We start from the raw sequence: 454,004 nt of genomic DNA, 5'->3' as shown, positions 1-454,004 counted from the left end.
AAACGACCATCCTCATTATCGACGACGATGCTGACCTCCGTCAGGCGTTAGTCGAACAATTCGACCTCGAAGATGGCTTCGGGGGCGTCGGCGCCGCTTCGGCTGCCGAAGGCTTCGTCGCGGCCGCCGACCAGAAGCCGGCGGCGATCGTTCTGGACGTTAGCCTGCCCGACATGGACGGCTTCGAGGCTTGCAAGCAGCTCCGCGATCAAGGCGTCAAAGCGCCGATCATCATGCTGACGGGCGCAGCGCAAGAAGAAGAGCAACAGGTTCAGGGTCTGGACGCCGGCGCGAACGATTACGTGCTGAAGCCGTTCAAATTCTCGGTGTTGCTGGCGCGCATCCGCGCGCACCTGCGCAGCCACGAAGCGAGCGAAGACGCCGTCTATCGCATCGGCCCGTATGAATTCCGCCCCGCCGTTCGGCTCCTGATCGATTCGCAGGAAAAGAAGATCCGCCTCACCGACAAAGAAGCGGCGATCCTGCGCTACCTCTATCGCTCCGGTGAAAAGCCGGTCGGCCGCGATGAGCTGCTGCGTGAAGTGTGGGGCTACAACGCCAACGTCACCACGCACACGCTCGAAACGCACATCTACCGCCTGCGCCAAAAGATCGAGCCGGACGCGCAAAGCCCGAAGCTCTTAATCACCGAGACGGGTGGTTATCGCTTGCAGGTCTAGAAAATCAAAAGGCCCGGATCGCTCCGGGCCCTTTAGCTTTCTGGATTTTGCATGGACGATTAGGCGACGATTTGGGCGGCTTGGGTGACGGTCGCGAACGCGAAAGGCATGAACACCGCAGCGGCTGCGATCAGGCTGTAAAACTTGGTCATTTGCTTTGCTCCCCGGAACCCCGTGTTCCGATGAAGCCAAGGTACTAGGCGCTTAAGCTTATGGATGTGACGCAAGTCACGCCCGGATCGAGCGCAGAAAAACGCCCCGGCGCGAACCGAGGCGTTTCTGGTTTGTGTGACGTTGCTTAGTTCGCAGCGACCCGCGGTGAAGCGGGGCCGCGTTCGGCGGCGATCTTCACCTTGCCGCTGCGCGCATCAGCGAGACGCGCGAGCAGGGCTTCGTGCTCATCCCACAGACGTTGCGGCAGACGATCGCCGAACTTTTCGTAGTGCGGCGTCACCAGCGACGCTTCTTCATCCCAAACATCGAGATCGACGCCGAGCAACGTATCGAGCGCGTCGTTCGAGAGTGTGAGACCACTCGTGTCGAGCGAGGCGGCGGTCGGCACGCGGCCGATCGGCGTGTCGTTCGCAGCCGCTTTGCCGTCTAAACGCTCGCTCACCCATTTGAGCACGCGCGCATTGTCGCCGAAGCCCGGCCAAATGAACTTGCCCTCTTGGTTCTTACGGAACCAGTTCACGAAGAAGATCTTCGGCAGCTTCGCGCCCTGGCGCTCGCCGATCTTCAGCCAGTGCGCGAAATAATCGCCCATGTGATAGCCGCAGAACGGCAGCATCGCGAACGGATCGCGGCGCAATTCGCCGACCTTGTTTTCAGCGGCAGCCGTGCCTTCCGACGCCACGTTCGAGGCCAAGAACACGCCATGCGCCCAATCAAACGCTTCGGTCACGAGCGGCACCGCGCTGGCGCGGCGTCCGCCGAACAGGATCGCGTCAATCGGCACACCCTTCGGGTCTTCCCATTCCGGCGCGATCACCGGGCACTGCCCCGCGGGCACAGCGAAGCGTGAGTTCGGGTGCGCGGCCGGGAATTTGGAATCCGGGAGCCACGCATTGCCTTGCCAATCGGTGAGACCAGCTGGCGGCGTTTCGGTCAGACCTTCCCACCACACATCATTGTCGGCGGTGAGCGCGACGTTGGTGAACACCGTGTTGGCGTAGAGCGTTTCCAGCGCGGATTTGTTCGTCTTCGAACCGGTGCCCGGCGCCACGCCAAAGAAGCCCGCTTCCGGATTGATCGCATACAGGCGGCCATCGTCGCCAAAGCGCATCCAGGCAATGTCGTCGCCAATCGTCTCAGCTTTCCAGCCGGGGATCGTCGGCTGCAGCATGGCCAGATTGGTTTTGCCGCAGGCGGACGGGAACGCGGCGGCGATGTACTTCGCCTGGCCTTCCGGATTGGTGAGCTTGAGGATCAGCATGTGCTCGGCGAGCCAACCCTCATCGCGCGCCATCACCGAAGCGATACGCAGCGCGAAGCACTTTTTGCCAAGCAGCGCGTTGCCGCCGTAGCCGGAGCCGTACGACCAGATCTCGCGCGTTTCCGGGAAATGCACGATCCACTTTTCTTCATTGCACGGCCACGGCACGTCCTTTTGGCCTGGCGCAAGTGGTGCGCCTAGCGTGTGCACGGCGGGCACGAAGAAGCCGTCTTCGCCGAGTTGATCGAGCGCGCCTTTGCCCATGCGCGTCATGATGCGCATCGAGGCGGCGACGTAACCGGAATCGGTGATCTCAACACCGAGCTGCGAAATCTTTGAGCCGAGCGGGCCCATGCAGAACGGCACGACGTACATGGTGCGGCCGCGCATGGCGCCATCGAACAGGCCGCCGAGCTTTTCGCGCATTTCAGCCGGCGCGACCCAATTGTTCGAGGGGCCGGCGTCGCCTTGCTCTTGCGAACAGATGAACGTGCGGCTTTCGACGCGCGCGACGTCCTTCGGATCGGACGCGGCGTAATAGGAATTCGGGCGCTTCTTTTCGTCGAGTTTCTTCAGCGTGCCGGCGGCGACCAATTCAGCCGTCAGGCGCTCCCACTCGTCCTCGGAGCCATCGCACCAATAGACGCGGTCCGGCTTAGTCAGCGCGGCGATGCTCTCGACCCATTCTACGAGCTGCTTGTGCTTCGTGGGCGCCGGGTGAAGGCCAGGAATGCTTACGGTCACGGAATCCCTCCAGGCGCAGCTTGTGAGCCGCGCGCGCATGATTGTGTGCAAGAAGCGTGCTTGGGGAAGCCCATGTCAAACACGTTCTGCGAGGCCGATGTGACCTCCTGCCGCAATGCCGATTGCCACCGGTAGCAATGTCAAAATCAAAGCAGCAATGCGCCGGCGGATGTGCTCCGCCGGCGCCAATTGGAACGGTAATGGAAAATTGTGGCGCCTAGCCCTGTGCAGCGACCCATTCGTTCATGATGCGCTCAAGCACTGAAAGCGGCACAGCGCCGTTCGCCAGCATCGTGTCGTGGAAGCTCTTTAGATCGAAGCGAGCGCCGAGCGCGCTGCGAGCGCTGTCGCGCATGCGGTTAATCGCCTGGCGGCCGACCATGTAGGAGCACGCCTGGCCCGGCCACACACAATAGCGCTCGATCTCGGTGGTGATGGAGCTTTCTTGATCGCCGGTAGCTTCGACCATCGAGGCGATAGCTTGCTCGCGCGTCCAGCGCTTGTGGTGAATGCCGGTGTCGCAAACGAGACGCGAGGCGCGGAACGTCGCCGATTGCAGATAGCCCAAGCGGCCGAGCGGATCGCTGTCGTATGCGCCCAGTTCGCTGGCGAGTTGTTCGGCGTAGAGCCCCCAGCCTTCGCTGAATGCGCTGAAACCCAGCATCGCGCTGCGGATGAACGGGATCGAACCGGATTCCTGTTGGATCGAAATCTGCCAGTGATGGCCCGGCACGCCTTCGTGGTAGTTCAGCGTCGGCAGCGTGAATTTCGGCCATTCCGACGTGTCGCGCAGATTGATGTAATAGGCGCCGGGGCGGGAGCCATCGAGGGCGGCGCGCTGATAATAGCCGCCCGGCGCGCCAGCTTCGGTCGTCACCGGCACGCGGCGGATTTCCAATTGCGCTTGCGCCAGCGTGTTGAACGCGCGCGGCATCATCGCTTCGATGGCGCGGGTTTGCGCGTTAAGGTCTGCGAGGATTTGGGCGCGGCCAGCATCGGTATTTGGATAAAGCTGATCCGGACGGCGCGAGAGTTGCTGCACTCGTGCGGCCACGCTGCCGCGGGTCATGCCTTGGCTGCGCAGGATTTGATCCATCTCGCTGTGGAATTGGGCGATGAGTTCGAGGCCGATGTTGTGGATCTCATCCGGCGACATCGTCGTTGTGGTGCGGCTCTGCAGCGCCGCGGCGTACATCTCCGCGCCCTGCGGCAAGCGCCAGATACCGGCGTCGTGCGTGGCGCTGCGACGCACTTCTCGCAGTGCCGCTTTCTGGCGCTCGTAGGCCGGATAGATGGCGTCGCGCACCGCCGCTTCGGCGCGGCTGACATAGTTCGCGCGCTCAGCATCCGTGAGCGCCGCCGTTTGCGGCAGGCGACGCACGAGTGTTTGCACGAGCAGATTCTGCGCGACGGGCGTCGACGTGAACGCATCCATCTGCGTCAGTGTGCGGTCGATCGCGAAATCCGGCGGGATCACGCCGGCGCCAGCGTCTTCGCGGATGATGCCGGTCTCTTCGTCCAGATTGCGCACGTAAGCTTCGAGGCGGCCAAAGAAGCCATCGACCTCATCGCGCGTGCGCAGGGGGTGCTGATTGTCGAGGAAATCTGGCGTGTTTCGATAGGCGCCGGTCAGCTGTGTGACGATGTACGGCCCGCCAGCGCCGCCGCCGACTTCGAAGCGCGATGTCGCCAAGCTGTTTTCATAAGAGGCGACTACGACGTCGAGCGTCACTTGCTCGTTCGCCGGCAGCGCGTTGCGATCGATCGCGCGCAATTCGGTCAGCGCGTTTTGGATGATGCCGCGATATTCGCGCGCCGACGCTTTGCTCGAGGAGCTCAGCTTATCGATGAAGCGATAGCCAGCGCGTTCTTCCGAAAGGCCGAGGCTGGTGCAGCGTTCGGGGGATTGGCGGAGGATGGCGGCGACGGTGCGGTCGAGGGTGGCGGTGAGCTGGGCGCTGGGGGTGGCGGGGGCCTCGGTTTCCGCCGCTGGCGCGCTGGCGCAGCCGGAGAGGAGTGCGGCGCCGGCGGCGCCTGCGCCGAGAAGAGTGCGTCGTGAAAGTTGCATTTGAGATCCCCAGAAAAGATGCACGCATCGTAACGCGCGCTACCGGTGGCTCAATGGCGGTTGCGACGAAGCGTTAGAGTTTCAAGCCAGCTACCACCGGGACGTGGTCGCTGGGGCGCTCCCAGGAGCGGCAAGGTACGTGGATATGGAAGGCGTCGGCTTGCGACGTCGGCGCGATGTCGTCGGTGGCCCAGATGTGATCGAGGCGGCGGCCGCGATTGTTCTTGGTCCAATCCGGGCTGCGGTAACTCCACCAGGTGAAGAGCTTCTCCGGGTCTGGTTTGTGGTAGCGCGCCAAGTCGACAAAGCCGCCAGCTTCGCGCGCAGCTTCTAAGCGCGTGGTCTCGCCCGGCGTGTGGCTTACGACATCGAGCAATTGCTTGTGGCTCCACACGTCGTTCTCACCGGGGGCCACGTTCAGATCGCCGACCAAGATCATCGGCGCCTTGCCGCGCCGCTTTTTGTAATCGCGCTTCATGCGGTCGAGGACGTCGAGCTTGTGCGCGAATTTTGGATTGTTGATCGGGTCGGGCACGTCGGCGCCGGCGGGCACGTAGAGATTATGCAACTCAACGCCGTCGATCAGCACGGTGGCGACGCGCGCTTCCTTCTTGGAGCACAGCGGCGGCGCTTCGATCGGCTCGATCTTGCGCTTCGAGACGATGGCCACGCCATGCCAGCCTTTTTGGCCGACCACATGCATGTGCTTGTAGCCGGCTTCTTTAAAAGCCTTGGCGGGAAATTCGCCGTCGCGGCATTTGATTTCCTGCAGGCACAAAACGTCCGGCTTCGCTTCGCCCAAAAACCGGCACACCATCTGGATGCGCAAGCGTACGGAATTGATGTTCCAGGTGGCGATTCTCAGCATGGGCCCTGTTTGGCGCGGGCGGCCCGCAAAAGCGAGAAGGCCCGACGCATTCAGCGCCGGGCCTTACTCTGCGCCTTGAGGGAGGGCGCTATTTTTGCCGGCAGGGGAAAAACCGGCTGTCGCGGTCGCCGCTACTGGATCGGTCAGCGGGGGGGACGACGCTAATCCAGGGGGATGTTGCGGCGACCGTGCCTGATGTATCTACGCCACGTTGAGAAAAAATTCAAGACCTGAGCTGGTGAAACCTCTTGCCAAATCACTCCAAATTTGGCTGGCCGCCGCAATCTCGCCTTATCCTAACGACGCGGACGATTGGGCAATACGTCCTCCAGGCGGAAGAGGTTACGGTCGAGGCTGGCGGGCTGCGTAATGTCGGACAACGTCACGCGCGTGCGTGCGCCTGTCGCGTCGGTGACATCCCACGAGCGCAATTGTGTGTTGGCGTCGAAGTGCAGCGAAAGCGCGCCGTCCATCTCGCCGGTGCGATCGCGCGCGGTGACGACCGTCCATTCGCCAGCTTGCGAGACGCGAATGATGCGGGCGTTACGCTCAAGATTGATGTTCTCGCCCAGGATCAAATGCAGCGGCGTGGAGCGCAGCGGCGTGCGTTCGGTGGTGCGCAAAGCGGTGTCGCGCATGGCGACGACGCTGCCGTCCGAGACAATCAAAAGCGTGGCGGGCGGATCGTACTGGAAGCGCAGTTTGCCCGGGCGCTGCAGATAGAATTGGCCGGTGGCGCGGCTGCCGCCGGGCGAGGTTTGTACAAAACGGCCCTGCAGCGCGCGCACGCCGTTCAGCGCGGCGTTGACGCGGCCGAGCGCTGCGGCGCGATCGGCGCCTTCGAGCGTGACCAAAGTGGCGGCTTCGCTGGTGCGCGGGCGCAGCTCTTGGGCGAGCGCGTTTGGTGCAAAAACCAGGGCGGAAAGGCCGAGAAGGGCGAGGCGTCTGTTCATGTGTGTCATGTGGCGGAAACGCATGGCGAAAAAAAGGGTTCGCTTTGGCCGGAAATGCCGTTTTCGGTTCAGGTCAGGTTCATCCGGGCGGCGAGTGGGCTTGGCGAACGCCCCAACACAAGTTCTTGATCCTATCACGACCAGATTCGCGGGGGACGGGAATGTTTGCAGACACGACGCAGATGCTGCCGTCGATCGGCTGGGCCGGTTTTCTCGACGGGCCGCAGATCGTGGAATTCATCGCAGCACTGGCGCTGGCCATAGCTTTGGGCGCGGCGATCGCGTTTCACCCGACCACGGCGCGCACGATTGATACGCGCGAAGAGGCGGAAATGCCGAAGGTGTACATCATGTACGCCCTGGTCGGCGCCGTCGTCGGCGAGATCGTGCTGGCCTACGGCATGGTCGTCGGCTTCGTGATCTTCGGGCTTGGCGGCCTGATGCGCTTTCGCACCGACACCGCCTCCACGCGCGACACGGGCCGGCTCATCATCGTCACGCTGCTCGGGCTGATCGCCGGCCTCAACATGCCGCACTTTGCTGTGATCGCCGCCGTCGTGGCATGGGGCCTTATCTATGTGTTCGACGGGCATCCTGTGTGCGAGCTTGAAGTGCATGAGATTCCGGAAGGCCGCGTGAAGGAAGCGGCGGCTGCGTATCGCGCCGTGCTCGACGAACTCGGCTGCAAGCTCATCAACGAGGACAAGTCGTTCTCCAAGCGCCGCATCGATTACGTCTTCCGCGCGCCGCGCCGCTCGACGCAAGCGGGCTTGCACAAGGCGCTGTGTGAGCGCGTGCCGGTTGATGTGCGCGGTGAGATTGATTGGGAGATTGAGTAGGCAGGCAATAGGCGCGACGAAGCGCCGGCTCGCGCCGGTTTTCTAAAACTACTTGCCTACTGCCTCAAAAGGGAGGCGGGGCGCGTGCTGGCACGCGGTGGAAAAAAGTGTCCGCCTTGCGGCGGAGGATGCGCGCTTCACACGCGCCCCGGTGTTCGATCGTTTTTCCCGGCTTGGGCCGGGGAGTTGAATGAAGCGTAGCTCTTCTTCAGCTGCCTACGCTCGCCTCCTGGACGATGGGTCAGCCGCGACCCGCCATCGACGGACCACGACACAGGGCTTAGCTCCTCGCGCCCCCTAATCCTCATCCTCCAGCTCATCGATGAGAATATCGCGCTTACCGGCCGCGTTCGCGGTTGAGATGATCCCGGCCTTTTCCATGCGCTCGATCAGCGTAGCGGCGCGGTTGTAGCCGATTGAGAGGCGGCGCTGCAGGTAGCTTGTGCTGGCCTTGCGGTCGCGTTGCACGATCTCGATGGCGCGTTCGAGCAATTCGTCGCCGCCGCCCTCGCCATCGGCGAACAATTCGGGCTCGTCGCTGCCGGCGTTTTCGTTCGGCTCCTGCGTGACGTCGGTGCGATATTGCGGCGCGCCTTGCGCCTTCAGCATGTCGACCACGCGTTCGACTTCGGCGTCAGTGACGTAGGGCCCGTGCAGACGGCGGATGCGGCCGCCGCCAGCCATGAACAAGAGGTCGCCTTGGCCGAGCAATTGTTCAGCGCCTTGCTCACCCAATATGGTGCGCGAATCGATCTTCGACGTGACCTGGTAGGAGATGCGCGTCGGGAAATTGGCTTTGATCGTGCCGGTGATGACGTCGACCGAGGGGCGTTGCGTCGCCATGATGACGTGGATGCCGGCGGCGCGCGCCATTTGCGCGAGACGCTGCACGGCGGCTTCGATTTCCTTGCCGGCCGTGATCATCAGGTCGGCCATTTCGTCGATGACGACGACGATGTACGGCATCGGCTCAAGCGGCAGCTCGCGCGTTTCGTAGATCGGCTCGCCGCTGGTGGGGTCGAAGCCCGCGTGCACGGTGCGCTCCAGGCGCTCGCCGCGTTCGAGGGCGTCGGAGACGCGCTCATTGTAGCCTGAGATGTTGCGCACGCCGAGCTTCGACATGCGGCGATAGCGATCCTCCATCTCGCGCACGACCCATTTCAGCGCGACGACGGCTTTCTTCGGATCAGTCACGACCGGGTGCAGCAGGTGCGGGATGCCCTCATAGACGCTGAGCTCCAGCATCTTCGGGTCGATCATGATGAAGCGGCACTCGTCGGGCGTGTGCTTGTAGAGCAGCGACAGGATCATCGCGTTGATGCCGACCGATTTGCCCGAGCCGGTGGTGCCGGCGATGAGCAAGTGCGGCATCTTCGTGAGGTCGGCGGCGAAGGGGTCGCCTTCGATGGTTTCGCCAAGCGCGAGCGGCAGATCGCCTTGCGTGCCGACGAAGGACGCGCTGTTGAGCAGCGAGTTGAGATACACCGTCTCGCGCTTGGCGTTCGGGAGTTCGATGCCGATGGCGTTGCGGCCGGGAATGACGGCGACGCGCGCGGCGGTCGCGGACATGGAGCGGGCGATGTCGTCGGAAAGGCCGATGACGCGTGAGGATTTCACGCCGGCGGCGGGTTCGAACTCGAACAAAGTTACGACGGGGCCGGGGCGTGCGCTCAAGACTTCGCCTTGCACGCCGAAGTCGGCGAGCACGCCTTCGAGCTGACGACTCATCGCGTGCAGCGTCTGCGCATCGGTTTGCGTGATGCGCTGCTTTGGTTCGGCCAGCAGATCGGTGTCGGGCAATTCGAACGGACGGCCGAAGCTGAACGTCGATTGCTCGCGCTGTTGGCGCTTGGGCTTGGGCGCGGCTTCAGCGCGCGGCGCTGCGGCGCGTTGTGGCGCTTCAGCGCGCGGCGCGGGGCGTTGCGGTGCGGGACGCGGGGCGCGTTGCGGTTGTTGTTGTTCCGGCGCGGGGGCGCGATCTTCGCGCGCGATGTTGGCGGCGCGCTCATACATGCGCGGATCGAGAGGTTCTTCTTCGCGCCGGGTTTTGTCGGAGACGTAGGAGATGGCGCGTTGCGCGCGCTGGCCTGCGCCGTCCGCGAGGCGACGCGCGGTGGCGGCGGCGTTCTTCACGTCTTCCTTGCGCACTTGGAAAGACCAGCCGATGGCGAGAATGCCGCCGATGGCGCAGAGCAAACCTGTGAGTACGCGCGGGAATGGCAGGCCCGGCATCGAAGCAAGGCCGGAGATGAAGCCCGCGACGCCGTCGCCCATCATGCCGCCGAAGCCGACCGAAAGCGGCCAACCGTCCGGCGTTGGAATCGTGGCGGCAGCAGCGCCAAGCAACAGTACCCCTGCGAGCGCGGCGAACACGCGACGCCGATCGATGCTCATGACGAGCTGTTGGCGCGCAATGCGCAGCGCACCGGCCGCAAGCAACGCCGCGAACGCGAGCGGCGCTGCAGCGCCAAGCACTTGAATCGAAAGATCAGCAACGACAGCGCCCGCGCCGCCGAAGAGATTATGCGTCGCGCCGTTCGAGGCGACGTTCAGGCTCGGATCTTCCGGCGAATAGGTTAGCACAGCGCCCAGGCCGTACGCGCCAAGGATGGCCGCACCCACGGAGGCTGTCGCGCGCTTCAAGGCGAGGCGTCCCGCGGAGGAACTGGCGACGGAGGGGATTCTTCCCCCTTGGTGGTAAGCGTCGTCGGTCATGGAAGTGGGGCGCCTTTCGGTGGCCTGTGCCGGTTCGGGACTGTTGTCCTTTCGGGTAAACGAGGGGTGAAGATTCGGGCGCGAACAGAGTTACGGACGCGTTCATATTGGTTGCGAAAAATCGCTGTTTACAAAGGTAAAAACAAAAAGGGCGCGGTTCCGAAGAACCGCGCCCGAAGTGAGGAGGAGAACCCCTGAGCGTTGCTTAGGGATGGTAGGCGGCCTCGCCGTGCTCGGCGACGTCGAGACCTTCCTGTTCGACTTCCTTCGAAACGCGCAGCAGACCCAGCACGCGAAGGACAACCCAGATGATCAGCGAGCCCACGCCCGACCACACGAGCGTGGTCAGCACGCCCTTGGCTTGCGCGGTGACTTGGCCGACGAGGTTGTATTCGGCGACCGGGCAGGTCGCGAGCACAGCGCCTGCTTCGACGCAGCTGACGTAATCGACCACGCCAGCGCCGCCCCAAGCCGGGTTGACAACAAGGCCCGTGCCAATGGCGCCGACGATGCCGCCTACGCCGTGGATGCCGAAGACGTCCAGGCTGTCGTCATAGCCGAGCATGTTCTTGAGCGCCGAGCAGGCGAACAAACAGATCGGAGAGACAACGAGGCCGAGAAGTGTTGCGCCCATCGGGCCAGCGAAGCCCGCAGCCGGCGTCACCGCGACGAGGCCAGCGACGATGCCAGAGCAAAGGCCGAGCAGGCTCGCTTTGCCCTTCGTCAGCCACTCAACCATCACCCACGAGAAGCCAGCGGCCGCCGGGGCGAGGAAGGTGTTGGCCATTGCGAGGACCGAATAATAATTCGATTCCAGGTTCGAGCCGGCGTTGAAGCCGAACCAGCCGAACCAGAGCAGGCCGGTGCCGATCAGCGTCATCATCAGCGAGTGCGGCGGGATCGGCTCTTTCTTGTAGCTGTTGCGGCGGCCAATCACGATCGCGCCGACAAGAGCCGCGATACCCGAGTTGATGTGGACGACCGTACCGCCGGCGAAATCAAGCGCGCCGAAATTCCAGATGAAGCCGCCCACGGCAGGCGTGCCGCTCGCAACCAGATCCGGGCCCGGCCACCACCAGACCATGTGCGCCATCGGGTAATAGACGAGCAGCGGCCACAGGATGGCGAACAGCACGACACCGATGAACTTCACGCGCTCGGCCAAGCCGCCGAGCACCAGCGCCGCGGTGATGCAGGCGAAGGTCATTTGGAAGACGATGAAGACCAGTTCCGGCAGATAAATACCGGTGGAGAACGTGGCGACCAAATTGTCGGAGAGATCCGAACCGTCCGCGCCATCGATCAGGAAGAAGCGCGCCGTGCCGCCAATGAATTGGTCGAGGAACGCGCTCGGCCCGGTCGTGAACGACAGGCTGTAGCCAACCAGCGCGTACAGGATCATGCCAATCACGGTCACGGTGCCGACCTGCATCAGCACGGAAAGCGCGTTTTTGGTGCGCACCAGGCCGCTGTAGAAGAGCGCGAGGCCTGGGATAATCATGAGCAGAACGAGCACGGTGGAGACCATCATCCAGGTCACGTCGCCCTTGTCGACGCTGGCTTCCGGCACGGTGATCGTCGCCGCAGCCTCTTCCACCACGGCTTCTTCAACCACAGCAGCTTCTGGCGCAGGCGCCGCTTCCACAGCGGCCGGCGCCTCTTGCGCGAACGCCATGTCGGGCGCGATCGCCGTCAGCGCGAACGCAGCGGCGAGCGAAACCGCCCCTATTTGAAGCGAACGCCACAGCGCCCGCAGCCTATTCTCTTTAGCAGTCATTACCCCGCTCCCACTGGATGATCTGGACCGTGCGATTGGCGGGGCGCTGGGCGTGGTGAGCAAGGTATGAAGAGCTCTCCATAGTGCAGTGCAGCGTGAGCGCACAAAAAAGAGGCGCCCTGCTTGGCGCTTGCGCGCCAGGGCCGCATCGACAGAAAAATGTCAGCGGGCCTATCGTTGGCTATGAGCAATGGACGTGGTTTCGACGCCGACGTGATCCTTTCGGGCGGCGGTCTGGTGGGGCAAACGCTGGCCTTGGCGCTGGATCAGGCTGGCGTTTCGGTGATCGTGATCGACGCCTCGAAGCCGGCGGACACCTTGGCCCCGGCGTTTGACGGTCGCGCCTTCGCCATCGCCTTCGCCTCCTACCGGATGTGGCGCGCGCTGGGCATGGGCGATGAACTCGACCAAGTGGCGCAGCCGATCGAGCAGATCATGGTGACGGACGGCCGCTTGGGCGCGGCTGCGCGCAAGGGCGGGGCCTCGCTGCTGCATCTCCATTTCGATCGCAGCGAATTGCACGATCACGATGAGCCGCTTGGGCTGATGCTGGAAGCGCGGCACGTGCGCATGGCGCTCGATAACGCGGTGAAGGCGCGGCCTTCGATCAAAATGATTCAGCCGATGTCGGTGAGCGCGATCGAGCGCGATCCCGCGGGCGTCACCGCAACGTTGGCGGACGGCGGGAAATATCGCGCGCCCTTGTTGGTGGGCGCGGATGGACGGCGCTCGTTCGTGCGGCCGGCGATGGGCATTCGCACCATTGGTTGGGATTATCCGGTGACGGCGATCGTCGCGACCATCCAACACGAGAAGCCGCACGACGCGGTGGCGCATGAATTCTTTTTGCCGAATGGGCCGTTCGCGATTTTGCCGTTGAAGGGCGAGCGCTCGAACATTGTGTGGGCCGAGCCGCGCGCGGCCGCTGATGCGTTGCTGAAAATGCCGGAAGCGGATTTTTTGGCCGAGCTGCGTTTGCGCTTCGGCGATTTCCTCGGCGCGTTGAAACTTGAAGGCCCGCGCTTTGGCTATCCGCTCTCGTTGCAATTGGCCGAGCGCATGATTGATCAACGCGTGGCGCTCGCCGGCGATAGCGCGCACGGCATTCACCCGCTCGCGGGGCAAGGTTTGAATTTAGGTTTGAAAGATTGCGCGGCCTTGGCCGAATGCGTCGCCGATGGCATGGGCTTGGGGCTCGATGCGGGGGATGTGTCAATCCTGGAGCGCTACCAACGCTGGCGCCGCTTCGACAACGTGACGATGGCGTTGGGCATGGAGTTTTTCGACAAGCTGTTCTCTAACGACATCACGCCGCTGCGCGCAGCGCGTGGCTTGGGGCTTGCGGCGGTGAATGCTGTTGGCCCGGCGCGGCGGTTCTTTATGAAATACGCCGGCGGCGGCGCAGGCGATTTGCCGAAGCTGCTGCGGGGCGAGAGCTTGGCGGCTTAGAAATCAAAAGGCCCGGATCGCTCCGGGCCCTTTAGCTTTCTGGATTTTGCATGGACGATTAGGCGACGATTTGTGCGGCTTGGGTGGCGGTGGCGAACGCGAAGGGCATGAACACCGCGGCGGCTGCGATCAGGCTGTAAAACTTGGTCATTTGCTTTGCTCCCCGGAACCCCGTGTTCCGATGAAGCCAACGTACTAGGCGCTTGGGCTTAGCGATGTGACGCGAGTCACGCGAAAGGAATCAGCGTGGACCAGCAAAAATATCGCCGGACGGCATGGGCGCTGATCTTCCTTTATCCGGTCGCGGCGTTTGTGGTCTTTGCCATCAGCCCACTCCACGATTTTCGTCGTGATTGGCCGTACACTTTGGCGGGCCCGATTGGCGCGCTCTCCTGGATTTGGGTGGCGGTCGAGACGCGATCATGGTGGGGTATCGCCGCCGGCTATTTGTTGGGCGCACTCTTGTGCGCGCTAATCGTATGGGCGCTCGAAGCGATCGTCAGAAAAGTCAGGCCTGACTGACGACCCTTACTTCACCGCCTTCTTCCGCGGCGGGGCGAACATTTCGGTTTCGTCGTCGCGCATGAGCTGCAGCGCTTCGGCCGGCAATTTGCGCGCTTGGATTTTGGCGATGTCGGCGGCGGGGGCGTTGAGCCATTCCTCCTGCTGTTCGCGATCGGTCAGCACGAGCGGCATCGCCTTGGCGTGGATCGGGCGGACGAGATCGTTGGCTTCGGTGGTGAGGAACGAGAAGAGCAAATGCTTGCCTTCGATCGGCTCCTTCTTCGTGCCGCGCACGCCCTCCCATTGGCGCCAGATGCCGGCGAACATCGCCATGCCGCGATCGGGTCGCGCGAACCAGCGCAACAGCTTCGCGCCCTTGGGCGAGGAATCGTCGTACTCGCTGAAGGCGGTGAACGGCACGAGGCAGCGATGCTCGACGCCGAGCAGCGGCCGCCAGTGCGCGCTGGCGACATTGCGCAAATTGGTGACGGGCAGCGCGCCGAATTGCGGCGGGCCGGGCAAACCCCAACGCATCGCCGCCCATTCCAGCGTACCATCCATGCGCTTGCGGATTACGGGGCCGACGCGGTCGGGAAAGACCTCCAGAACGATGTTCTGGCCTGTCTCGCTCCATTCCTCGAAGCCCCAGTATTCGCCCTCAAGATTGGCTTTGCGAATGTCGGCGGCGTAGCGATTGCACATGGTTCTGATGTGAAGCGCTTACGCTTCGTCCCGCAGCGCGCGCAGGCGCAATGTTTCACGGTAAACTTTAAGCCGCTCATCTTTGGTGCGGCCGAGGTCGTAGAGAAGATCCCAGGAGTAAAGCCCGGTGTCGTGGCCGTCGTCGAAGCTGATGCGCACGGCGTAGCGGCCGACGGCGTCGGCGCGCACCACGCCGACATTGGCTTTGCCGGTGGGCGGGGGCGGCGGATTGGGGCCGTGGCCCTTGTTTTCCGCGCTCGGGCTTTCGATGCGCAGCAATTCGAACGGAATGTCGAAATGCGCGCCGTCATCGAAGCTGATGTGCAGCGCCTTGGCTTTGCTGTCGAAGGTCAGGTCGGTGGGCCAAGGCGTGCTCATTCGTCGGCGTCCAATTCGCGCGCTTCGTCGATCAGCATGATCGGCACGCCATCGCGCACGGGGTAAGCGAGGCGCGCGTTTTCGCTGATCAGCTCCTGGCGCTCGCGGTCATAGCGCAGCGGTTTGCGCGATTGCGGGCAGACGAGCACTTCCAGAAGCTTGGGATCGACGTCCGTCATTGCAGCGGGCGCTTGCTTTGATCGTCGGATGCGCTGTCCCATTCGAGCAACGCCACCAAAGCTTGCGCGCGCTCCTCGATTGAGACGGATTCCAGCAGCGCTTGCTTGGCGGCGGCGTCGAACGGGCAAAGTTGCGCCGCCACATTGATCACGGTTTCCGTCGGCGCGCCGTCCACCGCGTTCCAGTCGACTTGGAAGCCGTGCAGCTGCGCGTAAGTCTTCAGCGACTTCATCAGCTCAGGACGATCGATGCCGGCGCCGCTGGCTTGGCGGAAATCGCTGGTGAACGGCTCGTAATTCACCAGAGCCTGGCGATAGGGCGTGCCGGCTTCGATTTCTTGTTCGAAATCGAAGCGGCAGACGCCGGTCAGCGTGATGAGATAGCGGCCGTCATCGGTTTCATTGAACGCGGTGATGCGTCCAACGGTGCCGACATCCGCCAGATGCGGCACGGCTTCGCCATCCTGGCCCGTCGCGGGCTGGATGATGCCGATCAAGCGCTCACCGCCCAAAGCGTCGTCGACCATGTTCAGATAGCGCGGTTCGAACACGTTCAGCGAAATCACGCTGCGCGGAAACAGGATGACGCCGTCGAGTGGGAAGAGCGCCAAGGTCTGCGGCAGGTCTTCGGGTTTGCGGAAACCGAACGCGCTCACGAGAACAAAATCGCCGACAGTTTGCGGCGTCCCTGCTTGGCCACGTCGGACATCGGCCCGGCGGCTTCAAAGATTTTCAGGAGCTGCTTGCGCGCAGCGTCCTCGTTCCACTCGCGGTCCTTGGCGATGATGGCGAGCAGATGATCGCTGGCGCCTTGCAGATCGCCGCGCGCCGAGAGCGCTTCGGCGAGATTGAAGCGCGCTTGGAGATCGTCCGGGTTGGCGGCGACGGCGCTCGACAGCTCGTCGCTATCGCCCGCGTCGCTAGCATTGGCGGCGAGTTCGAGCAGGGCGCGCACGCCCAGCACTTCTGGATCATTCGCTTTTTCCGGCGGCACGTGCGCCAGGATTTCCTCGGCTTGCGCAGCGTCATCTTGCGACAGCGCAAGGCGCGCCATGCCAGTGATGGCGCGCACGTTCGCCGGATCGAGTTGCAGCACGGCGGTATAGCCCTGCGCCGCGCCGCCGATGTCGCCGAGTTTCAATGATTCCGCGGCTTGCTCCAGCAACGGCTCGATTTCGGCACTCATGTCGGCGCCGGTGAGGCGCTCGACGAAGAGTTTGATCTGGCTTTCCGGGATCGCGCCCATGAAGCCATCGACCGGGCGACCTTGGTCGAACGCGTACACAGCCGGGATCGAGCGCACGCCGAGTTGGCCGGCGACGCCGGGGTTCTCGTCGATATTGATCTTCACCAGCTTCACCGCGCCGCCCGCATTGCGCACGGCCTTCTCCAGCGGCGGCCCGAGCGTTTTGCAGGGCCCGCACCAGGGCGCCCAGAAATCGACGATGACCGGCACTTCGCGCGAGGCTTCCACCACGTCGGCCATGAAGCCCTGGTCGGAGCCGTCCTTGACGAGATCATTTGCCGGCGGCGCCGCGCCATCCATGTAAAAAGTCATGCGAACCTCTGAACTTCAGACCCCTACATGGGCTGAAAGCGATGCGGGTTCAATTCTAGCCGGCGACGCGGGTCGGAACACCGTTCGGACCAAAGCTGAGCCGGATCGGCTCGCGGCCGAGGGCGGCGATGAATTTGAGCAAATCGGCGGGGCTGATGGCGGTGGTGGCGTCGTTCTTGAGCGGGTGGAAATTGACCGGGTCGTGCGCCAGCAGGCCCTCGTCCAAAACCAGGGTGACGCGGCGCTCGGGGTCGTTGATCAGTGCAAAGATCGTCACCGAACCGGGCTCGACGCCCAAATACTCTTTCAGCCGCTCGGCCGAGCCAAAACTGAACCGCCCCGCGCCCAGCACTTTGGACACAGCATTCAGATCGATCACCGTCTCGCCCAGCGCGCAGAGCAGGAAGATCGCGCCCTTCTTGTCCTTCAAGAACAAATTCTTGGAATGACCGCCGGGCATTTGCGCCTTGAGGTCCGCGCCTTCCTCTACGGTGAAGACGGGGCGGTGACGGGTGGTCGCGTGCTTGATGCCCAGCGCATCGAAGCGGGCAAACAGGTCTTCTTCGGTGGCGGGCGTCATCGCCTCCCCTTGGCGCATGGGGGCGCGTGCGTCTAGGAGGGAGGAGATGAAACTCACCTGTTATCAAGTCGATCCGCAACCGGCGGAGCTCGTGCCTGGGTCGCCCGACCGCGAATGGATGGATCGCTTCTCCGATCGCCACCCGTATCGCTGTCTGCCGCTGGTGGTGGCGAACACGACGGGCTGGGCATTGCTCTCGCCGGTGAGCTTCACCGCGACGTGGACGGGCGGTCCGCGCACCGAAGACATTCGCCTCGATCCCGATGGCGACACGCCGAAAGCTTTGCTCGATCGCTGGGCGGTGTCCCACTTCTCCGGCGGCGTGCTGACATTCCACACCGGCTATCTTTTCCGCACCGAGCCCGGCTGGGATTTGTGGTGCGGTGGTCCGCCCAATCACATCAAAGACGGCATCCAGCCGCTCGCCGGTGTGGTTGAGACCTATTGGCTGCCGTTTCCCTTCACAATGAATTGGCGCTTCACGCGCCCCGGCATGATCTCGTTTAAGAAGGGCGAGCCGTTCTGCTTCATCTATCCGATCCCGCACGAGCAGATGGATGAGGTGCAGCCGATCATCAAATCGATCCACGACGATCCGGATTTGAAGCGCCAATACGATGCGTGGGGCGCGAGCCGCACCAACTTCCTCGACAAGCTCGCCGACAAGGACGCCGAAGCCGTGAAGAATGGCTGGCAGCGCGATTATTTCCGCGGCCGCACGCCGGAAGGCCATTTGGCGCCGGATAGCCACGTCAATCGCCGTCGCCTAAAGCCGCCGCGCAAGGCGGAGCCGGGCGAATAAGATGCGCATACGCTGGCTGCATGTCGCGTTGATCGCGTCGCTGCTGGCGAATGTTGGACTCGCGATCGGCTGGGGCACGCAGGTTCTCAGCGAAGCCGTGCTCGCGTCTGATACGGGTTCAACGTTCCGATACCTGAGTGCGGAGCGCGAAAGCCTGCGGGCGATACGCGCGCATTTCTGCCCATCAAACCCATCGCCAGATCGCGCTGAGGTCTCGGCGTGGGCTGTCTCACGAGACGCCAATTCCAATCCATACGACAAGGACGGTCTGCTTTGGATTGACGACGTGGGTGTTCGGTTCGACGAAAGCGATCGTTTTGAAGGCGTTTGTCTCCCACAAACTTGGGGCATGCTCGAAGAACCTAATCCATCGATGCAAGACCGCGCGGGCGGGTTCTGTCCGCTTGAGCCGCTTTGTGGGTCAACGCCATGAGTTTCTACGAACGTCATGTGCTGCCTTTGATGATTGGCGCGGCGTGTGGGTGCAGACCCATTCGTCGGCAGCGCGCCAAGATCGTACCGCGTGCGGAAGGCGTCGTGTTAGAATTGGGCTTCGGCTCGGGGCTCAACATTCCGCACTATGACGCCAGCAAAGTTCGCAAGCTTTACGCACTCGAACCGAGCGAAGGCATGCTCGCTGCAGCACGCAGCAAAGCCGCGCAGGCGCCGTTTCCGATCGAGGTGCTAGCGGAGACGGCGGAGAATCTGTCTTTGCCGGCCGCGAGCGTCGATACCGTGCTCGTCACCTATTCGCTTTGCACCATCCCAGATGCGGTCGCTGCCCTCGAAGGCGCGCGTCGCGCGCTGAAGCCCGGCGGGCAATTGCTGTTTTGCGAACACGGGATCGCGCCGGACGAAGGCGTGCGGCGCTGGCAGCGTCGGATCGAGCCGGTCTGGAAGCCCATAGCCGGCGGCTGTCACCTGACGCGGGATATTCCGGCGATTGTGACGGCCGCGGGTTTCGTGATCGAGGAGCTGGAAACCATGTATTTGCCCCGCTCGCCTCGCTGGGCTGGGTTCAATAATTGGGGCGCGGCCAAACCCGTGTAACAAGGCCCCTGCAAACCCACCTGGCAAAAGCGGAAGGCCCCTTGCGTCCGGGCCGCGCCTCTGCGATATGACCGCCCCTCAGCGGGGCCTTCGGTCCCTGTTACCCAGGATGCGGGCGTAGCTCAGGGGTAGAGCACAACCTTGCCAAGGTTGGGGTCGGGCGTTCGAATCGCCTCGCCCGCTCCATTTACTAAATAAAATCATGTGGTTAAGCGGTGGCCGACAGGCCCCGCTGAACTGCATGCGCGCCATGTAGCCACCGTGTAGCCACGCGCCGGGATCGCCGAGGCTCGATCAACGACAACAGCCCCAAACACTGGATGTTGTGATGTTGCCGAAGAGTCATCATACATTTAGTTGTCGTTAACCTGTCGCGATGATAAATGAACCTCAGAGGTTGATTTTTCGCGCGGCAAGGTTAACTGGCTAGGCAGGATAGGAGGCAGAGATGAAGCTCACGCCCTTTGGCCAAGCTCTCCGGGCGCTGCGGATAGAGCGCGGACTTCGCTTGCTCGACATGGCGAAGACCCTCGGTTGTTCGTCGGCATTTCTTTCCGCCGTAGAGACGGGTCGCAAGTCAGTACCTCCCGCCTTCTTCGCGAACATCGTGAATGAGTACGGCTTGGCAGTTCCTGAAGTGGAGAGCCTTCGTCGAGCGCTAGACCGCACGAAAAAGGAAGTGAAGCTCGATGAGGTCTCGGACGAGAACCGAGAATTGGTCGCGGCATTCGCGCGAAAGGTCGATGAACTTCCGCAGGACGTAATCGATGAGCTGAAGAAGAAAGTCTTCAAGTCGTGCTCGGGAGAAACGCCATTTCTCCGTAGGCGACGGGGTATTCGCGTTCCAGCTCACACGACGCTCACTTTGTGGGACTACGCCGACAAAATTCGATCTGCCTTCGTTGCGGACGATGAACTCGAATTTCCCGTCATGGACGTGCTCGAATTTCGGATGCAGCGGTTCTTTCCTGAGTTTTGTTTTGACGTCTGGGACGCAGACGAAATGGACGGCGACGAGGGACGTGTCATGGCCGGACTTGATGGCCTGATCTTGCGGCAGGACGTCTATGAGCGAGCTTGGGATAGGCGCGGGCGCGATCGCTTCACGGCATGCCACGAACTCGGCCATTACTTGATGCATCGCCACATTCCGATGGCCCGCGCATCTGCGCCGGAAGACAAGATCTACACGGACTCCGAGTGGCAGGCGGATACATTCGCCGGCGCACTCTTATTGCCGCGCCGACACGCTACGAGATTTCAGGAGCCAGCAAGTGCTGCTGAAGCGTTTGGAATTACCGAGCATGCAGCGGAGGTCATGCTCGACAAGTATAGGCGGAGGGATGCGCTCTAAACAAATAAGCGGCCCCAAGACCTGACCGTCTGGTGCCGCTCTAGGAATTTCGTGCTGGGTTAAGGCTTGCTGGCACGAGACGCCGAGCCGATGCTTAACCACTGATTGCTTAGTTGAGAACGAGCAAAATAGTGGCGCAGGCAGCTTAAGGCAAGGTGAAACATCGCCGCGACGGAGGTCGCAATGCACAAGCGTGCTTTGCCAAAGCCACCGCCAGGGTACCGGTACATATTCCGGCCCTGGAGGCGGGACCGAAATGGGCGTGTAGTTTACGCGTACCAGTTCGGCCTGAAGGCTTTTCCGATCTTGGTCCCTGAGTAGGGACTGACGGCGGCGGCGTCTCGGGAAACCGAGGCGTCGTTCGTCGTTTACGCCCGAGTTGGAAATGTGGTGCCGGCCAGTTGTGATGCGAGATCGGCTAAAGGTGCCGCCCTGTTCCGACGAGTTCCGAGAAGCGCGTCGATCTTGAGATAAAGCGCGCCTTGGATGCCGCCCTTGGTGGACTTGCGGATTTCGGTCTCGTGCAGGCCGTCTGTCACGAAGTAGCGCTGCGTGGTGCCTTTCAGATCGTAATAGCTCGTGGCTTCGATCACGGCTGTGATCCGGGCTAGGCGCTCTTCGGTGATTTCGCCGAACTCGGCGGGACCTTGCGGGGCGGCTTTGCCGTCTTGGTAGGAGCACACGATGACGGCGACGATATCGCCGATAAGAGAGACAGTGCGGTTCTTGTAGATGCCGAGATATCGGCAGCCGCTTCGTGAGGGGCGGTTCACGGCGTCGTAGTAGAGGCCGAAGCGCTTGTTCTCTTCGTAGGACTGGCCACAGGGGACGACGAGAAGCCAATCGTCTCGCGATTCCAAGAGGCCTTCGCCACGTAGATAGTCGACGTAATCCGTGACGATCGCGGAGAGCGCTGTCTCGTACTCGGCGCACTGGCTTTGCAGAGCGTCGGCGAGATCAACGAATGTGACCCACTTGAAAGTGACGTTCTTCTCGCGCGCGGTGGCGGCGAGGCGTTCGGCTTGAATGGGTTCGACACTGCCCGAAGTCAGGCCAAGTAGAACCGTGACACCGTCTTGTGTCGCGGCGATGCTGTTGATGTGGCGTTCGATTTGATCCGCATCGAGTGACGCGCCCAGTTTGGTCTCGACATAGATGCGCCACGGCGTCTGATAGATGTGCGCGTCTGGAACGCTTTGCGATCCCTTCACTTGCTGATCGAATTGAACGCCTATGGCGATCTGCGTGTCTTCGAGGAGTGTGTTCAGAACCGCCTGAAGCTTTGCCGGCGAGACTTGGTAGAGGTGCCGCAGCACCAGCAGTGTGTTGTTGGTGGCGTGGTTCTCGCGCTGCGAGAAGCGTTGGAAGTGCGAGACAGCGGTCATTCGGCAGCCTCCAAACGAATTGCCTCAGAGGGCGTGAGAGCCTCCGCGAGCAGTGCATCGAGCAAGCGACCGCGTTTTTTGGCGGCGGTGGTAAGGCTCGCCTCCAACTGGTCGCAGAGAGTCATGAGTGCGTCGACTCTGGCAACGATGCGGCGCTGTTCGGCAAGCGGCGGAAGCGGAATCGGTGTTTGCTCGATAAGACCAACATTGAGTGTTGGCTGCGCGAGGGTTCTCGTTGCTTCGCTGAAGTAGGTTTGCGCGGGGTCGCTGCGCAAAACGATGAGCAGATATTCTCTTAAGATCTCGGATATCGGTGAAATTCGCGCGACCGCACGGGCAATGTTTGCACCAGCCCACGACTGCGGAACGACCCCAAGCTTGCCAATACTTCCGACTACGCAAACAAGAATTTCACCTCCTCGCAGCCTTGTCCGCGCATAGGCCTGTTCAACTTCAGGAGCGATCGTTTTGTTCGGTCGTTCGGGATGGCCAGAAAGAGCTAAATCTTGCGCCCGAACAAACGGCACTCCATCGGGCACTTCTTCCCCTGGCACCAACACGCCGTAGGAAATCGTATTCTCGGGGTCGACGAGATTTCCAAGTCGCTCGGTCACCCAACTCGACGGCAGGTTGGGGTCCGCTTCCAGGCCACCATAACCATCAAGTTTTTTGGCGCGGACTTTTTTCGCCTTCACAAGCGCCGCGCGACGGGCCATCGCGTTGCTCAGCGTCGTTGTAATCGGCTCGTCGTTCGGGTCTTGCGGCACGAGTTTTCCGCGCACGGCGAGGTTTAGGATGGTTTGGCGGAGTTGCTTGATCTGGTCGGGGCGCGTGGTGAGGGCGGGGAGCGCGTCGAGCGCGAAACGAGCGTCAGCATGAAAGGTATCGGGATGGGGTGTGTTGAGGCGGGCGAGGCTCGCCGCTGCAAGTCGGTCGCGTGTTGCTTCGCGTGTATGCCGCGCCGCGTCCAGCCGATCGCAGAGGCCCATCAATTCATCGACCTTGGCCACGATGCGGTGCTGCTCGGCGAGCGGCGGAAGAGGAATGAGCAGTGCTTCGAGTTTGCCTTTTGTGATGTGCTGAAGGCCCACGCCGCCGTGTGCCTTGGCGATCATTTCGTCGAGGCGTCCGTTGATCGCGAGGCGCAAGAATGGCGGGAAAAACGCCTTCGTCTTGAAGTCACAGCGAAATATATGCTGGTTCAGAACTGCAGGGCCGCGGTCCCAAATGAATGCACCGAATGATGTACCCGGCGTTCCAGACCAGCTTATCAGGAATGAACCGTTGTCGATTAGGGACCGTTCGCGCGCCATGTCAGGACTGCAGAAGTTGAAAGGTGCTTCCGCATTGTTCAGATTTTGGATTCGGACGATGCGTAATCCCGCCTTTGCCCAATCGGTTGGCTTGAAAGCCATACCATTGAGGAGCTCCAACTGCTCGCCGATTTCAGTCCACTGCCAGTTTCCCGGTAACTCAAGCGGCGCACCGAGATGATCTGAAGTCTTGTAGTCTCTTGCCGGTTCGTCGTTCGGGTTCTGCGGCGCAAGTTTGCCGCGTACGGCCAGATCAAGAATGAAGCGACGCAGCCGTTCGATCGCCTCTGGCGCGTCCGCCAATCGCTCATAGTGCTGAAGCAGGCGCTCCGCGTTCATCGGACGAGCGCCTCGGCGAGGATCGCCTTCAATTGGTCGCGCAAGCTCGCGGCGTCCCGCTCTGCCGCGTCGAGGTCCGTCAGTAGCACCTCCGGGTCGCCGTGATCGTCGGCTATGGCGTGGGGGTTCTTAAAGTCGAGATTGTAGCTACGCGACTTCACCTCGTTGGCAGTGACGCGCCAAGCTTGCGGCCCCTCTTCGCGGCCTTTGCGCTCTTTGCCGCCCCACCAGTCGATGCAGGGCTGGAGATGCTCGAAGCGGATCGGCTTCGTCATCGAATAGGCTTTCTGACTCTCGGGCACGCGATGTTCGTAGAACCAAATGTCTTTGGTCGGTTCGCCTTTCTCGAAGAAGAGGAGGTTGGTGCCGATTGAAGCGTAAGGCTTGAACACCGAGTTGGGCAGGCGAACGATGGTGTGGAGATTGCACTCCTCCATCAGGTGTTCCTTGAGCCGTGTCTTTACGCCTTCGCCAAAGAGCGTGCCGTCCGGAAGCACCACCGCTGCGCGCCCGCCTGGCTTCAATAGGCGCACGATAAGCGCCAAGAAGAGATCGGCGGTTTCCTTGGTTCGAAATTGCTGCGGGAAGTTGGACTCGATGCCGTCTTCCTCACGTCCGCCAAAGGGCGGGTTCGTGAGTACCACATCGACGCGGTCGCTCTGCGTGTAGCCGATGTAGGGGCGGGCGAGCGTGTTGTCGTGCCGGACAAAGCTCGGGTTCTCGATGTTGTGCAGCAGCATGTTCGTGACGCACAGCATGTGCGGAAGCTGCTTCTTCTCGACGGCGCGTAAGCCCGCCTGCATCTTCGCCTCATCCTCAGGGCGCTTCACATATCGATCGCGCATCTGCCGGATGGCGCAGGTGAGAAAGCCGCCAGTGCCGCAGGCGGGGTCGAGAAGAATCTCGCCGGGCTTTGGATCGATCCGATCTGCCATGAAGGCCGTCACGGCGCGCGGCGTGTAGTATTCGCCCGCATTGCCCGCGCTCTGCAGGTCGTTGAGAATCTGCTCGTAGATGTCACCGAAGTGCTGGCGCTCTGAGAGATTGTTGAAGTCGATGGCGTTGATCTTGTTGACCACCTGCCGCATCAACTGGCCGGACTTCATGTAGTTGAATGCGTCCTCGAACACATCGCGCACGACGCGGCGGCGATCGCCGCCTTTGCCGGACTGCGTGAGGTTCTTGAGCTTCGGGAATAGCTCGCCGTTGATGAATGTGAGTAGCTCTTCGCCTGTTATGCCTTCGGGATTTGCAGCCCAGGCCCGCCATTGGAGTTCGGCAGGGATCGGCGAACGATAGGTCTTGTCGAGAAGCGCCAGCTCCTTGTCCTGGTCGTCGATGATCTTGAGGAAGAACATCCAGCACAGCTGCGAGATGCGCTGCGCGTCACCATCAACGCCACTGTCTTGGCGCATGATATCTTGGATGGATTTGACGGTAGTGCGAACGGACAAAGCTACTGATTCCCCTCGTTGTAGATCGCTTCCTGAAGCTCATGCGCGGCAGCCTCGAATTTTTCAATGCCGCCAAATGCGCCAATGAGCTGAACGGGCGTGCCGAGAAAGGAGATCGGCGGAATCTTCAGGACGTTGGCGTCGTCCAGATTGAGAACGCCTTCGTCTTGGTACTTTTGAAGCAAGGCGCTGAGGACCGCTCGCGCTTGATCGCCGTAGCGTGTGAAGAAGTCTCGCTTACGAACGCTCTCGGCGCGCTCTTTGCGCGTGAGAGGCGGCCGATCGAAGGCGATGTGACAGATGAGATCGAACGGATCGAGGTTCTTGCCCGTCTCATCGGCGAGCACCTCAAGAGTCAGTCCTTCCTCGCTCAGTTCGTCAATGATGGCTTGCTTGCGTTCGGTGGACTTCCAGCGTCTCAGGAAGTCGTCGAGCGACGCGAAGTGTCGTTTCAAGGCCTTGCGCGTGAAGTCGCGCAAGCTCTCGGTGACAAGCCGACCATGCTCATCGAGGTATTGGACGCGCTCGCCGACGATCTGGGCATCGACGCCGTCAACGTAGATCTTGCGCCGCTCTTGAACGCCACCGCCGAAGTCGATGTCTGGAGGCTCCGGCGCGTCGAGGACTATTTCGTCCAGGTCCGGGCGAGCCGGAATAGGATCGTCCTCGTCGTTGACGATCGGGGCGTCTTCCGGTGGCGCAACGGGATCGTTGTCGCCTGGCTCGTAGATTTGCACAGGGTCGCCATCGAACGTGGGATCGGCGAAGTGGTTGGTCGCACCCCTGAAGTCGAGCAGCGTGAAGTAGAACTTGCGCGTATCCTCGTGGACTCGCGTGCCACGACCCACGATCTGCTTAAACTCAGTCATAGAGCCAACGGCGCGATCGATGGCGATAACGCGGCAGGTCTGTGCGTCCACTCCCGTTGATAGGAGGCGTGAGGTGGTGACGATGACCGGGTACTTCGACTCGGGGTCGATAAAGTTACCGAGCTGCGCCTGGCCTTCGGTGTCGCTGCTTGTGATGCGCATGACATAGCGATGGTTTTGATCGACGAGGTCCTTGTTCTCGTTGATCAGCGCTTGGCGCATCCGCGCCGCGTGCTCCTCATCGACGCAGAAGACGATCGTCTTTTGGAATCGATCGCCGCTTTCCTTGAGGAAGTCGGAGACCTTCTTGGCGACGATCTTGGTTCTGTCGTCGAGAACTAAGGTGCGATCGAAGTCGCGCTGATTGTAGATGCGATCCTCGATCTCCTCGCCGTCGCGATCGACCGCGCCGGCTTCGGGGCGATAACCCTCGATATCAACATTGATGTGGACCCGAACGACCTTGTAGGGCGCGAGGAAGCCGTCGCGAATGCCTTGGCGCAATGAGTAGGAATAAACGGGAGCCCCGAAATAATTGATGTTCGAGGCGTACGCCGTTTCCTTTGGGGTCGCGGTCAGCCCGATCTGCGTCGCCGCTGAGAAGTAGTCGAGAATTTCGCGCCACGCCGCATCTTCGGCGGCGCTGCCGCGATGGCATTCGTCGATAACGATGAGGTCGAAGAAGCCGGGCGAGAATTGCTTGTAGAGCTTCTTGCGTTCTTCGGGGCCGGTCAGCGCTTGATAGAGGCCGAGATAAATCTCGTAAGCGGTATCGACGCGGCGCTGATTGTCGATCGCCGTGGCGAGTTCGACTGTCGAGCCGTCAGCACGCTCGATGGTGCCGGACTTAGTGCTGAGTTTCGCCATCGCTGGGCCGAAGGGCCGGAAGTCGTTGACCATCGTCTGATCGACGAGGACGTTGCGGTCAGCGAGGAAAAGGACGCGCTTCTTCTGCTTCGCTTTCCATAGACGCCAGATGATTTGGAACGCTGTGTAGGTCTTGCCTGTACCCGTTGCCATGACGAGCAAGGCGCGGTTCTGACCCTTGGCGATAGCCTCCACCGTCGCGTTGATGGCGTTGACCTGGTAGTAGCGCGGGGCCTTGCCGCTGCCGTCGTCATAATAGTCCTGAAGGACAATCTTCTCGGCGTCGGCTCCGAGATTCTTCCACTGCCGGTAACGCGCCCAAAGCTCTGCTGGGGACGGGAAGGCGTCCAAAGCGATGTTCGCTTCCTTTGTAGGGCTGAACCCGGTGCGGTCGTGAAATAGGAAGCCGTCGCCGTTGCTTGAAAAGACGAAGGGGATGTCGAGGGTCTCGGCATACTCAAGCGCCTGCTGCATCCCATCGCCGACGCTGTGGGTGTTGTCCTTCGCCTCGATGATCGCGATCGGGATGTTGGGCTTGTAGTAGAGGATGTAGTCGGCGCGCTTGGCTTTGCCCCGGGTGACGAGCTTTCCCCGCACAATGATGCGGCCTTTCGTGAAGCTCACTTCCTCGCGGATTTGAAGCTGATCGTCCCAGCCAGCGGCGATGACGTTAGGGGTTATGAATTTCGAGCAGATGTCACGCTCTGTGAGCGACCTCTTATCCATCGATCTTCCGCCCGGAGCCTCACTGCTCGTACCCTGTGCATATATTGGGCGGCAAAAGACCGGGAGCGCAACCCTAGAGTAGTGCCCCCGGTCCCAAGTTGATCCCAAGTATGAGATAGCTCTATCAGTCTATAGATTGATGCTGTTCTTTTCCTCTTTTCACTTCCGATTATCGTTAGCTTCAGAGCCTTCACGATTTCGATGCTGATCAATGGTTCTTGGCGCGAGCTTGCCTGTCATCAGTCCCGGCGATGCATCTCGAGCCCGCAAAGAGATTGGAGCGCCAGGATATGAGTCCTCATACCTTTGCTGCTGAGTATTCACGCTAGGCTAGCACGCGTCCGCGCTCCGGCCGCAGAAGCGCGGCTCGCCGTCCTGCATTCGGAAGAAGCGGTTGGTGTTCTCACCACAGTTGATGAAGTAAACGCCGGCTACGTTGACGCTCTTGTTGGCATCGTCGATGCGCGTGCATTGGCCCGAGTTGAGAAGCTGCAAAGCTCCAGCGCGAAGCGCCTCAACATCGGCTTCGGTGTGGCCGTAGTCTCCCACGCCCGGTAGCGCCGCGAGGCGAGGGTCGCTCGCCGTGGCAGATCGATCGCCCTCGGCGGGCATTGTATCGGTCAGATGGGAAAGCCTGACCCAGCGCGGATCGAGGTTCGGAGCGGTGACACGAGCCCAGTCGCCTTCGACAGCGTAGATATCGAGGCGTTGTCCTCGGTAGATGCGGTTGACCACCGGCCCATCCGGAGCGGACCGCTCCTCTGTCTCCAGGGGTTCGACGTAGGCGGTTCGAGTAGGCGCGCTCGACACTTCCTCCGCAACCTCAATCGAAACTGGGTCACGGCTCGGACTTGGATTGCTCTGAGACGCGGCGAACACGACCACTATGCCGAGGGCGAGCCAGCCAAAGCCAAGGGCGCGCGCGAGCGTGGAATGACCACGTCTGAGAAGCGCCCAGACAAAGACTATTGGCAGCAGGAATATTCCCACTCCCAGAAGTACCCCGACCTTTTGCTGCGCGTTCTGATCCGCCATCGATGCACCCTCCGATAGTCCAAATTCGTATTATTCGGTCTTGGTATCAAGGCCATCGCTCCTTTGGGGAGCGGCGGCGATGCCGAAGTCCACGTTCACTGATGCTTATGGGTATGCGGTCGACACCCTGATCGCCGCGCGTGACGACGCGAGTCTCACCCAGGCGGAGTTAGCGGAGCGTCTCGGCAAACCGCAGCCCTTCGTGTCAAAGTACGAACGCAAGGTGCGCCGTCTCGATGTGGCGGAGTTCTGCGCTATCGCGCGGGCGCTCCGGCGCGATCCCGTCGAGCTGTTTGCGGAAGCCGTTAAGCGCATGCCGAAGCGGATCGAAATCTGACCGCTGGGATTTCGGGGTCGCCCTAAGTGTCCCGGAAAATTTTCGATCTGCGCGCCGAGCGGGCGGGAATAGGGCCCGGTCCTTTGCCCGAATAGAGCCGAGTCGAGAGAGTCGTGTTGGGTTTTCGACTCGCCCCCGTTGCGGTCATTTCGTGCGGATTGCACCGCCCGTTTCATCTGTGTCGTTGGAACTGCGGGTTTGCTCCGGCCGCACTGCTTCGCGAGCGGCCTGCGCATTTCATGACCTGAAATGACGCCCAAGGTGTTGCGACTCCCTGTGTGGAGGAGAATGCGCCGCGCCAAGCTGTGGCAAGTTTTTGGAAGACCCGGATTCGTCAAAGCTCAAGCTCGTCGTCGATAGTCGGGTTGAAGGACCGGAGGCATTCATCGTTGAGACGCAAGAGTTCTTCGACCCACGCATTCTGAAGCTGTCGCTGAGCTTCGATATTGTCGCCCGCTGGCGCACGCTGATTCTTGAAGGCGTCGAACGCTGCTCGGATCGATCGGACGAGATCGCTCCATGTCCAGTGGGTAGACGTACCAGAGCACTCTTGCAGTTCGCGGCGAATGTTGCCGCGTAGGTCATAAGGTCCGCCGGAGACGGGGGATTGGAACAACCATTCTTTCGCGTCACGACCCGGCGCAATTGCATGCACAGCCATTTGACTGAGAGCTTCCCAATGCGATGTGTTGGAGCGGTCGCAGCTAGGCGGGCAAATCGTCTCGTCGGTCCAATTCACGTCATGGACACGTACATGTCGCGCCGCGCTCACGTTCAACTGAGCCAAGAAGAGTAGGCCAATCATGCCGGACCAAGGCCAGCTCATCTCTCTGGACGCGGCGTATATCTGGCCAAGCGTTTTGGCATGCAGGAGCACCTGCTTGCGCCGTGGGGCTACAGGGGGCGCTGATCGGGCGAGGGGATTAGCGTGAGTGAAGTTGCGCTCCGTCGCCCAATAGAGGAAAGCGCGCAGTCTTTTGTGAAGCACAGTAACTGGGGTCCGGCCCTGTAGGGCGGCCGGGGTGAGACACGCAACGAAGTCAGATCGTCCAAGTGTGCTCAGCCGCTTTGACCCAATGGACGGAATGACGAAGCGCCGCATGAGCGCGTCATCTCGTTGCCAGTGCTTGCTTGGGGCAAAGGGTCGGGCATATTTTTCATACGCGTCGGCAACGCTTATGGGTGTCAAGCCCGTCTCGCTTGGCAACGTCACGCCCAAGTGCCTCAAGCGAGACAGTTCTGATGCTTTGAGCCGCGCATCGCTGCAGGAGATTTCTCCCACAAGCCCGATAGGTTCCTTCTTGGGCTTTTCCCATTCATCGAGCGCCTTTGCGCGAAAATAGTATCGCTTGCTCGTGCCTCGTAGACGAAGGTGTAGGTGAGGCTGCTCCGTATCGCGCACCCACCATTCTGTGTGAGTGTCTGGTAGCGCAACGCTCATCGCGAACGTGTCTGTGAGATAGGCGCTACGTGGGGGCGCTTCACTCTCAAATGACGGTGTCTGGACATCAGCCCAGCAAAGGACTTCGTCCGAAGGGGTATCGGCCATTTTTATGCTCGGGGTTAAACGACGACCCGATTTCTCGGGTCGTCGTAATTGTCGTCACTACGGTTTCACAACCTGAGCGCCGACGAGGTCGGCGATCTGGCGCGTTGTGAGAGAGGTGTAGAGACTGGGGCCGGAACCGTTTGCGTAAACGATTGCGCCCTCATGTCCGTTGGGCCGAGCGCCGATGATTTGCGATCGGCGTACAAGCACGCCTTCGCCGCTAATCGCAGGCAAGAAGACAAAGCCTTGCTCGCGTGATGCACCCTCTTGGTCTGACATGATGTCGCTCCATTGAGGGACGAGGAAAATCCCCGCCCCTCAAGTAGAACCACACCCTCAGTGGGCGTCAACTCGCGAGTTCAAGCACCGTGGCCTGATCGTTCGCCACGTCAGACCGCGCATTTGAATTGGGCTCAGATGCGGCGGTCATCGTGATAACTTCTTCGGGCGTGATTGCCCCGACACGAGGGCGTCTGCGACGTTGCGCTCGCGGTTTGCTTGGCACCTGAGCGCGTCGAATGTCTTCGAGGTAGGTCGGAAGCCAAGCAAGAAAATCGGGAATCCAGATTCGCACTTCGTCACCGATAGTGCAGATGGGTGGTGGGTTCTTGCTGCTCAGCTGGGTCGCCAACTGCGATGTGCCACCCGCAAATAGGCGCTGGGCTTCCGGCAATCTAGTGGCTTCACCGAGGCTCACAAAGTTCTTGATGCTAGTCGTCATGGGGTTCTTCCTTCATGTCGAGCGATAGTTCGACGTGCTTGTGAATGGTCCCCGCATGCGCGCTTCAAGCCACGCCCGAAGCTCATCCTCAAAGTGGACCACGCGCCGCCCGCATTTATGATACGGAGGCGCATCGCCACCACGCGAAGCATAGGTCTCGAGCGTCTTCACGGAGCAGGGCCAGCCATGCTCCGTGAGAAATGCTGCTGCTTCGCGCCGGGTGAGAATCTTGCGCATCGGGGCTCCAACCACCGACACCGCGCCGATGGTTGGAGTATATACAGTGGACGGCGACAAATCCTCACCGGCCAGCGGCGACTAGGCAGCTTCTTCGTCGGCGCGCGCGCTCTGATCGGTAGAAACAACGTTCATGGTCGCCGCAACTCGATCAGCGACATCGTCGGCTGCTCGTGTCGAATTATTGTCGAGCACGTGGGCATAAACTGCCAGTGTAGTTCTCGGGCCAGCATGTCCCATCAGCGCTGAAACCGCCGCAATGTCGTGACCTGAAGACAGTGCGAGAGTCGCGACCATGTGCCGCGCATCGTACCGGACAACGTGGGGGAGTTTTGCTCTGGTCCGCGCCTCGTTCCAGAGTTTCTTCGATCCTACAAAATTGCCTTCACCTCGGGTGGCAGGGAAGACGTAGGGACTGTCAGTTCGCGGCTGGGCTTTGATGAGCTCGATTGCTTGTCGCGACAGAGGACGACGCGAATAGCCGGTCTTTGTCTTCGACAACCTTAGGCAGGCGTTCTCTAAATCCACTTCTTCCCAGCGAAGCGATTCAATCTCGGAGGGGCGAGCCCCGGTAAGCAAGAGTAGGCGGATAAGATCCAAGCCAGCCTTGTTGGTTCCGGCCGCTTCCATCTCACTCAAAGCTTTGGCGAGAGCGGCCACTTGCTCGGCGGTTAGGTAAGAATGCCGTTTGCCAGCCTTCGGCTTGCGCGCCCCCGTGACGGGATTGGTTGGTAGGATGCCGAGTTCGACGGCGTACGCCAGGATGATGGAGAGGTCGCTGGCGACCTTTAGCGCCGCACCCGCGCCACCTTTCGCGACAATTCTTCCTCGCTTCTTGTCCGAGGGCGCTCGCCTAGCGGTTTCGCCATTGGTGACGCGCTTCAGCACCTCGTTGACGACAGCAACGCTCACTTCGCTGACGCGCTTGGCGCCAATCAACGGCAACACGTGATTGCGCAGGCGGCCAAGAGTGTAGGCCTTGGTCCGAGCAGCCATCGGCTCGCCGCTTCTGCGACCTGGTGGGTTCTGACGGTCCCAAAGATCGATTAGCTCGCTAACCTTCAGCTCTCGTCGTCTGGCCTGGCGCTCGGCCTGAGGGTCTTTGCCGTGAGCGACGTCAGCTTGGAGCTTCCTTGCGACGCGCCTCGCTTCGTCGGGCGCAAGGCTCGAAACACTTCCGATCGTGAGCCGGCGTTTAGGCGATCTCCGGCCGCCACCGCCGGGCCGGTACTCGAAAATGTAGGATGCGAAGCCAGAGGCGGTTTGGCGTATTCCGAAGCCGCGAAGCTCAGTGTCGAAATGGAAGCGCGTGCCGTCCGCAGGGGACAGCGAGTCCACGAAACGTTTCGTGATTTTCGCGCGCGCCATATCGAGAACTCAGGTTCGCGTGTAGCCACCGTGTAGCCACCGCATATCAAACTAGAACCTGAATTAGCGAGCCGCGTCAAACTTGGAAATGGCTCCAAGGGCTTGACTTCGTGTGGTTTTTCAAGCTCCGTCAAAGTCGATCAAGCGACCTCAAATCCGGCCGAAAATTATTGCCAAGGTTGGGGTCGTGAGTTCGAATCTCATCGCCCGCTCCATGTTTTCACGGACATTTTTGCGATGCGCGCCAAGCCTGTGATGGCTTGGGCGATTGTGCGTGGGCGTGGCCCGGGCCTAAGCAGGGCCGGAACTTGCGCCCAGGAGCTTGGCAGCTTTGATCTCGATCGCGCCCATTCGCGGCATCGGCGAAGTCGCCGTGGGGGCGGACCTTGGCGCCCTGGTGCTGGATGCGCTGCGCCCGTTCGCACCGCTCAAGCCCGACGACATCCTGATCGTGACGCAGAAGATCGTCTCCAAGGCCGAAAACAGCTTAGCCGATTTGACCGAGATCGCGCCGAGCGCGCGCGCTGAGGAATTGGCGGGCGTCGTGAAGAAGGATGCCCGCCTGGTCGAGATGGTGCTTCGTGAGAGCAGCGATGTGGTGCGCGCCGTGCCGCATGTGCTGATCACGCGCCATCGTCTGGGCTTCGTGATGGCCAATGCGGGCATCGATCAATCGAACATTGGGCCGGGCAAGCCGGAGCGCGTGTTGCTATTGCCGCGCGATCCGGATGCGAGTGCTGCGCGCTTGCGCGCGGTGATCGCGGCGGCGTTTGGCCAAGAGATCGGCGTGGTCATCTCGGACAGTTTTGGCAGGCCGTGGCGCGACGGCGTTGTGAATGTGGCGATTGGCGCCGCTGGTGTAGCGTCGGTGCGCGATCAGCGCGGCATTGCCGATCGCGATGGGAGGCCGCTTGAGGTGACGCGCGTGGCGTTGGCGGATGCGATCGCGGCGGCGGCGGGTTTGGCGTCCGGCGAAGCGGCGGAATCTGTGCCGCTTGTTTTGATGCGCGGGTGTGATCCGCATGCGGAAATTGCTTCGCCGGCGCAGGCGATTAATCGGCCGATTGAGCAGGATCTCTTTCGATGAGCGGACGCGTTGTTGTTCTCACCGGCGGCGTTGGCGGCGCCAAGCTCGTGCTTGGCCTGTCGCACGCGATCGATCCGGCTTCGATCACCGCGATCGTCAATACGGGCGACGATTTCAGCCATGTCGGCCTACGCGTGTGCCCGGACATCGACACGTTGCTCTACACGCTCGCGGGCAAGTCCGACGAGGTGCGCGGTTGGGGGCGTGCGGGCGAGACGTGGAATTTCATGGACGCGCTCAAATCGATCGGCGGCGAGGATTGGTTCCTGCTCGGCGACGGCGATCTGGCGCTGCATGTGGAGCGCACGCAGCGTCTGGCGCGTGGGCAGAGCGTGTCAGAGATCACGGCGGCGTATGCACGCGCTTGGGGTCTAACGCAGGAAGTTCTGCCGATGTCGGATGATCCGGTCGCGACCTGGCTTGAGACGGATGAAGGGCGGCTGGAGTTTCAGCGCTATTTCGTTGGACGTCGTTGCGCGCCAGTGGTGAACGCGATCGAGTTTGTCGGCGCTGCGCAAGCGCGGCCGGCCGAGGGCGTGTTGGAGCGTATTGGCGCAAGCGACACGCGCGCGATTTTGATTGCGCCGTCTAATCCGTATTTGAGCATTGATCCGATTTTGGCTGTGCCAGGTATTCGCGAGGCGTTGCGCGATGCGAAAGCGCCGGTTGTGGCTGTATCGCCGCTCGTGGGCGGTCAGGCCGTGAAGGGACCGACGAAGAAATTGATGGACGAGCTCGGCCTCAAAGCAACGCCGCACACTATCGGGGCGCACTACGAGGGCGTGCTCGACGGCATTCTGTTGGACGAACGCGATCAAGCGAGCACCGCGCCTACCTTGCGCCATGCTTATGCGGACACGCTCATGAAGAGCCTCGAGGATCGCGTCCGTGTCGCGCGCGCAGCCCTGGCGCTCGCAGACGAGATCGCAGCCTAGCGCGCGGGTGCGGCGGTAGCGGCGAGCCAGGCTCGCGCGAAGGCGCCGGTGTGCGAGTCTGGGCGCTCGCTTGCCAGCGTGGCAAGATCTTCGACCCAATCGACGTCGCGCGTGAGCCCCGGCGTTTCCAGAATGACTAAGCGCAAGCCAGCGGTGCGTGCTTGATCCACGTGGCGCGCGAAGCTGTTGGCGCCGAACATCGGTTCGAACGTGAGGCCCGCGCGGAGAAAGATCGCGCCCGTCCCGCCATGTTGCGTGGGTGCGATAGCGACGTCGGCTGTGCGAAGCGCGACTTCGCTCTCTTCGAAATCGGCGGCCGAGAGATAAGCGAGATCGCTTGGCATTAGGACGCGCGGTTCGTCGTACCCAATGTGCGCGAGCGCTTGTGCGTAAGCGCCATTGAGCCCGTCGCCGGTGCGTTCGACGATAACATGGGCGCCCGCTGCGCCGGCGATATCGGCGAGCTGCGGCGTTGGCGTCACCAGCCAAACGTCACGATCTTGCGCGGAGTCGAGCACGTCGCGCAGCAGGCATTCGGCTAGCGCTTCGCGCGCGTCAGGCGAAAGTGCCGCTGCGCAGCGCGATTTGGCGTCGCGCCCGCCGCGCGCCGCGAAGATCACCTGCAGGGGGCTCGAAAGCGCATCCATGACGCGAATGTGCGCGTGGCGGTCGAGTGGCGCAAGCGCGGTCCGCCGATCACGCACGAACCTGGCAAGTACGAGGCGCAAACGGTCAGGTCATGGCGCCGCCGCCGTGCCACGACCTTCGGTGAAGCGGATTTGAAGGGATGCGATCGTGAAGAAGCTAGACGGTAAAGTGGCGCTGGTGACGGGCGCGGGTCGCGGCATTGGCCGCTCGATTGCGCTGAAACTGGCCGCCGATGGCGCGCGCTTGGTGCTGAACGATCTGGACGAGGCGCCGCTGCAAGAAGTCGCCGCCGAGATCAAAGCGCTCGGCAGCGAAGTGGAGCTTGTGCCCGGCTCAGTGACGGCGCCCGATTTTGGCGATCGTTTCGTCAAGGCCGCGCTCGATCGCTTTGGCGACCTGCACATCATCGTCAACAATGCGGGCTACACCTGGGACAGCGTCATCCAAAAGATGTCGGACGAACAATTCGACGCAGTGATGGACGTGCATCTGAAGGCGCCGTTCCGCATTCTGCGCGCCGCCGCCGAACCTATCCGAGTTCTGTCGAAGCGCGAGGCCGAGCAAGGCAAGCGCTTCGTGCGCAAGGTGGTGAACATTTCCTCCGTCGCCGGCACGACCGGCAATCCGGGCCAATCAAACTACGCCGCAGCGAAAGCGGCGATCATTGGCTTGACCAAAACCTTGTCGAAGGAATGGGGTCGCTATCGCGTGGCCGTGAACACAGTGGCGTTCGGCTACATCCAAACCCGCATGACCAAGGCCTTCGAAGAAGGCGACACAGGCATCGAGATCGAAGGCCGCAACATCAAGATGGGCGTGCCCGCGGCGGCGGTTGCCGAAGCCGACAAGCTCATTCCGCTCGGGCGCGGCGGCACGCCGGACGAAGCGGCCGGTGCGGTCTATTTGTTCTGCATTCCCGAGAGCGATTACATCAGCGGCCAAACCATTGTGTGCGGCGGCGGCATGGGCGCCGTCGCCTAACGGAGCGCTCTCATGACTGTCCTTCTGGAGGAGCGTTTCGACGCGGTACTGCTGCTAACGCTCAACCAGCCGGCGCGGCGCAATCCGATGTCGGACCAGCCGACGGTCGAGGCGCTCGTCGACGCCTTGGCGCGTGCGGAGGCGGCGGGCGATGTGCGCGCCATTGTGTTGACAGGCGCTGGCTCGGCGTTCTCCAGCGGCGGCGACATCGATGGGTTGAAAGTCGGCGTGGGGCTCGTGCATGAGCAAGGGGTGGAGACACGTCGCGCGTATCGCGTCGGCGTGCAGCGCATCCCGTTGGCTTTTGAAGCGCTCGAAATCCCAACCATCGCTGCCGTGAATGGCGCGGCGATGGGCGGTGGCTGTGACCTCGCCTGCATGTGCGACATCCGCCTTGCAGGCGAGTCCGCCTATTTCGCCGAGAGCTTCGTGAAGCTGGGCCTGACGCCCGGCGACGGCGGCGCATGGTTGTTGCAGCGCGCGGTGTCGTTCTCAAAGGCCTGCGAATTGGCGTTCACGGGCGACCGCATCAGTGCGCAAGAAGCGTTGGCGTGCGGGTTGGTTTCTCAAGTGGTGCCCGACGCGGATTTGCTGGAGACAGCGCTCGGCATTGCGCGCCGCATCGCCGCAAATCCTCCGAACGCCGTTCGCATGACCAAGCGTCTGATGCGCGAGGCGCGCACCAGTACGCTGGCGGCAAATCTGGAATTGGCGGCGGCGATGAACTCGCTGGCGCACGCAACGCCGGAGCACCAAGCGGCGCTCGCGGCGTTCCGTAAGCCGAAGGTTTAGGCCTTTTCGCGCAGACGCAGGCGCTCTTTCGCGGCGGCGATTTCAAGCTGGGCGATGGTGCGGTTGTGCACTTCGTCCGGGCCGTCGGCGATGCGCAGTATGCGCGTGTGCGCGAACATCTGCGAGAGCGGCGTGTCCTGCGAAACGCCCATGCCGCCGAAGGCCTGGATCGCATCGTCGATCACCTGCAGCGCCATGCGGGGCGCGGCGACCTTGATCATGGCGATCTCGCCGCGCGCTTGCTTGTTGCCGACCTTGTCCATCATGTCGGCGGCCTTCAGCGTCAGCAGGCGGCACATCTCGATGTTGGTGCGGGCTTCGGCGATGCGTTGCTCCCACACTGAATGCTCGATGATGGCTTTCCCGAAGGCTTTGCGCTGGATCAGGCGCTCGGTCATCATTTTCAGTGCGCGCTCAGCAACACCGATAGTGCGCATGCAATGGTGGATGCGGCCTGGGCCCAAGCGGCCCTGCGCAATTTCGAAGCCGCGGCCTTCGCCGAGCAGCATGTTCTCGACCGGCACGCGTACGTTCTCGAGAATGATCTCGGCGTGGCCGTGCGGCGCGTCGTCAAAGCCGAACACGTTGAGGAAGCGCTTCTTGGTGAGGCCTGGCGCGTCCGACGGCACCAGGATCATGGATTGCTGCGAATAGGTCGGTGCGTCTGGGTCGGTCTTGCCCATCAGGATAAAAAGCTTCGCGCGCGGGTCGCCTGCGCCCGAAGACCACCATTTGCGGCCATTGATGACGTAATGATCGCCGTCGCGTTTGATGCTGGTTTGGATGTTGCGCGCGTCGGAGGATGCGACGGCCGGTTCGGTCATCAGGAAGGACGAACGAATTTCGCCTTCCAGAAGCGGCTTCAGCCACTTCTCCTTTTGGTATTCGCTGCCGTAGCGATCGAGCACTTCCATGTTGCCCGTGTCGGGCGCGGTGCAGTTCAGCGCTTCGGCGGCCCAATAGACTTCGCCTAGAATTTCGGCCAGCGGCGCATATTCGAGATTGGTGAGGCCGGCGCCGTGCTCGCTGTGCGGCAGGAAGAGATTCCAAAGGCCCGCCGCGCGCCCTGCCTTCTTGAGCTCTTCCATGATCGGCGGCGTCTGGAAGCGATCGCGGCCTGTGCCGAACGCCGCCATCTGTTCATGATAGACGTGCTCGATCGGATAGATCTGCTCGTCCATGAAGGCGCGCACGCGGGCTATCAGGTCCTTCACGCGTGGCGAGTAATCAAAATCCATCAGACGTCCTCAAGCGCCCCGTCAACGCGGGGAGGCGGACGGCTTAGCGTGTTTCTATGCTACGCAGTCCAATTCTTCGGACTTGTCCAATGATGTCTTTTCCTCAGCCAAACCTTCCGGGCCGCAGTGACGGCGACGCCATTCGCGCGGCGACACGCCGGTCCAGCGGCGGAAGGAGCGGGAGAAAGAGCTCAAATCCTCGAAGCCCAAACGGAAGCCGATCTCGCTGATCGGCAGCGCCACGTCTTGCAGGTGTTGCAGCGCCAGGCTCTTCTGCGTTTCGTTGAGCATCTGACGGTACGTCACACCTTCCATGCGTAGGCGGCGCGAGAGCGACGAGCAGCTCATATTGAGGCCCTTCGCCACCGCCTCTTCCGAGGCGCGACCGTTGCGCAGCAACGAAAGGATGCGCGACCGCACGATGGTGCGGAATTCACCGGAGCCGAAGTCTTCCAGATATTGCGCGATCATACGCTCGCTGATCAGGCGGATTTCTGGGTTCGCCGTCGGCAGCGGCTGCATCAGCTGCGCCTTCTCGAAGACGATCATGTTCTGCGGCGCTTCGAATTCCGTGTCGGCCTGGAAGCAATAGGAATAGCGATCGCGCGCTGCCTTGCTGTTGACGGGGCGACGCAGCGACACCTTCACAGGCTTAATTTCGTCGTTGGAGATGAGATCGAATACGCCAGCGATGAACGCCATGAACATCTCGAAACCTTCGTCGTTGACGGCGGGCTCGCACACGGATGTCAGCGTGTAATATTTCGAGCCGACTTCGATATCCAAAGCGGCGGCGGTGCTGATCACGTGGAAATGACGCTGCACGAGCCGACACACTTCATCGAGGCTCGACGCGGCCATCATGCCGTAGCCCAGCGAATGCAGCGCGTGCGGCTTCAAGCATTTGGCGGCGCGCAGGGAAATCGCGGGATCGTTGGTAAGCGTGCTCGCGCGCGTCCAGATATCGCGCATGATGTCGTGCTGCAGGCGAGCGCCCGATGCGGAGAGCCGCGGATCAATCACCTTCTCGGTACGGCAGAGCTCGTCCCAGTTGTGACCTTCACGTTGAACAGCCGTGGCCAGCGCGCCGACCCAGCTTGCCAAAATGGTGTGCTGACCATCCTGATTTGACGCCATCGAGTGCTTCCTCCGCGCTCGTTTTTGCTGCGCTTTGTTCTCTTATTTTCAAAACTGTATGGCTGATGCTGCGATCTGCCAAGATGACAAAGGCCGTTGGTCTCTATTTCTCTCCACTGAGCTCAGTAAGCGCCGAGGAGACCCGTCTCCCTATGCAATTCCCGTCAACAACTTGGCCCAAGGCTGCGCGCGGAGCGTGCAAGGCATGATCGACGCCTCAATTAAACTTGAGGACGCGTTCGATCGGGCGACGGGCCGCGTCTATATGACGGGCATGCAGGCGCTCGTGCGGCTGGCATTGTTGCAGGCGGAATCCGACAAAAAGGCTGGCTTGAATACGGCTGGGCTGATCTCCGGCTATCGCGGCTCGCCGCTTGGGGGATTCGACACCGAGATCGACCGCAACAAGAAGCGCCTCAGCGCGGCGAACGTGTTGTTCCAAACCGGCCTGAACGAAGATTTGGCCGCGACCGCGCTGCTCGGCACGCAGCAGGCGCAGCAATTCGGGACGGCGCGTTACGACGGCGTCTTTTCCATGTGGTATGGTAAAGGCCCGGGCGTTGATCGCTCCGGCGATGCTTTCAAGCACGGCTTGCGCGCGGGAACTTCCGAGCATGGCGGCGTGCTGGTCGCCTTTGGCGACGACCACGCTGGCAAATCCTCCACGGTCGCGCACCAGAGCGATCCTTCGCTCGCGGCGCTCGGTATGCCGGTGCTCAACCCGGCGACGCTCGAAGAGGTGATGCAATACGGCCTCTATGGCTGGGCGGCGTCGCGCTTCAGCGGGCTGTGGGTCGGCCTGAAGTGCGTGAACGAGACGGCCGAAGCCACGGGCGTCGTCGATATTGGCGCGGTGCTGCGCCCGTTCGTGAAGCCGCAGGACGTTGAGCTCCCGCCTGGTGGGCTCAATCTGCGCATTGCGTTTGACGTGGTCGGCGATGAGACACGGCACATCCGCTATCGCCTGCCGGCGATAGAAGCCTGGGCGCGCGCCAATCCGATCGATCGCGCATTGGGCGCGAAGAATGCGCCGCTTGGCGTCGTCACCTCCGGCAAGTCCTATCTCGACGTGCTGGACGCGCTGCGTCTGCTCGAGTTGGACGAGGCTGGCCCCGTCGCGGTTTACAAAGTCGGCCAGATTTATCCGCTCGAGCGCCAGGGCATTATGCGCTTTGCCAGCGGCAAGCGGGAACTTGCGTTCATCGAAGAGAAAACGGGGCTCGTTGAGCAGCAGGCGCTTGGTTTCCTGTTCAACATGGCCGAGGGCCAGCGGCCGCGCGTTGTCGGCAAGCTCGACGAAAAGGGTCAGCCGCTCGCGCCGATGCATGGCGTGATGGACGCGCGCGATGTCGCGATCATCATTGGCGAACGCTTGCAAGCGCTCGGCCTTGCCACCGAATCTGTGTCGCAACGTGTCGCGCGTCTGCGTGAGAGTAAGGAGGCGCAAGCGTCGGGCGCGATCGGCAAGGCTAACCGAACGCCGTGGTTCTGCTCTGGCTGCCCACACAACACCTCGACCAAAGCGCCCGAAGGCAGCAAAACGCTCACCGGCATCGGCTGCCATACGATGGCGATCTGGATGGAGCGCGATGCGCTGCCGCCGGCGCAGATGGGGGGCGAAGGCGCGAACTGGATCGGCATGGCGCCGTTCGTGAACACTGAGCACGTGTTCCAGAATTTGGGCGACGGTACGTACAATCACTCAGGTCTGCTCGCGATCCGCGCCGCGGTGGCGACGAACACGCGCATCACGTACAAAATTCTTTTCAACGACGCTGTCGCCATGACGGGCGGTCAAAAGCACGACGGTCAGCTCACCGTTGGCGACATCGTGCGCCAAGTGCAAGCGGAGCGCGTCGACCGCGTTGTCGTCGTGGCCGAAGATCCGTCGCGCGTGTCCGGGCCACAGCTGCCAGCGGACGTGGCGCTTTACCATCGCGACCGCATGGACGAAGTGCAGCGCGAGCTGCGCGAGCAAACGGGCGTGACGGTGCTGATCTACGATCAGACCTGCGCCTCAGTGCTGCGCCGTCAACGCAAGCGCGGTTTGGCCGAAACGCCGTCGCGCCGGGTCGTGATCAATGAGCGCGTGTGCGAAGGCTGCGGCGATTGCTCCGTACAATCGAATTGCACGTCCGTAATTCCGAAGCCGACCGAGTTCGGCTTGAAGCGCGCGATTGATCAATCAAGCTGCAACCGCGATTTCTCCTGCGTGAAGGGCTTCTGCCCGTCGTTCGTGGAATTGGATGGCGCTGAGCCGGCTGCGCGCGCTGCGCAATTCAACGTCGCCGCCGCACTCGCGGCCGTGCCCGCACCCGAATACAAGCCGCACGGCGACATCACCAACGTGCTCGTCGCTGGCATTGGCGGCACGGGCGTTGTCACCGTGGGTGCGCTCATCGGCATGGCCGCGCACCTCGAAGGCGGCAAGCTCGCGGCCTACGACATGACCGGTCTCGCGCAGAAGGGCGGCGCGGTTTACAGCCATGTGCGCATCACCAAGAACGGCGTCGCCGACGAGTTCGGCCCACGTCTGCCGCCGCATGGCTGCGACGTGCTGATTGGTTGCGAAGCACAGGTTTCTGTTGCGGGCGACGCGATTGCGTCGATCAGCGCTGGCCGCACGATCGCGTTCCTCAACGAAGACGTGTTGGCGCCGGGTGCATTCCAGATCGGCGCGCCGGTCGCGCTGACGACGGATGGCTATCGCGCCACGCTGGATAGCGTGCTGGGCGCTGGAACGACGGACGCAGTACCGGCGACGGATTTGGCGAAAACACTGCTCGGGGACGCTGTCTATGCCAACGTCATGATGCTCGGTTACGCCTTCCAGAAGGGCGCGCTGCCGTTGACGGCGGAGGCGATCGAGCGTGCAATCGAACTCAACGGCGCGAGTGTGGCGAAGAACAAGGCCGCGTTCCATATCGGCCGTATCGCGGCCTACGATCTGAAAATGCTGCCGGGCCGCAAAGGCGCGGAGCCTGTACCCGACTTGACGCTCGACGAATTGATCGAACGCCGCGCAGCGTTTTTGACGGCCTATCAAGACGAAGCTTACGCGGCGCGCTTCCGCGAACTCGTGTCACGCGTACGTGCTGCTGCTTCGGCGAGCGGCGCCGGTGAGGCGTTCCCGCGCGCCGTGGTGGAGAATTTCTCAAAGCTGATGGCCTACAAGGACGAGTACGAAGTCGCGCGCCTTTATTCGGACGGCGCGTTCCGTGCGCAATTGGCGCAGGATTTCTCCGAGCCGCGCAAAGTTTCGCTCTATCTCTCACCGCCGCTGATCGCACCGAAGGATAAGCGCACCGGGCACGCCAAGAAGATCAAGTTCGGGCCCTGGGTTTTCCCGGTGCTGGAAGTGCTCGCGAAGTTCAAAGGCCTGCGCGGCAAATCCTACGATCCGATCGGCTGGACGGCGGAGCGCCGCGAGGAGCGCCGCCTGATCGTGGAATACGAAAGCACGATCGCTGACATCAGCGCGCGCCTGAACAGCGCCAACGCGGCCATCGCGACTGACGTGGCGCGTGTTCCGGAAGAGATCCGCGGCTTTGGCCATGTGAAGGAACGCTCATTGAAGCACGCTCGTGCGCGCCGCGCGCGCCTGCTGCAGCGCTTTGAAGCCAAATCCAGCGCAGGAAGTTCCGCGGCGACCAGCGCAACCGCCGCCGCGGAATAGAAGACCGAACTAAGCGCTGCGCTCAAGCTCGGCGAGCGCATAGGTTCGCATGCGCTCGTAGTTCGGCTTGCCGTTCGGATGGCGCTCGAGGTCTGGCTTGGTGAAGATGCGCTTCGGCGTCTTGTAGCCGGCCAAGCGCTCGTGGACGAAGGCGCGCAGTTCCGCTTCATCGGCGTTGGCGCCGGCGCGCGGTGCCACTACTGCGATTACCGCTTGGCCCCATTTCTCATCCGGTACGCCAATGACATTCGCGTCGTCCACCGCTGGGTGCGCTTTCAGCGTCTCTTCCACTTCCTCGGCGAAAACTTTTTCCCCGCCCGTGTTGATGCAGCTTGAGCGCCGGCCGAGCAGAACGAGGCGACCGTCAGCTTCGACATGGCAAAGGTCGCCGGGAATGGCGTAGCGCACGCCGCCGATGGTCTTGAATGTCTCGCGGGTCTTCGCCTCGTCCTTGTAATAGCCGATCGGGATGAAGCCCGAGCGGGCCATGAAGCCGATCTTGCCGCTGCCTGGTTCGACCTCGTTGTCATTCTCGTCGAACACGCGGCACTCAGGGCCGACGCGGAAGTCGAGCGTTTCGGTGACTTCGCCATCCTTGGTGGTGATGGTCGCGCCGCATGCTGGCGCTTCGGTGGAGCCCAGCGAGTCCAGCAACAGAACTTGCTGGATGTGCTTCACTAGGCCCTGCTTCACCGGCGAACTCCAGACGACGCCGGAGGAGACGATGCTTTGCACGCTGTCGAGCTTGTAGGGCTCTTTCGCTTCTTCAAGTGCTGCGAGCATCGGCTTGGCGAACGCATCGCCGACGATAGTGATGCTGGTCGCGCCGTGGCGGCTGGCTTCGCGCCAGAGTTCGGCGGCGTCGAACTTCGTCGTGGTGGGCAGCGTGATCACGCACCCGCCCGACACCATCGCGCCCATCGCCACGGTCATGCCTGTTGCGTGCATCAACGGCGCTGCCGGCAATTGGCGCGCATGCATGCCGCGCGCGCGAACATGCTCAAGGAATTCTGGAATGCTTGAAGGCGGATCGGCGTCGCCATTGAGCGCGCGCAGCGAATTGAGCTGCGCACTCATGATGATGTGGTGCGTCCAGATCACGCCCTTCGGCATGCCGGTCGTGCCGCCGGTGTAAACGAAGATCGGATCGTGCGGGTCGCGTTCGATGTCGAGCGGCGCGCCGTCGCCTTCCTCGGCGAGCGCCTCGTAGGCGATGGCGTAGGTTGGCGGCGTCTCACTGTCGACTTCAACCCAGACCTTTACTTTCGGGCATTGCTCACGGATCTGTTCGACGCGGTCACGGAACTCGGCGGAATAGACGACGACTTCGGTGTCCGAATTGTCGAAAATGTAGAGCAGCTCGCGCTCGCGATAGCGGTAGTTGACGTTGACGTGCGTCAGCCGACCCTTCAGCGCCGCGATCAGGAATTCCATGTATTCCGGCACGTTGCGCAGATAGAACGCGGCCTTCGCGCCGGGGCCGACGCCGCGCGCGTGCATGGCGCGCGCCAGATTGTTGCTGCGGCGTGTGACATCGGCCCACGAGAGCACGCGGTCGCCGTGGATCAGCGCCGGGCGTGAGGTCGGCTCAACGCGGCCGACGTGATCGAGCAGATCTCCGAGATTCCATTGCATGTCTAAAGCCTGACGAAACGAGCGGTTGCTGGGGATGTAAGCTGCACACTAGGATTTCGCTTGAACGTACGTCGCCAAGGGAGATTGGGGTGCAGAATCTGTTTTCGGTCGAGGGAAAGACTGTTGTGGTCACCGGTGGGTCGCGCGGCATCGGCGCCATGATCGCCGAGGGCTTCCTGCGCAATGGCGCCAAGAGCGTGTATATTACCGCGCGCAAGGTCGAGGAATGCCAAGCCGCCGCTGCGCGCTTGAGCGCCTTCGGCAAATGCGAAGCTTTCCCGGCCGATCTCACCAAGCCCGAGGGCATCGAGCTGGTCGCGCGCGAAGTCGAAGCCCGCGAAGCTCAGCTCGACGTGCTGATCAACAATGCTGGCGCGGTCTGGGCGGAGCCCTTCGATGAGCTGGGCGTCGCCGCTTGGGACAAGGTGATGAACATCAACGTGAAGGCGGTGTTCTTCCTCACGCAGCGCCTGCACAAAATGCTGATCGCGTCCGCAAGCCACGAGAACCCGGCGCGTGTGATCAACATTGGCTCGATCGACGGCCTGCATTGCCCGCCGTTGGAGACCTACCCGTACAGCGCCTCGAAGGCGGCGGTGCATCATTTGACGCGCACGATGGCCGCGCGCTTGGCGCCGGACAACATCCTGGTCAATTGTCTCGCGCCCGGCCCGTTCGAGAGCAAGATGATGGCCGCCACGCTCGCTGCGCTCGGCGATCAGATCAAGGAAGCGAGCCCGGTGAAGCGTATTGGCCGCCCGGAAGACATCGCCGGCGCGGCGATCTTCCTGGCGTCGAAAGCGTCGATGTTCATCACCGGCGCGGTGATCCCCGTGGATGGCGGGATTTCGACAACGCTCTAGGGCCGGCATCAGCGCGCGCCCTCGCGTGCGAGGGCGTCGCGGATCTCGCGCTTCAGCACTTTGCCGGCGCCGCTCAGCGGCAATGGCGTGGTGCTGAACGAGATTGAGCGCGGCGCTTTGAACGCTGCGATGCGCGTGCGGCAGAAGGCGATCAATTCTTCGGCGCTCGCCTCGGTATTGTCCTTCAAGCGCACGACTGCGTGCACTTTCTCACCCCATTCCGAATGCGGCAGGCCGATCACGGCGCATTCGGCAATCGCGGGGTGACGGAAGAGCGCGTCTTCGACTTCGACCGAATAGACGTTCTCGCCGCCCGTGATGATCATGTCCTTCAGGCGATCGACGACGGTGACGAAGCCCTCTTCATCCATGAAGCCGATATCGCCGGTGTGGACGAAGCCATCGCGCAAGGTGGCGGCGGTGGCTTCCGGATTGCGCCAATAGCCGCTCATCAAGCTGCCGCTGCGCACGCAGATCTCGCCAAGCTCGCCGCGCGCCGCGATGGCGCCGTCGCTGGTGCGGACTTCAACGGTCGCGCCCGGCGCGGGTAGGCCGGCCGATTTGAGCTTGCCCGCCAGAGGTCCGCTCATCACGTGGCGCTGCGCCGGCAGAACGGTGATCGTGATGGTCTCGGTTTGGCCGTAGGATTGGCCGAACTCGACATGCGGTAGCGCCTCGATCGCGCGCGTGAGCAAGGTCTCCGGGATTGGCGAGGCGCCATAGACGATGCGGCGCAGTGTGCTCAGATTCTTGTCCGCGAAGCTCGGGACGTCGAGCACGCGCGCGATCATGGTGGGCACCAAGGTCACGTGTGTGGCTTGGTTGGCGCCGATCGTGTTCAGCACCGCTTCGGGATCGAAAGCGGGCAGTGGAATGTGCGTGCCGGCATGCAGCGTCACGGCGACGGTGTATGCGATGGCGCCGATGTGAAAGAGCGGCGCCACGTGCACGAAGCGCATATCGCGCGGCGAACCCAGAATGTCTGCGCTCTGGAAGACGTTCATCACCAGCGAGTCGCTGTTGTGCATCACGCCTTTCGGGCGGCCGGTGGTGCCGCCGGTGTAGAGCAAGCAGACGGTCTCGTTAGCATCGCCCATCGGCGGCAAGGCGCCAGCCTGCACGCTATCGATCGACGGCGCGTCGCCCGCGACAGCATCGAGGCGCGCCACATTCGGCACAGCGCCTTGCGCGCGCAGCGTAAGTGCATGCTTTTCGAAGGTCGCGTCCGTCAGCAATAGGCAGGGCTCGGCGTCGCGCGCCAAGGCGTCCATCTCTTCGAGCGCCAAGCGCGTGTTGATGGGGGCCGCAATTGCGCCGATGCGGGAGATGGCGAACAGTGCCTGGATGAAGCGATCAGAATTAGCGGCCAAGAGCGCGACGCGATCCCCGCGTCCAACGCCCGCGCCGACGAGTTTGGTCGCCAACGTTTCCATCTCGTCGCGGGTTTGGCGCCAGGTCGCGCGGCGATCGCCAAAAATGATCGCCTCGCCAGGGCCGTTCACAAGCGCTGCGCGCTCGACCAGCTCCCAAAGGTGCGGGGCGGGCATAGGGTTAGGACTCCCCGCCGTCGACCGTGAGGATCGCTCCGCTCGTGAAGCTGGAGATGTTGCTGGCGAAATAGAGCGCGGCGCCCACGATCTCCGGCGGCTCGCCCACGCGCTTGAGCGGCGTCGCCATCTGCACGTGCTTTTGGAAGCCGGGATGATCGATAAAGGAGGCGGTGAGATCAGTGCGGAACGGGCCGCACATGATGGCGTTCACACGCACTTTCGGGCCGTACGAGCGCGCGAGCGCCTTGGTGAGCACGTTAACGGCGCCCTTGGCGGCGGCGTAAGGTGCAACCGGGGCTGATGCGAGTGCGGCAGCAGTGCTGGAAATGTTGAGAATCGAACCGCCGTCGCCGGCGGCCATGCGCTCGGCCGTCAGCGTTGAGAGCCGGTAGATGCTCTTCACGTTCACGTTGAAGATCGTGTCGAAGCCCTTCTCATCGAGATCGGTGAGCTTGCGCAGCACGGGCGACATGCCGGCATTGTTGATGAGCACGTCGACATGGCCGAAATGCGCGTAGGCCTTCTCGACCAATTCCGCGCAGCCATCCCAGCTGCCGACGTCCAGGGGCGCGGCCAGCGCCTTCACGCCCAACGCCTCGAATTCGCGGGCTGCGCTTTCGCAAGCGCCGGCATCACGTGCTGCGACGACGATGGAAGCGCCAGCGCGCGCCAAGCCTTCGGCGATGTGGCGGCCAAGGCCGCGCGTCGCGCCGGTGACCAAAGCCACCTTGCCCTTCAGATCCTCATACGGAACCGACATCGCGAACTCTCCCTTATGTCTCCGCGCGTGCGGCTTGGCGCTTACGCCGCGCGGCTGGTGTCTGTTGTATTGGCAGAAGCTCGGGTGCGCGGATCGCCGTTTCTCGGCGTTCTTTTGGCGCATCGGCGTAGAGTGTGGTGCGCAGGCGCGGCGTGCGGCCTGCGCTGGCGATCAGCGCTTCCATTTCGAGCGGCGGCCGTTCTTGGCCGTGCTGCGCGCCGGCGGAGCGCGTGATGGTCTCGTTCATCAGCGTACCGCCAATGTCATTGGCGCCGGCATTGAGGCAATGGACAGCGCCTTCCGGGCCCATCTTTACCCAGGAGGTTTGGATGTTCGGAATGAAGCGGCCGAACACGAGACGCGCGACGGCATGCATCAGCACGGCTTCGCGAAAGGTCGGACCGCGGCGGCTTTTACCTTTGCGATGCATCGGCGCTTCGTCGGCGACGAACGGCAGCGGTACGAATTCGGTGAAACCGCCGGTCTCTTCAGCCAAATCGCGCAAGCGCAGCAGATGGCGCGCCCATTGGGTGTAAGTGTCGACGTGGCCGAACATGATCGTCGACGTGCTTTTGAGCCCGACGCTGTGCGCGTCGCGCATCACGCTGATCCATTCATCTGCCGTGAGCTTATCCGGACAAAGCAGCGCGCGGGCTTCGTCGTCGAGGATTTCGGCGGCGGTGCCCGGCACGCTGCCGAGGCCGGCCGCTTTCAGTTCTTGCAGATAGTCGCGCACAGGGATGCCGCGCGCGCCGGCGCCGTGCATGATCTCGAGCGGCGAGAAGGCGTGCACATGAATGTTCGGCGCGCCGGCTTTGGCGGCGGCGAGAATGTCGAGATAGGTCTGTCCGTCATAGCTCGGGTGGATGCCGCCTTGCAGGCAGACCTCCGTGCCGCCGCGGTCCCAGGCTTCGGCGGCGCGGCGGGCGATTTCGCTGTATTCGACTTCGTACGGCGCTGAACGCAATTCGGGCGCAACGCGGCCTTTGGAGAAGGCGCAGAAGCCGCACGCATAGGTGCAGACGTTGGTGTAATTGATGTTGCGGGTGACGACGTAGCTCACGACATCGCCGTTTTGCGCGCGCCGTTGTTCATCGGCGAGCTTGCAGACATCGAGATAATCACCGCCGCGGGCGTCGAACAGCAGCGCGATATCGGCTTCGCTTGGACGCGCATCCGATTGCACGCGCGCGAGCGCCGTCGCCAGGCTGCGGCGGCGCGGTTGCGTTTCGTCCGCGAGCTTTGCCCAATCGGGGGCTTCGCGGGATTGGCCGGTGATCCAATCGTCTTCACGCGGCCAACCGGCGGCGTCGGTCGCGACACGGATGCGCGGTGCGATGGCGGGATGCAGCCAGCGATCGGGTGCTGCCGCGTATTCGGGATAGATCGTCAGCCGCTCCGCCAATTCGTAGCCATGCTCGGCAAGATACGTCGCGAGCGCGCCGAGGTGCGGCCAGGGCGCTTCCGGGTTCACGAAATCCGGCGTGAGCGGCGAGATGCCGCCCAGATCGTTGACGCCCGCTTCGATCAGATGCTGCAGGCCATCCGGCGAGAGGTTCGGCGGCGTTTGAATGTTCGCGCCGGGCCCCATGATGATGCGGGCGGCGGCGAGCGTCCAAAGCAGCTCGTCTTCCGATGGCTCGGGCGCATCATGCATGCGCGTGCCCGGTTTGGCGCGGAACGGCTGGATGATGATTTCCTGGATGTGGCCGTATTGGGCGTGGAGATCGTAAAGCGCCTCCAACGCTTCGATGCGCTCCTCGCGCGTTTCGCCAATGCCGATCAACAAGCCTGTCGTGAACGGCGTGCGTGTGCAGCCGGCGGCTTCAATCGTCTTCAAGCGCGCGACCGGCTCTTTGTCGGGGCAGCCGTAGTGCGGGCCGCCGCGCTCCATCAGGCGCGGCGAGATCGATTCCAGCATCAAGCCCATCGATGGCGAAACCGCACGCAGCTCGGCCATGCGCGCCTCATCCATGAGGCCCGGATTGAGGTGCGGCAGCAGACCCGTTTCTTCGATCACGCGCTTGGCCAGGTGCGCGACGTAATCCATGGTCGACGCGTAGCCCATTTCATCGAGCGCTTCGCGGGATTCTTTCCAACGTGCTTCCGGATTGTCGCCGAGCGTGAACAGAGCCTCACGGCAACCCATCGCCGCACCCTTGCGTGCGACGTCGAGCACTTCCGTCTCGCTCATATAGATTTGCTGGCCGCGCCGCGGCGGCTTTGCGAAGGTGCAATAGCGGCAGGTGTCGCGGCAGAGATGCGTGACGGGTAGAAAGACTTTGCGCGAATACGAAATGCGCGCGCCGTGACCACGCTCGCGCAGCGCATTGGCGGCGCTGAGCAGGGTGGCGAGCGGGGCGTCCTTCAGCGCGTGAAACGCCGCCGGGCCGCTCTCAAGTGCGCGCAGACAATCCGCCATCAATGATCGCCCGAAAGCCCCGTAATCCGAATGCCGGCGTGGCCAGCCTTGTAACGCCGATTGATCTGGATGAGCACCGAGGTCAGTGCTTCGGCGGCGGCGGAATTCGCCAGCGGTCCGGCTTCCACTGCGCGCAGGCCAACGGCTTCCACCAGAGCTGCTGCGCCAGCACGGATTTCGTCGCTATCGCCAAAGACGAGCACGTCGCACTCGATCGGCGCATCGCCCTCAAGCAGCTTCGCGCCGACATTATGGAATGCGGAGGCGACTTTCACGTCGCTGCCGAGCACCGCTTGTGCGATCTGCGCGGCGGAGCCTTCCGGCGGCAATTGCACTAGGCCAACTTTGGGCGGCTTCAACGGCACCGTGCAATCGACTACGAGCTTGCCCGCAACGTGCGGCTTCACGATTGAGAGCGCTTCTTGCTGCGCCGCGAACGGCACGGTGACGACCACGATATCGGCGCGCGCTGCGGCGTCAGAATAGTTGGCGGCGCTCACGCGCTCAGCGCCAGCGGCGGCATTGATTTGCGCGACGGTGTCCCGCGCCCGTTCAGGATCGCGCGAGCCGATCACGACGGTGTGACCCGCTTTGGCGAGGCGGCCGGCGATGCCGGAGCCGAGTGCGCCTGCGCCGCCAAGAATTGCGATGGTGTCGCCAAGTTTCATTGTGTTGATCGATCTCAATGCAGCGGCGTCGGAAAGGCGCCTGGCAATTTTCTAAGGGATAGATTGGAACGCGAGCAAGTCGCGCACAGCCTGCGGTGTGTTCGCCCAAGGCCGGTTACAGGCTTCCGTCAAATATTCGGACGGTCTTGCGCAGTGTGCGGTTGTCGATGTTGGCGAACACGCCTGCTATGCTGCCGCAAACGGGAGCGAAATATGGCGATTAAGCCGCCGGAAGGCAGACCGACGCCTTCAGTCCAAGACATCTACGCCCAGGATAGCCGTCCGGCGCCGGACGTGTTGCGTTTTGAATCGCCGCCAACCGGCTTGGGAACCGACGATATTCCGGTCGATCGCTATTTCGACCAGGGCTGGCACAATCTCGAAATGGACCGCGTCTGGCGCAAATGCTGGCAGATGGCGTGTCGCGTGGAGGAGCTGCAAAAGCCCGGTGACCACGTCGTTTACAATATTGGCGATGAATCGCTCTTGGTGACGCGAACCAGCAAGGGCGAGATCCGCGCGTACGTGAACGCCTGCTTGCACCGCGGTGTGCTGCTGCGTACGCAAGGCGGCTGTGTCGAGCGCTTCAAATGCCCCTTCCATGGCTTCACTTGGAATTTGGAAGGCAAGCTCGCGCACATTCCCAGCCAATGGGATTTTGACCATGTGAACCGCGAGGAATTCAGCCTTCCCGAAGTGAAGGTTGGCCTTTGGGGCGGCTTCGTGTTCATCAATTTCGACCCGAACTGCGAGTCTCTGGAATCCTACCTCGAAATCCTGCCGAAGCATTTCGAGCAATTCAAACTCGAGGATCGCTATAAGGCGGCGCACGTTTGCAAGGTCGTGCCGTGCAATTGGAAGCTGGCGCAGGAGGCTTTCATCGAGAGCTTCCACATCCCTGTGGCGCACCCGCAAACGACCACTTACGTGGCGTGGGACACCACCCAGTACGACATCTTCCCAGGCGTACGCCACGTCAACCGTATGCTCACGGTTGAAGCCATGCCCGCGCCGTCAGCGGGTGAGGTCGAGACGGACAAGACTATCAAACACATGCAGCGCGACGTGGCGTTCCACGCGCGGGCGAAGATCGAGCACGGCAGCCAAGCCGACGTGCGCAATCAATTCGCCGACAGCGCGCGTGAAAAGCTCTCGAAATCGGCGAAGCGCGATTTGAGCGGCATGTCGAATGCTGAAGTCGTGGACGTGATCCAATATTCGCTCTTCCCGAATCTCGTGCCGTGGGGCGGTCATGGCGCGCCAATCTGCTATCGCTTCCGCCCGTACGAGAACGATCCCGAACGCAGCGTGATGGAAATCATGCTGCTGTTCGCGAAGGCCGAAGACGGCTCGCATCCGCCGCCGGCCGCGCCGCATTGGCTGACGGAAGAGCAGAGCTGGGCGGACGCACCGGAGCTAGGCTCCGCCGGCTTTGTGGCCGATCAAGACACGGAAAATCTTCGCCGAATCCAAAAGGGTCTGCGCGCCACGCACAAGCCGGGCATCACGCTGGCGAATTATCAGGAAAGCCGCATCCGGCATTTCCACCAAACGCTTGATAAATACATGGGAGTGAAGCCGTGAACCTTGGTTTGGCCGCAGCCTTCGGCAATTCGCAGCGTCGCGACATCGAGTTTATGAAAGCCGCAGCGCAGCGCGTCGAAGAATTGGGTTTCGACTCGCTCTGGTTTCCCGAACATGTCGTGTTCTTCCCGGCTTCGGACTACCAATCCGAGTATCCGTATTCCGAAGATGGCTCGCCGCCGTGGGGCGAGGAGATGGGCGTCTATGACCCGCTGCTCGCGATCGCTGTCGCCGCGCAAGTCACCAAGACGCTGCGTTTCTCCACAAGCGTTCTGATCCTGCCGCAGCGCCCGGCGCTGCTGACGGCCAAGGAAGTGCTGACGCTCGATCACATCTGCCAAGGCCGCTTCGAGTTCGGCGTCGGCTCAGGTTGGTCGAAGGAAGAATACGAAGCGCTCGGCGTGCCGTTCGAAAAGCGCGGCAAGCGCTTTGACGAATACATCCTCGCGATCAAAGCGGCTTGGACGCAAGATCGCGCCAAGTTCGACGGCGAGTTCGTGAAATTCGAGAATGTCGTGCTGTTGCCGAAGCCGTACACGCCGGGCGGCCCGCCGTTCCTCATTGGCGGCGATTCCGAAGCTGCGATGCGTCGCTCGGCGACGATTGGCGATGGTTGGTATGGCTGGTGGGCCAAGTACGAGCTCGCGCCGCATCTCGAAAAGCTGCGCGCCGAATTGCGCAAGGCTGGCCGTGAGAACGACCCGAACTATCGCTTGAAGCTTGGCATTCCGTACGGCGGCACGCCGGACGATTTGCATAAAAAGATCGAAGAAGCGCGTCGCGAAGGCGTGAAGGAGTTCGTCATGGCGCTGCCGTTCTCGTCGAAATCGCTGGATCGCGATCTTGAAGTCTGGGCGCAAGCTGCGGGCGTGAGCAACAAGGCGGCGGCGTAAGCGTGGCGTCCACGCTTGAGGTCGCCTCTGGCTTCATCACCGCGCTCGACCGCAACGATGTCGAGGCGTTGAAGGGCTTCTTTGCGCCCGGCGCGATTTGGTGGGTTGATACCGGCCGCGATCGTGCGGCCGGTCAATTCGGCATCGATCCGGGCGATGATCGGCCTTGGCCACTGCACGGCGCGATGGACGCGGCGTTGAAGTGCAAGCTGATGTCGCGTATCGGCGAGACGTTTCCTGGCGGCGTGCGCCAGATCGCACGTCGCGCCTTCGCGGATGGCGATTTTGCCGTCATCGAAGTCGAGGGCGACGGCCTCTTTCGCGGCGAGAAGCCCTATCAAAACCGCTACGCCTTCGTGTTCGAGGTGCGTGACGGCGCGATCGTGGAAGTGCGCGAATATCTCGACACCAATCACGCGGGCTACGTGTTCGGCGGGAAGAACCTCGATCGGCGCAGCGAGTCACCTGAGCTCAACGCGCCGACCCCCGTGGCGCGCACAGAGGCAGGCCAAGCGGGGCTCAATCTGATGGCCGCGATCGCGGCGATGGATGAGCCGCGTTTGCTCAACCTGTGCGCACAAGACGCGACCTGGTGGGCCGATGGCGGACGGCGGCGCACGACTGGTCCCGAAGGCCCGGTACAGCACGACAACGATCCGATCGTCTCGGGCCGTGTCGGCATCAAAGCGCGCGCTGCTTCCGTGCATGCGCTGTCCGGCATGTTCCCGCACGGCTATTCGCTGAAGGCGCATCGTCTGATCGAGAGCGATGATGGCTTGGTCGCGGTGGAGGCGTTCGGGGACGGCCGTCATGTCAACGGCCGCCGCTACCAGAACCGCTATTGCTGGGTGCTCGATTGCGACGGCGGCAAGATCCAGAACATCCGTGAATATTGCGACACGCTGCACGGCTTCGACACGCTGTTCGCTAAGAGCGCGTGAAGCTTTAGGCCCACGGATCGGCCGCGAGCTGCACCAATTGCTTGCCGATATTCGCGCCGCTCAGGAGGCGTTGCAGTGCTTCGGGTGCGCGTTCGATACCGTTCAGCACATCGACATCCCAACGCATCTCGCCGCTCTTCACCCAGCCTGCCAAGGCTTCGACGCCTTCCGGCAAGCGGTTGAAGTACGATGAGATCAGCACGCCTTCGAGCCGCGCGCGCTTCATCAGCAGCGGGCGCACGACATTGGAAGGCCACACGCCGTCAGATTCGTAAGCCGAGATCATCCCGCACAGAACCAGCCGTGCGCCTGGGTTGATATGCTCCATCACGGCGTCGAGCACGGGGCCCGCGACGTTCTCGAAATCGACATCGATGCCGGATGGGCAGGCGTTCGCGAGCGCCGCGCTCAGATCGCCTTTCCGGCTTACGGCGGCGTCAAGCCGATAATCGCGCACGACCTTCGCGGCCTTCGCCTCGCTGCCAACGATGCCGACCGTGCGACATCCCAGAATGCGCCCGATCTGCGCCGCGACCGAGCCAACGGCGCCGCCAGCAGCGGATACAACAACGGTCTCGCCCGCCTGCGGTCGGCCGACATCGAGCATGCCGAAATAGGCGGTGAGCCCGGTGAGGCCCAGCACACTGGCGTGTGCGCTCAAGGGGAGGCCATGGCTTTCGGGAATGGAAGTCGCTTGCCGTACGCGCGAGACGCTTTCCCAAGCGCCCAGCGCGAACACCATGTCGCCTTCGCGATGGCGCTTGTTGCGTGACGCAGCGACGCGGCCCCACACGAAGCTGCGGATCGGATCGCCCATCTGGATCGGCTGCGCGTGTTGAGAGACTTCGGACATCCAGAGGCGCGTCGTCGGATCGATCGAGACAAAGATGTTCTCGATCTCAATCTCGCCGTCGCCGACCTCTTCGCGCGGCGCATCCACCAGTTTGAGGTGATGCGCTTCGAGCTTGCCTTGCGGCCGCTCGGCCATCACCCAGCGGCGCGCGCTCATCGCGGCGGCAGCTCCTGCAGCGGCACGCGCATCAGCGCGAGATCGTCAAAGCCCCGCGCGCCTTGCATCTGCACGGTGCGCTTGGCGATCTTCCAGCGACCGCCTTCGAAGCGCTGCTCGTCCAAATAGCGGCCCCAGATTTCCATAACGCGGCCATCGTTGAGGTGGTGCCAGGCGTAGATATAGGCGCTTGCCTTTGCAGTCTCTGGGCCGGTGCGCGTCACGCGCACGTTGGAAAGGTGGTGGCTTAGGCGCTGAAACATCGCCAGCAGCTTGCGGACCTTGTTGCGGACGTGTGGCTTGCCTTTGGCGACGCCGCCTTCCTCGAATTCCACGTCATCCGTGAAAAGTTCGACGAACTCGTCCAGGCGCTTTTCATCAAGCAGCTCGCAATAATCGAGCATCGTCGCGGTCACGCCAGCTTGAACCTCCGCATCTGTCTGCATCTTGCTTTCTCCCTAAGCTCTTGCGCCTTGTGCGAATTCCCAGCCGCGTGCGGCGTAGGCTTTGACGCTTTCTTCGAAGCTTGCCGCATCCGATGCGGCCGCATTGCCTTGGCGCGCGCGGGCGACGATGCCCTCGCCGATGGCGGCGGCGCGGAACAGATTGAACGCGCAATAGAAGTTGAGGCTATCCAGCGAGGCGCGGCCCGTGCGCGCGCAATAGCGGGCGACGACTTCATCCATCGTCGGCAAACCAACGGCTTTGAAGTCGAGACCACGGAACGAGGTGCGACCGTCGTCCAGGTCTGGGCGATACCATGGGATCAGGAAATAGAGCAGGTCGCTAATCGGGTGGCCGAGCGTCGAAAGCTCCCAATCCAACACGGCGAGCACCTTGGGCGCGTTCTTGTCGAGCAGGAGGTTGTGCACGCCATAATCGCCGTGGATGAGCGAGGTGGAATCGTCGGCTGGCACTGCGCCGGGCAGCCATTCCATCAGCTTGGCCATGTCGGGATTCAGTTCGACGGCGCTTTGTGTGTATTGCTTCGACCAGCGCCCGATCTGTCGCGCGAAGAAATTGCCCGGCTTGCCGTAATCGGCGAGCCCCAGCTTCTCGTGATCGAGATTGTGTAGGTCGGCCAGTGTGTCGACGGCGGCGTTCAGCACGGCGAGCCGATCAGCGGGCGAGAGGTCCGGCATTAGCGGATCCCAGAACACGCGCCCGTCGACGTAATCCATCACGAAGAACATCGTGCCGGTGATCGATTCATCGGTGCAGAGGTGACGCGCGCGCGCCACCGGGAAGCCAGCGCCGCCCAAAGCGGTCATGACGCGGAATTCGCGGTCGACCGCGTGCGCAGACGGCAGCAGCACGCCCGGCGGTTTGCGGCGCAGCACGTAGCGCGCGTTCGGCGTGGTGAGCAAATAGGTCGGATTGGATTGGCCGCCCTCGAATTGACGCGCCGTCAGCGGCCCGGCGAAGTCCGGAATGGCGGTGGTCAGGTATTGCTCAAGCTTGGCGACGTCAAAGGCGTGCTCCGCTTTCACGTCGACGGTTTTTCCGAGATACTGCTTTTCGACGCCGGCCATTGATCCCATCGCGAATTATGTGTGCGAGGGGCACCTTAGCCGATCTGAGTGGGAGGGAAGAGGCGCTTGGCGCCTCTGCCAAGTATTCGAGTGATCTAGCATTGTGGCGCTCAATGCCAAAAGTGAAGGTCAAATCAGACGAGGCATGTAATGCGATTTGAAGACTATAAGACCTTGGCGTTTGAGCGCCGCGGCAAAGTTCTCACCATCATCATCAACCGGCCGGAGAGCTACAATTCGGTCAATGGCGAATTGCACGATGAGCTGGCGACGGTGTTCAGCGATGTCGCCGACGATCCCGACAGCGATGTGATCGTGCTCACTGGCGCCGGCAAAAGCTTCTGCGCCGGCGGCGACATGGAATGGTTCCAGAGCATGATCGACAATCCGCGGATTTTCGAACGCCTGGCGCCGCATGCGAAGCGCATCGTCTATAGCCTGATCGATCTCGAAAAGCCGATCATCTGCCGCCTGAATGGCCCCGCCGCCGGCCTCGGCGCTTCGATCGCGCTGCTCTGCGACATCATCATCGCCAGCACGAAAGCCAGCATTGGCGATCCGCACGTGAAGATGGGCTTGGTCGCGGGCGACGGCGGCGCGGTGATCTGGGCGCAGCTCGTGGGTTACGCGCGCGCCAAGGAATACCTGCTCACGGGCAAGATGATGCCGGCCGCCGAAATGGAGCGCATTGGTCTCGTCAACGCGGTCGTGCCGCCGGAAGAGTTGGACGCGCGGGTCTATGATTTGGCTGACGAACTCGCCAATGGCGCGCGTCAAGCGATCCGTTGGACCAAAGCCGCCGTCAACATCCCACTGCGCGACATCGCCAACCAGGTGATGGACGCCTGCATGGGCTATGAGACGGTCACCAATAGCTCGAAGGACCACCAAGAGGCGGTCCGCGCCTTTGTTGAAAAACGTCCGGCCAAGTTCGTCGGAGAATAGGACCAGCCATGTATTTCCAGGACGAACCCGAACACATCACCATGCTGCGCGACAGTCTGCGCCGCTTCATCGAGAAGGAAGCGCCGCGCGAGAAGATCCGCGCCTGGGATAAGATCGCGTATTTCCCACGCGTGGAGCTGTTCGACAAATACGGCCCGATGGGCATCACCGGCCTCACGGTTGAGGAGAAGTATGGCGGCGCCGGCATCGACATCGTCGCGGCGATCGCCGTTGTTGAAGAATTCGCCAAGCGCGGCGGCGCAGTGGCCGCGCCCTACATTCACTGCGCCTTCTACGGCGGTTTGAATATCGGCGAGAACGGGTCCGAAGCGCAGAAACAGGAATTCCTGCCGAAGATCGCGCGCGGCGAACTCGTGTTCGCCTACGGCCTCTCCGAACCGGACGTTGGCGGCGACCTTGCCAGCGTAACGACGACGGCGCGCCTGAGCGCGGATGGCACGAAGGTCATCATAAACGGCACGAAGCGCTGGTGCACGGCGATCAAGGACGCCGATTGGCTGTTCTGTCTCTGCAAGTCCGACGCGGACGCGCCGCGCTATCAGAATTTGTCGATGGTGCTGGTCCCGGCAAAGTCGCCAGGCATCACCGTGCACACGATCGACCATTCCTGCATTCGCTTCGCGGAAACGACCGATACGATCCTCGAGAACGTCGAAGTGCCGGTCGAGAACGTACTGGGGGGCCCGGAAGGCTGGAACCAAGGCTGGAAGATGCTCGCTGGCCGAGCGCTCGATGTTGAAAAGCTCGAGACGGCGGCATGCGCGCTCGGCATCGCTTGGGCCGCTGTGGATGATGCTTGGAAATATGCGCAAGAACGCAAGCAATTCGGCAAGCCGATCTCGGCGCACCAAGCCGTGCGTCACGCGCTGGTGGAAGCGAAGACGAAGCTGCAGGCCTGCCGCCACATGCTCTATCATGCCGCTTGGTTGGCCAACGAAGGCCGGCCGTGCTCGGTCGAGACGTCGATGGCCAAGCTCTTCATTGCCGACACGGGCGTGGAGATTGTGATGATGTGCCAACGTGTGATGGGTGCGTACGGTTTGGCGGTCGATTACGACATGGAACGCTATCTGCGCGACATCGTCTGCTTCCCGATCGTGGGCGGTTCGTCCAACATGCAACGCAACAACATCGCCGCGCGCCTGCGCTTGGCGACTTAAAGGGGCGACACATGGCGTCCGGCGATGAGGTTTATCGAGCCATAAGCCGGACGCTGCACGATTATTGCCGTTTCGTGGACGAGGGCCGCGCCGATGAATTCGCGGCCCTGTACACGCATGATGGCGTGCACGACGACGGCCGCTCGCAACGCGCCGGCCGCGATCAGATCAAGAAGCTCGTGGAAGGCGTGATCGCGCGCTACCATAGCACGAGCCATCACGCCTCAAACATCGACATCGAATTGATCGATGATACGCGCGCAACGGCGTGGTCGTACATCTACGCATGGCACAGAGCCGAAAACGCCCCCGACTTGGAAGTCTGGGGGCGCTATGCGGATCAATTGCGTTTGGAGGGGGGGCGCTGGCGGATCGCGCGCCGTGAACTCCACGTCGCCGGCATTCGCGGCCTCGACGTGGACCCAGGCTTTCGCCGCCTGAAGCGCGCTAGCCCTTGATCCCCGCGGCTTCGGCCCAGAAGCGTAGATCGCGCTCCATCGTCCTCGGCTCGACCGGCACGGCGATCACGAATTCCTCGGCGCCAAGCTTCTTCACGGTTTCGACCTTTTTGATCAGCGTTTCCGGCGGTTCGCCGCGGTGCGGCGAGCCGATCTTCAAATGGTAGCCGTCGAAGCTACGATTGTGCTTCTCCATCACGCCGCGGAATTTCTCGATGTGCGGCTCGATCTCGTAGCCCTTCCACCACGAATACCAGCCGTCGCCGATCGTGGCGGCGCGGCGCATGGCGGGATCGGAATCGCCACCAATGATGAAGGGCGGACCGCCCGGCGTATAAGGCTTCGGCAGCAGCACGACATTGTCGAAGTTCACGAACTCGCCGTGGAAGCTGGCATTGTCCTGTGTCCAGGCAGCTTTGATGGCGAGGATGTATTCGTCGAAGCGCTTGCCGCGTTTGTCGAACGAAACGCCCAGCGCCTCATACTCTTCCTGCGACCAGCCTGAGCCGACGCCGAGTTGATATCGGCCTTTGGTCAAGTGATCGAGCGTCATCACTTCCTTGGCCGTCAGCAGCGCCGGGCGCTCTGGCAACACCATCACGCTGGTGGCGAAGCGCAGCTTGGTCGTGACTTGCGCCGCCGCGGCGAACACGAGCAGCGAGTCAAAGAGTCCAATATCGGTGCCGAACGGCGGCGTGCCGTCCTCGCTGTACGGGTATTTCGAATTGTACTTCGAGAAGAAAACGATGTGTTCGGGCACCCACATCGACGCGAAGCCTACGGCTTCCATCGTCTCTGCAAGGGCGCGCACGTAGCTAATGTCGATCGCGTCTTGGTCGCCGAGACGGCAGGACAATCCGATATCCATTTATTACTCCCAGGCGGCGGCCTCGGCGACGCTGCGCCGGTAAGGCTTCAAGGCCAAGAACATCAACAACACGCCGATCGGTGCGATAACCGCGCAAACTGCGGCGAGCGAATAGCGGACGGCCGCATCGTCCCGGAACACATAGTCTGTGAACAATGCGACGAGCGTCGGGCCACCCGTGAAGATGAGCAGGCTGCCGACCATGAAATAGATCGCCGCCATGCGCGCCCGCAGATTGTTTGGCGTCATAAATTGGATCGCGACTACCGGAAGCGCTTGCGTCGAGGTCGAAGCGAAGAGCGCCAAGGCGGCGCCGGCGAGAATGAGCTCGGGAGTCGGCAAGAGCGGCGCGAGCGCGGCCAGGAATATCGTTGCTACGCCACCATAGAGGCCAGCGCGCACCGCTGCGTCTTGATGGCCCTTCCGCGTCAGCCAATCGGTGATGAAGCCGCCAGCGAGAATGCCGCCGGTGCCGAACACGATAACGATGGCGCCGAAGGTGAGGCCCACTTGTGCAGCGTCCCAGCCGAACGAGCGCATGAAGATCGCTGGAATCCAGGTCAGATAGGCGATCACGACCATGCCGAGCAGCGTGAAGCCCATGAAGATCGAAGCGATCGCGCCGGCATTCTTGGCAAGGAAGGGCAAAACTGGCGCGAGCTTTTCTTTGGCTTCGCCGCTCGTCGGCGCCGCGCCGCGGCGAACCGGCTCGCGGATCAGCAGCATCAAGAGCGCAAGCAGAATCCCCGGCAGTCCGACAATGAAGAACACGGTCTGCCAAGCGCGCAGTTCGCCCACGATCGGCAACACGACAGGCGGTGCATTCTCGACGGCGCGCACAACAAGGCCGCCGATCATCAGCGCGAGGCCGGAGCCCCAATAAACGCCGGTGGCGTATACGGCCATGGCCAGGCCGCGGCGTTCGCGCGGGAAATAATCGGAGATCAGCGATGAGGCGGAAGGCGTCAGAGTCGCTTCGCCGACGCCAACGCCGACGCGCGCCCAGAACAATTGCCAGAAGCTGCCGGCCAAACCGCAGAGTGCGGTCATGATGCTCCAGGAAAAGACACCCGCCGTGATGATCCAACGTCGGCTATAACGATCGGCGGCATAGGCGATCGGCAGGCCGCAGAAGGAATAGAAGATTGAGAATGCGAGACCGACGAGCAGACTGAACTGCGTGTCCGAGATATTGAGGTCTGCGCGAATCGGGCCGACCAGCAGGGATACGATCTGGCGGTCGATGAAGGAGCTGGTGAACGCAAGCACCAGAAGCGTGACGACGAACCAGGCGTAGCGCCGATCGGGCCAGGGCTGTTCTGTCGTTTGCGGCGCGGTGGGATCGCTCTTATCGGCGTCGATGCTGGTCATGCGTACTCCACGCGCAAAAGAAAAAGACCCTGTTGCGGGACTCGCAACAGGGTCTTGAAGGGCCTTAACGCGTCAAGCGCAGTTCGACACCAATGGTGCGACCGGGCGCGAGATAGTGCGACGTAACCCCGGGGAGGAGTGGGGCCGGCGAAATGCGCAAGGCATAGGTTTCGTCAAAGGCGTTTTCGACAAAGCCGACGATCTCGATATTGTCGTTCGGCATGAGACCGGCGCGGAAGTTCGCGACGGAGAAGCCTTCCTGCACAAGCATCGGATCGAGATCCGAATTGTAGTTCACTTCCGAGCGATAGGAGACATCGCCGCTCACATAGGCGCCATAAGAGCCCAGCGGGAAGTCTTGGCGACCGCTGAGGGAGATTTGCAGCTCCGGAGCGCCATCGACTGCTCGGCCCGACAGGTCTTGGCCGGCCAGCGAAGTTGGTGTCGCTGGAGGGCAAATGCCGTAGGTCGATTGGATCGCTGTGCAAGGCGCACCTTCGAATTCATCGAAGATTGCCTCGATGTAGGCGGCGCCCAGTGTGAATGAGGCGCCCTCCCAAGGCCGCGCCGTTGCATCGATTTCGATACCGTCGAGCGTGATAACGCCGGCGTTGCGAAGCGAGAACGTGTTGGACGCGCCGTCAAAGGCCGAGGTCTGGAAGTCCTGGAACTCCGAATGGTAGGCCACGATGTTGGTTTCGAGAGCTCCACCAAACCAGCGTTGCTTCCAACCCACCTCGTAGCTCATCACCGTTTCCGGATCGAGAATTGGATCGGCGCTGTTGGCTGGCGAGAAGAACGGACCGCTGTTCGAATTGTTGAGGCCCGAACCTTTATAGCCGCGGCTGACCGTGGCGAAGATCGAGAGATCCCGGTTCGGCGCATAGCGCAGGCCTGCGCGCCCCACCCAATCTTCGTCCTGCACCGACACTTCTTGGAACGGACGGTTCGCGCCGAAGAAGGTGCCGACGCGAACGCCGGCCATGGATTGCTCTTCGCTAAGGAGGCGGATGCCACCCAAGACTTCCAACGAGTCCGTGAGATCGTAGGTGGCGTTGGCGAACACCGCCCAATTGGTCACCTCGATCAGACTGTTCGCGGTCGAGACGGCTTGCAGCGGGTTGGCCGTGCCGAGCGCGCCGCCGACGCGGAACGTATCGTCGAGGCTTTGATCGTAATAGTAGAGGCCAAGCACGTAGTTGAGGCGGCCGTCGCCGGGCGAGATCAGCTGGAGCTCTTCGCTAAAGATTTTCAGATCGATGTCGCCGAACGTGGCGTCGGCAATATCAACGGCCATACGCTCTGAATCGTCTTCGCCGTAGCTCGTCCAATGGCGATAGCCCGTGATCGAACGGAAAATGAAGCCGTTGTCGAACTCATAATCCGCTGTGAGGCTGACATGCGCCGTGGTGGTGCTTTCGCCGACGCGATCAGACGCCATCGATGTGCGATTTTCCGGGCCAATCTCGATATTGTTGGCGGCGGCGAGCGCGATCAGCGTGGGAATGCGGCCAAAGCCAGCGGGCGTAGGCGCGCCATTGTTGACGTCCGCGAGCACGTCCGGATCGATTTCGCGGAAGGTCGGGCCGCAGCAACGATCATTGGTCTCGATATACGCGGCGCTGAGGTCGAAACCCCACTGGCCGATATCTTGCTCGAACGAGAAGCGCGTGCCCCACTGGTTGCGGCGGTTCTCATCGGTGTCCAGGAAGTTGTTATAGGCGAGGCCTTCGTCGTCCACGAGCGTGAACATGGCCAAGCGTGCACGCGTATCCGGGCCAAGCGGCCCGCTGACCGCGCCCTCAACGCGTGTCGAGGCGTAGTCGACTTCATCGCTGAAATCGTCCCAAGTGCGCGAGACGTTCAGATACGCTTCGAATTCATCGGTCGGGCCGCGCGTCGTGACGCTGACCACGCCGGCGGTGGAGTTTTTGCCGAACAAGGTGCCTTGCGGGCCGCGTAGAACTTCAACGCGCTCCACGTCGAATAGGTTGGACAAGCCAGAGCCCGTCGGGCCGGTGACCACGCCGTCGATGACGACGCTGACGCTGGTTTCAACGCCGCTGGTGAAGGTCGGGCTGCCGATGCCGCGAATACGCGCGCGTTGGCCTGATGAAATGAGGCTGTCTTCAAAGATGAAGCCTGGCGTGACTTGCGCGAGCTCTTGCACGTTGTCGATGCCGGCGCGATCGAGTTGATCGCCGGTTAGCGCCGTCAGTGAAATCGGCACCTCGATCTGGCGCTCCACGCGACGTTGCGCGGTGACGACGATCTCGTCTTCGTCTTGCGCGTACGCTGGCACTGCCGTGCCGAGCGCGCCAAGCGCCACGCCGGCCGCTAGAAACAGCGCCCGCTTATAGATTTTGCCCTCAAGCTTTCGCCCGCTCATAGCTTTCCTCCCCGAACAACACGGTATTCTTATTCGGCTCAGATTTATGAGCCGCGCGCAGGCCTCCGCCTGCGCTATTTCGAGCAAGACCTTAACAAGTGACAGGTTGCCTGCTCTGCAAAACGCGCCAGGAGTTTTGCTCAAATTCGCCGAGCGGCTCGCTAATCTGGCGAAATCTTACCATAGAACGGCGTTTGACACTGTTAGCGCCTCAATACTGTGGCGCCTGCGCATCAATGCTGCGAGCGCGTACAAAACCTGGCCGCGCGCGCGCGCGATCAAGATAAGCGCGAACGCGTTCACTCAGGCCGTGGCCGAGGTTCGCGCGAACGTCAGCCAGATGCAGCGCATACGCGATGCAGATGTCGGCGATGGTGAAGCGGCCGGCGCACAGCCATTCGCGACCATCTTCTAGCGCCGCATCAAGCGCGCGCAGCCGACCGAAGAACCATTTCTCGTAATCGCCCGCGACCTGCTCATTGCGTCGCTCTGGCGTTTCGAACTGGCGGTAGCGAAGGACCAACGTCTGCGGGAATGTCAGAGTGGCGTCGCTAAAGAAGAGCCAGTTCAGAAAGCTGGCGTAATCCGGCTCGTCGGGCGCGACTGCCAGCGGTGTCGGGCCATATTTCTGCGTGAGGTAAAAGCAGATGCCGGAGGATTCCGTCATCCGTACATCGCCATCGACCAATAGCGGGATGGTGCCGAGCGGGTTTTCGATCAGGTAGGGCTTGGCGAAGACGCGCGGCGGGAAGGGCAGCAGAACCGGCTCGTAGGCGAGTTCCATCTCTTCGAGCGTCCAAAGCGGGCGAAGGGAGCGGGCGTCGCGGCAATGATAGAGCTTCATGGAATGTCCTTGCCTGACGCCGCTCATGCGACACTTGGCATTATTCACCGTTTCCTCTTCAGATCGACTCTGCACCGCAACCTGGGCTGGCGCGCGTTCCGGAATTTCCGGCTACAATCCGGTTCATGCTGGCGACACATGGTTTGAGGCGCGCCGCCCGTGTGCGCGGCGACTTTCCTGGGATCGAGTTTGAAGGCGTCACCCGGCCATGGGCGACCGTCGAAGATCGCGTAGCGCGGGTTGCGGCCGGCCTCCGCGCGCTGGGATTGCAGCGCGGCGATCGCGTCGCGGTTTTGTCCGAGAATAGCGCCGCCTTCTTTGAACTCTATTGGGCCGCACCCTGGGCCGATCTGATCATGGCCAGCCTCAACACGCGCTGGGCCGTCCCTGAGATGATCGCGGCGCTGCAGGACTGCGCGGCGACCGCTCTGGTGGTCGATGCCGCCTTCGCGCCGCTGGCCGAGCAATTGGCCAAAGCCTGCCCCTCGGTGCGCCATGTCATTTACGCGGGCTCCGACTCGGCTGCGGCCCCCAACGGCGCGCGCGACTACGAGGCGCTGGTGGTGGAGAATTCACCGCTTGCCGATCAGGAGCGCGGCGGCGCCGAAGTGGTGCATCTCTTCTATACGAGCGGTACGACGGGGCAGTCCAAAGGCGCGATGCTGACGTCGGACAATGTGTTTTTCACCGGTCTGATGATTGCGAGCCCCTTCGCGCTTTCCGCGCGCACCAATGCGCTCTGCGTCATGCCCATGTTTCACGTCGGCGCTGGCACATTCCTTGTCGGCCTTACTTTCGCAGCGTCCGGCATCGTGATCGCGCGGCGTTTCGATGCCGCGGACGCACTTAAAACTATTGCAGAGCGGCGGATCACGCATTCGGTGCTGGTGCCGGCGATGATCAATCAAATGCTCAACGCGCCCAATGTGGAATCGTACGATCTCACCTGCATGGAGCGTTTGATCTATGGCGCCTCGCCCATGCCGCCGGCGCTGCTGAATCGCGCGATGGAGAAGATGCCGGGCGTTGGCTTCAACCAAGGCTATTCGATGACGGAAACGACGGCGACGGGCGCTTGCTTGCTGCCGCAAGACCACCAGCCGGACGGCCCGTTCGCACATCGCATGTATTCCGTCGGCCAACCCATCGCAGGCAATGATCTCGAAATTCGTGACCCGTCCGGCAATGTGCTGCCAGCCGGCGAAGTGGGCGAAGTGTGCATTCGCGGGCCGGGCGTAATGGCCGGCTACTGGAATAAACCCGCCGAGACTGCGGCCGCCGTAAAGAACGGTTGGCTGCACACCGGCGACGCTGGCAAGCTCGACGCGGACGGCTATCTCTACATCGTCGATCGCATCAAGGACATGATCATCACGGGTGGCGAGAACGTCTATTCGGCCGAAGTGGAAAACGCGATCTACGCGCATCCGAGCGTCGCCGAATGCGCCGTGATTGGTTTGCCGGATGAGAAGTGGGGCGAGCGCGTCGCCGCGATCCTGCATCTGAAGCCGGAGAGTTCGCTGACAGAGGGCGATCTGATCGCGCATTGCCGAACCATGATTGGCGGCTACAAAGTGCCGCGACAGGTGATTTTCTCCGCCGATCCGTTGCCGCGCAGCGGCACCGGTAAAATTCTAAAGCCGCTTCTGCGCAAAACCTATGCGAGCGCGGGCAAATTAGGGTGAACGCTTGATCGCAGCTTCGATTTCAGATTATCGCGAATTGGCGCGGCGGCGCTTGCCGCGCATGTTTTTCGAATACATCGATGGCGGCTCCTACGATGAGGTGACGCTCGCCGCCAATGTCGCGGACATGCGTGCGCTGAAATTGCGCCAGCGCGTGATGTGCGATGTGTCCAAGCTTTCGACAAAGGCGACATGGTTCGGCCGCGACTATCCGCTGCCGGTGGCGCTTGGCCCGGTTGGCTTCGCCGGTGCGTTTGCGCGGCGCGGCGAAGTGCAGGCCGCGCGCGCGGCGAAGGCGGCGGGCGTGCCGTTCTGTTTGTCGACGGTCGGCATTTGCAGCGCCGAGGAGGTCTCCGCGGTCGCCGGCGATCTGCTTTGGTATCAGCTCTACATGCTGAAGGATCGCGCCTTCATGGAAGGCGTGCTCGATCGCGTGGCCGCACTCGGTGTCGATGTGCTGATGTTCACCGTCGATTTGCCCGTCGGCGGCGCGCGCTATCGCGACATCCGCACCGGCATGAACAATCCGGGCGCGGTGGGGCTCATCAATCGCGTCATGCAAGGCGCGGTGCGGCCGCATTGGTCGTACGACGTGGCGCTGCGTGGTCAGCCGCTGATGTTCGGCAATCTCGTCGGCGCTGTGAAGGGCGCCAAGCAGATCGACGAATTCATGCCGTGGATTGTCGCCAACATGGATGCGTCGGTGACCTGGAAAGATATCGCCTGGGTGCGTGAGCGCTGGAAGGGCAAGATCGTCCTGAAAGGCGTGCTCGATGTCGAGGACGCCGAGCTTGCGCTGCAGCAGGGCGTGGACGGGATCGTTGTGTCCAACCACGGCGGCCGACAATTGGATGGCGCTGCGTCAAGCATCAGCGTGCTGCCGCGCATCGCTGAAAAAGTGGATGAGCGTACGACGATTTTCTTCGACGGCGGCATCCGCTCCGGCATGGATGTCCTGAAGGCGCTTGCGCTGGGCGCCAATGGGTGCCTTCTTGGTCGCGCCTGGGCGCTCGCTCTGGCGGGCGCGGGACAACGCGGTGTCGCTCACGTGCTCGAATTGCTGCGCAAGGAGATGCATGTGGCGATGGCGCTCACCGGCGTGACGGACGTGAAGAACGCCAACCGCGATATTATCGACGCCGCTTGATGGCGATCGCGTCGCAGATGCGCGCGCTGGAAGTCTCGGCGCTGGCCGAGGATTTCGCCGGCTGTTCAATCGTCACGCAACCAAGTCCGGCGCCAAAGGCGGGCGACGTTCTGATCCGCGTGCGCGCGGCCGCTCTCGGTTTTCCTGCGCTGCTGATGACGCGCGGCGCCTATCAACACAAACCCGATTTGCCCTTCGTCTTTGGCGGCGATCTCGCCGGCGAAGTTGTGGCGCTGGGCGAGGGTGTCGCTAATGTTGAACTCGGTGCGCGCATTGCGACCGGCGCACTGACGGGCGCGTTCGCGGAATATTGCGCTGTCCCGGCCGCCGGCCTCACCCCCATACCCGCGCATGCGGATTTCGCCGAAGGCGCGGCGTTTCCTTCGGCCTACCTGACGGCGCATGTGTCACTCGTGCATGCAGCGCAATTGCAAGCTGGCGAGTGGGTGCTTGTGCTCGGCGCAGCTGGCGGCGTTGGCCTCGCCGCGGTTGATTTGGCGACACGCCTCGGCGCCGGTGTGATCGCTGGCGCATCAAGTGCGGAGAAACGCGCGAAGATTTCGCAGGCGTTTCCAAATGCGCGCGTCATCGATTCCAGCGCGCCGTTCCGCGACGAAGTGCGCGAACTCTCCGGCGGCGGCGTGAATGTCGTCTATGACCCAGTGGGCGGCGACGCGTTTGATCAATGCTTGTCATGCCTGTCGTTCGCCGGGCGATTGCTCGTCGTGGGCTTCGCGTCGGGGCGTATCCCCACGCTCGCGGTCAATCGTGCGCTGATCAAGAATATCTCCGTGCTAGGCGTGCGCGCGGGCGAGTATAGCCGGCGCTTCCCGGAGAAGCGGCGCGAGTCGTGGCGCTTTCTTACCGAGGCATGGTCCGAAAACGGCTTGCGGCCGTATGTGGATTCGGAATGGGGTCTGGACGATTGGCGTCAGGCCGTTGCGCGTGTGGTCTCGCGCGCCTGCGTCGGACGGGTTGTTGTCCGGCCCTAAACGATGCGACCTAAGCAATCCGGAGAGTGACATGCGTAAGCTTTTGTTGGCGGGCCTCATCATGCTCGCCGCCGCCTGCAATCGCGCGCCGGAACCGCCCACCGCGGAGGTCGCCGCTGAACGCAGCGCTGCTGTCACCGCCGCTGTCGATGAGCAACGCGCGCGCTTCGCCGCCGCACCCGCGCCGACCAGTGACAACACCGCGTATCAGTTTGTGTTCGATGGTCTTGTTGCCGAGCGCGTGCCGATGACGGCCTTTCAAGGCGAAGTGGTGCTCGTCGTGAATACGGCGTCGCGGTGCGGGTTCACACCGCAATATGCGGGCTTGCAGGAAATTTACACCGAGTATCACGAGCGCGGCTTCGAGGTGCTCGGCGTGCCAGCGAACAATTTCGCGGGGCAGGAGCCGGGCTCGGCGCAGGAGATCCAAGATTTCTGCACGCTGAATTTTGGCGTCACCTTCCCGATGGCCGCAAAGGCGGACGTTGTGGGCGATCATGCGCATCCATTCTATCAATGGGCGCGCACCGAGTTTGGGGACGCGGCCGTGCCGCAATGGAATTTCCACAAGATCCTGGTCGGGCGAGACGGGCGCATCCTGGCCGCTTTCCCATCGGACGTGACGCCCACGTCGGCCGAAATCCGCACCGCCATCGAGGCGGCGCTGGCGACCTAGGCGCACCTCTCCCGGCGGCGCCATTGCGGGTTGCGCTGCGGCTGACTAAGCGATGAGTGACGCGCCATCGCGTCAGCCGAGGAAAGCCCATGCGTAGAGCCGCCATCGTCAGCCCGATCCGTACCGCCGTTGGTAAGTTTCAGGGCGCGCTTGCCTCGATCCCGGCGGGTGAACTTGGCGCGGTGATCCTCCGAGCCCTGATCGAGCGCACCAAGCTCGATCCCGAGCGCGTGGACGATGTGATCTTCGCGCAGGGCTACGGCAATGGCGAAGCGCCATGCATCGCGCGCTGGTCAGCGTTGGCGGCGGATTTTCCGATCTCGGTACCTGGCTATCAGCTTGATCGTCGCTGCGGCTCCGGCCTGCAATCGGTGATCGATGCTGCAATGATGGTGCAGACGGGTGTGGCCGATGTCGTCATCGCAGGCGGCGTCGAGAGCATGAGCAATGTCGAATACTATTCGACTGCCATGCGTGGCGGCGCGCGCGCAGGTGACTCCGTGATGTACGACCGCTTGTCGCGCGGCCGCGTGATGTCGCAGCCGATTGCGCGCTTTGGCGTTATCACCGGCATGATCGAGACCGCGGAAAATCTCGCCAAGGATTATGGCATTACGCGTGAGCAGGCGGACGAATACGCCGTCATGAGCCACAAGCGCGCGACCAACGCTTGGGCGGAAAACAAGTTCGCGGATGAACTCGCGCCAGTACCGGTGCCGCAGAAGAAGGGCGAGCCGATCATGTTCGCCAAGGACGAGGGCTATCGGCCTGACGCATCGATGGAAACGCTCGGCGCGTTGCGCGCGATCGAGAAGGGTGGAATCGTCACCGCGGGCAATGCAAGCCAGCAGAATGATGCGGCTGCTGCGTGCCTGGTTGTGGCTGAGGACAAACTGGACGAACTGAAACTCGAACCAATGGCGTGGTTTCACTCATGGGCCGCGGCAGGCTGCGATCCGTCACGCATGGGCATTGGCCCGGTGCCGGCGGTGGAGCGCTTGTTCAAGCGCAACGGCCTGGGCTGGAAAGATATCGATCTCGTGGAGCTCAATGAAGCCTTCGCGCCGCAAGTGCTGGCCGTGCTGAAGGGCTGGGGCTGGGACGATCGCGACAAGCTCAACGTCAACGGCTCCGGCATTTCGTTGGGCCACCCGATCGGCGCCACGGGCGGGCGCATCCTCGCAAACCTCGTGCGTGAGCTGCATCGCCGCGACGGGCGCTATGGCTTGGAGACGATGTGCATCGGCGGCGGGCAGGGCTTGGCCGCGATTTTCGAGCGCGCCTAGTGCCGCGCGTCATCAGCGCGGACGAGGTGCTGAGTACGCTGCCGCATGGTGCGCGCGTCTTGGTGCAGGGCGCTGCGGGTGAGTCCCGGGTTATCGCGGATGCCGTGCAAGCGGGGGTCGCGGCGCGGCCTGATCTATCGTACGTGGGCGTGTTTCTGCCGGGCGTGAACACGCACGCCTATGGCGGGACATTCACGACCTTCTTCCTGACGCCCGAACTCAAAGCCGCTGCCGCGCAATTTCTGCCGCTTGGCTACAACGACATCCTCTCATATCTTCGCGCTGAACCCATCGACACTGTGCTGTTCACGGCATCGCCAGCGGATGCAGCGGGCCAGTGCAGTTTCGGCGTCGCCGTGGATTTCGCCGCGGAGCTCTGGCCGCAGATTCCAATCCGCATCGCCCACATCAATCCGTCCATGCCGCACACGCGGGGACACGCAGGGCTTCCGTTCGAAGCATTGACGCATGTCGTGCGCGCGGATGCGCCGCTGATTGAGTTGAATGAAGCGCCCGACGATGAGATCGCCCTGGCGATCGGCCGCAACGCGGCGGCGTTCGTACCGGACGGCGCAATCGTGCAGACCGGCATCGGCAAAGCGCCCGGCGCGGTGATGCGCGCGCTGCGCTCGAGGAAGGCCTTAAGCCTCCACACGGGCTTCATTAGCGATTGGGCGCTTGATCTGCACGAGGCTGGCGCGCTCGCAGCCGACGATGCCGTGACAACAGGCTTAGCCATCGGCACCCCGCGCCTCTACACAGCGCTCCATGCTTCACGCTTTGCATTTCAGCCCGTCGCGCACACGCACGCGCCCGATGTGCTGCGCAGCAAGTGTGGGCTGATTGCCGTCAACGGCGCGCTTGAAGTCGATCTGTTCGGCCAAGCCTATGCCGAGCGGGTTCCGAATGGCTTTGCCTCGGGTCCGGGCGGTGCGTTGGATTTCTCGCGCGGGGCCAAGCTCGCGGGCGGCGTGCGCATCCTTGTGCTGCCATCGATGGCGCGGGGCGCCAGCCGCATCGTGACGCCTGGGGCGGGGCGAGGGCCGGTATCGCTCAGCCGCTTCGATATCGATGTCGTGGTCACGGAATATGGCGCGGCGGATTTACGCGGCTGTTCGCATGATGCGCGGGCCGAGCGCTTGATCGCGATCGCCGCGCCCGCGCATAGGGAGATGTTGAAAGCGGCGTGGGACGCGGCGAGTTCTTAGCGGAAGCCGCCTGTCATTTGCGCGGCCGCCTGTGATTCCATCAGCATCGACTCGATTTGCGACATGGGCGCTTTTAGCAGGATCATCCGTGAGAGCTGATGCATACGATCAGCGGCGGCCGCGTTGCCCTGGCGCTGGGCTTCCATAATGCCGAGGCTGATCATCTGCTGCACGCGCTGGCGCTTGGCCGGATCGTTGATGTCGTAGAGCGCGATTTGCAGACGGCGGAGAAGCGAGCCGAGTGGCGGCGGATCACCGGCGTCGTTCACCTTGCGCTGGTCGCCCCAGCGCTTGCCACCGTCGCGTTGACGGCGGTCCGGTCCGAAATAGACCTCGTTATCGACCCACTTCCTGTTCACGTAGCGGAGTTTACATGAATGTTAGCTAACGGCCGATTAGCGAAGCCCTATCTCTTACGAATTAGGCCTTCCTGTGCGGCCGATGCGACCAGCACGCCGTCCTCGCGGTAAATCGCGCCGCGATTGAAGCCGCGCGCTCCAGATGCAGACGGGCTGTCTTGCACGTAGAGGTGCCAGCGCGAGAAGTTCGTGGGGCGATGGAACCAGAGGATGTGATCGAGGCTCGCCGTCTGCACGCCCGACATCCACGACACGCCGTGCGGTCGCATGGAGGTTCCCAACAGCGAATAGTCAGACGCGTACGCGAGCAGCGCTTGGTTTAAGCCGATATCGTCACCGAGGTCGCCACGTGCGCGGAACCACATCTGGTGCGCCGACGGTTTGATCTCGGGAGCTAGGATATTGATGGGTGAAATGTGCCGGGTTTCGATCGGCCGATCGCGCGTCGCACGTGCGAGCTCCTCAGGATGGTCCTTGAAGACGATGCGCAACCGCTCGCTCTCTTCCTGCAGCTCCTCTGGCCGTGGTGCGGACGGCATCTCATCAGCGTGATCGTAGCCGTCTTCCGGGACCTGGAACGAGCAGGCGAGATTGAAGATCTGCTCGCCCTTTTGAATCGCGATCACGCGCCGCGTGGCGAAGCTCTTGCCATCGCGCGAGCGCTCAACTTGGTAGAGCACCGGCAGCGTCGGGTCGCCGGGACGGATGAAATAGCTTTGCAGCGAATGGCAGATCGAACCATTCACGGTTTTGTATGCCGCCGTCAGCGCTTGCGCGACGACTTGGCCGCCAAAGATACGGCCGCGCTCGCCGGGCGGTGAGCGGCCGAGGAAGAGGTTCACCTCGATCGGTTCGAGCGTGAGAATGTTGACGAGTTCGTCCATCACGGACATGGGCGCGACCTGGAGCAGGGGAGGAAGCCCGTTCGATATGGCAGGGCGGCGGCGGGCACAAGCGCCGCCGCTGAATCAGCGTTCAACACGGGCGATCGTGGCCAAAGCGGTGGCCACCAGCTTTGATTCTTCGCCTTTTTCCGCGAAAACGTCGGCCTGAACAGTGGCCTGGCGTTTGCCGGCGCGGACCACCCGGCCTTTGGCGCGCAGCCGCTCGCCAAGCGCTGGTCCGAGGAAGTGCAGCGTATAGCTCGATGTCACCACATCTCCGGCAACGGACGCCGCCGCCCAAGCGCACGCATTGTCGGCCAATGCGCCGATGACACCGCCATGGGCGAAACCGTGGTGTTGCGTCAGCTCAGGCCGGAGATCGAGCAGAATTTCGGACTCGCCGGCCCAGCACTTCAGCGGTTGTGCGGCGAGCATGGTGGTGAAGCCGGATTTTTGCACGCTCTGCTTCAGGCGCGCGAGCATGGCTTCGGGTGTAGCGGGTGTGTCAGTCATGGCGCGAGTGTAGGCGCGTGCGCGGCGCGCTCAATTGTGTCCTTAGGGCAGCAATTGCCCGTACGCGTCGCACCAGGGGTACCGCCGGCCACGCCAGGGACGGGCGAGATGCTCTTCCATCAAGGTTTCGCCGAGATCGCGGCCATCGACATTGATGTACGCGATCGTGCGGCCATAATGATCGGTGCGCCCCGTTGGGCGCGCTTCGAAGCTCTGCGCATTGGCGATGAGATCGCGCACGGCCTGAGTCGCCGCCTCGCCTTGCTCGCGTTCAGCGATGCAGCTGGCGCGGCTGCCGGTTTCCGGCGTGTCGATGTTCACGAGGCGGTACGTGATGTCCGCTTGGCGATCCTCCAGCGTGTCGCCATCGATGACGCGAATGTACGAGTGCGGCGGCCCACGGCTCTCGCCGCTCGCCGACATGAGCGGCAAGATCAACGTCATCCCGCCCGCGCCGAGCGCGAACAAGAAGGCATAAGCTATGCCACCCAGAAATATGCGTCTGCGCCGCGCCATACGCGGAGAAAACGCAACCTCTCTTACGAAAACGTAAAAGGCGTTGGAAATCGAGCCAAATGTTCAGAAAAGCGCAGTGCTTTTAAAGACTTCCCAACCATGCCCGTGTCGTAATCTCGCATACATGCGTGATCTTGCGCTCCCTCCGATCTCGCCGCTTGAACTGGCGGCTGCTGGCGAGGCCCTCTATGGGCGCGACTGGCGGGTGGCGCTGTGCGACGTACTTAATGTCACGACAACCGAACTTGCGATGGTGGAGTGTGGGCAATTGCCGGCGCCGCAATCGTGGCGCGGTGTGTTGGTGAACATCGCGCAAGACGTCGCGTATCGTGCGCTGGAGGCGGCAAGCACGCTGCTGTCATGCAATGCAAGCGGCGCTGAGGAAATGCCCAGCGAATATTACGCGCCGCAACAGCCGCTTTACGCTTAAGCGCTTTTCGCTTCGCCGTCGCCGGCATGGAAGCGGCGCTCGATGATCGACACCGTCTCGGCGACTTGCTCAAGCGCCCGCACGCTGCGCTGCTCGACGCCGTGGATACGTTCTTCCATACGCTGACGCAGCGCCTCGAATTCGCTCGCGAGATCGTATTCGCCCGGCTTGGTGGTTTCCAGCGCATCGAAGCGCCGCTCGTTTGCTGCAACGAAGGTCGAGATACTTTCGCGCAGCGTTTCAAACGCGTCCGCTTGGCGGCCTTCCATTTCGGCGATGCGCGACTGAAGCTCTGCGATAATCTGGTTCTCGGCCAAGCCTTCCGAGATGCCGATCTCAAGTTTTTCGATCCGCTCCTGCGTCTCGGCGCTGGAATCGGCGTTCTGCGAGGCGAGGCGGCCGATGGACCGTGTCACGCCAGCGAGACGATCGAGCGTCTCAGCGCTCGCGCCTTCGAGAGCGGCCACGCGCGCCAGCATATCGGCCTGCGCCCTAGCGAGAGCATCATGCGCGCTGGTGTTGAGCGTAGCGGCTTCTAGACGCGACAAGCGCTCGGTGAATTCCGCGTCGAGCGGGCGTTCGGCGCTCTCGATGGCGCTCAGCCGCGCGCGAAGCGGGGCGATCGCTTGCTCGGCGGCTGCCTTCACGTCCAGCTGCTCAAGCGCCTGCAGGCGCGCCAGCGCTTCGGCATGACGACGGCGCAGATCGGAGAGGTCGTTGTCCAGATTGGCGCGCAGCACCTTCGCCGCGGACTCAGTCTCGGTCAGGCGCGCGTCCAGCGCGGCATCGCCGTCGCTGACATCTTGCACCACCTTCTCGAGCGCTGCGATCGTGCAGGCCTCAACGCGGTGCGTTTCCGCCAAGGTGCGTCGCTGATCTTCAGCCGAAAGCTCTTCGTTCTGAACGATACGTGCGGCCAGCGCATCGATGCGCTGGCGCATGGCGTATTCGTTCTGTGAGCTGCGCGTTTCGAATTTTTCGCGCAGATCGGCGAGGGCCGTGCCGAAATCGTTGCGCCAGGCCTCGCTGATGCTGGCTGTCTCGCCGCGGGCGCGTTGCACTTCCGCCAGCAGATCGGCGTCGGCTTGGCGCAGGCTCTCAACCGCAGTGTCGAGGGCAGCTTGCGTGGTGTCCGCCACATCGCTCAGGCGTTCGCGCACCTCTTCGTCGAGTTTGGCGACGGTGCGCTCTGTCGCGGCAAGCTTCTCGGCCAGGGCAGATGTACGCTCGGAGGCGTCGCTGAACGCCGCTTGCATACGCGCGCGGGTCTCGCTGGTGCTGCGTGCAATGCTGTTTTCGAGACTGCTGCGCATGTCCTCGACGTCGCGCACGACGTGGGCGAGGGCCTCGTCGCTCTGTTGCGCGGCGAGTTCGGCGGCATGGCGGATCTGCGCCAGGCCTGCCTCAATGCGTTCGTCGGTGCCTTCGGCGAACTCCCTGAAATCGGAGGCGACGGCGCGCTTGAGCTCCTCTTGCGCATCGGTCAGGTCGGAGGCGGTGAGTGCTGCGCCGTGGGCGAGGCGCTCGACGCCATCGACACGGCGATCGAGTTCGCTTGTCCATGCGTCCAAGTCGGCGCGGACCTGCGCCTGAGTTTCGCCTAGCTCGGCTGTGGTATGCGCCGTGCCGTGCGCGATACGCTCGACGCTATCCAAGCGCCGGCCGAGATCGCCGCCCCAGAGCCCCAGCTCTGCGCGCATCTGATCTTGCGTCGTGCGCAATTCACCCAGCGCGAGTTCGGCGTCGCCGACGCGTTTGCGCACCAGAGTAAAGTTCCCGGTGCTCTCTTGCGTCGCGCGCGCCACATTGTCGGCGGCGTCCGTCGCGACCATTTCGACTTGGTCCAGCCGACGGGCCAGATCAAACACCGTGGAATCAATGCCCTGAACCGTGGTGTCGAGTGTGCTCACAGAGAGCCCAAGTCGACGTTCCAGCGCCTCGATGCGCACGCGGAGCGCGAGGTGATCTTTTTGCGGGGCGGCGCCGGATGCCGGCGGCTCCGGCAAAGGACGACGCTGCGCCGGCGTCGGCGCGGGCGGCGTCATCGCTTGCGCGAGATAATCGCCAAGGCTCATGCCCAAACGCGCGGCTTCAGCCTCAGCGCGTCGGCGCGTGTCGGGATCGATGCCCGTCAGAACCCAGGAATGCTCGCTCATGATCGTACAGGCATGCGGCGAACGTGCTTAAGGCTGCGTAAAATTGGAGCTTTTGCGGCGTGATCACACGCCGCTCACGAATTGTGACAATCGCCGCCGCAGCAAAACGGCCTAGATCGTAAATGAGATGATAAAATTGGGATGTCGCAGGCTGCTTGCTGCGCGATTCATGCCATGCTTGTGCATGCGAATGAGGCGGCGGCGGGACGTTTTGCGCGCTCCGTCACCTTAGAGCCGCCAGATTCATGTTGTCAGTTTGTTAAGCATCAGACGGCCGGGGCACTTATGTAGGATGGGTAGCTGAGGCCGAGGGCGCGAACGGAGGCACGATGTCTGAAGATATCTTTCGCAACTATGCCCGCACTTTCGAGCAGCGGCGCGAAGCGGAAATGTCGCTGCAGGACTTTTTGAGCCTCTGCCGAACCGAGCCTATGGCCTATGCGAGCGCACATGAGCGCCTGCTCGCGGCCATCGGCGAACCGAAGATGGTCGACACTTCTAAAGACGCTCGCCTCGGCCGTGTCTTTATGAACCGGACAGTGCGGTTCTATCCGGCCTTCGCCGAATTCTACGGCATGGAAGAAACGATCGAACGGATCGTCGCCTTCTTCCGCCACGCGGCCCAAGGCCTCGAAGAGCGCAAACAGATCATCTATCTGCTCGGCCCAGTCGGTGGCGGTAAGTCCTCACTCGCCGAGCGCCTGAAGGCGCTGATGGAAGATCAGCCGATCTATGTGCTCAAAGCCGGCGATCAGATGAGCCCGGTGTTTGAGCACCCGCTCGGTCTGTTCGATCCAGAAGTCTGGGGCGACAAGCTTGAGGACGAATACAACATTCCGCGCCGGCGTTTGTCCGGCTTGATGAGCCCGTGGTGCGTGAAGCGCCTCGACGAATTTGGCGGCGACATCACGAAATTCCGCGTCGCCAAGGTCACGCCCTCGCGCCTGCGTCAGATCGCCATCGCCAAAACCGAGCCGGGCGACGACAACAATCAGGACGTCAGCTCGCTCGTCGGCAAGGTCGACATTCGCAAACTCGAAATGCACGCGCAGAACGACCCTGACGCGTATTCGTACTCAGGCGGCCTCAACCGCGCCAATCAGGGCATGCTCGAATTCGTCGAGATGTTCAAAGCGCCGATCAAGATGCTGCACCCGCTGCTGACCGCGACGCAGGAAGGCAATTATGTCGGCACGGAAAACATCGGCGCCATTCCGTTCCAGGGCATCATCATGGCGCACTCGAACGAGGCCGAATGGCAATCGTTCAAGAACAACAAGAACAACGAAGCTTTCATCGACCGCATCTACGTGATCAAGGTGCCGTATTGCCTGCGCGTGGATGAAGAGAAAAAGATCTACGAGAAGTTGGTGCGCACCTCGGAACTCGCGGAAGCGCCGTGCGCGCCGGCGACACTGGAAATGCTCGCGCGCTTCTCGGTGCTCTCGCGCTTGAAAGAGCACGAGAATTCCAACGCCTTTGCCAAGATGCGTGTCTATAATGGGGAGAGCCTGAAGGAGGTCGATCCGAAGGCGCGCACTTTGCAGGAATACAAGGACGCCGCCGGCGTCGATGAAGGCATGGACGGCATGTCGACGCGCTTCGCGTTTAAGGTGCTCGCCGCGACCTTCAATCACGACACGCAAGAGGTCGCCGCCGATCCGGTGCACTTGATGTACGTGCTGGAGCAGGCGATCCGCCGCGAGCAATTCCCACAAGAACAGGAAGGCAAGCTGCTCGAATTCATCAAGGCCGATCTGGCGCCGCGCTATGCGGAATTCATCGGCAATGAGATTCAGAAGGCGTACCTCGAATCCTATCACGATTACGGTCAAAACCTGTTCGATCGTTACGTGGACTACGCGGACGCTTGGATCGAAGACATCGACTTCAAGGATTCCGACACCGGCCAATTGCTCAATCGCGAGCTTCTAAACCAAGAACTCTCGAAGATCGAAAAGCCGGCGGGCATCGCCAACCCGAAGGATTTCCGCAACGAGGTGGTCAAATTCACGCTGCGCGCACGCGCCAGCCATGGCGGAAAAAATCCGTCATGGACGTCCTACGAGAAAATTCGCGAAGTCATCGAACGGCGCATGTTCAGCCAAGTCGAAGATTTGCTGCCGGTGATCTCGTTCGGCTCTAAGAAGGATAGCGACAGCGAGAAGAAGCACGAGGAGTTCGTGCTGCGCATGACGGAGCGCGGGTACACCGAGCGCCAAGTGCGTCGCCTCGTGGAATGGTACATGCGGGTGAAACAGGCCGGCTAGATCGGGCGCGCTCATGCACATCATCGATCGTCGACTGAATCCAGGCGGCAAGAGCTTTGCAAACAGGCAGCGCTTCCTGCGCCGCGCCCGTGCGCAAGTGCGGCGCGCGGTGCGTGAAAGCTCTAGCCAGCGTTCGATCAAGGACGCCGGCAAGGGGGGCGAAGTCTCCATTCCAGCGGGCGGCGTGCACGAGCCGACGCTGCGTCGCTCCTCACAGGGCGGAAATCGCGACTACGTGCTGCCCGGCAACAAGAAGTACGTCGAAGGCGACACGATTGCGCGCCCCGATGGCGGCGCCGGTGGCAAGCCGCAAGCCAGCGATAGCGGTGAGGGCGAAGACGAGTTCCGCTTCGCGCTCTCCGACGAAGAATATCTCGATCTTTATCTCGAGGATTTGGAGCTGCCCGATCTGGCGAAGCGCCAAATCGCGGGCGCCACGTCGGTGCAATGGCGCCAGGCCGGCTATTCGACATCCGGCCCGCCGTCGCGCATCTCGATTGCGCGCACGCTGCGCCACTCGATGTCGCGGCGTATTGCATTGAAGCGACCGAAGAACGAGGAAATCCAGGCGCTGCGCGACGAGATCGACAAGCTCGAACGCGAGGGTGGTCATTTCGATGATTTGGTCGCGCTCCGGGCCGAGCTTGAGCAGCGCCTCGCGCGCACCAAGCGCATTCCCTACATCGATCCCGTCGACGTGCGATATCGCCGCCTCGAATCCAATCCCAAGCCGATCGCGAAGGCGGTGATGTTCTGCCTGATGGACGTCTCCGGCTCGATGAACGAGCACATGAAGGATTTGGCGAAGCGGTTCTACTCGCTTCTCTATCTCTTCCTCAATCGCCGCTACGAGCACGTGGATGTCGTCTTCATCCGCCATACGCATGAAGCGTCCGAGGTGGATGAGCAGACCTTCTTCTATTCGCGCGAAACCGGCGGAACCGTCGTCTCCACCGCGCTCTTCAAGATGCAAGAGATCGTGCGTGAGCGGTATCCCGTCGACCAATGGAACATCTACGCGGCGCAAGCCAGCGACGGCGACAACACGTCGAGCGACAATCAAGTCGTGCTCGCGCAACTCAACGACCTCATTCTGCCGATCTGCCAATATTACGCTTACGTCGAAGTCGGCATGGACGACGAGGACGAGCACCAGCCTGGCATGGGTGAACCCAGCACCAATCTGTGGCGCGCGTATCGCCGTGTGCCGGCCGACGCGCCGTTCGCGATGCGCAAGGTGCGTCACCGCCGCGACATTTATCCGGTCTTCCGCGAACTCTTTTCGCGTCGCCCCGAGGGCGTGAGTGCGGAGGGCGCCTGATGAGCTTGATCGCCGACTCGAAAAGCAAATTGCTCTACCAAGGCCCAGATTGGGATTTCGATCTGATCAAGCGCGTGCATGAAGCCTGCGGCGAGATCGGTATCAATGAGATGGGGCTCGACCCATATCCCAACCAGATCGAAGTGATCACGACCGAGCAGATGCTCGACGCTTATGCGTCGACCGGCATGCCGCTCTTTTATCGCCATTGGAGCTTCGGCAAGGAATTCGCGCGCAACGAGGCGCTCTATCGCAAGGGCTATCAAGGCCTCGCGTACGAGATCGTCATCAATTCCAATCCGTGCCTCGTCTATATCATGGAGGAGAACTCCGCGACGATGCAGACGCTCGTGATCGCGCACGCCGGCTATGGCCACTCGCACTTCTTCAAGAACAATTACGTCTTCAAGCAATGGACCGACGCTGACGGCATTCTAGACTACCTCGAATTCGCGCGTGGCTTCATCTCCAAGTGTGAGGATCGCTACGGCCAGGAAGAAGTCGAGCGTGTGCTCGACGCCGCCCATGCGTTGCAGAGCCATGGTGTGCACCGCTTTCCACGCAAGCGCATGCCAGACTTGCGGTCGGAGCAAATCCGCGAAGAGGAACGCCGCAAACACGGCGAGCAATTGTTCAACGACCTTTGGCGCACCGTGCCGCAGGGCAAGCGTAAGCAGAACAAGGACGAGGACGCCAAGCGCAAAGCGTTGCTGGGCCTGCCGGAAGAAAACCTGCTCTACTTCCTGGAGAAAACCGCCCCGCGCCTGCGCCCCTGGCAGCGCGAAATCCTGCGCATCGTGCGGTTGATCAATCAGTATTTCTACCCGCAACGGCAAACCAAAGTGATGAACGAGGGTTGCGCCACATTCGTGCACCACCGCATCATGAATCGCCTGCACGAGAAGGGGCAGATCGACGACGGCTCGTTCCTCGAATTCATCCACTCGCACACCGGCGTCGTGCTGCAGCCGGGTTTCGACGACCGCCGCTACAGCGGCATCAATCCGTACGCGTTGGGCTTTGCCATGTGCTGCGACATCGAACGCATCTGCACCAAGCCGACTGACGAGGATCGCGAATGGATGCCGGATATTGCCGGCAACGGCGATCCCTACGGCACATTGCGCGACGTCTGGGCGAACTACCGTGACGAGAGCTTCATCTCGCAATTCTTGTCGCCGCGCGTGATGCGCGATTTCTCTCTGTTCCGGATCACCGACGATGAAACGGAAGACGAGATGGAGGTTGCCGCCATCCATGACGAACGCGGCTATCGCAATGTGCGCCGTGCGCTCTCAAAGCATTACGACATCGCCTATCGCGACCCCGACATTCAGATCATGGACGTCGATCTCGCCGGCGATCGCAAGCTGATCCTGCAGCACCGTGTCATGGACGGCATCACGCTCGTCGAAGGCGACGCGGAAAAAGTGCTCCAACACGTCGCCGACCTCTGGGGTTACGACGTGAAGCTCATCGAGCAGGACGATAACGGCACGGCGCATGCTGAACACCTCGCTAGTCCGCGGCGGATGTTTGCGTAGCTATTTAGGCGCGGCCACCAGAGTGGCGAGGCGATTGGCGTCCAAATACGCGCCAAGTTGGACAATACTCGCCATCACGTCTGGGTTAGTCATTAAGTCGCCCATGGCCTCTTCGCCAAGTGTCCCGAAGGCAGTTTGAAAGGTGGTCTCTGAGCCCGAGGCGGCAATGGCAGCGCGGGTTTCGTCTGCGCAGGTGTCAAACAGGATGCGGTTTACGAGAGCGCCCATTTGCCTATTTGCGTCGAGCCCTTCGCGGTCACCAACGCGAACGGATTGGGGCAAGCTGGGGTGTCGCGACATCGCGATGAACAGCCAACGCGCGGTCACGACGCTGTCTTCTTCGTTGGTGGAGTTCACAACGCATGCGCGGAGTGCATCGATTCCGGAATTTGTTTGCGCCGCCGCCGGAGTCGTCACTAGGACGAGCGCAGTCATTGCGGTGAAAAGTCGGATCATGACGCCCCCTCGATTGTGGGCATCATGCAGCGGCGTCTTCAGGTTGTGAAGTGGCGATCTAAGCCCCGATCCGCGCCAGGCCTTCCGCGATCGCGGGATCAACCTGTACGTCGCGCACGGACATTGGTCGCGTCAGCCGCAGCGTCTCCATGCTTCGCGCGCGTGACAGCGCCACGTACGTTTGCCCCGGTGCAAACGCGCCGCGCCCCAGATCGATCTCGACGCTATCGAGCGTCATGCCCTGCGCCTTGTGGATGGTCAGCGCCCATGCCGGGGCCAGAGGGAATTGCACGTATTTGAATTCCTCCTTGACCTCCATGCGGTTTTCTTTCGCGTTCCAGGTCCAGCGCGCCTGTGGCCACGTCGCGCGCTCGACCTCAACGTCATCGCCGCTATCGAGCGTCACGCTCACGATCGTCTCGTCCAAATCTGTCACTGTGCCGAGCGAGCCGTTGACCCAGCGCCCCTCGGGATCGTTCTGCGTGAAGATCACGCGCGCGCCGCGCTTCAGCACCAATTCCATCGGCGCTGGGAAACGATCACCTTGCGCTTTCGGTGCTTCGCCCTCGAAGCCGCCCGAATAGCGCGCCGCCGCACCCTCCAGATTGGCCAAGCCGCGCGCGTTATAATTGTCCGCTACAGAATTGGTCGCGCACAGCAACACCGGCCGCTTCGGCAACGAGCGCTCCAAGCACACCGTATTGAGGATCGTCACCGCCTCTTCGATACCGCGCATTTCTCGGATCTGCGAGAGCAGGGTAATGAAATCCTGATTGGTCTGGCGATGCACTTCTGTGAGCTCAATCGCCGCCAATGGCGCGTCGCGCAGCACATGTGCGGAGAACGCATAGGGGCTCGCATAGCCGGCATCTTCCAAGAGTTGACCTTCCTCGCCGCGCACGACCGGCGGGAGCTGATAAAAGTCACCCACCAACAACATCTGCACGCCGCCAAACGGCCTCGAAGATTTCCGAGCGATCTGCAGATGAGAGTTCATCGCGTCGAGCACGTCGGCGCGCAGCATCGACACTTCGTCCACGATCAATCGGCGAATAGCGCGTGCGGTGCGGGCGAAAAACCAATGCGGCTTCTCGGCATTGCCAATCATCGGCCGCGGCGGAAAGCCGAAGAAGGAATGCACCGTCTGGCCGCCAATATTCATCGCCGCCAGGCCTGTCGGCGCCAGCACCGCCTGTGGATAGGTCGGGTCAGCGTCCACCAGCGAACGGATGAAATGGCTCTTGCCCGTGCCTGCGCGCCCGGTGACCAGCACAACCGGCGTGCGGTCGTCCAGGGCGGCGCGCGCTCCTGCGACGGCCAAATCGGTATTCTTCGCGGGAATCGACATGCGGAAGGTATATAGGCGCCCGCGCGCTTGCGCTAAGCTCGGCGCATAAAGGAGTTCGCGATGCTTCGTTTCGTCTGCGCGGTCGCCGCCGCTTTCGTGCTTACCGCTTGCGCCGTACAGCCGGCGCCGCCCGCCGCGCCCACCGAGACTCTTGCGAACGACGGCCGCGCCATTGCCGAGGCGCAATGTGCGGGCTGCCACGCCATCGGCGAATATGGCGCAAGCCCCGTGCCCGAGGCGCCCGTCTTCCGCACTATCCTCACCCGCTATCGCGCCGACGTGCTGGAAGAGGAGATGATCCAAGGCATCCAGGTGAACCACCGCATGCCGGATTTCCAATTCAATCCCCAGGGCGCCGATGCGTTGATCGCGTATCTGCGCAGCATTCAACAACCGCCCGCCAACTAGCGTCGTGCGCGCTATGTTGCGCTGCAACCAAGCGCCAGCGCGAATGGCCTGACGATAGTACGAGGATGACGGGTTTGCGGCGCTTGGCTAGGCTCGCGTCCATGACCGAGAACGCCATCGTCTGGTCCTACGCAAACGCCTGGGAGCCGATCGCGCGAAAGCAGCCTGATCAGCCTGCGGTGCTGCAGGGTGATCGCGCGCTATCATGGGCCGAATTCGACGCGCACGCCGATGCGCTGGCCGCGCACATGCTCGCAGCGGGCCTCCACCAGAATTCCAAGGTCGGCGTCTATCTGCACAATTGCGCCGAATACCTCGTCGCCAATTACGCCGCGTTCAAAGCAGGCTTAGCGCCGTTCAACGTCAATTATCGCTACACCGCCGACGAGCTGCTTTATCTCTTCGACAACGCCGATGCCGAAGCGATCGTATTTCACGCGAGCTTCGCCGAACGCGTCGATGAAATCCGCGCGCGTCTGCCGCAAGTGAAATGCTGGATCGCGGTTGAAGAGCCGGGCTATGCTGCGCCGACATGGGCTGAACGCTACGCGCGCGTCATCGCCACTATCCCGGCGCAGCGCCCGATAATCGCACCGTGGGGCCGCTCGAACGACGATCTTCTGATCCTCTACACCGGCGGCACCACAGGTCTGCCGAAAGGCGTGATGTGGCGCCAGGAAGATCAGATCGGCGTCACGGGTTTTGGCGGCTCGCTTTTGCTCGGCGTGCCGCCGCTGGCGCGGCCCGAAGAGGCGGCTGAGCGTATCGCGCAGGTTCCGCGCCGCATTGGTTTGGTCGCGTGCCCGCTGATGCACGGCACAGGCTTGTTCAGTGCATTGATGACCTTGCTCGCCGGCGGCGCCGTCGTTCTGTTGCCGGGGCGGCACTTCGATGCCGAGCAATTGTGGGATGAGGTCGCGCGCCATCGCGTCACCTCGATCGCCATCGTTGGCTTGCCGTTCGCGCAACCATTACTGGAAGCGCTTGAGCGCAATCCAGGCCGCTGGGATTTATCCTGCGTCACCAGTATCGGCTCGTCCGGCGCGATGTGGAGTCGGGAAAACAAGCGCGCTCTTCTGCGCTTCATGCCGCAAGCGATGCTCACCGACGCGTTCTCATCCAGCGAAGCCGTCGGCATGGGCCTTTCTGTGTCGACCGCAGCAGGCGAAAGCCAAACCGCGGCTTTCATCGCCGGCCCTGAATGCGCGGTGTTCACAGAAGATCACCGCCGCGTACAGCCAGGCTCAGGCGAGCGCGGTCTCGTCGCGGTCGGCGGCCATCTGCCGCTCGGGTATTACGGTGACGAGGAAAAAACCAAGCGCACTTTCCCTATAATCGAAGGCAAACGCTGGTCGATCCCCGGCGATTGGGCGACCGTCGAGGCCGACGGTTCGCTGCGTCTGCTTGGGCGTGGCAGCCAGTGCATCAATACCGGCGGCGAGAAAGTATTCCCCGAAGAAGTAGAAGAAGCACTGAAGCGCCATCCCGCCGTGCGTGACGCAGCGGTGATCGGCGCGCCCGACCCGCGCTTTGGCGAGCGCATCTGCGCCGTCGTGGAGCTTCAATTCGACGCGCTCGAACCGTCGCTCTCCGAACTTGCCGCGCACGTGCGCGAGCATCTCGCTGACTACAAAACCCCGCGCGCGCTCGTGATCGTCGATTCCTTGCGCCGTGCGCCCAATGGCAAGCTCGATTACAAAGCTGTCAAAGCCCGCGCACTGGAAATGCTGGGCTAAAGTGCAAGTTGCCGCGCCGCGAGATCGCGCATGATCTCTTCGCTGCCGCCGCCAATCGCGTTGACGCGCACTTCGCGATAGATGCGTTCAACTCGGCTGCCGCGCATATAGCCGGCGCCGCCCATAATCTGCGTCGCTTCACGCGCGCAGAATTCCAGCGTCTGCGTCGCCTGCACTTTGAGCAAGCATAAATCCATCACCGGCGTTTCACCGCGCTGCACCCGCCAAGCGCAATGTTCGAGATAAGCCGTTGTCGCGTTCACGCGCTGCACCATTTCCGCGATCTTGTGGCGGATGACTTGGTGGTCGGCGAGCCGCTTACCAAAGGTGCGTCGTTGCTGCGCCCATTGCGCCGCGTCCTCGATGCACACACGCGCGCTCGCCGTGGCGCCCGACGCCATGCCCAGCCGCTCGCCGTTGAAATTGCGCATGATACCGGCGAAGCCTTGGCCCAGCCCACCGATCAGTTGATCCACGGGCACTTCAACGTCCTCGAAATAGAGCGCCGCCGTATCCGACGCCCACCAGCCTTGCTTTTTCAAAGGTGTGCGCGTCACGCCCTTGGCGTTGAGGTCGATCAAGAGCAGCGAGATGCCGCCGGCGCCATCGCCGCCCGTACGCACCGCTGTCGTTGCCCAATGCGAGGTCATGCCGCCGGTGATGAACATCTTCGAGCCGTTGACGACATAATGATCGCCGCGCCGCTCCGCGCGCGTGGCGATGTTGGCGACGTCCGAGCCAGCGTCCGGCTCGGTGATCGCTAGACTGATCTGCATCTCCCCGCGCAACACAGGCGGCGCGATGCGCTCCTTCATTTCATCCGCGCCGATGGCCAAGATCGGCGGCAGTCCGATGCCGTGCACCATGAGCGCGGTGGAGACGCCGCCCGCGCCCATGCGCGCCAGCTCCTCACTGGTGACAATCCCGTGGAAACGATCAAAGCCTTCGCTCCAGCCGCCATAGTGTTCGGGATAGCCCGCGCCCAAGAGGCCGAACGCACCAGCCTTCTTGAACACCTCGCGCGGAACGTGCTCGGCCTCATCCCATTCCGTCACGAAGGGCATGAGTTCGCGCTCGATGAAGCGCCGCAAGCTGTCGCGCCAAGCGTGATGCGTTTCGCCCATGAACGGAGAGGGCGGGCGTAATGAATCGAAATCGAGAGCGCTGCTTTGGCGACTTGTCATGGGGTTCCTCCGTTCGGGAGCGTGAAGGGAGGGCGGCGCCCGCGCAAGCTGCGCCGCAGCGGAAGGGGTGTCGCGCAAAAGCAAAAAGGCCGCCCCTTGCGGAGCGGCCTTCAAGCTGGAGTTTAGCCTGGGCTTAGTGTGCGCCAGTCGATGACGGGGCGCGGAGATCAAACCGATCCAGCTCCATCACCTTGACCCACGCCTTCACGAAGTCCTTCACGAACTTCTCCTTTGCGTCGGCCGCGCCATAAACCTCGGCGAGCGCACGCAATTGCGAGTGCGAGCCGAAGATGAGATCGGCGCGCGTGCCGGTCCATTTCACTTGGCCGCTCTTGCGGTCGCGGGCTTCGAACTCTTCTTGCGAGCCGCCAATGCCCTTCCACTGCACACTCATGTCGAGCAGGTTGACGAAGAAGTCGTTCGACAACACGCCCGGCTTCGAGGTCAGCACGCCGTGCTTGTCATGGCCGACTTGCAGCACGCGCAGGCCGCCGATCAGCACCGTCATTTCCGGCGCAGAAAGTTCCAGCAATTGCGCGCGATCGACGAGGTGGTCCTCGATCGGCATGATCGGATCCCGCACGTAATTGCGGAAGCCGTCAGCCTTCGGGTTGAGATACTCGAACGAGTGCACTTCGGTTTCTTCTTGCGTCGCGTCCGCACGGCCCGGCGTGAAGGGCACCTTCACGTCAAAGCCGCCGTCCTTCGCCGCTTTCTCGATCGCCGCGGCGCCGCCGAGCACGATCAAATCGGCCAGCGAGACTTTGCCGCCAGATTCCTTTTGGATCGCTTCGAGCTTCGCAATCACCTTCGCAAGTTGGGCCGGCTTGTTTACCTCCCAATCCTTCATCGGCGCCAAACGAATGCGCGCGCCATTAGCGCCGCCGCGACGGTCCGACCCGCGATAGGTCGAGGCCGAGGCCCAAGCCGTTTCGATCAGCTCGCGCGTCGTCAAACCGCTCGCAACAATCTTGGCTTTCAGCGCATCGACATCGGCTGCGCTGATCGTGCTCGGCGCCCCCGAGATCGGGTCTTGCCAGATCAAGGTTTCCTTCGGGACGTACTTGCCCTTGTAGAGTACCTTCGGGCCCATGTCGCGGTGCGTGAGTTTGAACCACGCGCGTGCGAACGCGTCGGCAAACGCCGCAGGGTCTTTGTGGAAGCGGCGCGAGATCTTTTCGTACTCAGGATCGAAACGCATCGCGAGGTCAGCCGTCGTCATCATCGGCTGATGCTTCTTGTTTGGATCGAACGCGTCTTCGACATTGCGGCCCGCGTCGCCTTTCGGCTTCCACTGGTGCGCGCCGGCCGGGCTCTTGGTCAGCTCCCACTCGTAGCCGAACAGCGTGTCGAAATAGCCCATGTCCCACTTGGTCGGGTTCGGCTTCCACGCGCCCTCGATGCCGGAGGTGATCGTGTGACCGGCCATGCCGCTTTCGAACGTCGAAATCCAACCCAAACCTTGCAATTCGATCGAAGCGCCTTCCGGCTCCTTGCCGACATGGCTTTCGGGGCCTGCGCCGTGCGCCTTGCCGAACGTGTGACCGCCGGCGACGAGCGCAACGGTTTCTTCGTCGTTCATCGCCATGCGCGCGAACGTCTCGCGAATGTCGCGGCCCGACGCGACCGGATCAGGATTGCCGTCCGGACCTTGCGGGTTCACGTAGATCAAGCCCATCTGCACCGCGCCCAGATTGCCGGCCAATTGACGATCGCCGGAATAGCGGCTGTTCGGGCCCTTGCTGTCGGCGAGCCACGCTTCTTCAGCGCCCCAATTCACGTGGTTCTCTGGCTCCCAAGTATCAGCGCGGCCGCCGCCGAAGCCAAACACCGGACCGCCCATCGATTCAATCGCGACGTTGCCGGTGAGGATGAGCAGGTCGGCCCACGAAAGCTTCGCGCCGTACTTCTGCTTAATCGGCCAGAGCAGGCGACGGGCTTTGTCGAGGTTGCCGTTATCCGGCCACGAATTGAGCGGTGCGAAACGCTGTTGCCCGCGGCCGCCGCCGCCACGACCGTCGCCCACGCGATAGGTGCCGGCGGCATGCCAGGCCATGCGGATGAAGAACGGGCCGTAATGGCCGTAATCGGCCGGCCACCAATCTTGGCTGTCGGTCATCAACGCGCGGAGATCGGCAATCACCGCGTCGAGATCGAGCGTCTCGAATTCTTTCGCGTAATTGAACGCCGGACCCATCGGGTCGGATGCGGGGGCGTTCTGGTGCAGGACGCCCACATTGACTTGGTTCGGCCACCAATCACGGTTGGTGCGTGCGCGACCATGCGGCACCGGGCATTCTGAGTCTGTTCCGTCGGCCATCTCAGGCTCCTCCTAACGATAAGCGAACGGACTAGCGCGTTAGGGGATATCGACCAAATCGATTTTATGAGATCGACCTATAGAAATTTTCTCTATTTGGGTCGGCGCGACAGCAGCTGGAGCAAAAGGCCGTAATCGTCGTCCATCAGCCCATTGCGCCGGGCGCGCGCTACCGTTTCCCGGCCTTCGTCGGCGATATGCGGCGCCCAGGCGGAGAGCGCGTCGCAACGTGACGCGCTCGGGCGCGGCCGGCGATCGACGGCGAGTTCAACCAGGCTGCCGACATAGCGGCCCACGCCTTGACGAATTTCGCGATCACCGCCGCCGCTCGCGGCCGCGTTCATCGCCGCAATCTCCAACGCGCCGACGAGACCAGCGTCCAACGTCTGCCGCATCGGCACGCCGCACGCGAAGCTATCGCCCAGCGCCATCGACCACGCCTCTGTCGTACGCTCCACTTGCGCCGCATTTGGCCGGCCAGCGAGCAAAGACGCCAACGTCCCGCGGCTCGCTGCATCCGCGTAGCGTAGCGAGGGCAATGCATCGGGCAACGTTGCACACGCAGCGAGCGCGAGGAGGGCGATCAGCGAAACGAAGCGCATCGTTTTCCTTTAGGCCTTGTCGAGCGCTTGGCTCAGATCGGCGATCAGATCGTCTGGATCTTCGATGCCGATTGAGATGCGAATGAGGCCAGGGGTGATCGAATATTTCGCGAGCTCTTCGGCGGGCATGCCGGAGTGCGTCATCGCTGCAGGGTGCGAGGCGAGCGTCTCCGTGCCGCCGAGGCTGACCGCGAGCTTGATCACTTGCAGTGCGTCGAGCACGCGGAATGCGGGCGCTTCGCCGCCCTTCACTTCGAACGAGAAGGTCGAGCCGGCGCTATTGTTCTGGCGTTCGTGCACTGGGCGATCGGGGTGATCATCCGGCAGGAAATCGAGATACCAGACGTTATCGATCTTGGGATGGTCGCGCAGGAATTCCGCAACCTTGCGCGCACCGACTGCGCCCGCTTCCATGCGCAACTTCAGCGTTTCTAACGAGCGCATCAGCAGCCACGCCGTGTGCGTGTCGCCCATCGTGCCAAGCGTGGAACGCATACGGCGCACCGGCGCCAGCATCGCCTTTGAACCCGACGCGCCGCCTGCGATCAGATCGGAGTGGCCGCCCACGTATTTCGTCAGCGACATTACGACGATGTCGGCGCCATGCAGCAGCGGCGTGGAATACACAGGGCCAAGCATCGTGTTATCGACGATCACGGGCGGACGTTTGCCGTCCACAGTGAGCATCTCAGACACTTTTCGTGCGGCTTGAATATCCACGAGCGCATTGGTCGGGTTCGCCGGCGTCTCGATAAAGATCGCGCCGACGCGGCCCTTCTTCTTCGCTTCTTCAGCGGCGCGGCGCATGTCTTCGGCGCCGAGCTCAGCTTCGAACGCGACTTGGCTGATGCCGAATTCCGGCAGGATCGAATGGATCAGAGTTTCCGTGCCGCCATAGATCGGGCGGCTCTGCAGGATGATGTCGCCGGGGCGGAGATAGGCGAGCAGCGCGGTTGAGATCGCCGCCATGCCTGAGGCGAACACGAGCGCCGTCTCGGCTTCATCCCACAACGCCAAACGATCCTCGACCACTTCGAGGTTCGGATTGTTGAAGCGCGAATAGATGAGGCCCGGCTCTTCGTCGGGGCCGAGCTTGCGGCGGCCTTGAATGGTGGCGAAGAAATCCTTGCCGTCCTGCGCGGTCTTGAACACGAAGGTCGAGGTCTGGAATTGCGGCGGCTTCAGCGAACCTTCCGACAACATCGGATCGTAGCCGTAGCCCATCATCAGGGTTTCGGGCTTCAGCGGACGATTGTTAAGCGTGCGCTTGCGCCATTTTTTCTCGGCCACGCGTGTCTCCATAAAGAACGATTTGCGCTCTTCTCGGCTGACGTAGCGTGAAATTCAATGGCTGCGCGACGACGCGCAAGAATTTGCCGGCTTTGCGCTTAGAGCGACCAATCCGCGTCGGCGGGCGCGGGCGTGAGCGTCATTTCCGGCACGGAGAGACCCGCATCGGCTAGGCGCGGGCTCATATTCGGCAGCGGCGGCGCAAAATCTTGTTCCGGCAACGCGCCTTTGCCCGGCTTTGCGCATGCGGCGGAGAATTGGCTCCAGGCGATTGTTGGCGTCGCAGCGGGCTGCACGCTCGGCGCGGGCGCAGCGACAGCGCCGTCCGCGATCTGGGCGGCCAAGCCATCGGCCATCGCCGCCAGCATCGCAAATTCTTCTGCACCGACCATTTGCGGCACGCGGCCCGTGAGGCGCAGCTGCATCGGCAATTGGTACGTCGCGCCCGAAGGTTCGATCACGCGCAGCATCACGCCATGCACGGCGCCCGGCTCACGCGCGAGCACATCATCGTTGGCGACAGAGACGATGCCCCATTGGCGATCGACGATGAAACGCCCGCCCGCATCGTCCACGAGATAAAAGCCCGGCTCCTCGTGCGAAGGAGCGGCTTCAGGCGCGTGCGAAGGGTGGAGCGGCGGAATCATCTTCCGCACACTCTGCCGCTTCGTAGCTAACACCGCGTGAAAGCGATGTTTTTATGTTGTTTAGAGCCCTTAAGCGCTCTTTACGCTTGCTCGCCCCAACCGGCGGCGGCCTTCACTTCGAGGAATTCCTCCAAGCCGAAATGCCCGCCTTCACGGCCCAAGCCTGATTGCTTGTAGCCGCCGAACGGCGTGCCCATGCCGCCCCAGGCGCCATTGATGTGAATGTTGCCGGCGCGGAGCTTGCGCGCGACTTTGCGTGCGCGTTCTTCCGGGCCCGCGACATACGCGGCCAAACCATAGGGCGTGTCATTGGCGATCTTGATCGCTTCTTCTTCGGTTTCGTACGGAATGATCACCAGCACGGGGCCGAAGATTTCTTCGCGCGCGATGGTCATGTTGTTGTTCACGTCGGCGAACACCGTCGGCTTCACGTAATAGCCGCGATTGAAGCCCTCCGGACGGCCGACGCCGCCGGCGGCGACGCGCGCGCCTTCATCAATGCCCTTTTGAATGAGGCCCTGCACCTTCTGGAATTGGTTGGCGTTCGCCAGCGGGCCGATGGCGCCGGGTTCGGCCTTATCCGGCGCCTGCACTTTCACCGATTGTGCGGCGGCGGCGGCGATCGCGACCACTTCTTCGTACTTGGATTTCGGCGCCAGCATACGCGACGGCGCGTTGCAGCTTTGGCCGGTGTTTTGCGCCATGTGCAGCATGCCGCCCGCGACCGCCTTCTTCAGATCGGCGTCGTCCAAGATGATGTTCGGGCTCTTGCCGCCCAATTCGAGCGCAACCTTCTTGATGCCCTTCGCGCACGCTTCCATCACGGCTGTGCCCGCGCGCGTGGAGCCGGTGAAGCTCATCATGTCGACGTCGGGATGCGCCGAGAGCGCCGCACCCACGCCAGGGCCATCGCCGTTGACGAGATTGAACACGCCAGCTGGCACGCCGGCTTCTTCAAGGATTTCGGCAAATAGCACAGCGTTCAGCGGCGCCAGTTCCGACGGCTTCAGCACCATGGTGCAGCCCGCCGCGAGCGCTGGGCCTACCTTCGCGCAGATTTGATTTTGGGGCCAATTCCACGGCGTGATCATGCCGACGACGCCGATCGGCTCCTTCAGGATGCGGCGGCCCTTGCCGTAATCGTACTCGAACGAAAAGTCGTCGAGTTGCTTGCGCGCGTCCATCAGATAGCCAAGGCCCGCCGGCGCTTGCGCAGCGTTCGCCAACGGCAGCGGCGCGCCCATTTCCATCGAAATGGTCTCGGCCATTTCCGGCAGGCGGCGCTGATAGATGGCGATGATCTTGTCGAGCAGCGCTTTGCGCTCGTCGACACTGGTTTGCGAGAAGGTTTCGAACGCGCGCTTCGCGGCGGCGACGGCCTTGTTCACGTCTTCCGCCGTGCCGAGCGAAATGCGGCCGACCGGCTCTTCATTGGCCGGATTGATCACATCATGCGTGCGCGGCTTCGTCGGGGCGACCCATTTGCCGTCGATGTAGAAATTCAGCTTCTCGCGCATGATCGTGCTCCTCCGGGGGAATTTGTTCTGCGTTAGCAGATATAGGGCGTCGCGACGAGTTCGCGTGGCGGCAATGTTGCGCTATGGGGCGGCGGCATGAACGACCACCGCCCCCTCCGCACATTCGGCCGCATCAAGGCCCGCACCCTCAAACCGCGCCAAGCCGGCCTGGTGGAGAGCCTGCTGCCGCATCTGGCCGTGCCGGATGAGGGGGCGCTGGATTGGGATGCATTGTTTTCTCCCTCCCCCGATCAGGGGGAGGGCGGGGCGGGGATTGGCGCGAAGCTATCTGACTTTGGCGCTGTCCCCAACCCCGACCCCGCCCCGCAAGGGGGAGGGGAGCAGATTTTGGAAATCGGCTTCGGCGGCGGCGAGCATTTCGTCGCGCAGGCGACCGCCCATCCGGACCATCGTTTCATCGGCGTCGAGCCCTTCCTCAATGGGGTCGCCTCCTGCTTGCGCCACATCGAGGAAAGCGGCGCACAGAACATCCGTCTGCACCAGGGCGACGCGCGCGACGTGATCGCGCGTTTGCCCGATGCGTCGCTCGATCGCGTCTATATCCTCTTCCCCGATCCCTGGCCGAAGACGCGCCATCACAAGCGCCGCCTGATCCAACCGGAATTTCTGGGCGAGCTCGCGCGCGTCATGAAGCCCGGCGCCGAACTGCGCTTCGCGACGGATTGGGCCAATTACGCCGCCTGGACGCTCGAACATCTGACCCGCGACACGCGCTTCACCTGGCTCGCCGAACGCGCAGCGGACTGGCGCAAACCCTGGCGCGGCCACGTCACCACGCGCTACGAAGAGAAGAAGCTCGGCGATTGCGCCCCGATTTGGCTGCGGTTTGTGCGGGCCTAGGCAGGGGGCTTGGCTCCGGCCCCTAAACCCGCTATATCCCCACCAACACATCGCTGATGTCTCCGGTGGAGACGCAGCGGCGGGGCCCCGGGCTCCGCCGCTTTTTTGTTACCCAATGGAGCCGCACCTGCGCGCTACAAACCCCGTCGAAGAGCGCGTGATCGCGTTGATCGAGCCGACCGCAACTGAGCTCGGCTACCGTATCGTGCGCGTTCGCTTGTCCGGCAATCGTCGTAAACGCCTGCAAATCATGGCCGAACGGCTGTCGGATGGCGAAATGGGCATTCAGGATTGCACGCGGCTCTCGCGCGCTCTCTCGCCCGTGTTCGACCTCGAAGACCCGATCCAGGGCGATTACGATCTTGAGATGTCGTCACCCGGCATCGATCGCCCACTGATGCGCATCGAGGATTTCGAGCGTTTCAAAGGCCACCAAGCCAAGCTCGAAACCGTCGCCATGGCCGACAATCAGCGCCGCTTCAAAGGCGTGATTGCGGCCGTCGAAGGCGACGTGATCGTTCTCCAAACCGAGCAGGGCGAAGCCCGCTTGAAATTCTCGACCCTGTCGGATGCGCGCCTCGTGCTCACCGACAAGCTGATTGCGGAAGATTTGAAACGCGCCAAAGCGGCCGAAGCCGCGGGCGCACAGAGTTCTGACGAAGAGGAAGCATCATGAGCACCGGCATTTCAGCGAACCGGCTTGAAATCCTGCAGATCGCCGACGCGGTCGCGCGTGAAAAGTCGATCGAAAAAGAGATCGTGATCCAGGCCATGGAGCACGCGCTGCAAAAGGCCGCCCGCTCGCGCTATGGCGCCGAGCACGACATCCGCGCCACCATCGACCCGAAGACGGGTGAGATGGAGCTGAAGCGCGTGATGACAGTGGTGGACGACAGCGTCCTCGATCCGGAAACGCGCCCGTTCAATCCCTCGACCGACATCATGCTCAATGTCGCGCTGAAGTCCGACAAAGAAGCCGCGGTCGGCAAGGAGTACGTGGAATTGCTGCCGCCGATCGAATTCGGCCGCGTCGCCGCGCAAACCGCCAAGCAGGTCATCAATCACGAAGTCCGCGAAGCGGAACGTGAACGTCAATACAACGAGTACAAGGATCGCATTGGCGAGATCATCAACGGCGTCGTGAAGCGCGTTGAATTTTACAACGTCATCGTCGATCTCGGCCGCGCCGAAGGCGTGATCCGCAAGTCGGAAGGCATTCCGCGCGAAAATCTTCGCGTCGGAGATCGCACGCGCGCCTACGTCTATGACGTGCGTCGCGAAACCAAGGGCCCGCAAATCTTCCTGAGCCGCGCCAAGCCTGAATTCATGGCGCGCCTGTTCGCGCAGGAAGTGCCAGAGGTTTATGAAGGCGTGATCGAGATCAAGGCCGCCGCCCGCGATCCGGGTTCGCGCGCGAAAATCGCGGTTTTGAGCCATGATTCAAGCATCGATCCGGTCGGCGCCTGCGTCGGTATGCGCGGCGCCCGCGTACAAGCGGTTGTCGGCGAAATGCAGGGCGAGAAGATCGACATCATCCCGTGGTCGTCGGACCCGGCGACGTTCATCGTCAACGCACTGCAGCCGGCGGAAGTTTCCAAGGTCGTGCTCGACCCCGAAGAAGCGCGCGTCGAAGTCGTGGTCGGCGAGGCCCAGCTTTCGCTCGCGATCGGCCGTCGTGGTCAGAACGTCCGCTTGGCCTCGCAACTCACCGGCTGGTCGATCGACATTCTCACCGAAGCCGAAGAATCCGAGCGTCGTCAGAAGGAATTCGCGACGCGCACTGAACTCTTCATCAAGGCGCTGGAAGTGGACGAAATGTTCGCCCAACTCCTGGCCTCGGAAGGATTTGAGACGGTCGAGGAAATCGCCTTTGTTGATTCCATCGAACTGGCCTCGATCGAAGGCTTGAACGACGAAATCGCCGAAGAACTCCAAGCGCGGGCGCAGGAATATCTCGAAAAACAAGCCGCCGAACTCGAAGCCAAGCGCGTTGCACTCGGCGTTGAAGATGCGCTGAAGGCCGTGCCCGGTCTTACGCCGCAAATGCTCGTCGCTTTGGGCGAAAAGGGCGTGAAGACGCTTGAGGATTTCGCCGGCCTCGTCGGCGACGACATCCGCGGCTATTTCGAAACCAAGAACGGCGAGCGCGTGCGCGAGCCGGGCGTGCTCGAAAGCTTCCAGCTGACGCAAGAACAAGCCGATGCACTCGTGCTCAATGCACGGATCGCTGCTGGCTGGATCGAAGCGCCACCGGAAGAAGAAGTTGCTGAAGGAGAGGCGGATGAACTCTCCACCGTCTTCCCAGACCGCGGATGAAGAGACGCGCCGCGGCCGTGAACGCCGCTGCGTCGCCTCCGGCGAAACCTATCCAGATTCCGCGCTGATCCGGTTTGCGCTCGCGCCGGACGGCGTGGTGACGCCCGACGTCGCCTCCAAATTGCCGGGGCGCGGCGTGTGGGTGCGCGCTGACCGTGAGAGCGTGGAACTTGCCGCGCGCAAGGGCGGGTTCGCGCGCGGCTTTAAGGAACAGGTCAAGGTTCCCGATGGTCTCGCCGATCTGGTGGAACGGCTCCTGGCAAAGCGCTGTCTCGATCAACTCGGCCTCGCCCGTCGCGCCGGCGCGATCGCGATTGGCGCCACGCAAGTTGAGGCAGCGATTCGCGCCAAACCGCTCTTTTTGCTGATCGAAGCAGAAGATGGCGCCGAAGAGGGTCGCGAAAAGCTGATGAGCCTCCATATTGGGCTCTGGGGCAGGCCGCCGCGCGCGGTTGGCTGCTTCCAATCCACGGATTTGGGCGTGGCGCTAGGCCGGGAACGTGTGATACACGCTTGCCTGCTTCAAGAGCGCTTGGCGGTGGGCTGGGTGGTGGAAATCGGCCGCCTCGCTGGCTTTCGCACCATCGTCCCAGGCTCTTGGCCCGATTCCTGGCGCTCTGTGTCGTGGAAACTGGGCGGCGCGGATGCTGACGAAAGTCAGGGCCGCGGCCGGCGAACAGACGTTTGAACTACCGCGCGTGACGACGATTTTAGGATTGGCAACTCGACTGCATGTCTGACGGCAACGAACAGAAAGATACTCCCTCCGGTCGCAAACCGCTGACGCTGACGCGTACGGCGAGCGCTGGAACTGTGCGGCAAAGCTTTAGCCACGGCCGCACCAAGCAAGTGGCTGTCGAGGTCCGCGAGAAGCGTTCGATCAATCGCCCCGGCGCCGGTGGCGCAGCCGCGCCCGCAGCGCCCGGCCCTGGCGTGCCGCCCGTGCGCGCCGCGCGCAGCGCAGCACCCGCAGCGCCTGAAGCGCCCGCGCCGCGCGCCACGCCGCCCGGCGGCATCACCGATGACGAGACGCGTCGTCGCGAGGAAGCCGTTCGCCGCGCGATGGCTGAACGCGAAGCGCGCGAGCAACGTCAGCGCGCCGAAGACGAACAACGCCGCGCACTCGAAGAGGCTCAGCGCAAGAAGGCCGCCGAAGATGCAGCACTCGCCGCTGAATCGGACGCGCGCCGTCGCGCCGAGGCGGAAGCCGAAGAAGAAGCCGCAGCAGCCGAGGCTGCACGCCAGGCTGCGTCTGAGCCGCCGAAGCTTGGCTCGCCCGTGCCGCGCCCGAATGCGCCGCAACAACAGCAGCAACAGCCGCCTCAACGCGAAACCGCGCTGCTCGACGAATTGGGCGGCCGTATTAAATCCGCGCGCAAGCCGTTGCCGGCTGCGCCTGTGAAGCCGGCCAAGAAGGGCCAGCCGCAACGTCGCGAAGGCAAGCTCACGCTGGACATGGTGGAACGCATCAGCGAAGGCGACGATGATCGCGTCCGTTCGCTGGCCGCCTATCGCCGTGCGCAGCAAAAAGAAAAAGAACGTCGCGCCAAATTGATGGGCGGCGGCGGTGAGCGCGAACAGATCAAGCGCGAAGTCATCATCCCGGAAACCATCACGGTTCAGGAACTCTCCAACCGTATGGCCGTCCGTGTGGCCGACATCATCAAGTTCATGATGCGTCAGGGCCAGATGATGAAGCAGAGCGACGAGCTTGATGCCGACACGGCCGAGCTTATCGCCACCGATTTCGGCCACACCGTGAAGCGTGTCGCGGAATCTGACGTTGAAGAGGGGCTCGCGGGCGACATCGACGATACGGATGACAATCTGCAGCCGCGTCCGCCAGTCGTGACCATCATGGGCCACGTCGACCACGGCAAAACCTCGCTGCTCGATGCGCTGCGCCAAACTGATGTCGTCTCTGGCGAAGCCGGCGGCATCACCCAGCATATCGGCGCCTATCAGGTGCGTCTCGACAGCGGCCAACGCGTCACCTTCCTGGATACGCCGGGCCACGCCGCGTTTAGCGCCATGCGCGCGCGCGGCGCGCAAGTCACCGACATCGTCGTGCTCGTTGTGGCCGGCGACGACGGCGTCATGCCACAAACGGTCGAAGCCATTCAGCATGCGAAGGCGTCGGGCGTGCCGATGATCGTGGCCATCAACAAGATGGACAAGCCGGACGCCAATCCGGACCGCGTGCTGAGCGAACTCACGCAACACGACGTGATCGTCGAACAATTTGGCGGCGACGTTCAGGTCGTGAAGGTGTCCGCTCTGAAGAAGACCGGTCTCGAGGAACTGATCGAGCAAATCCTGCTGCAAGCGGAAGTGCTAAATCTGCGCGCCAATCCAGATCGCGCGGCGGAAGCGACCGTGATCGAGTCCAAGCTCGATAAGGGCCGTGGCACGGTGGCGACTGTTCTCGTGCAGAAGGGTACTTTGAAGCGCGGCGACATCGTTGTCGTCGGCGCCCAAACGGGCCGTATTCGCGCGATCTCGAACGAGCGCGGTCAACAATTGCAGAGCGCAGGGCCATCCGAGCCCGTTGAGATCATGGGTCTCGAAGGCGTGCCGGAGCCGGGCGACAATCTGAACGTCGTCGAAAACGAAAACCGCGCCCGCGAAGTCGCGAACTATCGTGCACGCACCAAGCAGCGTCAGCGCTCGGGCGGCGGCAAGTCGGCGACGACCTCGCTCGAATCCATGATGGCCAAGTTCAAGGATTCCACGGCGAAGGAATTGCCGGTCCTCATCAAGGCCGACGTGCAAGGCTCGGCGGAAGCGATCGTTGGTTCGCTCGAAAAGCTCGCGCACGAAGAAGTCCGTGCGCGTGTCGTGCTCTCCGGCGTTGGTGGTATCAATGAATCGGACGTCCAGCTCGCCAAGGGCTCGGGTGCGCCGATCATCGGCTTCAATGTCCGCGCCTCAAAAGAAGCGCGCGATCTGGCCGAGCGCGAAGGCGTCGAGATCCGCTATTACAACATCATCTATGACCTGATTGACGACATCAAAGGCGTCATGTCGGGCATGCTCACGCCGATCAATCGCGAAACCTTCCTCGGCAATGCGCAGGTCTTGGAGGTGTTCAACATCTCGAAGGTCGGCAAGGTCGCTGGCTGCCGCGTCACCGACGGCGTGGTCCGCAAGGGCGCCAAGGTCCGTATCTTGCGCGACGATGTCGTGATCCAAGAAATGGGTGTGCTCACGACGCTGAAGCGCTTCAAGGACGAGGTCGATCAGGTCGTCAATGGTCAGGAATGCGGCATGAGCTTTGGCCAATTCCAGGACATCAAGCAGGGCGACGTGATCGAGTGCTTCAACGTCGAAGTGGTGCAACGCTCGCTCTGAGGCGCGGAATGATGCGGCGGGTTGTTCTTGCAGCGGTGGCGGCGTTCGGGCTGATGGCAGGCGCATGCGATCGCGACAATGGCGAGTCCGAGGGGCCGCGCGTTCGCACCACCACGATCGTGGAGCCGGAAACCCGCGTTGATACCGTGCCGCAAGAAGAGCCGGCAGTCGCGCGGACGCAGTGGCGCGCGTCGAGCGACACGGCGCGCACCATCACGGGCAATCTGCGGGTGAGCATGGAAGGCCGTCGTGGCGGGCCGTTGATCTTCGCGTTCGCCAATGGAATCACCGTGCGCGCGCAGCCCTATGACGTTGAGCCGGCGGATTCCCGCTCGGGCGTTGGCGGGCAGAGTTTCGCGGCCGTGCTTGGCGGCGATCCGCGCGTCGATGTGTTCCTCTATCGCGTCGAGAACGAGAACGTGACGGCGAGCGCGGCGCGCGGCGGACTCTGCGGCGAGGGTGTATCGCGCCATATGGCCGTTTCCGAATTCGTCGATTCCAGCGGACGCTGGGTGTTCAAGATCGCGGCGTTCCGCGGCGAGGCGGGGCCATCCTCCGGCGCCGATCCCGAACTCTGCAATGCATTCGCCTTCACGGCGCAGTAAAATGAAACGCAAAGGCAAAGGACACGATCACGGCCACGGGCCGTCGCAACGCCAATTGCGCGCGGCCGAACTCGTACGCCACGCGCTGGTCGATGTGATCACGCGCGAAGATTTGCGCGATCCCGATTTGAAGGGTGTGTCCGTGACGATAGGCGAAGTCCGCGCCTCACCCGATCTGAAGCACATGACGGCGTTCGTTTCCGCGCTCGGGCCGGGTGATCCGCGAATCATCGCCAATGCGCTCACGCGCAGCGCTGGTTTTCTGCGCGGTCGTCTCGCCCGCGCGATCGATCTCAAATTCACGCCCGAGCTGCATTTCCAGCCCGACGTCTCCTACGACGAAGCGCGCCACATCGACGAATTGCTCGCGAGCCCCGAAGTGGCGCGCGATCTGAAGCACGAGGACGAAGACTAAGATGGGCCGCCGTAAGAAGGGCGACGACGTCTCCGGCTGGATCGTGCTCGATAAGCCGGACGACATGACGTCCACGCATGCCGTCTCCGCCGTGCGCCGCATCTTCAATGCACAGAAGGCTGGCCACGCCGGCACGCTTGATCCGCTTGCCTCCGGCATCCTGCCGATCGCGCTGGGCGAGGCGACCAAGACGGTGCCTTGGTTGATGGAAGCGGAGAAGACCTACCTCTTCACCATCAAATGGGGTGCATCGACCGACACTCAGGACCGCGAAGGCAAAGTGACCGCCACAAGCGACGTGCGCCCGAGCGCCGAGGCGATCCGGGAGGCGCTCAAAGCTTTTGTCGGTGAAATCCAGCAGATCCCGCCGCAATTCAGCGCCGTGAAAGTCGACGGCGAGCGCGCTTATGATTTGGCTCGCGATGGCGAAACCGTCGAGTTGCAGCCGCGCGCGGTCGTCGTGCACGAGGCCGAACTGGTAAACACCGAGGGCGAAGATCTCGCCACCTTCCGCGTCCGCTCTGGAAAAGGCTTCTATATCAGGGCATTGGCCCGAGATTTGGCCGCCGCACTCGGTGCGGAGGGTCATGTCTGGCGGCTGCGCCGTGCGGCGGTTGGCCCATTTACAGAAGCCGAATCCGTCACCCTCGACGCGCTCGAGGATTTGCGCCATAAGGGCGCCGCGTCAGAACGCCTTAAACCCGTTGAGACCGCGCTGGCCGACATCCCGGCGCTGGCCATCAATGGTGAGGACGCGTTCAAGCTCAGACAAGGACGGCCCATCGTTCTCCTTCCGCATGTGATGGAGGCGCTGAAGCCGAAATTCCGCGAACGCACCATCGCCGGGCAGGATGCTTCCCGCGCGGCGGTCGCCTTGTTTCAAGGCAAAGCGATTGCGCTGGGCGACGTGCGGGCCGGCAGATTTTCGCCGACTCGCGTGTTCCACCTTGCAGACCAATAGGAGTCCGCGATGTCGATTACTACGGAGCGCAAAGCCGCGCTCATTAAAGACAACGCTAAGACCAAGGGCGACACCGGTTCGCCGGAAGTTCAGGTTGCGATCCTCTCTGAGCGCATCGCCAACCTCACCGAGCACTTCAAGACGCACAAGAAAGACAATCACTCGCGTCAAGGCTTGCTCAAAATGGTTTCTCAGCGCCGTCGTTTGCTCGACTACCTGAAGAGCTGCGATGCGGCGCGCTACCAAGCGCTCATCGAAAAGCTGGGCCTGCGCCGCTAAGCGCAGACTCGTCCTCTCCTCGTATGAGGAGAGGACAGCGCTCGCTTGCGAGCGCAGGTGAGGGGTGCTGACGTAAATGCGTCAGACCTCACGCAATCACCCCTCATCCGTCATCGCGCAAATGCGCGCTGGCACTGGACGAACCTCTTCCGATCCGCGGAAGAGGCAATTTGCGCAACGGATCGCCGTTGCGCTCCGACGAGGCGATTGAGCAGGGGCTCATCGCCTGGAGTTAGATGTATGTTTGATACCAAATCCGTTTCCATCGATTGGGCGGGCCGCCCACTCACGCTTGAAACCGGTCGCGTTGCGCGCCAGGCCGACGGCGCCGTTTACGCTACGTGGGGCGAAACCGCGCTGCTCGCGACGGTCGTTTATGCGAAGGAAGCGAAGCCTGGCCAGGATTTCTTCCCGCTGACCGTGAACTACCAAGAAAAGTATTTCGCTTCGGGCCGCATTCCTGGCGGCTTCTTCAAGCGCGAAGGCCGTCCGACTGAGCGTGAAACGTTGCTGTCGCGCCTGATCGATCGCCCGATCCGTCCGCTCTTCGTCGATGGCTTCAAGAACGAAGTGCAAGTTATCATCACGGTGCTGAGCTGGGATAACGAGAATGAGTCCGATCTGTTGGCGATGGTCGCCGCATCGGCGGCGCTCACGATTTCTGGCGTGCCGTTCATGGGCCCGATCGCCGCTTCGCGGGTGGGCTGGATCGACGGCAAGGCCGTGCTGAACCCGACGATTGCGCAAATGACCACGAGTGATCTCGACCTCGTCGTCGCCGGCACCGCCAACGCGATCATGATGGTCGAGTCGGAAGTGAAGGAACTCACTGAGGCGCAAATGCTCGAAGCGCTTTCGCTCGCGCACAAGGGCATGCAGCCGGTCATCGACGCGATCATCGATCTCGCAGATAAGGCCGGCAAGGAGCCATTCGACTTCACCCCGCCGGACAATTCCGAGCTGAAGAAGAAGATCTTCGATCTCGTCGGCGCCGATCTCTCCGCCGCCTACAAGATTACCAAGAAGGACGAGCGCTACGCCGCCGTCGGTGCGCTGCGCGACAAGGCGAAGGCGGCCCTGGTGAAATCTGAAGCGAACCCGGAAGGCGTCGACGCCAACGTCCTGAAGGAAGTCTTCAAGGAAGTCGAAAGCGACGTCGTGCGCTCGCGCATCGTCAAGGAAAAGGGCCGCATAGACGGCCGTCCGGTCGACAAGGTGCGTCCGATCGAAAGCATGGTCGGCTTCCTACCACGCACGCACGGCTCGGCGCTGTTCACCCGCGGTGAAACGCAAGCCATCGTCGTCGCCACCCTCGGCACCGCAGAAGACGAGCAATTCATCGATGCGCTCTCCGGCACGACTAAAGAGCGCTTCATGCTCCACTACAATTTCCCGCCCTATAGCGTCGGTGAAACGGGCCGCATGGGTGGCGCTGGTCGCCGCGAAATCGGCCACGGCAAATTGGCGTGGCGCGCGATGAAAGCTGTGCTGCCGAGTCAGGAGCAATTCCCCTACACGGTGCGCCTCGTGTCGGAGATCACCGAGTCGAACGGCTCGTCCTCGATGGCCACGGTGTGCGGCAGCTCGCTCGCACTGATGGATGCAGGCGTGCCGATCTCTGCGCCGGTCGCCGGCGTCGCGATGGGGCTCATCCTCGAAGATTACGGCTACGAAGTTCTGACTGACATCCTTGGTGATGAAGACCACCTCGGCGACATGGACTTCAAGGTCGCGGGCACGGCGAAGGGCATCACCTCGCTGCAGATGGACATCAAGGTCGCCGGCATCACGCAGGAGATCATGCAGGTGGCGCTCGATCGCGCGCACGCCGGCCGTATGCACATCCTTGGCGAGATGGCGAAGGCGATGGATGCGCCGCGCGGTGAAGTCGGCAAGAACGCGCCGCGCATCGAGCAGATTAAGATCCCGGTCGATAAGATCCGTGACGTGATCGGCACCGGCGGCAAGGTCATCCGCGAAATCGTGGAAAAGACTGGCGCGAAGGTGAACGTCGAAGACGACGGCACGGTGAAGGTCGCCTCGGCCAACGCCGACTCGATCGAAGCCGCCATCAAGTGGATCAAGTCGCTGACCTCTGAACCGGAAGTCGGCCAGATCTACGAAGGCAAGGTCGTGAAGGTGATGGAGTTCGGCGCCTTCGTGAACTTCTTCGGCGCCAAGGACGGCCTCGTCCACGTCTCCCAACTCGCGCGTGAGCGCGTGGAAAAGCCGGGCGACGTCGTGAAGGAAGGCGACACCGTGAAGGTGAAGCTCTTGGGTTTCGACGATCGCGGCAAGGTAAAGCTCTCGATGAAGGTCGTCGATCAAGCCACCGGCGCTGACCTCTCGGCCGAACTTGGCGAAGAGGCGGAAGATCGTGGCCCCCGTCGCGAACGCAGCGACCGCGGCGATCGCGGCCCGCGTCGTGACCGTGGCGATCGCCCGCGCCGCGAAAGCTCGGGCGACTAAGCCTTAAGCGCAAACGCAAAACAGAAAGCCCGTCGCGCAAGCGGCGGGCTTTTTGTTTGGTCCAGATTTCGCCGCTGTTCGCGCTAAGCTCGCCCCATGTCCGCGCTTGTCATCGTCGCGCGCTTTGCATCGCGCCCGGAAGCCATCATCGCGCAATCCTTGCTGCGTAGCGAAGGGATCGAAACCCTGATGCCCGATTTCAACGTGCTCATGGCCGATTTCGACCCGAGCATGATGGAACACGGCTGGCGCTTACTCGGTCGCGAAGAAGACGCCGCCCAAATCGAAGCCATCCTCCGCGACGCACAGCTCGATCCAAGCTAGTGCAGCGCCATCAGCTTCTCAGGATTGCGCACTAGATAGAGCGCACCGATGCGGCCGTTTTCAGCCGCGATCATCTGCACCTGATCCAACTCGCCATTGAGATACAGCATCAAAGCCGGTGCGCCGTTCACGCGCGCGACCTGCGCGCCGGTCTGCGCTTTGGTTTCGCCGAGCTTGCGCACAATGCTCGCGATGAAGCGCGCAATGTTGTCCGCGCCGCGTATCGGATTGAGCGCCGCGACCTTGCGCCCGCCGCCATCGCTCAACAGCACGGCGTCTTCGGCAAGCACTGTTTTCAGCGCCGTCAGATCACCGCTGATCGCCGCTTGCGCGAACGCAGCGAGCAGCCGCTCGTGCTCCGGCATCGGCGCGGGCGCCGGCCGCGCTTCACGCACCGCCTTGCGCGCCCGCGCCGCAAGTTGCCGGCACGCCGCCTCGCTCTTATCGAGCGTCGCCGCGATTTCGGAGAAGGGCGCATCGAACACGTCGTGCAGCAGAAACGCCGCCCGCTCGCTCGGCGACAAACGATCCAGCGCCAGCAACAATGCAAACGAAAGATCGTCCGCCAATTCAGTATGCCGCGCCGGCGAGAGCGCCTCGGCGTCCAGCACCGGCTCCGGCAGCCAGGGACCGACATAAACCTCACGCCGCGCCTGCGCGCTCTTCAGCCGGTCGAGGCAAAGCCGCGTGACCACGCGCACGAGATACGCTTCCGCATGCTCCACCGCCGCGCGATCGGCGGTCGACCAGCGCAGGAACGCATCCTGCACCATGTCGTCCGCGTCGGCCCGGCTGCCCAGCATGCGATAGGCGAGGCCCGTCAGGCGCCCGCGCAGCGGCTCAAAAGCATCGAGATCGCTCACGCCGCCCGTTTGACCACATCCACCGCCGCGCCGCCAACCTGCACGCGTCGGCATCCCTTGGCGAAGCCCAGCCCTGCTTTAATCAGCCGAACGCACGGCGTCACGCACATCGTCCTCGTTCGTGCTGCGCGCTGTAATCGCATCGGCGAAGCGAAAGCCAAGCACAGTATCGTCGCGCATTGCTTCCGTGTCGCGTCGCAGCACCGCCGCGATCTGATCCGCGGGCATGCCAGCTTCAGTCGACATATTGACGACCAATTGCGCGCACGGTCCGCAATCTTCCACCAGCGCGCCCACGAGCTTCGCCGCGAAATATGCATTCACGGGTGCAGCTTCGAGATGGCGCGCGGCGTCCATCAGTTTGGCGAACTTGAAGAAGGCGTTGGGTGAGCGATCCAGCAGCCATTCCATGTAGCTGACGTCGTAATCGTAGTGTGCGCTCATCTTCCGCAAGCGATGGCGTGCGATGGCTCTAAGCATGGCTTTCTCCTTTGCCGGGGAAGGCGACGTAGAGCGAAAGCGCTGCCGGTATGATCACGGCTGCGATGTCGAAGCCCCAGGTGCGCGCCGTGCAGATGCCCAGCATCGCGCCAATCAACATGCCAACGTGAATGGCCGCGTGGATTGCAAGAAAGCCGGCGCCCGCGACAGCGGCCGGCCAATAACGCACGCGCCAAACGCGCGCGACCAAGCCGAGCCCTGCGGCGAAGAACGCCGCGCCAATGTCCTGCACGAAATGCGGATTATAAGGTCCGGTGAAGGCCACGCCCGGCACGGTATCGTACCAACGCTGCCCATCGGCCCAAATCACCAGCGCATTGATCACGCTCATCGCGCCCAACACACCCGCCGCCGCACGTTTCCACATCTAATCATCCTCCGCAGCCAAGACGAGGCAGCGGGGCGGAGTGTGACATGGGCGGTGAAATTATTCCCCGCCCGTATCCGGCACGCCGACGATGTGGAAACCCGCGTCGACGTGCACGACTTCGCCCGTGGTCGAGCGTCCGAGATCGCTCAGCAGCCAAAGCGCGCAGCCGGCGATGCCTTCCATGCTGGTGTCTTCCTTCATCACCGACCATTCCCGGCCAGTGCTGATCAAACCGCGACCGCCTTGGATGCCAGCGATGGCGAGCGTGCGCATGGCGCCGGCGCTGATCGCGTTGACGCGCTTGCCCTCGGGCCCGAGATCGCGCGCCATGTAGCGCGTGCAGGCTTCGAGTGCGGCCTTCGCCACGCCCATCACATTATAGCTCGGCAGCACGCGCTCGGCGCCGAGATAGGTGAGCGTGAGCATCGAGCCGCCGCGCTCCATCAGCTTCGCCGCGCGCTTGCCGGCGGCGACGAACGAGAATGCGGAAATGTCCATCGAGCGCAGGAAATTCTCGCGCGACGTGTTTTCAATGAACGAGCCCTTGAGCTCGTTCTTGTCGGAGAAGGCGATCGAGTGAACGAGGAAGTCGAGCTTGCCCCATTTCTTTTCAAGTTCGGCGAACACCGCATCGAGATGCGCATCATTGGTGGCGTCGCATTCGAGCACGATCTTCGAGCCGACGCTTTCCGCCAGCGGCTTGATACGCTTTTCGAGCGCTTCGCCCTGATAGGTGAAGGCCAACTCCGCGCCTTGCGCCGCGAGCTGCTGGGCGATGCCCCAGGCGATGGATTTGTCATTGGCGACGCCCATGACCAGGCCGCGCTTGCCGGCCATCAATTCGCCCTTCGGAAACACCCACTCGTCGGCCATCGGTCGCACTCCTGAATTCGATGGCGCGCACCTGCGGGCGCCAGGGCGCCCGGGTCAACCCCAGACCCGTCTTGCAGGCGCCTCTTGACGCGAGGCAGTTTCGATATATCTTTATGTCAGATATATCGAAATATAGACGGAGAAGACATGTACCATCGACATCTGAAGCGCCAGCGCTGCATGCGCGGTCCCCGGCATGGCGAGGGCTTCGGCCATGACCACGAGCGCGGCCATTGGGGCAGGCGGGGTCATCGCCACGGCGGCGGCCTGCGCCGCATGTTCGACCACGGCGACCTCAAATTCGTGGTTCTGGCGCTCATCGCTGAACAGCCCCGCCACGGCTACGAGATCATCAAGGAGATCGAACACCGCGTTGGCGGCGCCTATGCGCCGAGCCCGGGCGTGATCTACCCGCTGCTGACCATGCTCGAAGAAATGGGCCTCGCCCAACTCAGCGCCAGCGAAGGCGCCAAGAAGCTCTACGCCATCACCGAGCAGGGCCAAGCCGAACTCGCGTCGAACAAGGCCAATGTCGACGCACTCTTCGCCCGCATCGCTTCAGCGCGTGAGACCTTCTCCAGCGGCCGCTCACCGCAAATCGTGCGCGCCATGGAAAACCTCAAAGTCGCGCTGCGCCTGCGCATGGAGCGCGGTCCGCTCACGGAAGCGCAATTGCAGGACGTCGCCGCCGCCATCGACGCCGCCGCCCAAGCGATCGAGCGGAGCTAAGCCATGCACACCATTGTCACAGACATCGCCACCAACGAGGCCAGCCGATACCTGCAGCAGCTCTGCAAGCATTTCGGCCACCGCTTCGACGCGACATTCACGCCAACGGAAGGTCGCGTGCCGTTTCCAACGGGTGTCTGCACTCTGCAAGCTGGCGCAAACGTCTTGGCGCTTCGCCTCGATGCCGAAAGCGAAGCTGAGGCCGAGCGCCTCTCCGGCGTTGTCATCAATCACCTGCAGCGCTTCGCCTTCCGCGCGCCGCTTGTCGTGCCGGGCTGGCGCGCCGCCTGATTTTCGGCAAGAAGGGAACAGAAGCGCGGCGTCCGCGTTTGCCGATCCAGTTTCTGGAGGTCATGGATGGCGCGGATACGTGAGACCGAAGTGAGCGGCGAACGCTTCGATCGCACCCATGACATCCAAATCGAGCCGCCCAAGCGCCAAGGCATTGGTCTCAGCGCTTGGGCCGGAATCGTCGTGATCGCCCTCAGCATCGCCGCGTACGCCTACACGCAAGGCGCAATGCGCTAGCGCCGGACGCAGCGTCGTTTTGCTTTCGTTAAGCTTCGGCGTTTGCGTCGCCTTAAGCCGCGCCAGCTAAAATTCATGGGTTTGGAGTTTGCCCATGAGCGCGTTGCTAACGCTTTCAGAACACATCGCCGCCGACCGCTTCATCAGCGCGGAGGAGGCGTTTCAGTTGCGCCAGGCGATCTTCCCCGATGGCGTCGTTTCGCGCCAGGAAGCGGATGTGCTGATCTCGCTTGAGGGCCGTGTCGCCAATAGCGATCAGGCCTGGGCGAATGCCTTCGTAGAAGGCATCGTCGATCACGTTCTGCAATCAGGCCATTACGCAGGCCACGTGGATGAAAACACGACCTCCTGGCTCATGTCGCGCTTCGGCGACAACGGCGCCCGCGAAACCGAGATCGAAGTTCTGCTGAAGACGCTCGAGCGCAGCGAAAGCGCGCCCGCGTCGCTCGCGGCCTTCGCACGCAAGCGCGTCGCCGCATGGCTCGCCGGCAAACCGATTGGCGCGCAAGAAACCGAATTCATCCGCCGCGCGCTTTATGTCGCCTCCGGCGCGGGCGCTGTCTCCGTCACCGAAGAAGAGGCCCGCTGGCTATTCGCGATTGACGCCGAAAGCGACGGCCGCGCCAATGACCCGCTCTGGACGGATCTTTTCGTCAAAGGCGTGCTCAATCATTTGATGGGACGCCGCGCGCCCGCTGCGCTCGAGCAAAGCGACATGCTGCGTCGCGAGACTTGGTTTGCCGCACAAGCCGAAGGTCCGCTGGGCGATTCCGTGCTCACGATGTTCGAAGGTGGCCTGAAGGGCTTCTGGAGCCGCGTCACTTCGCCGGACGACGTCACACGCATGGAGCAGCGCTATGAGGCTGTCGTCGCCGAGATGCGCGAAGACGAGCGTCTGACGCTCGCGGAGATCGCCTGGGCCGTTGGCATGGCGCGCGAGGATGGCAAGCGCACCGCCAACGAAACCGCGCTGCTCGCCAAACTCCGCGAAATCGAAGCCGAAGCGCAGTCCGCCTAAGCCGCCACGCGCGTGAAGGCGAGGGTGGCGTTGGTGCCGCCAAAGCCGAACGAATTCGAGAGCACGCAATTCAGCTCGCGGTCCTCGCGCTTGCGCAGGATCGGCAGATCCTCAAACGCCGGATCGAGCTCTTCGATGTGCGCGCTCTCGCAGGCGAAGCCATTGTTGAGCATGAGGATCGAATAGATCGCTTCCTGCACGCCGGCCGCGCCAAGCGAGTGGCCGGTGAGCGACTTGGTGCTCGAGATCAGCGGCGGCTTGGCGCCGAACACTTCGCGCACCGCTTCCATCTCTTTGAGATCGCCAACCGGCGTCGACGTGCCGTGCGTGTTGAGATAATCGACCGGACGATCAAGGTAGCGCATCGCCATTTTCATGCAGCGCGCAGCACCTTCGCCTGATGGGGCGACCATGTCGTGCCCGTCGCTCGTCGCGCCATAGCCAGCGACTTCGGCGTAAATCTTGGCGCCGCGCTTCTTGGCGCGTTGGTATTCTTCAAGCACCAGCACGCCCGCGCCGCCGGCGATGACGAAGCCGTCGCGGTTCTTGTCGTAGGCGCGCGAGGCTTTGTCGGGCGTGTCGTTATATTTGCTGCTCATCGCGCCCATCGCGTCGAACAATACGGACAGCGTCCAATCCAGCTCTTCGCTGCCGCCGGCGAACATGATGTCCTGTTTGCCGTTTTGGATGTGCTCGTAGGCGTCGCCGATGCAGTGCGCGCTGGTCGCGCAGGCAGAGCTGATCGAATAATTGATGCCCTTGATCTCGAACGGCGTCGCCAACGTGGCGCTCGCGGTGGAACTCATCGCTTTCGGCACGGCGAAGGGCCCAACGCGCTTGGCGCCTTTTTCGCGGGCGGTGTCTGCGGCGGCGACGATCGCGCGCGCGGAGGGGCCGCCGGAGCCCATGATGATGCCCGTGCGCGGGTTGGAGACTTCTTCCGGCGTCAGGCCTGCGTCGGCGATGGCTTGCTCCATCGCGATGAAATTCCAGCCCGAGCCTTCGCCCATGAAACGCATGTTACGTTTATCGACGACCTCTTCCGGCTTCACGCGCGGCTGGCCGTGGACGAGAGAGCGGAAGCCCTTCTCGGCATATTCCGGCGCCGCGCTGATGCCGCTCTTCGCTTCGCGAAGGCTGGCCAGCACTTCTTGCGTATTGTTGCCGATCGAGGAAACGATCCCCATGCCCGTGACGACGACGCGACGCATAAGCTGCTCCGTTACTTCATCTGCGCTTCGAGTTGTTCCGGTGAGAACAGCCCGACCTTAAGATCCCTGGCCGTATAGATGGTGACGCCATCGGCTTTCGTGATCCCGTCCGCCACGATCATATGCAGCTTGCGCTGGATGACGCGCTTGGGATGGATTTCGTAGGTGACGAGCTTGGTCTTCGGCGTGATCTGGCCACGGAATTCAAGTTCACCGACGCCGAGCGCGCGGCCGCGTCCGGGCGAACCGGCCCAGGCCATAAAGAAGCCGGTGAGCTGCCACATCGCGTCGAGGCCGAGGCAGCCGGGCATAACCGGGTCGCCGCGGAAATGGCATTCGAAGAACCAGCGATCCGGTGTGATGTCGAACTCGGCGATCATCACCCCCTTGCCGTGGTCGCCGCCCTCGGCAGTGGCCCTTGTGATGCGGTCGAACATCAACATCGGCGGCAGCGGCAATTGCGCATTGCCTGGGCCGTGCAGGCGCCCTTCGCCGGAGGCGATCAGGTCTTCATAGCTGAAAGAGGAGGGCCGGCTGGGCTCGGACGCCATGACTGAGTCTCTGCGAATGGAAGGGAAAAATCCCGCCCCGCTTACAGGCCGGACGCCTCAGGAGCAAGGCGAGCCGCCTTACCGGCGGCGTGGTGCGGCGCGTGGCGGATCGGGAATGCGCGTTTCTGTCAGCGCTTTCCAATCGCCGCCCGCATCGCGCCGCCACACCACGAGATACCGCCCCTGAACCGCCTCCGTGCCGGTGATCACCTGCACATAGCGACCGCTGGTCATGCCCATGTCGCCAGACGAAGACACGTGCACGCGATCCGGTTGCCAATACATCGGCCCCGCGTTGGCGGGCGGGGCGAGCCCTTGGGCGACGTCCGCCGCCGTATAAGTGACACCAGGTCGGATCGAGATGCCGGCGTTCGGATCCATCACCGTTGCCAACGCGCCGCCAAGCCCTTGTTCTTGTGCGGTCGCGGATAATTGCCGCTCCAGCTCAAGCTATTGCTGATCCGGTGGCGGCGCAAAGCTGGTGGGTTGGGCCGCCGTGCTCGGCGTGAGCACACCCGTCTGCGAGTAGGCGGGCAATGTTTCGCACGCCGCGAGTGCGACTACGGACAGGATGACGAAGACGGTGCGCATCGGATTCCCCCAACCGGCCCCAAGCGCGACATGGTTAATGGGACGTCTCTTGGCGAAACCTGTCCAGAATGTTCGCGTCTTTGTCGAATTTAGCTGAGCGGCGCGCCGCAATCCGTGCCCCAGACAGCGTCGGCTTCGACCCAGCCAATGCGGCCGCCGACGGTCAGCCGTCGCCACTCGCCATCGCAGCCGGTGAAGCCCGTCACCACGCCCGGCGAGAGGTAGGCGACGATTTGGGCGCCCTCGCGTGCGTTACGGCGCAACGCTACCGCTTCTCGTACATAGGCCGTACGCCGCTGTTCCAAGTTCTGTGCATGTATCCAGACTTGATCGCCATCGGGATCGACCACGCGACGCCATGGCCCGCTTTCGCCCGTCACCTGCAATGGCAAGCCGGCGCGCTCATAGACCCATTCAACTTGGTGTTCGAGGCCAGGGCCGCGGCGTCCATTCGCGCCCTCAGTGCGCAGGCTGACGAACCGCGGCACAGGCAGATTCGAATCCGGGCCGACAGCGGGCGTGTCGCTGGCCGACGCGGCGTTCAATGAAAGCAGAGCGGAAGCCGCCACAAACGCGGCCATGATCCCACGGCGCATGACACCCAACCTTTTTGAGGCTCGTCCCGTCCGTTGCCCGGAGGGAAGGCGTCAGATGATGCAGAAGGGGCATGAAAGCGGCTTTAACGCGCCGCCACTTCTTGGAGTGCGGCGCAGCGTGGGTTATGGAGGCTTGATGTCCGGAAAAAAGCTCAAAGTCGTCGTCACCCGCCGCCTCCCCGATCCCGTGGAGACGCGCCTGCGTGAATTGTTCGACGCTGAGCTGAACGTCGAAGACAAGCCCTTCACCGCCGAAGACTTGGCAGCCGCCGTGGCGCGCGCTGACGTTCTGGTGCCGACCGTGACCGACCGCGTGGATGGTCGCGTGCTGTCGCGCGCGGGCGAACAATTGCGCCTGATCGCGCAATTCGGCGCCGGCGTGGACAATATCGACGTCGCAACCGCTGTGCAGCGCGGCATCACCGTGACGAACACGCCAGGCGTTTTGACCGAGGACACCGCCGATATGACGATGGCGCTGATCCTCGCCGTGCCGCGCCGCATGGTCGAAGGTGTGAAGGTCGTCGAGCGTGATGAATTCCACGGTTGGTCGCCGACGTGGATGATGGGCCGCCGCATCTGGGGCAAGCGCCTCGGCATTATTGGCATGGGCCGAATCGGCCAAGCGGTCGCGCGCCGCGCCAAAGCGTTTGGTCTGCAAATCCACTATCACAACCGCCGCAAAGTGGCGGCGCATATAGAGCAAGAACTCGAAGCGACGTACTGGGATAGCCTCGATCAGATGTTGTCGCGCATGGATATCGTGTCGGTGAATTGCCCGCACACGCCGGCGACGTACCATCTGCTGTCGTCGCGCCGCTTGGCGCTGCTTAAGCCGCACGCTTACATCGTCAACACCGCGCGCGGCGAAGTGATTGACGAAGGCGCGCTTGCGCGCATGCTGGAGAAGGGCGAACTCGCTGGCGCCGGCCTCGACGTGTTCGAGCACGAACCTGCGATCAATCCGAAGCTCAAGAAGCTGCAAAACGTCGTACTGCTGCCGCACATGGGTTCGGGCACGATCGAAGGCCGCATCGATATGGGCGAGAAGGTCATCATCAACATCAAGACCTTCGCCGACGGCCACAAACCGCCGGATCGCGTCATTCCCGCGATGCTCTAAACGGGGCGCAACGCAGCGCGTTCCGCGTGATCCTGTCCGTTCTCTGTAAGCCTCAATACGCGATTTTTCGCGTCTTTTGGGCGATTCCGTTTAACGCGTTTTCGCCTGCGGCGTAGAAAGCTACCGCCGGAAAGAGCGGGGCTGTCCGGCTAAAACAGGGGACTGTCTCATGCTTTCAAAATTGAAGCGTACGGCGGCGCTTGCCGCTCTACTCGTGTCCGCGACCATCGCGGGTAAAGCCCATGCGACCGAGGGCTGGTATGGCCGCGCCGACGTTGGCTATTCGGTTGATGCTGCGGTCGAACTCGACGGCGGCGATCTGGACCTGGAAGACAATTGGTCCGGCCACCTTGGGCTGGGCTATGGCTTCCAGAATGGCTTCCGCGGCGAAGCCGAGCTTGGCTACCGCAACAACGATTTCGAGGATTTCGACGGCGACGCCACCGCCACCTCGCTGATGGCGAACCTCTATTATGACTTCAATCGCGGCGGCCAATGGCAACCCTATCTCGGGATTGGCGTAGGCGCGGCGCAGGTGGAGGTCGAAGGCGTCGCCGGGCCGTTGTCTTTCGACGACGACGACACCGTGCTCGCTTACCAAGGGCTCGCGGGCGTGGCGTTCCAAGTCTCCGAGCGTTTGGCGCTGGACGTCGGCTATCGTTATTTCGTCGCGCCCGATGTGGGCGTCAGCGGCGTTCTCGATCTGGAAGATGAGCCGATCCCGTTCAGTGCAGACGGCGACTACGTGCACCAAGCCGTGACGGTTGGTCTGCGTTGGCAATTCGGCGCTGCTGCTGCGCCGCCGCCACCGCCTCCGCCGCCACCCCCGCCGCCTCCGCCCCCGCCGCCGCCTGTGGCGTGCCCGGCGGCTGAGTTCGTGGTGTATTTCGAGTGGGATCGCTCGAACCTCAACCAAGCGGCGCTCGAGACCATCGATGCGGCTGTCGCGCGTGCGCGCCAGTGCAACGTCGCGGGCGTGGTTGTTGTCGGCCACACCGATACGTCGGGTTCGAACACCTACAACCAAGGTCTGTCGGAGCGTCGTGCTTCAGTGGTGCGTGATGCGCTCACCGCACGCGGCATCGCCGCTGGCGCGATCACCAGCCAAGCGCGCGGTGAAACGGATCTCGCACGCGCCACACGTGACGGCGTCCGCGAACCGCTCAACCGCCGTACGGCAGTGACGATCAGCTTCCGCTAATCGTCAAATCACAAAGCAATGCGGGCCCGGCTTGGGAAAGCCGGGCCCGTTTCTTTGTGCGCGATGTTGGCGTGCTTAGAAGCTGGCCAACACCGTGAAGCGCACGTTGCGGCCGGGGAGAGCCAATTCGTCTTTCAAGAACGAGGAATGCACGCGGCCTTCTTCGTCGGTGAGATTGCGGCCATCGACGCGCAGCGACCACGGGCTCGCCTCGCCGCCCGGACGGAACGTGAGGCCGGCATTCAAGAAGGTGTAGCCATCCGTTGGCGTTTCGAACGCCGCGAGTCGGTTTTGGCTGTCCGTGTCGACAATCTCGACGCGGCCCTTCCAGATGGAGTTCTCCGCTTCAAGACCTAGCGTCAGTGTCGATGGCGGAATGCGTGGTGGGTGACCGCCGCCGTCAAACTCCGCACGCACCAGGTCGTATGCAGCGTCAGCTGTGAACGCGAAGCCGCCCATCTCGAACAAGCGCGCGGCCGCTGATAATTCGCCGCCCGTGAATGTCGCGTCCTGTTGGATGAAATTGAACACCGGGAAGATCTCGGCGTCGACAGGAATGCCGGGATCGGACTCGTTCGGTGCGAAGCCGCTTGTCTCGGTGTCTTCGTCAAGCCACCAGACATCGCCGCGTTCGACGAGTGCGATGTAATCCGAGAATTCGATCCGGTAGAGATTCACTTCGAACCGCAGCGGGCCGCTGTTGAACCGCGCCGATGCTTCGATCGATGTTGCCGTCTCTTGGCTGAGATCGGCGCCGCCGATTTCATAACTCTCGGTCGCCAAGTGCGGGCCGTCGGCAAAGAGTTCGATGGCCGTGGGCGCGCGTTCCGTGCGGGCCAAAGTCGCGCCCAAGAACCAATTCTGCGCTGGGCGCACGAACACGCCGGCGGACGCGCTCACATTGTCGAAATCGCGCGAACCCGCGGTCGCGTTGTCGATCTCGCGTTGTTCGTAGCGCACGCCGCCTTCAACGCCCCAACCGCCGAGATCGTAGCGTTCGACCGCAAAGAGCCCGATATCGCGCGTGTTGGTGGCGCTGATGAAGGCTTCTTCGCCGGTCGCGCCGAAATCGACGTCGCTGAATTGCACGCCGATCGCGCCATCGAGACGATTGCCGCCGTGGTGTGCTTCAAGCCGGCCTTCCCAGCCTTCGCTGTTGAAGATTGTGCCGGCTTCGCCGTCGCCTTCGAACTCAGTGTGTTCGTAATCCGAGTGCTGCACGCCGTAATCGAGCCGATCGAACGGTCCGACATCGATGCGAAAATCGCCGCGCGACTCGATGCGCGTCTGCTCCATCTCGATGCGGCCGCCAGGTTCGTCCTCATCGTGCGGCAGCAGGCCGTATTGATCTTCCGTGCGCTTTACGGCGAGACCCGCAAAGCCCCAATCCCGTACGAGTGAGGCGCCAGCAGCGTAGGAGCGCACGCTCGTCCATTGATTGAGCGCTGTGCCAACCGGCGTATCATAAGGCTCGGTCTCGCGCGCCGAAGCGCTCAGATTGAGTGCGACATCGCCCGCGCCGAAACCCAAACGCGCGGCGCCTTGCGTGCCTTCGTCCACCGAAGAATAACCGGCGAGGCCGTCAAAACTCATGCCATCGATCGCGCGCATGGGAATGCTTTGATCGATCACGTTGACGACGCCGCCTATTGCGTTGCCGCCATAGGCCAACGCCGCTGAACCGCGCAGCACTTCGATGCGTTCGGCGTCCAAGCCGTCGGACGTCACCGCGTGATCGGGGGAGGCGGCGGAGGCGTCGATGGCGCCAATCCCGTTTTGCAGCACGCGGACGCGGTCCTCGCCGAGGCCGCGAATGATCGGGCGGCTGGCGCCGGCGCCGAAGAATGTCGTGGCGATGCCCGGGGTGGAATCGAGGGTGTCGCCGAGGCCGCCATGCAGGTTTTCAACGATGGCGTCGCGGTTCAGAACTTCCGCGCCCTGAAGGCTCTCGATCCGCGAGCCTTCCAGCGGCGCCGTCACCACGATTTCCGGCTCGCCGGCATCATCCTGCGCCAACGCCATGCCCGGTAGCAGCGTACCGAGCGCCAGCGCCGCGGCCGCAAAGGGCTTCTCCCTCATGCTCATACCAATAGTCCCCGTTACAATGTAACGTGAGAGTTATGGTATAACATCTGCCCAGGTCAAGCGGTGACGCTCAGATTGCGACGAAGAGGGCCGAATAGCCGCCCAATGCCGTCCCGCCCGTCTTCAATTCGGCCGCGCCGACGGAAAACCGAGCAGCACCCTCCGCCACAGGCCGGCGCACCGGGTCTGGCCCCAAATTGAACAAGCAGAGCAGGCGCTCCTCGCCGAAGCGTCGCTCAAACGCCAGAACGGGCTCAGGCGCGTCCAACGCAACGAACTCGCCTTCGCGCAGCGCCGCGCTCGACTTGCGGAAAGCGATCGCCGCGCGCGTGAACTCCAGCACCGAGCCTTCGACACCCGTTTGCGCATCGACGGCCAAAGCGCGATGGCGTGGATCGAGCGGCAGCCACGCATCCGGCGCTTGCGTGAAATCCGCCATGTTCGCATCGCGCGCCCACGGCATCGGCGTGCGCGCGCCGTCGCGACCAATGCCCGACGGCCAGAAGGCGATCGCCTCGGGATCGCGCAAGCGCTCGAACGATACATCGCCATGCGACAAGCCGAGCTCGTCGCCTTGATAGATGAACGCAGTCCCGCGCAGCGCGAGCAGCAGCGCCATCATCAGTTTTGTGCGTTGCGGATCATCGGCGGCAAGCCGCGTCGGAAAGCGCGTGACGTCATGGTTGGAGAGTGACCAAGAAGGCCACCCACGCGCGCCCTCCCATTGCGACATCGCGTCCTTGATCACAGCGGGCGTCATCGCGCGCGTGCGCAGCAGGAAGAAGGAATACGCCGTGTGCAGGCGATCCTCGCCGTCGGTGTAGTCGCGCTGCACCTTGAGCGGCTCTTCGTCTTCGATCTCCCCAACCGCCATCGCGCCGTATTCATCGAGCAGGGTGCGCAGGCGCGCGATGAACTCCAGCGTTTCCGGTTGCGTGCGATCGTAGAGATGACGCTGAAACTGGTGCGGACGCGGCGGCGCGCGTTTCAGCGTCGTGATGGGCGGATTGTCGCGGAGCTGTTCGTCGTGCGTGAAGAAGTTCACGACATCGAGCCGGAAGCCGTCAACGCCACGCTCCAACCAAAACCGCGCCACATCCAGCAACGCATCCTGCACCGCCGGATTGCGCACGTTCAGGTCCGGCTGCTCGATCAGGAAATTGTGCAGGTAGTATTGCCGCCGCCGTGAATCCCACGTCCACGCGCCGCCGCCGAACATCGCCTGCCAATTGTTGGGCGGCGAACCATCCCGCTTCGCGTCCGCCCACACATACCAATCGGCCTTCGGATTGTCGCGGCTCTGCCGGCTTTCCGCGAACCAAACGTGCTGATCCGATGAATGCGACCAGACCTGATCGATGATCACCTTCAACCCAAGTTCATGCGCGCGCTTGATCAGCGCATCTGCGTCCGCGAGCGACCCGAAGAGCGGATCAACGCCGCAATAATCTTCGACGTCGTAGCCATAATCCTTCATCGGCGAGATGAAGAAGGGCGAAAGCCAGATCGCGTCGCAGCCGAGCTCTGCGATATGATCGAGTTTCTCGATCACGCCGCGCAAATCGCCGACACCGTCGCCATCCGAGTCGCGGAACGAGCGTGGGTAGATTTGATAAATAACGGCGCCGCGCAGCCAATCTGTGCTCATGCGCCGATGCTGGCCGTGCTCGCGCAGACGCGCAAGCTTAAAGCGTCCATGCGCCCGGACCGCCGCTCGCGCTCGCGGTGGAGGTAAAGCGCGTCACGATCGGCGCGCCCGCATGCGGCGAGCGCACATCTTCAAACGCCAGCCACTCGGACTCGCAGGTTGTACGCGTGAACTTCAGCACGCCATAGCCGCGATTGGTCAAATCGCAGAATGCCAGCTGCGGATTGCCCGAGCGCATGATGCTCTCGCGCTGGCCGGGCGTCGCATTGGTGAGCGTGCGCTCGAAGCCAGGCGAAGCAACACTGCCGCCCGCGAACTCAAGCGCCGCCAGGCGCGATCCATCGGCGGCGGCCAAATTGTTGACCCAGCAATTGTGCGTATCGCCGCCCAGGATCACGGCGTTGTTGGCGTTCGCGGCGCACGCCGCGAGGAAGCGCGCACGCGCCGCCGGATAGCCTTGCCACGCATCCAGATTCCACGGCAACCCAAGCGCGCTCATTTGCACGCCGGAGTTAAACCAAGCGCGCGATCCGGGCGAAGCGTCCGCCGGAAGCAAGTCCGTCATGCCAGCCGGCGCGAATTGATCGCCGACGACCAATTGCTGCGAAATGATCTGCCACGGTTGGCCGCGTTGCTTCGATTCCGCCAACGTGCGCGCGAACCATTGCTCTTGCGCCGCGCCCATCATGCTGCGGTTCGGATCATCCAGGATCGTGCGCCGAAACTCCGCCGCGAGCGAGGCCGCGTCAGCGCCGCCTTGCGCCAATTGCGGCGTCAATGTCGTGCGATAATCGATCTGCCGGTCGCGGCCGATATAGCGCGTGTCGAGCATGACGATGCGCGCGAGATCGCCCCAATCGAACGTGCGGTAGAGGCGCACAGAATTGTCCGGGCGACGGATCGGCATCCAATCGAAATACGCTTTCGACGCAGCTGCGATGCGATCGATATAGCGACCTTCCGTCGGCTCTTGGTGAGCCTGCGCGCCGCCCATCCACGCGTCGTTGGCGATCTCGTGATCGTCCCACACCACGCTCATCGGCTTCACGCGGCGGAGTTCGAGCAAGTCCGCGTCCGTGTGATAGGTGGCGTAACGCTGATAATAATCAGAGAGCGACACCGTCTCGGCGACGGGATCGATCAGGCGTCCCGGCACGGTTTCCGCAGCACTCGGATACGAACCGCGCTGAATTTCGTAGATGTAATCGCCCGTGTGCAGCACGAGATCTATGTCTTCGCGCACGGCGGCGTGTCCGTAAGCGTGAAAATAGCCGAACGGGAAATTCGCGCACGAGAACATCGCGACGGTCAGGCTTTCGCCACCTGTCGCCGGCGCAGTCTTGGTTTTGCCGGTGAACGACGGGCCAGCCCCAGAGAGGAAGCGATAGAAATAGGAACGCCCCGGCTGCAGGCCGCGCACGTCCGCCTTCACGCAATAATCAGAGGCGACGCTTGCGCGCGCCACACCGCGCTGCGCGACGCGGGTGAAGCCTTCGTCCTCTGCAACTTCCCAGGCGACGCGGCCATCACCGCCGACAAACCGCGTCCACAGGATCACGCCGTCCGGCAGCGGATCGCCTGAGGCAATGCCGTGCGTGAAGATGCCATGCGCAAGCGATTGCGCCCACGCCGCACGTGGCGCCGCGATTGCGGTAAGCGACGCAGCGGCGAGGAGGGAACGACGATCAAGCAGCATGGCCGCCTCCTAAAGCGCCTCTGCGACAGACGCACGACAATCGAGGAGCTTCGGCATTGATCAGCGCGCCGGCGCCGTCAGCTCCGGCAATTCCGGCAACGTTGAGCCTTCAATCGCCGCGTACAAGAATTCACGTACTGCGGTTGCTGATTCATCGGCGCGTTCTTCCTGCGGCACGTGCCCGGTGTTCTCGAACATGATCAGCTGCGAGCCGGCGATGGCGTCGTGAAATTGCTGGCCGTGCACGGGTGGGACGATCCGGTCGGTATCGCCATGCAGGACGAGAACGGGCATCTGCAGCGCCGCCAGCCGTTCCGGCGTCGCGTAGTTGCGCTCGCGGAAGCCCAACGTCAATTGCAGCAGAATGTCACGATGCCCGGGCGCGCGCGCCAATTGGACGTAACGCTGCACCATCGCGTCATCGACGAGAGTCGGATCATAGAAGGCCGCCTCCAACCCGCCGCGCGCGAGCTGCGTATTGTCGAGATCGCGAAGCAACGGGCCGAGCACAGGATTGCGCAGCACCTGGAAAATTGGCGGATCTTGCTCAAGCCCAGCGCGATCCTCTGGCCAGCCCGACGCGGCGACCAAGATCAGTGCATCGACCTGATCCGGAAACGCCAGTGCATATTCCCAAGCCACATTGCCGCCCATCGATGAGCCGGCGACCGCGAAATGAGTCAGATTCTGCGTCGTCGCGAACTCACGCACCGCGTCGCGAAACGCTTCGATGCTGGCCTGATAGCCCGCTGGCGCACGCGTCAATCCGTGACCAGGCAGATCGATGGAAATGACACGATACTCGTCGCCAAGGCGCTCCACCCACGGCTCCCACGTGTGCACAGAGGCGGAGAAACCGTGAATAAGAAGCAGAGGCGGCCCGATCGGTTGGCCCTCGTCGCGGTAGTGCATACGCACACCACTGGGCAGATCGACATAGCGCGAGGCCGCACTCTCGTAGCGCGACGCCAATGTTTCATAAGGAACGTCGTCGCGCTTCAGCACGAAATAGCCGCCGACCGCAATCAACGCGACCAAGCCGACAATCGCCAGCAATCCGCCAAACAGCCATTTCATGCGCCGCCCTCCCTGCCGCTAAAGTGCGGTTTGAGCGGCGAACGTCAAGCGCGCCAGCCGACGCGGCGGGCCCAGGCCTCGAATTCCTGGCGGCGTTCCGCCAGGTCGGCGGGCGCCGGTTGGTTTTCCGCGGCGGCATTGGCGCGCATTTCCGCGATCGTGTCGCTCATCGGCGGCAGGCCGACGCTGGCGCGACGCTCCTCAAGGTCAGCCAGGTCGCGCGTGGGCGCGGGCGAGAGCTGGCCGTCCGCATCCCAATCGAATTGCGTGCCGAAAGTTTGCTCGCCGCCCTCATAGATGGCGATGCGGTCGGAAAGATACGCCGCATCCATTGCATTGGCGTGGCCGTGCGGAATGGCGTCGAGCATCAGCGTAAGCCCGCGTCGCTGAATCTCAGGCCGCGCGATCGCGTGCTGCAGAATGATGAAGGCCGCCGCTGCGCCGTCGTCGCCAAGCCGATGCCGGCCAGGCCAGCCCATCACATCAAACACCTGCGCGAGCAGATCGGCGTTGGCATTGTGCACGGCTTCCATCTCGGGGTGGTAGCCCTTGAACAAATCGCCGCTCGCCGCGAGCCGCGCGCGCGTTTGCATATCGAGCTGCGCGGCTTTGATCAGCCGATCTTTCCAGACGATGTCATCCATGCCCGCACACAACACAGGCCGGATCGCGCGGCAACGCGACACGGCGGGCATTGGCGCCAAGGCCGTCGAACAACAGAATGCGGCCTGCGAGGCTTTCACCGGCGTCTGCGATCTCCTTGATCGCTTCGAGCGCCATCATCGAACCGATCACACCGGCCAGCGCACCGACCACGCCAACTTGTGCGCATGTCTCCGCGTTTGGCGGCGTCTCAGGCACGAAGCAGCGATAGCAGGGCAGACGCTGGCTTTCGGGGAGATGTTTGGTTGGCCCAGACTTAAACGTCGCGACCTGCCCATCCCAGCGGCCCACGGCGCCTGAGATCAAGGTCACGGCAAGCGCATGGCACGCCGAATTCACCGCAAAGCGTGTCGCGAAATCGTCCGTGCCATCGAGCACGAGATCGACACCAGCGAGCAGCTCTCGCGCATTGGCATTCGTCAGCCGTTCTCGTCGTGCATCGATCTCGACATGAGGATTGAGCTTTTTCAGCGCCGTCGCCGCGCGCTGAACTTTTGGCGCACCCGCATCGTCGCTCTCAAACACAATCTGCCGCTGCAGATTGGAAAGCGAGACCACATCGTCATCGATCAAACGCAAATGGCCGACACCCGCCGCCGCCAAATAAAGCGCGGCCGGCGCGCCCAAACCGCCCGCGCCAACAATCGCGACGCGCGCCGCTTTCAAAAGCTGTTGCCCCGGCCCACCGATCTCCTTCAGCAAAATATGGCGCGCGTAGCGCTCGCGTTCCTCAGCGCTCAGCACTGTCGCAACCGCTCAATGTCCAAAGCGCTTGAGGTAGGACACGGCGCGGCGTCGAATACCAAATCGCCGAACCGATCCCCGTCGCCAAAAGATGCGCCGGCGCAGCCTCACCAGATTGCGGCACGTTGGGCAGCACGTTGAAATCCGTATCGAAGCTCACGAGCTCGGAGCCGTTGTATTCGGGCTCCTGCTGCTCCTCGCCGGCGCCTTCGCCCGCATCCCCCCGACGCGCAGCTTCAAACGGATCGTCCGTGCGGCCCACGTAATTGCGCGAATAGCCAAGACTCGACACGAACGCGAACCAATAAGTCTCGCCTTCGAACGTCACACGCGCCGCGAGATCGCTGTAAGCGTTGAGCGGATGCGGCGTACGCATGAGGCGCAAGCTTGCGTTCGGCTCGCCGCGTAGCGCGTACACGGCGCGTTCGGTAGGGCAGGTTTGCGGTGTCGCGGTTTGAGCCGCGATCGTGGAGCAGGCAGAGACCGCGAGCGCGGCAGCCAAGAAGATGAAGCGCATGCAATCTTTATAAGCGAAGCCTTCGAATAGTCGAGCGCGCGGAACATCGCACCGAAGGCTGACGTTGCTTCTGCATGCGCTACATAGATGAGAGCCTCGCCCCCGGTGAAACCATCCTTCAACGCGGCGCATGGCCTGGCGTGTTCTGGTTTGGCGCCTGGGCGGCGCTCTTGTTGCTCGGTATCGTCTTGGTCGGCGTTTTCATCTTCATCCGCGCCGCCATCATCATGAAGACCACGGATTTCGCCGTCACCAATCGGCGCGTGATCTTGAAGCGCGGTTGGCTCAACCGGCGCACGCAAGAGCTGGCGGTCGAGAGCGTCGAAGGCGTCTCGCTCGACCAGACCATCATCCAGCGCCTGTTTGGCTATGGCCGTGTCGTCGTCACCGGCACGGGCGACGCCGTGATCGGGTTTCCGCCTATGGCCGACCCCGTCGCCTTCCGTCGCGCCATCGAATCTGCGCGCGCCGACGCAAGCGAGGTGCGTCTCGCCAGTGACGATCGCCAAGCCATCGAGCGCGTCGCCAACGATCGCGCAACCAATGACGAATCCGTCGCGGAAGAGCCCCCACGCAAGCGCCGCCTCAGCTTCATCGGCCTGCGCGCCCGCTAATTTTGCCGGCAGGCGCGGCGCACTCTAAGCTTCGTGCGCATGAGTCCCGTCGATACCGCCGCCCTAGTCATCTTCATCCTGTGCTGGGTCGGCTACGAGCCGCTGCGCCGCGCGTTGGCGAAGGGTAGAGGCGGCAGCATCAATATCGATATGTACCCGGTGCGCGAGGAATGGATTCGCCGATTCCTCGCCCGCGATAACCGCATCATGGACGTGAACCTGCTTGGGCATTTGCTCAATTCCGCGTCCTTCTTCGCGTCCACTAATCTACTCGTCATCGCCGCCGCGGCCGGTGTGCTGTTTGGCGGCGAGGCAATGCGTTCGAATTTGCAGGATTTGGAGTTTGCCTCGCCGGCGTCAGACTGGCTGATCGAGCTGAAAGTGGGCGTCGTCATCATCACGCTGTCGCGCGGCCTGCTCGATTTCGTCTGGGCCATTCGCCAGCTCAATTACGCGATGGCGCTCCTCGGCGCGGCGCCAGAGGCCACTGAGAAGGATAAGCACGAAGCCTTCGTCGCCGCTGCGAGCGACGTGCTGCACCCATCCTTCTCCGCCTTCAACACCGGCGTGCGCGCCTATTATTTCGCGCTCGCGGCGGCGGCGTGGCTGATCAGTCCGTGGGCGATGGTGTTGGGCGTGCTGGCGACGGTCGCCATTCTGTTACGCCGCCAAATGCACAGCCAAGCCGCGCGCGGCATCCGCGCGGCGCGCGATTTGTGCGTGAGGGATTAGCCGCGCCCGGTCGAGCCAAAGCCGCCGGCGCCACGCGCGGTTTCCGACAGCGTCTCGACCACATCCCAGACACCTTGCGTCACCGGCGCGATCACCATCTGCGCGATGCGTTCGCCGCGTTTGACCGTGAACGGCTCTTGGCCGAGATTGATCAGGATGACTTTGACCTCGCCGCGATAATCCGCATCTATCGTGCCGGGCGTGTTGAGGCAGGTGAGGCCGTGCTTTAGCGCCAGCCCGGAGCGCGGTCGCACTTGCGCCTCGTAACCAGCCGGCAGCGCGATGGTGAGCCCCGTCGGCGCCAGCACGCGTTCGCCCGGCGCCACCACGATCGGCGCATCTTCGGGAACCGCGGCGCGCAAATCCATGCCGGCGGAAAGCGCCGTCTCATAGGCCGGCAGCTGCAAGCCTTCGAAATGCGCCAGCGGCGCGACCTGGATTTGAATTGTCTTGCTCATATCCACCCCATGCGCGGATTCGCGCGCGCTGGGGAGGCTTTCAAGTCTTACCGCTTGCCTTGGCGCGCCTTGCGGGCGGCGTACTTCAAGTCGCGACGAGCCTTTTGTTCGAAGGCGAGGATTTCAGCGGCTTCCTCTTCTTCCTTACGCTTGCGCTCGGCCTCTTCAGCGGCGAGACGGGCGGCTTCGGCTTCGGCGCGCTCCTTCTCCTCGGCAGCCAATTTGCGTTCGAGCTTTTCCATCTCGACGCGCTCGCGGCGCTTTTGCTCGGCGGCGATGCGCTTTTCTTCCCGCGCCTTGGCCTCGGCGGCCCGCTGCGCGGCGACAGCCGGATCAATCTGCGGCTTGGTCTTAAATTTTTCCAGCATCGCCTTTTTGGCGGCGAGGGCGGCGTCACGTCGTTCGTTGTGGTTCGGGATGCTCATCGACAGTCCTGTAGCCCGCGCGTGCGCACGCGGCGCTAGAATCGAGAAGGTTGAGATTGGAGACGCTTACATAGCGCCCAAACCGCCGGGCTCAAGCCCTGCGATCACTTCCGGCCAGGACTTTTCGCGTTCAGGGCTGCGGCAATTTCTACCGCCAATTTCTGCGCGACTATTTCCTTCGGCATACGCGCCCAGGTTTCCGCGCGATCTTTGCTGATCAGCATGACAGTGTTGTCATCACCGCCCATGACGTCGCCAGAGACGTCGTTGGCCACGATCCAGTCGCAGCCTTTCTTGGCGATCTTGGCGCGGGCGTGCGCTTCGACGTCGTTGGTCTCGGCGGCAAAGCCGATCACGAGCTTCGGACGTTTTTTACCAGGCTTCGAGAGTGTCGCGAGAATGTCGGGGTTCTCGACCAATGCGATGCCGGGAATGCCGGCTTTGTCTTTCTTGATCTTCTCGTCAGCGATCGCGCTCGGGCGCCAATCGGCGACGGCGGCGACCATGACGGCGACATCGAGCGGCAACGCGGCTTGGCTCGCCTCCAACATCTCGCGCGCGCTTTCCACGCACACGCGCGTCACGCCGCGCGGCGCGCTGAGCGCGGTTGGGCCAGACACAAGCGTCACCTCCGCGCCAAGTTCGGCCAGCGCTGCGGCGATTGCGTAACCTTGCTTGCCGCTGGAGCGATTGGAGAGAAAGCGCACCGGATCGATCGCTTCGATCGTCGGGCCTGCTGTCACCATCGCGCGCTTACCTTTAAGCGGGCCGTCACTGAGCAAAGCGAGAGCTGCGTCGCGGATTTGCTGAGGCTCGGCCATGCGCCCCAAGCCGCGTTCGCCGCTCTCGGCCATCTCGCCTTCGTTCGGGCCGACGAATTTGCGGTTGTCCGCCTGGAGCCGCGCGAAATTGCGCTGCGTCGCGGGGTTCGCCCACATGAACGGGTTCATCGCCGGCGCCATCAGCACGGGCTTATCGGTGGCCAGCAGCACGGCGGAGGCAAGATCATTTGCCAGCCCGTTCGCGGCTTTCGCCATCAGATCCGCTGTCGCAGGCGCGACGATGATGAGATCGGTCTCGCGCGCGAGGCGGATGTGGCCGACGTCGAATTCGCGGGCCTGATCGAAGAGGTCGGTGAACACAGGCTCGCCGACCAAGGCGCCAGCAGCCAACGGCGTCACGAATTTCTGCGCCGCTTCCGTCATCACCACACGCACCGCAACGCCCGTCTCTTTCAAGCGGCGGATCAGTTCGAGGCTTTTGTAAGCGGCGATGCCGCCACCGATGATAAGGAGGGCGCGCTTGCTCATGGCGTCGGCTCCGGCGTCGCCGTTTCTGTTTCGGTGGTCGCCGCGTCCGTCGTTTCCTGCGCCTCTTCCACGGCGGGCGGAATCGGCGCGGTTGCAGCCGGCGGGGCGATTGGTTGTTCAACACGCGCGGGCTCGGGCGCAGGTTGCACCACTTCGCGCTCAACGCTGCGCGGGCCGAACACGAACATGATCAGCGCACCGCCGACCAAGCCCAGCCAAAACGCCGGCATCTGATACCATTTGCGCTCTTCGCGCGGCGCTTCGGTGCTCACCTTGCGGGCAGCGGCTTCGAGCGCGATCAACGTGTGCGGCAGGCGCCGCAATGCGCCCAGGCCGTGGCCCACTTCATCGATGGCGCGCTTGGCCATCGCTTCGGCGCCCAATTCGCGCTCGACCCAGCGCTCCACGATCGGGCGCGATGCCGTCCACATATCATGCTTGGGGTCGAGCCCGCGCGCGACGCCTTCGACCTGCACCATCGTCTTCTGCAACAGCACCAATTCCGGCCGCAAATGCATGCCAAACATATGGGTGACGTCGAAGAGCTGCAGGAGGAGGCGGCTCATCGAAATCGAGTCCGCCGTCTTGCCGAAGATCGGCTCGCCGATGGCGCGCAGCGCTTGAGCGAATTCCTCGACCGTGAATTTCTCGGGCACATAGCCGGCTTCTTGGTGCACCTCAGCGACGCGACGATAATCACGGCGCAGGAAGCCATAGAGAATCTCTGCGAGGTAGCGGCGCTCCTTGTGGCCGATGCGGCCCATGATGCCGAAATCGACGATCCAGAGTTTGCCGTCCTTGCCGTACATGAGATTACCCTCATGCATGTCGGCGTGGAAGAAGCCGTAATCGAGCGCCGCCGCCAGGAAGCCGCGCGTGATCTTGATGGCCAGTTCGCTGCGATCGGCGCCAGCTTTGTCGAGCGCGTGCGAATCCGTCAGCGGCACGCCGTCGATCCAATCGAGTGTCATCACGCGCTTGGACGAGCGTGACCAATCAATCTCCGGTACGGCGAGATAGCCGTCTTTCTCCGCGACTTCGCGGAATTCAGCGGCGGCGCCCGCTTCGAGGCGCAGATCCAATTCACGCTCGGTCGCCGAACGCACCGTATCGACGAACTGCACAGGCTCCAGGCGGCGCGAGCGCGGCGAGAAGAATTCGATCGCTTGCGCCAAGAAGCGCAGCGCGGCCATTTCCTTGGCCATCTTCTTCTCAATGCGCGGGCGCATCACTTTGATCGCAACCACGCCTTGGCGAGGCACGATGCCTTGATGCACTTGCGCGATCGAGGCGGCGGCCATCGCTTCGGAGATGCCGGCGAACAATTCTTCAGTGCCGCCGAGTTCGGCATTGATCGTGTCGAGGGCAACCGTGCGCGGGAAGGGCGGCAGACGATCCTTCAGCCGACCAAGCTCTTGCGCGACGGTGACGCCAATCATGTCTGGGCGCGTCGCTAAGAATTGGCCGACCTTGACATAGGCCGGGCCCAAGCGCTCCAGCGCCTTGGCCAAACGCTCACCGACACTGCGGCCGCGGCGACGCTTGGAGAAAACCGAGAGCGCGGTGTGGGCCGCCTGCAGCGAGGTCGGATAGCGATCGTAATATTCAGCCGGCAGCAGCACGTCGTAGCGCACCAGCGTCATCGCCACGCGCAGCAAACGCCACGTGTGGCCGATGGCGCCGGTGGCGAAGCCCACCAGCAGCGCGGCCGCGATGACAAGGACCAGTGAGAACCAGGAAAACACTAAACCGACCAACCCCAATGCAGCGCGCAAACGCCGCCGGCCATGTTCCGATAGGCCGTGCGTGCGAAACCCGCCTCACGGATCATATTGAGAAATGTTTCCTGATCCGGAAACCGGCGGATGGATTCGACCAAATATCTGTAAGAATCCGCGTCATTCGCGAGCAATTTCCCCAGCGCCGGGATCGCGTTAAAAGAATAGAAATCATAAACCGGCTCGACCCCGCCGATGGCGAGGCGCGAGAATTCTAAACAGAAGAACCGCCCGCCAGGCTTCAACACCCGTTTAGCTTCGCGCAGCACGGCGGGAACATCGGTGCAGTTCCGGATGCCGAAGCTGATGATGTAGGCGTCGGCGACGTGATCATCGACGGGCAGATTTTCCGCGTCGCCCTCGTGCCAGAAGAGCCCATCTTCGCCGCGTGCGCGGCCGGCTTCCAGCATCTCTGTGTTGATGTCGATGACGTGGATTTCCGGCGCCTCAAGCCCACGCCGTTTCGCAGCGCCATCGCCCAGCTTCTTGAGCCGCCGCGCGATGTCGCCGGTGCCGCCCGCGACATCGAGAATGAGTTCGCCTGGCTGCGGGTTGAGCTTGGCGGCGGCCGCGTCCTTCCAGAGCCGGTGCAGGCCACCGCTCATCGCGTCGTTCATGACGTCGTACTTGCTGGCGACCGAGGAAAAGACGGCGCGCACCTTCGAGGCTTTTTCAGCCCTGGGCACGTCCTGGAATCCGAAGGAGGCGGTCTCGCCAGCGGGGGTGTCGTTCATGGGCCGGACCATAGCGGCGCGGGCGGGGCGGGGCTATATCGGGGGTCCATGCTTTCGCGTTTGATTTTCGTCAGATACCTAGACCTTTCGCCGCATGCCTGAGCTGCCCGAAGTCGAAACCGTACGGCGCGGCCTGGCGCCTGCTTTGGTCGGGCGAAGGATCAAGCGTGCACAAACCAAGCGCGCTGATTTGCGCTTTCCATTTCCCGAACGCTTCGCCAAGCGGCTGTCCGGTCGGCGCGTCGATGCGCTGGAGCGGCGCGCGAAATATCTGCTGGCGCATCTCGATGACGGCAACGTCTGGGTCACGCATCTGGGCATGACGGGCCGCTGGTCGATCCTTGGCGCCAAAAAACAGCCCGGCGATTTCTATTACGCGGAGCCCACCAATCCGACGCACACGCACGTCGTGCTGGAGATGGAAGAGGGCGCGCGGTTGGAGTTCAACGACCCACGCCGCTTCGGCTATATGGATCTGATCGCCGAAGGCGAACTCGAATCCCATCCCTTCTTCAAAGCGATGGGCCCGGAGCCGCTCGGCAATCACTTCCACATGCCGTATTTCAAGAAGGCGCTCGCTGGAAAGAAAACCAGCATCAAAGCAGCGCTGCTCGATCAGCGTGTCGTCGCCGGCCTCGGCAACATTTATGTCGTCGAGGCGCTGCACCGCGCTGGCATTGCGCCGACGAAGGAGGCTGGCCGCATCGCGGCGCAGCGCTTGGAAAAACTCTATCACGCCATCCGCGCGGTGCTCGAAGAAGCGATCGAAGCCGGCGGCTCAACTTTGAGCGATTACGCGCAAGTCGACGGCGCTCAGGGCGGCTTCCAGCATCGCTTCCGCGTCTACGACCAAGAAGGCCAGCCCTGCACCACGCCGAACTGCACGGGCGTAATCATCCGCGCCACGCACAGCGGCCGCTCCAGCTTCTGGTGCCCCCGCTGCCAGCGTTAGGGTGCGTCAGCCCTCCAGCGTCCGCGCGTGCAGCATGAGCGCCAGATCAGCCGCCTGATTCATCGCGCACGCGGCGGCGGCGAAAATCGCCAGCGAGCCGCCTTCGTAGCGTGACGCTTCGTAGGCGCATCGTTCTCGTGCGGCGGTGGCATGGGCGCTGAGCGCGCGTTCGCGTGCAGATGTTTGCGTGGCGCTTTCCTGCGCGCGCAGGATCGCCAACGCGGCTTCGCCAAGCGCTTCCCATTGCGCGCGTTCGCGGTCTGCACACATCACCATGCCGGCGGTCGTGACGCCGCCATCGCTTTCGTTCTGACACGCCGCGCTCACTTGGCCGATGCATGCGCGCCGCGCGGCGAAGCCCTCGCCGAAATCGTCGCCGGCGGCCGCGACGCACGTCGCCACGGTCGTTTCTTGCCGTGGCGCCGCGGCTGCGGGTGACGCAAATCCGATCGCAAGCAAAACGAGCAAGAACCGCATGCAGATCTCCGAATGAGTTTGTTAATGAACAGAGCTAAACTGCGCGCATGAGTCGAGCGCTTTTCGCCGCCGCCGCACTGCTTTTCGCGACACCCGCGCAAGCGGAATATTTTGACGCGATCGAGGATTTGCCGGTTGCGCCCGGTCTCGATGAAAGCGCGCCGGGTTTTAGTTTTGACGGCGCCGCCGGCCGCATCATTGGCGCCAGCGCCAGCGGTGAGGCGCCGCCCGCCACCATCCGCACTTTCTACGCGCAAGCGCTGCCGGCACTCGGCTGGGCGCAAAGCCCCAGCGTGAGTGAGCAGGGCGATCTCATCTTCCTGCGTGGCCGCGAGCGTTTGGCTCTGACCATCGCACCGCAAACCAATGGTTCGGCGCTGCGCGTGCGGCTCTTCATGCGGCCGTCGTCGCTCGCGGATTGATTTTCGCCCATGCCCGGCGCAATCAAGCGCATGGCTTACGAAAACATTCTTGTCGAAACGGATTCCGGCGTCGGAATCATTCGCCTCAATCGCCCGAAAGCGCTCAATGCGCTGAACGATGCGCTGATTGCGGAGGTCAATGCGGCGCTCGATGCATTCGAGGCCGACGACGCGATTGGTTGCATCGTCATCACCGGCTCGGAAAAGGCGTTCGCTGCGGGCGCGGACATCAAGCAGATGGCCGAGGGCCAGTTCAGCGATTTCTACGCCCGTGACCCGTTCCAGAATTTGGAGCGTGTGCCGCGTTGCCGGAAGCCGACGATCGCGGCGGTGGCTGGCTATGCTCTAGGTGGCGGCTGCGAGCTCGCCATGATGTGCGATTTCATCATCGCGGCCGATACCGCCAAATTCGGCCAGCCCGAGATCACTTTGGGCGTCATGCCCGCCTGGGGCGGCTCGCAACGTCTGACCAAGAGCATCGGCAAGGCTAAGGCGATGGACCTATGCCTCACCGGCCGCATGATGGACGCGGCGGAAGCCGAGCGCGCTGGCCTCGTCGCGCGCATTGTTCCCGCCGACAAGCTGATGGAAGAGGCGCTTGGCGCAGCCAAGAAAATCGCCGGCTTTGGCAGGCTCTCGACGATCGCCAATAAGGAGGCGGTTAACGCTGCTTTCGAAACCCCGCTCAACGAAGGCCTGCGCCTCGAACGGCGTTTATTTTACAGCCTTTTTGCTACGGAAGATCAGAAGGAAGGCATGGCCGCCTTTATTGCAAAGCGGCCGCCCGAATTTAAACACCGCTGAGTATTTGACGCCGGCTTTTGGGCCGGCTATAGCCCCGCGCTTCCGTTACCGAAACCAAGTCAATCTGGACCATCTACACATGGCGAACACGAAGTCCGCAAAGAAAGCCAACCGCGTCATTGGTCGCCGCACGGCGGTCAACAAAGCGCGCCGCTCTCGCATGCGTTCGACGTGGCGTACTGTGGAAGAAGCGATCGCCTCGGGCGACGCGAAGGCCGCTGCTGCCGCGCTGAAGCAGGCCGAATCCGAGACCATGCGGTCGGTGTCAAAGGGCGTTGTTCACAAGAACACGGCCAGCCGTAAGGTGTCTCGCCTGACAAAGCGCGTGACCGCGCTTTCGGCGTCCAAGTAACACTGTAAAAAATTCCCGTTCGGCGTGCATTTTAGCCGCCAAGGGCTTGCGAATCCTCACGTTTCAGCTTTGCAATAACACCGTATCGTTATGGTGAATAATGCTCCGTGTCCGGAGTATTCGAACATATCGGATACATCGATTTTTCTCATAAAAATCAACGCAATAAAGCGTTCTGTGGATATTGCGAAGAAGTAAAGATCGATGGCCGTTTGGCCTATTGATTTCCGGTTTGGGCTGGCGCATCGTTTCCCTTGTCCGGCGAGCGCACTCGCTGTTCGACGCTTCAATGACACCGATGCCTAGGCATCGGGCCGAAAGGGTCATCGGCTCGAATAGCGAACCTGTGCCTGCCGTACGGGGCTGAAAATTAACCAAGATTCTTGCGGGGGTTGGCATGGATCCGGTGGAAGAAGTGGCTCGCCGCGATGCGGCGGGCCTGACGGCGGCTCAGGCGTATGAGCGCGTTCGTCGGGAATTGAATGTGGAACTCGGGGCGGACATCTACCGCTCCTACGTCAACGATCTGGCGCTGGTGGCGGATTGGGATGGCACGCTGCTGTTCCGCACGAGCTCGCAGATGGCGAAGGAGCGTCTGCGGCAGCAGATCCAGCCGCGGCTGGAAGCGCGTCTGCGCTCGTACCTGCCTGAGCTGGGCCCGGTCAGCATCCTCCTAGAACACGAAATTCCGGTCGACGTCCGCGATCTCGCCGACGCGCGCATCGGCGGCGAAGTGCGTCCGAGCGTGGCGCCGACCGAGGCGATGACCACGCCGGCCCCGCGCATGAACGCGCAATCGTTCAGCTTCGGCACTTTCTGCGTCGGCGCTTCGAACCAGCACGCCTTCACCGTCGCGCAGATGATTGCGCAGCGTGTCGGCGTCAGTTTCCCGGTGTGGCTTGTCCATTCGCCGCCAGGCTGCGGCAAGACGCACTTGCTGACCGCGATCGCGCATGACGCGATGGAGCAGGGCCGCAACGTTCTAATGATGACGGGCCAGGAATTCCTGGAGACGTTCCAATCGGCGCTGCACAAGAAGCGCGACTCATCGTCCTTCAAGGAAATGGTGCGCGCGCCGGATCTGCTGATCATCGACGACTTCCACCGCATCTGCGGCAAGCGTGCGACGCAAGAAGAAGCGTTCGACACGTTCCACGATCTCACGCGCCGCGGCGGCCAAGTTGTGCTCGCCGCAAACCATGGCGCAGAAGGGCTTGAAGGCCTCGACGACGCATTGCGCGCGAAATTGAAGGGCGCTGCCTCGTCTGAAATCAACGAACCGGACACGGCGCTGCGTCGTCGCATCCTCGACATGCGTGTTGCACATCACGCACGCTCGAATCCTGAATTCAGTGTGGCGCCAGAAGCTCTCGACATGATTGCAGATCGCATGCATGTCACCGGCCGCGAGCTGGACGGGGCTGTGTGCCAACTCCTCATCGAATCCAAAATCTCTGGAGGGACAACAGTGACGCTAGAAGCCGCCGCGAATGCTCTGCAAAGCAAATTGGCTGACGCTTCGGAGCGCCGCATCACCGTGCAACTGGTGCAGAAGGTGGTGGCTCGGCACTTCAACATGAGTGTTCAGCAATTGCTGGAGCGCACGCGCCGCCATTCGATCGCGCGCCCGCGTCAGATCGCCATGTTTCTGGCCTGCCGGATGACGCATGCGTCGCTTCCGGACATCGGCCAGCGATTTGGGGGATTCGATCACACAACGATCATGTACGCGCGTGACCGTATCGCCCAGCTGGTCGAACAAGACCCGGCGACCAAGGCGGAGATCGAGAACTTGGCGCGCGCCATCCGCCGCGAGCCGTGATCTTTGGCGCATCTTGGGGCGCCTGAAGCCAAACGATCGCTAAGTCTTGTAATTTTGGCTTTAGCATCGCGCGGCTTCTGCTAGTTTCTCACCCCCTGCGGGCGGCGACTCAGGCCGCGCGCAGGGGGTGTTCGTATCAGGCCCCCGCATAATGAGGGGGCGGCGGGACGGGAAGAAACTATGCGGCTCACGATCGAGCGCTCGGCGCTCCTGAAAGCGCTCAATCACGTGCAAAGCGTCGTCGAACGCCGTAACACGATTCCAATTCTGTCCAACGTGCTGCTGTCTGCTCAGGGCGACAGTCTGAAGCTCACGGCGACCGACCTCGATATCGAGATTTCAGAATCGGCCCACGCCGAAGTCGAACGCGGCGGCCAGACCACGGCGCCGGCGAACTATCTCTATGATTTCGTGCGCAAGCTGCCGGACGGCTCGGCCGTCAAGCTCGATGCTTCGACCGACGATCCGCGGCTCTTCCTCTCTGCCGGCAAGTCGCGCCTGCATCTGCCGATCCTGCCGGCTGGCGATTTCCCGTCGATGCCGTCGGATGGTTTCGAGACGCGGTTCGAAGTCGAGCCGACTGAACTTTCGCGCCTGATCGATAAGACGCGCTTTGCCATCTCAACCGAAGAGACGCGCTATTATCTGAATGGCATCTTCTTCCACACGGTCGATGCCGACGGCGCCAAGCTCCGCGCGGTCGCCACCGACGGTCACCGTTTGGCGCTTGCCGACGCCACCGCGCCGAAGGGCGCTACCGGCATGCCGGGCGTGATCGTGCCGCGCAAGACGATCAACGAATTGAAGCGCTTGCTCGACGATGCGTCCGACATGGTGGAGATCGCTGTGTCGCCGCAGAAGATTCGTTTTGCGCTCGGTGACGCAGTGCTCACCTCGAAGCTGATCGACGGCTCGTTCCCGGAATACGCGCGCGTCATTCCGAAGAACAATTCCAAGAAGCTGAAGATTGACAACAAGTCGTTCTCCGAAGCCGTCGATCGCGTCGCGACCGTGTCGGCCGAGCGCTCGCGCTCCGTGCGTCTGGCGCTTGAGAAAGACAAAGTCACGCTCACCGTGAACAACCCGGACGCCGGTGTCGCGACGGAAGACCTGCCCGCCGATTACGGCGACGACGCGATGGAGATCGGCTTCAACGCCAAATATCTGCTCGACGTCGCCGGCCAGATTGAAGGCGGCTCAGCTGTGTTCGAGCTTGCAGACTCCGGTTCGCCAACGCTTGTGCGCGATGAAGCGGACGATCAGGCGCTCTACGTGCTGATGCCTCTGAGGGTGTGATGCATGCCTCCCCCGCGCGCGGGGGAGTGAAGTGAGCCATTCGCTTTACGTCTCGCGCCTCACGCTCACGAGCTTTCGCAATCACGCGGCGCTCGATCTGCAACTCGATGGCAGGCCTGTGTGCTTGTTCGGCCCGAACGGCGCCGGCAAAACCAATATCCTCGAAGCGCTCACCATGCTCGCGCCGGGCAGAGGCTTGCGCACGGCGTCACTCACGGAGGTGGCGCGTGCAGGCGATGAATTCCGCGTGCAGCCCTGGGCCGTATCCGCGCGCATCATGCATGACGGCGAAGAGACAATCGTGGGCGCTGGCGCCGAGCGTACGCCCGAAGGCGGCGTCAAGCGCGTCGCCCGTCGCGACGGCCAGCCTGCCACCGCCGCTGAACTCGCCGAAGCCGCGCGCATGACATGGCTCACGCCCGCGATGGATCGGCTCTGGTCCGGCCCCGCCGGCGATCGCCGCAAATTCTTCGATCGACTGACGCTCGCCCGCGCGTCCGAGCACGGCCACAGCGCCGCCGCTTATGAACGCGCCATGCGCGAACGCCAGCGTCTGCTCAGCGAGCGCGTGTTTGACGATTCATGGCTCGGCGGTTTGGAGCGTGAGATGTCCGCCCACGGCGCGGCGATCGCTGCGGCGCGCGTGGAAACGCTGCATCGTCTGCAAAGCGCGATAGACACGCGTCCAGATGGCGCCTTCCCGAAAGCGTTGCTTGAACTCGAAGGCCTGCTCGAAGCGCGCTTCGAAAACGGTGCGGCGAGCGCTGATGTTGAAGAGGATTTCGCCGAATTGCTGCGCGAGGTGCGCGGTCGCGACGCCGGCGCCGGACGCGCGCTCGACGGCCCGCATCGCTCCGATCTGCTCGCGCGCCACGCCGCCAAGGACATGCCCGCGGATCAATGCTCGACCGGGGAGCAGAAGGCGCTGCTCGTCGGGTTGACACTTGCCCAGGCGCGCGCGCTCGCAGGCGATCCTGGCGCCGGGCCATCGCTCATTCTGATCGATGAGGCGGCCGCGCACCTCGATGGCATCCGCCGCGCCGCCTTGTTCGATGAATTACTCTCAAACGCCGGCCAAGCTTGGCTCACCGGCACGGACGAGAATTTGTTCGAGGCGTTCGGCGATCGCGCGCAGCGATTTGAGGTAAAAGACGGGAAGGTGACGCCAACCTGACGCAAGCGTCACGGTGACAAACGCGCTCAAATTTGCTGACGTGTGCGGAAAGAGGAAACGCACATGGCCAACCCCGATTACGTCCGCGTCGAAAATCCAGACTTCGTCTTCGACTACGACCCAAATGAGGATCCCTGGACGACGGACCTATCAAAGCTCGACATCAGCCGCCCTGAGCGTTTCCGCGACAACAATTTCTGGCCGTTCTTCGAGCGTCTGCGCAAAGAGGACCCGGTGCATTATTGCCCGGACAGCCTGAACGGCCCGTATTGGTCGATCACCAAGTTCAACGACATCATGGCGATCGACACCGATCACCAGCGCTTTTCCTCTGAGCCGTCGATCGTATTGTTCGATCCGGAAGAGGATTTCCAATTGCCGATGTTCATCGCAATGGATCCGCCGAAGCATGATGTGCAACGCAAGACGGTCTCGCCCATCGTTGCGCCAAATCACCTCGCGCATTTGGAGCCGCTCATCCGCGAGCGCGCCGGCAAACTGCTCGATGAAGTGCCGCGCAACGAAGTGTTCAATTGGGTCGATAAGATTTCGATCGAGCTGACGACACAGATGCTTGCGACCTTGTTCGATTTTCCATGGGAAGATCGCCGCAAGCTCACGCGCTGGTCGGATGTCGCGACCGCGGCCCCCGGCGGCGGCATCGTAGAAACCGACGAACAGCGCCGTGCCGAGCTCATGGAGTGCTTGGCCTATTTCATGAATCTTTGGCAGGAGCGCGCCAATGCGCCGCCACGCAACGATCTGATCTCGATGCTCGCGCATGGCGAGAGCACCAAGAACATGCCGCAGATGGAATATCTCGGAAACCTGATCCTGCTGATCGTCGGCGGCAATGACACGACTCGCAATTCGATCACCGGCAGCGTCTACGCGCTCAACAAATTCCCCGAGCAATACGCCAAGTTGAAAGCCAATCCGGCGCTTATTCCGAACCTCGTATCGGAAACCATCCGCTGGCAAACGCCGCTGGCCTTCATGCGCCGCACGGCGCTGCAGGACGTTGAGTTCGGCGGCAAGCTGATCAAGAAGCACGACAAAGTCGTGATGTGGTATGTCTCGGGCAATCGCGACGAGGAAGTCATCACCAATCCGAACGACTTCAACATCGAGCGCGAAAACGTGCGCCGCCACTTGTCGTTCGGCTTCGGCATTCACCGCTGCGTTGGCAATCGCCTCGGCGAAATGCAGCTGCGCATTGTCTGGGAAGAAATCCTTAAGCGCTTCGACCATATCGAGGTCGTGGGCGAGCCCAAGCGGGTCTATTCGTCCTTCGTGAAGGGTTACGAGACGCTGCCCGTCCGCATCTCCGGCTGACGGAACAAGCTTAGCCGGGCCAGCGTTGCCCGCACGATGAACAGCGTCAGCCAATCAGCGAACGCACGCATTGACGGCGCGCGCAAACGCGCGTGTGGATCATCCATGCCGCCTCCACATCCAGAGCCCCTCAGCTTCAACGAGGTGCTCGACGACATTGCCTACAAGGCCGACAACGATGACACGCCGGACAAGCTCACACTTGGCGAGGTGCTAGATTCGGTCGGTCGCCGCACCTACGGGCCGTTGCTGCTGGTGATTGGGCTTATCGCCGTTTCGCCGCTGACGGCGCTGCCAGGCACGACATGGCTCGTCGCGGTGCTGACGCTGCTCGTGGCAGGCCAAATGGCGCTCGGCATGAAGCGCATCTGGTTGCCGCGTAAAGCGCGCGACATGAGCTTGCCGCCGGAGGGCGTGAAGGGGGCGGTCGAGAAGAGCCGCGGCGTCGCCAAGGTCGTGGACACGCTGCTGAAGCCGCGACTGACCTTCCTCTCCAAGCCGCCCTTCGTGAACCTCGTAGCGCTGCTCGTGATTGGCGCAGCGCTCATCACATTCCCGCTCGGTCTCATCCCGCTAGCGCCGCTCGCGCCTGGCCTCGCCGTGGTGTTCTTCGGCCTTGGCATGACCGCCCGCGATGGGCTTTGGCTGCTGCTCGGCACGCTCGCCGTCGGCGGCGCGTTTTGGCTCGCTTTCCCGCTGATTTTCTAGGCGTTTTTGGCGCAGTCCGCGGCCCGAAATTCCGCACCGAAAGCCGAGACTTTCGGCGCCGAAATCCCTATATTCGAGCATGTTTTCCAGCTCGATTCGAACCCTATGACCGCTCCGCAAAATGCACCCGCGAGCGCGCCTGAATATGGCGCGGATTCCATCAAAGTTCTCAAGGGCTTAGATGCAGTAAGGAAGCGGCCTGGGATGTATATTGGCGACACGGACGATGGGTCCGGGTTGCACCACATGATCTATGAGGTCGTCGATAATGCGATCGACGAGGCTCTGGCGGGGCATGCGACCCGGGTTGAGGTGATTTTGCATCCCGATGGGAGTGCGGAGATCACCGACAACGGCCGCGGCATTCCGACGGATATTCACGCCGAAGAGGGTGTCTCGGCGGCCGAGGTCATCATGACCCAGCTGCACGCAGGCGGGAAGTTTGACCAGAACAGTTACAAAGTCTCCGGCGGCCTGCACGGCGTCGGCGTCAGCGTCGTCAACGCGCTCAGCGAATGGCTCGACCTGCGCATCTGGCGCGGCGGCAAAGAGCATTACATGCGCTTCCGCATGGGCGACGCCGAAGCGCCGCTGGCGGTCGTCGGCGATGCGCCGATGGACGACGGCAAGATTAAGAACGGCACCGCGGTGCGCTTCCTGGCTAGCCCCGCGACGTTCACGATGGTCGAGTACGATCGCAAGACCATCGAACACCGCTTGCGCGAACTCGCGTTCTTGAACTCCGGCGTGCGTATCATCTTCAAGGATCTGCGCGGGCCAGAGCCGTTCGAGGAGACGCTCTTCTACGAGGGCGGCGTCAAAGCTTACGTGAGCCACCTCGATCGCTCACGCGCCGCGATCATTCCCGAAGCCATCTACGTCATTGGCGAGCGCGACGGCATGACCGTCGAAGCCTCGATGCAATGGAATGACGGCTATCACGAAAACACGCTCTGCTTCACCAACAACATCCCGCAGAAGGATGGCGGCACGCACTTGGCCGGCTTTCGCGGGGCGCTGACGCGCGTCGTGAACAATTACATGCAGAGCTCGGGTATCGCCAAAAAGGAAAAGGTCGAGATCACGGGTGACGACGCCCGCGAAGGCCTTACCTGCGTGCTCAGCGTGAAAGTGCCCGATCCGAAATTCTCGTCGCAGACCAAGGAAAAACTGGTCTCGTCCGAAGTGCGCCCCGTGGTCGAAAGCCTCGTCGCCGACACGCTGACGCAATGGTTCGAAGAAAACCCAGGCGCGGCCAAAACGGTGATGAACAAGATCGTGCAGGCCGCCGCCGCGCGCGAAGCCGCACGAAAAGCGCGCGAGATGCGCCGCAAATCGACGCTGGATATTTCCTCGCTGCCCGGCAAGCTCGCCGATTGCCAGGAAAAAGACCCGGCCAAATCCGAACTCTTCATCGTCGAGGGTGACTCGGCAGGCGGCTCGGCCAAGCAAGGGCGCTCGCGCGAAACCCAAGCCGTGCTGCCGTTGCGCGGCAAAATCCTCAATGTCGAGCGCGCGCGTTTCGACAAGATGCTCTCATCCGATCAGGTCGGCACGCTGATCACAGCGCTCGGCGCCGGCATCGGCCGCGATGATTTCGACATCAAGAAGCTGCGCTACCACAAGATCATCATCATGACGGACGCCGACGTCGACGGCGCCCACATCCGCACGCTGCTGCTCACCTTCTTCTATCGGCAGATGCCCGAGCTGATCGATGGCGGGTATCTCTACATCGCTCAGCCGCCGCTCTACAAAGCCACCAAGGGCAAAAGCGGGCGTTACCTGAAGGATCAAGCCGAGTTCGAGAGCTTCCTGATCGAAGAGGGCTCCGCCGGCGCCGTGTTAGAGGCAGCCGGCGCGCAATATGCGGGCGATGATCTGAAGCGCCTCGCCCGCGAGGCGATGGCGGTCGAAACGCTGATCAAGCGCTTGCATGCGCGCGTGCCCGATAGCGTGCTCGAACAAGCCACGCTCGCCGGCGCGTTTGCGCAGGGCGCGGGCGACGCGGAAGCGCAAGCCGCGGCCGAGCGCCTCAACCGCATCGCCGAAGAAGGCGAAAACAATTGGACTGGCCGCTTCGATCCCGATGGCGCGCTGGTGCTCGAACGCATTGTGCGCGGTGTCGCCGAACGCGCGACGTTCGATAAGCTCTTCCTCAATTCAACCGACGTGCGCCGCCTGGCCGATCGCGCGGCGGTGCTGCGTGAAACCTACACGACGCGCGGCGCCTTGAAGCGCGGCGGCGACTTGATCGACATCGACGGGCCGCTCTCGCTACTGCATGCCATCGAAAGCGCGGGGCAGAAGGGCGTCTCGATCCAGCGCTACAAAGGCTTGGGCGAAATGAACGCCGAGCAGCTCTGGGAAACCACGCTCGACGCCGATGTGCGCACGTTGCTGCAAGTGAAAGTCGCGCATGCCGATGACGCCGACGAGATGTTCTCCAAACTGATGGGCGACGTGGTCGAGCCGCGCCGCGAGTTCATCCAAGAGTTCGCGCTGGAAGCGGACGTGGACGCTTGAGCTCTGAACCCTCTCCCGCACTGCGGGAGAGGGCAGGGTGAGGGGCCGGCGCTGGCGTTTGGATGTTTTAGCTGCGCCCAGTCGTTCCGCCTCGTTGGTCCTGAACCGTTAGCGCTCCACCCTCACCCAACCAGCGCCATGTGCGACATTTTTCTCGTGTTCGAGTGCAATCAAGACAGCGCCACGGTCGACACCGCCATCCGCGCGCTCTCGCAAGGCAAGATGGTGGTCTGCATGGAATCCTCCATGCGCACGGCGCGCCGCGGCGCCGAGCGACTCGTCGCGCGCGGAAAGGCGCCGCGGCTTCAGGAGAAGGAGCTCGGCGCCGTCGGCATCGCCGCCGCCATCGGGGCTATCCTGGCCGATATCGCCAAGCCTGCTTCTGCAAGTGCTGAGCTTGCCGCGCCCGCGAGGGGGTGACAGGCCCGTTTCGTTCCGCTATAGACCCGCTTGCGCCGATTTGAAGCTCAGCTTGCGGGCGCGTTAAAAATGCAGCTAAAGCGAAGGTCAGCGCCCTCGGGGGCGCCCCTCCGGCCCGCAAGCTATGCCTCGATCGACGCGCAAATTTGAAGGCGCGGACCTATGGCATTTGAACTTCCCTCGGAGCCCGATTGTAACGCGGAAGATTTCTGTCTTCCCGGCCTCGAACTGCAGCATGAGATGCTGTTCTCCCTGAAGAATTGGTCCGATGTCGGCGGCATTACCGAGCGCCTAAGCGCTGTCGGCGCCGACGTGCACGCGCTTTCGCTCAATCGCAGCGCTGATCTGTTTGTGCTGCGCTGTCGCGTGAAGGCGATCTCGGCCGCACGCGCGCGCGCGTTTGTGCGCGATCTCGATGGCGTGGTGGAGGGCGCGGCGAGCGTCGAGCACCTCATGCTGGCGAAGGCGGGCGAGCATGTCGGCGCTTAAGATGGCGGCGCAGATCGATCCCCAGGCGCAGGCGCCGAGCTACGAGGGCGAAGATGTCTTCGTCGCCGTGCCGAGCGATTTTAGTTTGGAAACCGGCGACACGCTGCCGGACGCGCATGTGCGTCTGCGCCGTTACGGGCGCGCCGACGGTCCAGTCGTGATCGTGAGCGGCGGCATTTCGAGCGGGCGTTTTATCGCGGGCGAGAGCGGCTGGTGGCGCGATCACGTGGCGCCGGGCAAAGCGATCGATCTCGAGGCGTATTGCGTGTTCGGCTTCGATTTCGCGCCGGTCGAGGACCATCGCGTACGCCTCTCGCCGCGCGACCAGGCGCGCTTGATTGCGGTGGCGCTCGATGCGCTGGGCATTGGCGTGATCGAAGCTTGGGTGGGCTCGTCCTATGGTGGTTCGGTCGGGTTGAATTTCGCGGCATATGCGCCCGCGCGTGTGAAGCGCCTGTGCGTGCTCTGCGCGGCGCACAAGCCAGCGGCGCTCGCGCGCGGCTGGCGCGGCGTGCAGCGGCGCGTGGTCGAATTCGCGATCGCGCAGGGCGACATCAACCAGGGCCTGGCGCTGGCGCGCCAACTCGCCATGATCACCTATCGTAGCGCCGATGAATTCGAGCAGCGTTTTGAGGATGGCGCGCTCGATGAGGCGGGGCGCTCGAGCCTCGATCGTTATCTGATCGCGCGGGGCGAGGCGTATATCGATGCGATGGCGCCGCAGCGTTGGCTGTCGCTCAGCGAATCCATTGATCGCTGCGCCCTGGCGCCCGAGGGCATTGCAGCGCCTGTGACGTTGGTGGCGTGTCCCACCGATCAGATCGCGCCGCTCGAGGCGATCGAAGAGCTCGGCCGCCGCGTGCAAAATCTCGCCGCGCTGCGCACCTTGCCCTCGCTCTACGGCCACGATTCATTTCTGAAAGAGTCGGAGCGCGTCGGCGCGATCCTGCGCGAGTTCTTGAACCATGACTAAGTTCGAGTCCGACGAAACCATTCTCGCCTCGATCGGCGTCGACGAAGACCCCGGCCAAGGCGCGGTGATGCCGCCGCTATATTTGTCGTCGAGCTATAGTCTGGAAGGCTTCCAGAAAAAGCGCGCTTACGATTACGGCCGCACCGCCAATCCCACGCGCGACGTGCTCGCGCGCACATTGGCCGCGCTGGAGCAGGGCGCTGGCGCCGTGATCACCAGTTCTGGCATGGCCGCGATCGATCTGGTGCTGAACCTGCTCGACGCCGGCGCACTGATCGTTGCGCCGCATGATTGTTACGGCGGCACCTGGCGGCTGTTCGAGGCGCGCGCGAAGAAGAAGCAGATCGAAGTCGTCTATGTCGATCAAGGCGATGCGGCAGCGCTGAGTGGGGCGCTCGCGCGCAAGCCGGCTCTGGTCTGGATCGAAACACCCAGCAATCCGCTGATGCGTGTCGTCGATGTCGAAGCCATCGCCAAGGCGGCCAAAGCCGTTGGCGCGCGCGTCGCGGCGGACAATACGTTTCTTTCCCCGCTCTTGTTGAAGCCGCTCGCGATCGGCGCCGATTTCGTGGTGCATTCGACCACCAAATTCCTGAACGGCCATTCCGATGTCGTCGGCGGCGCGGTGATTGCCAAGAGCGCCGACGATGTCGAGCAACTTAAGTGGTGGGCCAATTGCTGCGGCGTGACCGGCGCGCCGTTTGATTGCTGGCTCACCTTACGCGGCTTGCGGACGCTGAGCGTGCGGCTGGAACGTCAGCAGAAGAGTGCGGCGAAGATCGCGACCGCGCTGGCGAAGAACGCTGGATTGCGCGCCGTGCATTATCCCGGCTTGGCGAACCACTCAGGCCACGCCATCGCGGCGCGGCAGCAGAAGGGCTTCGGCTCCATGCTGAGCATTGATCTTGCCGGTGATGTATCCGTGGCGCCGGGCTTTCTCGATAGGCTCCAGCGCTTCACGCTTGCGCAATCGCTGGGCGGCGTTGAATCGTTGATCTCGCATCCCGCGACGATGACGCACGCCGCGATGGCGCCCGAAGCGCGTGTGCGTGCAGGGATCACCGACACGCTGCTTCGTCTCTCCATCGGCCTCGAACATGAGGACGATCTGATCGCCGATCTCGAACAGGCGTTGCGCTAACTTTATTCGGCCGGCGTGTGCGCGTGGGCTTCGCCGGTGCTGGGCTTTGGCAGGAAGCCTTGCACCCAGCGCTCCAGGCGATCGATCAGCACGAACATCGCCGGCACGAACACAAGCGAGAGCAGGGTGGAGAGCATCAAGCCCCCGATCACAGCCGCGCCCATGCCCTGACGCAGCGTGCCGTCGACGCCCCAGCCCGCGGCGGCGGGGATCATGCCGGCCGACATCGCGAACGTGGTCATGATGATCGGCCGTGCGCGCTTCATGCCGGCTTCCATGAGTGCTGCATTGCGGCTCGCGCCCATGTGCATGCGCTCGACGGCGAAATCGACCAGCAGGATCGAGTTCTTGGTTACAAGGCCCATCAGCATCAACAAGCCGATGAACGCGAATAGCGAGAGCGGTTGATTGGCGATGATGAGGCCCAAGAACGCGCCGCCGATCGAAAGCGGCAACGCCATCATGATCGTGATCGGCTGGAAGAAGTCTTTGAACAGCAACACCAGCACGCCGTAGATCAAGATCACGCCCCACAGCATTGCCGTGCCGAATGCGTCGGTCATTTCCGCGAAATCTTCGGTCTGACCGCCGACCGCGAGACGCGCGCCCGGCGGCGGCTCATTCGCTTCGGGAAGATTGAACACTTCCTGCTGCGCCTCACTCAATTCGACGCCCGGCACCACGTTGGCGCCAACGGTCACCGCGCGCTCGCGGTCGCGGCGCTCGATCGTGGCTTCGCCGAGTGAGAATTGTACTTCCGCGACGGCGTCGAGACGCACCGGGACGCCGAGATTCGACTGCACCGGCAGCGAGCGGATCGCGTCGAGGTCTTGCCTGCGATCCGGGCGGATCGTCGTGCGGATCGGGATTTGGCGATCGGCCAAATCGAACTTCGGCAGATTCTGCTCAGCGTCGCCGCTCGTGGCGATGCGGATCGCGGAGGCGAGGCTTGCGGCGGTGACGCCCAAGCGCGCCATGTCTTCTTGGCGTGGACGGATTTGAATTTCAGGCCGGCGCAGCGCGGAGGCGGAGCGCACGTCCGTCAGCGAGTCCAATCGGTTCATCGCCGCGGCTAAGCGCTCGGCCGCTAGGTTCACGGCGGCTGGGTCTTGGCCGACAAATTGGACCGTGATGTCAGAGCCGGATTGTCCGCCCTGGTCCTGCACGAACGCAGCGCGATAGTCCGGGAAATCCGCAAGCACCGGGCGCAGCACTTGCTGGATCGCGTAGCCGGAGCGATCACGGTCTTTGCGATCCGTTAGCTGAATGTAGATCGTCGCGTCTGGCGCTGAACCGTCTGCGCCGCTCATCGAAGTAAACACGCCTTCGACTTCGGGCGCGGCTTCGCGAATGCGCGTGCTCATTTGTTGCAGCACGCGATCGGCGCTCAGCACTGGCGTGCCTGGCGGAATTTCCACGCGCACCTGGATCATGCCGTTGTCGAAGCGCGGGATCACGACGGCTGGAATGGCGCCCGCAATCAGCAAGCCGACGGGCACGACGAACATGGCCAGGCCAATGCCGATCGTCTTCCACGGATTGATGATCGCCCAGTGCAGGGCGTCTTTGTAGATGTTCAGGATCGTGCCGGGCGGGCGCTCTTCGTGGCCGGAATTGCTGAGGAAGAATGCCGCCATCATCGGCGTGATCAAGCGCGCGACGACAAGCGAGAAGAACGCCGCCATCGCAACGGTGAGTCCGAATTCCCTAAAGAACACCCCCATGCCGCCGGACATGAAGCTCACCGGCACGAACACGGCGATAATCGAGAACGTGGTCGCAACAACCGCGAGGCCAATTTCATCCGCCGCTTCGAGTGAGGCCTGATACGCGGATTTGCCCATCCGCATGTGCCTGACGATATTCTCGATCTCCACGATCGCATCGTCGACAAGCACCCCGGTGACCAGCGCCAGCGCGATCAACGTCACCATGTTCAGCGTAAAGCCCAGCACTTCCATGCCGGCGAAGGTCGGCATGATGGAAAGCGGAATCGCTGCGGCCGCGATGAGCGTCGAGCGCCAATCGCGCAGGATCAAGAACACGACCACGCAGGCGAGCAGGGCGCCTTCGATCAGCGCATGGATTGAGCTTTCGTGCATGCCGCGAATGAATTCGACGGTCGAGCCGATTTCGCGGATGCGCAGCTCTGGGCGCGCTTCTTCGATGGCGCGAATGCGTTCGTCCATGCGGTCGAACACTTGGACTTCCGAGGCGCCGCGCGAGCGAAGCACGAGAAAGCCCACCACCGGCTGGCCGTTGTAGCGTGAGATCGATTGCAGATCGCTGGCGCTGTCCGTCACCGTGCCGAGGTCGCCGATGCGCACGATGCGGCCGTCGCTGGCGGTGACGCGGATGTCGGCGAGTTCCGCCACGCTTTGCGCGCCGCCGAGGATGCGGATGGATTGTGCTTGGCCAGCGACCTCGGCTTGGCCGCCGGGAAGGTCGGCGTTCAGCGCGCGCAGCTGGCTGTTGATTTGGTCGGCGGAAATGCCGTACGCGAGCATGCGCGCGGGATCGAGCTCGATGCGAATTTCGCGATCGACCCCGCCCATGCGCTGCACTTGGGACACGCCGGGCACCGCCAGCAATTCGCGCTGCAGATCGTTGTCGATGAACCAGGAAATGTCCTGGGGCGTCATGCCTTGGCCTTCGACCGCGTAATAGCCGATCGGCTGGGCCGCCGCTTCAATGCGGGTGATGACGGGTTCGGTGATGTCGGCCGGTAGTTCGGCGCGAATACGGTTGATCGCGTCGCGCGCGTCGTCGACAGCGCGGCCGAGATCGCTGCCGCTGTCCATCTCCACTTGCGTTTGCGAAACCCCGGGTGAGATCGTGGAGGTGACACGCTTGACGCCTTCCACGGACGTCAGCGCGGATTCGATGCGCTGCGTGATCTGCGTTTCCATTTCCGCAGGCGCCGCGCCGCCTTGCGCGACCGTTACCGTGAAGCCGCCGAAATCGACGTTCGGCAATTGGTTGATCGGCAAGCGGCCATACGCCGTCCAGCCCGCGAACAAGAGCGCGAGGATCAGGACGATGGGCGGGATCGGGTTGCGGATCGCACCCGCGGAGATATTCCAAGCCATAGCTTAGCCTTCCCGGCCGCGAAGATTTTGTTCCGGAGGGACCGGCGCGGTGGCCGCCGGCGCCGCCGCAGCTTCGGTGGCGATCGCGCGGACTTCTTCGCCGTCTTGCAAGAAGGCGGCGCCTGCGCCGACAACGCGTTGGCCGAGGTCGAGCCCGGAGATGATCTCGATATAATCGCCGTCGCGTGCGCCCAGCTGCACCTCTGTGCGGCGCACGATATTGTTGTCGCCGACAACATAAACGTACGCTTGGCCGTCATCGTACAGCACCGAACTTTGCGGAATCGCCGGCACGCTCCGCTCTGTGAGATGCGCCACGCCGCGCAGATACATGCCCGCGCGCACGCGCGTGCCGGCCGGTAGCGAGAAGAGCGCTTCGCCCGTCCGTGTCCGGCTATCGATCGAAGCGGGGCCGCGCCGCAGCCTGCCTTCAACCGTCGAGCCATCGACCAGCGTGAATTGCGCCGTCTGGCCGACTTCAAGCGCCAGCGCATCGGCTTCCGCGATCTGCGCCGCCACTTCCAAACGATTGTCCGCCGCGATGCGGAAGAGCACCTGGCCATCGACGTTGCGGCCAACTTCCGCCGCGCGGTCGATCACCAAGCCCGCTGCTGGCGCGCGCACATAACCGCCGCCCAAGCGCGCATTCACTTCCCGCGCTTGCGCGCGCGCCGCCGCCAAACGTGCATCCGCCGCAACTGCCGCCGCCCGGCGCTGTTCGATCGCCTCGGCGGAAAGGGCGCCCGAGTCACGGATCGATTCCGCGCGCTCATACTCGCCGCGCGCGCGGATCGCGGAGGATTCCGCTTCCGCCACGCTGGCTTGCGCGGACTGGATTTGCGCTTCCGCGACATTGGTGTCGAGCCGCGCCATCGCTTGGCCCGCGCGCACCGTGTCGCCTTCATCGACGAGAATTTCGAGAACACGTACGCCGCTTGTCGGCGCCGAAACTTGGATATCGCGCACCGGGCGCGCTTCGCCATTGAGCGAAATCGTCGGCGTTACGCCGCGCGGCGCAACCGTGATCACGGACACGGCTTGCGCCGTCGAGACCGGCGTATGCACGGCGCCGTCGCCGCCCAAGCGACTGACCACGAAGAGCACGACAATGATCGCAGCGATGCCGCTGCCGAGAATGATTAAAGTCTTGCGGCGCTTGCCGGCTTCATCCGGCGCATCTGTGGCGCGATTCCACGCGGCCTCGCTGGCGTCGCCCACGCTCTTCAGCGCGCTGCCGCCTGCATCGGCGGCGCGTTTCAGCAAATCGCCGGCCTTGTTGAAGATTTCGGGACGCTCGGGCTTGTTCATGACCGGTCTCGGGGAGGAGGGGCTAAATAGCGTTCTGCAACAGCGCGGAATTGCGCGAGCGCGGCTTCGGTATCCGTGGCGCCGTTGAAGGCGCGGCGAAGACCTATGCCTTCGACCATCGCGAACAAGGTGTCCGCCGCTTTTTCGGGATCGAGTGACTTGTCGATCTCACCGCGCGCTTGCGCGGCGATGATGGCTTTCGCGAAAATGAGGATGCTGCGCCGGTCGCTCGCGCGGAGCACGGTGGCGATGCTCTCGTCACGCAAGGACTCGCCCATGATGTCGGCGACGAGCGGGCCATCCTCGACGAACTTCTGCAGAAAGTCGCGGGAGGAGGTGAGCATGGCTTCGAGGAAGCCGAATTTTTCCGCCGCGCGGAGAAACGCTTCGTCGCCTTCGGCGCGCGAGTCTTCTGCGATGGCGCCAATGATGTCGGCCTTGGAGCTGAAATAGCGGTACAGCGCGCCCGCGCTGATCCCGGCCTCGGCGCAAATCTCCTGCATCGACGCCTGGTGAAAACCGCGGCGGCGAAAGCAGACGATCGCCGCGTCCATGATCTGACGGCGGCGTCTGTCAGCCAGCAGGGGATCGGCGACCCGCGCCAAGACGTATTCTCCAAAGCGTCAGGGACTTGCCCCCGTTCGCTGCGTTGCATATAAAACGAATGTTCGTTCTATAAATGTTAAACCTGGACGTGGTCAAGCAGCTGACCCAAGTCCCCTCGCGCCCCGAGGATGCGGCCAACGTGGTTAGGGCCGGGCTAAGGCTTTGCGGAGTAACGAGGCATGATGCGTTTGCGATCCCTCAGCCGGGCAGCGGCGGTGTCGGCGGCGGCGGTTCTGGCCGCCTGCTCGACCATGCCGCGCGAGAGGGCTGAAGCGCCGCCTCTCCCGACGGTGTGGCAGGACGCCCCAGCTGGCGCGGAGCTGCCGGTCACCGATTGGTGGCGCCAATTCAATGACCCGACCCTCGACACGCTCGTTGCGGATGCGCTCCAAAACGGCCCGTCGATCCAACTCGCCGTCTCGCGCATCCGCGAAGCACGCGCGCTCTCGTATCAAACGCTGACGCGCTATCTGCCGGAGCTGACCGCAACAGGGCAGGGCCAATACACGCGCGCGATCGAAGATGGCGCGCTGCCGACAGCTGCAGGCGGCTTTGAGCGCGAGCAGATGACCGGCACGTACGGCGCGCAAGCAACGTGGGAAATTCCGCTGTTTGGTCGCCTCGAAGCTGCCGCCATCGGCGCACGCGCGAATACGCAAGGCGCGCGCGCTGATCTGCGTGCCGCGCAAGTCGCGCTCGTGGCCGATGTGGCGCAGGCCTATGTCGATTTGCGCGCGGCGCAGGCGAGCCGTGTGGCGCTGCAGCGCTCGGCGCAAATCTCCGACGAACTCGCGGGCATTTTGCAAACCAGCGCACGCGCCGGATTTGCCTCTGAAGCGGACGCCGCCGACGCCCGCCGCGCCGCCGCAACCACGCGCACGCGCATTCCAGGCATCATCATCGAAACACGCCGCGCGGAAAACGTGCTCGCCGTTCTGCGCGGCGTAGCGCCCGGCACGGAATCCGACGCCATCCGCAGCGCACTTGCGCAGGCCAATGCGCCGGTGCCGCATCTCGAACTCACTGCAGCGCCGGCAGCGCCTGCGGACCTGCTGCGCCTCCGCCCCGATGTCGCGCGCGCGGAAGCGCAAACCTTGCTCGCCGCCGCGAACGTCTCCGATGCGCGCAATGCGCTGCTGCCGCAGATTAATCTTACCGGCTCGATCAATGTGTCCGACGCGCTGATTGGCGATCCGACTGGCGTCGGCGCGACCATCGGTTCGGCGACGCCGTTCATCTCCATTCCGCTGTTCGATTGGGGCTCGCGCTTCGCCACCATCCGCCAGCGCGATGCGCAATTCGATCAATCTTTGATCCAATATCGCCAAACCGTGACGCAGGCCGTCGCCGAAGCCTCGAATGCGCTGGTGGCGCTCGATCAGGGGCGCTTGCGTCTCGACGCGGCGAACGAAGCGGAAGCGGCGGCCAACGTCACCGCGCGCGGCTCACGCGCCGCGTATGAGGCGGGCATCCAAAGCTTGAGCGATCGTCTGCGGTCCGAGCAGCAATTGATCGAGGCAGAACTCACGCGCATCGATGCCGAAGCGCAGCAAGCGCGCGCGGCGATCGCCACCTATCGCGCCTTCGGCGGCGGCCCGGTGATCGAAACGCGGAACTAAGCTGCGCGTTCAATCCGAGATGCACGCGGAGCGATAGCGCCGCCATCCCACAAGCGCCCGTCAGCTTGCATCGGCCGCTGATGATGGCGCTTGGTCAATTCAGCGCGATAGAGCGCCTCGTATTCAGCAAGCAGGCCGATCTCGGTGGCGTCATGATCGTACGCCACGCCGATCTCGAGATAGGAATCGAGATTGGCGAGGTTGGGCTGTGGGAGCTGGCCGGCAAGATATTCGTCGCGCATCGTGACGTAGAGCGCTTCCAGCTTGCGCGCGAGCAGGGCCGTATCGAACAGCGTGCACGTATCACGGCCTGCAATCAGGCGCTCGCGATACGCGCGCAAACTTAAGCGATCGGCGCCCGCGAGTGCTACGCCACGCGCCACGAATTCCTCGGGCGTATCGCACACCAGCTCTGGCAAACCAGCGCTACGCACCAAAGAGCCGCACACACGCGAAGCAAAGCTCCGGCCCAGCAAAGTCAGCACCGGCACGCCCATCCAGAGCGCGTCGGAGGCGGTGGTGTGCGCGCCATACGGCACCGTGTCGAGGAAGAGATCGGCCAACGGATAGCGCGCCAAATGGCGTGGATTGGCGATCTTCGGCGCAAAGATCAGACGTTCGCCATCGACTCCGTTGGCGCTCGCGTAGGCGCGGAGGCGCGCGTTGGTCTCGGCGTTGTAATCGAGCAACCAGAGCACGCTGTTCGGCGTCTGGCGCAAAATCTCCAGCCAGCGCTCGAACGAGAAGCGCGTGACCTTGTGCGCAGCGTTGAAGCTGCAGAACACGAACGCATCTTCCGGCAGGCCCATTTCCGTCCGCGTCGGCGTCGTCGGATCAACGATGCGTCGGCGATCGTTCGGTTGGTAGCAGGGCAGACGCAGGACGCGCTCGGAATAATAATGCTCCATCGCCGGCGGAATGACGTTCTCATCCGCGACGATGTAATGGTGATACGGGCTGCCCATCGTGCCGGGATAACCCAGCCAATTGACGATGATTGGCGCTGGCCTGCGCGCGAACACGCCCAAACGCGCCTCACGCGTGTGCCCGTTCACATCGACCAGAATATCGATGCCATCGGCCGCGATCGCTGCGGCCGCTTCATCGTCCGACATCGAACGAATGTCTGTCCAATGCTCGGCGACGGCCTTCACGCGCTGATTGATGACGTCGTCCGCGGGGATGCCGCAATAATAGACGAACACCTCGATCGCGCTCGGATCGTGCGATTCAAAGAGATTGGCCATCAGATAGCCGACGGCGTGGCTGCGCAGATCCGACGACACATAGCCAATGCGCAAACGGCGGTTGGTCTCGATCGCCGCGTCGCGACGGTCGAATTGCGTGTTGATGCTCTCGATTGGCGTCAGCGCTTCGACATAGCGCTTCGCCACGCCGAGATGCATCAACGGATCATCCGCATAGGCGCATGCCGAAAGCGGGTGGAAGCGCGAGATAAAGGAGCGCCGCGAAATCTTCGGGCTGATCTGCGCAATCGGCCATTTGCACTGCGCCAAGCGCACGGCGCCATACTGCTCCAGCACGTCGCGTTGCTCTGGATTGAGATCGAGTGCTTGAAGCAGCGCCGTCTCGGACGCTTCGTGCATCTGATTGTCGCCCATCACGCGGCTGATCTGCTTCAGCAATGTGATCTTATAGTCAACCGCATCGCCCGTCACGGCGGCCAGGCGTTCCACGCCCGCTTGCCACTCCGTGAGCGCTTCTTTCACCGCGCCGCGGCGCTCCAGCGCGCTGCCGAGATTGATCCGCGCCGGCGCAAAGTCGGGGCTCGCCGCCAGTGCGCTACGCAACGCGATCTCGCCGCCGGCGGCATCGCCCAGCGCTTGCATCAGAGTCGAGCAATTGAAGTGCGCAATGAAGAGCAGGGGATGCTCCGCATTCATCGCGATCCAAACTTGGTAGAGCTGCCGCGCCTGATCGGGTTGGCCCGCTTGGGTGAGCGCTTGCGCCGCGGCGATCAGCTCACCGATCGGCAACTCGCCAGTGGTGATCTTCTGTAGTGCTGCGGCGAAATTGATCTGGGACATGGAATCCGGCTCTCGGCGGAGCCGTCGCACGCCTGGGCAATCCCGGCGGCGCACGCCCGCGCGGGCGCGAAGCTCCGGCGATTTGCGTTTTCAAAACCTTAATAGGAGGTCGCCCGGCGCGCTTGCGCGGCCGGGCGACCGTTAACCTTTTGCGTCCGCCTTAGGCGACGGCCAGGTAAGCTTCGATCTGCGCCGCATCCAGGCTCGCCACCTGCGTCGAGGTGAAGGCATAGACCTGCGTCGTCGTCATCGCTGAAATGTTTGTCGTCGAGAGGTGATCAAGCTGCGTGGTCGAGAGCGCGGCGACTTGCGTGATGTCGAGCGCGGCCAGCTGCGCCGATTCGATATCCGCGATCACCGTGGTCGAGAGCGCCTGAACCTGCGTCACCGTCATCGCCGCGATCTGTGTATCGGCGAACTCCGCTATATCGGAGGCGACGAGCGCTGCAATCTGCGTGGTCGCCAGCGTGCGGACTTGCGTGGTCGTGAGCGTGGCCACCTGCGCGGCGTCGAGTGCTGCGAACGCTTCCGTCGAGATGCGGGAGAGTTGCGTCGAAGCCAGCGAGGCGATCTGGGTGTCGGCCAGCGAGGCGATGTTGGTCGCCGTGAAGGCCGCGATCTGCGTCGAGCTCATCGCCTGCAGCTGCGTGGTGCTGAACTCGGCGAGATCGGTGGCGCCGAGCGCATCGATCTGCGTCGCCGTCAGCGCCTTGACCTGCGTGGTCGTCAGCGCGCCGACTTGCGTCGCGTCGAGAGCGTTCAGATTCGTGGTCGAGAAGGCTGAGACCTGCGCCGCACTCAAGCCGCCGACTTGGCTGAGCGTGAGCGCCGCGATTTGGGTTTCGGTCAGCGAACCGACCGCCGTTGTGGCGATCGATTGCAGTTGCGCGATGCTCATGGCCGCGATCTGGGCGTCCGAGAGCGCTTGCAGGTTCGTGGTCGAGAGCGCCTTCACCTGCGTCGTGGTCATCGCCGCGACTTGCGTGGTGCTGAACTCGGCGATGTCGCCGGCTTGCAGGCCCGCGATCTGCGAGGTGGTGAGCGAAGCGACTTGCGTCGTCGTCAGCGCAGCCACTTGCGTGTCGGAGAGGCCGGCCACGTTGGTCGCCGTCATCGCCTTCACCTGCGTCGCCGTGAGCGCCGCGACTTGCGTGTCGGTCAGCGCTGCGAAATTCGTGGCGGAAAGGTCGCGCACCTGCGTCGTCGCCATGCCGGCGATTTGCGTTGTGGTGAATTCCGCCATGTCCGACGTGTCGAGCGCGTTGAGCTGCGTCGTCGTAAGTGCTGCAACTTGCGAATTCGTCATCGCCGCGACCTGCGTGGCGTCAAAGGCGCTGAGGTTCGTGGTCGAGAGCGCCTTCACCTGCGAGGTGGTGAGTGCGGCCACTTGCGTCGTGGTCATCGCCGCCATTTGCGTCTCGTCGAAGGCGGCGAGGCGGGTGGTGGAGATCGACTGCAGCTGTGCCGCAGTCATCGCCGCAACTTGCGTGTCGACCAGTGCGCCGAGTTGCGTATCGACCAGCGCCTTGACCTGCGTGGTCGTCAGCGCGCCGATCTGCGTCTCGTTGAACTCGGTGATGTCGGTCTCGTTGAGCGCCGCCAATTGCGTCGTCGTGAGGGCCGAGACTTGGGTCGTGGTGAGGGCCGCGACCTGCGTGTCAGCCAGGGCCGACGCGTTGGTGGCGGAGAGCGCTTGAACCTGCGTCGCGGTGAGCGCCGCGATCTGGGTGTCGGCCAGGTCGCCGATGTTCGTTTCGGTCAGACCGCGCACTTGCGTGGCCGTCAGCGCCGCGATTTGCGTGACGCCGAACTCCGCGACGTCGCCGGCCGTCAGATCGCCGAGTTGCGTCGTGCTGAGCGCGGACACCTGCGTCGTGGTCAGGGCCGCAACTTGCGTGGCGTCGAGCGCTGAGAGGTTGGTGGCGTCCATCGCCTGCAATTGGCTGGTGGAGAGCGCGGCGACCTGCGTGGTCGTCAGCGCCGACATCTGCGTTTCGGTCATGGCGCCGAAATTCGTCGACGTGATCGCGCCGAGCTGCGCTGCTGTCAGCGCAGCCACTTGCGATTCGGCGAGCGCGGCCAAATTGGTGGAGCTCAGCGACTGAACTTGCGTGGTCGTCAGCGCGCCAATTTGCGTCTCGGTGAACTCGCCGATGTCGGTTTCGTCGAAGGCGGCCACTTGCGTCGTCGAGAACGCGCGCACTTGCGTCGTGTTCATCGCTGCAATGTGCGTTTGTTCGAACGCCGCCGCCGCCGTCGAGGTGAGGGCCGCGAGCTGCGTCGCGTTCATCGCCGCTGCTTGCGTTTCCGTCAGCGCGCCGATGCTGGTTTCGGTCAGGCTTGCCGCTTGCAGCGCGGTGAGTGCGCCAATCTGTGTGGTGGTGAAAGCGGCGATCTGCGTATCCGCCAGCGCGTTGATGATCGTGCTGGAGAGCGCCGAGACTTGCGTCGCCGTGAGCGCCGCGACCTGCGTGTCGGCCAGCTCGGTGATGTTCGTCGCCGTCAGCGCGCCGATCTGCGTCGTGTGCATCGCCGCGATTTGCGTTGTGCTCAATTCGGCAACGTCGGTTGCTTCGAGCGCCGCGATCTGCGTGGTGGTCAGCGCGCGCACCTGCGTGGTGTTGAGGGCGCCGACTTGCGCCGCGTCAAGAGCCGCGACCGCTTCATCCGTGAGTTTCGAAATTTGCGAGGCCGTGAATGCCGCGACTTGCGTCGTGGAGAATTCGGCCATGTCGGTGGCGTTGAAGCTTGTGACCTGCGTCGTCTTCAGAGCCGCGATCTGCGTCGTGGTCAGCGCGCCAGCCTGCGCCGCGTCGAGTGCGGAGAGGGTGGTCGCCGTGAAAGATTGGATTTGCGTCGCGGTGAAGGCGGCCACTTGTGTGTCGGCCAGGCCGGTCAGCGCCGTATCCGTAAGCGATTCGATCTGACGCTTGGTCAGCGCGCCGATCTGCGTCGTCGTGAATTCGCCGAGATCGGTCGAGTCGAGCGACGCAATTTGCGTCGTGGTCAAATTGGCGATCTGCGTGGCGTTGAGCGCGTTGAATTGCGTGGCGTCGAGGGCGTTGAGCGCCTCGGTCGTCAGACGCGCGATGAGCGTGCCGCTGAAGGCTGCGACCTGAGTTTCAGTGAGGTCGGCCAAGCTGGTGGCTTCGATGGCCGAGACCTGCGTCGTCGCCAGGGCGCCGATTTGCGTGGTCGTCAGTTCCGCCAGGTTCGAGGCGTCGAGGCCGGCGATCTGCGTGGTCGTAAAGGACTTGATCTGCGTGGCGCTGATCGCCGCGAATTGCGTCGCGTCGAGTGCAGCCAAATTCGTTTCGTCGAGCACCTTCAGCTGCGAGGCCGTAAGCGCGCCGACTTGCGTGGTCGTCAGCGCCGCGATCTGCGTTTCGGCGAGTTCAGCGACATTGGTGGTGGTGATCGCCTGGACTTGCGTCGCGGTGAAGGCGGCGACTTGCGTTTCCGTGAGCGTGGTCAGCAGGGTGCTGGTCAGACCCTTCACTTGCGTCGCCGAAAGCGCCGCCAATTGCGCGCCCGTCAGCTCCCCGATGTCGGTGGATTCGAGGTCGGCCAACTGGGTCGTCGTCAGCGAAGCAACCTGCGTCGCCGTCAGCGCTGCGGTTTGATCCGCATCGAGGGCCGAGAGGTTGGTCGCGTTGAAAGCGCGCACTTGGCTGGTCGAGAGCGAGGCGATCTGCGTGGTCGTGAAGGCCGCGACCTGCGTTTCGGTCATCGCGCCGATATTGGTGGCCGAGACGGCCGCGAGTTGCGTCGTCGTCAGCGCTGCGACTTGGCTATCGGCCAGCGCCGCGAAATTCGTACTCGAAAGCGCTTGAACTTGGCTTGCCGTCAGCGCGCCGATCTGCGTTTCGGTGAACTCAGCCATATCGGTCTCGTCCAAACCGGCGAGCTGAGTTGCAACGAACGACTTGATCTGCGTGGTCGAGAGCGCGGCGATCTGCGAATCGGCGAGGCTCGAGAGATTGGTGCTGGAGAGCAGGGCGAGTTGCGTCGTCGTCAGTGCGCCGATTTGCGTCTCGGTGAAGGCGTCGAGGTTCGTGGTGTCGAGGCCCGCGATTTGGCTCGCCGTCATCGCCGCGATCTGCGTGGCGGCGAAGGCGGCGATCTGCGTGTCAGCCATGGCGGCGATGTTGGTCGCCTTCAAGGCTTGAACTTGCGCCGTGGTCAGCGCCGCGATTTGCGTGTCCGCGAGGGCTTCCACGACCGTGCCGGTCAGGTTCGTGACCTGCGTGGCGGTGAGAGCGGCGATCTGGGTCGTGGTGAATTCGCTGACGTCGGTCTCGTCGAGCGCGGCCACCTGCGTGCTGGTCAGCGCGCGAACCTGCGTGGTGTTGAGTGCGCCGAACTGAGCGGAGTCAAAGGCCGACACCGCCGTGGTCGAGAGCGCTGCGATATTGGTTGCGTTGAGGGCGCCGATCTGCGTTTCGGTCAAGGCGGCGATATTCGTTGCGCCCAGGCCAGAGACTTGGGTCGCTCCAAGTGCGGCGATCTGCGTGGTCGTGAACGCCGCGATTTGTGTGTCGGCGAGGGCGGCGAGATTCGTGGACGAGAACGACTTGACCTGCGTGGCCGTGAAGGCCGCGATCTGCGTTTCCGCCAGCGACGCCATATTGGTCGAGGTCAGAGCAGCGACCTGCGTGGAGGCCAAAGCCGCCAATTGCGTCGTGGTGAACTCCGCCACATCCGTGGCGTCCAGTGTGCCGAGCTGCGTCGCCGTCAACGCGCGCATTTGCGTTTCCGTGAACGCGGCGACCTGCGTGCCTTCGAACAGCGACAGTGTGGTCGTGCTCATCGCCGCGACTTGGTTGCGGGTGAGCGCGGCCACTTGTGTCGTGCTCATCGCGCCGATCTGTGTGGCGTCGAACGCCGCCAGGCCTGTGTCGGAAAGGGCGGCGATCTGCGTGGCTGAGAAGGCGGCGATCTGGGTGTCGGCGAGCGAGCCCACCGTCGTCGCGTTCAGGCCGCGCAGTTGCGAGCCGGTGAAGGCGGCGACTTGCGTGGTGGTGAGCGCGCCGAATTGCGTCTCATCGAACGCACCCACTTGCGTGGTGGTCAGCGACTGAATTTGCGTCGTCGTGAAGGCGGCGACTTGCGTGTCCGTCAGCGCGCCAATGCTGGTGGCGGTGAGGCCGCGCAGCTGGGAGGTCGTGAGCGCGGCAATCTGGGTCGCTGCGAATTCCGCGATGTCGGTTTCGTTGAGCGCAGTGAGTTGGTTCGACTTGAGCGACGCAACTTGCGTCGTGCTCATCGCCGCCACTTGCGTTTCCGCCAGCGCCGAGAGCGCCGTTGCCGTCAACGCCTGCAATTGCGCTCCGGTGAAGGCCGCGACCTGCGTTTCGGACATCGCGCCGATATTGGTCTCGTTCAGCACGCGCGCCTGTGCGGTCGAAAGCGCGGCGATCTGCGTGGTGGTGAAAGCCGCGACCTGCGTGTCAGCCAGCGCCGTCAATGTCGTGGTCGAGATCGATTGGACGAGCGTCGCGCCAAGGGCAGCGATTTGCGTATCCGCCAGCGCGCTGAAGCTCGTTTCCGTGAGCGCGCGCACTTGGCTGGTCGAAAGCGCGGCCAATTGCGTGCTGGTCAGCTCGACCATGTCAGAGGCGCTCAACGCCGCCAATTGGCTGGCCTTGATCGAACTCACTTGCGTGGTCGACATCGCGGCCACTTGCGTGTCCGTGAGCGCGGCCAGCTGCGTGTCCGTAACCGATTGCAATTGCGTGACCGTCAGCGCGCCGACTTGGGTTTCGGTCAGGGCGGCGAAATTCGTTTCGTTGATCGCGCGCACTTGCGTCGTCGACATGCTGGCGAGCTGCGTCGACGAGAATTCGGCGATATCGGCGGTATCCAGCGAATCGATTTGCGTCGTCGTCAGCGCCTTGACTTGCGTCACCGTGAGCGAAGCCGCGGTCGTTGCGTCGAACGCCGCGACCGCTTCGGTCGTCAGGCGGGCGATTTGCGTGGCCGTGAAGGCGCGGGCTTGCGTCGAGGTGAGCTCTTCGATGTCGGTGGCGGAGAGGCCGGCGACTTGCGTGGTGCTAAGCGCGGAAATTTGCGTGGTGCGCAGCGCCGCCGCTTGCGTGGAATCCAGCGCCGAGATGTTCGTGGCCGAAAGCGCTTGCACTTGGCCCGTGGTGAAGCCGCTGATGGCGGTCGTGTTGAAATTGGCGACCTGCGTCGTCGTCATCACGCCAAGCTGGTTGGCCGAGAGCGCCAGGAGCTGCGCCGAGGAGAACGTCACATCGCTTGAGAAATTCGGGACTTGCGTGGTCGTCAGCGCGCGGACTTGCGTCGTGCTAAGCGCTGTAACCTGCGTGTTATTGAGGGCCGCAATGCCGGTTGCGCTGATCGCCGCGACCTGTGTGGCCGCCAGCTGCGATATGACAGTCGTCGACAGCCCTTGAATGGCCGTGACAGAAAGCGCGCTAATCTGCGCGGGCGACAAACCCGTGATCGACATTCCGGACCATCCTGGTCGTTAAGAGTCGACATTCGATCGACCCACTTACACTCCGAGCGCTTCTGCTCTCGGACGTAAGCGAGCCACGTTTACGGTGAATGTGTTGCCGAGTAGTTTCCGTTACCGCTCCGCGCGCAGCTTTTTGGTAAGCAAGCAGTTAAAACGCGCACTTTTTGCAGGCGCGCACGACGCGCGAGTGGGCACACGCGGAATGGCAGCCTTGCGCGATTGGTCGGCGCTTGTGGCTTCGCGTTGCGCTATGCTTCTGCTGCGTGGGAGCAAAGAATATGGCGAAGGCCAAGGATAAGGATGGCGCGGCGGCGCTGCACCAATGGTGCTTGGGGCGTCTGGCCGAATACAATGCGTCCGCCTTGCGCGATCCGATGGCCACCGGCGTACGCCAACTCGCGCTCGATATGCTCGACCGCTCGGACGCCGATAGCGCCGGGCTCGATGCTCTCGTCAAACGCATCAGCGATGCCGCCCTCCGCGATCGTGCCGCACGCTTGGGGGCCTCCAAACCGGACGGGGATTGGACGACGGTCGTCAGCCGGGCGCTCGATCCGCTGAAGGGAAAGTCGTTTGAGGAAATAAAGGCGGCCCTCGAAACCCGCCGCGCCGGCGTGGTGTTCACCGCCCACCCGACGTTTGCGCTCTCCCGGCCCATGCGCGATGCGCTGGGCGCGCTGGCCAGTGGCGAGGCAGCCGACATCGCGCCGCTCCAGCACGCGCCGGACGCCGTGATTACTCTGGCCGACGAACACGCCGACGCCGGCGCCGCGATCATCCGCGCCCAAGCTGCGCTTCGCGCGCTTTCGGCGGCTTTGTTCGACTGGCTGGCGGCGAACGTCGACGGCCCCTGGTGGACCATCCGCCCCGCGCCGCTCTTGCTCTCCACCTGGGTCGGCTACGACCTCGATGGCCGCACCGACATCCATTGGGCCCAAACCATCCGCTTCCGCCTGGAAGAGAAAGCCCGCCAGCTCGCCCATTACGCCGAGGCTTTGGGGCAGGTGAGCGCTGGCGCGCTGGCCGATTGCCTCAGCCGCGCGGGCAAAGAGACCGAAGCGCAAGCCGCTTTGTTCGCCGGCGATCTCGACGATCCCGACCAAATCGTGGCCGCCGCGAACCGGCTGACCGCGCCGGGCAAGGATCGCTACACCAGCCTCGCGCCCGATCTCGAAGTGCTCGAGGCGCTGATCGCGGGCGAGAAGGATGAGGGTCGTAAGAAAGCGCTCTGCGTCATCCGCGCCGAGATGGATGCCTGTGGCCTCGGCGTCGCGCGCATCCATCTGCGCGTGAACGCCTCACAAGTCCGCTCCGCCGTGCAGGCTGATTTGGGCTTGAGCGAAACGGCCGATTTCTTCGATCGCCGCGCTGTCACCGCCGCCGCCGAGCGCGCCGCGCACGCCAAGCGCCAGGCCGTCAATTTCGGTTCGATCTTCCAAGAGCGCATGACTGCGCGGCGTCAGCTGATGTTGTGCGCGGAAATCTTGAAGCACGTCGATGCCGACACGCCGATCCGCTTCCTCATCGCCGAGATCGAAAGCCCGGCCACGATCATGGGCGCGATCTATCTGGCGCGCCTCTACGGCGTGTACGACCGCCTTGATATTTCGCCGCTGTTCGAAACGCCGGACGTGCTCGAACGCGGCGGCCGCTTCATGGAGCGCCTGCTCGATGAACCGGAATATCTCGCTTACATCCGCAAGCGCGGTCGCTTGTGTGTGCAGTACGGCTTTTCCGACAGCGGCCGTTTCATGGGGCAAATCTCCGCCGACATGGCGATTGAGCGTCTGCACGTGCTGCTTTCCCGTGCGCTTGCGCGCCGTAGCGTGCGCGATGTTGAGGTCGTGATTTTCAACACGCACGGCGAGTCGATGGGGCGGGGCGCTTATCCGGGCTCCATGCAGCAGCGCTTGGATCACGTGCTGACGCCGTGGGTCCGCGCCCGCTTCGCGCGTGACCAAGCGCCGACGCATGCAGAGATCAGTTTCCAAGGCGGCGACGGCTATTTGCATTTCCAAACGCCACATCTCGCCGAAGCCACGTTGCGCGCGATCGCGTCATGGGCGTTCCAAACGCCCGCGCTTGACAACAACGACGCCTTCTACGCCGACATTAATTTCTCGTGGGACATCTACCGCGCCATCAAGGGTTGGCAGGAAGAGCTCTTCGCGGAGCGTCATTATCAATCCGTGCTCGGCGCCTTCGGCCTCAATCTCTTGCCGACCACAGGCTCACGCAAAACGCGGCGCCAGAGCGGCACGTCAAAAGGCGACGCGGCGCGTTCGCTCCGCGCCATCCCGCACAACGCGATCCTGCAGCAGCTCGCAGCGCCCGCGAATGTCTCCGGCGGCTGGGGCCACGTGGCGAGCCGCGAGCCGGATCGCTTCATCGCGCACGTGAAGGGCTCGCCGCGCCTGCGGCAATTGCTGCACATGGCCGGCGCGTCGCGCAAGCTCACCTCGCTCTCGATTCTGCGCACCTACGCCAATCTTTATAGTCCGGGTTTCTGGACCATCCGCGCCGCGCGTAGCGACGACGATCGCGCGTCGGACACCGCGCTCCGCATCGCCGAACGCCTCGACGAACACGGCCTCGATGTGTCCATCGATCGCCTCGCCAATCTGCTTTCCAGCGATCGTCGCCGTTTCGATTCCGTCTGTCGTGAGCTCACGCAATCCTCGACCGGCGATTCCGGTTTCGACGCGAACCTCTACGTCTTGCACGCCATCCGCATGGTTTTGATCGTACGCGGCTTCACGCTCGCCGGCGCCATTCCGCAATTCTCGCCGCGCCACGACATCAGTCGCGAAACCCTGATCGATCTCGCCCTCGATCTACGCTTTGCCAAGGTTGCCGATGCGCTCGCGGAAATCTTTCCCACCACCAGCGAAACGCCCGCCGCGTTCGCGCGCCTCGCCGAACCCGGCGAAGCCACAGGCGAAGCCGGCTACCCCGAAATCGCCCGCGAAATCGCCGCGCCACTCCGCGAAATAGACGAAGCCATAAAGCGCATCACCGTAGGGATCGCGCATTTCTATGGGGCGTTTGGGTAGGGGATTGTCAGCCGAGAGGTCTGGCGGAGAGGGTGGGAGTCGAACCCACGGTACCCTTGCGAGTACTCCGCATTTCGAGTGCGGTGCGATAGACCACTCTGCCACCTCTCCGGAGCGCGTGGGTTTAGTAGAAGGCCCGCGCGGGATCAATCCGCCTTATGTCGGTTATTTCCGATGTGTGCCGAGGCGTTCCAGCCAGGCAGGCCGGCTTGAGGTTTAAGGTGCTCGTGCGCACCTGACACCCATGAAGAAAGTCCGCTCCAATTGGGAAGAGGTCGTCCTGGTCTGCCGGAAGTGCAGTAAGAAGGTCGGCGGCGGGTTTGGGGCCAAGGAGAAGACCTCACTCCGCAAGGCGCTGCGCAAAGAGTTGAGATTGAAGAAGGGGCGGCGGGCCAGTGTTGGATTGGTCGAGGTCGATTGCCTGAAGCTTTGCCCCAAGGATGCGGTGACCGTCGTCCTGGGGAGCGAGCCGGGCCAGTGGCGCAAGGTGCCCCGCGGCGCTGACATTTAGGAGGTCGCAGCCGAACTTGGGCTGGCGCGGGCCACTGAAGCGCCCTCGGATACCGCCGCGCCAGGCCCCGAAACGAGCCGCTGAAAACCCCAGAAAAGCTCCCCAAACGCGGTTGACGAGCGCCGGCGCCTCGCTCTATATCGCCGCTCCCCGCCCGCGCGAGCTTCGCTGCGGGCGCGTTTACGTTTTTCGGGGCGAGCTTTCGGGCGCGCTAACCAGGCAGGAAGTCATGTTCGCGGTTATCAAAACGGGCGGCAAGCAATACCGGGTGGCCAAGGACGACGTGATCGTTGTCGAAAAGCTCGAAGGCGATGCGGGCGCGAAGATCACCTTCGACAGCGTTCTGATGACGGGCGACGGCAGCACCGTGAAGCTCGGCAAGGACGTTGCCGGCGTGAAGGTCACGGGCGAGCTGATCGAAACCAAGAAGGGCGACAAGGTCACGGTGTTCAAGAAGCGCCGTCGCAACACCTATCGCCGCAAGATCGGTCACCGTCAGACCGAAAGCCACATCAAGATCACGGCCATCGGCTAAGCAAAGCCAACAGGCCCAATAAGGTTCGTACGAGGACGTCATGGCGCACAAAAAAGCAGGCGGCAGCTCCCGCAACGGTCGCGACTCAGCTGGTCGCCGTCTTGGCGTGAAGCGTTTTGGCGGTGAATCCGTCAATGGCGGCGAGATCCTCGTGCGCCAGCGCGGCACTAAATTCCATCCGGGCGGCAACGTAGGCCTTGGCCGCGACCACACGCTCTTTGCTCTTTGTGAAGGCAAAGTGGCGTTCGCGACGAAACGCGACGGCCGCACGTACGTATCTGTCGCGCCGATTATGGCGGCGGCGGAATAGGCGAAACGGAAAGACTTCTCCGGATCGCCTGAAACACAGGGCGATCCGGTTCCCGAGATAGCGTGGGGCGCCCGGATCAAGGCGCCCCATTTTTTATGCCCCGCGCGACCAGAGCCAAGGGAGGCTCGTATGCGGGACGTGATCGAAATCGAAACTGAACGGCTGAAATTGCGGCCGCTGCGCATGAGCGATGCGGCCCGCGTGGCGCGCTTTGCCGGCGATCCTGGCGTTGCGCGCATGATTCTGCGCGCGCCTACGCCGTATCTCGAATGCGCCGCTGAAGGCTGGATCATGACGCTCAACGCGCGTGCGCCGCTGGGCGAAGATTTCGTGTTCGCCGCGGACGTCGAGGGCGAAGGCTTGGTCGGCGTCATCGGCGCGCACAAGAGCGGCGATGGCTTTGAGGTCGGCTATTGGTTTGGTCGCCCGTATTGGGGCCAAGGCTACGCCACTGAAGCGCTGCGCGGTTTCGTCAGCGAAGCGCAAAGCCTGGGCGCACTGCAGGCGGGCCACTTCGTCGACAACCCCGCTTCAGGCCGCGTTCTGGAGAAGGGCGGCTTTGCTTACACGGGCGAGACGGAGAACCTTTATTCGCTCGGCCGCAACGCACGCGCGCCCGTGAAGCGCATGCGCTATGCGCCGGCGATGGAGCGTGGCTTCGGCGTACGTGAGGCGATCGCGTGCTGAGGTTAGCGCAAACCGACGCTCTGCAGGACGCTTGCGAAAGCGTCCTGCAAGCCGTCGAACAAAGTGCTGAAATCGACGCCGCCGACATGCACGGCAAAGAAGATCGCGTAGCCGAGAATGAAGAGCACCGGCATGGCGCGCTCCAGAGACCACCACTTCATCGCCCGGCGCTTGCCGGTTATGGTCGTCCATTCATCGCGGATCGGATGGATGCCGAGGTCGTCTTCGAGCGCGTAGATGTTCTTGTACTTCGCCGCGAGCAGCACGGTGTAGTACGAATTGGACGTGCGCCAGATGATGCATGTGAAGGCCAGCGCCAGCGCGCAGAGCGTGAACAGCACCGGATTGTCCATGCCGTCCGGGCTGGAAAGAAAGCCCAGCGCGCCGATACCGGCCAGGTTCAGGGTCGTGAACACGTTGGACAGCTCACGCCGCGCCTTACGGGCGTCGCGGACGTCCTCGACCAGCAATTTATAGATTTCGAGATTGGTGGCGGCGTCGACCATGATGCTTCCCCCGAAACGGCTGTGCTGATCTTAGATCGGCCACAGCCGCATTGTCTCCTGCCCGCTTGGAAAGAGGGGGGAGTTTCCTTAGGTAGCGATGGATGCGGTGAGGCTAGAAGCCGGCCGCTGGAGGGATTTAGATGGGTTTGCGCGTAGCCGTCGTTGGCGCCACCGGCAATGTGGGCCGGGAAATGCTCACCATTCTCGAAGAGCGGCTGTTTCCAGCCGATGAGGTGATCGCCATCGCCTCGCGCCGCTCCGTGGGCCAAGAGGTCAGCTACGGCGACAAAACGCTGAAATGCAAAGACCTCGAGCAATTCGATTTCTCCGGCGTCGATCTCGTGCTGATGAGCGCGGGCGGTTCGGTGTCGAAGGAATGGTCGCCGAAGATTGGCGCGACGGGAGCTGTCGTCATCGACAATTCAAGCGCCTGGCGCATGGACCCGCGCGTCCCGCTGGTCGTGCCGGAAGTGAACCCGGACGCCGTGATGGGCTACGACAAGCTCAACATCATCGCCAACCCGAATTGTAGCACCGCTCAGCTCGTCGTCGCGCTGAAGCCGCTGCACGATTACGCCAAGATCAAGCGCGTTGTCGTCGCGACGTACCAATCCGTGTCCGGCGCCGGCAAGGACGCGATGGACGAGCTCTGGACTCAAACGCGCGGCCTCTTCGTCAATGACGAGCTGGTGAAAGAGAAGTTCACCAAGCAGATTGCCTTCAACGTCATCCCGCACATCGATGTGTTCATGGAGGACGGCTACACGAAGGAAGAATGGAAGATGATGGTCGAGACCAAGAAGATCATGGACTCGTCGATCAAGCTCACCGCCACCTGCGTGCGCGTGCCGGTGTTTGTCGGCCATTCCGAAGCGATCAATATCGAATTCGAAAACCCGATCAGCGCTGAAGAAGCGCAAGGCATTCTGCGTGAAGCGCCGGGCGTCGTGCTGGTCGATCGCCGCGAGGACGAGGGCTACATCACGCCGGTGGAGGCCGTGGGCGAATTCGCCACCTACGTCTCGCGCGTGCGTGAAGACACCACAGTCGAGAACGGCCTCTCGCTCTGGTGCGTCAGCGACAACCTCCGCAAGGGCGCCGCCCTCAATGCTGTCCAAATCGCCGAACTCATGCTCAATCGCGGCTTGTTCAAGCGTTTGGCGGCGGCCTAGATCTATGGGTCTCGATATCAGCGCCCATCCAATCGATACCGCGCTATTTCGAGACAGACTCATTCCCTTTGTGCAAGGGCACGGCGCGCTAGATGATTTGATCGAGCGCGCCGTTGCGGTCGCCGCGGTTTCGCATCACGTCAATTCCTGGGGCTTGGGCGCATACAACGTACAGAGGGCTTTCACCGGGGTGCAGCGCGACGCGGCGCCGGTTGTAAGGCACGCCTATGAGAAGGTCGTCTCTGAACCAAATTTGCTCGCGAAATTGTTTGGCGCAAAGGCAAAGACGGTCACGGAGCACTGCGAAGCGCCCGATCGGGTGCCGGGCTTGCCGGGCTTTGATACCGACCTCGCCATCTGGGGTCGGCCATTCTTTATCGTCGCGGACGACGAGGCGACCGCACTTGCCGACTTTGAGCGCTATCTGGCGCTGATCGGGCAGAACGCTGAGGCGGTCGACCCGATCGCGCGAGAAATGATCGCGCGCATGGAGGCGATGCGGGCGCGTATTCCCACCGACACGCACGCGGGCGTACTTGCTGCGGCGCGCGCGTTTCCGGATTTTTCAACTGTCGCCAAACCTGATGGCGAAGCAGCGTTTAACGCCGCGCGGGTTGAGCGTGCCTACCGCAAGCAAGTCCAGTCTTGGCGCGACATCTTTGCGGCGCGCGGCACGAAGCAGACCTTCAACGTCGATGAGGTGGATCAAGACGAAGAGAGCGACGAGGGCGGCGAACGCTGGGTGCAGATCGCCGGCGACCAGCGTCCACCGCCCACGGCGGACGAACTCCTTCCGAGCCTGCCGCACAACATCGTCAGCTTTGCCGCGGCCCTGCTGCCCGGCTGGATGAACCGCGGCAGTAATCACGCCTCGTTTCTGTTCGACAAGATCGGTGTGAAGACAGGTGGGTTGATCGAGACACCCGCGCCGCTCTTTGCGCCGCTCGTGAAGATGGCGCCGAAGGTCGGCGACGGTCTGCGCACGACGATCCACGACAATTTCTCATTGGGCGGCTATGTGGCCCCAGAGAACGTGGCCGCCTTTGTTGAGCTTTTGGAAACGCACAAACGCGAGCTGAGCCGGGCTTGGGGCGACCATTATGGCGATGCTCTCTCGCCCGACTACATCAAGATCATCGAACCGGCCCGTTACGCACTGAAGCGCGGCTTTGCCTATCTTGAGGCGGCGGAAGTCTATTCCGGCCCGCTCGGCATGATGAATTGAGCTCTGTTGTGAGCCGCGCTGACATGCTCTGTTACAAAACGTGTTGTGCGTTTCGCCGTTGAGCGCGTGCGAAATGCGCCCGCGCTTCCTATTTACGCCATGAGGGGATTTCATGGCCGCCATCGCACTCGAACAGCCGTCACAAACGGACATCGACATCATTCACGCTGTGCTCGCGGAGACCTATTGGTCGCCCGGCATTCCGCGCGAGGTTGTCGCGAAAGCCGCCGCCAATTCTATCTGCGCTATTGCACGCGATGAGAACAGCGCGCTGATCGGCTTCGCTCGCCTCGTCACTGATCGCGCCACGTTCGCCTGGCTCTGCGACGTGATCGTGCTGCCCGCGCATCAAGGCCAAGGCATTGGCCGCGACCTTGTGCGTGCGCTGCAAGCGCATCCCGAACTCGGCAATCTCCGCCGCTGGCTGCTCGGTACGCGCGATGCGCACGGCGTGTACGAAAAACTTGGCTTCACCACAATCGAAGAGCCGCATCGGCTCATGCACAAACGCAACGCCAATCCCTATGGAATCCCCGCCGCATGACTGACGCCGCACTCCCGATGTCGCCCTCCGACACCGATCGCCGCAACGGCTTCATCGCCGCTGCGTGCGCGTATCTCATTTGGGGCTTCCTGCCGCTCTATCTGAAGCTGCTGAATTTCGCGGACGTGCGCGAAGTGCTGGCGCAGCGTATCCTCTGGTGCGCGCCGGCGGCGCTAGCTGCCATCTTCATCATGAGTGGCTGGCGCCAGGGCTTGCGCGAACTCTCCGCCGCGTTTCGTCCGAGGATGTTTCTAACGCTCGTCGCGTCGGCCTTCTTCATCTTCTTCAATTGGGGCCTTTACGTTTGGCTTGTGCTGCAAGCGCGTGTGATTGAATCCTCGCTCGCGTACTTCCTGGCGCCGCTCGTCAGCGTTGCTGTCGGCGTGCTTTTCTTCAAAGAGCAAATCCGGACGGCGCAAATCATTGCACTTACGCTGGCTTTCATTGGCGTGATTGTGCAGGGGATCGCGCTTGGTGCGCCGCCGTGGGCAGCGCTTGCGCTGTGCGCGACGTGGTCGGTCTATGCCGTCATCCGCAAGCGCGCAGCTGTGCCCGCCGCCACCGGGCTTTTCGTTGAAACCATCGCGCTCGCGCCGGTCGCTATTGGTCTTCTAATGTGGACGGCGAGCGAAGCCCCGCTCTCGTTCGACACATCATGGTCGCACGTGGCGTTGCTCGCTTTGGCGGGCCCGGTCACCGCCATTCCGCTCATGGCCTTCGCCTTTGGCGCGCGGCGCGTGAGCTTTACCGCGCTCGGCCTGCTGCAATTCCTTGCGCCAAGTCTTCAATTCGCAACCGGACTGGCTTTTGGCGAACCTTTCACGCCCTTACGCGCCATTAGCTTTGCACTGATCTGGGTTGGTCTTATCTTCTTCGCATGGGACACGTTGCGTCGCGCCAAGACTCCATGAGTGACCGCATCTATTACGCCATCGGCGACGTCCACGGCGAAGCCGACAAACTTGAGCGCTTGCACGATTTCATTCGTGAGGACGCCGCCCGCAAAGGCGCGCAACATATGATCGTCTTTCTCGGCGATCTCATCGATCGCGGCCCGGACAGCCGCGCCGTTGTCGCGCGCGCAATGAAAGCGGAAGCGGCGGGCGAGGCGATTAGCGTCAAGGGAAACCACGAAGAACTCATGGTCCACGCCTACGAACGCGACGAGACGATGGGGCTCTATCATTGGGCCAGCAATGGCGGCGACGATACGATCCGCTCATATCAGAGCGCCAATGGCACGCGCGGTCATTGGCGCGACTCCATCGACCCCGATCACATGAAATGGATGCGCGCGCTGCCCTCGATCATCCGCGACGAAGCGCGTGGTCTCGTGTTCGTGCACGCCGGCATCGACCCTGCGCGGTTTCCAGAATGTCCCGAAGGCATCCGCATCTGGACGCGCTCGCGCAAATTCTACAACGAGGTGCTTTGGCCGAAACGGCCCGAGCTTGAGGGCCTCATGGTCGTGCATGGCCACACGCCGACGCTCGACAAAGAGCCCGACCAGAATCCGCGCCGCATCAATGTCGACACTGGCGCCTGCTTCGGCGGCCCGCTCACCTGCGCCGTGCTCGCACCCAATGAAAAGCCACGCTTCCTCCGCGCCTCATAGGCACGAATAGAGCGCCTCGATCAGCTTCAGCGACCGCGGGTCGGCCATGATGTGGTGCGATTGCTTGTTCATCACATAGCCCGCCGACACGCCGGCGACGGGATCGCCGAAGCCGACAGAACCACCCGCGCCGGAATGTCCGAACGCTTCTACGTTCGGCCCATAGAAGCGGTTCGAGTTTCCAATCACGCCGGTGCGCCAATCCACGTTGAACGGCAACACCAGATCTTCGCCCTTGAAGCGTCGCTTCGTTAGCGCGTCGAACGCTTCTTGTGAGAGCACGCGGCTGCCGCCGATCAAGCCGCCCGTCGCATACACTTCATATAAACGCGCCACCGCCAACGCGCCGCCGTGGCCGTTGGCGGACGGGATCTCGATCCGCCGCCATTGCGCCGAACCACGCACGGGTGCGGCCCAAGGCGAAAAGAAAGCAGCTTTCAGCGCCGGTGTGATCTCGTTGAAATCGCCAGGGCGCGTCGGCTTCTTCATCTCCGCGGCGCGATGATGCTCGCTCTCCGGCGTGCCGATCTGAAAATCGATGCCGAGCGGCGCACAAATTTCTTCGCGCAAAATAGTGCCCACCGAACGCCCCGACGCACGCCGCGCCATCTCACCCACGAGATAGCCCCAGCTCATCGGGTGATAGCCGCTCGCCGTGCCTGGCTCCCACAATGGTTCAAGCGCTGCGAGCGCGGCCGCGCAGGCTGGCGGATCGAGCCACAGATCGGGATCGATTGGATTGATGAAGCCCGGCAAGCCCGCCATGTGCGCGAGCGTTTGCGCCACGGTGACTTTATCTTTGCCGTGCACGCCAAATTCGGGCCAGAGCTTCGCCGTTGGCGCCTCGTACTCGAGCAAGCCGCGATCATGGAGCCACGCCATCACGATCGCGCTGATCGCTTTCGTGGTCGAATAGACCGGCACGATCGTCTCGCGCGTCCAAGGCTTCGTTTGTGCGCGATCGGCCCAGCCGCCCCAGATATCGACCACGACTTCGCCATCGCGCACGGCGGCAAACCCCGCGCCGAGTTCTTCGCTTAAGCCCGCCGCGAACGCCTCGCGCACGCGCTCGAACCCCGGCGCGACATAGCCTTCCACCATCAAACTCGCTCCAACGACCGCGCGCGCGGCCACGTCACCGGCTCTTCCAGCAAATCTTGCGCCTCGGGCAACAGCAAATCCTCGCTGTCCGCCGCCAGCGAGCGCACGATGACGTCATAAACAGAACCCGTGGCGCCTTCGAGCGCCATCACCAGCGCATCGCCGCGCACGCGTCGCGCCACGTAAAGCGCGCTCAACAAATCGCCGGCGCCCTTCTGTGCGCGGGGCAGGCGCGGCGTTTCGCAGAACCAATCGCCCGTCGGCGCCGCCAGCAGATTGCCAAGGCCCAGCGCAGTCCGAATAGAGGAACACAGCACCGGTTTGCCGACATATCGCGCAGCCTCCCGCGCGCTCTCCAGCGAGTCGACCGTCCGGCCAGTCAATAGGCCAAGCTCGAATGCATTCGGAGTCAGCCAATCGGCATGCCGCCACAGGCCGTTCAACACCGCGTCCGCGATCTCGTCGCGCACGAAGAGCTTGCCGTCATCGCCCAGCACCGGATCGCAGACGAACACGGCCTTGGCGTTTGCCGCCTTCACCTGCGCCACGGCGCCGAGCACCACGGCGACATGATCCGAAGCGCCGAGATAGCCGCTCAGCACCGCATCGACCTCGGCCAAGACGCCATCCGCCGCCAAGCCTTCGATCATCGCGCTCAACGTCGCCGCCGGAATAGGGCCGCCGCCCGGTGGGCCGTGATCGGGCCGGCGCCCCAGCAGCACTGTCGGCAACTGCAACACGCGCACGCCCAGCCGCTCCATTGCGAAGGCCGCGACAGAATTGCCCACGCGCGCGCCCGCCACCTGACTCTGGATCGACAAAACCGTCTTCACGCGGCAAGAACCTCGTCATCTGGCGCGCCTGCGATGGTCGCTCGCGCGTAGAACGAGAGCAAGTACGATGTCCGCACGTCCGCGCCGTTCCTGTCTTTATATGCCCGGCGCAAATGCGAAAGCCTTGGAGAAGGCGAAAACGCTGCCCGCCGATGTGCTTCTACTCGATCTCGAAGATTCCGTCGCGCCCGAAGCGAAAGAAGACGCGCGTGCGCAAGTCGTTAACGCCGTCAAAGGCGGCGGCTATGGCAAGCGCGAGATTATCGTTCGCGCCAACGCGCTGTCGACGCCTTGGGGCAAGGACGATATCGTCGCCGCAGGCGCCGCGAGGCCGGATGGCCTGCTCGCGCCGAAGGTCAGCAGCGCCGACGAGGTGCGCGCGCTCGACGCCGCGATGACCGCCGCCGGTTTTCCCGACACTACGACGCTCTGGGTGATGATCGAGACGCCGCGCGCGTTCTTCAACATCGCCGAGATCGCCGCGACCGCGCGTTCAACGCGGCTCTCCGCCTTCGTACTCGGCCTCAACGATCTCGCCAAGGAAACCCGCGCCCGCGCCGTCAACGGTCGCGCTGCGTTTTACGCGCCGCTCTCGCTCGCCGTGCTCGCCGCGCGCGCCGAAGGCATCACAGCCATCGACGGCGTCTTCAACGACATCGCCGACCGCGAAGGCCTTGTCGCCGAGTGCCGCCAAGGTCTTGAATTTGGCTATGACGGCAAGACTTTGATCCACCCCAGCCAAATCGAAACCGCTAACCTGATCTTCGCCCCGCACGAAGACGAACTCATCCGCGCCCGCGCCATCATCGCCGCCTTCGCGCTGCCTGAGAACGCCGGGAAGGGCGTGATTAAGGTCGATGGCAAGATGACGGAGCTGCTACACCTGGAAGAAGCGACGCGTCTCGTCGAAATGGCGGCCGCGATCGAAAGATTGAACGCATGACCACCAAATCCAATCCCGGCAATTTCCTTGAAGATTTTCGCCAAGGCCAGATCATCGCGCACGCGACGCCGAAGACGATCACTGAGGGCGACGTCGCGCTCAACATCGCGCTGACCGGCTCGCGCTACGCGCTCTTCAGCGCCGACAGTTTCGCGCAGAATTGTGGGCTTCCCGGCGCGCCGGTCGATCCGCTGCTCGTGTTTCACACCGTGTTCGGCAAGACCGTGCCGGACATCTCGCTCAACGCCGTCGCCAATCTGGGTTACGCCGAAGGCCGCTTCTTAGCGCCCGTCTTTGCCGGCGACACGCTGAACGCTGTCTCCGAAGTGCTCGGCGTGAAGCAAAATTCGAACGGCAAAACCGGCGTCGTCACCGTGCGCACGACCGGCTTCAACCAAGACGAAATCCCGGTGCTCTCTTATGTGCGCTGGGTGATGGTCAATAAGCGCGACGCGAGCGCCGAAGTGATCGACGCGCCGCCGAAGACGCCGGCGTCATCGGTGCCGACGCCCGATCTCGTGCTTCCGCAAGGGATCGATTTCAGCGGCTACGATTTCGCGCTCGCCGGCTCGCCGCATGCGTTTCAAGATTACGAGATCGGCGAAAAGATCGATCACGTCGACGGCATGACAGTCGAGGAGGCCGAGCATCAGCTCGCCACGCGGCTCTATCAGAACACCGCGAAAGTGCATTTCGATGCGCTGGCGCAGAAAGAGTCACGCTTCGGCAAGCGCCTCATCTATGGCGGTGTCACCATCTCGATCGCGCGTGCGCTGGCCTTCAACGGCCTCGCCAACGCGCAGCTGATGATCGCCATCAATGGCGGACGTCACGTCAATCCGCTCTTCGCCGGCGACACGCTCTATGCGTGGTCGGAAGTGTTGGCCAAGGAAGACCTCGGCGAGATCGGCGCGTTGCGCCTGCGCCTGGTCGCCGTGAAAAACAAACCCGCCACGGATTTCCCGTTCAAGAACGACGCCGGCGAATACGATCCCAACGTCGTGCTCGATTTCGATTATTGGGCGGCCATCCCGAAGCGCTAGTTCGCGGCGGCTTGCTGTGTAGCGACCCAATCACGAACCCGCGTCTCCAGCACATCGAGCGGCAGCGCGCCGGCGCCGAGCACGGTATCGTGGAACGCGCGCACGTCGAAGCGTTCGCCCAACGCAGCCGTCGCATCGCGCCGCAGCCCCTGCAAACGCAGCTCGCCAATCTTGTACGCGAGCGCTTGGCCGGGCGTTGCGATGTAGCGTTCGAGCTCCGTCTGGATGTTGTGCGGCGCCAGTGCGGAATTTTCCGCAAAGCAGCGGCGCGCTTGTTCGATGTCCCAGCCCATCCAGTGGATGCCCGTATCCGCCACCAGGCGGCATGCGCGCCACATTTCGTAGCTCAGGCGTCCGAAGCGCTCGTACGGCGTGCGGTACATGCCCATCTCTTCGCCGAGCGATTCCGAATAGAGGCCCCAGCCTTCGACGAACGCCGTGTAGAATGTGTTGCGCCGGAAATAGGGAAGCTCGCCTTGCTCCTGCGCCAGCGCGATCTGCAGATGGTGACCGGGCACGGCTTCGTGGATCGTTAGCGCCGGCAATTCATAGAGCGGGCGTTGATCGAGCCGCGTCGTGTTCACCCAATACGCGCCGGCCATGCCGAGGCGCGGACTACCTTGCGTGTAATACGCGGTGGTTTGGCCTTCCGCCGATTCCAACGGAATGACGCGAATGTCGTACGGCAAGCGCGGCAGCGTGCCGAACAGGCGCGGCAATTGCCCGTCGGCGCGCTTGGCGATCTCCGACGCTTTCTCGATCAAATCTTCCGGCGACGTCGCATAGAATTGCGGATCGGTGCGCAGGAAATGTTGGAACGCAGCGAAATCGCCGCGAAAGCCGCTGGCCGCGATCTCACGCTCCATCGCCGCGCGAATGCGTGCGACTTCCGACAAGCCGAGCGCGTGGATTTCCTCCGGCGTCATCTGCGTCGTGGTGTAGGCGCGCACGAGGTATTGGTAATATTCGCGCCCGCCGGGCACGCTCGAAATGCCAATGCTTTGGCGCGCCGCGGGCAGATATTCGGTCTCGAGGAACGCCACCAAAGCGCGATGCACGGGCAGGACCTGTTGCTCAACGATCTCACGCGCGCGCGCCCGGTAGCGCTCTTGCTCGACGGTCGGGATCGTCGCCGGCATTTGCGCGAGCGGGGTGGCGAGCGTGTTCGCCATCGTGGCGCTTTGCGCACGCGCCGTGGCGATCGCGCGATCGACGACGATGCGCGGCTGCGTGAAGCCGGTGGCGATGCCGCGCCGCGCATTGGCGATGTTCTGGCGATAGAAATTCGGCAGCGCCTCCAGGCGCGCCAGCCACGCTTCCGCATCGTCCGCCGATTGGATCGGCGTGGTGTAGGCGAGGTAATCGGCGAAGGAGAAGAAGCCCTCGCCATTGCTGATCGGCATGCGGCCGGTGTCGAAGCCGATGCGCTCGATCCGGTTGCGGATGGTCCGCAACAGCAGCGCATGGTTCAGCGAATCTTCGCCGCGCAGCCGGCGCGCATCAATGCGCTCCACTTGCGTCAGCAGGGTCTGAAGTTCGGCCAGTTCCGTAGCGTCGGCCTCGGGTGACACGTTCGGCAAAAGGCGCAACGCCGCGCGATCGCCCTCGGAGGCGGAGGTCACCGGATCAGATTGGCGGTCGATCCGCTCATAGGCGGCCATCGCCGCAGCGACGCGCGTATTGCCGCGCGTCTGCGCTAGCGAAGAGCCCGCCAGCCCGGCTGACACCGCCAAAACCAGACTCGCCACCAAGATGTTTCGCATCCGCCGTCCTCCGCTGGGATTTGTCTAGCCGGGGGGCGATTTGGCGCAAGCCGCTTGATTGACTTGGGGGTTCCGGACCCTAATCTCCGCGCGCAGATTCCACGTACCATATCAAGCACAAGAGAGGGCGCACATGGCCGGCGCGACCCGCCCCGAAAGACCATTATCGCCACACGTCAGCATCTGGCGTTGGCACGTCACGATGGCGACGTCGATCCTCCATCGCGTGACGGGCGTGGGTCTCTATGGCGGCATGATCCTGTTTTGCTTCTGGCTGATGGCCGTCGCCGCTGGCCCTGAAGCGTATGAGCCGGTCGGCGCGTTCCTGGCCGGGCCGATTGGCCAGATCGGGCTCTATCTGATCGTGGCGGCGTTCGCCTACCACCTCGCCAACGGCATCCGTCACCTGGTGTTCGACACCGGCAATGGTCTGAAGCCCGCCGATGCGGAAACCACCGCTTGGTTCGCCATCCTCTTTGCTGTCGCCGCGCCGATCGGGCTGTGGGCGCTCGTGACGTTTGGAGGCTGAGCTATGAGCAAAGGGAAGAGCACCCCACTTGGCCGCGTCCGCAATCACGGCGCCGCCGCTGAAGGCACCGGGCATTTCGTTGGCCAGCGCGTTTCCGCGATCGCGCTGCTAATCCTCGCCACATGGTTCGTGCTGAGTGCGGCGCTGACGATGGACGGGCCCACCTATTTGGCGGCGATCGATTTCCTCGTCTCGCCCGTAAACGCTGTGGGCGTGATCCTGCTCGTCATGGTCGCGCTCTATCACATGCGTATCGGCATGGGCGAAGTGATCAACGATTACATCGCCCGGCCATTCACCAAGGTCGTGCTGTTGTTGCTGAACGCCCTCGTGCCGCTCGTCATCGCCGCCGGCGCCTTGTTCGCTGTGTTGCTCGTCAATTTCGGAGCCTGATCCCTTGGCCGCTGCTTATACTTGGGTCGATCACACGTTTGACGTCGTCGTTGTCGGCGCCGGCGGTTCGGGGCTTCGCGCCGCGCTCGGCAGCGCGCAAGCCGGCTTGAAAACCGCCTGCATCAGCAAAGTGTTTCCCACCCGCTCGCACACGGTCGCGGCGCAAGGCGGCATCTCCGCCTCGCTCGGCAACATGGGCGAAGATAAGTGGCAATGGCACATGTTCGACACCGTGAAAGGCTCGGACTGGCTGGGCGACCAAGACGCGATCGAATATCTCACACGTAACGCGCCAGCCGCGGTCTATGAGCTTGAGCATTGGGGCGTGCCGTTCTCGCGCACTGAGGAAGGCAAAATCTATCAGCGCGCCTTCGGCGGCATGACGCGTAACTTCGGTGAAGCGCCCGTGCAGCGCACCTGCGCCGCCGCCGACCGCACCGGCCACGCCATGCTGCACACGTTGTACGGCCAGTCGCTGCGCCACGACGTCGATTTCTTCATCGAGTATTTCGCGCTCGACCTCATCATGGATGAGAGCGGCGCCTGCCGCGGTGTCACCGCCTGGAAGCTTGACGACGGCACGTTGCATCGCTTCCGCGCGCAAACTGTCGTGCTCGCCACCGGCGGCTACGGCCGCGCCTATCTCTCCTGCACCTCCGCGCACACCTGCACCGGCGACGGCAACGCCATGGTGCTGCGCGCCGGTCTGCCGCTGCAGGACATGGAATTCGTGCAATTCCACCCGACGGGCATTTTCCCCGCTGGCTGCCTCATCACCGAAGGCGCGCGCGGCGAGGGCGGCTATCTCACCAATTCAAACGGCGAGCGCTTCATGGAGCGCTACGCGCCGACCGTGAAGGATCTCGCGCCGCGCGACATGGTGAGCCGCGCCATGACGCTCGAAATCCGTGAAGGCCGCGGCGTCGGCCCGAACAAGGATCACATCTTCCTGCATCTCGACCACCTCGATCCGAAGCTGCTGCACGAACGCCTGCCGGGCATTTCCGAAAGCGCGAAAGTGTTCGCTGGCGTCGATGTCACGCGCGCGCCTATCCCGGTGCTGCCGACCGTCCATTACAATATGGGCGGCATCCCGACGAATTATCACGGCGAAGTGCTCACCAAAGTCGGCGGCGATCCGGATTCGGTTGTGCCGGGCCTCATGGCCGTCGGCGAAGCGGCGTGCGTGTCGGTGCACGGCGCCAATCGTTTGGGCTCGAACTCGCTGATCGATCTGGTCGTATTCGGCCGCGCTGTCGGTCTGCGCTGCGGCGAGAAGCTGCAAGCTAACGCCACGCAACCCGAATTGCCGAAGGGCCAGAGCGACAAGCACCTCGCGCGCTTCGACAAATTCCGCAACGCCAAGGGCGGCACGCCCACGGCCAAGCTGCGCGAGAAAATGCAGCGCACGATGCAGGATACGTGCGCCGTCTATCGCACTGGCCCGGTGCTCGCCGAAGGCGTGCAACGCATGGCCGCGATCTGGAAAGAAGCGCCGGACATCGCCGTCACCGATCGCTCGATGATCTGGAACACGGATCTGGTCGAAACGCTCGAGTTCGACAATCTCATCGGCCAAGCCATCGTCACTGTGAACGGCGCCGCCAACCGCACCGAGTCACGCGGCGCCCACGCCCGCGAAGATTTTCCCGAGCGCGACGACAATGACTGGATGAAGCACACGCTCGCCTGGCTCGATCTCGACACCGGCGCCACCCGCATCGACTTCCGCCCGGTCCACTCCAACACGATGACCAACGAAATCGAAAGCATCCCGCCGAAGAAGCGGGTGTATTGAGGATTGGCGGCCGGCTTCTAGCCGGCCGCGTCCTTCAGCATCTCCATCAGCCAAGCCAATCCCGCATCCTGCAGCGCGGGCTTTGGCGCGATCATGTTCAGCGTGAAGCGCGGTAGTGGGAGCGGCGGTTTGGCGCTTGCGAGCTTGAAGCGCTTGCCGTGCAGCTCGAAGAAGCGCCGCGGCACCGCGGCGATCAGGTTCGTCTCGGCCAACAGGGCCAACGCCAGCATGAAATTTGGCGCCGTCAGCGCCACACGGCGCACCATGCCGCGGTCTTCCAGCATCGCATCGACGAAACCCTTCGGATCACCGGTGCTCGACACGACCAGGTGCTGCGCATCGCGAAAGCCCGTCAGCGTTGGTTTCGCCAACCATGCATGACCAGCGCGCGCTGCGATCACGAAATCTTCGCTAAAGAGCGGCGCGATGCTGAAGCGCGGCGGCGCGGCGTCCAGCGGCGCTACGGCGAAATCCATCGCGCGCGTATCAAGCTCAGCGAACGCGTCGCGCCATGCGAGTTCGGGTGCGGTTTCTCCCTGTCGCGGCAACAATTGGCGTACGCGCACGTCCACCCTTGGCGCAATCCGTCCGAGCTTCGCCATCAATGCGGGCAGAAACACCGCCGACACGCCGTCCGGCGCCGCAATCGTGAAGCTGCGCGTCGATGTGTGCGGGTCAAAAGGTGCGGCCGTCTGCACCACGCCGCGCACGCGCGCCAGAATGTCCGCGATCGCCGGCTCAAGCTCTAACGCGCGATCGCTGGGCGTCACGCCGCGTGGGTTCTTGATAAAGAGCGGATCGTTCAGCAGCACGCGCAAGCGCCCGAGGCCATGGCTCACGGCGGACGCGGAGAGGTTCAGCCGCTCCGCCGCACGCCCCACATGGCGCTCGCGCATCACCGTTTCGAACAGCACCAAGAGGTTCAGGTCCGCCCGAGAGAGATCGGTATCATTCAGCATATAGCTGAAATCGTATCATTGGATGCAGCATAGCAAAAGAGCGATAGCGCCTGGGTAGACGGAGAACCTCAATTGCCCAACTCAATCCTCTCGCTTTCCCGCCTTTTTGCCTTCGTGGCGGCCGTGTTCCTGCCGCTCGCCGGGTGCGCCCGCCAAGCGCGCACGGACGAGGCGTTAATTGCACAACTCGCCGCACGCGCCGAAGCGGGCAATGAGGCCTTCATCAATGGCGATATGCATCGATGGCTCGAAATCGTCGGCCCGATCGCGCCGGACTTTACTTTGATGCAGCCGCTCGGCGGCGTCAGCCGCGGCTTCGACCCTAGCGACGCGCATCTCGATCAACTTGCGCGCACGTTTACGCACGGCGTGGCCACGTTCGAGCTCGTAGAGAGCTACGCTTCGCGCGACATGGCGGTGCTTGTCTTCATCGAACGCCAGCGCGCCATCGTCGCCGGATTGCCGGAGCAGGATTGGTCACTGCGTGTGACGCAAATCTATCGGCGCAGCGGCGCGGAATGGGAGCTGGTGCATCGCCACGCGGACCCGATCGTCCAGAATATCGGCATGCAGGCGACGGCCGCGCTCGCCATCACCGGATAATGCTTAATCCAAAAACTCCAAACCCGCGCCGCCGTCTTGTTGCCAGACCACGCGCGCGCGTTTGCGCAGGCGCATCGTCGCTTCCAGAAACTGCACCTCGGGCGGCAGCGTGATGTGCTGGAAGAATTCCACGCGCGCGCCGGTGGCGCTCACATCCTTCACCACCACGGTGAAGCGGTGGCCGTCGCTGAACACCAGGGTCGCCTGACGAAAAACCTTATCGCGCTCGGCGCGCTCCTTACGGCGAGACGGCGGCGGCGGTGCGGGCGTTGAGGGCTGCGCAGGCCGGCTGACCGCACCGCGAATGCGGGCGTTCAGGTCGACAGGCGGCGGGGGCGGTTTCTTGAACAAGATCAGGTGTGTCGCGACTCGGTATTGTAACGAAAAGCCCTACCGGGTGGTTGCTTCACCTGGCGCCAAATCGTGTCAATTACATACGATAAGCAGACGCCGCGTCATTCTTGACGCCCGCGCGCCGGGGCCCGATGACTCCGCCCAAGCCCGCATCAAGCGGCGACAAGGGGAGTGAAGCACGATGGCCAGCGTTGGTTATGTCTGCCTAGGCGCGAACGATTTCGACCGCGCAACCGCGTTCTATGATGCGTTGCTCGGCGAAATGGGCGGTAAGCGCCCAATGCCAACGCCGCACGGCCTCATGTACCGTCTTGCCAGCGGCGCCATGATCATGATCACGCGCCCCTACAACGGGCAGCCCGCCACGCACGGCAACGGCGCCATGCTCGCCATCGCCGTCGATAGCAAGGAAGACGTCGCCCGCATTCACGGCAAAGCACTCGAACTCGGCGGCACGTGCGAAGGCGAACCTGGTCCGCGCGGCGCCTTCGGCGAGTTCGCCTATTTCCGCGACCTCGACGGCAACAAACTCGCCGTGTTCCACACTGGACGCTAAATGCGGGGATAGAGTGTCGCTCTATCCCACCCTTCGGACCGCCGGCGCCCTCGCCGGCATCTCTCCGCGCGCCCAATCGTCAAACAATTGCGCACTCCATCGCCGATGCCGGCAAGGGCGCCGGCGGTCCAGACTCAACCGTGTGAAGCATATGCTCCACGCGGCCAAAAGTGCTGCGCGCTTTCTAATCCAGCGTCCGCCGGAAGCGCATCAGAGCCAGAGAGCCCAGCACCAACAAGATCACAGCCAGCGGCCAGAGATCGCTCCAGATGTCGGCGAGGCCCGCTTCCTTCAGCACAACCTCACGCACGATACGCAGGAAATGTGTGATCGGCAGCGCTTCGCCAATCGCGCGCGCCCACACCGGCATCGCCGCGAATGGAAACATGAAGCCCGAAAGCAGGATCGACGGCAGGAAGATGAAGAACGTCATCTGCATCGCCTGCATTTGCGTGCGCGCGACGGTGGAAATGAGATAGCCCAGCATCAGATTGGCGAGGATGAAGAGCGTCACCGCGATCAGGAACGCCAAGAACGAGCCAGTGAACGGAATCTTGAACAGCAACGTCGCGACGATCAGTACGATTGCGACTTGGATCGCGCCAACGCCCACATAAGGCGTGGTCTTGCCTATCATCACTTCCAGCGGTCGCACCGGCGTCGCCAGCAGATTCTCCATCGTGCCGCGCTCGGTCTCGCGCGTGAGCGCGATCGACGTGATCATCACCATCGTCATGGTGAGAATAACGCCCAGCAACGCCGGCACGATGTTAAACGCGGTCACGCCCGCCGGATTGTAACGACGATGCACCACGATCTCATACGGCGGCGGTCCTTGCGCGAGATAGGAGAGGGCGCCTTCAAATTCCGGCGCGAATGCCTGCTGCGCCACGCGCTCGATCGCGCCCAACGCGCCGCCAGCCGCAACCGGATCGCTCGCATCCGCCGCAATCAGAATTTGTGGCCGCTCGCCCCGTACCAAGCGCCGCTCGAAGCCTTCCGGAATTGAGATCAGAAAATTCGCCTCACCCGAGCGCAGCATCGCTTCGCCTTCTTCGGACGTCCGCGCGATCGCGACAATATCCACGAAGGTCGAAGCGCTCAGCGACGCCAGGAACGCGCGCGTCATCGGACCGTCCTCACGCATCTCAACGACGGCGGGCAGGTGGCGCGGATCGGTGTTGATCGCGTAGCCGAACAGAACGAGCTGCATGATCGGCATCATGATCATGATCGCAAACGTGGGTCGGTCGCGCCGCATCTGCACCAGCTCCTTCAGGAACACAGCAAACACGCGCGCCCAGGAGAGATCGAGCAGATTGGGGAGCGTCGGCGCCTTCATTGGAAATTGTCCAGCGCGCCGGACATGAGATAGATGAAAATCTCCTCGAACCCGGCTTCGATCCGCGCGATCTCGACATGCGGTTGCGTTTGTTTCACCGCACGCACCGCGCGTTCGAGTGCGGCTGCATCTTTCCCGCACGCATGGATCTCCGCGCCAAAGCGCGCAACGATGTCGACGCCCTCGGACGCTTCCAGCATCTGTTGCGCTTCAAGCAAGGGCCGCCCCGCGATGCGCCAGCCATAGAGACCAATCTGTTTCGGGATCGCCGCAGTCGGCGCGTCGAGCAATTTCTTGCCGTAAGCGATGTATGCGATGGAATCGCACTGCACGGCCTCGTCCATGTAATGCGTGCTCACGAGCGTCGTGACGCCTTGCGCTGAGTAGCGTCGGATTGCGTCCCAGAAATCGCGCCGGGCTTTCGGATCGACGCCCGCCGTCGGTTCATCCAGCAGCAGTAATTCCGGCTCATGGATCATGCACGCCGCAAGCGCCAGCCGTTGTTTCCAACCGCCCGAGAGCTTACCTGCAAGCTGCGCTTGGCGTTCGGCTAAACCCAAATCCTCAAGCGCCTGGTCCACGCGCTCCGCACGTTGATCCAAACCATAGAGTCGCGCGATGAATTCCAAATTCTCGCGGATCGATAAATCTTCGTAGAGCGAAAACTTCTGCGTCATGTAGCCGACGCGTTCTTTGATCTTCAGGCTCTCGCTCAGCACGTTGAAGCCGAGCACTTCGCCTTCGCCGCTCTCCGGCTTCAGCAGCCCGCACACCATACGGATCGTCGTCGTCTTGCCCGAACCGTTCGGCCCCAGAAATCCGTAGATCGCGCCGCGCGGGACTTTGAGATCGAACGCATCGACCACTTTGCGCCCGCCGAAGCTCTTGGTGAGCCCGCGCACGTCGATCACGATTTCGCTCATTCGGCCAGCCGAACATCGACCGGCATCCCTGGCCGCACCGGGCTCTCACCCTCGAACCGCGCTTCAACCAAGAAAACCAGCTTCTCGCGTTGATCGAGCGAGTAGATCACGGGCGGAGTAAATTGCGGCTCATGCGCAACGTAGCTCACGATAGCCGCAACCGGCTCACCGCAATCATCGCAACTCACCAGCACACGCGCGCCAACTGGCAATCGTGAGAGCATCGGCTCCGGCGCAAAAAAACGCACCTTCATGTTCGTTGGTGCGAGCAGGGCCGCGATCGGTTGACCCGCAGCAACAACCTCACCAGGTCGATGATAGATCCGCTCGATCACGCCCGCTGCGGGTGCGGCGCCATCCAGATCGCTCAAACGCTCGCGCGCCAAGCCAGTCGATGCGCTGGCGGCGCCAGCTTCGCGCCGCGCCTGCGCCAATTGTGCGACCGCGGCATCCATCGCTGCGCGATCTGAGTCCAGCCGTGCGCGTGGATAGAAGCCGCGCTCGAACAATTCCACGCCGCGCGCGTAATTGCGCTGCGCCAACGTCGCTTGCGCCTGTGCCGTACGCACTGCGGAGGCGGCCGCCGCACCTTGCGCACTCGCACTCTGCTCGTTCAGCGCCAGGCGATCGGGGTCGAGCGTAAACACGCGCGCGCCTGCCTCAACGCGATCGCCTTCGCGTACATTGAGTTCACGCACCACGCCCGTCTCTTGGCTGGCCAGATAAATGTAATCCGCCTCGCCATAGCCTTGGAGAATATTCGTCTCCGCGCGCCCGCAGGCGACAAGGAGAGCGAGAGATAAAACGACAGAGCGCTTCATGCGCGTTGCTCCAGCCCGTTCAGCAGGATGTCGAATTGCTGTTGGATCAGCTTTTGCGGATCGTGGAGAGCGGTTTCGCCTTTCAACACATGCGTCCATAGCGCCTCGAACAAGATCGGCCCGATGAACGCGCGCGCTGCGGCTTGCGTATCCACCTCTGCGCGGATTGCGCCTTTGTCCTTGGCTGCATCAATCAACGCTTCGAGCGCACCGCGCGCCTTCTCGACGACATGCGTGCGGTAATATTCCGCGATCTCGGGAAAGCGCCCGGAGATGCTGATCACCAGGCGCGGCACGGCGAGCAGATTGATGTCGGACAGACGATGCGCCGCCATTGTCGCGATCATGCGCATCGCATTCAGCGGATCAGCGTGACCGGCAAGCGCGAGCGATTGCATCTGCTGCGCCAGCGTGCCGACCTTGGCTTCGATCAACGCTTCGAGCAACGCCGCCTTGCTCGAAAAGTAGAGATAGATCGCCGCCTTCGAGATGCCGGCGGCCTTGGCGACATCCTCCATGCGCGCCGCTTCGAAGCCGCGCGCGGTGAATTCGGCCAAAGCCGCGTCGAGGATTTCGTCCGGTCGCGCCTCGGCCCGCCGCCGCCATTTCGGGGCGGGGCGGGCGCGAGGCTTCGGGGAGGCAGCCTGTGGCATGAGTTGTATATAACTGACTGGTCAGTTATATACAAGCAAAATCGCGCCGGCACGAAAAAGGGCGACCTCCGGAGACGCCGCCCTTTGGTTTTCCAGTGTTTTCCGGAGGGCCTACTCGACCCAATCCCGCTTCAGAGTGCGTGAGGCGATCACGTAGAGACCGGCCGCGACCAGGTAGAAGCCGGTGCCGGCCAGGATCGAATAGCGCAGGGATTCCTCGCCGAATTGGGCCGAGAGCGCGTCGGAGAGTACGCCCAGCAGATACGTGCCGAGGCCGATGCCGATCAGATTGTTGATGAAGAGGAAGCTCGCCGACGCGACCGTGCGCATGTGCGCTGGCGCAAGGTGTTGAACCGCCGCAATCACTGGGCCGAGCCAAACCAAGCCCAACGCGGTTGGCGCCAAGAAGAGGAAGAAGGCAATCGTCGGTGAATTGGAGAGCAGGCCGAGCGCATAGCAGGGCAGCGCCAACAACCACGCCGCAGCAGGCACCAGCGCAAACATACCGCGGTTCTTCGCGCCAAGCTTGTCGCCCAACATGCCGCCCAGCCAGACGCCGATGACGCCGCCGATGAGGAGGATGGCGGAATAGAAGAACGCTGCTTGCTGCAAATCGAAATCGTATGAGCGGCGCAGAAAGCTCGGGATCCAGAAGAACGAGCCATAACCCATGATCGATGAGCACGAGGCGCCAAACGACAACAGCCAGAAGCTCGGCTTCTTGGTGATCAGCGCGATGGCTTCAAAGAACTTGGCCTTTGGCGCCGCCGGCGCGTCCGCCGCCTTCACATCGTAGCGGCCGCGCTCCGGCTCTTTGACGAACAAGCGGAAGATAGGCGCGATGAGGACGCCGGCGAGTCCGACAACGATGAACGCCACGCGCCAATCGACTAGGCTTGCGACAATACCACCGAGCGCAATGCCGGCGGCGCTGCCAATCGGAATGCCGAACGAATAGACCGCAAGCGCACGTGCGCGCTCCTGCGGGGGAAAATAATCGGAGATCAGAGAGTAAGCCGGCGCGACACCACCCGCTTCACCAACGCCCACGCCCATGCGCGCGAGGAAGAGCTGTGTGTAATTTGTCGCGAGCCCCGAGAGCGCGGTGAACGCACTCCAGAGCGTCAGCGAAATCGTCATGATCCAGGTGCGGCTCCAGCGATCGGCGAGATACGCGATCGGAATCCCCAGGCCGGTATAGAAGAGCGCGAACGCCAAACCGCCGAGCAGCCCCATCTGCGCGTCGCTGACGCCCAGCTCTTCTTGGATCGGCACGGCGAGAATGCCGATGATCTGCCGATCGATGAAATTGAACGTGTAAACGACGAACAGAAGCGCGAGCACGAGAATGCGTGATTTATCGGCGGGCGGGGTTTGGGCTGTGGTTTCGGTCATGTCGTCGCCAACAAGCAAAAAAGAAACGGCGGCGCGAGGTTTAATTCGCGCCGCCGCAGGAAATCTCCACTTGGGGAGGAGAGATTAGAAGCGGACTTCGATCGTGCCGGTGAAGGTTTGCGGCGGGCCGTAGAAGCCGATGATCGAATTGCCGAAGGTGGCGCCCGGGAAGTTATAGCCGCCCACGCGATATTCTTCGTCGCCTAGGTTCAGACCGTGCAGCCCGAGGCGAACGCGATCATTGTTCGTCGTCCAAGTCACCGATGCATTGTAGAGCGTGTAGGCGCCTTGATCGAGGATCGGGTTCGCGAACTCGAACATCTGGCTATCGCCGCGATACGACGCCGATGGCGTGAACGCGAGAACGCCGCCCGCGAGCGGGGTCGAGTAGGTGAGCGAGAACGACCCCGTCAGATCCGGCGTGTTCTGGAAGCCAGCGAGACCCGAGAAGTCAGCAGGCAATGTGGGTTGGTTGCCCGGGCCGATCGGGAGCGCCGGATTGTAAGCCGGGTTCACGATTGTGGTCAGATATTCGTCGAACTCACCGTCGATGTAGCCCACCGCGAAATTCGCGACGAGATTGTCGGTGAAGTGCACGCTGCCTTCGAGTTCAGCGCCCTGCAGTGTGGCGGCGGCGGCGTTGTCGACGAAGCTCGCAATGCCGTTGGCGACCGTCGGCTCCTGGCGCGTGATCTGCATGTCCGTGTAATCGGATTGGAAGATCGCGCCGCTCAGATTGAGGCGGCCGTTCCAGAACGAAGAGTGGAAGCCGATTTCGTAAGTATCGACGAATTCCGGCTCGTAGCCATTCACAGTGTCCGGCGTCAGCACCGCGTCGCCGCGCATGTCGAAGCCGCCCGACTTAAAGCCTTGGCTGTACGACGTGTAGAGCGTCAGCGCGTCGGAGGCTTCCCATGTCAAGCTGACGCGCGGCGTGACCTCTTCGAACGTGGCGTCGTTCGTGTAGTCCGAACGCAGCAGGCCGGGCGTCGGGTTGCCGCCGAAGAATGGGCTGCGCTCGCCGAGGAAGGTCTGCGTGAAGTTCTGGCGATAAACAGTGCCGGTCTTTTCATCGCGCGTCCAACGCGCGCCGACCGACAGCGCCAACGCGTCGGTGATGTCGAAGCTGACATCGGCGAAGGCTGCAAGCGATTCCGTCTCAACTTGCCCTTGCGTTGCGATGGTGAGGCCGGTGATGACCGTGTCGAATGCGCCCTCGGCAGTGGCGTCGAGATAATAGACGCCAGCGACGCCTTGCACGCGGTCGTAATCAAACAGGACTTGGAATTCCTGGCTGAGTTGCTCGTCGGCGTAATAGGCCGGGATGTCGAGCGTCGGGTTTGGCGTGTTGTCGAAATCGATCGTGCCGAGCGTTTCACCTTCACGCACCGCCGTGATCGAGCGGAGCATGATGTTCGGGTTGAGTTCGTAATCGACATGCAGCGACGTACCGTAAGCTTCGACATGGTTGTCGTCGCCCGAACCGGCGCGCGTGTCATAGACGCTGCCGGGCGGATCGTAGGCCGCACCGCCCGCCGGGAAGCTCGTCAAACGATAGCCGTGACGTGGGTTGGAATCGTCTTCCACGCCGTCCGTCGTGAGGCGGATGGTGAGGTCTTCCGTCGGCGTCCATTGCGCGCTCAGGCGATAGGCGAACACATCCTTGTTGTAGTGTTCAGCGCCCGTGTTCAGGTTTTCACCGTAGCCGTCGCGCACGTAGCCTGCGACAGCGCCGCCCACAACGAGCGTGTCGCTGATCGGCAGCGAGCCCGAGATCAGCGCTTCCATTTGGTTGTAAGAGCCATAGGAGAAGCGCGCACGCAGGTGCGGATCGTCTTGATCGAGCGGGCTCGTGACGTAACGCACAGCGCCGCCGATCGTGTTGCGGCCGTAGAGCGTGCCTTGCGGACCGCGCAGAACTTCGATGCGCTCGATGTCGAAGATGTCGAGCACGGCTGCTTGCGGACGCGCCACATAGACGTCGTCAACATAAAGGCCAACGCCCGGTTCGAAGCCCCAGAGCGGATCTTGTTGGCCGACGCCGCGGATGAACGCGATCAGCGTCGAGTTCGAGCCGCGCGCAACTTGCACCGTGGCGTTCGGCGTCGTTTGTTGCAGCACCGTGATGTCGGCAGCGCCGCGTTGGTCGAGCGCTTCTGCGGTTTGCACCGAGATCGCGATCGGCACGTCTTGCAGGCTCTCTTCGCGACGGCGCGCCGTCACCACAATTTCGTCGCCAGTTTCCTCAGCTGCAACTTCCTGCGCCACGGCCGGCACGCACAACGCCATCGGCGCTGCGGCGACGGTCGCCAACAAAAGCGCTAGCCGCGCTGGATCACCAAACCGTTTCATGGACGTACTCCTCCGCTCTTGATTTCGGGCCGCCGCTGGGCGCGGACGAAAGCCTCGACATGGTTGAAAAACGCATCCGGCTGCTCGAGATGCGGCACGTGACCGGCGCCGGGAATGACGACGCGTTCGCCCTTGGGCGCTGTGTGCGCGACGAATTCCGTCGCGCGATCTGGATAAACTTGGCTGTCGGCGCCGCCGATCACGAGCATGGGCTGCGTGATGCGTGCGAGTGCGCCGCGAAAATCTTGGGCGGCCATCGACGCCCAGAACGACGCCATCGCTTCGGGATCGGCCTTGGACATTTCAGCCGCGGCCCAGGCGATCTGCGCGGCGTTGGCGTTACGCGCGAACATGCGCGGCGCAAAGCGCGCGACGTGCGCTGGCCAATCGGTGCGAATATCGGCGAGCGTCGCGTCGACGTCGGCTTGCGCATAATTGCCGGCAATGCCGTAGGCCCACGCATCATCGTTCACGAGGCGCGGGGCCATGTCTTCGACGATGAGGCCGGAAAGGCGCGCGCCGAGCTTGGGCGCTGCGGCCCAGAGCGCCATCGCGCCCATCGACCAGCCAAGCGCGACCACGCCCTTCAGGTCGAGCGCTTCGATGAAATGGATGATGTCGTCGGAGAGGGTCTCGATCGTGCAGGGCGCTTGGCCCTGGTCAGAACCCGGATGACCGCGCAGGGTGAGCGTCAGCACCCTATTGGTGCGTGCGAGCCGCTTGCTCAGATCCTGGAAGAACCCGCCATGCCCCGCCCAGCCGTGCACCAAAAGGACAGGATTTCCCGCGCCGTCGTCGGCGTAGGACATGGCTGTTCCGTCTGGCAACGCGAATACCGGCATGCCCGGCGTTTCCCCCTCGACCCGTTCCCGCGGGCCGATTTTTCCTTGTGTTGTCCCGGCTTATATCGGAGACTTGAAACATGAGTCAACATTCAGGTTCGGCTTCTGAGCTTTCCGAAGAGAAAGCGGGGCCGAAAACCGAGCGTGGCCGGCGCACGTTGCGGCGCCTGCTGGACGCGGCCGGGGAGGAGTTCGGGAGGCGCGGTTTCCACGAAACCGCGATCAGCCACATCACGCAGGCGGCGGGTGTGGGGCTCGGCACGTTCTACGTGTATTTCAAAAGCAAAGAGGAAGTGTTCCGCGCCCTCGTCGCCGACATGGGCGCGCGCACGCGCCATGCGCTGAGCGAGAGCGTGAAGGATGCCCCGAACCGCCTAGAGGCCGAGCGCCTCGGCATCCGCGCCTACCTCGATTTCGTGCGCACGCATAAGTCGCTCTATCGCGTCGTCATGGAGGCGCAATTCGTCGCCCCGGAAGCGTACCGCGCCTATTACAAAGTGTTCTCGGATGCGTATGGCCAGCAATTGTCGCAGGCCGCCAAACGCGGCGAGATCAGCGACGGCAATACCGATGTGCGCGTGTGGGCGCTGATGGGCGCCTCGACCTTTCTGGGCTTGAAATTCGGAGTCTGGGAAGACGACGCGGACGTGAACGCGGTGTCGGAAGCGGCTGCAGATTTGATGATCAATGGGCTCGCGCCGCGAGCCAAGCCGGGTGACGCTTCTTAAAGAAGGCGCATCGGCAAAGGGGAGGTAGGGCGATGAGTGTCGACCTCGTCGACATCACAGCGAAGCGGGCGGCGCTGACGCCGCACGTGATCGCGTTCGAGGATGCGCTAACTGGGCGCACACTCACCTATGCCGCGCTCGATGATCGCGCGTCGCGCGCCGCTTCTGTGTTGGCCGATCTTGGCGTGAAGCGCGGCGATCGCGTCGCCATCCTCTGCCGCAACCGCATTGAATTCTTCGAGATCATGTTCGCCTGCGCCAAGCTCGGCGCGATCCTCGTGCCGTTGAACTGGCGTTCGCCGGCCGCTGAATTGGCGCCTGTGCTCGATGATTGCACGCCAACGCTGCTCGTATTCGGCGCAGAAGACGCAAAGACTGCGCGCGCTTTGCCGCTTTCCGGCATGCGCCTTCTGGCGCTCGATACGCAGGCGGGTGAGCATTACGAAAGCCTGATTGAATCCGCATCACCACTGCGCACAGAAACGCGCTGGAACGGCGATGATACATGGTTTTTGTGCTACACATCCGGCACGACTGGAAAACCCAAGGCCGTCATCCAAACCTATCAAATGGCGGCTGTAAACGCGCTGCACGTTAACCAGGCGTTCGGCGTACGTGCGGGCGATCACACGCTGAATTTCTTGCCGCTCTTTCACACCGCCGGCATTCAGCTCGTCACGATGCCGACGCTGATCGCCGGCGGCACAGTCACGATCATGCCGGGCTTCGACGAAGAGCGCGCGTTCGCTCTGATGTCGAAGCTCGATGTCTTCTTCGCGGTGCCAGCGGTGTATCAGCAACTCGCGCTGCATCCTGATTTCGAGCGCGCGGATTTCTCTCGTGTGCGCGCGTGGGGCTGCGGCGGCGCGCCATTGCCAGACGTGTTGGTCGAACGCTATGCCGCGAAGGGCGTGCGCGTCTGCAATGGCTACGGCATGACCGAGACCGGGCCGACTGCGTTCGTCGCCGCGCCCGAAGATGCGCTCACCAAGATTGGCTCCGTCGGCAAACCGCAAATGTTGCTCGATGTGCGCATCGTCGACGCCGGCGGCCGCGACGTGGCCGAAGGTGAGAGCGGCGAAATCTGGATGCGCGGCGCGGGGCTGACGCCTGGGTATTGGAACAGGCCCGAAGAAACCGCGAAGGCGTTCACAACCGATGGCTGGCTCAAGAGCGGCGACGTTGGCCGCCGCGACGCGGACGGCTGCTATTACGTCGCCGGCCGGATCAAGGACATGTACATTTCGGGCGGCGAGAACGTGTACCCGGCCGAGATTGAAAACCTCCTCGCACGGCATCCGGCGGTGCTCGAAGCCGCCATCATCGGCGTGGCGGACGAGAAATGGGGCGAAGTCGGCCATGCCTTCGTCCAGCTCCGGCCCGAGGCGCCTTCGGTCAGCGCCGCCGAGGTGATTCAGTTTTGCCGCGCGCACCTGGCTGGCTATAAAACCCCTCGTCACGTCACCTTCGTGGCGGATTTCCCGCGCACCGCCGCGGGCAAAATTAAGAAGCACGAGCTCAAGCCAGAGGCCCCAGGTCCGTCGCGCTAAAGCTCAAGGGAAGGATCGCGAAGGCTGATGAAGAGCTTTTCCACCTCACGCCGCGGCTTGCTGGCCGGCGTCTCGGGCGCTGTTTTGACGAGCGCGTGCGCCTCTTTTTTTGACCCGGTTACTGACACCGGTAGCAATGAACTCCGAGGCGAAGCCAGGGACGCGATGAAGCGTGCGGCGCGGTTCATGCGCGAGGAGGCGGCGTATCGCGGCGGCTATGTGTGGTCCTATCTGCCGGACTTCTCGCGCCGCTGGGGCGAGATGGAAGCCTATCCCACGATGATCTGGATCCAGCCGCCGGGCACGGCGACGGTGGGCCACCTCTATCTCGATTGCTTCAACGCCACGCGCGACGAGTTTTACTACCAAGCCGCGATGGAGGTCGCCGAAGGCCTGATCGCCGCGCAGCATCCGGCGGGCGGCTGGAATTATCTCTACGATTTCGCGGGCGAGGAGAGCACGCGCCGTTGGTATGACACGATCGGCAAGAACGGCTGGCGGCTCGAGGAATTCCACCATTACTACGGCAACGCGACGTTTGACGACGCAGGCACGTCTGAAGCGTCGCAATTCTTGCTGCGACTTTATCTCCTGCGCCGCTCGTCGCGACTGCGTGCGCCGCTGGAGCGCGCGATTTCGTTTGTGCTCGACAGCCAATATGAAAACGGCGGCTGGCCGCAACGCTTTCCGTTCGTGAACGATGCGCCGTCGCTCCACGGCCGTCCGGATTATACGCGCTATATCACCTTCAATGACGCGGTCGCGGACGAGAACATCAAGTTCTTGCTCATGGTCTATCACACGCTTGGCGATGAGCGGGCTTTGGCCGCAATTCAGCGTGCAATGGAGATTTTCATCGTCACGCAACAGCCCGCACCGCAAGCAGGGTGGGGCTTGCAGCATCACCACGAAACACTGGCGCCGATCGGCGCGCGCTCGTACGAGCCCGACGCGCTGGCGACGCACACGAGCGCCGGCAACATCGCGCAAATGATGGATTTCTATGAATGGACGGGTGATGCGCGCTTCATCGCGCGCATTCCCGAAGCGCTGGATTGGCTGCAATCGGTGCGCTTGCCGGCCGATCAAATCCAAGTCCGCGGCCGCGAGTATCCGACCTTCATTGAACTCGGCACAAACCGCGCGCGCATCAATCATCGGCGCGGCTCCAACGCTGCGAGTGGTGAATATTACTGGGATTACGATCCGGCGAAGCCGATCACGCATTATTCGCAATGGCGCGCGATCAATCTTGAGGCGCTGCGCACGCGCTATGAACGTCTGCGCGCCGCGTCGCCTGATCTGTTGCGCGCCGCTTCGCCGCTGCGTCTGCGGGCGGGCTTTGAACTGCCGCGCTTCTTCACCACGGAGAACATCGAGGTCTCCGACATGACCTCGAATGCCGGCAGCGCCAATTTCGAGCGGCCGACGCCGGAACGGACCCGCGAGCTGATCGCCGGTCTCAATGCCGAGGGCTATTGGCCAACCCCGCTGACGGCGACTTCCCAGCCCTATGCGGGCGAGCCGCCGGCCGCGGCCTCGCCTGGCGATTTCAGCCAGACCCTGGTCGGCGACCGCTTCGACACCTCGCCCTACGTGACCGACGCCCCCGTAACAGGCATTTCGACTGGAACCTTCATCCAGAACATGAGCGCGCTTTTGCTCATCGCGGATTCAGGCGATTGAACCAAGGATGGTATTGCCTCGGGCAGGAGGCTATCCTCGCGGGCGTGGGGATGATGAGCCGTGGTCGAAAATACTGAGGAGCGGACAATCCGTTTGGCGTCGATCGTTGCGGTCGACATCGTCGGGTTCTCAACAATGTCCGAGCGCGATCAGCGCAACGCCGCCCGTAAGGTGGAGAACCTGCGCGCGCGGATCGAACAGGTCGCGGCCAAGAATGGCGGGCGTTTGTTCAACACGGCGGGCGACGGCTTCATGCTGGAGTTCGGCTCCGCAGGCTCCGCGCTCGGCGCCGTTCAAGATATTCTCGACAAGCGCCCCAAGGGTGAGCCGCCGATCCGCGTTGGCGCACATGTGGGCGATGTCGTTGTCACGGCGACGAGCGATCTGCTCGGTCATGGCGTGAACGTCGCGGCGCGTTTGCAGGAATTGGCGGAGCCGGGCACGGCGCTCGTTTCGGCGGAGTTCCGCTCGATGGCGCGCTCGTCGCCGACGGCGGCGTTTCAATCTCGTGGGCAAAAGCCGCTCGATAATATCGAGCAGCGCGTGCAGACGTTTGAAATTCTGTCTAAACGCCAGCGCTTCATGCGCGCCACACGGCGCTATGCCTCGATGGGCGTCGCGGTCGCGCTCTTGGCGGTGGGCGCATATTTCGCGCCGACGATCTGGCGCTTCTCGCAACAATTCTTGCCGGCCGATCAGCAGCCGAATGCTGTCGCCGCCCCGGTGGATACGGGTTCGCTGAACGGCGACGAACAGCCGGTGATCGATACACTTCCGCAAACGCCGACCTACACGGCGGGGCACACATTCTCGGATTGTCCGAGCTGTCCGGAGATGGTGGTGCTGCCAGGCGGCATTTTCGTCATGGGTTCGCCGACGACGGAAGCTGGGCGTGGCCGCGACGAGGGCCCGCAACGCGAAGTCTCGATGTCGCCCTTCGCGATCGGCAAATACGAAATCACGTTCGCGCAGTGGGATGCGTGCTTGGCCGGCGGCGGCTGCGATGGCTTCTCGCCGCCCGACAATGGCTGGGGCCGTGGCGCGCGCCCGGTGACGGGCGTGTCCTGGAACGACGTGCAATCCTATCTCGATTGGCTGAACCAACAGGCCGGCGGGTTGCGCTACCGTTTGGCCAGCGAAGCCGAGTGGGAATACGCCGCGCGCGCCGGGGCCGCCGACGCTTATGCATTCGGTCCGCGCGTGACCGCGACGCAAGCCACGTTCCGCGCGCGCCAAACCTCCACGGTCGGCGCGCACGATGCGAACGCTTGGGCGCTGTTCGACATGCACGGCAATGTCGGCGAATGGGTCGAGGATTGCTACGTCGCCAATTACAATGCCGCACCCATCGATGGCGCGGCGGTGCAAGCGAACAATTGCGCGCGGCGAGTCTATCGTGGCGGCGGCTTCTCGGACCAAGCGCAAGTGTTGCGCGCGGCGGCGCGGCAATCGGCGCCCGCCGATCGACGCATTGCCGCCGTTGGCTTCCGGGTTGCGCGCACGCTCGATTAAGCCTGTCAATTGCAGACACTGTGTCCGCGGTCACAGGCAATGCACATTCCATGCGCTAAGCTCTGCAACGGGCGTGACTAGAAGCATGGGGTGGCCGCATGGGCGGCAGATTTTTGCTGGCTCAAATTTCGGATACGCATATCCGTGCGGACGACAATGGCGAGGCTGCGGCCAAGCTGAAGAAGGCGCTCGCGCAGGCGTCGGAGTATCGCGTCGATGCGATCCTGCTGACGGGCGATCTCGTGAACGACGAGCGCACCGAGGAATACGAGGCGCTCGCGCGCGCGCTGCTCGATCCGCCGGCGCCGCTTTACCTGATGCCGGGTAATCACGATGAGCGCACGCGGCTGCGCTATTTCTTCCCGAGCCACACCTATCTGCCGCACACCGGGTTGCTTTCCTACGCGATTGAGGATTTTCCCGTGCGCGTGGTCGTCGTCGACCAGATCGTGCCGGGCGAAACTCATGGGCTGCTGACGGAAGCGGGCGCTGCCTGGCTGGATCGCACACTCTCCGCTGCGCCCGATAAGCCCACGATCGTGGCGCTGCATCACCCGCCGTTCCTCACGCACGACCTGCTGTTCGATAAGATCGGGCTGCTCGATTCCGACCTGCTGAGCCACGTGATCGCCAAGCACCGTCAAGTGATCCGCATCATCTGCGGTCATCACCATCGCGTGGCGTTCGGGCAGATCGCGCACGCGCCTGTCATCGTCGCGCCCTCGACGTCGTGGGTCTATGGCATCGCCATGTATCCCGAGCAGCCGATCGCGCCGCGCACGGACGAGCAGACCGGATGGATGCTGCACGCGTGGACGCAAAGCGGCGGCTGCGCCAGCCACTTCATCGGCCTCTGATTTTCGTGAACCCCCGAAAGTGAACCCCCGAAAGCAGGTGGGCCGGATCTGGCGATCCGGCCCGTGCTGCGGTGGCGCCTTTGGGCGGGGGGAGTAATCGGCGCCGCTTGAGGAACGTGAAACCCGGCGCAGCGTTCCGCGCCTCCGCGAATTATTTTGGATTGCTTTTCGGCAATGTCGCGCGCCGCGTGCTGGTCAGCGGGGGCGGAGAGGGGGAACCTTGGACTGGCTAACGCCGACGGGTTGCGACTGCAGCCCCCGTCGGCGGGTCAGCCCATACAACGAGAGCCCCGCGCCCCGCTGAACCAGGCGCGAGCAAATCGTTTTTGCGCGCGGCGGTCAAATCGATTTGTACCGTTTTATACAACATTAGAAATCCCGTGCCTGAAAAGGCACGCATTGACCGCGCGCGCGTTTGCGTGTGTCTTCGCGTCCGACTGCAGCATCCACATCGGGCAAAACGAAGAGGGCACGTAAGGATGGCGCATTTTGAATGGGGAGACGCCGGGGCGGATGTGATGGCCATGTCAGGGTCGCGCATCACGGAACTTAGGGAGTTCTGCGAGATGCTGATGTATCTCAGCGAACTGCTCCGCAAATATTGGAAATTGGCGCCGGATGCGATCGAGAAGGATGAGGTCGCGCGCGTATCGTGTCTGAGATTCCGCAAGTTCGGCATGCGCCTGCAGCTGGACTACGCAGATGGCAAATATGTTCTCAACCATACACGCGGCAATCATCGTCGCCCGCCGCGGCGGCGCGCGCCGCAAGAGCACAAGATCCACAAGCCGCAGGTAAAAGCCGTCGCCAAGCGGGCAGCGCGTCCGGCCGCAGCGAAGCGCCCGCCACGCAAAACCAAGAAGGAACAAAAACGCGTTGTGCAGATTTGGCACGGCGTACGCGGCCATTTCATGGCCGCCGCTATTTTCGCTGTCGTTCTGTGGTCATCATTGCGCACTAGCGTGCGCGTAATGATGCGAATAGGCGGCAGAGCGCATTATCAAATGATTGCGTCAATCAAAGCGCGCACGGGCGAGATCGGTGCTTTTGTACAACACACCCGCGCACACGTTTTCGACCGTAATTCTAACTTAAGGATTGAAGCAGAACTTCACGAACAATCTTCGGCGGCTGGGGATCTGCGACTTGAAGCAAGACGAGTTGATGCGCTCAACCTAACCTTGTTCTCGTTCGCCAGTAAAACCCAAGAGTCGCTGTGGGACGGTTTTCCATTCGGAAGACTGCCCGAACAAAGTGAGTTGGTACTGACATGAAATCGGTCAAAGAGCTTCGCAAGAAGGCGGCTGCACGCCCGCGCAAATCGACGCCGGTTTATTCGACGTCCGAAGCGCGCGCGAACTTCGCTGAAGCTCTTGAGACCGCGCAGGTCGAGAGCGCCGTGGTTGGTTTCGATCGTTATGGTCGTACCGTCGCGGCGCTCGTTCCAGTCGAAGCCGTTTACATGCTCGCCGGTCGCGAAGACATGGTCTCGCCGCTGCAACGCGATGCGATCATCGAAGGCGCGCGTCAATTCATCGCCGAAGTGCCGAACCGCTTGAGCGCGCGCGCCGAAGCGGGCGCGCGTCCGCCGCGCGCAAAGGCGCCGGCGAAGAAGAAAGTCGCGGCGAAGAAGCCCGCCAAGGCGCCGGCCGCGAAGAAGAAGTCCGCCAAGGGCAAGCGCAACGGGCGCTGAACCTTTTCCCTTTGACGCACCACTCCGGCGTTGCGCTATAAGCGCCGCCAAGGAGTTTGCGCATGAAGACCAAGGCCGCCGTCGCGTTTGAAGCCAAGAAGCCGCTGGAGATCGTCGAGCTCGATCTCGAGGGCCCGAAGGCGGGCGAGGTTCTGGTCGAGATCAAAGCGACGGGCGTGTGCCACACCGACGCCTACACGCTCGATGGCCTCGATAGTGAAGGCATCTTCCCAAGCATTCTTGGCCACGAAGGCGCGGGCATCGTGCGCGAGCTGGGCGCCGGCGTGACAAGCCTCGCCGTCGGCGATCACGTCATTCCGCTCTACACGCCGGAATGCCGCCAATGCAAAAGCTGCCTCTCGCGCAAAACCAATCTCTGCACCGCCATCCGCGCCACGCAGGGCAAAGGTCTGATGCCGGACGGCACTTCGCGCTTCTCGTACAAGGGCAAGCCCGTCGCCCACTACATGGGCTGTTCGACCTTCTCGAATTTCACCGTGCTGCCGGAGATCGCGTTGGCGAAGATCCGCAAGGACGCGCCGTTCGAAAGCGCCTGCTATATCGGCTGCGGCGTGACGACTGGCGTCGGCGCGGTGACGAACACGGCGCAAGTCGAGCCGGGCGCGAACGTGATCGTGTTTGGCCTTGGCGGCATTGGCTTGAACGTGATCCAAGGCGCCAAGCTCGTCGGCGCCAACATGATTGTTGGTGTCGATATCAATCCGGCGCGCGAGGAATGGGGCCGTAAGTTCGGCATGACGCATTTCGTCAATCCGAAGGATGTGAGCGGGGATATCGTCGCACACCTGGTCGAACTCACCGGCGGCGGCGCTGATTACACGTTCGACTGCACCGGCAACACGACGGTCATGCGCCAAGCGCTCGAAGCCTGCCATCGCGGCTGGGGCGAGAGCATCATCATTGGCGTCGCCGAAGCCGGCAAAGAAATCGCCACGCGCCCGTTCCAATTGGTGACGGGCCGCGTTTGGAAGGGCACCGCCTTCGGCGGCGCACGCGGCCGCACCGACGTGCCGAAGATCGTCGATTGGTACATGGACGGCAAAATCGCCATCGACCCAATGATCACGCACAAATTGCCGCTCGAACGCATCAACGAAGCGTTTGACCTGATGCACAAGGGCGAGAGCATTCGGAGCGTGGTGGTTTATTGATTCCGGAGCGCGAGTCTTCAGACCCGCGCTCCAAGGGTGATTCATGATTGACTGGAAACTCCCTTGGTCCGCCTCCTGTCTCTGCGGCCGCGTGCTCATGCGTATCACTGCCCGGCCGATGGTGACGATGGCGTGTCATTGCCGGGGCTGTCAGAAGCTGACGAGCGGGCCGTACTCGCTTTCGCTCATGCTCCCGGCTGCGGGGCTTGAGGTCGAAGGCGCAACCGAAATCGGCGGCGAGCATCGCCAAGAGAGCGTCCATCATTTCTGCGCGTACTGCAAAAGCTGGCTCCACACCTCGGGCATCGCCGGCGGCCAATTCGTGAACTTCCGGCCGACCATGTTGGACGATGCAAGCTGGATCATTCCCTACATCGAATCTTACGTGAGCGAGAAATTGCCGGGCGTGGTCAGCGGCGCCAAACACAGCTTCGAAAAATTCCCCGAGCCGCACCAATATCCGGAGCTGATGGCGGGCTTCGCCAGAGAGGGCGCGAAGCCTTAAGGCAATCGGACCGCCGGCTTCCAGCCGGCATTCGTGGACGTGGGCGCCGGCGGAGCGTGTTTGAGCAAAGATGTCGGCTGGAAGCCGGCGGTCCGAAAGGGTGACGATTGGAAATCACGAAGACACATCGCGTCCACGGCGGCACGCTCGCCTACGCGCATCACCAGAGCGTTGCGACCGGCACGAAAATGACGCTCTCCGTTTTCACGCCGCCAGGCGAGGGGCCATTTCCGTATCTGATCTGGCTCTCCGGCCTCACCTGCACCGAAGATAATTTCACCACCAAGGCGGGCGCATATGGCGCGGCCGTGCAGCATGGCGTCGCCATCGTCGCGCCGGACACCTCGCCGCGCGGCGAAGGTGTCGCGGATGATCCTGCGTATGATCTCGGCCAAGGCGCCGGCTTCTACGTTGATGCGACGCAAGCGCCGTGGGCGCCGCATTTCAAGATGGAGAGCTACGTGACGCGCGATCTGATCGAGATGGTCGAGCGCAACTTCAATCTGGCGCCGAAGCGCGCGATCTTCGGCCATTCGATGGGCGGTCACGGCGCTCTGACGCTGGCGATGAAGCATCCGCACTTGTTCATGAGCGTCTCCGCGTTCGCGCCGATCTCATCGCCAACGCGATGCCCTTGGGGCGAGAAGGCGTTCGGCGCCTATCTCGGCGATGATTGCGAAAGCTGGAAAGCGCACGACGCGGCCCTGTTGATCGATCAAGGCAAGGCGAAGTCGTTTGATGACATTCTCGTCGATCAAGGCTTAGGCGATCAATTCTTGGAAAATCAGTTGAAGCCGGAATTGCTCGAAGCGGCGGCGGCGAAAGCGGGGCAGAAGCTCACGCTGCGCCGGCACGAAGGTTACGATCACTCGTACTTCTTCATGGCGTCCTATATCGCCGACCATGTCGCTTTTCACGCCGCGCGCTTGGCGTAACATCTCTGAAGTCGCTCTCGCGCAACAAGCGCGCGGGTGGCTTGAACGTGCGCACAGCCCAGACGACAACAAGCGGCGTCAGCGCAATGCCGAGAATGGCGGCGACTTGCGGGCCGCCGCTCATGCGCGTGAAGGCGAGCGCAAACGCGTAAGCGATCGAAAACCCTGAAAGGCCGATGCTGAACCAGCGCAGGCCAAGATTGCCGCGCCGCGTGCCGACGATGAACGCGGCGATCGCGATGGCGACCCATACGCCGACATAAACCCAAAGCTCATGCGTCGGCGTCGGCGCGCTCGTCATGTCCTCGTGATGAAAAAGGCGGCGCGTCAACATGATCCCGGCGATCGAGAGGTGTGCCGCCGCAACTGATACGCCGCCGCGCGCCAGCCATTTGCGTGCGTGCACATAAGGTATACGCGCCGCGACAAGGCTCAGGCAGGCGGCTAGGCCAAAGCTCGCAAGAATGGTGAGGAAGCCGCCGATATTGCTGGCGCGCGCGGGCCATGCGCCCCACCACGGATTAAACAACCCCCAAAGGCCAAGCGCCGCAAAGGCAAGCGCCGGCCAGATCGCCGCCGCCCAGATCGCTTGTAGATCGTAGAGATAGGCACGCTCCGTATCGCGTCCCGGTGCGCGCGCTGTGAAATATGCGGCGACTGAAACAAAGAGAAGCGGCCAGACCGCGTAGGCGAGGCCTTCGAGCCCTACCAGCGTCACACCATTGTCCATCGCCGCGCGATGATAGAGCCAGCGCACGCCGCAAAAGCCGAAGCTGAGCGCAAAGAGCGCCGCCGCCGCCGCCGCTGCGAAACGCGCAGGTTCAGCTGGTCGCGAAACGGAAAGCACGCGTGCAAGCCACAAGCACAGCACGACGGCGACGAGTTGCGCCATCGCGCCCCATCCCACGGCGCTTGCGCTTGTCAGCGCCGCGTCCTGCGCACCCCACCACGGATGGCGCAGCACGAGCATCATCGCTGCCGCGAACATCAAAGCGACGCCCGTCGCGCCGCGCATGATTCCGAGCATGTCGGCGGTGAACGGGCGCTCGGGGTCTTTGCTGGCGCGTGCGCGAGCGACGATGGCGATGGAGAGCGCGGCGCAGATGACGAGCAGCGCGTAGCAGGCGGCCTCGAACACGCCGAGCGCGGACGTATGCATCTCCGCGCCCTGAAACGCGCGGCGGATCTCAAACGCGGCCCAGATCAAAACAAGCGCGCCGCCGCTCAACGTGTAGAGACGCGCGGGTGTCAGCGTGAGTGTGTAGGTGCGTCGCGCGGCGTAGAAGGCGAGTGCGGCAGGGACCAGGAACGCCAAAGCTTGCGCGTTGAAGATAGCGGGGCCAGCGATGCGCGCCGCTTCCGCACCCCACCACGGATTTTGCGTGACGCCCGGCCAGACGAAAATCATCGAAAGCCCGGCGGCGAAAAGCGCATGCGCGCGCCAGTACGTGATGAGGCCCACTTCGCGGCCGCGTCGCGGCAGCGCGATATGGCCAGCGATCATCAGGACGCTCGCGCGAAGGGCGTTGGTGACGAATTCATCGATCCAGCCAAGTTGGCGCCCGAGATGCAGCGCCATGAACGTCGCGACGAGCGGCAGCAGCAAGGCCCCGAGCGCCAAGCCTTCGCTTGCCGGATCCCGCGAAGAGACGCGCGCGGCGACGCGTGAGCCGCCAAAGAGAATTATGGTCGTGGCTGTAAGAATCGCCAACGCGCTGGCGAGCGTGAGACCGCCGTCACCCGCCATGCGGAAGAGTTCCGCGCCGCTCGCATGGGCGACTGCGAGTGCGGCGGCGCCGAGGGCTGCGTAACGGGCCGCGCGCCATTGCCATTGCAAGAAGGCGAGCGCGAAAAGGGCGGCGAGGCCCGCATGCGCCATCGGTCGGAGCATTTCGGCAAAGGCGGATTCGGCGCCGAGCAGCGCCAACGCCGCGCCCGCGCCGGCCCAGACATCGTGGGTCGTGTCGTCGCCCGCGCGCGCTTGCATCCAAGCGACGCCCCACAAGGCGACAGCGCAGGCAAACAACGGCGCCCAGGCCGAAGCGCTGTGCCAATCGGCGCGCGAGAAGGCGGCGAGCAACACAAGCAGCGCAGCGCCCGCGGCGCCTGCGCCGGCGATGAGCGTCCGCTCCTCGCGCTCCGGCCGTGCGAATGCAGCCGCCGCTACGACGACGGCGGCGAGCACCAAGGCCAGCGGGTAGAAGGCGATGCTGAGCGCGCCTTCGCGCGCGTTGAGATGTGCGCCAAAGCCGATCACTAGCGCCGCGATCGCTACCACCAGACTGCCCGCGGCGGCGGCGCGCGCGCGAACGCTGAAGCACGCGAGAATCACAATGAGCGCAGCGAGTGCGGCGGGGGGCTGCACGAGGCCCACGCCATTGGGCCCACGTTCAAACCAGGTCCAGATCGCCAGCACAGCGCTGATGACGAGCGCGATGCCGGGCAATGCGGCGTGCACCTGCGTCCAGCCGAAGCCATCGGAATCGTCAGGCCTCGGTTTGCGCCATCCCATGCCCGCTCCGCCAAGGGCGCTGACACCAAGCAATGCGATTGCACGTCCGGTCTCGCCGGCGCCCAACGCGAACGCGAAGCACACATAGGCGCCGGTCAGCGTCATCACGGCGAGCCAAGGCCAGCGGCGCCATGCGCTCAGCGCAAAGCCCGCGCCGGTCGCCAGTGCGACAAGTGCCGTGACGCCGTTCGCCGCCCAAGCGCTCACATCGGCGACAGCCGGGATGAGCAACGTGAACGCGAGGGCGAAAGCGGCGGCGCCCTCGGCGAGAGAGGGCGGTTGCGGCCAGCCGAACCATTCGGTGGCTGGCGCTGCTGCTTCTTCTGCGTCGTTGGATGCGTCAGGCAGGGGTGTGTCGAGGAGAAGCTCGTCCTCCACCACGATGTCCGTCAGCAGGAGAGCAGGTTCCTCGATCTCCGGCGCAGGCCCGACCGCCAGCGTTTCGCCTGGTTCGGGAACGGCGACGTCGCGCAGCCCAAGGCGGTCCTCAAGCTCGGCGAGCTTGAGCGACAGCGTCTCGATGCGCCGCGATTGCAGCCACACCCAGGCGCCCAGGCCCAGGATGACCAGCCATTCCATTCTTATCCCCGCGAGAGATGCGTCAGACTCCGCCGCCATCGCGGTTGAGGCAAGCGATTGCTTCGATTTCGCGTAGTCAAATCCCAACAAAAATTACGCGATTTGCCCGGGGCGCTTGGGCATGCTCAAAGCGGCGTATGACCTATGTGTTTTCGCCCCCCGCCATTGCCTCGGTTGCCGTCGCCGGGAGCGACGCACGTTTTCCCGTTCGTCGCATTTTTTGTGTGGGCCGGAACTACGTCGATCACGTGCGCGAGATGGGCAATGACCCCAAGAGCGAACCGCCGATCTTCTTCACAAAGCCTGCTGATGCGGTCGTGGAGAGCGGCGCGGCGATCGCCTACGCGGCGAATACCTCAAACCTGCATTTTGAGGTCGAGCTGGTGTTGGCGATCGGAAAGGGTGGCGCTGACATCGCCGAAGCCGATGCTGCATCGCACATCTGGGGCTATGCGGTGGGCGTCGATCTCACCCGCCGTGATCGCCAGGCCGAAGCCAAGAAGGTTGGCGCGCCCTGGGACGTCGCCAAGGCCTTCGACCAATCGGCGCCGATCGGCGCCATCGCACCCGCTGGCGCTGCGCTCACAAAGGCGCGGATACATTTGGACGTGAACGGCGTCACCAAGCAGGACAGCGACATCGCCGAGATGATTTGGAGCGTGCCCGAGGTCGTCGCGCACTTGTCGCGCTCTTGGGCGTTGCAACCGGGCGATTTGGTGTTCACGGGCACGCCTTCGGGCGTCGGCCCCTTGGCGATTGGCGATCAGGTGCAGTGCGCAGTCGAAGGGCTTCCGCCGCTCAGTTTCAGCATTGTCGCGCGCTGAGTTGCGAATTGATCGCAAAAGAAGTTTCCACCTTTCCCGTCGCAAACTTGTCGCGCGCTACGCGTGCGTCTTGCGTCGCGCGTGGCGAAGATTAGGGTTGAAAGAAAGACGCCAAGAGGAGGCAGCTTGAAGCCCACCGACATCGGACAGCCGGACTACTTTCACAAAGTCGTCGACTGCCAATGGGCTTGCCCCGCGCATACGCCTGTCCCCGAATACATCCGGCTGATCGCCGCGCAGCGTTATGCCGACGCGTATATGATCAATTGGAAGTCAAATGTGTTTCCGGGAATTCTCGGCCGCACCTGCGACCGCCCCTGCGAGCCGGCGTGTCGGCGTGGGCGCGTCGAAGAAGAGCCGGTGGCGATCTGCCGGCTGAAGCGCGTCGCGGCGGACAATAAGGGCGAAGTCGCGCACCTTATGCCGCCGAAAGCGGTGAAGAAGAACGGCAAGCGCGTTGCCTGCATTGGCGCGGGGCCGGCTTCGCTGACCGTGGCGCGCGATCTGCTGCCGCTGGGCTACGAAGTTCACATCTATGACGGCGAAGCCAAGGGCGGCGGCATGATCCGCACTCAGATTCCGCGTTTCCGCCTGCCGGAAAGCGTGATCGACGAGGAAGTGAATTACATTCTGGCTTACGAGCCGGTGACGCATTTCGGCAAGCGCGTCGACTCGCTGAAAGCCGTTCTGGCCGAAGGCTATGACGCCGTTTTCGTAGGCACCGGCGCGCCGCGCGGCCGCGATCTCAATCTGCCAGGCCAGAAGGAAGCGGGCGCCAACGTCCATATCGGCATCGATTGGCTCTCGAACGTCTCGTTCGAGCACATCGACAAGATCGGCAAGCGCGTGATCGTGCTTGGCGGCGGCAACACCGCGATGGATTGCTGCCGCACTTCGCGCCGTTTGGGCGGCGAGGATGTGAAGGTCATCGTCCGCTCCGGCTTCGATGAGATGAAGGCCAGCCCCTGGGAAAAAGAAGACGCCCAGCACGAAGGCATCCCGATCATCAATTTCCTCAACCCACGCGAATTCACGCACGCCAACGGCAAGCTGACCGGCGTGTGGTTCACGAAAATGCACTGGGTCGAGAAGGATGGGAAAAAGAAACTCGAGCCGACCGGCGAGCCTGACGTGCACTATGAGTGCGACGACGTGCTGATGGCGGTCGGTCAGGAAAACGCGTTCCCCTGGATCGAACGCGACATCGGCATGGACTTCGATAAATGGGGCATGCCGGTCGTCGACCAGGTGACTTTCCAATCGACCATTCCAAACGTCTTCTTCGGTGGCGACGCGGCGTTCGGTCCGAAGAACATCATCTGGGCCGTCGCGCATGGTCATGACGCGGCTGTCTCAATCGATCTTTTCTTGACCGGCCAAGACGTGAAGCAGCGCCCGCCGCCAGGCGTGTCCATGATGTCCACCAAGATGGGCATCCACGAATGGTCTTACGACAACGATGTCTCGCTCGACCTTCGCTACAAAGTGCCGATGGTCGAAAACGAGGTGGCGCTGCGCAATGTGAAGGTAGAGGTCGAGAAGGGCTTTGATCCGCTGCTCGGCTACAAGGAAGCGCAACGCTGCTTGAATTGCGATGTGCAGACGGTGTTCTCTGGCAAACTCTGCATCGAGTGCGACGCCTGCGTCGATATCTGCCCGATGGATTGCATCACCTTCACCGAGGACGGTGAGGAAACAGAACTACGCGAGCGCCTCAACGCGCCCGCACTCAATCTCACGCAAGACCTCTATATCGGCGACGACCTCAAAACCGGCCGCATCATGGTGAAAGACGAAGACGTCTGCCTCCATTGCGGCCTCTGCGCCGAGCGCTGCCCGACGGGCGCGTGGGACATGCAACAATTCTATCTCGAAGTGACGCACGCCGGCTGCAGCTCCAAAGCTAGCCCCCGCAAGCGCGCGCCCAAGCCGGTAGCCGCTGAATGAAACCGATCGTCGCGACCAACGACTTCGTCGTCAAATTCGCCAATGTGAACGGGTCAGGGTCAGCGAGCGCGAACGGCATGTTCGCGAAAGTGATCTTGCGCATGGGCGTGCCGGTGGGCGCGCGCAACATCTTCCCATCGAACATCCAAGGTTTGCCGACTTGGTATGAAGTGCGCGTCTCGGAGGCGGGGTGGCTTGGCCGTCGCGGCGGCGTCGATCTCATGGTCGCGATGAACCCGCAGACCTGGGACGCCGATCTGAAGGAGATCATGCCGGGCGGCTATCTGCTTTACGATTCGTCCAAGCCGCTGCCGGCGTCGAAGTTTCGTGACGACATCACCATCATCGGCGCACCGCTGACCGAGCTTATCGCAACCGAGTTTTCAATCCCGCGCGAACGCCAGTTGTTCAAGAACATCTGTTATGTCGGCGTGCTCGCGCAGATGCTTGGGCTTGAGAGCGATACGGTGAAACAGCTGCTCACCGAAGAGTTCAAGGGCAAGGACAAGCTGATCGAACCGAACTTCCGCGCGTTCGAATTAGGCCGCGCTTACGCCGAAGCCAACATTCCACCGATCGGCCTGCACGTGAATCGCAGCGACAAGGTCGGCGATCGCATTTTCGCGGAAGGCAACGACGCCGCCGCCCTCGGAGCCGTCTATGGCGGCGCCACGTTCTGCGCCTGGTACCCAATCACGCCGTCGACGTCGCTCGCCGAGAGCTTCCAGAAATACTGCACGATGCTGCGCAAGGATGCGGATGGGAAGAACCGCTTCGCCATCGTGCAAGCCGAGGATGAGATCGCCTCCATCGGCATGGTGATGGGCGCCGGCTGGGCAGGCTCGCGGGCGTTCACCTGCACCTCCGGCCCCGGCATTTCGCTGATGAACGAATTCGTCGGCTTCTCGTATTATGCCGAAATTCCTGCCGTGATCTTCGACGTTCAGCGCGGCGGCCCCTCGACGGGCATGCCCACGCGCACGCAGCAATCGGATCTGTTGCTCGCAGCCTATGCGTCGCACGGCGACACCAAGCATCCGATGCTGTTTCCGGGAAATCCGACCGAAGCATTCGAGATGGGCGCGCAGGCGTTCGATCTCTCGGATTTCTTCCAGACCACCGTGTTCGTTATGCTCGAACTCGATATCGGCATGCAGGAATGGCTCACCGAGCCGTTCAAATGGGATGAGAAGCGCCGGCTGAACCGCGGCAAGGTGCTGACGTACGAGCATCTCGAGCAGGGCGTGCCGTTCGGCCGCTATCGTGATGTCGATGGCGACGCGGTGCCGTATCGCACCTATCCGGGCACGCACCCGACCAAGGGCTCGTATTTCACACGCGGCTCCAGCCACGACAAAGACGCACGCTATTCCGAGAAGGGCGAGGATTACACCGAGGGCATGGAGCGCCTGCTGCGCAAATGGGAGACGATGAAATCCCATGTGCCAGCGCCGATCATCAAGAAAGCCAAGAAGCGGACGCCCGACGGCGTGATCTATATGGGCTCGACCGATCCCGCGATGGAGGAAGCGCTCTGCGCTATGGAGAGCCACGGCATCCATCTCGATGCGCTGCGCGTGCGCGCCTTCCCGTTCAACAACGAAGTGTTCGACTTCATCCGCGACCACGAGCAAGTGTTCGTCGTCGAGCAAAACCGCGACGGGCAGCTCAAGTCGCTGCTTGTGAACGAAGGCGGCGTGCATCCCGCGCGCCTCGTTTCTGTGCTGCATTATGACGGCACGCCGATCACCGCGCGCTTCATCATCAAAGACATCACCGAAAAGCTGCAGGCTGGCCAAGCCGCCGCGCTGCCGGAGAAAGCGAAATGACCTATATCGCCAAACCGTCGCTGCATCACCCGTCGCTGGAGCGCAACGCTGTCGGCTTCACACGCCGTGATTACGAAGGCCGTATCTCCACGCTCTGCGCCGGCTGCGGCCACGACTCGATTAGCGCGTCGATCATTCAAGCCTGCTTCGAGATTGATCTCGAACCGCACCGCCTGGCGAAATTCTCAGGCATCGGCTGTTCATCTAAGACGCCGGATTACTTCGTCAGCCCCGCGCACGGCTTTAACGCTGTGCACGGCCGCATGCCGTCAGTGCTGACGGGCGCGAACATCGCGGCGAAGGATCTGATTTATCTTGGCGTCTCCGGTGACGGCGATAGCGCCTCGATCGGTCTTGGCCAATTCTGCCACGCGGTGCGGCGCGGCGTGAACATGACCTATATCTGCGAGAACAACGGCGTGTACGGCCTAACCAAAGGTCAGTTCTCGGCCACGTCCGACAAAGGCTCAAAAGCCAAGAAGGGCGCGGAGAACAAGGATAGCGCCATCGATCTCGTCATGCTCGCACTGCAACTTGGCGCCACTTATGTGGGCCGCTCATTCTCGGGCGACAAAAGCCAACTCGTGCCGCTGATCAAAGGTGCACTCTCGCACAAGGGCACGTCGTTCATCGACGTGATCAGCCCGTGTGTGGCGTTCAACAATCACGTCGGTTCAACGAAGAGCTTCGATTATGTGCGCGAGCACAACGAAGCCGTGAACCGCATGGACGTGATCAGCCCGCGCGCGCCGATCCGCGCCGATTACAAGCCAGGCGAGCTGAAAGAAGTTGTCCAGCACGACGGCTCGATCCTGCGTCTGCGCAAGCTGGAAGACGATTACGATTCAACCGATCGCAATGCCGCGCTCGGCTATCTCGCGCGCAAAGCGGCGGAAGGCGAGATCGTGACGGGTCTGCTCTATGTCGATCCGGAAGCAAGCGATCTGCACGATAGCCTCAACACCGTGACGTGCCAGCTCAACAAGCTCACCGATCAAGAGCTGATCCCGCCGCTCAGTGCGCTTGAAAAGATCAACGCCAGCTTGCGTTGATCGCTATTTCAACATCTCAAGCATCGTCATCGCGGCGGCTGGATTGCGCTCTTTTGCGCCGGAGATGAAATAGAGAAACACGTCGCCGCTCTTCTCCCAATCGCGCGCCGTCTTTAGCCATTTCTGGAGCGCTGACTTTGGGTATCCCGTCGGCTCGTCAGCCTGCGTCAGTTCCAAGCGCGCGTACGAGAAATCCGCCGTCGGTTCGACGATCAGCGGATGCTTCTCTGACTCCACTGTGACGACAGCAATGTTTCGCTTGCGCGCAATCGCTTTGAATTCATCGCAATCGAAACTCGCGTGGCGTACCTCGATCGCATGCCGCAGTTTCAGTTTGCCGAGCTTTGCCGGCAGCATGTCGAAATAGGCATTGATTTCATCGGCATCGAATTTCTTGTAAGGCGCCATCTGCCAGAAGATCGGGCCGAGCTTTGAGCCGAGTTCACCCAAGCCGCTGTTGAAGAACCATTCGATCGATTGCGCCGCCTCGCGCAAATCCTTGCGCTGCACCGCCGCGCGCGGCGCCTTCACCGAGAACACGAAATTGTCTGGCGTCGACGCCGCCCATTTCTTGAACGAAGCGGCTGTCTGCGTGCGATAGAAGGTCGAGTTGATCTCGATCGCTGTCACTTTGCTGCTGGCGTATTCGAGCTGCTTCGCAGCCGCGAGTTTGGGCGGATAGAAGGTCTCTTCCCACGGCTCGTAATTCCAGCCGCCGATGCCGACACGGATCATGCGCGCCTCCCTCTGGCGTCCAACATTGGCGCTCGGCTGCGTGCGTTCAAGCGCGTTCGTCGCGCGGGAAGACGCGCTCCACCTCAAATCGCCGCGCCGCCTCGCATTCCAATGCAGGCGATGCATTGACGATGATGGCCGCCTTCGCCGTCGCCCACACCTTCAAATCCGCCCGCTCATTGCCCGCATAGACGAAGCCACGCGGAAACGCTCGCCGTAATCGGTCCGCCTTTTTCGCGGACTTGAGATTGGTGCGTCCATCCGAGGCGAAGACGTGATCGAACACACCTAGATGCGCCGCGACGGCGTCCGCGCCGCGCTGATCAAATGCCGTCGCCAGCGCAATCACGCGACCGGCGGCGCGCTCCTCGCGCAGCCACACAACGAATGGCGCATTGTAGGGAAGGGCCGCCGCGTCCACGGGATACAGAAGCGTTAGTCGCTGCTTCGCATACGCCCGACCGCGTGTGAGCCACGCCAGCATCACAAACACATTCCACGGCGCGGCGCCGAAAAAGCGCAGCATCGCGCGCGTGAAGAGGTCAGTGTTGATCAGCGTGCCGTCGAGATCGACAGCGAGCGGCAATTTCGCCGGCATTAAGCGCCGGTGAATTTCGGCGTGCGCTTTTCGGTGAAGGCGTCGACGGCTTCCTTGTGGTCCGCCGTCTCGTGCGCCAGCGCTTGGAACGCCGCCGAAAGTTCAAGCACGTCGCTCAGGCGGCCATGCTGCGCTTCACGCAACAAGCGCTTCGCCAAACGCACCGAACGCGGCGGGTTCACAGCGACGCGCTCCGCCAGCTTCAGCGCCTCATCCAAAAGCTGATCATCGGCCACGACGCGGCTGACGAGGCCGAATCGCACGGCTTCCTCCGCGTCGATCGTGTCGCCGGTCAGCACCAATTCCGCCGCACGCGAGGCGCCGATCGCGTTGGTCAAAATCCACGCGCCGCCGTCGCCGGGAATGATGCCGACCTTCACGAAGCTCGACGCCATCTTGGCCGAAGCCCCGGCAATGCGAATGTCGCAAAGAATGCCAATGTCGAGGCCAAGACCAATCGCGTGACCGTTGATCGCGGCGATGGTAGCGACTTCAACGTCTGCAAGCGCGCGGATCACGGAATGTACGCCACGGCGATAATTCGCACGCGTGTCGTCCGGCTCCTCGCGCGGGCCAATGCCAGTGCGTTCACGGATCGCTTTGAGATCGCCGCCGGCGCAGAAGGATTTGCCCGCGCCTGTGAGCACGACGGCGTTGATCTCGCGATCGTCATTGGCGCGGCGCAGTGCGCCGGCGAGATCGTCGCAATCCTGCTGCGTCGCGATCGCGTTGCGGCTCTCCGGCCGGTTCAGCGTGACGACCGCAACGCGGCCCTTCTTTTCAAACGTCGCGAACGTCATGTGCAGGCTCCAAAATGTGCGCCCGGCTTAGACGATCAAATGCGCGGCGACAATTCCTTACGCTTCGACGTTACCCTGCGGCTTGGCCCTCGACAAAGGCGATGAAGGGCTCGGTCTGCAGCAACGTCCCGTTCTGATAGGCGTCGAGCTGGCCTGTGCCATCGCGGCGGACGGTGACGACGTAGCGCACGCCTTGCGTCTCGAACGAGAACGCCGTGCCCGTCGCATCGGTGACTTCCGCGCCGTCACGCACCTCGGCGCTGAACGCGGTCGTGCGGCCGTTTTCGCTGACATCGATCGGACGCGCGTTCGCAGCCTGAGTGTAATCGTAGGAATTGTAGATCAGATCGCCGCTTTGATCTTCGTACACCACGATGCTGCGACGACCGGTGACGCCAAGCACGCGCGTGCGCGGCATCCAGCGGCAGCTGATGTTGCGGCTGTCCATGTTGATCGAGGTGAACGGCAGGGTGTACGCGGAGCCTGGATTTTCCAGCATGCCCGGATTGAGCTGGCGCACCGAGCCATCGACGCCCATGTCGCGGAAGAGTTCGGTGATGACGCTGCCGGCGGCCCCTTCCTCCGTGCCGACTTCGTAGCCGATGCGTTGCACCACGGCGCCGTTCGGCTTGTCGTACTCGGCGACCTGCACGTTCGCGCCGTCGCGATTGAAGACAAACACGGCTGGCGCATCGATCGCGTCGCAGATGAACCAGGGCGCCGGCACACGGCGCACGATCTCTTCCACGGGCGGCGGCGCTGCTTCTTGCTGACCGCAGGCGGCGAGCGCGGTCAGAGCGGCGAGGGCGAGAATGGTGCTGCGCATGCGTGAAATCTCCTGCGCGTGCTCTAGCATTGCAGCAGCGGGACGCAAGCGTGGAACGCTCAATCGAGCCCGAGTTTGGCGCGCGCGGCTTTGGTGAGCGACACTGCGGAATCCGCGTAGATCGCCCACGGATCAGGCTCTTTGAGGCGTGCGCGCATGTCTTTCAGCTTGAACGCCGATGCTTCTGGAATGGTTTTTAGTTCATCCCAGCTCACGGGCGTCGCGACGGGAGCTGTGGGCCGCGCGCGCGTGGAATAGGGCGCGATCGCCGTCGCGCCGCGGCCGTTGCGCAGATAATCGATGAAGATGCGGCCCTTGCGTTTCGCCTTCGACATATTGGCGACGAAGCGTTTCGGATCGAGTGCTGCGACCTGTTCGGCGAATGCGCCGGAGAAAGCCTTCACTTCGTCCCAATCGTAGCGGCGTTTCAGATTGAGCACGATGTGAATGCCTTTGCCGCCAGTGATCATGGCGAAGGAGGGCAGATCGGCGTTGTCGAGCAGTGCTTTGATGTCGAACGCCGCGCGTTTTACGAAGGCGAAGTCGAGGTCTTCATCGGGATCGAGATCGAACACCATGCGATCCGGCTTTTCGACGTCTTCGTTGCGCGATCCCCAGATATGCAGCTCAAGCGCCGACATCTGCGCGCACGCAACCAGCGCATCGACATTGGGCAGCGTGAGGTAATCTTCCGACTGGCCCTCGGATTCTGTGATGGGGATGGTTTTGATTTCTTTCGGCGCGCCGGCCATCGCGTGCTTCTGAAAGAATTGCTGCCCACCGACGCCATCGGGCGCGCGCACAAGGCTGACAGGTCGGCCGAAAATGTGCGGACCCATGCGGGTGGCGACCATTTCGAGATAGGCGGCGTATTCGGCCTTCGTGATGTCGGCCGCAGGAAAGAGTACGCGGTCGGGGTGCGTGAGACGCACGCGCGATTTGAGGGCGGGGGCTTCGGTTTCGGCGTTCACATCTTTGGCGCTCTTGTCGCCACGCAGGCCGAGAAACACTGCATGCCTCACGGCCCCGTCGGGCGTGATGTCTGCGTACTTAATCTGCGCGATCAGTTTCGGTTCCACCCATTTCGCGCCGCGCGCAGCCTCGCGTGGGATGGTGAGCGCTGGTTTCGCGCGCGAGAGCTTCGCAAGCTGCGACGCGAGCGCCGTCAACGTCTTGTCGTTGAACCCCGTACCGACATTGCCGCGATAGGTGAGCTCGCCCTTCACGCGCTCTGCCAACATAAGCGACGCGAACTGCCGGCCTTTAAGCGAGGGCTGATAGCCAATGACAACGAACTCGCGCTCGTTGACGCACTTGGCCTTGAGCCAGGATTGCGTGCGGCCGGCGCGATAGATGGAATCCGCTTTCTTCGAGACGACGCCCTCAAGACCCTTCTCGGCGAAGACCTCGAACACGTGCGCTCCGTTGCCCTCAAGGTACGGCGAAAGGCGAATGGGCGCGCGCGCGCCTTTCAAAATCTTCTCAAGCCGTGCTTTGCGCTCAAGCAGGGGCGTCTTGCGTAAGTCCGTGTCGCCCTCGGCGATCAGGTCGAACACGAAATACGAAACGCCTTTGGCGTCACCGTTTTCAAGCGAACGCTGCAACGCGGAGAAACTGGTGCGCCCGCTTGCGTCCGCCACCGCGACTTCGCCATCGAGCAGCACGTCCTTCAATCCAAGCGCGCCTAGCGCATTCGCGACTTGGCTGAACTTGCTCGTCCAATCGAGACCAGTGCGCGTGTAGAGACGCACCGCGTCACCGCTCACGGCCGCTTGCATGCGATAACCGTCATATTTGATCTCGTGAATCCATTTGTCGCCATCGGGCGGCGTCTGAATCGGCGTGCAGAGCGCCGGTTCGACGAAGCCCCATTTCGGCGCTTTCGTCATCGGCGCACGCTCGCCGCCCTTGCTCCAGACGCGGCCACCCTTGGCTTTCAAATCTTCAACGGTACGGCCTGTCTTAATGCTGGTCACTGCGCGGGTGGGATCGTCCTTGCCGGCATGTGCATCGCGCGATTTGAACAGCAGCCACGGTTCGCTGCGTTCGCCTTCGCGCGGCTTGATCTTGACCATGTGAAATTCGCCTTTGAGCCGTTCGCCGCTCAACACGAATTTCAGTTCGCCTTTCTGCATCCCCTCAGCTGGATCGTTGATCCATCTGAGCTTGCCGTCGTCCCAGATGATCACGGCGCCCGCGCCATACTCCCCCTTGGGGATCACGCCTTCGAATGCGCCATATTCGAGCGGGTGGTTTTCCGTGCGCACCGCAAGGCGCTTCACAGTGGGATCGAGTGACGGGCCTTGCGGCACGGCCCAGCTCATCAGCACGCCGTCATGTTCAAGCCGGAAATCGTAGTGCAGGCGCGTCGCCGCGTGCTTCTGCACGACAAACATCCCGCCGGCGGTTTTGAGTTTGCCGCCGGGCGGTTCGCTGGTTTTGTCGAAATCGCGTTTGCGATTGTATTCAGCGAGGCCGCCTATTCCGTTGGACGCCGCCGCTTTCTTTGCGCCGCTTTTGGCGGGCTTCTTCATTTCTTCGCGCGTTTAGGCGCGGCCTTGGCCGGCGCTTTTGCGCGCGGTGCGGCTTTGACCTTTTCCGCGGCTGCGCGTGGGCGCTTGGCGGGTTTAGCGGGCGCTTCCTCTTCGTCGTCATTCGCGGCCGCCGCTTTGCCTGCGGCCTTCTTCGCGAGCGATTTCTTCAGCGCATCGACCAGCGAGACGACGTTGTCGCCATAATCCGGCGAAGGCTCTTCTTGGTCTTCCAACACCAATTCGCCATGGCGTTCGATCTTCTTTTTCACCAGGCGCTCAACGGCGGCGGCGTATTCGTCCTCGAACTTGGCGGGATCGAATTTCGCTTTCTTGCGATTGATCAGCTCTTCAGCGAGATCGACCAAATCCGGATCGGATTTGCCGTTCGGGATTTCATCGAAGAAGCCCTTCGCCGCGCGCAGCTCTTCGGCGTAGTGCACGGTCTCAACGATGAGGCCGTCTTCGTAGGGCTTCACGGCGGCGATGTAGGAGCGCCCGCGCATCGTGATTTGCCCCAAGCCCACCGTCTTCGAACGGCGCAGCGCATCACGCACCACGCGATAGGGCTCATCGGCAAGCTTGCCATCGGGCAGCGCGTAATAAGGCTTGTCGAAATAGATCGGGTCTATCGTCTCGGACGGCGCGAACTGCACCATGTCGAGCGTCTTCTTCGAGTCGACCTTCAGCGCATCGAACTCCTCGTCCGAGAAGAGCACGTAGCGGCCCTTGGAGAATTCGTAGCCTTTGACGATCTCGTCCTTATCGACCGCGCCTATACCCGGCACGACCTTCTCGTATTTGATGCGTTGCTTGGACGGCTCATGGATTTGGTTGAACGAGATCTTCTCGCGTGAATCCAAGGCGGAATAGAGCTTCACCGGCAATGCCACGAGGGCGAGCCGGATTTGCCCAGTCCAAACGGGACGAGCTGGAGGTGGCATGTGAGGCAAACGCCCTTGTATGACCCGACGTTCCGCAAGCGTAACATTTGCCTGACATCGCGGCAACGCACGGTGGAGCCGTTTACCTTGTTTTGCGACGCGCAGCGCCGTACGTCGCGCGGACGGCTTCCACGAACGCGCTTGGCGCGCTTTGATCGCGCGCGCGATCAGAGAAAACGAGCCCGATGTCGCGGGTGAGATCGAAGCCGTTGAGCTTAATGGCGGTGAGCCCAGGCTGCTTGAAGCTCAAAGGCGCGACCGTGATGCCGAGGCCTGCGGCGACCATGCTGAGCGCGCGATCGTCGCTCAGCGTGCGCAAGCTGAACGAGGGGCGCACGTCGCGGTTGGTGAAATAGCGGCTGATCTCCGGCAGGCCTTCGCATTGGCGGCGCACGATCATGGTCTCGCCCGCCAGTTCGCCGCCTTCGATGCTCTCGGCCTGGGCCAGCTTATGGCCGGCGCCGACGAAGAGCACGTAGGGCTCGGCGCGCAAGCTCTCCTGCGCGAAACTCTCCAAGCTGGGCCGCAGAATGGTGAGCGCCGCGTCGAGGCGGCCATCACTTAAACGGTTGGCGATGTCGCGCTCGGTGGAATCCAGCAATTCCAACGCCTCGCCGCTGGCGTGCTTGGCATGATACGCGACCACGCGCTCCAGGTCGCGCGCGGGGATGGTCGAGAGAATGCCGGCGCGCACCCGCTTTAGCCGCGGCGCCTCGGCGACGTCTCGGAGGGCTACTTCGTATTCTTGGGTGATGCGCCGGGCGTGACCGAGGAAGCGGCTGCCGGCGGGCGTCAGCGACACGCGCCGTGTCGTGCGCTCAAACAGGCGCGCGCCCACCTGCTCCTCAAGCTTGGCGATGCCGACCGAAAGTGTCGGCTGGGTCACGTTCACCCGCGCGGCGGCCTTAGAGAACGAGCCCAGTTCGGCCACCGCCAGGAAGTAGCGCAACAGATAGCGATCCATAGATGATATCTATCAGTTCTGTTCTTCCGGTTCAATTTCTATCGGCCAGGCAAATCAATTACGGTCTTTGGACCGCCGGCTTCCAGCCGGCCTTTGGCGTTTCAAACGCCCCGGAGCCGCGCCCCGTGACTGACTCCTACCAACTCGATTTCCAGCTCGGCGAAACCGCCGACGCGATCCGCGACACGACCCGCCAGTTCGCCGCCGATCGCATCGCGCCGATGGCCGCCGAGATCGACGCGACCAACAAATTCCCGCGCCAACTCTGGCCGGAAATGGGTGAACTCGGCCTGCACGGCATTACTGTCGCCGAAGAGGATGGCGGGCTAGGGCTTGGCTATCTCGAACACGTTGTGGCGATGGAAGAGGTGAGCCGCGCCTCGGCCTCGATTGGCCTTTCCTACGGCGCGCACTCCAATCTTTGCATCAATCAAATCCGCCGCTGGGCGACGCCCGAGCAGAAGCGGAAATACCTACCGAAGCTCATCAGCGGCGAGCATGTCGGCTCGCTCGCCATGAGCGAAGCAGGCGCCGGCTCCGATGTCGTCGGCATGAAATTGCGCGCCGAGCACAAGGGCGATCGCTATGTGCTCAACGGCACGAAATTCTGGATCACCAACGCGCCGGAAGCCAACACGTTGGTGGTCTATGCGAAAACCAATCCCGAAGCGGGCTCCGGCGGCATCACCGCGTTCCTGATCGAGCGCGGCATGAAGGGATTCAGCGTCAGCCAAAAGCTCGACAAAATGGGCATGCGCGGCTCGGACACCGGCGAACTCGTGTTCGAAGATTGCGAAGTGCCGGAAGAAAACGTGATGGGCGGCGTGGGCCGTGGCGTCGGCGTGCTGATGAGCGGCTTGGACTATGAGCGCGCCGTGCTCTCGGCCGGCCCGCTCGGTATCATGCAAGCCTGTCTCGACGTCGTGTTGCCCTACGTGCGCGAGCGCAAACAATTCGGCCGCGCTATCGGCTCGTTCCAGCTGATGCAGGCTAAAGTCGCCGACATGATCGTGGCGCTCAATTCAGCACGCGCGTACGTCTATGCCGTCGCGAAAGCCTGTGACGCCGGCAAAACCACGCGCCACGACGCGGCCGGCGCCATTCTCTACGCTTCCGAAAGTGCAGTGAAAGTGTCGCTCGAAGCGATCCAGGCGCTCGGCGGCGCCGGCTACACCAAGGACTTCCCAGTTGAGCGCTTTCTGCGCGACGCTAAGCTCTACGACATCGGCGCCGGCACCAACGAAGTGCGCCGCTTCTTGATCGGGCGGGAAATCATTGGCGCGGGCTAGGTTTGCCAATCAGATGATTGGATTCGCGGATTTGCCGCCCTTGAAGCAGGTTCGCGCGCACGTCAAACACTAATCAAATCTGAGAATTGGCGTCCATGAAGCTTAAGTCCGCAATCGACACGAACTCTGAAGCGTTCAAGAAGAATTTCGCGCATCACAAAGCGCTTGCCGATCAATTGCGCGCGCGCACGGCGGAGATTGCGCTGGGTGGTCCTGAAGATAGCCGCGCACGCCACGTCAAGCGCGGCAAGCTCTTGCCGCGTGATCGCGTGGAACGCTTGCTCGATCCCGGTGCGCCGTTCCTCGAAATTGGCGCGTTGGCCGCATACGACCTCTACAATGGCGAAGCGCCGGGCGCGGGTCTCATCACCGGCATTGGCCGCGTGTCAGGCCGCGAAGTCGTGATCGTCGCCAACGACGCGACGGTGAAGGGCGGCGCGTATTTTCCGATCAGCGTGAAGAAGCATTTGCGCGCGCAAGAGATCGCGCAGCAAAACCGGCTGCCGTGCGTTTATCTCGTCGACAGCGGCGGCGCGAACCTGCCGCACCAAGCGGAAGTCTTCCCCGACCGCGACCATTTCGGCCGCATCTTCTACAATCAAGCGCGCATGAGCGCGGCGGGCATCGCCCAGATCGCGTGCGTCATGGGCTCGTGCACGGCGGGCGGCGCTTACGTGCCGGCGATGAGCGATGAGACCGTGATCGTCCGCAACCAAGGCACTATCTTCCTCGGCGGGCCTCCATTGGTGAAGGCGGCGACCGGCGAGATCATCAGCGCTGAAGATCTGGGCGGCGCCGAAGTTCACGGCCGCAAATCCGGTGTTGTCGATCACGTCGCGCAGGATGATGCGCACGCGCTGCATCTGGTGCGCCGCATTGTCGGCAATCTGAACACGTCCAAGCATGTCGGCCTCGATCTGCGCGAGCCGCAGGCGCCGCTTTATGATCCGAGCGAAATTTACGGCATCCTGCCGCAAGACGTGCGCACGCCGTACGATGTGCATGAGATCATTGCACGTATTGTCGATGGCAGCGAGTTCGACGAATTCCGTCCGCTCTATGGCTCGACGCTTGTTACGGGTTTTGCGCGCATCTGGGGCTATCCGGTCGCGATACTTGCGAACAACGGCATCCTCTTCGGTGAGAGCGCGCAAAAGGGCGCGCACTTTATCGAGCTCGCCTGCAAGCGCGGCATTCCGTTGCTGTTCCTGCAAAACATCTCAGGCTTCATGGTTGGCGGCAAATACGAAGCCGGCGGCATCGCCAAGGATGGCGCAAAGCTGGTGACGGCGGTCGCGTCCGCCGAAGTGCCGAAATTCACGATGATGATCGGCGGCTCATTCGGCGCCGGCAATTACGGCATGTGCGGCCGCGCTTACTCGCCGCGTTTCCTGTTCTCGTGGCCGAACTCCCGCATTTCCGTCATGGGCGGCGAGCAGGCGGCGTCGGTTTTGGCGCAAGTGAAGCGCGACGGCATGGAAGCCAAGGGCGAGACCTGGGCCAAGGACGACGAAGAGAAGTTCAAAGCGCCGGTGCGCGCGCGCTACGAAGCCGAAGGCGATCCCTATCACGCCACCTCACGCATGTGGGACGACGGCATCGTCGATCCCACCCAAACGCGCGACGTGCTTGGCCTCTCGATCAGCGCCTCACTCAACGCCCCAATTCCAGAGACGCGCTTCGGCGTGTTCAGGATGTAATGATGCTTAAATCTGTTCTCATTGCCAATCGCGGTGAAATCGCGCGCCGCGTGATCCGTACGGCCAAGCGCTTGGGTGTGCGCACGGTTGCGGTCTATTCCGACGCCGACGCGAAATCGTTGCATGTGCGCGAAGCGGACGACGCTGTGCACATCGGCCCCGCCGCGGCGAAGGAAAGCTATCTGCGCGGCGAGAAGATCATCGCCGCCGCCAAGCAAACAGGCGCCGAAGCGATCCATCCGGGCTATGGCTTTCTTTCTGAAAACGCCGACTTCGCGCAGGCTGTCATGGACGCCGGCCTCATCTGGATTGGGCCGCATCCGGATTCGATCCGCGCGATGGGCTTGAAGGACGCCGCCAAGAAATTGATGGCCGAAGCGGGCGTGCCGACCACGCCCGGTTATTTGGGCGAAGATCAAAGCGAAGAGCGCTTGCAGAAGGAGGCCGACGCGATCGGCTATCCGGTGCTGATCAAAGCTGTCGCCGGCGGCGGCGGCAAAGGCATGCGAAAGGTCGAGAAGAAGGGCGAATTCAAAGCCGCACTTCAATCAGCCAAGCGCGAAGCGGCGGCGGCGTTCGGCGATGATCGCGTGTTGCTCGAAACCTATGTGCAGCGCCCGCGCCACATTGAAGTGCAAGTGTTTGGCGATACGCATGGGCAGGTCGTGCATTTGTTCGAGCGCGATTGCTCGCTGCAGCGCCGCCACCAGAAGGTGATCGAAGAAGCGCCCGCGCCGGGCATGAGCGAGGACGCGCGCAAGGCCGTCACCGATGCCGCCGTGCTCGCGGCGAGGGCCGTGAACTATGTCGGCGCCGGCACGATCGAATTCATCGCCGACGCCAGCGAAGGCCTGCGCGGCGATCGCATCTGGTTCATGGAAATGAACACGCGCCTCCAAGTCGAACACCCGGTGACCGAAGAGATCACGGGCCAGGATTTGGTCGAATGGCAGCTCCGCGTCGCCAGCGGCGAAAAGCTGCCGCTGAAGCAAGAAGAGCTGCGCATCAACGGCCACGCGATCGAAGCGCGGCTTTATGCGGAAGACCCAAGCACGGGCTTCTTGCCTTCGATCGGCAGACTCGAAATTTGCGCCCTGCCGGACGCGATCGATGAGGACGTCCGTGTCGATACGGCCGTTGAGCAGTCGGGCGAAGTCTCGCCGCACTATGACCCGATGATCGCTAAAGTGATCGTCCACGCAGCTGATCGCGCTGCGGCGACGGCCAAGCTCGCGGACGCTATGGGCAGCGTCGCCGTTTGGCCGGTGCGCACCAATGCGGGCTTTGTATGCCGGTGCTTGGAAGAGGCGGCCTTTGCCGCCGGCGATGTCGACACGGCCTTCATCGGCGCGCGAGGCGATACGCTGACAGCCGTGCCGCGGCCGAGTAACGATGTTCTCTCGACGGCCGCGACGGTCTTCCATGAAGCAAGCGCCGCCGCTGCATCACGCACACAAACCTCGCAGACCTCGCCGTGGACGCAATTGATTGGCTTCCGCTCGAATTTGCCGGCGTCAACGCGTGTGGGGGTGCTCTGGAAGGGAGAGCGCTTTGAAGCGGAGATCGACGAAGGCGCAGATGCGTCATGGTCGCTGGAAGGCGACACGTTGGTCGCGTTTGAAAACGGCGAAGCCTACGAGTTCACGCTCGATAGCGGCGAGCGCGCCGAAGGCGAGGCCGCGGCTGGCGACGGCGCGATCCTTTCGCCGATGCCAGGCAAGATCGTCACCGTCGCTACGAAAGCTGGCGCGAAGGTGAAGAAGGGCGATGCACTCGTGGTGCTTGAAGCCATGAAGATGGAGCACACGCTGACCGCGCCGTTTGACGGTGTGGTGGCGGAGCTCAAGGCGAACACCGGCGATCAGGTCAGCGAAGGCGTGCTGTTGGCGAAACTGGAGAAGCAAGCCTAAGTGCTCCCCCGTTTACGGGGGAGCTGTCAGCGAAGCTGACTGAGGGGGCGAGGCACGCGCCACTGCCCCCTACGTCTCGCGCTTCGCGCGATCCACTTCCCCCGCACGGGGGGGGGGGAAGATCAATCAGCTCATCGCAAATTGCGCTTCTTCCTTGTCCGGATGGCGCGTCGCGTCACCGTAGCTTTCGTTGACGTTGACGACGGCAAGCGCGGGAATGTTCGCGTTGTGCGGCACGCTGGCGCCAGGGCCTACACGCGCGCCGGCGCCGATGAAAGCATACGAGCCAATACGCACCGGCCGCACCAGCACGCGTGAGCCTGCGCCGTCGGTCTTCTGACGCACATGCGCGCAAAGTTCGACTTCGCGCGAGAACACGACGCGATTGCCGATGTCCATCAAATGCCGGTCCAGCACGTCCATGCGCACCGGCCATTCGACGCCATAGCCGACACGCGCACCCCACATGCGCAGCCACATCGAATAGAAACCGGGAAACACGCGCAGCAGCGATTCAAGATAGGGCAGCGCGTCGTAGAAGGCTTGAATGTGATGTGCTGCAAGCCAGGGCGAAAACGTGCGCCCGTCGATCGGCGAAATGCCGTGCTTCAAAGGCGCCCAGCGAAACATGATCCGCTGCACCATTGGCGGCAGCAAATAGATCACGAAGATCAGCAGCGCCACGCTCCCGATCGACGGCCATTGCGCAAACACGCCGAGCGCCGTGAGCGACGCGACCGTCATCATCAGCGGAAAGTACGAGAACAGCCTGTCGGCCGGAGTCATCATGCCGCGTCGCTGTGCACAGCGCCCGCGATCAGCGCGTAGAGCTCGTCGCCACCGCGCGCTCCGCGCAGTTTCTCGCGTGTGTCAGCGTGGCGGAAGAAACGCGAAACGCGCGCCAGCGCCTTCAAATGATCGCCGCCACGGTCCGGCGGGGCCAGCAGCAGAAACACGAGATCAGCTGGGCGGCCGTCGAGGGCGCCGAAATCCTGCGGCGGGTCGAGACGCGCGAACGCGCCGATCGGGCCTTTCAGCCCGGCGACCGGCGCGTGCGGAATAGCGACGCCTTCGCCAACGCCAGTGCCCGAGAGGCGCTCACGCAGCAGCACAGCGTCAAACGCCACGCGCGCGTCGATGCCGGCGGCTTTGGCCAGCGCCTCGCACAGCATCTGGATCGCCTGACGCCGGGATGTGGCCAAGGCGCGCGGCAGAATCGCTTCCGGCGCGACAAGATCGCTTAGATCGTTCATTCCCTCACCCAGTTTGACGCGACCCTGCACGGATCGCGCCAAAACGTAATTTGAACCCCCAGGTTCCCTTAACCGGTCCCGTTTGCCTTTGTGTGACCATTGGCGCGTTCGGGGTCGATCCAGCCGATGTTTCCGTCAGCACGCCGATACACAAGGTTAAGACCGCCGTTTGCCGCGTTTCTGAACATCAGCGCCGGGCTTTCGGACAGGTCGAGCTGCATGACTGCCATCGAAACGGTCATCGTACGGACGGAAACCGCGTTTTCGGCGATTACCAGGGGCGCAGGATCGTGCCCATTCGCCGACGCGGTTTCGTCGGCCTCTTCGTCATCGTTTAACGGGGCGAGCACATACGCGGTCGCGTCCTCGGCGGGAAGGGGGGATTTGTTGTCGGCGTGGTGGTTTTTCAGCCTACGCTTGTAGCGCCTCACACGTTTTTCCAGCTTCTCCATTGCGTCGCTGAAGGCCGAATGGGCGTCGCCCGCGTGACCCTGGGCTTGAAGCGATATGCCGGAAGAGAGATGCACGGTGCAGTCGACCTCGACGCCGGCGCCGCCATTTTTGCCGACGGTGACCACCGCATCCGTCGCACGATTGAAATACTTACCTACTCCGCTTGAAAGCTCGCCCTCTATTCGGGTTCGCAGCGCTTCGCCGACATCCATCTGCCGTCCGGCGACTTGTATGCGCATATAGGAGCCTCCTTAAGTTGCGCCTTTCGGCGGGAGCGCTCGGGGCTTCGCTCCGCCCCCAAGAGCGCCCCGATGCCTGTAGAAAAAGGTATGCCTCGGAACAGGTTGGGTCAACGACGAGAGCCCGAAAAGGGCGCCAGAAAATGGTGTCAGCAGAAGCGGCGCCCACATCTGGACAGTGTCAAAACGGCGCCCCATCTCCCGTCAACGTAAACGGCGCGATTGAGACGCGGGTTGCGTGAGGGGAATGCGCCATGAGCGCGGAAACAAGCCTTGGCGCAGAGCCTGCGGCGCAACCGCAATGGGTCGATCTGATCGCAATCATCGTGTGCACGCTGGCGTGGGGCACGACCTGGTTTGCGATCACGCTGCAATTGGGCGTCGTCGATCCTGTTATCTCGATTACATATCGCTTCGCGCTCGCGGCGGTGTTGTTGTTTGCGTGGTGCGCGCTGCGACGTGAGAAGATCGCGCTCAATCGCGCCCAGCACATGGCCGCGTTCGGCGTCGGTATTTTCACGTTCTTGCTCAATTACGTTCTGGTCTATTGGGCTGAAGAGCGCGTGGCTTCGGCGGTCGTCGCCGTGCTCTTCGCCGCGCTCGCCTTCTTCAATCTGATCGCGTTTCGTTTGGTGTTTGGCCAACGCGCGCCGGCGCTCGCGTGGGCCGCGGCATGGCTCGGCATTCTCGGCGTCGCCTTGCTTTCGTGGGAGGAGCTGGCGTCGGCGCAGATGAGCGACGCCGCCCTGCTGGGCCTTGGGCTCACCTTCGCCGCCGTGCTCTCTTCCGCCGCCGGCAACATCTACGCACGGCGCGGCGAAATTGCCGGCGCTGGCGTGGCGACGTTCACCGCGTGGTCGATGAGTTACGGCGTCGCCATCCTCATTCTGTTTGCGCTCGCCACGGGCCGCGCTTGGACATTCGAGCCCACCTGGTCCTACGTGCTGTCGCTGTTGCACCTGTCGATCGTCGGCTCGGTGCTGGCGTTTCTCTTGTATTTTGGCCTGGCGCGCCGGCGCGGCTATGCGACCGCCGCCTACATCTCCGCACTCACGCCGCCCGTGGCGATGACAGTCTCGACGGTGTTCGAAGGCAAGACCTGGGGCATGCTTGCACTTGCCGGGATCGTGCTTGTGCTGCTCGGCCAAGTCTTGCTGCTGCGTGCAAGGAAGACGGGCTAGGGCAGCGCACGGAGTGCAGCTTCGAGGCCCGGCAACATCGAATTGTCTTCCGCGTTCTCGCTGAGCTGCGCATTGAGATGGATCGTCTGCAGGAACGCCTTCGCATTGTGGATGCGCGCCAAGCCCGCCTGCGATGCGTACGGGTTGTCGCCGACATCTGCGAATTGCGCGAAATAGGTGGTCCATTGCGCTTCCCTGATCAGGCCACGTTGCGCCATGAAGATGATCGGTCGCGCGAGCCGCTCGCTTTCGCCATAGATGTAGAAATGGCCCTCCGGCGTCACCTGCGTCGCGATGGCGTCGGCGATGCGCTGCACATCGGCTGCGCCGAGCGCTGGGTTCAGGCCGAGCTGCAACAGTAAGTCTGAGCCGTGCGCCACGCCGTGGCGCCAGCCTTCGCCTTCATCAAAGCCACGATAATCGCGCACCTGCGTGAAATAGCGCAGCGCGCTATCGAGCATGCGCTGACGCGACGCTTCATCAAGATACGCCTCAATCCGATCCGCGCGCGCGACTTCGCTCAGCACCAGCGCCGCGAACGGTTGCTCGAAGCCGTTGGGATCGCTCGCGAAGAGCCGCGCTTCCAGATCAATCGCCAGCGCCCGCATCGTCTGTGGCGTCAGCTGTCGCGCCCGCAACCAATGCGCATACGCCTCAAACGCAATCCCGTCACGCATCGTCGGATCGAGTGAGGCGAGGCAGGGCGTGAACGCGAGCGCTAAGCGATTGCGCGCGCGGTCATTCGGTATGGCCCATTCGCTGACCTTCAGCGCATCCAGCTGCGCGCGATCATAGCCCGGTGGCGGGCACGACGGCGTTTGCGCCTGCGCGCTGGCGCAGGCGGCGAGAACAAAAGCGGCGGCGAGCACGAGGCGTTTCATGCGTCAAGCTCACGACGCCACACGACGATGGGCAAAGCCGATGCGACGAAATGCAGAAGAGGCGGGACGGGAGGCGTCAGTCTCAGCGCAATTTAACGATGGTAAGTCCATCCGCCTTGGCGCGGTCCTTGGTCGATTCCTCGCTGCGCGTGAGCGCCTTGGCGATCGCCTTCAGCGACATGCCCTTGCCCGCGAGCGTGTGCAGCTTACGGATTTCGTCCTGTGTCCAAGGCTGACGATGCCGCTCAAACCGTTCCGCCATGTGATGATCCTTTGCTGTGCGCATCGTCGCACAGCTCCGGCGGCTTGTCGCGGGCGTTAGATCCCGTGCGCCAGCTTCCGCTTTCGCTCCACGCTGCTCGGGATGCGCAAGCTTTCGCGATACTTCGCGACGGTGCGACGGGCGATATCGATGCCTTTTTCGCGCAGGATTTCGACGATGCGGTCGTCGCTCAGAATTTCTTCCGCGTTCTCGCCGTCGATGAGGCCTTTGATCTGGTAGCGCACGGCTTCGGCCGAGTGTGCTTCGCCGCCATCGGCGGCATTGATCGAGGCGGTGAAGAAATATTTCAGCTCAAACACGCCGCGTTCGCAGGAGAGATATTTGTTCGAGGTGACGCGGCTCACCGTCGATTCATGCATCTCGATCGCGGCGGCGACAGTTTTCAGATTGAGCGGGCGCAGATGCGCGACGCCTTGCACGAAGAACGCGTCCTGCTGGCGCACGATCTCGCGCGCGACTTTGAGGATCGTCTTGGCGCGCTGATCGAGGCTCTTGACCAGCCATGACGCGTTTGCGGCGCATTCGGTGAGGAATTGCTTGTCTTCTTCGCGCTTGGCCGTCTTCGACACGGTCGCGTAATAGCGCTGGTTCATCAGCACGCGCGGCATGGTGTCGGAATTCAATTCAACGTGCCACGTGCCGTCCGGCGCTTGCTTCACATAGACATCGGGCGCGACCGATTGCACCGCGCCGCCGCCAAACCCTGCGCCGGGCTTGGGCGTGAGCGCACGCACTTCGGCGATCATGTCGGTCAGATCTTCGCGGTCGACGCCGCACGCCGTCATCAAACGATCGAAATGGCCTTTGGCGAGCAGGTCGAGATTGCGCACGAGCGCTTCCATCGCCGGATCGAAGCGGCCGCGCTCTTTGAGCTGCAGCGCCAAGCATTCCGGAATGTCGCGCGCCATCACGCCGGTAGGCTCGAAGCCCTGCATGGTCGTCAGCACGCGCAGCACGTCGGCTTCGGCCACGCCCAGGCGATCGGCCAGCTCGCGCGTGTCGGTGCGCATATAGCCCCAATCGTCCACCGCATCGATCAGCACGCCGCCGATCAAACGATCGACCGCGCTCAAGCCAGCTTCGGTGAGTTGCGCATCGAGATGCTCGGCGAGCGAGATGTCTTGCGTGAGCGTGTCTTCAAGACCGGGCAGATCATCGAAGCTCTTGCCCGACGACGCCTTCGACCAATCGGTGAGGGGCGCCGCACCCGCTTCAAGCAATTCGCCAGCGCTCAAATCCGGCGCCATGTCGGCGACAGACACATCAAGCGCGGCTTCGTTTGGCGTCATGCCGCTTTCGAATTCAAGCTGCTCGGCGTCGCCGCTTTCCTTCTTCGCTTCGGCCGAGCTCTCTTCGCGCTCCAACAGCGGATTGCGCTCGAGCTCGCCTTCGACGAATTCTTGCAGCTCGAAGTTGGAGAGTTGCAGCAGCTTGATCGCCTGCTGCAATTGCGGCGTCATCACCAGGGACTGGCCCTGGCGCAGCTCTAAGCGAGGGGTCATCGCCATCGGCGGCCCCCGTCCTAGTTGAAGTCTTTGCCGAGATACCTTTCGCGGACGGCTTGGTTCGAGCGCACCTCTTGGGGCGATCCCTCGAATAACACTTCACCGTCGAACATGATCGAAGCCCGATCCACGATCGTGAGCGTTTCGCGCACGTTGTGGTCGGTGATCAGGACACCCAGACCGCGTTCTTTCAAGAACAGGATCAGCTTGCGGATGTCATCGATAGCGAGTGGGTCAATGCCGGCGAAAGGCTCATCGAGCAACATGAACGACGGCCGCGTCGCCAAAGCGCGCGCGATCTCCACTCGCCGACGCTCACCACCCGAGAGGGCGGAGGCGGGCGAATTTTTCAGGTGATCGACGTGCAATTCGGCGAGCAGCCCGTCGACGATCTCGCGGCGCTTTGCGCTGTTGCGCTCAGTCAGCTCGACGATCGACATGACGTTCTGTTCGACAGTTAGACCACGGAAGATAGATGGTTCTTGCGGCAAGTAGCCAACGCCCAATCTGGCGCGCTGGTACATGGGCAGCGTTGTGACGTCCTGGCCGTCCAACAAGATTTGCCCCTGGTCCACGCGCACGAGCCCCGTGATCATATAGAAGCAGGTGGTTTTGCCTGCTCCGTTGGGGCCCAACAGACCGACGACCTCGCCGCGATTGACGTGCACTGACACGTCTTTCACCACGCGGCGGCCGCGATAGGATTTCCCGATCGAGACCGCGCCGAGCCCGCCTTGGGCGGTTTCAGACTTGGTCGAACGGCTTGCAGCGCCCTCGGGGCTCATATCGACTACCTGCCGCTAAGATTTCGTGAAGTCGTGGTTATATGATACCGCAAGGCGCTTAATTGCCTGACCCGCCCTGGGGATTGTTGCGCGGTACGAACACACCGCGGACCCGTTGGCCCGGCGTCGGCCGGATGGTCGTGCGGCGGTTGCCGATCTGCAGAACCAGGGTTTCGCCGCGGATCACGTTCTCTTCGCTGGCCACCACGACATTGCCGGTGAAGGTCACCGCGTCCTGCGCGACCTCATAGATAGCGCGGTTGCCGCGCGCGGATTGGGCCGGGCGGACATAATAGACCTCGCCCTCGGCGATCATGCGCTGGATGTCGCCCGAACCGAGGCCTGCCTGGCCGCCTTGCGCGCCGCCGCCGGAGGACTGGCTGAAGAAGAGCGTGATCCGGTCAGCCCGCAGGCGCGCGTCGTTTTGGACGATGTCGACGTCGCCGGTCAGCACCAAGCGTCGCTCACCGTCAAAATATTCAAGGTTATCAGCGGAATAGGAGACCGGTCCGCCATTCTCGGAGAGCTGGGCGTGCGCTGGCGCGGCCGACAAGGCGGCGAGGAAGAACGCACCGGCGGCAATCACAAATGCTACGGGCCTCATGGCGTCGTTTCCCCATTCTGTGGATCCCGGTCCGGGATCTGTCCCCTGACACCGCCGCGAAGCACCAACGCGCGGTCACTGTCCCGCAATTCATAGGACCCGGCCTGGAGCACGCCAAGGGGGCCTGCGCCGGTCACGCCGCCTCGGCCGGTCAAAGTGCCCTGGTCGAGGTCCACCACCATGCTCGGCGTGGTGAAGCGATTGCCGCCGCTATCGGAGAACAGCACCTCGCCGTCGAACACCACGGTCGCGGCTTGCTCGTCATAGATGCCGCGCGGGGCCAGCATGATGGTGCCGGCTTCGGTGCGATAAACCGGCGAAATCAATTCGATGGGCTGGTTCTCCCCCGGCGCGCGCTCGGCGATCTCGGCCGAAAGCTGATAGGGGCCGCCGCTTTCGGTGCTGCCGATAAAGCGCGGATTGATCATGCGCAGCGGCTCGGCCGCGGAGAGCGAGCCCGCATTGAAGCCGCCTTCGATCGCGTGCAGCCCCATAAACACGAACACCGCCGCCAACGACGCGCCTGCGCCCGCCACGAAAAACCGGCGCAGCGCCCCCACCAGGCGCGAACGGCGACGCGCCGCGCGCAGCGTCTGTGCGCGCTTCGGTTCCCATTCGAAAGTGGCGTAGTGGGCGGTGGCGGTCATGAACGTAACGGCTTTTCGCCCGCCTCAGGGGCGGAAGCAAGGCGGCGCGCCAGAACAGCCTGCCGCCGCGGCGGCTCGACTATTCGTCGCATCAGCGTGGTCGCATCTCTCCGGCGTCCTAGTTCTGGGCTGCCGACAACCGAAGAGGATCAGATGCGCCGCTTGAGCTTCATTGCCGCTCTGCTTTTCGCCGCATGTTCTGGCGGGCAAAGCGACGGCCAGACCAGAGCGGCCGGTGCGCCGGTCGAGCAGGGCGACGCCAACACAGATTATCAACCGGCCTTTGCGGGACAAACGCGCGCGCCCGAGCAGCCGAGCAATGTCGTGATCACCTCCGAGGTGATTGCCAGCGGCCTCGATCATCCTTGGGCGATCGCATTTTTGCCAGACGGCCGCTTGCTCGTGACGGAGCGCGCCGGGCGCTTACGGGTCGTCACGCGAGACGGCGCGATGTCCGCTCCCGTGGCTGGAGTGCCGGAGGTCGATGCGCGTGGCCAAGGCGGATTGCTCGATGTTGTTGTGAGCCCCACCTTCGCCTCGGACCGCTTGATCTATTGGAGCTATGCCGAGCCGCGCGGCGGCGGGGCCAACAGCACAAGCGTCGCGCGCGGTCGTTTGAGCGAAGACGCAGGCCGTCTTGAGAACGTGCAGCGGATTTTCCAGCAGAACCCAGCTTGGGCCTCGCGCGGGCATTTCGGTTCGCGGCTCGTGTTCGATCGCGAAGGGAATCTCTTCGTCACGCTCGGCGATCGCCAACAGAATGAGTCGCGCGAGCTGGCGCAGGATTTGTCCGTGCATATCGGCAAGGTGGTCCGCATCAATCTTGATGGCGCAGCGCTCGCCGACAATCCGTTCGTGGGCCAAGCCAGTGCGCGTGCGGAGATTTGGTCGTACGGCCATCGCAACGTGCAAGGCGCCGACCTGCATCCGGAAACTGGCGAGCTTTGGACGATCGAGCACGGCCCGCGCGGCGGCGATGAACTCAATCTTACGCGCGCCGGCCGCAATTACGGCTGGCCGGTTGTCTCTTACGGCATCGAATATCGTGGCGGCGCCATCAACGCGGGGATCACGTCGCAAGAGGGTATGGAACAGCCCAATTATTATTGGGACCCGGTGATCGCGCCTGGCGACATGGATTTCTATCGCGGAGAGCTCTTTCCGTGGCGCGGCGATCTCCTCATCGCGGGCCTCACCACGCAATCCATTGTGAGATTGGCGCTCGATGGCGAGCGCGTGGCGGGTGAAGAGCGCTTTGCCCTTAATCTTGGTCGCGTGCGCGATATCGCTGAAAGCGAAGACGGTGCGCTCTGGATCGTCACCGATGAAGCCGACGGGCGCTTGCTGCGCTTGACGCCGCAGCGTTGATGAATGGCCCCGAAGCCGGCGCTTCGGGACCTTGTCAGAGATTTATTGTTGCGAAGGCGTTTCGGCGGCCGCAGGGGCCGCGGTGCGCGCGGCATTGATACGCGCCTGCAGCGCCGTATCGGTTTGCGCTTGGGTGGCGATCGCGTTGTAGGTGGCGGCGTCCAAGTTGTGGCGTTGCAGGATCGCGCGGATTTGCGTGGCCCCTTCCGTGCGCTGCGCTTCCGTCGCGTTGGCGAGGCGTTGTGAGATCGGATCGATCTCCGTGCTCGCCGCTGCGAACGCGGTAACTTGCGCGTCGGTGAAAGTCGTCGATGCTTGGGCTTGCGCAGGTTGTTCCTGCGCGAACGCAAGCGTCGGCGCGGTCATGCCGAGCGCAGCCACAAGTGCGGCTGCGCCAAACAATGAAGATCGCGTCATAAAGTGTACTCCTCACTACGCCCCAATCCAGCCGGATGGGCGACGCGCGAGCGGTGCAACGGTTCCGAACAATCTTGTGAAAGCGCAGTAAGTTCAGGGAACTCACAAGGCGCGTGCGGCAACCAGCAAACGATCGAGCAGTGCGTCTAAGTGTGCCCGTTCCTTCGTGGAGAGTGCGCTAAGCAATTTCTCTTCGCTCGCGAGCGCAATCGGCGCGATACGGGCGTGCACGTTTTCACCTTGTGCGGTGAGCGAGAGAATTTGTCGGCGCGCATCGTCGCGATCGGCGCGCGCCTGCACGCGTTTGGAACTAACAAGCCGCGCCACAGCCCGCGAGACGGCGACCTTATCCATCTCCGTCGCTTCGGCGATCTCCTTGGCGGTGAGGTTCGGCGTGCGTCCCAACACAGCGATCACGCGCCATTCCGGAATGGAGAGATCAAAGGTTTCTGCGTAACGCGCCGCGATCGCACGACTGACCCGGTTGGAGAGGATCGAGAGCCGGTAGGGGAGGAAATCCTCCAGAACTAGAAGTTCCGCCGGGCTCGGTTTCCGCTTTGCGCTTGCCATTGGTTACAGATGAAACTAAATCGGGACAGACGCAAGCTTCCGAGGAAACGCCATGGCCGATTTGTTCGAGAATCCGATTGGGACCGATGGTTTTGAGTTCGTCGAATTCACTTCGCCCGAACCAGAAAAGCTTGCCGCGTATTTCGAACAAATCGGCTTCACCGCAGTCGCCAAGCACCGCAGCAAGAATGTCGTCCGCTACAAGCAGAACGACATCAATTTCATCCTGAACATGGAGCCGAGTGGTCAGGCCGCCCAGTTCCGCTCCGAGCACGGGCCCTCGGCCAACGCCATGGCGTTTCGCGTGCGCGACGCCAAGCACGCTTTCGAGGAAGCGGTGAAGCGCGGGGCCGAGCCGGTCGAAGGCAAAGTCGGGCCCATGGAACTCAACATCCCGGCCATCAAAGGCATCGGCGGCGCTTACATCTATCTGGTCGATCGCTACGGCGCACAGAGCATTTACGACATCGACTTCAAGCCGATCGAAGGCGCCGACGAATCCAAGAATAGCATCGGCCTCACCTATCTCGATCACCTCACGCACAACGTCTTCCGCGGCAACATGAAGACGTGGGCGGACTATTACGAGCGCATCTTCAATTTCCGCGAGATCCGCTATTTCGACATCGAAGGCAAAGTCACGGGCCTCTTCTCGAAAGCCATGACAAGCCCGGACGGCAAGATTCGCATTCCGCTCAATGAGTCGAAAGGCGAAGAAGGCAAGGTCGATCAGATCGAAGAATATTTGCAGCGCTACAAGGGCGAGGGGATCCAGCACTTGGCCTTTGGCACGGACAATCTCTATGAGGTCGTCGATCGCCTGCGGGCGCGCGGTGTCGAGCTGCAAGACACCATTGAGGCCTATTTCGACCTCATCGACAAACGCCTGCCGGGCCACGGCGAGCCAGTTGAAGAATTGCGCAAGCGCCGCATCCTGATCGACGGTGCGCCCAGCGAAGGCCAAGGCTTGTTGCTGCAGATTTTCGGCAAAGACGCGATAGGCCCGATCTTCTTTGAGTTCATCCAACGCAAGGGCAATGAAGGCTTCGGCGAGGGCAATTTCAAAGCGCTGTTCGAGTCCATCGAACTCGACCAAATCCGCCGTGGCGTGTTGAAGGCCAGCTGATGCGCGCTCTTCTTGCGCTCGCATTGCTCGCGCTCGCCGCCTGCGCCACCGGGGCAGAACCTGCGCCACGCTGGTCCATCGTTGTGCACGGCGGGGCGGGCGTGATCGAGCGCGCCAATCTGATGCCGGACGTCGAAGCTCAATACCGCGCCGCCATGCAGCGTGCGCTGGATACGGGCGGCGCTATTCTGGAACGTGGCGGCTCATCGCTCGATGCCGTCGAAGCTGTCATCCAGGAAATGGAAGACGATCCATTGTTCAACGCCGGCCGCGGCGCGGTCTTCACCGCCGAAGGCCGTAATGAACTCGACGCCTCGATCATGGACGGCCGCACGCGCGCCGCAGGCGCCGTCGCGGGTCTCACGCGCACGCGCCATCCGATCAGTGCGGCGCGTGCGGTGATGGAGGATAGCCCGCACGTTATGTTGATCGGCGAGGGGGCCGAAGCGTTCGCGCGCACGCAAAATCTCGAACAGGTCGATCCGTCCTTTTTCTTCACCGAGCGTCGCTGGCAGCAGCTTGAGCAAAATCTGCAGCTCAACAATTTGCCAATCCCGCAACGCCCAACCGGTGCGCCACAGCGCGAGGCGCGCGCGACGTGGCCAGACGATCACCAATTCGGCACGGTCGGCGTCGTGGCGCTTGATACGCGGGGCGACATCGCAGCCGGCACCTCGACGGGCGGCACCACCGGCAAACGCTGGGGCCGCGTCGGTGATGCGCCGATCATTGGCGCCGGCACATACGCACAGAATAACGTGTGCGGCGTCAGCGCCACCGGCACGGGCGAGTTCTTCATTCGCATCGGCGTCGCCCGTGATATCTGCGCACGCATGCAATTCAACGGTGAGAGCGCCCAGCAAGCCGCCGATCGCGTCATCGCGGAAGTCGGCGCACTCACCAACGCGCGCGGCGTGGCCGGCGATGGCGGCGTTATCGTGCTTGATGGCGAAGGCCGCCCCGCCTGGGCGATGAACACGCCAGGCATGTACCGCGCTTCGCTTCAGGCGGGTGGAACGCCGGTCGTCCAAATATTCGCAGACGAGGAATAAGCTCATGGCGATAACCAACGGCATCCATCACGTGGCTTATCGCTGCAAAGACGCTAAGCAGACGGTCGAATTCTATCGCGACGTCTTCGACATGGATTACACGACCGCGTTCGCCGAAGATCACGTGCCGTCCACGGGCGAGTATGATCCGTACATGCACATCTTCCTCGACGCCGGGAACGGCAACGTGCTGGCCTTCTTCGAACTGCCGCAGCAAAAAGAGATGGGCCGCGATGTGAATACGCCGGCGTGGGTGCAGCACATCGCGTTTCGCGTGAACAGCATGGACGAATTGCTGGCGGCGAAGGTGCGCGCGGAAGCCAAGGGGCTCGACGTGCTCGGGCCCACGGATCACGGCATTTTCAAATCAATCTATTTCTTCGATCCCAACGGCCATCGCTTGGAACTGACCGCTGACACCGGCACGCCGGAAGAATTGGCGGAGCTGAAGCGCGTGGCGCCCGACATGCTCGAAGAATGGAGCCGTACCAAGAAGGCGCCGCAGCATGCCGCTTGGCTCCACGAAAAAGCCCGCGCCGAACACGCCGCGAAAGCGCGGCTCGGCGAATAGCGCATGACGGCGGCCCGCCGTCGCGCTAGGGTTTGCGTATGCTGAAGCTCTACGATTATTGGCGATCATCCGCCGCGTATCGGGTCCGCATCGGGCTCAATCTGAAGGGCCTGGATTACGAGAGCATCCCGGTGAACATCATGCCGGGCACGGACGAGCAGATGCGCGAGCCGTACCGTTCCAAGAACCCGCAGATGCGCGTGCCCGCGCTCGACACGCCGCAGGGTTTGCTTACGCAATCCGTCGCCATTCTCGAATGGCTCGATCAAACCCATCCCGACCCGCGCTTCGTGCCCGCCGATCCGTGGCTCGCTGCGCAAGTGCGCGCCTTTGCGCTCACCATCGCCGCGGATATCCATCCGCTCAACAACACCAGCGTGCTCACACGCATCAAACTCGAATTCAGCGCCAGCGAAGAGCACGTCGGCGAATGGTATCGCCACTGGATCAAGCTCGGCTTCGCAGCTCTTGAGCATCAGGCTGAACAACGCGCTCAAACCGCTTTTGTGTTCGGCGATGCGCCCACGCTCGCGGACATTCTCCTCGTGCCTCAAATGGCCAATGCGCGCCGCTTCAAGACCGATCTGTCGCCATTCCCGTGTCTCGTCGCGTGGGACGAAAATGCGCGTAAGCATCCCGCTTTCATCAAGGCGGCGCCGGAAAATCAGAAGGACGCGGTGAAATCATGAAACTTGCATCGCTCCGGCACGGCCGCGACGGCAAGCTGGTTGTCGTCTCAGATGATCTGGCTTGGTACGCGCACGCCGGCCCCGAAGTGCCGACGCTGCAGGCAGCACTTGATGATTGGACGCACGCCGAACCGCGTCTGCGTGCGGTCGCTGAAGGCGTCAATGCGGGTACGATCCTGCGCGAACGCTTCCACGAACGCGAAGCTGCGTCGCCATTGCCGCGCGCGTATCAATGGGCCGATGGCTCAGCCTATGTGAACCACGTCGCACTCGTGCGCCAAGCACGCGGCGCCAAGATGCCGGACGCGTTCTGGAGCGATCCGCTGATGTATCAAGGCGGCAGCGACGCATTCCTCGGCCCGCGCGATTCCATTCCACTGAAAGATGAAGCTTGGGGCTGCGATTTCGAAGCGGAGGTGGCGGTTGTCGTCGACGATTGCGAAGCCGGCATCAGCGCTGACGAAGCCCGCAAGCGTATCCGCCTCGTTATGCTCGTCAACGATGTGAGCCTACGCAACCTTATCCCGGCCGAATTGGAGAAGGGTTTCGGCTTCTTCCAATCGAAGCCTTCGTCCGCGTTCTCGCCCGTCGCCGTGACGCCGGATGCGCTGGGCGATGCTTGGCGCGACGGCAAATTGCATCTTCCGATGCATGTCAGCCTGAACGGCAAAGCCTTCGGCGCCGCCGACGCCGGCGAAGACATGACTTTCGATTTCGGCCAACTCATCGCGCACGCTGCAAAGACCCGCGATCTCGCCGCCGGCACGATCATCGGTTCGGGCACAGTTTCAAATCGCGGTGAAGACGGCGGCCCAGGTAAACCGGTCAGCGAAGGCGGACGCGGCTATTCCTGCATCGCCGAGCAACGCATGATCGAGACGATCCAATCCGGCAAACCAAGCACCAGCTTCTTGAAGCACGGCGACCGCGTCGAAATCGAAATGCGCGATGCCAAGGGCCATTCCATCTTCGGCCGCATCGAGCAGGACGTGGTGAAGGTTTAGGCCGGGCGCATCATTTCAGCTGCGCGAGAAACTCCGCCGCATCGCGCGCGATCTCTGCGCGGCGCTCTTCGCTCAAGCGATCCAGCGTGCGATACATCGGCGCCACGCGCGGATTGTTGGCGAGCGTCGTTCGGTTGCGCGCCAAGAAATCCCAATAGAGGTAATTGAACGGGCACGCCTGCGGCCCGTTCTTCTGCTTCACGTCATAGACGCAGTGTCCGCAATAATCGGACATCCGATCGATGTAGGCGCCGCTCGCGGCGTAGGGCTTGGACGCCAGCGTGCCGCCGTCCGCAAATTGGCTCATGCCGATCGTGTTGGGCGCCTCGACCCATTCGTAAGCGTCGGCATAGACCGCGAGATACCATTCGTGAACCTGGTGTGGATCGATCCCCGCCAACAGCGCGAAATTGCCCGTCACCATCAAGCGTTGAATGTGATGCGCGTAGGCTTCGCGCTTGGTTTGCCCGATGGCGGCGCTGAGGCACGCCATCTCGGTATCGCCACTCCAATAGAACCAGGGCAGATCGCGCGCAGCACCGAGCGCGTTTTCGTGAACATAGTTTGGTCCATGCAGCCAATAGATGCCGCGCACGTACTCGCGCCATCCCAAGACCTGACGAATGAAGCCTTCGACGCAATTCAGCGGCGCGCGGCCAGCGCGATATTCGGCTTCAGCGCGACGGCAGACATCGAGCGGATCGAGCAGTCCCGCATTGAGATACATCGAGATCACGGCATGATAGAGGAAGGGCTCGCCCACCAGCATCGCGTCTTGATAATCGCCAAAGCGCGGCAACGCCTCGCGCAGGAAATGCGCGAACGCTTGTTCGGCGTGCTCATGCGTCACGCCAAACCAAAACGGCTCCAAATCGCCAAAATGATCCGGAAAGCGGTGCGCGACCAGATTGAGCACGTCGCGCGTGCGCGCGTCAGGCTCAAAGCGCGGCGGTTGCGGCATGAAGAAATCGGCGCGCGCAGGCTTGCGATTCTCCGCGTCGAAATTCCAGCGCCCGCCCGTAGGTTTGCCCTCGTCCAGAAGCAAACCATGCGCGACGCGCATCTCGCGATAGAAATATTCCATCCGCAATTGGCGCCGCCCTTGCGCCCAGGTGTGAAACGCAGCGTGCGGACAAAGAAAGCGCGTATCCTCACGCACCTCGACAGGCACGCCGAGTTCCCAATCCGCCATCGCGCCCGCCAAGCGATGCTCGCCCGGCTCCGTCAGCACGATCTCGCGCGGCCGAAGCGTCTTCACGGCGCGCGCGAGTTCAGCCTCCAGGCTGCCGGCATTGTCCGGATCGTCCAGCTTAACGTAACGCACGCGCACGCCACGCGCGTCGAGGTCAGCCGCGAACGCGCGCATGGCCGCGAACAGAAAAGCGATTTTCTTCTTGTGATGGCGCACATAGGTTGCCTCCGCCGCCACCTCGGCCAGCATGACGACATCGCGCGCAGGATCGAGGTCGCGCAGCGAAGACATGCGCGAAGACAATTGATCGCCAAGGAGAAGCCGCAGCGTCTGAACCACGGAGCATGTACGCGCGTATCGCCTTTACGGATCGGCGCGACGAGGCGAAGCAAGTGGTCAAGAACGCCAACGGAAAGCGCATGGACAAGGCTAATCTGCCGCAAAAGACCTGCGCAACCTGCGGCCGACCGTTCTCATGGCGAAAGAAATGGGCCCGCGACTGGGACGCGATCAAATACTGCTCACAGCGGTGCCGCGACGCCTCATGAGTGCGCGAAGATGTCCGTTTCTTCCCAGCCCGCCAGATCAAGCGCTGCGCGCGTCGGCAGGAAATCGAAGCAGGATTGCGCGATCTCGGTGCGGCCTTCGCGCGCCAGCATCGCGTCGAGCTTTTCCTTCAGCGCATGCAGGTGCAACACGTCAGACGCTGCATACGCAAGCTGAGCGTCGCTCAATTCCGGCGCACCCCAATCGCTCGATTGCTGATCCTTGGAAATGTCGCGACCGAGGATTTCCTTGGTGAGATCCTTGAGGCCGTGACGATCCGTGTAGGTGCGCACCAGCTTCGAAGCGATCTTGGTGCAATAGAGCGGCGCGGTGATGATGCTCAAATCGCGCATGAACATGGCGATGTCGAAGCGCGCGAAATGGAAGAGCTTCAGATGCGCCGGATCGGTCAGCACGCGCTTCAGATTTGGCGCGTTGTAGCTGGTGCGGTCGAGCTGCACGAGGTGCGCTTCGCCGCCGCCATCCGAGATTTGCACGAGGCAAAGCGGGTCGCGGATCAGCGACAGGCCCAAGGTCTCGCTGTCAACGGCGACCGCGCCGTTGAACGTAACGGTGTCGGGCAGGTCGCCCTTGTGCAGATAGACCGAGATATTCTTGCCATCGACGGTCAGGGAAAGCTTACGTGTCATCGGCCAGGGGCTTAGTGCAATTTGTCCCCAGGCGCTAGCCGGGGCGCCCCGCGACGTACTGATCTCGCAATTCGCGCTTGAGAATCTTGCCGATATGGCTGCGCGGCAGCTCATCGATCAGGATCGCCTCGGCGATGCGCTGCGTCTTGCCCAAGCGTGCATTGGCGAAAGCGCGAATGTCCTCGGCCGCAGCGCCGCGCGAGACGATGAACGCCACCGGCGTCTCGCCCCATTCCGCCGACGGTGCGCCGACCACGGCGACATCCGCCACATCCGGGTGCTGGCGCACGATGGCTTCGATGTCGCTCGGATAGATGTTGAAGCCGCCGGAAATGATCATGTCCTTCTTGCGGTCCATGAGTTCGAGGAAGCCGTCCGCATCAAAGCGGCCGACATCGCCGGTGCGCACGAAGCGTTTGCCGTCCGGCGATATCCAGATCGCCGCCGACGTCTGGTCTGGGCGATTGTGATAGCCGTTCATCGTCAGCTCCGAATGGCCGACGATCTCGCCCACCCCGCCGCGGGGCAGCTCCCGGCCATCCTCATCGATGATGCGAATATCGTGGCCCGGCGCCGGCTGGCCGACCGTGTGCAGCTTGTCTGGATAGGCATGCGCGACGAGCATGCAGGTGCCGCCGCCCTCGGTCATGCCGAAATATTCGACGAGCCCACCCGGCCAGCGCTTCAGCACGTCCGCTTTCAAAGCTGCTGAGAAGGGGGCCGAGGTGCAGAATTTCATCACGAAGCTGGAGAGATCGAACGAGTCAAAATCCGGCCGCGCCATCAGACGCGAATATTGCACCGGCACCAGCATGGTGTGCGTCACGCGGCGGCGCTGCGCGATCTCCAGATATTTCGCGGCGTCGAATTTCTTCATCAGAACAACCGTGCCGCCGAGGCCCAGCGTCGGGAAGAAGGCGACAAGCGTGGTGTTCGAATAGAGCGGCGTTGACAGCAGCGACACCGCTTGCGGTCCATAACCCATCGCTTGCGCGCGGGCGATATGGCCGAAGCGCATGCCGTGGCTCTGCACGATGCCCTTGGGCGCGCCCGTCGTGCCCGACGAATAGATGATATTGAACGGCATCTTCGGATCGATCGCGACCGGCGCGGGCTTCACGCCCGCGGGCGCCAACCAATCGGCGAAAGCCTGACCATGCGCGCCGCCATCCAGCGCGACGATTTTCGCTTTGATCTGATCCTTCACGCCCGCCAACGTCTCCGCCACCTCCGCGTCCACGAAGAAGAGCGGCGCGCCGGAATCGTCGACCATGCCGACGATGCTGTCCGGCGTGGACGACGGCGCGATCGGCGCCACAGCCACGCCCGCGCGCAAAGCGCCAACAAAAAGCGCCGCATACTCGATCGACGTCATCGCGCAGATGGCGATACTGGCGCCTGGCTTCACACCATCACGCTGCAGCGCCGCCGCGACGCCATCCATCAGCGCGTCCAGCTCGCGATAGGAGACCTGCCGCTCGTCTTGGATCAGCGCCGCCCCGTCAGGGCGCTCCGCCGCGTGCGCGGCGATCATGTCGGAAAGAGTGCGGAAGTCTTCGGACAAAGGGGCCTCGTTTCATTTCGCGAATGGACCGGCGTCGGCGCGTGGTTCGGTCCCACAAGTGGGGGTGCGCAGCGCGCGCGGTCGCGTGCAGGCGTCTCCCTTGGGACAAAGGAGCTAGCCTAATGATTGATCGTCGTCATCTCTTGACGCTTACCGCCGCTGCGGCCGCCAGCGCCGGTTTGCCTGCGTGGGCGCAAACAGCCGCGCCAGCGGTCGAAGTGTCGAACGCGGCCGCATTGCGCGGCGTAAGCCAAGCTGTGGTGGCGTCCTTCGCGATCGGCTTTGTCACCAACCGCACCGACCGCGCGCGCGCGGGCGGCGGCTTGCTCGGCTCAGGGTTCGGTGGCCGTTCCACCGCGCGCAGCGCGTTGGAGGGGTTGACCGATGCGGATTTTCAGGCCGCGACCGATGCGGCCTATGACATCTTTGTTGAGCGGATGGGCGCAGGCGGCGTGACGCTTGGCGATCGCCAGCCGCTGCTTGATGCGTTCGGGACGCGCGTTCGTCCGGTCGAAACCGAAGAGCGCGATCTTGTTTATGGGCGTGACGATCGCGGCAAGGTGCGCATTTTTGGGCCAAGCCAACTTGGCGGCGGCGCCATCGTCATGCGCGAATGGCTCGGTATGATCACTGGCGGCGGCATGAGCGGCAATGCGAGCGCCGTTCAGGCCAGCATGGGCGCGCAGAATTTTGCGCGCGCCAACAATCAGGCTGTGCTGGGGTGCATGCTGATGCTCGATTTCGCCAATGCGGAAAGCTACGGCGGCTGGCATCGCAATATGTCGGCGGTTGAGGTGAACTCGAGTCTCGGCGCTTGGCCAGAATTGACACAGCTCAACGTGTTCGCGGCCGGCAATGGCCGTCAGGGGACGGTCGCCCTGGAAGACCCGATCGGCATCGGCGGCGATTTCGGCGTGTTCGCGGATTCCACGACCGGCGGTCAGCGCGCCGCTGAGACGGCGGCCAACGTCATTGGCGTGCTGGGCGGCGTCGGCACGAACTCGACGCGGCGTTACACCATGACCGCCGACCCGACACGCTGGCGCGCCGGTGTGAGCGAAGTGGCGCGCGAAGCGATTGGTGCGCTCGCGGGCGGCCTTTCAGCTTAAGCAGCAGACGGCGCGTTCGCTCAGGGCTGCGCGCCGTCGATCGCCTCGTACGTCACCAGGGTAAACCGCGTGCGCTCGCTCTCACGCATGCGCGTGGCGATCACTTCGTGCAACTCCGGCCGCCATGTCGTCCAGCGATCGACGAATGCGTTGGCGGCATCGCGGTCGCCGGCGCGCTGGATCGCGAGCACTTCGCGCAACAGACTGGTCACCGCCTCCGGGTAGCGGCGGTAATCGATGCGCAGGCGGCCGTCTTCGAAGCGCAATGCGCCGCGATCCATGAACCAATTCCATTGGATGAGCTGCATCGTGTTGTACGGCTGCTCGCGACGCGGCCGGTTCTTCTGCAACACGCGGCGAACACCCGATGCATAGATGCCGCGCAGCTGATCGTCCGTGATGCGGCCGCGCTCATTCAAGATGCGCGCCGAGGTGAGCGACACGAGATCGGCCTTCATCTCCTCCAACAAGTCCGCCGTATCCTCCAACGCCGCATCGAGATCACGGCCATCTGACGTTTGATCGACGCCGAGATAATGGCCGATCTCGTGCCAGAGCGTGCGATAGAAGCCGCCCTCCGGCGTCAGATCATTCGCCTGGCTCTCGACCACCGCCGCGCTGAACGCGCGGTGCGTCTCCTGGAAGATATCTTCGTTCAACAAAATATTGCCGCGCATCAGGATCGTGCGGCCGTACTGGCGCGCGAGGTAAGCTTCATTCGGTAGGATCGTCGCCGTATTGGCGCCGCGCGCTTGGCCAAAATCGGCGATGATGTTGTAAACGCCGACCGGAATGTCGGTCCGCACTTCACGGTGGTTCGCATAGGGCAGCGCATTCTCAACGTTTTGGATGTCGGCCAGCGCCGCCTGCAATTCCTCGCTGCGCGGGCGATCGCGCACCAGAAGCGAAAGCGAGAAGAACGTCTTCACGCCGTAAAGCGCATCGTCATAGGTTTCGTACGAGCCAATCTGCGCATTGAGATTGCCCGTGAAATCACCCGTCACCCAGGCCGCGTCGCCGCCTTCGTAATTGTCAGCGAGCAAATCACGCGCCCGCAGCCGCAGATAGCGTGCAAAAGCCGGATCGCCGCTCTCCACGAGGTCCGCCGCCGCATTCAGGCGGTCGAAGATGAAGAAGAAATCTTCTGCGTAAGCGACCGAATAGGGCACAGCGAGATACGTCTCGCTCGTTTGCAAACGCGCGCGCAGGCCAGGATGCAGCGTGTCGAGCGCGGGATGGCGATCGAGCGCGGACAAGGCGCGGCGGCGGTTCTCCGGCGTTGCCGCCCACACGACACCGCGATCATCCAACAATTCATCACGCCGCTCGGGATGCGTTGCGAAGAACGCATCCAAAGTCGCGCGCGTCGTGCCCGACGGATACATATTCCGCGCCGGCGCCTCGGGCTGCACTGAGAGGAACGCTTCGCGGGTATTGTCCAAGGTCGAGGTGATCGGGCCGCTATTCATACGGAAGAGATCACGCTCTCCACTGAGCTCCGGATGCGCCTCCAGATACGCCGCCGCCGCCAGCGCCTGCGGGTGGCGCTGATCCATATAGAGACGCTGCATCCGCTCGCCCGCCGCCAAGAGCTCTGTCACGGCCGCGTGCTCGCCCGGCGTCAGCGCCGAAAGGTCAGGCGCCAGATGCAGCCTTTGCGTCCGCGCCAGGATCTGTTCGGTACGAGCGGCGTCGAAGCTCGGCGCAATGCCGGCGGTGGAGGGGCCGGAGGGCGCCGTGGCGCAGGCGGCGAGGCTGAGAGCTAACGCAAAGGGGGTCAGCGCAAAGGTGAGCTTTTTCATAGCCCACGCCGCTACCAAGCCGGGCCTATGCCTCCCAGGCGGAAGCGACGAGCCGGCCCGCATTGACGCCGCCCGCCCGCTCGCCTAAACCCCCCGCCTCGGATCGCGCCGCAAGGTGCGCCCGATGCCCTGGTGGCGGAATTGGTAGACGCACTAGTTTCAGGTACTAGCGGGTAACTCCGTGCTGGTTCGAGTCCAGTCCTGGGCACCATCTTTCGAAAAATCTATCCTACACCCCTGCGGCAGCGCCTAAGCTTGGCGTTGTGGGCGGGCTGATATACGCACCGGCCCCATGACTCCCCGGGACAAGATCCGCAATTTCTCGATCGTGGCGCACATCGACCACGGCAAATCGACGCTTTCCGACCGTTTGATCCAGCAAACCGGCGGCCTCTCCGCGCGCGAGATGACCGAGCAGGTGCTCGATAACATGGAGATCGAGAAGGAGCGGGGGATTACGATTAAGGCGCAGACCGTGCGCTTGGATTACCGGGCCAAGGACGGCCAGGACTATGTTCTGAACCTCATGGACACGCCTGGGCACGTGGACTTTGCCTATGAGGTGTCGCGCTCGCTGGCGGCGTGCGAGGGGGCGTTGCTGATCGTGGACGCCTCCCAGGGCGTCGAGGCGCAGACTTTGGCCAACGTCTATCAGGCGCTCGATCTCGATCTCGAGATCGTGCCGGTGCTGAACAAGATCGATCTGCCGGCGGCTGAGCCCGATCGCGTCAAACAGCAGATCGAGGACGTGATCGGCCTCGACGCCAGCGACGCCATCCTCGCCTCCGGCAAAACCGGCGAAGGCATCAACGACCTGCTCGAAGCCATCGTCACCCGCCTGCCGCCGCCCAAGACCGGCGACCGCGACGCGCCCCTCAAAGCCATGCTGGTCGACGCCTGGTATGACGCCTATCTCGGCGTCGTCGTGCTCTTCCGCGTCATCGATGGCGTGGTGAAGAAGGGCATGCGCGTGAAGCTCATGCAAACCGGCGCCGATTACAACGTCGATACGCTGGGCGTGCTGCGCCCCAAGCGCGAAGAAGTGGCCGAGCTCGGCCCCGGCGAGATTGGCGTGTTCACCGGCTCGATCAAGGAAGTCGGCGACGCGCGCGTCGGCGACACCATCACCGAAATGCGCCGCGAAACCGCCCAAGCGCTGCCGGGCTTCAAGCCGGCGCAGCCTGTTGTGTTCTGCGGTCTCTTCCCGACCGACGCCGCGAACTTTGAAGACCTCCGCGCCGCCATGTCGAAGCTGCGCCTGAACGACGCCAGCTTCAGCTACGAGATGGAAACGAGCGCCGCCCTCGGCTTCGGCTTCCGCTGCGGCTTCCTCGGGCTTCTGCATTTGGAAATCATCCAAGAGCGCTTGAGCCGCGAATTCAATCTCGACCTGATCGCGACGGCGCCCAGCGTCGTCTATCGCGTGCACATGAACGACGGCGAGATAAAGGAGCTGCACAATCCGGCCGATCTGCCGGACGTGGTCTATATCAAAGAGATCGAAGAGCCGTGGATCAAGGCCACGCTGCTCACGCCCGACGAATATCTCGGCGCCATCATCAAGCTTTGCCAGGATCGCCGCGGCATCCAGAAGGAGCTGAATTATGTCGGCTCGCGCGCGATGCTGGTTTATGAGCTGCCGCTCAACGAGGTCGTGTTCGATTTCTATGATCGCCTGAAGAGCATCTCAAAAGGCTATGCCAGCTTCGATTATCAGATCATCGATCATCGCGTCGGCAATCTGGTGAAGATGTCGATCCTGGTGAATGACGAGCCGGTCGATGCGCTTTCGATGCTGGTGCATGCGGCGCGCGCGGAATCACGCGGCCGCGCGATGGTGGAAAAGCTGAAAGAGCTGATCCCGCAGCATATGTTCAAGATTCCGATCCAAGCCGCGATCGGCGGCCGCATCATCGCCCGCGAAACCATCAGCGCGCTGCGCAAGGACGTGACCGCCAAATGCTATGGCGGCGACGCGAGCCGGAAGCGCAAACTGTTGGACAAGCAAAAGGCCGGCAAAAGGAAGATGCGCCAATTCGGGAAGGTCGACATCCCGCAGGAAGCGTTTATTGCGGCGTTGAAGATGGATGGGGATTAGTTCAGTAGGGCCGCTAGCGCATTTGGTAAGCTGGCGGCGTAGATGGCTGCAAAGACGATCCCTGGAATTCCCACTGCGTACGCAATCATGTGCGCGCCACCCGAACTCAACATTTGATCGATTGAGTCTTCGCCATCGAAGGCCCCGCCATTCTTGGCGGCCAAGTAAGCGCTTTCGCCTAGCACGCGAGCAAATCCATTGTAACACAATGCTCCGTTCCAAAAAACTTCGACTGCGTTCAGTTCGAGATTGCTGAAACCAACCACGCGAGCTGAGATTTTTGCGGAAGGCGGCGGCGCTCGAAAAGCGCGCGCTGGCGCAGGTGAGCGATGCGCTGGCGCGCGGCAGGCCGGGTGATGCGAAAGTCTTGGCGGCGTTGGCTGAGCAAATGCGCAAATTAGCCGAGGTCGAGTCGGAGGTCGCGAGCGGCGATGAAGACAAAGCGCGCAAAATTGCCGAAGCGCGCGAAGAGCAAATCCAAGCGATGTTCAGTATGGCGGCGTGGCTTGCGTGCGCGATGGTGTTTCAGCCGTGCTCGGCGCCGGTGGGCTTTCTGGTGATGGTCAAACGCTGGCGCGAGATCAATCTGGGCGAGGGCGAGGAAACCGCCGAAGCGAAAGCGCGCGTGTTGGCTGAGGCGAAGGATCGGTTCTTGAATGGGCAATGGGAAGAGAATTTGCCGGAGGGCGCGCGTGCGTATTTGCAACGCCAATGGGAAGACATGCGCCAGCGTTTGGAACGCACGCTCAACGAGGATGCTGGCGCGTGGCGCGCGAGCAGCCCATAAAGAGTGCGCAATCGGGGAGGCCTACATGGTGCGTTGGTTCACGGCTTTGTCCTTGCTCGCGCTCGCCGCCTGCGCGCAGCCTGCGCCTGCCCCTTCGGCGGAAGCGTGTGCGGCGCCGGCGGAGGATCATGCGGTGGCGGAGATGTATTTCGGCCGCAACATCGGGGAGACGTTGGGCGTCACCGATGAGGAATGGCGCGCGTTCGTTGATGGCGAGATCAGTCCGCGTTTTCCCAATGGGCTGACGATCGATGATGTCGACGGTCAATGGCGCGACACTGAAACCGGCGCCATCGTGCGCGAGCCGTCGAAGCGGCTGACATTGGTGCTCACCGATGCGGCGCGCGATCAGGCCGCGCTCGAAGCGATCGCCGCCGCCTATCGCACGCAGCACGAACAGCAATCGGTGATGCTTGTGGTTGAGCATTCGTGCGTGGCGTTTTTGAGCGAATAGGCCGAGTTCCCGGCCTGTGCCGCCGGTCACAGCCCAATAAATCGTCCGCCTTCATTGAAGCGCCGTGGACAAGCCGCGTGGGCCCAATTAGGGGTCGCGCGGGGCAAGTCAGGAGAGGGATCAGCTCAGATGATGCGAAAGATTTTGTTGGCCGCCGCGGCGGCTATGGCGTTGAGCGCGTGCGGCCAATTGTTGGGCGGCGGCAATGGGCCGGCGCTCCCCACGGTGCAAGAAGGCGCGCAGGCGCCGTCGACGCAAGCGCGTCCGACTGGCCAAGTGCAGCGCGCGCAGATCGATGACGCGACGCGCACGCAGCTCATCGCCAATATCGGCGAACAACTCGGCGCGATTTCGCAAAACTTCGCGTCGGGCATGACGGTGGTGGAAGGAACGACCGATCAAATCGTAGCGCTTGAGCCCAGCACGGATCATCGCTGGACGATCGATCTTGCCGCCAACACCGCCTACACGTTCGTCGGCGCGTGCGACGGCGATTGCACCAATGTGGATATCGAGCTCATCAGCATGACCACGGGCGGCGTCGTCGCCAGCGACATGCTGCCGGACGATTATCCGGTCGTGCAATTCACGCCACCGGCGGACGGCCAATACATGGTGCGCACGCTGCTGCAAAATTGCACGGTCGCGCCGTGCTATGTCGGCTCGCGTGCGCTTGCGATGCCGGCCGGCGGCGCAGCGCCGAAGTAATTACGCATACGGGTAACAAGCCTCGCGCGGCAGGTTCAGATGAACGTGCCGCGCGAGCGCTTCGATCGCGCGTTGGTGCGCGATGTAGGGGTCGCCATTTTCCGGCCCGACGATCACGATGCGAAAACCCGCTTGCTCTTGGCCGCCCGGCGGCAGCATCGCCGTCGCAAGCCCCGCGCCATCGTCTGCGCGCAAAGTCACGAACATCGGCATCGCCTTGGCGATGTGATCCTTCAAGCCAATCTCTTGCTCGAACGATGGCGCGCCCTTCGGCGCGCGATAGCTTTCGCGCGCGCTGGCTTCGTGACGGCGGAAATATTTATCGACGGCGTGACGCATCAGCGCCGCCTCTGCTTCCGCTTCCGCCTCGGTTTCAATTCTGAACCAAGTCGCGCCGCCCGGCGCATCGCACACGTACCGCATGCGCGCATGATAGCGCGAAGTTCCGTAGTCTTTAATACGCGTCAGCAGTTTTCAAGCGCACGTGATATGCGCAGCACGCATCAACAGGGCACGTCGACCATGAGATAGCGGTTGGCGTAGCGATCCCATTGCCGTTCGCGGCACATACGCTGCGGGCGCTGATCTTCGTAATAACGTTGCTCCGGCGCGTAGCCGTAATCCTGCTCGTAGGCTGAGCGCCCGTCTTCGTAATAGCCGCCCTGGTCGTAGCCTTGGTTGTAATATTGTGGCGGCGGCGCGCAGCGCTGGTAATTGTCGTAGCATTGCGCCCGCGGCGGCGCTTGGCGCTGGTCTTGGCTGAGCGCTGCGCCAAGCAGGACGCCGAGCGTGAGGCCAACGACGCCCGCTGCGACCGCGTCGCCATCATCGTCGCGATCACGATGGCGACGGCGGTGATCGTAATAGCCATCGTGGCGCCCGCCCCAATAACCGTCGTGACGCCGGTCGCGGGCGTCGGCCGCGACAGGGGTCAGTGTCGTCAAAGCAAAAGCGAGGGTCGCCGCGAGGGCGGTCAGTTTGCGCAACATTGTCATGCTCCCGCCAGAACCGTGCGCCGCGCCAGCTGAATCTTACCTGAATCCAAGCTGAACGCGATTCATCCGCGCGGATTTGTCGGTGGGCGCGACGATTGTTCGTCCTAGGTTGGAGGAACGGAGGAAGACAAATGCCTTATGTTGATGGTTTCGTGCTGGCGGTGCCGAAAGATAAAATGGAACAATACAAAGAGATGGCGCGTCTCGGTGGTGAGGTGTGGATGGAGCATGGCGCGCTGAGCTACGTCGAATGCATTGGCGACGACGTGCCCTATGGCGAACTCACGTCCTTCCCGCGCGCCGTCCAAGCCAAAGACGACGAGGTCGTCGTGTTTTCGTGGATCACCTACGAATCCCGCGCCAAGCGCGACGAGGTCAACGCCAAGGTCATGGCCGACCCGCGCATGAATCAATACGACCAGAGCAACACGCCGTTCGACGGCAAGCGCATGATTTTCGGCGGCTTCGAAAGCTTCCTCGCCCGCTAGGCAAAGAAAAGGGCGCGCACCTTTCGATGCGCGCCCAAGGCTGCGAGTATTTTGGGCTTAGCGCTGTTCGCTGCTTTCACCTGTCGGGAAGCCGCGCGTGCGTAGCAGTGCGTTCACGTCCGGGTCGCGGCCGCGGAATTGGCGATAGGCTTCCGCGCGATCGGTCGTGTTGCCCGGCGCCAGGATGATGTTGCGCATGCCGGCGGCGACCGTGGGATCGAACACGTTGCCGGTTTGCTCGAACATTTCCCACGTATCGGCGTCCATCACTTCCGACCAGAGGTAGGAATAATAGCCGGCCGAATAGGCGTCGCTCGAGAAGAGGTGGCCGAACTGCGGGAGACGGTGACGCATCGCCATTTCACGCGGCATGCCGAGCGAAGCCAGCGTTTCGCGTTCGAAAGCGTCCACATCCGTGATCGCTTCCGGGCGGTTGTGCAGCGACATATCCACCAGCGCGGAGGAGAGGTACTCAACCGTCGCGTAGCCTTGGTTGAAGGTCGACGCGTTGTTGATCCGGTCCACCAGCGCCTGCGGCATCGGCTCGTTCGTACGATAGTGACGCGCGAACTGATCGAGGATGGGGCGCGACAGCACCCAATGCTCGTGCACTTGGCTCGGATACTCCACGTAATCGCGCGGGGTCGTCGCCAGGCCCGGATAGTTCACGGTCGACACCAGATAGTGGATGGCGTGACCGAATTCGTGAAACAGCGTTTGTGCGTCGTCGAGCGAGATGAGGATCGGCTCACCCGGCGCGCCGCGCACGAAATTGTTGTTGTTCGACGCAATCGGCGTGATCTCGCTGCCCATGAAATTCTCATGGCTGCGATACGTATTCATCCACGCGCCTGAGCGCTTACCGGCGCGGGCGAAATTGTCGAGATAGAACAGGCCCTGGAACGAGCCGTCGCGGTCGGTGACCTCGAACACGCGGACGTTTTCTTCAAACACCGGCACCGTACCCGTGATCTCGCGGAACGAGAGACCATAGAGCTGGTTGGCCATGTAGAAGGCGCCGTTGACCATGTTGTTGAGCTCGAAATACTCGCGCACTTCGTTCTGATCGAGATTGTAGCGATCGCGGCGGACTTGCTCGGCGTAGAAATTGTAGTCCCACGGCTCGATCGTGATGTTCGCGCGCTGGCGGTCAGCGATCGCCTGCATGTCGCGCACTTCTTCATGCACGCGCGCCACGGCCGCCGGCCAAACGCGCATCATCAAATCCTGCGCGCGTTCTGGGGTGCCGGCCATCGTGTCGGCCATGCGCAGGTGCGCGTGCGTCGGGAAACCGAGGATCTGCGCGCGCTCGGCGCGGAGCGCCAGGATTTCGGCGATGATGCCATTGGTGTCGTTCGCGTCGCCATTGTCGCCGCGGTTTTTGAACGCCGTCCACACGCGCTGACGCAGCGCGCGATTGGTCGAGAAGGTCAGGAACGGATCGACGCTGGAGCGCGTGTTGACGACAGCCCATTCGCCGGGTCGGCCGCGCTCCGCGGCGGCGGCGGCAAGCGCTGCAACGATGTTCGGCGGCAGGCCGGCGAGGTCGCGGCGGTTGGTGATGTAGATCGCGGTGTTTTCGTCCGCGAGCAGGCGGCGGCCGAAATCGGCGAACTTCGAAGAGAGTTCTTCGTTGATCGCGCCGAGGCGGGCTTGTTGTTCCGGCGTGGCGGCCGCGCCGGCGCGCACGAATTGGTCGCGCGTGCGCTCAAGCAGACGCAGCTGTTCGGCGGTTAGGCCGAGCGTCGTGCGCGTTTGGTAGAGTGTGTCGATGCGCTGGAAGAGCGCGCGGTTGAAGGTGATGGCGTTGTAGGCGGCCGTGATGCGCGGCGACCATTCGGCTTCTACTTCTTGCACCGCCGGGGTGGAGACGTTGTCTGTCATCACGCCGAAAATCGTGGTGGCGCGGTCGATGTGGCGGCCAGCGTCCTGCATCGGCACGATCGTGTTGTCGAAGGTGGGCGCCGCCGGATTGGTGGCGATGACCTGAATTTCCGCTTCCTGCAGCGCGAGGCCGAGTTCGAGCGCTGGCGCCAGCAATTCAACCCGCGCTTGGTCCCACGGCGGCACGCCGCCATGCGGGCCGGTCCACGGCTTCAACAATGGGTCTTGATTGGCTTGCGCGGTCAAACGGGCAACCTCGGTTTGCGCCGCCTGATGCGCGGCCGCGGCTTCGGCGCTGATCTGCGAACCGGCGGTGGCGCAAGCGCTGAGCGCCGGCGCACTGACGGCGAGCAAAAGCGCCAGGATATGAGACTTAGTCATGAAACCCCCAAAGGAAACGCGCCGGCGGGGCCGGCGGTTGGTTGGGCCAGACTTTGGCCGGGCGGGGGGCGCCGGGGCAAGCGGAACGGGCGCCGCAGCCGAACAAAGTCTCGTCAATTTGCGACGAACGCACAGGGTTTCGGGATGGGCGGCTGGCTGCTAGTGAGGCGGCCAGGGACGTCTCGGAGGATCGCTCATGCGTGCAGCAATTTTGGCTCTGGTTTCGGTTTGCGCCTTGGCGGCGTGCAATCCCAGCGCCCCGAGTGGTGAGAATGCAGCGCCGTCCGTCAGCGACGTTTTCCCCAACCTGACCTCCGCCTCCTATCGGGCCGAGGCGACCATCACCCGCGAGGGCCAGACCATTCCAGTCGTGATGATCCGCGATGGCCAGAAGCTGCGCATGGAAATCAATGCGCCGCAGGGCCAGAGCACGATGATTACCAACGCCGAAACTGGCGAGAGCTTCATTATTGCCACCGCGATGGGACAAACCCACGCCATGCGGCTCCAGCAGCAGGATAACGAAGACCCGGCGGCAGATTGGCAAGGTGACATGGGCGCGGCCACCCGCACCGGCTCTTGTTCGGTGGCTGGGGAAAACGGGGCCGAATGGACGCGGGAAGAGAATGGTGCGCCGCAGACCGCCTGCGTCACCAGCGACGGCATCATCTTGCGCGCCACGGAAGGCGGGCAGACGGTGTGGGAAACCACGAGCGTCCAGCGGGGGCCGCAAGCAGCCGAACTCTTCACCTTGCCGCCTGGCGTCCAGGTGATCGATCTGAACAATATGGGCGCGGCCATGGAGGACATGATGGCCCGCGCGCGGGCGCAAGCCGGCCAATAAGCCGACGCATTCTCCTCGCAAGAGAGGCGGCGCCCGGGGGAGACTCAGGGCGCCGCAGCCCGTTGTGCGACGCCGCACGGCGGGCTACAGGTCAAGGCTCGGCTCGGGACGGCGGACGTCTAAATGGTTAATTTTGCAGAGGCTAGTGCGTTTGCGCCGGAGATTGCGTCTCAGGTGATGCGCCTGTTGCCGCGCGAATTCCAAGACGCGTTCGTCCAATCGCCGAATGTTTTCATGTTCTTCATGTCGATGGCGCTGGCCGCGGTTTTGATCGCCGCGTTCTGGATGCTCACCGGCATGGGCCGCGCCTCCAGTTTGGCGCGCATCGCGCTGCGCGCGCAGGCGCTGAAGCGCAACAAAGATCACCGTGCGCTGGTGTTGATCGCGGAAATTCCTGGCGGCGGCGGCGAGTTGCGCCAGGAAATGAAGGAAGCGATCGAAGACAATTTCGGCATGTTCTCGTTCGAGCAGGACGTGCAAGTCGACCTCTTCCCAATCAAACTCAAAACGCTGTCGCCGAAAGCGCATCCGGAAGCGCGTCGTCGCGTCGCTGTCGAAGCTGCTGAAGCGCTCGAGCGCTCCGCCGCCGATGTGATCATCTGGGGCAAGCGCAACATGCTCGGCAAACTCGACCTGCGTCTGATGACGCTGCCGGGTTATGGCCGCACGCACGATGTGCAGGATTTCCAACTCGGCTGGCGCACGGGCCGTCCAGACGAAATCGTGCAGCGCGCGCTGGCGTTTGCGCTCGCGCGTAAAGCGCGCCCCGTTCTGCATCGCCCGCAAGATTACAAGCCGGATCGTCTGCAGCCGATCGTTGAATCGCTCGACAAGATGGTCGAAGCGCGCGCTGAAGAGATCAGCGACAATCTCCAGCTCGACATTCTGTCGGACTTCGCGTCCGGCGCGCTGAGCCTTGGTGAGCGTGGCGGCCACATCAAGTATCTAACCAAGGCGCTCGATGCGCGTCAGCGTTATCTCGACGCCGTGGATCGTTCGACCGATCCGGGCGCGTGGGGTGCGGCCCAACAAGAGATCGGCCGCGCGCTGACTGCACTCGGTGAGCGCGAAGGCGCACGCGACAAGCTGGAAGAGGGCGCCGCGCGCTTACGTCTGGCGATGGATGCGCTGCGTTCGACGGATTCGCTACAACAAGCGGAAGTGGCGCTGCGCGCGCTGCAACGCGCCGAGCAGACGCTGCAGCAACGCCGCCGCGTCGGCCTACGCTGGCCGGGCTAATCAGACTAACGAGTCGAGCGTTTCACGCACGCGGCGCGCCAGCTCCGCGAGACGATAAGGCTTGGACAAGAGCATCGCGTGCTGATCGACCTGGCCGCGCCGCGTCAGCGTCTCTTGCGGATAGCCCGATGTGAACAGCACACGCAGGCGCGGCGACAGCACGCGCGCTTGCGCGGCGAGCTCCCAGCCGCTGATGCCGCCTGGCATGACGATGTCGGTGAACAACATGTCCGGCCGCGCGCCGCCTTGAATCAAATTGAGCGCCTCGCGCCCGTCGGCCGCAACCAGAATGCGATAGCCCAAGGTCTCCAGCGATGAGATCACGTGGCTGCGCACGAACGGATCATCTTCAACGATGAGGATGGTCTCGTCGCCGCCTTCGTTCGCAGCGAAGTCATCGTGCCGCGGAGCGAGGCGCTGATCGTCGTCCGGCTCGGCCGCGGGCAGATAGAGACGCACGCTCGTCCCTAGACCTTGTTCGCTATAGATCGCGACATGACCGTTTGATTGCTTCACGAAGCCATACACCATCGAGAGCCCAAGGCCCGAGCCCTTGCCAACTTCCTTGGTGGTGTAGAAGGGCTCGAAGGCGCGCTCGAGGGTCTCTTTACTCATGCCTACGCCGTCGTCGGTGACGCAGACAGAGACATAGCGTCCAGCACGCAGATCGGCATGCCGACCGAGCGTCGTTCCATCGAGTTCAATCTCTTCCGTCGAAAGCGTCAGCACGCCGCCGGATGGCATCGCGTCTTGCGCGTTCAGCGAAAGATTGAGCAATGCCGATTCCAATTGCGCCGGATCGGCCATTGCGAATACAGGCCCCGGCGTCACAGCGATGCGCAGGTCGATATCTTCGCGCAGCGTGCGCTTTAGCAGTACCTGCATGCTCTCCACGAGCGCGTTGCAATTGATGGCCGTCGGCTGAAGCATTTGCCGGCGGCTGAACGCCAGCAAGCGTTGTGTCAGCTCCGCGCCGCGCTCTGCGGCGGTGACGATGGTCTCCGCGACAGTGCGCAAATCCGCGCGCGCTTTGAGGCGCGCTGAGAGCGCTTCGGCGTTGCCCAGGATCACGGTCAGCAGATTGTTGAAATCGTGCGCGATGCCGCCGGAGAGTTGGCCAACCGTTTCCATTTTCTGCGCTTGCACCAATTGTTCTTCGGTGCGTTTGCGCGCGGTGAGATCGTGAATGATGCCGACGAAAATAGATTCATCGTCCTGCTTGGCCTCGCCGACCGACAAATCCATCGGGAAGGTCGTGCCGTCCTTGCGTTGGCCTTCCACTTCGCGGCCAATACCGATCACTTTCGGCGCGGCAGTGCGAAGATAATTGCCGATGTAAGAATCGTGTTCGCTGCGATACGGGCTCGGCATCAGCATGCGCACGTTCTGACCAATCACTTCGCGCCCGCTAAAGCCAAACAAGCGCTCGCACGCCGGATTGAACATCAACACCGTGCCGCTTGAATCGATTAGGATCACGCCATCCACGGCGGTTTCGACCAGCGCGCGCAAACGCTCCGCGCCTTCGCGCAGCGCTTGCTCGGAGGCTTTGCGCTCGGTGAGATCGCGGATCATGCCGACATAGATCGGTTCGCCGTTTTCCTCGGCTTCGCCGACGGAGAGATCCATAGGAAACGTCGCGCCATTGCGCTTGCGGCCCATCACTTCGCGGCCAATGCCAATGATCTTGCGCTCGCCGGTCTCACGATAATTGCGCAGATAGCCGTCATGCCCGCTTTGATAGGGCTCCGGCATCAGCATCTTCACATTGCGGCCGATGACTTCGAACGCGGCGTAGCCAAACAGACGCTCGCAAGCGGGATTGAACACGAGAATAATCCCGCGCGCGTCGATCAAGATGACGCCATCCACCGCCGTGTCGACAACCGCTCGAAGGCGCGACTGCTCGTTGGCGGCGTTCATCGCTCTATGAAGGTGATCCTCTGCGTTCGGCGATCAAACGCTCAAGCACCTCAGCAAGTTGCCTCGCCCGGAAGGGTTTCGACAGCGCCGCATTGGCGCCGCGCTCGCGCGCGATGTCAGTGATGGCGCGGCCGTCGATGACGGTGGCGCCGGAGATCGCCACGATCGGCAGATCGGGCCATTGACGGCGCGCTTCAGCGATGAGTTGGGCGCCATCCGTGCCGGGCATGTTCATGTCAGTGACGATGGCGTCAACTTGGCGGCGATTGGCGATGTCGAAACCCGCCGCGGCGCCTGGCGCTGTCAACACCTCAAAGCCGGCGTCGCTGAGCCCCAGCGCCAGCGCGTCCCGCACCATGATGTCATCGTCGATCAAGCAGATGACCGGCATGCCGCCCCTCGAAGCACCCTGAGCCAAAACCGTAACACGGGAATGCTTGCGCGTCTCGGTTGCGATTTCGGTAATATTCACCAGAGAGATGGCGCCGTGCGCCGGGAAACCGCAGCCCTTTCGTCGGCCTCGCTGGGCGGGAGCGCAAATCGAAAGGCGGCGGCGGCAAAGATTCGCCGCCCCGCCGCCTAAAGATTTAGTCGACCCCGACACCGATCGGGCAGCTCACGCCGGTGCCGCCGATGCCACAATAACCGTTGGGATTCTTCGCCAGATATTGCTGGTGGTAATCCTCAGCATAGAAGAACTCGGGCGCGTCCTGGATCTCGGTCGTGATTGCGCCATAGCCTGCCGCGCGCAGTTTTTGTTCGTACGCCGCCTTAGCCTGTTCGGCGGCGGCCTTTTGCGATGGCGACGTGGTGTAGATCGCCGACCGGTATTGCGTGCCGATATCGCCGCCTTGGCGCATGCCTTGGGTCGGATCGTGATTCTCGAAGAAGAGCTTCAGTAGATTGCCGTAGGAGATGATTTTCGGGTCGAAGATCACCCGCACCACCTCGGTGTGCCCGGTGCGGCCCGAGCAGACCTCTTCGTAGGTCGGGTTCGGCGTCGTGCCGCCGGCATAGCCGGCCGAGGTGCTGAACACGCCCTTTTGTTGCCAGAACTTGCGTTCCGCCCCCCAGAAGCAGCCCAGGCCAAACACGGCCTCTTCGAGCCCCGCTGGGAAGGGGGGCTTCAGCGGCGCGCCATTGACGAAATGGGTGGCCGAGGTCGGGATCGGATTGGGCCGGCCGGGCAGGATTTGGTCGGCGCTGGGCATGGTGGTGGATCGGGCCATGAGAACCTCGCTGGAATTGGGATTGAATGTAGGTCGCCCGCGCGCCGCGCGCACCCCCGCGGAGGGGTGGCCTTGAACCTGGCGCGCTCGGGTGAACGCAGGTGAATACGCCGCTCCCCGCCAATCAGTTACGCGCCTTGCGCCGGAACGCGGCCCCGGCCATAACCCGCCGCTCCGGACAGGTGGCCGAGTGGTTGAAGGCGCACGCCTGGAACGCGTGTATAGGTGAAAGCCTATCCAGGGTTCGAATCCCTGTCTGTCCGCCACGCCTCAGCCCGATCCAAATTGAGACGACCGCCAGACCGGATGTGTGCGGCATCGATTGATGACGATAGGAAGTGTTCTGCGTCAAGCGCGCGCGGCGCTCACGTATGAGTGCTTGTGGCATCCATCGCTGCGCGCCCTCCGCTTTTGGGCGGCTAAGTTCGCGTTTCTGAAATGCGGCCAACGGTTGAACTAAAGAACGCGCCGCTCGCTTGCACCCCAGCGGGTGGCGCGCACTGCGACGAGTGTGAAAAGCCCCTGCGCGACCATGGCGAGTGCTGACAGCGCAAACACGCCCCAGAGCGGCATGGAATTCGCCATAATGAGCCAGCCGCCGATCACGATGAGGGCCAAACGCAAGCTCTGCGCGAGGATAGGGCCGCCGACTTTTCCGGCGCCTTGTGCTGCGAAATACAAACAAAGCGCTAATCCGAAGAAGGGATAGCCGACGCTCGCGATGCGCAGATAGTCACGCGTGACCGAGAGCACCCCAGGCTCATCGACGAAGATTGTCGCCCACAGATCGGGCGCGATCGCGACGATCGCGCCGACAATCGCGAGTGCGCCGGCCGCGAGCGCGCCAGCGGTCCATGCAACGTGGCGCGCGCGCTTGACGTTGCCAGCGCCAATCGCTGCGCCAACCATAGGCACACTGCCGACGCCTATCGCGAACGCGATCGGGATCAATAGAAACTCCAGGCGCGCGCCCACGCCATAGCCTGCGAGCGCGTCGGCGCCGAATTGCGCGACGAGGGCCGTCAGGACGAGCACTGTCGCGACAGATTGAATGGGCGAGAGGCAGGCGAGGAGCCCCGGTCGCAGCACATCGGCAATGATCGCAGGGCGAAACATCGTGGGTGAGAGCGCGAGCTTCACGCGTGCGCGTTGCGATCGGGTGAGGCCCAACATGGCGATGGCAGTTAGACTGAATGCAACAACTTGGCCGAGGGCGACACCAGCTACACCCAGAGCCGGGAGCGGTCCAAGGCCGAACGCCAAGGCGCCGCCCACGCTGATCTGTACGAGTCCGCCGGCGAGCAGAATGAAGGCCGGCGGCGCCATCAAGCCTGTCCCGCGTGCGATCGAAGCAAAAGTGTTGGCGAGCCAAATGCCGATGATCGCAAGCGCTGTGATGTTCGAATAAAGTATGGCTTGATCGAGGGCCGCGCCGCGTCCGCCGAGCGCGCGATAGATGATGGGGCCGAAAGCCCAAAGCAGCGCCGCAAAGACGATGCCGGCCGCCACGCCAATCAAAGCAGCGTTGAAGGCAATCGCTTGCGCTCTCTCATTGTCGCCGGCGCCCAAGGCGCGGCTGATCGCGCCCGAGATCGTGCCGCCCATCGCGCCGGCCGACATCATTTGCATCAACATGACGATCGGAAAGACCAGCGTGACGCCAGCGAGCGCAGATACGCCAAGACGGCCTACATAGGCAGTCTCTGCGATCGTGATGATCGCCGACGAACACAACGCGACAAGATTGGGCGCTGATAGCCCGATCAATGTCCCGAAGATCGGGCCGTGCACGAGTGGGCTCGCCTGCGGCGTCGGCGCGCCCAGTTCCGAGTGTGTCGTGTTCGTCACGCAGGCCTCGTTAAGAATTGTATCAGCGCTGTGGCGCCGAAGTGACAATCACGACGCGCTTTTCATGGTCACGACGATCTTGCCCTTGGCGGGGCCGGTATCAACATAGGCGAGCGCCTCGTTCAGCGCTTCGAACGCGAACGCGCCAATGCGGCCGTCGCGCGGACGGGCGAAGACCTCGTCGCCGATTTTGAAATGCGTCACGCGCGCGCCTATGCCGGCCATTGCACCTGCCAGATCGTGCCCGAGAATGAAGGGCGGCTTGTAGGGTAGGATCGGCTTGAATGCGCCGTCGCGGATTTCGCCGTCGAGTGGATTGAGGCTTGCGGCATGAATCTCGACGAGGATGTCGTCCGGCCCGCACACGGGATCGGGGAGTTGCTTCAATTGCAGTGAAGCGCCTTTGCCGCATCTCTCAACAACATATCCGCGGATCACGCGTCGACCTTGTAACGCGCCGCCGGGATGCTTTGGGCGAAACCCGGCAGCATCGCCATGCGCGTTGCCTGGAAAGCCGTCCACTTGCTCTCATCATGTAGCGGCGGAATGGTGACGGGCTCTCGCCGGTCGAAGCCCGAGAGTGCTGCATCGACCAAGGCGCCCACCTCCATCATCGGCGGCAACGCCGCAGGATCTGCCCCAGCACGCGACCAAATCTCAGTTGCGGTCGCGGCGGGAAGCACTGCTTGGACGTAGACGCCCTTCGGCCCCAATTCGAAAGCAAGACCTTGCGACAGAAACAGAACAAAAGCTTTCGTCGCGCCATAAATGGTCTGGCCGAACTCGGGGACCAGCCCGACCACCGAGCCAATGTTTACGATCGCGCCGTCGCCCGCTTCGGCGAACCGGCCCGACACGGCATGTGCCAGCCGCATCACCGCCGTAGCATTCACGGCGACCAGACGATCGTGATCGGCGGAGGATTGTTTGTCGAATGAGCCCGCAACCGAGATTCCGGCGTTGTTCACAAGTACCCCGATGCTGGAATCTTCGCGCAACCGCTTTTCAACACGGGCGATGTCGTCCGAGATCGCGAGATCAGCACTGACCACATCGATCGCGACGCCAGCCTCAGACCGAAGCCGCGTGGCGAGCGCTTCAAGTCGCCCCGTGTCGCGCGCGACGATCACCAAATCGTGGCCGCGGCGCGCGAACCGTTCGGCATAGGCGGCGCCGATGCCGCTGGAAGCGCCGGTGATCAGGACGGTGGGGAGGCGAGACATGAGGCGCGTGCTCCGGTCCGATAATCATGAGGATCATCATGTAACTTGCTAAATATGATGATCATCATATATGTCAAGGGCGCCGTTGGAGCAGGAATGATGAAAGTCAGTCGGGAGCAGATGCAGATCAATCGCGAGCGGATTCTCACTGAAGCCGCGCGTCTCTTTCGGGAGAAGGGCTTCGAAGGCGTCAGCGTCGCGGAGGTGATGAATGCTGCGGGCCTGACGCATGGCGGATTCTACGGGCACTTTGCCTCAAAGGACGACCTCATCGCCGAGACAGTCGCGCATATGATGGCGAACGGCGCAAAGCTGTCGGCTGAAAATTTATCGGCGTTTGTAAACGCCTATCTGTCACGCCGCCATCGCGACGGCGTCGCGCAAGGCTGCCCGATGGCTGCGCTCGCTGGCGACATTCGCCGCCAAGATGCCGACACGCGGCGCGCGATGACAGTGGGGCTGCGCGCTCAGGTCGATCAGATTGCCGCTTCGCTTGCAGATGATGGATCGAAGCGAACGCAACAACGCGCAGCAATTGGCGTATGGGCGACAATGGTGGGAGCGCTGATTTTGGCGCGAACGACCGACGACGCGGCGTTTTCGGATCAGATCCTTCGAGATGCGAAAGCGTGGCTGTCAGAGCGCATCTAAGCCGTGAAAGTCACGTGCTAGCGCTCGTTCGTGGGTCCGTTATGAGCCGCGGTCGGCGGCAGGTGTTTTCTGGGATATTCGCTGCTCTCAGCCTTTGGCGCTCGGTCGTTGCGCGACTCCGCGCCAGCGATCAAGCCCGATAGGTAGAGGCGCGCGTTGTCGCACGGCGCCATCCAGCAGCGGTTCTTAGCGACGCTTGATATAATTCAAAATCAGTGGGTTTCATCGCGCCGCATTCTGCGGCAAAGGGCGAGGAATGATTGAAGCCATTGAACACAACACTCTTGGTGAGGCCTGCGATCTGCTGGCCAAAGGCTTTCCCTTGCGTTCCAGTGCGTATTGGGAAGACGCACTCCAACGCATCGACACTCTTGGGGAAAATCGTGCGCTCGGGCTGCCGGTGGGGCAGATCATGCGCACGGACGGGCGCGCTCAAGGTGTTGCGCTGACGATCGCTAGCCGCCGCCCCTCTGACATGGGCGTGCGTGTGAATCTCAATTTTGCGGCTTGGTATGTGGAGCCCGATCAGCGTTGGCGCGCCCCCTTGATGTTGCGCGCCTTGAACCGCACGCCCTGCGACGTGCTCACCGATTTGACGCCCTCCCAAGCCGTACAGGCGCTCTTGCCCACATTTGGGTTCAAGCCCATTACGCAGGGTTTTGTGCTTGATCTAGCGGCGTTCCACAAAGGCGGTGGCGAAGTCGTCGATCTAAACGTTGCCGCCACGCCGCTGGGCGAGTTGCTGCATGCGCACCAACGCTTTGGCGCGAAAGCCGTCATGTTGCACACACGTGATGGCGCGCAGCTTCCCCTTTTGTATCGCGTGGTGAAATTCAGGGGGGTGCGCACGGCGCACATTCTATATTGCGGCGCCAATCAGATGCTTCACGATCATATGGGGGCGCTGTCGAAACACCTCCGGCGCCAAGCGATCGGGCTGGTGAAGTTGGAGGCCCCAGTGGAAAGAACGCCGCCGCGTGGCTGGCTCCGGGCGGGACGCGAAATTCGCTTCGCCCGAGGCGCGGTCTCTCCTGATATCACCGATTATCTGGGCTCGGAATTGTCGCTGTTCGATTGGTAAATTCACACACCTGTCGGCTGAATTTCGCTTAAGCATAAGTCGCGCTTGATCGCGCCTTGGGCGCCCGCTACCCATGCCTTGTGCGCACCCTCGTGACACTCCTCTTGGCGCTGTGCTTTTTGATTCACGGCACGATCGCGACGGCCGTCGCGGTCGGCGATCCGTGCGTGTCGATGGAAACGTGCCTGGCAGGGTCTCTCGACGTGGATGGCGACACCGCGGCGGGCTCGGAGCGTGAAGTAGACGCCAAGGCGGACGTTTTCGTGCGCCCAACGCATCATGTCACGCCAATTCCTGCACACTTCTTGAACTGCGCTTGGGGCATGCGGGCCCCGCCTTTCTTGGCCGCCGATTGTCCGCCGCCCACAGAGCCGCCTCGACTCTTCCTCTAACACACACGCCGGCCTTCGCCCGCGTGTAGACCACCAGTGCGCGCCCCACGCGGCGCGGCATCCATTTGTGTTGAGGGAAGATCATGAGCGCCAAAGAGACGGAAATTTACACGGTGATCTGCGAGTTCTTGAGTACTGCGACGTCCGCGCCGCCCGGACTTGTACTTGATCGCGACACGCCCCTCCTCGAAGGCGGCGCCCTTGATTCCTTGGGCATATTGCAGCTCACCGCGCGCCTGGAGGAGGTGTTCGGGCTTCAAGTCGCGGACGAGGACTTCATTCCGGAGAATTTCGAGACGATCGGCACGCTCAGCCGCTACCTCGCCGGTCGGCTCACAGTGGCGGCTTAACGGCGCCATGTATCTCCTGCATCACTTACTGGATCAGCGCAGTGGCGAGCCCGAACGGCTGGCGCTCGTCGATGGCGCGCGGCGTTTAACGTTCGGCCAGTTCGCCGCGTCCGTCGAACAGATGGCGGCGAAGCTTGTCAATGCAGGTGTCGCACGCGGCGATCGCGTGGCGATCTTTTTGCCCAAGAGCCTTGAAGAATGTGTGGCGATCTTCGCCATCAGCCGTGCCGGCGGCGTGTTTGTGCCAATCAACGCCGCTCTCAAGCCCGCCCAGGTGCGCCACATTATCGACGATTGCGGCGCGCGCGTTCTGATCAGCGCGCCCGAATTTCTATCGGGTTTGGAGGAGGCTTGCCCGGATTTGCTTGGGGTCGCATTGGTCGACGAACGGCCAGATACGATGGCGCCCGCGTCTCGCGCCATCGGCGAAGACCTTGCCGCGATCCTATACACGTCCGGATCAACCGGGCGTCCGAAGGGCGTGATGCTCAATCACCGGAACCTGCTCGCTGGCGCGCGCATCGTCCGGACATATCTCGGCATCAATCCGAGCGACCGCATCCTCTCTATTCTGCCATTCAGCTTCGATTATGGCCTCAACCAATTGCTGACGGCGGTTGAGCAGGGCGCGTTGCTGGTGCTCGCGAGCTTCCGCTTCGGCGACGAACTCGTACGCAAGCTTGTCGAGCATGAGATCACCGGCCTGGCGGGCGTGCCGACAATGTGGTCGGTGCTGACGCGCGCCGCGCCGAGCTTGCCGCGCACGCCCTTGCCGCATCTGCGCTACATCACCAATTCGGGCGGCGCAGTGCCGTCCGCGACTGTCGCGAAGCTTCAGGAATTGCTGCCAAAGACGTCGATCTTCCTGATGTATGGGCTGACCGAAGCGTTTCGCTCGACCTATCTTCCGCCGGACCAAGTGTCGATTCGACCAACGTCGATCGGCAAGGCCATTCCGGAATGCGAAGTGTTTCCGCTCACCGCGGATGGTCGCCGCGCCAAGCCCGGTGAGCCTGGCATCCTTGTGCATCGCGGGCCGACGGTTTCACTCGGTTACTGGAATCGGCCGGAGGACACGGCGCAAGTCCTGCGGCGCAATCCGTTCAACGACGCCGTGACGGGCGGCGATATCGTGTGTTGGTCTGGCGATTTGGTGACCGAAGACGAAGAGGGCTATCTCTATTTTGTCGCCCGCGAAGACGGCATGATCAAATCCGCAGGTTTCCGCATCTCCCCGACTGAAGTGGAGGAGGTGTTGATGGCGACAGGCGCGTTCAAGCACGTCGCGGTGATCGGCGTGAAGGACGAGTGGGTCGGTCAGAAAGTTCACGCCATCGCCGTCGCTTTGGAGCCTGACCTCGACACCAAAACGGTGCTGGCGCAGGCGGCGCAGCATCTCCCCACTCACATGATGCCCGCACGTATCGAACTCGTGGACGCTCTGCCGACAACGCCGAACGGCAAGGTGGATTATCAGACGCTGAAGCGCGAGCGCGGGCAATGAGCGCGCACATAGCCTCGCTCGCGGCCGAACTTCTCGCGCGTAATTTCGGTGGGACGGACGAGCTTCTGATCGGCGGCGTGCCGATCTCGCGTCTTGTGCATGAGCACGGCTCGCCGCTTTTTGTTTACGACGCCGACATTGCGCGACGCCGTTATCGGGATTTGTCGGCGGCCGTGTCAGGCTTCGCCAGTGTCTTCTACTCGGTGAAGGCGAATCCCAATCCGGAGATTGCGCGCCTCTTTGTCGAAGAGGGCGCCGGCCTTGAGGTGGCGTCGGCGCGCGAACTGCAGATTGCGCTGCAGGCCGGCGCGCCAGCGTCGCGCATCCTCTTCGCCGGTCCAGGCAAGGGAGAGTCCGAGCTTGAATTCGCCGTGCGTGCGCGCATCGGCGAGGTTCACGTGGAGTGCTTCGAAGAGATTCAGACACTGGGGCGGTTGGCGCAGGATGCGGGTCAACGCGTCCGCATAGGCATACGGGTAAACCCGATCGCGGCGGCCCAGGGCGGCGCTATGCGTATGGGCGGCAAGCCAGCCGCCTTCGGCTTTGACGAAGAGAGCCTCGCGGATGTGATCGAGGCGCTGGCTGGCCAAGCGATGCTCGACTTGGTCGGCGTGCATTTGTTTGCTGGCACGCAGATTCTCGATGCCGATACGCTGCTGGTGCAATGGGGCCACGGCCTGGACGTCGCTGCGCGCGTTGCGCAAATGATTGAAAGGCCGATTGAGACGATCGATCTCGGCGGCGGGCTAGGCATTCCGTATCATGGCGCAGACCGCGCGCTTGATCTTGGTAAGATCGCCGCCGGCGCATCCAGGCTTGCAGCGCGCAAAGCGAGCGATGCGCTTTTGCGCGACGCGCGCGTTGTGCTTGAGCCTGGTCGCTTCCTCATGGGTGAGGCGGGGATCTATGTGATGTCTGTTCGCGCCGTGAAGCAATCGCGCGGCACACGCTTTGTCGTGGCCGACGGCGGCATGCATCATCATCTGGCCGCGTCCGGAAATTTGGGTCAGGTGATGAAACGCGATTATCCGATTGTGGCCGCAACCAAACTGCGTGCGGCGGCTCAGGATGTCGCCGCTTTGGTCGGGCCGTTGTGCACGCCCCTCGACACGCTTGCGCGACAGACTGCACTACCTGTGCTCGCCGCCGGCGACCTGGTCGCCGTGCTGCAATCTGGCGCCTACGGTCTCACAGCCAGCCCCGTGAACTTCCTCTCTCACCCAGCGCCGAAAGAGATTCTGGTGAGCGGCGGGGAGCCTCTGGTCATTTGATGCGGGCCGCATCTGCTTCGTCCGGTAAGCGTGAAGGAAAGCGCCAACGCCACTGCGCCAATTGCATCGCACGCGGCGTCACGTTGGCGAGTCCTGGTGCATTGCAGCAGGGACGCCTATGTTGGCGGCTCGGCCGGAGCGACCCTTGGAAGATCTGAAAGACCCTATGCCGCCTTTCGTGAGCCTCAGGGTTTTCGAGGCGGCGGCGCGGTCGGGCAGTTTTGCCCGGGCGGCGGAGGAGCTGGGCATTAGCGCCGGCGCCGTGAGCCAGCACATCCGCTCGATCGAGGAATTCGCCGGCCAGCCGCTGTTTCGCCGTTTGGGGCGCGGCGTTGAACTCACTGAAGCTGGCAAATCGGCCTTCGCCCACGCCAGCGCCGCGATCGCGGAAATGCTGCAAGCTGGCCGGGCAATGCGCTCGGCGCTGCGCGGACGGCGCATCTCGATTTCGACCGCGCCGTCCTTCGCCTCGAAATGGCTCATTCCCAGATTGAGCCAGTTTCAGGAGCTCTATCCCGACACGGAAGTGCGCATGTCCGCCGACATGACGCTCACTGATTTCTCCGGCAGCGATATGGACCTCGCCATCCGCTACGGACCGGGCGGCTACGAAGGGCTGCATTGCGAGCGGCTGATGACGGAATCCGTTGTCGTTGTGTGCAGTCCGCGTCTGCTCGAAGGCCAAACGGGCGCGAAAACCGCGGCTGATCTGATCAATCTGCCGCTCATCCACGACGATGCGCCCGAGCGCGATCCGTCCTGCCCAACCTGGGGCATGTGGTTCGCCGCGCGCGGTTTGCGCCGCGCCGACGCCGAGCGCGGGCTGCGCTTCAATCAATCGAGCCTCGCCATCGAGGCCGCGATCGGCGGTAAGGGCTTGGCCTTGGCCAAGCGTCAACTCGCCTTGGGCGACATTGCTGACGGCCGCCTGGTGGCGCCGCTCTCGGAAGCCGAGGCGCCGGTGAACTTCGCCTATTGGCTGGTCTGGCCGCGCGGACGCCGGTTCGAACCGGCGCAAATGGCTTTCCTCGATTGGCTCCGCGCCCAAGCAATCGAGGGCGATTCAGCGGCCGACCACACAGCTTAATCTCGACGCTTTAGGTGGGGTATCAGGCTCCCTAAAGCCACGCTTAAGCGGCGCGACCTACCTCGGTTGCGCTGCGGCGCCCATTGTCTGGGCTCGGTGGGCCGTCGCGCGGCCCGTCTCCCTAGGCCGCCTTTGCAATGTACCGCTACGACGCCGTCGACCGCCTCATCGTTGAGGAACGCGTAGCGCAATTCCGCGACCAGACGCGCCGCTATCTCGCGGGCGAGTTGGACGAAGACGCATTCAAGCCGCTGCGGCTCCAGAACGGGCTCTACATCCAGCGTTACGCGCCGATGCTGCGCATCGCCATTCCCTACGGCGTGCTCTCGTCCACGCAGCTGCGCAAACTGGCCGACATCGCGCGCCGCTATGATCGCGGCTACGCGCATTTCACCACGCGCCAGAACCTCCAATACAATTGGGTCAAGGTCGAAGAGGTGCCGGACATTCTGGCCGAGCTCGCGACTGTCTCCATGCACGCGATCCAGACCAGCGGCTCCTGCGTGCGCAACGTCACCACGGATGCGTTCGCTGGCGTTGCCCAAGACGAGATCGTCGATCCGCGTCCGTACTGCGAATTGATGCGCCAATGGTCAACGCTGCATCCGGAATTCGCGCATCTGCCGCGCAAGTTCAAAGTCGCGTTCAACGGCGCCAAGGAAGATCGCGCGGCGACGCCGGTGCATGATCTTTCGTTTGATCTCTATCGCGACGAGGCCGGCGAAGTGCGCCTGATCGTGAAGGTCGGCGGCGGGCAGGGCCGGACGCCACGCCTCGCCTCGATCATCCGGCGCGATCTGCACTGGAGCGAAATGCTCACCTACACCGAGGCGGTGCTGCGCGCGTACAATCGCCTCGGCCGTCGCGACAACATCTTCAAGGCGCGCATCAAGATCCAAGTTCAAGAGCTGGGGGCCGAAGCCTTCGCGGCTGAGGTCGAAGCCGATTGGGCGCACCTGCGCAATGGCCCGAACACGCTGACGCAAGACGCGCTCGACCGCGTCGCGCAATTCTTCATCGACCCGCCGCTCGAAACCTGGTCGGAGCCGGCGTCGAAGACGCTCGCTGTCGATCCGAACTTCCACGCTTGGAAGAAGCGCAATCTCACGGCGCATCGCCACGCGGACTATGCGGCGGTCACGATCAGCCTGAAGCGCGAAGGCATCGCGCCGGGCGATGCGACCTCGGACGAAATGGATTTCATCGCCGATCTTGCGGATCGCTATAGCTTCAACGAAGTCCGCGTCTCGTATCACCAGAACCTGATCTTGCCGCATGTGCCGCGCGCCAAGCTGCACGCGCTGTTCAGCGAATTGGATTCACGGGGCCTTGCACGCGCCAATATCGACATGGCGTCGGACATCATCTGCTGCCCCGGTGGTGATTTCTGCTCGCTCGCCAACGCCAAATCGATCCCGCTCTCCGCCGCGATTGCGGAGAAGCTCGCGCCGATCGAAGAAGAAATTGGCGCTATCGCTATCAATGTCTCGGGCTGCATCAACGCCTGCGCGCACCATCACGTCGGCCATATCGGCGTGCTCGGCGTCGAGAAGGCGGGCGAAGATTGGTATCAGATCCTGCTGGGCGGCCGCCCTGACGGCGTGGGCCGTCTCGGCGTGCTGACGGGCAAATCCGTACGCCAGGAAGATGTGCCCGGCGTGATCGATCGCCTCGCACGCCATTATCTCGATGTCCGCAACGAAGGCGAGAGCTTCATCGCCGCCGTCGAACGCCTCGGCACGGACGCGTTCAAAGCCGCTCTCGCTGAGGAGACTGCAGCATGAGCCTCTTGATCGAACTCGACGCGCAAGGCGCGAAGATAATCGGTGAGGCTGCCGTGCGCGAGTTCACGCCGCCAAAGCCGGCTAATGAAGGCCACGGCGACGTGCGCAAGAAGATCGTGCCGAACGTAAAGCAGCCGACCGAGCCTACCAGCAAGGAATGGGAGGGCGGCCAGTATCTGTCGATGCAGGAATGGCTCGACGGCTCGCAAGAGGGCGGCGCCATCCTGTTGCAGCCGGCCGACGATGTGAAAAAGCTCGACGGCCGCATTGGCAACGCGGCGCTCATCTCCGTCGACTTTCACCGCATCGGCGACGGGCGCGGCTATTCGCATGCTGTCCTGTTGCGCAAGCGTTTGAACTACCAAGGCCGCCTACGCGCGCAAGGCGCGATCACGGCGGACCAGGTCTTCGCGATGGCGCGCGTCGGGTTTGATTCCTTCGCGCTGCGCGCTGACCAAAACGCTGACACTGCGCTCGCGGCGCTGGATACGTTCAGCGTGCCGTATCAAGGCGCCGTCGTCGCCGGCACAGCGGTGGATCGCGCGGATGCGAATTTCACCGCCCGCGTCCGCCTGCTGGAGCGCGCGCTCATCGAGATCGCGCAACGCCACGAGCGCCCGGCGCTGGCCTCGAGCCTCTCAGCCGAGGACATGGTGATCACCGACGTCATCGCGCGCCTCAACTTGCCGATCGATGTTTTCACGCTCGAAACTGGCCGCCTCAATCCGGAAACGCTGGCACTGATCCCGCAAGTGAAGGAGCGCTACGGCATCGAGATCGACGTGCGCCGCCCGGATGAGCACGCAATCGCCGCTTATATCGCCGCGCACGGCAAGGACGGCTTTTATGATAGCGTCGCCGCGCGCAAACTCTGCTGCAACATTCGCAAAGTCGCACCGCTCGACGAAGCTTTGAACGGTCGCGACGCCTGGCTCACAGGCCAACGCCGCGAACAAGCGGTTACACGCGGCGCGCTGCCGGAATCTGAGCGCGACGTCGAGCGCGATATGCACAAATACAATCCGCTCGCGGATTGGAATTGGGCCGATGTGCTCGCCTACGCGACGCGCTTCGATATCCCGATGAACGCGCTCTATCAGCGCGGCTACGTCTCCATTGGTTGCGAACCTTGCACGAAGGCCATTCGTCCGGGCGAAGACCCGCGCAATGGCCGTTGGTGGTGGGAAAATCAGGACAGCAAAGAATGCGGCTTGCATACGATGCAGAACGTGACGCGCTGATGAGCGGCGAAGCTCTTCAAGCGCCAGCGCCGCTGACCGCGTCCGCGCGGCTCGATCGTCTCGAAGCCGAGGCGGTCTACATTCTGCGCGAGCTTTCCTTCTACAAGCGCCCGGCTTTGATGTTCTCCGGCGGCAAAGATAGCGCCGTTCTGTTGCATCTGGCGATGAAGGCGTTCGCGCCGTCGAAGCCGCCGTTCGCGTTGCTGCATGTCGACACTGGGCACAATTTTCCGGAAGTGATCGCCTTCCGCGACAAGCGCGCGGAAGAGACGGGGCTAAAGCTCATCGTGCGCAGCGTGGAAGATTCGATCCGCCGCGGCAGCGTGCGTGTCGCCAGCGAAACCGCCAGCCGCAATGGCGCCCAAGCCGTGACGCTGCTGGAGGCGCAACAAGAGTTTGAATTTGACGCTCTGATCGGCGGCGCCCGTCGCGACGAAGAGAAGGCGCGGGCGAAAGAACGTGTGTTCTCGCACCGCGATGCGTTCGGCGCCTGGCGCCCGCGCGCGCAACGCCCGGAGCTGTGGGGCCTCTACAATCGCCACATCGGCGTCGGCGAGAACATGCGCGTCTTTCCGATCTCGAATTGGACCGAGGCCGACGTCTGGGCCTACATCGCCCGCGAGAATATCGAGTTACCCGAGCTTTATTACACGCACGACCGCGACGTCGTGCGCCGTGAAGGTTTGCTCTTCCCGGTCACCGCGATCACGCCGCCGCAGGCGGGCGAGAGTATTGAGCGTGTGCCCGTGCGTTTCCGCACCGTGGGCGACATCACCTGCACGTGCCCGGTCGAGAGCTTCGCGGCCAACGCCGAGGACGTGCTGTTGGAGACGCTGACCGCCTCCGTCTCCGAGCGCGGCGCGACGCGCATGGACGATCGCGCAAATGCGGCGGCGATGGAGCGCCGCAAGCTGGAAGGCTATTTCTAATGGATAGCGCGAGCTATTTCCCGCCGGCGCAGAATTGGAGCGGCGAACAAGTCCGCTTCATGACGGCCGGCAGTGTCGATGACGGCAAGTCGACGCTGATCGGACGTCTGTTGCTCGATTCCAAAGTGCTGATGCTCGACCAAGCCGCTGGTCTCGATGGCGAGGACATCGACCTCGCCGCGCTCACGGATGGCTTAGAGGCTGAACGCGCGCAGGGCATCACGATCGACGTCGCTTATCGCTATTTCGCGACCCCGCGCACCAGCTTCATCATCGCGGATTCGCCCGGCCACGAACAATACACGCGTAACATGGTCACCGCCGCCAGCGTCTCGGACGTTGCCGTGATCGTGATCGACGTGGCGCGCGTGGAGCAGGGGCAGCTGAAGCCGCAGACGCGCCGTCACGCTGCGGTTGCGGCTCTGATGGGCCTCAACATCATCGTCGCCGTTAACAAGATGGATCTCGTCGGCTGGTCGCAGGCGCGCTTTGATGAAGTGCGTGCGGCGTTCAACGATGTCGCGGGCATTCTCAACATCAAGAACATCGCCTTCGTGCCGGTCTCGGCCAAGCGCGGCGAGAACATCGTCAATCGCGGCGGGCCCGATTGGTACAACGGCCCGACGCTGATCGAATTGCTTGAAGACACTCCGCGCAAGACCTCGCTCGCGAACGCGCCGTTGCGTCTGCCGGTGCAATTGTTGCTGCGTGACGGCGATATTCGGCTCTATGCCGGCCGCATCGAATCCGGCGCCGTAAAGCCGGGCGATAAAGTGCGCGTCGGCCCCGGCGCGTTTGCCGCCACGGTCGCGCAAGTGCGCATCGGCGGCGCAGGCGTGGCCTATGCCGAAGCCGGCGCCTCCGTCGCCGTTGAACTCGCCGAAGATCGTGATCTCGCCCAAGGCGGCGTCATCGCGGATAACGATGTGCGTTATGCGCGCCGCGTCGTGGCCGATCTCTGCTGGCTCGACGAAAATGCTTGGACGCCTGCACGTCGCTATCGTTTGCGCCAAGGCGCGCTCGAAACGCAGGCTTTGATCGAGAATGTCCGCTTCGTGCGCGATGTCAGCAATCTCGACAACGTCCCGGCGAACGAACTGAAGCTCAATGACATCGCCAGCGTTCAACTTGCCGCGCGCGATCCGATCCTGGCTGATCTCTTCGCCGAACTGCCGGGCACCGGCGCGTTCGTGCTGTTCGATCCTGACACCAACCAAACCGCCGCCGCCGGTATGATCCGGGAGATCGTGCAATGAGTGGGACTGTCTATCTCGTCGGCGCCGGCCCGGGCGCGGCCGATCTCTTGACGCTGCGCGCCGCGCGTCTGCTCGCGGAAGCGGATGTCGTGCTTTACGACGCGCTGGTCAGCGCCGATGTGCTTGCGCTCGCGACCAAGGCGAAGCTCTACAATGTGGGCAAGCGCGCCAATCGGCCGTCAATGGATCAGCGCTTGATTTCACGACTGCTGGTGCGCATGGGGCTGCGTTATCAAAACGTCGTGCGCCTGAAGGGCGGCGATCCGCATCTGTTTGGCCGCGCCACCGAAGAGATCGAAGCCTGCCGCGCCGCGGGCATCATTGTCACCACGGTACCTGGCGTTAGCGCGGGCTTCGCCGCGGCATCCGCGCTTGGTGTATCGCTCACCTCGCGCGGCCTCTCGCGCTCGGTCACGTTCGTCACGCCCAGCACAGCAAAGGGTGGGGCGGAGAACATGCATTGGGCGCGCGCCGCCGCTGCTGCCGAAACGGCGGTGATCTATATGGGCGCTATGCATGCCGAGCGCGTGCGCGATGCGCTTACTGATCTTGGCGTGCCCGCCGATCGCCCCGTCGCTTTGATCGAAAGCGCATCGTGGGCTGAACAACGCGTCATGCGCGGCACGCTCTCAGAATTGACGGCGCTCGCGGCTCAGGTGGGCGAAGGACCGGCGATTATGGTTGTTGGCGAGGTCGCGCGTGAAGCACGCGGCGCTCTTGAAGCGGCGAATGCAGCATGATTCCGCTCTATCTTGATCCCGCGCAAACGCGCATCGCTCTCATCGGCCGCGGCGCACTTGGGGTGCGGCGTCTGAATTGGCTCATCCAAGGCGGCGCGGCGCCCGACGTCTGGTCCGACGAGCCGTCGCACGAGCTGCTCACCACCGCGAACGGCCGCTTCGAGCGCCGTCTGCCGAAGGAAGACGAACTCGCGGATTATCACGCCGTGTGGATCGCCGACCTGCCGTATGAGCGCGCCGAGATGGTGGCCAACGCGGCGCGCAGTGCGAACGTATTGGTCAATGTCGAAGACGTGTTGCCGCTCTGCGATTTTCATACGCCGGCGGTTTTGCGTCGCGGTCAGCTGACACTTGCGGCAGGCACGGGCGGCGCAAGCCCCGCTGTCGCGCGCGCGGCGCGTGAGCGTTTAGAGGCGGCGTTCCCGGAATCGTGGGCGCTGGCCCTCAAGGAAATTGCGCAATCGCGCGCGGCGTTGCGGCAGAAGGGGGCAGGCTTCGATGCTTTGGTGGCTGACGCACGCGCGCGTCTTGCCGAGCATGGCCTGACTTAACCGCGCATGGATCCGTTTTTCTGGCAATCTGTTCTGGTCGGCTTCCTCGCCCAGCTCGTCGATGGCGCGCTGGGCATGGCGTATGGCCTTGTCTCGACATCATTCCTCATGGCGATGGGCGTGCCGCCGGCTGCTGCGAGCGCCGCCGTCCACACCGCTGAAATCTTCTCGACTGGCGTTTCGGGCGCGGCGCACACGTGGCGCAAGAACGTGAATTGGAGTCTAGTGCTTCGGCTGGCGCCCGCCGGCATTATCGGCGGCATCGCCGGCGCGATGGCGGTTTCGTATTTGCCGATCGGCATCATCAAGCCGGTCGTGTCTGCTTATCTGTTGCTGATGGGCGTGTTCGTGATCACGCTCGCCTTTCGCAAGGCGCCAGAGAAGCCTGTGTCGCCGAATAGCGGCGCGGCTGTTGGTTTGGTCGGCGGCTTTCTCGACGCAGCCGGCGGCGGCGGATGGGGTCCGATCTCCACCACGACGTTGCTCGGTCGCGGACACGCGCCACGCCAGGCTGTTGGCAGCGTTAACGTGTCGGAATTCTTCGTGACGGCGGCGATCTCCGCGACGTTCTTCTTAACGCTGGGCGGCGTACGCTGGACGGACATCGCTGGGCTCATCATTGGCGGCGTGTTGGCCGCGCCCATTGCGGCGTTCGCTGTTTCGATCGCGCGTCCGCGCGTCCTGATGGGGGTGATCGGCTGCTTCGTTTCGTCGCTGGCGCTGTGGCAGATTGCTGTCGCCATCGATCCTAATATGACATTTGTGGCGTCGCTCACCGCGATGGCGTCTCCGAGCGGGTTCAGCAGATGAGTATCGAAACCTTGGAAGTTCCGGTCGCACCGCCCGCCAACGTCTATGCTGTCCGCGTGACGGCGGTGAAGCATTACACGCCGTTCCTATTCTCGTTTTCGTGCGAGCGCCCCGGCGCATTCCGCTTCCGCTCCGGCGAGTTCGTCATGATCGGGCTGATGAATGGGCCGAAGCCGCTCTTGCGCGCGTATTCGATCGCGAGCCCGGCCTGGGGCGAGCAGCTCGAATTCTATTCGATCAAAGTGCCGGACGGCCCGCTCACCAGCCGTTTGCAGAACATCAAAGTCGGCGACGAGATTCTGCTCGGCAAGAAGCCGACGGGCACGCTCGTGCTCGATGCGCTCACGCCCGGCAAGCGACTCTTCCTCGTCTCGACCGGCACGGGCATTGCGCCGTTCGCGAGCCTCATTCGCGAGCCGGAGACGTATGAGCGCTACGACGAAGTGATCGTCACGCACACCTGCCGCACCACGCCCGAGCTTGAGTACGGCTACGAGCTGATCGAGCAGACCAAAGCTGATCCGCTGGTAGGGGAGGAGGCGGCTAAGAAGCTGCGTCTCGTCACCAGCGTCACGCGCGACCCGCACCCGCTGCAGGGCCGTATCACCACGCTTATAGAGAATGGCGAACTCTTCAAACATCTCGATGAGCCGCCGCTCGACCCAGCGCATGATCGCGTCATGATTTGCGGTTCGGCCGCTGTGCTGCAGGCGATGAAGGAATTGTGCGAGGCGCACGGCTTCGTCGAAGGCTCGAACAGCGAGCCGGGCAGCTTCGTGATCGAGCGCGCCTTCGCGGGCTAGGCTATTGCTCGTCGGCGACGGCGCGTAGGCCGTCGAGGCTCACAATGCGCGTCTCCCGACGGTCCTGCTCGATGAGCCCGGCGGCTTTCAGAACGCGTAGCGTGCGGTTGACGTGCACTGGCGTCATGCCGAGCGCATCAGCCAAGTGTTCCTGTCGCGCTGGCATCTCGAAGGCTTGATCGCGCACTAGTCCACGCTCGGTCAGCCGCTCGAACAATTCGAGAAAAAGCTGCGCCATGCGGCCTTGCGCGGTGCGCTGGCCGATATCGGTCATGCGGCGATACGCGTAGGCTAACTGGCGGTGCGCGAACTCATCAAAGCGCGCGCGCTGCTCCGGCGAGCCCTGAATGATCCCGCGCATCGTCTCGATTGGAAAAGAGCAGACCTCAACTTCGGTGAGCGCGCGTACTGTGAAGCTCGCCGGCCGATCGCCGCCGACCAGAAGTGTTTCGATATCGAAAAGATCGCCGGGAACGTAGAAGCCCAGAATTTGTCGGCGTCCGTCGCTCAGGTGTGCAACGCGCATCGCCCAGCCGCGTCGCAAAGCGTGCACGTAGTTTCGTTTTTCTCCCGCGCGCAGCAGGGCGGCGTTTGCGCGCGCCGTGCTGCTCTGTGCGCGGGACGCAGAGAGCTTTTCGACGTTGGTCTCGCGAGCCTCCGCATAAACCGCGTTCGCGCCAGCTTCGCACAGCTCGCATGCAGGTCGTGCGTCAAAGGCCATTAAGCGTTGATGCATCGCTGCGGCCGCCTTTTTCATTCCTGCTCAGGCAGAATCGAACGGCGGTATTTGAATAATGTTTCCGGATACTGGTCCATGCTTCTGAAGGTCTATGGCCCAGTTCGAAATTTACTCAACTATGCCTATGGCAAAAGTAATATAACCTACGTTTCAGCATGTGTTGTTGATCTAGGTTAGGCGCACTAGTTCCACGAATACTTTGCGATATTTACCACCATTTAAGCGACGGAACCGAAATTAACCCTACGACGCGCAGTGTTGCGCGCCGTGCGATCGCAAGAGCTTGCGCCACCCTTCGGTTGCGCCTCTGCGCGCATGGGAGGCAGGGCCATGAGCTCCGACAAACTACGCGAGCGTTTGGAATTTATGCGGGTGAACGCCGAGACGCGGCAGGCGCTCGGCGGCGCCAAGGGCGCGATCGAGAAAGGGCTCTCCATCGGTCTCGATCAATTCTACGAGCAAATCCGCCGCGAACCCTCTGTTAGCCGCTTCTTCTCCGGCGAGCAGCACATCGACGGCGCCAAGTCCGCGCAGGCGCGCCATTGGATGCGCATCGCGAGCGGCGAGTTCAGCGACGATTACATGGCGAGTGTGCAGCGCATTGGCGAAACGCACGCGCGCATCGGCTTGAAGCCGCAATGGTACATTGGCGGCTACGGCCTGATCCTCGATCAACTCGTGCGCGCCGTCGTTGCAGAGAAAACCAAATCGCGCGGGCCGTTCGGCAAGTTTGATGCTGACGATCTCGCGGATTCGCTCGGCGCGCTGATGAAGGCGGCGCTGATCGACATGGATTTGGCGATCTCCGTCTATCTCGATACCTCGGAGCGTGAGCGTCTGCGGCTTGAGGCGGAGACAAAAGCGGCGGAAGAAGCGCAGCGTCTCGTCGTGACGGCTTTGGCCACGGGCCTTGCAAAGCTTGCCGACGGCGACCTCACGTTCCGTATCCATGAGCCTTTCGCAGGCGATTACGAAAAGCTTCGCGCTGATTTCAACAGCGTGATGGTGACGTTGCAGGAAGCGATGAAAGTGATTGCCGCCAACGCCGACGGTATTCGCGGCGGTGCGCACGAAATCACCAGCGCGTCGGATGATCTTTCACGCCGCACTGAACAGCAGGCAGCTTCGCTCGAAGAAACGGCCGCCGCGCTCGACCAAATCACGGCCACGGTCAAGAAAACCGCAGATGGCGCCAATCAGGCCAATTCCACTGTCGCCGCCGCGCGTCAAGACGCCGAACATTCCGGCCGCGTTGTCGCCGAGACGGTGGCGGCGATGGGGGAGATCGAACGCTCCGCCAAACAGATCAGCCAGATCATCGGCGTCATCGACGAGATCGCGTTCCAGACCAATCTGCTCGCGCTCAACGCTGGCGTTGAAGCCGCGCGCGCGGGCGACGCGGGCAGGGGCTTTGCCGTCGTCGCCTCGGAAGTGCGGGCGTTGGCGCAGCGGTCCTCGGAAGCCGCGAAAGAGATCAAGGGCCTCATCAACGAAAGCTCGCGCCAAGTGGAGGCCGGCGTCGATCTCGTCGGCCGCACCGGCGATGCGCTGGCGCAGATCGTTTCGAAGGTCGCCGAAATCAGCGGGCTTGTGTCGGACATTTCCGCTTCGGCTCAGGAACAATCGAGCGCGCTCGCCGAGGTCAACACCGCCATCAACCAGATGGACCAGACCACGCAGCAAAACGCAGCGATGGTCGAAGAGAGTACAGCGGCCAGCCATTCGCTCACGCACGAGGCCGAAACGCTGACGCAACTGGTCTCGAGGTTCGAAATCGGCGAGGCCACGAAGGCGCCTGCGCAATTGGCTACCGCAAGCCGCCCGGCCAGGCCGTCCAGCCCGGCCAAATCGAAGCCGCCAGCTGCATTCTCCACGCGCGGCGCAACGGCTCTGAAACCTTCTGCGGAACAAGACTGGGAAGAATTCTGAGTCGGGGGGCTCAATGCCGATGCAAGTGAAGCCGGCGATGAAGGGGCTGCTGGCGTGCGCGCCAGCCTCTGTGGCGATGTTGGCCGCCGCCCCGGCGCATGCCGATGACGCGTTCACATGGTCCGTCGCCTACACCGCGGACGTGGTGGCCGGCTGGAGCGACGACGTCAGCACGCGCGGGCGCTTTCTGGACAATCTGGATGTCGTGGGCGATCTCGATCTTGGCCGAACCATTGGTTGGGATGGCGCGACATTGCACGCGCACGTCCTCAACAATTCCGGCGAGATCCCGAACGACGATCTGGGCACCCTGCAGGGTGTCGATAATATCGAAGTCGCCAGTCAGCATTTGCGTTTGTTCGAGTTTTGGGTCGAGCAGGCGCTCGGCGCCGGCAGCGTCCGCGCTGGCCTCTATGATCTCAACAGCGAATTCTATTCGAACGAATCCGCCGGTTTGTTAATCGCGCCGGCCTTCGGGATTGGCTCCGAGCTTGCCGCCACTGGCCCCAACGGCCCGTCGATCTTCCCCTCGACGGCGTTGGCGGTGAGGGGGCGCTTGGAGTTTAGCGAGCGTCAGTCGGTGATGCTCGCCGTGCTCAATGCCTCGGCTGGCGTGTTCGGCGATCCGGACGGCGTCGACACCGATTTCGACCATGGCGTGCTGCTGATCGGCGAATATGGTTGGCGCGACAGCTTCAATTTCAACGTCGGCGCTTGGACCTATAGCGACGATCAAGACGACATCCGCGACCTCGATGGTTTCGGTGATCCAGAACAGCGCCGCGCGTTCGGCGCCTACGCAACCTACGAGCGCCCGCTGACGGAAAGCATGACAGGCTTCCTGCGCGTCGGCTTCTCTGACGGTGACACCACTTCATATTCAAGCGGTTGGCAGGCTGGCGTGCTGATTGAAGCGCCGATCGCGTCGCGCCCCGACAGTCAAATTTCGCTGGGCGCCTATCAGGGCCGCCTTAGCGACAAGCATCGCGATAATGAAAGCGATTTGGGCGTCAACGTCGCCGACGCCGAGACCGGTTTCGAGATCACATACTCAGATCAGATCGCCCCTTGGCTGCGCGTGCAGCCGGACCTGCAGCTCGTGCTCGATCCTGGCGGAGATCAGGACCGCGATGAGCTTTGGGTGGCGGGCCTACGCATTGAAATCACACCGCCCTGGGGAGGGGGCAGTTGATGTCCATGTTTAATTCTTTGAACAAGGTCGCCATGACCGCGAGCGCCTCGATGTTGGCGCTCGTTGCCGTTACAGGCGGCGTTGGCCTCTACGAACAAAACAAGCTGACGGACGAACTCCATAACGCCGAGCGAACGGCGGAATTGCTACGGAGTCACCTAACTGCTGACATGATGCATGACGCGATGCGTTCCGATGTGCTCGCAGCACTTACAGCGCGCGATCCGGCGTCGGGCATCACAATGGCTGAGGTGCGCGCCGATTTCGCCGAGCACATGGCCGAATTCCGCGCCATGATCGCGGAAGAAGGCGAGCTTGCGGAAACTGATAGCGAGCGCGCCGCAGTTGCGGGCGTCGCCGAACCATTAAATGCTTACATCACTGCTGCCGAGCGCGTGATCAACGAAGCGGAGAGCAACCCGCAAGCCGCACTCGCGCAATTGCCGGGCTTTTTCGAGCAATTCCGAGCCCTCGAAGGTGCGATGGAGGAGGTGACCAACGTTATTTCCGCCAGCGCCGAAGAAGCAAAGTCGCAAGCAGAGCGGGATTCCGCGATCGCCTTTTGGTTGCTGATTGCGACTCTTGTTTTTGCGACTGGCGCCGTGGCTGCGCTGGCGATTGGCGCGCGCCGATATCTGGTCAGCCCGCTGCTCAATCTCACCACGCAGATGGATCAGCTGGCGAAGGGCGACAATTCCATCAATCCGCCGGAAGCCGCACGGGGCGACGAAATCGGCGCGATGGGCCGGGCCTTGCTCACGTTCCGCCAAGCAGCACTTGATCGCATCGAAGCGGAGCGTCGCCACGAAGAATCCCGTATTGCCGCCGCCGCCGCGCAAAAGGAAGCCGAAGCGCGCGCGCAACGCGAAGCCGAGGAACTCGTGGTTGGTTCATTCGGCGAAGGCTTGGCCAAACTCGCCGATGGCGATCTGACCTATCGTCTCAATCGTCAGCTGCCGGAGGCGTATCTGAAGCTGCAAGACGACTTCAACAACGCACTCGCGAAGCTCGAAGATGCGATGCAAACCATCGCCTCGAACGCGGACGGCATTCGTTCAGGCACGGGCGAAATCAGCACGGCGTCGGACGGTCTCTCGCGCCGCACCGAGCAACAAGCGGCGACGCTCGAAGAAACCGCAGCAGCGCTCGACGAAATCACCGCGACCGTCGGTAAAACCGCCGAAGGCGCGCGCCAAGCCAACGCCACCGTGCAACACGCGCGCGAGCACGCCGACAAGAGCGGCGAGATCGTCCGCGATGCGGTCAGCGCCATGGAAGCGATCGAAGGCTCGTCCAAACAGATCAGTCAAATCATCGGCGTCATCGACGAGATCGCGTTCCAAACCAATCTGCTGGCCCTGAACGCGGGCGTTGAAGCTGCGCGCGCAGGCGAGGCGGGCCGCGGCTTCGCTGTCGTCGCCTCGGAAGTCCGTGCGCTGGCGCAACGCTCCGCCGAGGCCGCCAAGGAAATCAAAGCGCTGATCTCGACCAGCACGCAACAAGTGGGCGCCGGCGTGAAGCTGGTTGGTCAGGCCGGCCAAGCTCTCTCAGAGATTGCAGCCGGTGTCGCCGAGATTAACGCGCTGATGGCCGACATCACCGCCTCGGCGCAGGAACAGGCCACCGCCCTGACCCAAGTCAACAGCGCCGTTAACCAAATGGATCAAACTACGCAGCAAAACGCTGCCATGGTCGAGGAATCCACCGCCGCCAGCCATGCGCTTGCCCACGAGGCCGAGCAATTGGCGCAGCTCGTCGCGCGCTTTGAAGTGTCGCGCGCTACGCGCGCCGTGGCTGCGCCGCGCGCGCCGACGCGTGCCACGCCATCCGTGACCACGCGCCCCGCACCCGCGCCGCGCGCCACGCCGAAACCCGTCAGCGCTGAAACGCCTGCGCCGAAGCGCGCCAATCCGGTGCTGCAACAGCAAGAACGTCTGGCTGAGTTCGCGGCCGCCAAGCCCGCGCGTCGCGTCGCCATGCCATCGTCCACGCCGACCAAAGTCGAGTCGTGGGAGGAGTTCTAAGGATGAGCCAAGCCACACAGATCAAATTGGCGCCGGCGCTCGATTTCCGAGCCGCTGGCCCATTGCGCGATCAATTCCTCGCCCAGCGCGGCAAGGCGATCGAGATCGACGGCGCCGACGTGCAACGCATTGGCGGCCAATGCATTCAAGTGATCGCTGCAGCCCAGCGGACATGGATGCAAGACGGTGTTGAATTCGCGCTCGCGAATCCTTCGGACGAGATGCTCCGTGCACTCGGCCACATTGGCATGGACAGCTATTTCGCGGAGCCGGCGGCGTCATGAGCATGCGTATTCTCACCGTTGATGATTCCCGCATGATGCGGGAAATGCTGCTGATGGCGCTGAAGGGCGCAGGCTTCGACGTTGTGCAGGCCGAGGACGGCGAGCACGGCCTCGAAGTGCTGGCTGAGCACGGCGCTGATGTGATTATCACCGACATCAACATGCCCAAGCTCGACGGCTTCGGCTTTATCGAGCGTGTGCGCGGCGTCGAAGAACACCGCGCCACACCGATCCTGGTTCTTTCGACGGAAAGTGATGCAGCCAAGAAGGCGCGCGCGCGCGACGCGGGCGCGACGGGCTGGATCGTGAAGCCGTTCGATGCGGCGCGTCTTGTCGAAGCAATTCGCCGCGTATCGGCTTAAGGAGCGCGCGCCATGGATCCGATGGACGCAATCAAAGTCACGTTCTTCCAGGAATGTGACGAACAGCTCGGAGAGCTCGAAGCCGGCCTGATGGCGCTGGAAGAGGGCACGGGCGATCGCGAGACGGTGAACGCCGTTTTCCGCGCTGTGCATTCCGTGAAGGGCGGCGCCGGCGCCTTCGGTTTCGAAGACCTCGTCAAATTCTCGCACACGTTCGAGACCGTTCTCGATTTGATGCGCTCCGATAAGCTCGCGATCGAGCCGGACGTGCTGCACGTGATGCTGCGCGCCAGCGACGTGTTGGCCGATCTCGTGCACGCCGCGCGCGATGGCGGCAGCGTCGATCAAGACCGCTGCGCAGCACTTATGGAAGAGCTTGAGCATCTTGCGCACGGCGGCAGCGCGCCGCCGGCCGCCGCGCCAGTTGCCGCGGCTGCTCCGGCGCCAGTTTCGCCAGGCGCCGACCCCGAGCCTGACGAATGGGGCTTCGTGCCGCTGCGCATCTCGATCGATGAGGTGCCGCTGCTGGACGAGCCGGCGGCGCCCGCGAGCGACGAGGAAATCTGGAAGATCACCTTCACGCCGCGCCCAGCGCTCTACGCCAAAGGCAGCGACGCCACCATTCTGCTGCGCGAACTGGCCATGCTCGGCGAGTGCGACGTCGCGGTGGACGATTCGCTTGTGCCGTCGCTCGACGCGATGGACGTCAACGCATCGTATTTGTCGTGGACCTGCTTCCTCAACAGCGACAAGGACGAAGCCGCGATCCGCGAGATCTTCGAATTCGTCGAAGGCGATTGCGATTTGATCGTGGAGCGCATCGCTGTTTCCACACCGGCGCCGATCGCGGCGCCCATGCCGGTGATCGAACCTGTTGCGCCGCCGCCGGTTGCGGTGGTTGCGCCGGCGCCCGCTCCAGCGCCAGCCGCCGCTGCGCCGCCGCGCGCCGCGCCTGCTTCGAAAGCCGCGCCCGCCGCTGCCGGCGGTGATGGCGAAGCCAAGGCCGCCGCCAACGCGACGATCCGTGTCGATCTGGAGCGTGTCGATCGCCTGATCGATCTTGTCGGCGAGCTTGTCATCAATCAGGCCATGTTGGCGCAGCGTGTCGCCGAAACAGGCGTCGCACGCTCGTCGAACGTCGCCATGGGTCTTGATGAGCTCGAACAGCTCACGCGCGAACTGCAAGACAGCGTTATGGCGATCCGCGCGCAGCCGGTGAAATCGGTGTTTCAGCGCATGCCGCGTCTGGTGCGTGAAATCGCGACGGCGACGAACAAGCAAGTGCGCCTCGTCATGGATGGCGAAGGCACCGAAGTGGACAAGACGGTCATCGAGCGTTTGTCCGATCCGATCACGCACATGCTGCGCAACGCCGTCGATCACGGTCTCGAAAGCACACAGGAGCGCATCGATGCAGGCAAGCCCGCGGAAGGCACGATCCGCTTGGCGGCGCTGCACCGTTCGGGTCGCATCGTCATCGAAGTGTCGGACGACGGCCGCGGCATCAATCGCGAGCGCGTGAGGGCGAAGGCAATCGAGAAGGGCCTGATCGCGCCCGATCTCAACATGACCGACGAAGAAATCGACAACATCATCTTCTTGCCGGGCTTCTCGACCGCATCGGCGATTTCCGACATTTCCGGCCGTGGCGTCGGCATGGACGTGGTGAAGCGCTCGATCCAAGCGCTCGGCGGCCGCATCTCAATCACCTCGAACCCCGGCAAGGGTTCGACCTTCACGCTCTCGTTGCCGCTCACGCTCGCCGTGCTCGACGGCATGGTGGTGAGTGCGGCAGCGCAAACGCTGATCGCGCCGCTCACAACCATTATCGAGACGCTGCAGCCTAAGCCGGGTGAAGTCCGCAGGCTCGGCCCAAACCGCATGGTCATTGCAGTGCGCGACGCGTTCGTGCCGTTGGTGGATGTCGGGGTGGCGCTGGGTTTCCGCAAAGACTCGGCGCAGCCGGATAGTGGCGTCGTGCTGCTGGTCGAAAGCGAAGGCGGCGGCCGCGCGGCGCTGCTCGTGGATGACATCCAAGGCCAGCGCCAAGTTGTCATCAAGAGCCTGGAAGCGAATTACCAGCGCGTCGAAGGCGTCGCGGCGGCGACGATCCTCGGCGACGGCCGCGTGGCGCTCATTCTCGACGTGGATGGATTGATTGCACAGCGCGTCAGCGAAACGCGCGCGGAAACCCAATTGGCAAAGGCAGGCTGATATGACCAACGACGATATCGAATTCGCCCAGAATCGCCTGGAGCTGATCTCCTTCCGGATCGGCGAACAGGAATATTGCGTGGACATCATGGCCGTCCGCGAAATTCGCGGCTGGGCTGCGGCGACGCCACTGCCGCAATCGCCGCCTTATGTCCGCGGTGTGATCAATCTGCGCGGCGCGGTGCTGCCGATCATCGATCTGGCCAACCGCTTGGGCTTCGGCGTCACCGAACCGAACGCGCGTCACGTCATCATCGTCGTGCGCATCGGCAACCGCGTAGTCGGTCTCCTGGTCGACGCTGTGTCGGAAATTCTCACCACGACCGCCGACGCAATCCAGCCGACACCGGACGTCGCCTGCGATGCAGTGAAGCGTTTCGTTAAAGGCATTCTCGCCGTCGAAGGCCGCATGATCTCCTGGATCGTGCTCGACCAGATTCTGCCTGATCAATCGCTCGAGGAAGCGGCATGAGCAATCCAGCCAGGCGCGGGCGCGAAGAAGAGCCGCTCGTACAAGGCGAATACCATTTCACGGAGGCCGACTTCAAAGCGGTCGCCGCGATGCTGCACGCGGACGCCGGCATTCACCTGCCGCCGGCGAAAGCGACGCTTGTGTATTCGCGCCTGGCCAAACGCATCCGCGCGCTACGGCTCGCGGATTTCGCCGCCTACGTTGCTCTTGTTGGCACGCCCGAGGGCAAGGACGAGCGCGTCAATATGCTCGCCGCGCTCACCACCAACGTGACGCGCTTCTTCCGCGAACCACACCATTTCGATTTGCTGCGCACTCAAATCCTTGAACCGCTCGCCGCGAACGTGAAAGCGGGCGGACGTTTGCGTCTTTGGTCCGCCGGCTGCTCGACGGGGCAGGAGCCCTATTCAATGGCGATGACGGTGCTTTCCGTCATTCCGGAAGCCACACGCCTCGATGTGAAAATCCTCGCCACCGATATCGATCCGAACGTGGTGCAAACCGGCCGTCGCGGGATCTACAACGACGATAACGTCTCGCCCGTGCCGAAGGAAATGCGCGATCGCCATTTGAAGCGTGATCGCGAAACGGGTGATTGGGTGGTGTCGCCCGAGCTGCGCGCGCTCATCACCTTCAACGAGCTCAACCTGATCGGCGATTGGCCGATTAAGGGCAAGTTCGACGCCATCTTCTGCCGCAACGTCGTCATCTATTTTGAAGAGCCGACACAAGAGCGCATCTGGGGGCGCTATCGCCAGCACATGCATCCGCATGCGCGGCTTTATATCGGCCATTCAGAACGCGTGAACGACCCGAATTTCGAGACCGATGGTCTCACGACCTACAGACTGAAACGGGGAGCGTGATGAGCATCCGCGTATTGATCGTCGATGACTCGCCCACGATGCGGGCGATGATCGCCAGCGTGCTGAAGAGTGAGCAGGATATCGAAGTCGTGGGCTCGGCCTGCGACCCGCTCGAAGCGCGCGAAGCGATCAAGGCGTTGAATCCTGACGTGGTCACGCTCGACGTCGAAATGCCGAATATGAACGGCATCGAGTTCCTCGAGCGCCTTATGCGCTTGCGGCCGATGCCGGTGATCATGATCTCGACGCTGACGCAGGAAGGCGCCGACGCCACGCTACAAGCGCTTGAGCTCGGCGCCGTGGATTGCATCGGCAAGCCGCGCGACGGTGACATACGCGCTGCCTTCCGCCCACTGCCGGACATGATCCGCGCTGCTGCGCATTCGCGCGTGCGCTCACGCAATTCCGCCGCGCCGACCCCGGCGCCGACATCTAATTTCCGCCCGAACCGCAATCTGGTTGCGATCGGCTCGTCCACGGGCGGCGTCGAGGCGCTGCAAACCGTGTTGCAAACGTATCCCGCCAATTGCCCGCCGACCGTGATCACGCAGCACATGCCGCCTGTGTTCACGCGCAATTTTGCGATGCGGTTGGATAAGACGTGTGCGCCGACCGTGTGTGAGGCCGAAGACGGCATGGCGATTCAGCCGGGGCACGTGTATCTGGCGCCGGGCGGGGACGCGCACCTGAAAGTCGAGGGCTCGGGCTCCAATTTGCGCTGCAAGCTCTTTGCGTCTGGCGCCGTCAACGGCCACCGCCCGTCGGTCGACGTGTTGTTCGATAGCGTCGCTGCTGCTGTGGGCGGTCGCGCTGTGGGCGTCATTCTCACCGGGATGGGCCGCGATGGCGCGGCGGGCCTGAAGCGCATGCGCGACGCTGGCGCGCGCACAATCGGCCAAGATGAAGCCAGCTGCGTCGTCTATGGCATGCCGCGCGCCGCGCATGAACTTGGCGCGGTCGAAAAGCAATTACCGCTAACTCGCATATCGGCAGCCGTGCTTGAGCTTTGCACCGATGCCATGAAGGGAGCCGCCTAATGCCCGCCGCGTCCAGCATTCGCGTGCTTGTCGTCGACGATCAATTGACGATGCGCGCCCTTGTCCGGTCCGCGTTGCAGCAGATCGGTTTCACCGACGTCAACGAAGCGCCGGATGGCGAAGAGGGCTTGAAGGCGCTCGTCACCAAGGGCGCGCATCTTGTGATTTCTGACTACAACATGCCGAAGATGGATGGTCTCGACTTCTTGCGCGCGATCCGCTCGCACGAGCCGACGAAGAAGACCGCGTTCATCATGCTCACGGGCCGCTCGGACAAAGAGCTTGTGCAACGCGCCATCCAATTCGGCGTGAACAATTATCTGACGAAGCCATTCACCACGGCCTCGCTCAAGCAGAAAATCGAAGCGGTGTTCGGCGCGCTCTCTTGAACACAAGCCTCGCCCCCGCTGCCGCGCCGCGCGAGCGTCTGGTCCATGTCATTCAAGGGCAGTTCCAGATCAGCGACGATCCCAACGTGGTGCTCACCACGGTGTTGGGCTCGTGCGTCGCTGCGTGTGTACGCGATCCCGTGTTGGGCGTGGGCGGTATGAACCACTTTCTGTTGCCTGGCTCGAACGACGGCCGCAACGACAGTATGAAGTATGGCGTCTATTCGATGGAATTGCTGATCAACGGTTTGTTGCAAAAGGGCGCCTCGAAGGGCCGTCTGGTTGCCAAGCTGTTTGGCGGCGCGCGCGTCGTTGAAGGGCTTTCCGACATCGGCCGTCAGAACGCCGAGTTCGCCGAGAAATTCCTCGCGGCGGAAGGCATTCCGTGCCTCGGCAAGAGTCTCGGCGGCGACAAGCCGCGTCGCATTCGCTTCTGGCCGCAATCGGGCCGCATGGCGCAGCTCATCTTGGACTCGAACGACACCGAAGTCTTCAAGTCCGAGCGCAAGCGCGCCGCCGTCGTCACCCCCGCACCGGCCGAGGCCGGCGCGATTGAATTGTTCTGAGGGACCCCATGCGCGCCACTGCAGAAAGCCAAGCGCCGATCGCCGAAGCGGAAGCGCAGCAGCCGCTGGGCGAAGTGCTCGCCGCGGCCGCGGTCGAGTTGCAGCACGCGTACGAACGCGGCTTGCTGCTCGAAACCGCGATCCTCGACATGGTCAAGAATAGCGCGACGGCCGGGCCGGCGACGCACGAGCTGCAACATCTCGATCTTGTGCTGCAACACGTCCACGCTGTGAGCGATTTTCTCGGTGAACTCGCGCGCGCGGGCGGCAATCTGGGCGCGGTGTCCGTCACCGAAGCGCTCGGCCGTGTGAAGTTGGCCGACGTGCGTGATCGTCTCGCCGGCACTGTGTCGGAGCCAAAGGATATCGACGACGATATCCTTTGGGGTTAGCCGCATGAGCGGCGACCTCAACCCCAACGCCGCGATCAATCTCACCAAGGCCGTGGTGCTTGTGGTGGAAACCACGACACACGCCGCCGATATACTCGGCCAGATTCTCAAAGGCTTCGGCGTCGCCGAGACGCATCGCACCAATAGCGTGCGCGAGGCGGGCGAGTTGTTGAAACATAAAGCGTTCGATCTGATCCTGATCGACCCTGATGCTGAAGAGGGCGCTGGTTACGCCATGGTGCGCAATCTGCGCGCCTCGATGGTGGAGCCAAATTGCTTTGCGCCTGTGATCCTGATGTCCGGCCACCCGCGTGTATCACGCGTGAAACAGGCGCGCGATACAGGCGCCAATTTCTTCGTCAGCAAGCCGATTGCACCGAACGTGCTGTTGCAACGTATCCTCTGGGTCGCGCGTGATAAGCGCCCGTTCGTGGAAGCTGGCGCGTATATCGGCCCGGATCGTCGCTTCAAGTTCGAGGGCTTGCCGGCCGACACTGACGGCCGTCGCTCAACCGACATCAAGGATCCGCTCGGCGCCGCCAGCGGGCCGGACATGTCGCAAGACGACATCGATAATTTCATGAAGCCGCAGCGGGTGATGATATGAGTGTGGTGCGCCGCTTTCGGCCCGAGAACCGACTCGCGAAATTGCTGGAAACGCCTGGCGGCGTCAGCGTCGGCCAAGCACTGAGCAAGGCGAGCGCAGCGCTCGAAAGCATTCGCGAATCCTGCATGCAGGCGCTCGATCAGAAGCTCGTCGTGCTTGCAAACATGGCTGCACGCCCAGCGAACGCCGCCCGCGACGAAGCGATGTATCTGCTGGCGAACGAGATATTCAACGAAAGCGGCAGCTTTGGCCTGAGTGAGCTCAGCGCCGCAGCCTACTCGCTCTGCACCTTGCTCGATTCCGAGGATCGCAGCGGCACACGCGCGGCGACCATTCGCGTGCACATCGATTCCATGCGCGCTTTGCGTCATCCCGATATGGCCGGAGACCAGGCCGCGCGCGCCGCCGTGCTCGAGGGCCTGCGCAATCTTACCGCGCGCCACATCGAGCCGCTGCTGACCGAAGAGCCGTCGACTTAAGCTTGCGCTTCGCGCGTCTCTGATTACCCCTAGTGCGACAGGGGAGATCGGCATGCGCAATTGGAACCGTAGAGATTTTGGCGGCGTCGCATTTGGCGTGCTGGCCGCTGGCTGTGCGCATGCTAAGGCAGCGCCCGATCTCATCATTCATGGCGGCCCGATCTATACAGGCGTGAGCGCCAATCCGCGCGTTGAAGCATTGCGCATTCGCGATGGCCGCTTCGTTGCGCTCGGCTCTCTCGCGGATGTCAGCGCCAACGCGCGCGGCGCGCGTGTACTCGATCTTGCGGGCGCGGCAGCCTATCCCGGCTTTAAGGATGCTCATTGCCATCTCGGCGGCGTCGGCATGGCGGCGATGGTGCTCGATCTGGTTGGCGTTGAGTCAATCGCTGCACTGCGTGAGCGCTTGCGCACCTATGCGGCCTCGCATCGCGAAGGCGCCATCTACGGCCGCGGCTGGATCGAAACCCATTGGCCCGAGCGCCGCTTTCCCAATCGCGCTGATCTTGACGACATCGTCGGCGATCGCCCCGTGTTTCTGGAGCGCGTCGACGGGCATGCTGGTGTCGTCAACGGCGCAGCACTCGCGCTCGCGGGCATTGATGCGAGCACCGCAAATCCTGCTGGCGGCAGCATTGAGCGCGATGGGCAAGGTCGCGCCACCGGCATGCTGATCGATAACGCGACGAGCCTGGTGCAAAGCCGTCTGCCGGCGCCCACGCCCGCCATGCAGCGTGAAGCGCTGGCGCAAGCGTTGCGGCTCTACGCGTCGCGCGGTTGGACGGGCGCGTCCAATATGAGCACAAGCCTCGCGGAAGCCATGCTGTTGCAGGAATTCGCGGCCGCAGGCGAAGCGCCAATCCACACCGATATTTACCTGACGCCCGAAGATTCCGAGATCGTCTTTCAGCGCGGGGCTTTCGCTATCGGCAATGCCTCTGTGCGCGGCGTGAAGCTCTACATGGACGGTGCGCTGGGCTCACGCGGCGCTGCATTGCTCGCCCCGTACTCGGACGCGCATAGCGATGGCTTGCTTGTCACGCCGCCAGATCAGCTCCGCGCGTTCCTCACGCGCGCGCGTGCAAGCAATGTGCAAGTGGCCACGCACGCCATTGGCGATCGCGGCAATCGCTTGGTGCTTGACGCTTACCGCGACGTGTTCGCCAATGATGCAGCCGCTTCACGCGCCGCGCGCTGGCGGATTGAGCACGCGCAGGTGCTCGCGCGCGAAGACATTCCGCGTTTCGCAGCCCAAGGCGTGATCGCGTCCATGCAGCCCTCACACGCGATCAGCGATTTGCATTTTGCGCCGTCACGTCTTGGTCCCGATCGGCTCGCGGGCGCATACGCGTGGCGGTCGTTGCTTGATAGCGGCGCAATCATCGCGGCGGGCAGCGACGCGCCCGTGGAGAAGGGCGATCCGCTGATTGAGTTTTACGCGGCAGCGTACCGCCATGACCTCAACGGTTTCGCCGGCGACGATTGGCGGCTGGACCAAGCTGTCGGTCGCGCGGAAGCGTTACGCATGCTTACCTGGGCGCCGGCCTTTGCGTGCTTTGCCGAGGCTGAGCGGGGCACGATCGAGGTGGGCAAACGCGCGGACGTCAGCGCCTTCTCGATCGACCTCATGAATGCCGAAGCGCCCATGATTTCAACGGCGCGGGCCGTGTTGACGGTATCGGATGGACGCGTTGCGCACGAGGCGCTGTAACCTGGCGCCAGCCCAAGTGGGGCGCAAACGCAACAGAGAAGGGGCAGAGTTTCGCCAAAAGGGAGGATTGAGCTTGCCAAGGGGACATTTCGTGTCCTATTCGTGAAATAGACACCGGTGGCAAAGACCAAGAAAACGGTGTCATGGGATCGAAACGCGGCCGGAGAGGGTGGGAAACCGCCGATCGTCCAGCCTGTCGGGGAGGGAGCGTGATGGCGGTGAAGTCGTCGAATAAACAGCGTTGGACTTTGAGCGGCACGTCGTTGGCCGCGCTCAGCATGGCCGTCGGCATGGGTGTAGGCGGCGTCGCTTTCGCTCAGGACGAGGCAGCCGAAGAAGAAGAAATCGTCGTCACGGGTTTCCGTGGCTCGCTCGCGGCCTCAATCGACATCAAGCGTGACGCCACGACCATCGTGGATTCCATCAGCGCCGAAGACATCGGCGATTTCCCCGACCTGAACCTCGCTGAATCGCTCCAGCGCGTGCCGGGCGTTCAGATTGACCGCGACGGCGGCGAAGGCCGCTCCATCAACGTGCGCGGTTTGAGCGCCGATTTCGTCCGCGTTCAGCTCAACGGCATGGAAGCATTGGCCACGACCGGCGGTCGTGACGGCCGCGCCAACCGCAACCGTCAATTCGATTTCAGCGTTTTCGCTTCTGAACTCTTCAACAACGTCACGGTGTCCAAGTCCCAGGAGGCGGCGGCCGATGAAGGCTCGCTTGGCGCCACGGTCGGTCTGCGCACCGCGCGTCCGTTCGATTTCGATGGCTTTGAGTTGGCGTTCGGCGGCCAAGCTTCGCACAACGATTTGTCTGAACAAACCGATCCGCGCGCGACCTTCCTGATCAGCAATCGCTGGCTGGATGGTGATCTAGGCGCGCTGTTCTCGATCGCGGTCGCTAACCGCAATACGTTTGAAGAGGGCTCAAGCTCGGGTCGTTTCCGCGTGCCAGCCGACGACGGCTGCGCTGGTCCGAACTACGTTAACATAACGCGTTGCTACCAATCGGTCGGCACCATCACCGACGCCGATGGCAACGTGCTCGTCGGCGCCGCTGCGCGAACCGCCGCCGCCAACGGCTCGCACCCGCGCATCCCGCGCTATGGCCGCATCGGCTATGATCGCGAGCGGCTTGGCGCGACGCTTGCTCTGCAATGGGACCCTGCGGATTCCACGCGCGTTTCGCTGGACACGCTCTATGCGCAGTTCAGCCAAGAGCGCACGGAAGAATTCCTCGAAGTCATCAGCTTTGCCCGTGAAACCGGCGTGCAAGGGCTTCGCGCCGTCGATCTTGTGAGCGGCGTGCTCGATGACAATCGCAACCTGGTATCCGGCACGTTCAACGACGTGGATATCCGCTCAGAGCAGCGCATTGACTTGCTTGAAACGGAGTTCATCCAGAGCTCGCTCAATATCGAGCACGACTTTAGCGATCGCTTCAGCATGAGCGCGCTGGTCGGCCTGTCGCGCGCCATGGGCCGCAACCCGCAGCAAACGACGATCTCCTTCGAGCGCTACGACGTTGACGGCTATTCCTACGATTATTCGGACCCGAACCTCCCCGAGTTTGACTACGGGTTCGACGTCACCAATCCTGCCAATTGGGTGTACAGCGCCTCAACGGCCGCAGGTGACGCTTCTCTTATCCGCCTGCGTCCGAACAAGACGCTGAACACCTACGAAACTGCGCGCGTCGATTTCGAGTATGAGATCAGCGATGCGTTGAGCTTGAGCTTCGGCGCATCTACCAAGGAATTCGGCTTCGACGTCCAGGAATGGCGTCGTGCGTCGGAAGCCTTGCCGGCGAGCGTGCTGACGCAATTGGGGCTCAACGGCTACACCATCGCCGACTACTCGACGACAGTGACCGGCTTCGGCAGCGGCATGGATCTGCCGGCCGGCACGCCGACAACGTGGGTCGTGCCGGATCTCAACGCGCTCAACAACATCATCGACTTCGACTGCAATTGCATCAATTCCTACGGTGACTTCCGCCTGGCGCCGCACCCGGCCGAGACGCGCTCAGCATACGAGCGTTCGAACGGCGCCTATGTCCAGCTCGATTGGAATACGGAACTCGCCGGCATCGGCGTACGCGGCAATGTCGGTGTGCGTTATGTCGAGACCAATTTGACCTCCACCGGCATTCTCAGCGGCAACGAAATTACCGTTGAAAATTCCTACAGCGACACGCTGCCGTCGTTGAATTTCGTGGTCGAGCCGGTCGACAATCTGCTCATCCGCTTCGCGGCGGCGAAGACGATGGCGCGCCCATCGCTCGACTCTTTGACGCCCGGCGGCTCGGTGGACGCCAGCCCTCCTGGATTGACGCTGAACACGGGCAATCCGTTTCTCGACCCGATCCGATCGACCAATCTCGACTTGAGCATCGAGTATTATCCGTATGACGAAGCGCTTTTCTCGGTCGCCTTCTTCAGCAAGGAAATCGACAGCTTCGTCCAGCGTCTGCGTCGTAACGTGCCGTACTCGGACACGGGCTTCCCGCTCGATCTGCTGCCGGTTGGCGTGACGGGAGCGGACATCTTTGAGGTGACGTCCTGGCTCAATTCGCCCGGCGGCGACCTGACCGGTTACGAGATCACTCTGCAGACACCGTTCTCGTTCTTGCCAGCGCCGTTCAGCGACTTTGGCACGGTGCTGAACTACACCAGCATCGAGTCGGAGTTCGACTACATTACCGATCCGAACACCGGCAACACGGTTACGGAATCGCTTGTCGGCCAGTCGCCGACATCCTGGTCGGCCACGCTCTATTACGAGCATGGTCCCTTCGAGGCACGCGTTTCGGGCACCTATCGTGACGAATATCTGACGCTGGTGCCGGCGCAGAACGGCAACGATGTGGAGGGCAAGGCCGAGCAGATGAACGTCGATTTCTCGGCGTCCTATGATGTCAACGAGCGCCTGACCTTCTCGTTCGAAGCGCTGAACCTCACGGATCAGTACGACGAGCGTTGGATCAACACCCAGCGCAAGAACAGCCTGAACTACGAGCATACGGGCCGCGAATTCGTCGTCGGCTTCCGCTACAATTACTAGGCACATTGAGGGCCGCGTCATCGCAAAGGTGACGCGGCCTTTTCATGTTTCGAGGTTGCCGCCATGACCACGCGTCGCTTGTTTATCGCGGGGGCAGGGGCAAGTTCTTTTAGCGTATTGTCAGGCTGCGCCAGTACAATTGCGGCGCCGACTGCCCCACGGCGTGAAGGAGAGATCACCAGCGCTGGTCTCGATTGGGCGCATCTTGAATGGCGCCGCGGCTTCGAGGGCCAGCGCCGCGCCGATCTTAGCGACGGCACATTTCTCAATCCGATTTTCTCCGGCGACCGTCCGGACCCGTCGATCATCCGCGACGGCGACATCTATTACATGACGTTTTCGTCGTTTGACGCGTATCCAGGTCTGTTGATCTGGGCGTCGCATGACCTGGTGAATTGGCGGCCGCTACAAGCGGCGCTGCGCACGCCGATTGGTTCTGTCTGGGCGCCGGATCTCTGCAATCACGACGGCCGCTATTATCTCTACATTCCCGCCCGCACGCCGCAGCATCGCTCGATCTATGTGATCCACGCGGAGAGCATCGAAGGGCCGTGGAGCGAGCCGATCGATCTGGGTCTGCCGCGTCATATCGATCCGTGCCACGCCGTTTCAGAAGATGGCCGGCGTTTCCTCTTCTTGAGCGGTGGCGATCGCGTCGAACTCAGCGCCGATGGTCTCTCGCTCGCCGGCGCGGTTGAGCATGTCTATGATCCGTGGCGCTATCCGGAAGATTGGACCGTTGAGAGCTTCTCGCCGGAAGGTCCGAAGATCACGCGCCACGGCGACTATTTTTACATGATCACCGCCGTCGGCGGCACGGCTGGTCCGCCGACGGGGCACATGGTCATCGCTGCGCGCGCGCGATCGCTGCATGGGCCGTGGGAAGATTGCCCGCATAATCCGATCCTGCGCACGTGGTCAGCGCGCGAGAAATGGTGGTCGCGCGGGCACGCCACTTTGATCGATGGCCCAGATGGCGGCTGGCATCTTGTCTATCATGGCTACGAAAACGGGTTCTGGACGCTGGGTCGCCAAACCTTGCTCGAACCCGCGGAATGGACGAGCGACGGCTGGTTCAATCCGCGCGGCGGCGATCTTTCGCGCCCATTGCGCAAACCGCTTCCGCATCTGAGCGCCGATCACGGCGCGCCGCTCAGCGATGACTTCAGCACCGATCGTCTGGGCGTTCAGTGGGCCTTCTACGATCCGGGCGCGAACGAAGCGCAGCGTTTGCGGCGCGGCGATTTTGGTCTCGGTATGCGCGGAAAGGGGACAAACCCTGGTGATTGCTCGCCGCTCGCTTTCATCTGCGGCGATCTCGGTTATGAGATAGAGACTGAGATCGAGGTCGATGACGGCGCCGAAGCGGGCGTGCTTCTGTTCTACAATCGCCGCCTCTATGCGGGACTTGGCTTTGACGCGCGCGGTCTCGTCATGCATCGCTATGGCTTGCAGCGCCGTGGCGCTGCACCCGGAGGTGACAATGCCCGCCGATTGTTTCTGCGCCTGCGCAACGACCGCAACGTCGTCACCATCCACCATTCACGTGACGGCGCGAATTGGACGCGCTACGGCGTGCAGATGGAAGTCTCGGGCTATCACCACAACACGATGGGCGATTTCCTGAGTCTGCGCCCGGCGATCTACACCGCCGGCGCAGGCGAAGCGCGCTTCAAGCGTGTGACGTACCGAGCCCTCTAGCGCGGCACGCCACGTTCTAAATCCCAGCGCGCGGGATCGAAGGGCGCGCCTACTTCTGCATAAGTCGGATAGCCGCCGACTTCGTTCTGGCTGTCGATCACATCGCCGCGCCCGGCCTCGACATCCGCGATCAAGCGCGCATCGATCGGATCGCGCGCCCAAGGTCGCGCGCCTGCATTGCGCAACACCGAGGCAGCGACGCTGCTCGATGGCTGCGCCTGCAAACCTTGCGGCCACGGTGTTTGCGCGGCGACTTCGATCAATTGCGCTGCGCCATCGCCAAAGCGCCCGAACAGAGCAGGGGCTACAGCGCCCGGCGCAGCACTGACGAGATTGTCGCGCGCATGCAGCTCAAGTGGGCCTTGCCCACCGAGCGCGATCGCGATCGATTCCGCCGGTGTTGATGGACCCGCGCGAAATTCATTGCCTACGATGGCGATGTTGCCGGTCTGGTGCGGCTGACCTTCCCATTCGGCGGCGTGCAGATTGTAGTGCAGGAAGCGCCGGCCGGGATTGTAGATCAGGTTGTTGACCACCGCCCCCGAGGCGCCGCCTTTGAACAGCGGATTGCGCTCACGGTTGTTCATGTAGAGGTTGCCCGCGATCAGCACGTCCTGAACATTGTCGTGGATCAGGCTGCCCTTTGAATGCTCGCCCTTCGAATGCGTCGCGTTCGAAAGCCCTTCGGCGACGATGTTGTTTGTGAAGCTGATCCGATGCGATGTGCTTTCGCGCCATTCGGCAGGCGTGGCGCCATCAAAGCGGCGGCCTGAAGCGGAAAGATTCTCATCGGTCGCCCACGTGATCGAGCAATGATCGACGATCACGTCATAGGCCCCAGCTTCGGTGACGATCCCGTCGATCTCCCAGCCGCTTTGCGGCGCCCGGCCGGCATCGCCAGGGCGGACAAAGAGGTGACGCAGCAAAACATTGTGCGTGCGAATGCGCATGCCGCCGCGAATGAGCGTGACGCCAGGGCCGGGCGCGGTTTCACCAGCGATGGTGACGAAGGGCTGGCGCACCTCAAGCACTTCGCCGTTCAGATCGATCACGCCGCCCACTTCGAACACGATGATGCGCGGGCCTTCCTCGCGTAGCGCCGCGTCCAGCGAGCCTGGACCTTCCGTCGCGAGCGAGGTGACGCGCACGATCCGTCCACCCGCGCCGCCATATGGCCCACGCACCCAGCCGTGTGATGTTGGCGCGGGTGCGGGAATTGTCGCGCAGGCGGCGCTTGGGAAGGCGGCGGCGCTGGCGCTGAGCGCGAGCAGGGTGCGGCGAGAAATCGGGCTGTGCATGCGAGCACATGACAACGGTGGCAATGCCTAATCAAGTGGGTTTTTAGTGAACGCCTGCCGCACGTGCCGCTTGCGCCAAGCTCGGTGGGGAGAGGGGGCCGTGGCGCAGCATCGCCGCGTGGAAATCGCGTGCGCTTAAGCGGCGCCGCGTTTGCGTGCGTAGTTCTGCAATCCGCATCGCCGCCAGCCCTTGCGCCGCCGCCGCGCCGGGTTGGGCGCACATGCGCAATACGTCTTCCTCGATGCTCACGAATGCGATGCTGTCGCCTTGCAGGTCGCGCAGCTCCTGCACCGCGCGTTCGCGACTCCAGCGCATCGCATGAATGCCGGTGTCCGCGACGATGCGGCCGAAGCGAAACAGCATCCATTGCAGATAGCCGATGCGGCTCGCGGGATCGTCGGCGTAGGCGCCGACCTCATCCGCCAAACGCTCCGCATAGATCGACCAGCCTTCGCTGTAGCCGCTCGCGTAGCGTGTCTGCAGTGCAGGCGCTTGTGCGGCGTGCTCGAATGGCGCTTGCAGAATGTGGCCGGGTACGAGCTCGTGATACGCGACGGTCGCCAGCGTCCAGCGCGGTCGCGATCGGATCGCGCCAAAGTCGACGTGATACACGCCGCCCTCGCGCCGACCGGCCATGCCGTCCGCTTCCGCCTCCGGCGGCACGAGTCGCACCTCGGCGGGCGCATCTGCGCCATCCAACACGTCGCGCAGCAAGGGTCGCAAACGCGCGAGCGCCGCGTTCATGTCGGCCACGGCATGCGCTTTACCGTCGGCGCTGTCCGCATAAAGCTGCCGCTCATCCGCTCCGAACGCGCGCAAACGCTCGCCCACGGAGCCGCGCGTCAGCCCTTGCGTGCGCAGCAGCGTATCGGCCTCGCGCTGCAGCTCGCGGCAATAAGCCTGCGCCTGCCGATGCGTGGTGCGCGGCGAAATCTCTTCGCCGAGCTGAAATTGCAGGGCCAATTCATAGAAATCGGCGCCGCCCGGCAGCGCCCACACGCCGGCCTCGATCCGCGATCGCGGGCGCAGCGCGGCCAATGCAGCACTTTGCCGACGCATTGCATCGGCCGCCGCGCCGCTTGCGCGCCCCGCCGCCGCGTCGACCGCCGCAATCGCGGCGTCGAGCACAGCGCCTGGCGCTATTATGCCTGCATCGGCGTCAGCACGGAGTTGCGTGGTCTCCGCATCGATCGCCGCCGCACTCGCATTCGCGCGGCGGTACGCACCGTAGCGGTGGCTGACGACGTATGGCGTGCCGCTGCGCCCCCACGGAAACGCCGCGAGCAAACCATCGGCCTGCGAACCTTGCGCAATCGCGTCATAGAGAATGCGCCCCTCGGCGCTTAGCCGTTGTGGATCGAACGCCGCGATCTCAACCGCGCGCTCGCGCCGATCAGCTTGCGCCCATCCGTCGACCAGCACGCGGAAATCGCCATCGCTCATCGGTTCGCCAGCAGGCGGCGCTGTCGCGCAAGCCGAAAGCGCGCTGGCGCCAGCCAGTAAAAGAGAGCGGCGATCCATCATGGCGCCGACCCTAAACGAACAACGGCCCACGCGCATCCGCATGAGCCGTTGTGGCGATTCAATTGTAAGCGAGGAGGGCGGTTACGCCGCCGCGACGCCCGACGTCACGGTCGCCGTCGAGCCCATCTCTTGCGGGTCGCGCAAGACATAGCCGCGGCCCCACACCGTCTCGATGTAGTGCTCGCCGCCCGTGGCCGCCGCCAGCTTCTTGCGTAGCTTGCAGATGAACACGTCGATGATCTTCAGTTCCGGCTCGTCCATGCCGCCATAGAGATGGTTCAGGAACATCTCTTTGGTGAGGGTCGTGCCTTTGCGGAGCGAGAGCAGCTCCAGCATTTGGTATTCTTTGCCCGTCAGATGGACGCGCTGGCCGGTGACTTCGACGGTCTTGGCGTCGAGGTTCACGGTGATGTCGCCCGTTCTGATAACGGAATGAGCGTGACCCTTCGAGCGGCGGACGATTGCGTTGATGCGGGCGATCAGCTCGTCCTTGTTGAAGGGCTTGGTCATGTAATCGTCGGCGCCGTAGCCGAGGCCGCGGACCTTCGTGTCGATATCGGCGGTGCCCGAGAGGATCAGGATCGGGGTGTTCACCCGCGCGACCCGGAGTTGCTTCAACACTTCGTATCCGTGCATGTCGGGCAATGTGAGGTCGAGCACGATGATGTCGTAATCATAGAGCTTACCGAGGTCGATACCTTCCTCGCCAAGATCCGTTGAGTAGATGTTGAAGCCTTCGGACTTGAGCATCAGCTCAATGCCCTGCGCCGTCGCGCTATCGTCTTCAATCAACAAGACTCGCATTACATGCTCCCCGTCGGCGCAACATCTCGGCAACGTTAATCCACAGAATCGTTGCGACCCGTGATTAAAACGTTAACGGCGGTAAGATTTCTTACCTGCGCGCTTGCTTTGTTTGTTTGCGCCCGCCCTCAGCAACTTCCGTTAAGACGTGTGAATCAGTGTTCGCGTGTGCGAGCAAGAGTCACAAACGGACTAGAACACATTTTTAACCGCGACGTTTTGAATCGGCGCACGAACGAGCCATGCAGCACAAGCGCTGCGCATTAGGTTTTGGTTCACCATAAAAATGCAGAAGGTGTGAGGAAACACGCGGGCTCAATGCCAACACTTCTCTCACGCATCGCTGCAGACATCGACGCACTCGATCCGCGCCGCTTCGAAGGGCGCGTGACAGGTCTGTCAGGGTTCCTGGTCGAAGCGACCGGCCCGCAGGAAGCGCTGGCGCTCGGCGCGCGCGCGACGATTCACGGATCGCAGATCACACGCGGCGAGATCGTCGGCTTCCGCGGCGATCGCGCTTTGCTGGCGCCTTATGATTCGATCGAAGCCATTCGCCCCGGCGCCCGCGTCACGCTCGAAGGTTCAGCGCCGATGGTGCGCCCGTCGCGCGCGTGGCTTGGCCGCGTCATCGATTGCTTCGGTCAGCCTGTGGATGGCGCAGGGCCGCTTCCGCAAGGCTTGAAACCGCGCCTCGTGCGGGCCGCGCCGCCATCCGCGCATGGCCGTGCGCGCGTGGGCGATCGACTGGATGTCGGTGTGCGCTGCCTCAACATGTTTGCCGCCCTCTGCCGTGGACAACGCATGGGCGTGTTCGCGGGCTCCGGCGTCGGTAAGTCGGTGCTGATGTCGATGTTGGCGCGCGGCGCCAAGGCGGATGTCATCGTGATCGGTCTGGTCGGCGAGCGCGGCCGCGAGGTGAAGGAATTCATCGAGGATACGTTAGGCGAAGAGGGCCGTGCGCGGTCCGTTGTCGTTGTGGCCACGTCGGACGAAGCCGCCGCCCGTCGTCGCCTCGCGCCGCACATGGCTTGCGCTGTCGCCGAACATTTCCGCGACGAAGGCTTGGATGTGTTGCTGCTGGTGGATTCCGTCACCCGTCTTGCAATGGCGCAGCGCGAGATTGGCCTCTCGGTCGGCGAGCCGCCGACGACCAAGGGCTACACGCCGTCCGTCTTCGCCGAATTGCCCAAGCTGCTCGAGCGCGCTGGGCCTGGACACGAAGGCGAGAAGGGGTCGATCACCGCGCTCTTCACTGTGCTCGTTGATGGTGACGATCACAACGAACCGATCGCCGACGCCGTGCGCGGTATTCTCGACGGCCACATTGTCATGGAACGCGCAATCGCCGAGCGCGGCCGCTATCCGGCCGTGAACGTGCTGAAGAGCATCTCGCGTCTCATGCCGATGTGTCACACGGACGAGGAAAATGCGCTGCTCTCGCGCGCGCGTGCGTCGCTTTCGCTCTACGAAGAGATGGAAGAGCTGATCCGCATTGGCGCGTATAAGCCGGGCGCCGATCCGCAAGTGGACGAAGCCGTGCGCGTGCGCCCGGCGTTGGAGCGTCTGCTCAGCCAAGGCCGCCACGAGCAAACCAGTTTCGATGAGAGTTTCGCCATGCTTGCTGAGGCGCTGCAATGAAGGCTTTCCGCACCCTCCTGAAGCTCGCGCGTCGCGATCTCGACACGCTGCAACGCGCTTTGGCCGATCAGATGTCGCGTCTGCGCGATTGCGAGGAGCGTATGCTTGGCCACGAGCAGACGCTGCGCGCAGAACAGCAGCTCGCCATGCTCGATTACGATTCCGCGCGAGCCTATAGTGGCTTCGCTGTGCTTGCCGCCCAGCGTCGCCGCGCGCTCGAAGCCGAACGCGTGGTGATCAATGAGGAGATCGAGCGTCTGCGTACCTTGATCGCGGAAGCACACGTCGAAGCGCGCAAATTCGAACGGCTGATCGAGCTTGAGGAGAGGCGCCAAAAGCTCACGCAGGAAAAGCGCGAGTCCGCGGAGCTGGATGAGTTCGCGACGATGCGGGCGGCGCGGCAGCCGAACGGCTAGACGCCGGCGTTCAGCGTTTCCACAACGCGGATAACGTCTTCATACGCCTGGCTCTGCGGATGGCGGATCGGCAGCGGTGTTTGTGCGCGGATTGAATCAGGCACACGCGGGTCGCGGGTGATTGCGCCGGCGAATTTCGGCTTGAAGCCCAGATACTCGTTACAGGCGAGGGCGAATTGGTCGAAGACCTTTTTGCCCTTCATCCGGTTCTCGGCCTGATTGACGACGACCCACGGCACGATCTGCGACCCTTGCAGGCGCATGACCTTGATCATGGCGTAGGCATCAGTCAGCGCCGTCGGTTCTTCGTTCGTCACCAGGATCATTTTGTCCGCGGCGCGCGCAAAGCGCAGCACGGTCGGGTCGATGCCGGCGGCGAGATCGAGAATGATGCGGTCGTAGTGCGCCGAGATGTCGTGCAGCTTCAGCGCGTTGGCGATGCGCGCGACTTCTTCAATCTTGGTGGCGCCGAGTTCGCCGGTGCCAGAACGGCCTGCGATCAGATCGAAGCCGCCATTGCGACCCGGACCGCCCAACACCGGCGTCACCGCCGCGTTCAGTTCATGAAAGCCGCGAATGACGGAAGCGAGGTCGTGCTGCGCGCGGATGCCGAGCTGCACGTCGACGTTCGCCAAGCCCAGATCGCAATCGACCAGCAGCGAACGATGGCCCGCACGGCCGAACGCGATCGAGAGCATGGTCGACAGCCACGTCTTGCCGACGCCGCCCTTACCGGAAGCGACGGCGTAAATCGGCGCTGCGCGCGTGCGCGGCAGCGGCGTTTCGGACATGGCGGTTGCGCCGGTCATGCCTCGATATGCGCTGATAAGGGTTCACTTACCGTTAGCGCGGCTAGTTCTTTTGGTTAACGCGCGCTTAATTGCGAGTGATGCTGCGGCTCAGACTTGGCCCATCGCTTTGAGCCGCACCTTCGCATGCACTTCGCCTTGGCCGAGCACGGCCGTTGACGGGCGGAAGCGTTCGATCAACGAGCGCACGAAGGGGCGGATGCCAGGGGAGGTGAGCAGCACCGGTGTTTCGCCAGCCTTCGCCGCACGCTCGAACGCAGAGCGCACGTCGGCGACAAAGTCATGAAGCTTCGACGGCGGCAAAGCGAGCTGGCGGCTTTGGCCTTCGCCCACGACCGATTCCGAGAATGCCTGCTCCCAAGTTGGTGAGAGCGAGATGATCGGCAGCGATCCTTCGCCGTTGCGATGCTGGTGGCAGATCTGGCGCGCGAGGCGGGCGCGGACGTGCTCGGTGATGAGCACCAGATCGTGCATCGCCGGCGCCGCTTCGGCGATCGCCTCGATGATCGCACCGAGATCGCGAATGGAAACGCGCTCTTTGAGCAAGTTTTGCAGAATGCGCTGCACGCCGGACCATGAGATATGCGCTGGCGCGACGTCGTCGAGCAATTGCTGCGTGTCCTTCGGCAGCTCTTTCACAAGCTTCTTCACTTCCGAGAACGTGAGCAGCTCGTTCATGTGCTCCTTGATGATCTCGGTGAGGTGCGTTGCGAGCACGGTGGCCGGATCAACCACGGTGTAGCCGCGGAAGCTCGCTTCTTCGCGCGCGCGCTCGTCGATCCACACCGCGTCGAGGCCGAATGCCGGTTCTTTCACTTTGTCGCCCGGAATGGCGATGCCGGCGCCAGTCGGATCCATCGCCAACAGGCCGCCCATCTTCAGCTTGCCTTCACCGGCTTCCATCTCGCGAATGCGGATTTGGTAGCGATCGGCGGCGAGTTGCACGTTGTCCAGGATGCGCACGCTCGGCATCACGAAGCCGTATTCTTGCGCCAGCGTTTTGCGCAACGCCTTGATCTGATCGGTGAGGCGACGGCCTTGGACATCGTTGATCAGTGGCAGCAGCGAGAAGCCGAGTTCGATGCGCACATCGTCCATCGCCAGCGATGCTTGCGGTGTTTCCTCAATCGGCGCTTCAGCGGGCGAGGCCGCAGCAACAGCCGCCGCTTCCGCCGTCACGCGGCTCGCTTCACGCAAGCGCCACGCGAGCAGGCCCGATGCGCCTGCCAAGATCCAGAATGGAATGATCGGCATGCCCGGCAGAATGCCCATCGCGAACGCGCACGCCGAAACTACGCCCAGCACGACAGGGTAGGAGGCGAGCTGCTTCACCAGCGCCTTGTCCGCTGCGCCATCGACGCCGGCTTTCGTCACCAGCAGGCCTGCGGCGACAGAGATGATGAGCGCGGGGATTTGCGACACCAGGCCGTCGCCGACCGTGAGCAGCGTATAGGTGTGGCCGGCCTCGGCGAAATCCATGCCGTGCGAAACGACGCCGATGATGATGCCGCCGATGATGTTGATGAACACGATCAACAAGCCCGCGATCGCATCACCGCGCACGAATTTCGAGGCGCCGTCCATCGCGCCGAAGAATGCGCTTTCGTCTTCGAGCGCCTTGCGGCGTTCGCGCGCCTGCGTGTCGTTGATCAAGCCAGCGGAAAGGTCGGCGTCGATCGCCATCTGTTTGCCGGGCATCGCGTCCAAGGTGAAGCGCGCCGCGACTTCGGCGATGCGCGTCGAACCCTTGGTGATAACGACGAAGTTCACGATCACCAGGATCGCGAACACGATCACGCCGATCACGAATTCGCCGCCCATGACGAATTGCGCAAACGCCGCGATCACGTCGCCCGCCGCATGTTCACCGCTTTGGCCGTTGCCCAGGATCAAACGCGTTGTCGCGATGTTCAGCGCCAACCGCAGCAGCGTGGTGAGCAGCAGCACGGCCGGGAAGGCGGTGAATTCCAGTGGCTTCTTGATCATCAACGCTGTCATCAGCACGAGGATCGAAGACGTGATGGAGATCGCAAGCAGGAAATCCAGCAGCAGCGGTGGCAGCGGCACCAGCATGATCGCCAGAATGCCAAGCACGCCAACGGCCAAGCCGATTTCGCCGCGCATGACAAAGCCACGCAGAATGTCGAACGAAAGTGCCTGGCCCTGAGGTTGCGCTGCGTCAGTCATTTAGTTGTCGTTTCTTTGTTAGGCAGCTTGACCGGTCGGCGGCGGCGGGATGCGCAGGCCTTCGTCCGAATATTGCTTCAGCTTGTTGCGCAGCGTGCGGATCGAAATGCCAAGGATGTGTGCGGCATGCGTGCGATTGCCAAGGCAATGCGTCAGCGTTTCCAGGATTAGATCCTGCTCCACTTCCGCGACCGTACGACCGACCAGATGGCGCGCCGCTTCCTGCGCCGCTTCGATCGCAGCACCGGTTGCATCACGTGCGCCAACCGGGGCGCCGTCCGGCGCACGGATCGCGTCGGCGCCGACATCTTCACTGTTCGCCAGCAGAACCGCGCGGTGCATCGCGTTTTCGAGCTCGCGCACGTTCCCCGGCCACGAATGCGCTTGGACTTGGGCCAGCGCTTCCTTGGACAAGCGGCGGGCAGGGCGGCCGTTCGCACGCGCATATTTGTCGATAAAGAATTGCGACAGAGCGGCCGCGTCGTCCTTGCGCTCGCGTAGTGGCGGAATGCGCAAGTTCACGACGTTGAGGCGATAGAGCAAGTCTTCGCGGAATTCGCCGGCGCGCACCATCTGGCTCATGTCGCGGTTTGACGTGGCCAGGATGCGGATGTTCACCGGCACCGGCTTTGATCCGCCGACACGATCGATCACACGTTCCTGCAATGCGCGCAGCAACTTCGATTGCAGCCGTAGATCCATCTCCGAGATTTCGTCGAGCAGCAGCGTGCCGCCATCTGCTTCCTCGAACTTGCCGATGCGTCGCGCCACAGCGCCGGTGAAGGCGCCTTTCTCGTGGCCGAACAATTCGCTCTCCAGCAATTGCTCCGGGATCGCTGCGCAATTCACGGCGATAAACGGCTTATCTTTGCGCTTGGACTTCTTGTGCACGTAATGCGCCACGACTTCCTTGCCGACGCCGCTCTCGCCGGTGATCATGATCGAGGCGTCCGAACCTGCGATCTGGTCGGCGAGCGCGATCACCTGTTTCATCGCCGCGTCTTCGACGATCATGGGCTTATCGTCGTCGCAGACGGCCGCGAGTACGGCGGCGATCAGCTCTGCATCCGGCGGCAGGGAGATATATTCGCGCGCGCCTTGGCGGATCGCACGCGCCGCCATCATCGGATCGATTCCGACGCCCGCGGCCACCACCGGTACGACGATATGTTCGGCCTCGTTCGCCGCGATCAACGCCGCGATATCGAGCCGCGCATCTACCATGAGCAGATCGGCGCCCTTGCCGGCGCGCAAGGCTGTTGTTGCTTGTTCGATCGTATCGACATGCGCGACCTTGGCGCCATGCTTCATGGCGATCTGCGTGGCGGCGGAGATTTGTCCTCCGAGCGGGCCAACGATCAGCAAACGCATACTCATTCTCCTCGAGATCCCGACCCTTAGGCGGAATCGCCGTCCTTGATGATTTCCGTCATGGTCACGCCCAGGCGATCATCGACGACAACAACTTCGCCGCGCGCCACGAGGCGGTTGTTCACGTAAATGTCGATCGCCTCGCCAACCTTGCGATCGAGTTCGATCACCGAGCCGCGCGAGAGACGGAGCAGGGACGCGACTTCCATGCTGGAACGGCCGAGCACCGCTTGGATGTTCACCGGCACGTCATAGACGGCGGCGAGATCGGACGCGGAGCGCTCCATGCTCTCGCCGACGGGCGTGTCCATCGGTGTTGGCGCAAATTCGTCGAGCTTCAAATCACTCATGTCGTCCTCACGAATGCGTCGTCGGGGCCGCAAGCGCGGCTTCGATCAAATCTTCAATGTGTTTGGCGGTGTCGTCCGGGTTCATGCTGATGATCCCGTCCGACCAATCGATGCTCACTTCACCCGCGCGCATGCCTGGCTGCGCCCGCACCAAGATAGCGCCGCCATAGCCATGCTGATCGGCCATCGCCTCGATGCGCGGCTTCAATGTCTCGCAGGCTTCGGGCGCCAGCTTCACGATCAGGCGCGGATTGTGCCGCAGCGAATCCATCACGGCTTCGATCGCGCTGATCGCGCGCTCTTCGCCATAGGCGTCGAGGGCTGCGCCGGCGATCTTGCGGGAGGCCGCCAGCGCCACACGCGCCGCCTCTTCGCGCATCGCGCGACTTTCGCCCTCGAGCTTGGTGATGATCGTCGTCATCTTGTCGGCGAGCGCTTGCAGCGCCGCCGCCGTTTGTCGCTCCGCTGCGGCGAGCGCGTCATCGGCGCCCTTCTTGTACGCAGCTTTCCGTTCAGCCTCCACCTCTTCGGCCTCGAACTTCTTCGGCGCCGTACTGAGGATGCCGCCATCCGGCGTGAACTCAGTGTCGAAGGCGTATTTGCGAATGTTGGCCATCAATAGATCAGCTCGTCTTCGGCCTTGCCGTCGGACAAGACGATCTCGCCGCGCGCCGCGAGGTCCTTGGCCAGCGCGACCATGCGCGTCTGCGCGGCATCGACATCCTTCAACCGCACCGGACCCATGCCGGCCATTTCTTCCTTCAGAATCTTGCCGCCGCGTTCGGACATATTGGAGAAGAAGAGGGTGCGCAGCGCATCCGACGCGCCTTTCAGCGCGATGGCGAGATCGGATTTGTCGACCGAGCGCAACAATGTTTGCACGCCGCCTGCGTCGAGTTTGTTCAGGTCCTCAAACACGAACATCAGCGCGCGAATACGGTCGGCGGCTTCGCGATTGCGTTCTTCGAGCGCGCCGATGAAGCGACCTTCAGTAGCGCGGTCGAAATTGTTGAAAATCTCGGCCATCATTTCGTGACTGTCGCGCTTGGAGGTGCGCGCCAGGTTCGACATGAATTCCGTACGCAGCGTGAGCTCGATCTTTTCCAGAATTTCGCGCTGCACCGGCTCCATCGCCAACATGCGTTGTACGCACTCGGCGGCGAAGTCTTCCGGCAGCTCGGCGAGTACCTTTGCCGCGTGTTCCGGCCGCACCTTCGCCAACACGACCGCGACCGTTTGCGGGTATTCGTTCTTCAAATAGCTCGCGAGCACGGTCTCGTTGACGTTGGCCAGCTTGTCCCAGATGTTGCGGCCGGCCGGGCCGCGGATTTCTTCCATCAGTGTCTCGACCTTCTCCTTCGGGAGAAAGGCCTGCAGCATGCGTTGCGTCTGCTCGTAGGAGCCCATCAGTGCGCCCGAGCCGGACATCTTCGTCACGAACTCGATCACCAATGTCTCGACCGTCGCCGCAGGCACCAAGCCCAGCGACGACATCGCTTGCGAGACTTCCTTGATTTCTTCTTCGTCGAGCATCTCCCAGAGCGGCTTGGCGGTTTCGCCAAGGCACATGAGGATGATCGCGGCTTTCTCCGCGCCGGTGTAGCGCGAAATATCCGGCTTGCCCTCGGTTGCTGCGGGCTTGGCGACTTCGGTCGCAGCGGGTTTGGCGACAGCGTTCATGATTACAACGCGTTGTTGAGCCAGCCGCGAATGATTTGCACCGATTCATCGGGGTGCTTCTCAACCACGTCGGCGACCTTCTTGACGGACGATGCGCGCACGCGACCCTGAATCTGGGCGATATCGATCGCGTCGTCTTCGGGTTCGGGCGGCGGCAGGGCTGCCGCGGCGCCGGCAGGGCCGGGCAGCGCGGGCGCGGCGCCCGGCAAACTGGCCGGCGCGTTTTGGCCGCCACGCATCAGGCCGGTGATCAGCGGGCGCAGTACGAAGAAGACGAACGCAAGTGAGGCCATGAGAGCCGCAACCAGCTCGATGATCCGCATCGTATCGAAATTGTCGAGGAAGCCCGGCTCGGCCGGCTCTTCGCCCACCGGCATGCGCGCGAATTGTGTGTTGACGACTTCGACCACGTCGCCGCGCTCGGCGTTGAAGCCGACGGCCGAGCGCACCAACGCGAGCAGGCGCTGCATCTCTTCTTCCGAACGGGGTGCGTAGCTCGGTTCGGCGCCGTCAGCGCCCGGCGTTGTCACACCGTCAACGGCGACCGCAACCGAGAGCCTGCGGATGCGTCCGCCCTCGCTCACTTCCGTGCGCGTGGTGCGCGAAATTTCATAATTGACGGTTTCTTGGCTCGATTCATTCGTATCCTGCGCGCCGTCGCCGGAGCCCGCGCCTGTTGGGTCTGGCACGTTTGCGCCGGCTGTTGCGGCCTGCGGGCGATCGCCGCTGGAGGAGGTTTCTTCCGTCGTCGAGGTCGAGCGCACCACGCGACCTTCAGGATCGAAGCGCTCGGATGTTTCGCTGACGCGGTTGAAATCCATTTCTGCCGTGACTTGCACGCGTGCATTGCCTTGGCCGACGACGCCTTCAACAATGTCCGTCACCGTGCGGCGCACGCGCTCTTCCATCGCCGTCTGGCGGGAATCGATGCCTTCCGCGACCGCGCCTTCTTCGGTTTGCGCGGCAGCGAGCAGGCGGCCCGTCTCATCGACGATCGTTACGCGGCTTGTGGTCAGCCCCGGCGTGGCGCTGGCCACCAAATTTCGGATGGCGCGCACTTGGCTGGCGTTGAGTTCGTCGCGGCGTAGGCGCAGCACGATCGACGCGGAGGGCTGCTCAGTTTCGCGCGAGAACAATTGCCGCTCCGGCAACACCAAGTGCACACGCGCTGCGGCGATGCCGTCGAGCGAACCGATGGTGCGCGCCAGCTCGCCTTCGAGTGCGCGCAGGCGGTTGATGTTCTGCTGGAACTGGGTTTGGCCGAGCGCATCCGGCTCGTCGAAAATCTCATAGCCGATCGAGCCCTGAGAGGGCAGGCCCTCGGCTGACAGCATCATCCGCGCTTCCAGCACGCGCGAGCGCGCCACGAAGATCGAAGAGCCGTCGCCGCGCAGCTCGTAGGGAATGTCGGCGGCTTCCAGGCGCTGCGTGATCTCGCCGGCTTCGCGCATCTCCACGCCAGAGAAGAGCAGGGCTTTCTCTTCGGCGCCCATGCGCACGACGAGCGTGAAGATGAGGGCGGCGGCGACAGCCGTGATGCCGAGCGCCGCGATCAGCCGCGTCGGTCCCGCTTTCAGAATCAGATCGAAAAATCCGTTCACGCCCCAGCCTCGTCCGCAAACACGCGCGGGACCGCCCCAAATCAGGTGGGCAAATCTCGCCGGTCGGCAGAAATTGCCCATCGGGGCGTGAAGAGATCGTTAAGCATAATGTTTGCGCGCAAAGGCCCCCGCCGGTGAGGCGAGGGCCCTGTAGAAAAGCGTGATCGGAGAGGCGCTCCGCGCGCGACTTATTGAGTCGGCGCGCCGCGATAATGCTGGATGCGCGTCGTGCGCAGACCCGGCAGACCGTGCTTCTCGATCGACTTACGCCAACCGTCGAACTCTTCTTCAGAGAGGCCGTAACGCGCGCAAGCGTCTTCCATCGTCAAGAGACCGCCGCGCACAGCAGCGACCACTTCTGCCTTGCGACGGATCACCCAACGCGTGGTGCCAGCCGGCGGCAGATCGTCCAAAGTGAGCGGGTTCCCATCAGGACCCATCACCATCCCATCATAGCGGCGTTGCTTCTGCATGGCGCCTTTCTCCTTGTTTCTTCCACACCACCATAGATTGGATGGGCTAAGAAACGACTAAGATCAGAGATGAAATCTGATAAGGCGCGTGTCCTAAATTAGTACACGGATTCTCTTACTCGTTTCTTACCTCAGTTCTTTTGTTTTAGCGTTTCACCATCAGAAGCTCTTCGAGCATTTGGTCGGCGGTGGTGATGATGCGTGACGCGGCGGAGTAGGCGCGTTGTGTCGTGATGAGGTTCGTGAATTCCTGTGCGAGATCGACGTTCGACGCTTCAAGTGCGCCCGACACGATGCGGCCTGCGCCGCCCGCGTTTGCGGCGTTGATGTTGTAGAGGCCGGAATCCAAGGTGGTGCGGAAGGCGCCGCCTCGGTCAGGCGCCAAGCCGTTCGGGTTCACAAACGTGGCGAGCGGGATTTGATAGAGCGCGCGGGCGCGACCGTTCGAGAATTGCGCCGTGAGGAAGCCGTCGCCTTCGAGGATGAGGCCGACGAGATCGCCCGGCGGCACGCCGTCCACGTTGACTGAGGTGATGCCGAAGCTCTTGGCGTTTTGGGCCACGCCAGACACGTCCAGGCTCAGATCCTGCGGCGCAGCGCCGGTGCTGGTCGCCCAGTTGATGGTGAAGTTTTCCAGGCCGGGATCGACCGTGTTGACCGTACCGTCGGTGTTGTAGGTGACCTGACCGGTCGCCAGCAGACCGCCTGTGGCGCCGCCGCCTGTGATGTTCGAGTCCGGGCGGGCATAGACTTCAACTTCCCACTGGTTCGGGCCCGTCTTCAGGAAGCCGAACGAGATCGTGCGCGGCGCGCCGAGCGAGTCATAGACTTCGAGCGAACTCTCGAAATGCGGCGTGACGTTGCCCAGCGCGAGATCGCCGGCCGTGTAGGCAGCGGCATAGGCGGTCTGGTCCGAGTTCAAGTTCGCGTTCAGGCGTACATTGGCTGACGCTTCAGCCAAACCGCCGACGCCCGAGATGTTGATCGGCTCGATCGCCGACAGCGACGTGGGCGAGGAGATAACGCTGCCGTCGCTGTTGACCGGCCAACCTTGCAGATACATGCCCTGCGCGTTGACCATGTAGCCATCGGCGTCGATCGTGAATGAACCGGCGCGCGTGAACAACACCGAGCCGCCATTCGAAAGCTGGCTCGAGTTTGGCGAAACGATAAAGAAGCCGTCGCCCGAAATCGCCAAGTCCGTCGTTGAGCGCGATTGCTCAAGCGAGCCCTGCAGCGAGATTTGCTGACGCGTCAGCGGCAGCACGCCACCTGCGTTGTACGTCGTGTTGGAATTCTGCGCGTTGACGAGCGCGGAGAATTCCACGCCCGAGCGCTTGTAGCCAACAGTGTTCACGTTGGCGATGTTGTCGGAGATGGCGGCGAGCGCGCTCGAGTTGGCGGTGAGGCCAGAGACGCCCGCGCGCAGTGCGGTATAGATAGACATAGTCCAGCTCCATCGCCGGGCGTTGCTCGCGCCGCGGCATCAATAGTTGCGAATGGAGCGCTTCTGCGCGTGTTGTGAGCGCCGGCGTTCGGCTAGCGCTTTTATTCAATCACCCGAGCACGGATCTGATCTTGTCGAACGTCCGCATGCCCGATGGTGTGATGATCGAAGGCGATGTTCCTGAGAAATCTACGCCCATGATGGTTTCTCGAACGCGAACGATGGTGTCGACATCTTCGCCGTTCGCCTGCGCTTCGATCTCAATCGTATACACGCCATCCGCGGCGGTCTCACCATTGGTCTTCACGCCATTCCAAGTGAACAAATGCTCGCCCTCTGTGATCGGTTGATCTTCAGTGGTGTAAACGGCGCGGCCGGCGCTATCGCGTACGGTGATCTTTACGCTATCGGCGCCGCCATCTGGCAGCACATACGCCCAATTCGCTTCGCCGCTGGCGAGATACGTCTCGTCCGCTTCGATGATCGCGTCCTTGCCGAGATAGGAGAGGGCAGCACTCGCAGACGCCGCTTGGAATTGGCCGACCAGCGATTCCATTTGCTGGTTGGTGCGGATCTGTTGTTCGACCTGGCTGAACTGCACCAGCTGCTGCGTGAATTGCGTCGAATCCATTGGCGCGAGCGGGTCTTGGTTCTGCAGCTGCGCCGTCAGCAACGTCAAGAACGTATCGAAATTGTTGGCCAGCGACGTGGCGTCTGACGCTGTTTGTGAATTCGTCGTCGTTGTTGCGCCGACGCCATTGTTCGAATTGATCGTGCTGAAATCAACCATCGCTCAATCCTCACGCCATCACATCGACGCGGGCGCCGCGCCAGCGTTCAAGTCCAATCGGCCGCGCCAGCGGCGCGGTCTGTTCCAAAGTTTCGTCTTCGCCGCCGCCGCGCGAGCCGCGCTCGCCATCGCCGTCCTGCGCATCTTCGCGGCTTTGCCGCAGATCAAAGGAAAGCCCGTTGTCGCTGAGCTCAAGGCCTGCCGATTGCAGATTTTGCTCCAACTCGCGCGCGTGCCGCGCCAATTCCGTCAGCGCCTGTGGGCTATCGGCCGCGATCACCGCCGTCACTTTGTGATCGCGCGTGATCTCCAGCTTCACCTCAACGCGACCAAGCTCGGGCGGATCGAGACGCAATTCAAAGCGCGTCGACTCGCCATCGAACTGGCGCACGATCTCACGCGCGACTTGCGCTGAGGGTGGGGCGCTTCGGGCTAAGTGCTCGGCGCTCAGGGCTTGCGTTTGCGCGGCTGCATGCGTCGTCGCCGCACTCAACGCGCTGACGGATGGCGCGATCACTGTGCTCGTATCGGCGCCGGCATTTGAGCTCACGGCGCCGCTGGCATCTGCCGCCACGATCGGCGCGTTGGCAACATTCGCGCGCGCCGCCTCAGCCTTCGCTTCGCCGCGCGGCGCGGATTTTTCTAATACGGCCTCGAATTTCTCCTGCGTCGAAGCATCGTCGCTCTTCGTGACGATCTTCTCCGCTGGTTCCGCCGGCGCATTAGGCGGTGCTGTAGGCGCGGCCGCGAGTGATGACGTCTCCGGCGCTACGCGCGCGACCGGCGGAGCAGCTGCGGGCGCGGTGGTTGGCGCCGATGCATCGTCGCTTGTCTCTGCGCTCTCCGTGTTTGGTTCAACGCGCGCCGCTTGCGCGCGTGGCGTCGGGGTAGCTTGCGCAACGATCTGTGGCGGCGGTGTTGCTTGCGCCTCTTTCTTTTGCGTCGATTCAGCGCTCGCGATTGCTGGGCTTTGATCGGAGGTAGGCGCTGGCGCGTTCATCGCCACGTTCGCCGGCGCGGCATTCGTCTCGCTTGCCTTGGCTGTCGGCGCCGCCTCCGGCTTCGCATTGTCCGGTTTAGCCGGCGCCGGTGCGCTTGCGGCGACGTCGTCAGCTTGCGGCGTACTTGTATCCACGGGCGCCGCGGAATTGATCGGGGCGGGCGTCGGCGGCGCCGCATCGATCGGCGCCTCAGGCGCGATAGGTGCGACAGGCGTAGGCGCTGCATCCGCATCCGTCGCGGACGCGACGTTGGTCTGGGCGATCAATTGCACCAGCACGGGCGCCGCAACGGGCGGCGGTGTTTGTGGCGCTGGCCGTAGCGCAGCCTCGGTGGTCGCTTCGGTCTCGGCAGGCTCATCGTTGGCGTCTGGCGCCGCTTCTTCGCGTGTATTTCCGTCACGGGCCGGCGGTGCGGCTTGCGCGGTGGCTTCCGCGGTTTCAGCGGCGAGGTGGTCGTCAAAGCTGGGCGCGCTCGCATCTTGAGGATGCGGCGCACTTTTCGGCGCCGCCGGTTTCGACGGCGGCGGCGCAGCGCTCACGATGGCCTCGGCGGCGTAGCTCATAGATCCCCCAAACCGCACGCAATGCGGCTCGAAGCGCCGAGCAAGGCTCGGGCCACGCCGTTTACCAAGAAAAAATCATGTAAAGACAATGGAATAGGCGAGGCGCTCGTCCAGTGTAGCCCGTCGCCCCGGCAAAAACCGCCCACATCAGCCGGCAAGTCCTGCCGGCCATTAACCTTGGCCCCATCCTTGCGATGTTGCTTCCTGACCCTTTCTGCGTCGGCCGCGCCGGCACATGGGTTGCGACGGAGAAAAGCGTGTTACATCAACCGCTTAAACGCCCGCCACGCGCGTGCGTAGAGCTATCTGAAGGTCGGCAAAATCGACCGGGCGCCGGGCGCTTTCTGCCGGGAGCGCGGCCATGAGCATTTCATCCGTCCTGCTGACCGGCCTCTCAGGCTTGCGCGCGTCGCAGGTGGCGCTCGGCAACGTTTCGCAGAACATCGCCAACGCCAACACGCCCGGGTACGTCCGCTCTGAGGTTAAGCTCTCGCCGCTCGTGCTGCCCGGCTACAGCGGCGGCGTGCGCGTGGAATCCGTGACCCGCGCCGCTGACAAGTTTCTCTCCACCGCGAGCTATATCGCCTCCGCCAGTCAAGCGAGTGCGGCCGCCCGCGCCGATCTGCTGACACGCGCGCAAGAGGCGTGGGGTGATCCGAACGGCGACTCCTCGATGTTCGCGCAGCTCGATAATTTCTGGGCCGCACTCGAAGACCTTGGCCTCGATTCTTCATCGGCGCTGCGCCGCGGCGACGCCATCTCTTCGCTGCAGGCGATGTATTCCGAGGTCAGCCGCATCGGCGAGACGATCCAATCGCTGATCGCTGAATCCGATCAACGCATCGCCGACGGCGTCGACGAGGCGCAAGACCTGATGAACCGCATCGCCGATCTCAACACCGAGATCGCGTTGACCAAGAACACCGGCGCTGACGCGACGGCGGCGGAGAATGCGCAATCGGCGCTCGTCGATCGCCTGTCGCAGCTCATGGAGGTGCGCGTCACCGAGCAGAACATGGGCGGCGTGCACATCCGCACCAGCGGCGGGGCGCTGCTCGTCGGCGCTTACGCGGCGCAACTTTCCTATGCGCCGAACGACGCAAGCTTCGGCACGCATGGCGTGATCCTTATCAACCCCCAGCTCGGCGCCAACACCAATCTCGAGCCCATGCTGCAGGGCGGTGAAATTCGTGGTCTGATCCAGGCGCGCGATATCGATCTGCCGGCGCTCGCTGAAGCGCTTGGCGGCTTCGCGGCTGAACTCGGCGATGCGCTGAACGAAGCGCACAATGACAGCACCGCCTCTCCCGCGCCGTCGAGTCTGACGGGGCGTCAGACCGGCTTGCTCGGCACGGATTCGTTGGGCTTCACCGGCAATGCCATCATCGGCGTGACCGATGCGAGCGGAAATCTCTCGCAACGCCTCACCGTCGATTTCGATACGGGCACGATCACCGGCGAAGATCCCGTCGCGAACTACAGTTTCGCAGGCGGCAGCATCAATGATTTCGTGACGGCGCTGAACAATGCTCTCGGCGCCGCCAATCCGCCGGGCTCCGCGAATTTCACTGGCGGCATCCTGTCGATGAACGTCACCAACAATGGCGGCATCGCGATCCAACAGGATGCGACCGACCCCAGCGATCGCGCTGGCCGCGGCTTCTCGCACTTCTTCGGCATGAACGACATCGTCTCGCGTCCGACGCCGATGTTCTTCGAACACGGTATTCAGGGCGGCGACGCGCACGGCTTCAACGCCGGCGGCGAGATCACGTATCAAGTGCGTGATAGCCTTGGCCGCATCGTTGGCTCGCGCACGATCGCCATCGCCGGCGGTCTCGCCGCGCCTGGCGCCAGCTGGAACGATCTCGTGTCCGAACTCAACGCCGCCGGCGCCGCCGGCCTCGGCGATTACGGCACGTTCTCGCAAGACCCGAACACGAGCCAAGTCAGGTTCGCCTCTGGCGCCGGCTACACGGTCGAACTCCTGAACGATTCCACGCAGCGCGGCGGCACCGGCATTTCCTTCACTGCGCTCAATGGTCTCTCCGGCGCCTCAACCATGGCGCGCGGCATCGATGTGCAAGTCTCGCAGCGTATCGCCAACAATCCGCTCCTGCTTGCCGTCGGCAAGCCCGACATGAGTGTCGATATCGGCGATCGCCTGATTGAGGGCAGCGACAATCGCGGCGCATCGGCGCTTCTGGCCATGCGCGACACGCAACGCAGTTTCGCCGCTAATGGCGCGCTCACGGCGCAAACCACGACGCTCGCCAATTACGCTGCCCGCCTGGGCGGTGAGGCCGGGCGTATGTCGTCGGACGCCGATCGCGCTTATGTGGCGGCCACGGCGGTTTACAATGCCGCCGCCGATCGCCGGGCATCAGTAGAAAGCGTGAATATGGACGACGAGCTCATGAAGATGACCGTCTACCAAAACTCATACGCCGCCTCGGCGCGCGTCATTCAAGCCGCAACGGAAATGATGGACGTCCTGCTGACGCTGGGTGTCCGATGATTAGGATTCGCTCATGACCGGCGCTGTCACACTCGCCTTCATTAATCAATCCATGTCCGACCTGCGTCGGATCACCGATCAAATGACCGAGCTCAATCGGCAGATGTCGACTGGGGCGAAGCATCACGACCTCAAAGGCTTCGGCGGCGCATCGAGTCGTTTGCTCTCGGCGCGCACCCTGATGACGCAATCGGATTCGCGCGCGTCGCTGTTGCAGCAGATGCAGGCGCGCTTCGGCGTTCAGGGCGCAGCTCTCGGCCAAGTCGCCGACGCGTCCACCGCGCTGTCGCAATCAATCCGGGAAGCCATCAGCGCCAACGACGGGCGCGGCATTGTTACCGAGCTGGAGCTTTCGTTCGCCAGCGTCGTGCAGGCGTTGAACGAAACGTGGAACGGCCAGCCGATGTTTGCTGGCGAGCGTCAGGAGGGCAACCCGGTGCGCATCGACACGCTCGATGAGCTGGCCACCGCGATCACGCCGGATGCGCTCTTTGATGAAGCGGAGCGCCACCAGGTCGTCGACCTCGGCGCAGGTTCGCCCACCGTGATGGCGGCGAAGGCCTCCGAACTGTCCCAACCCTTGTTCGACGCGATGCGCGAATTGAAAGCGTTGCTCGACGCCAGCGGCGGTACGATCGGCCAGCCGATCTCGCTCTCCCAGCAGAATGAATTGCTGCAAATCGCCGACGCGCTGAGCGCCCAAGCTGTTTTGTTCACCAACGAACAAGCCCGCACTGGCCAATTGCAGAAGCGCTACGAAATCGAGGATATCCGTCTCCAAGAACGCTCCGATCTCATCAAAAAGGAGATCGGCGAGCAGGCCGACGCCGACGGCGGCGAGGTCGCCATGCGGCTTTCCACGTTGACCTTGCAGTACGAGGCCTCGGCGAAAACCTTCGCGGAGCTCTCAAGGCTCTCGCTGCTCGATTTTATCTAGCGGCTCCGCCGAAAGTGGCGCCCCTGTAACGGGCGGCGAGAACACCCTAGGCGCTGAGGATTTCAGGCTTTATATCAGCCCCTTCGCTCCGGGCCTTGAACCCGGTGGGAAGGACAAATGACAACGATTTCCGATAGCCGGCCCGCCGGCGCAGCGCCGCATGGCGTTCCTCTCAATTCTCTCGGCTTCGCCAAGCCGCCGTCGCAAACCCGCGTCGTCGCCGCCATGTCCGGCGGCGTGGATAGCTCCGTGGTCGCCGCATTGCTGAAGCGGGAGGGTTACGACGTCATCGGCGTCACGCTGCAGCTCTACGACCACGGCGCCGCCATCAACAAAGCTGGCTCCTGCTGTGCCGGCCAAGACATCCACGATGCGCGCCGCGTCGCCGACAGCGTCGGCATCCCGCATTACGTGCTCGATTACGAAAGTCGTTTCCGCAACGCGGTGATGGAAGATTTCGCCGACACGTATCTGGCGGGCGCTACGCCGATCCCGTGCGTGCGCTGCAATCAAACCGTGAAGTTCGCCGATCTGAAGCGCGTCGCCGAGGATCTCGGCGCCGATTGCTTGGCGACGGGCCATTACGTGCAACGCATCGATGGTGAAGCCGGCCCCGAACTGCACCGCGCCGCGGATGCGAGCCGCGATCAAACTTATTTCCTGTTCGCCACCACACGCGCGCAGCTCGACTATCTGCGCTTTCCACTCGGCGGTTTGCCGAAGACGCAAGTGCGCGAACTTGCCGCCGAGCTTGGCCTGCGCGTCGCGGAAAAGCCGGATAGCCAAGACATTTGCTTCGTGCCCAACGGCAAATACCAAGCCGTGGTCGAAAAACTGCGCCCCGGCGCGATCGAGCCCGGCGAGATCGTTCACGTCGATGGCCGCGTGATGGGTACGCACAATGGCGTGATCAATTTCACCGTCGGCCAACGCCGCGGCCTTGGCATCGCCACCGGCGAGCCGCTCTTCGTTGTAAAGCTCGACGCGCCCAACAAACGCGTCATCGTCGGCCCGCGCGAAGCGCTCGGCGTCACACGCATCGCGCTGAAAGAGGTGAACTGGATCGGCGAAGCCGTGGCCAACGAAGATGCGCTCGACGGTCGCGAAATCCTCGTCCGCGTCCGCTCCACCCGCGAGCCTGCGCCCGCAACTTTGCGTGTCGGCGTCGGCTGGCATGTTGACCTAGCGACGCCCGAAGAGGGCGTTGCGCCGGGCCAAGCCGCCGTGTTCTATGATCCGCAAACGTCGCGCGTGCTTGGCGGCGGCTGGATCATGGCGACGGAGACCAAGTGAGCCTCGACGACGAAGCCCGCACATTGCTCAAAGACGTCATGACGCCGAAGCGCCGTGCACGCGTGCGTCTCGCCGAGCCGCTGCGCGATGCGCAGAGCGTCGAGATCGAGACACCACACGGCAAAATCGCCGCGTGGCGCCTGGGCGAAGGGCCGGCCGTGCTCCTCGTGCATGGCTGGCAGGACGACAACGCGCTCTGGTCGCCGCTCATTCAAGCCTTGAGTGAGCTCGGCATCGCAATCGTCGCGCTTGATCTGCCAGGCCATGGCCATTCCGAAGGCGATCGCTGCACGCCACCGCGCGCTGCTGCCGCGATCCAGGCCGTCGTCGATCAACTCGGGCCCATCGATAGCGTCGTGACGCATTCGTTCGGTGGCCCGGCGACGTCGCTCGCATTATCGAAAGGCCTCAATGTCCGCCGCGCGGTGCTGATCGCATCGCCGCGCGGCCGCAATCGCCGCTGGTTTCACGTCGCCGAGGAACGCGGCCTCTCGGAGGACGTCGTCAATCGCGCGCGCGAGCTGTACGCCGAAGAAGTCGGCTCCGAGCACTCGGTGTTCGATCTGGCCGAAGTCGCGAAGGCCTTCAAAACCGAAGCGCTCATCATCCATTCGCTCGATGACGACGCCGTCGAATGGGACAATGCGAAAGCGATCGCCGATGCATGGCCGGGTTCTGAACTGATGCTCTGCGACGGTCTAGGCCATCGCATGATCGCCCAAGACCGCGCCATCATTGAACGCGTCGTGCAGTTCGTGGCTTAGTGAGTTCGATCCGACGTGTAACACTGCTCTAATCGAACGCCGGCGACCCCAGCTGACCTCCATGATTGCACCAAGCGTGCAGAGCAAAGCTGCTGCCAGCTGTAGGATGAGGGGGCTCGCCACCAATGGCGACCCGCGATGGCGGAGCCGATCAAACTGACACGTTGTGCGAAGTCGAGTGACAACCGAAGTGGCTGTCCGTCTGGGCCAGGAGGGCTTGCCAGCACTTCCTCTATGTAAGCGCGTCCGCCACGTGAGAACGTCGTGCGGTCGACATCGACGCAATCGATGATTGGCGCTTCGAGCTGCAGAAAGTGAGGTCCGAGCGAAACGCCGTCATGCACAGCTTCGAGTTCGTGGAACACATGTCCTGTGGGCTCAAGGTTCATAAGTTCGCGATACGCAGCGGGAGGCAAAATGAACGGGCCTATGCTCAAGCCATAGATAAACGTCTTGGTGCGTGTTGGCGCACAGCCAACGTGAACGCGTCCGGGAAGGTTTGCGCGCTCTTCGTCCGTGAGTTTGAAGCCGAGCGCAATCTTGGCGCCCATCTGCGTCAGCCTCATCGGCGGCTCGTAGTCGACGATATGCGACCGGCATTCGAGGTCTCTTTGCAGGAGGTACGCCACAATCGCATCTTACCGGCGTCGGCTACGTCGGCAAACCCTCCGTCGCCCGCAACACCCGCTCCACATCGCGCGGCGACACGATCTCCGCCGCTTCGGCTTGCGCGCGCTTCCAGCACGCGTACGCCGCTTTCACTTTAGCGCGACCCTCCCGCGTCAAACGCACGCGCCGCACGCGGCCGTTTTCAGAATCCGTGAAAATCTCCAACCAACCCAACTCTTCCAGAGGTCGCAGGGTGCGCGATAAAGTCGATAGTGAAAGCTCACGCTTCTCCGCCAGCCGCGACATGGTCAGCTCCGGCTCCTCCGCCGTCGCGACGAGCATGCCGAATTGCGACATGGTCACGCCGCTCTCTTGCATGCGCGCTTCGTAGAGCGCCAGCAGCCGCTTCGTCGCCATGCGCATGCGCAGATAGAGGCAGGGCGCCGCCTCATCGGCGCTGATCCGTGTCAGCATGGGTTGGGAAGATCGTTTCGGCATCTTGACGGCGGCGCATCCGGGTTCTACGTGACCACGATACTTGTATATACAATCAAGGCAAGTCCAGATGGCCGATACCGAGAAGTTTGACGCGCAAGCCGCGGCCCAGCGCCTGATGAGCGTACCCGGCCTGCAGGCGATGCAGCTCCTGATCGATGGCCAGCATGACGCGCCCTCCATCGCCAAGACGCTCGGTTTCACGCTCGCAGAAGTAGAGGACGGCAAGGCCGTCTTCGTGGGCGAGCCGTCCGACCGCATTCTCAATCCGCTCGGCATCGTCCACGGCGGCTGGGCGCTCACCTTGATCGATAGTTGCACCGGCTGCGCCGCCCACACCACGCTGCCGGCGGGCGTCGGGTACACGACTGTCGAAACAAAGGTGAATTTTGTACGGGCCATCACGCCCGCGACGGGCCAAGTTCGCGCCGAGGGCCGGGTGGTCGCCCGCGGCCGCACCATCATTACCGCCGAGGGAACGCTGACGGATTCCAGAGGCAAATTGTTGGCGCACGGCACATCGACCCTTATGGTGTTGCGCCCAAGTTCAAGCGAGGCGCGCGGCTGAACGCCCGCGACGGAGAAGAGGAAATCATGAGCGAAGATATCGTCATCGTTGGTATGGCCCGCACGCCGATGGGCGGCCTCTTGGGCGATCTCGCCAACATCGCCGCACCCGAAATGGGCGCGGTCGCCGTGAAAGCCGCCATCGCCGAAGCCGGCACGGGCGGCGCTGATCAAATTCTCATGGGCAATGTATTGGGCGCTGGCCAAGGCCAAGCGCCGGCGCGTCAGGCCGCGCTCAAAGCTGGCCTCGCGCAAAGCACCGAAGCGGTGACACTCAACAAGATGTGTGGCTCGGGCCTGCAAGCGGTCGCGATGGCGCGACAAGCTTTGCTCGCGGGCGAAGCCAATAGCGTTGTCGCCGGCGGCATGGAAAGCATGACGCGCGCGCCGTTCCTGATGTCGAAGCACCGCGGCGGCCAAAAGTACGGCCACGACAAATTGTTCGACCACATGGCGCTCGATGGCCTCGAAGACGCCTACGAAGGCTTGGCCATGGGCGTGTTCGCCGACGCCACCGCCAAGGAATACCAATTCTCGCGTGAATCGCAGGACGCCTACGCGCTTGAAACGCTGCGCCGCGCGCAAGCCGCCACCGCCGAAGGTCGCTTCAAGCGTGAGATCGCGCCGATCGTGTCAAAAGCGGGCAGCATCGACGCCGACGAACTGCCGCGCAAAGCGCGCCCCGATAAAATCCCGACTTTGAAGCCAGCGTTTACGCCGGACGGCACGGTCACCGCGGCCAACGCGTCCGCCATTTCCGATGGCGCGGCCGCACTCGTGCTCATGCGCAAGTCCGATGCCGAGAAGCAGGGCAAGAAGATCATCGCGCGCATCGTGGCGCAAAGCTCGCACGCGCATGAGCCGGCCAAATTCACCACAGCGCCTGTGCCCGCGATCCAAAAGGCGCTCGCGCGCGCTGGTTGGAAGACGAGCGACGTCGATCTCTGGGAGATCAACGAAGCCTTCGCCATCGTGCCGATGATCGCGATGAAAGAACTCGGCATCAGCCACGACATCATCAATGTCAACGGCGGCGCCTGCGCCCTCGGTCACCCGATCGGCGCCTCGGGCGCCCGCATTCTCGTGACGCTGCTCGCGGCGATGGAAGCGCAAAACGCCAAGCGCGGCGTCGCTTCGCTCTGCATCGGCGGCGGCGAAGGCATCGCGCTGGCGGTGGAGCGCTAAATAATATGGACCGCCGGCGTCCCCGCCGGCCAGCGCCGGTGTTTGCCGGCGAGACGCTGGCGATCCATATATAGCGACATGAGCGACGAACGCGTTACCGACCATTTTCGCGAGCAGGCGCGCTTCTGCGCCGAATACGGTTCGCCCTTCACCGGCGATCTTGTCACGCGCATGGCTGACGACATCGAGGCCAACGGCCCGACCGCGCAGATCATCGGCGATTGGCCCACCAACCCGCGCGCGGACGCACTCGCGCTCCGCCTCGCGGGCGCGTTGCACTCTGCTTCGCTCTCCAAACGCGATCCCGCGCTGCACGCGCTTTATCCTGCGCAGAATCCCGATTGGCGCCTGGACGAGATCTGGCCGGTCGCCCGCGCATGTCTCGAACGCGAGCGCGCCTGGGTGCAGGACTTTATCAAATCGCCGCCGCAAACCAACGAGACGCGCCGCGCCATCGCATTGCTCGCCGGCTTCCTCGCGTTCGCGCAACATTGGAAAGGCCCGATCGATACGCTCGAGATTGGCGCCAGCGCTGGTCTCAATCTCAATTGGGATCGCTTCGCGTATCGCACACAAAATTGGAGTTGGGGGCAGGGCAGTCCGGTCGTGATCGACACCGATTGGAACGGCGCCCCGCCGCCGCTCTCATCCATCGCGATCCGCAATCGCGCCGCCTGCGATCTCAATCCGCTCGACATTCGCGACGAAGCCGCGCGCCTCCAACTCAAATCCTACATTTGGCCCGATCAAGCCGATCGCCTCACGCGCTTCGACGGCGCCGTAGCGCTGGCGCTTCAGCACGACACGCGCGTTGATCGCGCCGACGCTGCGCAATGGCTCGCGCAAAAGCTAGCGACGCGTGCCAAGGACGCCGCCACGATCGTCTATCATTCCGTGTTCCTGCAATATCCGCCACGCGAGGCGCGCGAAGCCATCGTCAGCGCCATTCAAGAAGCTGGCGCCAAGGCCACATCCTCCGCGCCCATCGCCTGGGTCCGCCTCGAACCCGAAGCCGTCACCGATGGCATCGACAACGGCCTCCGCTTCGTCGTCGACTTCCACACTTGGCCCGGTGGTGCGCGCCAAATCCTCGCCTACACGGACGGCCACGTCCGCAACGTCTGGGCGGCCTGACCGGTCAGGCGCCGAAACCCTATTGATCCACGCGTACACCTCCGCTCATGTCGAGCCATGAGCGGTTGGCAATTTTGGATCGATCGGGGCGGTACGTTTACGGACGTGGTCGCCCGCGCGCCGGACGGCGGCGAGCACATCCGCAAATTGCTCTCCGTGAACCCCGAGCGCTATCAGGATGCAGCACTCGAAGCCATCCGCCTCATCCTCGCCGAGCACGGCGCCGAGTGGGGCGACATCGAGGCGGTGAAGCTCGGCACCACAGTCGCCACCAATGCACTGCTGGAGCGCAAGGGCGCCGATGTTGTGTTGGTCGTTACCGAGGGTTTCGCCGATCTGCTCGAAATCGGCGTGCAAGCGCGGCCGGACATTTTCGCGCGGCACATCATCAAACCTGATCTGCTGCAGAAGCGCGTGATCGAAGCGCGCGAGCGCGTCAGCGCCGAAGGCGAAGTGCTGACGCCGCTCGAAGAAGATCATGTCCGCGCCGAATTGCTCGCCGCGTACAATGAAGGCATTCGCGCCGCGGCGATCGCCTGCCTGCATGGCTGGGCGTACCCGGCGCACGAGCAGCGTATCGCCGCCATTGCGCGCGACATCGGCTTTACCCAAATCTCGGTCAGCTCCGAAGTGAGCGGCCTCATCAAGTACGTGCCGCGCACGGATACGAGCGTCGCCGACGCATATCTCTCGCCCGTGCTGCGCGCCTATATCGATCAATTCGTCGCCGCTTTTCCCAAAGGCGTGACGGCGGCGTTGCATTTCATGCAATCCAATGGCGGCCTCGCGCACGCCAATGCGTTTCGGGGCCGCGACGCGGTGCTGTCCGGCCCTGCGGGTGGAGTCGTCGGCATGGCCGCCGCTGCGCGCCGCGCCGGCTTCGAGCGTGCGCTCGGCTTCGACATGGGCGGCACTTCAACCGATGTCTCGCACTATGCGGGCGCGTTCGAGCGCACGCACGAAAGCGTCGTCGCCGGCGTGCGCTTGGCCGCGCCGATGCTGCAAGTTCACACCGTTGCAGCAGGCGGCGGCTCCGTCTGTTTCTTCGATGGCGCGCGCCTGCGCGTCGGCCCGCACTCCGCCGGCGCCAATCCTGGGCCAGCGTGCTATCGGCGCGGCGGACCGCTCACGATCACGGATTGCAATGTCCTGCTCGGTCGTGTGCGTCCGGAATTTTTCCCCGCCATTTTCGGCCCGAACGCCGATCTGCCGCTCGACGCTAGTGTTGTCGCGCAACGCTTCGAAGCGCTGCGCGCCGAGATCCAGCTCGCGACTAACGCCGACATCAGCGCCGAGGAACTCGCCGAAGGCTTTCTCACTATCGCCAACGCTAACATGGCCGAGGCGATCAAGAAGATTTCGATCCAGCGCGGCTATGATCCGGCCGAATATGCGCTCGTGGCCTTCGGCGGCGCGGGCGGGCAACACGCCTGCGCTGTGGCCGACGCAGTCGGCGCCAATGCCGTGTTGCTGCATCCGCTCGCCGGTCTGCTTTCCGCATGGGGCATGGGTCTCGCCGACGTCCGCGCGATGACGGAGGCGACGGTCGAGCAATCACTGACCGATGCGCACGATCTCAAAGCGCGCGCAGACGAATTGGCGCAACGCGCGCGTGCGGCGCTGATCGCGCAGGGCGTAGCCGCGCCACAGGTCAATCTCATCGCCAACCTCAAATACGAAGGCGCCGATTCCGCACTACCGATCGCCTACGCCGATCCAGGCACACTCAGCGCTGCGTTCGCCGAGGCGCATCTGCGCCGCTTCGGCTTTGTCGATCCCACACGCGCGATCATCGTCGCTTCGCTCACCGCCGAAGCCATCGCGCCGGCGGCGCAGAGCACGCAGATGGCGGCGCCGCAATCCGCAAAGCAAAGCGACCCGCTGGCGCGCGTCACGCTCCGCGCCAATGGCGCCGCACACACAGCGCCCGTCTATCAACGCAGAGCGCTTACCGCCGGCGCGGAGATCGACGGCCCGGCGCTCATTCTGGAGCAGGGCGCAACCACCTTCGTCGACGCCGAGTGGCGCGCTCGCATGAGCGCGGGTGGCGATCTCATCATCACCCGCGCGCAGCCACGTAGCGAACGCTGCGCTATCGGCACGGACGTCGATCCGATCCTGCTCGAAGTGTTCAACAATCGTTTCATGGCCGTCGCCGAGGAGATGGGCCTGGCGCTGCAGGCCACGGCGTCATCGGTGAACATCAAAGAGCGGCTCGATTTTTCCTGCGCCGTGTTCGATGCGAGCGGCGGTCTCGTCGCCAACGCGCCGCATATCCCGGTGCATCTGGGCTCCATGAGCGACAGCGTGCGCGAGATTATCCGCCAACGCGGCGAGACGATCAAAGCGGGCGACATCTTCATGCTGAACGCGCCACACGCTGGCGGCACACATTTGCCCGACATCACACTGATCGCGCCTGTGTTCCTGCCCGGCGAGACCGCGCCCGCATTCTTCACCGCCGCGCGCGGTCACCATGCCGATATCGGCGGCATCACGCCTGGCTCGATGCCGCCCAACAGCACGCGCATCGAAGACGAAGGTGTGCTGATCGAGAATTTTCTCTTAGTCGAGCAAGGCGAGCTGCGCGAAAGCGAGGTGCGCGCGCTGTTCAGCGCCGGCCCGCACCCCGCACGCAACATCGACCGCAACATCGCCGATCTCAACGCCCAGATCGCCGCCTGCGTGCGCGGCGGCGAAGAATTGCGCCGCATGGTCAGCCATTACGGCGGCGAAGGGGTCGCGGCTTACATGCGCCACGTGCAGGACAATGCCGAAGAGCAGATCAGGCGCGTCATCGATACGATCGAGGCCGGCAAGTTCGAGGTCGCGATGGACAATGGCGCGATCGTGCGCGTCGCCATCACACCGAACTATGTCACGCGCCGCGTGCACGTGGATTTCACCGGCACGAGCCCGCAGCATCCCAGCAATTTCAATGCGCCCATCGCTATCACGCGCGCCGCCACGCTCTATGTGTTCCGCACGTTGGTTGAAGACAACATCCCGCTCAACGAAGGCTGCCTGAAACCCATCGACATCATCGTGCCCGAAGGTTCGCTGCTCAATCCCAAGCGCGGCGCTGCCGTCGTTGCGGGCAATGTTGAAACCAGCCAGATCGTTGTCGATGCGCTGTATGGTGCGCTCGGCGTGCTGGCGGCGTCTCAAGGCACCATGAACAATTTCACTTTCGGCGACGACAAGCGCCAATATTACGAAACCATTTGCGGCGGCTCAGGCGCAGGTCCGGATTTCGACGGCGCGGCTGTCGTGCAAACGCACATGACCAATTCGCGCCTCACCGATCCTGAGGTGCTTGAGTCCCGTTTCCCAATTCTGATCGAGCAATTCGCCGTGCGCCGCGGCTCGGGCGGCGGCGGCGTACACAAGGGCGGCGACGGCGCCATTCGCCGGTTGCGCTTTCGCGAGCCAATGATGGCGGCCATGCTCGCCAACCGGCGCAGCACCAAGCCGTTCGGCTTGAGCGGCGGAGGCGACGGCGCGCCGGGGGTCAATCGCGTTGAGCGTGCGGACAGCAGCGTCGTTGAACTCGCCGCAACCGGCCAAGCGCAAATGCTACCCGGCGACGTTTTCCATATCGAAACGCCGGGCGGCGGCGGCTACGGTAAGGTTTGAGGGACGGGAGCGGGGGCGCATGCTGGTCTTATTGGGAATAGGCGTGGTCGTGCTCGGCTTTGCCCTGCGCGCCAATCCGCTCGTCGTGGTCATGGCGGCAGCGCTCACCACCGGGCTCGCGGCCGCGTGGACGCCGGACGCTGATCTGCAAATGATGTACGATGCCGCGCTCGCGACGATCGCCGCGTTTGGCAAAGCCTTTAACGATAGCCGCTATGTCAGCATCGTCTGGGTCGTGCTCGCCGCCATCGGCTTGCTCGAACGCGCCGGCCTGCAAGAGCGCGCACGCATCGCCATCGCCAACGTGAAAGCCGCAACCACGGGCCGCCTGCTCTGGCTCTATTTCGTGATCCGCCAAGCCGCCGCAGCGCTCGGTCTCACCTCGCTCGGCGGTCACGCGCAAATGGTGCGCCCGCTCGTGGCGCCGATGGCGGAAGGCGCGGCTGAATCCAAATATGGCGCGCTACCCGATCGCGAGCGCTATCTCATCCGCGCCCACGCCGCGAGCGCCGACAATATCGCGCTTTTCTTCGGCGAAGACATCTTCATCGCTATCGCCTCGATCCTGCTGATCAAAGGCTTCCTCGAACAGAACGGCATCATCGTCGAACCGCTCCAGCTCTCGATCTGGGCGATCCCAACCGCGATCGCGGCGCTGCTGATTCATAGCTTGCGCCTGTGGTTGTTGGATCGCCGACTCAAACGCGTGCTCGAAGCGAAGCCCGCGCAGAGCGAGGTCGCCCCATGATCACGCTGCCGCACATCTATATCGTTGGCGGGCTTTTCTTCGCCGCACTCGCCATCCTTTCCGCACTTGACCAAGCCAATGCGCGCCGCCTGCGCAATGCCGCGTTCTGGGGCTTGCTCGCGCTGAGCTTCCTGTTGGGAGACCGCATTGGTGATTTCGGCAATGGCCTGCTCGCGCTTGGCCTCGTTGTGCTGGCAGCTTTCGGCTTGGGTATCGGCAAGCCGAAAACCACGACGCCAGAGGAACGCCGCGCCAGCGCCGAGCGTCGCGGCAATCTGCTGTTCCTGCCGGCGTTGATCATTCCCGCTGCTGCACTGATCGGCACACTCGCCGCGAAAGAGACGGAATGGGGCGCGGCTCTCATTCAGCCAACGCAAGCCACGCTCATCTCACTCGCGCTCGGCGTGTTGATAGCCGTCGCCGTGGTCATGCTCTGGCTGAGACCGCCGCTGCTTGCGCCGTTGCAAGAGGGGCGGCGGCTGATGGATTCCGTCGGCTGGGCGGCAATCCTGCCCCAGATGCTGGCCTCGCTTGGCGCGGTGTTTCTTGCCGCCGGCGTCGGTGAACAAGTTGGCACGATCTTCTCGCAATATGTGCCGGGGCTGGAGACCTCGCGCACGATTGCCGTGATCGCGTATTGCGTCGGCATGGCGCTCTTCACCATCATCATGGGCAATGCGTTCGCCGCGTTTCCGGTGATGACGGCGGCCGTCGGCTTGCCGTTCGTGGTTGTCGCGCTCGGCGGCGATCCGGCGCGCGTGTGCGCCATCGGCATGCTCGCGGGCTTCTGCGGCACGCTGATGACGCCGATGGCCGCGAACTTCAACGTCGTGCCCGCGAACTTGCTTGAGTTGCCGGATCGCAAGGCCGCGCTCAACGGCGTCATCCGCGCACAAATCCCCACCGCGATCCCGTTGCTGATCGCCAACATCATCCTCATGCGATTCCTGGCCTTCCCATGACATTCACCGCAGACATCGCCGATCGTTTCGCGCAACTCGCACTCGCGCATGTGGGGCGCGAATATCCGAACAAGCTCGATCACGTCATGTCAGGCGCGGCGGACGTGCAGGGGCCGCGCGCACTGCATCCGATTTTCTACGGCAGCTTTGATTGGCATTCGTGCGTGCATGGCTATTGGCTGCTCGCGCGTGCTTTGCGCCGTCATCCGGCGCTCGTTTCCGCAGCCGCGATCACCGAATTGTTCGATAGCGTCATCACCCCGGCAAACGTCGCTGCCGAATGCGCCTATCTCGATCGCCCCGGTGCGCGCGGCTTCGAGCGGCCCTACGGCTGGGCGTGGGTGCTCGCGCTGCAAGCCGAACTCGATCAACACAAGGACGGCCCCGGCGCCCGCGCCGCGCTGCATATGCGGCCGCTTGCGGAAAAATTCGCGCAACGCTTTGCCGACTTCCTGCCGATCTCGACCTACCCCGTCCGGACCGGCGTGCACAGCTCGACCGCCTTCGCCCTTCGCCTCGCCGCCGATTACGCCGAGCACAACGATGGCGCGCTTTTGGCCTTGATGCGCGACAAGGCGATCTCTTGGTACGGCGACGATCGCGGCGCGCAAGCGTGGGAGCCAAGTCAGGATGATTTCCTGTCAGCGACGCTCATGGAAGCCGAGTGCATGCGGCGTTTTCTGGCGCCCGAAGCGTTCCGCGCGTGGTTCGCCGATTTTCTGCCGCGCGCCGCCGAAGGCGCGCCAGCGTCGCTCTTCGCGCCGGCCCACGTCAGCGATCGCACCGACGGCAAGATCGCCCATCTCGATGGCCTCAATTTCTCCCGCGCCTGGTGCTGGCGCGCCATCGGCCAAACGCTCCCCGAGGCGCACCCCCTCAAAGCCCGCGCCGAAGCCGCTGCGACAACGCATCTCGACGCGAGCCTCGCCCACGTCGCCGGCGATTACATGGGCGAACACTGGCTCGCCACCTTCGCCACCCTCGCGCTCGATGGGCTATAAGCGCGCCATGCGTACACTTGCGACCACACTTCTCGCGTTGATCACACTCGGCGCCTGCACGGAAGAACGCGTTATCGTCGCCCAATGCGGCGCCGATGTGCAGATTGGCGCGCAGATTCATGTCGAAGGCGGGCAGGTCGCGCGCGGCGCAGCGGCTTTCGAACCGGAGGAGCGCGTCGGCGGCGCGGGTGAGGTGCGGCCGTTCTCGATCGACGCGCACGAAGTCACCAACCAGCAATTCGCCGCCTTCTTCGCGGCGACCAATTACATCACAGTCGCCGAGCGCAATGGCCCTGATGGCCAACGCCTCGGCGCAGCGATCTTCGATCGCCAACAAGGCGGTTGGCGTCTCGATGCGAACGCCGATTGGCGACACCCAGAAGGCGTTGGCTCATCGATTGAAGGCCGCGAGCGCTATCCGGTGACGATGGTCGCCTACGAAGACGCGGCTGCCTACGCTGCATGGGCGGGGCGGCGGTTGCCGACAGAGAATGAATGGGAATTCGCCATGCGCGGTGAAGCGCCTGCGCCCGAAGATGTCGGCGCCGAAGCGTTCGACGCAGAAGGCCGTCCGGTCGCGAATACTTGGCAGGGCTTCTTCCCGATCAGCGATAGCGGGGAAGACGGTCACCAAGGCCTCGCGCCCATCGGCTGCTTTCCGCCCAATGCGCGCGGGCTCTACGACATGATCGGCAATGTCTGGGAATGGACCAGCGATCTTTACGAAGACGGTGTCACACCGAACGATGTCGGCCGCCCGAGCGGCGAACAGCCGCGCGTGATCAAAGGCGGCTCAAATCTCTGCGCACAAAATTTCTGTGCGCGCTTCCGCAGCGGCTCGCGCCAACCCGGCGATCCTGGTCTTGGCATGTCGCATATTGGCTTCCGCACCCTCGCGGATGATTAGGGCAGAAGCGTTTGCGCCATGAAGCGCAACGTGGCGATGGCTTGTTTGGTTGTTAGCTTTTGCTCCAACCGCAGTCGGCGCCAGGCTTCAAAGCTCAGCGTCAGCTCCAGCGCATTCACACGGTCGGTCTGCGAGGCGATGCTTTGCGGCAGCACGGCCAGCATGGTGTTGCGCTGCAGTTTGGTGATCTTGCGGTGCTCATCCTGCAGGAATTCCGACGCGTAGCGATGCGCATCCGACGCTGTCTTGATCGGCAGCATCTCCTCGAACATGCGCGCGCGGCGTTCGATCAATTCATCCACGCGTTCGCGCCAAGTCGTGGCCGCAAAGGGTGCGGCAAACATCGGCGCCAGACGCGATGTCATTTCCGCGTGCATCTCGCGATAGACGCCCTCCATGTCGTCGAACAAGCGAAACACGGTGCGGCGGCCAACGCCCGCGGCTTCCGCCACTTGGTCGGCGCTCGGTTTCGTTTCGCCCGCGCGCACCAATTCCAACATCGCCAGCGCGATGCGGCGACGATTGTCATCGGCGCGCTTTTTGCGCCCATCGATCTGTGGTTCGGTCGTGCTCACGACTCTCAATCTAGCGTGTGCTTTTGATAAAGGTATCGATCAGTTCAGCGATCGCATCGGGTTGGTCCTCCTGCAGGAAGTGCCCGCCATTCTGGATCGTCGTGTGCGCTTGGCCCTTTGTGCCGGGAATGCGTTCCTGCAAGCGCGCGTCGCCGCCGCGCGTGATCGGATCTTGATCGCTGAACGCCGTGAGGAATGGCTTCTTGAAATTCTCAAGCACCTTCCACGCCGCCAGATTTTCCGGCACGGACGGCATATCTGGCTTCACCGGCACCAAAGCCGGAAACTGGCGCGCACCCGCCTTGTAGCTTTCGTCCGGATAGGGCGCCTCGTACGCATCCTGTTCGGCTTGGCTTAACGCACGTACGGCGCCGCCATTGACGATCATCGGCGTCGGAAACACCGGCACGCTTTGGCTGAATTGCAACCACGCTTCAAACGCAGGCGTGGCGCCCGTACCCGCCGGCAGAAACGTGTTTGCCGCGACAACGCGCGCAAACCGCTCCGGCATCGCCGCGACCAAGCGCAAGCCAATCAGCCCACCCCAATCCTGGCAGAACAGCGTGATGTCGCGCAGCTCATTGGCGACGAGCCAATCGCTCATCCACTTCACGTGCCGCTCGTACGTATAGTCGTTCCGCTCCGTCGGTTTGTCTGAGCGACCAAAGCCGACGAGATCCGGCGCGACGACGCGATGACCTGCGGCCACAAGCTTGGCGATGATCTTGCGATAAAGAAACGACCAGGTCGGTTCGCCATGCAACAGCAGCACGGGCGCCGCATCGCGCGGGCCTTCATCGATGGCGGCGATGCGCAAGGTGACACCCGAAGCGTCTGAAATCTCAGTGTAATGCGGCTTATAGGGGAAGTCCGGCAGATTGGCGAAGCGTTCCTCGGGCGTGCGCAGAACCTGCATGTTTTCCTCCGTACCGCTTTGGGATTGACCGCTTTGCGGCGTGCGGCTTATATAGTGGCACTAAGAGTGCCGAAAGAATGGCGCCGGCGTCAAGCGTGAATCCAATCGGCTGGCGTTTAGGGGAGGAAGCCCATGACATCCCGCACCGGGATCATCTGGCTCGTCGTGCTGGCGCTGTTGAGCGCTGGCGCGGCGGCAATCTTTTGGTTCAGAGCCGATATCGCCACCAACATCCTGCGCCGCGCTGCAGGCGCGGGCGTCGGCGCCGCGCTCAAGGCTGAACTCCCCGAGGGCTTGCACGCGGTGTTCTGCGGCACCGGCTCGCCGCTGCCTGATCGCAGCCGCGCCGGCCCGTGCTTTGCCGTGATCGCGGGCGAACGCGTGTTCGTGTTCGACGCAGGCGAGGGCGCGGCCGAGACGCTCGCGCTGATGGGCGTCAACGCGGGCGACATCGAGCGCGTGTTTCTCACGCACCTGCACTCTGATCATTTCGACGGCCTCGCGCCACTCGCGCTGCAACATTGGGCGGGCGCGGCCTCCACCACGCCGCTTGACGTCGCAGGCCCCATTGGCACTTCGCGCGTCGCCGCGGGTCTCAATGAAGCCTACACGATCGATAGCGGCTACCGCATGGCCCATCACGGCCCAGAGATCGTGCCGGCAAGCGGCTTCGGCATGGCCGCCACCGAATTCGCGATTCCTGAAGGCGCCAATGATCTCGTCGTCTATGACGCGAACGGCGTGCGCATCATTGCGTTTCCCGTCGATCACGCGCCCGTCGACAACGCCTTCGGCTATCGCATCGAGTACGCCGGCCGCTCCATCGTCGTCAGCGGCGACACCTCGCGCGCTGACTCCGTCGCGCAAGCGGCGCGCGGCGCCGATTTGCTCGTGCATGAAGCGATCTCAACTGAGCTCAACGCCATCATGCAGGACGCGGCGAACAGCAATGATCGCCGCAACGTCGGCACAATCTTCCACGACATCCTCGACTATCATACGAGCCCGGAAGACGCGGGCGCCGTCGCGACCGAGGCTGGCGCAGGCGCGCTCGCGCTGACGCATCTGCTGCCGCCCACGCCAATTCCAGGACTCGACCAAGTCTTCGTTCGCGCCGCGCGCACGACCTATGCCGGCCCGGTCTGGGCGATGCGCGATGGCGACGTAATTTCGCTGCCGCGCGACGGCGGCCTCGTCCGCTCACATCATATGCGTTGAGGAGAGACGTATGAAACGGCTCGCAATCGTTCTCGGCGTCCTCGTCGCGCTTGGCGTCGGCGGCTACTTCCTGTTCAAGCAATATGCCTATTATCTGCCGGGCCTCATCTCCAACATCCGCGATCCGATCGCCGACACGCAGCCGGTGAATTGGGTGCAAGGACCGGCCACGGCGCCGGAGGGCGAGCGCCCGCCGAACATCATCGTCATCGTCGCCGACGATCTCGGCTTTAACGATATTTCGCGCAATGGCGGCGTCGCCGGCGGTGTGGTGCAAACGCCAAACATCGATGCGCTCGCAAGCCAAGGCGTGAGCGTCGATATTGCGTACGCCGCCAACGCCACGTGCTCACCCTCGCGCGCCGCGATGATGACGGGGCGCTATCCGTGGCGCTTCGGCTTTGAATTCACCTCCGCGCCCGTCGCGTTCTCGCGCTATCTTTCACATGGCGACGAAAATGCGCTGCGTCGCCCGATCTTCCACGAAGAGCGCGTGAAGGATGTGCCGCCGCTCGAAACGCTCGGCCTGCCGCCCAGCGAAACGACGATCGCCGAATTGCTGCAAGGGCGCGGCTATCACACCATGCATATCGGCAAATGGCATTTGGGCGAGACGGCCGCGATGCGTCCCGAAGCGCAGGGCTTTGATGAAAGCCTCGGCTTCATGGCGGGCGCCGGCATGTTCTTGCCGGCCAACGATCCCAACGTCGTCAACGCTGAAGTCTCGTTCGATCCGATCGATCGCTTCCTCTGGGCGAACTTGCCGTACGCGGTGCAATGGAATGGCGGCCAACGCTTCCGCCCCGAAGGCTACGTCACCGATTACTTCGCCAACCAAGCGGTCAGCGCCATCGAAGCGAACCGCAATCGGCCGTTCTTCATGTATCTCGCCTTCAACGCGCCGCACACACCGCTGCAAGCCTCGCGCGAAGATTACGACGCGCTAAGCAACATCCCGGATCACACTGAGCGCGTCTATGGCGCCATGATCCGCGCGCTCGATCGCGGCGTCGGCGCCGTTATGCAAGCGCTGCGCGACAATGGCATTGACGACAACACACTCGTGATCTTCACCAGCGACAATGGCGGCGCCTGGTATGTTGGTCTCCCCAACCTCAATCGCCCGTTCCGCGGCTGGAAGGCGACGTTCTTCGAAGGCGGCATCCGCACGCCCTTCTTCGCGCGTTGGCCCGGCCGCTTGCCGGCGGGCACGGTGGTCGAAGGCCCCGCGACGCACATGGACATCTTCGCCACCGCGGCGGCCGCCGCAGGTGCGCCAATCGAACGCCCCGTCGATGGCATCAATCTTCTGCCGATGTTGCGCGGTGAGCAGGGGGCGCCGCGTCACGACGTGCTCTTCTGGCGCTCCGGCCCGTATCGCGTCGTCCGCGCCGGTGATTGGAAGCTGCAAGTTTCGGAAACGCCAGACCGCGTCTGGCTCTTCAATCTGCGCACCGATCCCTACGAGCAGCGCGATCTTTCCGCGCAAGAACCGCAACGTGTCGCCGAATTGCGCGCTTTGATCGAAGAGCACAACGCCAACCTGCCGCCGCCGCTGTGGCCCGCGCTCCTCGAAGGCCCGGTGCGCATCGACGTGCCGCTCAACGCGCCTTGGACTGAAGAACAGGAATACATCTATTGGTCGAACTAGTTCTCGCGGTCGCCATCGCGCTCATCCTCGCGATTGGCGCTATCTGGATCACGGGCGCGTTTGAACCCGTGTTCGGCGTGAAGAGCGACGATCCCGCGTGGTTCGTGGCCTTACGTGGCGCGCGGCCGCCGCGCCTTGCGCCTGGCGTGCAAGTCCGCTGGAGCGGCGGCGCGGATTTTCCGCTCATCGGCGGCGATGAAGGCTATTGGAGCCGCTTCTATATCCTCGCCGGCGGCAAAGCGGGGGAGACGCCGCTGGCGCTCGATGACGTTGAAGATGCTTTCGTCGCGCGCATCTCGATGTTTGCGCCACCCAGTTTCGCACTCGGCATCCTCCGCACGCTGTGCACGCTCGGCATTTTCGGCAAACCCCAGGGCGATGTCATCCGCAGCATCGACGGTGTCGAATTCCGCAAGGACGTCATGCCGAGCAACGAATCCATCGCCGCACTGCTGATGCGTCCGCCCACCTACTCACCAACAATGGTGAACTTCCTCAGCTATCATCCTGTCGCGAAATACGCCGATGGCCGCCCCAGCACGGGCGCTACCGCCTACCAGCGCTATGGCAGAGTCGCGATGAAGACCGTCTATCGCACCGGCGGCGCGCTCATCTTCTACGGCAAAGTTCTGGAGATCGTTCGGCCTGCGAAAGCAGGGCCATGCGTCGGCGTCTGGGATGATGTCGCCGCGATGCGCTATCCCAATCCGCCCGCCATTCTCTCAATGGAGAACGTCCCCGAATATCGCGCAGCGCTGCATCACCGCGACGCGGGATTGGCGCGCACGATCGTGATCGCGACGCAGCCAATCCCGAGCGCGGCTTAGATCCCGCCGCCCAACGCCTTGTAGAGCGTCACGAAGTTCGTGGCGCGCTGCACGCGGGCGCCGACCAATGCCTGTTGCGCGGTGTAGAGCTCGCGCTGCGCATCGAGCAGGCTCAGATAATTGTCGATGCCTTGGCGATAGCGCGCTTCGGACATGCGATACGTATCCGTCGCCGCTTCCGCGAGCGATTGGCGCGCATCGACTTGCTCATCGATCGTGCCGTATTCGGCCAGTGCGTCCGACACTTCGCGGAACGCCACTTGGATCGATTGCTCGTAGCGCGCCACCGCAATGTCGCGATCCGCATTTGCGACGCCAAGCTGCCCACGACGGGCGCCCGCGTCGAACAACGGAATGGTTACGCGCGGCGTGAACGACCAGATGTCGCCGGCGCCATTGAACAAATTCTCGAACGTGGAATCGATCTCGCCGCTTGAGCCCGCGATCGAGACGCTCGGAAAGAACGCCGCCCGCGCCGCGCCAATATTGGCGTTCGACGCGCGCAGATTGTGTTCCGCCGCGCGAATGTCCGGCCGCGCCAGCAGCACCTCGGAGGGAAGGCCGGGCGGCAGCGTCTCAGTCCCGAAAGTCACCGCATCGATCGACGTCGGCTTCAATTCTTCCGGCACCGCGCCGCCCACGAGAAACGCCAGCGCGTTCTCATCTTGCGCCACCAGCGTCGTATAGCGCGCCACGTCGGCCCGCGCCGTCTCCACCGTCGTCTGCGCGCGGCGGACGTCCAGCATGGACGCCGCACCCGCTTCAAAACGACGATTGGTCAGATCAAAGCTCTGTCGTTGCGCGTCCAACGTCTCCTGCGCCAAGCGCAACAGCTCGGTGTCGCCCGCATAGACGAAATAGAGCGACGCCACTTCGGAGATCAGGCTGATCTGCGCGCTGTCGCGGGCGTCTTCTGTCGCCAGATAAGTCTGCAGCGCCGCGCGGTTCAAACTGCGCACGCGGCCGAAGAAATCGAGCTCGAACGCCGTCACGCCCACGGTCGCGGAATATTGCCGCGTCGTCTCGCCTGTACCGCCCATCGAGATCGGCAGTTCTTGCGACGTACCCGACACCGAGCCATCAACGCTTGGCAATAGCTCCGAGCGCTGAATGCGATGCGCCGCCCGCGCGCGCTCAATATTGAGCGCGGCGATACGCAGATCGCGGTTCTGATCGAGCGCAAGTTCGATCACTTGGCGCAGCTTCGCGTCAGCATAGAAATCGCGCCAAGCTGGCAACGCAGTGTTCGCATCAGCGACCGGAGCCTCATAAGCCGCGCCTTGCGGCCAAGCTTCGGGCGTCGGCGCCGCCGGCGTTTCGTAGTGCGGGTCGAGAGACACGCAGCCGGCGAGCAGCACAGCCGCCAGCGTGGGGAGGAGGAGACTTCTCATTTACGCGTTTCCGATTTGCGGCGTCGCATTGGTCGCGTCGGCCGGCTTGGGGCGTCGCGCGAACATGCGGCTCACGAGGACGAAGAAGAACGGCGTCAGCACGGTGACGAGCAAAGTCGCCGCCAACATGCCGCCGATCACGCCGGTGCCGATGGCGTTTTGCGCGCCCGAGCCCGCGCCCGTGGCGATCGCGAGCGGCAGCACGCCGCACGTGAACGCAAACGACGTCATCAGGATCGGCCGCAAGCGCAGCTTCGCGGCTTCGAGTGCGGCGTCCGCCCAATCCATGCCTTGCTGTGCGAGCGAGCGTGCGAATTCGACGATCAGGATCGCGTTCTTCGCGGCCAAGCCCATCGTCGTCAGCAGGCCGACTTGGAAATAGATGTCGTTCGACAAACCGCGCAGATTCGCCGCCAACACCGCGCCCAAGAGGCCAAGCGGCACGACTACGAGCACCGAAAGCGGAATGGTCCAGCTTTCATAGAGCGCAGCCAAGCAGAGGAAGACGACCAGCAACGAGAGCGCATAGAGCAGCGGCGCCTGCGAGCCTGAGAGGCGTTCTTCGTACGACATGCCCGCCCATTGCAGACCCGTGCCCGGCGGCAATTCGTCAGCCAAGGCTTCCATCCGGTCCATCGCCGTGCCGGAGCTCACGCCCGGCGCGCCTTGGCCTTGGATGTTGAAGGACGGCGCGCCGTTGAAGCGCTCCAGCCGGGGCGGCGCCGAAATCCAGCGCGAGCTGGAGAATGCCGAGAATGGCGCCATCTCGCCTTGGCCGTTGCGCACGTACCAAGAATTCAGATCTTCCGGAACCATGCGGTAGGGCGCATCGCCTTGCATATAGACGCGCTTGACGCGGCCGCGATCAACGAAATCGTTGATGTATTGGCCGCCCCACGCTGCTGAGAGCGTGTTGTTGACGTCGGCGACGGAGACACCGAGCGCAGAGGCCGCGTGGTGGTCGATGTCGAGCTGCAATTGCGGCGTATCTTCCTGACCGTTCGGACGCACCTGCTGCAGGCGTTGATCAAGCGCCGCCGCACCCAGCAATTGATCGCGCATGCCGAGGAATTGCTCGCGCTCCATGCCGGTGAGGTTGGTCAAGTGCATGTCGAAGCCCGAGGCGATGCCGAGTTCGGACACGGCCGGCGGGATAATCGGGAACACCATCGCATCGCGGATTTGGCTGAAGCGGCCAAACGCGCGTTGCACCACGGCTTGCGCGCTGTTGGCGCCCGTGCCGCGTTCGGACCAATCCTTCATGTTCACGAACACGATGCCCTGGTTCTGGCCGACGCCGGCAAAGCCGAAGCCGATCACGGAGAACGCCGAGTCGACCGCTTCGCCTTCGTCTTCCAGCAGATAGGTTTCGATCTGCTCCATCACCGCACGCGTGCGTTCGGCGGTGGCGCCGGACGGCAGCTGCACGATGGTAATGAAGAAGCCTTGGTCTTCTTCCGGGAAGAAGGACGAGGGTAGGCGCGCCGTCAGCAGCCCAAGCGCGACCAGGATCACAGCATAGAGACCCAGCACGCGCTTGCCGGCTTTCGGCGCAAGGGTACGCGTGACGATGCCCGCATAGCGATTGGCGACGTTCTCGAAGCCGCGATTGAAGCCGTTGAAGAACTTGCCCAGGCGCGAGCCTTCCGGCGGCGGCGGCGTGTGCTTGAGCAACGTGGCGGTCAATGCCGGCGTCAGCGTCAGCGCGACCAGCACTGAAAGCGCCATAGCCGAGACGACCGTCACCGAAAATTGGCGATAGATTACGCCGGTGGAGCCTGGGAAGAAGGCCATCGGAATGAACACGGCCGAGAGCACGAGCGCGATACCAATCAGCGCGCCAGTGATCTGTTGCATCGATTTCTTGGTGGCTTCCTTGGCCGAGAGATGCTCCTCGCGCATCACCCGTTCGACGTTTTCCACCACGACGATCGCGTCATCGACCAAGAGGCCGATCGCCAACACCATCGCGAACATGGTGAGCGTATTGATCGAGAAGCCGAGCACCGAAAGCACGGCGAACGTGCCTAGCAATACCACCGGCACCGTCACCGTGGTGATCAAGGTCGCGCGCCAGTTTTGCAGGAACAGGAACATGACGATGAAGACGAGCACGAAGGCTTCGATCAGCGTCTTGACCACCTCTTCGATCGACTTCTCAACGAACGGCGTCGTGTCGTACGGCACAACGGTGCGCACGCCGGTCGGGAAGTTCGCGGAGAGTTCGTCCAAGCGATGGCGCACGGCTTCGGCCGTGGCCACGGCATTGGCGCCTGAGGCCAGACGAATGCCCATGCCCGCGGCCGGCCGACCGTTGAAACGGCCTTCCATCATGTAGCTTTCGGCGCCGAGTTCGACGCGCGCCACATCCTGCAGACGCACGGTCGCGCCGTCCGGCATGGTGCGGACCAGGATTTGTTGGAATTCTTCCGGCGTCGTCAGCAGCGATTGCGACGTCACCGTCGCGTTCAATTGCTGGCCGTCGACATACGGTGTGCCGCCGATCTGGCCGGCGGACACTTCCGCGTTCTGCGCGCGCACGGCGGCGGCGACATCAGCCGGCGTCAGCGAATAGGAGAGCAGCGCGTTCGGGTCGAGCCAGATGCGCATTGCGTAGGGCGAGCCGAAGGTTTGAACCTCGCCGACACCCTCGACGCGGCTGATCTCATCGCGCAACGACGACGAAATGAAATCGCCTAGATCGTTCGAAGTCGTGTTCGGATCATCCGAAACAACACCGACAACCATCAGGAAGCTGTTCGCGGATTTCGCGACCTGCACGCCTTGCTGCTGCACCGCTTGTGGCAGAAGCGGCAGCGCGTTCTGCAATTTATTCTGCACCTGCACCTGCGCGATGTCAGGGTCGGCGCCTTGGTCGAACGTCAGCGTGAGCGTCGCCGTGCCGGAGCTGTCGCTTGAGGCTGACATATAGCGCAGATTGTCGATGCCGTTCATCTGCTGCTCGATCACCTGCGTGACCGAATCTTCGACCGTCTGCGCCGAAGCGCCCGGATAGGACGCCGTGATCGTCACCGCGGGCGGGGCGATCTCTGGATATTGTGAGACCGGCAGCTGCGTGATCGAGAGCACGCCCATGAGCGCGACAACGATCGCCAACACCCATGCGAAGATGGGGCGTTCAATAAAAAACCGTGACATGAAATCTAGCCGTTGTTAGCCGTTGCGCCCGCGGATCGGCAGAGCGCCTTCTTGCGTTGATTGTTCAGCTTCAATGTTTACGGGCGTCGCCTGCGCGCCCGGACGAATGCGTTGCAAGCCATCGACGATCAGGCGGTCGCCCGGATTGAGACCGGCCGTCACCACCCATTGGTCGCCAGCGGTCGCGCCCGTTTCGATCACGCGCTGCTCAACCACGTTTTCGCGGTTCAGCACCATCGCGACAGCTTCGCCGCGCGCATTGCGCGTGACGCCTTGTTGCGGCGCGAGGATCGCTTGCTGGTTCACGCCTTCAATCAGGCGCGCCTGCACGAACATGCCGGGGAGGAGCATGTGGTCGGGATTCGGGAAGACCGCGCGCAAACGCACCGTGCCGGTGGTTTGGTTCACGGTCACTTCCGAGAATTGCAATTCGCCTTGGTGCACGTACTCGCTGCCGTCCGGCATGATCAGGCGAACCTGCGCGTGCGTTTGGCCGCTCTGCGCCAAGGCTTGGCGCAAGCGCAGCATGTCCGCGCTCGATTGCGTCATGTCGACGTACACGCGGTCAATGTTTTGGATCACGGCGAACGGCTCGGCTTGCGCCGGCGTCGCCAACGCGCCCGGCGTCACGCTCGATGCGCCGATAATGCCGCTGATCGGCGCCGTCACGCGCGTGTAATTCACGCTGATGCGGGCGTTATCCAAAGCCGCGGAGGCTTGGTCGGAGGCCGCGCGGGCGTCGTCCAATTCTTGTTGGCTGATGGCGCCGATCTCGATCAGTTGCTGGTAGCGCTCAAAGCGCGCACGGGCCGAAGCCGCCGCCGCACTTGCGCTGGAGAGCTGCGTTTGGGCGGGGCCGGCGTCGATCTCGTAGAGCACCTGGCCGGCGCGCACCGTCGCGCCTTCTTCAAACCGGCGGGCACGGACGATGCCGCCAATCTGGGGGCGGACTTCCGAGGTCTCGAAGGCGGCGACCCGGCCAGCCAGCCGGAGCGTCACTTCATAGTGTTGCGGGGCGATCTCGACGATCCCGACTTCCGGCGCCGGAGGGGCTGCGCCTTCCGCGCCCGCCGGCCCGCCGCAAGCCGCCAAAAGGGCCGCGAGGCTGACCAGGCTTGCGCCGGCTACCACACGATATGACATTTTGAAGTCCCCGCTTCTTTCATGTGCGTTTACGAAACACACATAAAAACAACACACAAAGGTTGAGAATGAGCGTTCATTCTCATATGTGAGGGAAATGAGGGTTCCTTTGCGCTAAGTCAAGAGCGCTAGGGTGCTAAAAAATTAGAGAGGAAACGCGATGGATTCGGCCGAGCCCGTCACGACCACTGAATTAAGTAAGGCGGACCTGCGCCGCGCCCAGGTGCTGGACGCTGCCGCCAAGTGTTTCAACAACGAGGGCTTCCACAGCGCCAGCATGTCCTCGATCGCGACCGAAGCCGGCATGAGCGTCGGCCAGATTTACCGCTATTTTGAAAACAAGGAGGCGGTGATCGCCGCCATCGTGGAGCAGAAGCTCGCCGAATGGTCGAAGCGCATGGCCGAAGTGCGCGCGCGTAACGGCGATCTGCTCGAAGAGATGATGGAAGTCGCACGCTTTCACATCGAAAAGGTTGTCGCGCCCGAGCAAGCCGCGCTCTCGCTTGAGTTTCTCGCCGAAGCCGCGCGCAATCCCCGTATCGGCGAAATCGTGCGCGTGGTCGATGGCGTCATGCGCGGGCATTTGAAAGACGTGCTGTTACGCAACGGCGCCGTCGAAGACGACAAGATCGAAGCGCGCATCGACATGATCGCCATGCTGATCGATGGCTGGGTCATTCGCGGCGTGAAAAACCCAAGCCTGAAGAAGGAAGATTATCTCGACGCGCTGCGCCCGCTGTTCGAGATTCTTCTGCATTGCCCGCAAGGCGGCGGCGCTGCTTGCGGCTAACGCGCCGCTTGGCGCGCGCCGCGTAATATTGCACTTTGCGCCCATAAAGAGGGGCGCGGCGCATGGCGGAATGGGCGAATTGGTCAGGCAGCGTCAAAGCGCGCCCCGCGCTGGTCGCGAAACCCAAAACCGAAGACGAAATGGCGCGCATTGTGCGCGAGGCCAGCACTGTGCGCGTCACTGGCGCCGGCCATTCCTTCATGCCGCTCTGCGAAACTGATGGCGCATTGTTGCAGCTTTCCGAACTTGAAGGCGCAATCGAATTCAACGCCGACAAATCGCGCGTCTGGGCCCCCGCTGGCTGGAGTCTCGCCAAGCTCACCGAAGCGCTTTGGGCTGAAGGCGTGTCGCTCATCAACCAGGGCGACGTGAACCCGCAATCCCTCGCCGGCGCGATCGGCACCGGCACACACGGCACCGGCGCACAACTCGGCTCGCTCTCCACCGCAGCGCGCGCGTTTCGCATGATGTTGGCCGACGGCTCCATCGTTACATGTAGCGCCGACGAAAACCGCGATCTCTACGAAGCGCAGCGTTTAGCGCTCGGCATGGTGGGAATCGCCACGCGCATCGAGATCGACGTGCTGCCGGCCTATCATTTGGAAGAAAAACTGGAATCGCATCCGCTCGATTGGGTGGCCGAAAATTGGGATGAGATGGCGGCCAACAATCGTCACGTCGAATTCTTCGTCTTTCCGTACGGCAAGAGGGTCGTGCTGAAGCGCCTCAATCCCGTGCCGGGCGAGGGGCCGCTCGAGCAGAAGAACGACATGGACGAGAGCGCCTTTCGCATGGTTTGCGATGTGTGCTCAGTCGCGCCCTTCCTGACATCTCTGCTGCAACCTGCCATCGTGCCGCCCGGCGTCCGCCAACGCCGCGTCGGCCCCGCCTATCAAATCTTCCCGTCCGATCGCACCGTACGCTTCGAGGAGATGGAATACGAAATTCCGCGCGACGCGGGTTGGGCAGCCCTTCGCGAAGTGATCGCCTGGATCAAGAAGCGCAATCTGCCCGTCACATTCCCGTTCGAATTCCGCACCACCGCCGCGGACGACATTTGGTTGAGCCCCTTCAACAAGGGGCCGTGCGTTTCGATCTCGATGCACCAATACGCCAAAATGAAATGGCGCGCGCTTTTCGTCGAAGCCGAGCAGATCTTCCGCGCTCACGGCGGCCGCCCGCACTGGGCAAAACGTCACACGCTCACGCGCCGCGATGTCGATGCGCTGTATCCGCAAGCCCAAATCTTCCGTGACGTGCGCGCCGCGCATGACCCAAACGGAAAATTTCTCAACACACATCTCGCGCCGCTGTTCGGCCCGGAGCCTGCTTAATGTCTGACATCAATCTGCACAGCGCGCTCATCGGCCAACAAGGCTCGCGTGCCGAACTCAACACACCGGTGCTCGTCGTCGATGGTGATGCGCTGAAGCGCAACATCGACGCGATGGCTGCGTTCGCGCGCCAACATAAGGTCGCGCTCCGTCCGCACGCGAAAACCCACAAGAGCGCCCACATCGCGCAAATGCAGATCGATGCCGGCGCGGTCGGCGTATGTTGCGCCAAACTCGGTGAAGCCGAGGCGCTGGCGCAAGGCGGCATTGACGACATCTTGATCACGTCACCGGTTGTCACACCGCAAGCCATCGCGCGCCTCATCTCGCTCGCCTCGCGCATCAAATCGCTGCGTGTCGCCGTTGACAATCCAGCCAATGTCGATGCGCTCGCCACGGCTGCGTCGAAAGCGCATATCGTGCTGCAAGTGATCGTCGACATTGATCCTGGTATCCGCCGCACGGGCGTTGCATCGCCGGAAGCGGCGCTCGATCTCGCGCAACGCATCGCGGCGTTGCCGTCGCTCAAATATCGCGGCGTGCAATTTTACTGCGGCCAGCAACAGCACATCGAATCCTTCGCTGATCGCCGTAGCGCCATCGAAGAGCGCACGCTCTATCTCAGCGGCATCGTTTCATTGCTCGAAGGCGAGGGCCTCGCGCCGGAATTCATCACCGGCGGCGGCACCGGCACACATCGCATCGACGCCGATCTCGGCGTCTTCAACGAGCTGCAAACCGGCTCCTACGTGTTCATGGATCGCCAATACAACGAATGCGACATCACCGGCGAAGGCGCGCCCGGATTTGAAACCTCGCTCTTCATCGACGCACGCATCATCAGCGCCAACGCACAAAGCATGGCCACGCTCGATTCCGGCTTCAAATCCATGTCCACCGACGGCGGCTTGCCCACCATTGTCGATGGCGCACCGACGACCTCCGCCTTCTTCTTCATGGGCGACGAACACGCAGCCCTCATCGCGCCCGGCCACGAATTCAAGCTCGGCGATCTCGTCACGCTCGCCGTTCCGCACTGCGACCCGACCGTGAACCTCTACGACGCCTACCATGTCGTTCGCGATGGCACGTTGGTCGACATCTGGCCCGTGACCGCCCGCGGCCGCTCCAGATAAGCGAATAAAAACAATATAATACCGCCATCGGGCAGCTTGGCTGCTTGCGTCGCGTGTTTTAACGTAGTAGCACAGAGCCACAATGGCAAAACAAGCTCAATCCGGCGCGCTGCGCCCCGACGTCTATGACGCGATCCTCTCGCTCCGTGACCGCAAGGAAGCTGAGGCGTTTCTCGCCGATCTCTGCACGCCCAGCGAACTCAAAGCGCTCAACGAACGCTGGCACGTCGCGCGTCTCCTAGACCAAGGCGAGCTTTCCTATCGCGACATCGCCAAGGTCGCGACAGCCAGCACCGCGACCGTCACGCGCGTCGCGCGCTTCCTCAAAGACATGCCGTATCGCGGCTATCGCCGCATCCTCGATCGTTTGAAAGCCGCCTAAAATGTCCGCACGTCTCCGCATCGCCATTCAGAAGAGTGGCCGCCTCGCCGACAAGAGCCTCGAATTACTCGAAGCGGCGGGCCTGCGCGTCCTCAAGGGCGCGAACGAATTGCTCTATCGCATCGAGAACGCGCCGATCGATCTCCTGCGCGTGCGCGATGACGACATCCCTACCTTCGTTGGCGACGGCGTCGCTGATCTCGGTATCGTCGGCCTCAACGTGCTCGAAGAGCGCGAAGACGGCCGCAGCGCCGAACCTGAGCAAGTGATGGCGCTCGGCTTTGGCAAATGCGATCTGAGACTCGCCGCACCGATTGGCTTTGCCTACAATGGCCCTCGTTCGCTGCAAGGCCTGCGCATCGCCACGACCTATCCGCATGTCCTCAATCGTTTCCTTACGGAAAACGGCGTCACGGCGGACATCATTACCATGCGCGGCGCCGTCGAAGTCGCCCCGCGCTTGAAGCTCGCCAACGCCATCTGCGATCTCGTTTCAACGGGCGCCACGCTCGAAGCCAATGGCTTGGCCCCACTCGATACCGTGCTTCGCAGCGAAGCCGTGCTGATCCGCGCGCCGAGGAAAATCGATCCGGAATTGGAGAAAGTCGCCGAAAGCGTCGTGCAGCGCTTCAAAGGCGTCACATCCTGCCGCGGCGCCAAATACGTGATGATGAACGCGCCGCGCGCTGTGTTGCCCAAGATCAGTGCGATCCTGCCAGGCGCCGGCTCGCCAACCGTCACACCGCTCGCGGGCAGCGACGACATGGTCGCCGTGCACGCCGTTTGCCAAGAATCCGTGTTCTGGGAAACGCTCGAAGAACTTAAAGCCGCCGGCGCCAGCGCCATTCTTGTGCTGCCGATCGAAAAGATGATGTGAGATGAAGCGGTTCGAGTGGAGCAATCTGAACGCCGCCGAGCGCCAAGCCGCGCTCGCACGGCCTGCGCGCCGCCGCGACAATGAAGTCGCGGACGTTGTGCGCCGTATTTTCGATGACGTGGAGCGTGAAGGCGAGGCGGCGGTCAAGCGCTGGTCCGAAACCATCGACAAGCGCGCGCCGCAAACGCTCGCGCTCAACGCCAGCGTTGTGGACGCTGCGCGCGCCAAGCTCACGCGCGAAGACCTCGAAGCGCTCGCCATCGCCATCGACAACGTCACGCGCTACCACGAAGCCATCAAACCCAAGACGCAAGAGATCGAAGTTCGCGCCGGTGTGCGCTGCCGCCGTGTGTGGCGCGCGATCGCCAGTTGCGGTCTCTACATTCCCGGCGGCACCGCGCCGCTTTTTTCAACGCTCATCATGCTCGCCGCACCCGCGCGTGTCGCCGGCGTACGCGAACGCATCGTCGTCACGCCGCCGGGCAAAGGCGATGGCGCGCCGCACCCGATGATCATCGCCGCCGCCGCCGCCTGCGGCATCGAAACGCTCTCACTCGTCGGCGGCGCACAAGCCATCGCCGCGCTCACGTTCGGCGCCGGTGTGCCCAAAGCCGAAAAAATCTTCGGCCCCGGCAACGCCTTCGTCACTGAAGCCAAACGCTACGCCGCCTCGCTGCCCGGCGGCCCAGTGATCGACGTGCCCGCCGGCCCCAGCGAACTCATGGTCATCGCCGACGATGGCGCCGATCCGCGCATCGTCGCCGCTGATCTGCTCAGCCAAGCTGAGCACGATACTGACGCGCAAGTCGTTCTCGTCGCAACATCGGACGCCATCGTCAGCGCCGTCGCGCGTGAGCTCGAACTGCAAACGCCATCACTCCCGCGCGCCGAAATCGCGCAGGCCTCGCTCGCGCAGGCGCGCCTCATCCGCGTGCGTGACGCCAGCGAAGCGGCGGACGTCTCGAACGCTTACGCGCCAGAGCACTTGTCGCTGCAAGTCGCCAACACCGAACCGCTCATTGCGCAGCTCAACAACGCCGGAGCAATCTTCGTCGGCGCCTGGAGCGCCGAGACGTTCGGCGACTACATCTGCGGCCCAAGCCACGTGCTTCCCACCGATGGCGCCGCGCGCGCCTGGAGCGGCGTCAATGTCGCGTCGTTTATGAAGAGCTTCGTCGTGCAAGAAATGAACGAGCAGGGCGCTCGTGCGCTCGCGCCCGCCGCTGCGCGCCTGGCGCGGCTCGAAGGCTTAGAGGCGCACGCCCGCGCCGCCGACGTGCGGGTGCAATGATGCGCGCGCCGTTCCCGCCGCTCGTCGCCAATGGCGACGGCCTCGACGCCCCACCGCAATCGCCCAAAGCGCTGCAACAGCGCATGGCGGAGATGTACGGCGTCGATGAAGGCGCCGTGCTGCCCGTGCGTGGTGCGCTACACGGCATCGAACTGGTGTTTCGCAGCGTCGCGCTCGATGGCTTCGTCAAGGTCTCCGCGCCTCGCACGCAGGCGCTGCAGACTCTCGCCCGCATCTCTGGCCTCGATCTCGTGAACGACGACGCAGGCGCCGGCGCCGCGATCGTTACCCCGCTGAGCGAAGCGGAAGCACGCACGAAAGCCGAGCAGATCGCGCCCGCGCTGCTCGTCATCGACGAAAGCGCCATCGAATTCGCCGATCGCGCGTCGCTCGCCGCGTTCGCCGCGCAGCAAGATAACGTCATCGTTCTCCGTTCGCTCGCCCAAGCCTATGGCCTAGCCGGCGCGCCCTGCGGCGCAGCCATTGCCGCACCCGCCACGATCGCCAAGCTGCGCGACGTGCTCGAACCTGACGCGCTGCCAACGCCCATTATCAAACTCGCGCTCGCCGCACTCGATCCTGCCCGTGTCAACGCCAACGCGCTCCGCGTCGAACAGGTGAAAGTTGAGCGCGCCCGCGTCGCAAAAGCGCTGAACGCGCGCGCAGAAGAGGGCCCCGCCGTATCGCTCCAGGTGGAAAACCCGGAAGAAGCACGCGCCGCGCTTCGAAAATTCGCCATCGATGCCGAATGGCTCGACGCCAACACGCTGCGTCTGCCCATCAGCTTCAAGCCCGAAACCAACGACCGCGCGCTTGCCGCGTTCGGCGTCGAAGTCAAATCCAGCGCACGCCGCAGCGAGGTCGTTCGCGAAACGCTCGAAACACGCATCGTCGCACAAATCGATCTCGATTCCGAAACCACGCCACAGATCAACACAGGCGTCGGCTTCTACGATCACATGCTCTCGCAGATCGCCACGCACGGCGGCTTCACGCTCGCGCTCACCTGCGCCGGCGATCTCGACGTCGACACACACCACTCCATCGAAGATGCAGCGCTCGCGCTCGGCCAAGCCTTGAAAGAGGCGCTCGGCGCACGCCGCGGCATCGCGCGCTTCGGCTTCGTGTTGCCGATGGACGAGGCGGAGGCAAAAGTCTCCGTCGATCTTGGCGGCCGGCCGTACTTGATGTTCGACGGCAAATTCGACGCGCCTTTGCTCGGTGAATATCCCACCGAAATGACCGAGCACGTTTTCCGCTCGCTCGCGCAAAGCATGGGCGCGGCGATCCACGTCTCCGTCACCGGCGAAAACGATCACCACAAAACCGAAGCCTGCTTCAAAGCCTTCGGCCGCGCATTGCGCCAAGCCGTGCGCATCGAAGGCGATCGCGTGCCGTCGACCAAAGGCTCGATCTGATGTCGACCGTGGTTGTGAAGCTGGGAGTCGGCAACACCGCGTCGGTGATGTTCGCATTGGAGCGCCTGAACGCACCCGCAACGCTCACCGACGATCCTGCGCGCATCGGTGGTGCCGAACGCATCATTTTGCCGGGCGTCGGCGCCGCCGCGCACGCGATGGATCTCATCGCGAAAAAGGGTCTCCGCGACGTGCTGCGCGCCTTCAAACGCCCATTGCTCGGCGTATGCCTCGGCCAACAATTGCTCTTCGAGTCCAGCGAAGAGGGCGACGCGGAGGGGCTCGCGCTTCTGCCCGGCCGTGTCACGCGCTTGCCCGCATCAAAGGAGGCGCCGGCGCCGCACATGGGCTGGAGCAAGCTCAAGATCGAACAAGACAATGCATTGCTCGAAGGCGTCGAAGACGGCGCTTACGCCTACTTCGTGCACTCTTATGTCTGCCCGATCGATGCCAATACCATCGCCAGCGCAGCGTACGGCCAACGCTTCGCCGCCATCGTCAATCGCGGCAACGCGTACGGCTGCCAGTTTCACCCCGAACGCTCCAGCGCCGTCGGCGCGCGCATTCTCGAGAACTTCTTGAGCCTGCCATGCTGATCTATCCCGCCATCGATCTGCAAGACGGCGTGTGCGTGCGCCTCGTGCAGGGCCGCTTCGATGATTCCACACGCTATGGCGATCCGCGCAAGCAGCTCGCGGCGTTCGCGCAGGCCGGCGCGCAATGGGTGCACATCGTTGATCTCGATGGCGCCAAGCAGGGCAGCCCAGCCCAATACGAGCTCATCGGCGAACTCGCACGCAGCGCTGACGTGCGCATCCAAAGTGGCGGCGGCGTGCGCGAACGCGCACATGTCGAAGCGCTGCTCGACGCGGGCGTCGCCCGTGTCGTCATCGGCTCCGCCGCCGTGAAGCGCCCACAAGATGTGCGTGCCTGGATAGAAGCCTTCGGTGCCGAGCGCATTTGTTGCGCCTTCGATGTGAAGCGGCGCGACGACGGCGCGTTCGAAGTCGTCGTCGGCGGCTGGACCGCAGGCGGCGGCGCCACGATCGAAGAGGCGCTCGCGTTTTATCCCCCCGGCGCATTGAAGCACATCCTCGTCACCGACGTCTCGCGCGACGGCATTCTCGCGGGCCCGAACGTCGAACTGATGCAAACCATCATCGCCGCGCGTCCCGACCTCGACGTGCAAGCCTCGGGCGGCGTCGCCACGCTCGACGATCTCACCACACTGCGCGGCACAAACGCCGCCGGCGCCATTGTCGGTCGCGCGCTCTACGAACGCCGTTTCACCTTGGAGGACGCCCTTGCCGGCTAGACGCATCATCGCGTGCCTCGATGTAAAAGGCGGTCGCGTCGTTAAAGGCGTGCGCTTCGAAGGTCACACCGACGCCGGCGATCCCGCCGAGCTCGCACTGCGCTATCGCGACGAGGGCGCCGATGAGATCGTGATCTACGACATCGCCGCGTCCGCCGAGGGGCGCACTATCGATTACGCTTGGCTCGCGCGCGTGGCCCGCGTGCTGGACGTTCCCTTGTGTGTCGCCGGCGGCATTCGAACGCTGGAGCAAGCGATAGCGTGCCTCGAACACGGCGCCGATAAAGTCTCGATCAATTCGCCGGCGCTCGAACGCCCTGAATTCATCACCGAACTGGCCAACGTCGCGGGTTCGCAATGCGTCGTGCTCGGCGTCGACAGCCGCAGCGAAAATGGCGAATGGTCGATCTATCAATACACAGGCGATGTGAACACGATCCGCCGGACTTCACGCCACACGCTCGACTGGATCGTGGAAGCGCAAGAGCGTGGCGCCGGCGAAATCGTGTTGAATTGCATGGATAAGGACGGCACGCGCGACGGCTACGATATCGCGCAACTCGCCGCCGCGCGTAAATTGCTCTCCATCCCGTTGATCGCCTCCGGCGGCGCCGGCGCTGCGCGGCATTTTCCCGAAGTGTTCGCCGGCGCCGACGTCTCGGGCGCGCTGGCGGCGAGCATTTTTCATTTCAACAAGGTCAGCATCGGCGAAGCCAAGCTTGCTACGCGCGCCGGCGGCTTTGAGGTGCGCACATGAGCTTTGATCCAAGCAAAGTCGATTTCGACAAAGGCGGCGGCCTCGTACCCGCGATCGTGCAGGATGCAGCAACGCTGCAAGTGTTGATGCTCGCCTACATGGATCGCGCGGCGCTCGATGAAACGCTTCAAAGCGGCGAAGCCACGTTCTTCTCGCGCTCGCGCGGCGGTCGTTGGCGTAAGGGTGAAACATCAGGCCATCGCATCAAAGTGCGATCGATGAGCCTCGATTGCGACGGCGATACGTTGCTGTTGCGCGCCGAACCGCACGGCCCGGCCTGCCATCTGGGCAATGAGACATGCTTCGGCACGGAGCTGACGCGCGGCATCGGCCAACTCGGCGCGCTCGAACGCACGATCGCCGAACGCGCGACCGCCTCGCCGGAAGAAAGCTGGACCGCGAAACTCATCGCACGCGGTCCTAAGCGCATTGCGCAAAAGGTCGGCGAGGAGGGCGTCGAAACCGCGCTCGCTGGCGCTGTGGGCGACAGCCAAGAACTCTGCAACGAAGCCGCGGATTTGCTCTATCATCTGGGCGTGCTGCTGCACGCGCGGGGCGCGTCGTTTGAAGATGTGATGCAAGTTCTGGCCGGGCGCGAGAAGAAATTATGAGCGGCCCCATCGCCAAACCCACGATCGCCGAGATCGAGCCGTACAAGGCCGGCAAAGCCAAAGCCGCCGGCTTCGACAAGCCGATCAAGATTTCCGCCAACGAAAACGCGCTCGGCTGCAGCCCCGCTGCATCGGAAGCGTATCGCGCGCTCGCCAACGTGCTGCACGTCTATCCAGACCCGCAAGCCAACGCCTTGCGAGAAGCGCTTGCGCAAAAACATAGTCTTGAACCAGCGCAGCTCATTTTCGGCACGGGTTCGGACGAAATCTTCTCGATGGCAGCCCAAGCGTACCTCAATCCCGGCGACGAGATGGTGCAGCCGCAATTCGCCTTCGCCGCTTGGGCCATCGCCGCGCGCGCGGCGGGGGCCAACGTGATCTCAGCGCCGGAACGCGATTACACCGTCGACGTTGACGCGATGCTTGCCGCAATCACGCCACGCACGCGCATGATGTTCGTCGCCAATCCGGCGAGCCCGACCGGCACGTTCATTCCGTTTGCCGAAATCAAACGCCTGCACGCTGCGCTTCCTGAAAACGTGCTGCTCATCCTCGATGGCGCCTATGCCGAGTTTGCGGAGCGCCACAGCGATTTCGATTCCGGTTTCGAGCTCGCGCGCAACGCGTCCAACATCATCGTCACGCGCACGTTCTCGAAGCTCTATGGCCTGGCAGCGCTTCGCCTCGGCTGGGGCTATGCCAATCCCACGATCATCCAAACGCTCAACAAGATCCGTTTGCCCTTCAACGCCTCCAGCGGCGCGCAAGCGGCGGCGATTGCAGCTTTGAATGACACGGACTTCTCCGCGCGATCGCTTGCGCGCGTCGAAGCAGGTGGTGCGCAGCTCTCCGCGTTCCTCCGCGAACTCGGGCTCACGCCGTTGCCGGCTTTCGCGAATTTCGTGACGGTCCGCGTACCCAAGTCCGCGCCGCTCATAGCGCTCGAGATCGAGCGTGCGCTGGCGGAGCGCGGCATTCTGGTGCGTGGGTTACAGAATTATTCCATGCCGGATTGTCTACGCATCACGATCGGTACGGAAGCAGAGATGCAGGCGCTCGAACAGGCCTTGCGGGCGATCCTTCGGGCGTAGATCATCGCGCCCATGAATCCGATTTTCGCCAATCTGCCGACCTCGATTTTCGAGGTGATGTCGCGCCTCGCGGTGGAGAAGGGCGCCATCAATCTGGGCCAAGGGTTTCCCGAGGACGACGGCCCGCGCGATATTCGCGACGCAGCCGCGCGCGCCTTCACCGATGGGCCGAACCAATATCCGCCGATGCGCGGCATCCCGGCGCTGCGCGAGGCGGTCGCCGCGCACTACAAGACGCATCAGAACATCGATCTCGATTGGCAGCGTGAGGTGACGATCACCTCCGGCGCCACCGAAGCGCTGGCTGCAGCATTGCTCGCCTTCGTGCAGCCGGGTGACGAAGTCATTCTGTTCGAACCGTTCTACGACGCCTATCCGCCCATGATCGCGCGCGCTGGCGGCGTGCCGCGCTATGTGCGCCTGGAGCCGCCGCACTGGCGCTTCGATGCGGACAAGCTCGCGGCGGCGTTCAACGATAAGACGCGCGTCGTTATGATAAACACGCCGCTCAATCCGAGCGCGTCCGTGCTGGGGCACGAAGACCTGGCGCCCCTCGCCGAGCTTTGCCGCCAGCACAATGTCATCGTGATCAGCGACGAGGTTTGGGAAGAATTGCTCTTCGACGGTCGCGAACACGCGTCGATGCTGCATCACTTACGCGAGCGCACGCTGAAGATTGGCTCCGCCGGCAAAATGTTCTCACTCACCGGCTGGAAGGTCGGCTTCGCCTGCGGCGCGCCGGAGCTCACCGAAGCTTTCGCCCGCGCGCATCAATTCCTCACCTTTACTACGCCGCCCGGCCTGCAAGCGGCCGTCGCCTACGGGCTTGGCAAGGAGCGCTCGTATTTCGAGAATATGCGCGCTGACTATCAGCGCGGTCGCGACCGGTTGCAGAACGCGTTGCAGCAGGAGGGTTTCGCCACGCTGCCGGCGCAAGGCGCGTACTTCCTGAGCATCGATCTACCGCGCTCCGGCATCGCGCTCAGCAGCGAAGCCTTCGCGCGCCACGCCATTGAACATGGCGTGGCGACGATTCCGTATGCGGCGTTCTACGCGAACCCCGGCGCGCCCGAGATCGTGCGTCTCTGTTTCGCAAAGCGAAACGAGACGCTGGATCGCGGCGCTGAAGCGTTGGCGAAAGCGAAGCGGGCGCTGGGCTAGAAGCCCAGCAGCGTCGCATAGCGATCGCGGTGATACGTGGCCCCGCCGTAAAGCGCTTCGGCCACACGCGCGCGCTTCATGTAGAGGCCCGCATCATGCGCATCGGTCATGCCGATGCCGCCATGCATCTGCACGAATTCATTGCTGACCACGTGCAGCATGTCCGACGCGCGCGCCTTTGCGAGGCTTGCGTACTCGGACACGTCATCTGCATTGCGATCCAACGCATCGAGTGCTGCCAAGATGCACGAACGCGTCAGCTCGATTTCGGTGAACATCTTCGCGGCGCGATGCTGCAATGCCTGGAAGCTGCCGATATATTGGCCGAATTGCTTGCGCGTCTTGAGATATTCGTTGGTGATCTCGAACGCTTCCTGCGCTTGGCCAAGCATTTCCGCCGCCAAGCCGATCGCCGCGCGATCCAGCACTTGCTCGACGAGCTTTGCGCCGCCATTCAGCTTTTCAGTCGGCGCGTTATCGAAATCGATATCCGCCGCGCCGCGGCTGTCGACCGTAATGAGCTCGCGCTTTGTCACGCCTGGCGCATCCGCTTTCACCAGATAAAGCCCGTCGCCGCCGACAACGAGCAGCAGATCGGCAATGTGGCCGTCGGCGACGAATTTCTTCGCGCCGCTGATCTTGCCGCCGGCGACCTTGAGCTTGCTCTTGGCCGGCGCGTGGTGGGCGCTTTCATCGACAGCAAGCGCCACCGTGATTTCGCCCGCCGCGATCTTAGGCAGCCATTCCTGCTTCTGAGCGTCTGAACCGCCCAACAGCAGCGCGCTCGCGCCCACCAAAGCCGTCGAGTGCAGCGGCGAGGCGACCAATGTCCGGCCCGCCTGTTCGAGCACAAGGCCCAAACCGACATAGCCGAGGCCAGCGCCGCCGAAATCTTCCGGCACAAGAATACCAGCCCAGCCCATCGCCGCCATCTCGGCCCACAATTCAGGATCGCGGCCGTTCTTCTTGTCGTCGCGCATCTTGCGGAAGCGCGTCACCGGCGCTTGCTCGCGGCAAAAATCGCGCGCGGAATCTTTGAGCAGCGTCTGCTCTTCGCTCAATGTGAATGTCATTGCGTGTCCCTCAAGCCCAGCACGCGTTTCGCGACCACGTTGAGGTTCACCTCAGTCGTGCCGCCCTCGATCGAATTGCCTTTGGAGCGCAGCCAGCCGCGCGTGACGGCCAGTTCATCCGGCGAATAGCCTTCGCCAGCCCAGCCGAACGCGCGCGAGCCCGCGGCTTCCACCATCAGCTCGCAGCGTTCGATGTTCAGCGTGGCGCCCGCAACTTTGAACATCGAGGTGATGTGGCTGACGTTTCCGCCGGCCTTCGCTTCTTCCGCCGCGCGTTGCGCCGTCAGCGCGTAGGCGCGTTCGAACATTTTATGCTCGGCGATGCGGGCGCGCAGATCGCGGTCATCCAAGCGGCCGTCCTCATCGAGGCCGACATTCTGCTTTGCGATATCGACGACATCGGTGCGTGCGCCCGACCCGAAGCCCGAAATATTGCTGCGCTCATATTGCAGCAGGCGCTTGGCGATTTCCCAGCCGCCATTCAGGCGGCCCACCATGTTCTCCTTCGGCACCTTCACATCGGTGAAGAAGGTCTCGCAGAAGGGCGAGGCGCCGGAGATCAGTTTGATCGGCCGCGTCTCCACGCCCGGCGAAGTCATGTCGATCAGAATGAAGCTGATGCCTTCATGCTTCACACTCGTATCGGTGCGCACGAGGCAGAAGCACCAATCGGCGTAGTTCGCGTAGGAGGTCCAGATCTTTTGGCCGTTGATCAGCCAATGGTCGCCTTTGTCTTCGCATTTGGTTTGCAGGCCGGCGAGGTCGGAGCCCGCGCCCGGTTCGGAATAGCCTTGGCACCAGCGAATCTCGCCGCGGATCACCGGCGGCAAATGGCGTTTCTTCTGGTCTTCGTTGGCATATTCGAGCAGCACAGGCCCCAGCATCCAAAGCCCGAATGAATAGAGCGGCTGGCGTGCATTGATGCGCTTCAGCTCGCTCTGCAGAATGAGGTTTTCTTCTTTGCTGAGGCCGCCGCCGCCATATTCCTTGGGCCACGTCGGCGCGGTCCAGCCGCGCTCGGCCATGCGGTCGAGCCAGAGCTTCGAGTCCGGGTTGGCGAACTTCGCTTTCTTGCCGCCCCAAACGATTTCGTCTTCCGATGTAAACGTCGACCGCATCGAGGCGGGACAATTTTCTTCAAGCCAGGCCCGCGTGTCTTTGCGGAACTGCTCGAGCTGTACGTCAGTCATCGCGCGTATCCTTCCCGGCGTCATTGTGCACCGCGATTTGCTCGCGCGCCAGTCGCCGTAAGGTGAGGGCTTAGGCTGCCGCTTCCGCCTGATCTTTTGGCGCCAGCAGCAGATACATCGCGGGCGTGACGATCCGCGCAATTAGCGTCGAACTGATCAAGCCGCCAATGAGCACCATCGCGATTGGCGAGAAAAGCGGAGAATCTTCCAGAAGCAGCGGAATCATCCCCCCGATAGCGGTAGCGCTGGTCAGCAGAACCGGCAGAAACCGCACCTCGCCGGCGCGCTCGATCGCTTCCTCCAGCGGTGCGCCGCGCGCCCGCATCTGGTTGGCGAACTCGACCAGCAGGATCGAATTTTTGATCTCGATGCCGATGAGCGCAATGAAGCCGATGATGGCCGTGAACGAAAGCGACTCGCCGCCGATCCAGAGCGCGATCAAGCCGCCCATGATGCCGAACGGGATCACGAACGCGACCACCGTCATCACTGCAAACGAGCCAAACTCCAAGAGCAGCACAGCGAGGATGCCGAAGATCGCGATCATGATCGCGGGGCCAAGGCCGGAGAAGCTGCGCTCTTGCGCTTCGGCTTGGCCGCCGAAGGAGATCGTGTAACCGGCCGGCAGATTGATCGCCTGCAGGCGCTCGGCCACGTCGGCCGTCACCGCACTCGTGAGGTAGCCGCTCTGCGTGTAGGCGCTCACCGTAGCGGTGCGTTCACGATCGACGCGATCGATGGAAGCGGGGCCGGCTTCCATGCGCGGGTTAGAAATATCCGAGAGCGGCAGTGCGCCGCCTTGGCTATTCCACACATAGAGCCGCGACAGATCGGACACTTCCATCACGTCGTCACGCGGTGCGCGCAGCACCACCGGGAACGCGTCGCCCGTCGGGTCGCGGAATTGCGACACCTGCGCGCCGCCCACGGCGATGCGCAAATTCTGATCCACCGCGCCGGCTGGCACGCCGCGCAACGCGGCCGCGCCCTCGTTGATGTTGAGATCGAGATCGATCAGCCGCTCGGCCATCGGATTGGAAATATCACGCGTGCCGGGCGTTTCGCGCACGATGCGCTCGACTTCCGCCGCCAGCTCCGTCACCGCGGCCAGGTCCGCACCGCTGACGCGCACCGCGATCGGCGCCTCGATCGGCGGGCCATTGGTGAAGCGGCGTAAATTGATGCGCGCCCCCGGATATTGATCAAGCCGCGCGCGAATTTCCTCAAGCTTGGCCATGCCTTCGGTGCGATGCCATTCGCCAAAGCGCGCATAGACTTGGCCGACATTGGAAATCTGTTCGGGCGGAATCTCGTTGTAGAAAATCTGCGGATTGCCGCGACCGGAATTCGAGAACCGCCATTCGATCTCAGGAAACTCCGAGAGCACCTGATCGACATAGCGCACCGCGCGATCGGTTTCGCTGACGGCCGCGCCTTGCGGTGTTTCGATCTCGACCAGGAAATACGGGCTGTCGTTCTCAGGGAAGAGTGAGAAGCCCAAGCTTGGGATGAGCCCCAGCGACAGCACAAAGCCAGCCAACGCCGCGAACACCGTCTTGCGCGGATGCATCAGCGCAAAGTGCAGCGCCGGGCGATAGAGATTGTGGATCACGCCCATCACGCCATCGAGCAGCGCGTTGGAATGGCCTTGCGCGCTCTTCGGCAGAAGGTGCGCCGCCATGAACGGGATGATCGTGAGCGCGACTACGAGCGATGCCGTGATCGTCGCCACCACCGCGAGCGGGAGCGAGCGCACGAAGGCGCCCGCTCCCTCGGGGAGGGCCATGATCGGGAGGAAGGCGAGCAGTAGCGTCGCTGTACAGCCGATAACGGCAATGTTGATTTCTTCGACGCCGGCGATGGCGGCGTCGCGGGGCGGCAAACCTTCTCGCAAGCGGCGCGAAATATTTTCAGTGACGACGATCGAGTCGTCGACCAGCAAGCCCAGCGCCAGCACGAAGCCGGCGATCGAGAGCTGGTTCAGCGAATAGCCCATCGCGTGCATCACCACCACGCCGATGGAGAGCGACAGCGGGATCGACACCATCACCACCAGCGAGGCGCGGAAGCCCAGGGGCAGCAGCGTCAGCAGCACAAGGAATATGGCAATGCCGAAATCGCGGCCCAGACTGCCCAGCCGATGGCTGACGGTCTCGGATTGATTGAAGCCGCGTTCGAGAACGATGTTGCTCGGCAGCGTCGTCTCGAAGGAATCGATGCGGCTGTTCACGCCTTCGAGCACTGGGAAGATGTTCTCGCCGAGGCGCGCCCGCGCCGTGACGAAGATCGCGCGCTGGCCATTGTAGCGCGTGATGTGCGCACGCTCGTCATTGGCCCAATTCACTTCGGCCACGTCGCCCACGGTGACGACCGAGCCGCCCTCGGCGCGCAGCGGCACCGCGCGAATTTCATCCAGACTGTTGAACGAGCCCGATGCTTGCACATTGAAGCGCCGCCCGCCGGCTTCGACCGCGCCAATCGGCGTGTCCGCGCCCTCGCGCTGCAACGCGTCCGCCACCGCTGTCAGCGGCAAGCGATACGCGGCCAAGCGATCCAGATCGGCAGCGACTCGCACTTCCGCAGGTGGCGCGCCCCACACTTGCGCCTGCTGCACGCCCGGCGCGCGCTCCAAGGAATCGCGCAGCGCTTTCGCGTAGCTCTCCATCTGCCGGAACGAGGCGTCCTCGCTCACCAAAGCGATCTGCACGATGCTGGTCTGCGCTGGATTGAAGCGGCGTGGGGTGATCGAAACGATGCCTTCAGGCAGCGAATTGCGCACCACGTTGAGCTCGCGCACGACTTCGCCGAACTTCTCCTCGGGGTCGGCGCCCCAAGCGAATTCCACCGAAATCACCGCGAGCCCCGCGCGGCTCGATGAATTCAGATCCTGAATGTCCTCGATCGAATTGATCGCGTTCTCGATCGGCACGGCGACCAGCCGTTCCATCTGCTCGGCGTCCGCGCCCGGCAGCACGACCGCGATCGCCACGCCCGGAAATTCGACGATCGGGTCTTCCGATTTCGGAATCGCCTGGATCGCGCCGAAGCCGAGCGCGATCAAAAGCGCAAACAGCACCGCGGTGAATTGCCACCGATCAACGAAGAAGCGGGTAATGGCCTGCATGTTTTATGTGCCGGCCGAGATACGAACGGTCTCGCCGTCGCGCACATAGGCAGCGCCTGCCGAGATCACGCGATCACCAGGCTCCAGCCCGCTGATCACGATAACGCCAGCTTGCGTTACGCCAGCGGTCGTCACCGCGCGCCGCCGCGCCACGCCTTGCGCGTCCACGACAAACACAATGCCCTGATCTGCGCGCGCATCGAGCAGCGACAGCGTCGGCACCATCAAGGTCGCCGTCGCCGCCGCACCTGGCGTCGCCGCAATCTCCACTTCCGCCACCATGCCGGAGCGCAAGCCCGAAGCATCCGCGATCTCAACTTCAACTTCGAACGCGCCGGTTGAGTCATTGCCCTTGGCGCCAACGCGCGCCACGCGGCCCGTGCGCGTCACGCCCAATTCGTTCACGCGCACTTGCACCTGATCATTCACGCGAATGCGCGACGCCTCGGACGAGGCGACAGGCGCGCGCACGACGATGCCCGAGCGCGTCTCGCCAAACACCAGGATCGGCGTGCCGGCGTTGACGGTCTGCGACGTCTCGGCCGCGCGGCGCAGGATCACGCCGTCTGCTGGCGCCACAAGCACCGATGAATCGCTCGCGCGCTGCACCGCGAGCCGCGCATCATCCAAGCGCGCTTCGGAGACGAAACCGCGATCGTAGAGTTCTTGTGTGCGCGCCAGATCGCGCTCGGCATTGGCGCGCGCGAGCGCGGCTTCATCCACATTCGCGCCGCCGCTGGTCCGGCGCAGCGTGGCCAGGCGCTGTCCGCGGCGCACGCTGTCGCCGGCATCCACCAGCAGATCGCCGACGATGCCTGGCGCCGTGAAGGAAAGTTGCGGTTCGCGCTTGTAGCCGACCAGGCCGCTCGCCCGGATGGCGCCGGCCGCCGAGGCGGAGGCCACTTCGACCACTTGAACCAGCGGGCCTTCGGCCTGGGCCGGCGCATCGGACTCAGCCGCGCCGCAGGCAGCCAGCGCCAAAGCGCTCACGGCCAATGCAAGGGTTTGAAAAACTGCCGCTTTCTGCACAGGCCACCTATTTGCGGTGAAGCATATTGACAATATTCAGCATTCACAAGCTTAATCTGGAACCGGCGATCGAATTCGGCGTGAACGCGCTAGACAGTGTCAGGTCGAAACTTGACACTGTCAAGCCTTTAGCGAAAGATGTTTTCGTGACAGCAGCGACCAAACCCGCCCCGCGCACCGTCGAACCCCGCCGCGCGCTGCTCGACGCGAGTCTGGATTTGCTTACGGCTGAGGGGCTCGAAGGGTTCAGCATGCGCGAGGTCGCGCGTCGCGCCGGCGTCAGTCACCAGGCGCCCTATCATCACTTCCCCGACCGCGAAGCCATCCTCGCCGCCATCGTCGCCGAAGGCTTCGAGCGCCTGCGCGCCGATAGCCTCGCCGCCACCGAAGGGCTCGCTGATCCTGCTTGCCGCTACCACGCGCTCGGTCGCGCCTACGTGAAATTCGCGCTCAGCAATCCTGCGCATTTCAAACTGATGTTTCGCTCCGAACTCGTGCGCGAAGACAAACACGAAGAGGCCATGGCCTGCGCGCAATCGTCCTTCGATGTGCTCGTGAACATCGTCGACGAAGTGTCCATCGCGCGCACAGGCGAACGCGACCACGCGCTCATCTTCGCCTCATGGTCGATGGTGCACGGCCTCGCCACACTCTTGCTCGAAGGCAAACTCGACAAGCATTTCGGCGCAAGCATGGAGTCGCGCTTGGCAGGCGCGGATAGCGTGCTGAAAGTGCTGGAACGGGTCGTGAAGCCTTAGCGCTTCACGCGATCGCGCGCGAAGCTGCTGGCGAAGCTTGCGGCCATATCGGGGCAGGCAAGCTCGCAAGACCAGGTTTCGAGAACAGATAGCCTTGCATCAAATCCACGCCCAGCTCGCGTAGCGCTTCGTATTCGCCGATGGTCTCGATGCCTTCGCAAATCGGGGACACGCCCAGTTCTTTCAGCATCGTCAGCGTGTTGCGCACGATAGTCTGCTTCACACCGCTCTTCTCGATCCCGCGAATGAGGTCCATGTCGAGCTTGACGAAGTCCGGCTGGAATTCGGAAAGCAGGCCAAGTCCGGCATAGCCGGCGCCGAAATCGTCGATGGCCGTCTTGAATCCCATCGCGCGATAGCTGCGCAAAATGTTGAGCACGTGCGTGGAATCCAGACGCTCAACTTCGGTGAATTCGAAGATGATCTTTTGCACCGGGAAGCCCGTGCGCATCGCCGCGGCCAGCGTGAGGCGGATGCAGGCGCGCGGTTCATAGACCGCGTTGGGCAGGAAATTGATCGAAAGAAACGCGTCTTCGGCGGCGAGCTTCAGGTCCGCGGCAAGCTCAATCGCCTTCACGCGGCAATTCTGGTCGAAGGCGTAGCGGTTCTCTGGCGACACTTCCGCCAGGATCGCGCCGGCGCTTTGTCCGCCCTCTCCGCGCACCAACGCTTCGTACGCAAACGTACGCTTGGATCGGACATCGACAATGGGGTGAAACGCCATGGTGATGGGCGTCTCAAACAGCGCACCGCCACGGCATCCTTCGCAAGCGGCGGTCATTCTGAGCCCTGGTGATGGAAGCTGCCAACACCAAAGCTTACACAAGATCGCTAAAGGAATGGTGTGCGGGCGTGTTGTTTACGTCCGCTTCACCATCTCTGCGACGCCTCAACGCCACAGAGCCGGCAGTGTCAGCGACAGCTCAGGTATGAACGTCACCAGCAGCAGCACGGTCAGCGCGGCCAGGAAGAACGGCCAGATTGATTTCACCGCTTCAGTGATCGGTATGCGCCCGATGGCGGCGCCCACGAACAACACTGAACCGACGGGCGGCGTGATCAGTCCGATGCCAGCGGCGAGCACCAGGATGACGCCGAAATGCAACGGCTCCACGTCATACGCGCGTGCGACCGGGAGGAAGATCGGCGTGCAGATGATGATCATGGGCGCCAGATCCATGAATGTGCCGAGGATCAGCAGGATCACCAGGATCAGCAGCAGCACGAGGTGCTTTTCCTGCGTGATCGCCTGCAGCGCATCGACCGCCATCGACGGGATTTGCAGATACGCCATCAGCCAGCCGAACGCGCCGGCGGCGCCGATCACGAACAACACCGCGCCCGATGAGCGCGCCGCATGCGCCACAGCGCCTGTAAACGCGCCCCAGCCCATGCCGCGATAAACCAGCAGCGTCACCAAGAGCGCATAGATCACCGCGACCGCCGCGGATTCAACCGCGGTGAAAATGCCGGCGCGAATGCCGCCGAAAATCACGAAGATCAGCAACAAGCCCGGAATGGCCGCGATCAAGCGTATGCCAATCGCGCCGAATCCCGGGAATGGCTCGGTCGGATAGTTGCGCACGCGCGCCATCACATACGCCGCGCCCATGATCCCGACCGCCAGCAGCAAAGCCGGCACGATGCCCGCCGCAAACAGGTCGGCGATGGAAACGCCGCCGCCGGCGATGGCGGAGAACAAAATCAAATTGTGGGAGGGCGGCAGCAACAGCGCCACGAGTGCGGCCGTCACGGTGACGTTCACCGCGTAATCCTTGCCGAAGCCGCGCTTCTCCATTTGCGGGATCATGGTCGAGCCAATCGCCGACACGTCCGCCAACGCCGAACCCGACACGCCGCCGAACAAGGTCGACGCCACCACGCTCACTTGCCCCAAGCCGCCGCGCAAATGCCCGACCAGCGAGGAGGCGAGTGAGATCAGTCGCTCCGAAATGCCGCCGCGCAGCATCAATTCACCCGCGAAGATGAAGAGCGGAATGGCCAGCAACGACACTTTGCCGAAGCCGGACGCCACTTGCTGCACGACCACGATCGGATCGAGGCCCATATAGAGCACACAGGCCAAGCTCGCCGCGGCGATCGAAAACGCCACCGGCACGCCAATGATCAAGAGCAGCGCGAAGACGCCGAAAAGGACAGCGATTTCCATGACGCTTAGTGTTCCTTCTCAGGATCGCCCGCGACCAGGCGTTCGAGTGCGAAGAGCGCGATCAACGCGCCGCCCAAGCAGACGCCGATGTAGGAAAGCCCTTCCGGCGCCGGCGCGCCGGCCATCGGAATGTCCCATGAATCCAGCATGAGATAGCCGCCGTAGAAGGCGAGAGCCGCGCCGAACGCGAGCGCGATCAGCCGCGCCAACGCTTTGAACCCAACGCGCAACGGCGCAGGCGCCGATTCAACGAAAGTCGGAAAATTGAAATGGCTTTCGCGCCGCACCGCGACCGCCGCGCCAAACAGCGCCGCCACACTCATCAAGATCAACGCGACCGGCTCAGTCCAACCCGGCGAGTCATTCAGCGCATAACGGCCGATCACTTGCCATGCGAGCACCAGCACCAACACACAGAGCGACGTCGCCGCGATGGCGATGGCCGCCTTGGCCAGCGCGGAGAAGACGCCCGCGAGCGCATTTGATCCCGCCATCACTCCCTCCCCAAATTCGCCGTTTCGACGTTCTTATGCTTGCGCTTCGATGCGCCGAACCACGCGCGCGATCGCGCTATCGGCCAGATAGCGCCGCCGCATCGGCTCCACGGCGCGGCGGAATGCCTCTTTGTCGGCTTGGTTTGCTTGCACGCCGGCATCGAGCACGGTTTGGCGCGCATTCGCTTGCTTCGTATCCCAAAGCCCACGCATCACCGCGACGGATTCTTGCGCCTTCGCCAGGATCAATTCCTTGTCGCGCGATGAGAACGTATCGAAGCGTTGCTTCGATAGCAGCAGCGCTTCCGGCGCGCAGCAATGCTCGGTCTCCGACCAATAGCGCGCCACTTCGTATTGCCGCGTCGATTGAAACGTCGCCCAATTGTTTTCCGCCGCATCGATCAGATGCGTTTGCAGGCCGGTGAACACTTCGCCGAACGGGATCGGCGTCGCATTCGCGCCCATCGCGTCGAGCATCGACATGAAGATGTCGGCGCGCGGCACGCGCACTTTGAGCCCACGCATATCTTCCGGCGTGTGGATCGGGTGGCGCGCATTGTACATCGAGCGCATGCCGGAATCGTAGAAGGCGAGGCCGATCAGGCCGCGTCGCTCAAACGTCGCCAAAATCTCGCGGCCGATATCGCCATCGACGACGCGGCGCATGTGCGCTTCGTTGTGAAAGATGTAGGGCAACGCCAGCGGCTGGGTCGCCGGGAACATGTTGTTCACAGCGCCCAGATAGACGCGCGCAATATCCAGCACGCCGAAGCGTGCGAGGTTCACTGTATCCGTCTCGTTGCCGAGTTGGCCTGAGGGATAAAGCCGGAAATTGATCCGGCCGTCCGTTTCGCGCGCTATCTCATCACCGATCCAGCGCACGGCCTCAACGGTCGGATAATCGCGCGGATGCACATCCACGGCCGTCAGCGTATGCGCCGATGGCGCGTTCGCGGCGGCGACACCCGCACCGCCCGCAATCGCGACAGCGCCGGTGCTCAACAACGTGCGGCGCGAAATCATTAGACGCTCCGACCATTCGCGACGGCCTTCACCGCCGTGCACAGAATATCGCCGGAGCCGTTGAAGCTCACGCGTGAATGTTGGCCGATGCGAATGTCGTGCACGCCGGTGACGGCGCCCGTCGTGATGTATTGGCCGGCCTTCAGCGGCTTACCGCGTTTGGCGAGGTGGCTGGCAAGGAAGATCAAGGCATCGAGCGGATCGACATTGGCGACGCCTTTGCCAACAGATTGGCCGTCGATGAACGTCTCGCAGCTCAAGCCCGCTTCGAGCTTCGCGCGCCAATCGGCGACTTCCGGCCCAAGGATGAGCCCGTAATTGTTGCCGAAATCGGAGGCGACGACGGTGGACCCGAGATCATTGATCGTCGCCAGCGGACTGCCCGCGGTTTCAACGCCGATATGCATCGCGCCGATCAGGCCAGCGACCTCGTCGCGCGTCCATTCGATCTTGTCCGCGGCTGCGTCGACGCCGATGCGGAAGACGTATTCGGCTTCGACAGCCGCGAAGCCGTTCTCGAAAATCGGGAATGCAATCTCTTCGCCGGCCTTGGCGATCCAGAGATTGTGCGCAAACACAGGGCCGGAGACGCGCTCGGCGCCCAGCGGGCCAACCAGGTGCGGGGGCACTTTGCCGATCTTCCAGCCCACCACCTGGTCCGGCCATAATTCTATGGCGGTGTCCTGGATGCGGTAGCTGGTGGCCAAATCAGCGGGGATTTGCCCCGGAAAGTCCGGCAGCGCGCGCGCTTCTTGGCGTGCGGCCACGAACGATCCTGCGATGTCGCGCAAAGAGCTGGTCACGAAACCTCCCCGCCGGCTGACCGCCGGTCTTGAAGGAGGTTTTGATAACCGACACCGGTGTCATTGGCAAGCTAAGTCGCGACCTGAACGGCGTTCACGCGGTCCAAAGCACTTCCGGCTGCTTCTCCGGATCATCGAACAGCGCCGCCACGGGCGCGGCCTCAGGCGGCTCCGCCAGCGCCGCATCAAGTCGGGCGCGTTTGTCCTCGCCGTGGATCAACAGCAGCACCTCGTCGGCGCGCGCGATGGCGCGCTTCGTCAGCGTGATCCTATCCGGTTTGCCCGCCGCTTGCGGCGCATGCACCGCGATTATTGTGCGCGTGCTCTCGAACGCTTCGCGCGCGTGCCCCGGAAACCACGACGCCGCATGCGCGTCGCCGCCCATGCCCATCAGCGCCACATCGATGTGAAGCGGCGCATACATCGCGTCCGCGCGCGCTGCGACTTCGGCGGGCGATCCATCGGTCGAGAACATCGGCAAGAGCGTCGCGCCCGCATCAAGCGCCGGCGCCAAAGCGCGGCGCAGCATCTTCTCGTTCGACGCATCGTCCTTCGGATGCACGAAGCGCTCGTCCACCAATGCAAACGTCACTTTGCGCCAATCGAGCTTGGCTTGCGCGAGCAGGGCATAGGCAGGCTCCGGCGTGCCGCCGCCAGAAAGCGCTGCGCACGCATACCCGCGCGCTTTCATCCCGCGCTCAAGCGCCCGTACTAAGCGATCGCTTGCGGCCTGCATCAACGCTTCGCGCGTGGCGAACACGGAAAGATGCGGCATCAGCTCCGCGACGCAGTCGCCAACGCTGCCTGCAGCGTCGCCGCAGCCTTGTCGCCAAACTCTTCGCTGGCCAGCGCATAGGCGGCATTGGCGCGCAAATAGCCGATTTTATCGCCGCAATCATAGGTGCGGCCTTCGTATTCGAGCGCGTGGAAGCTTTGCGTTTCCATCAGCCGCACCATCGAATCCGTGAGTTGGATTTCGTTGCCGGCGCCTGGGCTCTGGCTTGCGAGCAGCTCGAAAATTTCCGGCTGCAGAATGTAGCGGCCGCTGATGAAGAGGTTCGACGGCGCATCTTCGCGCTTGGGCTTCTCCACCATGCCCTTCATCTTGATCAAACGGCCGTCGCGGCTCACGGGTGCGATCACGCCGTATTGCTCCGGCGTATCGGTGGGCTCCACCGCGATCACATTGCCGCCGACCTTGTTGTAGGCCTCGACCATCTGCGCCAGGCATGAGGGCTTCGCCATCATCAGCATGTCGGGCAGCATCACCGCGAACGGCTCGTCGCCGATAATGTCGCGCGCACACCAGACCGCGTGGCCCAGACCAAGCGCTGCTTGCTGGCGCACGAAGCTCATTGAGCCCGCCGGGCGCAAAAACGACTTCAATTCGTCCACCAGCGCATTCTTGTTCTTCTGCGCGAGTGTTAATTCGAGTTCATAAGCGTGATCGAAATAGTCCTCGATCGCCCCCTTGTTGCGTCCGGTGACGAACACAATGTGTTCGATGCCGGCGGCCAAAGCCTCGTCCACGACGTACTGGATCGCCGGCCGATCAAAGACGGGAAGCATCTCTTTTGGGATCGCCTTGGTCGCGGGGAGCACCCGCGTGCCGAAGCCGGCGACCGGAAGAACCGCTTTCCGTAGCGGTCGCTGAGTGGCGGTAACGCTATTCATTGTGGGTCCGTATGCCGCGCCGCAAAATGGCGCCGGGATGGGGGTCTTTAGACCTGAAGGCGCTCTTCCGCGCAACAGCGCGTGAGCATCGGATTCGGCTAGAATTCATGTTTGTACGCTACGGTTTGAGCAACCCACATGAGATGGGAGTTCGGGGTGTTCAGGAAGGTGACTGCCGTCACGGCAGGAATTCTCCCAAGACACTAAGTTCGCAATTGCAACACGCGTAACCTTTTGTTAAGCGACCGCCTCGGTCCGGGAGTTTTCCACAAATGTCGCCCTCGCAACGCAAGACCACTCTGCGCATGGTCATCGGCAGCTTCGTCGCTGGCGCTGGCGCCATGGTGCTTGTCGGCCTCGTCGCGCCGGTCGCGATGCAAGGCGGCTTGGCGATGAGCGACGCTGCGGCGTCCGCTTTCGTGCAGCCTGAGCCGATCATCGAGCCGCTCGATGTCGCCGCGATTGAAGCGCAATTGGCGAAAGCCGACACCGAAATGCTCGCGATGCGCGAAACCACGGCCGACGAAGTCGCCACGCTCGCGCGTCTCGCTGGCCGCTAAGCCCGGCGCACAAGTTTCAGCAAAAGGCCCGGCGCAAGCCGGGCCTTTTCGTTTCGTGGGGTCAGAGAATTTTCTGACCGGTCGCGGCCCAATCCTTCATGAACGCCGCAAGCCCTGAATCCGTCAAATGATGCTTGTAGAGGCTCTTGAACACGGCCGGCGGGATCGTCGCGCAATCGGCGCCCGCGATCGCTGCATCGCGCACGTGTGACGCGGTGCGGATCGACGCCGCCAGGATTTGCGTCGGATAATCGTAATTGTCGTAGATGGCGCGGATTTCACGGATGAGCTGCATGCCGTCTTGGCCGCCATCATCGAGCCGGCCCAGGAACGGCGAGATGAACGTAGCGCCCGCCTTCGCCGCCAACAACGCCTGCACCGCCGAGAAGCAGAGCGTCACGTTGCACGGGTGGCCTTCGTCCTCGAGCGTCTTGCACGCACGCAAGCCATCCGGCGTCAGCGGCAGCTTCACAACGATATTGTCGGCGACCGTGCGCAGCTTGCGGCCCTCGGCCAGCATCGTCTCGTAATCCTGCGCCACCACTTCGGCGCTGATCGGTCCTGAAACGGAGGCGCAGATCGCCTTCAGCGTTTCGAAGAAATCGCCGCCGGCCTTGGCCACCAGGGAAGGGTTGGTCGTGACCCCGTCGACGAGGCCGGTCATTGCCAGCGCCGCCAGTTCCTTTGCGTCAGCGCTATCGATGAAAATCTGCATGTTTTGCTCCGCTGCCGCATTCCCGCGGCGGCTCTCCGCTGATACCGGACTGCACGCGCAGAGCAAAGCGTCCGAATCGACGCTAAAAGCCCAAAAACTCTCCGAGCCGGCGAAGGACATCCCATGAGCAAAATCGACCAGATCGAAGGCGTGCCCGCTGCTGATCTCGCGAACGCCATCCGCGCGCTGGCGATGGATGCGGTGGAGCAGGCGAAGTCCGGCCACCCCGGCATGCCGATGGGCATGGCTGATGCGGCGACCGTGCTCTTCTCACAATTCCTGAAATTCGACGCCTCCGACCCACGCTGGCCGGATCGCGACCGCTTCGTGCTCTCCGCCGGCCACGGCTCGATGCTGCTCTACGCGCTGCTGCACCTCACCGGCTACGAGGACATGCCGCTCGATGAGATCAAGCGCTTCCGCCAACTCGGCTCCAAAACGCCGGGCCACCCCGAATACGGCCACACCGAAGGCGTGGAGACCACCACGGGCCCGCTCGGCCAAGGTCTCGCCAACGCCGTCGGCATGGCCATCGCGGAAGCGCATCTCAATGCGCGCTTTGGTGATGAATTGGTCAATCACCGCACCTGGGTGATCGCTGGCGACGGTTGCTTGATGGAAGGCATCAGCCAAGAAGCGCTGGCGCTCGCTGGCCGCCAGAAGCTCAACAAGCTCGTCGTCATCTGGGACGACAATTCGATCTCGATCGACGGCGCGGTGTCGCTCTCCGACATCACCGATCAAAAAACCCGCTTCGCCGCCAGCGGCTGGAACGTGCTCTCCTGCGACGGTCACCACATGGATGACGTCGCCCGCGCGCTCGACGCCGCCACCAAATCCGACAAGCCCACGCTGATCGCCTGCAAAACCACGATCGGTTTTGGCTCGCCGAAAAAGGCCGGCACGCACAAAGCCCACGGCGAGGCCCTCGGCGCCGAAGAGATCGTCGCCACCAAAGCCGCCCTCAATTGGCCGCACGGCGCGTTTGAGATTCCCGACAATGTCCGCGCTGCTTGGAAAAAGATCGGCAGCCGCGGCGTGAAGGAGCGAGGCCTCTGGGCCGATCGCCTCAAAGCCTCCGAACACAAAGCCGCGTTCCGCGCCGCGATTGACGGCGACAATGTCGAAGCCGCCATCGGCGCACTCGCCCTGCACGCCGCGAAAATGGCCGCTGAAAAGCCGGCTGTCGCCACGCGCGCCTCATCCGGCAGCGCCATCGAAGCGATGTTCGCCGCATTGCCCGAATTGATCGGAGGCTCGGCCGACCTCACGCCGTCGAACAACACGCTGGCCAAAGGCACGGAGGATTTCACGCCGGAAAATCGCGCCGGCCGCTACATTCGTTACGGCATCCGCGAACACGGCATGGCCGCGGCGATGAACGGCATGGCCGCGCACGGTGGCGTCATCCCATACGCCGGCACGTTCCTCGCCTTCGCCGATTATTCGCGCCCCGCCACCCGCTTGGCCGCGCTCATGGGCGTGCGCGCGATCCATGTGATGACGCACGATTCCATCGGCGTCGGCGAAGACGGCCCGACGCACCAACCCGTCGAACAGATCGCAGCTCTGCGCGCGATCCCGAACCTCTTCGTTTTCCGCCCCGCCGATGCGGTCGAAGCCGCCGAATGCTGGCAGCTTGCGCTGCTGCGCGACAATGGCCCGAGCGTCCTCGCACTCTCGCGCCAAGCCACGCCCGCCCTGCGTGACGATTCCAGCTCCAATCTCTCCGCGCGCGGCGCTTACGAATTGCTGCCGGCTGAAGGCGGCGCGGCCCAAGTCGCGCTCATCGCCACCGGCACTGAAGTCGCGCTCGCCGTCAAAGCGCGCGAGCTGCTGCAAGCGCAAGGCATCCCCACGCGCGTCGTCTCCGCGCCATGCTTCGAACTCTTCGATCTGCAGGACGAAGAGTATCAGGACGAAGTGCTGGGCAGTCCCGACGAGATCCGCATCGGCTGCGAAGCCGGCATCGGGCAGGGTTGGTACGAAATGTTCGCCATCTCCGATTTTATCGGCATGACCGAATTCGGCGCCTCAGCGCCGGCAAAAGATGTCTACGCCCATTTCGGCATCACCGCCGAAGCCATCGCCGAAGCCGCGAAAGACTTGCTAGAAGCGTAAGCTTCGCGCGCCACTGCGCCGCCACAACACCGCAGCAAGCTTCGCCTCCAGGAGGAGACGGAGCATGGAACTTTCATCACCTTTACGTGGCGCTGGGCGGTTTATCTGCGCCGGCTTGGCGCTCGTGGCATTGGGCGCCGGTGGGCAACGCGCCACTTTGCTGACGGTGCACGCGAGCGCCACGACGCGCGCTACGCCTGATCTCGCCATCGTCACCATCGGCGTGCTCGCACGCGGGGCCAATGCGCAAGCCGCGCAACAGGCGCAAGCCACGCGCATGGCCGATGTCATGAGCGCCGCCCGCGCAGCCGGCGTACCGGAGGCCGACGTGCAAACCATCGGCTATTCGATCGAGCCCCAATACGTCTATCCGCGCAACGCCGCACCGCGCATCACCGGCTATGTCAGCCGCAACATCGTCAGCGTCCGCGTGCCGGACGTGAACGCCGTCAGCGCATTGATCGACGCCACCGTCGCGGAAGGCGCCAACGAATTGCACGGCATTCAATTCACCCATCGCGACGAGGAAGCTTCACGCGAAGCTGCGCGCGCTCAAGCGCTCGCCACCGCACAAGCCCGCGCCAATGCGTACGCGCAAGCGGCGGGCATGCGCGTGGTGGGGATGGATTCGATCACCGAACCTGGCGGCATCGTGCCGCCCTACGAGCGTGAACAGGGCCTTTTTGCGGCGCGCGCTGTCGCTGCCGAACAAGTCGCCAACGGCGCCATCGCGCCCGGTCAAGTCGATAACCAGGCCAGCGTCACCGTGGTGTTTGAGCTGCGCGGGTAAGCGCGGGTCGTCGGATCCACGTCAGCCTGAGTTTTTCAAGCACAAGCGCCATCCAACGCGCATTTAAGGACGCGCGCTGCCAAATCTATCCGACCCACTCCTTGCTCGATGGCGGTGGTGATTTTGCGGACGGCGTGATCGCATTCGAAGGCGCCAGGTTTGGCCCCAATGTGTTTGCGTGGCTCGACAAGAATGGCGTGAAACGCCCTACGCACAATGGTCTGGAAGCCCGCCTGCTCAGCGGATCGCCGCGCCATTGCGCTCGGCCGAAAACAAGCCAATGATCCACGGCGTTGAAGCCTTGGGGGAAACATGGCTCCGCTCCAAATCAGCCGCCTGTTGTTGAACGCTGTTGTTCTTGCGCTTTTGAGCGCGTGCGCTGGCGGTGGTGGAGGCGGAGGCGGGGGAGGCGGAATCATTTCGCCGCCGCCACCGCCGCCGGTTGGCCCGCCTGTTTTCCCGCCGCTCGCGCCGCCGCATGCGCCGGGCGACATTCCGAATTTGTCGAGCGCGGAGTTCCTGAACAATTGGGGGCCCGCAGGCACGAACGCGCAGATCGCCTGGCAAAATGGCGCGACAGGCGCGGGCGTGATCGTCGGTGTGATCGATGACGGCATCGATCCCAGCCATCCCGAACTCGTTGGCCGCATCTCGCCGCTCTCGACCGACATCGTGGCGGGCCGCAATGCGTTGGTGACGACGCAATCGCACGGCAGCGAGATCTCCTCGCTGATCGCCGGCAATTACAACGGCGGGCAAACTGTTGGCGTCGCCTACGACGCCACCATTCTGGCCGTGCGCGCCGATACGAGCGGCGGCTTTGCCTACAACGATCTCACCAATGCACTCGATTACGCCGTCGCCAACAATGTCGACGTGATCAATTTCTCGCTCGGCGGCGATTTCGTGCCGCCGCAATCTTTCATCGATGCGATCGAGCGTGCGACCGACGCGGGCGTGATCATCGTCGTCTCCGCCGGCAATTCTGGTTTACAGGGCGCCTCGGCGCCGAACTATCCGGGCTTGCTCGCGCTGAATTCGTCTGTGTCCAACGGGCTTATCATGGTCGCCGGCGGGCTCAATCCGGACGGCTCCGTAAACCCCGTGTCGAACCCTCCGGGCTCCACGGCGAATTGGTACATCACCGCGCCTGGCTGGCAGATCATCGTGCCCGATCATGGGCCCGCCGGCCCGGTGCCAGGTTTTCAGACCTGCGGCCTTGGGCCCAATGGCGATCTCTGCCGTATTCAAGGCACGTCGTACGCGTCGCCGCATGTCACTGGCGCTGTTGCGTTGGTGATGGATGCGTTTCCGGGACTGACGCCGCAACAAGTCGTCGATCTTCTATTCAACACCGCTGACGACACAGGCCCCGCAGGCACGGACTCGCTCAATGGTCGCGGCCGCTTGAATATCGGCCGCGCGTTTCAACCCGTGGGCCCGCTCGCATCGCCGCTCGTTGCTGGCATGTCGTCGGTGAACGAGACCACACAACTCGGCGTGATCGGCCCTGCGTTCGGCGATGGCTTGAATGGCAATGCAGCACTTTGGTCCGTCGCGGGCTTCGACGCCTATGGCCGCACGTTCCCGCTGCAACTTGCCGACAATTGGCTCCGCGCCAGCGCCGGCCCCGCGCACGTCGCCTTGGCGCCGCGTCTTTGGCGCAGCGCGCATGACGAAAGCGGCCTGCGCGTGCAGATGTCCTTCGCCGATGACGTCGCCCCGGACTCATATCGCGTGCCGGTCGATCGCGCAGATTTGCAACAGGCGCCCACGCGAATCGACGCCGACCTCGGCGCCGGCCTCAGCGTCTCGTTCGCCGCCAATGGTGGCCGGACGCACTATGAGCAGGGCGACGCCGTCGGCCATCTCGCCTCGATCAACGCCGATATGTCGCTCAGTCTCACCAGCCGCTTGAGCGAGCACGCGCGCGTCTCGTTCATCACCGAAACCTCGCACGGCGAAGCCGGTTTGAATTTCGCGCAAGACGCCCGCACCGCCAACGCCATCCGCGCCAGCTTCGACGCCGCATCGCACCGCTTCGACGTGACGCTCGGCGCGATCACTGAAGAGGGCGCGCTGCTCGGCATGAGCTGGGCCGATGCGCTCGGCGAAACGCCCACAGGTGAGACGCAATTCACCGGACTTTCTTGGTCCTTGAGCGCCACGCCGGACGTACGCTTCAATGCTTCGGCCGAGTATGGCGTGGCGGATGCAGCGCAGATTGGTTGGCTCCGTGTCGTTGAACCGCTCAGCACCACAGCGTTCTCATTGCAAGCCGAACGCAATTTCACACCGGAATGGCTCGTCGCGTTGCGCGAAGATGGCGCGGGCTTCTTCCGCTTCTCGATCTCGCAGCCGATGCGCGTGGAGGACGGTGAGTTGAGCTTCATGGCGCCGACCGCGACGAAATATGGCCGCCGTTCGCTCGCGTACGAAGAGCGCAGCTTCGCGCCGATTCCGAGTGGTCGAGAGCTGCGGTTGGGGCTGGGCTACAATTACTTCGCCGGCGAGACGCTTTCGGCCTTTGGTGAGACCATGTACGTGCTCGAGCCCGGCCACATCGGCAATGCCGAACCGGAGGCTCTGCTTCGCCTCGGCATCCGCGTCGCGAATTGATTCAGTTGCGATAGGTCAGCGTCAGGCCCGCAAAACTTTCATCCACACCGTTCGCGCCGCGGAACGGGGCTATGTACTCGCGTTCGACGTAAGCGGCCGCCACGCGCGCTTCGCCCATCGACATAGAGACGCCGATGGCAAGGTCGCCCAATTCGACTTGATCGTCGGCGTAGGCGAGCGTGCCGTGATTGGGATTTGTGCGATTGAGCGCCCAGCTCAGCGTCTCGTCGTCGGCCGCTACAAACACCGCGACATCGCTCTGATGACTAGGCGAAACCCGCAGATCGGCGACGAAGATTTGGCCGATTTCGTGCAGCCGATCGCGCAATCCTTCGTTGGTCTGCAGGTCAGAACGGGCTTCGGCGGCGCTGTTGTTTGATGGGGGCCTGTCCGAAGCGGGCCGGGGCGCATGCAGGATCAAGCGCCCGGTTTCATCAAAGCTGACCGCATAGGCGTCGAGCGCCATGGGTTCGCTCACATCATAATTGGTGTCGAGTGCGGCGACATTGACGCTGGCCGGGACTGACGGCGCCAAATGCGCCAGATCGCGAGCGACCAAATTGGGGCTTGCGGGCGGGATGGCGAGGCGGACAGGTTGGGCCTGCTCGGCTGGGCCCTCGAGGCGTTCAATGGCGAATGAGGCTGGCGCATTGCGCGCATCTGTGTCGCGCGCCATGGATTGGTGCGCCGTTCCGCCAAAATCCACGAGATCAATGAGGTTTGGATTTTGGTCCAAGAGCTTGGCCAAGGCCGCGCACGACATCATGAGTGCCGAACTCGTCATCACGGCCATCATGCCCGCGTCCGCCATGTTAGCGCGCGTCATGAACTCTCGCGTAGCCGTGCGCGCACGCGCCGGGCCGTTTGTGCGATCGCCCATCTTCGCCTCCTTCAACCCCAGCGCGAGTTTAGCCGCGCTTGGGGGTAAAGCCAGCAAATTCGCAAAGCGGAACAATCAATTTTCGAGCTTCGCCGCGCGGGCGCCGAGTTCCTTGACCTCTTGGGCGCGGTCTCTCGGCAAAATGACGATCGCGTCACCGCTTGCGATAATGACGAGATCGCTGACGCCGGCCACACACACTTTGAGCCCATCGCTGCGGACGAGCGTGTTCGACGTATCGATGGCGACGATCGGCCCCTGCAAGGCATTGCCGTCCGCATCCTTTGGCGCCAGGCGCCAGATCTCGTCCCACGAGCCCACGTCCGCCCAGCCGATCTCACACGGCACGACCGCCGCATGCGCGGTCTTTTCCATCACCGCGATATCGAGCGGCAGCGACGGCACAGAAGCGAACGCCTCGACGTCCAGATGGATATTCACGCCGTCGCGCTTTGCCGCATGCAGCGCCGCCAATGCGCGATCGCGAATTTCAGCGCTTGCCGCGAACTCGCGCAGCAACACTTCGGGGCTGAACAAAAACATGCCGCTGTTCCAGGAATATTCCCCGGTTGCCAGATAGTCGCGCGCAATCGCCTCGTTCGGCTTCTCGCGGAAACTATCGATCGCAAACACACCGTCCGCCAATTCAGCACCTCTGCGGATGTAACCATAGCCCGTGGCCGGGCGATCGGGTGCTATGCCGAAGGTCACGATCCGCTCACGTGCGAATGGCGCGGCGCGCGCGATCGCTGCGTGAAAAGCAGCGACGTCGTTGATGAGGTGATCGGCCGGCAGCAAGAGCACCAATGCGTCGGGTGCGAGCTCCGCGCCCAGTGCGGCCGCAATCGCACCGACGGCCGCAGTGTTGCGCGGCAGCGGTTCGAACACGAGAGCGGCTGGATTCGTGATACTCTCGCGCACAAGCGCTGCGTGGCGTTCGTTGCACAACACCATCGGGGCCAAGAAGGAAAGCGCGCCGACATCGCCGCTCACCCGGCGCGCGGTTTCGCCGATCATGGTTTCAGAACCGCCCAGCGCATGAAATTGCTTCGGTCGCGCCTCAGTGGAGGCCGGCCAAAGCCGCGTGCCCGCGCCGCCTGACATAATCGCTGGGATGATACGCTGTCGCATTGCGGCTTCTTGCGTTGAACCTCTAGGGGCTGCAAGAGGATTTCGACCTTTGCGTGTGTTGGATTGAGGGCGCCTACAGAATGAGCCAGATCCCGTTCGACGCCGTCCGCGCTTGGCTTTTCCAGGACGCGCTGCCTTTCTGGGCAGCGCATGGAATTGATCGCGTTCATGGCGGTTTCCTTGAGGAGGTGGGCCTCGACGGCGGCCCGACCGCCTGCGGTTTCAAGCGCGTCCGCGTGATCTGCCGCCAGACTTATGCCTTCGCCCATGCCGCGCATCTGGGCTGGGCCGAGGGCGATGCGCTCTCCAGGCTCGGTGTCGATTATCTCAAGGCCCATGCTTCGTTGCCCGACGGCGGCTGGGCCAAGACGCTCACGCGCGAAGGTGGGATTCTCGATCCAACGCCTGATCTCTATGAACTTTCGTTTGTGATATTTGCGATGGCTTGGCGGTATCGTGTTTCACGCGACGCCGACGCGCTGCGCCTGCTCCACTCCACACTGGATTATATTCAGACCAACATGCGCGGCCCGGGCATGGCTTTTTGGAGCCATTTGCCTCCTGGGGGGCCGCGTTTGCAGAACCCGCACATGCATCTGACGGAGGCGTGCCTGGCGGCGTTCGAAGCCACCCATGACCAGCGCTTCCTCGATCAAGCTGCTGAACTCGTGAACCTCTTGCGCACGCGCCTGTTCGACGGCGTCACGCTGGGCGAGCGCTTCGATGAAGATTGGCGCCGTCTCACCTGCGAAGAGGGCCGCGCTGTCGAGCCGGGTCACCATTTCGAATGGGCTTGGATCTTGGCGCAATACCAGCGTCTCACCGGCGTCGATGTCTCCACACAGGCGCTCGCGCTTGCCGAATTCGCCGAGCAGCACGGCGTCGATTCCGTTTCAGGCGCGGTGTTCGATTCCGTGCGCGACGACGGAACGCCGATCGCCAAGAGCTCGCGCGCTTGGACCAATACCGAGCGCATCAAAGCCTGGCTCGGAGTGTACGAGCTTACCGGCCGCGATCCAACCGGTGAACTCAAGTCCGCGCTTTGGCTCTTGTTCGATCGCTATTTCGCCGTGGCGAAGCCTGGCCTCTGGATCGATCAATTCGACGGCGAGGGCGAGCCTATGTCCAAGGCGGCGCCGGCCGGCATCGTCTATCATTTGCTTTTGGCGTTCTCGGAAGTTCTGCGGTTGGAGCCTGAGCTCAAAGCGCAGAAGCGCGTGGGTCAAGCGCCGTAATAGGTTTTGTACCAATCGACGAAGCGCCGCACGCCGTCTTCGATTCCGGTGCGGGGCGCAAAGTCGACGGCCGCCGCCAAGTCTCTCACATCGGCATAGGTCGCGGGCACATCGCCTGGCTGCATTGGTAGCATGCGTTTAATGGCCTTCTTTCCGACCGCATTTTCGATGAGTTCAATCAGCTGCGTTAGCTTCACGGGCGCGTTGTTGCCGATGTTGTAGATGCGATAGGGCGCGTTCGACGTTGCGGGATCGGGCGCCTCGCCCGTCCAATTCGGATTGACCTCAGCCGGCTTGTCGCCCACGCGCACCAAAGCTTCGACGACATCGTCCACGTAGGTAAAGTCGCGCTCCATTTCGCCGTTATTGAACACGTCGATTGGTTCGCCCGCAAAGATGGCGCGCGTGAACAGATACATCGCCATGTCCGGCCGGCCCCACGGGCCATAGACGGTGAAGAAGCGCAGGCCCGTCATCGGCACGCGGAAAAGATGGGCGTAGGCATGCGCCAAGAGCTCGTTCGACTTCTTCGTCGCCGCATAGAGGCTCAAGGGATGGTCGACGTTTTGATGCACGTTGAACGGCATCTTCGTCACCGCGCCATAAACGGAGCTCGAGGAGGCGAACACCAAATGCTGCACACCGCCATGCCGGCAGCATTCAAGCAGGTTCACGAAGCCGTCGAGATTGGAGCGCACATAGGCTTGCGGATTGTCGAGCGAATAGCGCACGCCCGCCTGAGCGCCCAGATTGAACACAGTCTCGAAACGATGCTGGGCGAAAAGCTGCTTTAACGCGGCTTCGTGGGCGAGGTCGATTTCGGAGAACGAAAACCCTGGCGCCCGCTGCAACTCGCGCAGCCGGGCGCGCTTCAGCTCGACGTCGTAATAGGCGCTCATATTATCGAGGCCGACGACAGGGCGGCCCATCGACAACAGGCGTTGCGACAGGTGAAAGCCGATGAAGCCCGCGGCGCCGGTCACAAGAATGGGTGTCATCGCGTGCGTTCGATAGGCGCCGTTGGCGACAAAAGCAACCAAGCAGCGTCCAGCGGGTGAAGCTCAGACGTCATGCGAAGGCTTCGCGACGGCCACGAGCAGCGCGCCGGCAAGCAGCAACGTCGCCGTCCACCATTCCTGCCAGAGGCTGTAGCTCAAATTGGCGCTGAAACCTAAAGACGCAAACGCCGCCGTGACGCCCGCAAGCGCCGCACGTTGGCCGCGCAGCTTTTGCGCCAACGTCCACCCGCCTGCGAGCAGTGCCGCCGCCGCCAGCACCGCGCCGACAGCGCCCGTCTCGAACCAGATTTGCAAACTGGCGCTATGGGGATGCGCCGGCACAGCGCTGCTTTCGACGCCCTGAATGATCATGCGTTCTTCGACGAGGCGCGCCGCGTCGATGCCGTGCCCGATCAGCGGGGCGTTCATGATCTCGGCGCAAACAAAATCCCATATCCCAATCCGCGCCGCCCAGGAATAGGGGAGCGTGTCCAAGAGTGCGGGATCGCCCAGGACGAGCGGAGTTACGAAGGGGGCGGCCAGCATCCAGGCCGCCAAGCCGCCCGTCACCGCCATCAGTGCAAAGCGGGGGGCGGCGAGCGCAAAGAGGAAGGCCGCAACGCCCACGTTATAGCCCACCCAATTGGCCGTCTGCTCCGGTTGAATGGCCACGACCGCGCCAGTGATCGCCAGCGCGCCGATCGCGCATACGATTCGGATCGGCCCGCCCAGCGCCAGGAGGCCGGCGGCGGCGGCCCAGGTCACCGCCGTCAGCACGCTGGTGGCGCGACCCAGATTGCGGGAGAGTTCGAAAAGGCTGGTGTCGGGCTGACCTGCCCGGTTGAAAGGCATCCCGAAGAGGATTTCCACAGCCAGAAGCGGCGCGATGACCAAGAGCGCCGCCTGCGCGCCCGACAGGGTCAGCGCGCGGGGCTTTCGTGCCGCGGCGGCGAAGGCCAAGCCGAGCAGGACCAGCGCGGTGAGCTTCAGCCATTGCAGCGAGCCGGCGTTCGGCGACCAGAGCGCCGAAGCGGTGGCCCAGGCCGTGAACGCGAGCAGCAGAAAGATCGCGAGCGGTGTCTTTTCAAGCACTTGCCGCAACGGCGAGAGCCGAAACGACCCCAAGCCGCCAAGGCTCAACAGCACCGGCAGGCCCATGGCGCCGCCGACCGTGACGGCCGGCAAAAGCGCGAAGAAGGCCGCGCGCGCAAACGCGCCGAAATCGGGATGCCGCAACCTCTGCTCCGTCAGTTCAGAACCGAACCGATGTCACGGGCGAGGCGCCCTGCGCAATGGGCCGCTCATTTCGACGCCAATCTTTCAGCATCGTCACCGGATTAGCTGCCTTAGTGCTTGGCGCCGGGCGTTATTTAGGCTTTGTTACGCCTATAGCGCGTATTGAGGGCTGCCCTTGAGGGACAGCGCGCTATGTGCGTGCGGGAGCCATCGATGACAGAACGGTCAGCTCAATCTCATGAGGCCGAGGCCATCGATACGGTTGTGAAATCGAGTCTAACCGGCGTCGCTGCGACAGTTCTGGCAGTAGCGATTTTCTCTCCGGCCGGTTTAGGCGGCATAATTGGCGTGAGTTCTGCCTTCGGCGGCAGCGCCGACACGAACGTCACACCTGAAAGCCCCTATGCAGCGCTACCTCCGTTTGCGACTCCACTCTCGGCGCAAGAACTCGATGCGATCCATAGCCAACTCGCACAAAGCGCTGCGTCACTCGAATTCACACGAGCCGCCACGAACGATCGCATTGAGCGCATACGTGCGCTCGCAATTGATGCCGATGCATTGGTCACGTTCGAACCGACACGCGTGGCGGAGGCTTCGCCGCGCGACGATCTCCGTCTGACACTGAGCGAGCCCGTGTCAACGCTCGCGCCAGTTCCTGCGCCGATTGAGCCGATGCCAATATCCTATGGTGGCGGTTCATTCGAAGGGGCCGTGCCCTATCATGACCCGCACTTGGAACTTGCTGAATTGTTCCTGGCGCACGCGCCCTAACTAATAGCGAAATCATCAAGGGAGTTGGTCGGCGCGCGTATCGCTCGTCGTGACAGGTTCATGGTTCGTACGCTAGGACCAACCTACGGTATGCAATCGGAGATCGTGATGTTGCGCTGGATGTTCGCGGCAGTGTTAGCGATTGGCCTGACGTTCGGGCGCTCGGCGCACGCTGAGACCTTTCGCTTGAATTATGAGGCTGCGGTGCTGGGCGTGGTCGTGTTGGGCGAGGCTTCATACGAGGTGACGTCAACGCCGACACGTTATGCTGTGCGGGCAAATATCCGGACGTCGGGCGCTGCGCGCATTTTTGACCAGACCGAAATCACGGCGACCGCTGCTGGGGAACTGAATGAGGCTGCGATCAACTGGGCGCGCTACGACATCTCGCATGCGTACTCGGGAAAGTTTCGCAGAACGCAGATGACCCGCAGCGCCTCGGGTCTCGCCGCGACGATCAGTCCCAATTATCGCGATCTGGGATCGCCGCCTGCGAGCGATGCGCAGAGACGCGGGTCCTATGATCCTTTGACCGGTGTGTTTGCGCTAGGCCGCCAGGTGGGCATCAATCGTGCCTGCCGTGGCTCAGTCCTCGTTTTCGATGGACGCTCCCACTATCGATTGGCCGTCGCGCCTCGGGCAGAAACGACCTTCAATGGCGGGGGCTATAATGGGCCGGCACTGCATTGTGATTTTCGTTACGAGCCCATCTCTGGCTTCAGCTCGAACTTCAACCGCTCGAACGTGCCTAGCGCGCAAGCTTGGTTCGCGCTGCCGGCCCAGCCGGGCTTTGCAGCACCCTTGCGGATCACGGTGCCGACGCCGGTGGGGGCGGCGCAACTCGACATTCGCAGCTATCAGCGCAGCTAAGCCGGGCTAGACTTGCGCCAAGAGGGGCGATGGCGCGCATATTGGTCACCGGAGCTTCGGGCTTCATCGGCAGCGCGCTCGCGTCGGCTCTGGTGGACGGCGGCGCTTGCGTGCGCGGGGTGTCGCGTATGCCGCTCGCGTTGCCGGGGGTTGAGAACGTAATCGTCGGCGACCTGAGCGCAAAGACCAATTGGCGCGCAGCGCTTGAGGGCGTCGACACCGTGGTCCATCTTGCCGGCCCCGCGCACGCGCGCTTCGCCGAGTATGAATTGAAGGCGCAAATTTCTGACGCCACGGGCGCGCTTGTCGCGCAAGCGGAAGCCGCGGGCGTGTCGCGGTTCATCTATGTCAGCTCTATCAAGGCTGTCGCGCCGCGAACCTATGGTAATCATGCGCTTGTGGAGGCGGGCACGCCGCAGCCAGGCGACGCCTATGGTCGCGCAAAACTGGCGGCCGAGGCTGCCGTGCGGAAGCATCCGACTTTGCGACCGATCATTCTGCGCCCGCCACTTGTGCACGGGCCAAGTGCGAAGGCGAATTTCGCAAACTTGTTGCGCCTTGCCGATACGCCGCTGCCGCTGCCGTACGCAGACGTGCGCAACCGGCGCAGCGTGCTTGCGCTTTCAAGCTTCATCGCGGCGATACGGGCTCTGTTGGCAAAGCCCGACGGGCCCGCTGGAGTGTTTCACCTCGCCGACGCGCCGGCGCTCTCAACGGGGGAGATCATCGGTGCTGTGCGTGAAGGGCTCGGTCGAAAGTCCAATCTCTTCGCCGCGCCGTGGATCGCGACGCTCGGCCCAGACACGCTCACCGAAAGTCTCGCAATCGACGATAGCGCCTTTCGCTCGGCATATGATCTGCCACCAACGAACGCTGTCGCGTTGCTCACGCAAACCGCGCGTGCATGGAAGGCGCGCATATGATCAAGCCCAAACTTCTCTTCTTGGTGACCGAGGATTGGTTCTTTCGATCGCACTTCATGTTCTTGGTGGAGCGCGCAATTCGTGAAGGCTACGAGTGCGTCGTGGTTGCGCGCAACACCGGCGCGGTGCCTAACCTTGAGGGCGTACGATTGGTCGATTTGCCGTTTCGCCGTCGCTCTTTTGCGCCTTGGGCATTGATCAAACAAGCGCTGCAAGTGCGCGCGATCATCCGCCGCGAGCGGCCGCGCATCGTTCACGCGATTGCCCTTAAGTCGATAGTCCTACTCGTGATGGCTCGTATGCGGGGTGTCGCGCAAATACTGGCGCTAACTGGACGGGGCTATATAGCGCTCGGAAGCGCGCCCTGGACTCGATTGATCCGTTGGCGCTTGCGTCGCCTCATCCGTCGTGCGCTGTCCCAGCCGCAAACGCTCCTTTTGGTCGAGAATATGAGTGATGCAGACTGGGTGGCGCACGACGAGCGGCTGGGGGCTGGGAAGGTCGTGCTCATGCCTGGAGCCGGCGTCGACCTCAACAAGTTCAAAGTTGCGCCGGAACCTACCAATGATCCGCTTGTCGTTGGTGTAGTCGCTCGCCTTGTTCGTTCAAAGGGCGTTGGTGTGGCTGTGGAGGCCGTCAGGCGATTGCGCGCTGAGGGAATTTCCATCGTTCTACGGGTCGCTGGGCGCCCGGACGACCAAAATCCTGAGAGTATCAGCGCTGCACAATTGCACTGCTGGAGCACGTTGGACGGCATTGAGTTCATCGGCCATGTGCAGGACGTCAACGCATTCTGGTCCCTGTCCCACATAGCATGTCTGCCATCGCTTGGTGGCGAGGGGCTCCCGCGTTCGCTCATAGAGGCCGCCGCTTGTGGTCGTCCAATCGTGACAACGCGAACGCCTGGCTGTGCTGACTTCGTTGGTGAAAACGAGATCGGCCTTCTTGTGAAGCCGGGGGACGCTGTCGAATTGGCGACTGCGCTGCGAATGTTGGCGATGAATGTGGGAATACGTCGGCGCATGGGCGCATTAGGTCGCCTGCGCGTGGTTTCCGGTTACAGCGTGTTGCACGCTGGCGACGCGGCTGCGCGTGCCTGGGCTACTGTGAGCGAAGCGTGATGCGGCCGATCATCTGGAGCTACTTGGGTCGACGTGGCGCTCTTGCGCGATTCACGCTCGATTTGGCTCGCGCGCTTGCTGCTGACAAATCAGCAATCTTTGTGGTCTCAGAGCACAATGAGCGAGCCGCAGAATTGCGCTCAAGCGGTGCTGAGGTTCACTTTGCGCCTGGCTTTGCGACGCCCATTGCGGGAATGAATCCTCACCTAATACTGAGGTCGCGGCGGTTTTTTCGAGAGGTGTTGGGGCAGGTTCGGCCCTATGCGGTCGTCGAACTAATGGGACACGTATGGTCGCCATTTGTCGAAGATCTCATTCGCGAAGTCGGCGCGAAGCGCACAGCAATTTTGCATGATTTTAGGGGACACCCGGGCGATCTCTCCGGTCTCTTCACCAGTTGGATCGGCGCATCGGCCTTTCGGTCTGACTTGCTCCTAACCCTTAGTCGCGCCGTCGCGTATGACATTGTCACAGCTCGCCCCAAGCTCCGTCCGGAGGCGTTGTTTCATCCTTGGTTTCAAGCGCCGCTTACTCCGATCCCGCAGCACGGGCCCTTGAGAATGCTGTTTGTTGGGCGACTCCTGCAGTATCGGGGGTTGGACCTCTTTGTTGAGGGGGCCGAATTAGCGCGCGAACGCGGCGTTGACCTTCGGGTCGGAGTATTCGGCGCTGGAAATATTTCTCAGCTGAGGGGGAGGCTTGAGGCGCTGGGCGCAGAAGTTGTCAACCGATGGCTTAAGGATGACGAACTCGATGCTGTCTTGGCGCGCTACGACCTGGTGCTGGCAACGCATCGGGAGGCTAGTCAATCCGGCGTGGTGGCGCTCGGGGCGGGCGCGGGACGACCTGCCATCGTAACCCCAGTCGGTGGGCTCCCGGAGCAAATTTCACAAGGACAAACAGGCTTGGTTGCACGGAGTTTGGAAGGCGCAGCCATAGCAGATGCGATAGTCCAGTTCTCGGATCGAGCGTTCTTAGCTCGATGCCATCAGGAAATCCAGTCGCGCGCCGCCCAGTGGTCGATGAGAGCGTTCGCGGAGGCTGTCTCACGAGCGGTTCGAGCGTGAAGCTTGTGAAATTGAGTGGTGCTGCGGCATCATTGTCTGCTCTTCAACAGAACAATGCGCTTGTGAACAAACACCACCAATCAATATAGGTAAGCTCAATCTCAGCGTTCAGATAGGTCTGACGTTTGGGGCAGCGCCAGGTGACCGCCTGGATGACTGCGCAGCTTTGCACGCGACGAGGGAATTGATTGCTATGAAGCGCGCGTTGATCACTGGAGTTACGGGTCAGGACGGGGCCTATCTTAGTCAGCTGCTCCTCGAAAAAGGATATGAGGTGCATGGCCTGCTCAGGCGCAGTGCGTCGGCAGATGTCATTGACGCTCGTTTGCGTTGGCTCGGGATTGCTTCGGACGTTCGCCTCCACGATGGCAATCTCACGGACCTAAGCAGCCTTCTAAGAGTCATCACAGAAGTTCGACCCGACGAAGTCTATAATTTGGGTGCTCAATCCTTCGTGAAATCGTCTTGGCACCAACCGATACTGACGGGCCAAGTGACCGCGATCGGGGCGGCGAACATGCTTGAGGCTGTTCGGCTCGCTGCGCCTGGCGCGAGGTTTTATCAGGCGTCGTCATCGGAAATGTACGGTCTTATACAAGAGCCGGTGCAATCAGAAACGACGCCGTTTTACCCGAGATCTCCCTATGCAGCCGCCAAGCTGTACGCCCATTGGATGACGATCAATTACCGCGAGAGCTTCGGTTTGCACGCGTCGAGCGGGATTCTTTTCAATCACGAATCTCCGCTGCGTGGCATCGAGTTTGTGACACGAAAGATCACCGATGGCGTCGCCCGCATCAAGCTTGGCCTGAGCGACAAGCTGGCGCTAGGCAACCTCGACGCCACGCGAGATTGGGGGCATGCTAAAGACTATGTGCGCGCCATGTGGCTGATGCTGCAACAATCAACACCCGACGACTACGTTGTGGCGACCGGCCGGACGGTGGCTGTTAGAACATTTTGCAGGCTTGCGTTCGAGTGCGTCGATCTGGATATGGAAAAGCACGTCGTCGTCGATGAAAGATTTCTGCGTCCGGCGGAAGTTGATGTGTTGTTGGGTGATCCAAGTAAAGCAAAGCGCCAACTGGGTTGGGAGCCACATATCGCATTGGAGCAGCTCGTTGACGAAATGGTCGCCGCCGATTTGACCCGGCTCAAGAAGCTGAAGTAGGCGCGCTATGCGTGTCCTTGTAACCGGGTCGAGCGGCTTTGTAGGCCGATATCTCTGTGAGGCGCTGAGTGCGGCGCCTAGCGTGGAAGTCATTTCGACCTCTAGGGCCGATGTCTCAGGCCTCGAACCAGGGATAGTCTCTCTGGACATTGATAACTTCGAAAGCGTGAGAGCTGCGCTGCGAAAGTATCGGCCATCGCACGTAGTGAACCTTGCGGCGATCGCATCCGCTTCGGATGCGCGTGCTGATCCCGACGGCGCTTGGCGTACTCATGTTTTTGGTACGCTCAATTTGGCGAATGCCATTCTGACCGACGCACCGCAATGTTGTCTCATCCAGGTGGGTTCTGGATTGGTTTACGGCGATGCCGATTGTCCCCAATTCGGTTACCACGAGGGGTCGCCGCTGGCGCCCGCCGATGACTACGCAGTTACAAAGGCCGCGGCCGACCTCGCGTTAGGGGCGCTTGTCCGTCGCGGTCTTCGCGTCCTGAGGATGCGTCCGTTTAACCACACTGGCGCAGGTCAGAGTGAAGCTTTTGTTGTTCCTCATTTTGCGGGGCAGATTGCTCGAATTGAGGCGGGGCTATCTGAGCCGACAATGCGGGTGGGCAATTTGCTCGCGGAGCGAGACTTTCTCGACGTTAGGGATGTTGTGAGTTGCTACGTTCGTTCAATTGAATTGAGCGATAGCCTCGATCAAGGCGCAATTTTCAATGTCGCGTCGGGTGCTCCAAGGCGCATTGGCGACATCTTGGACGCGCTTCTTGAAATGAGTGAAATCCCAGTTCGCATTGAGCAGGACCCATTGCGGGTTCGCCCAGATGAGGTGATGCGTATCGTTGGCGATGCTTCGCGTGCATCAACTACGATGGGCTGGCGTCCGAAGGTCGCTTTCGATGACACGCTCGCGGATGTGTTGGCGTCTGCGCGACAGAAAGTCTCAAGGAGTGGTGCGTGTTAGCCGCTGCTTGGAGATACAGGCATTTCATTTGGGCCTCTATCGTTCGAGACGTGCGAGCGCGCTTCGCCGGGTCCAAGCTTGGATTGGTCTGGTCGATTCTTCACCCTCTCGCGCAGGCCGCAATCTACACTTTGATCCTCGCCGAGGTGCTGGGTGCCCGGGTGCCTGGAATCGACGATCGCACCGCCTACCCAGTCTACCTTATGGCTGGGCTGGCGGCTTGGGGCTTGTTCTCAGAAATTTTGACACGAAGCGTTTCGATTTTTCTCGATTACTCAAACGCACTGAAGAAAATTGCGTTTCCACGCATCAGCTTGCCGTTGATTGTTTGTGGCGGGGCAATCTTCAACCATGTGCTTTTGCTTCTAGCCGTGGGTGGTCTGTTTGTGCTCTTGGGGCATCCTTTAACCATCGCGTGGGCGATTATCCCCGTTGGAATAATTCTCATAAGCGCTTTCGCAATCGGGCTTGGTCTTATCCTCGGGACCTTGAATGTGTTCGAGCGGGACGTCGCGCAACTCGTTGGAGTGGTGCTTCAGTTGTGGTTCTGGTTGACGCCAATTGCGTATTTCCTGGAGAGCGTGCCCGCACAATTCTTGCCCTTAATGCAAGCCAATCCGATGACACCGCTAGTGCAGCTTTACCAAGGCGCGATGCTTTATGGCCGCTTCCCAACAAATGCGGAGTTCGCCATCGCATCAGCTATTGCGACCCTGGTTCTGATCGTGGCGCTGTTCGTGTTCCGGCGCGCGAGCGCAGATTTGGTTGACGCCCTGTGAGACCGCTTGCTCTCAGTCTGAGCGGCGTCGGGAAACGCTACGATTCCTACGCCTCAAACCTTCATCGGTTTGCTGGCTGGTTTGGCGCCCGTGTTGCGCCGTCGGCGAGTCATTGGGTGTTGCGGGACATCACGCTGGATGTGGGACGCGGCGCCTCGCTCGCGATACTTGGACGCAACGGCGCAGGCAAAAGCACCTTGCTCAAGTTAATCGCGGGAACCGTGCGCCCCACGATCGGCTCCGTCGGCGTTTCGGGCCGTGTGAGCGCCATGCTTGAGTTAGGGCTGGGGTTTAGTGCGGAGTTAACTGGGCGGCAGAACCTCTTCCAAGCTGGCGGAATGATGGGATTTCCGAGGCGCGAGATTTTGCGGCTGCTACCCGGCATCGAAGATTTCGCTGAGATTGGTGAATATATTGACGAGCCGCTGAGGGTGTACTCGTCGGGAATGCAGGCGAGACTCGCGTTTGCTCTTTCCACGGCTGTTCGGCCGGATGTGCTGATCGTCGACGAAGTTTTGTCGGTTGGAGATCCATATTTCCAGGCGAAGTGTTTCGAGCGCATCGCATCCTTTCGCGAACAGGGGACTACGTTACTTCTGGTCACTCACGCGGTCAGCGATGTTGTTCGCCATGCGGATGTTGCGCTTCTGCTTGATAAGGGAACGCAAGCGTTTGTCGGCGCCCCGCGAGACGCTTGCAATTTGTATCTCGACAAATTGTTCGGCCACGGCGAACGGGACCTGAAGGAAGTGAATGTTGCCCCGGGTAGCGCCGCCGCAGACCGACTGAGCATGGGGGCTGATGTCTTTGATCAGCGCCCTGGCTATCGGAAGGAGGAGCATCGTTGGGGCAATGGAGGCGCTAAGATTGTCGACTATCTCATCACGGTCGACGGTGAAGAGTTTCCGTCAACTTTGCCTAGCAATGCGAACGTCGACTTCTCCTTTTCGGTGTTGTTTGAGCGGGATTTTGAAAGCGTTACGCCCGGAATTCTCGTCAAAGGCCTTGATGGCCTATTCATTTATGGGACGAACAGCTTCCTGGCGAGCCGCGGGCAAAGCGCGATGCGAGCTTCTGCTGGCGAGCGAAAGGTATTTCGATTCCGCCTTCCGCTGGATCTGAATGCTGGCCATTACCTGGTCTCCTTTGGCGTCTCTTCTGGGCCGGTCGAGAATCTCGCGCCACTCGACCGGAGGTACGATTCCGTGATGGTGGCGGTGGACCGGCCGATGGGGTTCTGGGGGGTCTTCGATATGCGCGCTTCCTTCGAGGTCACCTAAAATGACGCATCGAATCGACGAACTCGTGCGCTCGCTCCCGGAGGTGTACCAGCCCATCTTTGAGCATCCGGAGCACTCTGCGGCGACATCGCGAGGGTGTTGGGATCGGCTTGAGCGCGTTGCTCAGGTCTATCTTGCGCTGGAGCGCATGTTGGCGCGTCCGCTCAAGGTCTTGGATCTGGGCTGTGCGCAGGGCTTTTTTAGCCTGCACCTCGCCAAATTGGGTGCAAGTGTCAGCGGTGTCGACACGTTGGAAGCGAATATCGCCCTCTGCAACGCGCTTGCAGTGGAGCAACCAGAACTAGATGTCTCCTTTGAGCTTCGTTCAATCGAGGACTTGGTCCCGACTTTGCGCGCGGGTGACTATGATCTTGTTTTGGGCCTTAGTGTGTTTCACCACATCGCACACGGGCGAGGCTCAGGTTTTGTCAACGAGCTGTTGCGTCAGATTTCATCGAGCAGTCTGGTGGGGCTATACGAGTTTGCTTCAGCAGAAGAGCCGCTTTATTGGGCGCAATCGCTGCCGCCGGATGCGCGGGAGTTCCTAACTAGCTACGCTTTTGTCCGGGAGATTGCGAGATTTGACACACACCTTTCGTCCGTGAGCCGGCCGCTCATGTTTGCGAGCAATCGCGCCTGGTATCTTGGGGATGAGGCGCAGGAATTCAAAAGGTGGTTGCCGTACTCAAACTCAAACGCACCGTTCGTGCACCAAGGCACGCGGCGCTACTATTTCTCGGATGCACTCGTTGCGAAGACCTATGCTCTCGACCATCCTGCTCTGAGTGATGTGAACATCTCAGAGTGGCGTAACGAGATCAGCTTTTTGTCGGACCCACCGGATGGCTTTCAGGCGCCAGGGCTTGTGTCGCATGGCAGGTCGAACAACGCCGCCTGGATTGTACGTGAACTGATAGAAGGCGACCTGCTTGACACGATAATTGCCCAGGGACGTCCGTATTCAGCAGAGAAGGTGGCTAGGGAAGTACTGGCTGACTTGACGTTGTTGGAGGCCAATGAACTTTACCATGGCGATCTGCGCGCCTGGAATGTGTTGATAGATAGAACAGGGAAGGCGCGCTTGATCGACTTCGGCTCGATAAGCGAGTCGCGGAAGGATTGCGTTCCGCCCAGCGACGTCTTTCTGGCATTTCTGATGTTCGTGAGGGAGCTCGCGCTTGGAGCGCAGCCGCGATCTCACTCAATTAGGCCATTGTTGCTTTACCCCTTGGCCCTTCCTCGCGCCTTCCGTGAGCCCGCCTTACAACTGGTGCGCACCTGGCCTGCGCAGCGCTCTTTTCGCGATTTTCAGCGTGCGTTGACCGAGCAGACAAGGGACCTATCGAGCGATCCAGCCATGTTGGATCTCTTGTTGAAGGTGGAGGAATTCTCGAACCATTGCCAATCATACATTGAGCGTGTCGAGCAGGCTTTGGCCGCGGCTAATTCGGCCATCGCTACTCATCAAGGCGTGAGCGAGAGCCTTGAGCGGGATGGTCTAGCTCTTGCAGCTGCGCTTGCTGAAGAAACAGAGCGCCGGGAGCGACTTGCCGATCAACTTGAATCTGCATTAGCTCAGCGAAACGCCGACAAACATGAGATTGAGGTGCGAGATAAGGCCATTAGTTCGCTGAACGCGGAGCTGGAGGCCGCTAACGCAGCGATTCAAATGCGCGCTCGACAAGCCGAAGAGCATGCTGCTCATTTGGCGCAGACGCAGGAGCTCCTGAACGCCGAGCTTCGACGTGCCTCATCCCTCGCAGCGTCGGTTGATGCCGCTGGCGTAGAAAAGGCTTCTTTGGTTGAGCAGTTAGGCCAAGTTTCCACAGCACGTGACCAGTACGAGAAAGATTCTAATGCCTTACGCCAGGAGCTTGTGGTCCTGCGTGCTAAGTTTGTTGAGGCCGAGGGGCTCGCCCAGAGCTTGCGCGCGGAGCTCGAACGTATCGATCAACTGGCGATCCAACGTGCTGCTGCCCACAGCGAGGAATTGATCGCGGCGAGGGCAGATTTGCATGCGCGCGAGCGCGAGGTAGCGGACAGAAACGCTGAACTGGCGTCGTTGGAGCACGCGTTGAACGTGGCGCGTGGTGACGCCGATACAGCGGCAGCGCGGGCGAAGAGCTTGGAGTTGCAGGTCAGGCAAGTACAAGGCGCCCTCGAGGCAATGCGTAACTCAACGTCGTGGCGACTGACTGCACCGATGCGTTTCGCAAAGAACTTGGCTCGCCTGGTCACGCGCGGCGGGTGGGCTTGGCTCACAATGCGCCCAGGGGTTCGTCCGCGTCGTATTGCACGATATGGCGTACTCTCGATGTCAAATATGGTGTTGCGTCGGCCAATCCTCCGGACCGTGCTGCGACCCGTGCTGAATCTGCTTCCGCCGTTGAAGCGGCGAATGGTGGCGATCGTTCTGCACGACCGAGGTCCCTCGCCGACCGAAGTGGCCGCCATCACGCCAACGCCAGCCATGGCTTCAAGATCGGAGATTGATCTAGCGCCTAATGTGGTCAGGTATCTGATCTTTGTGGATCACACCGTGCGCTGTCCCGTAAACTCGGGGGTGCAGCGCGTCGTACGCGGACTCTCGTCAAGTATGCTAGCCGTCGCGCGCGACGTGCGCTTCGTCCGGTGGGACGCTGCGATGCGCGCCTGTGTGTACATCTCCCTTGAAGAGCGTTTGCACCTGGCTGAGTGGAACGGTCCCTCGGTCGCAGAGGAGGAGCGTCGGTTTTACGGGTTGCTTGGTGGTCAATTGGCCCAATCAAATTCATCGACATGGCTGTTGGTGCCTGAGGTCACGCACATTACCTACCACGCGCAACAGGTCACCAATGACCTCTTGCGCTGGGTTCGAAACGCCTCAATTCGCTGCGGCTTCACATTTTACGATGCGATACCAATCAAGCGCACCGAGTTCGCGGCCCTCGCGCCCATTCATGCCGAGTACATGTCGTTGTTGCGCTTGGCCGACGCGGTTTGGCCCATCTCGGATCATGTGCATGCGGACCTCATCGAGTACTGGCGCCAGAACGATCTGGCGGAGCCGGCGACCATGCCCGTTGTGACGACCCTGCACCTGCCGGGCGCTTCATTTGATGTTGCTCGATCGGTCGAGGCGGATGTCACCGAGAACTTGGTTTTATGTGTGGGCACGATCGAGGCGCGCAAAAATCAGCTTACGCTTGTCCGAGCATTTTCGCAGATGTTGCAGGAAAAGCCCACGTGCGGTTGGCGCTTGGTGCTCGTTGGAAATCTGCATCCAGACGTAAGCGAAGAGCTTCGCGGCGCATTGGGTCCGTCGATACAATATCTTGGCGTACCGACGGATGATGAGTTGGTTGCGCTGTATCAGCGCTGCGCGTTCACCGTGTTTCCATCGGTTGAGGAGGGATTCGGTCTTCCGATCCTGGAAAGCATTTGGCACGCGCGACCCTGCATCTGTGCCGATTTTGGCGCGATGGCGGAAGTTGCGCGTGGCGGGGGGTGTCTCACAATAGACGTCCGCAATGCCGATACGATTCAACACGCGCTAGAGAGATTGATAGAGGAGCCTTCGCTGCTGAAGGCGCTTAGCGCCGAGGCCGCAGCGCGCCCACTCCAGACCTGGGATCGTTTCGCGACGGCATTGATGATCAATACAGGCCTTCAGGCGGCATCGTCCGAATCAATCATCTATTATTGGGTAGAGGCAACGCGGGCATTCGGGAGCAATACAGGGATACAGCGCGTCACTCGAATGTTGGCGAAGCATTTGCTCGACCTCGGTCTTCGGGTCATTCCGGTGGTTTGGGCGGGTGAGGCTCAAGTCTTTCAACGCGCCAGTCACGAAGATCTTCTGCATCTCCAGAAGTGGAACGGTCCGCGTGTAGACGCGTGGGCCGAGTGGTCGGATCTAGGTGCAGCGCCGGCGGGGAGCGTCTTCCTCATGCCCGAACTGCCTCTCGCCTTCTCAATGGCTCACCAGAAGCTGCTTCGGACGCATGCATTCGATCACGGCTTGCGCACCGCATGTCTATTTTACGATGCGATACCATGGAAGCTCAGCAGCATTTACTCGGGCGCTTACGCGAATGCGCACCAAAATTACATGCGTGTGCTGAGCGAGTACGACGTCGTGATGCCAATTTCGAATTGGTCGCGTCGCGACTTCGTAGATCTTCTCGATCTCGGCGCCAGCGACGCGGCAAAAGTTGTAGGCGTTGAGTTGGCGGGAGAATTCCCGGAGACGAGTCGGACCACAGAGGTCCGAGCGATCGAGTCCGACGATATCAACATCTTGGCGGTCGGTACTTTAGAGCCCAGAAAGAACTACGAAACTCTGCTCAAGGCCTTCGCCATTGCGCGGGAGAATTCAAGGCGCAGCCTTCGCTTGACCATCGTGGGGCGCGAAGATGCCCTCGATGCTGTTCTCTCCGAACGCGTAAAGGCTCTCATCGCCGCGACACCAAATGTGTATTGGTTTGCCGAAGCGGATGACCGGCAACTGCGCGAACATTACGCGCGCGCTCAATGCACGGTGTTTCCTTCGATTGAGGAGGGTTTTGGCCTTCCCATTCTGGAGAGCTTGTGGGCTGGAAAGCCGTGCATTTGCGCGAATTTTGGGGCGATGGCGGAGGTTGCCGAGCAGGGAGGCTGTTTGCAGACCGATGTTCGCGATGAGCGGCGGTTGGCGGAGGCTCTGGTGGAGATGGCGGAGAACACCGCACTGAGATTGACTCTTGCCGAACAAGCGGTCACGCGACCGCTACGTGGCTGGTGCGAGTACGCGTCCGATGTCGCATCGGTTTTGGGTTTCGCAGCGAGGCCGGCGACAGTTCGATCTCGAGGTCTGGCATTCGCTGTAGAGCCGTCGCGTCGCCCACGCTTGTCGCTTTGTATAACGACGTACAATCGAGCGTCCTGGTTATCCGCGGCCTTGGCCAATTTGAGTCGCTTGTGGCCGAACGCGCACGATGAGGTGGAAATTGTTGTTTGTGACAACGCGTCGACCGACAATACGGCGGAGATAGTCGCCCCGTACCTCGGGCGGGAAGATTTCACCTACGTGCGCAATCCCGTTAACGTCGGTATGTTGGGCAATCTTCGAGAGACAGCACTTGCCGCAAATGGCGAGTATGTTTGGATCCTGGGGGATGATGATCTTCTCGTGCCCGGGGCAATTGAAAAGGTTCTGGCGGCAATCGACGCAAATCCGGGGGTGGCTCTTTGCTATCTGAACTACGCGTACACGCGCACAGAAGACGCTCGTAGCGTATCTGACTTTGATCAGTTCATTCGGGAGGCAACGCCGATCGTTGCGCCTGGGCCCGATGCTGCATCGACCTTAAGAGAGGTATGCGCCCAGAACGAGAATTTCTTCACCGCGATTTATACGCTCGTGTTTCGCCGCGATCATGCTTGGCTCGCCTACTCCCAAAGTACTGTTGGACGGCCGTTCTCGACGATGCTCACCTGCATTCCAACCACCCATTATGTCCTTAACAACATGATGGAGGAGCCGGCCGTATGGATTGGGGAGCCGCAGGTCGTCGTGAACATGAACGTCTCGTGGATGAGATATGCCCCGCTTTGGATATTGGAACGGATACCAGAGGTCTACGACGTCGCCGAGGCTCGTGGTGTGCCTCAAGCACTGATGGACGGATGGAGACGGCATACATTGCCCTCTGTCATTCACTATTTTAGAGAGATTTTGCACACTGATCCGGAGGGCAACGCGCGATATTTCTCGCCCTCGAGGTTGGTAGCTCGATTTGCGCATTTAGAAGAGTTCAGAACGGTATGTGAGGCGGAGTTGATCACGCTTTATGAGAAGGCGCATGGGATCGGCGCGCCAGCTGCGCAAGAGGATCCGAAAGACGTTTTTGCGCCGTTGAAGAAGTCAGACCTGGTTGTAACCGGAACACGTTATGGGGTTTCCGCATGAAAGAGGCATCTAACTACACTGCTATCGAAAGATGCCGCGTGGGTGGTCGGAACGATCTGATCTCCGTGCTCAATCTGGGGCATCAGGCGCTGACTGGGGTGTTCCCGCGCTCAACAGGTGAAAACGTGACGGTGGGCCCATTGGAGCTCGTCTGGTCGCCCTCCAGTGGGTTGCTCCAATTGAAGCACTCATACGCCCCACAAGAGATGTATGGCGAAAACTACGGCTATAGGTCGGGTCTAAACCAGTCGATGGTCGATCACCTGACGCAAAAGGTCAGGTACTTGGAGCGGCTGGTGAGCCTGGCGCCTGGTGACGTGGTTCTCGACATCGGAAGCAACGATTCTACTACGTTGCGCGCCTATTCGGTTTCCTCTCTCACCCGCATCGGTATCGATCCAACCGGAAGGAAGTTCGCGAAGTATTATCCGGCGGACGTGCAGCTCGTCCCGGACTTTTTCTCTGAGAACGCCTTTCGGTCGGTGAGCAGTCGATCGGCTAAGGTCGTTACTTCGATCGCGATGTTTTACGACCTTGAAGATCCGATCTCTTTCGCACGTCAGATCGCAAACATCCTTGATCGAGACGGCGTTTGGCACTTCGAGCAGAGCTACATGCCCTCGATGCTTCGGTTGAATTCCTACGACACCATCTGTCACGAGCATGTCGAGTACTATTCGCTTCAGGTTGTGCAGAGCATTCTTGATGCCGCAGATATGAAGCTCGTCGATGTAGTGATGAACAATATCAACGGGGGAAGCTTTGCGGTCACTGCCGTACGGCGCGACAACACGTCCATCAAGCCGAATCTGCCTGTGATCAATTGGCTGCTTGAGCAAGAGGACAGAATGGGCCTCTCGACGCCGCGACCGTATCGCGAATTCGAAGAGCGCGTGTTTCGTCACCGAGAAGATCTTGGCCGGCTCGTTAAGGGATTGGTCGCGGACGGCAAGAGGGTTCTTGGCTACGGAGCGTCGACGAAGGGGAATGTACTCCTTCAATTCTGCGGATTGGGCGCCACCGAAATTCCAGCGATTGCAGAGGTCAACGAGGAAAAATTTGGGCGCTTCACGCCGGGCACGCACATCCCCATTGTGTCTGAGCAAGACGCGCGCGCTATGAACCCGGATTACCTACTTGTTCTCCCGTGGCATTTCAAAGATGGGATCATCAGGCGTGAGCAAAAATACTTGGAGGCGGGTGGAAAGCTAATTCTTCCGTTTCCAGAGATTGAGATCGTTTGATTTGTTCACGAGCTCCCGTCCAATTGCCCAATTTATACATCAACAAGTTTGGCGCAGGTTGCCCAAGAGACTTCGGCGGTGGGCTTTGCTGCGCGGAGCGACGTTGCTCGCCACCAAGCCGGATCGCGGCGCGAGCAGGGTGTCGCCGATCATCGTGGTGGGTCGGTTGCGGAATGCTAGTGGGTTGGGAGCTGTAGCGCGGAGCTGCCACGATGCGCTGCGTGACGCGGGTCTCGATGTGTACGGAATAGACATTTCGCGCGCCCTTATGTGCGAGGAGGACTTTCCACAGTTCAAGTTTCGCGACGGGCGAAAGATTGAGGGGCGCGGCACAGCGCTTATGCACGTTAGTGGCGACCTTTTGCCTCTTGCGATTGCCGTGCTGGGCCGCCGGTGGGTGCGCGAGAAGCGCGTAATAGCCCACTGGTTTTGGGAGTTGTCTCGCCTGCCCAAAGAATGGCGCGTCGCCTTGCCGTTCATCCACGAGATTTGGGTCAATTCTCAGTTCGTTTTACAGGCCGTCAAAGCAATTGGCGCCCCGTGCGATGTGTCTGTCGTGCCGATGCCGATAAAGTTCAGCTCAAAGGCCGATCGGGTGGCGGATGGCTTTTTTCGTGCGTTGGTAATATTCAACGTAGCTTCGGGCTTTGCACGGAAGAATCCTTGTGCTGCGATCCGTGCATTCAAAACGGCTTTTGGCGACGATCCGTCGGCTACCCTTCTGGTGCAGTTCAGTAATTCCTCGCATTGGCCGGAAGCGGTCAGGCAAATGCAAGCCGCGATCGGCGGTGCGACGAATATTGTACTGCAGGAGTCATCACTTACGGACGAAGGGATTGATGACCTTTATGCTCAGTCCGATGTGGTGCTGTCACTGCACCGTGCTGAGGGATTTGGCCTTGTTCCTGCGGAGGCCATGTTGAGAGGAAAGCCCGTCATAGTGACCGATTGGTCGGGCACGAAAGATTTTGTCTCTAGTGCTCACGGATGCCCGGTGGGTTATCGGTTGGTTGAGGTCAATGATCCTCAATCAACCTATCGAGACGAGGTGTGGGCTGAGCCCGATGAGCAAGAGGCTGCGCGATTGTTACAAAAGTTGCGTAGTGACAAAGTATACCGAGAGGAAATAGGACAACGCGCGGCTGAATATGCGGCGCGCGCGTTTGCGCCTGAACGGTTCGTGCGGGCGATCTCTGGAACTGGGGTTGAGCGATGCAACGGGTACAAAGTTCAAGAAAGTCAAAGTGGCCGCTAACGCTGGCGTTGCTGGGGGCTGGAGTCCTTGCTGCTTCCTGTAACCAACAGCCGGTCGCGCCTGAAGAATCTCCGGAGACGGTCGCGCCCTATGCTGAATGCGCGCCACATCTTGCAGTCTCTGGCGCGAATGGCGTGCTCACTCCGGGCGATTGCATCGTGTCGCCAAATGCACAATTTGTGCTCACCATGCGCTCTTCGGGCGATCTGGAACTGATTCAGCCAGGGTCCGATGGTGACACAATCCTCTGGAGTTCGCATTCTTCTGGCGGCGCGCCCCGCACTCGCCATTTGGGTGTGCAAGCGGATGGCAATCTCGTAATTTATGACCATGAGGGTCGGCCGGTTTGGGCTTCCGGCTCGTCGGCTCCCGTCGGAAATTTCACTCTGAGGGTCGAGGATGCCGGCGTCGCCCAATACATTTCTGAGGGTGGCGACGTAGTTTGGAGCGTGCCTCAGTAGCTGCTCCGCTTTTTCGGCTAGGTTTGTGACATAATTTCTGGCGTTGCACGTTAGAAGGTCGTGACGCACTCCGCTTGTGCAAGATGCGACATTTCCCGTGCGTATGTTGCTAAGACTCGCTTTTGGATGTGGCCTCCAATACAATCCCTGCGGGAAAGTCGAAGGGGGCGGGGTTGAGTGAGTTGCGAGGCGCATGCGCGCGCAATGTGCAGTGGGCGGGTAAGAAGGTGCTCGTCACGGGCGCTGCCGGATCGATAGGGCGGGCTCTGGCCGAAAGTCTCTCTTACTCCCAGTGCGAAGCACTGATTGTGCTCGACCACCACGACCATGGGCTACTCGAAGTCGCCGAGGCGACTGCCGGGCGTGCACGGCAAATCCGAGTCGTAGAGGCGCTTGCCAATATTCGCGACCGCGCGCGCCTTACCAGCATCATGGAGCGCGAACGTCCCGACATCGTGATTCATGCGGCGGCCTTGAAACACGTGCATATGGGCGAGCGTCATCCCGGCGAGTGCGTGCGCACAAATCTCTTGGGCGTCCGCAATGTGGTGGCTGCGGCCGAGCAAGCGGGCGTCAGCGCTTTTACCTTCGTGTCTTCCGACAAAGCGGCAGAACCTGTTTGCGTCATGGGGGCGTGCAAGCGCTTGGGCGAACTTTATCTGGGCGGTCGCCAGCTTGCCGGCTCAAAGATGCGCATGCGCTCTGTGCGTTTTGGCAATGTCCTGGGCTCCAGCGGCTCGGTCCTGCCGCGGTTCGAAGCGCAGATTGAAGCGGGTGGTCCCGTTGAGATTACCCATCCCGACATGGAGCGGTTTTTCATGTCGCACGACGAGGCCGTCGATCTTGTACTCGGCGTGAGCGCAGCAGAGCACGCTGAGACTGTGGCGGCTGGTGGCGCCTATTTCGTGGACATGGGCGCGCCGCGCTCCATTCTCGCCATGGCGCAGGAACTTATTCGACGCTCCGGCCGCGACATTGAACTCAAAGTGACGGGAACGCGCGCGGGCGAAAAAATCCGTGAGCGGCTGTTCGATGATTATGAATACGTGTCGCCGACGTCTACGACGGGCCTCTTCCATGCAGCGCCAAGCGCGGCGACTGCCTGTTTGAGCGATGCTGAATTGGACGAGGTCGAGCGTCTGGCGCACCAATTCGACGATTTAGCGCTGGTGCATCATCTCTTTGCGTTGCTGGATCAAAAGCTCGGACGTCTCACCCGCTTGGCTGGGTAGGGCAGCGCGGCGTCCTCAAGAAGCTGCGTCGCTTTTGCGCCGGCGAGCCCCTGCGCCGGCCGTCACAATACCTGCGCGCCGGCAGGGGCCGGTATAGATTTCGGTTTCGATAAACGGACGCGGGCGCGCCAGCACTTTGGTGATTGTGTTGATAAGCGAATTGCTGGTGATCGGCAGACCGATCATGGCGTTGGCGCCGGCACGGCGACAGGCCTCGACCTTAGATAGCGTGAGTGTTCGTGATGTGACGAAGATCGCCGCTTCGCGCGCCTGATGGCGCGTGTCACGGCGCAACATCTTGACCCAGTCGAGCGCAGGCGTGGGCGCGCAATCCTCAGATAGAATGATGACATTAAGTCCGGTTGTATCGGCGCGCTTATAGGCCTCATCGCCGTCTCTAACGGCAAGCGCGCGCGTCACGCCAGCGCTGCGCAAGACGCCCTGGATGGTCTCTGCGTCGAACTTGTTGGCCATGGCAAGCAGGACCGACCATCGGTGCGGCGGCATTTTGAGCTCCTCGGCCGAAGGGGACGCTCAGATACTTAAAGCTCTGTTGATGACGCACGATCGCTAGGCGTGCGCATGATCCAATCATGGGCGTCTTAGCTGCATTCTCAGCAATCGTCAGAATCCGGAAAGCAATGGAATAGCCAGGAAACAAAGGAAAAATTGCCTCTTTGGTTTCTGGCGCGCATCGTTCGGCGCATGGAGCTTGAATTCCGCGACGACGATCTGCCTGTTCCTGCGGAGGCGGCCGGAGAGCGCGTGCTGCGATTGATCTCGCCTATTGAAGCAGTGCTCAGTATTTTTTCGGGCTCGGATCAGGAACAGAATTCGCACGCCATGTATGCATTGGCGATCGCGCTCGCCATTCGCCTGCAGCGTCTGCCTCTGCCCGAACGACGTGTAATCGGCGAGGGCGCGCTCGCTATGATCCGCGTGTCGGCTTTCGGTCCCTATCGCGAAGACGATGATGATGAAGAAGAGCTCGGTCCCGACGACGAGGCGCCCTACGGCTGAGCCGCGAACGCGCGCCAGACTTGCGTCAGGGAGCAAGGCTCGAAGGGGCGAGACCTTGCGTATTCGCAAGGGCTCGATGCGCCAGCACGAGCGTCTGGCCGCCCGCTAAAGGGCGGCGACGCTCAGACCAAATCCTAACGTTTGCGCTTGAGTTTCAAACGTACCCCTGCACCCAAAGCATCGTCAGCTTCAACGAAGACAACACCCGCCGCTTCCAGCGCTTTTTGTACACGCGCCAGGGTTCCTGACTGCATCCCACCTTTGTTGGTCTCGAAGCGCAGAATTGTAGATGCTGCGACATTGCTCATTTCTGAGAGTTCGCGAACGCTGACGCCGAGGGCAGCGCGGGCCATTCGAATCTGCTCAGGCGACGCCATTGCGTGAAAAACTCCGAAAAGTCGGCGAATTTCGTTGACTAACTCAGCGAAATCCTCCAAGTATTAGGAGGAAACCTCTTAATGTTCGCTGATAGTCCGCTGGATCACGCCCATGCCCAAGCTCTCCCGCCGCACTCTCATCGGCGCTTTACCCTTGGCCGTTGATGCCGCTCTCCATCCTCGTCCAGCTGAGGCTCCTCAACTTCGTCCAGCTCGCATTGCTCCCTCGGCCGTCGACGACTTGCTCGAAGAGATCCGCGCCTGGATACAAACCCACACCGCCCGTGACGCCATGGTCTGCGCCTATTCAGACGCAGAAGGGCGCCTCTTCTTGAAAGCAAAGGCGCTTGGGCTTTCGCCCAGCAGAATCCTCCGCAGCAATCTCGATGACGCCAGGGCGCTTAAAGTCCTCAACCGCGACATCAAAAGCGCTGACCGAAAACTCGATCGCGCCGCGGCCCGTATTGCGCAGACCAGGCCTCAATCCTTGGAAGCCGCCATGGCCCAAATCGACATGGGTCTGCTTATTCAAGGGCCCTATGATTGGGACGATCACGCCTATGCCTTGATCCAAAGCGGGCGCGCCCATCTCTGGCAATCTCTCGCACACGCCTGAATCTGCGTAACGTTTGGCATATCGCGCGCGCCGAGCGCAGCGCCCTCATGTACGCGACGCCAAAGCCTTCAAAGTCCTTGGCGCAGAAAAATGTGGGCGCTCGCCATCCACATGTTGCTGGACAAGTTGATTTTCCAGGTTCCCTATTGGGGTTGGGGAGCATGGGGATGGGCGGCAATCGTGTAACTATTGTTTCGGTTCATGGCACGGGCGACACCGCCGCGGAGCCTGATGGACCGATCGACGGCGACCATTGGTTTCAAACGCGGTCGAAATTCATGGCGTCGCTGAAGCAGCGCCTGGCTGGCCGCGGGCTCGAGGCCGAAATCATTCCTCACCTCTGGTCTGGCGCAAATAGCGCCATGGAGCGTGAGCGCGGCGCCCGCGCCCTCGTCAGAACCATCCAGCGCGCGGCGCGCCGCAATGGCGGGCCCGTGCATGTCATTGGCCATTCTCATGGCGGCAATGTCGCCAATGACGCCGCGCGCATGCTGAATTGGTCACGCGCGCAACGCGACCCGAAAATCGCAAGCATCACCACCGTGGGCACGCCCTTTTTTCGTACGCACGCGACAGGCACGGAACGCTTCGGCGCTTGGTTGTTCGCCGCCATTGCGGCACTCAGCATCCTGATGATCCCCGCGATCACGGCCTTCGCAAGCGACGGGGTCGTCAACGCCACGCTCGACCTCGTCAATATGCCCTTCAAGGATGTAGTGGCGCACACAGACGAACGGCGCGCCATGTTCGAGCAGGGCGCAGACATCGCACGGGCTTCCGATACGGGGCTCTTGGTCGGTGTTCTGACCTGGATGACGCAGCATGCCTATCCGGTGGTCAGCGGCCTCGCGTTGCTATTGATGCTGCCGGTGGCGTTCTATGGCCTGGCGCGCATTCGCCGCGCCTCACGACGCCCGAGCGCCGACACATTGATCTATTCGATCTGGCACCCGAGTGACGAAGCGATCGCTTTCCTGCGGCGGCTCGAAAGCGTGCCGCTCGAACCGTTTCCGCGCTGGTCCTTGTTTCGAAGTTCGCGCACCACAGGCGTCCATTGGGGTGTGAACGCCGTCATTGGCTTTATCCTGATTGGCGCTGGTTTCCTGGCGTTTGATTTCTTTCGAGGCATCAACGTCTTGGTGCAGCCCTTCCAATCGATCGGCGCCTATCTCGTGGTGATCGGCATTGCTGGTGCGCCTTTGGTCTTCATGGTGGCCTATTTCTTCTACCGCCTGTTTGCGGCGCTGGTGCTGGAATTGTCGTTGCGCGGCATGCTGAACAACACCATTGGCGGCACGCTGATCGCGATCGCCTTCGGCCGCGACGGCGATCACCGCATCGACAAGGTCTCCACCTGTTCTCACTCATACGGCACGCAAAGTGATGTGCTCGGCGGAGAGGTGGCGGACCGTATGACGGTTAACGCCGCCGAGGCGTCCAAGCGCTTGTTTGACAGGTATCGCGCCGCGATTTTTAGCGTGAGCGCTGACGAGACGAACGCGATTAATGAGCTCGCCAAGGATTCCATGACTTGGGATAGTCTCATCCACACCACCTATTTCGACCAGCCGGAGGTCGTCGATCGCATCGGCGATTACATCGCAGGCGTTGCGCAAGCGGAGAGCGCCCATGCTTAAGCGCACCCTCGCTTTTTTTGCTGTCCTGATCGCGGCGGCGTGTTCGCCGGTCGCGGTGGAACAGGCTGCTGATGACGCAGCACCCAGTCATTGCGAGCTCTGGGGCGAGCATGCCCAAGCCGACAATTATCCGGCGAGCTTGATTGGCGTGGGCCGCCAGGAGCGCACGCGCGGCGCATTCGATTACGATCGCGCGTGCTCGGTGTTCTCAGACACCGATGCGCGCCTGCGCGGACTCGTCCTCGAATATCTCGATCTCTACCAGGACACGTTTGGCGGCACGCTCGTGCGCAACCTCGATTATTTCGACGGCATCATCGCGATGCGCAACGGCGACGCACACGTGTTCGAACGCTATCTGACGGGCGGCGTGGAATATCGCTTCATTGGCGCGTGCGACAATGAATGCGAGGATGTGGACTTGATGCTGCTCGACGAAAGCGGCGCGCCAATTGTTGGCGAGGATGGAGAGCCAATCCAAGACGTGCTCGTCGACAATTACCCGGTCGTCGTATTCACGCCGCCAAGCGACGGCCAGTATCTGCTGCAGCTGGCGATGTATTCATGCTCCGCCGAGCCCTGTTATGCAGGCGTACGCGTGCTGGAGCAGCGTGCAAGTTGGGCCATGGCTCCGAATTACGGCGAGGTGCAATTGGGGTCGGGCGTCTTTGCCGATCCACACGTGCTCGACCTCGACGCGGGCGGCTATGTCGACATGCAGGGGCGCATTGAATCGTGCCGCGGCTTTATCACCGAGAATCCCGACTATCGCATGGTGTTTACGCCCGGTGAGCAACCTGCGCCGCTCATCTTCTCGGTGAATTCAGACGTCGACACCACCTTGGTGATCAATGGGCCCGATGGGCGCTGGTATTGCGACGACGATAGCGGCGTGCGCGGCGCCAATCCCATGCTGATGTTCGAGGCGCCGAGCGCAGGCCAATACGACATCTGGGTGGGGATATTTGGTGAGCCGGGCACACATCCCGCCCGGCTCGTCATCTCGGAGCACGTGAGCCAATAGCTGTGGCCTTCAGTTCTCCTGGGCGTGCCAGCGCCATGCGGACGCGATGATGTTCTTGATGTCGGAGTGCTGCGGCTTCCAGCCAAGAATGCGTTCGGCTTTTTCGGCGCTGGCGACGAGCGCGGGCGGGTCGCCGGCGCGGCGTGGGCCAATCTTGCGCGGCAGTGGGCGTCCGGAGACATATTCGACGGCGGCGGCGATTTCTTCCACCGTGGTGCCGTTGCCGGTGCCCAGATTGAACACGTCGCTCGCGCCGCCGTTCAACAAATATTCGAGCGCGCGGCAATGGGCGTCGGCGAGATCGGCGACGTGGATGTAGTCGCGGAGGCCCGTGCCGTCGCGCGTGTCAAAATCATTGCCGAAGATCGTGAAGGTGTAGTCGTTCTTGAGCGCGCCGCGAATGGCGAGCGGGATGACGTGTGTTTCCGGTTCGTGACGCTCGCCGATCGTGCCGTCGGGATCAGCGCCGGCGGCGTTGAAATAGCGCATCGCCGCGTAGCGAAGGCCGTGCGCGACCGAATAATCGGCGAGCATTTTTTCCACGATGAATTTCGACCAGCCATAGGGATTGATCGGCGCTTGCGGATGCTCTTCGTCGATCGGCGTGCGCACCGGCACGCCATAGGTGGCGCAGGTGCTGGAGAAGACGATGTTCTTAATCGCGTTCGCGCGCATCGCGTCGAGAATGTTGAGCGTGCCCAGCGAATTGTTGCGATAATACATGCCAGGCTCTTCGACGGACTCGCCCACATAAGCGAAGGCCGCGAAATGCGCGACAGCGTCCGGCTTCACGCGCGCCATCGCCGCTTTCAGCGTTTCGATGTCGAGAATGTCGCCCTCGATCAGATCGCCCCAGCGCACCATCTCGCGCCAGCCGCGCGACAGATTGTCGAAGACGACAACCTTCCAGCCGGCGTTCGCGAACGCTTTGCAGCAATGGCTGCCGACATAGCCGGCCCCGCCGGTGACGAAGACTGTCTTGCTCATGTGGCTTCCTTTAAGCGGCGGCGCGGGCGCCCGCAATGCGCGAGCGCGGCGTTCACGTTTCTAGTGACCGTCGAACGCGCAGAGCGCGTCCACGCGAATGCCCAGTGCGCGCAATCGATCCGCGCCGCCGAGGTCGGGGAGGTCGATCACGAAGCTTGCGCCGATGGGTTTGGCGCCAAGGCGTTCGATGAGTTTGACGGCGGCGGTCGCCGTGCCACCTGTGGCGATGAGATCATCCACGATCAGCACGTGCTCGCCGGCCGCAAGCGCGTCGGCATGCAGCTCCATCACGTCCACGCCATACTCAAGTTCATATTCCTGGCGCACACTTTGCCACGGCAGCTTGCCCTTCTTGCGCACGGGCGCGAAGCCGCAGGAGAGCTGGTGCGCCACCGCGCCGCCCAGAATGAAGCCGCGCGCTTCGATGGCGACGACCTTGTCGATGCGGATGCCGGCGTAAGGCTGCACCAATTGGTCAACGACGGTGCGAAAGGCGCGCGCGTTGCCGAGCAGCGTCGTGATGTCGCGGAACATGATCCCAGGCTTGGGATAGTCCGGGATGGTGCGGATGGCGGTTTTGATGTCCATCCGCGAACGCTAGCGCCTCAGCCGCCCGCCGTCACGAACTCGCGAATGGCGCCCGCGATTTTGGTTTGCGTTTGCCCATCGAGATAGGGATGCATCGGCAGCGCAAGCACGCGATGCGCGATGTCTTCGCTCACCTTCAAGCCGCCGGCGCCGACCGGGAAACTCTCATAGGCCGTCTGCTTGTGCAGGGGCTTTGGATAATATTGCGCCGTCGGAACGCCAGCTTCGCGCAGGTGCGCGGCCAGTGCGTCGCGCTTCTCGTGCTCGACCACATATTGCGCCCAGGTGGAGATTCCGCCTTCGATCACCTTTGGCGTCGTCACCAAGCCTTCGAGCATTTGCGCGTAGCGGTTCGCGACCTCGTTCCGGGCGCGGATTTCCTCGGCGAAGATCGCGAGCTTCTCGATTAGGATCGCGGCTTGGATCGTGTCGAGGCGCGAATTCATGCCGATGCGGGCGCAATTGTATTTGTCGTCGCCGCTGGCGCCGTGGAAGGCGATCGAGCGCATGAGCACGGTTTCAGCATCGTCGTTCGAGAGCGTCGCGCCGCCGTCGCCGTAACAGCCGAGGGGCTTCGCTGGGAAGAACGAGGTGGTCGCAGCATCGGCCCAGTGCATCGGGTGCAAGCCGGCGAGCGTGCAGCCATAGCCTTGCGCGCTGTCGGCGATGAGCTTCAGGCCCTCGCGCTTACAGATCGCGCTGATGGCCGGATAATCCGCTGGTTGGCCGAAGAGATCGACGGCGATCACGACTTTCGGCGTGAGCTTGCCGGCCTTCTTCACGCCAGCGATCGCCGCTTCGAGCGACGCGGGATCCATGTTGTAAGTGTCGGGCAGCACGTCGACGAACACTGGCGTCGCTTGCACCCACGGCACGATCTCAGCGGTCGCCGCGAAGGTGAAAGACGGGCAGAACACCGCGTCGCCTTCGCCCACGCCCCAGGCCCAAAGCGGCAGCACGAGCGCGTCGGTGCCGTTGGCGTTGGCGATGCAATGCTTGGCGCCGCCGAACGCGGCAAGTTGACCTTCGAGTGTTTTCACCTCCGGGCCAAAGATGAATTGGCCATGCGCCAGCACGCGCGCGATCGCTGAATCGATTTTGTCGGCAATGCGCGCACGTTGCGCTTGCAGGTCGATGAAGGGGATCATGGCTTACCTCGAATTACGAATGGGACGGCAGACCGGACGCGCGATCGACGTCCAGCGCCAATTTCAAGACCGCGAGTGCTTCCTCGCCGTTGACGACGGGGCGCGGCGCGACGCCCAGCACGGCGTCAATAAAAATTGAGACGTTCGCGCCGAGCGGATCAGCGCCGATGCGCGTTTCGGCGAAGGCGGCATTAAGGGGGAAGCTTGTCGTGTTCTCAAACGAGCGCGCCAGGAAATCGATGCGGATTTCGCCGGAAGGGTAAACCGCGCGCATGGTGCGCTTGCGATCTGCGGCGATGCGGCTCGAGGTGAACACGGCTTCGGCGTCGCCGAAGCCAAGCGTGGCGACGATCTGATCCGCGGCTTTGCCGTGTTCGGCGTGCGCCGTGGCGCTCACGCGATCGGCGCTGCGGCCCATCAGTTTCAGCGCAAGATCGAGATCGTGGACCATGAGGTCGAGCGTGACGGAGACATCGGCGCTGCGGCCCGTCCACGGGCCCTCGCGCACGCTTTCGATGCGCGTCGGGCGCTCGGGCGCGCTGAAGAGCCCCATCGCGTCGAACACCAAGCGTTCTTGGTGACCGCAGGCGAGCACGCACTTGTTGGCGGCCGCGATGGCGACAAGCTCGGCGCCAAGTGCGGCGTCCGTCGCCAACGGCTTTTCCACCAACACATGCTTGCCCGCGAGCAGGGCTGCGCGGGCGTTTGCGGCGTGGAACGAGGGCGGAGAGGCGATGGTCAGGACATCGATCTCTTTCAGCAATGCATCGAGCGCCCCGAATGATTCCGCGCCATGCGTATCGGCGAGCTGATCGGCGCGCTCATCATCAGGATCGTACACGCCGACGAAATGCACGCGGGTATCTTCGGCGTACTTGCGCGCGTGGATGCGCCCGAAGGCGCCGGCGCCCAGAACGCCTGCCCTAAGACGAGTCATGGGCTTGCTCATTCCACCGTCACCGATTTCGCGAGGTTGCGCGGCTGATCGACGTCGGTGCCTTTGTGCACGGCCGTGAAATAAGCCAGCAGCTGGATCGGCACGGAGTAAACAAGCGGCGCAACGAAGCTATCGCAAGCCGGCGCCAGGATGATGTGCTTGGCGATGCCGCCGGAGGTTGCCGCACCCGCCTCATCCGTGATTAGCACGATCTTGCCGCCGCGCGCGGCGACTTCCTGCATGTTTGAAAGCGTCTTCTCAAACAACGCATCGTGCGGCGCTACGACTACGACAGGTGTTTCTTCATCGATGAGCGCGATCGGCCCATGCTTCAGCTCGCCCGCGGCATAGCCTTCGGCGTGGATGTAGGAGATTTCCTTCAGCTTCAGCGCGCCTTCGAGAGCCACCGGATAGTGCACGCCGCGGCCAAGATAGAGCACGTCACGCGCGTGGCTGAGCTCGAGTGCGATCTTTTCGATCTCAGGCTCCGCAGCAAGCGCATCGGCGATCAAGCGCGGCGTCTCCATCAAAGCGCGGACGAGTTGGCCTTCTTCTTGACTTGAGAGCGTGCCCTTGGCGCGGCCGACGGCGATGGTGAGCGCGGCCAACGCCGAAAGCTGCGCTGTGAAGGCTTTCGTGGAGGCCACGCCAATTTCTGGCCCCGCAAGCGTCGGCAAGCGCGCATCGGATTCACGCCAGATCGTGCTCTCCGGCACGTTGACGACAGCAAGCGTCTTCAAGCCTTGTTCTTTGCAATAGCGCAGTGCCGCCAACGTGTCGGCGGTTTCGCCCGATTGCGACACGAACACCGAAAACGCCTTTTTGCCGAAGGCCGGCTTGCGGTAGCGGAATTCCGAGGCGATGTCGGTTTCGACGGTGATGCCCGCGATCTGCTCCAGCCAATATTCGGCGACGCGGCCGGCATAGTGCGCGGTGCCGCAACCAATGAGGATGGCGCTGTCGGCGGCGAGATCGACGCCGTCGAGATCAGGCATTTCCACCTTCTCATCGAAGGCGTTCACGTAGCGCGCGATGGTGCGGCCGGTGGTTTCCGGCTGCTCGTAGATTTCCTTCTGCATGAAGTGGCGGTGATTGCCTTTTTCCACCGCCGCCGCGCCGCCGGAGAACACCGTCACCGGGCGCTCGACGACTTGATCCTTCGCATCGATGATCTTGGTCTTGGTGCGCGAGAGAATGGCTGTGTCGCCTTCTTCCAAATAGATCACGCGGGTCGTGAAGGGGGAGACGGCGATCGCGTCCGAGCCCAGGAAGGTCTCATTGTCACCGAGGCCGACGACCAACGGGCTGCCTTTGCGGGCGCCGATCAGCGTGTCTTCGTGGCCGGCGAACAAACAGGCGATCGCGAACGCGCCTTCGAGACGACGCACCGCGGTGATCGTCGCTTGCTCAGGGTTGAGGCCCGCGTCGAGGCCAGCGCTGATGAGATGGGCAATGACTTCGGAATCCGTTTCGGACTCGAACTTGCGGCCAGCCTTCATCAGCTCGTCGCGCAATGCGCGGAAGTTTTCGATGATGCCGTTGTGGACAATGGCGACCTTGTCGGTCGCGTGCGGGTGGGCGTTGTTTTCCGTCGGCGCGCCGTGCGTGGCCCAACGCGTGTGGCCGATGCCGGAGACGCCCGCCAGCGGATTGCCGTTCAGCTCGGCTTCCAGATTGCGGATCTTGCCCGCGGCGCGGCGACGCGCCATGCCGCCGGCCTCCAAAGTGGCGATTCCGGCTGAATCATAGCCCCGGTATTCGAGGCGCTTCAGCGCGTCGACCAAGCGGGGCGCGGCTGCTTCGCCGCCAAGAATGCCGATAATGCCGCACATGCTTAATTCTCACCGCCTGGGATACGGCCGCGTCATGCAGGATGCGAGCCGTTTTAGCCCCGGCCGAAGGCCAGGGCGACGCCGCTTATGCTTTACGCCGCTTAGAGGATTTGTCCCGGGCTCCTCATGCACTGGCGGCCATTGATTTGCATCTCAATTAGTCTTTCAACATGCGACGAAACATGGACGGAGTTCCAAAGCATGAGCAGGGCCTATTTCGGGACAGACGGCATCCGCGGCACTGCGAACACTTATCCCATGACGCCCGAAGTGGCCATGCGGGTGGGCCTCGCCGCCGGCAAGCGTTTCCGCTCGGCAGACGACCGCCGCCACCTCGTTGTGATTGGTAAAGACACGCGCCTGTCCGGCTACATGCTGGAGCCGGCGCTGACGGCAGGCTTCACCGCCGCCGGCATGGATGTGGTGCTGTTTGGCCCGCTGCCGACGCCGGCCGTGGCCATGCTGACGCGCTCGCTGCGCGCGGACCTCGGCGTCATGCTCTCGGCCTCGCACAACAAGTTCGCCGACAACGGGATTAAGCTGTTCGGCCCCGACGGCTACAAGCTCTCCGACGACGCCGAGATCGAGATCGAGCAATTGATGGATTCAAAGCTCGATGAACACTTGGCCGCGCCTGACAAGCTCGGCCGCGCCAAGCGAATCGATGACGCCCAAGCGCGCTACGTCGAAATCGTCAAAGCGACCTTCCCGAAGGGGCTGTCGCTCAAAGGTCTCCGCATCGTCATCGATGCCGCCAATGGCGCTGGCTACAAAGTGGCGCCGGTGGCGCTCTACGAATTGGGCGCGGAAGTCATCAAGATCGGCGTCGATCCCAATGGCTTCAACATCAATGAAGAAGTCGGCTCCACCGATACACGCGCGCTGAAAGAGGCCGTGCTGCAATATCGCGCCGATATCGGCATCGCGCTTGATGGCGACGCCGACCGCGTGGCCATCGTGGACGAGAAGGGCCATTCGATCGACGGCGATCAGCTCATGGCCTTGATCGCGAAGAGCTGGAAAGCCGCTGGCACGCTCTCGAAGGCCGGCATCGTCGCGACCGTGATGAGCAATCTGGGGCTTGAGCGCTTCCTTGACGGCATGAAGCTGAAACTCGAGCGCACCAAGGTCGGCGACCGCTATGTGGTCGAGGCCATGCGCGCCAAAGGCTACAATGTCGGCGGCGAGCAGAGCGGCCACATCGTCATGAGCGATTTCTCGACCACGGGCGACGGCCTGCTCGCGGCGTTGCAAGTGCTCGCCGTGATCGTGCAAAGCGGCAAGCCGGCGAGCGAAGTCTGCAAGCTCTTCGAACCCGCGCCGCAAGTGCTGGAAAATGTGCGCTACGAGAAGGGCGCGACCGATCCGATGGAAGCCGCCAGCGTGAAGGAAGCGATCAAGGCCGCCGAAGCGCAGCTCATCGGCAAAGGCCGCTTGCTGGTGCGCAAATCCGGCACCGAACCACTCGTGCGCATCATGGCCGAGGGCGATGATGAAGCGCTCGTACGCGCCGCCGTGGCCGAAGTGAAGAGCGCCGTGGTTGCGGCGGCGCGGGCGGCTTAACGCGCCAACGAGGCGCATTCCGTCTCCGCGCGATCCAGTGTCGCGACCTGATCTCTCGCGCCATCCAATGCGCGCACCAATGGCGCGTCGCGTCGGTAAATGTCATCTGCATATGCGATAGCGCCGGAAGCGTCAGGCGATGCTGTCAGATAGAGGATGTAGATCTGCAGCGGCGTCGCGACTTGAATCGCTTGGGTCTCTTGCGTGTCGATCGCCGCCTGCAATGTCGCAGCCGTCCAAGTGGGGTCGGCCAACACCGCCGCCGCGAGCGCCTCTGGCTGCGCCACGCGAATGCAGCCGTGGCTCAAGGCGCGATCGGTGCGCGCGAACAGGCCGCGGCTCGGCGTGTCGTGCAGGTAGATTGCGTACGGGTTCGGCAAGTTGAAACGCAGACGGCCAAGCGCGTTGCCAGCGCCGGCGCGTTGGCGCAGCGTGTAGGGAAACGGTCGAATCTGCCAATCCACCAGCGCGGGATCGATGATCTCGCCGGCGCTGTCGAGCACGTCAAAATCATCGGCCGCGGCCGCGCCTGGATCGCGCCGGAAGCGTGGAAGCAATTCGTTGTTCACAATGCTCGATGGCGGTGTCCACGTGGGATTGAGCGTGATGCTGTTGATCGCCGCGCCAAAGCTGGGTGATGGCGTTCGACGTGCGCCGACGATCACGGGATGCGTAACCACGGGCGCCCCGCCATCGCGTAAGCGCAGTTCGAAAAACGGTACGAGCACGTCAATACGTCGCGCCGGCAGCGTGCGCGGAAGCCAGCGCCAGCGCTCCAGATTGGCGCGCACCGCGTCGATGCGGGCCTCCCGCGAGCCGGCATTGATCGTCGCATGGGGCGCCGTCTTCAACTGAGCCAACTCATCTACAAGCGCCGAATATTCCGGAGCCGACGGCAACAATGCCTCGAGCAATGTCGCGGGGCTTGCACCTCTCGCCACGGACGCACGGAGCGCGGCCACGTCCGGCGGCGCGGGGCGCGCAAAGCGCCATTCTGGATCGACGCGCGTTGGATCGACTGCGCCCATGGCGAACTGCATCGCCAATCGGGTGAACGTTTCGTCGGCCAAGCCGTCCAACGCTGAGGCGGCTTCGGCAACGTGTGCGGATTCTTGGTCGAGCCTGTCCAGTGCGTCGATCGTTCGTGTTTCCGCTGCGAAGCCCTGCGCCGGCGCTGTCTCTAGCGTCGTGCGCAGATCGGCCAGGGCCGCGGCGCTCCACGCGCGCGCGGGGCGCTCAGCTGGTGCAGGTGGTGTAATCTCGCCGCTTGGTCCGGCGCACGCAGAAAGTCCGAACGCGAACGCCAAGACAAATCCACGCCCTAGCCCGAAGGACCTAACCCGACCCATCTTCAGCAGTCTGCCGATTGGCGACGCGGCTTTGGCGTCCTAGTTTCAAGCCATGCTGACACGTCGAACAGCGCTCCTTGGCTTTGGTGCGACTGCCTTTGCGGCTTCGCCCGGGATTGCTTTTGCCTCTGCATTAGAGCCCCGCGCATTGCGTTTCCGCAATCTGCATACGGCCGAAACCTTGAATGCGGAATATTGGCAGAATGGCGTTTATGCGCCAGACGCGCTGGCGGCGATCAATCATGTGCTGCGTGATCATCGTACAAATGAGACCCACGCGATCGATGTGCGCTTGCTTGACTTGCTGCATGACCTCGCGGGCCAGCTTGAAACGCGTGAACCGTTTCAGGTCATTTCTGGTTACCGTTCGCCGCGCACCAATGCTGCTTTGGCCGATGCGAGTAGCGGGGTTGCCCGTCGTAGCTTGCATATGGACGGCATGGCCATCGACATTGCGCTTGAGGGTGCGTCCACCGAATTGATCCGGGATGCTGCGCTCGCGCTCGGCCGAGGCGGCGTGGGGCATTATCCCAACCCCGGCTTCGTCCATGTAGACGTGGGTCGTGTGCGACGCTGGTGATTTAACCCAACCGCTTCACCCAGGCCGCGGTGCTGGCGTCCAAATCGCTGCTCGCGGCGCCACCTTCGAGCGACGGCAACAGCGCGTTGGCCATTTCCTTGCCGAGTTCGACGCCCCATTGGTCGAACGGGTTGATGCCGGCGAGCACGGCTTGGCTGAAGGTGCGGTGTTCGTAGAAGGCGAGCAGCGCGCCTATAGCTTCGGGTGAAAGTGCGTCGATCGCCATCAACGTGGACGCGCGATTGCCGGGGAAGGCGCGGTGCGGCGCGAGGCGGTTCGCTTCCGCTTCGCTCATGCCTTTGGCGACCATTTCGGCGCGCGCTTGTGCGGCGCTCTTGCCCACCATCAGCGCGCGCGTTTGCGCGAGCGCGTTGGCGAACACTTTGGCGCGGTGCGAAACCGGGCCTTCGTGGCGGCCTGCATTGACGATGAACTCGGCCGGAATTTCGCCGACGCCTTGGTGCAGCAATTGGAAGAACGAATGCTGCGCATTGGTGCCCGCCGCGCCCCAAGTGACGCCGCAGGCGCTGCGCTCCAATATTGCGCCATCGCGCGAGACACGCTTGCCGTTCGATTCCATTTCGAGCTGCTGCATGTAGGCAGGCATCAGCCGTAGCCGTTCGGAATAGGGCAGCAGCGCGTAGGAGCCGTGCCCGAGCGCCTCGCGATTCCACATCTGCAGCGCCGCAGACAGCGCCGGCAGGTTCTGTGCGAACGGCGCCTCGCGGAAGTGCGCGTCCATCGCGGCGGCGCCGCTCAGCAGATTCTCGAACGCGCCGTCTTGCAGCGCGATCGCGCACGCAAGGCTCACGCTCGACCACAGCGAATAGCGCCCGCCGACCCAATCCCAGAACGCGAACACGTTCTCTGGCGGCACGCCCCAAGCAACAGCTTTATCCGGCGCGGCGGTCGCAGCGGCGAGATGGGCTGGCCCCCAGGCGCGCACGAACTCGGCGTTAGCGAGCGTTTCCTGCGTCGTGAATGTCTTCGAGACGACGATCAGCAGCGTGCGTTTGGGATCGAGGCCATCGATCGCGTCAGCCACGTCCGCGCCGTCCACGTTCGCGGCGAAACGGACGTCGATGCCGCTGACACGCAACGGCTTCAGCGCATCGAGCACAAGGCGCGGCCCAAGGTCCGAGCCGCCAATGCCCAAATGCACGATGGCGTTGATCTGTGGGCGGATGTGTTCGGCGAACGCAGCCATGCGCGCGCGTACTTCCATCACCGCCGCCGGCGAGTCTGCCCCGCGCAACGCCCAATGCTTGGCCGCGCGGCCTTCGGTGTTGTTGACCGCTTCGCCCGCGAAGAGTTTCGCCCGCCAGCCGTCAAAGTCCGCCGCCTGCACCAGCGCGCCGAGCGCGTTCAACGCAGCGCCATCGATGCGTTGCTTGGAAAAGTCCGCGATCAGGTGCGGCGCTTGGAACGTCAACTCTTCGACGCGACGCGGATTGGCCGCGAAGAGATCGAGCAGAGGGGTGGAGGCGAGCCGCTTGGCTTCAGCTTCCACCTTCAACCAAGCGTCACCCATTGCGATCCCCGCTTAGACCCGGCCCACGCTCACATAATGGAAGCCTTTGGCTTTCATTTCGGCCGGGCTGTAGATGTTGCGCAGATCGATCAAGGTCGGCGCCTTCAGTGCGTCCTTGATGCGATCGAGATCGAGCGCGCGGAATTGATCCCATTCGGTGATGATCACGACGGCGTCAGCGTTCTGCACGCAATCATACGGACCGCTGGCGAATTGGACGTCCTTCAGCATGTGCTTGGCTTCGTTCATGCCTTCAGGGTCGAACGCGCGCACCTTGGCGCCTTCGGCTTGCAGTGTCGGCACGATGTCGAGCGCTGGCGCGTCGCGCATGTCGTCGGTGTTCGGTTTGAAGGTGAGGCCCAGCACGGCGATCGTCTTGCCTGCGACGCTGCCGCCAACGGCTTCGATGATCTTCTGCGCCATTTTTTGTTTGCGTGCGGAATTCACGCGCACGGTCGCTTCGATCAATTCGATCGGCGCGTTGTTGTCGCGCGCGGTCTTCATCAGCGCCAGCGTGTCCTTCGGGAAGCACGAGCCGCCATAGCCGGGACCAGCGTTCAAGAATTTGCGGCCGATGCGGTTGTCGAGGCCAATGCCCTTTGCGACTTCCTGCACGTTGGCGCCCACGGCTTCGCAGAGATCGGCGATCTCGTTGATGAAGGTGATCTTCATCGCCAGGAAGCCGTTGCCTGCATATTTGATCAATTCCGAGGTGCGGCGCTCGGTGAAGACGATCGGCGTTTCGTTCAAGAAGAGCGGGCGGTAGAGCTGGCGCATCACTTCGCGCGCACGCTCATCGTCGGTGCCGACAACGACACGGTCAGGGCGCTTGAAATCGCCGATGGCAGCGCCTTCGCGCAGGAATTCGGGGTTCGAGACGACGGCGAAATCCGCGCTCGGATTGGTCTTCTTGATGATGGCTTCGACTTCGTCGCCCGTGCCGACCGGCACCGTCGATTTGGTGACGACGACCGTGTAGCCCTTCATCAGGCCGGCGATCTCTTCGGCGGCGGCATAGACGTAGGAGAGGTCGGCGTGGCCGTCGCCGCGGCGCGACGGCGTGCCTACGGCGATGAACACGGCGTCCGCGTCGCGGATGGCGGCGGTCGGGTCGGTGGTGAAGAACAGGCGGCCCTGTTCGACGTTGTCTTTCACGAGCTCATCGAGGCCCGGTTCGAAGATCGGGATTTCGCCCTTCTGCAGGCGCTCGATCTTGCTCGCGTCCTTGTCGACGCAGGTGACCGTATGGCCGAAATCCGCGAAGCATGCGCCGGACACGAGGCCCACATAGCCGGTGCCGATCATCGTAACGCGCATGGATCAAATCTCCTGATTGTAAGCGCCGACTTCAGCGAAGCGGGCGAGGCGCGGCTTCACTTCATCGCGGAAGAGCGCCTTCATGTCGTCGTCGCTGGTCATGCTTTCAACCACGACGACCAGTTCGGGTTTGTTGGAGGAGGCGCGCACCAGCACCCAGGCGCCGTCTTCCAACGTGACGCGCGCGCCGTTGACTGTGTTCACGTCGCGGATGGCGCGGCCGAGAATCTTGCCGCCATCCTTCGCGAGCTGTTGGTATTGCGCGATGACCTGATCGACGATGCCGTACTTGGTCTCGTCGTCGCAATGGGGGCTCATCGTCAGCGACGTGTAGCTCTTCGGCAGCGCCTTGCGCAGATCGGAGAGCTTCTTGCCCGGATTACGGTCCAGCATCGACAGCACGGCGGCGGCGGCGACGATGCCGTCGTCATAGCCATGGCCGTACGGTGGACGGAAGAAGAAGTGGCCGCTCTTCTCGAAGCCGGCGAGCGCGCCGAGTTCGGTGGTGCGGCGCTTAATGTAGGAATGGCCGGTTTTCCAATAATCGACCGTGACGCCATTGGCTTGCAGCACCGGGTCGATCGCGTAGAGGCCGGTGGATTTCACGTCGACCACGAAGGTCGAATTCTTGTGTTGTGCAGAAAGATCGCGCGCCAGCATAAGCCCGATCTTGTCGGCGAAGATTTCCTCGCCCTCGTCATCGACGACCCCGCAGCGATCGCCGTCGCCGTCAAAGCCCAGCGCGACGTCGGCGCCGTGCTTCTTCACCGCATGCGCCATGTCGTGCAGCATTTCGGCGTCTTCGGGATTGGCGTTGTAGTTCGGGAAGGTCCAATCGAGTGCGGTGTGCAGGTCGATCACGTCCGCGCCCATGCGGCGCAGCGCGTCCGGTGCGAACGCGCCTGCGGTGCCGTTGCCGCACGCTGCGATCACTTTAATTGGGCGCGAGAGTTTCACGCGGGATGCGACATCGGCAATGTAGCGCTCGCGCATGTCTTCGACGCGCTTGTAAGCGCCGCCGGCGCGTGGCTTGAATTTGCCGCCGAGCACGATCTCGCGCAGCGCGCCCATTTCTTCAGGGCCGAAGGTGAGCGGCTTGTTCGCGCCCATCTTCACGCCGGTCCAGCCGTTTTCGTTGTGGCTGGCCGTCACCATCGCGACGCACGGAATGTCGAGCGCGAATTGCGCGTAATAGGCGGTCGGCGAGAGCGCCAAGCCAATATCATTGACCTCCATGCCCGCCTGCATAAGGCCCAGGGTCAGCGCTTGCTTGATCGAGGTCGAGTAGAAGCGGAAATCGTGGCCGACGACGATGCGCGGCGCCACACCCATCTCATGCACCAGCGTGCCGAGGCCCAAACCCAAAGCCTGCACGCCGAGTAGATTGAGTTCCGGCGGCTTTTCCGCGCCCGGAATGCCGAACCACCAGCGCGCGTCGTATTCGCGGAAGCCCGTGGGCTTCACCAGCGGCAGGTTCTCGAACTCAGCAGAATTGGCGGCAAGGCTTGCGCGCGGCGCAGGCAGCATGGGGATTGTCCGTCAAAGACCCGGGGAAGCCGGGGGTTTGGGGGAAATGGCCGCAAAGTGCAATTGCACGCTGCCGCTCAGGAGCTATGCGGCGTCACTCTAACGCGGGTGATTTCCACCCCATAGGCCTGATCCTCGCTGCCGCTGAGCGCCCGCAGGCCGATCCCGTTCACCGCGAATTGTGCTGGCGCTTCAAAGGTTAAGCGGCCGGGTTCCGGCGGCATGGCAAGGCTCACCCAATCGGCCGGGCCAATGCCTTGGACGCTGACGGCCAGATTGGAGGCCATGTTGATCGGCAGCGGATTGTAAGTGACCTCGATCGTGACTGGCTTGTCTTCCAGCAGGGCGGCCTGCTCGGGCGTCAGCAGCAGGCGCACGCCTTGCTCGGCCGGCGTTGGCGGCGGTTGGCCGGGGAGCTGGGCGATGCGCAGCGCCTGTGGATTGCCCCAGAAATCGCGGACGACCGTCATGCGCTGTTCAGGGCCGACGGCGGGCGAATTGAACGCCGCGCCCTCAAACACAAGCGCGCCATCCACGATCTGCGCCGCCACAGGCGCGGGCTCACGGGGCCAAGCCTGCGGCCTTAGGCTCACAACGACAATCAGCGCCGCGATGATGATCGCCAACGGGTAGAAAACCAGCGGATGAAAAAGCCAGGAACGCATGGTCGGAGGGTTTAGCCTTTGGGCCGCAGGGCTCCAAGCGGCTTCGGCTCTTGACGGGGCCGGGCCGGGCTGAAACCAAGCCGCCCATGACCTATCTCGCGCTGCTCCGTCACGGCCAAAGCCAGTGGAACCTCGAAAACCGCTTCACCGGCTGGGTCGATGTGAATTTGACCGCCGAGGGCGAGGCGCAGGCCCGCCGCTCCGGCGCGTTGCTCAAGGCGAGCGGCGTGCCGTTCGATAAGCTGTTCACATCGGTGCAAACCCGCGCCATCCGCACCGGCAATCTGGCCGCCGAAGAAGCTGGCCTCGCCTGGCTGCCGGTGGAGCGCAATTGGCGGCTGAACGAGCGCCATTACGGCGCGCTGACCGGCCTCGATAAGGCCGAGACCGCGGCTAAGCACGGCGAAGAGCAAGTGAAGGTATGGCGCCGCTCGTACGACACGCCGCCGCCGCCGCTCGCGCCGGGCGGTGAGTTCGATTTCACCAAGGATCGCCGTTACGCGGGCGTCGTCGATCTGCCGACCACGGAATCGTTGAAGACGACGCTCGATCGCGTGCTGCCCTATTGGAATGAGGCGGTGGCGCCCGATCTCAAGGCCGGCAAGAACCTCATCATCGCCGCGCACGGCAATTCGCTGCGCGCGATCGTGAAGCATTTGTTCGGCGTGCCGGATGATCAGATCGTCGGCGTGGAAATACCGACCGGCAATCCGCTGCTGATCGAGCTCGATGCAAACCTGAAGCCGATCGCGGCGCGCTATCTCGATGAAGCGCGCGCCGAAAAGCTGCCGCCGTTTCCGGGATGAGCGATCGCGCGCACATGCAGCGCGCGCTTGATGTCGCCGCGCCGGGCGTCGGCCGGACTGGCGAAAACCCCTCTGTTGGCTGCGTGCTCGTGCGCGACGGCGTTGTGCTGGGCGAAGCGCGTACCGCCGATAGCGGCCGGCCACACGCTGAAGAACAGGCGATTGCACAAGCGGGCGATGCGCGTGGGGCGACCGCCTACGTCACGCTCGAACCATGCGCCAAACGCAGCAACGGCTCGGCCTCCTGTACGGATCGGCTGATCGCAGCGGGCGTGGCGCGCGTGGTGATCGCGGCGCGTGATCCACATCCGTTTGCGGCAGGCGTGGGCGTTGAACGGCTGCAAGCCGCGGGCGTGCGCGTTGAGTTTGTGCTCGAAGAAGAAGCCCGCGCGCAGAACGCGGATTTCTTTGCGCGCTGGGAGCCGCGCTAGGCGCCCAATGCGTCCGCGAGATTGGCGTTCTGCAAGTGCGGCTTGAGCCATGCGCGATCCGCGGGCGTCAGCGCTTCAAGCGTATCTCTCAGCCAATGCAAGCATTTGGCTTGGTACGGGAAGGTGGGCTGCGACCAGGCGGCGCCATCGATGGCGGTCTCGAAATTCGCTTCGCCAGCCTGAATTGCGGCGGCGTTGGCAATCAGGAAAGGCGCATAGACGCGCCCGATTTCCGCAAGCAAAGGCGCGCACGCCTGCAGCGCCTGCTCGCGCGACATCCAATCTGCTGCGCTGGGCTCAAGCCCTGAGAGGTCTTCCATGCGATCGATCCAGGCGCGGACGCGTGGATAGCGTGCGGTGACGGCGGCGGCTGTGGGCTCAACGATGCCGAGCTGGGTGAGCTGGCCATAGATGGCAAAATCGGCGGCGGCTGGGCGCGCGCCAAGGGTGAAACCCTTGTGCTGCAGCAACGCATCGAACACCGCGAGAAAGCGCTCATAAGAACGCTCGATCGTTTGCGCGGTCACATCGTTCGAGCCGACGACGTAAAGCCGATCGAATTGGCGCTTCGTAATCATTGCGGACCAGTTCGTTGCTTCCGCCGCTGGCAACATCGGCAGCGACCAAAAGATCAGAAGCGGACCCGCGTTGTCGCGATCGGGCTTGTGCGCCCAGCGATAATGAAACATCGCCTTGGTAAGCCACTCGTCCGCGTAATCCTCCATCAGATCGTTGAGAAACGAGACGATCGGATCCTCTGGTATTGCAGAACGATCGCGGTGTTCGCGTTCGAGGCGGCGAATGATCGGTGTGGAATCCACCACGGCCTCCACGTCGCCGTCAGCGGTGGGGAAATAGAAGGTGGGGAGCAATTTGACTTTCGGCGCCGGCAAACCCGGCGGCGGCGATTGGTGTCCGCCCCAAATGATCGCGTGCGGGATGCGCCGATAGCGCAGCAGCGCCAGCATTTTGCGCGTGTACGGCGAGCCTGGCGCGCCCAGCAAGCGGAGCGGTTGATCCTGTGCGCTCATGGCGGCGCTCTCCCTGGCGTTTCCTTGTACGCCAGAGTGGGGCCGCGATGGGCGCCGAGGCAAGCGTCGCCGTTACGGCAGGCGCCAGCCCTAAGCCTTGTCAACCATCAGCGGGTCGCCTTCTTTGAGCAGGCCGTCGAAATACGCGATCGTGCGCGTGAGCCCGTCGCGCAGCGGCACTTTCGGCTCCCAGCCCAACACTTCGCGCGCTTTGGAAATGTTCGGTTGGCGTTGCTTCGGATCGTCGCTCGGCAGCGGCAGGAAAATCATCTTCGACTTCGAGCCGATGAGATCGATCACGTGCTCGGCCAGTTCCTTGATCGTGAATTCGCCGGGATTGCCGAGATTGATTGGGCCCGGCACGTCGCCGTCCGTATCCATGAAGCGGATAAACGCTTCGACAAGATCATCAACGTAGCAGAACGAGCGCGTTTGCAGGCCGTCGCCGTAGAGCGTGATGTCCTCGCCCTTCAACGCTTGCACGATGAAGTTCGACACCACGCGCCCGTCATTCGGATGCATGCGCGGGCCGTAGGTGTTGAAGATGCGGCCGACGCGGATTTCAAGTTTGTGCTGGCGATAATAATCGAAGAACAACGTCTCGGCGCAGCGTTTGCCTTCGTCATAGCAGGAGCGCACGCCGATCGGATTGACGCGGCCCCAATATTCTTCCGGCTGTGGGTGAATGTCTGGATCGCCGTACACTTCCGACGTCGAAGCTTGGAAGATGCGCGCACGCAGGCGCTTGGCGAGGCCCAGCATATTGATGGCGCCGTGCACGCTCGTCTTCGTCGTCTGCACTGGATCGTGCTGGTAGTGCACCGGGCTCGCCGGGCAGGCCAGATTGTAGATCTGATCGACCTCGACATAGAGCGGGAAGGTCACGTCGTGGCGGGTGAACTCGAAATTCGGCTTGTCGAGCAGATGCGCGATGTTGCGCTTGCGGCCGGTGAACAGATTGTCGGCGCAGATCACATCGTCGCCGCGCTCCACCAGGCGGTCGCACAAATGGGAGCCAAGGAAGCCCGAGCCGCCGGTGACTAGAATACGTCGTTCAAACATGGCGCTGGCTTAGGCAAGTTTGTGGGCGGGCGCAATTTGGCTCGCCCACATTATGCAAACCCGGATAATCTCGGCTATTCCGCCGCGATCGCGGTTTGCTTGGCGAGCTTATCGAAGGCGACGAGGTCGTTGACGAGGTCTTCCAGCTGATCGAACGGCACCATGTTGGGGCCGTCGCTGGGGGCGTTGTCGGGATCGGGGTGCGCTTCGAGGAAGACTGCCGCCACGCCGATCGCCACCGCCGCGCGGGCGAGGATCGGCACGAACTGGCGCTCGCCGCCCGACGTATCGCCACGGCCGCCCGGTTGCTGCACCGAGTGCGTGGCGTCGAAAACGACCGGCGCGCCGAAGCTCTTCATGATCGGCAGTGCGCGCATGTCGGAAACGAGTGTGTTGTAGCCGAACGAAGCGCCGCGTTCGCAGGCCATGACGTTGGGGTTTCCCGAGCCCGTGATCTTGGCGATCACGTTCTTCATGTCCCACGGCGCCAGGAATTGGCCCTTCTTGACGTTGATCGGCTTGCCGGTTTCGGCCGCCGCCACGAGCAGATCTGTCTGGCGGCAGAGGAAGGCGGGGATTTGCAGCACGTCGACCACTTCGGCGACGTCGGCGCATTGCTCGGGCAAGTGCACGTCGGTGATCACCGGGATGCCGAGCTTGGTGCGGATTTCTTCGAAGATGGGCCCTGACACCGAAAGCCCTGCGCCGCGCTTTGTGGCGAGGCTTGAACGATTGGCCTTGTCGAAGCTGGTCTTGTAGATGAACCCGGCGCCGGCGCGCTTGAACACGTCGCGCAGGAATTCCGCCGATTCCAGAGCATGCGCCCGGCTCTCGAGCTGGCACGGGCCGCAGATGAAGGTGAGCGGCAGATTATTGCCGATCTCGAGCGGCGTGCTTTCGACGCGCGGAATACGGATCACGGAGGCGGGGTTCATTTTCGTCCTATCTTGGTTCCCAACCAAATAGGCCGGCGGAGGCTTTCCCTCAACCGGCCGCATGCGCTGGGTGACGGTGAACTCTCCGTCATTTGCGCGCGCTTGGCGATTGGAAAGCCCCAATGCCGGCGATTGGGGTTTTCGATCTAGCCCACGACCTGGATCGGGCAGGGCGGCTTTTCGGCGGCGGCTTGGGCGGCGAGCCAGTCGCGGAAGCGGGTGACTTCGGGATGCGCGGGGCGGCCCGTGGGCCAGACGAGCCAATAGGCGAAATCATCGCGCACGGCCAAATCGAACGGCGCAACCAGGCGGCCGTCGCGGATTTCCTCGACGGCGAGCCATTGCCGGCCGAGCGCAATGCCTTGGCCGGCTAGCGCTGCGCGCAACAGCAAGGGCGCATCGTCAAAGCGCGGTCCGCGTGCGGGCTCCGGCCAATCGAGCCCGGCGGCGCGAAACCAACGCGACCACGGCGTCCACGGATTGCGCAGGAAGGTTGCGCGCTGCAGGTCGGCGGGCTCGCGCAGATTGAGCTGATCGCGATAAGCCGGCGTGCACACCGGCGTCAGCGCTTCATCGAACAGCTTTTCCGCGTGCAGGCCAGGCCAGCCGCCTGAACCTAGACGCACGCCGATGTCGATGCCTTCGCGCTTGTAGTCGTTCAGCGTCTCCGAGACGCGCAGATCGATGTCGATGTCGGGATGCTCGGCTTGGTATTCGCCGAGGCGCGCGAAGAGCCACGTCGAGCCCAGGCTCGGCACAGAGGTCACGACGATATGCCGGCGCGGCTTGCCGGCGCTGGTCGTGTTCTTCGGTGGCGCGAAGGCTTGCTCTAACAGCGATAAACCCTGCCGCACTTGCGCTTCGAGCTTCTGGCCAGCTTCTGTCAATTGCATGGAATTGCCGACGCGCTTGAAAAGCGCCACGCCCAAGCGCTCTTCCAGTTCGCGAATGCGATGGCTCACCGCGCCATGCGTGAGGCCGAGCTCTTCCGCCGCCTTGGAATAGGATTTGTGCCGACCCGCGGCGACGAAGGCGCGCAGCGTCTGCAGCGAGGGCAAATGGCTCATGAGGCGCGCCGCTGAGGATGTGAAAACCGCTCACACCCAAGTCGTCAATCGCTCGTTCGCGATCAAGGGTCGGCTTCCCAAATCCTCGTTGTAGCCGGCGATCCTCCCTCAAAAACAGCCGGCATTAAACTTTCAGGAGAGTATCCAATGCGTGGCCATCCCTATCTCGACATCCTCGAAAACGGTTCGCCGTTTGCTGTAAAGGCCGCTTCACTTGTAGTGGCCGCCATCTTGGTTCTCGTTGTCGCGTTGCCGGTTTTGGCCGTCGGCGCGGCGGTCGTGGCGTGATCCCCATCTCGTTCGTCACGACCAAAGGCGGGGCCGTTGTTCGCCCCCTAGCCCTGACCGCAGCGGCTCCGCCTCTTACTGCTTTGTTTGCTTTGCTTGGGCAACGCGCAGCAAATGATCCTGCAAACGGCGCGAGAGCGTCAGCAGATTGAAGCGCTCTAGCGCCAGAGCGCGGCCAGCCTCGCCCATGCGTCGCGTGCCTTCAGGATCGTCGAGCATCCGGCCGATCCGATCGGCGAGCGCGTCATCGTCGCGTTCATCCACCAGATAGCCGGTCTTTCCATCCTCGACGCATTCGGGAATGCCGGCGTGCTTGGTCGCGACCAATGCGCAATTGGAGAGCATCGCCTCCACGCACACGAGCGGCAGGCCTTCAGCATCGCCCGAACGCGCGCGCTCTGACGGCACGCACACGATGGTGCTCTCAGCGAAGTGCTTGGGCATCTCGTCCGCCGGAATCCAGCCGGGCAGTTCAACCTTCACGTTGGCGACTTCGAGCTGCTGCAAGAGCGGCGCTTTGAGTTCGCCGTCGCCCAGCAAACGCACGCGCCAATTCTGCAAGCGCGGGCCCAACCGGGCGAGCGCTTTGATCAGCGTGCCGATGCCCTTCTTCTCAGTCCAACGGCCTGCGAAGAGCAGGATGTTTTGTTTTTCGCCGGGCGAGAACCGATCGGGGTCGGCGGAATTGTAGTGCACGACCATTTTGTCCCGCGGCGCGCCCTTGGCGGCGAGTTCGCGGCGGATGAAATCCGAGCACGGCAAAATGAGCGACGCCTCGCGCCACAACGCGGCGCGACGGCGATTATAGACGCGCACGAAATTGTTGGCCGTGTTCTGCGTCTTGGTGGCGTCGCCACCATAATAGGTGACGACGAGCGGCAGGTTCAGCGCCCGCGCCAGCGGCAGCGCATAGGCGCCGGACTTGCCGAAATGCGCGTGAATGGCGATCGGCTTCTCCGCCAGCAGCCGCGCTTTCAGCTTCTCCGACACCCAGCCGAATTGCTTGAACCCCGCCTCGCCGCCGAAGCCGTGCAACGGCCCTAGCTCAAGCGCGCGCACGCCCTCGGGTGCAGGCCCGCGCAATTCGTGGCCGATGAAGAGCGGGGAGAGTTGGTCGAACGCGCGGTAAGAGCGGTGGATGAAGCTCTCCGACGGCGTGAACATCTTGTCCGAGTACGCCAGGATAGTCGCAGCCATCAGCGCGCGCGTCCGATAAAGGGGCGCACCAGAGCGCCGGCCTGAAGGGGGCCCCCTGTAGCCCCCGCGCTGGCGATCGGCAATCCGGGCGCCTGCCATGCGGTGACAAACCGGGGCCAGCCGCTAGAAGGACGGCAATGACCGACATCATCAAGCCGGACGCGGCGGTCGCCGCGGGCCAGGAAACCATCCGCATCGAAGCCAGGGCGTTGGAAACGCTGGCGCAGGCGCTCGCGGGGGAATTGAGGGCGCCGTTCGTCCACGCCGCGCAATTACTCGCCGGCGCCAAGGGGCGGGTGATCGTCTCGGGCATGGGCAAGTCCGGCCACATCGCGCGCAAGATCGCAGCGACCCTGGCCTCTACCGGCACGCCGGCGCAATTCGTCCACCCGGCCGAAGCCAGCCACGGCGATCTCGGCATGATCGTCGAAACCGATTGCGTGCTCGCCATTTCGCGCTCGGGCGAGACGGCGGAGCTGTCGGACCTGCTCTATCATTGCCGCCGCATCGCAGTGCCGGTGATCGGCATGACGTTTAAGCCGAACTCGTCGCTCGCGCGCGCCTCGACGGCGGCGCTCATTCTGCCCGATTGCGGCGAGGCCAGCGAAGAGGCGCCTGCGCCGACGACCTCGACGACGATGTGCTTGGCGTTGGGCGACGCGCTCTCGGTGGCGCTCTTGAAGGCGCGTGGGTTCACGGCCGACCATTTCGGCGCGATCCATCCGGGCGGCAAACTTGGCGCGGCGTTGAAGCGCGTGCGTGACGTGATGCGCGTCGGCGGCGACGATCCGTTGATCGCGCCGGACACGCCGGTGCAGAAGACGCTGGAAGCCATGAGCGTCGGCGGCATTGGCGCTGCGGGCGTGATCGAGAATGGCAAGCTGATCGGCATTATCACCGACGGTGATCTGCGCCGGCGCCTGACGCCGGAAATGTTCAGCAAAACCGCGCGCGATCTGATGACCGCGAACCCGAAAACAATCGCGCCGGATGCGCCCTTGGCGGACGCGATCGCCATCATGAATTCCAAGCGCATTACGCTCCTGTTCGCCGTGGAAGATGGAAAGCCTGCGGGCGTCGTGCACATGCACGATCTGCTGGCGGCGGGGGTGCGGTGAACGAACCGACCAGAGAGCGCACGCTGTGGGCAATCGCCGCAGGGGCTGTCGTCGGCAGCGTTACGATGCAGATGGCTGGCGCTACCCACAATGGGGCGGTGATTCCACAGCGCGAATTTGATCTCGGCGCGGTCCTCAGCTCCTACGCGATCATTGTGATGGTATTGATGGTCGCAATCCCGGTCCTTTTTATGCCGTGGTGGATTGTGGCGCGTGCCGCTGGCCTGCGCGGCTGGTTGGGGAGCGCTTTGGCTGGCGCGGCTGGGGTAATGACCGGAATGGGTCTCTTCGCTTGGACGATGTCGGGCTATTGGGGATGGCCTGATGTATTGGACCCGGAATCCATAAGTTTGCTTGGATTGGGGGTGGCGGGTGCTCTGACCGGCGTAACGATCTGGCGAGTGACGTACCCGAACGAACCGAAGGCATAGGGGTTGGGCATGAAAGTATTTTCTTTGAAGGCGCTTGTGATGTTGGGCGTGGCCGCGTTCGCCGCGCCAGCACATGCGCAATCCGCGCCCGGCTTTTCGCCCAGCGTTGAATCCTCGATTCAAACGGTCCTGCCGCGCATGATCACTTGGCGGCGGGACTTTCACCAGAACCCTGAGCTCTCGTACGAAGAGGTCCGCACCGCGCGCGTCGTGGCCGCGCATTTGCGTTCGTTGCGCATGGAAGTGCGCACCGGCGTTGCGCAGACCGGCGTTGTCGGCGTGATGCGCGGCGGCCGGCCTGGGCCGGTGATCGCGCTGCGCGCCGATATGGACGCGCTGCCTGTCACCGAGGAAGGCGATCTGCCGTTCCGGTCGCGCGCGCGCGGCCATTACAACGGCCAGGACGTCGGCATCATGCATGCGTGTGGGCATGACACGCACGTTGCGATCCTGATGGCGGCGGCGAGCGTGCTGGCGGCGCGGCGCGAGGAGATCGCCGGCACGATCATCTTCGTGTTCCAACCGTCCGAAGAAGGCGCGCCTCCCGGCGGTCTCGGCGGCGCGCGGCGCATGTTGGCGGAAAACGTGTTCGGCGATCTACAGCCGGAAGCGATTTTCGGCCTGCACGCTTGGCCATCCGATAGCGGCACGATCACCATGATCCCCGGCCCGACGATGGCCGGCTCCGATCGCATCGACATCACCATTACCGGCAGCCAAACGCACGGCGCCCAACCACACGCCGGCATCGATCCGATCGTGGTGTCGTCGCAGATCATCAATGCGCTGCAGACAATCCCGTCGCGCCAGATGGACGCCGTGCGCTCGCCGGTGATCGTCACGATCGGCATGATCCAGGGCGGCGTGCGCTACAACATCATCCCACAAACCGTGCAGATGCAGGGCACGATCCGCTATCTGAACCCGGAAACGCGCGAAGATCTCTACGCCCGCATTCGCCGCACCATCAACGAAACCGCCGCCGCGTCAGGCGCGACGGCTGAAGTGACGATTACCGAGAACGCGATCCCCACGGTCAATCCGCCGGACCTGCTCGCACGCGCGCGCAACGCCGCGATCGGCGCGCTCGGCGAAGCCAATGTGCGCAGCGGCTACCCCGTGATGCCGGCGGAAGACTTCGCGTACTTCCAGCAAGCGGTTCCGGGCGTCTTCTTTTTCTACGGCGTGAACCCGCCGGGCGTGACCACGGCGGAGGCCGCGCCGAACCACAATCCGCGTTTCTTCGTGCACGAACCCGCGATGGAAACCGGCCTGCGCGCAATGCTTGCCGTTGCGCTCGATCGCGTTGGTGGTGCGCCTGAGAACGAGTGATCTGTCTCATCCTTTGCTTGACTTGCTTAGCTAGGTCACGCCCTATGCAATTGGACTAATCCGGTCGAGACGTTTCGACCGTGCGCTTGTGCGCCCGGCTGTCGTTCTTCCTGCGGGTCCAACCGTCGTCGCTTTTGACGCGGTGCAGTTGTTAAGGAGCGCCAGATGGCAACGGGCGTCGTGAAGTGGTTCAATATGACTAAGGGCTTCGGCTTTATCGCGCCGGACGGCGGCGGGGCCGACGTGTTCGTGCATGTGAGCGCCGTCGAGCGTTCGGGCCTGAACGGCCTGCGCGAAGGCCAAGCGGTGAGCTTCGACGTGGAAAACGATCCGCGTAAGAACAAGCCCTCTGCGGTGAACATCAAGGCGGTATAAGCGCCTCTAAGAATTGACTTTCTGTCGCCGCGCGGTTTTGACCGTGCGGCGATTTTACTTTTCAGGACTGGCCTCCAATGAATGCTCCATTCCGCCTCTATGGCGCTGAGCTTTCGCCGTACTCGGTGAAGGTTCGCTCGTATCTGCGCTTCAAGGGCGTCGACTTTGAATGGCTGCCGCGCACCAACGCGCGCCAGGAGGAATTCGCGCGCTATTCCAAGCTGCCGCTGATCCCGCTTCTGGTCGATGCGGATGAGAACGTGTTGCAGGATTCCACGCCGATCATCGAAACGCTCGACGCGCAATTCGCCGAGCCGTCGATCACGCCGAGCGATCCTGCACTCGGCTTCATCTCGGCGCTGCTGGAAGATTACGCCGACGAATGGCTGAACAAGGCCATGTTCCATTATCGCTGGACTTACCCGGAAGATCAGCAGAGCGCGGCGAAGCGGATTGTGGCGATGATCTTCGACGGCGCCGAAGCGCCGGAGGGCCTCGAGGACAACGTGCGCACCCGCATGGCTGGCCGGCTCTATCATGTCGGCTCGTCGGCGGAGACGGCGCCGCTGATCGAGGGCTCGTTCACGCGTTTGCTCGCGCTGCTGGAGCGCTTGCTCGCGGGCCGGCCGTACCTGTTTGGCGGTCGTCCGAGCTTGGCTGATTTCGGTTTGGCTGGGCAACTGGCGCAGTTGAATTCTGATCCGACGCCGGGCGCCGTGATCAAGGCGCAAGCGCCGAACGTGTCGCGTTGGCTCGAGCGGATGGAAAACCCGAAAGCCGAGGGCGATTTCGTCTCGCTTGACGCGATCCGCGAAGATTTGGCCGCGTTGCTGCGCGATGAGGTCGCCGGCGCCTATCTCGTTTGGATGGAAGCCAATGCGCGTGCCGTGGCGGACGATGCGCAAGGCGTCAGCGTCGACATCGCAGGCCACGCCTTCACGCAAAAGCCGCAACGCTACGCCGCCAAAGCGTTTGCCGAATTGAAACGCAAACGCGCCGCACACCATGATTCAGCCGTGCTCACCGCGTTGCTCGAAGAGACGGGTTGCGACGCGTTCCTCTCTTCGCCGCCGATGGAATCCGCCGGTGCGGACGAAGATGAGGGCGACGACGAAGGCGATGGCGGCGAGGAATAGGCGCTAGGTCGCGCACGCCGCGCGGAAATCGTACGGCGTCTCGCTCACACAATCAGGCCAAACATCGGCCTCGCGCCAGTACCGCGCGAGGCCGATGCGTTTGCAGAGCTCGGCAAAGCCAGGATCCATCCGCAGCAGCTTGGTTTGGTCGATAAAGAGCAGCGCACTCTCGTAGCCGATATGTGGCCGCGCGGCTTCGAGTGCGCCCGCGCGCCAGGCGTCCACGTTGTCGAGCGCATCGCCAAAAATCGCGAGCGCAGGGCCGGTGAAGCCGAGCACGGAGAGCGCCACCGCGAGATCGAGCGCGGAGGCGGGCTCTTCGTCCGCCATCGTCGCGAAATCTTGGCCGAGCTGCATGAAGGCATCGGGCGAAGGCTCCATCATCAATTGCTGCATGCGCTCGCCGGCCTTGTACGACGCGGAATCCGCCAGGCCCGGCACGAGCCGCACACCATCGGCGCGGAGCGCATTAGCCGCGTCGAAATCGCCGTCGAGCGCGGCGGTGTTCAAGCGCATGAACCAGACGAACACGTTGTCGGGATAGCGCTTGGCGGCGTCTTCGAGGATCGCTTTGCCGTCGGCCTTCTCGCGCCGCGCCCAGACATTGTAGCCGTGGAACGCCGCAAACATCGGATCGAGCGGGTCGAGTTCGTAAGCGCGCGCTTGCTGCGCGTAGCCTTCCTCCACCCGCCCTGTGGCGACCAGAAACTGCCCGTGCCGGAACAGCAGGAGCGGATGGTTCGGCTCCACCTCCAGCGCGCGCTCGATCAAAGCCTCGCGCTCGCGCCAGCGGCCGAGATATTCGCCTTCGAGCGCCGCCAGCACGGCGTAGGCTTCGCCCATGCTTGGATCGATGCCGAGCGCGCGTTCCGCCGCCTCGCGGGCTTCTTCAACCAGTTTGGCGCGGTCTGAACGCGTTAGGCGCAGCACCTCTAGCTTCGCCGTCGCCAGTGCGGCCCAAGCGCGGGCGAAATCCGGCGCCTCGCGGACGATCTTGTCCAGCGCCGCCGCGGCGCTTTGCACGCACACGACCGCGCCGGTGCGGATGAATTCGCGCGCCTCAAAATAGGAATCCGAGAGCGCGGCCGTCAGCTTTGGGGCCCGCGCACGGCGCGCTTCGGCGAGCGTGACTTCCAGCGCCTTGGCGACTTCGTGCGCAATCTCTTCTTCCAGCGCGAATGCGTCGGCAATATCGCGCTCGTAGCGCTCGGACCAGAGCACCACGCCGCTCTCCGCTTCAGCCAAATGCGCGGCGACGCGGATGCGATCGTCCATGCGGCGCACCGAGCCGTCCAGGATGTGGGTTGCGTTCAACGCTTTCGCGGCGCGCGGTTTGTCGCGACCACGGAAGGCGAAGCTTGATGTCGAGCCAATCACTTTGAGGCCCGGCATGCGCGAGACGGCGTAGAGAATTTCCTCTGAGACGCCATCGGCAAACGTCCGCGTTGCGCGATCGCGCGCAGGCGTATCGAAGGCCAGTACGGCCAAAATAGGCTTGGCGGCCACACGCGCCTTCGCCGTGTCGCCGCTCGGTGCAAACGCGAAGACCGGGATGGTCGTACGCATTTTGGCGAGCTTGATGCGGCCGCGCGGCGTGAATTTGCCGGCAAGCTCAGGCGCCACGTTGTCGCGTACGATCTCCGAGATCAGGATCGCCCCGGCAATCGCCTCGGCTTGCAGGCGCGCAGCGACGTTGACGCCATGCCCGAGCAGATCGCCATTCTCGGTTTGCGTCACCTCGGCCATGTGCACGCCGAAACGGAGCTGCGCGTCGCGTTCGCGCTCGCAAAGGCGGATCGCGGCGGCGAGCGCGTCGCTGGCGCTGGCGAATTCGAGCATCAGGCCGTCGCCGGCCGTGTTGAAGATACGTCCGCCATGCGCTTCGGCGGCGGCGCCCGTCAGTTCGCGTACGCGCGCCACATGCGCCAACGCCGCAGCGGCGTCGCGTTCCGCCAGCGCGGAATAGCCTGCGATGTCAATCGATACGATCGCGGCGAGCTTGCGGGGGGCGTCAGGCATCGCGCACTGATTGTAGCACGCCTTTACCTGTGCGTCGCAAAAGCAATCCGCGTGAGCAAACGCGACAACGGCGCGCGTCTGGGGGAACGCGCGCCGTCAGGGTATCAGGGAGTTCAGAGAATGTGCCCGCCGCGCGGCTTCAGGGGGGAGGGGGATTGCCGCGCGGCAGGCGGAAGCGGGATTTAGGCCGCTTCTGTCTCGTCATTGGCCGCACTCGCCTCGACCACTTTGGCCTTCGGCTTTTGCGCGACCGTATTGTTGATCTCGATCTTGCGCGGCTTCAGGATTTCCGGAAGTTCACGCACGAGGTCGATCGTCAGCAAACCGTTTTCGAGCTTCGCGCCGCCGACACGAACGTGATCGGCAAGGCCGAAGCGACGTTCGAAGCTGCGCTCGGCGATGCCGCGATGCAGGAAGTTGCGCTGCGTCTCGGGCTGCTTGCGCTGGCCTGTGACGATCAGCGAATTTTGTTTGAACTCGATGGTGAGATCGTCTTGACCAAAGCCGGCCACCGCAAGTTCGATGCGGAATTGATCATCGCCAATCTGTTCGATGTTGAAGGGGGGATAGCCCGGCGCAGCGTCGAGGCGCGCGGCCTGGTCCATCAAGTTCGCGATGCGGTCAAATCCGACCAGCGTGCGATAGAGCGGATTGAGTTCATTCGTAGCCATTTGATTGCCCTTTCAAAGCGACATTCACGCTCCCGAAGGAGCCGGGTTTGCGGTATGAGTTCCACCCCCGAAGGCGATGGCCCGTCCCGCGTGTGACCTCCGCAGAGCGCCACAACGAGCCAGATGGGGAGCCGAAAAGCCGGTTCAAGCCCCTTTGGTTTGACATTGTTAGGGGTTGGGCTTTAGCGCTCGCCTCCATGACGAAATGGACCCGCCGCCAAGCGCTTTTCGCCACCGCAGCAATCGGCCTCGCCGGATGCGGCGAGCAGGCGCCGCGTCTCGGCCAACAAGACTTCGCGCCTGAAGGCACATTGGCGTGGGCGATCGACGGTGCGTGGCGCATCGAGCGCGAGCGCGACGAATGGCGTCATCCGTTGCAGACGCTGCAATTTTGGGGGCTGGCGCCAGGCCAAACCGTGCTCGAGATTTTGCCGGGTCGCGGTTGGTACACCTCGATCCTCGCGCCGTATCTCGCGCGCAACGAAGGCCGTCTCATCGCCGCGAGCTTCGATCCGCGCGCGACGTCGCTTGCACAACGCGAAACGCTCGCCGCGTGGGAAGCGCGCTTTACGGCTGATCCTGAACTCTACGGCGAAATCCAGCGCACGATTGTTGGCCGGGGCGAACTCGCGCCGGCTGGCAGCGTCGATCTCGCGATCCTTGCCAACAACGTGCACACGCTCATGGCCGAAGGCGTCGCCGAGCAAGTGTTTCGTCAAACGCTCGCCGCGCTGAAGTCGGGCGGCACGTTCGGCGTCGAACAACACCGCGCCGCTTCCACTGGTCTGCAAGATCCGCTCGCCGGCACGGGCTATGTGCAAGAAGCTTACGTGAAGGCGCTGGCGGAAGAGGCGGGCTTCGAGTTTGTCTCCGCCAGTGACGTGAACGCCAATCCGCGCGACACGCGCGATCACCCCTTCGGCGTCTGGACGCTGCCGCCGACCTTGCGCACCTCGCCGCTCGGCCAGCCCGATGACCCCAATTTCAATTCGGGCCCGTATGCGACGATCGGCGAAAGCGATCGGATGACGCTGCGTTTCCGTAAGCCGAATGGCGCCGGCGCCAGGGCGCCAATCCCCGCTGCGCCCTAATTTCGAGGTTGACGCCGCCGTCACCCTTGCGGGATGCGCCGCCCTAGTGTGTAAGGGGGCGAGGCTTTTCAGTCCGGAGGAAACACATGACGTTTGATGACATCTTTGGCCGCTTCTCCAGCGCCAACGCCACGGTTGCCGGCAAGAAGGTGAAGTTCGATTTCGGCGACGCCGGCAAGATTTTCTTGGATGGGGTAGGCGGCTCGGTGTCGAAGGAAGATGCTGCCGCTGACACGACCATCAAGGTGAAGCTCGAAGACTTCGTCGCGATGGCCGAAGGCAAGCTCGATCCGACAGCGGCTTTCATGCAAGGCAAGTTGAAGGTAGAAGGCGATATGGGCGTCGCCATGCAGCTGCAAAGCGTGATGGCGAAGCTTCGCGGCTAAGCAAGGTGCGTAAGGGCTGATGGCGTTCGTTCGCGTCCCAGGTAACGATAGTCCCGAGGGCGCGGAGGAGCATTGGCTCGAAGGCCGCGGCGGCGTGAAGGTGCGCGTTTTAACAGCGCCCGCCACACGCAGCCCGGTGCGCGGCTCGGTTATTGTTGCGCCTGGCCGCACCGAATTCATCGAAAAATATTTCGAGGTGATCCGCGAGCTTCAGGCTCGCGGATTTGCCGTTTTTTGCATCGACTGGCGCGGGCAGGGTTTGTCCGGCCGCGAGATCGAAAACAGTCAAAAAGGCCATTTCGTCACCTTCGACGATCCAGTGAACGATCTCTCGACGGCGCTGAAGCTACTCGCCGCGAAACTGCCGCGCCCGCATATCGGCCTCGCACACTCAATGGGCGGCGCCATTCTGTTGCGCGCATTGCTGACGCGCCGTGTCGAACTCGACGCCGCGGCGTTCTCGGCGCCGATGTGGGGCATTTCCGGCCTCACCGACATGGCCAAGAAATACGTGCGTTTCATGGTGGCGCTGGGCCTGGGCTCCATGTACGCGCCTGGCGTCGACAAGAAATGGAAGCGCGAGAATTTCAAAAAGAACCCGGTCACGCATGACAAGGAACGGCACGCGCGCTGCCAGGGCCTGATCGCGGAAGAGCCGCGCTTGGCATTGGCGGGTCCGACGCTCGGATGGGTGGCGGCCGCAGCCGACGTGACTGAATCGTTCCAAACGCCTGGCGCGCTGGCGCATGTGCGCATCCCAGTGCTGATCGCGACGGCCGGCGAAGAGCAATTGGTGGACAATGAGAGCCACCCGCTCGTGGCGAATGCGCTGCCGCAAGCGCGCCACATCACCATCGCCGGCGCCAAGCATGAAATCCTGATGGAACGCGACGAATTCCGCGCGCTGTTCTGGCAAGCCTTTGACGAATTGGTCGAACGCGTCGTCCCGGCGACGGCGTAACGTTCGCTATAGACAGGCGCCAATGGACGGCGCCGTTGCGCTCACTACGCTCGACACGTCAAACATCGGAGGCCGCGCATGGCTGGAGAATTGGTTCTCGTCACTGGCGGCTCGGGCTTCGTTGGCTCGCACGTCATCATCCAATTGCTGAACGCCGGTTACCAGGTGCGCACGACGGTGCGTTCGCTGAACCGCGAAGGTGAAGTGCGCGAGATGCTGCGCGTCGGCGGCGTCGAAGCGGGTGATCGGTTGAGCTTCGCCGCCGCGGATCTCACCAGCGATGCAGGTTGGGCCGAAGCTGTCGCCGGTTGCTCCTACGTGCACCATGTGGCCTCGCCATTCCCGCCTTCAATTCCTCAACACGAGGACGAAGTCATCATCCCTGCGCGCGACGGCGCCTTGCGCGTTTTGAAGGCGGCGCGCGATGCGGGTGTGAAGCGCGTGGTGCTGACCTCATCCTACGCCGCGATCGGCTACGGCCAACCTGAACAGAAGGCGCCGTTCGATGAAACCAACTGGACCGATCCGAATGGCGACGATGTCCGCGCCTATGTGAAATCCAAGACGCTGGCCGAGCGCGCCGCCTGGGATTTCATCGCGCGCGAGGGTGGAGCGCTTGAGCTTTCAGTGGTGAACCCCGTCGCGGTGTTGGGCCCGGCGCTTGCGCCGGATTACTCGACATCGATCATGCTGATCCAGCGCTTGATGGATGGCGCCATGCCCGGCTGCCCGCGTCTCTATTTCGGCATTGTCGATGTGCGCGACGTTGCTGACATGCACATGCGCTGCATGACCAATCCCGCCGCGAAGGGCGAACGCTTCTTGGCGCTGGCGGGGGAATTCCTGTCCATCGCGCAGATCGCGCGCATCCTAAAACGCAATCTCGGCCCCGCCGCCAAGCGTGTGCCGACGCTTGAATTGCCAGATTTCCTGATCCGCATGGCCGCGCGCAATGATCCAGCCGTTCAGCAAATCCTGCCGGAGCTCGGCAAGCGCAAGGACGGCACGAACGCCAAAGCCAAGCGGGTGCTGGGCTGGGCGCCGCGGTCCAACGAAGAGGCGATCGTGGCGACCGCCGAAAGCCTCATCCGCCTCGGGCTCCTGAAAGATTCGCCGAAAAAAGCTGCGTGAGTGTCGAAAGCCGCTAGCGTCGCGCGTCACTGAGGTGCGGGTGGAGCCCCGCGACCTTAGAGGAGGCGTTCATGCACTACATGCTTTTGATCTACGGCGAGGAAGCCCGCTGGGCGAGTTTGTCGCCGGACCAAATCTCCGCCGAGATGGGCGCCTATTTCGCGTATAGCGAAGCGCTGGCGAAGGCTGGCGTGCTCGTCGGCGGCGATGAGCTGCACCCGGTGGCGACGGCGAAAACGCTCAGCGTCAACGACGGCAAGCAGAAGGTCGTCGATGGACCTTTCGCGGAGACCAAGGAAACCTTGGGCGGCTATTACATGGTCAATGTCGAGACGATCGAAGAAGCCTTGGATTGGGCCGCGAAGTGCCCTGGTGCGCGTTATGGGCGCATCGAGGTTCGCCCGGTCGTCATGCGCTGATCTGTGAACGCAGCGGCCGCCGCCGAACGCGTCGCGCGCGAGAGCTACGGGCGTTTGCTCGCCCTGCTCGCCGCGCGCACGCGTGACGTGGCCGCCGCCGAAGATGCGCTGGCGGAGGCGTTTGCTGCCGCGCTCTCCGCGTGGCCGCGCGGCGGTTTGCCGGATAATCCCGAAGCCTGGCTCTTTGCCGCCGCCAAGCGCAAGCTGATCGACGCCGCCCGCCGCCGCAAAACCGCGAGTGAGGGCGAGCAACAGATCATGCTGGGCATCGAAGAGCTCGAGGCGGAAATGTCGGCGCGCGACGCGCCGGACAAGCGCTTGGGGCTCATGTTTGCGTGCGCGCACCCGGCGATCGAAGAGAGCGTGCGCACGCCATTGATGCTGCAAGTCGTGCTTGGCTTTTCGGCCGAGCGGACCGCCAGCGCCTTTCTCGTTGAGCCCAGCGCGATGGGCCAACGCCTCGTGCGCGCGAAGAAGAAAATCCGCGACGCGGGCATTGGCTTTGAAGTGCCCGAACCGGACGCGTGGCGTGCGCGCCTCGGCGCGGTGCTCGATGCGATCTATGCGGCCTACACGTCGGGCTGGAGTGATCCGTTGGGCGCCGACCCGGAGCGGCGCGGTTTGGCGGAGGAGGCCGTGTGGCTGGCGCGCGTGCTCGTCTCGCAAGTGCGCGATGAGCCAGAGGCATTGGGTTTGCTCTCGCTGATGCTGCATCTCGAAGCACGCCGGCCCGCGCGTCGTGATCGCGACGGGCGCTTCGTGCCGCTGGACGAGCAGGACGTCTCGCTCTGGACACGCGAGTCCATGCTTGAGGCGGAAGCCGCCTTGCGCGCCGCGAGTTTGGCCAAGCGCCCTGGCCGCTATCAGCTCGAAGCCGCGATTCAATCCGCGCACGCAACGCGCGCTTGGCGCGGCGAAGCGGATTGGGATGCGATCGTGCTGCTCTATGGCGCGCTTTCGGAGCTTACCGGATCGCCTGTTGCGCGCCTGAACGCAGCGGCAGCCATCGCGCGCCGCGACGGGCCGGAGCGTGGGCTTGCGGCGGCGGAAGAGGTGGCGCGCCTGCATCCGGTGCTCAACGATTATCAGCCCTATTGGGCGCTGCGCGCTGATCTTTGCGCGCGCCTCGGCCGGGCGGAAGCAGCGCGGGCAGCTTATGCCGAAGCCATCGCGCGCGAGGATGACGCCGCGGTTGTTCGCTTCCTCATTGAGCGACGAGAAAAAATCTGAGCGAAGGTCGAAGCCGTATTGGATGGAACGTCGTGCCCACGACGGCATTCCGCCGCAAAGGAGCACAGATATGAAGTACGCCATCATTGTTTATGAGAGCGCCGACGATTTCGCTGCGCGCGAGGATGCGCGCGCCAAAACCTATTGGGACGGTCACGGCGCCTATTTCGGCGCTTTGCAGGCCGCGGGTGTCTTCACCGGCGGCGCTGGGCTCATGCCGCCGCACGCCGCGACAACTGTTCGCCTGCGCGGCGGCGCGCGTCAGGTCGTCGATGGGCCTTATGCCGATATCAAGGAACAACTGGGCGGGTTCTACCTCATCGACGTCGAGAATCTCGACGCCGCACTAGCGTGGGCGGAGAAATGTCCCGGCGCATCGACGGGCGCAATCGAAGTGCGGCCGCTCGTTGAGATGAACCAATAAGCTTAGTTTGGATACGCGCGCGCGAGTTCCTCGCGCGCGGCAGCAAGTTCGCGCTGAAAGTCGGGGTCGGCGTGGAGGCGGGCGACGGCGGCTGATGCCACCGTGCGGCCAGCCTCCACGTCGCTCGGATAATGCACGCCGCAGACGACGCGGCTCCAGGTGAAGTCGCGACCGCGTTCGATGATGGCGTCGGCGCGTGAGGGAACGAGTTCTGCGAGCACAAGCGCCCAAGCGAAGCCGAGTGCTGCATGTCCCGAAGGGTAAGAGAAGCTCGCGCGCAACGCCGGCTCGTCCGGGATGCACAGCGTTATGCTGCCGTCGGTCACGAACGGACGCGGGCGCTGATCGCGGAATTTCACGGGATCGCCTGCATAGCCGGCGGCGCGGCCTGCGCGCGTCAGCAATGCAGCGGTGGCAGGAAAGTTCGCCGCAGTGAAATTCTCGCCGAGAACGGAATCAAACGCCGCAAACGGATCAATCGCGTTGTCGGCGAGCGCCTGGGCGCGTCGCTCCGCGCTCCATGGCCCACGCACGATCGCGCGCTCGGCCAATTCCAACGCGCCGTTCGCTTGCGGCGCGGGCGGAATGAACGCAAGCGCATCGACTTGCACCGCAGGATTGCGCGCGGGCGCCGTCGCATGCGTGACAGGCGGCGCTGACGCGGCAGGGGGCGGCGCTTCTGCGGTTGCGCACGCCGTGAGCGCCAGGGCCATCCATGCCGCCGCCATTGCCCGTTTCGACATATCCATCCCCCTTTTCGTGCGCCGCAAAGCGTTGCACGCGCGCCCGCCCGCCCGCGCGGAATACGAAAGCGACGAGCAAGAAATCGCGTGCGCGACCCAAACGCAGATGCGTGGTAGCCAATGCTTAACCCGAACATTCATAGCGCGCTTGAGTGTGATCGCACATCTCGTTTTGGAGGCGTTATGAAAAAGTTTGTGTTGGTTGCGGCCGGCGCTATGGCGGCGTTGACGGGCGCTGCGCAGGCCCAGGATTGGTCGGGCCTTTATGTTGGCGGCAGCATCGGCACCGCAAACCGCGAAACCGAATGGAATGACCTCGACAACGATTGGGGCGGCGGCATTCAAGCGTCCGATAGCGTCGACGCGACCGCGATCGGCGCGCATCTCGGCTACAATTGGCAATGGGGCAATTGGGTCGTCGGCGCGCAGGGCGGCTTCTCGTTTGCTGATGCGTCGGAAACCGAGTTTGTGAATGGCGACGTCGATGTCGACAACTCGCTCTCTTTCGTCGCTGATCTGCGCGCCAACGCCGGCTATGCGTGGGGTTCGTTCCTGCCGTACGTCACCGTCGGCGTCGCCTATTCGGACCTTGAGCATTCGTGGCTCGAAATCGATGACACGGAAGATAGCTGGCAGGATTTCGGCAACGAGACCGCGCTCGTCTATGGCGCCGGCGTGCAATACGCGTTCGCGCCGAAATGGTCGGCGGGTTTGGAATACGTGATCTACGATTTCGATTCCGAGACCGAGACCAACCCGCTCGACTATCGCATGGATGTGGAAACCCAAATGGACGTGGTTCGCCTCACGCTCAACTACGATCTGAACTAGTCGCAATACAATTCAGTTGCGCGAAAGGCCGCCTCGCAAGGGCGGCCTTTTTGCTGCGCGGATGTGTAGGAGTCAGCGCCGGGCGTTCGTCCTAGGATCGATCAGGAAGGAAGCTCATGACGATCACCATCACCGTGTTCGGACGCGCGTTCGATGAAGGCCGCGGCCTCGCGCGTGATATGCGCGTGCGCTGGGCATTGGAGGAGGTGGGGCAGGCCTACGAGGTGCGGCTGGTTCCGTGGGAGAAGTTCAAGGCCGAGGCGCATCTGGCGCGCAATCCATTCGGGCAAATCCCGACTTACGAGGAGGGCGATCTCACGCTCTTCGAATCTGGCGCCATCGTGCTGCATATCGCCGAGCGCTTTCCGGGTTTGCTGCCGAAGGATGCGGACGCCCGAGCGCGCGCGATCATGTGGATGTTTGCGGCGCTCTCCACGGTGGAGCCGCCGATCGTGGATCGTGACGTCGTGGAATATGCAGAGGCCGGCAAGAGCTGGCAGGGCGAGCGTTTCGCCATGGTCGATGGACGCATTCGCGATCGGCTCGCTCAACTCTCCGCACGCATGGGCGATGGCGAATGGCTGGACGGTGATTTCAGCGCCGCCGACATCATTATGGTACACGTGCTGCGGCGCCTCGAGGGCTCGGGGCTTCTCGAAGAATTCCCGGTGCTCGCCGCCTACATCGCGCGCGCCGAAAAACGGCCGGCGTATCAGCGCGCCTTTGCTGCGCAATTGGCGTTGTGGGAGAATAGAGCGCAGTAAACATGGACCGTCGCCGCCCTCGCCGGCATACGGACCGATCAAACAAGCGCTGGCGCTTGTCGGCAGCAGCCCATGCCGGCGAGGGCGCCGGCGGTCCAGATTGGGAGTTTGCACCATGGCCAAGCTGGTTTTCGGGATGAACGTGTCGCTCGATGGCTACGTCAATCACGATCATCCGGGGTTCATGCCGGATCCTGTGTTGTTCAACTATTTCATCGCGCAAACCCGCAACACGGCTGGCAGCATCTATGGGCGCGGCTTGTACGAGTTGATGCGCTATTGGGATGGCGACGATTGGGATCAGGATAACCGCGAGCAAGGCGATCTCCGCGCTTTCGCCGAAGCGTGGCGGGCGATGCCGAAATGGGTTGTGTCGCAATCGCTCAAAGACGTCGGCCCGAATGCGACCTTGATCGGCGATGATTTTGAAGCGGCGATACGCAAGCTGAAAGCGGAGATCGACGGCGAGATCGAGGTCGGCGGCCCGCACCTCGCGGCCAGCCTGACGAAACTTGCGCTAATCGATCAGTATCATCTCTTCCTGCGCCCCGTTGTTGTGGGGAAGGACGAAGGCCGCCCCTTCTTCGTCGGCGAATACCCGCGCCTGCGCCTCGTCACGGATGAGAGGATCGGCGAGGACGTGATCAAGTTGACCTACGTGCCGGCTTAAGTACACGCGTTAGCCGAACGGCCAAATGCCACTCTTCGGCTTTGTCGGCTCGGGCTCGACTGGCGTCAGTCGCGCTTGATACGGAAATTTCTTGAGCACGTCGTCGCGCGCTGCCGCTGGTGGACCGCGATATCGGATAACCCGGTCGTCCTCATTCTCGCGCATTGTCCAGTCCGGTCGTCCGCCGACGAGTTTAATCACCTTGGGCACGATCTCGTGTGCTACGCGACCGCAGACGGCATGTGGAAGGCCAAGCGACGCGACTTCAGAAATGAGTGCTGTTCTACGTTGTTGGTCCTCGCCATGATCCACGAACAAGATCGGGATGGCGTAGCCAATCGCCGCGAGTTGCACTTCCCACGTCACCCATTCCGATCGACCGGAGCCGACGCGGCTCGGCGCAATCAAAATGTCGGACGTGTAGATGCGCGCAGCGATATTGGCTTGAATCTCTAGCTTGGGTAGCTCCCCGCCGCGCGTCGTCTGTTGCAACTTTCAGGTGAGGCAGACGCAACTCCCATTTCTTGTTTCGGTCAAGCAAAAGAAAAGGCCGCGCCCTTTCGAGCGCGGCCTTCGTATTTCTGCGTTTCGCAGTTCGCTTACTTAAACAGCTTCGCCCAATTGCGCGCTTCGCGCTTTTTCCAGCCGCCGCGATGATACGCGTCGCTGACGATGATCGGCGCCACACTCGTCGCTTCGGCGAACACCATTTGCTCGTGCACGGTGCTGACTTTGCCCCAGCTTGCGGCTTCTTGCAGCGTCGAGGACGAGCAGGCGCCGTCGCGCACGTCGGCGACAGTGATCTGCACGGCGTATTTGTGCACTTCGACGTCGTGGTGGCCGAGGATTTCGGCGCAGACGACGGTGTCTTGCGCGAAATTCTTCGGCACGCCGCCGCCGACCATGAAGAGCGCCGTCGTGCCGGCCGCGAGTTTGATCTCGGTCAGCTCGCGGAAGTCGCCGCCGCTATCGATGGTGAGATAGGGCTTGCCAGCTTTGCGACGCTCGACTTGGTGCTTCACGATGCCGAAGCCGGCCGAGCAATCGGAGAACGCCGGCACGAAGATCGGCACGCCCTTTTCGTAGGCGCGCTGAATCAGCGAATCCTTCTTCTTGGCGTTGCCGGCGGCCAGCCACTTGCCGAGCTCATAGATGAACTCGCGCGACGTGTACGGGCGCGGCTCGAGCATCTCGCAGATCTCGTAGATCGTGCCGTCGACGTGCTGGAGTTCTTCTTCGTCGATATAGGTGTCGTAGATACGGTCGATGTAGAGCGAGCGCAGCGTGTTGTCGTCCGGGATTTCCTTGGCTTGGTAATGCTTGAAGCCGAGCGCTTCGAGGAAATCCATGTCGATGATCGAGGCGCCGGTGGCGACGATGGCGTCGGCCATGTTGTACTCGACCATGTCGCGCCACACGTGCAGGCAGCCGCCCGCACCCGTCGAGCCGGCCATGATCAGCCAGGTCGAGCAATTCTGATCTTCGAGCGCCATGTTCAAGATTTGCGCGGCGCGCGCGGCGTCGCGGCTGGTGAAGCTCATCTTGCCCCATGCGTCGATGATCGGGCGCGCGTCGAACGACGCGATGTCGATGTGCTCAACCGGCGAGGAGAGAAGTTCCGCTTTGCGGTTGGTGTCGATTTTATCGGCCACGGGAGGTGCTCCTATGGGCGGCGTCAGAAACAACAACCGCGCGGACGCTCCGCCGACACGCGATCGCGGCTGCAAATAGGGCAATTCGCCGGGATTGCAAGAACTTTGGCGACGTAGGGGCAGCTTTTGCCAGCCCGCATCGAAGCGCTAGGCTACGGGCCAACAAGGGAGGAAAACAATGAGCGAATTGAGCGGGCGCGTGGCGCTGGTGACGGGCGGTGCGCGGGGCTTGGGCGCGGCCGCCGCGAAGGCGTTGGCGGCGAAGGGCGCGAAGGTTGTGGTGAGCGACATTCGCGATGGCGCCGAGATTGCCGCCGCCATCGACGGCGCGTTCGTGAAGCATGACGTGACCAGCGAAGACGAGTGGATCGCGGCGGTGCAGTGCGCGAAGGACAAGTTCGGCGGGCTCGACATCCTCGTGAACAATGCCGGCGTCTTCTGGATGAAGCCGCTGCCGATGGAGTCACTCGAGAGCTTCCGCAAGATGCAACAGATCAATGTTGAGGGCGTCTTCCTCGGTTTGAAGCATTCGATCCCCGCCATCGCCGAGCGCGCGCATCAATGGGATGGCGGCGGCGCGGTGGTGAACCTCTCATCGGTCGCTGGCATCGTCGGTGCGCCGAACATCATCGCCTACAACGCCTCCAAAGGCGCCGTGCGTTTGATGACCAAATCCGCAGCGCTCGAATACGCGGGCGCCAAGGTACGTGTGAACTCTGTGCACCCCGGCATCATCGATACGCCGATGATGGCCGAAGCCGCCAAAGTGATCGAGGCGACGACCGGCCAAGGCGCCAACACGACGCGCGATAATTTCGCGACGCGCCATCCGCTCGGGCGGATGGGACGCGACATCGACATCGCCAACGCCGTCGCTTTCCTCGCCTCCGACGCCGCCGCTTTCATCACTGGCTCGGAACTTGTCGTCGATGGCGGCATGACGGCGATCTGACGCGCCGCTCGGCCCGCACGCGACGGTGAGTTACACACCGCTGGGCGGGCTCCCGCCGTGGGGCTTACTTGTTGCCGCCGGGCGGCGGCAATGTTGGCCGTGGCATTGGCGGCCGGATTAGGCGCGGGCGGATCGTGATCGCCATGCAGGTGGTGTTGTCGCGCTCATTGATCTCGCGGACGACGTTCGCAGGATCGGTGACGACGCACACATTGTAAGCGCCGGCGCGCATGCCTGTCGGCATCGGGAAGGCGAGATAATCGTATGGAAGCGCGGGCGGGCCGCCGCGCATCACAGTCGGTCCGTTGAACATTTGCTCAACGCCGGGCGCCAAATCATTCGTGCGGCTCATACGGCCGCCGCGCAGCAGCACGTCCTCACGCCACGCTGGCGAATATATTGCGAAGCCACGTGGGCCGACCGTGTCGCGCGAAAGAATGACGTCCGCCATCCAGCCGGAGGTGTTGGCGCTGAGTGTGCCCGGCGCATCGCTCGTCGCGGTGGCCCGGTTCATCACCTTGAATGAAATCAGGATCTCATCGCCGATCGTGTAAGTATTGCCGCCCAAATAATCGGAGCGCCCATACATTTCACTGGTGAGGTCAGGTTGCGCAAACGCTGGCGTTGCGAGCATCGTCGCGCAAGCGAACGCAAGCGCACACAATCCGATTTTCATGTCGTCACCCTCGATAAGGGCCCCTCAATCGCGAGCTTTTCCCGGAACGACGCGCCCGTCAACCGTTGTTGATTATTTGCGCGCGTTGCGCGGGCTCATGCCGGTCCAGCGTTTGAAGGCGCGCGAGAACGCGGCCGGATCGGAGAAGCCGACAAGATAAGCGGTTTCGTTGACGCTCGCTTTGCGGCCGCGCAGATATTCAAGCGCGAGGCGATGGCGCAGCTCGTCGAGCACTTGTTCGAATGTCGCGCCTTCGCTCTTCAGGTTGCGGTAGAGCGTCTGGCGGCTCGTCCCGAGTTTTCCCGCGATGCGATCGACGCTGACCTCGCCCGTGTGCAGCACTGGCATGATCAAAGCTTCCACGCGGCCGCGGAACGTGCGTGAAGCTTCGAGCTCTGCGAGCAGCGTGTCGCCGCGTTCTGTCAACACGCCGAACACGTACCGATTGTCCGGCTGAATTTGCACGCGCTCCCATTCTGGATTGCTGCGAATGGCGTTGCGCGTGCTGCCGAACGTGACAGGCACTTGCCACAGCTCTTCGTACCGGACGCGATAGGCGGGCGCTGGGTGCGTGACGTGCGCTTCGAGTGCGTAGGTGTGCTGCGGAAAATCTTCGCGCGAGCGCACGATGAAGCGCGACCAGGTGGATTCGGTCAGCTCGTAAAAGTCATTCGGATTGGCGCGGCGATCGTCCATCCAACGCTGGCCGTTTTCGGATGAGAGCTGAAAGCGCGGTCCCTCGCCCAATCCGTCCAGTTCGACGACCAGCTTGCCATAACGATTCAGCTGCATCAGCGCTTCGATCATGGTCGCGCTGGCGTAGCTGATCAGGCCGACGACAGAAAATTTGCGGAAATCGCTGGCGGCGCCAAATTCCAGTGCGAGCGCGGGATTTCCGGTCTCTTCCTTGGCCGCCCGTGTGAGTGCGACATAGCGAGCAAACGGCACGCGCGCGTCCTGATCCTCAAGCGATTCCGCCTGCAACGCGGCGCGCTGCAGCAAGCGCGCTTCGTCCGCGCCTTGGCCCACCGCGAAGTCGAGCAACGCCTTCGTATAGCCGGCGGAAGTCGTCGGTTCAGCCATGCGTGTTACGTACGATCATGTTTTTGTAGCGCTGCGTCATGGGCCGATATCGTTAGTCGGCAATAGCATATCGCAACTCGATAGTCGCCGCATTCGCGCGACGCACGAAGGGATTGCTTATGTCGGATGCTGTGATGGCGCGCGCGCCGGATTGGGGTGCAAATTCTCGCGCGGCGTTGAAAGGCAGCGGCGTGGCGTGGTTCGCAGTGGCGCTGATCGGGCAGTTCTTGTTCGCGCTTTACATTTTGGGCTTCTATGGCGGCACGGCGCTCGCAGCGAATTGGCAAGCTTGGAACGATCGGCTGATCAATGGCTTCGTCGATGGCGATGTCGCCGGCAATTTCGCGCTTGTCTCACACATGGCGCTGGCGCTGATCATGAATGTCGCCGGTCCGCTGCAATTCGTGCCGGCGGTGCGCAAGCGCGCGCGAACTTTTCACCGCTGGACCGGACGCATCTACATCACCACCGCGTTCGTCATCAGCATTGGCGCGCTTTATATGGTCAATGCGCGCCCGGGACTCGGCGCGTTCAACTCCGCCGCCATCCAGATCGATGCGCTGCTCATCATGCTCTTCGCTGGGATCACGCTGCGCTTCGCGCTCAAGCGGCAGTTTGCGCAACATCACCGCTGGGCGTTGCGCACGTTCATGGTGGTGAGCGGCGTGTGGTTCATGCGCGTGGGCTACACGGTGCTTGGCATCGCGTTCCAGGGCGATATTCCCGGCGTCACGTCCGACCTCAACGGCCCGACGGATATCATCCTCGGCTACGCCTGCTACCTGCTGCCGCTCGCTGTGCTGGAACTCTATTTCCTGGCCACGGACAACAAGAATGCGGCGCTGAAATTCTTCACGGCCGGCGCGGTCGGCCTGAGCACGATCGCGACTGCGGCCGGAATCATTGGCCTCACGCTCTTCAGCTGGTTGCCGAAAGTGCAGGGCGCATTGGCTGGGCTGTAAGAAAAAGGGCGGCCGCACTTTCGTGGGCCGCCCTCGATCTTTGTGCTTGGCTAGACTTACGCCTGCTTCGGCTTCGTCGTCCGCGTGCGCTTCGGTTTCGCGACTGGCGCTGCGCCGTACATGCTCGGCCACGGCGCGTCTTGCGATTCCATCGTCACGGTTTCACCGAAGCCGTTGAAGCGCGTCGCCATCGCCATGCCATAGGCGCCGAGCGAACCGATCTCGATCAGATCGCCTTCGCCGATGTCGGCCGGCAGCATGAACGGGCCAGCGGCCGCATCCATGCTGTCGCAGGTCGGGCCGTAGAGACGGAACGGCGCGAGCTTGGCGCGGCTTTCCTTCGTGCGCAGCAGCTTGGCCGGGAAAGACCAATTCAAGTGCGTCGCGTCGAACAAGGTGCCGAAGGCGCCGTCGTTCAGATAAAGCGCGTCACCCTTGCGCAGCTCAACGCGCGCAATTGTGGAGCCAGCTTCCGCGACGAGCGCACGACCGGGCTCTGCCCAGAGCTTTGCGTTCTGAGCGACGAACATCTCTTCGAACGCGTCTTTGATTGTGGTGACGTACTCGATCATCGCCGGCGGGTTCATGCCAGGATAGATCGCCGGGAAGCCGCCGCCGATGTCGACGATATCGACCACGACGCCCGCTTTCACAATCGCGCGGTTCACCATCTCCATCGCCGTGCGATAGGCGTCCGGGCGCATGCATTGCGAACCGACATGGAACGAGACGCCAAGCATCTCTTCCGTCGCCTGGCGCGCGCGACGCAGCAGGGCCGGCGCTTCCTCTTCGGTAACGCCGAACTTACGTGCGAGCGGGTAAGCCGCGCCATCGCCCGACACGGCAAAGCGAACGACCAAAGTGAGGTCCTTCGCGCCGCCGGTTTCAGCGAGGATTTTTTCGAGTTCGTCTTCGCTATCGATGGCGAACGTCTTCACGCCGAATTCGCGGTAGGCGCGGGCGATGGCGCGGCGCGACTTCACCGGGTGCATGAAGGCGATCTGCGCGCCCGGATAGCGCGAAGCCACCAACTCGACCTCAACCTCGGAGGCGACGTCGAAATTGCGGACGCCGTTTTCCCAGAGCGCATCGAGCACCCATGGGCTCGGATTCGCCTTTACGGCGTAAAACACTTCGCCCGGAAAATTTTCACGAAACCACGATGCAGCCGCGGCGACGCGGTGCGGACGTGCAATAGCCACGGGACCTTCCGGCGCTTGGCGCGCAGTCAGGTCAAGAGGCGAGAGGACAGAGTCCATCCGGCAACTCCCAAAACAATGCCGCCGCTTTTGAAGCGACGCTTGTTAAACCCAGGCCGGCGTTAGTCGGACATGCTAAATGTCAGGTCCGCCCTTGGGAGCTTGCGCCGGAGGATCGCCTAGGAAGCTTCCTGCTTCCCGTTGTTTGCGATCCCCCAGGTGGCCTGGGCCGAGGGGGCGTTAGTGGACGCTGTTTCCAGGTCCGCCGGTAACGATGCGAAATATGGTGATCGTTCCCCAATGTAAAGAGCCGTTCGTGGTTAATTTCGCCTGCGGATCAGTGGCCTGCGGCGCCCATGCCACGTCACAAATCCGCAATCAAAGTGTCGCGGAGCCTTAGCGGAAGCGTCGCGCAGGCGTCACCACGCAGGACTAACCCCCGCCTCGCCTGAGGGGACGAGACAGAGTCGCTCGCCACCGCAGGGGCTCGGTTCACCCAAGGGGGTTTCCATAATGAAGAATGTTCTCACCAAGGCAGCGCTCGCCGCGCTTGCCACGGCGGCGACGGCGGGTGTCGCGCACGCGCAGACCGCCGCTCCGTCTCACACCACCAGCTGGACCGGTACGGTCGGCGAAGATCGCTTCGGCGACGCGCGTTTCAAAATGCGCGGCCGCTTCCAATACGACGTCTCCGATCAGAGCTGGGACATCGAATCGGGCGCCGCGCAGAGCGGTCTCAACACCTATGTCCGCCGCGCCTTCCTCGGCGTGCAAGGCCGCTTCAACGAGAATTGGCGCTATAAGGTTGACTTCGTGCTCAACCCGGGCGGCGGCAACACCGATGAAGTCGCGGTCGATGACGCGTTCATCGAATACGTGAACGACGATTGGTCCATCGTCATCGGCGAACACAATATCACCTCGCCGCTCGAAGATCGCATTTCCTCGCTCGACATTCCGATCATCGAGCGCTCATCGATCATCAACTCGTTCGGCTACGGCCGTCTCGCCGGCATCGGCTTCATCACCGGCGGCGCCAATTGGCACGTCTCCGTCGCCGCCCAAGGCGACTCGCTGAACGACAGCGACACGATGGGCACGACCGAGCAGCAGGCGTTCAGCGGCCGCTTCACATGGGCGCCGATCTTCGAGACCACGCCGGAAGGCACCACGCTGGTTCACCTCGGCTTGCACGCGCGCCAGCGCGATCAGGAAGAGGATAGCGCTTACGAATACCGCGTGCGCCCGGCCAACGGCCGCGGCGAGCGTTGGATCAATCCGGGCATCTCAGGCTCGGAAGATACGACCTACGGCGCAGAACTCGCGCTGCAATACGGCCCGTTCGGCGTGCAAGCTGAATATGCCGTGCTCGACGGCGAAACCGCCGGCGGCGTCGGCTACGAATTCGACGGCTATTACGTCGATGCGTACTGGTCGCTCACGGGCGAGAGCCGCAACTATCGTGGCAACCAAGGATCGTTCGGCGCGATCGCGCCGCGCACGCCGATGGGCGCCGGCGGCATCGGCCATTGGATGGTCAGCGCGCGCTACGACTACATCGATCTGTCTGATCCGGCCGGTGGCGCGAGCCGTGGCGAGCAGACGGCTTATGTGCTCGGTCTCGACTGGGTGCCGGTCGATCACGTTCGCTTCAAGCTGAACTACGCGATGAGCGAAATGGATCGCGTTGGCGCCGGCGTCGATAACGAGTCGGACATCATCACGCTCCGCACGCAATTCGACTTCTAACCCCCCGACTAGGCGGCGTGCGCTTTCGCGCGGACGCCGCCGATTTCGGACTGAAAATTCCTTCCCCAACGGAGGTTCTTATGAATTTGCAAATGTTCAAGACGGCCGGTCGTGCAGTCGCCGCGGCTGTCGCCGTGATGGCGATGTCGGGCACAGCGATGGCGCAACAAGCCTTCACCATTCAAATCGACGGTTCGTCGACGGTGTTTCCGCTCGCCGAGGCCGTCGCCGAAGGCTTCCAACAACAAACCTCTGGTCGCGTCCGCGTCACCGTCGGTGAATCGGGCACGGGCGGTGGTTTCCGCAAATTCTGCCGCGGTGAAACCCATATCTCGAACGCCTCGCGTCCGATCTCGGCCAGTGAAATGGCTGCCTGCCGCGCTGCCGGCATTCAATATGTCGAAATCCCGGTGGCGTTCGACGCGCTGACCGTTGTTGTGCACCCGTCCAACCCGGTGCGTTCGATCACGGTGCAAGAACTGCAACGCACGTGGCGTCCGGAAGCCCAGGGCAACATCAGCAACTGGCGCCAGATCAATCCGGCTTTCCCGGACATGCCGCTGGTTCTGTTCGGCGCTGGTACGGCCTCGGGCACGTTCGACTACTTCACTGAAGCTGTCGTTGGCCGCGCGCGCTCGTCGCGTACGGACTACACGCCGACCGAAGATGACAACGTGACGGTTCAGGGCGTCGCCAGCAATCAGGGCGGCATGGGCTATTTCGGTCTTGCCTATTTCGAAGAGAACCGGGGCCGTCTGCGCGCTCTGGCAATTGACAACGGCAACGGCCCAGTTGAGCCGAGCGTCGCTAACGCCGAGAACGGCACGTATGCGCCGCTGTCGCGCCCGATGTTCATCTACGTAAACGCCGCCGCGCTGCGCCGCCCGCAAGTGCAGCAATTTGCCCAGTATTTTTTGAACAACGCCGCGCGTTATTCGCAGCAAGTTGGTTACGTCCCGCTGCCGGCGGCGGCCTACCAAACCTATCTCCAACGTGCGCAACGCCGCACGCAGGGCACCGCCTTCGGCGGCCGCCAAGCGATCGGCGTCACCATTGCTGAGGTGCTCGCTCGCCCGCTCATTGTTGAGCCGGTGCAGCAATAAGCGAAAAAAGGGGCCGGCGGCGGATCCCGCCGTCGGCCTCAATGCTTTGTTTTATTAGCCTAAAATACCGACGGCGCGCTTTTGCGCCGTTCCTGCATACCGCCCTTGCGCCTGTTGGCAGGCGGCTATGTCAAACTGTCACAAAAGTGAAGTATGGCGACGCCTCAAACATGAACCGGCGGACAGCCGGTTTCATCGTGACGGCTGATGCGCCTGCGGGCGGGGGTGATCGTGGAACGTGATTTTAGCAAGCGGAAGGTGCGATGGGGCGAGAGCATCATCGAAGGTTTGCTCTTCCTTGCCGCTGTCGCCGCCGTCGCGATCGTCGTCGGTATCGTCTATGTCGTGATATCGGAATCCAGCAAATTCTTCGCGCAGATTTCGGTCATCGAGTTCTTGACGTCCACAACGTGGACGCCGCTCTTCGACAATCCCAGCTATGGGATCGCGCCGCTGCTCACCGGCACCTTCATGTCCACGCTCGTCGCGCTTTCGGTCGCTGTGCCGCTGGGCCTGCTGGTCGCGATCTATCTCTCGGAATTCGCCAACACGCGCACGCGCGAAACGATAAAGCCGACGCTTGAGCTGCTCGCCGCTGTGCCCACGGTCGTTTACGGCTATTTCGCGCTGCTGTTTGTCACGCCGTTGTTGCAGCGTCTCATCCCAGGTCTGCCGGGTTTCAATCTGCTCTCAGCGGGTATGGTCATGGGCCTTATGATTATCCCGTACATCGCGTCGCTCTCTGAAGACGCCATGCGCGCGGTGCCGCGCTCGATGCGCGAAGGTTCTTTCGCGATGGGCGCGACGCGCCTTGAAACGGCGTTTCGCGTCGTTGTGCCGGCGGCGATCTCCGGTGTGGTCGGCGCAATCATCCTCGGCATGTCGCGCGCGATTGGCGAAACCATGATTGTGGTCGTCGCAGCCGGCACGCAGCCGCAAATGGTTGTGAGCCCCACGCAGCAGGGCGCAACGGTAACTTCGTTCATCGCGCAAGTTGCGCTGGGCGACGTCGCCTTCGGCACGCTTGAATACAACTCGATCTTCGCCGCGGGCCTCGCGCTCCTGGTGCTTACGCTCATGTTCAACTTTGTGGCGTTCTATCTGCAGCGCCGCTTCCGGGAGGCCTATTAATGGCCGCGATCGACGCACAACGCCCGAGCGACATCACGGCGCATCCGCCGGGTCTCGCTTCGCGCAAGTTCAAAGACAGGTCGTTCGTGATCTGGGGCATCGTCGCCACGATCATCGGCTTGGGCACGTTGGTGACGCTCGTCGCCGATCTGGTGATGGATGGCGGTCATCGTCTGACGCCAGCTTTCTTTATGAGCTTCCCATCGTCAGACCCTGCGGTCGCCGGCATTCTCTCCGCTTGGGTTGGCTCGTTGCTGGTGATCGTCACCACGGCTTTGGTCGCGATCCCCATCGGTCTGCTCGCGGGCGTCTATCTCGAAGAATACGCGCCAAAGAACCCGCTCACGAGCGCGATCGAAATCGCCGTGAACAATCTTGCCGGCGTGCCGTCGATCCTGTTCGGCCTGATGGCCGTCGGCATCTTCGTGCAATTCCTTGGCAACCCGGCGCGCTGGTTCAGCTTCCTCCCCGAAGGCTTCCGCGAGAGCGCAGCCGATCTCTTCGGCCAATCCATCCTCACCGCCGGCATCACGCTGGCGCTGCTGATCTTGCCGGTTGTCATCGTCGCCACACGCGAGGCCGTGCGCGGCGTGCCGCAGGAAATGCGTCAAGGCGCGCTCGCGGTGGGCGCCACCAAGTGGCAAACGACGCAGCACCATGTGCTGCCGTACGCGCTGCCGGGTGTTGTCACCGGCATCATCATCGGCATCTCGCGCGCGCTCGGCGAAACCGCGCCGCTGATCATGATCGGTGGTCTGACATTCGTGGCCTTCTTGCCGATCACCCGTCCCGGCGACGCGACGTTCGAAACCATCGGCGTGCTCGATGAATACGGCGCCGCCGTCGATCCGATGGCGACTGAACGTGTCACGATCCATCATGACGGCGTGGTCGTGCTGCCGGATTTCACCGAGCAGCAAGTGCAAGCCGGCCAAACGCTCGACCTGCCGCACGGTTCGACGATCCAATCGGTGGCGACGATGGGCGACGCGATTGCCTCGTGGTCGCCGGCGCATTGGATGGGCTCGGAATTCACCGTGATGCCGATCCAGATGTTCAATTGGACCTCGCGCCCGCAAGCTGAATTCCTCGAAATCGCCGCCGCCGCGGGCCTCGTGCTCCTTGTCATCACATTGCTGATGAACGGCACAGCGATCTGGCTGCGCTACAGGCTCCGCAAGAAGATCAAGTGGTAAGAGAAAAGCGGCGCTGCGAAGCGCCGCTTTTTGTTTCAGCCTGCAGAGAGTTTAGCGCCGCGCCGCTTCACGTTGGCGCTTTTCTTTTGCCAGACGCCGGCGCTCTTTCGCGCGTTTCCGCAGATCAGCCAGCTTGTGCCAGAAGCGGCGGCCGCGCTCTTTCGGCAGCGGCTCCAGATTGCGACGGAAATCTGCCGCACACGAAGCCCAGGAATAACGCTCCGCCAAGGCGCGCGCGTCTTCGCGCTTTAGCTTTAGCGCTTCCAAGCAAGCCTTCTGTAGATCGTCATCGACGATGCCTGCGCCCGTGCCCGGCAGAATGTCCTGCGGACCCGGGGCCACGTAGCCGGCCACGGGCGTACCCGTCGCGGCCGCTTCCAGGATCACCAAGCCGAACGTGTCGGTGAAGCTCGGAAACACGAACACATCCGCGTCCGCGTAATGGCGCGCCAGCTCTTCGCCGAACTTCGGACCCGTAAACACCGCGCTCGGATATTTCTGTTTGAGTTCGTCCAAAGCCGGCCCGCCGCCGACAACGACTTTTGAGCCCGGTAGCTCAGTCTTGAGAAACGCTTCGATATTCTTCTCAACGGAGACGCGACCGACATACGCAAAGATCGGGCGAGGTAGATCGGCCGGATAGATGCCGCCATCGATGCCGCGCAGGCGCGGGTGGAATTGTTCGATATCGACGCCGCGGCTCCAGATCGCGGTGTTGCGGAAGCCCTGCAGCTCCAGCTGCTTCTGCATCGTCGGCGTCGCCACCATCACGCGCCCCGACTTGTCGTGGAAGGCGTGCATGTAGCGATAGCCGGCCCAGAGCGGGATCCATGGGAAGCGCGCGGTGACGTATTCTGGGAATTGCGTGTGGTAGCTCGTCGTGAACGGAAATTTGTGCTTGAGGCAGACGGCGCGCGCGTCCCAACCCAGTGTGCCTTCGGTGGCGATGTGCACGGCGTCCGGCGCGAAGGAAAGAAAGCGATCCTCGACATCCTCGCGCGCGCCCAGCGCCAAGCGGATCTCGGAATAGGTGATCAGCGGCACCGTGTTCGGATAATCGCCCGGCGAGATCACTTCGACCTCGCAGCCCATCTTCTTCAGCTCGCCCATCGTGTTCGAGAGCGTGCGTACGACCCCGTTCACCTGGGGCTCCCAGGCGTCGGTGACGAGAAGGATTTTCTGCGCCAGCGGCGGCTGATCCGAAGCGCCCTCTGGGGAAGGGGCGGGACTGGCGGCGGCGGCGGAAGGCGTCGAAGCGTCTGTGCTCACGGGCGCGTTCTGACCACGGGCCCCGGTTCGGCGCAAGGGGCCGGCGCGGCCGCCTGTCGCGGACATGTAGTGAACAACTGGTCCGAACCGGTCGAGCGCCTTATTCTCATGGAATCATGTCGCACGACAACGTCACGCCCTTTCGCCGCCCGAAGCCGGCGCGCCCGCAGCAAAGCGGCGGCGTCGGGCTTAAGACGCACCGCGGCAAGGTCGTGCTGGTGCACCTGCTGACGATCGCCGCGTTCGCGCTGAATTTGCTTTTGCCCGAACCCTGGTCGCTGATCGGCATGGCGGTGGGCATTGCAGCGATCGCGCTGGCGTTCACCAATCGCGGCCAAGCCATGCCGTGGGCGAACACCCACCACGAGCACGCCGTGCGCACGTTGGTGATCGGTTACGCGATCTGGGTGCTCGGCAGTTTGCTTGGCTATGTGCACGGCGCATTGGCCGTCGGCACGATCTATGTCCACCTCATCGTCGCGATCTGGGCTGCGTTGCGCGCAGCGATCGCGCTCGTGCTGGGCGTGATGCGCAAGCCAGTGCCGAACCCGCACGGCTGGCTAATCTAGAATTCGGCAGCCGTATTCGGGCTCATAGATCGCTGACGCACTAATGGCGCCGAACAGCACGCTCGCGCGCACTTGGTCGCCATCTTGCGCGATGCTGATCTGCTGGCGCGCGTCTTCAGGGAAATCCGCCATACAACTGTCCAGCGCGCGCCCGCTCACATGCAGGCAAGAGCAGGTCTGCTTGGCCGCGTAACCAGTCGCGATCTGTGCGTAGGCGACCTGCCCGCGCGAAGCCCACCCAGCGCCGGCGACGATAAAAACCACCGCCGCCAACACGCCCACCCAAATCCAGCGTTTGCGCGACACGTGCGCCTCCCCTTATGCTCCGAAACAGCATAGCGAAGGCGAGGGGAGACGTCATGCTGCGCGCGTTGATGGGTGCGTTTGCTTTGTTGTTCGCAACAGCAGCAAATGCGCAGCAGCTTTATCCGCTACCGCCGCAGCCGGCTGGCGTCGCCTGGCCGACGCAGGAATGGGCCGAAGCGCCGTTGCCGGCCGATGTCGATCGCGCAGCGTTGGATCTCGCCATCACCGAAGCCTTCGCCGGCCGCCACGCGCTGCTCGGCGAAACGCGCGCCGTTGTGATCATTCAAGGTGGCCGCCTTGTGTTCGAGCGTTACGCCGACGGCTATTCGCGCGACACGCGGCTGAATTCCTGGTCGATGGCGAAATCCGTCACGCACGCTCTGGTCGGCGCCGCGGTGCTGCAGGGCCGCGTCGCCATCGATTCGCCGATGGGCAATCCGCATTGGCGCGCCAGCGATCGCCGCGCCTCGATCAGCTGGCGCAATTGGCTGAACATGGTCGATGGGCTCGAGTACAGCGAGAACGGCGACAGCGTCGCCAACGCGGGCAACGCGCGCATGCTGTTCGGCGAAGGCCGGCAACACACAACGCGCTGGGCCGCGAACCTGCCGCTGATCCACGATCCCGGCACGCATTGGAATTATTCGTCAGCCGGCACGCTGCTGATCTCCGACGCGCTGACGCGCGCGATCGTGCCCAATCCCCAGAGCCCGATCGAGCGCCGTGAGCGCATGCGCGTGTGGATGAACACGTCGCTGTTCGATCAGATCGGCGTGCGCCCCGTCGTCGAGTTCGATCCCCAAGGCCTCTTCTATGGCAGCTCGCTCATCTGGATGACGGGCCGCGACTGGGCGCGCTTTGGCTATCTCTATTTGCGCGGCGGCGTGTGGGACGGGCAACGCGTGTTGCCGGAAGGCTGGGTCGATTTTGGCCGCACGCCCGGCCCCGCGCAGAACACCGACACCTACGGCGCGCATTGGTGGCTGACCCCGCCGACAGGCGACGGCCGCCCTGCGCGCTCCCTCATCACGGGCGACGAAATGCGCGATGCCTTCTCTGCGCAGGGTTACGAAGGCCAGATCGTCGTGGTCGTGCCGTCCAAAGACCTCGTCATGGTCCGTCTTGGCCTGTTCACCGATGGCAGCGAGGCGTGGGATGCTTTGGGCGATTGGAGCACGCGGGTCATCGGCGCTTTTGGCGCCCGGCCGGCGGCGCCTTGAACGGCGAAGCGGCGCCGGCGCCCAAAAGCAGGGCGCCTGCCGAAGAGCGGTCCGTTAGGGCGCCCGGCGACGTTCTCCGCGTCCGACAATCAGTGAAGGCTCCGCGGCGTGTTTGAAGAAATGCGCGCCTCGGACGGCTCGATCCGTTCGCCTTACGAACAAGTCGCCGCTTGGTTGGAGGCGACGGGCGAAGCCAATTTGCGTCAGCGCCAGAGCGAAGCCGAAGCGCTGTTCCGCCGGCTCGGTATTACGTTCTCCGTGTACGGCGAGGGCGGCGATCCTGAGCGCCTGATCCCGTTCGATCTCATCCCGCGCGTGTTCGGCGCTGCTGAATGGCGCAAGCTTTCGCGTGGCGTGCAGCAGCGGGCGCGGGCGCTCAATGCGTTTCTCTACGATGTCTATCATCGCGGCGAGATCATGCGCGCCGGCATCGTGCCGGAAAGCTTGGTCTATCAGAACGAAGCTTACCTGCCCGAGATGGCGGGCTTCGATCCGCCAGGCCGCATCTATAGCCATATCGTCGGCGTCGACATCGTGCGCACCAACGACACCGATTTTCAGGTGCTCGAAGACAATTGCCGCACGCCTTCGGGCGTGAGCTACATGCTTGAGAACCGCGAAATCATGATGCGGATGTTTCCGCGTCTGTTCGCCGCCTGCGCCGTCGATCCGATCGACGAATATCCGACGATGCTGAAGCGCACGCTGCAGGAAGTGGCGCCGCCGGCCTGCAAGGGCGAGCCGACCGTCGTGCTTCTGACGCCTGGGCCGTTGAACAGCGCCTATTACGAGCACTCATTCCTCGCTGATCTGATGGGCGTTGAGCTCGTTGAGTCCAGCGATCTCTTCGTCAATGACGGCCTCGTCTGGATGCGCACCACGCGCGGTCCACAGCGCGTCGATGTGATCTACCGGCGCATCGATGATTCCTATCTCGATCCGCTCGCTTTCAATCCGGACTCACTGCTTGGCGTGCCGGGGCTATTCAGCGTCTATCGCGCCGGCGGCGTGACGCTCTGCTCTGCGCCGGGCTCGGGCATCGCCGACGACAAAGCGATCTACGTCTTCGTGCCAGAGATGATCCGTTTCTATCTCGGCGAACAACCGATCCTTAAGAACGTGCAGACCTGGCGCTGCTCGCTCGCGGACGAGCGCGATCATGTGCTCGCCAATTTGAAGGATTTTGTCGTCAAGCAAGTGCACGGCTCGGGCGGCTACGGCATGCTGATCGGCCCGCACGCGACGAAGAAACAGATCTCGGAATTCCGCACCAAGATTCTAGCAGACCCGGATGCGTACATCGCGCAACCGACGCTCGAGCTTTCTTCCGCGCCGACTGTCACCGCCGACGGCATTGATGCGCGTCACGTCGATTTCCGACCGTTTTGCCTAGTCGGCAAGCAAGTGCGTTTGGCGCCGGGCGGGCTGACGCGGGTGGCGCTCACAAAAGGCTCGCTCGTGGTGAACTCAAGTCAGGGCGGCGGCGTCAAAGACACATGGGTGCTGTCGGAATGAGCCCATGCTGAGCCGCACCGCCGAAAATCTTTTCTGGATGGGCCGCTATATCGAGCGCGCCGACGCCACGGCGCGCCTCATTGAGATGGGCCGGCGCATGGCGATGCTCCCTGGCGCGAATGAGGAATGGCAATCCGTCGCGCGCGCTGCGGGTTGCGCCAGCGAATTGCCGCCGAAGGCCAGCGATTCAAAAATCATCACGTATCTGCTGCTGGATCGCGACAATCGTTCGTCGATCCATTGCTGCTTGGCGCAAGCGCGCACCAACGCCAAGGCCATTCGCACCGCGCTCACCGCCGATATGTGGGAAGCGCTGAATGATCATTGGCGTTTGCTCGAAGCGCTCGACGCCGATGAAGCGATCGCTGATCTGCCTGTGTGGCTCGATTGGGCCAAGCAGCGCGCCGCGGCGTTCCGAGGCGCGGCCGAAACCTCGCTCTTGCGGAACGAGGGCTATGTCTTCCTGCGCCTCGGCGAATTCGTTGAGCGCGCCGAGATGACGCTGCGTCTGCTCGATGTGAAATATTACGTGCTGTTGCCGGAAACCGATGTCGTCGGCGGCGGCCGTGATTTTCACCAGTGGACGTCCGTGCTGCGCGCCACGTCCGCGATGCGCGCTTATCA

Annotated in this window: 417 protein-coding genes, 4 tRNA genes and 1 riboswitch (2 of these 422 running past the window's edge); of the genes, 234 read left to right on the top strand and 187 right to left on the bottom strand. The window is 62.8% G+C overall.

Annotated elements, in window-relative coordinates:
- Positions 1-680: the 3' portion of a response regulator transcription factor gene (locus EPJ54_RS11780; RefSeq protein WP_135211904.1), read on the top strand. The gene continues 10 nt to the left of window position 1, outside the view; only the last 680 of its 690 coding nucleotides appear in the window; its start codon lies off the left edge, out of view; it ends in the stop codon at positions 678-680.
- 298 nt (positions 681-978) lie between these two features.
- Here EPJ54_RS11780 and EPJ54_RS11775 read toward each other — a convergent pair whose 3' ends face one another.
- The 4 genes from EPJ54_RS11775 to EPJ54_RS11760 all read right to left on the bottom strand — a co-directional run bounded on the left by EPJ54_RS11775 (position 979) and on the right by EPJ54_RS11760 (position 6,748).
- Positions 979-2,859, bottom strand: a complete 1,881-nt coding sequence (locus EPJ54_RS11775) for a phosphoenolpyruvate carboxykinase (GTP) (protein WP_239590888.1) — start codon at positions 2,857-2,859, stop codon at positions 979-981.
- Between the two features lie 217 nt (positions 2,860-3,076).
- The gene (locus EPJ54_RS11770) at positions 3,077-4,927 is read right to left on the bottom strand and encodes a DUF885 domain-containing protein (protein WP_135211902.1); all 1,851 of its coding nucleotides are present in this window, start codon (positions 4,925-4,927) and stop codon (positions 3,077-3,079) included.
- A 73-nt stretch (positions 4,928-5,000) separates the two neighbouring features.
- On the bottom strand, positions 5,001-5,795 hold the full coding sequence (locus EPJ54_RS11765; RefSeq protein ID WP_135211901.1) for an exodeoxyribonuclease III: 795 nt from the start codon (positions 5,793-5,795) through the stop codon (positions 5,001-5,003).
- A 296-nt stretch (positions 5,796-6,091) separates the two neighbouring features.
- Complete coding sequence (locus EPJ54_RS11760) at positions 6,092-6,748, bottom strand: LolA family protein (RefSeq protein ID WP_167755691.1); 657 nt, start codon at positions 6,746-6,748, stop codon at positions 6,092-6,094.
- Between the two features lie 161 nt (positions 6,749-6,909).
- Here EPJ54_RS11760 and EPJ54_RS11755 point away from each other — a divergent pair, with 161 nt between their 5' ends.
- A complete protein-coding gene (locus EPJ54_RS11755) occupies positions 6,910-7,587 on the top strand; it encodes a DUF4956 domain-containing protein (RefSeq protein ID WP_135211899.1) in 678 nt (225 codons plus the stop codon).
- 297 nt (positions 7,588-7,884) lie between these two features.
- Here the strand turns inward: EPJ54_RS11755 and EPJ54_RS11750 are convergent, their stop codons facing one another.
- Complete coding sequence (locus tag EPJ54_RS11750) at positions 7,885-10,302, bottom strand: FtsK/SpoIIIE family DNA translocase (RefSeq protein WP_135211898.1); 2,418 nt, start codon at positions 10,300-10,302, stop codon at positions 7,885-7,887.
- Positions 10,303-10,507: 205 nt separating this feature from the next.
- Positions 10,508-12,079: an ammonium transporter gene (locus tag EPJ54_RS11745; protein ID WP_239590886.1), complete on the bottom strand. Its 1,572-nt coding sequence runs from the start codon at positions 12,077-12,079 to the stop codon at positions 10,508-10,510.
- A 183-nt stretch (positions 12,080-12,262) separates the two neighbouring features.
- Between EPJ54_RS11745 and EPJ54_RS11740 the strand changes: the two genes are divergently transcribed.
- On the top strand, positions 12,263-13,528 hold the full coding sequence (locus tag EPJ54_RS11740; protein ID WP_135211897.1) for a UbiH/UbiF/VisC/COQ6 family ubiquinone biosynthesis hydroxylase: 1,266 nt from the start codon (positions 12,263-12,265) through the stop codon (positions 13,526-13,528).
- A 246-nt stretch (positions 13,529-13,774) separates the two neighbouring features.
- On the top strand, positions 13,775-14,050 hold the full coding sequence (locus EPJ54_RS11735) for a hypothetical protein (RefSeq protein ID WP_135211896.1): 276 nt from the start codon (positions 13,775-13,777) through the stop codon (positions 14,048-14,050).
- 6 nt (positions 14,051-14,056) lie between these two features.
- Here the strand turns inward: EPJ54_RS11735 and EPJ54_RS11730 are convergent, their stop codons facing one another.
- The 6 genes from EPJ54_RS11730 to EPJ54_RS11705 are packed head-to-tail and all read right to left on the bottom strand — an operon-like array spanning position 14,057 to position 17,429.
- A complete protein-coding gene (locus EPJ54_RS11730) occupies positions 14,057-14,734 on the bottom strand; it encodes an SOS response-associated peptidase family protein (RefSeq protein WP_135211895.1) in 678 nt (225 codons plus the stop codon).
- Between the two features lie 18 nt (positions 14,735-14,752).
- Positions 14,753-15,112, bottom strand: coding sequence for a gamma-butyrobetaine hydroxylase family protein (locus EPJ54_RS11725; RefSeq protein WP_135211894.1), 360 nt, complete (start codon positions 15,110-15,112; stop codon positions 14,753-14,755).
- Entirely contained in the window at positions 15,109-15,291 is a 183-nt protein-coding gene (locus tag EPJ54_RS11720; protein ID WP_135211893.1) for a Trm112 family protein, read from the bottom strand. Before EPJ54_RS11720 ends, EPJ54_RS11725 begins: the two co-directional genes overlap by 4 nt.
- The gene (locus EPJ54_RS11715; RefSeq protein WP_135211892.1) at positions 15,288-15,947 is read right to left on the bottom strand and encodes an LON peptidase substrate-binding domain-containing protein; all 660 of its coding nucleotides are present in this window, start codon (positions 15,945-15,947) and stop codon (positions 15,288-15,290) included. Before EPJ54_RS11715 ends, EPJ54_RS11720 begins: the two co-directional genes overlap by 4 nt.
- Complete coding sequence (locus EPJ54_RS11710; protein WP_135211891.1) at positions 15,944-16,849, bottom strand: thioredoxin family protein; 906 nt, start codon at positions 16,847-16,849, stop codon at positions 15,944-15,946. Before EPJ54_RS11710 ends, EPJ54_RS11715 begins: the two co-directional genes overlap by 4 nt.
- A gap of 55 nt (positions 16,850-16,904) precedes the next feature.
- Positions 16,905-17,429, bottom strand: coding sequence for a prolyl-tRNA synthetase associated domain-containing protein (locus EPJ54_RS11705; RefSeq protein WP_135211890.1), 525 nt, complete (start codon positions 17,427-17,429; stop codon positions 16,905-16,907).
- 46 nt (positions 17,430-17,475) lie between these two features.
- Here EPJ54_RS11705 and EPJ54_RS11700 point away from each other — a divergent pair, with 46 nt between their 5' ends.
- The 5 genes from EPJ54_RS11700 (at position 17,476) to EPJ54_RS11680 (ending at position 20,635) form a co-directional block, all read left to right on the top strand.
- Positions 17,476-18,231 (top strand): DUF6065 family protein, encoded by a 756-nt coding sequence (locus EPJ54_RS11700; RefSeq protein ID WP_135211889.1) that lies wholly within the window; start codon positions 17,476-17,478, stop codon positions 18,229-18,231.
- A gap of 1 nt (position 18,232) precedes the next feature.
- A complete protein-coding gene (locus tag EPJ54_RS11695; protein ID WP_135211888.1) occupies positions 18,233-18,664 on the top strand; it encodes a hypothetical protein in 432 nt (143 codons plus the stop codon).
- Positions 18,661-19,281, top strand: coding sequence for a class I SAM-dependent methyltransferase (locus EPJ54_RS11690; RefSeq protein WP_135211887.1), 621 nt, complete (start codon positions 18,661-18,663; stop codon positions 19,279-19,281). Before EPJ54_RS11695 ends, EPJ54_RS11690 begins: the two co-directional genes overlap by 4 nt.
- 111 nt (positions 19,282-19,392) lie before the next feature.
- Positions 19,393-19,467, top strand: a tRNA-Gly gene (locus tag EPJ54_RS11685).
- A gap of 262 nt (positions 19,468-19,729) precedes the next feature.
- Positions 19,730-20,635 (top strand): XRE family transcriptional regulator, encoded by a 906-nt coding sequence (locus tag EPJ54_RS11680; RefSeq protein WP_135211886.1) that lies wholly within the window; start codon positions 19,730-19,732, stop codon positions 20,633-20,635.
- Between the two features lie 368 nt (positions 20,636-21,003).
- Here the strand turns inward: EPJ54_RS11680 and EPJ54_RS11675 are convergent, their stop codons facing one another.
- From EPJ54_RS11675 to EPJ54_RS11655, 5 genes are all read right to left on the bottom strand, one after another.
- Positions 21,004-22,020, bottom strand: a complete 1,017-nt coding sequence (locus EPJ54_RS11675; RefSeq protein WP_135211885.1) for a hypothetical protein — start codon at positions 22,018-22,020, stop codon at positions 21,004-21,006.
- Positions 22,017-23,672, bottom strand: coding sequence for a restriction endonuclease subunit S (locus EPJ54_RS11670; protein ID WP_135211884.1), 1,656 nt, complete (start codon positions 23,670-23,672; stop codon positions 22,017-22,019). The genes EPJ54_RS11675 and EPJ54_RS11670 overlap by 4 nt, the downstream gene beginning before the upstream one ends.
- Entirely contained in the window at positions 23,669-25,126 is a 1,458-nt protein-coding gene (locus EPJ54_RS11665) for an N-6 DNA methylase (RefSeq protein ID WP_135211883.1), read from the bottom strand. The genes EPJ54_RS11670 and EPJ54_RS11665 overlap by 4 nt, the downstream gene beginning before the upstream one ends.
- Before the next feature lie 2 nt (positions 25,127-25,128).
- Entirely contained in the window at positions 25,129-27,588 is a 2,460-nt protein-coding gene (gene hsdR, locus EPJ54_RS11660) for an EcoAI/FtnUII family type I restriction enzme subunit R (protein ID WP_135211882.1), read from the bottom strand.
- 330 nt (positions 27,589-27,918) lie between these two features.
- Positions 27,919-28,623: an SH3 domain-containing protein gene (locus EPJ54_RS11655; protein ID WP_135211881.1), complete on the bottom strand. Its 705-nt coding sequence runs from the start codon at positions 28,621-28,623 to the stop codon at positions 27,919-27,921.
- Between the two features lie 79 nt (positions 28,624-28,702).
- Here EPJ54_RS11655 and EPJ54_RS11650 point away from each other — a divergent pair, with 79 nt between their 5' ends.
- A complete protein-coding gene (locus tag EPJ54_RS11650; protein WP_135211880.1) occupies positions 28,703-28,960 on the top strand; it encodes a helix-turn-helix domain-containing protein in 258 nt (85 codons plus the stop codon).
- 334 nt (positions 28,961-29,294) lie between these two features.
- Here the strand turns inward: EPJ54_RS11650 and EPJ54_RS11645 are convergent, their stop codons facing one another.
- From EPJ54_RS11645 to EPJ54_RS11630, 4 genes are all read right to left on the bottom strand, one after another.
- Positions 29,295-29,786, bottom strand: coding sequence for a hypothetical protein (locus tag EPJ54_RS11645; RefSeq protein ID WP_135211879.1), 492 nt, complete (start codon positions 29,784-29,786; stop codon positions 29,295-29,297).
- A 780-nt stretch (positions 29,787-30,566) separates the two neighbouring features.
- Entirely contained in the window at positions 30,567-30,788 is a 222-nt protein-coding gene (locus tag EPJ54_RS11640; RefSeq protein WP_135211878.1) for a hypothetical protein, read from the bottom strand.
- A 67-nt stretch (positions 30,789-30,855) separates the two neighbouring features.
- On the bottom strand, positions 30,856-31,230 hold the full coding sequence (locus EPJ54_RS11635; RefSeq protein WP_135211877.1) for a hypothetical protein: 375 nt from the start codon (positions 31,228-31,230) through the stop codon (positions 30,856-30,858).
- 318 nt (positions 31,231-31,548) lie between these two features.
- Positions 31,549-32,835: a site-specific integrase gene (locus EPJ54_RS11630; RefSeq protein WP_135211876.1), complete on the bottom strand. Its 1,287-nt coding sequence runs from the start codon at positions 32,833-32,835 to the stop codon at positions 31,549-31,551.
- Between the two features lie 322 nt (positions 32,836-33,157).
- Between EPJ54_RS11630 and cofE the strand changes: the two genes are divergently transcribed.
- Entirely contained in the window at positions 33,158-33,922 is a 765-nt protein-coding gene (cofE, locus tag EPJ54_RS11625; protein ID WP_239590884.1) for a coenzyme F420-0:L-glutamate ligase, read from the top strand.
- Positions 33,919-34,857 (top strand): 2-phospho-L-lactate transferase, encoded by a 939-nt coding sequence (gene cofD / locus EPJ54_RS11620; RefSeq protein ID WP_135211875.1) that lies wholly within the window; start codon positions 33,919-33,921, stop codon positions 34,855-34,857. Before cofE ends, cofD begins: the two co-directional genes overlap by 4 nt.
- Here the strand turns inward: cofD and cofC are convergent.
- Positions 34,854-35,561, bottom strand: a complete 708-nt coding sequence (cofC, locus tag EPJ54_RS11615) for a 2-phospho-L-lactate guanylyltransferase (protein ID WP_135211874.1) — start codon at positions 35,559-35,561, stop codon at positions 34,854-34,856. The genes cofD and cofC overlap by 4 nt on opposite strands.
- 91 nt (positions 35,562-35,652) lie before the next feature.
- Here cofC and EPJ54_RS11610 point away from each other — a divergent pair, with 91 nt between their 5' ends.
- Together EPJ54_RS11610 and EPJ54_RS11605 are read left to right on the top strand one after the other, a co-directional pair.
- Positions 35,653-36,486, top strand: a complete 834-nt coding sequence (locus tag EPJ54_RS11610; protein ID WP_135211873.1) for an SDR family NAD(P)-dependent oxidoreductase — start codon at positions 35,653-35,655, stop codon at positions 36,484-36,486.
- Positions 36,487-36,498: 12 nt separating this feature from the next.
- Complete coding sequence (locus EPJ54_RS11605) at positions 36,499-37,278, top strand: enoyl-CoA hydratase-related protein (RefSeq protein ID WP_135211872.1); 780 nt, start codon at positions 36,499-36,501, stop codon at positions 37,276-37,278.
- Here the strand turns inward: EPJ54_RS11605 and EPJ54_RS11600 are convergent.
- The gene (locus tag EPJ54_RS11600; RefSeq protein ID WP_135211871.1) at positions 37,275-38,516 is read right to left on the bottom strand and encodes an acyl-CoA dehydrogenase family protein; all 1,242 of its coding nucleotides are present in this window, start codon (positions 38,514-38,516) and stop codon (positions 37,275-37,277) included. The genes EPJ54_RS11605 and EPJ54_RS11600 overlap by 4 nt on opposite strands.
- A 54-nt stretch (positions 38,517-38,570) precedes the next feature.
- The gene (locus EPJ54_RS11595; protein ID WP_135211870.1) at positions 38,571-39,653 is read right to left on the bottom strand and encodes an AraC family transcriptional regulator; all 1,083 of its coding nucleotides are present in this window, start codon (positions 39,651-39,653) and stop codon (positions 38,571-38,573) included.
- A gap of 205 nt (positions 39,654-39,858) precedes the next feature.
- Between EPJ54_RS11595 and EPJ54_RS11590 the strand changes: the two genes are divergently transcribed.
- Positions 39,859-43,329, top strand: coding sequence for an indolepyruvate ferredoxin oxidoreductase family protein (locus EPJ54_RS11590; RefSeq protein ID WP_135211869.1), 3,471 nt, complete (start codon positions 39,859-39,861; stop codon positions 43,327-43,329).
- Positions 43,330-43,338: 9 nt separating this feature from the next.
- On the opposite strand, the gene EPJ54_RS11585 is transcribed toward EPJ54_RS11590, so the two are convergent.
- Positions 43,339-44,964, bottom strand: coding sequence for an acyl-CoA synthetase (locus tag EPJ54_RS11585; protein ID WP_135211868.1), 1,626 nt, complete (start codon positions 44,962-44,964; stop codon positions 43,339-43,341).
- Positions 44,965-45,047: 83 nt separating this feature from the next.
- Here EPJ54_RS11585 and EPJ54_RS11580 point away from each other — a divergent pair, with 83 nt between their 5' ends.
- Entirely contained in the window at positions 45,048-45,827 is a 780-nt protein-coding gene (locus EPJ54_RS11580; protein ID WP_135212110.1) for an SDR family oxidoreductase, read from the top strand.
- An 8-nt stretch (positions 45,828-45,835) separates the two neighbouring features.
- On the opposite strand, the gene EPJ54_RS11575 is transcribed toward EPJ54_RS11580, so the two are convergent.
- Genes EPJ54_RS11575 through npdG form a run of 4 tightly spaced genes read right to left on the bottom strand, consistent with a single transcriptional unit; the run spans position 45,836 to position 51,227 of the window.
- Positions 45,836-47,374 (bottom strand): class I adenylate-forming enzyme family protein, encoded by a 1,539-nt coding sequence (locus EPJ54_RS11575; RefSeq protein ID WP_135211867.1) that lies wholly within the window; start codon positions 47,372-47,374, stop codon positions 45,836-45,838.
- 4 nt (positions 47,375-47,378) lie between these two features.
- The gene (locus tag EPJ54_RS11570; RefSeq protein ID WP_135211866.1) at positions 47,379-48,137 is read right to left on the bottom strand and encodes an SDR family NAD(P)-dependent oxidoreductase; all 759 of its coding nucleotides are present in this window, start codon (positions 48,135-48,137) and stop codon (positions 47,379-47,381) included.
- A gap of 13 nt (positions 48,138-48,150) precedes the next feature.
- The gene (gene cofH / locus EPJ54_RS11565; protein ID WP_135211865.1) at positions 48,151-50,559 is read right to left on the bottom strand and encodes a 5-amino-6-(D-ribitylamino)uracil--L-tyrosine 4-hydroxyphenyl transferase CofH; all 2,409 of its coding nucleotides are present in this window, start codon (positions 50,557-50,559) and stop codon (positions 48,151-48,153) included.
- Complete coding sequence (gene npdG, locus EPJ54_RS11560; protein WP_135211864.1) at positions 50,559-51,227, bottom strand: NADPH-dependent F420 reductase; 669 nt, start codon at positions 51,225-51,227, stop codon at positions 50,559-50,561. Before npdG ends, cofH begins: the two co-directional genes overlap by 1 nt.
- Positions 51,228-51,440: 213 nt before the next feature.
- On the opposite strand from npdG, the gene EPJ54_RS11555 reads away from it, so the two are divergent.
- The 3 genes from EPJ54_RS11555 to EPJ54_RS11545 are packed head-to-tail and all read left to right on the top strand — an operon-like array spanning position 51,441 to position 54,645.
- Entirely contained in the window at positions 51,441-52,811 is a 1,371-nt protein-coding gene (locus tag EPJ54_RS11555; RefSeq protein ID WP_135211863.1) for an aromatic ring-hydroxylating oxygenase subunit alpha, read from the top strand.
- A complete protein-coding gene (locus EPJ54_RS11550; RefSeq protein WP_135211862.1) occupies positions 52,808-53,704 on the top strand; it encodes an LLM class F420-dependent oxidoreductase in 897 nt (298 codons plus the stop codon). The genes EPJ54_RS11555 and EPJ54_RS11550 overlap by 4 nt, the downstream gene beginning before the upstream one ends.
- 2 nt (positions 53,705-53,706) lie before the next feature.
- On the top strand, positions 53,707-54,645 hold the full coding sequence (locus EPJ54_RS11545) for a nuclear transport factor 2 family protein (protein ID WP_167755690.1): 939 nt from the start codon (positions 53,707-53,709) through the stop codon (positions 54,643-54,645).
- Between the two features lie 4 nt (positions 54,646-54,649).
- Here EPJ54_RS11545 and EPJ54_RS11540 read toward each other — a convergent pair whose 3' ends face one another.
- From EPJ54_RS11540 to EPJ54_RS11530, 3 genes are read right to left on the bottom strand one after another with little or no spacing between them, the layout of a single operon-like run.
- The gene (locus EPJ54_RS11540; RefSeq protein WP_135211860.1) at positions 54,650-55,654 is read right to left on the bottom strand and encodes an NADP-dependent oxidoreductase; all 1,005 of its coding nucleotides are present in this window, start codon (positions 55,652-55,654) and stop codon (positions 54,650-54,652) included.
- A complete protein-coding gene (locus tag EPJ54_RS11535; RefSeq protein WP_135211859.1) occupies positions 55,651-56,100 on the bottom strand; it encodes a nuclear transport factor 2 family protein in 450 nt (149 codons plus the stop codon). Before EPJ54_RS11535 ends, EPJ54_RS11540 begins: the two co-directional genes overlap by 4 nt.
- Positions 56,101-56,112: 12 nt before the next feature.
- Positions 56,113-57,186: a phosphotransferase family protein gene (locus tag EPJ54_RS11530; RefSeq protein ID WP_135211858.1), complete on the bottom strand. Its 1,074-nt coding sequence runs from the start codon at positions 57,184-57,186 to the stop codon at positions 56,113-56,115.
- Positions 57,187-57,336: 150 nt separating this feature from the next.
- On the opposite strand from EPJ54_RS11530, the gene EPJ54_RS11525 reads away from it, so the two are divergent.
- The 3 genes from EPJ54_RS11525 to EPJ54_RS11515 are packed head-to-tail and all read left to right on the top strand — an operon-like array spanning position 57,337 to position 59,770.
- Positions 57,337-58,131, top strand: coding sequence for an enoyl-CoA hydratase/isomerase family protein (locus EPJ54_RS11525; RefSeq protein ID WP_135211857.1), 795 nt, complete (start codon positions 57,337-57,339; stop codon positions 58,129-58,131).
- A gap of 8 nt (positions 58,132-58,139) precedes the next feature.
- Positions 58,140-59,312: an acyl-CoA dehydrogenase family protein gene (locus EPJ54_RS11520; protein ID WP_135211856.1), complete on the top strand. Its 1,173-nt coding sequence runs from the start codon at positions 58,140-58,142 to the stop codon at positions 59,310-59,312.
- Positions 59,313-59,323: 11 nt separating this feature from the next.
- Positions 59,324-59,770: a nuclear transport factor 2 family protein gene (locus EPJ54_RS11515; protein ID WP_135211855.1), complete on the top strand. Its 447-nt coding sequence runs from the start codon at positions 59,324-59,326 to the stop codon at positions 59,768-59,770.
- Here EPJ54_RS11515 and EPJ54_RS11510 read toward each other — a convergent pair.
- The 4 genes from EPJ54_RS11510 to EPJ54_RS11495 form a co-directional block, all read right to left on the bottom strand.
- On the bottom strand, positions 59,760-60,638 hold the full coding sequence (locus EPJ54_RS11510; RefSeq protein ID WP_135211854.1) for a TIGR03619 family F420-dependent LLM class oxidoreductase: 879 nt from the start codon (positions 60,636-60,638) through the stop codon (positions 59,760-59,762). The two genes, EPJ54_RS11515 and EPJ54_RS11510, sit on opposite strands and share 11 nt — an antisense overlap.
- Positions 60,639-60,641: 3 nt before the next feature.
- Positions 60,642-62,009, bottom strand: a complete 1,368-nt coding sequence (locus EPJ54_RS11505; protein WP_135211853.1) for a spinster family MFS transporter — start codon at positions 62,007-62,009, stop codon at positions 60,642-60,644.
- Positions 62,010-62,073: 64 nt separating this feature from the next.
- Entirely contained in the window at positions 62,074-64,398 is a 2,325-nt protein-coding gene (locus EPJ54_RS11500; protein ID WP_135211852.1) for a TonB-dependent receptor, read from the bottom strand.
- Between the two features lie 211 nt (positions 64,399-64,609).
- Complete coding sequence (locus EPJ54_RS11495) at positions 64,610-65,242, bottom strand: glutathione S-transferase family protein (RefSeq protein ID WP_135211851.1); 633 nt, start codon at positions 65,240-65,242, stop codon at positions 64,610-64,612.
- A gap of 125 nt (positions 65,243-65,367) precedes the next feature.
- Here EPJ54_RS11495 and EPJ54_RS11490 point away from each other — a divergent pair, with 125 nt between their 5' ends.
- The 6 genes from EPJ54_RS11490 (at position 65,368) to EPJ54_RS11465 (ending at position 72,236) form a co-directional block, all read left to right on the top strand.
- Positions 65,368-66,927 carry a long-chain-fatty-acid--CoA ligase gene (locus EPJ54_RS11490; protein ID WP_135211850.1) on the top strand — a complete coding sequence of 520 codons (1,560 nt, stop codon included), beginning with the start codon at positions 65,368-65,370 and terminating at the stop codon, positions 66,925-66,927.
- Positions 66,928-66,931: 4 nt separating this feature from the next.
- Positions 66,932-68,074 carry an L-lactate dehydrogenase gene (locus tag EPJ54_RS11485; protein ID WP_135211849.1) on the top strand — a complete coding sequence of 381 codons (1,143 nt, stop codon included), beginning with the start codon at positions 66,932-66,934 and terminating at the stop codon, positions 68,072-68,074.
- Complete coding sequence (locus EPJ54_RS11480) at positions 68,074-69,066, top strand: NADPH:quinone oxidoreductase family protein (protein ID WP_239590882.1); 993 nt, start codon at positions 68,074-68,076, stop codon at positions 69,064-69,066. The genes EPJ54_RS11485 and EPJ54_RS11480 overlap by 1 nt, the downstream gene beginning before the upstream one ends.
- 31 nt (positions 69,067-69,097) lie before the next feature.
- On the top strand, positions 69,098-69,742 hold the full coding sequence (locus EPJ54_RS11475) for a glutathione peroxidase (RefSeq protein ID WP_239590881.1): 645 nt from the start codon (positions 69,098-69,100) through the stop codon (positions 69,740-69,742).
- Positions 69,743-69,831: 89 nt separating this feature from the next.
- A complete protein-coding gene (locus EPJ54_RS11470) occupies positions 69,832-71,028 on the top strand; it encodes an acetyl-CoA C-acetyltransferase (protein ID WP_135211848.1) in 1,197 nt (398 codons plus the stop codon).
- Positions 71,028-72,236 (top strand): acetyl-CoA hydrolase/transferase family protein, encoded by a 1,209-nt coding sequence (locus EPJ54_RS11465; protein ID WP_135211847.1) that lies wholly within the window; start codon positions 71,028-71,030, stop codon positions 72,234-72,236. Before EPJ54_RS11470 ends, EPJ54_RS11465 begins: the two co-directional genes overlap by 1 nt.
- On the opposite strand, the gene EPJ54_RS11460 is transcribed toward EPJ54_RS11465, so the two are convergent.
- From EPJ54_RS11460 to EPJ54_RS11445, 4 genes are all read right to left on the bottom strand, one after another.
- A complete protein-coding gene (locus EPJ54_RS11460; protein ID WP_135211846.1) occupies positions 72,233-72,595 on the bottom strand; it encodes a hypothetical protein in 363 nt (120 codons plus the stop codon). The genes EPJ54_RS11465 and EPJ54_RS11460 overlap by 4 nt on opposite strands.
- A 47-nt stretch (positions 72,596-72,642) precedes the next feature.
- The gene (locus EPJ54_RS11455; protein WP_135211845.1) at positions 72,643-73,488 is read right to left on the bottom strand and encodes an acyl-CoA thioesterase; all 846 of its coding nucleotides are present in this window, start codon (positions 73,486-73,488) and stop codon (positions 72,643-72,645) included.
- Positions 73,489-73,563: 75 nt separating this feature from the next.
- Positions 73,564-73,992, bottom strand: a complete 429-nt coding sequence (locus EPJ54_RS11450; RefSeq protein ID WP_135211844.1) for a PaaI family thioesterase — start codon at positions 73,990-73,992, stop codon at positions 73,564-73,566.
- A gap of 42 nt (positions 73,993-74,034) precedes the next feature.
- Positions 74,035-74,436 carry a thermonuclease family protein gene (locus EPJ54_RS11445; protein WP_239590880.1) on the bottom strand — a complete coding sequence of 134 codons (402 nt, stop codon included), beginning with the start codon at positions 74,434-74,436 and terminating at the stop codon, positions 74,035-74,037.
- 196 nt (positions 74,437-74,632) lie between these two features.
- On the opposite strand from EPJ54_RS11445, the gene EPJ54_RS11440 reads away from it, so the two are divergent.
- A complete protein-coding gene (locus EPJ54_RS11440; protein WP_135211843.1) occupies positions 74,633-74,938 on the top strand; it encodes a hypothetical protein in 306 nt (101 codons plus the stop codon).
- On the opposite strand, the gene EPJ54_RS11435 is transcribed toward EPJ54_RS11440, so the two are convergent.
- Positions 74,935-77,094, bottom strand: a complete 2,160-nt coding sequence (locus tag EPJ54_RS11435; RefSeq protein ID WP_135211842.1) for a coiled-coil domain-containing protein — start codon at positions 77,092-77,094, stop codon at positions 74,935-74,937. The genes EPJ54_RS11440 and EPJ54_RS11435 overlap by 4 nt on opposite strands.
- 329 nt (positions 77,095-77,423) lie before the next feature.
- Between EPJ54_RS11435 and EPJ54_RS11430 the strand changes: the two genes are divergently transcribed.
- Genes EPJ54_RS11430 through EPJ54_RS11420 form a run of 3 tightly spaced genes read left to right on the top strand, consistent with a single transcriptional unit; the run spans position 77,424 to position 82,229 of the window.
- The gene (locus EPJ54_RS11430) at positions 77,424-79,364 is read left to right on the top strand and encodes a PrkA family serine protein kinase (RefSeq protein ID WP_135211841.1); all 1,941 of its coding nucleotides are present in this window, start codon (positions 77,424-77,426) and stop codon (positions 79,362-79,364) included.
- Between the two features lie 13 nt (positions 79,365-79,377).
- On the top strand, positions 79,378-80,685 hold the full coding sequence (locus EPJ54_RS11425; RefSeq protein ID WP_135211840.1) for a YeaH/YhbH family protein: 1,308 nt from the start codon (positions 79,378-79,380) through the stop codon (positions 80,683-80,685).
- A complete protein-coding gene (locus tag EPJ54_RS11420; protein WP_135211839.1) occupies positions 80,685-82,229 on the top strand; it encodes a SpoVR family protein in 1,545 nt (514 codons plus the stop codon). Before EPJ54_RS11425 ends, EPJ54_RS11420 begins: the two co-directional genes overlap by 1 nt.
- On the opposite strand, the gene EPJ54_RS11415 is transcribed toward EPJ54_RS11420, so the two are convergent.
- Positions 82,230-82,685: a hypothetical protein gene (locus EPJ54_RS11415; RefSeq protein WP_135211838.1), complete on the bottom strand. Its 456-nt coding sequence runs from the start codon at positions 82,683-82,685 to the stop codon at positions 82,230-82,232. It abuts the gene before it with no gap.
- 58 nt (positions 82,686-82,743) lie between these two features.
- Complete coding sequence (locus EPJ54_RS11410; RefSeq protein ID WP_239590879.1) at positions 82,744-84,006, bottom strand: ATP-dependent DNA helicase; 1,263 nt, start codon at positions 84,004-84,006, stop codon at positions 82,744-82,746.
- Between the two features lie 87 nt (positions 84,007-84,093).
- Between EPJ54_RS11410 and EPJ54_RS11405 the strand changes: the two genes are divergently transcribed.
- Together EPJ54_RS11405 and EPJ54_RS11400 are read left to right on the top strand one after the other, a co-directional pair.
- Entirely contained in the window at positions 84,094-84,441 is a 348-nt protein-coding gene (locus EPJ54_RS11405) for a c-type cytochrome (protein WP_135211836.1), read from the top strand.
- A 101-nt stretch (positions 84,442-84,542) separates the two neighbouring features.
- On the top strand, positions 84,543-86,177 hold the full coding sequence (locus EPJ54_RS11400; protein WP_135211835.1) for an acyl-CoA synthetase: 1,635 nt from the start codon (positions 84,543-84,545) through the stop codon (positions 86,175-86,177).
- Here the strand turns inward: EPJ54_RS11400 and EPJ54_RS11395 are convergent.
- The 6 genes from EPJ54_RS11395 to EPJ54_RS11370 form a co-directional block, all read right to left on the bottom strand.
- Positions 86,174-87,361, bottom strand: a complete 1,188-nt coding sequence (locus tag EPJ54_RS11395) for an acyl-CoA dehydrogenase family protein (protein ID WP_135211834.1) — start codon at positions 87,359-87,361, stop codon at positions 86,174-86,176. The genes EPJ54_RS11400 and EPJ54_RS11395 overlap by 4 nt on opposite strands.
- A 133-nt stretch (positions 87,362-87,494) precedes the next feature.
- A complete protein-coding gene (gene katG / locus EPJ54_RS11390) occupies positions 87,495-89,681 on the bottom strand; it encodes a catalase/peroxidase HPI (RefSeq protein WP_135211833.1) in 2,187 nt (728 codons plus the stop codon).
- 92 nt (positions 89,682-89,773) lie between these two features.
- Positions 89,774-90,283: a hypothetical protein gene (locus EPJ54_RS11385; protein WP_135211832.1), complete on the bottom strand. Its 510-nt coding sequence runs from the start codon at positions 90,281-90,283 to the stop codon at positions 89,774-89,776.
- Between the two features lie 9 nt (positions 90,284-90,292).
- Positions 90,293-91,585, bottom strand: coding sequence for a cystathionine gamma-synthase family protein (locus EPJ54_RS11380; protein WP_135211831.1), 1,293 nt, complete (start codon positions 91,583-91,585; stop codon positions 90,293-90,295).
- Positions 91,586-91,671: 86 nt separating this feature from the next.
- Positions 91,672-92,220: a hypothetical protein gene (locus tag EPJ54_RS11375; protein WP_135211830.1), complete on the bottom strand. Its 549-nt coding sequence runs from the start codon at positions 92,218-92,220 to the stop codon at positions 91,672-91,674.
- 80 nt (positions 92,221-92,300) lie between these two features.
- Positions 92,301-93,737, bottom strand: coding sequence for an aldehyde dehydrogenase family protein (locus EPJ54_RS11370; protein WP_135211829.1), 1,437 nt, complete (start codon positions 93,735-93,737; stop codon positions 92,301-92,303).
- A 96-nt stretch (positions 93,738-93,833) separates the two neighbouring features.
- On the opposite strand from EPJ54_RS11370, the gene trmB reads away from it, so the two are divergent.
- From trmB to EPJ54_RS11315, 11 genes are all read left to right on the top strand, one after another.
- Positions 93,834-94,598 carry a tRNA (guanosine(46)-N7)-methyltransferase TrmB gene (gene trmB / locus EPJ54_RS11365; protein WP_135211828.1) on the top strand — a complete coding sequence of 255 codons (765 nt, stop codon included), beginning with the start codon at positions 93,834-93,836 and terminating at the stop codon, positions 94,596-94,598.
- A 115-nt stretch (positions 94,599-94,713) separates the two neighbouring features.
- Positions 94,714-95,274 carry a ribosome maturation factor RimP gene (gene rimP, locus EPJ54_RS11360; RefSeq protein ID WP_135211827.1) on the top strand — a complete coding sequence of 187 codons (561 nt, stop codon included), beginning with the start codon at positions 94,714-94,716 and terminating at the stop codon, positions 95,272-95,274.
- Positions 95,271-96,914: a transcription termination factor NusA gene (gene nusA, locus EPJ54_RS11355; protein WP_135211826.1), complete on the top strand. Its 1,644-nt coding sequence runs from the start codon at positions 95,271-95,273 to the stop codon at positions 96,912-96,914. Before rimP ends, nusA begins: the two co-directional genes overlap by 4 nt.
- Positions 96,880-97,602, top strand: coding sequence for an RNA-binding protein (locus EPJ54_RS11350; RefSeq protein ID WP_135211825.1), 723 nt, complete (start codon positions 96,880-96,882; stop codon positions 97,600-97,602). The genes nusA and EPJ54_RS11350 overlap by 35 nt, the downstream gene beginning before the upstream one ends.
- Before the next feature lie 44 nt (positions 97,603-97,646).
- Positions 97,647-100,265 carry a translation initiation factor IF-2 gene (gene infB, locus EPJ54_RS11345; RefSeq protein ID WP_135211824.1) on the top strand — a complete coding sequence of 873 codons (2,619 nt, stop codon included), beginning with the start codon at positions 97,647-97,649 and terminating at the stop codon, positions 100,263-100,265.
- An 8-nt stretch (positions 100,266-100,273) separates the two neighbouring features.
- Positions 100,274-100,870 carry a hypothetical protein gene (locus EPJ54_RS11340; RefSeq protein WP_135211823.1) on the top strand — a complete coding sequence of 199 codons (597 nt, stop codon included), beginning with the start codon at positions 100,274-100,276 and terminating at the stop codon, positions 100,868-100,870.
- A 1-nt stretch (position 100,871) separates the two neighbouring features.
- Positions 100,872-101,285 (top strand): 30S ribosome-binding factor RbfA, encoded by a 414-nt coding sequence (gene rbfA, locus EPJ54_RS11335; protein ID WP_135211822.1) that lies wholly within the window; start codon positions 100,872-100,874, stop codon positions 101,283-101,285.
- 1 nt (position 101,286) lies between these two features.
- Positions 101,287-102,246, top strand: coding sequence for a tRNA pseudouridine(55) synthase TruB (gene truB, locus EPJ54_RS11330; RefSeq protein ID WP_135211821.1), 960 nt, complete (start codon positions 101,287-101,289; stop codon positions 102,244-102,246).
- 9 nt (positions 102,247-102,255) lie between these two features.
- A complete protein-coding gene (gene rpsO / locus EPJ54_RS11325; protein ID WP_135211820.1) occupies positions 102,256-102,525 on the top strand; it encodes a 30S ribosomal protein S15 in 270 nt (89 codons plus the stop codon).
- A gap of 240 nt (positions 102,526-102,765) precedes the next feature.
- Positions 102,766-104,994 carry a polyribonucleotide nucleotidyltransferase gene (gene pnp / locus EPJ54_RS11320; RefSeq protein ID WP_135211819.1) on the top strand — a complete coding sequence of 743 codons (2,229 nt, stop codon included), beginning with the start codon at positions 102,766-102,768 and terminating at the stop codon, positions 104,992-104,994.
- 96 nt (positions 104,995-105,090) lie between these two features.
- A complete protein-coding gene (locus tag EPJ54_RS11315) occupies positions 105,091-105,318 on the top strand; it encodes a putative signal transducing protein (protein ID WP_135211818.1) in 228 nt (75 codons plus the stop codon).
- Here the strand turns inward: EPJ54_RS11315 and EPJ54_RS11310 are convergent.
- The 4 genes from EPJ54_RS11310 to EPJ54_RS11295 all read right to left on the bottom strand — a co-directional run bounded on the left by EPJ54_RS11310 (position 105,315) and on the right by EPJ54_RS11295 (position 107,925).
- Positions 105,315-106,181, bottom strand: a complete 867-nt coding sequence (locus EPJ54_RS11310; protein ID WP_239590877.1) for a sigma-70 family RNA polymerase sigma factor — start codon at positions 106,179-106,181, stop codon at positions 105,315-105,317. The two genes, EPJ54_RS11315 and EPJ54_RS11310, sit on opposite strands and share 4 nt — an antisense overlap.
- Positions 106,182-106,259: 78 nt before the next feature.
- Positions 106,260-106,661, bottom strand: coding sequence for a hypothetical protein (locus tag EPJ54_RS11305; RefSeq protein WP_239590876.1), 402 nt, complete (start codon positions 106,659-106,661; stop codon positions 106,260-106,262).
- Positions 106,654-107,049: a hypothetical protein gene (locus tag EPJ54_RS11300; RefSeq protein WP_135211816.1), complete on the bottom strand. Its 396-nt coding sequence runs from the start codon at positions 107,047-107,049 to the stop codon at positions 106,654-106,656. Before EPJ54_RS11300 ends, EPJ54_RS11305 begins: the two co-directional genes overlap by 8 nt.
- 60 nt (positions 107,050-107,109) lie before the next feature.
- Complete coding sequence (locus EPJ54_RS11295) at positions 107,110-107,925, bottom strand: enoyl-ACP reductase FabI (protein WP_135211815.1); 816 nt, start codon at positions 107,923-107,925, stop codon at positions 107,110-107,112.
- Between the two features lie 147 nt (positions 107,926-108,072).
- Here EPJ54_RS11295 and EPJ54_RS11290 point away from each other — a divergent pair, with 147 nt between their 5' ends.
- The 4 genes from EPJ54_RS11290 (at position 108,073) to EPJ54_RS11280 (ending at position 110,200) form a co-directional block, all read left to right on the top strand.
- A complete protein-coding gene (locus tag EPJ54_RS11290; RefSeq protein WP_135211814.1) occupies positions 108,073-108,654 on the top strand; it encodes a PadR family transcriptional regulator in 582 nt (193 codons plus the stop codon).
- Positions 108,655-108,657: 3 nt separating this feature from the next.
- Positions 108,658-108,945 (top strand): DUF2218 domain-containing protein, encoded by a 288-nt coding sequence (locus EPJ54_RS11285; RefSeq protein WP_135211813.1) that lies wholly within the window; start codon positions 108,658-108,660, stop codon positions 108,943-108,945.
- Between the two features lie 66 nt (positions 108,946-109,011).
- Entirely contained in the window at positions 109,012-109,182 is a 171-nt protein-coding gene (locus EPJ54_RS19850) for a hypothetical protein (protein ID WP_167755689.1), read from the top strand.
- A 94-nt stretch (positions 109,183-109,276) separates the two neighbouring features.
- Positions 109,277-110,200 carry a hypothetical protein gene (locus EPJ54_RS11280; protein WP_135211812.1) on the top strand — a complete coding sequence of 308 codons (924 nt, stop codon included), beginning with the start codon at positions 109,277-109,279 and terminating at the stop codon, positions 110,198-110,200.
- Here the strand turns inward: EPJ54_RS11280 and fabB are convergent.
- The 5 genes from fabB to EPJ54_RS11260 all read right to left on the bottom strand — a co-directional run bounded on the left by fabB (position 110,197) and on the right by EPJ54_RS11260 (position 113,149).
- Positions 110,197-111,411: a beta-ketoacyl-ACP synthase I gene (fabB, locus tag EPJ54_RS11275; protein ID WP_135211811.1), complete on the bottom strand. Its 1,215-nt coding sequence runs from the start codon at positions 111,409-111,411 to the stop codon at positions 110,197-110,199. The two genes, EPJ54_RS11280 and fabB, sit on opposite strands and share 4 nt — an antisense overlap.
- Before the next feature lie 11 nt (positions 111,412-111,422).
- Positions 111,423-111,962, bottom strand: coding sequence for a bifunctional 3-hydroxydecanoyl-ACP dehydratase/trans-2-decenoyl-ACP isomerase (gene fabA / locus EPJ54_RS11270; protein WP_135211810.1), 540 nt, complete (start codon positions 111,960-111,962; stop codon positions 111,423-111,425).
- A 78-nt stretch (positions 111,963-112,040) separates the two neighbouring features.
- Positions 112,041-112,406, bottom strand: coding sequence for a DUF4440 domain-containing protein (locus EPJ54_RS11265; RefSeq protein ID WP_135211809.1), 366 nt, complete (start codon positions 112,404-112,406; stop codon positions 112,041-112,043).
- 6 nt (positions 112,407-112,412) lie between these two features.
- On the bottom strand, positions 112,413-112,553 hold the full coding sequence (locus tag EPJ54_RS19845) for a hypothetical protein (protein WP_167755688.1): 141 nt from the start codon (positions 112,551-112,553) through the stop codon (positions 112,413-112,415).
- An 89-nt stretch (positions 112,554-112,642) separates the two neighbouring features.
- Complete coding sequence (locus EPJ54_RS11260; RefSeq protein ID WP_135211808.1) at positions 112,643-113,149, bottom strand: SH3 domain-containing protein; 507 nt, start codon at positions 113,147-113,149, stop codon at positions 112,643-112,645.
- Positions 113,150-113,285: 136 nt separating this feature from the next.
- Between EPJ54_RS11260 and EPJ54_RS11255 the strand changes: the two genes are divergently transcribed.
- Complete coding sequence (locus EPJ54_RS11255; RefSeq protein ID WP_135211807.1) at positions 113,286-114,272, top strand: 2-hydroxyacid dehydrogenase; 987 nt, start codon at positions 113,286-113,288, stop codon at positions 114,270-114,272.
- Positions 114,273-114,441: 169 nt separating this feature from the next.
- Positions 114,442-115,473, top strand: coding sequence for an OmpA family protein (locus EPJ54_RS11250; RefSeq protein WP_135211806.1), 1,032 nt, complete (start codon positions 114,442-114,444; stop codon positions 115,471-115,473).
- Between the two features lie 75 nt (positions 115,474-115,548).
- On the opposite strand, the gene EPJ54_RS11245 is transcribed toward EPJ54_RS11250, so the two are convergent.
- From EPJ54_RS11245 to EPJ54_RS11215, 7 genes are all read right to left on the bottom strand, one after another.
- Complete coding sequence (locus EPJ54_RS11245) at positions 115,549-117,552, bottom strand: TonB-dependent receptor (RefSeq protein WP_167755687.1); 2,004 nt, start codon at positions 117,550-117,552, stop codon at positions 115,549-115,551.
- Between the two features lie 76 nt (positions 117,553-117,628).
- The gene (locus EPJ54_RS11240) at positions 117,629-119,206 is read right to left on the bottom strand and encodes an alpha-amylase family glycosyl hydrolase (protein ID WP_135211804.1); all 1,578 of its coding nucleotides are present in this window, start codon (positions 119,204-119,206) and stop codon (positions 117,629-117,631) included.
- Positions 119,207-119,243: 37 nt separating this feature from the next.
- Complete coding sequence (locus tag EPJ54_RS11235) at positions 119,244-120,902, bottom strand: alkaline phosphatase D family protein (RefSeq protein ID WP_135211803.1); 1,659 nt, start codon at positions 120,900-120,902, stop codon at positions 119,244-119,246.
- Between the two features lie 60 nt (positions 120,903-120,962).
- Positions 120,963-121,979 (bottom strand): alpha/beta fold hydrolase, encoded by a 1,017-nt coding sequence (locus tag EPJ54_RS11230; RefSeq protein WP_135211802.1) that lies wholly within the window; start codon positions 121,977-121,979, stop codon positions 120,963-120,965.
- Between the two features lie 44 nt (positions 121,980-122,023).
- A complete protein-coding gene (locus EPJ54_RS11225; protein WP_135211801.1) occupies positions 122,024-122,623 on the bottom strand; it encodes a DUF6624 domain-containing protein in 600 nt (199 codons plus the stop codon).
- The gene (locus EPJ54_RS11220) at positions 122,616-123,386 is read right to left on the bottom strand and encodes a HesA/MoeB/ThiF family protein (protein WP_135211800.1); all 771 of its coding nucleotides are present in this window, start codon (positions 123,384-123,386) and stop codon (positions 122,616-122,618) included. Before EPJ54_RS11220 ends, EPJ54_RS11225 begins: the two co-directional genes overlap by 8 nt.
- Complete coding sequence (locus tag EPJ54_RS11215; protein ID WP_135211799.1) at positions 123,373-123,903, bottom strand: hypothetical protein; 531 nt, start codon at positions 123,901-123,903, stop codon at positions 123,373-123,375. Before EPJ54_RS11215 ends, EPJ54_RS11220 begins: the two co-directional genes overlap by 14 nt.
- A gap of 74 nt (positions 123,904-123,977) precedes the next feature.
- On the opposite strand from EPJ54_RS11215, the gene EPJ54_RS11210 reads away from it, so the two are divergent.
- Positions 123,978-124,517, top strand: coding sequence for a PH domain-containing protein (locus EPJ54_RS11210; protein WP_135211798.1), 540 nt, complete (start codon positions 123,978-123,980; stop codon positions 124,515-124,517).
- Positions 124,518-124,556: 39 nt separating this feature from the next.
- On the top strand, positions 124,557-125,249 hold the full coding sequence (locus tag EPJ54_RS11205; protein ID WP_135211797.1) for a DUF599 domain-containing protein: 693 nt from the start codon (positions 124,557-124,559) through the stop codon (positions 125,247-125,249).
- On the opposite strand, the gene dut is transcribed toward EPJ54_RS11205, so the two are convergent.
- The 5 genes from dut to EPJ54_RS11180 all read right to left on the bottom strand — a co-directional run bounded on the left by dut (position 125,246) and on the right by EPJ54_RS11180 (position 129,954).
- Entirely contained in the window at positions 125,246-125,707 is a 462-nt protein-coding gene (dut, locus tag EPJ54_RS11200) for a dUTP diphosphatase (protein WP_135211796.1), read from the bottom strand. The genes EPJ54_RS11205 and dut overlap by 4 nt on opposite strands.
- 47 nt (positions 125,708-125,754) lie before the next feature.
- Positions 125,755-126,132 (bottom strand): DUF6481 family protein, encoded by a 378-nt coding sequence (locus tag EPJ54_RS11195; protein WP_135211795.1) that lies wholly within the window; start codon positions 126,130-126,132, stop codon positions 125,755-125,757.
- Between the two features lie 104 nt (positions 126,133-126,236).
- Positions 126,237-127,442, bottom strand: coding sequence for a bifunctional phosphopantothenoylcysteine decarboxylase/phosphopantothenate--cysteine ligase CoaBC (coaBC, locus tag EPJ54_RS11190; protein WP_135211794.1), 1,206 nt, complete (start codon positions 127,440-127,442; stop codon positions 126,237-126,239).
- On the bottom strand, positions 127,439-129,187 hold the full coding sequence (gene ubiB / locus EPJ54_RS11185; protein ID WP_135211793.1) for a 2-polyprenylphenol 6-hydroxylase: 1,749 nt from the start codon (positions 129,185-129,187) through the stop codon (positions 127,439-127,441). The genes coaBC and ubiB overlap by 4 nt, the downstream gene beginning before the upstream one ends.
- Positions 129,187-129,954 carry a class I SAM-dependent methyltransferase gene (locus EPJ54_RS11180; RefSeq protein WP_135211792.1) on the bottom strand — a complete coding sequence of 256 codons (768 nt, stop codon included), beginning with the start codon at positions 129,952-129,954 and terminating at the stop codon, positions 129,187-129,189. Before EPJ54_RS11180 ends, ubiB begins: the two co-directional genes overlap by 1 nt.
- Before the next feature lie 94 nt (positions 129,955-130,048).
- Here EPJ54_RS11180 and mutM point away from each other — a divergent pair, with 94 nt between their 5' ends.
- The gene (gene mutM / locus EPJ54_RS11175) at positions 130,049-130,906 is read left to right on the top strand and encodes a bifunctional DNA-formamidopyrimidine glycosylase/DNA-(apurinic or apyrimidinic site) lyase (RefSeq protein ID WP_135211791.1); all 858 of its coding nucleotides are present in this window, start codon (positions 130,049-130,051) and stop codon (positions 130,904-130,906) included.
- Between the two features lie 6 nt (positions 130,907-130,912).
- Here mutM and EPJ54_RS11170 read toward each other — a convergent pair whose 3' ends face one another.
- Entirely contained in the window at positions 130,913-131,383 is a 471-nt protein-coding gene (locus EPJ54_RS11170) for a lysozyme inhibitor LprI family protein (protein ID WP_135211790.1), read from the bottom strand.
- Positions 131,384-131,430: 47 nt separating this feature from the next.
- Here EPJ54_RS11170 and EPJ54_RS11165 point away from each other — a divergent pair, with 47 nt between their 5' ends.
- The 13 genes from EPJ54_RS11165 to metB all read left to right on the top strand — a co-directional run bounded on the left by EPJ54_RS11165 (position 131,431) and on the right by metB (position 144,845).
- A complete protein-coding gene (locus EPJ54_RS11165; RefSeq protein WP_135211789.1) occupies positions 131,431-131,805 on the top strand; it encodes a hypothetical protein in 375 nt (124 codons plus the stop codon).
- Positions 131,806-131,835: 30 nt separating this feature from the next.
- Positions 131,836-132,609: an enoyl-CoA hydratase gene (locus EPJ54_RS11160; RefSeq protein ID WP_135212106.1), complete on the top strand. Its 774-nt coding sequence runs from the start codon at positions 131,836-131,838 to the stop codon at positions 132,607-132,609.
- A gap of 79 nt (positions 132,610-132,688) precedes the next feature.
- The gene (gene rpsT / locus EPJ54_RS11155) at positions 132,689-132,961 is read left to right on the top strand and encodes a 30S ribosomal protein S20 (RefSeq protein ID WP_135211788.1); all 273 of its coding nucleotides are present in this window, start codon (positions 132,689-132,691) and stop codon (positions 132,959-132,961) included.
- Between the two features lie 397 nt (positions 132,962-133,358).
- Entirely contained in the window at positions 133,359-134,783 is a 1,425-nt protein-coding gene (locus EPJ54_RS11150) for a DnaA ATPase domain-containing protein (RefSeq protein WP_135211787.1), read from the top strand.
- A gap of 180 nt (positions 134,784-134,963) precedes the next feature.
- A complete protein-coding gene (gene dnaN, locus EPJ54_RS11145; protein WP_135211786.1) occupies positions 134,964-136,079 on the top strand; it encodes a DNA polymerase III subunit beta in 1,116 nt (371 codons plus the stop codon).
- Positions 136,080-136,110: 31 nt separating this feature from the next.
- Complete coding sequence (gene recF, locus EPJ54_RS11140; RefSeq protein WP_135211785.1) at positions 136,111-137,253, top strand: DNA replication/repair protein RecF; 1,143 nt, start codon at positions 136,111-136,113, stop codon at positions 137,251-137,253.
- A gap of 63 nt (positions 137,254-137,316) precedes the next feature.
- On the top strand, positions 137,317-138,588 hold the full coding sequence (locus EPJ54_RS11135) for a cytochrome P450 (RefSeq protein ID WP_135211784.1): 1,272 nt from the start codon (positions 137,317-137,319) through the stop codon (positions 138,586-138,588).
- 105 nt (positions 138,589-138,693) lie between these two features.
- Positions 138,694-139,296, top strand: a complete 603-nt coding sequence (locus EPJ54_RS11130) for an exopolysaccharide biosynthesis protein (protein WP_167755686.1) — start codon at positions 138,694-138,696, stop codon at positions 139,294-139,296.
- A 105-nt stretch (positions 139,297-139,401) separates the two neighbouring features.
- On the top strand, positions 139,402-141,822 hold the full coding sequence (gene gyrB / locus EPJ54_RS11125; RefSeq protein ID WP_135211782.1) for a DNA topoisomerase (ATP-hydrolyzing) subunit B: 2,421 nt from the start codon (positions 139,402-139,404) through the stop codon (positions 141,820-141,822).
- A 138-nt stretch (positions 141,823-141,960) separates the two neighbouring features.
- Complete coding sequence (locus EPJ54_RS11120; protein WP_135211781.1) at positions 141,961-142,242, top strand: hypothetical protein; 282 nt, start codon at positions 141,961-141,963, stop codon at positions 142,240-142,242.
- 22 nt (positions 142,243-142,264) lie between these two features.
- Positions 142,265-142,345: riboswitch (SAM riboswitch) on the top strand.
- A 59-nt stretch (positions 142,346-142,404) separates the two neighbouring features.
- Positions 142,405-142,731 carry a hypothetical protein gene (locus EPJ54_RS11115; RefSeq protein ID WP_135211780.1) on the top strand — a complete coding sequence of 109 codons (327 nt, stop codon included), beginning with the start codon at positions 142,405-142,407 and terminating at the stop codon, positions 142,729-142,731.
- Positions 142,718-143,704 carry a homoserine O-succinyltransferase MetX gene (gene metX, locus EPJ54_RS11110; protein WP_167755685.1) on the top strand — a complete coding sequence of 329 codons (987 nt, stop codon included), beginning with the start codon at positions 142,718-142,720 and terminating at the stop codon, positions 143,702-143,704. The genes EPJ54_RS11115 and metX overlap by 14 nt, the downstream gene beginning before the upstream one ends.
- Positions 143,697-144,845, top strand: coding sequence for a cystathionine gamma-synthase (gene metB / locus EPJ54_RS11105; RefSeq protein ID WP_135211778.1), 1,149 nt, complete (start codon positions 143,697-143,699; stop codon positions 144,843-144,845). Before metX ends, metB begins: the two co-directional genes overlap by 8 nt.
- Before the next feature lie 2 nt (positions 144,846-144,847).
- Here metB and EPJ54_RS11100 read toward each other — a convergent pair whose 3' ends face one another.
- From EPJ54_RS11100 to EPJ54_RS11090, 3 genes are read right to left on the bottom strand one after another with little or no spacing between them, the layout of a single operon-like run.
- On the bottom strand, positions 144,848-147,934 hold the full coding sequence (locus tag EPJ54_RS11100; protein WP_135211777.1) for an efflux RND transporter permease subunit: 3,087 nt from the start codon (positions 147,932-147,934) through the stop codon (positions 144,848-144,850).
- Between the two features lie 3 nt (positions 147,935-147,937).
- A complete protein-coding gene (locus tag EPJ54_RS11095; RefSeq protein WP_135211776.1) occupies positions 147,938-149,242 on the bottom strand; it encodes an efflux RND transporter periplasmic adaptor subunit in 1,305 nt (434 codons plus the stop codon).
- Positions 149,239-149,847, bottom strand: coding sequence for a TetR/AcrR family transcriptional regulator (locus tag EPJ54_RS11090; protein ID WP_135211775.1), 609 nt, complete (start codon positions 149,845-149,847; stop codon positions 149,239-149,241). The genes EPJ54_RS11095 and EPJ54_RS11090 overlap by 4 nt, the downstream gene beginning before the upstream one ends.
- A gap of 180 nt (positions 149,848-150,027) precedes the next feature.
- Between EPJ54_RS11090 and EPJ54_RS11085 the strand changes: the two genes are divergently transcribed.
- The gene (locus EPJ54_RS11085) at positions 150,028-151,467 is read left to right on the top strand and encodes an efflux transporter outer membrane subunit (RefSeq protein ID WP_135211774.1); all 1,440 of its coding nucleotides are present in this window, start codon (positions 150,028-150,030) and stop codon (positions 151,465-151,467) included.
- Here EPJ54_RS11085 and EPJ54_RS11080 read toward each other — a convergent pair.
- On the bottom strand, positions 151,464-153,515 hold the full coding sequence (locus EPJ54_RS11080; protein ID WP_135211773.1) for an O-linked N-acetylglucosamine transferase, SPINDLY family protein: 2,052 nt from the start codon (positions 153,513-153,515) through the stop codon (positions 151,464-151,466). The genes EPJ54_RS11085 and EPJ54_RS11080 overlap by 4 nt on opposite strands.
- A 160-nt stretch (positions 153,516-153,675) precedes the next feature.
- The gene (locus EPJ54_RS11075; RefSeq protein ID WP_135211772.1) at positions 153,676-159,990 is read right to left on the bottom strand and encodes an ice nucleation protein; all 6,315 of its coding nucleotides are present in this window, start codon (positions 159,988-159,990) and stop codon (positions 153,676-153,678) included.
- 287 nt (positions 159,991-160,277) lie between these two features.
- Between EPJ54_RS11075 and EPJ54_RS11070 the strand changes: the two genes are divergently transcribed.
- Complete coding sequence (locus EPJ54_RS11070) at positions 160,278-163,052, top strand: phosphoenolpyruvate carboxylase (protein ID WP_135211771.1); 2,775 nt, start codon at positions 160,278-160,280, stop codon at positions 163,050-163,052.
- A gap of 21 nt (positions 163,053-163,073) precedes the next feature.
- Here the strand turns inward: EPJ54_RS11070 and EPJ54_RS11065 are convergent.
- A tRNA-Ser gene (locus EPJ54_RS11065) sits at positions 163,074-163,163 on the bottom strand.
- 133 nt (positions 163,164-163,296) lie between these two features.
- Here EPJ54_RS11065 and EPJ54_RS11060 point away from each other — a divergent pair.
- The 4 genes from EPJ54_RS11060 to EPJ54_RS11045 all read left to right on the top strand — a co-directional run bounded on the left by EPJ54_RS11060 (position 163,297) and on the right by EPJ54_RS11045 (position 165,095).
- On the top strand, positions 163,297-163,563 hold the full coding sequence (locus tag EPJ54_RS11060) for a (2Fe-2S) ferredoxin domain-containing protein (protein WP_135211770.1): 267 nt from the start codon (positions 163,297-163,299) through the stop codon (positions 163,561-163,563).
- A 229-nt stretch (positions 163,564-163,792) separates the two neighbouring features.
- Positions 163,793-164,098 (top strand): 50S ribosomal protein L21, encoded by a 306-nt coding sequence (gene rplU / locus EPJ54_RS11055; protein ID WP_135211769.1) that lies wholly within the window; start codon positions 163,793-163,795, stop codon positions 164,096-164,098.
- Positions 164,099-164,138: 40 nt separating this feature from the next.
- The gene (rpmA, locus tag EPJ54_RS11050) at positions 164,139-164,408 is read left to right on the top strand and encodes a 50S ribosomal protein L27 (protein ID WP_135211768.1); all 270 of its coding nucleotides are present in this window, start codon (positions 164,139-164,141) and stop codon (positions 164,406-164,408) included.
- A gap of 129 nt (positions 164,409-164,537) precedes the next feature.
- The gene (locus tag EPJ54_RS11045; RefSeq protein WP_135211767.1) at positions 164,538-165,095 is read left to right on the top strand and encodes a GNAT family N-acetyltransferase; all 558 of its coding nucleotides are present in this window, start codon (positions 164,538-164,540) and stop codon (positions 165,093-165,095) included.
- A gap of 2 nt (positions 165,096-165,097) precedes the next feature.
- Here the strand turns inward: EPJ54_RS11045 and EPJ54_RS11040 are convergent, their stop codons facing one another.
- Positions 165,098-165,601, bottom strand: coding sequence for a RipA family octameric membrane protein (locus EPJ54_RS11040; protein WP_135211766.1), 504 nt, complete (start codon positions 165,599-165,601; stop codon positions 165,098-165,100).
- Between the two features lie 140 nt (positions 165,602-165,741).
- Between EPJ54_RS11040 and EPJ54_RS11035 the strand changes: the two genes are divergently transcribed.
- From EPJ54_RS11035 to EPJ54_RS11015, 5 genes are all read left to right on the top strand, one after another.
- The gene (locus EPJ54_RS11035; protein WP_135211765.1) at positions 165,742-166,773 is read left to right on the top strand and encodes an aspartate-semialdehyde dehydrogenase; all 1,032 of its coding nucleotides are present in this window, start codon (positions 165,742-165,744) and stop codon (positions 166,771-166,773) included.
- A 4-nt stretch (positions 166,774-166,777) separates the two neighbouring features.
- Positions 166,778-167,998: a hypothetical protein gene (locus tag EPJ54_RS11030; RefSeq protein WP_135211764.1), complete on the top strand. Its 1,221-nt coding sequence runs from the start codon at positions 166,778-166,780 to the stop codon at positions 167,996-167,998.
- 112 nt (positions 167,999-168,110) lie between these two features.
- Positions 168,111-168,542 carry a GNAT family N-acetyltransferase gene (locus EPJ54_RS11025; protein ID WP_135211763.1) on the top strand — a complete coding sequence of 144 codons (432 nt, stop codon included), beginning with the start codon at positions 168,111-168,113 and terminating at the stop codon, positions 168,540-168,542.
- A complete protein-coding gene (gene rarD, locus EPJ54_RS11020) occupies positions 168,539-169,453 on the top strand; it encodes an EamA family transporter RarD (protein ID WP_135211762.1) in 915 nt (304 codons plus the stop codon). The genes EPJ54_RS11025 and rarD overlap by 4 nt, the downstream gene beginning before the upstream one ends.
- Positions 169,450-170,157 (top strand): metallophosphoesterase family protein, encoded by a 708-nt coding sequence (locus EPJ54_RS11015; RefSeq protein WP_167755684.1) that lies wholly within the window; start codon positions 169,450-169,452, stop codon positions 170,155-170,157. Before rarD ends, EPJ54_RS11015 begins: the two co-directional genes overlap by 4 nt.
- Here the strand turns inward: EPJ54_RS11015 and EPJ54_RS11010 are convergent.
- Both EPJ54_RS11010 and pdxY read right to left on the bottom strand, forming a co-directional pair.
- Positions 170,152-171,258, bottom strand: a complete 1,107-nt coding sequence (locus EPJ54_RS11010) for a serine hydrolase domain-containing protein (protein ID WP_135211760.1) — start codon at positions 171,256-171,258, stop codon at positions 170,152-170,154. The two genes, EPJ54_RS11015 and EPJ54_RS11010, sit on opposite strands and share 6 nt — an antisense overlap.
- Positions 171,258-172,091, bottom strand: coding sequence for a pyridoxal kinase (pdxY, locus tag EPJ54_RS11005; protein WP_135211759.1), 834 nt, complete (start codon positions 172,089-172,091; stop codon positions 171,258-171,260). Before pdxY ends, EPJ54_RS11010 begins: the two co-directional genes overlap by 1 nt.
- A gap of 67 nt (positions 172,092-172,158) precedes the next feature.
- Between pdxY and EPJ54_RS11000 the strand changes: the two genes are divergently transcribed.
- Complete coding sequence (locus tag EPJ54_RS11000) at positions 172,159-173,034, top strand: HpcH/HpaI aldolase/citrate lyase family protein (protein ID WP_135211758.1); 876 nt, start codon at positions 172,159-172,161, stop codon at positions 173,032-173,034.
- Positions 173,031-174,077, top strand: a complete 1,047-nt coding sequence (locus tag EPJ54_RS10995; RefSeq protein WP_135211757.1) for a MaoC family dehydratase — start codon at positions 173,031-173,033, stop codon at positions 174,075-174,077. The genes EPJ54_RS11000 and EPJ54_RS10995 overlap by 4 nt, the downstream gene beginning before the upstream one ends.
- Here EPJ54_RS10995 and EPJ54_RS10990 read toward each other — a convergent pair.
- Positions 174,074-175,840: a DUF885 domain-containing protein gene (locus EPJ54_RS10990; protein ID WP_135211756.1), complete on the bottom strand. Its 1,767-nt coding sequence runs from the start codon at positions 175,838-175,840 to the stop codon at positions 174,074-174,076. The two genes, EPJ54_RS10995 and EPJ54_RS10990, sit on opposite strands and share 4 nt — an antisense overlap.
- 133 nt (positions 175,841-175,973) lie before the next feature.
- Between EPJ54_RS10990 and sdhC the strand changes: the two genes are divergently transcribed.
- Genes sdhC through sdhA form a run of 3 tightly spaced genes read left to right on the top strand, consistent with a single transcriptional unit; the run spans position 175,974 to position 178,560 of the window.
- Positions 175,974-176,369 carry a succinate dehydrogenase, cytochrome b556 subunit gene (gene sdhC / locus EPJ54_RS10985; RefSeq protein ID WP_135211755.1) on the top strand — a complete coding sequence of 132 codons (396 nt, stop codon included), beginning with the start codon at positions 175,974-175,976 and terminating at the stop codon, positions 176,367-176,369.
- 3 nt (positions 176,370-176,372) lie between these two features.
- Entirely contained in the window at positions 176,373-176,762 is a 390-nt protein-coding gene (sdhD, locus tag EPJ54_RS10980) for a succinate dehydrogenase, hydrophobic membrane anchor protein (RefSeq protein WP_135211754.1), read from the top strand.
- Between the two features lie 4 nt (positions 176,763-176,766).
- A complete protein-coding gene (gene sdhA / locus EPJ54_RS10975) occupies positions 176,767-178,560 on the top strand; it encodes a succinate dehydrogenase flavoprotein subunit (protein WP_135211753.1) in 1,794 nt (597 codons plus the stop codon).
- Between the two features lie 17 nt (positions 178,561-178,577).
- On the opposite strand, the gene EPJ54_RS10970 is transcribed toward sdhA, so the two are convergent.
- On the bottom strand, positions 178,578-179,519 hold the full coding sequence (locus EPJ54_RS10970) for a LysR family transcriptional regulator (protein WP_135211752.1): 942 nt from the start codon (positions 179,517-179,519) through the stop codon (positions 178,578-178,580).
- 72 nt (positions 179,520-179,591) lie between these two features.
- On the opposite strand from EPJ54_RS10970, the gene EPJ54_RS10965 reads away from it, so the two are divergent.
- Positions 179,592-180,122, top strand: a complete 531-nt coding sequence (locus tag EPJ54_RS10965; RefSeq protein WP_239590874.1) for a YybH family protein — start codon at positions 179,592-179,594, stop codon at positions 180,120-180,122.
- A gap of 3 nt (positions 180,123-180,125) precedes the next feature.
- Here EPJ54_RS10965 and EPJ54_RS10960 read toward each other — a convergent pair whose 3' ends face one another.
- The gene (locus EPJ54_RS10960) at positions 180,126-180,473 is read right to left on the bottom strand and encodes a PilZ domain-containing protein (protein ID WP_135211751.1); all 348 of its coding nucleotides are present in this window, start codon (positions 180,471-180,473) and stop codon (positions 180,126-180,128) included.
- Between the two features lie 184 nt (positions 180,474-180,657).
- On the opposite strand from EPJ54_RS10960, the gene EPJ54_RS10955 reads away from it, so the two are divergent.
- On the top strand, positions 180,658-181,032 hold the full coding sequence (locus EPJ54_RS10955; protein WP_135211750.1) for a VOC family protein: 375 nt from the start codon (positions 180,658-180,660) through the stop codon (positions 181,030-181,032).
- Between the two features lie 184 nt (positions 181,033-181,216).
- Here the strand turns inward: EPJ54_RS10955 and EPJ54_RS10950 are convergent, their stop codons facing one another.
- From EPJ54_RS10950 to EPJ54_RS10920, 7 genes are all read right to left on the bottom strand, one after another.
- Positions 181,217-182,374, bottom strand: a complete 1,158-nt coding sequence (locus EPJ54_RS10950; protein ID WP_135211749.1) for an ABC transporter permease — start codon at positions 182,372-182,374, stop codon at positions 181,217-181,219.
- Positions 182,371-183,297 carry an ABC transporter ATP-binding protein gene (locus tag EPJ54_RS10945; RefSeq protein WP_135211748.1) on the bottom strand — a complete coding sequence of 309 codons (927 nt, stop codon included), beginning with the start codon at positions 183,295-183,297 and terminating at the stop codon, positions 182,371-182,373. The genes EPJ54_RS10950 and EPJ54_RS10945 overlap by 4 nt, the downstream gene beginning before the upstream one ends.
- Complete coding sequence (locus tag EPJ54_RS10940) at positions 183,294-184,118, bottom strand: HlyD family secretion protein (protein ID WP_167755683.1); 825 nt, start codon at positions 184,116-184,118, stop codon at positions 183,294-183,296. Before EPJ54_RS10940 ends, EPJ54_RS10945 begins: the two co-directional genes overlap by 4 nt.
- Positions 184,115-184,771 (bottom strand): TetR/AcrR family transcriptional regulator, encoded by a 657-nt coding sequence (locus EPJ54_RS10935; protein WP_135211746.1) that lies wholly within the window; start codon positions 184,769-184,771, stop codon positions 184,115-184,117. The genes EPJ54_RS10940 and EPJ54_RS10935 overlap by 4 nt, the downstream gene beginning before the upstream one ends.
- 111 nt (positions 184,772-184,882) lie before the next feature.
- Positions 184,883-186,166 (bottom strand): spinster family MFS transporter, encoded by a 1,284-nt coding sequence (locus EPJ54_RS10930; RefSeq protein WP_135211745.1) that lies wholly within the window; start codon positions 186,164-186,166, stop codon positions 184,883-184,885.
- A gap of 84 nt (positions 186,167-186,250) precedes the next feature.
- Positions 186,251-188,518, bottom strand: a complete 2,268-nt coding sequence (locus EPJ54_RS10925) for a TonB-dependent receptor (RefSeq protein WP_135211744.1) — start codon at positions 188,516-188,518, stop codon at positions 186,251-186,253.
- The gene (locus EPJ54_RS10920) at positions 188,515-189,327 is read right to left on the bottom strand and encodes an alpha/beta fold hydrolase (RefSeq protein ID WP_167755682.1); all 813 of its coding nucleotides are present in this window, start codon (positions 189,325-189,327) and stop codon (positions 188,515-188,517) included. Before EPJ54_RS10920 ends, EPJ54_RS10925 begins: the two co-directional genes overlap by 4 nt.
- A 113-nt stretch (positions 189,328-189,440) precedes the next feature.
- Between EPJ54_RS10920 and EPJ54_RS10915 the strand changes: the two genes are divergently transcribed.
- The 10 genes from EPJ54_RS10915 (at position 189,441) to fghA (ending at position 199,998) form a co-directional block, all read left to right on the top strand.
- Positions 189,441-190,088, top strand: coding sequence for a TetR/AcrR family transcriptional regulator (locus EPJ54_RS10915; RefSeq protein WP_135211742.1), 648 nt, complete (start codon positions 189,441-189,443; stop codon positions 190,086-190,088).
- A 32-nt stretch (positions 190,089-190,120) separates the two neighbouring features.
- The gene (locus EPJ54_RS10910; RefSeq protein ID WP_135211741.1) at positions 190,121-191,638 is read left to right on the top strand and encodes an acyl-CoA synthetase; all 1,518 of its coding nucleotides are present in this window, start codon (positions 190,121-190,123) and stop codon (positions 191,636-191,638) included.
- A 165-nt stretch (positions 191,639-191,803) separates the two neighbouring features.
- A complete protein-coding gene (locus tag EPJ54_RS10905) occupies positions 191,804-193,324 on the top strand; it encodes a pectate lyase (RefSeq protein ID WP_135212104.1) in 1,521 nt (506 codons plus the stop codon).
- Positions 193,325-193,384: 60 nt separating this feature from the next.
- Positions 193,385-194,836, top strand: a complete 1,452-nt coding sequence (locus tag EPJ54_RS10900) for an SUMF1/EgtB/PvdO family nonheme iron enzyme (protein ID WP_135211740.1) — start codon at positions 193,385-193,387, stop codon at positions 194,834-194,836.
- A gap of 98 nt (positions 194,837-194,934) precedes the next feature.
- Positions 194,935-195,693: a metallophosphoesterase gene (locus tag EPJ54_RS10895; protein WP_135211739.1), complete on the top strand. Its 759-nt coding sequence runs from the start codon at positions 194,935-194,937 to the stop codon at positions 195,691-195,693.
- A gap of 479 nt (positions 195,694-196,172) precedes the next feature.
- On the top strand, positions 196,173-196,967 hold the full coding sequence (locus EPJ54_RS10890; protein WP_135211738.1) for a hypothetical protein: 795 nt from the start codon (positions 196,173-196,175) through the stop codon (positions 196,965-196,967).
- On the top strand, positions 196,964-197,386 hold the full coding sequence (locus tag EPJ54_RS10885) for a hypothetical protein (RefSeq protein WP_135211737.1): 423 nt from the start codon (positions 196,964-196,966) through the stop codon (positions 197,384-197,386). Before EPJ54_RS10890 ends, EPJ54_RS10885 begins: the two co-directional genes overlap by 4 nt.
- 62 nt (positions 197,387-197,448) lie before the next feature.
- Positions 197,449-198,558, top strand: coding sequence for an S-(hydroxymethyl)glutathione dehydrogenase/class III alcohol dehydrogenase (locus tag EPJ54_RS10880; protein WP_135211736.1), 1,110 nt, complete (start codon positions 197,449-197,451; stop codon positions 198,556-198,558).
- A gap of 43 nt (positions 198,559-198,601) precedes the next feature.
- Complete coding sequence (locus EPJ54_RS10875) at positions 198,602-199,063, top strand: GFA family protein (protein ID WP_135211735.1); 462 nt, start codon at positions 198,602-198,604, stop codon at positions 199,061-199,063.
- 107 nt (positions 199,064-199,170) lie between these two features.
- A complete protein-coding gene (gene fghA, locus EPJ54_RS10870; protein ID WP_135211734.1) occupies positions 199,171-199,998 on the top strand; it encodes an S-formylglutathione hydrolase in 828 nt (275 codons plus the stop codon).
- Here the strand turns inward: fghA and EPJ54_RS10865 are convergent.
- Positions 199,943-203,089 (bottom strand): DUF2339 domain-containing protein, encoded by a 3,147-nt coding sequence (locus EPJ54_RS10865; protein ID WP_167755681.1) that lies wholly within the window; start codon positions 203,087-203,089, stop codon positions 199,943-199,945. The two genes, fghA and EPJ54_RS10865, sit on opposite strands and share 56 nt — an antisense overlap.
- A gap of 137 nt (positions 203,090-203,226) precedes the next feature.
- Here EPJ54_RS10865 and EPJ54_RS10860 point away from each other — a divergent pair, with 137 nt between their 5' ends.
- The 4 genes from EPJ54_RS10860 to EPJ54_RS10845 all read left to right on the top strand — a co-directional run bounded on the left by EPJ54_RS10860 (position 203,227) and on the right by EPJ54_RS10845 (position 208,741).
- The gene (locus EPJ54_RS10860; RefSeq protein WP_135211732.1) at positions 203,227-203,913 is read left to right on the top strand and encodes a fumarylacetoacetate hydrolase family protein; all 687 of its coding nucleotides are present in this window, start codon (positions 203,227-203,229) and stop codon (positions 203,911-203,913) included.
- A gap of 126 nt (positions 203,914-204,039) precedes the next feature.
- On the top strand, positions 204,040-205,860 hold the full coding sequence (locus tag EPJ54_RS10855) for an FAD-dependent oxidoreductase (RefSeq protein WP_135211731.1): 1,821 nt from the start codon (positions 204,040-204,042) through the stop codon (positions 205,858-205,860).
- Complete coding sequence (locus tag EPJ54_RS10850) at positions 205,857-207,689, top strand: 2-oxoacid:acceptor oxidoreductase subunit alpha (protein WP_135211730.1); 1,833 nt, start codon at positions 205,857-205,859, stop codon at positions 207,687-207,689. The genes EPJ54_RS10855 and EPJ54_RS10850 overlap by 4 nt, the downstream gene beginning before the upstream one ends.
- Positions 207,686-208,741: a 2-oxoacid:ferredoxin oxidoreductase subunit beta gene (locus EPJ54_RS10845; protein WP_135211729.1), complete on the top strand. Its 1,056-nt coding sequence runs from the start codon at positions 207,686-207,688 to the stop codon at positions 208,739-208,741. The genes EPJ54_RS10850 and EPJ54_RS10845 overlap by 4 nt, the downstream gene beginning before the upstream one ends.
- 3 nt (positions 208,742-208,744) lie before the next feature.
- On the opposite strand, the gene EPJ54_RS10840 is transcribed toward EPJ54_RS10845, so the two are convergent.
- From EPJ54_RS10840 to EPJ54_RS10810, 7 genes are all read right to left on the bottom strand, one after another.
- Positions 208,745-209,476: a DUF72 domain-containing protein gene (locus EPJ54_RS10840; protein WP_135211728.1), complete on the bottom strand. Its 732-nt coding sequence runs from the start codon at positions 209,474-209,476 to the stop codon at positions 208,745-208,747.
- 46 nt (positions 209,477-209,522) lie between these two features.
- A complete protein-coding gene (locus tag EPJ54_RS10835; protein WP_135211727.1) occupies positions 209,523-210,074 on the bottom strand; it encodes a hypothetical protein in 552 nt (183 codons plus the stop codon).
- Positions 210,074-210,874: a crotonase/enoyl-CoA hydratase family protein gene (locus tag EPJ54_RS10830; protein ID WP_135211726.1), complete on the bottom strand. Its 801-nt coding sequence runs from the start codon at positions 210,872-210,874 to the stop codon at positions 210,074-210,076. The genes EPJ54_RS10835 and EPJ54_RS10830 overlap by 1 nt, the downstream gene beginning before the upstream one ends.
- Positions 210,875-210,944: 70 nt before the next feature.
- Positions 210,945-211,700: a hypothetical protein gene (locus EPJ54_RS10825; RefSeq protein ID WP_135211725.1), complete on the bottom strand. Its 756-nt coding sequence runs from the start codon at positions 211,698-211,700 to the stop codon at positions 210,945-210,947.
- Positions 211,701-211,759: 59 nt separating this feature from the next.
- Positions 211,760-214,234, bottom strand: a complete 2,475-nt coding sequence (gene ligD, locus EPJ54_RS10820; protein WP_135211724.1) for a DNA ligase D — start codon at positions 214,232-214,234, stop codon at positions 211,760-211,762.
- A complete protein-coding gene (ku, locus tag EPJ54_RS10815) occupies positions 214,231-215,175 on the bottom strand; it encodes a non-homologous end joining protein Ku (protein WP_135211723.1) in 945 nt (314 codons plus the stop codon). Before ku ends, ligD begins: the two co-directional genes overlap by 4 nt.
- Before the next feature lie 82 nt (positions 215,176-215,257).
- Complete coding sequence (locus EPJ54_RS10810) at positions 215,258-216,139, bottom strand: LysR family transcriptional regulator (protein ID WP_135211722.1); 882 nt, start codon at positions 216,137-216,139, stop codon at positions 215,258-215,260.
- 125 nt (positions 216,140-216,264) lie between these two features.
- On the opposite strand from EPJ54_RS10810, the gene EPJ54_RS10805 reads away from it, so the two are divergent.
- From EPJ54_RS10805 to EPJ54_RS10795, 3 genes are all read left to right on the top strand, one after another.
- Positions 216,265-217,428, top strand: coding sequence for an isovaleryl-CoA dehydrogenase (locus tag EPJ54_RS10805; protein ID WP_239590871.1), 1,164 nt, complete (start codon positions 216,265-216,267; stop codon positions 217,426-217,428).
- A gap of 95 nt (positions 217,429-217,523) precedes the next feature.
- Complete coding sequence (locus EPJ54_RS10800; RefSeq protein WP_135211720.1) at positions 217,524-219,128, top strand: carboxyl transferase domain-containing protein; 1,605 nt, start codon at positions 217,524-217,526, stop codon at positions 219,126-219,128.
- Positions 219,129-219,130: 2 nt separating this feature from the next.
- Positions 219,131-221,038, top strand: a complete 1,908-nt coding sequence (locus tag EPJ54_RS10795; RefSeq protein ID WP_135212103.1) for an acetyl/propionyl/methylcrotonyl-CoA carboxylase subunit alpha — start codon at positions 219,131-219,133, stop codon at positions 221,036-221,038.
- Between the two features lie 126 nt (positions 221,039-221,164).
- On the opposite strand, the gene EPJ54_RS10790 is transcribed toward EPJ54_RS10795, so the two are convergent.
- The 3 genes from EPJ54_RS10790 to hpf form a co-directional block, all read right to left on the bottom strand.
- The gene (locus tag EPJ54_RS10790) at positions 221,165-221,827 is read right to left on the bottom strand and encodes an acyltransferase (protein WP_135211719.1); all 663 of its coding nucleotides are present in this window, start codon (positions 221,825-221,827) and stop codon (positions 221,165-221,167) included.
- Entirely contained in the window at positions 221,824-222,291 is a 468-nt protein-coding gene (locus EPJ54_RS10785) for a PTS sugar transporter subunit IIA (protein WP_135211718.1), read from the bottom strand. The genes EPJ54_RS10790 and EPJ54_RS10785 overlap by 4 nt, the downstream gene beginning before the upstream one ends.
- 68 nt (positions 222,292-222,359) lie before the next feature.
- On the bottom strand, positions 222,360-222,983 hold the full coding sequence (gene hpf, locus EPJ54_RS10780) for a ribosome hibernation-promoting factor, HPF/YfiA family (protein WP_135211717.1): 624 nt from the start codon (positions 222,981-222,983) through the stop codon (positions 222,360-222,362).
- Positions 222,984-223,237: 254 nt separating this feature from the next.
- On the opposite strand from hpf, the gene EPJ54_RS10775 reads away from it, so the two are divergent.
- On the top strand, positions 223,238-224,164 hold the full coding sequence (locus EPJ54_RS10775) for a DMT family transporter (protein ID WP_239590870.1): 927 nt from the start codon (positions 223,238-223,240) through the stop codon (positions 224,162-224,164).
- On the opposite strand, the gene EPJ54_RS10770 is transcribed toward EPJ54_RS10775, so the two are convergent.
- The 6 genes from EPJ54_RS10770 to lptC form a co-directional block, all read right to left on the bottom strand.
- Positions 224,161-225,045, bottom strand: a complete 885-nt coding sequence (locus EPJ54_RS10770) for a DUF2785 domain-containing protein (protein WP_135211716.1) — start codon at positions 225,043-225,045, stop codon at positions 224,161-224,163. The two genes, EPJ54_RS10775 and EPJ54_RS10770, sit on opposite strands and share 4 nt — an antisense overlap.
- A gap of 82 nt (positions 225,046-225,127) precedes the next feature.
- A complete protein-coding gene (locus EPJ54_RS10765) occupies positions 225,128-225,307 on the bottom strand; it encodes a hypothetical protein (RefSeq protein WP_135211715.1) in 180 nt (59 codons plus the stop codon).
- Positions 225,308-225,363: 56 nt separating this feature from the next.
- Entirely contained in the window at positions 225,364-226,836 is a 1,473-nt protein-coding gene (rpoN, locus tag EPJ54_RS10760) for an RNA polymerase factor sigma-54 (protein ID WP_135211714.1), read from the bottom strand.
- A 14-nt stretch (positions 226,837-226,850) separates the two neighbouring features.
- On the bottom strand, positions 226,851-227,618 hold the full coding sequence (gene lptB / locus EPJ54_RS10755; RefSeq protein WP_135211713.1) for an LPS export ABC transporter ATP-binding protein: 768 nt from the start codon (positions 227,616-227,618) through the stop codon (positions 226,851-226,853).
- Between the two features lie 58 nt (positions 227,619-227,676).
- A complete protein-coding gene (locus EPJ54_RS10750) occupies positions 227,677-228,222 on the bottom strand; it encodes an LptA/OstA family protein (protein ID WP_135211712.1) in 546 nt (181 codons plus the stop codon).
- Positions 228,219-228,869 carry an LPS export ABC transporter periplasmic protein LptC gene (gene lptC / locus EPJ54_RS10745; protein WP_135211711.1) on the bottom strand — a complete coding sequence of 217 codons (651 nt, stop codon included), beginning with the start codon at positions 228,867-228,869 and terminating at the stop codon, positions 228,219-228,221. The genes EPJ54_RS10750 and lptC overlap by 4 nt, the downstream gene beginning before the upstream one ends.
- Positions 228,870-229,022: 153 nt before the next feature.
- Between lptC and EPJ54_RS10740 the strand changes: the two genes are divergently transcribed.
- The gene (locus EPJ54_RS10740) at positions 229,023-230,237 is read left to right on the top strand and encodes a PQQ-dependent sugar dehydrogenase (RefSeq protein WP_135211710.1); all 1,215 of its coding nucleotides are present in this window, start codon (positions 229,023-229,025) and stop codon (positions 230,235-230,237) included.
- 42 nt (positions 230,238-230,279) lie between these two features.
- On the opposite strand, the gene EPJ54_RS10735 is transcribed toward EPJ54_RS10740, so the two are convergent.
- Both EPJ54_RS10735 and EPJ54_RS10730 read right to left on the bottom strand, forming a co-directional pair.
- Entirely contained in the window at positions 230,280-230,654 is a 375-nt protein-coding gene (locus EPJ54_RS10735; protein ID WP_135211709.1) for a DUF4168 domain-containing protein, read from the bottom strand.
- A 102-nt stretch (positions 230,655-230,756) separates the two neighbouring features.
- A complete protein-coding gene (locus tag EPJ54_RS10730; RefSeq protein ID WP_135211708.1) occupies positions 230,757-231,224 on the bottom strand; it encodes a MarR family winged helix-turn-helix transcriptional regulator in 468 nt (155 codons plus the stop codon).
- 52 nt (positions 231,225-231,276) lie between these two features.
- On the opposite strand from EPJ54_RS10730, the gene hppD reads away from it, so the two are divergent.
- Genes hppD through EPJ54_RS10705 form a run of 5 tightly spaced genes read left to right on the top strand, consistent with a single transcriptional unit; the run spans position 231,277 to position 235,666 of the window.
- Complete coding sequence (hppD, locus tag EPJ54_RS10725) at positions 231,277-232,350, top strand: 4-hydroxyphenylpyruvate dioxygenase (RefSeq protein ID WP_135211707.1); 1,074 nt, start codon at positions 231,277-231,279, stop codon at positions 232,348-232,350.
- A complete protein-coding gene (locus EPJ54_RS10720; protein ID WP_135211706.1) occupies positions 232,350-233,402 on the top strand; it encodes an isoaspartyl peptidase/L-asparaginase family protein in 1,053 nt (350 codons plus the stop codon). The genes hppD and EPJ54_RS10720 overlap by 1 nt, the downstream gene beginning before the upstream one ends.
- A gap of 4 nt (positions 233,403-233,406) precedes the next feature.
- The gene (locus tag EPJ54_RS10715) at positions 233,407-233,973 is read left to right on the top strand and encodes a VOC family protein (protein ID WP_135211705.1); all 567 of its coding nucleotides are present in this window, start codon (positions 233,407-233,409) and stop codon (positions 233,971-233,973) included.
- 38 nt (positions 233,974-234,011) lie between these two features.
- On the top strand, positions 234,012-234,662 hold the full coding sequence (gene maiA / locus EPJ54_RS10710; RefSeq protein WP_239590869.1) for a maleylacetoacetate isomerase: 651 nt from the start codon (positions 234,012-234,014) through the stop codon (positions 234,660-234,662).
- Positions 234,659-235,666 (top strand): fumarylacetoacetate hydrolase family protein, encoded by a 1,008-nt coding sequence (locus EPJ54_RS10705; protein ID WP_135211704.1) that lies wholly within the window; start codon positions 234,659-234,661, stop codon positions 235,664-235,666. The genes maiA and EPJ54_RS10705 overlap by 4 nt, the downstream gene beginning before the upstream one ends.
- Positions 235,667-235,676: 10 nt before the next feature.
- Here EPJ54_RS10705 and EPJ54_RS10700 read toward each other — a convergent pair whose 3' ends face one another.
- Positions 235,677-237,197 (bottom strand): cryptochrome/photolyase family protein, encoded by a 1,521-nt coding sequence (locus EPJ54_RS10700; RefSeq protein WP_135211703.1) that lies wholly within the window; start codon positions 237,195-237,197, stop codon positions 235,677-235,679.
- Positions 237,198-237,277: 80 nt separating this feature from the next.
- On the opposite strand from EPJ54_RS10700, the gene EPJ54_RS20420 reads away from it, so the two are divergent.
- Positions 237,278-237,406: a DUF2256 domain-containing protein gene (locus EPJ54_RS20420; RefSeq protein WP_135212100.1), complete on the top strand. Its 129-nt coding sequence runs from the start codon at positions 237,278-237,280 to the stop codon at positions 237,404-237,406.
- Here EPJ54_RS20420 and EPJ54_RS10690 read toward each other — a convergent pair.
- Both EPJ54_RS10690 and EPJ54_RS10685 read right to left on the bottom strand, forming a co-directional pair.
- Positions 237,401-238,015, bottom strand: coding sequence for a ribonuclease D (locus EPJ54_RS10690; protein WP_135212099.1), 615 nt, complete (start codon positions 238,013-238,015; stop codon positions 237,401-237,403). The genes EPJ54_RS20420 and EPJ54_RS10690 overlap by 6 nt on opposite strands.
- Positions 238,016-238,088: 73 nt before the next feature.
- A complete protein-coding gene (locus EPJ54_RS10685; protein ID WP_135212098.1) occupies positions 238,089-239,588 on the bottom strand; it encodes a class I adenylate-forming enzyme family protein in 1,500 nt (499 codons plus the stop codon).
- Between the two features lie 152 nt (positions 239,589-239,740).
- On the opposite strand from EPJ54_RS10685, the gene EPJ54_RS10680 reads away from it, so the two are divergent.
- Positions 239,741-240,727, top strand: coding sequence for a hypothetical protein (locus EPJ54_RS10680; RefSeq protein WP_135211702.1), 987 nt, complete (start codon positions 239,741-239,743; stop codon positions 240,725-240,727).
- A gap of 20 nt (positions 240,728-240,747) precedes the next feature.
- Here EPJ54_RS10680 and EPJ54_RS10675 read toward each other — a convergent pair whose 3' ends face one another.
- A complete protein-coding gene (locus tag EPJ54_RS10675) occupies positions 240,748-242,529 on the bottom strand; it encodes an NUDIX hydrolase (RefSeq protein WP_135211701.1) in 1,782 nt (593 codons plus the stop codon).
- Positions 242,530-242,655: 126 nt separating this feature from the next.
- Between EPJ54_RS10675 and EPJ54_RS10670 the strand changes: the two genes are divergently transcribed.
- The 5 genes from EPJ54_RS10670 (at position 242,656) to EPJ54_RS10655 (ending at position 246,576) form a co-directional block, all read left to right on the top strand.
- Positions 242,656-242,740 (top strand) — tRNA-Leu (locus EPJ54_RS10670).
- An 81-nt stretch (positions 242,741-242,821) separates the two neighbouring features.
- Positions 242,822-244,627 carry a translation elongation factor 4 gene (gene lepA, locus EPJ54_RS10665; RefSeq protein ID WP_135211700.1) on the top strand — a complete coding sequence of 602 codons (1,806 nt, stop codon included), beginning with the start codon at positions 242,822-242,824 and terminating at the stop codon, positions 244,625-244,627.
- A gap of 280 nt (positions 244,628-244,907) precedes the next feature.
- Entirely contained in the window at positions 244,908-245,414 is a 507-nt protein-coding gene (locus tag EPJ54_RS19840; protein ID WP_167755680.1) for a histidine phosphatase family protein, read from the top strand.
- A gap of 25 nt (positions 245,415-245,439) precedes the next feature.
- Positions 245,440-245,868 carry a DUF3574 domain-containing protein gene (locus EPJ54_RS10660; RefSeq protein WP_167755679.1) on the top strand — a complete coding sequence of 143 codons (429 nt, stop codon included), beginning with the start codon at positions 245,440-245,442 and terminating at the stop codon, positions 245,866-245,868.
- Between the two features lie 129 nt (positions 245,869-245,997).
- The gene (locus tag EPJ54_RS10655) at positions 245,998-246,576 is read left to right on the top strand and encodes a hypothetical protein (protein ID WP_135211698.1); all 579 of its coding nucleotides are present in this window, start codon (positions 245,998-246,000) and stop codon (positions 246,574-246,576) included.
- Here the strand turns inward: EPJ54_RS10655 and EPJ54_RS10650 are convergent, their stop codons facing one another.
- On the bottom strand, positions 246,577-246,999 hold the full coding sequence (locus tag EPJ54_RS10650; RefSeq protein ID WP_135211697.1) for a hypothetical protein: 423 nt from the start codon (positions 246,997-246,999) through the stop codon (positions 246,577-246,579).
- A gap of 80 nt (positions 247,000-247,079) precedes the next feature.
- On the bottom strand, positions 247,080-247,565 hold the full coding sequence (locus tag EPJ54_RS10645; RefSeq protein ID WP_135211696.1) for a hypothetical protein: 486 nt from the start codon (positions 247,563-247,565) through the stop codon (positions 247,080-247,082).
- 137 nt (positions 247,566-247,702) lie between these two features.
- Between EPJ54_RS10645 and EPJ54_RS10640 the strand changes: the two genes are divergently transcribed.
- Positions 247,703-248,059: a DUF1428 domain-containing protein gene (locus EPJ54_RS10640; protein WP_135211695.1), complete on the top strand. Its 357-nt coding sequence runs from the start codon at positions 247,703-247,705 to the stop codon at positions 248,057-248,059.
- 57 nt (positions 248,060-248,116) lie between these two features.
- Here the strand turns inward: EPJ54_RS10640 and EPJ54_RS10635 are convergent, their stop codons facing one another.
- Positions 248,117-250,324 (bottom strand): M3 family metallopeptidase, encoded by a 2,208-nt coding sequence (locus EPJ54_RS10635; RefSeq protein ID WP_135211694.1) that lies wholly within the window; start codon positions 250,322-250,324, stop codon positions 248,117-248,119.
- Between the two features lie 196 nt (positions 250,325-250,520).
- Here EPJ54_RS10635 and EPJ54_RS10630 point away from each other — a divergent pair, with 196 nt between their 5' ends.
- Positions 250,521-251,168 carry a LolA family protein gene (locus tag EPJ54_RS10630; protein WP_135211693.1) on the top strand — a complete coding sequence of 216 codons (648 nt, stop codon included), beginning with the start codon at positions 250,521-250,523 and terminating at the stop codon, positions 251,166-251,168.
- Positions 251,169-251,291: 123 nt separating this feature from the next.
- Complete coding sequence (locus EPJ54_RS10625; protein ID WP_135211692.1) at positions 251,292-252,407, top strand: hypothetical protein; 1,116 nt, start codon at positions 251,292-251,294, stop codon at positions 252,405-252,407.
- On the opposite strand, the gene EPJ54_RS10620 is transcribed toward EPJ54_RS10625, so the two are convergent.
- From EPJ54_RS10620 to msrA, 3 genes are all read right to left on the bottom strand, one after another.
- On the bottom strand, positions 252,408-254,330 hold the full coding sequence (locus EPJ54_RS10620; RefSeq protein WP_135211691.1) for a hybrid sensor histidine kinase/response regulator: 1,923 nt from the start codon (positions 254,328-254,330) through the stop codon (positions 252,408-252,410). It lies immediately after the preceding gene.
- A gap of 4 nt (positions 254,331-254,334) precedes the next feature.
- Positions 254,335-254,721, bottom strand: a complete 387-nt coding sequence (locus EPJ54_RS10615) for a response regulator (protein ID WP_135211690.1) — start codon at positions 254,719-254,721, stop codon at positions 254,335-254,337.
- A 196-nt stretch (positions 254,722-254,917) separates the two neighbouring features.
- Complete coding sequence (gene msrA / locus EPJ54_RS10610) at positions 254,918-255,559, bottom strand: peptide-methionine (S)-S-oxide reductase MsrA (RefSeq protein ID WP_135211689.1); 642 nt, start codon at positions 255,557-255,559, stop codon at positions 254,918-254,920.
- Between the two features lie 176 nt (positions 255,560-255,735).
- Between msrA and EPJ54_RS10605 the strand changes: the two genes are divergently transcribed.
- Positions 255,736-255,825: transfer RNA gene (locus tag EPJ54_RS10605), tRNA-Ser, on the top strand.
- A gap of 190 nt (positions 255,826-256,015) precedes the next feature.
- Here the strand turns inward: EPJ54_RS10605 and EPJ54_RS10600 are convergent.
- From EPJ54_RS10600 to EPJ54_RS10590, 3 genes are read right to left on the bottom strand one after another with little or no spacing between them, the layout of a single operon-like run.
- Complete coding sequence (locus EPJ54_RS10600; RefSeq protein ID WP_135211688.1) at positions 256,016-257,407, bottom strand: MATE family efflux transporter; 1,392 nt, start codon at positions 257,405-257,407, stop codon at positions 256,016-256,018.
- Between the two features lie 48 nt (positions 257,408-257,455).
- Positions 257,456-257,845 (bottom strand): alcohol dehydrogenase catalytic domain-containing protein, encoded by a 390-nt coding sequence (locus EPJ54_RS10595; RefSeq protein ID WP_239590864.1) that lies wholly within the window; start codon positions 257,843-257,845, stop codon positions 257,456-257,458.
- A complete protein-coding gene (locus EPJ54_RS10590; protein WP_135211687.1) occupies positions 257,842-258,630 on the bottom strand; it encodes an SDR family NAD(P)-dependent oxidoreductase in 789 nt (262 codons plus the stop codon). The genes EPJ54_RS10595 and EPJ54_RS10590 overlap by 4 nt, the downstream gene beginning before the upstream one ends.
- Before the next feature lie 99 nt (positions 258,631-258,729).
- Between EPJ54_RS10590 and EPJ54_RS10585 the strand changes: the two genes are divergently transcribed.
- From EPJ54_RS10585 to EPJ54_RS10520, 14 genes are all read left to right on the top strand, one after another.
- Positions 258,730-259,281, top strand: coding sequence for a TetR/AcrR family transcriptional regulator (locus EPJ54_RS10585; protein ID WP_135212096.1), 552 nt, complete (start codon positions 258,730-258,732; stop codon positions 259,279-259,281).
- 256 nt (positions 259,282-259,537) lie between these two features.
- On the top strand, positions 259,538-260,362 hold the full coding sequence (locus EPJ54_RS10580) for a hypothetical protein (RefSeq protein WP_135211686.1): 825 nt from the start codon (positions 259,538-259,540) through the stop codon (positions 260,360-260,362).
- Between the two features lie 475 nt (positions 260,363-260,837).
- Positions 260,838-261,104: an acyl carrier protein gene (locus EPJ54_RS10575; RefSeq protein ID WP_135211685.1), complete on the top strand. Its 267-nt coding sequence runs from the start codon at positions 260,838-260,840 to the stop codon at positions 261,102-261,104.
- Between the two features lie 7 nt (positions 261,105-261,111).
- Positions 261,112-262,608 (top strand): AMP-binding protein, encoded by a 1,497-nt coding sequence (locus tag EPJ54_RS10570; RefSeq protein ID WP_135211684.1) that lies wholly within the window; start codon positions 261,112-261,114, stop codon positions 262,606-262,608.
- Positions 262,605-263,879: a type III PLP-dependent enzyme gene (locus EPJ54_RS10565; protein WP_135211683.1), complete on the top strand. Its 1,275-nt coding sequence runs from the start codon at positions 262,605-262,607 to the stop codon at positions 263,877-263,879. The genes EPJ54_RS10570 and EPJ54_RS10565 overlap by 4 nt, the downstream gene beginning before the upstream one ends.
- Positions 263,880-263,997: 118 nt before the next feature.
- Positions 263,998-264,966, top strand: a complete 969-nt coding sequence (gcvA, locus tag EPJ54_RS10560; RefSeq protein WP_239590862.1) for a transcriptional regulator GcvA — start codon at positions 263,998-264,000, stop codon at positions 264,964-264,966.
- 137 nt (positions 264,967-265,103) lie between these two features.
- Positions 265,104-266,750 (top strand): nitrite/sulfite reductase, encoded by a 1,647-nt coding sequence (locus EPJ54_RS10555; RefSeq protein ID WP_135211681.1) that lies wholly within the window; start codon positions 265,104-265,106, stop codon positions 266,748-266,750.
- Positions 266,747-267,991, top strand: coding sequence for a phosphoadenylyl-sulfate reductase (locus EPJ54_RS10550; protein WP_239590861.1), 1,245 nt, complete (start codon positions 266,747-266,749; stop codon positions 267,989-267,991). Before EPJ54_RS10555 ends, EPJ54_RS10550 begins: the two co-directional genes overlap by 4 nt.
- Complete coding sequence (cysD, locus tag EPJ54_RS10545; RefSeq protein ID WP_135212095.1) at positions 267,991-268,920, top strand: sulfate adenylyltransferase subunit CysD; 930 nt, start codon at positions 267,991-267,993, stop codon at positions 268,918-268,920. Before EPJ54_RS10550 ends, cysD begins: the two co-directional genes overlap by 1 nt.
- Entirely contained in the window at positions 268,920-270,176 is a 1,257-nt protein-coding gene (locus tag EPJ54_RS10540) for a sulfate adenylyltransferase subunit 1 (protein WP_135211680.1), read from the top strand. Before cysD ends, EPJ54_RS10540 begins: the two co-directional genes overlap by 1 nt.
- The gene (cobA, locus tag EPJ54_RS10535; protein ID WP_135211679.1) at positions 270,173-270,916 is read left to right on the top strand and encodes a uroporphyrinogen-III C-methyltransferase; all 744 of its coding nucleotides are present in this window, start codon (positions 270,173-270,175) and stop codon (positions 270,914-270,916) included. Before EPJ54_RS10540 ends, cobA begins: the two co-directional genes overlap by 4 nt.
- Complete coding sequence (locus EPJ54_RS10530; protein ID WP_135211678.1) at positions 270,913-271,467, top strand: precorrin-2 dehydrogenase/sirohydrochlorin ferrochelatase family protein; 555 nt, start codon at positions 270,913-270,915, stop codon at positions 271,465-271,467. Before cobA ends, EPJ54_RS10530 begins: the two co-directional genes overlap by 4 nt.
- Positions 271,468-271,473: 6 nt before the next feature.
- A complete protein-coding gene (locus tag EPJ54_RS10525; RefSeq protein ID WP_135211677.1) occupies positions 271,474-272,277 on the top strand; it encodes a sulfite exporter TauE/SafE family protein in 804 nt (267 codons plus the stop codon).
- Positions 272,274-273,080, top strand: coding sequence for a ferredoxin--NADP reductase (locus EPJ54_RS10520; RefSeq protein WP_135211676.1), 807 nt, complete (start codon positions 272,274-272,276; stop codon positions 273,078-273,080). The genes EPJ54_RS10525 and EPJ54_RS10520 overlap by 4 nt, the downstream gene beginning before the upstream one ends.
- A gap of 1 nt (position 273,081) precedes the next feature.
- Here the strand turns inward: EPJ54_RS10520 and EPJ54_RS10515 are convergent, their stop codons facing one another.
- Positions 273,082-273,801: a Crp/Fnr family transcriptional regulator gene (locus tag EPJ54_RS10515; protein ID WP_239590912.1), complete on the bottom strand. Its 720-nt coding sequence runs from the start codon at positions 273,799-273,801 to the stop codon at positions 273,082-273,084.
- A 348-nt stretch (positions 273,802-274,149) separates the two neighbouring features.
- Between EPJ54_RS10515 and EPJ54_RS10510 the strand changes: the two genes are divergently transcribed.
- From EPJ54_RS10510 to EPJ54_RS10430, 17 genes are all read left to right on the top strand, one after another.
- A complete protein-coding gene (locus tag EPJ54_RS10510; RefSeq protein WP_135211674.1) occupies positions 274,150-275,748 on the top strand; it encodes a methyl-accepting chemotaxis protein in 1,599 nt (532 codons plus the stop codon).
- Positions 275,749-275,761: 13 nt separating this feature from the next.
- Positions 275,762-276,940, top strand: coding sequence for a carbohydrate porin (locus EPJ54_RS10505; RefSeq protein WP_239590859.1), 1,179 nt, complete (start codon positions 275,762-275,764; stop codon positions 276,938-276,940).
- Positions 276,940-278,964, top strand: coding sequence for a methyl-accepting chemotaxis protein (locus EPJ54_RS10500; protein ID WP_239590858.1), 2,025 nt, complete (start codon positions 276,940-276,942; stop codon positions 278,962-278,964). The genes EPJ54_RS10505 and EPJ54_RS10500 overlap by 1 nt, the downstream gene beginning before the upstream one ends.
- Positions 278,965-278,966: 2 nt before the next feature.
- Positions 278,967-279,248 carry an STAS domain-containing protein gene (locus EPJ54_RS10495; RefSeq protein ID WP_135211673.1) on the top strand — a complete coding sequence of 94 codons (282 nt, stop codon included), beginning with the start codon at positions 278,967-278,969 and terminating at the stop codon, positions 279,246-279,248.
- Positions 279,245-279,610, top strand: a complete 366-nt coding sequence (locus tag EPJ54_RS10490; RefSeq protein ID WP_135211672.1) for a response regulator — start codon at positions 279,245-279,247, stop codon at positions 279,608-279,610. Before EPJ54_RS10495 ends, EPJ54_RS10490 begins: the two co-directional genes overlap by 4 nt.
- Before the next feature lie 12 nt (positions 279,611-279,622).
- Complete coding sequence (locus tag EPJ54_RS10485) at positions 279,623-281,824, top strand: chemotaxis protein CheA (RefSeq protein ID WP_135211671.1); 2,202 nt, start codon at positions 279,623-279,625, stop codon at positions 281,822-281,824.
- Position 281,825: 1 nt separating this feature from the next.
- Positions 281,826-282,296 carry a chemotaxis protein CheW gene (locus tag EPJ54_RS10480; RefSeq protein ID WP_135211670.1) on the top strand — a complete coding sequence of 157 codons (471 nt, stop codon included), beginning with the start codon at positions 281,826-281,828 and terminating at the stop codon, positions 282,294-282,296.
- Positions 282,293-283,162 carry a CheR family methyltransferase gene (locus EPJ54_RS10475; RefSeq protein WP_135211669.1) on the top strand — a complete coding sequence of 290 codons (870 nt, stop codon included), beginning with the start codon at positions 282,293-282,295 and terminating at the stop codon, positions 283,160-283,162. The genes EPJ54_RS10480 and EPJ54_RS10475 overlap by 4 nt, the downstream gene beginning before the upstream one ends.
- A complete protein-coding gene (locus EPJ54_RS10470) occupies positions 283,162-284,199 on the top strand; it encodes a protein-glutamate methylesterase/protein-glutamine glutaminase (RefSeq protein WP_135211668.1) in 1,038 nt (345 codons plus the stop codon). The genes EPJ54_RS10475 and EPJ54_RS10470 overlap by 1 nt, the downstream gene beginning before the upstream one ends.
- Positions 284,199-284,588, top strand: a complete 390-nt coding sequence (locus tag EPJ54_RS10465; RefSeq protein ID WP_135211667.1) for a response regulator — start codon at positions 284,199-284,201, stop codon at positions 284,586-284,588. The genes EPJ54_RS10470 and EPJ54_RS10465 overlap by 1 nt, the downstream gene beginning before the upstream one ends.
- Positions 284,585-285,154: a chemotaxis protein CheD gene (locus tag EPJ54_RS10460; protein WP_135211666.1), complete on the top strand. Its 570-nt coding sequence runs from the start codon at positions 284,585-284,587 to the stop codon at positions 285,152-285,154. Before EPJ54_RS10465 ends, EPJ54_RS10460 begins: the two co-directional genes overlap by 4 nt.
- Before the next feature lie 8 nt (positions 285,155-285,162).
- Entirely contained in the window at positions 285,163-285,546 is a 384-nt protein-coding gene (locus EPJ54_RS10455; protein ID WP_135211665.1) for a hypothetical protein, read from the top strand.
- A gap of 4 nt (positions 285,547-285,550) precedes the next feature.
- On the top strand, positions 285,551-286,153 hold the full coding sequence (locus EPJ54_RS10450) for a response regulator (protein ID WP_135211664.1): 603 nt from the start codon (positions 285,551-285,553) through the stop codon (positions 286,151-286,153).
- A complete protein-coding gene (locus EPJ54_RS10445) occupies positions 286,150-286,632 on the top strand; it encodes a hypothetical protein (RefSeq protein WP_135211663.1) in 483 nt (160 codons plus the stop codon). Before EPJ54_RS10450 ends, EPJ54_RS10445 begins: the two co-directional genes overlap by 4 nt.
- 52 nt (positions 286,633-286,684) lie before the next feature.
- On the top strand, positions 286,685-288,343 hold the full coding sequence (locus EPJ54_RS10440; protein ID WP_135211662.1) for an amidohydrolase: 1,659 nt from the start codon (positions 286,685-286,687) through the stop codon (positions 288,341-288,343).
- Between the two features lie 212 nt (positions 288,344-288,555).
- Positions 288,556-291,405, top strand: coding sequence for a TonB-dependent receptor (locus EPJ54_RS10435; protein ID WP_239590857.1), 2,850 nt, complete (start codon positions 288,556-288,558; stop codon positions 291,403-291,405).
- A gap of 63 nt (positions 291,406-291,468) precedes the next feature.
- Entirely contained in the window at positions 291,469-293,106 is a 1,638-nt protein-coding gene (locus EPJ54_RS10430; RefSeq protein WP_135211661.1) for a family 43 glycosylhydrolase, read from the top strand.
- Here EPJ54_RS10430 and EPJ54_RS10425 read toward each other — a convergent pair.
- From EPJ54_RS10425 to ctrA, 3 genes are all read right to left on the bottom strand, one after another.
- Positions 293,103-294,404, bottom strand: coding sequence for a pectate lyase family protein (locus EPJ54_RS10425; protein ID WP_135211660.1), 1,302 nt, complete (start codon positions 294,402-294,404; stop codon positions 293,103-293,105). The two genes, EPJ54_RS10430 and EPJ54_RS10425, sit on opposite strands and share 4 nt — an antisense overlap.
- Before the next feature lie 43 nt (positions 294,405-294,447).
- The gene (locus EPJ54_RS10420; protein ID WP_167755678.1) at positions 294,448-295,929 is read right to left on the bottom strand and encodes a DUF885 family protein; all 1,482 of its coding nucleotides are present in this window, start codon (positions 295,927-295,929) and stop codon (positions 294,448-294,450) included.
- An 81-nt stretch (positions 295,930-296,010) separates the two neighbouring features.
- Complete coding sequence (ctrA, locus tag EPJ54_RS10415) at positions 296,011-296,733, bottom strand: response regulator transcription factor CtrA (protein WP_135211658.1); 723 nt, start codon at positions 296,731-296,733, stop codon at positions 296,011-296,013.
- A 318-nt stretch (positions 296,734-297,051) separates the two neighbouring features.
- Here ctrA and fliI point away from each other — a divergent pair, with 318 nt between their 5' ends.
- Both fliI and EPJ54_RS10405 read left to right on the top strand, forming a co-directional pair.
- Positions 297,052-298,371, top strand: coding sequence for a flagellar protein export ATPase FliI (fliI, locus tag EPJ54_RS10410; RefSeq protein ID WP_135211657.1), 1,320 nt, complete (start codon positions 297,052-297,054; stop codon positions 298,369-298,371).
- Positions 298,368-298,787: a flagellar export protein FliJ gene (locus EPJ54_RS10405; protein ID WP_135211656.1), complete on the top strand. Its 420-nt coding sequence runs from the start codon at positions 298,368-298,370 to the stop codon at positions 298,785-298,787. The genes fliI and EPJ54_RS10405 overlap by 4 nt, the downstream gene beginning before the upstream one ends.
- Here the strand turns inward: EPJ54_RS10405 and EPJ54_RS10400 are convergent.
- The 11 genes from EPJ54_RS10400 to EPJ54_RS10350 form a co-directional block, all read right to left on the bottom strand.
- Positions 298,784-299,578: a nucleotide-binding protein gene (locus tag EPJ54_RS10400; RefSeq protein ID WP_167755677.1), complete on the bottom strand. Its 795-nt coding sequence runs from the start codon at positions 299,576-299,578 to the stop codon at positions 298,784-298,786. The genes EPJ54_RS10405 and EPJ54_RS10400 overlap by 4 nt on opposite strands.
- Positions 299,579-299,686: 108 nt before the next feature.
- Entirely contained in the window at positions 299,687-301,783 is a 2,097-nt protein-coding gene (gene flhA, locus EPJ54_RS10395) for a flagellar biosynthesis protein FlhA (RefSeq protein ID WP_135211654.1), read from the bottom strand.
- An 18-nt stretch (positions 301,784-301,801) separates the two neighbouring features.
- Positions 301,802-303,154, bottom strand: a complete 1,353-nt coding sequence (flbD, locus tag EPJ54_RS10390; protein WP_135211653.1) for a sigma-54-dependent transcriptional regulator FlbD — start codon at positions 303,152-303,154, stop codon at positions 301,802-301,804.
- A gap of 26 nt (positions 303,155-303,180) precedes the next feature.
- Positions 303,181-303,519, bottom strand: coding sequence for a flagellar motor switch protein FliN (gene fliN / locus EPJ54_RS10385; RefSeq protein WP_420823040.1), 339 nt, complete (start codon positions 303,517-303,519; stop codon positions 303,181-303,183).
- Positions 303,512-304,120 (bottom strand): FliH/SctL family protein, encoded by a 609-nt coding sequence (locus EPJ54_RS10380; RefSeq protein WP_135211651.1) that lies wholly within the window; start codon positions 304,118-304,120, stop codon positions 303,512-303,514. The genes fliN and EPJ54_RS10380 overlap by 8 nt, the downstream gene beginning before the upstream one ends.
- Positions 304,120-305,184, bottom strand: a complete 1,065-nt coding sequence (gene fliG, locus EPJ54_RS10375; RefSeq protein ID WP_135211650.1) for a flagellar motor switch protein FliG — start codon at positions 305,182-305,184, stop codon at positions 304,120-304,122. Before fliG ends, EPJ54_RS10380 begins: the two co-directional genes overlap by 1 nt.
- A gap of 2 nt (positions 305,185-305,186) precedes the next feature.
- Entirely contained in the window at positions 305,187-306,785 is a 1,599-nt protein-coding gene (gene fliF, locus EPJ54_RS10370) for a flagellar basal-body MS-ring/collar protein FliF (RefSeq protein ID WP_239590856.1), read from the bottom strand.
- A 188-nt stretch (positions 306,786-306,973) separates the two neighbouring features.
- Positions 306,974-307,258, bottom strand: coding sequence for a CtrA inhibitor SciP (sciP, locus tag EPJ54_RS10365; protein ID WP_135211648.1), 285 nt, complete (start codon positions 307,256-307,258; stop codon positions 306,974-306,976).
- A gap of 145 nt (positions 307,259-307,403) precedes the next feature.
- Positions 307,404-308,705, bottom strand: a complete 1,302-nt coding sequence (gene flgE / locus EPJ54_RS10360; protein ID WP_135211647.1) for a flagellar hook protein FlgE — start codon at positions 308,703-308,705, stop codon at positions 307,404-307,406.
- Between the two features lie 109 nt (positions 308,706-308,814).
- Positions 308,815-309,495: a flagellar hook assembly protein FlgD gene (locus EPJ54_RS10355; RefSeq protein ID WP_135211646.1), complete on the bottom strand. Its 681-nt coding sequence runs from the start codon at positions 309,493-309,495 to the stop codon at positions 308,815-308,817.
- Between the two features lie 10 nt (positions 309,496-309,505).
- Positions 309,506-311,059: a flagellar hook-length control protein FliK gene (locus EPJ54_RS10350; protein WP_135211645.1), complete on the bottom strand. Its 1,554-nt coding sequence runs from the start codon at positions 311,057-311,059 to the stop codon at positions 309,506-309,508.
- 361 nt (positions 311,060-311,420) lie between these two features.
- Between EPJ54_RS10350 and flgK the strand changes: the two genes are divergently transcribed.
- The 4 genes from flgK to EPJ54_RS10330 all read left to right on the top strand — a co-directional run bounded on the left by flgK (position 311,421) and on the right by EPJ54_RS10330 (position 316,571).
- Positions 311,421-313,577, top strand: coding sequence for a flagellar hook-associated protein FlgK (gene flgK, locus EPJ54_RS10345; protein WP_135211644.1), 2,157 nt, complete (start codon positions 311,421-311,423; stop codon positions 313,575-313,577).
- A gap of 13 nt (positions 313,578-313,590) precedes the next feature.
- The gene (locus tag EPJ54_RS10340) at positions 313,591-314,514 is read left to right on the top strand and encodes a hypothetical protein (protein WP_135211643.1); all 924 of its coding nucleotides are present in this window, start codon (positions 313,591-313,593) and stop codon (positions 314,512-314,514) included.
- A gap of 117 nt (positions 314,515-314,631) precedes the next feature.
- The gene (mnmA, locus tag EPJ54_RS10335; RefSeq protein WP_135211642.1) at positions 314,632-315,807 is read left to right on the top strand and encodes a tRNA 2-thiouridine(34) synthase MnmA; all 1,176 of its coding nucleotides are present in this window, start codon (positions 314,632-314,634) and stop codon (positions 315,805-315,807) included.
- Positions 315,804-316,571, top strand: a complete 768-nt coding sequence (locus tag EPJ54_RS10330; protein ID WP_135211641.1) for an alpha/beta fold hydrolase — start codon at positions 315,804-315,806, stop codon at positions 316,569-316,571. The genes mnmA and EPJ54_RS10330 overlap by 4 nt, the downstream gene beginning before the upstream one ends.
- On the opposite strand, the gene EPJ54_RS10325 is transcribed toward EPJ54_RS10330, so the two are convergent.
- Both EPJ54_RS10325 and EPJ54_RS10320 read right to left on the bottom strand, forming a co-directional pair.
- A complete protein-coding gene (locus tag EPJ54_RS10325) occupies positions 316,568-317,137 on the bottom strand; it encodes an imm11 family protein (protein ID WP_135211640.1) in 570 nt (189 codons plus the stop codon). The two genes, EPJ54_RS10330 and EPJ54_RS10325, sit on opposite strands and share 4 nt — an antisense overlap.
- An 85-nt stretch (positions 317,138-317,222) precedes the next feature.
- Entirely contained in the window at positions 317,223-317,654 is a 432-nt protein-coding gene (locus EPJ54_RS10320; RefSeq protein WP_167755676.1) for a MarR family winged helix-turn-helix transcriptional regulator, read from the bottom strand.
- Positions 317,655-317,745: 91 nt separating this feature from the next.
- Between EPJ54_RS10320 and EPJ54_RS10315 the strand changes: the two genes are divergently transcribed.
- From EPJ54_RS10315 to EPJ54_RS10280, 8 genes are all read left to right on the top strand, one after another.
- Positions 317,746-318,243 (top strand): PaaI family thioesterase, encoded by a 498-nt coding sequence (locus tag EPJ54_RS10315; protein WP_135211638.1) that lies wholly within the window; start codon positions 317,746-317,748, stop codon positions 318,241-318,243.
- A gap of 26 nt (positions 318,244-318,269) precedes the next feature.
- Positions 318,270-319,427, top strand: coding sequence for a thiolase family protein (locus EPJ54_RS10310; protein WP_135211637.1), 1,158 nt, complete (start codon positions 318,270-318,272; stop codon positions 319,425-319,427).
- Between the two features lie 78 nt (positions 319,428-319,505).
- A complete protein-coding gene (locus tag EPJ54_RS10305) occupies positions 319,506-320,561 on the top strand; it encodes a DUF2332 domain-containing protein (protein WP_135211636.1) in 1,056 nt (351 codons plus the stop codon).
- A gap of 57 nt (positions 320,562-320,618) precedes the next feature.
- On the top strand, positions 320,619-324,197 hold the full coding sequence (locus EPJ54_RS10300) for a hydantoinase B/oxoprolinase family protein (RefSeq protein ID WP_135211635.1): 3,579 nt from the start codon (positions 320,619-320,621) through the stop codon (positions 324,195-324,197).
- Positions 324,198-324,216: 19 nt separating this feature from the next.
- The gene (locus EPJ54_RS10295) at positions 324,217-324,945 is read left to right on the top strand and encodes a DUF969 domain-containing protein (RefSeq protein ID WP_135211634.1); all 729 of its coding nucleotides are present in this window, start codon (positions 324,217-324,219) and stop codon (positions 324,943-324,945) included.
- Entirely contained in the window at positions 324,942-325,907 is a 966-nt protein-coding gene (locus tag EPJ54_RS10290; protein WP_135211633.1) for a DUF979 domain-containing protein, read from the top strand. Before EPJ54_RS10295 ends, EPJ54_RS10290 begins: the two co-directional genes overlap by 4 nt.
- Positions 325,904-326,908 (top strand): DUF2891 domain-containing protein, encoded by a 1,005-nt coding sequence (locus tag EPJ54_RS10285; RefSeq protein WP_135211632.1) that lies wholly within the window; start codon positions 325,904-325,906, stop codon positions 326,906-326,908. The genes EPJ54_RS10290 and EPJ54_RS10285 overlap by 4 nt, the downstream gene beginning before the upstream one ends.
- Positions 326,909-326,915: 7 nt before the next feature.
- Complete coding sequence (locus tag EPJ54_RS10280; protein ID WP_239590855.1) at positions 326,916-327,815, top strand: SUMF1/EgtB/PvdO family nonheme iron enzyme; 900 nt, start codon at positions 326,916-326,918, stop codon at positions 327,813-327,815.
- On the opposite strand, the gene EPJ54_RS10275 is transcribed toward EPJ54_RS10280, so the two are convergent.
- On the bottom strand, positions 327,812-328,390 hold the full coding sequence (locus tag EPJ54_RS10275; protein WP_135211631.1) for a TetR/AcrR family transcriptional regulator: 579 nt from the start codon (positions 328,388-328,390) through the stop codon (positions 327,812-327,814). The genes EPJ54_RS10280 and EPJ54_RS10275 overlap by 4 nt on opposite strands.
- 10 nt (positions 328,391-328,400) lie before the next feature.
- On the bottom strand, positions 328,401-329,306 hold the full coding sequence (locus EPJ54_RS10270; RefSeq protein WP_135211630.1) for a haloalkane dehalogenase: 906 nt from the start codon (positions 329,304-329,306) through the stop codon (positions 328,401-328,403).
- A gap of 132 nt (positions 329,307-329,438) precedes the next feature.
- On the opposite strand from EPJ54_RS10270, the gene EPJ54_RS10265 reads away from it, so the two are divergent.
- The 3 genes from EPJ54_RS10265 to EPJ54_RS10255 are packed head-to-tail and all read left to right on the top strand — an operon-like array spanning position 329,439 to position 333,002.
- Positions 329,439-330,524, top strand: a complete 1,086-nt coding sequence (locus EPJ54_RS10265; RefSeq protein ID WP_135211629.1) for an MBL fold metallo-hydrolase — start codon at positions 329,439-329,441, stop codon at positions 330,522-330,524.
- 10 nt (positions 330,525-330,534) lie between these two features.
- Entirely contained in the window at positions 330,535-332,175 is a 1,641-nt protein-coding gene (locus EPJ54_RS10260; protein WP_135211628.1) for a sulfatase-like hydrolase/transferase, read from the top strand.
- Positions 332,163-333,002 carry a DUF1330 domain-containing protein gene (locus EPJ54_RS10255; RefSeq protein WP_135211627.1) on the top strand — a complete coding sequence of 280 codons (840 nt, stop codon included), beginning with the start codon at positions 332,163-332,165 and terminating at the stop codon, positions 333,000-333,002. Before EPJ54_RS10260 ends, EPJ54_RS10255 begins: the two co-directional genes overlap by 13 nt.
- Here EPJ54_RS10255 and EPJ54_RS10250 read toward each other — a convergent pair.
- The 3 genes from EPJ54_RS10250 to EPJ54_RS10240 are packed head-to-tail and all read right to left on the bottom strand — an operon-like array spanning position 332,999 to position 338,695.
- Positions 332,999-334,393 carry an efflux transporter outer membrane subunit gene (locus EPJ54_RS10250; RefSeq protein WP_135211626.1) on the bottom strand — a complete coding sequence of 465 codons (1,395 nt, stop codon included), beginning with the start codon at positions 334,391-334,393 and terminating at the stop codon, positions 332,999-333,001. The genes EPJ54_RS10255 and EPJ54_RS10250 overlap by 4 nt on opposite strands.
- Positions 334,394-337,552, bottom strand: coding sequence for an efflux RND transporter permease subunit (locus EPJ54_RS10245; RefSeq protein ID WP_135211625.1), 3,159 nt, complete (start codon positions 337,550-337,552; stop codon positions 334,394-334,396).
- A gap of 15 nt (positions 337,553-337,567) precedes the next feature.
- Complete coding sequence (locus tag EPJ54_RS10240) at positions 337,568-338,695, bottom strand: efflux RND transporter periplasmic adaptor subunit (RefSeq protein WP_135211624.1); 1,128 nt, start codon at positions 338,693-338,695, stop codon at positions 337,568-337,570.
- A gap of 160 nt (positions 338,696-338,855) precedes the next feature.
- Between EPJ54_RS10240 and EPJ54_RS10235 the strand changes: the two genes are divergently transcribed.
- The 13 genes from EPJ54_RS10235 to EPJ54_RS10175 all read left to right on the top strand — a co-directional run bounded on the left by EPJ54_RS10235 (position 338,856) and on the right by EPJ54_RS10175 (position 350,858).
- Positions 338,856-339,485 carry a TetR/AcrR family transcriptional regulator gene (locus EPJ54_RS10235; protein ID WP_135211623.1) on the top strand — a complete coding sequence of 210 codons (630 nt, stop codon included), beginning with the start codon at positions 338,856-338,858 and terminating at the stop codon, positions 339,483-339,485.
- Between the two features lie 62 nt (positions 339,486-339,547).
- Positions 339,548-340,819, top strand: a complete 1,272-nt coding sequence (locus tag EPJ54_RS10230; protein ID WP_135211622.1) for a D-arabinono-1,4-lactone oxidase — start codon at positions 339,548-339,550, stop codon at positions 340,817-340,819.
- Positions 340,819-341,955, top strand: a complete 1,137-nt coding sequence (locus EPJ54_RS10225; RefSeq protein ID WP_135211621.1) for a DSD1 family PLP-dependent enzyme — start codon at positions 340,819-340,821, stop codon at positions 341,953-341,955. The genes EPJ54_RS10230 and EPJ54_RS10225 overlap by 1 nt, the downstream gene beginning before the upstream one ends.
- A gap of 82 nt (positions 341,956-342,037) precedes the next feature.
- Entirely contained in the window at positions 342,038-342,337 is a 300-nt protein-coding gene (locus EPJ54_RS10220; RefSeq protein WP_135211620.1) for a YerC/YecD family TrpR-related protein, read from the top strand.
- Position 342,338: 1 nt separating this feature from the next.
- A complete protein-coding gene (gene hisG / locus EPJ54_RS10215) occupies positions 342,339-343,214 on the top strand; it encodes an ATP phosphoribosyltransferase (protein WP_135211619.1) in 876 nt (291 codons plus the stop codon).
- Position 343,215: 1 nt separating this feature from the next.
- The gene (hisD, locus tag EPJ54_RS10210) at positions 343,216-344,505 is read left to right on the top strand and encodes a histidinol dehydrogenase (protein ID WP_135211618.1); all 1,290 of its coding nucleotides are present in this window, start codon (positions 343,216-343,218) and stop codon (positions 344,503-344,505) included.
- Entirely contained in the window at positions 344,502-345,923 is a 1,422-nt protein-coding gene (gene hisB / locus EPJ54_RS10205) for an imidazoleglycerol-phosphate dehydratase HisB (protein WP_135211617.1), read from the top strand. The genes hisD and hisB overlap by 4 nt, the downstream gene beginning before the upstream one ends.
- Positions 345,923-346,519, top strand: a complete 597-nt coding sequence (gene hisH / locus EPJ54_RS10200) for an imidazole glycerol phosphate synthase subunit HisH (RefSeq protein ID WP_135211616.1) — start codon at positions 345,923-345,925, stop codon at positions 346,517-346,519. Before hisB ends, hisH begins: the two co-directional genes overlap by 1 nt.
- The gene (hisA, locus tag EPJ54_RS10195) at positions 346,513-347,238 is read left to right on the top strand and encodes a 1-(5-phosphoribosyl)-5-[(5-phosphoribosylamino)methylideneamino]imidazole-4-carboxamide isomerase (RefSeq protein WP_135211615.1); all 726 of its coding nucleotides are present in this window, start codon (positions 346,513-346,515) and stop codon (positions 347,236-347,238) included. Before hisH ends, hisA begins: the two co-directional genes overlap by 7 nt.
- Positions 347,228-347,995, top strand: a complete 768-nt coding sequence (hisF, locus tag EPJ54_RS10190) for an imidazole glycerol phosphate synthase subunit HisF (RefSeq protein WP_135211614.1) — start codon at positions 347,228-347,230, stop codon at positions 347,993-347,995. The genes hisA and hisF overlap by 11 nt, the downstream gene beginning before the upstream one ends.
- Positions 347,992-348,606, top strand: a complete 615-nt coding sequence (gene hisIE, locus EPJ54_RS10185; RefSeq protein WP_135211613.1) for a bifunctional phosphoribosyl-AMP cyclohydrolase/phosphoribosyl-ATP diphosphatase HisIE — start codon at positions 347,992-347,994, stop codon at positions 348,604-348,606. The genes hisF and hisIE overlap by 4 nt, the downstream gene beginning before the upstream one ends.
- Positions 348,603-349,697 carry a histidinol-phosphate transaminase gene (hisC, locus tag EPJ54_RS10180; protein ID WP_135211612.1) on the top strand — a complete coding sequence of 365 codons (1,095 nt, stop codon included), beginning with the start codon at positions 348,603-348,605 and terminating at the stop codon, positions 349,695-349,697. Before hisIE ends, hisC begins: the two co-directional genes overlap by 4 nt.
- Before the next feature lie 12 nt (positions 349,698-349,709).
- Complete coding sequence (locus EPJ54_RS10175; protein WP_135211611.1) at positions 349,710-350,858, top strand: aminotransferase; 1,149 nt, start codon at positions 349,710-349,712, stop codon at positions 350,856-350,858.
- Here EPJ54_RS10175 and EPJ54_RS10170 read toward each other — a convergent pair.
- The 4 genes from EPJ54_RS10170 to EPJ54_RS10155 all read right to left on the bottom strand — a co-directional run bounded on the left by EPJ54_RS10170 (position 350,855) and on the right by EPJ54_RS10155 (position 357,235).
- A complete protein-coding gene (locus EPJ54_RS10170; protein ID WP_135211610.1) occupies positions 350,855-351,931 on the bottom strand; it encodes an acyl-CoA dehydrogenase family protein in 1,077 nt (358 codons plus the stop codon). The genes EPJ54_RS10175 and EPJ54_RS10170 overlap by 4 nt on opposite strands.
- On the bottom strand, positions 351,928-353,121 hold the full coding sequence (locus tag EPJ54_RS10165) for an acyl-CoA dehydrogenase family protein (RefSeq protein WP_135211609.1): 1,194 nt from the start codon (positions 353,119-353,121) through the stop codon (positions 351,928-351,930). Before EPJ54_RS10165 ends, EPJ54_RS10170 begins: the two co-directional genes overlap by 4 nt.
- Positions 353,122-353,191: 70 nt before the next feature.
- A complete protein-coding gene (locus EPJ54_RS10160) occupies positions 353,192-356,245 on the bottom strand; it encodes an efflux RND transporter permease subunit (protein ID WP_135211608.1) in 3,054 nt (1,017 codons plus the stop codon).
- A 3-nt stretch (positions 356,246-356,248) separates the two neighbouring features.
- Complete coding sequence (locus tag EPJ54_RS10155) at positions 356,249-357,235, bottom strand: efflux RND transporter periplasmic adaptor subunit (RefSeq protein WP_167755675.1); 987 nt, start codon at positions 357,233-357,235, stop codon at positions 356,249-356,251.
- Positions 357,236-357,420: 185 nt separating this feature from the next.
- On the opposite strand from EPJ54_RS10155, the gene EPJ54_RS10150 reads away from it, so the two are divergent.
- Positions 357,421-358,032, top strand: coding sequence for a TetR/AcrR family transcriptional regulator (locus EPJ54_RS10150; RefSeq protein ID WP_135211606.1), 612 nt, complete (start codon positions 357,421-357,423; stop codon positions 358,030-358,032).
- Positions 358,033-358,036: 4 nt separating this feature from the next.
- Here the strand turns inward: EPJ54_RS10150 and EPJ54_RS10145 are convergent, their stop codons facing one another.
- From EPJ54_RS10145 to galU, 7 genes are all read right to left on the bottom strand, one after another.
- A complete protein-coding gene (locus tag EPJ54_RS10145; protein ID WP_135211605.1) occupies positions 358,037-358,813 on the bottom strand; it encodes an EAL domain-containing protein in 777 nt (258 codons plus the stop codon).
- 108 nt (positions 358,814-358,921) lie between these two features.
- Positions 358,922-360,202, bottom strand: a complete 1,281-nt coding sequence (locus EPJ54_RS10140; protein ID WP_135211604.1) for a TRAP transporter large permease — start codon at positions 360,200-360,202, stop codon at positions 358,922-358,924.
- Positions 360,203-360,207: 5 nt separating this feature from the next.
- Positions 360,208-360,696 carry a TRAP transporter small permease gene (locus EPJ54_RS10135; RefSeq protein WP_135211603.1) on the bottom strand — a complete coding sequence of 163 codons (489 nt, stop codon included), beginning with the start codon at positions 360,694-360,696 and terminating at the stop codon, positions 360,208-360,210.
- A 33-nt stretch (positions 360,697-360,729) separates the two neighbouring features.
- Entirely contained in the window at positions 360,730-361,719 is a 990-nt protein-coding gene (locus tag EPJ54_RS10130) for a TRAP transporter substrate-binding protein (protein ID WP_135211602.1), read from the bottom strand.
- On the bottom strand, positions 361,719-362,522 hold the full coding sequence (locus tag EPJ54_RS10125) for a 2-keto-4-pentenoate hydratase (RefSeq protein ID WP_239590854.1): 804 nt from the start codon (positions 362,520-362,522) through the stop codon (positions 361,719-361,721). Before EPJ54_RS10125 ends, EPJ54_RS10130 begins: the two co-directional genes overlap by 1 nt.
- A 94-nt stretch (positions 362,523-362,616) precedes the next feature.
- Positions 362,617-363,297: a 6-phosphogluconolactonase gene (pgl, locus tag EPJ54_RS10120; RefSeq protein ID WP_135211601.1), complete on the bottom strand. Its 681-nt coding sequence runs from the start codon at positions 363,295-363,297 to the stop codon at positions 362,617-362,619.
- On the bottom strand, positions 363,297-364,196 hold the full coding sequence (gene galU, locus EPJ54_RS10115) for a UTP--glucose-1-phosphate uridylyltransferase GalU (RefSeq protein WP_135211600.1): 900 nt from the start codon (positions 364,194-364,196) through the stop codon (positions 363,297-363,299). The genes pgl and galU overlap by 1 nt, the downstream gene beginning before the upstream one ends.
- Positions 364,197-364,468: 272 nt before the next feature.
- On the opposite strand from galU, the gene EPJ54_RS10110 reads away from it, so the two are divergent.
- Positions 364,469-364,756 (top strand): hypothetical protein, encoded by a 288-nt coding sequence (locus EPJ54_RS10110; RefSeq protein ID WP_135211599.1) that lies wholly within the window; start codon positions 364,469-364,471, stop codon positions 364,754-364,756.
- A gap of 61 nt (positions 364,757-364,817) precedes the next feature.
- Here the strand turns inward: EPJ54_RS10110 and fsa are convergent, their stop codons facing one another.
- Complete coding sequence (gene fsa, locus EPJ54_RS10105; protein WP_135211598.1) at positions 364,818-365,471, bottom strand: fructose-6-phosphate aldolase; 654 nt, start codon at positions 365,469-365,471, stop codon at positions 364,818-364,820.
- Positions 365,472-365,594: 123 nt separating this feature from the next.
- Here fsa and tkt point away from each other — a divergent pair, with 123 nt between their 5' ends.
- The 3 genes from tkt (at position 365,595) to EPJ54_RS10090 (ending at position 371,001) form a co-directional block, all read left to right on the top strand.
- Positions 365,595-367,592, top strand: coding sequence for a transketolase (tkt, locus tag EPJ54_RS10100; protein WP_135211597.1), 1,998 nt, complete (start codon positions 365,595-365,597; stop codon positions 367,590-367,592).
- Between the two features lie 64 nt (positions 367,593-367,656).
- Complete coding sequence (locus tag EPJ54_RS10095) at positions 367,657-368,382, top strand: SIMPL domain-containing protein (RefSeq protein ID WP_135211596.1); 726 nt, start codon at positions 367,657-367,659, stop codon at positions 368,380-368,382.
- 312 nt (positions 368,383-368,694) lie between these two features.
- Complete coding sequence (locus tag EPJ54_RS10090) at positions 368,695-371,001, top strand: S8 family peptidase (RefSeq protein WP_135211595.1); 2,307 nt, start codon at positions 368,695-368,697, stop codon at positions 370,999-371,001.
- A gap of 1 nt (position 371,002) precedes the next feature.
- On the opposite strand, the gene EPJ54_RS10085 is transcribed toward EPJ54_RS10090, so the two are convergent.
- Both EPJ54_RS10085 and EPJ54_RS10080 read right to left on the bottom strand, forming a co-directional pair.
- Positions 371,003-371,881 (bottom strand): hypothetical protein, encoded by an 879-nt coding sequence (locus EPJ54_RS10085; protein ID WP_135211594.1) that lies wholly within the window; start codon positions 371,879-371,881, stop codon positions 371,003-371,005.
- A 75-nt stretch (positions 371,882-371,956) separates the two neighbouring features.
- Positions 371,957-373,012 carry a mannose-1-phosphate guanylyltransferase gene (locus EPJ54_RS10080; protein ID WP_135211593.1) on the bottom strand — a complete coding sequence of 352 codons (1,056 nt, stop codon included), beginning with the start codon at positions 373,010-373,012 and terminating at the stop codon, positions 371,957-371,959.
- 80 nt (positions 373,013-373,092) lie between these two features.
- Here EPJ54_RS10080 and EPJ54_RS10075 point away from each other — a divergent pair, with 80 nt between their 5' ends.
- The gene (locus EPJ54_RS10075; RefSeq protein ID WP_135211592.1) at positions 373,093-374,247 is read left to right on the top strand and encodes an AGE family epimerase/isomerase; all 1,155 of its coding nucleotides are present in this window, start codon (positions 373,093-373,095) and stop codon (positions 374,245-374,247) included.
- Here EPJ54_RS10075 and EPJ54_RS10070 read toward each other — a convergent pair.
- Together EPJ54_RS10070 and EPJ54_RS10065 are read right to left on the bottom strand one after the other, a co-directional pair.
- Positions 374,235-375,245 (bottom strand): NAD-dependent epimerase, encoded by a 1,011-nt coding sequence (locus tag EPJ54_RS10070; protein ID WP_135211591.1) that lies wholly within the window; start codon positions 375,243-375,245, stop codon positions 374,235-374,237. The two genes, EPJ54_RS10075 and EPJ54_RS10070, sit on opposite strands and share 13 nt — an antisense overlap.
- Before the next feature lie 63 nt (positions 375,246-375,308).
- Positions 375,309-376,481, bottom strand: a complete 1,173-nt coding sequence (locus tag EPJ54_RS10065) for a hypothetical protein (protein WP_135211590.1) — start codon at positions 376,479-376,481, stop codon at positions 375,309-375,311.
- Between the two features lie 213 nt (positions 376,482-376,694).
- On the opposite strand from EPJ54_RS10065, the gene EPJ54_RS10060 reads away from it, so the two are divergent.
- The 13 genes from EPJ54_RS10060 (at position 376,695) to EPJ54_RS09995 (ending at position 395,551) form a co-directional block, all read left to right on the top strand.
- Positions 376,695-377,255, top strand: a complete 561-nt coding sequence (locus EPJ54_RS10060) for a hypothetical protein (RefSeq protein WP_135211589.1) — start codon at positions 376,695-376,697, stop codon at positions 377,253-377,255.
- A 60-nt stretch (positions 377,256-377,315) separates the two neighbouring features.
- Complete coding sequence (locus EPJ54_RS10055) at positions 377,316-378,125, top strand: DUF3108 domain-containing protein (RefSeq protein WP_135211588.1); 810 nt, start codon at positions 377,316-377,318, stop codon at positions 378,123-378,125.
- A 29-nt stretch (positions 378,126-378,154) separates the two neighbouring features.
- Positions 378,155-379,048: an NAD-dependent epimerase/dehydratase family protein gene (locus EPJ54_RS10050; RefSeq protein WP_135211587.1), complete on the top strand. Its 894-nt coding sequence runs from the start codon at positions 378,155-378,157 to the stop codon at positions 379,046-379,048.
- Positions 379,045-380,169 carry a glycosyltransferase gene (locus EPJ54_RS10045; RefSeq protein WP_167755674.1) on the top strand — a complete coding sequence of 375 codons (1,125 nt, stop codon included), beginning with the start codon at positions 379,045-379,047 and terminating at the stop codon, positions 380,167-380,169. Before EPJ54_RS10050 ends, EPJ54_RS10045 begins: the two co-directional genes overlap by 4 nt.
- A complete protein-coding gene (locus EPJ54_RS10040; RefSeq protein ID WP_135211585.1) occupies positions 380,169-381,236 on the top strand; it encodes a glycosyltransferase family 4 protein in 1,068 nt (355 codons plus the stop codon). Before EPJ54_RS10045 ends, EPJ54_RS10040 begins: the two co-directional genes overlap by 1 nt.
- Before the next feature lie 193 nt (positions 381,237-381,429).
- Positions 381,430-382,407, top strand: coding sequence for a GDP-mannose 4,6-dehydratase (gene gmd, locus EPJ54_RS10035; RefSeq protein ID WP_135211584.1), 978 nt, complete (start codon positions 381,430-381,432; stop codon positions 382,405-382,407).
- A gap of 7 nt (positions 382,408-382,414) precedes the next feature.
- Positions 382,415-383,371 (top strand): GDP-mannose 4,6-dehydratase, encoded by a 957-nt coding sequence (locus EPJ54_RS10030; RefSeq protein WP_135211583.1) that lies wholly within the window; start codon positions 382,415-382,417, stop codon positions 383,369-383,371.
- Positions 383,365-384,150 (top strand): ABC transporter permease, encoded by a 786-nt coding sequence (locus EPJ54_RS10025; RefSeq protein WP_135211582.1) that lies wholly within the window; start codon positions 383,365-383,367, stop codon positions 384,148-384,150. Before EPJ54_RS10030 ends, EPJ54_RS10025 begins: the two co-directional genes overlap by 7 nt.
- The gene (locus EPJ54_RS10020) at positions 384,147-385,430 is read left to right on the top strand and encodes an ABC transporter ATP-binding protein (RefSeq protein WP_135211581.1); all 1,284 of its coding nucleotides are present in this window, start codon (positions 384,147-384,149) and stop codon (positions 385,428-385,430) included. Before EPJ54_RS10025 ends, EPJ54_RS10020 begins: the two co-directional genes overlap by 4 nt.
- A 1-nt stretch (position 385,431) precedes the next feature.
- Positions 385,432-391,359: a glycosyltransferase gene (locus tag EPJ54_RS10015; protein ID WP_135211580.1), complete on the top strand. Its 5,928-nt coding sequence runs from the start codon at positions 385,432-385,434 to the stop codon at positions 391,357-391,359.
- Positions 391,356-392,603, top strand: coding sequence for a class I SAM-dependent methyltransferase (locus EPJ54_RS10010; RefSeq protein WP_135211579.1), 1,248 nt, complete (start codon positions 391,356-391,358; stop codon positions 392,601-392,603). The genes EPJ54_RS10015 and EPJ54_RS10010 overlap by 4 nt, the downstream gene beginning before the upstream one ends.
- A 139-nt stretch (positions 392,604-392,742) precedes the next feature.
- Complete coding sequence (locus EPJ54_RS10005; RefSeq protein WP_167755673.1) at positions 392,743-393,858, top strand: glycosyltransferase family 4 protein; 1,116 nt, start codon at positions 392,743-392,745, stop codon at positions 393,856-393,858.
- A gap of 634 nt (positions 393,859-394,492) precedes the next feature.
- Complete coding sequence (locus EPJ54_RS09995; RefSeq protein ID WP_167755672.1) at positions 394,493-395,551, top strand: polysaccharide biosynthesis protein; 1,059 nt, start codon at positions 394,493-394,495, stop codon at positions 395,549-395,551.
- Between the two features lie 15 nt (positions 395,552-395,566).
- Here the strand turns inward: EPJ54_RS09995 and EPJ54_RS09990 are convergent, their stop codons facing one another.
- The gene (locus tag EPJ54_RS09990) at positions 395,567-396,058 is read right to left on the bottom strand and encodes a response regulator (RefSeq protein ID WP_135211575.1); all 492 of its coding nucleotides are present in this window, start codon (positions 396,056-396,058) and stop codon (positions 395,567-395,569) included.
- Positions 396,059-396,220: 162 nt separating this feature from the next.
- On the opposite strand from EPJ54_RS09990, the gene EPJ54_RS09985 reads away from it, so the two are divergent.
- Positions 396,221-396,571: a hypothetical protein gene (locus EPJ54_RS09985; protein WP_135211574.1), complete on the top strand. Its 351-nt coding sequence runs from the start codon at positions 396,221-396,223 to the stop codon at positions 396,569-396,571.
- 134 nt (positions 396,572-396,705) lie between these two features.
- Here EPJ54_RS09985 and EPJ54_RS09980 read toward each other — a convergent pair whose 3' ends face one another.
- Complete coding sequence (locus EPJ54_RS09980; RefSeq protein ID WP_239590851.1) at positions 396,706-397,008, bottom strand: helix-turn-helix domain-containing protein; 303 nt, start codon at positions 397,006-397,008, stop codon at positions 396,706-396,708.
- Between the two features lie 52 nt (positions 397,009-397,060).
- Between EPJ54_RS09980 and EPJ54_RS09975 the strand changes: the two genes are divergently transcribed.
- The 3 genes from EPJ54_RS09975 (at position 397,061) to EPJ54_RS09965 (ending at position 400,225) form a co-directional block, all read left to right on the top strand.
- On the top strand, positions 397,061-397,564 hold the full coding sequence (locus EPJ54_RS09975) for a hypothetical protein (RefSeq protein WP_135211572.1): 504 nt from the start codon (positions 397,061-397,063) through the stop codon (positions 397,562-397,564).
- A gap of 167 nt (positions 397,565-397,731) precedes the next feature.
- Positions 397,732-399,201 carry an esterase/lipase family protein gene (locus EPJ54_RS09970; RefSeq protein WP_135211571.1) on the top strand — a complete coding sequence of 490 codons (1,470 nt, stop codon included), beginning with the start codon at positions 397,732-397,734 and terminating at the stop codon, positions 399,199-399,201.
- Positions 399,194-400,225 carry a hypothetical protein gene (locus EPJ54_RS09965; RefSeq protein ID WP_135211570.1) on the top strand — a complete coding sequence of 344 codons (1,032 nt, stop codon included), beginning with the start codon at positions 399,194-399,196 and terminating at the stop codon, positions 400,223-400,225. The genes EPJ54_RS09970 and EPJ54_RS09965 overlap by 8 nt, the downstream gene beginning before the upstream one ends.
- A 9-nt stretch (positions 400,226-400,234) precedes the next feature.
- Here the strand turns inward: EPJ54_RS09965 and galE are convergent, their stop codons facing one another.
- Genes galE through glmS form a run of 5 tightly spaced genes read right to left on the bottom strand, consistent with a single transcriptional unit; the run spans position 400,235 to position 405,717 of the window.
- Positions 400,235-401,212 (bottom strand): UDP-glucose 4-epimerase GalE, encoded by a 978-nt coding sequence (gene galE, locus EPJ54_RS09960; protein ID WP_135211569.1) that lies wholly within the window; start codon positions 401,210-401,212, stop codon positions 400,235-400,237.
- Positions 401,213-401,272: 60 nt separating this feature from the next.
- Positions 401,273-401,800, bottom strand: coding sequence for an adenine phosphoribosyltransferase (locus tag EPJ54_RS09955; protein ID WP_135211568.1), 528 nt, complete (start codon positions 401,798-401,800; stop codon positions 401,273-401,275).
- A gap of 17 nt (positions 401,801-401,817) precedes the next feature.
- Complete coding sequence (locus tag EPJ54_RS09950; protein ID WP_135211567.1) at positions 401,818-402,948, bottom strand: DegT/DnrJ/EryC1/StrS family aminotransferase; 1,131 nt, start codon at positions 402,946-402,948, stop codon at positions 401,818-401,820.
- 13 nt (positions 402,949-402,961) lie between these two features.
- Positions 402,962-403,885 carry a Gfo/Idh/MocA family protein gene (locus tag EPJ54_RS09945; RefSeq protein WP_135211566.1) on the bottom strand — a complete coding sequence of 308 codons (924 nt, stop codon included), beginning with the start codon at positions 403,883-403,885 and terminating at the stop codon, positions 402,962-402,964.
- A gap of 8 nt (positions 403,886-403,893) precedes the next feature.
- Positions 403,894-405,717, bottom strand: a complete 1,824-nt coding sequence (glmS, locus tag EPJ54_RS09940; RefSeq protein WP_135211565.1) for a glutamine--fructose-6-phosphate transaminase (isomerizing) — start codon at positions 405,715-405,717, stop codon at positions 403,894-403,896.
- Between the two features lie 201 nt (positions 405,718-405,918).
- Between glmS and glmM the strand changes: the two genes are divergently transcribed.
- Positions 405,919-407,280 carry a phosphoglucosamine mutase gene (gene glmM, locus EPJ54_RS09935; protein ID WP_135211564.1) on the top strand — a complete coding sequence of 454 codons (1,362 nt, stop codon included), beginning with the start codon at positions 405,919-405,921 and terminating at the stop codon, positions 407,278-407,280.
- On the opposite strand, the gene EPJ54_RS09930 is transcribed toward glmM, so the two are convergent.
- Positions 407,277-408,587, bottom strand: coding sequence for a L,D-transpeptidase family protein (locus EPJ54_RS09930; protein WP_167755671.1), 1,311 nt, complete (start codon positions 408,585-408,587; stop codon positions 407,277-407,279). The genes glmM and EPJ54_RS09930 overlap by 4 nt on opposite strands.
- 94 nt (positions 408,588-408,681) lie before the next feature.
- Between EPJ54_RS09930 and mepK the strand changes: the two genes are divergently transcribed.
- A complete protein-coding gene (mepK, locus tag EPJ54_RS09925; protein WP_135211562.1) occupies positions 408,682-409,209 on the top strand; it encodes a peptidoglycan L,D-endopeptidase MepK in 528 nt (175 codons plus the stop codon).
- Position 409,210: 1 nt separating this feature from the next.
- On the opposite strand, the gene pgi is transcribed toward mepK, so the two are convergent.
- From pgi to EPJ54_RS09905, 4 genes are all read right to left on the bottom strand, one after another.
- Complete coding sequence (gene pgi / locus EPJ54_RS09920; protein WP_135211561.1) at positions 409,211-410,740, bottom strand: glucose-6-phosphate isomerase; 1,530 nt, start codon at positions 410,738-410,740, stop codon at positions 409,211-409,213.
- A 12-nt stretch (positions 410,741-410,752) separates the two neighbouring features.
- Entirely contained in the window at positions 410,753-412,057 is a 1,305-nt protein-coding gene (locus EPJ54_RS09915) for a UDP-glucose dehydrogenase family protein (RefSeq protein WP_135211560.1), read from the bottom strand.
- A 3-nt stretch (positions 412,058-412,060) separates the two neighbouring features.
- Positions 412,061-413,584, bottom strand: a complete 1,524-nt coding sequence (locus EPJ54_RS09910) for a phosphomannomutase/phosphoglucomutase (RefSeq protein WP_135211559.1) — start codon at positions 413,582-413,584, stop codon at positions 412,061-412,063.
- 77 nt (positions 413,585-413,661) lie between these two features.
- On the bottom strand, positions 413,662-414,249 hold the full coding sequence (locus EPJ54_RS09905; protein ID WP_135211558.1) for a hypothetical protein: 588 nt from the start codon (positions 414,247-414,249) through the stop codon (positions 413,662-413,664).
- 86 nt (positions 414,250-414,335) lie between these two features.
- On the opposite strand from EPJ54_RS09905, the gene gpmA reads away from it, so the two are divergent.
- The gene (gpmA, locus tag EPJ54_RS09900; protein ID WP_135211557.1) at positions 414,336-415,055 is read left to right on the top strand and encodes a 2,3-diphosphoglycerate-dependent phosphoglycerate mutase; all 720 of its coding nucleotides are present in this window, start codon (positions 414,336-414,338) and stop codon (positions 415,053-415,055) included.
- A gap of 14 nt (positions 415,056-415,069) precedes the next feature.
- Entirely contained in the window at positions 415,070-415,486 is a 417-nt protein-coding gene (locus tag EPJ54_RS09895) for a bifunctional diaminohydroxyphosphoribosylaminopyrimidine deaminase/5-amino-6-(5-phosphoribosylamino)uracil reductase RibD (RefSeq protein ID WP_135211556.1), read from the top strand.
- Here the strand turns inward: EPJ54_RS09895 and EPJ54_RS09890 are convergent.
- The 4 genes from EPJ54_RS09890 to gcvA (EPJ54_RS09875) all read right to left on the bottom strand — a co-directional run bounded on the left by EPJ54_RS09890 (position 415,483) and on the right by gcvA (EPJ54_RS09875) (position 419,581).
- Positions 415,483-416,517: a glutathione S-transferase family protein gene (locus EPJ54_RS09890; RefSeq protein ID WP_135211555.1), complete on the bottom strand. Its 1,035-nt coding sequence runs from the start codon at positions 416,515-416,517 to the stop codon at positions 415,483-415,485. The genes EPJ54_RS09895 and EPJ54_RS09890 overlap by 4 nt on opposite strands.
- Positions 416,518-416,607: 90 nt before the next feature.
- Positions 416,608-417,579, bottom strand: a complete 972-nt coding sequence (locus tag EPJ54_RS09885) for a UDP-glucuronic acid decarboxylase family protein (protein WP_135211554.1) — start codon at positions 417,577-417,579, stop codon at positions 416,608-416,610.
- Positions 417,580-417,653: 74 nt separating this feature from the next.
- Complete coding sequence (gene kdsA, locus EPJ54_RS09880) at positions 417,654-418,514, bottom strand: 3-deoxy-8-phosphooctulonate synthase (protein ID WP_135211553.1); 861 nt, start codon at positions 418,512-418,514, stop codon at positions 417,654-417,656.
- Positions 418,515-418,660: 146 nt separating this feature from the next.
- Entirely contained in the window at positions 418,661-419,581 is a 921-nt protein-coding gene (gene gcvA / locus EPJ54_RS09875; protein WP_135211552.1) for a transcriptional regulator GcvA, read from the bottom strand.
- Between the two features lie 147 nt (positions 419,582-419,728).
- Between gcvA (EPJ54_RS09875) and EPJ54_RS19835 the strand changes: the two genes are divergently transcribed.
- A complete protein-coding gene (locus EPJ54_RS19835; RefSeq protein WP_167755669.1) occupies positions 419,729-419,869 on the top strand; it encodes a hypothetical protein in 141 nt (46 codons plus the stop codon).
- Between the two features lie 75 nt (positions 419,870-419,944).
- Here the strand turns inward: EPJ54_RS19835 and EPJ54_RS09870 are convergent, their stop codons facing one another.
- Positions 419,945-421,066, bottom strand: coding sequence for a glycosyltransferase (locus EPJ54_RS09870; protein WP_135211551.1), 1,122 nt, complete (start codon positions 421,064-421,066; stop codon positions 419,945-419,947).
- A gap of 137 nt (positions 421,067-421,203) precedes the next feature.
- Here EPJ54_RS09870 and EPJ54_RS09865 point away from each other — a divergent pair, with 137 nt between their 5' ends.
- From EPJ54_RS09865 to EPJ54_RS09845, 5 genes are all read left to right on the top strand, one after another.
- Positions 421,204-422,184: a KpsF/GutQ family sugar-phosphate isomerase gene (locus tag EPJ54_RS09865; RefSeq protein WP_135211550.1), complete on the top strand. Its 981-nt coding sequence runs from the start codon at positions 421,204-421,206 to the stop codon at positions 422,182-422,184.
- Positions 422,181-422,615, top strand: coding sequence for a hypothetical protein (locus tag EPJ54_RS09860; RefSeq protein ID WP_135211549.1), 435 nt, complete (start codon positions 422,181-422,183; stop codon positions 422,613-422,615). The genes EPJ54_RS09865 and EPJ54_RS09860 overlap by 4 nt, the downstream gene beginning before the upstream one ends.
- Positions 422,616-422,624: 9 nt before the next feature.
- Positions 422,625-423,947 carry an amidohydrolase gene (locus EPJ54_RS09855; protein WP_135211548.1) on the top strand — a complete coding sequence of 441 codons (1,323 nt, stop codon included), beginning with the start codon at positions 422,625-422,627 and terminating at the stop codon, positions 423,945-423,947.
- Positions 423,948-424,112: 165 nt separating this feature from the next.
- Entirely contained in the window at positions 424,113-424,322 is a 210-nt protein-coding gene (locus tag EPJ54_RS09850; RefSeq protein ID WP_135211547.1) for a cold-shock protein, read from the top strand.
- A 77-nt stretch (positions 424,323-424,399) separates the two neighbouring features.
- Complete coding sequence (locus EPJ54_RS09845) at positions 424,400-425,458, top strand: glutathione S-transferase family protein (RefSeq protein WP_135211546.1); 1,059 nt, start codon at positions 424,400-424,402, stop codon at positions 425,456-425,458.
- Positions 425,459-425,461: 3 nt separating this feature from the next.
- Here the strand turns inward: EPJ54_RS09845 and EPJ54_RS09840 are convergent, their stop codons facing one another.
- Together EPJ54_RS09840 and EPJ54_RS09835 are read right to left on the bottom strand one after the other, a co-directional pair.
- Positions 425,462-427,477: an adenylate/guanylate cyclase domain-containing protein gene (locus tag EPJ54_RS09840; RefSeq protein WP_135211545.1), complete on the bottom strand. Its 2,016-nt coding sequence runs from the start codon at positions 427,475-427,477 to the stop codon at positions 425,462-425,464.
- 182 nt (positions 427,478-427,659) lie between these two features.
- Positions 427,660-428,148, bottom strand: a complete 489-nt coding sequence (locus EPJ54_RS09835) for an Hsp20 family protein (protein ID WP_135211544.1) — start codon at positions 428,146-428,148, stop codon at positions 427,660-427,662.
- 197 nt (positions 428,149-428,345) lie between these two features.
- Between EPJ54_RS09835 and EPJ54_RS09830 the strand changes: the two genes are divergently transcribed.
- The 7 genes from EPJ54_RS09830 (at position 428,346) to EPJ54_RS09800 (ending at position 433,790) form a co-directional block, all read left to right on the top strand.
- On the top strand, positions 428,346-429,239 hold the full coding sequence (locus EPJ54_RS09830; protein WP_135211543.1) for a class I SAM-dependent methyltransferase: 894 nt from the start codon (positions 428,346-428,348) through the stop codon (positions 429,237-429,239).
- 86 nt (positions 429,240-429,325) lie between these two features.
- A complete protein-coding gene (locus tag EPJ54_RS09825) occupies positions 429,326-429,625 on the top strand; it encodes an SCP2 sterol-binding domain-containing protein (RefSeq protein ID WP_135211542.1) in 300 nt (99 codons plus the stop codon).
- A 19-nt stretch (positions 429,626-429,644) separates the two neighbouring features.
- Positions 429,645-430,586: an alpha/beta fold hydrolase gene (locus EPJ54_RS09820; RefSeq protein WP_135211541.1), complete on the top strand. Its 942-nt coding sequence runs from the start codon at positions 429,645-429,647 to the stop codon at positions 430,584-430,586.
- A 78-nt stretch (positions 430,587-430,664) separates the two neighbouring features.
- The gene (locus tag EPJ54_RS09815; protein ID WP_135211540.1) at positions 430,665-431,717 is read left to right on the top strand and encodes an SDR family oxidoreductase; all 1,053 of its coding nucleotides are present in this window, start codon (positions 430,665-430,667) and stop codon (positions 431,715-431,717) included.
- Positions 431,718-431,788: 71 nt separating this feature from the next.
- Positions 431,789-432,136 carry a YciI family protein gene (locus EPJ54_RS09810; RefSeq protein WP_135211539.1) on the top strand — a complete coding sequence of 116 codons (348 nt, stop codon included), beginning with the start codon at positions 431,789-431,791 and terminating at the stop codon, positions 432,134-432,136.
- Positions 432,137-432,139: 3 nt separating this feature from the next.
- Entirely contained in the window at positions 432,140-433,366 is a 1,227-nt protein-coding gene (locus tag EPJ54_RS09805; protein ID WP_135211538.1) for an RNA polymerase sigma factor, read from the top strand.
- Positions 433,367-433,436: 70 nt separating this feature from the next.
- A complete protein-coding gene (locus EPJ54_RS09800; protein ID WP_135211537.1) occupies positions 433,437-433,790 on the top strand; it encodes a YciI family protein in 354 nt (117 codons plus the stop codon).
- 2 nt (positions 433,791-433,792) lie between these two features.
- On the opposite strand, the gene EPJ54_RS09795 is transcribed toward EPJ54_RS09800, so the two are convergent.
- Complete coding sequence (locus EPJ54_RS09795; protein ID WP_167755668.1) at positions 433,793-434,533, bottom strand: acid phosphatase; 741 nt, start codon at positions 434,531-434,533, stop codon at positions 433,793-433,795.
- Between the two features lie 183 nt (positions 434,534-434,716).
- Between EPJ54_RS09795 and EPJ54_RS09790 the strand changes: the two genes are divergently transcribed.
- The 3 genes from EPJ54_RS09790 (at position 434,717) to EPJ54_RS09780 (ending at position 436,798) form a co-directional block, all read left to right on the top strand.
- Positions 434,717-435,364 carry an outer membrane protein gene (locus tag EPJ54_RS09790; RefSeq protein WP_167755667.1) on the top strand — a complete coding sequence of 216 codons (648 nt, stop codon included), beginning with the start codon at positions 434,717-434,719 and terminating at the stop codon, positions 435,362-435,364.
- Between the two features lie 116 nt (positions 435,365-435,480).
- Complete coding sequence (locus EPJ54_RS09785; protein ID WP_135211534.1) at positions 435,481-436,128, top strand: glutathione S-transferase family protein; 648 nt, start codon at positions 435,481-435,483, stop codon at positions 436,126-436,128.
- 115 nt (positions 436,129-436,243) lie between these two features.
- On the top strand, positions 436,244-436,798 hold the full coding sequence (locus EPJ54_RS09780) for a dihydrofolate reductase family protein (RefSeq protein ID WP_135211533.1): 555 nt from the start codon (positions 436,244-436,246) through the stop codon (positions 436,796-436,798).
- Between the two features lie 9 nt (positions 436,799-436,807).
- Here EPJ54_RS09780 and EPJ54_RS09775 read toward each other — a convergent pair whose 3' ends face one another.
- Both EPJ54_RS09775 and EPJ54_RS09770 read right to left on the bottom strand, forming a co-directional pair.
- On the bottom strand, positions 436,808-437,290 hold the full coding sequence (locus EPJ54_RS09775) for a hypothetical protein (RefSeq protein ID WP_135211532.1): 483 nt from the start codon (positions 437,288-437,290) through the stop codon (positions 436,808-436,810).
- 107 nt (positions 437,291-437,397) lie between these two features.
- Entirely contained in the window at positions 437,398-438,450 is a 1,053-nt protein-coding gene (locus EPJ54_RS09770) for a 1,9-bis(guanidino)-5-aza-nonane synthase (protein ID WP_239590849.1), read from the bottom strand.
- 178 nt (positions 438,451-438,628) lie between these two features.
- Here EPJ54_RS09770 and EPJ54_RS09765 point away from each other — a divergent pair, with 178 nt between their 5' ends.
- A complete protein-coding gene (locus EPJ54_RS09765) occupies positions 438,629-439,402 on the top strand; it encodes a glucose 1-dehydrogenase (protein WP_135211531.1) in 774 nt (257 codons plus the stop codon).
- Between the two features lie 64 nt (positions 439,403-439,466).
- Here the strand turns inward: EPJ54_RS09765 and EPJ54_RS09760 are convergent, their stop codons facing one another.
- Positions 439,467-440,078, bottom strand: a complete 612-nt coding sequence (locus EPJ54_RS09760; RefSeq protein WP_135211530.1) for a hypothetical protein — start codon at positions 440,076-440,078, stop codon at positions 439,467-439,469.
- A 72-nt stretch (positions 440,079-440,150) separates the two neighbouring features.
- Positions 440,151-441,161 (bottom strand): AraC family transcriptional regulator, encoded by a 1,011-nt coding sequence (locus EPJ54_RS09755; protein ID WP_135211529.1) that lies wholly within the window; start codon positions 441,159-441,161, stop codon positions 440,151-440,153.
- Between the two features lie 119 nt (positions 441,162-441,280).
- Between EPJ54_RS09755 and EPJ54_RS09750 the strand changes: the two genes are divergently transcribed.
- Positions 441,281-442,123 (top strand): DUF2306 domain-containing protein, encoded by an 843-nt coding sequence (locus EPJ54_RS09750; protein ID WP_135211528.1) that lies wholly within the window; start codon positions 441,281-441,283, stop codon positions 442,121-442,123.
- Positions 442,124-442,179: 56 nt separating this feature from the next.
- Here the strand turns inward: EPJ54_RS09750 and EPJ54_RS09745 are convergent, their stop codons facing one another.
- The gene (locus tag EPJ54_RS09745; RefSeq protein WP_135211527.1) at positions 442,180-443,382 is read right to left on the bottom strand and encodes a type III PLP-dependent enzyme; all 1,203 of its coding nucleotides are present in this window, start codon (positions 443,380-443,382) and stop codon (positions 442,180-442,182) included.
- A 453-nt stretch (positions 443,383-443,835) separates the two neighbouring features.
- On the opposite strand from EPJ54_RS09745, the gene EPJ54_RS09740 reads away from it, so the two are divergent.
- The 4 genes from EPJ54_RS09740 (at position 443,836) to pstA (ending at position 448,501) form a co-directional block, all read left to right on the top strand.
- Positions 443,836-445,071, top strand: coding sequence for an OprO/OprP family phosphate-selective porin (locus tag EPJ54_RS09740; protein ID WP_135211526.1), 1,236 nt, complete (start codon positions 443,836-443,838; stop codon positions 445,069-445,071).
- 80 nt (positions 445,072-445,151) lie between these two features.
- Positions 445,152-446,174 carry a PstS family phosphate ABC transporter substrate-binding protein gene (locus EPJ54_RS09735; protein WP_135211525.1) on the top strand — a complete coding sequence of 341 codons (1,023 nt, stop codon included), beginning with the start codon at positions 445,152-445,154 and terminating at the stop codon, positions 446,172-446,174.
- Between the two features lie 231 nt (positions 446,175-446,405).
- Entirely contained in the window at positions 446,406-447,305 is a 900-nt protein-coding gene (pstC, locus tag EPJ54_RS09730) for a phosphate ABC transporter permease subunit PstC (protein ID WP_239590848.1), read from the top strand.
- Complete coding sequence (pstA, locus tag EPJ54_RS09725; protein WP_135211523.1) at positions 447,305-448,501, top strand: phosphate ABC transporter permease PstA; 1,197 nt, start codon at positions 447,305-447,307, stop codon at positions 448,499-448,501. The genes pstC and pstA overlap by 1 nt, the downstream gene beginning before the upstream one ends.
- A 51-nt stretch (positions 448,502-448,552) precedes the next feature.
- Here the strand turns inward: pstA and EPJ54_RS09720 are convergent, their stop codons facing one another.
- Positions 448,553-449,770 (bottom strand): glycosyltransferase family 4 protein, encoded by a 1,218-nt coding sequence (locus EPJ54_RS09720; protein WP_239590847.1) that lies wholly within the window; start codon positions 449,768-449,770, stop codon positions 448,553-448,555.
- 116 nt (positions 449,771-449,886) lie between these two features.
- Here EPJ54_RS09720 and EPJ54_RS09715 point away from each other — a divergent pair, with 116 nt between their 5' ends.
- Entirely contained in the window at positions 449,887-450,339 is a 453-nt protein-coding gene (locus EPJ54_RS09715; protein ID WP_135211521.1) for a hypothetical protein, read from the top strand.
- On the opposite strand, the gene EPJ54_RS09710 is transcribed toward EPJ54_RS09715, so the two are convergent.
- Entirely contained in the window at positions 450,331-450,645 is a 315-nt protein-coding gene (locus tag EPJ54_RS09710) for a hypothetical protein (protein WP_135211520.1), read from the bottom strand. The genes EPJ54_RS09715 and EPJ54_RS09710 overlap by 9 nt on opposite strands.
- Positions 450,646-450,698: 53 nt before the next feature.
- On the opposite strand from EPJ54_RS09710, the gene EPJ54_RS09705 reads away from it, so the two are divergent.
- From EPJ54_RS09705 to EPJ54_RS09695, 3 genes are all read left to right on the top strand, one after another.
- Complete coding sequence (locus tag EPJ54_RS09705; protein WP_167755666.1) at positions 450,699-451,865, top strand: serine hydrolase domain-containing protein; 1,167 nt, start codon at positions 450,699-450,701, stop codon at positions 451,863-451,865.
- Positions 451,866-451,985: 120 nt separating this feature from the next.
- A complete protein-coding gene (locus tag EPJ54_RS09700) occupies positions 451,986-453,380 on the top strand; it encodes a circularly permuted type 2 ATP-grasp protein (RefSeq protein WP_135212087.1) in 1,395 nt (464 codons plus the stop codon).
- Between the two features lie 4 nt (positions 453,381-453,384).
- Positions 453,385-454,004: the 5' portion of an alpha-E domain-containing protein gene (locus tag EPJ54_RS09695; RefSeq protein WP_135211518.1), read on the top strand. The gene runs 298 nt beyond the window's last position; 620 of the gene's 918 nt are visible here — the first part of the coding sequence; its start codon is at positions 453,385-453,387; its stop codon lies beyond the right edge, outside the window.

The organism is Vitreimonas flagellata (genome assembly GCF_004634425.1).
In the GTDB taxonomy this organism is placed as follows: domain Bacteria; phylum Pseudomonadota; class Alphaproteobacteria; order Caulobacterales; family Aquidulcibacteraceae; genus Vitreimonas; species Vitreimonas flagellata.
Note: the sequence above shows the minus strand (reverse complement) of the source record. Positions and strands in the feature narration are given on the sequence as shown.

What these genes read in the sequence shown, in the direction of transcription:
- EPJ54_RS11770 (WP_135211902.1), bottom strand. Translation starts at nt 4,927, where the DNA reads ATGCAACTTTCACGACGCACTCTTCTCGGCGCAGGCGCCGCCGGCGCC.
- EPJ54_RS11765 (WP_135211901.1), bottom strand. Translation starts at nt 5,795, where the DNA reads ATGCTGAGAATCGCCACCTGGAACATCAATTCCGTACGCTTGCGCATC.
- EPJ54_RS11760 (WP_167755691.1), bottom strand. Translation starts at nt 6,748, where the DNA reads ATGAACAGACGCCTCGCCCTTCTCGGCCTTTCCGCCCTGGTTTTTGCA.
- EPJ54_RS11755 (WP_135211899.1), top strand. Translation starts at nt 6,910, where the DNA reads ATGTTTGCAGACACGACGCAGATGCTGCCGTCGATCGGCTGGGCCGGT.
- EPJ54_RS11750 (WP_135211898.1), bottom strand. Translation starts at nt 10,302, where the DNA reads ATGACCGACGACGCTTACCACCAAGGGGGAAGAATCCCCTCCGTCGCC.
- EPJ54_RS11745 (WP_239590886.1), bottom strand. Translation starts at nt 12,079, where the DNA reads ATGACTGCTAAAGAGAATAGGCTGCGGGCGCTGTGGCGTTCGCTTCAA.
- EPJ54_RS11740 (WP_135211897.1), top strand. Translation starts at nt 12,263, where the DNA reads ATGAGCAATGGACGTGGTTTCGACGCCGACGTGATCCTTTCGGGCGGC.
- EPJ54_RS11730 (WP_135211895.1), bottom strand. Translation starts at nt 14,734, where the DNA reads ATGTGCAATCGCTACGCCGCCGACATTCGCAAAGCCAATCTTGAGGGC.
- EPJ54_RS11725 (WP_135211894.1), bottom strand. Translation starts at nt 15,112, where the DNA reads ATGAGCACGCCTTGGCCCACCGACCTGACCTTCGACAGCAAAGCCAAG.
- EPJ54_RS11720 (WP_135211893.1), bottom strand. Translation starts at nt 15,291, where the DNA reads ATGACGGACGTCGATCCCAAGCTTCTGGAAGTGCTCGTCTGCCCGCAA.
- EPJ54_RS11710 (WP_135211891.1), bottom strand. Translation starts at nt 16,849, where the DNA reads ATGACTTTTTACATGGATGGCGCGGCGCCGCCGGCAAATGATCTCGTC.
- EPJ54_RS11705 (WP_135211890.1), bottom strand. Translation starts at nt 17,429, where the DNA reads ATGACGCCCGCCACCGAAGAAGACCTGTTTGCCCGCTTCGATGCGCTG.
- EPJ54_RS11700 (WP_135211889.1), top strand. Translation starts at nt 17,476, where the DNA reads ATGAAACTCACCTGTTATCAAGTCGATCCGCAACCGGCGGAGCTCGTG.
- EPJ54_RS11695 (WP_135211888.1), top strand. Translation starts at nt 18,233, where the DNA reads ATGCGCATACGCTGGCTGCATGTCGCGTTGATCGCGTCGCTGCTGGCG.
- EPJ54_RS11690 (WP_135211887.1), top strand. Translation starts at nt 18,661, where the DNA reads ATGAGTTTCTACGAACGTCATGTGCTGCCTTTGATGATTGGCGCGGCG.
- EPJ54_RS11680 (WP_135211886.1), top strand. Translation starts at nt 19,730, where the DNA reads ATGAAGCTCACGCCCTTTGGCCAAGCTCTCCGGGCGCTGCGGATAGAG.
- EPJ54_RS11675 (WP_135211885.1), bottom strand. Translation starts at nt 22,020, where the DNA reads ATGACCGCTGTCTCGCACTTCCAACGCTTCTCGCAGCGCGAGAACCAC.
- EPJ54_RS11670 (WP_135211884.1), bottom strand. Translation starts at nt 23,672, where the DNA reads ATGAACGCGGAGCGCCTGCTTCAGCACTATGAGCGATTGGCGGACGCG.
- hsdR (WP_135211882.1), bottom strand. Translation starts at nt 27,588, where the DNA reads ATGGATAAGAGGTCGCTCACAGAGCGTGACATCTGCTCGAAATTCATA.
- EPJ54_RS11655 (WP_135211881.1), bottom strand. Translation starts at nt 28,623, where the DNA reads ATGGCGGATCAGAACGCGCAGCAAAAGGTCGGGGTACTTCTGGGAGTG.
- EPJ54_RS11650 (WP_135211880.1), top strand. Translation starts at nt 28,703, where the DNA reads ATGCCGAAGTCCACGTTCACTGATGCTTATGGGTATGCGGTCGACACC.
- EPJ54_RS11645 (WP_135211879.1), bottom strand. Translation starts at nt 29,786, where the DNA reads ATGAGCTGGCCTTGGTCCGGCATGATTGGCCTACTCTTCTTGGCTCAG.
- EPJ54_RS11640 (WP_135211878.1), bottom strand. Translation starts at nt 30,788, where the DNA reads ATGTCAGACCAAGAGGGTGCATCACGCGAGCAAGGCTTTGTCTTCTTG.
- EPJ54_RS11635 (WP_135211877.1), bottom strand. Translation starts at nt 31,230, where the DNA reads ATGACGACTAGCATCAAGAACTTTGTGAGCCTCGGTGAAGCCACTAGA.
- EPJ54_RS11630 (WP_135211876.1), bottom strand. Translation starts at nt 32,835, where the DNA reads ATGGCGCGCGCGAAAATCACGAAACGTTTCGTGGACTCGCTGTCCCCT.
- cofD (WP_135211875.1), top strand. Translation starts at nt 33,919, where the DNA reads ATGAGCGGACGCGTTGTTGTTCTCACCGGCGGCGTTGGCGGCGCCAAG.
- EPJ54_RS11605 (WP_135211872.1), top strand. Translation starts at nt 36,499, where the DNA reads ATGACTGTCCTTCTGGAGGAGCGTTTCGACGCGGTACTGCTGCTAACG.
- EPJ54_RS11600 (WP_135211871.1), bottom strand. Translation starts at nt 38,516, where the DNA reads ATGGATTTTGATTACTCGCCACGCGTGAAGGACCTGATAGCCCGCGTG.
- EPJ54_RS11595 (WP_135211870.1), bottom strand. Translation starts at nt 39,653, where the DNA reads ATGGCGTCAAATCAGGATGGTCAGCACACCATTTTGGCAAGCTGGGTC.
- EPJ54_RS11590 (WP_135211869.1), top strand. Translation starts at nt 39,859, where the DNA reads ATGATCGACGCCTCAATTAAACTTGAGGACGCGTTCGATCGGGCGACG.
- EPJ54_RS11585 (WP_135211868.1), bottom strand. Translation starts at nt 44,964, where the DNA reads ATGCAATGGAATCTCGGAGATCTGCTCGATCACGTCGGCCGCGTTGAG.
- EPJ54_RS11575 (WP_135211867.1), bottom strand. Translation starts at nt 47,374, where the DNA reads ATGCCCGCCCCGCACCTTTGGGAGCTGGTCGAGCGCGCAGCGCTTGTG.
- EPJ54_RS11570 (WP_135211866.1), bottom strand. Translation starts at nt 48,137, where the DNA reads ATGTCGGTTCCGTATGAGGATCTGAAGGGCAAGGTGGCTTTGGTCACC.
- cofH (WP_135211865.1), bottom strand. Translation starts at nt 50,559, where the DNA reads ATGGCGGATTGTCTGCGCGCACTTGAGAGCGGCCCGGCGGCGTTTCAC.
- npdG (WP_135211864.1), bottom strand. Translation starts at nt 51,227, where the DNA reads ATGAAACTTGGCGACACCATCGCAATTCTTGGCGGCGCAGGCGCACTC.
- EPJ54_RS11555 (WP_135211863.1), top strand. Translation starts at nt 51,441, where the DNA reads ATGGCGATTAAGCCGCCGGAAGGCAGACCGACGCCTTCAGTCCAAGAC.
- EPJ54_RS11540 (WP_135211860.1), bottom strand. Translation starts at nt 55,654, where the DNA reads ATGAGCGCGCGCCGCTGGGTGATGGCCGAGCGGCCGCAAGGCAAGCTC.
- EPJ54_RS11535 (WP_135211859.1), bottom strand. Translation starts at nt 56,100, where the DNA reads ATGCAGACAGATGCGGAGGTTCAAGCTGGCGTGACCGCGACGATGCTC.
- EPJ54_RS11530 (WP_135211858.1), bottom strand. Translation starts at nt 57,186, where the DNA reads ATGGCCGGCGTCGAAAAGCAGTATCTCGGAAAAACCGTCGACGTGAAA.
- EPJ54_RS11525 (WP_135211857.1), top strand. Translation starts at nt 57,337, where the DNA reads ATGCGATTTGAAGACTATAAGACCTTGGCGTTTGAGCGCCGCGGCAAA.
- EPJ54_RS11520 (WP_135211856.1), top strand. Translation starts at nt 58,140, where the DNA reads ATGTATTTCCAGGACGAACCCGAACACATCACCATGCTGCGCGACAGT.
- EPJ54_RS11515 (WP_135211855.1), top strand. Translation starts at nt 59,324, where the DNA reads ATGGCGTCCGGCGATGAGGTTTATCGAGCCATAAGCCGGACGCTGCAC.
- EPJ54_RS11510 (WP_135211854.1), bottom strand. Translation starts at nt 60,638, where the DNA reads ATGGATATCGGATTGTCCTGCCGTCTCGGCGACCAAGACGCGATCGAC.
- EPJ54_RS11505 (WP_135211853.1), bottom strand. Translation starts at nt 62,009, where the DNA reads ATGACCAGCATCGACGCCGATAAGAGCGATCCCACCGCGCCGCAAACG.
- EPJ54_RS11500 (WP_135211852.1), bottom strand. Translation starts at nt 64,398, where the DNA reads ATGAGCGGGCGAAAGCTTGAGGGCAAAATCTATAAGCGGGCGCTGTTT.
- EPJ54_RS11495 (WP_135211851.1), bottom strand. Translation starts at nt 65,242, where the DNA reads ATGAAGCTCTATCATTGCCGCGACGCCCGCTCCCTTCGCCCGCTTTGG.
- EPJ54_RS11490 (WP_135211850.1), top strand. Translation starts at nt 65,368, where the DNA reads ATGCTGGCGACACATGGTTTGAGGCGCGCCGCCCGTGTGCGCGGCGAC.
- EPJ54_RS11480 (WP_239590882.1), top strand. Translation starts at nt 68,074, where the DNA reads ATGGCGATCGCGTCGCAGATGCGCGCGCTGGAAGTCTCGGCGCTGGCC.
- EPJ54_RS11475 (WP_239590881.1), top strand. Translation starts at nt 69,098, where the DNA reads ATGCGTAAGCTTTTGTTGGCGGGCCTCATCATGCTCGCCGCCGCCTGC.
- EPJ54_RS11470 (WP_135211848.1), top strand. Translation starts at nt 69,832, where the DNA reads ATGCGTAGAGCCGCCATCGTCAGCCCGATCCGTACCGCCGTTGGTAAG.
- EPJ54_RS11455 (WP_135211845.1), bottom strand. Translation starts at nt 73,488, where the DNA reads ATGTCCGTGATGGACGAACTCGTCAACATTCTCACGCTCGAACCGATC.
- EPJ54_RS11450 (WP_135211844.1), bottom strand. Translation starts at nt 73,992, where the DNA reads ATGACTGACACACCCGCTACACCCGAAGCCATGCTCGCGCGCCTGAAG.
- EPJ54_RS11445 (WP_239590880.1), bottom strand. Translation starts at nt 74,436, where the DNA reads ATGACGTTGATCTTGCCGCTCATGTCGGCGAGCGGCGAGAGCCGTGGG.
- EPJ54_RS11440 (WP_135211843.1), top strand. Translation starts at nt 74,633, where the DNA reads ATGCGTGATCTTGCGCTCCCTCCGATCTCGCCGCTTGAACTGGCGGCT.
- EPJ54_RS11435 (WP_135211842.1), bottom strand. Translation starts at nt 77,094, where the DNA reads ATGAGCGAGCATTCCTGGGTTCTGACGGGCATCGATCCCGACACGCGC.
- EPJ54_RS11430 (WP_135211841.1), top strand. Translation starts at nt 77,424, where the DNA reads ATGTCTGAAGATATCTTTCGCAACTATGCCCGCACTTTCGAGCAGCGG.
- EPJ54_RS11425 (WP_135211840.1), top strand. Translation starts at nt 79,378, where the DNA reads ATGCACATCATCGATCGTCGACTGAATCCAGGCGGCAAGAGCTTTGCA.
- EPJ54_RS11420 (WP_135211839.1), top strand. Translation starts at nt 80,685, where the DNA reads ATGAGCTTGATCGCCGACTCGAAAAGCAAATTGCTCTACCAAGGCCCA.
- EPJ54_RS11415 (WP_135211838.1), bottom strand. Translation starts at nt 82,685, where the DNA reads ATGATCCGACTTTTCACCGCAATGACTGCGCTCGTCCTAGTGACGACT.
- EPJ54_RS11405 (WP_135211836.1), top strand. Translation starts at nt 84,094, where the DNA reads ATGCTTCGTTTCGTCTGCGCGGTCGCCGCCGCTTTCGTGCTTACCGCT.
- EPJ54_RS11400 (WP_135211835.1), top strand. Translation starts at nt 84,543, where the DNA reads ATGACCGAGAACGCCATCGTCTGGTCCTACGCAAACGCCTGGGAGCCG.
- EPJ54_RS11395 (WP_135211834.1), bottom strand. Translation starts at nt 87,361, where the DNA reads ATGACAAGTCGCCAAAGCAGCGCTCTCGATTTCGATTCATTACGCCCG.
- katG (WP_135211833.1), bottom strand. Translation starts at nt 89,681, where the DNA reads ATGGCCGACGGAACAGACTCAGAATGCCCGGTGCCGCATGGTCGCGCA.
- EPJ54_RS11385 (WP_135211832.1), bottom strand. Translation starts at nt 90,283, where the DNA reads ATGCGCTTCGTTTCGCTGATCGCCCTCCTCGCGCTCGCTGCGTGTGCA.
- EPJ54_RS11380 (WP_135211831.1), bottom strand. Translation starts at nt 91,585, where the DNA reads ATGGAGACACGCGTGGCCGAGAAAAAATGGCGCAAGCGCACGCTTAAC.
- EPJ54_RS11375 (WP_135211830.1), bottom strand. Translation starts at nt 92,220, where the DNA reads ATGATTCCGCCGCTCCACCCTTCGCACGCGCCTGAAGCCGCTCCTTCG.
- EPJ54_RS11370 (WP_135211829.1), bottom strand. Translation starts at nt 93,737, where the DNA reads ATGCGCGAGAAGCTGAATTTCTACATCGACGGCAAATGGGTCGCCCCG.
- trmB (WP_135211828.1), top strand. Translation starts at nt 93,834, where the DNA reads ATGAACGACCACCGCCCCCTCCGCACATTCGGCCGCATCAAGGCCCGC.
- rimP (WP_135211827.1), top strand. Translation starts at nt 94,714, where the DNA reads ATGGAGCCGCACCTGCGCGCTACAAACCCCGTCGAAGAGCGCGTGATC.
- nusA (WP_135211826.1), top strand. Translation starts at nt 95,271, where the DNA reads ATGAGCACCGGCATTTCAGCGAACCGGCTTGAAATCCTGCAGATCGCC.
- EPJ54_RS11350 (WP_135211825.1), top strand. Translation starts at nt 96,880, where the DNA reads ATGAACTCTCCACCGTCTTCCCAGACCGCGGATGAAGAGACGCGCCGC.
- infB (WP_135211824.1), top strand. Translation starts at nt 97,647, where the DNA reads ATGTCTGACGGCAACGAACAGAAAGATACTCCCTCCGGTCGCAAACCG.
- EPJ54_RS11340 (WP_135211823.1), top strand. Translation starts at nt 100,274, where the DNA reads ATGATGCGGCGGGTTGTTCTTGCAGCGGTGGCGGCGTTCGGGCTGATG.
- rbfA (WP_135211822.1), top strand. Translation starts at nt 100,872, where the DNA reads ATGAAACGCAAAGGCAAAGGACACGATCACGGCCACGGGCCGTCGCAA.
- truB (WP_135211821.1), top strand. Translation starts at nt 101,287, where the DNA reads ATGGGCCGCCGTAAGAAGGGCGACGACGTCTCCGGCTGGATCGTGCTC.
- rpsO (WP_135211820.1), top strand. Translation starts at nt 102,256, where the DNA reads ATGTCGATTACTACGGAGCGCAAAGCCGCGCTCATTAAAGACAACGCT.
- pnp (WP_135211819.1), top strand. Translation starts at nt 102,766, where the DNA reads ATGTTTGATACCAAATCCGTTTCCATCGATTGGGCGGGCCGCCCACTC.
- EPJ54_RS11315 (WP_135211818.1), top strand. Translation starts at nt 105,091, where the DNA reads ATGTCCGCGCTTGTCATCGTCGCGCGCTTTGCATCGCGCCCGGAAGCC.
- EPJ54_RS11305 (WP_239590876.1), bottom strand. Translation starts at nt 106,661, where the DNA reads ATGCTTAGAGCCATCGCACGCCATCGCTTGCGGAAGATGAGCGCACAC.
- EPJ54_RS11300 (WP_135211816.1), bottom strand. Translation starts at nt 107,049, where the DNA reads ATGTGGAAACGTGCGGCGGCGGGTGTGTTGGGCGCGATGAGCGTGATC.
- EPJ54_RS11295 (WP_135211815.1), bottom strand. Translation starts at nt 107,925, where the DNA reads ATGGCCGACGAGTGGGTGTTTCCGAAGGGCGAATTGATGGCCGGCAAG.
- EPJ54_RS11290 (WP_135211814.1), top strand. Translation starts at nt 108,073, where the DNA reads ATGTACCATCGACATCTGAAGCGCCAGCGCTGCATGCGCGGTCCCCGG.
- EPJ54_RS11285 (WP_135211813.1), top strand. Translation starts at nt 108,658, where the DNA reads ATGCACACCATTGTCACAGACATCGCCACCAACGAGGCCAGCCGATAC.
- EPJ54_RS19850 (WP_167755689.1), top strand. Translation starts at nt 109,012, where the DNA reads ATGGCGCGGATACGTGAGACCGAAGTGAGCGGCGAACGCTTCGATCGC.
- EPJ54_RS11280 (WP_135211812.1), top strand. Translation starts at nt 109,277, where the DNA reads ATGAGCGCGTTGCTAACGCTTTCAGAACACATCGCCGCCGACCGCTTC.
- fabB (WP_135211811.1), bottom strand. Translation starts at nt 111,411, where the DNA reads ATGCGTCGCGTCGTCGTCACGGGCATGGGGATCGTTTCCTCGATCGGC.
- fabA (WP_135211810.1), bottom strand. Translation starts at nt 111,962, where the DNA reads ATGGCGTCCGAGCCCAGCCGGCCCTCCTCTTTCAGCTATGAAGACCTG.
- EPJ54_RS19845 (WP_167755688.1), bottom strand. Translation starts at nt 112,553, where the DNA reads ATGCGCACCGTCTTCGTCATCCTGTCCGTAGTCGCACTCGCGGCGTGC.
- EPJ54_RS11260 (WP_135211808.1), bottom strand. Translation starts at nt 113,149, where the DNA reads ATGCGCCGTGGGATCATGGCCGCGTTTGTGGCGGCTTCCGCTCTGCTT.
- EPJ54_RS11255 (WP_135211807.1), top strand. Translation starts at nt 113,286, where the DNA reads ATGTCCGGAAAAAAGCTCAAAGTCGTCGTCACCCGCCGCCTCCCCGAT.
- EPJ54_RS11250 (WP_135211806.1), top strand. Translation starts at nt 114,442, where the DNA reads ATGCTTTCAAAATTGAAGCGTACGGCGGCGCTTGCCGCTCTACTCGTG.
- EPJ54_RS11245 (WP_167755687.1), bottom strand. Translation starts at nt 117,552, where the DNA reads ATGAGGGAGAAGCCCTTTGCGGCCGCGGCGCTGGCGCTCGGTACGCTG.
- EPJ54_RS11240 (WP_135211804.1), bottom strand. Translation starts at nt 119,206, where the DNA reads ATGAGCACAGATTGGCTGCGCGGCGCCGTTATTTATCAAATCTACCCA.
- EPJ54_RS11235 (WP_135211803.1), bottom strand. Translation starts at nt 120,902, where the DNA reads ATGCTGCTTGATCGTCGTTCCCTCCTCGCCGCTGCGTCGCTTACCGCA.
- EPJ54_RS11230 (WP_135211802.1), bottom strand. Translation starts at nt 121,979, where the DNA reads ATGAAATGGCTGTTTGGCGGATTGCTGGCGATTGTCGGCTTGGTCGCG.
- EPJ54_RS11225 (WP_135211801.1), bottom strand. Translation starts at nt 122,623, where the DNA reads ATGGATGACATCGTCTGGAAAGATCGGCTGATCAAAGCCGCGCAGCTC.
- EPJ54_RS11215 (WP_135211799.1), bottom strand. Translation starts at nt 123,903, where the DNA reads ATGCGCTTCATCTTCTTGGCTGCCGCGCTCGCGGTCTCTGCCTGCTCC.
- EPJ54_RS11210 (WP_135211798.1), top strand. Translation starts at nt 123,978, where the DNA reads ATGCGCTACATAGATGAGAGCCTCGCCCCCGGTGAAACCATCCTTCAA.
- EPJ54_RS11205 (WP_135211797.1), top strand. Translation starts at nt 124,557, where the DNA reads ATGAGTCCCGTCGATACCGCCGCCCTAGTCATCTTCATCCTGTGCTGG.
- dut (WP_135211796.1), bottom strand. Translation starts at nt 125,707, where the DNA reads ATGAGCAAGACAATTCAAATCCAGGTCGCGCCGCTGGCGCATTTCGAA.
- EPJ54_RS11195 (WP_135211795.1), bottom strand. Translation starts at nt 126,132, where the DNA reads ATGAGCATCCCGAACCACAACGAACGACGTGACGCCGCCCTCGCCGCC.
- coaBC (WP_135211794.1), bottom strand. Translation starts at nt 127,442, where the DNA reads ATGAGCAAGCGCGCCCTCCTTATCATCGGTGGCGGCATCGCCGCTTAC.
- EPJ54_RS11180 (WP_135211792.1), bottom strand. Translation starts at nt 129,954, where the DNA reads ATGAACGACACCCCCGCTGGCGAGACCGCCTCCTTCGGATTCCAGGAC.
- mutM (WP_135211791.1), top strand. Translation starts at nt 130,049, where the DNA reads ATGCCTGAGCTGCCCGAAGTCGAAACCGTACGGCGCGGCCTGGCGCCT.
- EPJ54_RS11170 (WP_135211790.1), bottom strand. Translation starts at nt 131,383, where the DNA reads ATGCGGTTCTTGCTCGTTTTGCTTGCGATCGGATTTGCGTCACCCGCA.
- EPJ54_RS11165 (WP_135211789.1), top strand. Translation starts at nt 131,431, where the DNA reads ATGAGTCGAGCGCTTTTCGCCGCCGCCGCACTGCTTTTCGCGACACCC.
- EPJ54_RS11160 (WP_135212106.1), top strand. Translation starts at nt 131,836, where the DNA reads ATGGCTTACGAAAACATTCTTGTCGAAACGGATTCCGGCGTCGGAATC.
- rpsT (WP_135211788.1), top strand. Translation starts at nt 132,689, where the DNA reads ATGGCGAACACGAAGTCCGCAAAGAAAGCCAACCGCGTCATTGGTCGC.
- EPJ54_RS11150 (WP_135211787.1), top strand. Translation starts at nt 133,359, where the DNA reads ATGGATCCGGTGGAAGAAGTGGCTCGCCGCGATGCGGCGGGCCTGACG.
- dnaN (WP_135211786.1), top strand. Translation starts at nt 134,964, where the DNA reads ATGCGGCTCACGATCGAGCGCTCGGCGCTCCTGAAAGCGCTCAATCAC.
- EPJ54_RS11135 (WP_135211784.1), top strand. Translation starts at nt 137,317, where the DNA reads ATGGCCAACCCCGATTACGTCCGCGTCGAAAATCCAGACTTCGTCTTC.
- EPJ54_RS11130 (WP_167755686.1), top strand. Translation starts at nt 138,694, where the DNA reads ATGCCGCCTCCACATCCAGAGCCCCTCAGCTTCAACGAGGTGCTCGAC.
- gyrB (WP_135211782.1), top strand. Translation starts at nt 139,402, where the DNA reads ATGACCGCTCCGCAAAATGCACCCGCGAGCGCGCCTGAATATGGCGCG.
- EPJ54_RS11120 (WP_135211781.1), top strand. Translation starts at nt 141,961, where the DNA reads ATGTGCGACATTTTTCTCGTGTTCGAGTGCAATCAAGACAGCGCCACG.
- EPJ54_RS11115 (WP_135211780.1), top strand. Translation starts at nt 142,405, where the DNA reads ATGGCATTTGAACTTCCCTCGGAGCCCGATTGTAACGCGGAAGATTTC.
- metX (WP_167755685.1), top strand. Translation starts at nt 142,718, where the DNA reads ATGTCGGCGCTTAAGATGGCGGCGCAGATCGATCCCCAGGCGCAGGCG.
- metB (WP_135211778.1), top strand. Translation starts at nt 143,697, where the DNA reads ATGACTAAGTTCGAGTCCGACGAAACCATTCTCGCCTCGATCGGCGTC.
- EPJ54_RS11100 (WP_135211777.1), bottom strand. Translation starts at nt 147,934, where the DNA reads ATGGCTTGGAATATCTCCGCGGGTGCGATCCGCAACCCGATCCCGCCC.
- EPJ54_RS11095 (WP_135211776.1), bottom strand. Translation starts at nt 149,242, where the DNA reads ATGAACAAGCCCGAGCGTCCCGAAATCTTCAACAAGGCCGGCGATTTG.
- EPJ54_RS11085 (WP_135211774.1), top strand. Translation starts at nt 150,028, where the DNA reads ATGATGCGTTTGCGATCCCTCAGCCGGGCAGCGGCGGTGTCGGCGGCG.
- EPJ54_RS11080 (WP_135211773.1), bottom strand. Translation starts at nt 153,515, where the DNA reads ATGTCCCAGATCAATTTCGCCGCAGCACTACAGAAGATCACCACTGGC.
- EPJ54_RS11075 (WP_135211772.1), bottom strand. Translation starts at nt 159,990, where the DNA reads ATGTCGATCACGGGTTTGTCGCCCGCGCAGATTAGCGCGCTTTCTGTC.
- EPJ54_RS11070 (WP_135211771.1), top strand. Translation starts at nt 160,278, where the DNA reads ATGGCGAAGGCCAAGGATAAGGATGGCGCGGCGGCGCTGCACCAATGG.
- EPJ54_RS11060 (WP_135211770.1), top strand. Translation starts at nt 163,297, where the DNA reads ATGAAGAAAGTCCGCTCCAATTGGGAAGAGGTCGTCCTGGTCTGCCGG.
- rplU (WP_135211769.1), top strand. Translation starts at nt 163,793, where the DNA reads ATGTTCGCGGTTATCAAAACGGGCGGCAAGCAATACCGGGTGGCCAAG.
- rpmA (WP_135211768.1), top strand. Translation starts at nt 164,139, where the DNA reads ATGGCGCACAAAAAAGCAGGCGGCAGCTCCCGCAACGGTCGCGACTCA.
- EPJ54_RS11045 (WP_135211767.1), top strand. Translation starts at nt 164,538, where the DNA reads ATGCGGGACGTGATCGAAATCGAAACTGAACGGCTGAAATTGCGGCCG.
- EPJ54_RS11040 (WP_135211766.1), bottom strand. Translation starts at nt 165,601, where the DNA reads ATGGTCGACGCCGCCACCAATCTCGAAATCTATAAATTGCTGGTCGAG.
- EPJ54_RS11035 (WP_135211765.1), top strand. Translation starts at nt 165,742, where the DNA reads ATGGGTTTGCGCGTAGCCGTCGTTGGCGCCACCGGCAATGTGGGCCGG.
- EPJ54_RS11030 (WP_135211764.1), top strand. Translation starts at nt 166,778, where the DNA reads ATGGGTCTCGATATCAGCGCCCATCCAATCGATACCGCGCTATTTCGA.
- EPJ54_RS11025 (WP_135211763.1), top strand. Translation starts at nt 168,111, where the DNA reads ATGGCCGCCATCGCACTCGAACAGCCGTCACAAACGGACATCGACATC.
- rarD (WP_135211762.1), top strand. Translation starts at nt 168,539, where the DNA reads ATGACTGACGCCGCACTCCCGATGTCGCCCTCCGACACCGATCGCCGC.
- EPJ54_RS11015 (WP_167755684.1), top strand. Translation starts at nt 169,450, where the DNA reads ATGAGTGACCGCATCTATTACGCCATCGGCGACGTCCACGGCGAAGCC.
- EPJ54_RS11010 (WP_135211760.1), bottom strand. Translation starts at nt 171,258, where the DNA reads ATGGTGGAAGGCTATGTCGCGCCGGGGTTCGAGCGCGTGCGCGAGGCG.
- EPJ54_RS11000 (WP_135211758.1), top strand. Translation starts at nt 172,159, where the DNA reads ATGTCCGCACGTCCGCGCCGTTCCTGTCTTTATATGCCCGGCGCAAAT.
- EPJ54_RS10995 (WP_135211757.1), top strand. Translation starts at nt 173,031, where the DNA reads ATGACCACCAAATCCAATCCCGGCAATTTCCTTGAAGATTTTCGCCAA.
- EPJ54_RS10990 (WP_135211756.1), bottom strand. Translation starts at nt 175,840, where the DNA reads ATGCGAAACATCTTGGTGGCGAGTCTGGTTTTGGCGGTGTCAGCCGGG.
- sdhC (WP_135211755.1), top strand. Translation starts at nt 175,974, where the DNA reads ATGGCCGGCGCGACCCGCCCCGAAAGACCATTATCGCCACACGTCAGC.
- sdhD (WP_135211754.1), top strand. Translation starts at nt 176,373, where the DNA reads ATGAGCAAAGGGAAGAGCACCCCACTTGGCCGCGTCCGCAATCACGGC.
- EPJ54_RS10970 (WP_135211752.1), bottom strand. Translation starts at nt 179,519, where the DNA reads ATGCTGAATGATACCGATCTCTCTCGGGCGGACCTGAACCTCTTGGTG.
- EPJ54_RS10955 (WP_135211750.1), top strand. Translation starts at nt 180,658, where the DNA reads ATGGCCAGCGTTGGTTATGTCTGCCTAGGCGCGAACGATTTCGACCGC.
- EPJ54_RS10950 (WP_135211749.1), bottom strand. Translation starts at nt 182,374, where the DNA reads ATGAAGGCGCCGACGCTCCCCAATCTGCTCGATCTCTCCTGGGCGCGC.
- EPJ54_RS10945 (WP_135211748.1), bottom strand. Translation starts at nt 183,297, where the DNA reads ATGAGCGAAATCGTGATCGACGTGCGCGGGCTCACCAAGAGCTTCGGC.
- EPJ54_RS10940 (WP_167755683.1), bottom strand. Translation starts at nt 184,118, where the DNA reads ATGAAGCGCTCTGTCGTTTTATCTCTCGCTCTCCTTGTCGCCTGCGGG.
- EPJ54_RS10935 (WP_135211746.1), bottom strand. Translation starts at nt 184,771, where the DNA reads ATGCCACAGGCTGCCTCCCCGAAGCCTCGCGCCCGCCCCGCCCCGAAA.
- EPJ54_RS10930 (WP_135211745.1), bottom strand. Translation starts at nt 186,166, where the DNA reads ATGACCGAAACCACAGCCCAAACCCCGCCCGCCGATAAATCACGCATT.
- EPJ54_RS10925 (WP_135211744.1), bottom strand. Translation starts at nt 188,518, where the DNA reads ATGAAACGGTTTGGTGATCCAGCGCGGCTAGCGCTTTTGTTGGCGACC.
- EPJ54_RS10920 (WP_167755682.1), bottom strand. Translation starts at nt 189,327, where the DNA reads ATGTCCTACGCCGACGACGGCGCGGGAAATCCTGTCCTTTTGGTGCAC.
- EPJ54_RS10915 (WP_135211742.1), top strand. Translation starts at nt 189,441, where the DNA reads ATGAGTCAACATTCAGGTTCGGCTTCTGAGCTTTCCGAAGAGAAAGCG.
- EPJ54_RS10910 (WP_135211741.1), top strand. Translation starts at nt 190,121, where the DNA reads ATGAGTGTCGACCTCGTCGACATCACAGCGAAGCGGGCGGCGCTGACG.
- EPJ54_RS10905 (WP_135212104.1), top strand. Translation starts at nt 191,804, where the DNA reads ATGAAGCGTGCGGCGCGGTTCATGCGCGAGGAGGCGGCGTATCGCGGC.
- EPJ54_RS10895 (WP_135211739.1), top strand. Translation starts at nt 194,935, where the DNA reads ATGGGCGGCAGATTTTTGCTGGCTCAAATTTCGGATACGCATATCCGT.
- EPJ54_RS10890 (WP_135211738.1), top strand. Translation starts at nt 196,173, where the DNA reads ATGGCGCATTTTGAATGGGGAGACGCCGGGGCGGATGTGATGGCCATG.
- EPJ54_RS10885 (WP_135211737.1), top strand. Translation starts at nt 196,964, where the DNA reads ATGAAATCGGTCAAAGAGCTTCGCAAGAAGGCGGCTGCACGCCCGCGC.
- EPJ54_RS10880 (WP_135211736.1), top strand. Translation starts at nt 197,449, where the DNA reads ATGAAGACCAAGGCCGCCGTCGCGTTTGAAGCCAAGAAGCCGCTGGAG.
- EPJ54_RS10875 (WP_135211735.1), top strand. Translation starts at nt 198,602, where the DNA reads ATGATTGACTGGAAACTCCCTTGGTCCGCCTCCTGTCTCTGCGGCCGC.
- EPJ54_RS10865 (WP_167755681.1), bottom strand. Translation starts at nt 203,089, where the DNA reads ATGGAATGGCTGGTCATCCTGGGCCTGGGCGCCTGGGTGTGGCTGCAA.
- EPJ54_RS10860 (WP_135211732.1), top strand. Translation starts at nt 203,227, where the DNA reads ATGACCTATGTGTTTTCGCCCCCCGCCATTGCCTCGGTTGCCGTCGCC.
- EPJ54_RS10850 (WP_135211730.1), top strand. Translation starts at nt 205,857, where the DNA reads ATGAAACCGATCGTCGCGACCAACGACTTCGTCGTCAAATTCGCCAAT.
- EPJ54_RS10845 (WP_135211729.1), top strand. Translation starts at nt 207,686, where the DNA reads ATGACCTATATCGCCAAACCGTCGCTGCATCACCCGTCGCTGGAGCGC.
- EPJ54_RS10840 (WP_135211728.1), bottom strand. Translation starts at nt 209,476, where the DNA reads ATGATCCGTGTCGGCATCGGCGGCTGGAATTACGAGCCGTGGGAAGAG.
- EPJ54_RS10835 (WP_135211727.1), bottom strand. Translation starts at nt 210,074, where the DNA reads ATGCCGGCGAAATTGCCGCTCGCTGTCGATCTCGACGGCACGCTGATC.
- EPJ54_RS10830 (WP_135211726.1), bottom strand. Translation starts at nt 210,874, where the DNA reads ATGACGTTCGCGACGTTTGAAAAGAAGGGCCGCGTTGCGGTCGTCACG.
- EPJ54_RS10825 (WP_135211725.1), bottom strand. Translation starts at nt 211,700, where the DNA reads ATGCGCAGCACCATTCTCGCCCTCGCCGCTCTGACCGCGCTCGCCGCC.
- ligD (WP_135211724.1), bottom strand. Translation starts at nt 214,234, where the DNA reads ATGAAGAAGCCCGCCAAAAGCGGCGCAAAGAAAGCGGCGGCGTCCAAC.
- ku (WP_135211723.1), bottom strand. Translation starts at nt 215,175, where the DNA reads ATGCCACCTCCAGCTCGTCCCGTTTGGACTGGGCAAATCCGGCTCGCC.
- EPJ54_RS10810 (WP_135211722.1), bottom strand. Translation starts at nt 216,139, where the DNA reads ATGGATCGCTATCTGTTGCGCTACTTCCTGGCGGTGGCCGAACTGGGC.
- EPJ54_RS10800 (WP_135211720.1), top strand. Translation starts at nt 217,524, where the DNA reads ATGAAGCTTAAGTCCGCAATCGACACGAACTCTGAAGCGTTCAAGAAG.
- EPJ54_RS10795 (WP_135212103.1), top strand. Translation starts at nt 219,131, where the DNA reads ATGCTTAAATCTGTTCTCATTGCCAATCGCGGTGAAATCGCGCGCCGC.
- EPJ54_RS10790 (WP_135211719.1), bottom strand. Translation starts at nt 221,827, where the DNA reads ATGATGACTCCGGCCGACAGGCTGTTCTCGTACTTTCCGCTGATGATG.
- EPJ54_RS10785 (WP_135211718.1), bottom strand. Translation starts at nt 222,291, where the DNA reads ATGAACGATCTAAGCGATCTTGTCGCGCCGGAAGCGATTCTGCCGCGC.
- hpf (WP_135211717.1), bottom strand. Translation starts at nt 222,983, where the DNA reads ATGCGCATACAAGTCGCCGGACGGCAGATGGATGTCGGCGAAGCGCTG.
- EPJ54_RS10775 (WP_239590870.1), top strand. Translation starts at nt 223,238, where the DNA reads ATGAGCGCGGAAACAAGCCTTGGCGCAGAGCCTGCGGCGCAACCGCAA.
- EPJ54_RS10770 (WP_135211716.1), bottom strand. Translation starts at nt 225,045, where the DNA reads ATGAAACGCCTCGTGCTCGCCGCCGCTTTTGTTCTCGCCGCCTGCGCC.
- EPJ54_RS10765 (WP_135211715.1), bottom strand. Translation starts at nt 225,307, where the DNA reads ATGGCGGAACGGTTTGAGCGGCATCGTCAGCCTTGGACACAGGACGAA.
- rpoN (WP_135211714.1), bottom strand. Translation starts at nt 226,836, where the DNA reads ATGGCGATGACCCCTCGCTTAGAGCTGCGCCAGGGCCAGTCCCTGGTG.
- lptB (WP_135211713.1), bottom strand. Translation starts at nt 227,618, where the DNA reads ATGAGCCCCGAGGGCGCTGCAAGCCGTTCGACCAAGTCTGAAACCGCC.
- EPJ54_RS10750 (WP_135211712.1), bottom strand. Translation starts at nt 228,222, where the DNA reads ATGAGGCCCGTAGCATTTGTGATTGCCGCCGGTGCGTTCTTCCTCGCC.
- lptC (WP_135211711.1), bottom strand. Translation starts at nt 228,869, where the DNA reads ATGACCGCCACCGCCCACTACGCCACTTTCGAATGGGAACCGAAGCGC.
- EPJ54_RS10740 (WP_135211710.1), top strand. Translation starts at nt 229,023, where the DNA reads ATGCGCCGCTTGAGCTTCATTGCCGCTCTGCTTTTCGCCGCATGTTCT.
- EPJ54_RS10735 (WP_135211709.1), bottom strand. Translation starts at nt 230,654, where the DNA reads ATGACGCGATCTTCATTGTTTGGCGCAGCCGCACTTGTGGCTGCGCTC.
- EPJ54_RS10730 (WP_135211708.1), bottom strand. Translation starts at nt 231,224, where the DNA reads ATGGCAAGCGCAAAGCGGAAACCGAGCCCGGCGGAACTTCTAGTTCTG.
- hppD (WP_135211707.1), top strand. Translation starts at nt 231,277, where the DNA reads ATGGCCGATTTGTTCGAGAATCCGATTGGGACCGATGGTTTTGAGTTC.
- EPJ54_RS10720 (WP_135211706.1), top strand. Translation starts at nt 232,350, where the DNA reads ATGCGCGCTCTTCTTGCGCTCGCATTGCTCGCGCTCGCCGCCTGCGCC.
- EPJ54_RS10715 (WP_135211705.1), top strand. Translation starts at nt 233,407, where the DNA reads ATGGCGATAACCAACGGCATCCATCACGTGGCTTATCGCTGCAAAGAC.
- maiA (WP_239590869.1), top strand. Translation starts at nt 234,012, where the DNA reads ATGCTGAAGCTCTACGATTATTGGCGATCATCCGCCGCGTATCGGGTC.
- EPJ54_RS10705 (WP_135211704.1), top strand. Translation starts at nt 234,659, where the DNA reads ATGAAACTTGCATCGCTCCGGCACGGCCGCGACGGCAAGCTGGTTGTC.
- EPJ54_RS20420 (WP_135212100.1), top strand. Translation starts at nt 237,278, where the DNA reads ATGGACAAGGCTAATCTGCCGCAAAAGACCTGCGCAACCTGCGGCCGA.
- EPJ54_RS10685 (WP_135212098.1), bottom strand. Translation starts at nt 239,588, where the DNA reads ATGATCGCCGCGCACGCGGCGGAGCGCCCTGACGGGGCGGCGCTGATC.
- EPJ54_RS10680 (WP_135211702.1), top strand. Translation starts at nt 239,741, where the DNA reads ATGATTGATCGTCGTCATCTCTTGACGCTTACCGCCGCTGCGGCCGCC.
- EPJ54_RS10675 (WP_135211701.1), bottom strand. Translation starts at nt 242,529, where the DNA reads ATGAAAAAGCTCACCTTTGCGCTGACCCCCTTTGCGTTAGCTCTCAGC.
- lepA (WP_135211700.1), top strand. Translation starts at nt 242,822, where the DNA reads ATGACTCCCCGGGACAAGATCCGCAATTTCTCGATCGTGGCGCACATC.
- EPJ54_RS10660 (WP_167755679.1), top strand. Translation starts at nt 245,440, where the DNA reads ATGGTGCGTTGGTTCACGGCTTTGTCCTTGCTCGCGCTCGCCGCCTGC.
- EPJ54_RS10655 (WP_135211698.1), top strand. Translation starts at nt 245,998, where the DNA reads ATGATGCGAAAGATTTTGTTGGCCGCCGCGGCGGCTATGGCGTTGAGC.
- EPJ54_RS10650 (WP_135211697.1), bottom strand. Translation starts at nt 246,999, where the DNA reads ATGCGGTACGTGTGCGATGCGCCGGGCGGCGCGACTTGGTTCAGAATT.
- EPJ54_RS10645 (WP_135211696.1), bottom strand. Translation starts at nt 247,565, where the DNA reads ATGTTGCGCAAACTGACCGCCCTCGCGGCGACCCTCGCTTTTGCTTTG.
- EPJ54_RS10640 (WP_135211695.1), top strand. Translation starts at nt 247,703, where the DNA reads ATGCCTTATGTTGATGGTTTCGTGCTGGCGGTGCCGAAAGATAAAATG.
- EPJ54_RS10635 (WP_135211694.1), bottom strand. Translation starts at nt 250,324, where the DNA reads ATGACTAAGTCTCATATCCTGGCGCTTTTGCTCGCCGTCAGTGCGCCG.
- EPJ54_RS10630 (WP_135211693.1), top strand. Translation starts at nt 250,521, where the DNA reads ATGCGTGCAGCAATTTTGGCTCTGGTTTCGGTTTGCGCCTTGGCGGCG.
- EPJ54_RS10625 (WP_135211692.1), top strand. Translation starts at nt 251,292, where the DNA reads ATGGTTAATTTTGCAGAGGCTAGTGCGTTTGCGCCGGAGATTGCGTCT.
- EPJ54_RS10620 (WP_135211691.1), bottom strand. Translation starts at nt 254,330, where the DNA reads ATGAACGCCGCCAACGAGCAGTCGCGCCTTCGAGCGGTTGTCGACACG.
- EPJ54_RS10615 (WP_135211690.1), bottom strand. Translation starts at nt 254,721, where the DNA reads ATGCCGGTCATCTGCTTGATCGACGATGACATCATGGTGCGGGACGCG.
- msrA (WP_135211689.1), bottom strand. Translation starts at nt 255,559, where the DNA reads ATGGCCCGATCCACCACCATGCCCAGCGCCGACCAAATCCTGCCCGGC.
- EPJ54_RS10590 (WP_135211687.1), bottom strand. Translation starts at nt 258,630, where the DNA reads ATGTCTCGCCTCCCCACCGTCCTGATCACCGGCGCTTCCAGCGGCATC.
- EPJ54_RS10585 (WP_135212096.1), top strand. Translation starts at nt 258,730, where the DNA reads ATGAAAGTCAGTCGGGAGCAGATGCAGATCAATCGCGAGCGGATTCTC.
- EPJ54_RS10580 (WP_135211686.1), top strand. Translation starts at nt 259,538, where the DNA reads ATGATTGAAGCCATTGAACACAACACTCTTGGTGAGGCCTGCGATCTG.
- EPJ54_RS10575 (WP_135211685.1), top strand. Translation starts at nt 260,838, where the DNA reads ATGAGCGCCAAAGAGACGGAAATTTACACGGTGATCTGCGAGTTCTTG.
- EPJ54_RS10570 (WP_135211684.1), top strand. Translation starts at nt 261,112, where the DNA reads ATGTATCTCCTGCATCACTTACTGGATCAGCGCAGTGGCGAGCCCGAA.
- EPJ54_RS10565 (WP_135211683.1), top strand. Translation starts at nt 262,605, where the DNA reads ATGAGCGCGCACATAGCCTCGCTCGCGGCCGAACTTCTCGCGCGTAAT.
- gcvA (WP_239590862.1), top strand. Translation starts at nt 263,998, where the DNA reads ATGTTGGCGGCTCGGCCGGAGCGACCCTTGGAAGATCTGAAAGACCCT.
- EPJ54_RS10555 (WP_135211681.1), top strand. Translation starts at nt 265,104, where the DNA reads ATGTACCGCTACGACGCCGTCGACCGCCTCATCGTTGAGGAACGCGTA.
- EPJ54_RS10550 (WP_239590861.1), top strand. Translation starts at nt 266,747, where the DNA reads ATGAGCCTCTTGATCGAACTCGACGCGCAAGGCGCGAAGATAATCGGT.
- cysD (WP_135212095.1), top strand. Translation starts at nt 267,991, where the DNA reads ATGAGCGGCGAAGCTCTTCAAGCGCCAGCGCCGCTGACCGCGTCCGCG.
- EPJ54_RS10540 (WP_135211680.1), top strand. Translation starts at nt 268,920, where the DNA reads ATGGATAGCGCGAGCTATTTCCCGCCGGCGCAGAATTGGAGCGGCGAA.
- cobA (WP_135211679.1), top strand. Translation starts at nt 270,173, where the DNA reads ATGAGTGGGACTGTCTATCTCGTCGGCGCCGGCCCGGGCGCGGCCGAT.
- EPJ54_RS10530 (WP_135211678.1), top strand. Translation starts at nt 270,913, where the DNA reads ATGATTCCGCTCTATCTTGATCCCGCGCAAACGCGCATCGCTCTCATC.
- EPJ54_RS10525 (WP_135211677.1), top strand. Translation starts at nt 271,474, where the DNA reads ATGGATCCGTTTTTCTGGCAATCTGTTCTGGTCGGCTTCCTCGCCCAG.
- EPJ54_RS10520 (WP_135211676.1), top strand. Translation starts at nt 272,274, where the DNA reads ATGAGTATCGAAACCTTGGAAGTTCCGGTCGCACCGCCCGCCAACGTC.
- EPJ54_RS10515 (WP_239590912.1), bottom strand. Translation starts at nt 273,801, where the DNA reads ATGGCCTTTGACGCACGACCTGCATGCGAGCTGTGCGAAGCTGGCGCG.
- EPJ54_RS10510 (WP_135211674.1), top strand. Translation starts at nt 274,150, where the DNA reads ATGAGCTCCGACAAACTACGCGAGCGTTTGGAATTTATGCGGGTGAAC.
- EPJ54_RS10505 (WP_239590859.1), top strand. Translation starts at nt 275,762, where the DNA reads ATGCCGATGCAAGTGAAGCCGGCGATGAAGGGGCTGCTGGCGTGCGCG.
- EPJ54_RS10500 (WP_239590858.1), top strand. Translation starts at nt 276,940, where the DNA reads ATGTCCATGTTTAATTCTTTGAACAAGGTCGCCATGACCGCGAGCGCC.
- EPJ54_RS10495 (WP_135211673.1), top strand. Translation starts at nt 278,967, where the DNA reads ATGAGCCAAGCCACACAGATCAAATTGGCGCCGGCGCTCGATTTCCGA.
- EPJ54_RS10490 (WP_135211672.1), top strand. Translation starts at nt 279,245, where the DNA reads ATGAGCATGCGTATTCTCACCGTTGATGATTCCCGCATGATGCGGGAA.
- EPJ54_RS10485 (WP_135211671.1), top strand. Translation starts at nt 279,623, where the DNA reads ATGGATCCGATGGACGCAATCAAAGTCACGTTCTTCCAGGAATGTGAC.
- EPJ54_RS10480 (WP_135211670.1), top strand. Translation starts at nt 281,826, where the DNA reads ATGACCAACGACGATATCGAATTCGCCCAGAATCGCCTGGAGCTGATC.
- EPJ54_RS10475 (WP_135211669.1), top strand. Translation starts at nt 282,293, where the DNA reads ATGAGCAATCCAGCCAGGCGCGGGCGCGAAGAAGAGCCGCTCGTACAA.
- EPJ54_RS10470 (WP_135211668.1), top strand. Translation starts at nt 283,162, where the DNA reads ATGAGCATCCGCGTATTGATCGTCGATGACTCGCCCACGATGCGGGCG.
- EPJ54_RS10465 (WP_135211667.1), top strand. Translation starts at nt 284,199, where the DNA reads ATGCCCGCCGCGTCCAGCATTCGCGTGCTTGTCGTCGACGATCAATTG.
- EPJ54_RS10455 (WP_135211665.1), top strand. Translation starts at nt 285,163, where the DNA reads ATGCGCGCCACTGCAGAAAGCCAAGCGCCGATCGCCGAAGCGGAAGCG.
- EPJ54_RS10450 (WP_135211664.1), top strand. Translation starts at nt 285,551, where the DNA reads ATGAGCGGCGACCTCAACCCCAACGCCGCGATCAATCTCACCAAGGCC.
- EPJ54_RS10445 (WP_135211663.1), top strand. Translation starts at nt 286,150, where the DNA reads ATGAGTGTGGTGCGCCGCTTTCGGCCCGAGAACCGACTCGCGAAATTG.
- EPJ54_RS10440 (WP_135211662.1), top strand. Translation starts at nt 286,685, where the DNA reads ATGCGCAATTGGAACCGTAGAGATTTTGGCGGCGTCGCATTTGGCGTG.
- EPJ54_RS10435 (WP_239590857.1), top strand. Translation starts at nt 288,556, where the DNA reads ATGGCGGTGAAGTCGTCGAATAAACAGCGTTGGACTTTGAGCGGCACG.
- EPJ54_RS10430 (WP_135211661.1), top strand. Translation starts at nt 291,469, where the DNA reads ATGACCACGCGTCGCTTGTTTATCGCGGGGGCAGGGGCAAGTTCTTTT.
- EPJ54_RS10425 (WP_135211660.1), bottom strand. Translation starts at nt 294,404, where the DNA reads ATGCACAGCCCGATTTCTCGCCGCACCCTGCTCGCGCTCAGCGCCAGC.
- EPJ54_RS10420 (WP_167755678.1), bottom strand. Translation starts at nt 295,929, where the DNA reads ATGATGGATCGCCGCTCTCTTTTACTGGCTGGCGCCAGCGCGCTTTCG.
- ctrA (WP_135211658.1), bottom strand. Translation starts at nt 296,733, where the DNA reads ATGCGAGTCTTGTTGATTGAAGACGATAGCGCGACGGCGCAGGGCATT.
- fliI (WP_135211657.1), top strand. Translation starts at nt 297,052, where the DNA reads ATGCCAACACTTCTCTCACGCATCGCTGCAGACATCGACGCACTCGAT.
- EPJ54_RS10405 (WP_135211656.1), top strand. Translation starts at nt 298,368, where the DNA reads ATGAAGGCTTTCCGCACCCTCCTGAAGCTCGCGCGTCGCGATCTCGAC.
- EPJ54_RS10400 (WP_167755677.1), bottom strand. Translation starts at nt 299,578, where the DNA reads ATGTCCGAAACGCCGCTGCCGCGCACGCGCGCAGCGCCGATTTACGCC.
- flhA (WP_135211654.1), bottom strand. Translation starts at nt 301,783, where the DNA reads ATGACTGACGCAGCGCAACCTCAGGGCCAGGCACTTTCGTTCGACATT.
- flbD (WP_135211653.1), bottom strand. Translation starts at nt 303,154, where the DNA reads ATGCGTTTGCTGATCGTTGGCCCGCTCGGAGGACAAATCTCCGCCGCC.
- EPJ54_RS10380 (WP_135211651.1), bottom strand. Translation starts at nt 304,120, where the DNA reads ATGGCCAACATTCGCAAATACGCCTTCGACACTGAGTTCACGCCGGAT.
- fliG (WP_135211650.1), bottom strand. Translation starts at nt 305,184, where the DNA reads ATGAACGCTGTCGCCAAACCCGCTGCGACCGAAGTCGCCAAGCCCGCA.
- sciP (WP_135211648.1), bottom strand. Translation starts at nt 307,258, where the DNA reads ATGCAGAAGCAACGCCGCTATGATGGGATGGTGATGGGTCCTGATGGG.
- flgE (WP_135211647.1), bottom strand. Translation starts at nt 308,705, where the DNA reads ATGTCTATCTATACCGCACTGCGCGCGGGCGTCTCTGGCCTCACCGCC.
- EPJ54_RS10355 (WP_135211646.1), bottom strand. Translation starts at nt 309,495, where the DNA reads ATGGTTGATTTCAGCACGATCAATTCGAACAATGGCGTCGGCGCAACA.
- EPJ54_RS10350 (WP_135211645.1), bottom strand. Translation starts at nt 311,059, where the DNA reads ATGAGCTACGCCGCCGAGGCCATCGTGAGCGCTGCGCCGCCGCCGTCG.
- flgK (WP_135211644.1), top strand. Translation starts at nt 311,421, where the DNA reads ATGAGCATTTCATCCGTCCTGCTGACCGGCCTCTCAGGCTTGCGCGCG.
- EPJ54_RS10340 (WP_135211643.1), top strand. Translation starts at nt 313,591, where the DNA reads ATGACCGGCGCTGTCACACTCGCCTTCATTAATCAATCCATGTCCGAC.
- mnmA (WP_135211642.1), top strand. Translation starts at nt 314,632, where the DNA reads ATGACAACGATTTCCGATAGCCGGCCCGCCGGCGCAGCGCCGCATGGC.
- EPJ54_RS10325 (WP_135211640.1), bottom strand. Translation starts at nt 317,137, where the DNA reads ATGAGGCTGACGCAGATGGGCGCCAAGATTGCGCTCGGCTTCAAACTC.
- EPJ54_RS10320 (WP_167755676.1), bottom strand. Translation starts at nt 317,654, where the DNA reads ATGCTGACACGGATCAGCGCCGATGAGGCGGCGCCCTGCCTCTATCTG.
- EPJ54_RS10315 (WP_135211638.1), top strand. Translation starts at nt 317,746, where the DNA reads ATGGCCGATACCGAGAAGTTTGACGCGCAAGCCGCGGCCCAGCGCCTG.
- EPJ54_RS10310 (WP_135211637.1), top strand. Translation starts at nt 318,270, where the DNA reads ATGAGCGAAGATATCGTCATCGTTGGTATGGCCCGCACGCCGATGGGC.
- EPJ54_RS10305 (WP_135211636.1), top strand. Translation starts at nt 319,506, where the DNA reads ATGAGCGACGAACGCGTTACCGACCATTTTCGCGAGCAGGCGCGCTTC.
- EPJ54_RS10300 (WP_135211635.1), top strand. Translation starts at nt 320,619, where the DNA reads ATGAGCGGTTGGCAATTTTGGATCGATCGGGGCGGTACGTTTACGGAC.
- EPJ54_RS10295 (WP_135211634.1), top strand. Translation starts at nt 324,217, where the DNA reads ATGCTGGTCTTATTGGGAATAGGCGTGGTCGTGCTCGGCTTTGCCCTG.
- EPJ54_RS10290 (WP_135211633.1), top strand. Translation starts at nt 324,942, where the DNA reads ATGATCACGCTGCCGCACATCTATATCGTTGGCGGGCTTTTCTTCGCC.
- EPJ54_RS10285 (WP_135211632.1), top strand. Translation starts at nt 325,904, where the DNA reads ATGACATTCACCGCAGACATCGCCGATCGTTTCGCGCAACTCGCACTC.
- EPJ54_RS10280 (WP_239590855.1), top strand. Translation starts at nt 326,916, where the DNA reads ATGCGTACACTTGCGACCACACTTCTCGCGTTGATCACACTCGGCGCC.
- EPJ54_RS10270 (WP_135211630.1), bottom strand. Translation starts at nt 329,306, where the DNA reads ATGCAGGTTCTGCGCACGCCCGAGGAACGCTTCGCCAATCTGCCGGAC.
- EPJ54_RS10265 (WP_135211629.1), top strand. Translation starts at nt 329,439, where the DNA reads ATGACATCCCGCACCGGGATCATCTGGCTCGTCGTGCTGGCGCTGTTG.
- EPJ54_RS10260 (WP_135211628.1), top strand. Translation starts at nt 330,535, where the DNA reads ATGAAACGGCTCGCAATCGTTCTCGGCGTCCTCGTCGCGCTTGGCGTC.
- EPJ54_RS10250 (WP_135211626.1), bottom strand. Translation starts at nt 334,393, where the DNA reads ATGAGAAGTCTCCTCCTCCCCACGCTGGCGGCTGTGCTGCTCGCCGGC.
- EPJ54_RS10245 (WP_135211625.1), bottom strand. Translation starts at nt 337,552, where the DNA reads ATGTCACGGTTTTTTATTGAACGCCCCATCTTCGCATGGGTGTTGGCG.
- EPJ54_RS10240 (WP_135211624.1), bottom strand. Translation starts at nt 338,695, where the DNA reads ATGTCATATCGTGTGGTAGCCGGCGCAAGCCTGGTCAGCCTCGCGGCC.
- EPJ54_RS10235 (WP_135211623.1), top strand. Translation starts at nt 338,856, where the DNA reads ATGGATTCGGCCGAGCCCGTCACGACCACTGAATTAAGTAAGGCGGAC.
- EPJ54_RS10230 (WP_135211622.1), top strand. Translation starts at nt 339,548, where the DNA reads ATGGCGGAATGGGCGAATTGGTCAGGCAGCGTCAAAGCGCGCCCCGCG.
- EPJ54_RS10225 (WP_135211621.1), top strand. Translation starts at nt 340,819, where the DNA reads ATGTCTGACATCAATCTGCACAGCGCGCTCATCGGCCAACAAGGCTCG.
- EPJ54_RS10220 (WP_135211620.1), top strand. Translation starts at nt 342,038, where the DNA reads ATGGCAAAACAAGCTCAATCCGGCGCGCTGCGCCCCGACGTCTATGAC.
- hisG (WP_135211619.1), top strand. Translation starts at nt 342,339, where the DNA reads ATGTCCGCACGTCTCCGCATCGCCATTCAGAAGAGTGGCCGCCTCGCC.
- hisD (WP_135211618.1), top strand. Translation starts at nt 343,216, where the DNA reads ATGAAGCGGTTCGAGTGGAGCAATCTGAACGCCGCCGAGCGCCAAGCC.
- hisB (WP_135211617.1), top strand. Translation starts at nt 344,502, where the DNA reads ATGATGCGCGCGCCGTTCCCGCCGCTCGTCGCCAATGGCGACGGCCTC.
- hisH (WP_135211616.1), top strand. Translation starts at nt 345,923, where the DNA reads ATGTCGACCGTGGTTGTGAAGCTGGGAGTCGGCAACACCGCGTCGGTG.
- hisA (WP_135211615.1), top strand. Translation starts at nt 346,513, where the DNA reads ATGCTGATCTATCCCGCCATCGATCTGCAAGACGGCGTGTGCGTGCGC.
- hisIE (WP_135211613.1), top strand. Translation starts at nt 347,992, where the DNA reads ATGAGCTTTGATCCAAGCAAAGTCGATTTCGACAAAGGCGGCGGCCTC.
- hisC (WP_135211612.1), top strand. Translation starts at nt 348,603, where the DNA reads ATGAGCGGCCCCATCGCCAAACCCACGATCGCCGAGATCGAGCCGTAC.
- EPJ54_RS10175 (WP_135211611.1), top strand. Translation starts at nt 349,710, where the DNA reads ATGAATCCGATTTTCGCCAATCTGCCGACCTCGATTTTCGAGGTGATG.
- EPJ54_RS10170 (WP_135211610.1), bottom strand. Translation starts at nt 351,931, where the DNA reads ATGACATTCACATTGAGCGAAGAGCAGACGCTGCTCAAAGATTCCGCG.
- EPJ54_RS10165 (WP_135211609.1), bottom strand. Translation starts at nt 353,121, where the DNA reads ATGACTGACGTACAGCTCGAGCAGTTCCGCAAAGACACGCGGGCCTGG.
- EPJ54_RS10160 (WP_135211608.1), bottom strand. Translation starts at nt 356,245, where the DNA reads ATGCAGGCCATTACCCGCTTCTTCGTTGATCGGTGGCAATTCACCGCG.
- EPJ54_RS10145 (WP_135211605.1), bottom strand. Translation starts at nt 358,813, where the DNA reads ATGACCGCCGCTTGCGAAGGATGCCGTGGCGGTGCGCTGTTTGAGACG.
- EPJ54_RS10140 (WP_135211604.1), bottom strand. Translation starts at nt 360,202, where the DNA reads ATGGAAATCGCTGTCCTTTTCGGCGTCTTCGCGCTGCTCTTGATCATT.
- EPJ54_RS10135 (WP_135211603.1), bottom strand. Translation starts at nt 360,696, where the DNA reads ATGGCGGGATCAAATGCGCTCGCGGGCGTCTTCTCCGCGCTGGCCAAG.
- EPJ54_RS10130 (WP_135211602.1), bottom strand. Translation starts at nt 361,719, where the DNA reads ATGATTTCGCGCCGCACGTTGTTGAGCACCGGCGCTGTCGCGATTGCG.
- pgl (WP_135211601.1), bottom strand. Translation starts at nt 363,297, where the DNA reads ATGCCGCATCTTTCCGTGTTCGCCACGCGCGAAGCGTTGATGCAGGCC.
- galU (WP_135211600.1), bottom strand. Translation starts at nt 364,196, where the DNA reads ATGAATAGCGTTACCGCCACTCAGCGACCGCTACGGAAAGCGGTTCTT.
- EPJ54_RS10110 (WP_135211599.1), top strand. Translation starts at nt 364,469, where the DNA reads ATGTCGCCCTCGCAACGCAAGACCACTCTGCGCATGGTCATCGGCAGC.
- fsa (WP_135211598.1), bottom strand. Translation starts at nt 365,471, where the DNA reads ATGCAGATTTTCATCGATAGCGCTGACGCAAAGGAACTGGCGGCGCTG.
- tkt (WP_135211597.1), top strand. Translation starts at nt 365,595, where the DNA reads ATGAGCAAAATCGACCAGATCGAAGGCGTGCCCGCTGCTGATCTCGCG.
- EPJ54_RS10095 (WP_135211596.1), top strand. Translation starts at nt 367,657, where the DNA reads ATGGAACTTTCATCACCTTTACGTGGCGCTGGGCGGTTTATCTGCGCC.
- EPJ54_RS10090 (WP_135211595.1), top strand. Translation starts at nt 368,695, where the DNA reads ATGGCTCCGCTCCAAATCAGCCGCCTGTTGTTGAACGCTGTTGTTCTT.
- EPJ54_RS10085 (WP_135211594.1), bottom strand. Translation starts at nt 371,881, where the DNA reads ATGGGCGATCGCACAAACGGCCCGGCGCGTGCGCGCACGGCTACGCGA.
- EPJ54_RS10080 (WP_135211593.1), bottom strand. Translation starts at nt 373,012, where the DNA reads ATGCGACAGCGTATCATCCCAGCGATTATGTCAGGCGGCGCGGGCACG.
- EPJ54_RS10075 (WP_135211592.1), top strand. Translation starts at nt 373,093, where the DNA reads ATGAGCCAGATCCCGTTCGACGCCGTCCGCGCTTGGCTTTTCCAGGAC.
- EPJ54_RS10070 (WP_135211591.1), bottom strand. Translation starts at nt 375,245, where the DNA reads ATGACACCCATTCTTGTGACCGGCGCCGCGGGCTTCATCGGCTTTCAC.
- EPJ54_RS10060 (WP_135211589.1), top strand. Translation starts at nt 376,695, where the DNA reads ATGACAGAACGGTCAGCTCAATCTCATGAGGCCGAGGCCATCGATACG.
- EPJ54_RS10055 (WP_135211588.1), top strand. Translation starts at nt 377,316, where the DNA reads ATGGTTCGTACGCTAGGACCAACCTACGGTATGCAATCGGAGATCGTG.
- EPJ54_RS10050 (WP_135211587.1), top strand. Translation starts at nt 378,155, where the DNA reads ATGGCGCGCATATTGGTCACCGGAGCTTCGGGCTTCATCGGCAGCGCG.
- EPJ54_RS10045 (WP_167755674.1), top strand. Translation starts at nt 379,045, where the DNA reads ATGATCAAGCCCAAACTTCTCTTCTTGGTGACCGAGGATTGGTTCTTT.
- EPJ54_RS10040 (WP_135211585.1), top strand. Translation starts at nt 380,169, where the DNA reads ATGCGGCCGATCATCTGGAGCTACTTGGGTCGACGTGGCGCTCTTGCG.
- gmd (WP_135211584.1), top strand. Translation starts at nt 381,430, where the DNA reads ATGAAGCGCGCGTTGATCACTGGAGTTACGGGTCAGGACGGGGCCTAT.
- EPJ54_RS10030 (WP_135211583.1), top strand. Translation starts at nt 382,415, where the DNA reads ATGCGTGTCCTTGTAACCGGGTCGAGCGGCTTTGTAGGCCGATATCTC.
- EPJ54_RS10015 (WP_135211580.1), top strand. Translation starts at nt 385,432, where the DNA reads ATGACGCATCGAATCGACGAACTCGTGCGCTCGCTCCCGGAGGTGTAC.
- EPJ54_RS10010 (WP_135211579.1), top strand. Translation starts at nt 391,356, where the DNA reads ATGAAAGAGGCATCTAACTACACTGCTATCGAAAGATGCCGCGTGGGT.
- EPJ54_RS09990 (WP_135211575.1), bottom strand. Translation starts at nt 396,058, where the DNA reads ATGCCGCCGCACCGATGGTCGGTCCTGCTTGCCATGGCCAACAAGTTC.
- EPJ54_RS09975 (WP_135211572.1), top strand. Translation starts at nt 397,061, where the DNA reads ATGCCCAAGCTCTCCCGCCGCACTCTCATCGGCGCTTTACCCTTGGCC.
- EPJ54_RS09970 (WP_135211571.1), top strand. Translation starts at nt 397,732, where the DNA reads ATGGGCGGCAATCGTGTAACTATTGTTTCGGTTCATGGCACGGGCGAC.
- EPJ54_RS09965 (WP_135211570.1), top strand. Translation starts at nt 399,194, where the DNA reads ATGCTTAAGCGCACCCTCGCTTTTTTTGCTGTCCTGATCGCGGCGGCG.
- galE (WP_135211569.1), bottom strand. Translation starts at nt 401,212, where the DNA reads ATGAGCAAGACAGTCTTCGTCACCGGCGGGGCCGGCTATGTCGGCAGC.
- EPJ54_RS09955 (WP_135211568.1), bottom strand. Translation starts at nt 401,800, where the DNA reads ATGGACATCAAAACCGCCATCCGCACCATCCCGGACTATCCCAAGCCT.
- EPJ54_RS09950 (WP_135211567.1), bottom strand. Translation starts at nt 402,948, where the DNA reads ATGATCCCCTTCATCGACCTGCAAGCGCAACGTGCGCGCATTGCCGAC.
- EPJ54_RS09945 (WP_135211566.1), bottom strand. Translation starts at nt 403,885, where the DNA reads ATGACTCGTCTTAGGGCAGGCGTTCTGGGCGCCGGCGCCTTCGGGCGC.
- glmS (WP_135211565.1), bottom strand. Translation starts at nt 405,717, where the DNA reads ATGTGCGGCATTATCGGCATTCTTGGCGGCGAAGCAGCCGCGCCCCGC.
- glmM (WP_135211564.1), top strand. Translation starts at nt 405,919, where the DNA reads ATGAGCAGGGCCTATTTCGGGACAGACGGCATCCGCGGCACTGCGAAC.
- mepK (WP_135211562.1), top strand. Translation starts at nt 408,682, where the DNA reads ATGCTGACACGTCGAACAGCGCTCCTTGGCTTTGGTGCGACTGCCTTT.
- pgi (WP_135211561.1), bottom strand. Translation starts at nt 410,740, where the DNA reads ATGGGTGACGCTTGGTTGAAGGTGGAAGCTGAAGCCAAGCGGCTCGCC.
- EPJ54_RS09915 (WP_135211560.1), bottom strand. Translation starts at nt 412,057, where the DNA reads ATGCGCGTTACGATGATCGGCACCGGCTATGTGGGCCTCGTGTCCGGC.
- EPJ54_RS09910 (WP_135211559.1), bottom strand. Translation starts at nt 413,584, where the DNA reads ATGCTGCCTGCGCCGCGCGCAAGCCTTGCCGCCAATTCTGCTGAGTTC.
- EPJ54_RS09905 (WP_135211558.1), bottom strand. Translation starts at nt 414,249, where the DNA reads ATGCGTTCCTGGCTTTTTCATCCGCTGGTTTTCTACCCGTTGGCGATC.
- gpmA (WP_135211557.1), top strand. Translation starts at nt 414,336, where the DNA reads ATGACCTATCTCGCGCTGCTCCGTCACGGCCAAAGCCAGTGGAACCTC.
- EPJ54_RS09895 (WP_135211556.1), top strand. Translation starts at nt 415,070, where the DNA reads ATGCAGCGCGCGCTTGATGTCGCCGCGCCGGGCGTCGGCCGGACTGGC.
- EPJ54_RS09890 (WP_135211555.1), bottom strand. Translation starts at nt 416,517, where the DNA reads ATGAGCGCACAGGATCAACCGCTCCGCTTGCTGGGCGCGCCAGGCTCG.
- EPJ54_RS09885 (WP_135211554.1), bottom strand. Translation starts at nt 417,579, where the DNA reads ATGTTTGAACGACGTATTCTAGTCACCGGCGGCTCGGGCTTCCTTGGC.
- kdsA (WP_135211553.1), bottom strand. Translation starts at nt 418,514, where the DNA reads ATGAACCCCGCCTCCGTGATCCGTATTCCGCGCGTCGAAAGCACGCCG.
- gcvA (WP_135211552.1), bottom strand. Translation starts at nt 419,581, where the DNA reads ATGAGCCATTTGCCCTCGCTGCAGACGCTGCGCGCCTTCGTCGCCGCG.
- EPJ54_RS19835 (WP_167755669.1), top strand. Translation starts at nt 419,729, where the DNA reads ATGCGTGGCCATCCCTATCTCGACATCCTCGAAAACGGTTCGCCGTTT.
- EPJ54_RS09870 (WP_135211551.1), bottom strand. Translation starts at nt 421,066, where the DNA reads ATGGCTGCGACTATCCTGGCGTACTCGGACAAGATGTTCACGCCGTCG.
- EPJ54_RS09865 (WP_135211550.1), top strand. Translation starts at nt 421,204, where the DNA reads ATGACCGACATCATCAAGCCGGACGCGGCGGTCGCCGCGGGCCAGGAA.
- EPJ54_RS09855 (WP_135211548.1), top strand. Translation starts at nt 422,625, where the DNA reads ATGAAAGTATTTTCTTTGAAGGCGCTTGTGATGTTGGGCGTGGCCGCG.
- EPJ54_RS09850 (WP_135211547.1), top strand. Translation starts at nt 424,113, where the DNA reads ATGGCAACGGGCGTCGTGAAGTGGTTCAATATGACTAAGGGCTTCGGC.
- EPJ54_RS09845 (WP_135211546.1), top strand. Translation starts at nt 424,400, where the DNA reads ATGAATGCTCCATTCCGCCTCTATGGCGCTGAGCTTTCGCCGTACTCG.
- EPJ54_RS09840 (WP_135211545.1), bottom strand. Translation starts at nt 427,477, where the DNA reads ATGCCTGACGCCCCCCGCAAGCTCGCCGCGATCGTATCGATTGACATC.
- EPJ54_RS09835 (WP_135211544.1), bottom strand. Translation starts at nt 428,148, where the DNA reads ATGGCTACGAATGAACTCAATCCGCTCTATCGCACGCTGGTCGGATTT.
- EPJ54_RS09830 (WP_135211543.1), top strand. Translation starts at nt 428,346, where the DNA reads ATGACGAAATGGACCCGCCGCCAAGCGCTTTTCGCCACCGCAGCAATC.
- EPJ54_RS09825 (WP_135211542.1), top strand. Translation starts at nt 429,326, where the DNA reads ATGACGTTTGATGACATCTTTGGCCGCTTCTCCAGCGCCAACGCCACG.
- EPJ54_RS09820 (WP_135211541.1), top strand. Translation starts at nt 429,645, where the DNA reads ATGGCGTTCGTTCGCGTCCCAGGTAACGATAGTCCCGAGGGCGCGGAG.
- EPJ54_RS09815 (WP_135211540.1), top strand. Translation starts at nt 430,665, where the DNA reads ATGGCTGGAGAATTGGTTCTCGTCACTGGCGGCTCGGGCTTCGTTGGC.
- EPJ54_RS09810 (WP_135211539.1), top strand. Translation starts at nt 431,789, where the DNA reads ATGCACTACATGCTTTTGATCTACGGCGAGGAAGCCCGCTGGGCGAGT.
- EPJ54_RS09800 (WP_135211537.1), top strand. Translation starts at nt 433,437, where the DNA reads ATGAAGTACGCCATCATTGTTTATGAGAGCGCCGACGATTTCGCTGCG.
- EPJ54_RS09795 (WP_167755668.1), bottom strand. Translation starts at nt 434,533, where the DNA reads ATGTCGAAACGGGCAATGGCGGCGGCATGGATGGCCCTGGCGCTCACG.
- EPJ54_RS09790 (WP_167755667.1), top strand. Translation starts at nt 434,717, where the DNA reads ATGAAAAAGTTTGTGTTGGTTGCGGCCGGCGCTATGGCGGCGTTGACG.
- EPJ54_RS09785 (WP_135211534.1), top strand. Translation starts at nt 435,481, where the DNA reads ATGACGATCACCATCACCGTGTTCGGACGCGCGTTCGATGAAGGCCGC.
- EPJ54_RS09780 (WP_135211533.1), top strand. Translation starts at nt 436,244, where the DNA reads ATGGCCAAGCTGGTTTTCGGGATGAACGTGTCGCTCGATGGCTACGTC.
- EPJ54_RS09765 (WP_135211531.1), top strand. Translation starts at nt 438,629, where the DNA reads ATGAGCGAATTGAGCGGGCGCGTGGCGCTGGTGACGGGCGGTGCGCGG.
- EPJ54_RS09760 (WP_135211530.1), bottom strand. Translation starts at nt 440,078, where the DNA reads ATGAAAATCGGATTGTGTGCGCTTGCGTTCGCTTGCGCGACGATGCTC.
- EPJ54_RS09755 (WP_135211529.1), bottom strand. Translation starts at nt 441,161, where the DNA reads ATGGCTGAACCGACGACTTCCGCCGGCTATACGAAGGCGTTGCTCGAC.
- EPJ54_RS09750 (WP_135211528.1), top strand. Translation starts at nt 441,281, where the DNA reads ATGTCGGATGCTGTGATGGCGCGCGCGCCGGATTGGGGTGCAAATTCT.
- EPJ54_RS09745 (WP_135211527.1), bottom strand. Translation starts at nt 443,382, where the DNA reads ATGGACTCTGTCCTCTCGCCTCTTGACCTGACTGCGCGCCAAGCGCCG.
- EPJ54_RS09740 (WP_135211526.1), top strand. Translation starts at nt 443,836, where the DNA reads ATGAAGAATGTTCTCACCAAGGCAGCGCTCGCCGCGCTTGCCACGGCG.
- EPJ54_RS09735 (WP_135211525.1), top strand. Translation starts at nt 445,152, where the DNA reads ATGAATTTGCAAATGTTCAAGACGGCCGGTCGTGCAGTCGCCGCGGCT.
- pstA (WP_135211523.1), top strand. Translation starts at nt 447,305, where the DNA reads ATGGCCGCGATCGACGCACAACGCCCGAGCGACATCACGGCGCATCCG.
- EPJ54_RS09715 (WP_135211521.1), top strand. Translation starts at nt 449,887, where the DNA reads ATGTCGCACGACAACGTCACGCCCTTTCGCCGCCCGAAGCCGGCGCGC.
- EPJ54_RS09705 (WP_167755666.1), top strand. Translation starts at nt 450,699, where the DNA reads ATGCTGCGCGCGTTGATGGGTGCGTTTGCTTTGTTGTTCGCAACAGCA.
- EPJ54_RS09700 (WP_135212087.1), top strand. Translation starts at nt 451,986, where the DNA reads ATGCGCGCCTCGGACGGCTCGATCCGTTCGCCTTACGAACAAGTCGCC.